Source organism: Ancylobacter sp. (assembly GCF_965249975.1).
Lineage (GTDB): Bacteria > Pseudomonadota > Alphaproteobacteria > Rhizobiales > Xanthobacteraceae > Ancylobacter.
In genome coordinates this window covers 627665-1078775 of record NZ_CBDFNE010000018.1, presented here as the reverse complement: position 1 = coordinate 1078775, position 451111 = coordinate 627665, and the positions used below count along the sequence as shown (strand labels likewise).

General features: G+C 68.6%; 416 protein-coding genes, 1 tRNA gene, 1 other RNA gene, 1 pseudogene and 2 riboswitches (2 of these 421 cut by a window edge). Of the genes and pseudogenes, 202 read left to right on the top strand and 217 right to left on the bottom strand.

All coding sequences use genetic code 11. The annotated features are described in order from the left end of the window. Positions 1-662: the 5' portion of an alpha-D-ribose 1-methylphosphonate 5-triphosphate diphosphatase gene (locus ACP2AH_RS17935; RefSeq protein WP_425107029.1), read on the bottom strand. Its footprint begins 478 nt before the window's first position; 662 of the gene's 1140 nt are visible here — the first part of the coding sequence; it begins with the start codon at positions 660-662; its stop codon lies beyond the left edge, outside the window. A gap of 63 nt (positions 663-725) precedes the next feature. After that, a complete protein-coding gene (locus ACP2AH_RS17930; RefSeq protein ID WP_425107028.1) occupies positions 726-2315 on the bottom strand; it encodes a gamma-glutamyltransferase in 1590 nt (529 codons plus the stop codon). A gap of 99 nt (positions 2316-2414) precedes the next feature. Here ACP2AH_RS17930 and ACP2AH_RS17925 point away from each other — a divergent pair, with 99 nt between their 5' ends. The 3 genes from ACP2AH_RS17925 (at position 2415) to ACP2AH_RS17915 (ending at position 5180) form a co-directional block, all read left to right on the top strand. Beyond that, positions 2415-2654: a hypothetical protein gene (locus tag ACP2AH_RS17925; protein ID WP_425107027.1), complete on the top strand. Its 240-nt coding sequence runs from the start codon at positions 2415-2417 to the stop codon at positions 2652-2654. 601 nt (positions 2655-3255) lie between these two features. Beyond that, positions 3256-4386: a type III PLP-dependent enzyme gene (locus ACP2AH_RS17920; protein ID WP_425107026.1), complete on the top strand. Its 1131-nt coding sequence runs from the start codon at positions 3256-3258 to the stop codon at positions 4384-4386. A gap of 197 nt (positions 4387-4583) precedes the next feature. After that, on the top strand, positions 4584-5180 hold the full coding sequence (locus ACP2AH_RS17915; protein WP_425107025.1) for a GNAT family N-acetyltransferase: 597 nt from the start codon (positions 4584-4586) through the stop codon (positions 5178-5180). Positions 5181-5276: 96 nt separating this feature from the next. On the opposite strand, the gene ACP2AH_RS17910 is transcribed toward ACP2AH_RS17915, so the two are convergent. Then, entirely contained in the window at positions 5277-5693 is a 417-nt protein-coding gene (locus tag ACP2AH_RS17910) for an Ohr family peroxiredoxin (RefSeq protein ID WP_425107024.1), read from the bottom strand. Between the two features lie 228 nt (positions 5694-5921). Between ACP2AH_RS17910 and ACP2AH_RS17905 the strand changes: the two genes are divergently transcribed. The 4 genes from ACP2AH_RS17905 to ACP2AH_RS17890 are packed head-to-tail and all read left to right on the top strand — an operon-like array spanning position 5922 to position 8551. Beyond that, positions 5922-6770, top strand: a complete 849-nt coding sequence (locus ACP2AH_RS17905; protein ID WP_425107023.1) for a YgfZ/GcvT domain-containing protein — start codon at positions 5922-5924, stop codon at positions 6768-6770. After that, entirely contained in the window at positions 6767-7366 is a 600-nt protein-coding gene (locus ACP2AH_RS17900) for a DNA-3-methyladenine glycosylase I (protein WP_425107022.1), read from the top strand. Before ACP2AH_RS17905 ends, ACP2AH_RS17900 begins: the two co-directional genes overlap by 4 nt. Before the next feature lie 10 nt (positions 7367-7376). Then, a complete protein-coding gene (locus ACP2AH_RS17895; RefSeq protein WP_425107021.1) occupies positions 7377-8048 on the top strand; it encodes a YfbR-like 5'-deoxynucleotidase in 672 nt (223 codons plus the stop codon). Continuing rightward, positions 8045-8551, top strand: a complete 507-nt coding sequence (locus tag ACP2AH_RS17890; protein ID WP_425107020.1) for a tyrosine phosphatase family protein — start codon at positions 8045-8047, stop codon at positions 8549-8551. Before ACP2AH_RS17895 ends, ACP2AH_RS17890 begins: the two co-directional genes overlap by 4 nt. Positions 8552-8644: 93 nt before the next feature. On the opposite strand, the gene ACP2AH_RS17885 is transcribed toward ACP2AH_RS17890, so the two are convergent. Further along, a complete protein-coding gene (locus tag ACP2AH_RS17885; RefSeq protein WP_421698870.1) occupies positions 8645-9322 on the bottom strand; it encodes a L,D-transpeptidase in 678 nt (225 codons plus the stop codon). 307 nt (positions 9323-9629) lie between these two features. Between ACP2AH_RS17885 and ACP2AH_RS17880 the strand changes: the two genes are divergently transcribed. The 3 genes from ACP2AH_RS17880 (at position 9630) to ACP2AH_RS17870 (ending at position 12184) form a co-directional block, all read left to right on the top strand. Next, positions 9630-10865 (top strand): MFS transporter, encoded by a 1236-nt coding sequence (locus ACP2AH_RS17880; RefSeq protein WP_425107019.1) that lies wholly within the window; start codon positions 9630-9632, stop codon positions 10863-10865. 191 nt (positions 10866-11056) lie between these two features. Then, a complete protein-coding gene (locus tag ACP2AH_RS17875; protein ID WP_425107018.1) occupies positions 11057-11572 on the top strand; it encodes a hypothetical protein in 516 nt (171 codons plus the stop codon). A gap of 186 nt (positions 11573-11758) precedes the next feature. Further along, entirely contained in the window at positions 11759-12184 is a 426-nt protein-coding gene (locus ACP2AH_RS17870) for a DoxX family protein (protein WP_425107017.1), read from the top strand. An 83-nt stretch (positions 12185-12267) separates the two neighbouring features. On the opposite strand, the gene ACP2AH_RS17865 is transcribed toward ACP2AH_RS17870, so the two are convergent. The 19 genes from ACP2AH_RS17865 to murJ form a co-directional block, all read right to left on the bottom strand. Further along, positions 12268-14085, bottom strand: a complete 1818-nt coding sequence (locus tag ACP2AH_RS17865) for a tetratricopeptide repeat protein (protein ID WP_425107016.1) — start codon at positions 14083-14085, stop codon at positions 12268-12270. 151 nt (positions 14086-14236) lie between these two features. After that, positions 14237-14671 (bottom strand): phage holin family protein, encoded by a 435-nt coding sequence (locus ACP2AH_RS17860; RefSeq protein WP_425107015.1) that lies wholly within the window; start codon positions 14669-14671, stop codon positions 14237-14239. After that, positions 14671-15018, bottom strand: a complete 348-nt coding sequence (locus ACP2AH_RS17855) for a hypothetical protein (RefSeq protein WP_307018766.1) — start codon at positions 15016-15018, stop codon at positions 14671-14673. Before ACP2AH_RS17855 ends, ACP2AH_RS17860 begins: the two co-directional genes overlap by 1 nt. 84 nt (positions 15019-15102) lie before the next feature. After that, the gene (gene trmB, locus ACP2AH_RS17850; protein WP_425107014.1) at positions 15103-15819 is read right to left on the bottom strand and encodes a tRNA (guanine(46)-N(7))-methyltransferase TrmB; all 717 of its coding nucleotides are present in this window, start codon (positions 15817-15819) and stop codon (positions 15103-15105) included. A gap of 92 nt (positions 15820-15911) precedes the next feature. Continuing rightward, entirely contained in the window at positions 15912-17105 is a 1194-nt protein-coding gene (gene metK, locus ACP2AH_RS17845; protein WP_421698863.1) for a methionine adenosyltransferase, read from the bottom strand. Between the two features lie 131 nt (positions 17106-17236). Further along, on the bottom strand, positions 17237-17647 hold the full coding sequence (locus ACP2AH_RS17840; RefSeq protein ID WP_421698862.1) for a helix-turn-helix domain-containing protein: 411 nt from the start codon (positions 17645-17647) through the stop codon (positions 17237-17239). Positions 17648-17757: 110 nt separating this feature from the next. Next, a complete protein-coding gene (gene lnt, locus ACP2AH_RS17835; RefSeq protein ID WP_425107013.1) occupies positions 17758-19356 on the bottom strand; it encodes an apolipoprotein N-acyltransferase in 1599 nt (532 codons plus the stop codon). 42 nt (positions 19357-19398) lie between these two features. Next, complete coding sequence (locus tag ACP2AH_RS17830; RefSeq protein ID WP_425107012.1) at positions 19399-20637, bottom strand: hemolysin family protein; 1239 nt, start codon at positions 20635-20637, stop codon at positions 19399-19401. 24 nt (positions 20638-20661) lie between these two features. Then, positions 20662-21189 (bottom strand): rRNA maturation RNase YbeY, encoded by a 528-nt coding sequence (ybeY, locus tag ACP2AH_RS17825; protein WP_425107011.1) that lies wholly within the window; start codon positions 21187-21189, stop codon positions 20662-20664. Next, the gene (locus ACP2AH_RS17820) at positions 21186-22208 is read right to left on the bottom strand and encodes a PhoH family protein (protein ID WP_425107065.1); all 1023 of its coding nucleotides are present in this window, start codon (positions 22206-22208) and stop codon (positions 21186-21188) included. The genes ybeY and ACP2AH_RS17820 overlap by 4 nt, the downstream gene beginning before the upstream one ends. 98 nt (positions 22209-22306) lie before the next feature. Then, positions 22307-23731 carry a tRNA (N6-isopentenyl adenosine(37)-C2)-methylthiotransferase MiaB gene (gene miaB, locus ACP2AH_RS17815; RefSeq protein WP_425107010.1) on the bottom strand — a complete coding sequence of 475 codons (1425 nt, stop codon included), beginning with the start codon at positions 23729-23731 and terminating at the stop codon, positions 22307-22309. Positions 23732-23992: 261 nt separating this feature from the next. Next, positions 23993-24766 carry a lysophospholipid acyltransferase family protein gene (locus ACP2AH_RS17810; protein WP_425107009.1) on the bottom strand — a complete coding sequence of 258 codons (774 nt, stop codon included), beginning with the start codon at positions 24764-24766 and terminating at the stop codon, positions 23993-23995. Between the two features lie 4 nt (positions 24767-24770). After that, positions 24771-25199, bottom strand: a complete 429-nt coding sequence (locus tag ACP2AH_RS17805) for a Fur family transcriptional regulator (RefSeq protein WP_244379872.1) — start codon at positions 25197-25199, stop codon at positions 24771-24773. A gap of 93 nt (positions 25200-25292) precedes the next feature. Beyond that, positions 25293-25799 (bottom strand): GNAT family N-acetyltransferase, encoded by a 507-nt coding sequence (locus ACP2AH_RS17800; RefSeq protein ID WP_425107008.1) that lies wholly within the window; start codon positions 25797-25799, stop codon positions 25293-25295. Then, positions 25796-26479, bottom strand: coding sequence for a tRNA (adenosine(37)-N6)-threonylcarbamoyltransferase complex dimerization subunit type 1 TsaB (gene tsaB / locus ACP2AH_RS17795; protein ID WP_244379870.1), 684 nt, complete (start codon positions 26477-26479; stop codon positions 25796-25798). The genes ACP2AH_RS17800 and tsaB overlap by 4 nt, the downstream gene beginning before the upstream one ends. 87 nt (positions 26480-26566) lie before the next feature. Beyond that, entirely contained in the window at positions 26567-27121 is a 555-nt protein-coding gene (locus tag ACP2AH_RS17790; RefSeq protein ID WP_244379869.1) for a NifU family protein, read from the bottom strand. A gap of 221 nt (positions 27122-27342) precedes the next feature. Next, complete coding sequence (locus ACP2AH_RS17785; protein ID WP_425107007.1) at positions 27343-27840, bottom strand: universal stress protein; 498 nt, start codon at positions 27838-27840, stop codon at positions 27343-27345. Positions 27841-27873: 33 nt separating this feature from the next. Further along, complete coding sequence (gene trpS / locus ACP2AH_RS17780) at positions 27874-28905, bottom strand: tryptophan--tRNA ligase (protein WP_307018778.1); 1032 nt, start codon at positions 28903-28905, stop codon at positions 27874-27876. 121 nt (positions 28906-29026) lie between these two features. Beyond that, the gene (murJ, locus tag ACP2AH_RS17775; RefSeq protein WP_425107006.1) at positions 29027-30577 is read right to left on the bottom strand and encodes a murein biosynthesis integral membrane protein MurJ; all 1551 of its coding nucleotides are present in this window, start codon (positions 30575-30577) and stop codon (positions 29027-29029) included. A gap of 151 nt (positions 30578-30728) precedes the next feature. Here murJ and ACP2AH_RS17770 point away from each other — a divergent pair, with 151 nt between their 5' ends. Next, a complete protein-coding gene (locus ACP2AH_RS17770) occupies positions 30729-31727 on the top strand; it encodes an adenosine kinase (RefSeq protein WP_425107005.1) in 999 nt (332 codons plus the stop codon). A 260-nt stretch (positions 31728-31987) separates the two neighbouring features. Here the strand turns inward: ACP2AH_RS17770 and ACP2AH_RS17765 are convergent, their stop codons facing one another. The 4 genes from ACP2AH_RS17765 to ACP2AH_RS17750 are packed head-to-tail and all read right to left on the bottom strand — an operon-like array spanning position 31988 to position 34874. Continuing rightward, complete coding sequence (locus ACP2AH_RS17765; protein ID WP_425107004.1) at positions 31988-32722, bottom strand: DUF2076 domain-containing protein; 735 nt, start codon at positions 32720-32722, stop codon at positions 31988-31990. A gap of 28 nt (positions 32723-32750) precedes the next feature. Then, entirely contained in the window at positions 32751-33470 is a 720-nt protein-coding gene (locus tag ACP2AH_RS17760) for a Bax inhibitor-1/YccA family protein (protein WP_425107003.1), read from the bottom strand. A gap of 29 nt (positions 33471-33499) precedes the next feature. Then, a complete protein-coding gene (locus ACP2AH_RS17755; protein ID WP_425107002.1) occupies positions 33500-34300 on the bottom strand; it encodes an anti-sigma factor family protein in 801 nt (266 codons plus the stop codon). Then, a complete protein-coding gene (locus tag ACP2AH_RS17750; protein WP_425107001.1) occupies positions 34284-34874 on the bottom strand; it encodes a sigma-70 family RNA polymerase sigma factor in 591 nt (196 codons plus the stop codon). The genes ACP2AH_RS17755 and ACP2AH_RS17750 overlap by 17 nt, the downstream gene beginning before the upstream one ends. Before the next feature lie 250 nt (positions 34875-35124). Between ACP2AH_RS17750 and ACP2AH_RS17745 the strand changes: the two genes are divergently transcribed. Then, positions 35125-36336: a M20 aminoacylase family protein gene (locus tag ACP2AH_RS17745; protein WP_425107000.1), complete on the top strand. Its 1212-nt coding sequence runs from the start codon at positions 35125-35127 to the stop codon at positions 36334-36336. Positions 36337-36354: 18 nt separating this feature from the next. After that, entirely contained in the window at positions 36355-37581 is a 1227-nt protein-coding gene (locus ACP2AH_RS17740) for an MFS transporter (protein ID WP_425106999.1), read from the top strand. Here the strand turns inward: ACP2AH_RS17740 and ACP2AH_RS17735 are convergent. Both ACP2AH_RS17735 and tal read right to left on the bottom strand, forming a co-directional pair. After that, positions 37578-38336 carry a sulfite exporter TauE/SafE family protein gene (locus ACP2AH_RS17735; RefSeq protein ID WP_425106998.1) on the bottom strand — a complete coding sequence of 253 codons (759 nt, stop codon included), beginning with the start codon at positions 38334-38336 and terminating at the stop codon, positions 37578-37580. The two genes, ACP2AH_RS17740 and ACP2AH_RS17735, sit on opposite strands and share 4 nt — an antisense overlap. A 90-nt stretch (positions 38337-38426) precedes the next feature. Further along, complete coding sequence (gene tal / locus ACP2AH_RS17730) at positions 38427-39398, bottom strand: transaldolase (RefSeq protein WP_425106997.1); 972 nt, start codon at positions 39396-39398, stop codon at positions 38427-38429. Between the two features lie 216 nt (positions 39399-39614). On the opposite strand from tal, the gene ACP2AH_RS17725 reads away from it, so the two are divergent. Genes ACP2AH_RS17725 through ACP2AH_RS17715 form a run of 3 tightly spaced genes read left to right on the top strand, consistent with a single transcriptional unit; the run spans position 39615 to position 41659 of the window. Next, positions 39615-40457 carry a hypothetical protein gene (locus tag ACP2AH_RS17725; protein WP_425106996.1) on the top strand — a complete coding sequence of 281 codons (843 nt, stop codon included), beginning with the start codon at positions 39615-39617 and terminating at the stop codon, positions 40455-40457. A 33-nt stretch (positions 40458-40490) separates the two neighbouring features. Beyond that, positions 40491-41138 carry a chromate transporter gene (locus tag ACP2AH_RS17720; protein ID WP_425106995.1) on the top strand — a complete coding sequence of 216 codons (648 nt, stop codon included), beginning with the start codon at positions 40491-40493 and terminating at the stop codon, positions 41136-41138. Further along, complete coding sequence (locus tag ACP2AH_RS17715; RefSeq protein WP_425106994.1) at positions 41135-41659, top strand: chromate transporter; 525 nt, start codon at positions 41135-41137, stop codon at positions 41657-41659. Before ACP2AH_RS17720 ends, ACP2AH_RS17715 begins: the two co-directional genes overlap by 4 nt. A 53-nt stretch (positions 41660-41712) precedes the next feature. Here the strand turns inward: ACP2AH_RS17715 and ACP2AH_RS17710 are convergent, their stop codons facing one another. Then, positions 41713-42408: a TIGR00266 family protein gene (locus ACP2AH_RS17710; protein WP_425106993.1), complete on the bottom strand. Its 696-nt coding sequence runs from the start codon at positions 42406-42408 to the stop codon at positions 41713-41715. A gap of 196 nt (positions 42409-42604) precedes the next feature. Between ACP2AH_RS17710 and ACP2AH_RS17705 the strand changes: the two genes are divergently transcribed. Together ACP2AH_RS17705 and ACP2AH_RS17700 are read left to right on the top strand one after the other, a co-directional pair. Next, entirely contained in the window at positions 42605-42955 is a 351-nt protein-coding gene (locus ACP2AH_RS17705; RefSeq protein ID WP_425106992.1) for a hypothetical protein, read from the top strand. Positions 42956-43084: 129 nt separating this feature from the next. Further along, complete coding sequence (locus ACP2AH_RS17700) at positions 43085-43759, top strand: YoaK family protein (protein ID WP_425106991.1); 675 nt, start codon at positions 43085-43087, stop codon at positions 43757-43759. Positions 43760-43780: 21 nt separating this feature from the next. Here ACP2AH_RS17700 and ACP2AH_RS17695 read toward each other — a convergent pair whose 3' ends face one another. Then, complete coding sequence (locus tag ACP2AH_RS17695; protein ID WP_425106990.1) at positions 43781-44377, bottom strand: DUF6101 family protein; 597 nt, start codon at positions 44375-44377, stop codon at positions 43781-43783. A gap of 217 nt (positions 44378-44594) precedes the next feature. Between ACP2AH_RS17695 and ACP2AH_RS17690 the strand changes: the two genes are divergently transcribed. From ACP2AH_RS17690 to lpxK, 5 genes and pseudogenes are all read left to right on the top strand, one after another. Beyond that, on the top strand, positions 44595-45416 hold the full coding sequence (locus ACP2AH_RS17690; RefSeq protein WP_425106989.1) for a 3'(2'),5'-bisphosphate nucleotidase CysQ: 822 nt from the start codon (positions 44595-44597) through the stop codon (positions 45414-45416). A gap of 27 nt (positions 45417-45443) precedes the next feature. Then, positions 45444-45689: a DUF4170 domain-containing protein gene (locus ACP2AH_RS17685; protein ID WP_244379846.1), complete on the top strand. Its 246-nt coding sequence runs from the start codon at positions 45444-45446 to the stop codon at positions 45687-45689. Positions 45690-45705: 16 nt separating this feature from the next. Beyond that, positions 45706-46488, top strand: coding sequence for a lysophospholipid acyltransferase family protein (locus tag ACP2AH_RS17680; protein WP_425106988.1), 783 nt, complete (start codon positions 45706-45708; stop codon positions 46486-46488). A gap of 6 nt (positions 46489-46494) precedes the next feature. Beyond that, positions 46495-47790 (top strand): 3-deoxy-D-manno-octulosonic acid transferase, encoded by a 1296-nt coding sequence (locus ACP2AH_RS17675; protein WP_425106987.1) that lies wholly within the window; start codon positions 46495-46497, stop codon positions 47788-47790. Between the two features lie 4 nt (positions 47791-47794). Beyond that, positions 47795-48815, top strand: a pseudogene (gene lpxK / locus ACP2AH_RS17670) (tetraacyldisaccharide 4'-kinase). A gap of 108 nt (positions 48816-48923) precedes the next feature. Here the strand turns inward: lpxK and ACP2AH_RS17665 are convergent. Both ACP2AH_RS17665 and xseA read right to left on the bottom strand, forming a co-directional pair. Further along, positions 48924-49148 (bottom strand): DUF2093 domain-containing protein, encoded by a 225-nt coding sequence (locus ACP2AH_RS17665; RefSeq protein WP_425106986.1) that lies wholly within the window; start codon positions 49146-49148, stop codon positions 48924-48926. 98 nt (positions 49149-49246) lie between these two features. After that, positions 49247-50860: an exodeoxyribonuclease VII large subunit gene (gene xseA, locus ACP2AH_RS17660; RefSeq protein WP_425106985.1), complete on the bottom strand. Its 1614-nt coding sequence runs from the start codon at positions 50858-50860 to the stop codon at positions 49247-49249. Positions 50861-51125: 265 nt separating this feature from the next. On the opposite strand from xseA, the gene ACP2AH_RS17655 reads away from it, so the two are divergent. The 4 genes from ACP2AH_RS17655 to ACP2AH_RS17640 all read left to right on the top strand — a co-directional run bounded on the left by ACP2AH_RS17655 (position 51126) and on the right by ACP2AH_RS17640 (position 56031). Further along, positions 51126-52070, top strand: a complete 945-nt coding sequence (locus tag ACP2AH_RS17655) for a glycine--tRNA ligase subunit alpha (protein ID WP_425106984.1) — start codon at positions 51126-51128, stop codon at positions 52068-52070. A 32-nt stretch (positions 52071-52102) separates the two neighbouring features. After that, positions 52103-53407, top strand: coding sequence for an MFS transporter (locus tag ACP2AH_RS17650; RefSeq protein ID WP_425106983.1), 1305 nt, complete (start codon positions 52103-52105; stop codon positions 53405-53407). Between the two features lie 107 nt (positions 53408-53514). Next, positions 53515-55620, top strand: a complete 2106-nt coding sequence (gene glyS, locus ACP2AH_RS17645) for a glycine--tRNA ligase subunit beta (RefSeq protein WP_425106982.1) — start codon at positions 53515-53517, stop codon at positions 55618-55620. Between the two features lie 234 nt (positions 55621-55854). Further along, the gene (locus ACP2AH_RS17640; protein WP_425106981.1) at positions 55855-56031 is read left to right on the top strand and encodes a DUF3096 domain-containing protein; all 177 of its coding nucleotides are present in this window, start codon (positions 55855-55857) and stop codon (positions 56029-56031) included. Positions 56032-56105: 74 nt separating this feature from the next. Here the strand turns inward: ACP2AH_RS17640 and ACP2AH_RS17635 are convergent, their stop codons facing one another. Further along, the gene (locus ACP2AH_RS17635; protein ID WP_425106980.1) at positions 56106-56504 is read right to left on the bottom strand and encodes a DoxX family protein; all 399 of its coding nucleotides are present in this window, start codon (positions 56502-56504) and stop codon (positions 56106-56108) included. Positions 56505-56795: 291 nt separating this feature from the next. On the opposite strand from ACP2AH_RS17635, the gene ppdK reads away from it, so the two are divergent. From ppdK to dapE, 4 genes are all read left to right on the top strand, one after another. Continuing rightward, positions 56796-59474, top strand: coding sequence for a pyruvate, phosphate dikinase (gene ppdK / locus ACP2AH_RS17630; protein WP_425106979.1), 2679 nt, complete (start codon positions 56796-56798; stop codon positions 59472-59474). 110 nt (positions 59475-59584) lie between these two features. After that, entirely contained in the window at positions 59585-60316 is a 732-nt protein-coding gene (locus tag ACP2AH_RS17625) for a pyrimidine 5'-nucleotidase (protein WP_425106978.1), read from the top strand. A gap of 65 nt (positions 60317-60381) precedes the next feature. After that, positions 60382-61224, top strand: a complete 843-nt coding sequence (dapD, locus tag ACP2AH_RS17620; RefSeq protein WP_244379819.1) for a 2,3,4,5-tetrahydropyridine-2,6-dicarboxylate N-succinyltransferase — start codon at positions 60382-60384, stop codon at positions 61222-61224. Between the two features lie 148 nt (positions 61225-61372). Beyond that, the gene (gene dapE, locus ACP2AH_RS17615; RefSeq protein ID WP_425106977.1) at positions 61373-62581 is read left to right on the top strand and encodes a succinyl-diaminopimelate desuccinylase; all 1209 of its coding nucleotides are present in this window, start codon (positions 61373-61375) and stop codon (positions 62579-62581) included. 31 nt (positions 62582-62612) lie between these two features. On the opposite strand, the gene ACP2AH_RS17610 is transcribed toward dapE, so the two are convergent. After that, a complete protein-coding gene (locus tag ACP2AH_RS17610) occupies positions 62613-62921 on the bottom strand; it encodes a hypothetical protein (protein WP_425106976.1) in 309 nt (102 codons plus the stop codon). Between the two features lie 129 nt (positions 62922-63050). Here ACP2AH_RS17610 and ACP2AH_RS17605 point away from each other — a divergent pair, with 129 nt between their 5' ends. The 3 genes from ACP2AH_RS17605 to ACP2AH_RS17595 all read left to right on the top strand — a co-directional run bounded on the left by ACP2AH_RS17605 (position 63051) and on the right by ACP2AH_RS17595 (position 64382). Continuing rightward, positions 63051-63494: an NUDIX hydrolase gene (locus ACP2AH_RS17605; RefSeq protein WP_425106975.1), complete on the top strand. Its 444-nt coding sequence runs from the start codon at positions 63051-63053 to the stop codon at positions 63492-63494. 49 nt (positions 63495-63543) lie between these two features. After that, positions 63544-63945 (top strand): TIGR02301 family protein, encoded by a 402-nt coding sequence (locus ACP2AH_RS17600; RefSeq protein WP_425106974.1) that lies wholly within the window; start codon positions 63544-63546, stop codon positions 63943-63945. Positions 63946-64109: 164 nt separating this feature from the next. Further along, positions 64110-64382 carry a hypothetical protein gene (locus ACP2AH_RS17595; RefSeq protein ID WP_244379814.1) on the top strand — a complete coding sequence of 91 codons (273 nt, stop codon included), beginning with the start codon at positions 64110-64112 and terminating at the stop codon, positions 64380-64382. Positions 64383-64394: 12 nt separating this feature from the next. Here the strand turns inward: ACP2AH_RS17595 and ACP2AH_RS17590 are convergent, their stop codons facing one another. From ACP2AH_RS17590 to ACP2AH_RS17545, 10 genes are all read right to left on the bottom strand, one after another. Next, on the bottom strand, positions 64395-64853 hold the full coding sequence (locus tag ACP2AH_RS17590; RefSeq protein ID WP_425106973.1) for a GNAT family N-acetyltransferase: 459 nt from the start codon (positions 64851-64853) through the stop codon (positions 64395-64397). A gap of 110 nt (positions 64854-64963) precedes the next feature. Then, on the bottom strand, positions 64964-65206 hold the full coding sequence (gene rpsU, locus ACP2AH_RS17585; RefSeq protein WP_018388665.1) for a 30S ribosomal protein S21: 243 nt from the start codon (positions 65204-65206) through the stop codon (positions 64964-64966). A 188-nt stretch (positions 65207-65394) separates the two neighbouring features. Then, positions 65395-66015, bottom strand: coding sequence for a DUF1330 domain-containing protein (locus ACP2AH_RS17580; protein ID WP_425106972.1), 621 nt, complete (start codon positions 66013-66015; stop codon positions 65395-65397). A 23-nt stretch (positions 66016-66038) separates the two neighbouring features. Further along, positions 66039-66749: an orotidine-5'-phosphate decarboxylase gene (gene pyrF / locus ACP2AH_RS17575; protein WP_425106971.1), complete on the bottom strand. Its 711-nt coding sequence runs from the start codon at positions 66747-66749 to the stop codon at positions 66039-66041. 49 nt (positions 66750-66798) lie between these two features. After that, on the bottom strand, positions 66799-67383 hold the full coding sequence (locus ACP2AH_RS17570; protein ID WP_425106970.1) for an NADPH-dependent FMN reductase: 585 nt from the start codon (positions 67381-67383) through the stop codon (positions 66799-66801). Positions 67384-67416: 33 nt separating this feature from the next. Beyond that, on the bottom strand, positions 67417-68052 hold the full coding sequence (locus ACP2AH_RS17565; RefSeq protein WP_425106969.1) for a class I SAM-dependent methyltransferase: 636 nt from the start codon (positions 68050-68052) through the stop codon (positions 67417-67419). Between the two features lie 141 nt (positions 68053-68193). Continuing rightward, complete coding sequence (gene dnaJ / locus ACP2AH_RS17560) at positions 68194-69342, bottom strand: molecular chaperone DnaJ (protein ID WP_425106968.1); 1149 nt, start codon at positions 69340-69342, stop codon at positions 68194-68196. A 211-nt stretch (positions 69343-69553) separates the two neighbouring features. Continuing rightward, complete coding sequence (dnaK, locus tag ACP2AH_RS17555; RefSeq protein ID WP_425106967.1) at positions 69554-71449, bottom strand: molecular chaperone DnaK; 1896 nt, start codon at positions 71447-71449, stop codon at positions 69554-69556. A 231-nt stretch (positions 71450-71680) separates the two neighbouring features. Further along, complete coding sequence (locus tag ACP2AH_RS17550) at positions 71681-72622, bottom strand: sugar phosphate isomerase/epimerase family protein (RefSeq protein ID WP_425106966.1); 942 nt, start codon at positions 72620-72622, stop codon at positions 71681-71683. 157 nt (positions 72623-72779) lie between these two features. Beyond that, positions 72780-73178, bottom strand: a complete 399-nt coding sequence (locus tag ACP2AH_RS17545; RefSeq protein WP_425106965.1) for a VOC family protein — start codon at positions 73176-73178, stop codon at positions 72780-72782. 182 nt (positions 73179-73360) lie between these two features. Between ACP2AH_RS17545 and ACP2AH_RS17540 the strand changes: the two genes are divergently transcribed. The 3 genes from ACP2AH_RS17540 to ACP2AH_RS17530 are packed head-to-tail and all read left to right on the top strand — an operon-like array spanning position 73361 to position 76058. Then, positions 73361-74050: a glutathione S-transferase family protein gene (locus ACP2AH_RS17540; protein WP_425106964.1), complete on the top strand. Its 690-nt coding sequence runs from the start codon at positions 73361-73363 to the stop codon at positions 74048-74050. Next, entirely contained in the window at positions 74026-75201 is a 1176-nt protein-coding gene (queG, locus tag ACP2AH_RS17535) for a tRNA epoxyqueuosine(34) reductase QueG (protein ID WP_425106963.1), read from the top strand. The genes ACP2AH_RS17540 and queG overlap by 25 nt, the downstream gene beginning before the upstream one ends. Beyond that, positions 75198-76058 (top strand): NAD-dependent epimerase/dehydratase family protein, encoded by an 861-nt coding sequence (locus ACP2AH_RS17530; RefSeq protein WP_425106962.1) that lies wholly within the window; start codon positions 75198-75200, stop codon positions 76056-76058. Before queG ends, ACP2AH_RS17530 begins: the two co-directional genes overlap by 4 nt. Here ACP2AH_RS17530 and ACP2AH_RS17525 read toward each other — a convergent pair. Continuing rightward, positions 76007-76756, bottom strand: a complete 750-nt coding sequence (locus ACP2AH_RS17525) for a TetR/AcrR family transcriptional regulator (RefSeq protein WP_425106961.1) — start codon at positions 76754-76756, stop codon at positions 76007-76009. The genes ACP2AH_RS17530 and ACP2AH_RS17525 overlap by 52 nt on opposite strands. Positions 76757-77330: 574 nt before the next feature. Between ACP2AH_RS17525 and ACP2AH_RS17520 the strand changes: the two genes are divergently transcribed. Together ACP2AH_RS17520 and ACP2AH_RS17515 are read left to right on the top strand one after the other, a co-directional pair. Then, positions 77331-79214: a potassium transporter Kup gene (locus ACP2AH_RS17520; RefSeq protein WP_425106960.1), complete on the top strand. Its 1884-nt coding sequence runs from the start codon at positions 77331-77333 to the stop codon at positions 79212-79214. Between the two features lie 177 nt (positions 79215-79391). After that, on the top strand, positions 79392-80474 hold the full coding sequence (locus ACP2AH_RS17515) for a UPF0104 family protein (RefSeq protein ID WP_425106959.1): 1083 nt from the start codon (positions 79392-79394) through the stop codon (positions 80472-80474). Positions 80475-80480: 6 nt separating this feature from the next. Here ACP2AH_RS17515 and ACP2AH_RS17510 read toward each other — a convergent pair whose 3' ends face one another. Together ACP2AH_RS17510 and ppk2 are read right to left on the bottom strand one after the other, a co-directional pair. Then, a complete protein-coding gene (locus ACP2AH_RS17510) occupies positions 80481-81086 on the bottom strand; it encodes a hypothetical protein (RefSeq protein WP_425106958.1) in 606 nt (201 codons plus the stop codon). Positions 81087-81119: 33 nt separating this feature from the next. After that, the gene (gene ppk2 / locus ACP2AH_RS17505; RefSeq protein ID WP_425106957.1) at positions 81120-82028 is read right to left on the bottom strand and encodes a polyphosphate kinase 2; all 909 of its coding nucleotides are present in this window, start codon (positions 82026-82028) and stop codon (positions 81120-81122) included. A gap of 190 nt (positions 82029-82218) precedes the next feature. On the opposite strand from ppk2, the gene ACP2AH_RS17500 reads away from it, so the two are divergent. From ACP2AH_RS17500 to phoB, 7 genes are all read left to right on the top strand, one after another. Beyond that, the gene (locus ACP2AH_RS17500; RefSeq protein ID WP_425106956.1) at positions 82219-83511 is read left to right on the top strand and encodes an ATP-binding protein; all 1293 of its coding nucleotides are present in this window, start codon (positions 82219-82221) and stop codon (positions 83509-83511) included. Between the two features lie 172 nt (positions 83512-83683). Beyond that, positions 83684-84724 carry a phosphate ABC transporter substrate-binding protein PstS gene (gene pstS / locus ACP2AH_RS17495; RefSeq protein WP_425106955.1) on the top strand — a complete coding sequence of 347 codons (1041 nt, stop codon included), beginning with the start codon at positions 83684-83686 and terminating at the stop codon, positions 84722-84724. A 159-nt stretch (positions 84725-84883) separates the two neighbouring features. Beyond that, entirely contained in the window at positions 84884-85861 is a 978-nt protein-coding gene (pstC, locus tag ACP2AH_RS17490) for a phosphate ABC transporter permease subunit PstC (protein ID WP_421698802.1), read from the top strand. 13 nt (positions 85862-85874) lie between these two features. Further along, positions 85875-86708 (top strand): phosphate ABC transporter permease PstA, encoded by an 834-nt coding sequence (gene pstA, locus ACP2AH_RS17485; protein WP_425106954.1) that lies wholly within the window; start codon positions 85875-85877, stop codon positions 86706-86708. Between the two features lie 8 nt (positions 86709-86716). After that, the gene (gene pstB / locus ACP2AH_RS17480; protein WP_421698800.1) at positions 86717-87538 is read left to right on the top strand and encodes a phosphate ABC transporter ATP-binding protein PstB; all 822 of its coding nucleotides are present in this window, start codon (positions 86717-86719) and stop codon (positions 87536-87538) included. A gap of 25 nt (positions 87539-87563) precedes the next feature. Continuing rightward, the gene (phoU, locus tag ACP2AH_RS17475; RefSeq protein ID WP_425106953.1) at positions 87564-88277 is read left to right on the top strand and encodes a phosphate signaling complex protein PhoU; all 714 of its coding nucleotides are present in this window, start codon (positions 87564-87566) and stop codon (positions 88275-88277) included. A gap of 34 nt (positions 88278-88311) precedes the next feature. Further along, entirely contained in the window at positions 88312-89013 is a 702-nt protein-coding gene (gene phoB, locus ACP2AH_RS17470; RefSeq protein WP_018388729.1) for a phosphate regulon transcriptional regulator PhoB, read from the top strand. A 21-nt stretch (positions 89014-89034) separates the two neighbouring features. Here phoB and ACP2AH_RS17465 read toward each other — a convergent pair whose 3' ends face one another. Both ACP2AH_RS17465 and ACP2AH_RS17460 read right to left on the bottom strand, forming a co-directional pair. Continuing rightward, complete coding sequence (locus ACP2AH_RS17465; RefSeq protein ID WP_425106952.1) at positions 89035-90132, bottom strand: bifunctional transcriptional activator/DNA repair enzyme AdaA; 1098 nt, start codon at positions 90130-90132, stop codon at positions 89035-89037. A 50-nt stretch (positions 90133-90182) separates the two neighbouring features. Then, the gene (locus ACP2AH_RS17460; RefSeq protein ID WP_425106951.1) at positions 90183-91559 is read right to left on the bottom strand and encodes a polyhydroxyalkanoate depolymerase; all 1377 of its coding nucleotides are present in this window, start codon (positions 91557-91559) and stop codon (positions 90183-90185) included. A 191-nt stretch (positions 91560-91750) separates the two neighbouring features. Here ACP2AH_RS17460 and ACP2AH_RS17455 point away from each other — a divergent pair, with 191 nt between their 5' ends. From ACP2AH_RS17455 to ACP2AH_RS17445, 3 genes are all read left to right on the top strand, one after another. Next, a complete protein-coding gene (locus tag ACP2AH_RS17455) occupies positions 91751-93127 on the top strand; it encodes an ActS/PrrB/RegB family redox-sensitive histidine kinase (RefSeq protein WP_425106950.1) in 1377 nt (458 codons plus the stop codon). Positions 93128-93244: 117 nt separating this feature from the next. After that, positions 93245-93808, top strand: coding sequence for an ActR/PrrA/RegA family redox response regulator transcription factor (locus ACP2AH_RS17450; RefSeq protein WP_371348508.1), 564 nt, complete (start codon positions 93245-93247; stop codon positions 93806-93808). Positions 93809-93907: 99 nt separating this feature from the next. Then, the gene (locus tag ACP2AH_RS17445) at positions 93908-96619 is read left to right on the top strand and encodes an HAD-IC family P-type ATPase (protein WP_425106949.1); all 2712 of its coding nucleotides are present in this window, start codon (positions 93908-93910) and stop codon (positions 96617-96619) included. Positions 96620-96628: 9 nt separating this feature from the next. Here the strand turns inward: ACP2AH_RS17445 and ACP2AH_RS17440 are convergent, their stop codons facing one another. Both ACP2AH_RS17440 and ACP2AH_RS17435 read right to left on the bottom strand, forming a co-directional pair. Further along, the gene (locus ACP2AH_RS17440; protein ID WP_425106948.1) at positions 96629-97387 is read right to left on the bottom strand and encodes an aspartate/glutamate racemase family protein; all 759 of its coding nucleotides are present in this window, start codon (positions 97385-97387) and stop codon (positions 96629-96631) included. A 113-nt stretch (positions 97388-97500) separates the two neighbouring features. Beyond that, complete coding sequence (locus tag ACP2AH_RS17435) at positions 97501-98229, bottom strand: GntR family transcriptional regulator (protein WP_307018838.1); 729 nt, start codon at positions 98227-98229, stop codon at positions 97501-97503. Positions 98230-98777: 548 nt separating this feature from the next. Here ACP2AH_RS17435 and ACP2AH_RS17430 point away from each other — a divergent pair. From ACP2AH_RS17430 to ACP2AH_RS17410, 5 genes are all read left to right on the top strand, one after another. After that, complete coding sequence (locus ACP2AH_RS17430) at positions 98778-99836, top strand: ABC transporter substrate-binding protein (protein WP_244379761.1); 1059 nt, start codon at positions 98778-98780, stop codon at positions 99834-99836. Positions 99837-100017: 181 nt separating this feature from the next. Further along, positions 100018-100938, top strand: a complete 921-nt coding sequence (locus tag ACP2AH_RS17425; protein WP_425106947.1) for an ABC transporter permease — start codon at positions 100018-100020, stop codon at positions 100936-100938. Further along, positions 100935-101723 (top strand): ABC transporter ATP-binding protein, encoded by a 789-nt coding sequence (locus ACP2AH_RS17420; protein WP_425106946.1) that lies wholly within the window; start codon positions 100935-100937, stop codon positions 101721-101723. The genes ACP2AH_RS17425 and ACP2AH_RS17420 overlap by 4 nt, the downstream gene beginning before the upstream one ends. A gap of 5 nt (positions 101724-101728) precedes the next feature. After that, positions 101729-102592, top strand: coding sequence for a carbon-nitrogen hydrolase family protein (locus tag ACP2AH_RS17415; RefSeq protein WP_425106945.1), 864 nt, complete (start codon positions 101729-101731; stop codon positions 102590-102592). Further along, entirely contained in the window at positions 102580-104121 is a 1542-nt protein-coding gene (locus ACP2AH_RS17410) for an amidohydrolase family protein (protein WP_425106944.1), read from the top strand. The genes ACP2AH_RS17415 and ACP2AH_RS17410 overlap by 13 nt, the downstream gene beginning before the upstream one ends. A 131-nt stretch (positions 104122-104252) precedes the next feature. On the opposite strand, the gene ACP2AH_RS17405 is transcribed toward ACP2AH_RS17410, so the two are convergent. The 5 genes from ACP2AH_RS17405 to ACP2AH_RS17385 form a co-directional block, all read right to left on the bottom strand. Next, a complete protein-coding gene (locus tag ACP2AH_RS17405) occupies positions 104253-105134 on the bottom strand; it encodes a carbohydrate ABC transporter permease (RefSeq protein ID WP_425106943.1) in 882 nt (293 codons plus the stop codon). Positions 105135-105260: 126 nt separating this feature from the next. Beyond that, positions 105261-106538, bottom strand: a complete 1278-nt coding sequence (locus tag ACP2AH_RS17400; RefSeq protein WP_425106942.1) for an extracellular solute-binding protein — start codon at positions 106536-106538, stop codon at positions 105261-105263. Between the two features lie 78 nt (positions 106539-106616). Then, positions 106617-107414 (bottom strand): carbohydrate ABC transporter permease, encoded by a 798-nt coding sequence (locus ACP2AH_RS17395; RefSeq protein ID WP_421698785.1) that lies wholly within the window; start codon positions 107412-107414, stop codon positions 106617-106619. Between the two features lie 13 nt (positions 107415-107427). After that, positions 107428-108567: an ABC transporter ATP-binding protein gene (locus ACP2AH_RS17390; RefSeq protein WP_425106941.1), complete on the bottom strand. Its 1140-nt coding sequence runs from the start codon at positions 108565-108567 to the stop codon at positions 107428-107430. Between the two features lie 171 nt (positions 108568-108738). Beyond that, positions 108739-109545 (bottom strand): SDR family NAD(P)-dependent oxidoreductase, encoded by an 807-nt coding sequence (locus tag ACP2AH_RS17385; protein WP_425106940.1) that lies wholly within the window; start codon positions 109543-109545, stop codon positions 108739-108741. A 161-nt stretch (positions 109546-109706) separates the two neighbouring features. On the opposite strand from ACP2AH_RS17385, the gene ACP2AH_RS17380 reads away from it, so the two are divergent. The 4 genes from ACP2AH_RS17380 (at position 109707) to ACP2AH_RS17365 (ending at position 113635) form a co-directional block, all read left to right on the top strand. After that, complete coding sequence (locus ACP2AH_RS17380) at positions 109707-110570, top strand: DeoR/GlpR family DNA-binding transcription regulator (RefSeq protein ID WP_425106939.1); 864 nt, start codon at positions 109707-109709, stop codon at positions 110568-110570. A gap of 36 nt (positions 110571-110606) precedes the next feature. Continuing rightward, on the top strand, positions 110607-111407 hold the full coding sequence (locus tag ACP2AH_RS17375; protein ID WP_244379727.1) for a BtpA/SgcQ family protein: 801 nt from the start codon (positions 110607-110609) through the stop codon (positions 111405-111407). A gap of 96 nt (positions 111408-111503) precedes the next feature. Then, positions 111504-113000 carry an FGGY-family carbohydrate kinase gene (locus tag ACP2AH_RS17370; RefSeq protein WP_425106938.1) on the top strand — a complete coding sequence of 499 codons (1497 nt, stop codon included), beginning with the start codon at positions 111504-111506 and terminating at the stop codon, positions 112998-113000. Then, on the top strand, positions 112997-113635 hold the full coding sequence (locus ACP2AH_RS17365) for an HAD family hydrolase (protein ID WP_425106937.1): 639 nt from the start codon (positions 112997-112999) through the stop codon (positions 113633-113635). The genes ACP2AH_RS17370 and ACP2AH_RS17365 overlap by 4 nt, the downstream gene beginning before the upstream one ends. A 26-nt stretch (positions 113636-113661) precedes the next feature. Here the strand turns inward: ACP2AH_RS17365 and ACP2AH_RS17360 are convergent, their stop codons facing one another. The 7 genes from ACP2AH_RS17360 to ACP2AH_RS17330 form a co-directional block, all read right to left on the bottom strand. Then, on the bottom strand, positions 113662-114987 hold the full coding sequence (locus ACP2AH_RS17360) for an aspartate aminotransferase family protein (protein WP_425106936.1): 1326 nt from the start codon (positions 114985-114987) through the stop codon (positions 113662-113664). Beyond that, complete coding sequence (locus ACP2AH_RS17355) at positions 114984-116021, bottom strand: phosphotransferase enzyme family protein (RefSeq protein WP_425106935.1); 1038 nt, start codon at positions 116019-116021, stop codon at positions 114984-114986. Before ACP2AH_RS17355 ends, ACP2AH_RS17360 begins: the two co-directional genes overlap by 4 nt. 4 nt (positions 116022-116025) lie before the next feature. Next, on the bottom strand, positions 116026-116853 hold the full coding sequence (locus tag ACP2AH_RS17350; RefSeq protein ID WP_425106934.1) for a DeoR/GlpR family DNA-binding transcription regulator: 828 nt from the start codon (positions 116851-116853) through the stop codon (positions 116026-116028). Beyond that, on the bottom strand, positions 116850-117644 hold the full coding sequence (locus tag ACP2AH_RS17345) for an ABC transporter permease (RefSeq protein WP_425106933.1): 795 nt from the start codon (positions 117642-117644) through the stop codon (positions 116850-116852). Before ACP2AH_RS17345 ends, ACP2AH_RS17350 begins: the two co-directional genes overlap by 4 nt. A gap of 3 nt (positions 117645-117647) precedes the next feature. After that, positions 117648-118565 carry an ABC transporter permease gene (locus tag ACP2AH_RS17340; RefSeq protein WP_425106932.1) on the bottom strand — a complete coding sequence of 306 codons (918 nt, stop codon included), beginning with the start codon at positions 118563-118565 and terminating at the stop codon, positions 117648-117650. A 2-nt stretch (positions 118566-118567) separates the two neighbouring features. Continuing rightward, positions 118568-119674: an ABC transporter ATP-binding protein gene (locus ACP2AH_RS17335; RefSeq protein ID WP_244379696.1), complete on the bottom strand. Its 1107-nt coding sequence runs from the start codon at positions 119672-119674 to the stop codon at positions 118568-118570. Between the two features lie 213 nt (positions 119675-119887). Next, a complete protein-coding gene (locus tag ACP2AH_RS17330) occupies positions 119888-121042 on the bottom strand; it encodes an ABC transporter substrate-binding protein (protein WP_425106931.1) in 1155 nt (384 codons plus the stop codon). A 265-nt stretch (positions 121043-121307) separates the two neighbouring features. Between ACP2AH_RS17330 and fabG the strand changes: the two genes are divergently transcribed. Beyond that, on the top strand, positions 121308-122087 hold the full coding sequence (fabG, locus tag ACP2AH_RS17325; RefSeq protein WP_425106930.1) for a 3-oxoacyl-ACP reductase FabG: 780 nt from the start codon (positions 121308-121310) through the stop codon (positions 122085-122087). Positions 122088-122099: 12 nt separating this feature from the next. Here fabG and ACP2AH_RS17320 read toward each other — a convergent pair whose 3' ends face one another. Beyond that, complete coding sequence (locus ACP2AH_RS17320; protein WP_425106929.1) at positions 122100-123347, bottom strand: porin; 1248 nt, start codon at positions 123345-123347, stop codon at positions 122100-122102. A 154-nt stretch (positions 123348-123501) separates the two neighbouring features. Between ACP2AH_RS17320 and ACP2AH_RS17315 the strand changes: the two genes are divergently transcribed. Both ACP2AH_RS17315 and ACP2AH_RS17310 read left to right on the top strand, forming a co-directional pair. Then, positions 123502-125541: an NAD(+) synthase gene (locus ACP2AH_RS17315; RefSeq protein WP_425106928.1), complete on the top strand. Its 2040-nt coding sequence runs from the start codon at positions 123502-123504 to the stop codon at positions 125539-125541. A 56-nt stretch (positions 125542-125597) separates the two neighbouring features. Further along, on the top strand, positions 125598-126344 hold the full coding sequence (locus ACP2AH_RS17310) for an LOG family protein (protein WP_425106927.1): 747 nt from the start codon (positions 125598-125600) through the stop codon (positions 126342-126344). A 6-nt stretch (positions 126345-126350) separates the two neighbouring features. Here the strand turns inward: ACP2AH_RS17310 and ACP2AH_RS17305 are convergent, their stop codons facing one another. Together ACP2AH_RS17305 and ACP2AH_RS17300 are read right to left on the bottom strand one after the other, a co-directional pair. Next, on the bottom strand, positions 126351-127424 hold the full coding sequence (locus tag ACP2AH_RS17305; RefSeq protein ID WP_425106926.1) for an alpha/beta fold hydrolase: 1074 nt from the start codon (positions 127422-127424) through the stop codon (positions 126351-126353). Between the two features lie 81 nt (positions 127425-127505). Further along, positions 127506-128363 carry a carbohydrate kinase family protein gene (locus tag ACP2AH_RS17300; RefSeq protein ID WP_425106925.1) on the bottom strand — a complete coding sequence of 286 codons (858 nt, stop codon included), beginning with the start codon at positions 128361-128363 and terminating at the stop codon, positions 127506-127508. Positions 128364-128541: 178 nt separating this feature from the next. Here ACP2AH_RS17300 and ACP2AH_RS17295 point away from each other — a divergent pair, with 178 nt between their 5' ends. From ACP2AH_RS17295 to ACP2AH_RS17280, 4 genes are all read left to right on the top strand, one after another. Then, complete coding sequence (locus tag ACP2AH_RS17295; RefSeq protein WP_425106924.1) at positions 128542-129387, top strand: fumarylacetoacetate hydrolase family protein; 846 nt, start codon at positions 128542-128544, stop codon at positions 129385-129387. A gap of 95 nt (positions 129388-129482) precedes the next feature. Then, positions 129483-129725, top strand: coding sequence for a BON domain-containing protein (locus ACP2AH_RS17290; RefSeq protein ID WP_425106923.1), 243 nt, complete (start codon positions 129483-129485; stop codon positions 129723-129725). A gap of 218 nt (positions 129726-129943) precedes the next feature. Further along, entirely contained in the window at positions 129944-132262 is a 2319-nt protein-coding gene (locus ACP2AH_RS17285; RefSeq protein ID WP_425106922.1) for a propanediol/glycerol family dehydratase large subunit, read from the top strand. Next, positions 132259-132690: a diol dehydratase small subunit gene (locus ACP2AH_RS17280; protein ID WP_425106921.1), complete on the top strand. Its 432-nt coding sequence runs from the start codon at positions 132259-132261 to the stop codon at positions 132688-132690. The genes ACP2AH_RS17285 and ACP2AH_RS17280 overlap by 4 nt, the downstream gene beginning before the upstream one ends. A 31-nt stretch (positions 132691-132721) precedes the next feature. Here the strand turns inward: ACP2AH_RS17280 and glpK are convergent, their stop codons facing one another. The 8 genes from glpK to glpD form a co-directional block, all read right to left on the bottom strand. Then, entirely contained in the window at positions 132722-134221 is a 1500-nt protein-coding gene (gene glpK / locus ACP2AH_RS17275) for a glycerol kinase GlpK (protein ID WP_425106920.1), read from the bottom strand. A 199-nt stretch (positions 134222-134420) separates the two neighbouring features. After that, positions 134421-136178, bottom strand: coding sequence for an ABC transporter substrate-binding protein (locus ACP2AH_RS17270; protein WP_425106919.1), 1758 nt, complete (start codon positions 136176-136178; stop codon positions 134421-134423). Positions 136179-136236: 58 nt separating this feature from the next. Continuing rightward, the gene (locus ACP2AH_RS17265) at positions 136237-136554 is read right to left on the bottom strand and encodes a DUF2160 domain-containing protein (RefSeq protein WP_425106918.1); all 318 of its coding nucleotides are present in this window, start codon (positions 136552-136554) and stop codon (positions 136237-136239) included. 11 nt (positions 136555-136565) lie between these two features. After that, a complete protein-coding gene (locus ACP2AH_RS17260; protein ID WP_425106917.1) occupies positions 136566-137387 on the bottom strand; it encodes a carbohydrate ABC transporter permease in 822 nt (273 codons plus the stop codon). Next, complete coding sequence (locus ACP2AH_RS17255) at positions 137384-138286, bottom strand: carbohydrate ABC transporter permease (RefSeq protein ID WP_421698760.1); 903 nt, start codon at positions 138284-138286, stop codon at positions 137384-137386. The genes ACP2AH_RS17260 and ACP2AH_RS17255 overlap by 4 nt, the downstream gene beginning before the upstream one ends. Continuing rightward, positions 138286-139389 carry an ABC transporter ATP-binding protein gene (locus ACP2AH_RS17250; RefSeq protein WP_425106916.1) on the bottom strand — a complete coding sequence of 368 codons (1104 nt, stop codon included), beginning with the start codon at positions 139387-139389 and terminating at the stop codon, positions 138286-138288. The genes ACP2AH_RS17255 and ACP2AH_RS17250 overlap by 1 nt, the downstream gene beginning before the upstream one ends. A gap of 11 nt (positions 139390-139400) precedes the next feature. Continuing rightward, entirely contained in the window at positions 139401-140510 is a 1110-nt protein-coding gene (locus tag ACP2AH_RS17245; RefSeq protein ID WP_425106915.1) for an ABC transporter ATP-binding protein, read from the bottom strand. Beyond that, a complete protein-coding gene (glpD, locus tag ACP2AH_RS17240; protein WP_425106914.1) occupies positions 140507-142057 on the bottom strand; it encodes a glycerol-3-phosphate dehydrogenase in 1551 nt (516 codons plus the stop codon). Before glpD ends, ACP2AH_RS17245 begins: the two co-directional genes overlap by 4 nt. A gap of 512 nt (positions 142058-142569) precedes the next feature. On the opposite strand from glpD, the gene ACP2AH_RS17235 reads away from it, so the two are divergent. From ACP2AH_RS17235 to ACP2AH_RS17155, 17 genes are all read left to right on the top strand, one after another. Next, on the top strand, positions 142570-143841 hold the full coding sequence (locus ACP2AH_RS17235; RefSeq protein WP_425107064.1) for an ABC transporter substrate-binding protein: 1272 nt from the start codon (positions 142570-142572) through the stop codon (positions 143839-143841). A 212-nt stretch (positions 143842-144053) separates the two neighbouring features. Then, positions 144054-145022: a carbohydrate ABC transporter permease gene (locus tag ACP2AH_RS17230; protein ID WP_371348550.1), complete on the top strand. Its 969-nt coding sequence runs from the start codon at positions 144054-144056 to the stop codon at positions 145020-145022. Next, positions 145019-145972, top strand: a complete 954-nt coding sequence (locus tag ACP2AH_RS17225; protein ID WP_421698756.1) for a carbohydrate ABC transporter permease — start codon at positions 145019-145021, stop codon at positions 145970-145972. The genes ACP2AH_RS17230 and ACP2AH_RS17225 overlap by 4 nt, the downstream gene beginning before the upstream one ends. Continuing rightward, a complete protein-coding gene (locus tag ACP2AH_RS17220; RefSeq protein WP_425106913.1) occupies positions 145969-146190 on the top strand; it encodes a hypothetical protein in 222 nt (73 codons plus the stop codon). Before ACP2AH_RS17225 ends, ACP2AH_RS17220 begins: the two co-directional genes overlap by 4 nt. Before the next feature lie 4 nt (positions 146191-146194). Next, positions 146195-147307, top strand: coding sequence for an ABC transporter ATP-binding protein (locus tag ACP2AH_RS17215; protein ID WP_425106912.1), 1113 nt, complete (start codon positions 146195-146197; stop codon positions 147305-147307). Further along, entirely contained in the window at positions 147300-148316 is a 1017-nt protein-coding gene (locus ACP2AH_RS17210) for an ABC transporter ATP-binding protein (RefSeq protein WP_425106911.1), read from the top strand. The genes ACP2AH_RS17215 and ACP2AH_RS17210 overlap by 8 nt, the downstream gene beginning before the upstream one ends. 69 nt (positions 148317-148385) lie before the next feature. Continuing rightward, on the top strand, positions 148386-150020 hold the full coding sequence (locus tag ACP2AH_RS17205; RefSeq protein WP_425106910.1) for a dihydroxyacetone kinase subunit DhaK: 1635 nt from the start codon (positions 148386-148388) through the stop codon (positions 150018-150020). A gap of 24 nt (positions 150021-150044) precedes the next feature. Further along, positions 150045-150659: a dihydroxyacetone kinase subunit DhaL gene (dhaL, locus tag ACP2AH_RS17200; protein ID WP_425106909.1), complete on the top strand. Its 615-nt coding sequence runs from the start codon at positions 150045-150047 to the stop codon at positions 150657-150659. Further along, positions 150656-151057 (top strand): dihydroxyacetone kinase phosphoryl donor subunit DhaM, encoded by a 402-nt coding sequence (gene dhaM / locus ACP2AH_RS17195; RefSeq protein ID WP_425106908.1) that lies wholly within the window; start codon positions 150656-150658, stop codon positions 151055-151057. Before dhaL ends, dhaM begins: the two co-directional genes overlap by 4 nt. Continuing rightward, complete coding sequence (locus ACP2AH_RS17190; RefSeq protein ID WP_425106907.1) at positions 151057-151404, top strand: HPr family phosphocarrier protein; 348 nt, start codon at positions 151057-151059, stop codon at positions 151402-151404. Before dhaM ends, ACP2AH_RS17190 begins: the two co-directional genes overlap by 1 nt. Further along, positions 151388-153022: a putative PEP-binding protein gene (locus ACP2AH_RS17185; RefSeq protein WP_425106906.1), complete on the top strand. Its 1635-nt coding sequence runs from the start codon at positions 151388-151390 to the stop codon at positions 153020-153022. Before ACP2AH_RS17190 ends, ACP2AH_RS17185 begins: the two co-directional genes overlap by 17 nt. Positions 153023-153024: 2 nt before the next feature. Next, positions 153025-153435: a hypothetical protein gene (locus ACP2AH_RS17180; protein ID WP_425106905.1), complete on the top strand. Its 411-nt coding sequence runs from the start codon at positions 153025-153027 to the stop codon at positions 153433-153435. Positions 153436-153543: 108 nt separating this feature from the next. Then, positions 153544-154533, top strand: a complete 990-nt coding sequence (locus ACP2AH_RS17175) for a dihydroxyacetone kinase subunit DhaK (protein ID WP_425106904.1) — start codon at positions 153544-153546, stop codon at positions 154531-154533. Between the two features lie 102 nt (positions 154534-154635). Further along, a complete protein-coding gene (locus ACP2AH_RS17170; protein ID WP_425106903.1) occupies positions 154636-156816 on the top strand; it encodes an FUSC family protein in 2181 nt (726 codons plus the stop codon). A 1-nt stretch (position 156817) separates the two neighbouring features. Continuing rightward, the gene (locus tag ACP2AH_RS17165; RefSeq protein ID WP_244379597.1) at positions 156818-157051 is read left to right on the top strand and encodes a DUF1656 domain-containing protein; all 234 of its coding nucleotides are present in this window, start codon (positions 156818-156820) and stop codon (positions 157049-157051) included. Continuing rightward, a complete protein-coding gene (locus ACP2AH_RS17160) occupies positions 157048-157914 on the top strand; it encodes an efflux RND transporter periplasmic adaptor subunit (RefSeq protein ID WP_425106902.1) in 867 nt (288 codons plus the stop codon). Before ACP2AH_RS17165 ends, ACP2AH_RS17160 begins: the two co-directional genes overlap by 4 nt. 72 nt (positions 157915-157986) lie before the next feature. Further along, positions 157987-158703: a GntR family transcriptional regulator gene (locus ACP2AH_RS17155; protein ID WP_425106901.1), complete on the top strand. Its 717-nt coding sequence runs from the start codon at positions 157987-157989 to the stop codon at positions 158701-158703. A gap of 37 nt (positions 158704-158740) precedes the next feature. Here ACP2AH_RS17155 and ACP2AH_RS17150 read toward each other — a convergent pair whose 3' ends face one another. The 3 genes from ACP2AH_RS17150 to ACP2AH_RS17140 all read right to left on the bottom strand — a co-directional run bounded on the left by ACP2AH_RS17150 (position 158741) and on the right by ACP2AH_RS17140 (position 160641). Further along, on the bottom strand, positions 158741-159997 hold the full coding sequence (locus tag ACP2AH_RS17150) for a hypothetical protein (protein ID WP_425106900.1): 1257 nt from the start codon (positions 159995-159997) through the stop codon (positions 158741-158743). 199 nt (positions 159998-160196) lie between these two features. Then, positions 160197-160355: a hypothetical protein gene (locus tag ACP2AH_RS17145; protein ID WP_425106899.1), complete on the bottom strand. Its 159-nt coding sequence runs from the start codon at positions 160353-160355 to the stop codon at positions 160197-160199. Between the two features lie 109 nt (positions 160356-160464). Then, positions 160465-160641, bottom strand: a complete 177-nt coding sequence (locus ACP2AH_RS17140) for a hypothetical protein (protein ID WP_425106898.1) — start codon at positions 160639-160641, stop codon at positions 160465-160467. Positions 160642-161229: 588 nt separating this feature from the next. Here ACP2AH_RS17140 and ACP2AH_RS17135 point away from each other — a divergent pair. Further along, positions 161230-162303, top strand: a complete 1074-nt coding sequence (locus ACP2AH_RS17135; protein ID WP_425106897.1) for a nucleotidyltransferase family protein — start codon at positions 161230-161232, stop codon at positions 162301-162303. A gap of 17 nt (positions 162304-162320) precedes the next feature. Further along, on the top strand, positions 162321-163562 hold the full coding sequence (locus tag ACP2AH_RS17130) for an SLC13 family permease (RefSeq protein ID WP_425106896.1): 1242 nt from the start codon (positions 162321-162323) through the stop codon (positions 163560-163562). Positions 163563-163651: 89 nt separating this feature from the next. Here ACP2AH_RS17130 and ACP2AH_RS17125 read toward each other — a convergent pair whose 3' ends face one another. Further along, the gene (locus ACP2AH_RS17125; protein WP_425106895.1) at positions 163652-163960 is read right to left on the bottom strand and encodes a hypothetical protein; all 309 of its coding nucleotides are present in this window, start codon (positions 163958-163960) and stop codon (positions 163652-163654) included. A 213-nt stretch (positions 163961-164173) separates the two neighbouring features. Between ACP2AH_RS17125 and ACP2AH_RS17120 the strand changes: the two genes are divergently transcribed. After that, positions 164174-164928, top strand: a protein-coding gene (locus ACP2AH_RS17120) for an IS5 family transposase (RefSeq protein ID WP_425106894.1) whose coding sequence is annotated in 2 segments (ribosomal slippage) — positions 164174-164510 and positions 164510-164928 — 756 coding nt in all. Because the reading frame shifts where the segments join, the coding sequence is not laid out codon by codon here. 13 nt (positions 164929-164941) lie between these two features. Here the strand turns inward: ACP2AH_RS17120 and ACP2AH_RS17115 are convergent. The 11 genes from ACP2AH_RS17115 to ACP2AH_RS17065 form a co-directional block, all read right to left on the bottom strand. After that, the gene (locus ACP2AH_RS17115) at positions 164942-167281 is read right to left on the bottom strand and encodes a Tex family protein (RefSeq protein WP_425106893.1); all 2340 of its coding nucleotides are present in this window, start codon (positions 167279-167281) and stop codon (positions 164942-164944) included. A gap of 109 nt (positions 167282-167390) precedes the next feature. Continuing rightward, a complete protein-coding gene (locus ACP2AH_RS17110; RefSeq protein WP_425106892.1) occupies positions 167391-169109 on the bottom strand; it encodes a nitrilase-related carbon-nitrogen hydrolase in 1719 nt (572 codons plus the stop codon). A 138-nt stretch (positions 169110-169247) separates the two neighbouring features. Next, positions 169248-170240 carry an acetamidase/formamidase family protein gene (locus ACP2AH_RS17105; RefSeq protein ID WP_425106891.1) on the bottom strand — a complete coding sequence of 331 codons (993 nt, stop codon included), beginning with the start codon at positions 170238-170240 and terminating at the stop codon, positions 169248-169250. 29 nt (positions 170241-170269) lie between these two features. Then, positions 170270-170983, bottom strand: a complete 714-nt coding sequence (locus ACP2AH_RS17100) for an ABC transporter ATP-binding protein (protein ID WP_425106890.1) — start codon at positions 170981-170983, stop codon at positions 170270-170272. Next, positions 170976-171722: an ABC transporter ATP-binding protein gene (locus ACP2AH_RS17095; RefSeq protein ID WP_425106889.1), complete on the bottom strand. Its 747-nt coding sequence runs from the start codon at positions 171720-171722 to the stop codon at positions 170976-170978. Before ACP2AH_RS17095 ends, ACP2AH_RS17100 begins: the two co-directional genes overlap by 8 nt. Beyond that, positions 171722-172786: a branched-chain amino acid ABC transporter permease gene (locus tag ACP2AH_RS17090; protein WP_425106888.1), complete on the bottom strand. Its 1065-nt coding sequence runs from the start codon at positions 172784-172786 to the stop codon at positions 171722-171724. Before ACP2AH_RS17090 ends, ACP2AH_RS17095 begins: the two co-directional genes overlap by 1 nt. A 20-nt stretch (positions 172787-172806) precedes the next feature. Continuing rightward, entirely contained in the window at positions 172807-173679 is an 873-nt protein-coding gene (locus ACP2AH_RS17085) for an ABC transporter permease subunit (RefSeq protein WP_371348576.1), read from the bottom strand. A gap of 437 nt (positions 173680-174116) precedes the next feature. Further along, complete coding sequence (locus ACP2AH_RS17080; RefSeq protein WP_425106887.1) at positions 174117-175355, bottom strand: urea ABC transporter substrate-binding protein; 1239 nt, start codon at positions 175353-175355, stop codon at positions 174117-174119. A 19-nt stretch (positions 175356-175374) separates the two neighbouring features. Next, on the bottom strand, positions 175375-176031 hold the full coding sequence (locus tag ACP2AH_RS17075; protein WP_425106886.1) for an ANTAR domain-containing response regulator: 657 nt from the start codon (positions 176029-176031) through the stop codon (positions 175375-175377). After that, positions 176031-177152 (bottom strand): transporter substrate-binding domain-containing protein, encoded by a 1122-nt coding sequence (locus ACP2AH_RS17070; RefSeq protein ID WP_421700797.1) that lies wholly within the window; start codon positions 177150-177152, stop codon positions 176031-176033. The genes ACP2AH_RS17075 and ACP2AH_RS17070 overlap by 1 nt, the downstream gene beginning before the upstream one ends. A gap of 227 nt (positions 177153-177379) precedes the next feature. Further along, complete coding sequence (locus ACP2AH_RS17065) at positions 177380-178309, bottom strand: LysR family transcriptional regulator (protein WP_425106885.1); 930 nt, start codon at positions 178307-178309, stop codon at positions 177380-177382. Between the two features lie 150 nt (positions 178310-178459). On the opposite strand from ACP2AH_RS17065, the gene choX reads away from it, so the two are divergent. The 3 genes from choX to ACP2AH_RS17050 all read left to right on the top strand — a co-directional run bounded on the left by choX (position 178460) and on the right by ACP2AH_RS17050 (position 181562). Further along, positions 178460-179401 carry a choline ABC transporter substrate-binding protein gene (choX, locus tag ACP2AH_RS17060; protein ID WP_425106884.1) on the top strand — a complete coding sequence of 314 codons (942 nt, stop codon included), beginning with the start codon at positions 178460-178462 and terminating at the stop codon, positions 179399-179401. Positions 179402-179470: 69 nt separating this feature from the next. Continuing rightward, positions 179471-181009, top strand: a complete 1539-nt coding sequence (gene betC, locus ACP2AH_RS17055; protein WP_425106883.1) for a choline-sulfatase — start codon at positions 179471-179473, stop codon at positions 181007-181009. A 241-nt stretch (positions 181010-181250) separates the two neighbouring features. Then, complete coding sequence (locus ACP2AH_RS17050) at positions 181251-181562, top strand: hypothetical protein (protein ID WP_425106882.1); 312 nt, start codon at positions 181251-181253, stop codon at positions 181560-181562. A 66-nt stretch (positions 181563-181628) separates the two neighbouring features. On the opposite strand, the gene ACP2AH_RS17045 is transcribed toward ACP2AH_RS17050, so the two are convergent. The 18 genes from ACP2AH_RS17045 to ACP2AH_RS16960 all read right to left on the bottom strand — a co-directional run bounded on the left by ACP2AH_RS17045 (position 181629) and on the right by ACP2AH_RS16960 (position 204995). Further along, entirely contained in the window at positions 181629-182363 is a 735-nt protein-coding gene (locus ACP2AH_RS17045) for a DUF1028 domain-containing protein (protein ID WP_425106881.1), read from the bottom strand. A gap of 9 nt (positions 182364-182372) precedes the next feature. After that, positions 182373-183071, bottom strand: coding sequence for an ABC transporter ATP-binding protein (locus tag ACP2AH_RS17040; protein ID WP_425106880.1), 699 nt, complete (start codon positions 183069-183071; stop codon positions 182373-182375). Continuing rightward, a complete protein-coding gene (locus ACP2AH_RS17035) occupies positions 183068-184894 on the bottom strand; it encodes an ABC transporter permease subunit (protein ID WP_425106879.1) in 1827 nt (608 codons plus the stop codon). The genes ACP2AH_RS17040 and ACP2AH_RS17035 overlap by 4 nt, the downstream gene beginning before the upstream one ends. After that, a complete protein-coding gene (locus ACP2AH_RS17030) occupies positions 184887-185723 on the bottom strand; it encodes a branched-chain amino acid ABC transporter permease (protein WP_421698721.1) in 837 nt (278 codons plus the stop codon). The genes ACP2AH_RS17035 and ACP2AH_RS17030 overlap by 8 nt, the downstream gene beginning before the upstream one ends. A gap of 308 nt (positions 185724-186031) precedes the next feature. After that, on the bottom strand, positions 186032-187186 hold the full coding sequence (locus tag ACP2AH_RS17025) for a substrate-binding protein (RefSeq protein WP_425106878.1): 1155 nt from the start codon (positions 187184-187186) through the stop codon (positions 186032-186034). Between the two features lie 54 nt (positions 187187-187240). Continuing rightward, positions 187241-188071 (bottom strand): nitrilase family protein, encoded by an 831-nt coding sequence (locus tag ACP2AH_RS17020; protein WP_425107063.1) that lies wholly within the window; start codon positions 188069-188071, stop codon positions 187241-187243. Positions 188072-188340: 269 nt separating this feature from the next. Continuing rightward, positions 188341-188955, bottom strand: a complete 615-nt coding sequence (locus ACP2AH_RS17015; RefSeq protein ID WP_421698719.1) for an ANTAR domain-containing response regulator — start codon at positions 188953-188955, stop codon at positions 188341-188343. A 30-nt stretch (positions 188956-188985) separates the two neighbouring features. Continuing rightward, entirely contained in the window at positions 188986-190134 is a 1149-nt protein-coding gene (locus tag ACP2AH_RS17010) for a transporter substrate-binding domain-containing protein (protein ID WP_425106877.1), read from the bottom strand. 128 nt (positions 190135-190262) lie between these two features. Beyond that, entirely contained in the window at positions 190263-191402 is a 1140-nt protein-coding gene (locus ACP2AH_RS17005; RefSeq protein ID WP_425106876.1) for an HWE histidine kinase domain-containing protein, read from the bottom strand. Positions 191403-191897: 495 nt separating this feature from the next. Further along, entirely contained in the window at positions 191898-193052 is a 1155-nt protein-coding gene (locus ACP2AH_RS17000; protein WP_425106875.1) for a CheR family methyltransferase, read from the bottom strand. Next, positions 193049-193720 (bottom strand): response regulator, encoded by a 672-nt coding sequence (locus tag ACP2AH_RS16995; RefSeq protein WP_425106874.1) that lies wholly within the window; start codon positions 193718-193720, stop codon positions 193049-193051. Before ACP2AH_RS16995 ends, ACP2AH_RS17000 begins: the two co-directional genes overlap by 4 nt. After that, positions 193705-196176 (bottom strand): ATP-binding protein, encoded by a 2472-nt coding sequence (locus tag ACP2AH_RS16990; protein ID WP_425106873.1) that lies wholly within the window; start codon positions 196174-196176, stop codon positions 193705-193707. The genes ACP2AH_RS16995 and ACP2AH_RS16990 overlap by 16 nt, the downstream gene beginning before the upstream one ends. Before the next feature lie 152 nt (positions 196177-196328). Further along, positions 196329-198068 carry an ABC transporter ATP-binding protein gene (locus ACP2AH_RS16985; RefSeq protein ID WP_425106872.1) on the bottom strand — a complete coding sequence of 580 codons (1740 nt, stop codon included), beginning with the start codon at positions 198066-198068 and terminating at the stop codon, positions 196329-196331. A gap of 21 nt (positions 198069-198089) precedes the next feature. Then, positions 198090-199169 carry a siderophore-interacting protein gene (locus ACP2AH_RS16980; RefSeq protein ID WP_425106871.1) on the bottom strand — a complete coding sequence of 360 codons (1080 nt, stop codon included), beginning with the start codon at positions 199167-199169 and terminating at the stop codon, positions 198090-198092. Next, on the bottom strand, positions 199162-201144 hold the full coding sequence (gene fhuB / locus ACP2AH_RS16975; protein ID WP_425106870.1) for a Fe(3+)-hydroxamate ABC transporter permease FhuB: 1983 nt from the start codon (positions 201142-201144) through the stop codon (positions 199162-199164). Before fhuB ends, ACP2AH_RS16980 begins: the two co-directional genes overlap by 8 nt. Next, positions 201137-202048, bottom strand: coding sequence for an ABC transporter substrate-binding protein (locus ACP2AH_RS16970; protein ID WP_425106869.1), 912 nt, complete (start codon positions 202046-202048; stop codon positions 201137-201139). Before ACP2AH_RS16970 ends, fhuB begins: the two co-directional genes overlap by 8 nt. Further along, on the bottom strand, positions 202045-202869 hold the full coding sequence (locus ACP2AH_RS16965) for an ATP-binding cassette domain-containing protein (RefSeq protein ID WP_425106868.1): 825 nt from the start codon (positions 202867-202869) through the stop codon (positions 202045-202047). Before ACP2AH_RS16965 ends, ACP2AH_RS16970 begins: the two co-directional genes overlap by 4 nt. After that, positions 202863-204995: a TonB-dependent siderophore receptor gene (locus tag ACP2AH_RS16960; protein ID WP_425106867.1), complete on the bottom strand. Its 2133-nt coding sequence runs from the start codon at positions 204993-204995 to the stop codon at positions 202863-202865. The genes ACP2AH_RS16965 and ACP2AH_RS16960 overlap by 7 nt, the downstream gene beginning before the upstream one ends. Before the next feature lie 245 nt (positions 204996-205240). Here ACP2AH_RS16960 and ACP2AH_RS16955 point away from each other — a divergent pair, with 245 nt between their 5' ends. Then, positions 205241-206128 (top strand): AraC family transcriptional regulator, encoded by an 888-nt coding sequence (locus tag ACP2AH_RS16955; protein WP_244379520.1) that lies wholly within the window; start codon positions 205241-205243, stop codon positions 206126-206128. Here ACP2AH_RS16955 and ACP2AH_RS16950 read toward each other — a convergent pair. From ACP2AH_RS16950 to ACP2AH_RS16890, 13 genes are all read right to left on the bottom strand, one after another. Continuing rightward, a complete protein-coding gene (locus ACP2AH_RS16950; RefSeq protein WP_425106866.1) occupies positions 206082-206882 on the bottom strand; it encodes a maleate cis-trans isomerase family protein in 801 nt (266 codons plus the stop codon). The two genes, ACP2AH_RS16955 and ACP2AH_RS16950, sit on opposite strands and share 47 nt — an antisense overlap. Positions 206883-206928: 46 nt before the next feature. Further along, entirely contained in the window at positions 206929-208533 is a 1605-nt protein-coding gene (locus tag ACP2AH_RS16945) for a gamma-glutamyltransferase family protein (RefSeq protein ID WP_425106865.1), read from the bottom strand. Beyond that, the gene (locus ACP2AH_RS16940) at positions 208530-209414 is read right to left on the bottom strand and encodes an amidohydrolase family protein (RefSeq protein ID WP_425106864.1); all 885 of its coding nucleotides are present in this window, start codon (positions 209412-209414) and stop codon (positions 208530-208532) included. The genes ACP2AH_RS16945 and ACP2AH_RS16940 overlap by 4 nt, the downstream gene beginning before the upstream one ends. Further along, complete coding sequence (locus ACP2AH_RS16935) at positions 209411-210409, bottom strand: NAD(P)-dependent oxidoreductase (RefSeq protein WP_425106863.1); 999 nt, start codon at positions 210407-210409, stop codon at positions 209411-209413. The genes ACP2AH_RS16940 and ACP2AH_RS16935 overlap by 4 nt, the downstream gene beginning before the upstream one ends. Beyond that, positions 210406-211563: an aromatic ring-hydroxylating oxygenase subunit alpha gene (locus ACP2AH_RS16930; protein ID WP_425106862.1), complete on the bottom strand. Its 1158-nt coding sequence runs from the start codon at positions 211561-211563 to the stop codon at positions 210406-210408. Before ACP2AH_RS16930 ends, ACP2AH_RS16935 begins: the two co-directional genes overlap by 4 nt. A gap of 16 nt (positions 211564-211579) precedes the next feature. Continuing rightward, on the bottom strand, positions 211580-212500 hold the full coding sequence (locus ACP2AH_RS16925; protein ID WP_425106861.1) for an arginase family protein: 921 nt from the start codon (positions 212498-212500) through the stop codon (positions 211580-211582). A gap of 23 nt (positions 212501-212523) precedes the next feature. After that, positions 212524-213183 carry an ABC transporter ATP-binding protein gene (locus tag ACP2AH_RS16920; RefSeq protein WP_425107062.1) on the bottom strand — a complete coding sequence of 220 codons (660 nt, stop codon included), beginning with the start codon at positions 213181-213183 and terminating at the stop codon, positions 212524-212526. Between the two features lie 122 nt (positions 213184-213305). Beyond that, complete coding sequence (locus tag ACP2AH_RS16915; RefSeq protein ID WP_425106860.1) at positions 213306-214088, bottom strand: ABC transporter ATP-binding protein; 783 nt, start codon at positions 214086-214088, stop codon at positions 213306-213308. After that, the gene (locus ACP2AH_RS16910; RefSeq protein ID WP_425106859.1) at positions 214085-216124 is read right to left on the bottom strand and encodes an ABC transporter permease; all 2040 of its coding nucleotides are present in this window, start codon (positions 216122-216124) and stop codon (positions 214085-214087) included. Before ACP2AH_RS16910 ends, ACP2AH_RS16915 begins: the two co-directional genes overlap by 4 nt. A 255-nt stretch (positions 216125-216379) precedes the next feature. After that, complete coding sequence (locus ACP2AH_RS16905) at positions 216380-217501, bottom strand: ABC transporter substrate-binding protein (RefSeq protein ID WP_425106858.1); 1122 nt, start codon at positions 217499-217501, stop codon at positions 216380-216382. Between the two features lie 91 nt (positions 217502-217592). Next, positions 217593-218102 (bottom strand): RidA family protein, encoded by a 510-nt coding sequence (locus ACP2AH_RS16900; RefSeq protein ID WP_425106857.1) that lies wholly within the window; start codon positions 218100-218102, stop codon positions 217593-217595. A 153-nt stretch (positions 218103-218255) separates the two neighbouring features. Then, positions 218256-219152: a LysR family transcriptional regulator gene (locus ACP2AH_RS16895; RefSeq protein ID WP_425106856.1), complete on the bottom strand. Its 897-nt coding sequence runs from the start codon at positions 219150-219152 to the stop codon at positions 218256-218258. A gap of 110 nt (positions 219153-219262) precedes the next feature. Beyond that, positions 219263-219859 (bottom strand): TetR/AcrR family transcriptional regulator, encoded by a 597-nt coding sequence (locus tag ACP2AH_RS16890; protein ID WP_425106855.1) that lies wholly within the window; start codon positions 219857-219859, stop codon positions 219263-219265. A gap of 144 nt (positions 219860-220003) precedes the next feature. On the opposite strand from ACP2AH_RS16890, the gene ACP2AH_RS16885 reads away from it, so the two are divergent. Beyond that, positions 220004-220678 carry an SDR family NAD(P)-dependent oxidoreductase gene (locus ACP2AH_RS16885; RefSeq protein WP_425106854.1) on the top strand — a complete coding sequence of 225 codons (675 nt, stop codon included), beginning with the start codon at positions 220004-220006 and terminating at the stop codon, positions 220676-220678. Positions 220679-220714: 36 nt separating this feature from the next. On the opposite strand, the gene ACP2AH_RS16880 is transcribed toward ACP2AH_RS16885, so the two are convergent. The 15 genes from ACP2AH_RS16880 to ACP2AH_RS16810 form a co-directional block, all read right to left on the bottom strand. Continuing rightward, the gene (locus tag ACP2AH_RS16880; RefSeq protein ID WP_425106853.1) at positions 220715-221899 is read right to left on the bottom strand and encodes a transglycosylase SLT domain-containing protein; all 1185 of its coding nucleotides are present in this window, start codon (positions 221897-221899) and stop codon (positions 220715-220717) included. A gap of 148 nt (positions 221900-222047) precedes the next feature. Further along, the gene (locus ACP2AH_RS16875) at positions 222048-222686 is read right to left on the bottom strand and encodes an aldolase (protein WP_425106852.1); all 639 of its coding nucleotides are present in this window, start codon (positions 222684-222686) and stop codon (positions 222048-222050) included. Positions 222687-222749: 63 nt separating this feature from the next. After that, the gene (locus tag ACP2AH_RS16870) at positions 222750-224018 is read right to left on the bottom strand and encodes a TRAP transporter large permease (RefSeq protein WP_425106851.1); all 1269 of its coding nucleotides are present in this window, start codon (positions 224016-224018) and stop codon (positions 222750-222752) included. Then, positions 224015-224491, bottom strand: a complete 477-nt coding sequence (locus ACP2AH_RS16865; protein WP_425106850.1) for a TRAP transporter small permease — start codon at positions 224489-224491, stop codon at positions 224015-224017. The genes ACP2AH_RS16870 and ACP2AH_RS16865 overlap by 4 nt, the downstream gene beginning before the upstream one ends. A 98-nt stretch (positions 224492-224589) precedes the next feature. Then, on the bottom strand, positions 224590-225594 hold the full coding sequence (locus tag ACP2AH_RS16860; RefSeq protein WP_425106849.1) for a TRAP transporter substrate-binding protein: 1005 nt from the start codon (positions 225592-225594) through the stop codon (positions 224590-224592). 62 nt (positions 225595-225656) lie between these two features. Further along, complete coding sequence (gene otnK, locus ACP2AH_RS16855) at positions 225657-226919, bottom strand: 3-oxo-tetronate kinase (RefSeq protein WP_425106848.1); 1263 nt, start codon at positions 226917-226919, stop codon at positions 225657-225659. Positions 226920-227064: 145 nt separating this feature from the next. Continuing rightward, the gene (locus tag ACP2AH_RS16850; protein ID WP_425106847.1) at positions 227065-227799 is read right to left on the bottom strand and encodes an FCD domain-containing protein; all 735 of its coding nucleotides are present in this window, start codon (positions 227797-227799) and stop codon (positions 227065-227067) included. Beyond that, positions 227796-228698: a 3-hydroxyacyl-CoA dehydrogenase gene (locus tag ACP2AH_RS16845; protein WP_425106846.1), complete on the bottom strand. Its 903-nt coding sequence runs from the start codon at positions 228696-228698 to the stop codon at positions 227796-227798. The genes ACP2AH_RS16850 and ACP2AH_RS16845 overlap by 4 nt, the downstream gene beginning before the upstream one ends. Before the next feature lie 293 nt (positions 228699-228991). Then, entirely contained in the window at positions 228992-230116 is a 1125-nt protein-coding gene (locus ACP2AH_RS16840; RefSeq protein ID WP_425106845.1) for an ABC transporter ATP-binding protein, read from the bottom strand. Further along, the gene (locus tag ACP2AH_RS16835; RefSeq protein ID WP_425106844.1) at positions 230113-231831 is read right to left on the bottom strand and encodes an ABC transporter permease; all 1719 of its coding nucleotides are present in this window, start codon (positions 231829-231831) and stop codon (positions 230113-230115) included. The genes ACP2AH_RS16840 and ACP2AH_RS16835 overlap by 4 nt, the downstream gene beginning before the upstream one ends. Before the next feature lie 124 nt (positions 231832-231955). Continuing rightward, complete coding sequence (locus ACP2AH_RS16830; protein WP_425106843.1) at positions 231956-233281, bottom strand: ABC transporter substrate-binding protein; 1326 nt, start codon at positions 233279-233281, stop codon at positions 231956-231958. A gap of 220 nt (positions 233282-233501) precedes the next feature. Beyond that, a complete protein-coding gene (locus tag ACP2AH_RS16825; RefSeq protein ID WP_425106842.1) occupies positions 233502-234878 on the bottom strand; it encodes a sigma-54-dependent transcriptional regulator in 1377 nt (458 codons plus the stop codon). Beyond that, positions 234875-236800, bottom strand: coding sequence for an ATP-binding protein (locus ACP2AH_RS16820; RefSeq protein ID WP_425106841.1), 1926 nt, complete (start codon positions 236798-236800; stop codon positions 234875-234877). Before ACP2AH_RS16820 ends, ACP2AH_RS16825 begins: the two co-directional genes overlap by 4 nt. Further along, complete coding sequence (locus tag ACP2AH_RS16815; RefSeq protein WP_425106840.1) at positions 236797-238170, bottom strand: ABC transporter substrate-binding protein; 1374 nt, start codon at positions 238168-238170, stop codon at positions 236797-236799. Before ACP2AH_RS16815 ends, ACP2AH_RS16820 begins: the two co-directional genes overlap by 4 nt. Before the next feature lie 84 nt (positions 238171-238254). After that, positions 238255-238896 carry a LysE/ArgO family amino acid transporter gene (locus ACP2AH_RS16810; protein WP_425106839.1) on the bottom strand — a complete coding sequence of 214 codons (642 nt, stop codon included), beginning with the start codon at positions 238894-238896 and terminating at the stop codon, positions 238255-238257. Positions 238897-238968: 72 nt separating this feature from the next. Here ACP2AH_RS16810 and ACP2AH_RS16805 point away from each other — a divergent pair, with 72 nt between their 5' ends. The 5 genes from ACP2AH_RS16805 to ACP2AH_RS16785 all read left to right on the top strand — a co-directional run bounded on the left by ACP2AH_RS16805 (position 238969) and on the right by ACP2AH_RS16785 (position 244776). Then, entirely contained in the window at positions 238969-239859 is an 891-nt protein-coding gene (locus ACP2AH_RS16805) for a LysR family transcriptional regulator ArgP (RefSeq protein ID WP_425106838.1), read from the top strand. A gap of 87 nt (positions 239860-239946) precedes the next feature. Beyond that, positions 239947-241647, top strand: a complete 1701-nt coding sequence (locus tag ACP2AH_RS16800) for a methyl-accepting chemotaxis protein (RefSeq protein ID WP_425106837.1) — start codon at positions 239947-239949, stop codon at positions 241645-241647. Positions 241648-241838: 191 nt separating this feature from the next. Continuing rightward, positions 241839-242273 carry a hypothetical protein gene (locus ACP2AH_RS16795; RefSeq protein WP_425106836.1) on the top strand — a complete coding sequence of 145 codons (435 nt, stop codon included), beginning with the start codon at positions 241839-241841 and terminating at the stop codon, positions 242271-242273. 492 nt (positions 242274-242765) lie between these two features. Then, complete coding sequence (locus tag ACP2AH_RS16790) at positions 242766-244505, top strand: hypothetical protein (protein ID WP_425106835.1); 1740 nt, start codon at positions 242766-242768, stop codon at positions 244503-244505. Between the two features lie 52 nt (positions 244506-244557). Continuing rightward, positions 244558-244776, top strand: coding sequence for a hypothetical protein (locus ACP2AH_RS16785; RefSeq protein WP_425106834.1), 219 nt, complete (start codon positions 244558-244560; stop codon positions 244774-244776). Positions 244777-244954: 178 nt separating this feature from the next. On the opposite strand, the gene ACP2AH_RS16780 is transcribed toward ACP2AH_RS16785, so the two are convergent. Together ACP2AH_RS16780 and ACP2AH_RS16775 are read right to left on the bottom strand one after the other, a co-directional pair. Then, a tRNA-Ser gene (locus tag ACP2AH_RS16780) sits at positions 244955-245044 on the bottom strand. Positions 245045-245302: 258 nt separating this feature from the next. Then, positions 245303-245701, bottom strand: coding sequence for a hypothetical protein (locus tag ACP2AH_RS16775; protein WP_425106833.1), 399 nt, complete (start codon positions 245699-245701; stop codon positions 245303-245305). A 545-nt stretch (positions 245702-246246) separates the two neighbouring features. Between ACP2AH_RS16775 and ACP2AH_RS16770 the strand changes: the two genes are divergently transcribed. From ACP2AH_RS16770 to ACP2AH_RS16740, 7 genes are all read left to right on the top strand, one after another. Further along, the gene (locus ACP2AH_RS16770; protein ID WP_425107061.1) at positions 246247-247431 is read left to right on the top strand and encodes an efflux RND transporter periplasmic adaptor subunit; all 1185 of its coding nucleotides are present in this window, start codon (positions 246247-246249) and stop codon (positions 247429-247431) included. Between the two features lie 109 nt (positions 247432-247540). Then, a complete protein-coding gene (locus tag ACP2AH_RS16765) occupies positions 247541-250720 on the top strand; it encodes an efflux RND transporter permease subunit (protein ID WP_425106832.1) in 3180 nt (1059 codons plus the stop codon). A 336-nt stretch (positions 250721-251056) separates the two neighbouring features. Further along, complete coding sequence (locus ACP2AH_RS16760; protein WP_425106831.1) at positions 251057-254368, top strand: DUF2126 domain-containing protein; 3312 nt, start codon at positions 251057-251059, stop codon at positions 254366-254368. 144 nt (positions 254369-254512) lie between these two features. Next, positions 254513-257026, top strand: coding sequence for a circularly permuted type 2 ATP-grasp protein (locus ACP2AH_RS16755; protein WP_425106830.1), 2514 nt, complete (start codon positions 254513-254515; stop codon positions 257024-257026). Continuing rightward, complete coding sequence (locus tag ACP2AH_RS16750; protein ID WP_425106829.1) at positions 257023-257940, top strand: transglutaminase family protein; 918 nt, start codon at positions 257023-257025, stop codon at positions 257938-257940. The genes ACP2AH_RS16755 and ACP2AH_RS16750 overlap by 4 nt, the downstream gene beginning before the upstream one ends. Before the next feature lie 196 nt (positions 257941-258136). Next, positions 258137-258937, top strand: a complete 801-nt coding sequence (locus ACP2AH_RS16745; RefSeq protein WP_425106828.1) for a SapC family protein — start codon at positions 258137-258139, stop codon at positions 258935-258937. A 115-nt stretch (positions 258938-259052) separates the two neighbouring features. After that, positions 259053-260399, top strand: coding sequence for an AmpG family muropeptide MFS transporter (locus tag ACP2AH_RS16740; protein ID WP_421698669.1), 1347 nt, complete (start codon positions 259053-259055; stop codon positions 260397-260399). Positions 260400-260411: 12 nt separating this feature from the next. Here the strand turns inward: ACP2AH_RS16740 and recR are convergent, their stop codons facing one another. Then, positions 260412-261017: a recombination mediator RecR gene (gene recR / locus ACP2AH_RS16735; protein WP_425106827.1), complete on the bottom strand. Its 606-nt coding sequence runs from the start codon at positions 261015-261017 to the stop codon at positions 260412-260414. 280 nt (positions 261018-261297) lie between these two features. Between recR and ACP2AH_RS16730 the strand changes: the two genes are divergently transcribed. Next, a complete protein-coding gene (locus ACP2AH_RS16730; protein ID WP_425106826.1) occupies positions 261298-262749 on the top strand; it encodes a sodium:proton antiporter in 1452 nt (483 codons plus the stop codon). A 15-nt stretch (positions 262750-262764) separates the two neighbouring features. Here ACP2AH_RS16730 and ACP2AH_RS16725 read toward each other — a convergent pair whose 3' ends face one another. Beyond that, entirely contained in the window at positions 262765-264243 is a 1479-nt protein-coding gene (locus ACP2AH_RS16725) for a phosphoenolpyruvate carboxykinase (ATP) (protein WP_425106825.1), read from the bottom strand. A gap of 117 nt (positions 264244-264360) precedes the next feature. Next, positions 264361-265113: a HugZ family protein gene (locus tag ACP2AH_RS16720; RefSeq protein ID WP_425106824.1), complete on the bottom strand. Its 753-nt coding sequence runs from the start codon at positions 265111-265113 to the stop codon at positions 264361-264363. 187 nt (positions 265114-265300) lie between these two features. Between ACP2AH_RS16720 and ACP2AH_RS16715 the strand changes: the two genes are divergently transcribed. The 6 genes from ACP2AH_RS16715 (at position 265301) to ahcY (ending at position 270897) form a co-directional block, all read left to right on the top strand. After that, positions 265301-265999, top strand: coding sequence for a response regulator transcription factor (locus ACP2AH_RS16715; RefSeq protein WP_421698664.1), 699 nt, complete (start codon positions 265301-265303; stop codon positions 265997-265999). Positions 266000-266006: 7 nt separating this feature from the next. Beyond that, complete coding sequence (locus ACP2AH_RS16710; protein ID WP_425106823.1) at positions 266007-267911, top strand: stimulus-sensing domain-containing protein; 1905 nt, start codon at positions 266007-266009, stop codon at positions 267909-267911. Positions 267912-267919: 8 nt separating this feature from the next. Then, positions 267920-268396, top strand: coding sequence for an HPr kinase/phosphorylase (locus ACP2AH_RS16705; RefSeq protein WP_425106822.1), 477 nt, complete (start codon positions 267920-267922; stop codon positions 268394-268396). Between the two features lie 183 nt (positions 268397-268579). Next, positions 268580-268981, top strand: coding sequence for a PTS sugar transporter subunit IIA (locus ACP2AH_RS16700; protein ID WP_244379328.1), 402 nt, complete (start codon positions 268580-268582; stop codon positions 268979-268981). Next, the gene (locus tag ACP2AH_RS16695) at positions 268978-269265 is read left to right on the top strand and encodes an HPr family phosphocarrier protein (protein ID WP_244379327.1); all 288 of its coding nucleotides are present in this window, start codon (positions 268978-268980) and stop codon (positions 269263-269265) included. Before ACP2AH_RS16700 ends, ACP2AH_RS16695 begins: the two co-directional genes overlap by 4 nt. 225 nt (positions 269266-269490) lie before the next feature. After that, positions 269491-270897, top strand: coding sequence for an adenosylhomocysteinase (ahcY, locus tag ACP2AH_RS16690; protein WP_425106821.1), 1407 nt, complete (start codon positions 269491-269493; stop codon positions 270895-270897). Positions 270898-270975: 78 nt separating this feature from the next. Here ahcY and ACP2AH_RS16685 read toward each other — a convergent pair whose 3' ends face one another. Further along, complete coding sequence (locus tag ACP2AH_RS16685) at positions 270976-271461, bottom strand: N-acetyltransferase family protein (RefSeq protein WP_425106820.1); 486 nt, start codon at positions 271459-271461, stop codon at positions 270976-270978. A gap of 159 nt (positions 271462-271620) precedes the next feature. Between ACP2AH_RS16685 and ACP2AH_RS16680 the strand changes: the two genes are divergently transcribed. Then, positions 271621-271932, top strand: a complete 312-nt coding sequence (locus ACP2AH_RS16680; RefSeq protein WP_425106819.1) for a hypothetical protein — start codon at positions 271621-271623, stop codon at positions 271930-271932. A 42-nt stretch (positions 271933-271974) separates the two neighbouring features. Here ACP2AH_RS16680 and ACP2AH_RS16675 read toward each other — a convergent pair whose 3' ends face one another. After that, positions 271975-272748, bottom strand: coding sequence for a ferredoxin--NADP reductase (locus ACP2AH_RS16675; protein ID WP_425106818.1), 774 nt, complete (start codon positions 272746-272748; stop codon positions 271975-271977). A 197-nt stretch (positions 272749-272945) separates the two neighbouring features. On the opposite strand from ACP2AH_RS16675, the gene ACP2AH_RS16670 reads away from it, so the two are divergent. Continuing rightward, positions 272946-273371: a VOC family protein gene (locus ACP2AH_RS16670; protein WP_421698655.1), complete on the top strand. Its 426-nt coding sequence runs from the start codon at positions 272946-272948 to the stop codon at positions 273369-273371. A gap of 31 nt (positions 273372-273402) precedes the next feature. Here ACP2AH_RS16670 and ACP2AH_RS16665 read toward each other — a convergent pair whose 3' ends face one another. Beyond that, positions 273403-274884 carry a diguanylate cyclase domain-containing protein gene (locus tag ACP2AH_RS16665; RefSeq protein ID WP_425106817.1) on the bottom strand — a complete coding sequence of 494 codons (1482 nt, stop codon included), beginning with the start codon at positions 274882-274884 and terminating at the stop codon, positions 273403-273405. A gap of 243 nt (positions 274885-275127) precedes the next feature. Here ACP2AH_RS16665 and ACP2AH_RS16660 point away from each other — a divergent pair, with 243 nt between their 5' ends. After that, positions 275128-276513, top strand: a complete 1386-nt coding sequence (locus tag ACP2AH_RS16660) for an aldehyde dehydrogenase family protein (RefSeq protein ID WP_425106816.1) — start codon at positions 275128-275130, stop codon at positions 276511-276513. On the opposite strand, the gene ACP2AH_RS16655 is transcribed toward ACP2AH_RS16660, so the two are convergent. Then, positions 276476-277762 carry an Hsp70 family protein gene (locus ACP2AH_RS16655; RefSeq protein ID WP_425106815.1) on the bottom strand — a complete coding sequence of 429 codons (1287 nt, stop codon included), beginning with the start codon at positions 277760-277762 and terminating at the stop codon, positions 276476-276478. The genes ACP2AH_RS16660 and ACP2AH_RS16655 overlap by 38 nt on opposite strands. A gap of 394 nt (positions 277763-278156) precedes the next feature. Between ACP2AH_RS16655 and ACP2AH_RS16650 the strand changes: the two genes are divergently transcribed. Further along, positions 278157-278819, top strand: a complete 663-nt coding sequence (locus ACP2AH_RS16650) for an exopolysaccharide biosynthesis protein (protein ID WP_425106814.1) — start codon at positions 278157-278159, stop codon at positions 278817-278819. Between the two features lie 30 nt (positions 278820-278849). Here the strand turns inward: ACP2AH_RS16650 and ACP2AH_RS16645 are convergent, their stop codons facing one another. After that, entirely contained in the window at positions 278850-279062 is a 213-nt protein-coding gene (locus ACP2AH_RS16645; protein ID WP_425106813.1) for a hypothetical protein, read from the bottom strand. A 347-nt stretch (positions 279063-279409) separates the two neighbouring features. Between ACP2AH_RS16645 and ACP2AH_RS16640 the strand changes: the two genes are divergently transcribed. After that, the gene (locus ACP2AH_RS16640; protein WP_425107060.1) at positions 279410-279820 is read left to right on the top strand and encodes a DUF983 domain-containing protein; all 411 of its coding nucleotides are present in this window, start codon (positions 279410-279412) and stop codon (positions 279818-279820) included. Here the strand turns inward: ACP2AH_RS16640 and ACP2AH_RS16635 are convergent. Beyond that, positions 279803-280642 (bottom strand): ChbG/HpnK family deacetylase, encoded by an 840-nt coding sequence (locus tag ACP2AH_RS16635; RefSeq protein WP_425106812.1) that lies wholly within the window; start codon positions 280640-280642, stop codon positions 279803-279805. The genes ACP2AH_RS16640 and ACP2AH_RS16635 overlap by 18 nt on opposite strands. A gap of 199 nt (positions 280643-280841) precedes the next feature. On the opposite strand from ACP2AH_RS16635, the gene ACP2AH_RS16630 reads away from it, so the two are divergent. The 7 genes from ACP2AH_RS16630 to ACP2AH_RS16600 all read left to right on the top strand — a co-directional run bounded on the left by ACP2AH_RS16630 (position 280842) and on the right by ACP2AH_RS16600 (position 290348). Further along, entirely contained in the window at positions 280842-281879 is a 1038-nt protein-coding gene (locus ACP2AH_RS16630; RefSeq protein WP_425106811.1) for a glycosyltransferase family 2 protein, read from the top strand. Further along, positions 281876-283636: an ArnT family glycosyltransferase gene (locus tag ACP2AH_RS16625; RefSeq protein WP_425106810.1), complete on the top strand. Its 1761-nt coding sequence runs from the start codon at positions 281876-281878 to the stop codon at positions 283634-283636. Before ACP2AH_RS16630 ends, ACP2AH_RS16625 begins: the two co-directional genes overlap by 4 nt. A 40-nt stretch (positions 283637-283676) precedes the next feature. Further along, complete coding sequence (locus ACP2AH_RS16620; RefSeq protein ID WP_425106809.1) at positions 283677-284120, top strand: GtrA family protein; 444 nt, start codon at positions 283677-283679, stop codon at positions 284118-284120. A gap of 78 nt (positions 284121-284198) precedes the next feature. Beyond that, positions 284199-285041, top strand: a complete 843-nt coding sequence (locus ACP2AH_RS16615) for an ImuA family protein (protein ID WP_425106808.1) — start codon at positions 284199-284201, stop codon at positions 285039-285041. A 64-nt stretch (positions 285042-285105) separates the two neighbouring features. Beyond that, complete coding sequence (locus ACP2AH_RS16610; protein WP_425107059.1) at positions 285106-286548, top strand: Y-family DNA polymerase; 1443 nt, start codon at positions 285106-285108, stop codon at positions 286546-286548. An 8-nt stretch (positions 286549-286556) separates the two neighbouring features. Next, positions 286557-289991: an error-prone DNA polymerase gene (locus tag ACP2AH_RS16605; protein ID WP_425106807.1), complete on the top strand. Its 3435-nt coding sequence runs from the start codon at positions 286557-286559 to the stop codon at positions 289989-289991. Between the two features lie 75 nt (positions 289992-290066). Further along, positions 290067-290348, top strand: coding sequence for a hypothetical protein (locus tag ACP2AH_RS16600; RefSeq protein WP_244379300.1), 282 nt, complete (start codon positions 290067-290069; stop codon positions 290346-290348). Positions 290349-290422: 74 nt separating this feature from the next. On the opposite strand, the gene ACP2AH_RS16595 is transcribed toward ACP2AH_RS16600, so the two are convergent. Together ACP2AH_RS16595 and ACP2AH_RS16590 are read right to left on the bottom strand one after the other, a co-directional pair. Continuing rightward, complete coding sequence (locus ACP2AH_RS16595; protein ID WP_425106806.1) at positions 290423-291724, bottom strand: NAD(P)H-dependent oxidoreductase; 1302 nt, start codon at positions 291722-291724, stop codon at positions 290423-290425. A 168-nt stretch (positions 291725-291892) separates the two neighbouring features. Continuing rightward, positions 291893-292915, bottom strand: a complete 1023-nt coding sequence (locus tag ACP2AH_RS16590) for a sugar-binding transcriptional regulator (RefSeq protein ID WP_425106805.1) — start codon at positions 292913-292915, stop codon at positions 291893-291895. A gap of 173 nt (positions 292916-293088) precedes the next feature. Between ACP2AH_RS16590 and ACP2AH_RS16585 the strand changes: the two genes are divergently transcribed. Beyond that, positions 293089-293538, top strand: coding sequence for a MarR family winged helix-turn-helix transcriptional regulator (locus ACP2AH_RS16585; protein WP_425106804.1), 450 nt, complete (start codon positions 293089-293091; stop codon positions 293536-293538). Here ACP2AH_RS16585 and ACP2AH_RS16580 read toward each other — a convergent pair. Beyond that, positions 293528-294493: a LysR family transcriptional regulator gene (locus tag ACP2AH_RS16580; protein WP_425106803.1), complete on the bottom strand. Its 966-nt coding sequence runs from the start codon at positions 294491-294493 to the stop codon at positions 293528-293530. The two genes, ACP2AH_RS16585 and ACP2AH_RS16580, sit on opposite strands and share 11 nt — an antisense overlap. 189 nt (positions 294494-294682) lie before the next feature. Here ACP2AH_RS16580 and ACP2AH_RS16575 point away from each other — a divergent pair, with 189 nt between their 5' ends. From ACP2AH_RS16575 to moaB, 4 genes are all read left to right on the top strand, one after another. Next, a complete protein-coding gene (locus ACP2AH_RS16575; protein ID WP_425106802.1) occupies positions 294683-295615 on the top strand; it encodes a ring-cleaving dioxygenase in 933 nt (310 codons plus the stop codon). Between the two features lie 60 nt (positions 295616-295675). Continuing rightward, positions 295676-296308, top strand: a complete 633-nt coding sequence (locus ACP2AH_RS16570) for an alpha/beta hydrolase (protein WP_425106801.1) — start codon at positions 295676-295678, stop codon at positions 296306-296308. Positions 296309-296408: 100 nt separating this feature from the next. Further along, a complete protein-coding gene (gene ypfJ / locus ACP2AH_RS16565) occupies positions 296409-297305 on the top strand; it encodes a KPN_02809 family neutral zinc metallopeptidase (RefSeq protein WP_425106800.1) in 897 nt (298 codons plus the stop codon). An 8-nt stretch (positions 297306-297313) separates the two neighbouring features. Continuing rightward, the gene (moaB, locus tag ACP2AH_RS16560; RefSeq protein ID WP_425106799.1) at positions 297314-297877 is read left to right on the top strand and encodes a molybdenum cofactor biosynthesis protein B; all 564 of its coding nucleotides are present in this window, start codon (positions 297314-297316) and stop codon (positions 297875-297877) included. Positions 297878-297881: 4 nt separating this feature from the next. Here moaB and ACP2AH_RS16555 read toward each other — a convergent pair whose 3' ends face one another. Continuing rightward, a complete protein-coding gene (locus tag ACP2AH_RS16555; protein ID WP_425106798.1) occupies positions 297882-298469 on the bottom strand; it encodes a glycosyl transferase in 588 nt (195 codons plus the stop codon). 335 nt (positions 298470-298804) lie between these two features. On the opposite strand from ACP2AH_RS16555, the gene ACP2AH_RS16550 reads away from it, so the two are divergent. Beyond that, positions 298805-299920 (top strand): PA0069 family radical SAM protein, encoded by a 1116-nt coding sequence (locus ACP2AH_RS16550; protein WP_425107058.1) that lies wholly within the window; start codon positions 298805-298807, stop codon positions 299918-299920. 92 nt (positions 299921-300012) lie between these two features. Further along, positions 300013-300444, top strand: coding sequence for a VOC family protein (locus ACP2AH_RS16545; protein WP_425107057.1), 432 nt, complete (start codon positions 300013-300015; stop codon positions 300442-300444). A gap of 103 nt (positions 300445-300547) precedes the next feature. Here the strand turns inward: ACP2AH_RS16545 and ACP2AH_RS16540 are convergent, their stop codons facing one another. Both ACP2AH_RS16540 and ACP2AH_RS16535 read right to left on the bottom strand, forming a co-directional pair. Beyond that, on the bottom strand, positions 300548-301204 hold the full coding sequence (locus tag ACP2AH_RS16540) for a DsbA family protein (protein ID WP_425106797.1): 657 nt from the start codon (positions 301202-301204) through the stop codon (positions 300548-300550). Between the two features lie 131 nt (positions 301205-301335). Further along, on the bottom strand, positions 301336-301848 hold the full coding sequence (locus ACP2AH_RS16535) for a DUF721 domain-containing protein (RefSeq protein WP_425106796.1): 513 nt from the start codon (positions 301846-301848) through the stop codon (positions 301336-301338). Positions 301849-301914: 66 nt separating this feature from the next. On the opposite strand from ACP2AH_RS16535, the gene mutY reads away from it, so the two are divergent. Together mutY and ACP2AH_RS16525 are read left to right on the top strand one after the other, a co-directional pair. Beyond that, positions 301915-303024: an A/G-specific adenine glycosylase gene (gene mutY / locus ACP2AH_RS16530; protein WP_425106795.1), complete on the top strand. Its 1110-nt coding sequence runs from the start codon at positions 301915-301917 to the stop codon at positions 303022-303024. A 105-nt stretch (positions 303025-303129) separates the two neighbouring features. Beyond that, positions 303130-303318, top strand: coding sequence for a CsbD family protein (locus ACP2AH_RS16525; RefSeq protein ID WP_425107056.1), 189 nt, complete (start codon positions 303130-303132; stop codon positions 303316-303318). A 75-nt stretch (positions 303319-303393) separates the two neighbouring features. Here the strand turns inward: ACP2AH_RS16525 and ACP2AH_RS16520 are convergent, their stop codons facing one another. Then, the gene (locus ACP2AH_RS16520; protein WP_425106794.1) at positions 303394-304569 is read right to left on the bottom strand and encodes a site-specific DNA-methyltransferase; all 1176 of its coding nucleotides are present in this window, start codon (positions 304567-304569) and stop codon (positions 303394-303396) included. A 97-nt stretch (positions 304570-304666) separates the two neighbouring features. Between ACP2AH_RS16520 and ACP2AH_RS16515 the strand changes: the two genes are divergently transcribed. From ACP2AH_RS16515 to ACP2AH_RS16485, 7 genes are all read left to right on the top strand, one after another. After that, on the top strand, positions 304667-305737 hold the full coding sequence (locus ACP2AH_RS16515) for an FUSC family protein (RefSeq protein ID WP_425106793.1): 1071 nt from the start codon (positions 304667-304669) through the stop codon (positions 305735-305737). A 116-nt stretch (positions 305738-305853) separates the two neighbouring features. Further along, the gene (smc, locus tag ACP2AH_RS16510) at positions 305854-309306 is read left to right on the top strand and encodes a chromosome segregation protein SMC (RefSeq protein ID WP_425106792.1); all 3453 of its coding nucleotides are present in this window, start codon (positions 305854-305856) and stop codon (positions 309304-309306) included. A gap of 257 nt (positions 309307-309563) precedes the next feature. Then, positions 309564-309947, top strand: coding sequence for an AtpZ/AtpI family protein (locus ACP2AH_RS16505; RefSeq protein ID WP_425106791.1), 384 nt, complete (start codon positions 309564-309566; stop codon positions 309945-309947). Positions 309948-310077: 130 nt separating this feature from the next. Continuing rightward, complete coding sequence (locus ACP2AH_RS16500) at positions 310078-310827, top strand: F0F1 ATP synthase subunit A (protein WP_425107055.1); 750 nt, start codon at positions 310078-310080, stop codon at positions 310825-310827. Positions 310828-310892: 65 nt separating this feature from the next. Continuing rightward, a complete protein-coding gene (locus tag ACP2AH_RS16495) occupies positions 310893-311120 on the top strand; it encodes a F0F1 ATP synthase subunit C (RefSeq protein ID WP_131833791.1) in 228 nt (75 codons plus the stop codon). Positions 311121-311206: 86 nt separating this feature from the next. Then, entirely contained in the window at positions 311207-311809 is a 603-nt protein-coding gene (locus tag ACP2AH_RS16490; protein WP_244379279.1) for a F0F1 ATP synthase subunit B, read from the top strand. Between the two features lie 10 nt (positions 311810-311819). After that, a complete protein-coding gene (locus tag ACP2AH_RS16485) occupies positions 311820-312302 on the top strand; it encodes an ATP F0F1 synthase subunit B (RefSeq protein WP_425106790.1) in 483 nt (160 codons plus the stop codon). Between the two features lie 367 nt (positions 312303-312669). On the opposite strand, the gene ACP2AH_RS16480 is transcribed toward ACP2AH_RS16485, so the two are convergent. The 3 genes from ACP2AH_RS16480 to ACP2AH_RS16470 form a co-directional block, all read right to left on the bottom strand. Beyond that, entirely contained in the window at positions 312670-313242 is a 573-nt protein-coding gene (locus ACP2AH_RS16480) for a carbonic anhydrase (protein ID WP_425106789.1), read from the bottom strand. Between the two features lie 309 nt (positions 313243-313551). Continuing rightward, positions 313552-314640 carry a cell wall hydrolase gene (locus tag ACP2AH_RS16475; RefSeq protein WP_425106788.1) on the bottom strand — a complete coding sequence of 363 codons (1089 nt, stop codon included), beginning with the start codon at positions 314638-314640 and terminating at the stop codon, positions 313552-313554. Between the two features lie 366 nt (positions 314641-315006). Continuing rightward, complete coding sequence (locus ACP2AH_RS16470) at positions 315007-315993, bottom strand: L-threonylcarbamoyladenylate synthase (protein ID WP_425107054.1); 987 nt, start codon at positions 315991-315993, stop codon at positions 315007-315009. Positions 315994-316234: 241 nt separating this feature from the next. Between ACP2AH_RS16470 and ACP2AH_RS16465 the strand changes: the two genes are divergently transcribed. From ACP2AH_RS16465 to ACP2AH_RS16455, 3 genes are all read left to right on the top strand, one after another. After that, complete coding sequence (locus tag ACP2AH_RS16465; RefSeq protein ID WP_425106787.1) at positions 316235-317164, top strand: histone deacetylase family protein; 930 nt, start codon at positions 316235-316237, stop codon at positions 317162-317164. 67 nt (positions 317165-317231) lie between these two features. Beyond that, on the top strand, positions 317232-317477 hold the full coding sequence (locus ACP2AH_RS16460; RefSeq protein WP_244379273.1) for an exodeoxyribonuclease VII small subunit: 246 nt from the start codon (positions 317232-317234) through the stop codon (positions 317475-317477). A 28-nt stretch (positions 317478-317505) separates the two neighbouring features. After that, entirely contained in the window at positions 317506-317967 is a 462-nt protein-coding gene (locus tag ACP2AH_RS16455; RefSeq protein ID WP_425106786.1) for a DUF1284 domain-containing protein, read from the top strand. Here ACP2AH_RS16455 and ACP2AH_RS16450 read toward each other — a convergent pair. From ACP2AH_RS16450 to ACP2AH_RS16440, 3 genes are read right to left on the bottom strand one after another with little or no spacing between them, the layout of a single operon-like run. Then, positions 317933-318184 carry a DUF1272 domain-containing protein gene (locus tag ACP2AH_RS16450; RefSeq protein ID WP_425106785.1) on the bottom strand — a complete coding sequence of 84 codons (252 nt, stop codon included), beginning with the start codon at positions 318182-318184 and terminating at the stop codon, positions 317933-317935. The genes ACP2AH_RS16455 and ACP2AH_RS16450 overlap by 35 nt on opposite strands. Before the next feature lie 16 nt (positions 318185-318200). After that, positions 318201-318788, bottom strand: coding sequence for a protein-S-isoprenylcysteine O-methyltransferase (locus tag ACP2AH_RS16445; RefSeq protein WP_425106784.1), 588 nt, complete (start codon positions 318786-318788; stop codon positions 318201-318203). Positions 318789-318803: 15 nt separating this feature from the next. Beyond that, a complete protein-coding gene (locus ACP2AH_RS16440; protein ID WP_425106783.1) occupies positions 318804-320132 on the bottom strand; it encodes a hypothetical protein in 1329 nt (442 codons plus the stop codon). Between the two features lie 208 nt (positions 320133-320340). Between ACP2AH_RS16440 and dxs the strand changes: the two genes are divergently transcribed. Together dxs and ACP2AH_RS16430 are read left to right on the top strand one after the other, a co-directional pair. Continuing rightward, entirely contained in the window at positions 320341-322263 is a 1923-nt protein-coding gene (dxs, locus tag ACP2AH_RS16435) for a 1-deoxy-D-xylulose-5-phosphate synthase (RefSeq protein WP_425106782.1), read from the top strand. An 18-nt stretch (positions 322264-322281) separates the two neighbouring features. Continuing rightward, entirely contained in the window at positions 322282-323037 is a 756-nt protein-coding gene (locus ACP2AH_RS16430) for a TlyA family RNA methyltransferase (protein WP_425106781.1), read from the top strand. A gap of 35 nt (positions 323038-323072) precedes the next feature. Here ACP2AH_RS16430 and ACP2AH_RS16425 read toward each other — a convergent pair whose 3' ends face one another. Next, on the bottom strand, positions 323073-323609 hold the full coding sequence (locus ACP2AH_RS16425) for a DUF1097 domain-containing protein (RefSeq protein ID WP_425106780.1): 537 nt from the start codon (positions 323607-323609) through the stop codon (positions 323073-323075). A 212-nt stretch (positions 323610-323821) separates the two neighbouring features. Between ACP2AH_RS16425 and ACP2AH_RS16420 the strand changes: the two genes are divergently transcribed. Then, complete coding sequence (locus ACP2AH_RS16420) at positions 323822-325081, top strand: class I SAM-dependent RNA methyltransferase (RefSeq protein WP_425106779.1); 1260 nt, start codon at positions 323822-323824, stop codon at positions 325079-325081. Between the two features lie 6 nt (positions 325082-325087). On the opposite strand, the gene ACP2AH_RS16415 is transcribed toward ACP2AH_RS16420, so the two are convergent. The 4 genes from ACP2AH_RS16415 to aroC form a co-directional block, all read right to left on the bottom strand. After that, the gene (locus ACP2AH_RS16415) at positions 325088-325894 is read right to left on the bottom strand and encodes a DUF1194 domain-containing protein (protein WP_425106778.1); all 807 of its coding nucleotides are present in this window, start codon (positions 325892-325894) and stop codon (positions 325088-325090) included. A gap of 159 nt (positions 325895-326053) precedes the next feature. Next, a complete protein-coding gene (gene ribB / locus ACP2AH_RS16410; RefSeq protein WP_425106777.1) occupies positions 326054-327358 on the bottom strand; it encodes a 3,4-dihydroxy-2-butanone-4-phosphate synthase in 1305 nt (434 codons plus the stop codon). 907 nt (positions 327359-328265) lie between these two features. Then, a complete protein-coding gene (locus ACP2AH_RS16405) occupies positions 328266-328574 on the bottom strand; it encodes a hypothetical protein (protein WP_425106776.1) in 309 nt (102 codons plus the stop codon). Between the two features lie 152 nt (positions 328575-328726). Next, the gene (gene aroC, locus ACP2AH_RS16400; RefSeq protein WP_425106775.1) at positions 328727-329839 is read right to left on the bottom strand and encodes a chorismate synthase; all 1113 of its coding nucleotides are present in this window, start codon (positions 329837-329839) and stop codon (positions 328727-328729) included. A gap of 179 nt (positions 329840-330018) precedes the next feature. Between aroC and ACP2AH_RS16395 the strand changes: the two genes are divergently transcribed. Continuing rightward, positions 330019-331338, top strand: a complete 1320-nt coding sequence (locus ACP2AH_RS16395; protein ID WP_425106774.1) for a hemolysin family protein — start codon at positions 330019-330021, stop codon at positions 331336-331338. Between the two features lie 116 nt (positions 331339-331454). Here the strand turns inward: ACP2AH_RS16395 and ACP2AH_RS16390 are convergent, their stop codons facing one another. From ACP2AH_RS16390 to ACP2AH_RS16375, 4 genes are all read right to left on the bottom strand, one after another. Further along, positions 331455-331673: a hypothetical protein gene (locus tag ACP2AH_RS16390; protein ID WP_425106773.1), complete on the bottom strand. Its 219-nt coding sequence runs from the start codon at positions 331671-331673 to the stop codon at positions 331455-331457. 291 nt (positions 331674-331964) lie between these two features. Further along, positions 331965-334451 carry an ATP-dependent helicase HrpB gene (hrpB, locus tag ACP2AH_RS16385; RefSeq protein WP_425106772.1) on the bottom strand — a complete coding sequence of 829 codons (2487 nt, stop codon included), beginning with the start codon at positions 334449-334451 and terminating at the stop codon, positions 331965-331967. 49 nt (positions 334452-334500) lie between these two features. Then, on the bottom strand, positions 334501-334878 hold the full coding sequence (locus ACP2AH_RS16380) for a hypothetical protein (protein WP_425106771.1): 378 nt from the start codon (positions 334876-334878) through the stop codon (positions 334501-334503). A gap of 459 nt (positions 334879-335337) precedes the next feature. Then, complete coding sequence (locus ACP2AH_RS16375; protein WP_425106770.1) at positions 335338-336675, bottom strand: aspartate aminotransferase family protein; 1338 nt, start codon at positions 336673-336675, stop codon at positions 335338-335340. A gap of 278 nt (positions 336676-336953) precedes the next feature. Between ACP2AH_RS16375 and ACP2AH_RS16370 the strand changes: the two genes are divergently transcribed. The 3 genes from ACP2AH_RS16370 (at position 336954) to hisS (ending at position 341679) form a co-directional block, all read left to right on the top strand. Further along, a complete protein-coding gene (locus ACP2AH_RS16370; RefSeq protein ID WP_425106769.1) occupies positions 336954-338846 on the top strand; it encodes a hypothetical protein in 1893 nt (630 codons plus the stop codon). A gap of 94 nt (positions 338847-338940) precedes the next feature. Further along, on the top strand, positions 338941-340056 hold the full coding sequence (locus ACP2AH_RS16365; protein WP_425106768.1) for a TIGR03364 family FAD-dependent oxidoreductase: 1116 nt from the start codon (positions 338941-338943) through the stop codon (positions 340054-340056). A 96-nt stretch (positions 340057-340152) separates the two neighbouring features. Next, positions 340153-341679: a histidine--tRNA ligase gene (gene hisS / locus ACP2AH_RS16360; RefSeq protein WP_425106767.1), complete on the top strand. Its 1527-nt coding sequence runs from the start codon at positions 340153-340155 to the stop codon at positions 341677-341679. 187 nt (positions 341680-341866) lie between these two features. Here the strand turns inward: hisS and ACP2AH_RS16355 are convergent, their stop codons facing one another. Next, positions 341867-342157 carry a GIY-YIG nuclease family protein gene (locus ACP2AH_RS16355; RefSeq protein ID WP_425106766.1) on the bottom strand — a complete coding sequence of 97 codons (291 nt, stop codon included), beginning with the start codon at positions 342155-342157 and terminating at the stop codon, positions 341867-341869. Positions 342158-342337: 180 nt separating this feature from the next. Between ACP2AH_RS16355 and ACP2AH_RS16350 the strand changes: the two genes are divergently transcribed. Both ACP2AH_RS16350 and hisG read left to right on the top strand, forming a co-directional pair. Beyond that, entirely contained in the window at positions 342338-343456 is a 1119-nt protein-coding gene (locus tag ACP2AH_RS16350) for an ATP phosphoribosyltransferase regulatory subunit (RefSeq protein ID WP_425106765.1), read from the top strand. Beyond that, positions 343453-344424: an ATP phosphoribosyltransferase gene (gene hisG / locus ACP2AH_RS16345; RefSeq protein ID WP_425106764.1), complete on the top strand. Its 972-nt coding sequence runs from the start codon at positions 343453-343455 to the stop codon at positions 344422-344424. Before ACP2AH_RS16350 ends, hisG begins: the two co-directional genes overlap by 4 nt. A gap of 345 nt (positions 344425-344769) precedes the next feature. Here the strand turns inward: hisG and cysG are convergent, their stop codons facing one another. From cysG to ACP2AH_RS16320, 5 genes are all read right to left on the bottom strand, one after another. Beyond that, entirely contained in the window at positions 344770-346284 is a 1515-nt protein-coding gene (cysG, locus tag ACP2AH_RS16340; RefSeq protein WP_425106763.1) for a siroheme synthase CysG, read from the bottom strand. Positions 346285-346372: 88 nt separating this feature from the next. Beyond that, entirely contained in the window at positions 346373-346870 is a 498-nt protein-coding gene (locus ACP2AH_RS16335) for a TIGR00645 family protein (protein ID WP_425106762.1), read from the bottom strand. Between the two features lie 255 nt (positions 346871-347125). After that, positions 347126-347851 carry a hypothetical protein gene (locus tag ACP2AH_RS16330; RefSeq protein WP_425106761.1) on the bottom strand — a complete coding sequence of 242 codons (726 nt, stop codon included), beginning with the start codon at positions 347849-347851 and terminating at the stop codon, positions 347126-347128. A 164-nt stretch (positions 347852-348015) separates the two neighbouring features. After that, on the bottom strand, positions 348016-348669 hold the full coding sequence (gene msrA / locus ACP2AH_RS16325) for a peptide-methionine (S)-S-oxide reductase MsrA (protein WP_425106760.1): 654 nt from the start codon (positions 348667-348669) through the stop codon (positions 348016-348018). Positions 348670-348762: 93 nt separating this feature from the next. After that, complete coding sequence (locus ACP2AH_RS16320; RefSeq protein WP_244379209.1) at positions 348763-349062, bottom strand: hypothetical protein; 300 nt, start codon at positions 349060-349062, stop codon at positions 348763-348765. Between the two features lie 465 nt (positions 349063-349527). On the opposite strand from ACP2AH_RS16320, the gene ccoN reads away from it, so the two are divergent. The 11 genes from ccoN to ACP2AH_RS16265 all read left to right on the top strand — a co-directional run bounded on the left by ccoN (position 349528) and on the right by ACP2AH_RS16265 (position 363067). Further along, complete coding sequence (ccoN, locus tag ACP2AH_RS16315) at positions 349528-351162, top strand: cytochrome-c oxidase, cbb3-type subunit I (protein ID WP_425107053.1); 1635 nt, start codon at positions 349528-349530, stop codon at positions 351160-351162. Positions 351163-351174: 12 nt separating this feature from the next. Beyond that, positions 351175-351930, top strand: a complete 756-nt coding sequence (gene ccoO / locus ACP2AH_RS16310; RefSeq protein WP_425106759.1) for a cytochrome-c oxidase, cbb3-type subunit II — start codon at positions 351175-351177, stop codon at positions 351928-351930. Between the two features lie 10 nt (positions 351931-351940). Further along, the gene (locus ACP2AH_RS16305) at positions 351941-352096 is read left to right on the top strand and encodes a cbb3-type cytochrome c oxidase subunit 3 (RefSeq protein ID WP_244379205.1); all 156 of its coding nucleotides are present in this window, start codon (positions 351941-351943) and stop codon (positions 352094-352096) included. A 2-nt stretch (positions 352097-352098) separates the two neighbouring features. Continuing rightward, complete coding sequence (ccoP, locus tag ACP2AH_RS16300) at positions 352099-352983, top strand: cytochrome-c oxidase, cbb3-type subunit III (RefSeq protein ID WP_425106758.1); 885 nt, start codon at positions 352099-352101, stop codon at positions 352981-352983. Between the two features lie 159 nt (positions 352984-353142). Further along, the gene (gene ccoG, locus ACP2AH_RS16295) at positions 353143-354612 is read left to right on the top strand and encodes a cytochrome c oxidase accessory protein CcoG (RefSeq protein ID WP_425106757.1); all 1470 of its coding nucleotides are present in this window, start codon (positions 353143-353145) and stop codon (positions 354610-354612) included. Positions 354613-354632: 20 nt separating this feature from the next. Continuing rightward, complete coding sequence (locus ACP2AH_RS16290; RefSeq protein WP_425106756.1) at positions 354633-355130, top strand: FixH family protein; 498 nt, start codon at positions 354633-354635, stop codon at positions 355128-355130. A 116-nt stretch (positions 355131-355246) separates the two neighbouring features. Then, positions 355247-357505: a heavy metal translocating P-type ATPase gene (locus ACP2AH_RS16285; protein ID WP_425106755.1), complete on the top strand. Its 2259-nt coding sequence runs from the start codon at positions 355247-355249 to the stop codon at positions 357503-357505. After that, positions 357502-357702 (top strand): cbb3-type cytochrome oxidase assembly protein CcoS, encoded by a 201-nt coding sequence (gene ccoS, locus ACP2AH_RS16280; protein WP_425106754.1) that lies wholly within the window; start codon positions 357502-357504, stop codon positions 357700-357702. Before ACP2AH_RS16285 ends, ccoS begins: the two co-directional genes overlap by 4 nt. Beyond that, the gene (locus tag ACP2AH_RS16275) at positions 357699-358850 is read left to right on the top strand and encodes an MFS transporter (protein WP_425106753.1); all 1152 of its coding nucleotides are present in this window, start codon (positions 357699-357701) and stop codon (positions 358848-358850) included. The genes ccoS and ACP2AH_RS16275 overlap by 4 nt, the downstream gene beginning before the upstream one ends. A 177-nt stretch (positions 358851-359027) precedes the next feature. Beyond that, on the top strand, positions 359028-362435 hold the full coding sequence (locus ACP2AH_RS16270; protein ID WP_425106752.1) for an acyl-[ACP]--phospholipid O-acyltransferase: 3408 nt from the start codon (positions 359028-359030) through the stop codon (positions 362433-362435). After that, positions 362432-363067 (top strand): TetR/AcrR family transcriptional regulator, encoded by a 636-nt coding sequence (locus ACP2AH_RS16265; protein WP_425106751.1) that lies wholly within the window; start codon positions 362432-362434, stop codon positions 363065-363067. The genes ACP2AH_RS16270 and ACP2AH_RS16265 overlap by 4 nt, the downstream gene beginning before the upstream one ends. A 156-nt stretch (positions 363068-363223) precedes the next feature. On the opposite strand, the gene ACP2AH_RS16260 is transcribed toward ACP2AH_RS16265, so the two are convergent. The 3 genes from ACP2AH_RS16260 to ffs form a co-directional block, all read right to left on the bottom strand. Beyond that, positions 363224-363544, bottom strand: coding sequence for a YbaB/EbfC family nucleoid-associated protein (locus ACP2AH_RS16260; protein ID WP_244379191.1), 321 nt, complete (start codon positions 363542-363544; stop codon positions 363224-363226). A gap of 16 nt (positions 363545-363560) precedes the next feature. Further along, positions 363561-365528 carry a DNA polymerase III subunit gamma/tau gene (locus ACP2AH_RS16255; protein WP_425106750.1) on the bottom strand — a complete coding sequence of 656 codons (1968 nt, stop codon included), beginning with the start codon at positions 365526-365528 and terminating at the stop codon, positions 363561-363563. 147 nt (positions 365529-365675) lie between these two features. Continuing rightward, positions 365676-365773: signal recognition particle sRNA small type (gene ffs, locus ACP2AH_RS16250), an RNA gene on the bottom strand. Positions 365774-366207: 434 nt separating this feature from the next. Between ffs and ACP2AH_RS16245 the strand changes: the two genes are divergently transcribed. Both ACP2AH_RS16245 and ACP2AH_RS16240 read left to right on the top strand, forming a co-directional pair. Beyond that, the gene (locus ACP2AH_RS16245) at positions 366208-366966 is read left to right on the top strand and encodes an SAM-dependent methyltransferase (protein WP_425106749.1); all 759 of its coding nucleotides are present in this window, start codon (positions 366208-366210) and stop codon (positions 366964-366966) included. Positions 366967-367060: 94 nt separating this feature from the next. Further along, complete coding sequence (locus ACP2AH_RS16240) at positions 367061-368434, top strand: APC family permease (protein WP_425106748.1); 1374 nt, start codon at positions 367061-367063, stop codon at positions 368432-368434. Positions 368435-368443: 9 nt separating this feature from the next. On the opposite strand, the gene ampC is transcribed toward ACP2AH_RS16240, so the two are convergent. Both ampC and pip read right to left on the bottom strand, forming a co-directional pair. Continuing rightward, a complete protein-coding gene (gene ampC, locus ACP2AH_RS16235; RefSeq protein WP_425106747.1) occupies positions 368444-369622 on the bottom strand; it encodes a class C beta-lactamase in 1179 nt (392 codons plus the stop codon). Between the two features lie 30 nt (positions 369623-369652). Beyond that, the gene (gene pip / locus ACP2AH_RS16230; RefSeq protein ID WP_425106746.1) at positions 369653-370606 is read right to left on the bottom strand and encodes a prolyl aminopeptidase; all 954 of its coding nucleotides are present in this window, start codon (positions 370604-370606) and stop codon (positions 369653-369655) included. 272 nt (positions 370607-370878) lie between these two features. On the opposite strand from pip, the gene ACP2AH_RS16225 reads away from it, so the two are divergent. After that, the gene (locus tag ACP2AH_RS16225) at positions 370879-373140 is read left to right on the top strand and encodes a transglycosylase domain-containing protein (RefSeq protein WP_425106745.1); all 2262 of its coding nucleotides are present in this window, start codon (positions 370879-370881) and stop codon (positions 373138-373140) included. A 45-nt stretch (positions 373141-373185) separates the two neighbouring features. Here the strand turns inward: ACP2AH_RS16225 and ACP2AH_RS16220 are convergent, their stop codons facing one another. The 3 genes from ACP2AH_RS16220 to ACP2AH_RS16210 form a co-directional block, all read right to left on the bottom strand. Continuing rightward, positions 373186-374520, bottom strand: a complete 1335-nt coding sequence (locus ACP2AH_RS16220; RefSeq protein WP_425106744.1) for a YncE family protein — start codon at positions 374518-374520, stop codon at positions 373186-373188. A 333-nt stretch (positions 374521-374853) separates the two neighbouring features. Beyond that, positions 374854-375621: a M48 family metallopeptidase gene (locus ACP2AH_RS16215; RefSeq protein ID WP_425106743.1), complete on the bottom strand. Its 768-nt coding sequence runs from the start codon at positions 375619-375621 to the stop codon at positions 374854-374856. A 102-nt stretch (positions 375622-375723) separates the two neighbouring features. After that, positions 375724-376227: a GcrA family cell cycle regulator gene (locus ACP2AH_RS16210; RefSeq protein ID WP_425106742.1), complete on the bottom strand. Its 504-nt coding sequence runs from the start codon at positions 376225-376227 to the stop codon at positions 375724-375726. Between the two features lie 420 nt (positions 376228-376647). Here ACP2AH_RS16210 and ACP2AH_RS16205 point away from each other — a divergent pair, with 420 nt between their 5' ends. The 5 genes from ACP2AH_RS16205 to ACP2AH_RS16185 all read left to right on the top strand — a co-directional run bounded on the left by ACP2AH_RS16205 (position 376648) and on the right by ACP2AH_RS16185 (position 381024). Further along, positions 376648-377001 (top strand): GCG_CRPN prefix-to-repeats domain-containing protein, encoded by a 354-nt coding sequence (locus tag ACP2AH_RS16205; protein ID WP_425106741.1) that lies wholly within the window; start codon positions 376648-376650, stop codon positions 376999-377001. Positions 377002-377027: 26 nt separating this feature from the next. Then, positions 377028-377543: a Spy/CpxP family protein refolding chaperone gene (locus ACP2AH_RS16200; RefSeq protein ID WP_425106740.1), complete on the top strand. Its 516-nt coding sequence runs from the start codon at positions 377028-377030 to the stop codon at positions 377541-377543. A 181-nt stretch (positions 377544-377724) separates the two neighbouring features. Further along, positions 377725-378933 carry an aspartate aminotransferase family protein gene (locus ACP2AH_RS16195; RefSeq protein WP_425106739.1) on the top strand — a complete coding sequence of 403 codons (1209 nt, stop codon included), beginning with the start codon at positions 377725-377727 and terminating at the stop codon, positions 378931-378933. After that, positions 378930-379865 carry an ornithine carbamoyltransferase gene (argF, locus tag ACP2AH_RS16190; protein WP_425106738.1) on the top strand — a complete coding sequence of 312 codons (936 nt, stop codon included), beginning with the start codon at positions 378930-378932 and terminating at the stop codon, positions 379863-379865. The genes ACP2AH_RS16195 and argF overlap by 4 nt, the downstream gene beginning before the upstream one ends. Positions 379866-379980: 115 nt before the next feature. Continuing rightward, positions 379981-381024 carry an Hsp33 family molecular chaperone gene (locus ACP2AH_RS16185; RefSeq protein ID WP_425106737.1) on the top strand — a complete coding sequence of 348 codons (1044 nt, stop codon included), beginning with the start codon at positions 379981-379983 and terminating at the stop codon, positions 381022-381024. Between the two features lie 66 nt (positions 381025-381090). Here the strand turns inward: ACP2AH_RS16185 and argE are convergent, their stop codons facing one another. The 4 genes from argE to ACP2AH_RS16165 form a co-directional block, all read right to left on the bottom strand. Continuing rightward, positions 381091-382254, bottom strand: a complete 1164-nt coding sequence (gene argE / locus ACP2AH_RS16180) for an acetylornithine deacetylase (RefSeq protein ID WP_425106736.1) — start codon at positions 382252-382254, stop codon at positions 381091-381093. 170 nt (positions 382255-382424) lie between these two features. Then, positions 382425-383876, bottom strand: a complete 1452-nt coding sequence (locus tag ACP2AH_RS16175) for a TrkH family potassium uptake protein (protein ID WP_425106735.1) — start codon at positions 383874-383876, stop codon at positions 382425-382427. A 105-nt stretch (positions 383877-383981) separates the two neighbouring features. Continuing rightward, positions 383982-384374, bottom strand: coding sequence for a Co2+/Mg2+ efflux protein ApaG (apaG, locus tag ACP2AH_RS16170; protein WP_421698544.1), 393 nt, complete (start codon positions 384372-384374; stop codon positions 383982-383984). A 130-nt stretch (positions 384375-384504) separates the two neighbouring features. Then, positions 384505-385713, bottom strand: a complete 1209-nt coding sequence (locus tag ACP2AH_RS16165) for an O-succinylhomoserine sulfhydrylase (protein ID WP_425106734.1) — start codon at positions 385711-385713, stop codon at positions 384505-384507. A gap of 42 nt (positions 385714-385755) precedes the next feature. Continuing rightward, positions 385756-385836: riboswitch (SAM riboswitch) on the bottom strand. Between the two features lie 134 nt (positions 385837-385970). Here ACP2AH_RS16165 and ACP2AH_RS16160 point away from each other — a divergent pair. Continuing rightward, complete coding sequence (locus tag ACP2AH_RS16160; protein ID WP_425106733.1) at positions 385971-387089, top strand: 2'-deoxycytidine 5'-triphosphate deaminase; 1119 nt, start codon at positions 385971-385973, stop codon at positions 387087-387089. Positions 387090-387095: 6 nt separating this feature from the next. On the opposite strand, the gene ACP2AH_RS16155 is transcribed toward ACP2AH_RS16160, so the two are convergent. From ACP2AH_RS16155 to ACP2AH_RS16140, 4 genes are all read right to left on the bottom strand, one after another. After that, positions 387096-387527 (bottom strand): carboxymuconolactone decarboxylase family protein, encoded by a 432-nt coding sequence (locus tag ACP2AH_RS16155; RefSeq protein ID WP_425106732.1) that lies wholly within the window; start codon positions 387525-387527, stop codon positions 387096-387098. Continuing rightward, a complete protein-coding gene (locus ACP2AH_RS16150; protein ID WP_425106731.1) occupies positions 387484-387891 on the bottom strand; it encodes a MerR family transcriptional regulator in 408 nt (135 codons plus the stop codon). The genes ACP2AH_RS16155 and ACP2AH_RS16150 overlap by 44 nt, the downstream gene beginning before the upstream one ends. 136 nt (positions 387892-388027) lie before the next feature. Beyond that, the gene (gene nudC, locus ACP2AH_RS16145) at positions 388028-389017 is read right to left on the bottom strand and encodes an NAD(+) diphosphatase (protein ID WP_425106730.1); all 990 of its coding nucleotides are present in this window, start codon (positions 389015-389017) and stop codon (positions 388028-388030) included. Between the two features lie 8 nt (positions 389018-389025). Continuing rightward, positions 389026-389448 (bottom strand): HIT domain-containing protein, encoded by a 423-nt coding sequence (locus ACP2AH_RS16140; protein WP_425106729.1) that lies wholly within the window; start codon positions 389446-389448, stop codon positions 389026-389028. Positions 389449-389632: 184 nt separating this feature from the next. Between ACP2AH_RS16140 and ACP2AH_RS16135 the strand changes: the two genes are divergently transcribed. Next, positions 389633-390835, top strand: coding sequence for an MFS transporter (locus ACP2AH_RS16135; RefSeq protein WP_425106728.1), 1203 nt, complete (start codon positions 389633-389635; stop codon positions 390833-390835). Positions 390836-390883: 48 nt separating this feature from the next. On the opposite strand, the gene ACP2AH_RS16130 is transcribed toward ACP2AH_RS16135, so the two are convergent. The 5 genes from ACP2AH_RS16130 to ACP2AH_RS16110 all read right to left on the bottom strand — a co-directional run bounded on the left by ACP2AH_RS16130 (position 390884) and on the right by ACP2AH_RS16110 (position 397531). After that, a complete protein-coding gene (locus ACP2AH_RS16130; RefSeq protein ID WP_425106727.1) occupies positions 390884-393676 on the bottom strand; it encodes a [protein-PII] uridylyltransferase in 2793 nt (930 codons plus the stop codon). Positions 393677-394006: 330 nt separating this feature from the next. Further along, positions 394007-394600 carry a PRC-barrel domain-containing protein gene (locus ACP2AH_RS16125; RefSeq protein WP_425106726.1) on the bottom strand — a complete coding sequence of 198 codons (594 nt, stop codon included), beginning with the start codon at positions 394598-394600 and terminating at the stop codon, positions 394007-394009. Positions 394601-394729: 129 nt separating this feature from the next. Next, the gene (locus tag ACP2AH_RS16120) at positions 394730-395167 is read right to left on the bottom strand and encodes a hypothetical protein (RefSeq protein WP_425106725.1); all 438 of its coding nucleotides are present in this window, start codon (positions 395165-395167) and stop codon (positions 394730-394732) included. A 230-nt stretch (positions 395168-395397) separates the two neighbouring features. Beyond that, the gene (locus ACP2AH_RS16115; protein WP_425106724.1) at positions 395398-396717 is read right to left on the bottom strand and encodes a sensor histidine kinase; all 1320 of its coding nucleotides are present in this window, start codon (positions 396715-396717) and stop codon (positions 395398-395400) included. Between the two features lie 10 nt (positions 396718-396727). Further along, on the bottom strand, positions 396728-397531 hold the full coding sequence (locus ACP2AH_RS16110) for a response regulator (RefSeq protein WP_425106723.1): 804 nt from the start codon (positions 397529-397531) through the stop codon (positions 396728-396730). A 201-nt stretch (positions 397532-397732) separates the two neighbouring features. On the opposite strand from ACP2AH_RS16110, the gene ACP2AH_RS16105 reads away from it, so the two are divergent. Next, on the top strand, positions 397733-397969 hold the full coding sequence (locus ACP2AH_RS16105) for a NepR family anti-sigma factor (RefSeq protein WP_425106722.1): 237 nt from the start codon (positions 397733-397735) through the stop codon (positions 397967-397969). Beyond that, a complete protein-coding gene (locus ACP2AH_RS16100; protein ID WP_244378983.1) occupies positions 397966-398517 on the top strand; it encodes a sigma-70 family RNA polymerase sigma factor in 552 nt (183 codons plus the stop codon). The genes ACP2AH_RS16105 and ACP2AH_RS16100 overlap by 4 nt, the downstream gene beginning before the upstream one ends. 175 nt (positions 398518-398692) lie before the next feature. On the opposite strand, the gene ACP2AH_RS16095 is transcribed toward ACP2AH_RS16100, so the two are convergent. The 3 genes from ACP2AH_RS16095 to ACP2AH_RS16085 all read right to left on the bottom strand — a co-directional run bounded on the left by ACP2AH_RS16095 (position 398693) and on the right by ACP2AH_RS16085 (position 401168). Then, the gene (locus ACP2AH_RS16095) at positions 398693-398866 is read right to left on the bottom strand and encodes a DUF1328 domain-containing protein (RefSeq protein ID WP_018389091.1); all 174 of its coding nucleotides are present in this window, start codon (positions 398864-398866) and stop codon (positions 398693-398695) included. Between the two features lie 87 nt (positions 398867-398953). Beyond that, positions 398954-399853 carry a LysR family transcriptional regulator gene (locus ACP2AH_RS16090; RefSeq protein ID WP_425106721.1) on the bottom strand — a complete coding sequence of 300 codons (900 nt, stop codon included), beginning with the start codon at positions 399851-399853 and terminating at the stop codon, positions 398954-398956. 106 nt (positions 399854-399959) lie between these two features. After that, positions 399960-401168 carry a DNA recombination protein RmuC gene (locus ACP2AH_RS16085; protein WP_425106720.1) on the bottom strand — a complete coding sequence of 403 codons (1209 nt, stop codon included), beginning with the start codon at positions 401166-401168 and terminating at the stop codon, positions 399960-399962. A gap of 110 nt (positions 401169-401278) precedes the next feature. Here ACP2AH_RS16085 and def point away from each other — a divergent pair, with 110 nt between their 5' ends. The 3 genes from def to ACP2AH_RS16070 are packed head-to-tail and all read left to right on the top strand — an operon-like array spanning position 401279 to position 403240. Next, positions 401279-401830, top strand: a complete 552-nt coding sequence (def, locus tag ACP2AH_RS16080) for a peptide deformylase (RefSeq protein WP_371348775.1) — start codon at positions 401279-401281, stop codon at positions 401828-401830. Positions 401831-401879: 49 nt separating this feature from the next. Further along, positions 401880-402797 carry a methionyl-tRNA formyltransferase gene (fmt, locus tag ACP2AH_RS16075; protein WP_425106719.1) on the top strand — a complete coding sequence of 306 codons (918 nt, stop codon included), beginning with the start codon at positions 401880-401882 and terminating at the stop codon, positions 402795-402797. Next, positions 402794-403240 carry an N-acetyltransferase family protein gene (locus ACP2AH_RS16070; RefSeq protein WP_425106718.1) on the top strand — a complete coding sequence of 149 codons (447 nt, stop codon included), beginning with the start codon at positions 402794-402796 and terminating at the stop codon, positions 403238-403240. Before fmt ends, ACP2AH_RS16070 begins: the two co-directional genes overlap by 4 nt. Before the next feature lie 33 nt (positions 403241-403273). Here the strand turns inward: ACP2AH_RS16070 and ACP2AH_RS16065 are convergent, their stop codons facing one another. Continuing rightward, positions 403274-404167: an SDR family oxidoreductase gene (locus tag ACP2AH_RS16065; protein WP_425106717.1), complete on the bottom strand. Its 894-nt coding sequence runs from the start codon at positions 404165-404167 to the stop codon at positions 403274-403276. A gap of 110 nt (positions 404168-404277) precedes the next feature. On the opposite strand from ACP2AH_RS16065, the gene ACP2AH_RS16060 reads away from it, so the two are divergent. After that, positions 404278-404691: a winged helix-turn-helix transcriptional regulator gene (locus ACP2AH_RS16060; RefSeq protein WP_425106716.1), complete on the top strand. Its 414-nt coding sequence runs from the start codon at positions 404278-404280 to the stop codon at positions 404689-404691. 31 nt (positions 404692-404722) lie between these two features. On the opposite strand, the gene ACP2AH_RS16055 is transcribed toward ACP2AH_RS16060, so the two are convergent. Further along, positions 404723-405358 carry a peroxiredoxin gene (locus tag ACP2AH_RS16055; RefSeq protein ID WP_421698527.1) on the bottom strand — a complete coding sequence of 212 codons (636 nt, stop codon included), beginning with the start codon at positions 405356-405358 and terminating at the stop codon, positions 404723-404725. Between the two features lie 234 nt (positions 405359-405592). On the opposite strand from ACP2AH_RS16055, the gene ACP2AH_RS16050 reads away from it, so the two are divergent. After that, a complete protein-coding gene (locus tag ACP2AH_RS16050; protein ID WP_244378969.1) occupies positions 405593-405850 on the top strand; it encodes a YMGG-like glycine zipper-containing protein in 258 nt (85 codons plus the stop codon). Positions 405851-405913: 63 nt separating this feature from the next. Here the strand turns inward: ACP2AH_RS16050 and ACP2AH_RS16045 are convergent, their stop codons facing one another. After that, positions 405914-406540, bottom strand: a complete 627-nt coding sequence (locus ACP2AH_RS16045; RefSeq protein WP_425106715.1) for a S24 family peptidase — start codon at positions 406538-406540, stop codon at positions 405914-405916. A gap of 161 nt (positions 406541-406701) precedes the next feature. On the opposite strand from ACP2AH_RS16045, the gene ACP2AH_RS16040 reads away from it, so the two are divergent. From ACP2AH_RS16040 to ACP2AH_RS16030, 3 genes are read left to right on the top strand one after another with little or no spacing between them, the layout of a single operon-like run. Continuing rightward, on the top strand, positions 406702-408159 hold the full coding sequence (locus tag ACP2AH_RS16040) for a pyridoxal phosphate-dependent decarboxylase family protein (protein ID WP_425106714.1): 1458 nt from the start codon (positions 406702-406704) through the stop codon (positions 408157-408159). A 33-nt stretch (positions 408160-408192) separates the two neighbouring features. Beyond that, positions 408193-408555, top strand: coding sequence for a DUF952 domain-containing protein (locus ACP2AH_RS16035; protein ID WP_425106713.1), 363 nt, complete (start codon positions 408193-408195; stop codon positions 408553-408555). Positions 408556-408558: 3 nt separating this feature from the next. Further along, positions 408559-409641 (top strand): quinone-dependent dihydroorotate dehydrogenase, encoded by a 1083-nt coding sequence (locus tag ACP2AH_RS16030; RefSeq protein ID WP_425106712.1) that lies wholly within the window; start codon positions 408559-408561, stop codon positions 409639-409641. On the opposite strand, the gene ACP2AH_RS16025 is transcribed toward ACP2AH_RS16030, so the two are convergent. Genes ACP2AH_RS16025 through ACP2AH_RS16010 form a run of 4 tightly spaced genes read right to left on the bottom strand, consistent with a single transcriptional unit; the run spans position 409638 to position 414013 of the window. Beyond that, complete coding sequence (locus ACP2AH_RS16025; protein WP_425106711.1) at positions 409638-410963, bottom strand: MATE family efflux transporter; 1326 nt, start codon at positions 410961-410963, stop codon at positions 409638-409640. The two genes, ACP2AH_RS16030 and ACP2AH_RS16025, sit on opposite strands and share 4 nt — an antisense overlap. 4 nt (positions 410964-410967) lie before the next feature. Continuing rightward, positions 410968-411237 carry a DUF6460 domain-containing protein gene (locus tag ACP2AH_RS16020; RefSeq protein ID WP_425106710.1) on the bottom strand — a complete coding sequence of 90 codons (270 nt, stop codon included), beginning with the start codon at positions 411235-411237 and terminating at the stop codon, positions 410968-410970. A 2-nt stretch (positions 411238-411239) separates the two neighbouring features. Beyond that, positions 411240-412937 (bottom strand): cisplatin damage response ATP-dependent DNA ligase, encoded by a 1698-nt coding sequence (locus ACP2AH_RS16015; RefSeq protein ID WP_425106709.1) that lies wholly within the window; start codon positions 412935-412937, stop codon positions 411240-411242. Further along, positions 412934-414013: a ligase-associated DNA damage response exonuclease gene (locus tag ACP2AH_RS16010; protein WP_425106708.1), complete on the bottom strand. Its 1080-nt coding sequence runs from the start codon at positions 414011-414013 to the stop codon at positions 412934-412936. Before ACP2AH_RS16010 ends, ACP2AH_RS16015 begins: the two co-directional genes overlap by 4 nt. A 49-nt stretch (positions 414014-414062) precedes the next feature. On the opposite strand from ACP2AH_RS16010, the gene ACP2AH_RS16005 reads away from it, so the two are divergent. The 3 genes from ACP2AH_RS16005 to pdeM are packed head-to-tail and all read left to right on the top strand — an operon-like array spanning position 414063 to position 418256. Continuing rightward, positions 414063-414989 carry a class I SAM-dependent DNA methyltransferase gene (locus ACP2AH_RS16005; RefSeq protein WP_425106707.1) on the top strand — a complete coding sequence of 309 codons (927 nt, stop codon included), beginning with the start codon at positions 414063-414065 and terminating at the stop codon, positions 414987-414989. Positions 414990-415036: 47 nt separating this feature from the next. After that, positions 415037-417544, top strand: a complete 2508-nt coding sequence (locus ACP2AH_RS16000; RefSeq protein WP_425106706.1) for a ligase-associated DNA damage response DEXH box helicase — start codon at positions 415037-415039, stop codon at positions 417542-417544. Positions 417545-417569: 25 nt separating this feature from the next. Further along, positions 417570-418256 (top strand): ligase-associated DNA damage response endonuclease PdeM, encoded by a 687-nt coding sequence (pdeM, locus tag ACP2AH_RS15995; protein WP_425107052.1) that lies wholly within the window; start codon positions 417570-417572, stop codon positions 418254-418256. 13 nt (positions 418257-418269) lie between these two features. Here the strand turns inward: pdeM and ACP2AH_RS15990 are convergent, their stop codons facing one another. Next, complete coding sequence (locus tag ACP2AH_RS15990; RefSeq protein WP_425106705.1) at positions 418270-420603, bottom strand: hypothetical protein; 2334 nt, start codon at positions 420601-420603, stop codon at positions 418270-418272. Between the two features lie 410 nt (positions 420604-421013). On the opposite strand from ACP2AH_RS15990, the gene ACP2AH_RS15985 reads away from it, so the two are divergent. The 3 genes from ACP2AH_RS15985 (at position 421014) to ACP2AH_RS15975 (ending at position 422828) form a co-directional block, all read left to right on the top strand. Continuing rightward, positions 421014-421445 (top strand): MerR family transcriptional regulator, encoded by a 432-nt coding sequence (locus ACP2AH_RS15985; RefSeq protein WP_421698513.1) that lies wholly within the window; start codon positions 421014-421016, stop codon positions 421443-421445. 150 nt (positions 421446-421595) lie between these two features. Next, a complete protein-coding gene (locus tag ACP2AH_RS15980) occupies positions 421596-422210 on the top strand; it encodes a 2-hydroxychromene-2-carboxylate isomerase (protein ID WP_425106704.1) in 615 nt (204 codons plus the stop codon). A gap of 36 nt (positions 422211-422246) precedes the next feature. Then, the gene (locus ACP2AH_RS15975; RefSeq protein WP_425106703.1) at positions 422247-422828 is read left to right on the top strand and encodes a hypothetical protein; all 582 of its coding nucleotides are present in this window, start codon (positions 422247-422249) and stop codon (positions 422826-422828) included. 16 nt (positions 422829-422844) lie between these two features. On the opposite strand, the gene ACP2AH_RS15970 is transcribed toward ACP2AH_RS15975, so the two are convergent. Continuing rightward, positions 422845-423828: an alpha/beta hydrolase gene (locus ACP2AH_RS15970; RefSeq protein WP_425107051.1), complete on the bottom strand. Its 984-nt coding sequence runs from the start codon at positions 423826-423828 to the stop codon at positions 422845-422847. Positions 423829-423958: 130 nt separating this feature from the next. On the opposite strand from ACP2AH_RS15970, the gene ACP2AH_RS15965 reads away from it, so the two are divergent. Next, on the top strand, positions 423959-424423 hold the full coding sequence (locus ACP2AH_RS15965; protein WP_425106702.1) for a secondary thiamine-phosphate synthase enzyme YjbQ: 465 nt from the start codon (positions 423959-423961) through the stop codon (positions 424421-424423). 139 nt (positions 424424-424562) lie between these two features. Beyond that, on the top strand, positions 424563-425240 hold the full coding sequence (locus ACP2AH_RS15960) for a response regulator transcription factor (RefSeq protein ID WP_244378935.1): 678 nt from the start codon (positions 424563-424565) through the stop codon (positions 425238-425240). A gap of 9 nt (positions 425241-425249) precedes the next feature. Here the strand turns inward: ACP2AH_RS15960 and ACP2AH_RS15955 are convergent, their stop codons facing one another. After that, positions 425250-425912, bottom strand: a complete 663-nt coding sequence (locus ACP2AH_RS15955) for a hypothetical protein (protein ID WP_425106701.1) — start codon at positions 425910-425912, stop codon at positions 425250-425252. Positions 425913-425919: 7 nt separating this feature from the next. After that, positions 425920-429459 carry a PAS domain-containing hybrid sensor histidine kinase/response regulator gene (locus ACP2AH_RS15950; protein WP_425106700.1) on the bottom strand — a complete coding sequence of 1180 codons (3540 nt, stop codon included), beginning with the start codon at positions 429457-429459 and terminating at the stop codon, positions 425920-425922. Positions 429460-429629: 170 nt separating this feature from the next. Here ACP2AH_RS15950 and mscL point away from each other — a divergent pair, with 170 nt between their 5' ends. From mscL to ACP2AH_RS15900, 10 genes are all read left to right on the top strand, one after another. Next, positions 429630-430058, top strand: a complete 429-nt coding sequence (mscL, locus tag ACP2AH_RS15945; RefSeq protein WP_244378929.1) for a large conductance mechanosensitive channel protein MscL — start codon at positions 429630-429632, stop codon at positions 430056-430058. Between the two features lie 90 nt (positions 430059-430148). Further along, positions 430149-430724: a dTDP-4-dehydrorhamnose 3,5-epimerase gene (gene rfbC / locus ACP2AH_RS15940; protein WP_425106699.1), complete on the top strand. Its 576-nt coding sequence runs from the start codon at positions 430149-430151 to the stop codon at positions 430722-430724. Positions 430725-430728: 4 nt separating this feature from the next. Then, positions 430729-431808, top strand: coding sequence for a dTDP-glucose 4,6-dehydratase (gene rfbB / locus ACP2AH_RS15935; RefSeq protein WP_425106698.1), 1080 nt, complete (start codon positions 430729-430731; stop codon positions 431806-431808). Continuing rightward, positions 431805-432692 (top strand): dTDP-4-dehydrorhamnose reductase, encoded by an 888-nt coding sequence (rfbD, locus tag ACP2AH_RS15930; RefSeq protein ID WP_425106697.1) that lies wholly within the window; start codon positions 431805-431807, stop codon positions 432690-432692. The genes rfbB and rfbD overlap by 4 nt, the downstream gene beginning before the upstream one ends. Before the next feature lie 21 nt (positions 432693-432713). After that, positions 432714-433586 carry a glucose-1-phosphate thymidylyltransferase RfbA gene (gene rfbA / locus ACP2AH_RS15925; protein ID WP_425106696.1) on the top strand — a complete coding sequence of 291 codons (873 nt, stop codon included), beginning with the start codon at positions 432714-432716 and terminating at the stop codon, positions 433584-433586. 110 nt (positions 433587-433696) lie between these two features. Beyond that, on the top strand, positions 433697-434911 hold the full coding sequence (locus tag ACP2AH_RS15920) for a pyridoxal phosphate-dependent aminotransferase (protein WP_425106695.1): 1215 nt from the start codon (positions 433697-433699) through the stop codon (positions 434909-434911). Between the two features lie 78 nt (positions 434912-434989). Continuing rightward, positions 434990-436165, top strand: coding sequence for a sensor histidine kinase (locus ACP2AH_RS15915; protein WP_425106694.1), 1176 nt, complete (start codon positions 434990-434992; stop codon positions 436163-436165). 12 nt (positions 436166-436177) lie between these two features. After that, positions 436178-436795, top strand: a complete 618-nt coding sequence (locus ACP2AH_RS15910; protein WP_244378919.1) for a response regulator transcription factor — start codon at positions 436178-436180, stop codon at positions 436793-436795. Between the two features lie 112 nt (positions 436796-436907). Continuing rightward, positions 436908-437255, top strand: coding sequence for a response regulator (locus ACP2AH_RS15905; RefSeq protein ID WP_425106693.1), 348 nt, complete (start codon positions 436908-436910; stop codon positions 437253-437255). A 133-nt stretch (positions 437256-437388) separates the two neighbouring features. Beyond that, positions 437389-438030, top strand: a complete 642-nt coding sequence (locus tag ACP2AH_RS15900; protein WP_244378915.1) for a Crp/Fnr family transcriptional regulator — start codon at positions 437389-437391, stop codon at positions 438028-438030. A 167-nt stretch (positions 438031-438197) separates the two neighbouring features. Here ACP2AH_RS15900 and hemN read toward each other — a convergent pair whose 3' ends face one another. Beyond that, positions 438198-439520 carry an oxygen-independent coproporphyrinogen III oxidase gene (hemN, locus tag ACP2AH_RS15895; protein ID WP_425106692.1) on the bottom strand — a complete coding sequence of 441 codons (1323 nt, stop codon included), beginning with the start codon at positions 439518-439520 and terminating at the stop codon, positions 438198-438200. Between the two features lie 122 nt (positions 439521-439642). Between hemN and ACP2AH_RS15890 the strand changes: the two genes are divergently transcribed. Further along, positions 439643-440752 carry an AbrB family transcriptional regulator gene (locus tag ACP2AH_RS15890; protein WP_425106691.1) on the top strand — a complete coding sequence of 370 codons (1110 nt, stop codon included), beginning with the start codon at positions 439643-439645 and terminating at the stop codon, positions 440750-440752. 108 nt (positions 440753-440860) lie between these two features. Here ACP2AH_RS15890 and hemA read toward each other — a convergent pair whose 3' ends face one another. The 4 genes from hemA to upp form a co-directional block, all read right to left on the bottom strand. Then, positions 440861-442087 carry a 5-aminolevulinate synthase gene (gene hemA / locus ACP2AH_RS15885; protein ID WP_425106690.1) on the bottom strand — a complete coding sequence of 409 codons (1227 nt, stop codon included), beginning with the start codon at positions 442085-442087 and terminating at the stop codon, positions 440861-440863. A gap of 134 nt (positions 442088-442221) precedes the next feature. Then, complete coding sequence (locus tag ACP2AH_RS15880) at positions 442222-442731, bottom strand: hypothetical protein (protein ID WP_425106689.1); 510 nt, start codon at positions 442729-442731, stop codon at positions 442222-442224. 144 nt (positions 442732-442875) lie between these two features. Next, positions 442876-444081 (bottom strand): agmatinase family protein, encoded by a 1206-nt coding sequence (locus tag ACP2AH_RS15875; protein ID WP_425106688.1) that lies wholly within the window; start codon positions 444079-444081, stop codon positions 442876-442878. A gap of 93 nt (positions 444082-444174) precedes the next feature. After that, positions 444175-444286: riboswitch (guanidine-I (ykkC/yxkD leader) on the bottom strand. 100 nt (positions 444287-444386) lie between these two features. Beyond that, the gene (gene upp, locus ACP2AH_RS15870) at positions 444387-445049 is read right to left on the bottom strand and encodes a uracil phosphoribosyltransferase (protein WP_244378904.1); all 663 of its coding nucleotides are present in this window, start codon (positions 445047-445049) and stop codon (positions 444387-444389) included. Between the two features lie 216 nt (positions 445050-445265). Between upp and ACP2AH_RS15865 the strand changes: the two genes are divergently transcribed. Continuing rightward, a complete protein-coding gene (locus ACP2AH_RS15865; protein WP_425106687.1) occupies positions 445266-446534 on the top strand; it encodes a GTP cyclohydrolase II in 1269 nt (422 codons plus the stop codon). A gap of 57 nt (positions 446535-446591) precedes the next feature. Here ACP2AH_RS15865 and ACP2AH_RS15860 read toward each other — a convergent pair whose 3' ends face one another. Further along, positions 446592-447374 carry a hypothetical protein gene (locus ACP2AH_RS15860; protein ID WP_425106686.1) on the bottom strand — a complete coding sequence of 261 codons (783 nt, stop codon included), beginning with the start codon at positions 447372-447374 and terminating at the stop codon, positions 446592-446594. Between the two features lie 184 nt (positions 447375-447558). Here ACP2AH_RS15860 and ACP2AH_RS15855 point away from each other — a divergent pair, with 184 nt between their 5' ends. Then, positions 447559-448785 (top strand): URC4/urg3 family protein, encoded by a 1227-nt coding sequence (locus ACP2AH_RS15855; protein WP_425106685.1) that lies wholly within the window; start codon positions 447559-447561, stop codon positions 448783-448785. Between the two features lie 111 nt (positions 448786-448896). On the opposite strand, the gene ACP2AH_RS15850 is transcribed toward ACP2AH_RS15855, so the two are convergent. Next, positions 448897-449871: a Bug family tripartite tricarboxylate transporter substrate binding protein gene (locus ACP2AH_RS15850; protein WP_425106684.1), complete on the bottom strand. Its 975-nt coding sequence runs from the start codon at positions 449869-449871 to the stop codon at positions 448897-448899. A 330-nt stretch (positions 449872-450201) separates the two neighbouring features. Between ACP2AH_RS15850 and ACP2AH_RS15845 the strand changes: the two genes are divergently transcribed. Then, a protein-coding gene (locus tag ACP2AH_RS15845) for an ABC transporter ATP-binding protein (RefSeq protein WP_425106683.1) crosses the window boundary here: on the top strand, positions 450202-451111 show its 5' portion. It continues 185 nt past the right edge of the window; 910 of the gene's 1095 nt are visible here — the first part of the coding sequence; it begins with the start codon at positions 450202-450204; its stop codon lies beyond the right edge, outside the window.

Genomic DNA, 451111 nt, shown 5'->3' with positions numbered 1-451111 from the left:
AGCGCCACCATGCGCTGGTAGTTTTCCGCCACCGCGCCACGCGCGCGCTCGATCCGGTCGGCGACTTCGGCGTCGATGTCGCCGCCGCTCTTGCCGATGCCGGTGAGATAGACCTTGAGATGCTCGACATTGCGCCATTGCCGGGTGCCGGGCGTGTGGTCCATCAGCGAGGCGAGCGCCAACGTCGGCCGGCCGAGCGCGGCGTCGACCAGATCGGGCAGGGTGCGGTCGGTCAGCTCGCAGCGCAGATGGATGCGGTGGTCGACGCGGAACAGGTGGCGCTCGACGCCGGAATCGACCGCGTCCAGCATCACTTCATACAGCGCCCGGCGGTCGGCCTTGGCCTGGTCGAAGCCGCCGGCGCAGATGGCGTCATAGACGGTGGTGACGCCCGAGGCGGCCATCTGCGCGTCATGCGCCAGCGCGGCGGCGCGGGAATCCGGCCAGATCACCTTGGGGCGCGGCACGAAATGGCCTTCCAGCGCGTCGGTGTGCAGGTCGATCAGTCCCGGCGCGAGGAAGGCGCCTTCGCAGTCGATGGCGCCGGGAAGATGCGAGCGGCCTTCGTCGATCGCGCGGATGCGCCCTTCCCCATGGACCAGCGTGCCGTCGATCACGCGGTCTTCCAGAACAAGGCGGGCATTGGTGAGAATCACGTCCATGGCGGCGCGTCTCGCATGTTGTTGTGACCGTTCGATGAAGTCGCGGGGTGCTCACCCGCCGTCTCACACCCCGCCCGCGCCGCCTTCGCCGCGCGGATCATGCGCGGCTTCCAGCCCCGCCGTGCCGGGATGTCGCACGACCGCGCCGGCGCATCCCATCGCATCGGAAAATGGCACGTCGATGATCTCGACATCGTGACCGGCGGCGGCGAGCCGGTCGGCCACCTGCTCGTCAAACCCCGCCTCCAGAAGCAGCCGGTCGGCCCGCCGCCAGCGCGGCGCGGCAAGCGCGGCGCCGAGCGGGGCGCCGGCGAGGTAGCGGCTGAGCACGAGCGCCTCGGTCAGCGCCGGGCCGTCGCCGCCGCTGCCGAGGCCGATGACGCGCCCGTCCGCAAGCGACGCGAGGCCGGCACTCAGCGCCACTGGCGGGCGGCGACCGGGATGCAGCGGGGCGAGGGCGCGCGGATCGAGCGTGAAGGCGGCGCCGCTATTGTTCATCAGCACGCCGGTCGCCAGCAGCACCAGCCCGGATCCGAAGGGCGCATGCAGCGACTGCACGCAGGAGACCACCAGACCGTCTTGATCGGCCGCGCCGATCCACGCGCCGCCAATGTCTGGGGCCGCTCGGCGCTGGGCCGGCGCAGCGCGCCGGAGGTCGATCCCTGCCGCCGCGCGCGCCAGCGCTTCCGGGGCGAGGAGGTCGGCCGGGTCGGCGCTGAGCACGATGGAATCGGTGAGCGCCGGCGCGGCGATTTCCTGCGCCCGTCCGCCGGCCTCGATCAGGCCATGGACGGGCGCGAAGCCTTCGGCCTCGGTGATGCCGAGCCGGCTGAACAGCGCGAGGGTCAGCAGCGTCACCAGCCCCTGCATCGGCGGGGGCGGTGCCCACAGCGTCAGGCCTGGCAGCTTAAGGCTGAGTGCCGGCCGGGTGCGGGCGGTATAGGCGGTGAAGTCGGCGCGGGTGAGCGGGCTGCCGGCCCGTTGCAGATCCACCGCCATCTCGCGCGCGACATCGCCCCGGTAGAAGTCGTCGAGCCCGGCGAGGGTCAGATGTTCCAGCGTATCGGCCAGCCGCGCGCAGGGCTGATGCGTGCCGGCTTCCGGCACCGTGCCGTCCGCCGCGAGAAAGGCGGCGCGGAAGCCGGGTACGGCGTCGAGCGCGGCCCGTGCCCGGGTGGCGGCGCGGAACTGTCCGGGCGAGACCGTGCGCCCGGCGCGGGCCTGTTCCAGCGCCGCTTCCAGCAGCCGCCGCATCGGCATACGCCCGCCATGGGCGCGGGCGGCCTCCTGCGCCCGCATCCAGCCGCCAACCGTTCCGGGCACGGTGAGGGCGGCAAGCGGACCGCGCTGCGGAAGCTCGTCGAAGTCGCGCGCCCGGTAAAAGGCCACGTCGGCGCCCGCTCCCGCCGGGCCGGCGGCGTCGATCACGGTAACGCGCCCGGCGGGATTGCGAATCAACCACAGGCCGTCACCGCCCAGCCCGCCGAGATGCGGGCAGGCGACCGCCAGCGCGGCGGCGGCGGCGAGCGCGGCCTCCACCGCATTGCCGCCCTCTTCCAGCACGGCGCGGCCGGCCTCGGTCGCCTGCGGATGCGGGGTGGCAACCATGCCGGCGCCGGCACGCGCGCTCTCGTGAACCTGATCGTGAGCCATTCCGCACTCCACCTGCGCCCCTGCCGCCGCGCGGCGGCTTGACCCGCGCCGCCGGGCATAGCAGGTTGCGCCCCGCCGAAGTAGACGGATTGGGACGCGATGAGCACGGGCCGACGCATTCGCTGGGACAATGTCAGCACGGTGGCGAGCGCCGCCATCCTGCTGGGCGCCGAGCTGATCGGTGCCGGCCTTGCCGCCGGCTGGGCCCTCGCCGCCCTGTTCCAGGCGAGCCTGATGTGGGAACTCATCTTCGAGGGCGCCTTCGCCCTGCTCGCCGTCTACTGCATCTACCGCTTCGTGGTGAAGGCCAAGTCGGTCGAACCCTTCGTCGAAGGCTGACGCAAGCGGCATGCAAGCCCGGGGCAAGCCCCGCGCCGCCCTGCGATACCGCTTGCGGCGTGTGCATGCCGATATATCGGGCGCATGCGATAAAAATCGCAAAAGCCGCTTGCATATGACAGCGTAGAACCCTAAATCCCGTCCTGCCCAACATTCGCACGTGCCTGTGGTCGCGTGCCGATCGGCGGAAGTCCGGACAAGAGGCCGGAAAGTCGCCAGTCAGATCGGTAGCCGGAGGCGAAACCGGCGCACCTCGCTCTCAGCGGGGAACGTGACTTGAAGCAACGACGTACGGGCTTTTTTGGTCTCTGTCGGCCCTCCAAAGGTCGGGAAACTGAAGAGGCACTACTTCTTGCCGGGCGTGCGGTCGGGTCTCCCGTACCAAGCGAAGGCATTGGACGACGCTGGCGCTCTCCACATGCGCGCAGCGGCGCTTTGATGCCACGGCTCTATTCCGAACGGCCGAACGGCTCCTGCCGTGCGGCCGGCGGACGGATGCGCATTCCTGCCATCAACGCGGCCCATTGGCGCCGCTTGAGGGTGGTCGCATCCACATGTCCGCTTCATCTGGATCGAGGCTTCGGGTCTGTGGGAGAGCGCCATGACCGACCGTATTCGCGAATTTCTGCGCAACCGACGTGAGGACGGTCCTTGCGTCGTCGTCGATCTCGACGTGGTGCGCGCCAATTACTCTGCCTTTGCCCGGGCGCTGCCGGACACCCGCGTGTTCTACGCGGTGAAGGCGAACCCCGACGCGGCCATTCTCTCGGCGCTGGCCGAGATGGGCTCCTGCTTCGACTGCGCCTCGGTCGCCGAGATCATGATGGCGCTCGCCGCCGGTGCCTCGCCCGACCGCATCTCCTTCGGCAACACCATCAAGAAGGAGCGCGATGTGGCGCGCGCCTTCGAGCTGGGCGTGCGGCTGTTCGCGGTCGATTCCACCGAGGAAGTCGAGAAGATCGCCCGCGTCGCCGCCGGCTCCAAGGTGTTCTGCCGCATCCTGTGCGACGGCGCCGGCGCCGAATGGCCGCTGTCGCGCAAGTTCGGCTGCGAGCCGGACATGGCCGTTGACGTGCTGGAGCATGCCCACCGGCACGGGCTGGAGGCGCATGGCGTCTCCTTCCATGTCGGTTCGCAGCAGAAGAATGTCGAAGCCTGGGATTCCGCACTGGCCTCGGCCAGCGCGATCTTCCGCGAGTGCGCCCTGCGCGGCTTCTCGCTCAGCCTGGTCAATCTCGGCGGTGGTTTCCCGGCGAAGTACCTGCAGGACGTGCCGGCCGCCGAAGCTTATGGCGAGGCGATCTTCCGCGCCCTTTCCCGGCATTTCGGCAACGCCATCCCGCAGACCATCATCGAGCCGGGCCGTGGCATGGTCGGCGCTGCCGGCCTGATCGAGGCCGAAGTGGTGCTGATCTCGAAGAAGTCGGACAGCGATTCGGTGCGCTGGGTCTATCTCGACATCGGCAAGTTCGGCGGTCTCGCCGAGACGATGGACGAGGCGATCCGCTACCCGATCGTGACCCCGCGCGACGGCGATGCGGTGGAGCCCTGCGTGCTCGCCGGCCCGACCTGCGATTCGGCCGACGTGCTGTACGAGAAGACCCCGGTCCTGCTGCCGGTGTCGCTCGCCATCGGCGACAAGGTGCTGATCGAGGCCACCGGCGCCTACACCACCACCTATTCGGCGGTGGCGTTCAACGGCTTCGACCCGCTGCGATCCTATGTGATCTGAGCGGATTCCGACATCGGGTCGGATACCGCCTGCGTCCTTCGAGGCCCGCGCGTTGCGCGGGCACCTCAGGATGACGCGGGCTCTGCCTCCTCGTCATGCTGAGGTGCGGGCCTCCGGCCCGCCTCGAAGCACGCATGAGATCACCGCTTTTCCCTGTCCCTCTTTTGCCCGGTCCATCCCGGGTGTTGGAGGCCGTCATGTCCACCTCTTCGCTCGCCCGCACCACCCCGGCCATCTCGCTGGAAACCGCCGCCGATGTCGCCCAGCGCGAGGCGCTGCTCGACCTCGCCTTCGGCCGCGCCGCCCGCCTCGCCAAGACCAGCGAGCGCCTGCGCGAAGGCCGCAAGCCGGCCGAAGGCCTCGCCTTCGCTTCGCACGGCCCGGACGGGCGGGTGGTGGCGACGCTGCGCCTGTGGCACGTCACGGCCGGCCCCGGCCGCCCGGCGCTGCTGCTCGGCCCGCTGGCGGTGCATCCGTGGTTCCGCGACCGCGGCCTTGGCGGCGCGCTGATGAACACCGCCATCTGCGAGGCGACCCGGCTCGGCCATGGCGCCATCCTCCTGGTGGGTGACGCGCCCTATTATGCGCGCTTCGGCTTCGCCCCGGCGGTGACCGAGGGCCTGTGGCTGCCCGGCGCCTTCGACCGCAGCCGTTTCCTCGGGCTGGAACTGGTGCCCGGTGCGCTCGCCGGCGCGCGCGGCCTTGTCAGCCCCACCGGCGCGCCGGTGGAGCTGCCGAGCCTCGGCGAACTGGTGGCTCAGGGCGGCACGGGCGAGCTGCGCCGCACGGCATGAGGGCGCGCGCGGCGCCCCGCCGTCTCCAATCATCTGTCCAGACATGAAAATCCCCGGGCGAAGGCCCGGGGATGACATCTTTCGCGGGTGAGCGGCTCAGCCGACGCTGAGCTCGACCGGGATGTTGCCGCGCGTCGCCTTGGAATAGGGGCACATCTGGTGCGCGGCCTCCAGCACCTCCTGGGTCTGCTCGGGGGTCAGCGCCGGGGCCTTCAGCGAGAGCTTGGCGGCGAGGCTGTAGCCGTCATCGCCCTTCACCAGCGATACCGCAACGGTGACGGCGGCCCCGGACACGTCGAGCTTCTTCTGGTGGCCCACCGCCTCGACGGCGGAGCCGAAGCAGGCGGCATAGCCGGTGGCGAACAAATGCTCGGGCGTGGTCTTGCCGGAATCGAGCACGCCGTTCTTCGGCATGCCGAGATCGACCGAGACCGAGCCGTCGCTGGTCTGGGAATGGCCGTTGCGGCCGCCGATGGCGGTGGCGGTGCCGGTGAAGAGAACGGTGCCGGACATGCAAATCTCCCTGTGAATGATGGGGGCCGCGACCGGCCCGCACGCCTCAAGATGGGGCGCCCCGTGAGCCGGGCAACCGGGACGCGCCGGATTGACTGTCGCGGCCGCACGGCGGTGAGGATCTGTTCCCGTTTCGTTTCTTCAGGCTTGCCCGTCGGCGTCGCGCGTCGTACCTCTCGGGACAACCTGCCCGCCAGCCGGGCCCCTTTAAGTTCGGAGCGCGCCTCCATGCCGATCGCGATCCTGAAGGAACGCGCCGTCGCCCGCATCGCCGGGGCCGACGCCGCGCATTTCCTCGACAATCTGCTCACCGCCCGCACCCCCGCGCCCGGCGCGGCGCGCTATGCCGCGCTGCTCGCCCCGCAGGGCAAGATCGTCGCCGACATGATCGTGCTGGCGACGGAGGGTGGTTTCCGCCTCGATATCCCGCGCGCGGTCGCGCCCGATCTGCTCAAGCGGCTGCAGCTCTACCGGCTGCGGGCCAAGGTGGAGATCGGCCTGCTCGACGACCTCAACGTCGCGGTGGCCTGGGGCGGGGCGAGCCCGCTCATCGACACGCTTGCCTATGACGACCCGCGCCTGCCCGCGCTCGGCCGGCGCTTCCTGCTCCCCGCCGCCGAGGCGGCACAGATTTCCATGGTGCCGGAGGCGGAATGGCAGGCTCACCGCATCGCCCTCGGCGTGCCGGAGGGCGGGCAGGATTTTCTCTATGGCGATGCCTTCCCGCATGAGGCCGATATGGACCAGCTCGACGGGATCGATTTCGACAAGGGCTGCTATGTCGGGCAGGAAATCGTCAGCCGCATGCAGCATCGCGGCACCGCCCGCACCCGCATCATCCCCATGGCGCTGTGCGGCCCGCCGCCGGCCGAGGGCACGCCGATCACCGCGGGCGGCAAGAGCCTCGGCCGCATCGGTTCGGGAATTGACGGGCGCGCCCTCGCCCTGATCCGGCTCGACCGGCTGGAGGAGGCGCGCGCCGCCGGACAGATCGTGGAAGCCGACGGCGCGGCGCTGGTGCCCGAACGCCCGGCCTGGGCGCGCTTCCCCATTCCCGGCACGGAGGAGGGGGCGTGAAGGTCCATAGGCATGAAGATGGCGTGACGCGTTGCGCCTGGTGCGGCACCGATCCGCTCTATGTTGCCTATCACGACACGGAATGGGGCGTGCCGGAATATGACGACCGGGCGCTGTTCGAGAAGCTGATCCTCGATGGCTTCCAGGCCGGGCTCGCCTGGATCACCATTTTGCGCAAGCGCGACGGGTTTCGCGCGGCGTTTGACGGCTTCCAGCCGGAGATCATCGCCCGCTACACGCCGGACAAGGTGGAGGCGCTGATGCAGGACGCGGGCATTGTGCGCAATCGATCCAAGATCGAATCGACCATCCGCTCGGCGCAGGTCTGGCTCGACATTCAGGAGCGCGGGCCGGGTTTCTCCAAGCTGCTCTGGGACATCAACGGCCCGGTGCTCGACAATCGCCGCGCGCCCGGCGATCCGGCGCTGGTGACCTCGCCCGTGGCCATCGCCATGTCGAAGGAGCTGAAAAAGCGCGGGTTCAACTTCGTCGGGCCAACCATCGTCTACGCCTTCATGCAGGCCGTGGGCATGGTGGACGACCACGCCGTCACGTGCCACCGCCACGGGCTGGCGGCCCAAGATGCGCGGGCGTGAGGGCGGCGCGATGAGCCTTGCCGACACAAGGACGCCCGCAAAGAAGGTGGCGGCGGCCAGACCTGCGACGGCGAAACCCGTGCGCGCCTGGCAGCGCATGCTCTCGGGCCGGCGGCTCGACCTCATCAACCCCTCGCCGCTCGATATCGAGATCGAGGACATCGCCCATGGCCTCGCCCGCGTCGCCCGCTGGAACGGCCAGACGGCCGGCGAGCACATTTTCTCGGTGGCGCAGCATTCGGTGCTGGTGGAACTCATCGCCCGCCGGCAGGCGGCGGCGCGGGGCGCGGACATTGATCGTCGCTGGCGGCTCGCCATGCTGCTGCACGACGCGCCGGAATATGTGGTCGGCGACATGATCAGCCCGTTCAAGGCGGTGATCGGCGGCGACTATAAGGCGGTGGAGGCGCGTTTGCTGGCGGCGGTGAGCCTGCGCTTCGGCCTGCCGGCGCAGTGGCCGGCGACGCTGGTGGCCCGGGTGAAGGCGGCCGACCGCGCCAGCGCCTTTCTGGAAGCGACACGGCTCGCCGGCTTCGCCATCCCGGAGGCGCGGCGGCTGTTCGGCACACCCTGCCCGCTCGACAGCGCGTTGGAACGGGACTACCTCACCCCGTGGAGCGCGGGCGAGGCCAAGGCCCGCTTCCTCGCGCGCTTCGAGGAACTGGTCGCGGAGGCCCCATGATCCATGTCTGCCCGCTCTCGCGGCTGGAGGAAACCGTCGCCCGCACCCGCGCCGAGCATGTGCTCTCGGTGATCAATGTGGCGACGCCGGTGACGCTGCCGGCCACGGTGCGACCGGAGAACCATCTCTTTGTCGGCTTCAACGATATTCTCAGCCCGCAGGACGGGCTGATCCACCCCTCGCTCGACCATGTCGAGGCGATTCTCGGCTTCGCCCGCCGCTGGCCGCGTGAGGCGCCGCTGGTGGTGCATTGCTATCTCGGCGTGAGCCGCTCGACAGCCGCGGCCTATATCGCCGCCTGCGCGCTGGCGCCGGAACGCGACGAGGGCGAGATCGCGCAGGCGCTGCGCGCCGCCTCCCCCATCGCCACGCCGAACGCGCTGCTGGTGGAGATCGCCGATGGCGTGCTCGGCCGGCAGGGCCGCATGCGCGCCGCCATCGCCGCCATCGGCCGCGGCCGCGAGGCGATGGAGAACGAGCCGTTCGAGATCCGGCTGGGGTGAGCTGGGCCGGCTTGCCGGCCCTTCGCCGAGGCTGCGCGCAGACGCGATGCCCGGGCCTCGCCCGGGCATGCTCGGATCGTCCAGGCGGCCGGCTCAGCCGACCGGCGTGCCGGCGGCCGGCAGCACGACCACGCGGGTGCCGGTCGGCACGCGGCGGTAGAGGTCGATGATGTCCTGATTGATGAAGCGGATGCAGCCCGAGGACACCTGCGTGCCGATGGTCCAGGGCTCGGTGGTGCCGTGCAGCCGGTAATAGGTGTCGCGCCCGTCCTTGTAGAGATAGAGCGCGCGCGGCCCCAGCGGGTTGGTCGGGCCGCCGGGCAGGCCGCCGGCATAGGGGCCGTAGCGCTCCGGCTCGCGGGCGATCATCGCCTGGGTGGGCGTCCAGCGCGGCCATTCCGCCTTGCGGGCGACCACGCCCTCGCCGCGGAAATTGAAGCCTTCCTCGCGCCCCACGCCGACGCCGTAGCGCAGCGCCCGTCCATTGGCCATGACGAGATAAGCGAAGCGCTCATTGGGATCGACCACGATCGTGCCCGGCTGATAGCGGGTGGGATAGGCCACTTCCTGGCGCAGAAAGCGCGGATCGATCTGCGTCAGATCCACCGCCGGCACCGGGAACGGCTCGTCATTGATCGCCGCATACATGCGCAGATATTGCGGGTCCATGGCGGGGGGCAGGACGCGGCTCGCCACCGGCTCGCGCGTGGTGGCGCAGCCGGCGAGGGCGAGAGGCGAGGCGATCAGGAACAGGCGACGGTCGAGAAGCATGGGGGCGCACGCAGAGAGAAGGAGGTGGGGGAACGGCGAATGGGGCAATGACCCTCACCTACAGGCGAAGCGTGGCAAAGTTCGTGAACCGCGCGATCACGGGACCGTCACCCGCTTGAATTGCGGGCAGGTGTGGCGCGATGGCCTCATATTGCTGTAGTCCGGCACCGTCTGCCGGGTGCTTCGCACCTTTGATCGGTTTTGCTGATGCGTGTCCTGAAAACTATTTGTTTTCCAGCACGGCCCTCCCGGCGCTAGTTTTCGCCACAAAGGCGGCCGTGCCGCGCTGTGCCGAATCGAGGCCCCGATGTCCGCCACATCCGCCCCCCGCCCCGGCCTTGCGGCCCGCGCGCCGCTGCTCATCGTGCTGTGCGGCTGCCTTATCGCTATGCTGAGCTTCGGGCCGCGCGCCTCCTCGGGCATCTTCCTGCTGCCGATGACGGGCGAATATGGCTGGGGGCGCGACACGTTCGGCCTCGCCATCGCCATTCAGAACCTGCTCTGGGGCGTCGGCACGCCTTTCGCCGGCGCGGTGGCCGACCGTTTCGGCGTGACGCGGGTGCTGTGCCTCGGCGCCGCGCTCTATGCCGCCGGGCTTGTGCTGATGGCCTATTCGGCGACGCCGGGCATGCTGCATCTCTCCGCCGGCGTCTTGGTCGGCTTCGGCCTTTCCGGCTGTTCGTTCAACATCGTGCTCGCCGCCTTCGGCAAGATGCTGCCGGAAAAGTGGCGCCCGCTCTCCTTCGGTGCCGGCACGGCGGCCGGTTCCTTCGGCCAGTTCCTGTTTCCGCCGCTGGCGGCCGGGCTCAACACCACCATTGGCTGGCATCAGACCCTGCTGGTGTTCGGCCTCGCCATGCTGCTGATCATGCCGCTGGCGCTGGCGCTGTCCAGGGCGCCGGCCGCGCCCAAGGCCGGCGAGCGCCCGCAGTCGATCGGCGCCGCGCTGGGCGAGGCCTTCCGCCATCCCAGCTATGTGCTGCTCGTGCTCGGCTTCTTCACCTGCGGCTTCCAGCTCGCTTTCGTCACCACCCATCTGCCGGCCTATCTCATCGATCGCGGCCTCTCCATCACCGTGGGCGGCTGGACCCTGGCGGTGATCGGCCTCGCCAATATGGTCGGCTCGCTCGGCTCGGGCTGGCTGTCGAGCCGCATGCCGCGCCGTTATCTGCTGGCGGCGATCTATTTCGCCCGCGGCCTCGCCATCATCGCCTTCGTGCTGCTGCCGGCGAGCCCGGTGACGGCGATCGGCTTCGGCATCGTGCTCGGGCTGCTCTGGCTCTCCACCGTGCCGCCGACCTCCGGGCTGGTGATGCTGATGTTCGGCACGCGCTATCTCGCCATGCTCTACGGCTTCGCCTTCTTCAGCCACCAGGTCGGCGGCTTTCTTGGCGTGTGGCTCGGTGGGCTGCTCTATGAGAAGCTCGGCTCCTATGAGTTCGTCTGGTGGCTGTCGGTGGCGCTGAGCTTCGCCTCCGCCGCCATCAACCTGCCCATCGTCGAGAAGCCGGTGGCGCGCGGCGCGGTGCCGGCGGCGAGTTGAGGGATGGCGCGCATTTGCCAGCTGTTAACCGCGATCGTTCACCCTAGGGATCGTGGTACCGACAGCGTTGCGAGGGAGCCACACAAGGCCCGTTGCGTGCCCCGGCGAGAGGGGGTGATTCGCCGTGCGGCCTTGACAAGATGGGTCCATCGCAGCGCATCGTGAAAACTCCCGGAGCGATGGAAACCCTCATGCGTCTGTGTTCTGCCCTGCCGGCCGCCGCCCTTCTCGCTGCCACCGCCGCGCTGCCGATGTCCGCCTCGGCCGAGACGCTGACGGCGCAGGAGGCGCAGCGCTTCGTCATCGGGCAGACCTTCTCCTACACCTGCTATGAGGGCACGGTAGGAGCGGGGCGCATCCTCCCTGACGGTTCCGTCGCCGGCACCATCCAGATCCGTGGCAAGGGCAATACGCGCTATGTCACCCTGCCCGCCGGCACCATCATGGTGCGCGGGGAATCGGTATGCGCCAAGCTCAAGGGCGTCGCCTTCCAGCCCTGCTTCGAGCTGGAAAAGACCGACAAGGTCAGCTTCCGTGGCAATCTCGCCGGGGCCGACCGGCTGTGGTGCGAGTTCAAGCGCGGCGGCAGCGGCCGTACCCGCCTCGCCGAGCGCGCTGTGGCGCCCAAGGCGGCACCGACCCCGGCCAAGCTGGCCGAGGACAGCGCCGCCGCGCAGATGACCGCCGAGGTCGTTTCCGAGAAGTGATGCCGCCGGGCCTTTGCCGGCGAGGGCGCTGACGCCCCTGCGCGCGGCTGTCAATCGCTACGATATTGCGGATTTGCAAGATCGCTCCGGTATTGGCGGCTATCGTCTTGCGCCGAGCGTTGGGTTACCTCCGGGACATGACAGGCGCTGCCTGCTTCTCTCCTCAACGCTCCCGCGAGACCCGCCATGATCGATTCCCGTTCCGCGCCCTATGGCGCCTTCGTCCTCCGCGTCGCCCTCGGCCTGATGTGGGTGACCCACGCGCTGCTGAAATATGTCGTCTTCACCATTCCCGGCTTTGCCGGCTTCCTCGGCAGCCTCGGTCTGCCGGAAGCGCTGGCCTGGCCGGTGTTCCTCGCCGAACTCATCGGCGGCGTGCTGATCATCACCGGAATCTATGCCCGCCATGTCGCGCTGCTGCTCATCCCGGTCATGGCCGGAGCGATGAGCGTGCACATTCCCAATGGCTGGCTGTTCTCCGCCGCCGGCGGCGGCTGGGAATATCCCGGCTTCCTGATCGTCGCCTCCTTTGCGCTCTGGCTGATCGGCGACGGCGCCTTCGCCCTGCGCTCGCGCCCGCTGTTCTTCCTCGGCCGCCCCGCCACCGCCTGACCGGCGCTGGCCGTTATCAACGAAAAGGGGCGGGTCCCACCGGACCCGCCCCTCTTTTTATCCCGGCCGTGCGAAAGGCGGCGTCAGCCGCCATTGCCCGGCTTGGCGGCGTCCTGCGTCTTCTCCACCGCGGCCTTCTGCGGCTCGGGGGCGGGTGCCGCCTCGGTCTTCTGCGTCGCGTCCTTGCCGGCCTTGATGCGCTCGGCCTCGTCGAGACCCACCGCGATCTTGCGCTCGATATCGACCAGCTCGTCCGGTTCCGGCTTCAGGTCGCGGGCATGGTTCCACTTGAAGCGGGCTTCAAGCTTGCGGTCGACCTTCCAATAGGCGTCGCCGAGATGGTCGTTGATCACCGCCTCGTTCGGCTTGAGCTCGACCGCGCGCTCCAGTTCGCGGACCGCGTCGTCATAATGGCCGGTACGGTAATAGGCCCAGCCGAGGCTGTCGATGAAGAAGCCGTCATCCGGGCGCAGCTGAACCGCCTTGCGGATCATGTCGGTGCCGGCCTCGAGATTGATGCCCTGGTCGATCCAGCTATAGCCGAGATAGTTCAGCACATGCGGCTGGTCGGGGCTGAGCTGCAGCGCCTTCTTCAGGTCCGCCTCGGACTTGTCCCACTGCTTGGTCCGCTCATAGCAGGTGCCGCGGAAATAATAGAGCACCCAGTCCTTGGACTGCGGCGTGCCGAGCTGGTCGATGGCGGTGGTGTAGACGGCGGCGGCTTCGGCGAACTTCTCATTGGCGCGCAGCACGTCGCCCAGCGCCATGATCGAGCGCTGGTCCTTCACATCCGCCGCCACCACCTTCTTCAGCACGGCGAGCGCCTCGTCATGCTTGCCGACGGCGTCGAGGTTCAGCGCGCGCTGCACCTCAGCATTCATCTTGAACGGCGAGGAATCCGGCACGGAGGCGAAGAGGGCGATAGCGTCCTCATGCCGCTTCATCGTCTCGAACAGGTCGGCGAGGGTGATCGCCATCAAGGGCTGCGAGGGGTCGAGCCAGCGGCCGAGCTGGAGATAGACGAGGGCGAGATCCTCGCCGCCCTGGCGGCCGAGCGCGGCGCCGAGGCCATACAGCACTTCCGCCGCGCCGGCGGTGGGGGTGCTGACCAGCGGCGGCAGCGTCTTGCCCGCCTTCAGCTCCGCCAGCGCGCGCGCCACCAGCGGGTCGCCGGGCACCAGCTTGTCGAACGCCTCATAGGTGGCGATCGCTTCCGACTTGCCGGCATTGCGCGAGGCCCAGCGCGCATAGGCGTCGACGACGCGCAGCGTGCGCGGGTCGCGCTTGAGGGCGGCTTCCAGGCGCTGGCCGGCTTCCTTCTTCACGCCGGCGGCGTCGAGCATCAGCCCGGCGTGAAAATCCTTGAAGCCGTCATACCATTCCGGGCCCTGCAGCGCGTCGATGGCCTTGACGCCGGCGCGTGCGTCGCCGGAGCCGAACTGGCTCCAGGCGCTGAGCAGCGTGGCGTTCAGCTCGGCGATGGCGCCCTGGCCGGAGCGGCGCAGATTGCTGCGGGCGGTGACATATTGCTTGGCCTTGATGGCCTTCACGCCGAGAACCAGCCGCGCGAGCGTGTGTTCCGGGTCGATGCGCACCAGGCGCTGGGCGAGGTCCACCGCCTCGTCGATCGAGCCTTCCGCCAGCAAGGTGAGGAAGGCGCGTTCCTGCAGGTCGCGCTGGCGCGGGAACAGGCGGGCGAGTTCGCGGTAATAGGCCGCCGCCGCCGCCGTGTCGCGCTCATTGATGGCGAGGCGCGCGGCGAGGTAATTGCCGGCCGGCGAGGAACGCGCAATGAAGTCTGCCGGAGGGGCGTCGGCCCAGGCGGGCAGGGCGACGCCCAATGCCGTGAGCGTGGCGAGAATGGCCGCTCCCGGCCGCAGCGACAAACGTCGAAACGTCAAGTTAGAACCTCCTGCGGCAAACGGCACAGCCGGGTCCCCGTCAACGGGACGCCAGCCTCCGGCCTTCATGGCAGATTGGTCCTTTTTAGCTGCCCCTGCAATAACGGGAGCCTAATGCGGACCGGGCCCTTGCGAGCCCGGCGCCACATTTTCAGACGCGTCGGCCAAGAATAAGGCCGATAAGCGCCGCGCCCGCCGCAATTCCAAGCACGGTCTTCACACCGGCGGGAGGTACAGCCGGGCCCCCCGCGAGCGGTGCCGCCGGAGGAACGATGGGCGCCGCCGGCGGGGCGGCATAGCCACCATAGGCCCCGTACCCACCGAAGCCGACCGGGCGGCGTTGCCGCCGCGTCAGCGCCACCAGCAGGAAGATCACGCCGAGCGCCAGCAGGCCGCCGCCGATGATCAGTGCGGCGGTGAGCGCGTCATAGCGGTCCGCCAGCGCGATGAAGGAGGCGATGAGGAAAAAGACAGCCGACATCGCGACCAGCAGCCCGCCAATCGCGCAGAGCAGGGCCGTGCGTGCGGCCCTGCGCAGGGTGAGGCGGATTTCCGCCCCGAAGATCGCCAAGAGGAGGCGGAGCATCACTTGCCCCGCGACAGCAGGCCGAACAGGAAGCCGACGCCCAGCGCCGCGAGCACGGAGCCATAGGGGTTGCGTTCGATGGTGGCGCCGAGATCGCCGGAGAGCGCCTGCGCCCGCGTCCGTGCCTCCTGCAGCGCCGCATAGCCTTCCTCGGCGAGGCCGGAGGCGGCGGCTTCGGCGCGCGCGGCACCGGAGCGGATGCGGCCTGTGATGGCGTCCGCCGCCGCGCTGCCTTCCGAGCGGGCGAGGGCGGTCAGCGTTTCGGTGAGCTTTGCCACATCGCCCCGCAGGGTGGCGAGGTCGGCGGACAGCTTGGCGAAATCGTCCTGCGGGTTGGGCTGAGCCATCGAAAGTCTCCGGGTGAGGAACGTAACGGGGGACGTGCCGGTCAACGCGCGCGCCGGCCTCCAGGTTCCCACACTAGGCGGTAATTAGCGGCGCCGGAACTCGTAGTATCCCGGCCGCCGTCCCTCGCGCAGCGCCTTGGCCTCGTAGCGCGTGCCGGGCCAGCCGTCCCAGGCCAGGCGCCAGTCGTCGGCACGCTCCGCCGTCCAGTCGAAACGGGAATCGGCGAGGAACTGGCGCAGCGTCCACGCCGCATAATGCTCGATATCGGTGGCGAAGCGGAAATGCCCGCCAGGGGCGAGAAGTCGGGCGAAGCGGTCGATATTGTCCGCCTGCACGAAGCGACGCTTCCAGTGCCGGCGCTTGGGCCAGGGGTCGGGATAGAGCAGGTCGATCCGCTCCAGCGCGCCCGAGGGCAGGCGGTCGAGCAGCGGGATCACGTCGTCGCCATAGAGCCGCACATTGCTGAGGCCGCGTTCGGCCACAAGCGCCGTCGCCTTGGCGATGCCGTTGAGAAACGCCTCGGCGCCGATATAGCCGATATCGGGGTGGCGGGCCGCCTCGGAGACCAGATGCTCGCCGCCGCCGAAGCCGATTTCCAGCCGCACCGCGCGCACGGGATGCGGGAACAGCGCGGCGAGCGGGCCGGCGCCCGCCTCGTCGAGCGCGATGGACAGGCGCGGCAGGTCGGCGGCGAGATGAGCGGCCTGCGCCGTGCGCAGCTTCTTGCCCTTGCGCCGGCCATAGAAGGCGTGCTCGCGCGGGGGCTCGCCGGGGCGGCGGGAATCATCGTCGGCGGTCATGCGGACACTCGAAACGAAGGCGGGGCGGACCCGCAATGGACCGCCCCGCATAAGCACACTGAATCCCGCGCGCAATCGCGCGGGCGCAAACTTTAGCCGACGGCGGACTTCAGTGCCTCGACGAGATCGGTCCGCTCCCAGGAGAAGCCGCCATCGGCGTCCGGGGCGCGGCCGAAATGGCCATAGGCGGAGGTGCGGGCATAGATTGGCTTGTTGAGGCCGAGATGCTCGCGAATGCCGCGCGGGCGCAGATTCATCACCTCGCGCAGGGCGGTCTCCAGCTTGGCTTCCTCGACCCGACCGGTGCCGTAGAGATCGACATAGACCGCCAGCGGGTCGGAGACGCCGATCGCATAGGCGAGCTGGATGGTGCAGCGGTCGGCGAGATCGGCGGCGACCACGTTCTTGGCGAGGTAGCGCGCGGCATAAGCGGCCGAGCGGTCGACCTTAGTCGGGTCCTTGCCGGAGAAGGCGCCGCCGCCATGCGGGGCCGCGCCGCCATAGGTGTCGACGATGATCTTGCGGCCGGTGAGGCCGCAATCGCCGTCCGGTCCGCCAATGACGAACTTGCCGGTCGGGTTGACGTGCCACACGGTCGCCGGGGTGATCCAGCCATCGGGCAGCGCCTGGCGGATATAGGGCTCGACGATGCTCTGCACGTCGTGCGAGGACAGGTCGGCGTCAAGATGCTGGGTCGAGAGCACGATCTGCGTCACCTCGACCGGCTTGCCGCCCTCATAGCGCACCGTCACCTGGCTCTTGGCGTCCGGGCCGAGCACGGTGCTCTCGCCGGAATGGCGGGCCTCGGCGAGCAGCTTGAGGATTTTGTGCGCGTAGTAGATCGGCGCCGGCATCAGTTCGGGCGTCTCGCGGCAGGCATAGCCGAACATGATGCCCTGGTCGCCGGCACCCTCATCCTTGTTGCCGGCGGAATCGACGCCCTGGGCGATGTCGACGGACTGCGCGTGCAGATGCACGTCGATCGCCGCCTTCTCCCAGTGGAAGCCTTCCTGCTCGTAGCCGATATCCTTGATCGCGAGGCGCGCGATGTGGCTGAGGAAATCCTTGGTCAGCTGCGCCGGGCCGCGCGTCTCGCCGGCAATCACCACGCGGTTGGTGGTGGCGAGCGTTTCGGCGGCGACGCGCAGATGGCTCGGGTCCCAGCCGAACTCCGGGCCATGCTTGAAGAAGGCGTCGACGATCTCGTCGGAGATGCGGTCGCACACCTTGTCCGGGTGGCCTTCGGAAACGGATTCGCTGGTGAAGAGATAGGCTTGGCGGGACACGAGTCGGCTCCTCGATTGTCGACCGGCGCTTAAACCCGCGCCCGGCCGCGCATCTTTTGCAAGCGCGGTCGGGACGGTCAAGGTTTTAACGTCGGATTCGTTCGGAAAACAGAACGGAGCGCGTGCGCCGTTCAGGTCGCCGGCGTGGGTTCGGCCAGCGCCTCAACGAGGTCGACAATGCGGCGCCGGACCTTGGAATCCGCGATCTTGAGGAAGGCGCGGGTCAACGCCAGACCTTCCGAGGAGGCCAGGAAATCCGAGACATAGGCGGGCGAGGCGTCCTCGGCGAAGCCGCCGGCCTCAGCGTTCATCGAGGGCGCGCCCTCGAAGAAGAACGCCACCGGCACGGACAGCACCTGCGAGATATTCTGCAGGCGGCTGGCGCCGATGCGGTTGGTGCCTTTTTCGTATTTCTGGATCTGCTGGAAGGTGATGCCGAGGCTCTCGCCGAGCTTTTCCTGGCTCATCCCGACCATCATGCGTCGCATGCGGACCCGGCTGCCGACATGCTTGTCGACGGGATTGGGTGATTTCTTCGTCATCGGCTTCCCCGACTGCAAACAAAAAAATACCTCCCCCCCGCTGAGAGGGAGAGAAGCAGTACCCGAGCCCGCGAGCAGTCTAAGCGCAGTGCGTTCCGCCGTCGATCAATCTAAGCGTGTATCGCTCGCAGGCGCAGCATGAGCGCCCCGCAGAAGCAGCCCAGAAGCAGCAACCACGATAACACTCTGCCGTGTGTGGCATAAGCTGTAGCTGCCAAAGCTTGCGGGAGGCTGTCGTCGAGTACGCCCCGCACACCCAGGGGTAGAAGGGCTCTGATTCGTCCCAAAGGGTCCACCACGGCGGAGATACCGTTATTGGTGACCCGCACCAGCGGTAATCCCTGCTCGATCGCCCTCAGCCGCGACTGCTCGAAATGCTGGTAGGGGCCGGGGGTGAGGCCGAACCAGGCGTCGTTGGACAAATTGAGCAGGAAGCCCGGCCGCGGCGTCTCTTCGGCCGCGCCAGCGGGGGCGGGCATCACCTCGGTGGGAAAAATCGCCTCGTAGCAGATCAGCGGCACCGCTTCGGGCAGGCCGGGAATGGCGAGCAAGCTCCGCGCGGGGGCGGCGGCGAAGCCACCGCGCACCCGGGTCAGCGCTTCCAGCCCCACCGCTTCCAGCGTTTCCTGAAACGGCAGATATTCGCCAAACGGAACGAGGTGCACCTTGTCGGCATTGCCGCGAATCGTCCCGCTCGAATCGATCACCCGCACACTGTTGAACACATCCGGTCGGTCGCGGCCTGGCACGGGCTGATAGCGTGCCGCGCCGGTGACGAGCACCGTGCCGGGCGGCAACATGGCCACGATCCGCGCCAGCGCCTCCGGCTCGCGTTCGAGGAAGAAGGGGAAGGCCGATTCGGGCCAGAACAGATGGGTGACGCCCTTCAGCCCGCCCTGGCTCTCGCTGGTGGCGAGATAGAGGTCCATCACCGTGCGGCGGGCGTCGTAGCGGAATTTCTGGTCCTGCGGCAGGTCCGGCTGCATCAGCCGCAGCCGCACATCCGGCACGGTGGCGACCTCTGTGGTGGCGAGGCGCCATTGCCCACCGGCCCATAGGGCGGCGAGCAGCAGCACGGCGAGGGTGAGCGGCAGCGGGCGGGTGCGCGGTGAGCCCGCCGGCGAGAAAAGCGCGGCCGGGCTGGCGAGGCAGGCGAGCGTCGCGAGGCACAGCCCGGTGAGCCCGACGACGGAGGCGGCTTGCGCGAAGCGCAGATCGGTCGCCAGCGCATAGCCGAAATCGTTCCAGGGAAAACCGGTCAGCCACGCGCCGCGCGCGGTCTCCGCCAGGGTGAGGGCGGCGGCGAAGGCAAGGATCCGCCCCGGCCCACCCGTCCATAACAGCCGTGCCAGCACGCAGCCGAACCCGGTGTAGAGGGCGAGATAGGCCGGCAGGCCGAGCACCGCGAACGGCATCAGCCACAGGAAGGCGTCGGCCTGCACCAGGAAGGCCTCGCCGATCCACCACAGGCCGGCAACGAAATAGCCGAGGCCGAACAGCCAGCCGGCGAGGAAGCTCGCCGTCAGCGCCCGGCGCAGGGGTAGGCCGGCGGTGGCGTCGATCAGGAACACCAGCACCGGGAGCGTCAGCGCCAGCACCGGCCATAGGCCGAAGGGCGGCATGGCGAGCGCGGAGAGGCCGCCGGCCACCAGCGCGGCCAGGGCCCGCCAGCGGGCGGGGGCCGCCCGCAGACGGTCCGGGGTCAGCATCGGCTGGAAAAGGGCCGGGCGCCACCGGCCCCGGCCGTCGCGTCAGGCCGCATCGGTGTCGCGCGGCCGTTCGTTGCGGGAGGCGTCCCCGGCCTGCTGCGCCGGCGGCGGCAGGGCGCGCGCCCGGGAGACCGACCCGTCAGCGATGGCCGGGCGGCTGTCCGCCCCCGCCTCGCCGCGGCTCGCCGCGATGCGCAGCCGCTTGACCCGGCGCGGATCGGCGTCGAGCACCTCGATCTCGAAATCTCCCGGCCCCGAGACGATCTCGCCGCGCACCGGCACACGACCGGCGAGGGTGACGAGCAGGCCGCCGAGCGTGTCGACTTCCTCGGCCTCCTCGCCGAGCGCGAAGGCCGGATCGATCATCTCGGCCACGTCCTCAAGGCTGGCGCGGGCATCGGCGATGAAGCTGCCATCGGCCTGGCGGGCGATGGTGGGCGTTTCGTCTTCGTCGTGCTCGTCTTCGATGTCGCCGACGATCTCCTCGACGAGGTCTTCCATCGAGACGATGCCGTCCGTCCCGCCATATTCGTCGATGACGAGAGCGAGATGGATGCGGCTCGCCTGCATGCTGGCCAGCAGTTCGATGGACGGCATGGAGGGCGGCACGAATAGCAGGCGGCGGATCAGCTTGGCGCCGCTCAGCGAGTTGGACAGGTCGATGGCCTTCAGATTGAAGGACGGGCGTGCCGCCTTGCCGGCGGCGGGAGCCTCCGCCACGCTGGGACGCGGGCCGTTGCGCAGCGCCTCGGCGCGCGAGGCCGTCGCGCGGGGCGTCATGGCGCGCTGGGTGAGATAGGTCACGAGATCGCGGATATGGACCATGCCGACGGGGTCGTCGAGCGTGTCGTCATAGACGACGAGGCGGGAATGACCGGCCTCGGCGAAGACGGCGAGCAGCTCACCGAGCGAAATGTCCTTCTGCACGGCGACGATGTCCGCGCGCGGCACCATGAGGTCGCCGATGCGCAGCTCACGCAGGTCCAGGATGCTCTTGAGCATCGTCCGCTCGGTGGCGGTAAGGTCCGCCCCCGGCTCGGTGCTGGGCGCCGAGAGGGTGGCGGCGAGATCCGAGCGCAGCGAGCCGGTGGAGCGCCGCCCGCCAATGAGATGGCGAAGCCGGCCGAAAATGCCGGCGCGAGGCTCGCTGGAGCCTCCGCCGGCCCTGCTTCGCTGCCCGACGCTTGTCGCGGTGCCGCTGGTGGCGCCATTGCTGGCGCCGCTACTTGGGCCCTCGCTGCCCCGGGAGGCGGAGGACGGACTGGGAAGAGGATCGGACATTGGCCTTTTGGTCAGTTGATTCGGTCAGGGGTGAACGGGTTCGGTCTCGGCATAGGGGTCGGCGATGGCGAGGCCGGCAAGCACGTGCCGCTCCATCGCCTCCATCTCCTCCGCCTCTTCCGCGACCTCGTGATCATAGCCGAGCAGATGCAGCGTACCATGGACGGCGAGATGCGCGAGATGGTCGGCGATGGGTTTGCCCTCCGCTTCCGCCTCGCGCGCCAGCGTTTCATAGGCGATGGCGATGTCGCCGAGATGGGGATCGCCGCCCTCCCGCGCCACCTCGGGGGTGGGAAAGGACAGCACGTTGGTGGCGTAGTCCTTGCCGCGCCAGTCGCGGTTGAGCGCCTGCAGCGCCGCATCGTCCGTCAGCTTCACCGCGATCTCGGCGCCGTCGATGTCGATCTCGTATTCGGTGAGTGCGCCGGCGCAGGCGGCGTTGACCGCTCGCACCACGAGCGCTTCGGCGTCCGCGATCGAGGCCCAGGGCCCGGCCTCGACCAGAACGTCGACCTCGACCTGCGGCGCGGGACTGTCGCCTTCCCCATTCATGGCCGCGCGATCCCCGTCGGGGCCGCCGCCCGCGCCGCCGAATCCTTGCGGTCATAGGCAGCGACGATGCGCCCCACCAGCTCGTGCCGCACCACGTCGGCGGCGTTGAAGTGACACACGTCGACGCCTTCCACGTCCTTCAGCAGCCCCACAGCCTCGGCAAGGCCCGAGGTCTGGCCCGGCGGCAGGTCGATCTGGCTGGGATCGCCGGTGATGATCATGTGCGAGTTCTCGCCCAGGCGGGTGAGGAACATCTTCATCTGCATGGAGGTGGTGTTCTGCGCCTCGTCGAGGATGACGCAGGCATTGGCCAGCGTGCGCCCGCGCATGAAGGCCAGCGGGGCGATCTCGATCTCGCCGGACATCATCGCCCGCTCGACAAAGGCGCGGTCCATCAGATCATGCAGCGCGTCGTAGATCGGGCGCAGATAGGGATCGACCTTCTCCTTCATGTCGCCGGGCAGGAAGCCGAGCCGCTCGCCCGCCTCCACCGCCGGACGGGAGAGGATCAGCCGGTCGACCACGCGCCGTTCCAGCAGGTGGACGGCATAGGCGACCGCGAGCCAGGTCTTGCCGGTGCCGGCGGGGCCGACGCCGAACACCAGCGTCTGGCGCTTGAGCGCGCGGATATAGGCGTCCTGCGCGGCGGTGCGGGCGCGCACCGGCCGGCGGCGCAGCTGGATCTCGTCGAAGCTCTGCTTCTTGGTCGCGGGGTCGAACTCGAATAATTGCCCCTGCGCGGCGGCCTCGCGCAGCACGCCCTCGACATCGCCGGGCTGGAGTTCCCCGCCCTTCTTCAGCCGGGCATAGAGCGTTTCCAGCACATGGCGGGCCTGCTCGCAGGCCTCGCGCGGGCCTTCCAGCGTGACATGGTTGCCGCGCTGCTCGGCGACGATTTCCAGCCGCCGCTCGATGAGGGCGAGATTCTGCCCGTAATGGCCGAAGAGCTGGCTGGCGACGCGGTTGTCGTCGAAGGCGAGCACGATCTGCCCGGCGGAATCGTCGTCCGGCGTGTCGATCCAGCGCGGGGCCGCCGGAACGGCGCGCGGCGCCGCGCGCGGGGAGGTGAGGGTCCGTTCCGTCTCGCTACCAGATCCGCTACCAGGTCGACGCACGCTCACGCCTCCAGTTTTTCGCCCTGCCCGATGAAACGCGATTCGCGCGCCGGTCGTTCACCAAAAAACTCGCCGCCGCGTATGTCGCCCGAAAGACTCTTGGTGCTGACCTCGCGCACTTCCACCTCCGCCAGCGTGCCGATGGCCTCAAGCGGGGCCTCGACGACGACGGATTGCAGATAGGGCGAGCGGCCGATCAGCTGGCCGGGGAAGCGACCGGGCTTTTCCAGCAGAATGTCGAAGCGACGGCCGCGGCAGGCGGCGTCGAACGCCGCCTTCTGCCGGTCGAGCAGCGCCTGCAGCGCATGGATGCGCTCGGACTTCGCCGTTTCCGGCACCTGCTCGCCCATGCCCGCCGCCGGCGTGCCGGGGCGCGACGAATATTTGAACGAGAAGGCGGAGGCGAAGCCCACGCGCTCCACAAGGTCCATCGTGTCCGCGAAATCGGCCTCGGTCTCGCCGGGGAAGCCGACGATGAAATCCGAGGAGAAGGCGATATCCGGCCGGGCCGCGCGCACGCGGGCGACGATGTCGAAGAACAGTTCGCGGTCGTGCTTGCGGTTCATCGCCGCCAGCACCCGGTTGGAGCCGGACTGCACCGGCAGGTGCAGATAGGGCATCAGCGCGGGCAGCTCGCGATGGGCGGCGATCAGCTCGTCATCCATGTCGCGCGGGTGGCTGGTGGTGTAGCGCACGCGGGCGATGCCCGGCACCTCGGCGATGCGGCGCACCAGCTCGGGCAGGTTCGCGGTGCGGCCGGCGGCGTCGGCGCCGTGATAGGCGTTGACGTTCTGGCCGATCAGCGTCACCTCGCGCACCCCGGCCTCGGCGAGGCGGATCATCTCGTCGAGAATTTTGGGGAGCGGGCGCGAGACTTCCGCCCCGCGCGTATAGGGCACGACGCAGAAGGTGCAGAATTTGTCGCAACCTTCCTGCACCGTGACGAAGGCGGTGGGGCCGCGCTTGGCGATCGCCGCCGGAGTCGGCGGTGGCAGGAAATCGAACTTGTCCTCGACCGGAAACTCGGTCTCGACGATGCCGGCGCGCCGGTTATGGCCGCGCCGCTCGGCATCGGCCAGCAGTGCGGGCAGCTTGTGGTAGCTCTGCGGGCCGACGACGAGGTCGACGCCGCGCGCGCGCTTGAGGATTTCGCCGCCTTCCGCCTGCGCGACGCAGCCGGCGACCGCCACCATCTGCCGGCGGCCGGCTTCTTCCTGCGCCTTCTTCAGCCGGCCGAGCTCGGAATAGACCTTCTCGGCGGCCTTCTCGCGGATATGGCAGGTGTTGAGGATGACCAGATCGGCGTCGTCCGGGCTGTCGGTCTCGACATAGCCCTCTTTCGCCAGCGTGTCCGTCATGCGCTGGGCGTCATAGACGTTCATCTGGCAGCCGAAGGAGCGGACGTAGAGCTTGCGCGTATCACTCATTGCGTGTCGATCGACCCGTGCCGGTGGCCCACAGGGAGCCGCGCGGCGTCTTGCGTTGGAAAGCCGAGGGCGCGGTGGGCGCGTTCCCGCAAGGCGCCCTCGTTGCTCGCCGCTCGTTCCCACCTCGGTCGACTGCAGGTCGAGATCGTCCACGTCTCCGCGATTGACGCCTATGCCCCTGTGTAGCGGGATTTGCGCGAAAAGGAAATGCGCGGCAGGGGCGGCCGTAGGGGCAGGCGGCGTGAATTTCCGCCGTTTTCCTCAGCAATGGCGCCCGTTCAGCGCCTGCGCCAGCATGTGGCGCACCGCGCGCTCGGCCTCCTGCGCCGCCGCCTTGCGGCCGCTCGCGGCCAGCGGAGTGCCGAAGCGCAGCTCCACCTCGACGCCGCCGCGCCGCAGCACCTCCATTAGATGCGGCGCGAGGTCCATATCACCATACCAGGCGAGATGCGGGCGCCCGGCGCGGCCGACAGGCAGGCCGGAGAGGCCGATATAGGCGATGGCGAGCGGCTGGATGGCGGCCGCCGCGCCTTCCTCCTCGCCCATGCCCTGGCGGGCGGCGCCGATCAGCGCCGAGCGGAAGGGCAGCACCCGGTTGCCGTCGCTCGACGTGCCCTCGGCGAACAGCACCACCGGGTCGCCGTCATTCATCCGCGCGGCCATCTCCCCCGCCACCCGCCCCGTCGCCGTACGGGACGTGCGGTCGACGAAGATGGTGCGCTGGAGCTTCGCCAGCAGGCCGATGCCCGGCCAGCGCGCCACCTCGCTCTTGGCGACGAAGCACAGGGGCAGGCGCGAGCCCAGCACCAGAATGTCGAGCCAGGACACGTGGTTGGCAACGATGAGCAGCGGCCGCGCGGGCGCCGGCGCGCCGACCACCCGCACCCGCACGCCGATGAGCGCCAGCACGAGGCGATGGTAGAGCACGGGAATGGTCCGCCGCGTCGGCAGCCGAAGCGCCACCGAGAGCCATTGCAAGGGAATGCCGAGCAGCGTGACGAGCACGACCGGCACGATCACCAGCCACGCCCGCACGGCTTCAGTCCTTCTTGGGGTCGAGCGGCACGCCGTAAAGCTCCAGCCGGTGGCCGACGAGACGGTAGCCGAGCTTGCGGGCGATCTCTTCCTGCAGCTGCTCGATCTCCTCGGAGCGGAATTCCACCACCGTACCGTTGCGCAGATCGATGAGATGGTCGTGATGCTCGTCCGGCACCGGCTCGTAGCGCGAGCGGCCGTCGCGGAAATCATGACGGGCGATGATGCCGGCATCCTCGAACAGCTTCACCGTGCGGTAGACGGTGGAGATGGAGATGCGGTCGTCCACGGCGACGGCGCGCCGGTGCAGTTCCTCCACATCGGGATGGTCCTGCGCCTCGGCGATGATGCGGGCGATCACCCGGCGCTGGTCGGTCATCCGCAACCCCAGCGTCACGCAGGCTTCCTCGATCGCGGTCGGCTTGTCGTTCATTCCTCGGCCTGTTTCCTTCAGCCCGCAAGTGTCGGTGCATTCCCGCCCGCTCCGCCTTATGGCGCAGCGATGCGGGCGAGGGCAATGGTTTCCTCAGGCGATGTCCCGCCGCATGGTGAGCGCCGCCACCGGCGCGCCGGCGCCATTGCGATAATAGCCCGGGCGGCGGCCGATCTCGTGAAAGCCGGTGCGGGCATAGAGCTTCAGCGCCGCGGCATTGCCGTCCTCGACTTCGAGAAACACGGTGCGGTAGCCCTCCGCCGCCAGCGTGCCGAAGGCGGCTTCCACCAGCCGGCGGCCGAGCCCGGCGCCGCGCCGGCGGCTGTCGACCGCGACCGAGAGGATCTCCATCTCCGGCGCCACCCCGCTCAGCAGGATGAAGCCGACCGGCGTGCCGCCGGGGCCGTCGGTGGCCACCAATCCGCGCGTCAGCCGGTTGGCGATCAGCCGCTCGAACTCGGCCGCGTCCCAGCCGATGCGGAAGGATTGCGCGTGCAGCCGGGCCAGCGCCTCGGCATCGCCGGCCCGCATGGCGCGCAGCGTCGCCTCGCCGGGGCGGGCGCGGGTCATCCAGTCGAGCCAGGTCGGCAGCCGGCTCATCGCCGGGCGATCCGCCCGCCGGTCTGCGGCTTGGCGTCGGCGTCGCGCAGATAAAGCGGCTTGGGTTCGGAACGGGCGGGATCGGCGACGCTGGCGATCCGCGCCAGCCATACCGGGTCGGGCGTTGCGGTGGCGCGCACCTCCAGCGGCGGCTGCGCGCCCATCGGCCAGGCATCGACCAGGAGGCCGGCGCCAGAACCGACCAGCCGCACCGGCCCGTTGGCGACCGAGCGCGCCGCATCCTTGGCTGCCATGGCGCGCGGGCTCACCAGAACCCGGCCGGCGGGGCCGATCATCTGCAGATAGACATTGCCGTGGCGGGCATCGATGGCGGCGGCTACCGGAACTGCGTCGTCGCGCGCCAGCAGCGGGGCGGCGAGCACGGTCAGCGTCGGCAGGCCGAGCACCGGCTTGCCGGTGGCGAGGCCGAAGCCGCGCGCGGCCGACAGGCCCACCCGCAGGCCGGTGAAGCTCCCCGGTCCGACGGTGACGGCGAAAAGATCGATATCGGTGAAGGCCGCCCCGGCGGCGCTCATCACCCGCTCCACCATCGGGATCAGCGATTCGGCATGGCCGCGCGCCATGACGACATGCTCCATCGCCCGCGTCGCGTCGGTGTCCATGTCGTGCAGGGCCGCCGAACAGGCGTCGAGCGCGGTGTCGATGGCGAGAATCAGCATGGGCCAGAATCAGCAGGGTGGAGCGCGGTCATCGTTCCACCATGCACCTGCGCGCGCCCCTATGGAAAGGGCGCGCCCGTGCCGGTGTCAGACCGGGCGCACTTCCACCACGTCGGGAACGAAGTGGCGGAGCAGGTTCTCGATGCCGTTCTTCAGCGTCGCGGTGGAGGAGGGGCAGCCGGCGCAGGAGCCCTTCATGGCGAGGAACACCACGCCGTCCTTGTAGCCGCGGAAGGTGATGTCGCCGCCATCATTGGCCACCGCCGGGCGCACGCGGGTGTCGATCAGCTCGCGGATGGTGTCGACCAGCCCGGCATCCTTGGCCTCGAAGAAGGCGTCGTCGGCGGTGTGCGCGTGGTCCTCGGGCAGGATCGGCTGGCCGGAGACGAAATGCTCCATGATGGCGCCGAGAATGGCCGGCTTGAGATGCGCCCACTCGCCCTGCGCCTTGGTGACGGTGACGAAATCCGAGCCGAAAAACACGCCGGTGACGCCGGGCACCTCGAACAGGCGCACCGCCAGCGGCGAGCGGGCGGCCTCCTCGGCGTCGCGCGCCTCGAACGTGCCGTCGCCGAGCACGGAACGGCCGGGCAGGAACTTCAGCGTGGCGGGATTGGGGGTGGCTTCGGTCTGGATGAACATGTCGGTCTCCTTGCCAACCGGGGTTCAAGGCCGCGGCGACGGGGGAATGTGCACTTTAGATAAGCTCTCACGGGCGCGAGGGGAAGGGCGTCGCAGCGCCGCGCCCGCCTAGAGCCTGATCCGATCAGGTTGAATCAACCTGATCGGTGAATCATCCTCTAAACTATTGATAGAGAACGTTTTACCGATCGGATTGCGAGGCAGTCCGATCGGAACGTGCGCTAGGCCAGCGCGTCGATCTCGCTGTCGGAGAGCGCGCCCGGCACCAGGGTAACGGGCACCGGCAGGCTCGGCCACAGTCCCTTGGCCAGGGAGGCGATGAGCGGCCCCGGCCCTTCCTTTCCGGTGCCCGCGGCGAGCACGAGGATGGCGATGTCCTCATCCTCCTCGATGACGGCGAGGATCTGCTCGGCCACCACGCCTTCGCGCACCACCCGTTCGGTGGCGACGCCGGCAATGCCTTCCGCCCTGGCGGAAAGCAGATCGAGCCGCGCTTCGGCCTTGTCGGTCGCTTCCGCCCGCATCAGGTCGGCGACGCCGAGCCACTGGCTCGGCGCCTCTTCCAGCTGCAGCACGGCGAGCAGCACCACGGCGCCGCCGGTGCGCGCCGCGCGCCGCGCCGCGTAATAGAGCGCGCGGTCGCATTCCGGCGTGTCGTCCGCCAGCACGAGGAACTTCCGGCGGTGGCCGGGCTCATGGCTTTGGCGCCGGCGCGACATGGGCTCCCTCCGGGCGAATGGAACCGGCGAAGGCTAGCGCACGAAGCCGACGATGTCGCGCACGCTCGCCATGGTGGCATCCGCCAGCGCGCGGGCTCGGGCGGCGCCGTCGCGCAGGATGGCGTCGATATGGTCCGGCTCGGCCACCAAACGCTGCATCTCCGCCCCGATCGGCCCGAGCTTGGCCACAGCAAGATCGACCAGCGCCGCCTTAAAGGTGGAGAACTGCCCGCCGCCGAACTGGGCGAGCACCTCTTCCTTCGCGACATTGGCGAGGGCGGCATAGATGCCGACCAGATTCTCCGCCTCCGGCCGGCCCTTAAGCCCTTCCGCCTCGGAGGGCAGCGGCTCGGGATCGGTCTTGGCCTTGCGGATCTTCGAGGCGATCAGGTCGGCATCGTCGGTGAGGTTGATGCGCGAGAGATCGGATGGGTCCGACTTCGACATCTTCTTGGCGCCGTCGCGCAGGCTCATCACCCGCGCCGCCGGCCCGCCGATCAGCGGCTCGGGCAGCGGGAAGAACGCCTCGCCCAGCCCGTTGGCGGCGATGGAAGGGCCGAAATCATTATTGAACTTCTGCGCGATGTCGCGGGTCAGCTCCAGATGCTGCTTCTGGTCCTCGCCAACCGGCACATGGGTGGCGCGGTAGAGCAGAATGTCGGCGGCCATCAGGTTCGGGTAGGCGTAAAGGCCCACCGAGGCGTTCTCGCGGTCCTTGCCGGCCTTCTCCTTGAACTGGGTCATGCGGTTGAGCCAGCCGAGGCGCGCCACGCAGTTGAACACCCAGGCGAGTTCGGCATGGCCGGAGACCTGGCTCTGGTTGAACACGATGTGCTTGGTCGGGTCGATGCCGGCGGCGATGAAGGCGGCGGTGACCTCGCGGATCTGCCGCTTCAGGTCGGCCGGGTCCTGCCACACCGTGATCGCGTGCATGTCGACCACGCAATAAAGGCAGTCATGGCTGTCCTGCAGCGCGACGAAGCGCTGGATGGCGCCGAGATAATTGCCGAGATGCAGGTTTCCGGTCGGCTGGACGCCGGAAAACACGAGCGGCTTGAATTCCATGTCGGAGCGTCCTGTGGTCTGCGCCCTGCCGTGCCGCGGGAATGCCCCCGGCGCGGGGGCGCTATGGCACGCATGACCCGCAGGGGCAAGCATCTTCAACGCCCGCGCGTCTCTTGGACGATCAGCGGCGCAGGCCCGCCCGCAGCGCGGTCAGTTCGATACCGCCGAGCGCCAGCGCCAGCCCGGCATAGACCGCGCCGCCGAGCGCCACCAGCCCGGTCAGCGCCCCGGCGGCGGCGAGCCCGCCCTGCGTCAGCAGGCCCTCGCAGCCAAGGCGCGCCAGCATCACAGCCCCCGCCATGCCGAGCGCCGCGAGGCTGAGCCGGAGCAACTGCCGGCGGACGGGTTTCCCCAGCACCAACAGCCGCCGGCGGCCGAGGCCGATTCCAAGCCCGGCGAGCGCGACGACGCTGGACACCAGCACCCCCAGCGCCGGCCCCGCCATGCCGAGCGCCCCCACGCTGAAAAAGCCCGCCAGCGCACCCAGCGGCAGCGCGGCCAGGCTGGCGAGGGTGACAAGTCGCGGCAGCCCGCACGCGAAGGCAATGGCGATCAGCACCTTCTCCAGCGCCTGCGCCGGCAGGGTCAACGCCAGTAAGGTGAGGGCGGTGGCGGTGAGTTCGCTCGCCTGCGGATCGAAGGCGCCGCGCTGGAACAGCACCACCACGATGGGGTGGGCCAGCACGGCAAGGCCGAGCGCTGCCGGCAGCGAGAGCGCGAGCGCGGCGATGAGGCCGCCGGCCCCGAGCGCGGTCGGCCCGAAACCGGGTTCCTCCGCCGTGCCGCGCCCGTGTGCCAGCGCCGGCAGCAGCACCGCCCCGGCGCTGGCGCCGACCAGCCCGAGCGGCAATTCGACCAGCCGTGTGGCGTAGAACAGGGCGGCGACGCCGCCGCCAAGGCCGGAGGCCGCCGCCGCGGCGATGAGAAAGCGTAGCTGCGGCAGGGCGGCGGCCAGCAGCGGCGTCGCCGAACCGGCGAGCAGCGGTAGCGCCGCCTTGAGGTTCGCCGGCGCGAGGGTGAGGCGGACAAAGTCGCGCGGCAGGGCGGCGGCGTTCAGCACGACCTGCGTCAGCGCCCCCGCCACAACCCCGGCCGCCAGCCAGATGAGTGCGGCGGACGCGCTGATCGTGTGCGCGCCGGAGAGCCAAAGCAGCACGAGCAGGGCGATCACCGCGACATTGGCCGCCGCCGGCGCCATGGCCGGCCGGGCGAAGCGGCCGGCCGCGTTGGCGAAGGCGGCGAACACCCCGGCGAGCAAGGCGAGCGGCAGGCAGATCACGGTGAGCCGCCCGGCCAGCACGGCACCCGCCGCGCGCGGGCCGTCGCCGGCAAAGCCCGGCGCCAGCACGCTCACCACGGCCGGCATGAACAGGAACAGAAGCCCCGCGATCAGCAGTCCGGCGAGGGCGAACACCGCCACCACCGCCCCGGCCAGCGCCCGGCGCGCCGGCGCGTCCTCCGCCCGCGCCAGAGTCGGCAGCAGCGCGGCGTTCAGCGCCCCCTCGCCGAGCAGCCGGCGGGCGATCTGCGGCACGGCGAGGCCGGCGACGGAGGCTTCCGCCACCAGCCCGGTGCCGAACAGCGCCGCCACCCCAGCGTCGCGGGCGAAGCCGAGCACGCGCGAGGTCAGGGTGAGCAAAGCGACGGTGGAGGCGTGGCGGAGCAGGGCCATCGGCTAGCCATAGTCGGCCCGCGCCCGGAGGGGAAGCGGGCCGGGCTGTCGCGCGCCCTCGCCCGGCGGCAAGCGTTGCGGGACGGGCGCCCGTCTGCTACCGCGTGACCCGCCTTCATCCCCGGCAGACCCTTGCGGAGAAACGCCGTCCATGACCGTCCCCCAGCTCGATGTGATCGGCTTCGGCAACGCCATCGTCGACGTGATTTCCCGCACCGAGGACGGCTTCCTCGACCGCCACGGCATGCGCAAGGGCGGCATGACGCTGATCGACGAAGAGCGCGCGGAAGCGGTCTATGGCGCCATGGGGCCGGGGGTGGAGATTTCCGGCGGCTCGGCCGCCAATTCCATGGTCGGCATCGCCGCGCTCGGCGGCCGGGCCGGCTTCATCGGCAAGGTGCGCGACGATGAGCTGGGCGGCATCTTCGCCCATGACATCCGCGCCGCCGGCGTCGCCTATGCCACGCCCGCCGCGACCGCCGGCCCGGCCACGGCCCGCTGCCTCATTCTGGTGACGCCGGATGGCGAGCGCACCATGAACACCTATCTCGGCGCGGCGCAGGACCTGTCCCCCGCCGATGTCGATGCGGCCATGGTGGCGGGGGCGAAGGTCACCTATCTCGAAGGTTATCTCTGGGACCCGCCGCCGGCGAAGGAGGCCTTCCTCAAGGCCGCCGCCATCGCGCATGAGGCCGGGCGCACCGTGTCGCTCACCTTGTCCGACGCCTTCTGTGTCGGACGCTACCGGGCGGAGTTCCTGAATCTCCTGCGCGCCGGCACGGTCGATCTCGTCTTCGCCAATGAGGCGGAGCTGATGTCGCTCTACGAGACCGATTTCGACGCCGCCCTCGCCCAGCTGCGGCAGGAGGCGCGCCATGCCGTCGTCACCCGCAGCGAAAAGGGCGCGCTTGCGGTCATCGGCGGGGAGATGGTGTCGGTTCCGGCGTTTCCGGTGGCGAAGGTGGTGGACACGACCGGCGCGGGCGACCTGTTCGCCGCCGGCTATCTGCACGGCTTCGCCAAGGGCATGGCGGCGGGCGAGTGCCTCGCGCTCGGCGCGCTCTGCGCGGCCGAGATCATCAGCCATATCGGCGCCCGGCCGGAGCGTTCGCTGAAGGACTATGCCGCCGAGAACGGGCTGGGCGTGTAGAGCGTTTTCGAGCGAAGTGGATACCGGTTCGCGTGAAGAAAACGCGACAAAACAAAGAATTAGATCATTTCACTGCTTCCGTGAAACGGTGAAATGATCGAGCCGACAAAAAAGAACAGGCCGGTGAGGGGCCGGCCTGCTGGAAGTTGGGAAGTGTCCCCTGCCCTGCAGGGCAGGAGTCCGCTGGAACCCCGCCCGAAGGCGGGGGAACCTGTCAGAGGCGAAGGCGGGCGGCGGGTGAAGCACGCCGCCCGGCGCGCTCAGAATTCGTCGCCGCCGCCGAACCAGTCGCCGCCGCCAAAGAAGCCGCCATCATCCACGGCCCCGGCATCCTCGGCGCCGGTGTCCACCGGCTCGTCGGCCGCTGCCGGCTCCTCGGCCGGCGCTTCCGCCGGCGCTTCTGCCGCCTTGGCCTCGCTGCCGCCGAACATGCCTGCAATGGCGCTGCCGAGCAGCACGCCGCCGGCGACGCCCATCGCCGTCTGCGCCGCGCCGGCCAGGAAGCCGCCGCCACCGCCGCCGAAGCCCGGCCGGCCGAAACCGCCCGGCTGCGCGCCCGGGCCGCCGGGGGCGCCCGGCGCGCCCATGGGCTGGCCCGCCGCCGCGCCGGACTGCCAGGCCGGGGAGGCGCTGGCCGGAATGGCACTGCCGCCCTCATAGCCGGCCGCGCTGCGCGGCATGGAAGGCACGCCGCTGCGCCGCGCCGGGGGCTGGCTGGAGCCGAACAGCCCGCCGAAGAGGCCGCCGCCGCTGGCGGGCTGGGCCGCCGTCTCCTGCGCCTGCCGCTCCAGCTCCTCGATCCGCGCCTGCGCCTGCTGCAGGGCGTAGTCCTGCATCACGATGGTCTGCGCCATCAGATAGGGCGCGGCCGGCTGCTGCGCGATGCGCTGGGCGATGAAGCCCTCGGCCTGCGGGTCACGCGGGCCGGACTGGCGCTCGGCCTCGGCCAGCTTGGCGAAGAGGCCGTCAATGGCCTGGCGATCCTGGTCGTTCATGGGTGCGTTCCCTTGGCGAAAAGCCGCCTCACTCCCGCTCGCCGGTGAAATTCAGCAGAAGCTGGAAGATGTTGACGAAGTTGAGGTAGAGCGAGAAGGCGCCGAACACGGCGAGCTTCTGCTGCGACTCGGCGTCGAAATGGTCGGCGTACTGTTCCTTGATCGACTGGGTATCCCAGGCGGTCAGGCCGACGAAGACGAGGATGCCGACCACGGAGACGATGAACTGCAGCATCGTCGAGACGAAGAAGATGTTGACCACGCTGGCGATCACCACGCCGATCAGGCCCATGATCAGGAACGAGCCGAACTGCGAGAGATCGCGCTTGGTGGTGTAGCCGTAGAGGCTGGTGGCGCCGAACATCGTCGCGGCGATGAAGAAGGTGCGCGCGATCGAGGTGCCGGTGAACACCAGGAAAATCGAGGCCATGGACAGGCCCATCACCGCGCAGAACGCCCAGAACATGGTCTGCGCCGCGCTGCCCGACATCGACTGCATGCGGAACGAGAAGAACAGCACGAAGGCGAGCGGCGCCAGCATCACCACCCATTTCAGCGGGGTGGAGAAGATCGGCACATAGAGCGCCGGCGTGGTGCCGACGATGAAGGCCACGGCGCCGGTGAGCACGAGGCCGAGCGCCATGTAATTATAGACCCGCAGCATGTGGCGGCGCAGGCCCTCGTCATAGACGGCCTGGTCGACGCTGCCGGTGCGGGACCACTGGAAGCCGGAATTCGGCGTGTTCATGTTAGTCTCCTGATGCGGATCATCTGGGTTCAGTACAGCGTCCGGGCAAGGCGTGCGGCCGCCCGGTCGAGATCACGAATGTCGGCGGAGGGGCCCGCCTGCGCGACCAGCGCATAGGCGACCTCGCCCACCTGCCAATAGGCGGCGGTCAGGCCGTCGCGCGGCACGGTGGTCGCCGGCACCACGTCGAAGCCGCCCGGCCGCACCGCGAACAGCGAGGCGGTGCCGATCTCCCCGGCCTCGACGGTCATTTCCACGCTGGGGCCGAAGGTGGAGGGGAACACCTGCACATCCGCCACTTTCCACCCGTCCGGCAAAGCCGGCATGACGATGGCGGTGGCGGCGCGGATCTCCAGCGGGTCGTAATGGCTCGCGCCCGGCTGCGAGGGCATGTCGGCGCGCATCATCGCGGTGCGGTGGGCGCGCAGCGCGTCCTCGAGATAGGCCGGCGGCAGGCCGGAGGCGACGACGCGGCTGACGCCGAGATGGCCGAACTGGGCGTTGGCCATCCAGCCGGCGCCGACCAGCAGCGCCACCATGGCGGCGATGCGCAGCCGCCGGGTCCAGCGGGCGCGGGCGAGCGCGCCCTGCAGCCGCCGCGCCGCTTCCGCCGTCGCCAGTCGCGCCGTGGCGGTGGACGCGGCGCGCGGCGTCTCGGCCAGCGCGAGGCGCAGCTCGTCGCGGATGCGCAGATCGCCCATCACCCGCGAGGCGGCGGCGGGGTTGGCGCTGAGATAGGCCTCGACATCGATGCGCCGCGCCACGCTGAGCTGGTCGTCGACATAGGCCTGCAGATCGTCGCCGGAGACGGGATCAACGGGTTGGCTCATCCGTACCTCCTACGATGCGCAGGCGCGCCGGGCCTTCCCCCGCGCCGCCCTCTTCCATCGCCCGCAACGTCGCGCGGGCACGCGACAGGCGGGACATCAGCGTGCCCTGCGGAATGCCGAGCGTGGCGGCGGCTTCGGCATAGCCGAGCCCCTCGATGGCGACGAGGTGCAGCGCCGCGCGCTGTTCCTCCGGCAGGGCCATGAAGGCGTCGCGCACCTGGGCGAGGCGCAGCCGGTGCTCTTGCGCCGGCGCGGTGCTGGTCTCCGCGAGGTCGAGGCTGTCGGCCTCGCGGCGCGCTTCGGCGACGCGCGAACGGCGGCGGTCGATGAACACATTGTGCAGCACCGAGAGCAGCCAGCCGCGCAGCGCGGCCCCGCGCGGCGCCGGCCCGCGCTCCGTTTTGCCGGGGGCGGCGCGCTCGGCATCGAAGCTGCCGCGCCGCTCATAGGCGCGCACCAGCGCGTCATGCACCAGGTCCTCGGCCTCCACATCGTCGCGCGTCAGCGAACGCGCATAGCGCCGCATCACGCCGAGCTGGGCCGGCACGTCGAAGGAGGTCTCGTCGCGCTTCATGTCCCGTATACGGAGCCGTTCCTGGCTTTCATCCCGCCCCGTGCGGAAATTTTTGCGTTCGCCTCCGGCATAGCCCGTCATCAGGCGCCGGGCCGTTCACATCCACGCAAGCCCGGGCGGCCATGGGTGGCACTGCACCCATGCACAGGAAGGGGAGGCCCCCTTCCGCCCACGCGCTTGCGGTGGCGGGCGGGGCGGGCCTAACTGGCCGCCGCGCCGAGGGCCGGCGCTGCTTCGGCAGGGGATGGTGATGGTGCAGCAGGCGACAGGCGACGGCTTCGGCATCCTGCCCGACCTGGCCGATCAGGCGGACGAACTGAGCCAGTGGCGGCGCAGCCTGCACGCGATGCCGGAAACCGCCTTCGCGGAGCACCGCACCTCGGCCTTCGTGGCGGAGAAACTCGCGTGCTTCGGCCTGCCGGTACACCGCGGCCTTGCCGGCACCGGGCTGGTGGCGACGCTGAAGGGCCGCCTCGGCGACGGCCCCGCCATCGGCCTGCGCGCGGATATGGACGCGCTCGACATCCATGAGGCGACCAACCTGCCCTGGCGTTCCGACACGCCGGGCAAGATGCACGCCTGCGGCCATGACGGGCACATGACCATGCTGCTCGCCGCCGCGCGGCATCTCAGCCAGAAACCGGATTTCGCCGGCACGGTGCATTTCATCTTCCAGCCGGCGGAGGAGAATGAGGGCGGCGGAAAGGTGATGGTCGACGAAGGGCTGTTCGACCGCTTCCCGATGCAGGCGATATACGGCCTGCACAATTGGCCGAACGCGCCCTTCGGCACGTTTCTCGGCCGGCCCGGCGCCATGTTCGCGGCCTTCGACATTTTCGAGGTCCGGGTAATCGGGCGCGGCGCCCATGCGGCGATGCCTCAGCGCGGCATCGACCCCGTGCTCACCGCCGCCCATATCGTCACCCAGCTGCAGGCCATCGTCGCCCGCGCGGTCAACCCGCAGGAGGCGGCGGTCGTCAGCGTCACCCAGATCCATGGCGGCGATACTTGGAACGTCATTCCCGACGAGGTGGTGCTGCGCGGCACGGTGCGCAGCTTCGCCCCGGCGGTGCGCGATCTCGTGGAGGCGCGGCTGCGCGCGATCGTCGACGGCGTGTGCGCCGCGCAGGGCGCGCGGGCGGAGATCCGCTATGAGCGCCGCTATCCCCCGCTGGTGAATCACGATGCCCCGTTCGGCGACGCGCTGGAAGCGGCGCGGGCGACGGTGGGCGAGCAGGTCGACCCTGCCTTCGAGCCGATCATGGCGGCGGAGGATTTCGCCTACATGTTGGAAGCGGTGCCGGGCGCCTATCTCTGCCTCGCCAGCGGGCCGGGCCCGAACCTGCACAATGCCGCCTATGATTTCAACGACGCGCTGCTGCCGCTGGGCGCCAGTTACTGGGCGCATCTGGTGCGGCAGCGGCTCGCGCCGGCGGTGCGTGACGGGCGCGCGGGCGAGTGAGTTGAGAGTGCGCCTGTCGTGACCGCCGCTTCCCCCTCCGCCCCGCCTGATGGGCGAACGCCCTTCATCATCGGGCTCGGCATGGCCCAGCTCTGTTCCTGGGGCAGCCTCTATTACAGTTTCCCGCAGATCGCGCAGGCGATGGGGGCCGATCTCGGCTGGTCCAAGGCCGAACTTTACGGCGCGGCGACGCTCGGCCTCGCTTTTTCCGGCCTCGCCGCCTATCCCGCCGGCGCCGCCATCGACCGTGGCCATGGGCGGGCGGTGATGGCTGGCGCGTCGCTGGCGGCCGGGCTGCTGCTGGCACTGTGGTCGCAGGTGTCGAGCCTCGTTCTGTTCTATGTCGCGGTGGCCGGCATTGGCGCGATGCAGGCCGCGACGCTCTATGAGCCGGCCTTCGCCGTGGTGGCGCGGCGGGCGGGGCCGCTGCAGGCGCGCCCGGGCATCACCGCGCTCACGCTGTGGGGCGGCTTCGCCTCCACCGTCTTCATCCCGCTGGTCCAGCTGCTGCTCGACGGCCTCGGCTGGCGTGGCACGCTGCTGGTGCTGGCGGCGATCAATATCGGCCTGTGCGCGACGGCGAATTTTCTCTCCGCCGGAGCCGGGCGCGAACGGCCGCCGGTGCGTCCGCATCCCGCGGGCGCCCCGCGCTCGGTAATCGGCGAGGTGCTGCGCCAGAAGGTGTTCTGGGCGCTGGCGGTGGCCTTCACCGCCTATGCCGCCATGTTCTCCGGCTTCACCTTCCACATGTACCCGCTGCTGGTGGAGCGCGGCTTCGACACCGCCACCGTGGTGAGCGCCATCGCCTTCATCGGCCCGGCGCAGGTCGGCGGGCGCATTCTCGTCACCCTTCTGGCGCCGCGCGCGCCGGTGCGCGTGGTGGGCTCGGTTATCGTCGCGGTGTTCCCGCTCGCCTTTCTGGCGCTGGAACTGATGCCGCCGGATTTCATCTATGTCGCGCTGTTCGCCCTCGCCTATGGCTCGGTCAACGGCATCCTCACCATCGTGCGTGGGCTGGTGGTGCCGGAACTGCTGACCCGCCGTGCCTATGGCGCGGTGAACGGCGTGCTCTCCATGCCGGCCACCTTCTCCCGCGCGCTGGCGCCGGCGGGCATGGCGATGCTGTGGACCGCCACCGGTTCCTATGACGCGGTGCTGATGGGAGTGATCGCCCTTGCCGTGCTGCTGGCGCTTGGTTTCTGGAGCGCGGCGGCGCTGGCCCGTCCGTTGGATGAGACAGATTAGCCCGCGAGCATCCCTGTCGTACCGTCCCAGACGAGCTTCAGCGAGATGAGGAACAGCGCGGCCATCACCAGCCGGTAGAACAGCTTTTCCGGCAGGCGCCGTGTGAGCCAGACGCCGACGAAGGTCGCCGCCACCGCCACCGGCATCAGGAGCGCGGTGACGGTGAGATTGGCCGGGTTGAGCTGGCCGAGCGCGGCATAGGGAATGAGCTTGAGCGCATTTATGGCGGCGAAGGTCAGCGTCGTCGTGCCGGCATAGACCATTTTCGGCAGGCGCTGCGGCACCACATACATCTGGTATGGCGGGGCGCCGCCATGGCTGACGAAGCTGGTGAAGCCCGACACCGCGCCCCAGAACAGCCCGCGCGGCACATCCGCCTGCCGCGCCGCCGCCCCCGCCGCCCCGAGCCAGCGGATCAGGCAGAAGGCGAGGCCGATCAGCCCGACGATCAGCATCACCTCGGCATCGGTGACGAGGGAGGCGGTGGCCCAGCCAATGCCGATGCCGAGCGTGGCGGCGGGAATGAGGATGGCGAGGTTGCGGCCGGAGAATTCCCGCCGGTACGCCCAGACGCCGAACATGTCGCTGATGACATAGACCGGCAGCAGCAGGCCGGCGGCGGTCACCGGGGACATGAACAGCGCCAATGTGGGCACGGCGAGCGAGCCGATCATCGGCACCCCGCCCTTGCTCATGCCGACGAAGAAGGCCGCGAGGCCGGCGGCGAGGGCGAAACCGAGATCGGGCACGAACATGAAGGGAGACCGGCGCGGGGACGGGAGGAGGGGGCCTCCTCCCGTAGGAAAAGGGGAGAAGGGGCGCGCCCTCCTCCCAGCATTACGCGATCAGGCGGCCTTGGCGCCGTCGATCCGCTTGGCGACCAGGGCGCGCAGCGAATTGAGATCGCGCACGAACTGGCGGATGCCCTCGGAGAGCTTTTCCGTCGCCATCTGGTCCTCGTTGAGCCTTAAGCGGAAGCCGCGCTCGTCGAGATGCAGCCGCTCCGGCGCGCCCTCGGTATTGGCGGGGTCGAGCTTGCGCTCCAGCGTGCCTTCATCGGCGGCGAGCTGGTCGAGCAGCGCCGGGCCGATGGTCAGCCGGTCGCAACCCGCCAGAGCTTCGATCTCGCCGGTGTTGCGGAAGGAGGCGCCCATCACCACGGTCGGAATGCCGTGCTTCTTGTAGTAGGCGTAGATCTGGCGCACCGAGACGACGCCGGGGTCGGTCTCGGAGGTGAACGGGCCCTCGCCCGCCTTCACGTGCCAGTCGAGGATGCGGCCGACGAAGGGCGAAATGAGGAAGGCGCCGGCATCCGCCGCCGCCGCCGCCTGGGCCAGCGAGAACAGCAGGGTGAGATTGCAGTCGATGCCTTCCTTCTGCAGCACTTCCGCCGCGCGGATGCCTTCCCAGGTGGAGGCGATCTTGATGAGGATGCGCTCGCGGCCGACGCCGCGCGCCTCATAGGCCTTGATGAAGGAGCGGGCCTTGGCCAGCGTCGCTTCGGTGTCGAAGGACAGGTCGGCATCCACTTCGGTGGAGACGCGGCCGGGGACGATCTTTGACAGTTCGGCGCCGAAGTTCAGCGCCAGCCGGTCGCAGGTCGCGGAGACCACGGCGTCCGAGGTGCCGCCCTGCTTGGTGCCCCAGGCGAGCGCCTCGTCGACGAGGGAGGAATAGGCCGACATTTCCGCCGCCTTGAGCAGCAGGGTCGGGTTGGTGGTGCAGTCCTGCGGCTTCAGGCGGCGCACCGTCTCGATGTCGCCGGTGTCGGAAACGACAACGGTCATGGCACGCAGTTGGTCGAGCTTGGAGGGCATGGCGCTATCTCTCTTCTCGCGGGAAAGGACCCCGTGGTCCTGTCCGCAGGCACGGAGCGACGGATCGGCTTCGTTGGACCACATTTGGGGCGCTGTCTTCAAGCTGCGCAAGCGATGACGCGCATGTGACATTGCCATGCGAACGGCCTTGTCGCGGCGTCGGGACAGGCGTAAATCTCTCAACCCGGCGAGAGGCTTGGGCCAGCGGGACCTTCCATGGACGATATTCACTACCGCGAATACAAAATCCTGCTGCGCCCGGAGCGCTTTTTCGATCCGCATCAGTTCGAGGTCTACTGGCACAAGCTGGGACAGATCGCCCCCGAGTTCAAGGTTGGGGTGACCACGAACAAGGACGGCTTCAAGCGCCATGTGCGCGAGGTGCTGTTCTACGACACGCCGGATTACGATCTTTACCGAAACGCCTTCATCCTGCGCAAACGCACCTTCTACACTGATGGCTGGCCCGAGCCGGAACATGAGCTGACGCTGAAGTTCCGCCATCCCGAGCTCGCCGCTGCGGCGGCGGTGGATGTGGTGCCGCATCTTAGCGGCAAGGCCGACATCAAGTTCAAGGAAGAGCTGCTGCCGCTGAAGGACAGCCTCGGTGGCATGCGCTCGCTCTATTCGCACAATTGCGTGCTGCTGAGCCCCGGCATTGTGCTCGACGCCGGGCTGGAGCGCATCACCTCGGTGTTTCCGGAACTGGCGGAACATTGCCCGGCCGACAAGGCGGCGACCATCTCGCTGGTCAACAACCTCCCGGTCGAGGAGGTGCAGGTGAATGTCGGCTCGTTCGATTTCGGCCATGGGCTGGAGGCCAAGGCCACCATCGCGGTCTGGCGCGACCGCGCGACGGAGAGCTCGATCATCGGCGAGTTCGCCTTCCAGGCGAAGTTCGACCGCTACGACGCCCTGCATGCCAAGGCGCTGACGCGTTCGGAGGAATTCTTCCGCGCGGCGCAGACCCAGGCGCCGGAATGGGTCAAGCTCGGCGCCACCAAGACCGCCCTGGTGTATAATTTCGGCAAGCAGCTCGTCGCCAGCCACGAGGGCTGAACACGCCGCCGGCGCTCTCGGGAACCGCCCCGCATGACCTCCTCCACCCCGCCTGTGCCGGGCGCTGCCGAAGGCGAGCCGCCCGCCCCCTATGCGGTGCCGCGCGACGTGCCGCTGTGGGACATCTTCCTCACCTTCCTGTTCATCGGCGCCATCAGCTTCGGTGGCGGCGTGGTCGCCTATCTGCGCTCCAGCCTGGTGATCAAGAAGCGCTGGCTGGACGAGGACCATTTCCTCTCCGCGCTGGGAATCTCGCAGGCGCTGCCGGGCCTCAACGCCACCAATATGAGCATCATCGTCGGCGACCGGCTGCGCGGCCTGCCGGGCGCGCTCGTCGCCTTCACCGGCATGACGCTGCCCGGCGGCAGCATGGTGCTGGCGCTCGGCGTCGCCTACGCCGCCAATGCGCATAACCCCTATGTCAACGCCACTCTGATTGGGGTCGGCGCGGCGGCGGTGGGCATGCTCTCGGCGGTGACGCTGCAGATCGGCCGCAAGCAGCTTGGGCAGATGCTGAACGTCGCCATCATCGCCGCGACCGTGCTGATGGTCAGCGTGCTGCACATCTCGCTGATCTGGGTGCTGCTCACCGTCGGCCCTGTGGCCGTGTTCCTGTTCCGCCCCCGCAAGGGCGCCGAGGGGGCGGACGAGGCGGATGCGCGCGAGAGGAAGGCGCCATGAACGAGAATCTCTCAGTCCTCGGCGTCTTCTCCCTGCTCTCGGTTCTCGCGGTGGGCGGCGGCGCCGCCGTGCTGCCGGAAACCAAGGAACTCGTCGTCGGCACCTATCACTGGCTGAGCGACGACCAGTTCCGCGACATTTACGGCCTCGGGCAGGTGGTGCCGGGCCCCAACATGCTGATGGTCATCGTCATCGGCTACCACGTCACCGGCTTCATGGGCGCGCTGATGGCCTTTGTCGGCTTCTTCCTACCGGCGGGGGCGCTGTCCTGGGCGGCCTCGCGGGTGTGGGACCATTTCGAGGGGTCGCCCTGGCGCCGCTCTCTGCAAATGGGGCTGGCGCCGCTGGTGGTGGGGCTGATGGCCTCGGGCACCATTTCCATCGCCCGCACGGCGATCGACGGCAAGCTCACCATCATCATCGCCTTCGCCGTCTTCGCCGGGGTCTATTGCGTGAAGAAGGTGAACCCGGCGCTGCTGGTGCTGGGCGGCGGCCTGGTGGGCCTCGCCTTGCTCAGCTGAACCGGGGCCTCCGTGCCGCCGTCCTGACCTTTCCTGCGAGTCGGAGGCGAGGCTCAGCCCCGGCGTTCCGGCAGATAGGGGCTGACCGCATGGGCGAGGCCCGGCGCGGTCAGGCTCTGCAGCCACACCTTGCCGGGGCCGGACAGCCGCACGAGGAACAGCCCGTCGCCGCCGAACAGCGCGTTGCGCACGCCGCGCATCGTCGTCAGCTCGAAGGAGACGCTTTCCTCGAACAGCCCGACATGGCCGGGATGGACGAGCAGCTGCTGGCCGGCCTGAAGCTCATAGGTCACCAGTTCGCCGCTCAGTTCGACATAGGCGCTGGCCTGCCCCGCCAGCCGCTGCAGCACGAAGCCCTCGCCGCCGAACACCGCCCCGCCCAGCGTCTGCTGGAAGGCGGTCGTCACCTCGATGCCCGGCGTGCCGCAGACGAAGCCGTGGCGATGGGCGAGATAGGCACGGCCGGGCGCGATCTCGATTTCCACGAAATTGCCGGGCAGCTTGGCGGCGAAGGCGACATTGCCCGGCCCGCGCTCGGCGTGGAACTCGGTCATGAACAGGCCCCCGCCGGACACCGCGCGGCTCACCAGCCCGAGCAGGCCGCTCGCCCCGCCGCCGGCGGTGGAGGTGGTGAGAACGATGTCGCCCGACATCCAGGACAGCTGGTCCGGCACGCCGACGATGCGGTCGCCGGCGTCGAGCTGGAGTTCGAGCACGGGTAGCGTGGTGCCGATGATCTTCGAGCGCATGGGTGGCCTCCGAATGGCGCCGCCGCACGCGGCGCGGGATGCGGGCGCCGAGCTTAGGCGAAGCCGCGCCCGCTGTCGCCCGCAGGCGCGTCCGGCAGAGAAAATTTCCATGGACACATGGGGTTACGGCTGGTGCGGAGATAGTGGCGTGCTATCTTTGCGCGCTAACATCACCTTATCCCCTCGGGAGTGCTCTATGCGTTATCCCTCCTTCGCCTCCGCCGTCGCGCGGCTGCGCCGGGCGGCCTTTGCCGTTGCCCTTGCCGCCGCCGCCTTCACCGCCGCCGGCCTCGCCAGCGGCACCGCCGAAGCCGGCGTCGCCACGCCCGGCCTCGCCACCCCGTCGGCCGTCGCCGCCGACACGCTGGCCCCGTCCGCCGCGCTCACCGAGAATGTGGCCTGGGTCTGCGGCCCGTTCCGCTGCTTCTGGCGCCCGAACTATAACTGGTACGTGCCTCCCTATGCCCGTGGCTGGGGCGCGCCTGTGCGCCCGAACTGCTACTGGCGCCGTACCTGGGGTGGCGGCTGGGTGCATGTCTGCCCCTGAGGCCGTGCGGCCTGACACACGGGCCGTGTCGCTCCATGTTTCATGAACCGGAGAAAGGGCGCGTCTCCCGCGCCCTTTTTCATGCCGCGCCACGCCTGCCCTTGCCGTCGCGAAAGTCCTGAGACGCCCATGCCAGAGGGTTATCGCCCGCTTCTCTTCGCCACCTTCGCCACGCTGGTCGCCGGCTTCGTCGATGCCGTCGGCTACGCCCATCTCGGCGGGCTGTTTCTTTCCTTCATGAGCGGCAACAGCACCCGTCTCGGCATCCAGCTGGCCGAAGGTCATGGGGCCATGGCGCTGTTCACCGCCTCCGTAATAGCCGGCTTCGTTGCCGGCGCCTTTGTCGGCACGTTGATCACCGACGCGGTGGGGGAGTGGAAACTGGTCGCGGTGCTGGGCAGCGAGGTCGTGCTGTTCGCGCTGGCGGCGGTCCTCGCCGGCCTCGATGCCGGACGATTCTCGCTGCTGCCGGTGGCGCTCGCCATGGGCATGCAGAACAGTGTGCACCAGATCATCGCAGGGGCGGATATCGGCAAGAGCTTCGTCACCGGGGCGCTGTTCGGCCTCGGCCAGGCGCTGGCGCGCTGGATGAAGGGGCGCGGCGGGCCGGTGGAGGCGCTGGCCTATGCCGGGTCCTGGGCGTCTTTCGTCACTGGCGCCGGCATCGGCGCCCTGCTGCTGGCGGCGAGCGGGCTGGTGCCGTCGCTGGTCGCCGCCTGCCTGCTGCTGGCCGGCCTCACCGCGACCGCCTTCGCCTTTCACGGCCATCTGGTGCGGCCCATTGGCAAGGAAGGCGGCGACTGAGAGGAGCTGCGGGCCTCGGCGTCAGTCCCGCGCGCTCAGTTCCCGCTCGCCACGATGGACCGTGAGTTCGCCCGTCCGCCCGGCCCCGCGGCGGCGATAGACGCTCGGCCGGCGGTGCTTGAGCGCCCCGCGGCGTGCGCGGCGTGCGCGCATCTCGCCAATCACCAGCCGGCCGACCATCGCATAGGCGGGCTGGTGGCTGCCATCGGCCAGCGTCACCAGCATCGGCCGGCCGAGCGCCGCGCTCCAGCCGCGCCATTCCGCCACCACATCGTCGATATGCGGCGCGCTGTAGAGCGTCACCGACAGCGCCGGGTCCTCATGCACCAGCACGAGGACGACGCCGTCATCGTCGCCCTCCGGGTCGAGCAGCGCCACAGCCAGCCCGCGATAGGCGTCGAGCGGGCGCGCCGCCTTCATCGCCACCCCGGCGACGCGGCGGTAGATCACCACCCGGTCGAGGCCGAGCTCGATCTGCCGCACCCCGTCATCGGCCCCGTCATCGGCCGTCTCGAACCGTAGCGGCCAGCCCTCCGACGTGGCGGGCCGCGCCAGCGCCACATAGGGGGCCAGCGCCGCCGGCCGCCTCAACTGTGCTTCCATCATCCGTTGACGCATCACGCATCTCCCCGCCGATTTTCTGGCTCAGTGGCCTCGGTCGTGGGGACACCGTAGTCGCCGCCCTGTACCGGGCCGCTTAAGGGACATGGTTGAGAGTTTCTTCCCGGCCCCGAATGGCACCTATGCTTGACGAATGCTTGTCGGATTGGCTCGCAATGCCGATATCGCGTTTGCAATCCTCACCGCTCCCGCGTACGTCCCGAAAATGGAATCCATGCCGCCCCTTTCCCCCGAGCTGCCCGATCTTGATGCCGTCGCCGATCCTCTCGCCGATCCCGCCGTCGCAGCGCGGCATCTGGCGGAGGCGGTTGTGGCGGCCGGGGCGGTGGCGGTGGAGATGTTCCGCGCCGGGGTGAAGAGCTGGTCGAAGCACAATGATTCCCCCGTCACCGAGGCGGACCTCGCCGTCGACGTGATGCTGCGCGAGCGCCTGAGCCTCGTCGGCCCGGCCTATGGCTGGCTCTCGGAGGAAACGGTGGACGAACCCTCCCGCCTGTCGCGGCGCCGGGTATGGATCGTCGATCCCATTGACGGCACCCGCGCTTATATGGCCGGTCGCGCCGACTGGTGCGTGGAGGCGGCGCTGGTGGAGGATGGAAGGCCGATCGCCGGCGCCCTGTTCGCCCCCGTCACCGAGGAACTGTTCATCGCCGTGCGCGGCGGCGGGGCGACGCGCAACGGCCAGCCGATCCAGGTCTCCACCACGTCCGCGCTTGCCGGCGCGGTGATCGACGGGCCGGCGCCCTGGCTCGCCCATCTCGACCGGGCAGGCAGCTGGCGCCGGGTCGACCGCATCCGCTCGCTGGCGCTCCGCCTCGCCCGCGTCGCCACCGGCGAGCTCGATGCCGCGCTCGCCTCACCCAATGGAAATGATTGGGACCTTGCCGCCGCGGACCTTTTGGTGCACGAAGCAGGCGGACGGCTGACCACGCTCGACGGTCGTCCGCTCGCCTATAACGCGCCGGTGCCGCGGCATGGGGCGCTGGTTTCGGCCGGCAGCCAGCTCCATCCGGCGCTGATGGCTGTGGCGCGCTGATCGTTCCCGAGCACAGGACGCGACCGGATGCCCGAGACCACCAGTCCCCAGCTTCTGCACCTCGTCTTCGGCGGCGAGCTCGAAAAGATCGACGGCGTCACCTTCAAGGACCTCGACGCGCTCGACATCGTCGGCGTGTTCCCCAACTACGCCACCGCCCATGCGGCGTGGAAGGCCAAGGCGCAGCAGACCGTCGACCAGGCGCAGACGCGCTATTTCATCGTCCACCTTCATCGCCTGCTGGACCCGGACGCCAGCGCGAAGACCAGCTGAGCGCCGGCCCCTTCGCATGTGGCGTCGACTGCGCACCTCACCGACGGTCCGCACCGTTCTCGGGCGGAGCATGGCGTCCTATCTGCGCTTCGTCTGGCGCACCCAGCGCGTGGTGATGGAGCCGGCCAATCTCTATGAACTGGCCGACGCCCAGCTGCCGATGATTCTCACCTTCTGGCACGGCCAGCATTTTCTCACCCCCTTTCTGGTGCGGCCCTATCACCGCGCCAAGGTGATGATCTCGCGCAGCGCCGATGCGGATGTGAACGCCATCGCCGCCGAGGCGCTCGGCATCGGCGCGGTGCGCGGCTCCGGCGCGCAGGGGCGCGATTTCCGCACCAAGGGCGGCTTCAACGCCACGCTGGAGATGATCCGTCATCTCAGTGAGGGCACCAATGTCGCGATGACGGCGGATGTGCCGAAGATTTCGCGCGTCGCCGGCCTCGGCGTCGTCACCATCGCCAAACATTCGGGCCGGCCCATCTATCCCGTCGCCATCGCCACCTCGCGGCGCATCGTCGCCCGCAGCTGGGACAAGTCGGCGATCCATCTGCCCTTCGGCCGTGCCGCCGTTGTCGCCGGGGACGGCGTGCGTGTGCCGACCGATGCCGGGCCGGAGGAGCTGGAAGCGGCGCGGCGCGAGCTGCAGCGCCAGCTGGAGGTCGCCACCGCCCGCGCCGAGGAACTGGTCGGCCGCCCTGCCGAAGCGCGGGCGCTCGCCCGCAAGGCCGCCGCCGCGGCAAAATCCGCCGAGCCCGCCCCTTTGGAGCCCGCCCCCGCGCCGGCGCGCAACGGCTAGCGCGCCATGGCCAGCCCCCACTCCCCCTTTCTCGTCCGCTGCTACCGGGCGGCGACCTGGCTGGCGACGCCCTTCGTCCGCCTGCTGCTGGCGCGTCGGCTGAAACGGGGCAAGGAGGACGGCGCCCGGCTGACCGAGCGCTATGGCCGCGCCAGCGCCACCCGCCCGCGCGGGCCGCTGGTGTGGGTGCATGGCGCCAGCGTAGGCGAAATGATTGCCGTGCTGCCGCTGATCGAACGGCTGCGCGCGCGCGGCTTCCGCGTGCTGTTCACCTCGGGCACGGTCACCTCGGCGCGCCTCGCGCAGGCGCGGCTGCCGCCCGACGTGCCGCACCAGTTCGTGCCGCTGGATTCGCCGCTGTTCCTGCGCCGCTTCCTCAAGCACTGGCGGCCGGACCTGGTGCTGCTGGTCGAATCCGAGCTGTGGCCGAACCTCATTCTGGAAGTGAACGCCCGCGCGACGCCGCTGGTGCTGGTCAATGCGCGCATGTCGCCCTCGTCCTTCGCCAGCTGGGGCCGGGTGCCGGGCAGCGTCGCGGCGCTGCTATCGCGGGTGGATCTGTGCCTGGCGCAGGGGCCGGACGATGGCACGCGGCTGAAGCAGCTCGGCGCGCCGCGCGTCACCGTGACCGGCAATCTCAAATTCGACGCGCCGCCGCCCCCCGTCGACATCGCCGCCTTCGACACGCTGCGGCTGGCGACCACCGGGCGCATCGTCTTCGTCGCCGCCTCCACCCATCCCGGCGAGGAGGAGATCGTCATCGAGGCGCATCAGCGCCTGGCCAAGGAACTGCCGAACCTGCTCACCATTCTCGCCCCGCGCCATCCCGAGCGCGGCACGGCGGTGGTGCAGCTGGCCACCGCCGCCGGCTGCCCGGCGGTGCTGCGCAGCGACGGCTACCAGCCCGACAGGGGCACCGCGATCTATGTCGCCGACACGATCGGCGAGCTTGGCCTGTTCTACCGGCTCGGCCCGGTGGCGCTGCTCGGCGGCTCGCTGGTGCGCCGGGGCGGGCAGAACCCGATCGAGCCGATCAAGCTCGACACCGCGATCCTGCACGGCCCGCATGTGACCAATTTCAACGCGCTCTACGACCGGCTCGACGAGGCGGGCGGCGCGCTCGCCGTCACCGATGGCCGCACACTTGCAGCGGCGGCCTATCGGCTGCTGGCCGATCCCGCTTTCCGTGCGACGATGATCGCGGCCGGGCAGGCCACGGTGGACAGTTTCGGCGGCGCGCTGGAGCGCACGCTCGCCGCCATCGACCCCTATCTGGTGCAGATCCAGCTGGAGAGGCACTGAGGCCATGCAGGCACCGCATTTCTGGTGGCGACGGGAACAGAGCTGGCTGGCCAAGCTGCTGGCGCCGCTCGGCGCGCTGGTGGGCGGGGGTGACGCTGGCGCGCCTGCGCCGGCCGGGAACCGGGGTCGGCCTGCCGGTCGTCTGCGTCGGCAATCCCACGGTCGGCGGCGCCGGCAAGACGCCCACCGTGATCGAGATCGCCCGCCGCCTCGCTCTGCACGGCCACAAGCCGGCGGTGCTCACCCGCGGCTATGGCGGGCGGCTGAAAGGCCCGGTGCGGGTCGATCCGCTGCTGCACAGCGCCGAGGATGTGGGCGACGAGCCGCTGCTGCTGGCCCGCGCCGCGCCCACCTTCGTCGCCCGCGACCGGCTCGCCGGCGCGCAGGCGGCGGCGCAGGCCGGGGCGGACGTGCTCATCATGGATGACGGCTTCCAGAGCCCGGCGCTGGCGAAATCGCTCTCCATCCTCGTCATTGATGCCGGGGTGGGCATCGGCAACGGGCTGTGCCTGCCGGCCGGCCCGCTGCGCGCCCCGCTCGCCCCGCAGCTGGAACAGGCGCAGGCGCTGCTCGTCATCGGTGAGGGCGCGCCCGGCGAGCGCGCCGCCCGCGACGGCTATGCGGCCGGTGCCGTGGTGCTGCGCGGCCGGCTGGCGCCGGAGGCGCAGGCGGTGGCGCGGCTGTTCGGCAAGCGGGTGCTCGCCTATGCCGGCATCGGCCGGCCCGCCAAATTCTTCGAGACGTTGCGCACGCTTGGCGTGCTGCCCGTGGTGACGCGGGCCTTCCCGGATCACCATGTCTACACGGCGGCCGAGGTGGAAGAGCTGCGCGCCGAGGCGGAGAAGCTGGACCTTCTGCTCGTCACCACGGAAAAGGACGCGATGCGCCTCGCCGGCAGCGAGGTCGGCCAGCCCCTCATCGAGGTGTCGGACGTGCTGCCGGTGCGCATGGCGCTGGAACCGCAGAGCGCGCGGGCGCTGGAGCGCATGCTGGGCGGGCTGGAGGCCGGCCCGCGCGAGCCGTGAGCCGACCTAGATCATTTCACCGTTTAACGGAAACAGTGAAATGATCTAATTCTTTGATTTGTCGCGTTTTCTTCACGCGAACCGGTATCCACTTCCCTCGAAAACGCTCTAGCGGGGCTTGACCCGGTCTGGATGCAGCCGCGCCAGCACCGCTTCCGGCGTGGCATAGGCTTCCTGCAGATCCACGCTCCAATAGCGCAGCTCGTCGAGCGGAATGGCTTCGCCGGTGACGGCGCAGCGCACGAAGGTGCCGGGACGCACGACACGGAAGTCGCCGTCGAGATAACGCACTTCGGCTTCACCCGAGGTGGGGAATCGTTCGAAGCGGTTCATGGTCCCGCTCCTCCTGTCGGTTCGGTTTGGCGCGACAATAAAGACCCGGAGCCGGTTACGGCAAGCCCGGCGGGATCACCTCTTCGGCGCGGCGGGCTTCAGCTGTCGAACAAGGTGGGTTGGCGCGGCGGCTCCGGCAAGGGCGCGGGCCGCGTCTTCGCCGGCTTGCGCCCTGGGCGGGCGGGGGAGGGCGGCACCTCCGGCCCGGCGCCGGTGGCCGTCACCGCCACGCGGCCGTCGCGGAACTCGATTTCCAGCGCGTCGCCCGCGCCGATGCCGGCGGCCGCGTGGACCGGCGCGCCGGAGGCGTCGCGCACCAGGGCATAACCGCGTGCGAGCACGCCCTTATAGGAGAGGGCGGTCAGCAGCTTGGCGACGGCGTCGAGCCGCCCCGCGCGTTCCGCTGCCTGCTGGCGCCGGCAGCGGTGCAGCCGCACATGCAGTGCGTCGAGCCGGTCGCGCGCGCGCTCACGGCGGTCGCGCAGCGCCTGGGCGATGAGGCGCAGGCGCGATTCGTCGCGGGTGAGGCGCAGCCGGTGGCGGGCGGTGTTCGCCGTCAGCCCGCGCGGCAGCCGGGCCGCGAGGTCGCCGGCCCGCTCGCGCCGGCGGGCGAGAGCGCCGGCGAGCAGCTGCGGCGTGAGCCGGCCTTCGACGCGGGTGAGGCCGAGCCGGTGCGCGCCGGCATTGGCCTTGAGCGCGCGCGGCAGGCGCTGGCCGGCGAGGTCGAGGCGCTGGCGCGGCACGGCGAGCACGGCATCCGCGCTCGGCAGCAGGCGGGCGAGGGCGCGCAGATCGGTGCGGCGCCGCTCCAACCCGCGGGCGAAGCAGGCGCGCAGCCGCGCATGCAGCCCGGCGACTTCGGCGAGGAGATCGGCGCGCACCGGCACCGCCATCTCGGCGGCGGCGGTCGGTGTGGGCGCGCGCAGATCGGCGGCGAAGTCGATCAGCGTCACATCGGTCTCATGACCGACGGCGGAAATCAGCGGAATGGCGCTCTCCGCCGCAGCGCGCACCACGCTTTCCTCGGAAAAGCCGAGCAAATCTTCCAGCGAGCCGCCGCCGCGCGCGACGATGAGCACGTCCGGGCGCGGGATCGGACCTTCGGGAGCCAGCGCGTTGAAGCCGCGAATGGCGGTACTCACCTCGGCGCCGCAGGTGTCGCCCTGCACCCGCACCGGCCACACCAGCACATGACGCGGAAAGCGGTCGTTCAGCCGGTGGAGAATGTCGCGGATCACCGCGCCGGTGGGCGAGGTGACGACGCCGATAACGCGAGGCAGGAAGGGCGGGCGGCGCTTGCGCTCGGGCGCGAACAGGCCCTCGGCGGCGAGGCGGTTCTTGCGCTCCTCCAGCATCGCCATGATGGCGCCGGCGCCGGCGAATTCCAGCTGCTCGATGACGATCTGGTAGGAGGACTTGCCGGGAAAGGTGGTGATGCGGCCGATGGCGACCACTTCCAGCCCTTCCTCGGGCTTCAGGCGAAGCCGGCCGAAATTGCCCTTCCACACCACGGCGTCGAGCCGGGCATTCTGATCCTTCAGGCTGAAATAGGCATGGCCGGAGGAATGCGGCCCGCGATAGCCGGAGATTTCCCCGCGCACCCGCACATGGCCGAAGGAATCCTCCACCGTGCGCTTGAGCGCGCCGGAGAGTTCCGAGACGGTCCAGTCGGCGGCGTTGGAGACGGGCGATTCGGAGAGGCTGTCGGGCATGGGGCAGTGATAGTGGGTTTTGAGCGGGGCGGAAACGGGGGCCTGATCACCCCAAGAGCGCCGTCATCCTGAGGTGCGAGCGTAGCGAGCCTCGAAGGATGGTCGTCCGCGTTCTCTGGGATGAACATCCTTCGAGGCCCGGCCGCTGGCCGGGCACCTCATGATGACGTCGATCGGCTGATCAGGCGAGGTCGGCTCCCACCTTGATCCCCGCCCTTCCCCGGCCTAGGTTGCGCCGCCTTTTCAGCCAACCGCCGGCTTATCCATGATCGATCCCGCTCTGCCGCCGCATATGCGCCCCGACAAGTCGTTCCAGGGGCTCATCCTCGCGCTCCATGCCTTCTGGGCGGACAAGGGCTGCGTCGTGCTGCAGCCCTATGACATGGAAGTCGGCGCCGGCACTTTCCACCCCGCCACCACGCTGCGGGCACTGGGCCCGCTGCCGTGGAAGGCGGCCTATGTGCAGCCCTCGCGCCGGCCCAAGGACGGGCGCTACGGCAAGAACCCCAACCGGCTGCAGCATTATTACCAGTACCAGGTGATCCTGAAGCCCTCGCCCGCCGATCTGCAGGACCTCTACCTCGCCTCGCTCTCGGCCATCGGCATCGACCTCAAGCTGCACGATGTGCGTTTCGTCGAGGACGATTGGGAAAGCCCGACGCTCGGCGCCTGGGGGCTCGGCTGGGAGTGCTGGTGCGACGGCATGGAGGTGAGCCAGTTCACCTATTTCCAGCAGGTCGCCGGCTTTGAATGCGCGCCGGTGGCGGGCGAGCTGACCTATGGTCTGGAACGCCTCGCCATGTATGTGCAGGGGGTCGAGAACGTCTACGACCTCAATTTCAACGGCCGTGAGGGCGACGAGAAAGTCACCTATGGCGATGTGTTCCTGCAGGCGGAAGAGGAATATTCCCGGCACAATTTCGAGCATGCCGACACCGACATGCTGTTCGAGCAGTTCCGCATGGCCGAGAGCGCGGCGGCCAAATATCTCGAAGCGGGCTGGGAAGATGGCAGCAGGACGCGCCATTTGATGGCGCAGCCGGCCTATGACCAGTGCATCAAGGCCAGCCATGTGTTCAACCTGCTGGATGCGCGCGGGGTGATTTCCGTCACCGAGCGCCAGAGCTACATTCTGCGCGTGCGCGAACTCGCCAAGGCCTGCGGCGCCGCGTGGCTGGCAACTGCGGCAGGCGGCACACCGGCAGCCTGATTTCATCTCCACCACCGGCGCGGAGCGCGACCATGTCCAGCCTCGACATCGCGTTGCCCGGTGGCAGCCTTCCGGCTGAGGTCCCGGCCGGGCGGCGGGCGTTGCTGGCCGGCGCGCTGGGCAATGCGCTGGAATGGTACGATTTCGCCGCCTATGGCTTTCTCGCCGCCATCTTCGCCAAGAATTTCTTTCCCGACAGCGACGCCTTTGTCGGGCTGATCGCGGCCTTTGGCGTGTTTGCCGCCTCCTTCGTCATGCGGCCGGTGGGCGGGGTGGTGTTCGGCCATATTGGCGACCGCTATGGCCGCCGCCACGCGCTGTTCATTTCCGCCGCGATGATGACGGTCTCCACCGTCGCCATCGGCCTGTTGCCGACCTATGCCGCCATCGGCGCGGCGGCGCCGCTGCTGCTGCTCCTGCTGCGGCTGCTGCAGGGGCTTTCCATCGGCGGTGAATACACCACCTCCGCGATCTTCCTCGCCGAGAACGCGGCCCTGCGCCGGCGCGGGCTCATCGCCTCCTTCGCCGGCTGCGGCGCCTCGGGCGGCACGCTGCTCGGCTCCATGGTGGGTGCGGCCACCGCGACATTGATGAGCACGGACGACCTCGTCGCCTGGGGCTGGCGCATCCCCTTTCTGCTCGGCATCCTGCTCGGCGGCTTCACGCTCTATCTGCGCGGCTCGTCCGCGCATGGGAATGAGCCGCCGGCGCGGGCGCACCGGCCCGGCCGGCTGCCGCTGATCGAGGCCATGCGCTCGGACGGGCGGGAGATGATCCGCGCGGCTGTGCTGAACCTCACTTTGGGCGTCGGCTTCTACATGCTGTTCGTCTACCTCACGACCTATATGCAGCAGGTGGACGGGCTCGCGGAGCGCGTCTCGCTGCAGATCAACACCATCAGCATGGTCGCCGTGCTCGGGCTGGCGCCGGTGTTCGCCGCGCTGTCGGATCGCATCGGGCGCAAGCCGGTGGTGTGCGGCGGGCTGATCGGCCTCATCCTGTTGTCCTGGCCGCTGTTCCGCCTGCTCGATTCCGGCGATGCCGGCGCCGCGCTTGTGGGTCAGCTCGGCTTCGCCGTGCTGGTCGCCGCCTATGCCGGGCCGATGCCCTGCGTGCTGGTGGAGATGTTCCGCCCGGCGACGCGGTGCAGCGCACTCTCGCTCAGCTACAATCTTGCCCTCGGTCTTGCCGGCGGCACCGCGCCGATGGTGGCGGTGTATCTGGTGAACCGCGAGCAGTTCGACATGGGCCCGGCCGTCTATCTCATCGCGGTGGCGGCGGTGTCGCTCATCGCCGCACTGACGATGCGGGAAACCCGCGGCAGGGCGCTTTCCTGAACGAGACGCCTCCCCTCGCCGGGCGCGACGTGCTAGGGCGTCGGCCGACCTTCCCGCAACGGTGCGCGCCGCACGGCGCCGCCCGCCAGCCGACGTGACGCAGCGCCATGCCCGATCTCCTGCTCGAACTGTTCTGCGAAGAAATCCCCGCCCGCATGCAGGCCGGCGCGGCGGAGAGCCTGCGCAAGCTCGTCACCGATGCGCTGGTCGAGCGAGGTCTCGTCTATGAGGGCGCCAAGGCGTTCGTCACCCCGCGCCGGCTGGCGCTGGCCGTGCACGGCCTGCCCGCGCAGCAGCCCGACACGCATGAGGAGCGCAAGGGCCCGCGCGTCGGCGCGCCGCAGGGTGCGATCGACGGCTTCCTCAAAGCCGCCGGCCTCGCCTCCATCGAGCAGGCCAGCATCGAGAGCGACCCGAAGAAGGGCGAGTTCTACGTCGCCCGTATTCACAAACATGGCCGGCCGACGCCTGACGTGGTGGCCGAGATCGTGCCCGCCGTCATCCGCGCCTTCCCCTGGCCGAAGTCCATGCGCTGGGGCAAGGGCTCGACCAGCCCGAACGCGCTGCGCTGGGTGCGGCCGCTGCAATCGATCCTGTGCACCTTCGGCCCCGAGACCGAGGAGCCGGAGATCGTCGCCTTCGAGGTCGACGGCATCCGCGCCGGCGACACCACGCGCGGCCACCGCTTCCTGTCGGAGGGCACAATCCGCGTGCGCCGGCTGGAAGACTGGATGGCCAAGCTGGAGGCCGCCTTCGTGGTGGTGGACCGCGAGCGGCGCAAGGACATCATCCTCAACGACGCCAAGGACCTCGCCCTCGCGCAGGGGCTGGAGCTGGTGGAGGATGCCGGCCTGCTGGAGGAGATTTCCGGCCTGGTGGAATGGCCTGTCGTGCTGATGGGCGCGTTCGACCCGGCCTTTCTCGACGTGCCTGACGAGGTGGTGCGCGCCACCATCCGCATCAACCAGAAGTGCTTCGTGCTGAGGGACCCCGCCACCGGGCGCCTGGCCAACAAGTTCGTGCTGGTGTCGAACCTTGCCGCCAGCGACGGTGGCGCGGCGATCATCGCCGGCAATGAGCGCGTCATCCGCGCCCGTCTTTCGGACGCCAAGTTCTTCTGGGAGACCGACCAGAAGACCAACGCCTCGGTCTCGCTGGAAGACCGGCTGGCGAAGTTCGGCAATGTCACTTTCCACGAGAAGCTCGGCTCGCAGCTGGAGCGCATCCGCCGCATCGCGCGTCTTGCGCGGAAGCTCGCGCCTGTGGTCGGCGCCGACCCGGAGCTGGCCGAGCAGGCCGCGCGCTACGCCAAGAGCGATTTGCGCACGGAAGTGGTGGGCGAATTCCCTGAAGTACAGGGGCTGATGGGCCGCTATTACGCCCGGCTGGAAGGCCTGCCCGAGGAAATCGCGGCGGCCGCCGAAGAGCACTACAAGCCGCAAGGCCCGACCGACCGCGTGCCCACCGCCCCGGTCTCCATCGCCGTGGCGCTGGCAGACAAGCTCGACACGCTCACCGGCTTCTGGGCCATCGACGAGAAGCCGACCGGCTCAAAGGACCCCTACGCGCTGCGCCGCGCCGCGCTGGGCGTGGTGCGGATTATCCTGGAGAACGGGCTGACGGTGAAGCTTGGCGATGTCGCTGAACCCGACCTCCTTTCCTTCTTCGCCGACCGCCTGAAGGTCCATCTCCGCGAGGCCGGGGCGCGGCATGATCTGGTCGACGCGGTGTTCGCCCTTGGCCAAGAGGCGGGGAGCGCCGAAGGCGCGACAGGGAAGCAAGGCCTCCAGGACGACCTCCTGCTCGTGGTGAAGCGGGTTGAGGCGCTGGGGCGGTTCCTTTCCACCGAGGACGGCCGGAACCTGCTCGCCGGCACCAAGCGCGCGGCGAACATCCTGCGCATCGAGGAGAAGAAGGACGGCGTCGCTTACGAGGGCGGCGTCGATGTGGTTCTGCTGCACGAGCCGGAGGAACGCGCGCTGGCCGGGGCCATCGCCGCGCTCGGCCCGCAAATCGAACAGGCGCTGGCGCGTGAGGATTTCGAGGCCGCCATGGCGCTGATCGCGCAGCTGCGCGCGCCGGTCGACGCCTTCTTCGAGAAGGTGACGGTGAATGCGGACGACCCGGCGCTGCGGGTCAACCGCCTGCGCCTGCTCGCGGATATCCGCGCCGCGACCCGCTCCATCGCCGATTTCGAGCGCATCGAGGGCTAGGCGGGCGCTCCCTATCACCGTCATCCCGGAACGGCCGCAAGGCCGTCTCCGGGATCGCGTGGTGGCTTGCCTTCCCGCGCGCATCGCGCCATCGCGATCCCGGCTCTCCGGCTTCGCCTGCGGCCGGGATGACAGCGATCGGGCGTTCAGCCGCCGGACCGCTTGCGCAGACCCAAGGGCGGAACCATCCTGCCGGGGCGCGGCTTATGTCGCTACCACCCAGCGGAGTGTCCAATGGCCATCAATATCGTCGCCATCCAGCCGATCGTCGCGCTCATCGCCGGCATCCTCATCCTCGTGATGCCGCGGCTGCTCAACTTCATCGTCGCGATCTATCTGATCTTCATCGGCATTGTCGGCCTGCTCGGCACGGGCGGATTCGACAATATCGGCCAGCGCCTCGGCCTGTGAGCCCCAGCCTGTTGAACCTCAGCCTGTTAACGCGTGAGGCCCTGCCCGGAACGCCGGGCAGGGCTGACGGGCGTTCAGCCCCGCTCGCCGCCGCGCAGCGCGTCGACGCTCCACGGGCCAGGGCCGGCGAAGGTGAGATAGAAGAACACGAAGCTGTACAGCGCCGCCAGTTCGCCGCCATTGAGGATCGGGAAGAAGCTCTGCGGCGCGTGGACGAGGAAATAGGCCACCGCCGTCATGCCCGAGAGGATGAAGGCGACCGGGCGCGAGAACAGCCCGATGAGCAGCAGCGCGCCGCCGACCAGCTCGATGATGCCGGCAATGCCGGGCAGCGCGGTGAGGCTGATGCCGCTCATCTGCGTGGCGGGAAAGCCGAGCACCTTGGTGGTGCCGTGTTGGAGCAGCAGCAGCGCCGCGGCGATGCGCAGCAGGCTGAGAATGTGCGGGGCCAGTCGCGTCAAAGTCGTATTCATGGAAGTCGCCCTCGGGGCTTGGGGTTGCCGGCGGGCGGAGCGTGCCTGAACTGCGGGCAGGCGGCAATCGCCCGCGCGCGAGACCTTTGGCGCATGGCACAAAGTTCATGACGCAACTGCGAATGATGGATTGAAGGGAAGACCTCAAGACGCTAGACCATTTGTGGGAAAAGGCGCGGGACCTTTTGCGGGGCCGGTCTCAACCCGTTGGCGTTGCGTATATTTCAGCCAGGGCTGAATTTCCATCACGGCGTCGGGGACTTTGCGGCCCCACCCAACAGGGCATCCGAAATGACGAAATGGGTCTACACCTTCGGCGACGGGACGGCAGAGGGTGCGGCGGAGATGCGCAACCTGCTCGGCGGCAAGGGCGCGAATCTCGCGGAAATGTCGAATCTCGGCCTGCCGGTGCCTCCCGGCTTCACCATCTCGACCGAGGTGTGCACCTATTACTACGCCAACGGCAACGTCTATCCCGACAGCCTGAAGGGCGATGTCGACGCTGCGCTGGCCCATGTCGGGCAGCTTGCCGGCCGCACCTTCGGCGATCCCGCCAACCCGCTGCTCGTCTCCGTGCGCTCGGGCGCGCGTGCCTCCATGCCCGGCATGATGGACACGGTGCTCAATCTCGGGCTGAACGACGTGACCGTCGAGGCGCTGGCCGCCTCCTCCGGCGATGCGCGCTTCGCCTATGACAGCTATCGCCGCTTCATCCAGATGTACTCGAACGTGGTGCTGGACTTCCCGCATCATCATTTCGAGGAGGTGCTGGACGGCTTCAAGGGCGACCATGGCTACAGCCTCGACACCGATCTGTCGGCTGAGAACTGGAAGGAAATCGTCGCCCGCTACAAGGCGCTGGTGGCGCATGAGCTGGGCAAGCCCTTCCCGCAGGACCCGCACGACCAGCTCTGGGGCGCCATCGGCGCCGTGTTCGGCTCGTGGATGAACCAGCGCGCCATTGTCTATCGCCGCCTGCACCAGATCCCGGAGAGCTGGGGCACGGCGGTGAACGTGCAGGCCATGGTGTTCGGCAATATGGGCGAGACCTCCGCCACCGGCGTCGCCTTCACCCGCAACCCCTCCACCGGCGAGAACGCGCTCTATGGCGAGTTCCTCATCAACGCCCAGGGCGAGGATGTGGTGGCCGGCATCCGCACGCCGCAGAACATCACCGAAGTGGCGCGCATCGGCGCCGGTTCCGACAAGCCCTCCATGGAGAAGGCGCTGCCGGAGGTCTATACCGAGTTCGTCCGCATCGCCGGGGTGCTCGAAGGCCATTACCGCGACATGCAGGACCTCGAATTCACCGTCGAGCGCGGCAAGCTGTGGATGCTGCAGACCCGCTCCGGCAAGCGCACCGCCAAGGCCTCGCTGCGCATCGCGGTGGAACTCGCCAATGACGGCGTCATCACCCGCGAGGAGGCGATCGGCCGGGTCGATCCCGCCGCGCTCGACCAGCTGCTGCACCCGATGCTCGACCCCAAGGCCGACAAGAAGGTCATCGGCTCGGGCCTGCCGGCCTCGCCCGGCGCCGCTTCGGGCGAGATCGTGTTCTCGGCCGACGAGGCGGAACTGCTGAAGACTCAAGGCCGCAAGGTCATTCTGGTGCGCATCGAAACCTCGCCGGAAGACATTCACGGCATGCACGCGGCGCAGGGCATTCTCACCACGCGCGGCGGCATGACCTCGCACGCCGCCGTGGTGGCGCGCGGCATGGGCAAGCCCTGCGTCTGCGGCGCCGGCACCATCCGTGTCGACTACGCCGCCGGCACCCTCACCTCGGGCGGGGTGACGCTGAAGAAGGGCGACATCCTCACCATTGACGGCGCCACCGGCCAGGTGATCGCCGGCGCGGTGCCGACGCTGCAGCCGGAACTCTCCGGCGAGTTCGCCACGCTGATGGGCTGGGCCGACGGCGTGCGCCGGCTGAAGGTGCGGGCCAACGCGGAAACGCCGCTGGACGCCCGCACCGCGAAGAATTTCGGCGCCGAGGGCATCGGCCTCTCGCGCACCGAGCACATGTTCTTCGAGGGCGACCGCATCCGCTCCGTGCGCGAGATGATCCTTGCCGATGACGAAAAGGGCCGCCGCGCCGCGCTGGCCAAGCTGCTCGCCGCCCAGCGCTCGGACTTCCAGGAACTGTTCGAGATCATGGACGGGCTGCCGGTCACCATCCGCCTGCTCGACCCGCCGCTGCACGAATTCCTGCCCCACACCGAGGCGGACATCGCCGAGGTGGCGCAGGGGCTCGGGGTGAGCGCGGCCAAGCTCGCCGCGCGCAAGCGGGAGTTCGACGAGTTCAACCCGATGCTCGGCTTCCGCGGCTGCCGCCTCGCCATCGCCTTCCCGGAAATCGCCGAGATGCAGGCGCGCGCCATCTTCGAGGCGGCGGTGGCGGCGCAGAAGACGACGGGCAAGCCGGTGGTGCCGGAAATCATGGTGCCGCTCATCACCGGCAAGCGCGAGTTCGATCTCGTCAAGCACGACATCGACACGGTGGCCAAGCGCGTGGAAGCGGAGACCGGGGTAACGCTGGAGTATCAGGTCGGCACGATGATCGAGCTGCCCCGCGCGGCGCTGAAGGCGGGCGAGATCGCGGAGACGGCGGAGTTCTTCTCCTACGGCACCAACGACCTCACCCAGACCACCTATGGCATCTCGCGCGACGATGCCGGCACGTTCTTGGGCACCTATATCGCCAAGGGCATTTTCGAGGTGGATCCCTTCGTGTCCATCGACACCGAGGGCGTGGGCGAGCTGGTGAAGATCGCCACCGAGCGCGGCCGCGCGGTGCGCCCGAAGCTCAAGCTCGGCATCTGCGGCGAGCATGGCGGCGACCCCGCCTCGGTCGCCTTCTGCGAGGAAGTGGGTCTCGACTATGTGTCCTGCTCGCCCTTCCGCGTGCCGATCGCTCGCCTCGCCGCCGCCCAGGCGGCGTTGAAGACCAAGGCCGCCAGCCAGGCGTGACATGATCGGGGCGGCGCCTGCCGCCCCGCTTCTCCCCAGCGGGGGTGTTCATTTTCCCACGCTGCCGGCACGGGCATGACGGCCGGGACCGTTTCGGCTAGAACAGCCGCATGTCCGCTTCCCTGTCTTCCCATTCCGCGCTCACTGCCGCCCCTGTCGACTTCTCCCATGTCGACACCTGGGTGTTCGATCTCGACAACACGCTCTATCCGCCCGGGCTCGACCTGTGGCGGCAGATCGACATGAAGATGCGCGCCTATATCGCGAACTTCCTCGGCCTGACGCTGGACGAGGCCTTCGCGCTGCAGAAGGGCTATTACCGGAAATACGGCACCTCGCTGCGCGGTCTGATGATCGAGCACGCGATGGACCCGGACGCCTTCCTCGCCCATGTCCACGCCATTGATCTGACCAGTCTGGAGGCCGCCCCCGCACTCGGGGAGGCGCTCGGCGCACTGCCGGGGCGCAAGCTGGTCTACACCAATGGCTCGCGCGGCCATGCCGAGCAGATTCTGGCCAAGCTCGGCATTTCCGAGCATTTCGCCGATGTGCACGACATCGTCTCCTCGGAGTTCCACCCCAAGCCGCACGAGATCGCCTATCGCGGCTTCCTCGCCCGCTTCGACGTCGACCCCCGCCGCGCCGCCATGTTCGAGGACCTCGCGCGCAATCTCGAAGTGCCGGCGCAGCTCGGCATGCGCACCGTGCTGGTGGTGCCGCCGGGCCTCGCGGTGAACCCCGCCGACCGCGAGGCATGGGAACATGAGGGCCGCGACGGCGATCATATCGACGTGGTGACCGACGACCTGACCGCGTTCCTGAACGGCCTGCGGAGCGCCTGAGGCGACTCGGCCGTTGACAGAAGCGCCGCGCGACCGGACAAGACCCGCGAACAGCGGAGAATGACATGTCGAGCCAGCTTCAGAGCATCATCGAAACCGCCTTCGACAACCGGGCGGAGGTCAATTTCGAGACCGGCGGCGAGATCCGCCACGCGGTGAACGAGGCGCTGGCGCTGCTCGATGCCGGTAAGGCGCGCGTGGCCGAGCCGGGCGCCGACGGCAACTGGACCGTCAATCAGTGGCTCAAGAAGGCGGTTCTGCTCTCCTTCCGCCTCAACGACATGACCGCCATTCCCGGCGCCCCCGGCGGCGCGCATTGGTGGGACAAGGTGCCCTCCAAGTTCGAGGGCTGGGGCGAGGGCGAGTTCCGCGCCGCGGGCTTCCGCGCCGTGCCGGGCGCCATCGTCCGCCGCTCGGCCTTCATCGCCCCGAATGTGGTGCTGATGCCGTCCTTCGTGAATCTCGGTGCCCGCGTCGATTCCGGCTCCATGGTCGACACCTGGGCGACCGTCGGTTCCTGCGCGCAGATCGGCAAGAATGTGCATCTCTCCGGCGGCGTCGGCATTGGCGGCGTGCTGGAGCCGCTGCAGGCCGGCCCGGTCATCATCGAGGATGACTGCTTCATCGGCGCCCGTTCGGAAGTGGTCGAGGGCGTCATCGTCCGCCGCGGCTCGGTGCTCTCCATGGGCGTGTTCATCTCCGCCACCACCAAGATCGTCGACCGTGCCACCGGCGAGATCTTCGTCGGCGAGGTGCCGGCCTATTCCGTCGTGGTGCCCGGCGCGCTGCCCGGTAAGCCGCTCCCCAATGGCCAGCCCGGCCCCTCGCTCTATTGCGCGGTTATCGTCAAGCGCGTAGACGAGCAGACCCGCTCCAAGACCTCGATCAACGACCTGCTGCGCGACTGAGCGCCGGTTCCTCGCGCTCCCGCTTGACCGTCATCCCGGCCGAAGCGTAGCGAAGAGCCGGGATCGCGCGCGGCGGCCGGGGCATGCCGTCGGTGCGCGATCCCGGATCGGCCTGTGGCCGTCCGGGATGACGATGAGAGGAACCTGCATGACCGCCACCGCACCCTCCCAGCCGCCCGCCGACCCGGTCGACATCCTGCGCACGCTGATCCGCTGCCCTTCGGTGACCCCGGCGGAAGGCGGGGCGCTGGCCTATCTCGACGCGCTGCTCTCCAATGCGGGCTTTGCCACCCACCGGGTGACGCTGACCAGCCCGGGCACGCCGGATGTGGAGAATCTCTACGCCCGCTTCGGCACGCGCGGCCCCAATCTCTGCTTTGCCGGCCATACCGATGTGGTGCCGCCCGGCGATGCGGCGCAGTGGCGCTTTCCGCCTTTCGAGGGCGCGATCCATGAGGGCGTCATCTATGGGCGCGGCGCCGTCGACATGAAGGGAGGCGTGGCCGCCTTCATCGCCGCCGGGCTCGATTTTGCCGGCGCCCATGGCCATGACCCCAACCATGCGGAGCTGCCGGGCTCGCTCTCCTTCCTCATCACCGGCGACGAGGAAGGCCCGGCGATCAACGGCACAGAGAAGCTGCTGCGTTGGCTGGCCGACCGCGACGAGCGCATCGACCATTGCGTGCTCGGCGAGCCGACCTCGCGGGTGGAACTCGGCGACATGGTGAAGATCGGCCGGCGCGGTTCGCTCTCGGCCACGCTCACCGTGCTGGGCAAGCAGGGCCATGTCGGTTACCCCGCTCTCGCCGAGAACCCGATCCCCGGCATGGTGAAGCTGCTCGCCGCGCTGAAGGCCGAGCCGCTCGATGGCGGCAACGCGCATTTTCAGGCCTCGAACCTGGAAATCGTCTCGGTCGATGTCGGCAATCCCGCCTTCAACGTCATTCCCGCCGAGGCGCGCGCCCGCTTCAACATCCGCTTCAACGATTTGTGGACGCCGGAAACCCTGGCCGCCGAGATCGAGCGGCGGGTGCGGGCGGCGGCGGGCAACGAGGTGCGCTACGCCCTCGCCTTCGAGCCGCGCTCTTCCGACAGTTTCCTCACCTCGCCGGGCGAATTCGTCGATCTCGTCGTGGAGGCGATTGCGCGGACCACGGGAAGGCGGCCGGAACTCTCGACGACAGGCGGCACCTCGGATGCGCGCTTCATCAAGGATTTCTGCCCGGTGATCGAATTCGGGCTGGTCGGCACCTCGATGCATGCGGTGGACGAGGCGACGCCGGTCGAGGAGGTGGCGGCGCTCACGCGTGTCTTCGCGGAGGTGATCGCCCGCTATTTCACCGCGCGCGGACGCTGAGCGGCGGCGGCGTGCGCTTCGGCTGCGCCGCCTATTTGCTCTTGAGCCCCGGCGTCAGCGCGTCGACCCGGCCGCTGCTGTTGACATTGGTGTCATAGAAATCGGCCTGCACGCTACCGGTGATCTTCACGCAGGTGGAAGAGCCGGCCAGCCGGGTGAAGCCGGCGCCATAGGAGGCGCAGAGCGGGTCGCTCTTCGTGTCCGGCGCGGCGGGCTTATGACCGGGCGCGGTGGTCTGCGCGGCCGCCGGCAGGCTGGCGAGAAGCATCGCGCCGGCGAGCAGCAGGGCACCCGCGCCGAAATGTCCCGCATGCGCGCCGCGATCGGTCGTCCCGCTCATGATGTTCCCCGCTGCTTCCACGCTTTGCAGCTTCGGCTGCGATTGCGGCTCCTTTCGGGCGCGTGCCCTCGGGAAGGCGAGCAAAACCGGCTAGGATGAGCCGCGATTCCCCTGGCCGGAGGCCCGCTTATGACCGTTCCGATCCGTCCCGTACTCGCCGCCAGCGCCGCCGTCTTCCGCAAGGGGCGGGTGCTGCTGGCGCGGCGCGGCAACGCGCCGGCAAAGGGACTGTGGACGCTGCCCGGCGGACGGGTGGAGCCCGGCGAGACGCTGGCTGAGGCCGCCGCGCGCGAGGTGATGGAGGAGGTGGGCGTGAGCTGCGAGGTGCTCGGCGTCGCCGGCGCGCTCGATATCCTCCCGCGTGATGCGGCAGGCACGCTGACCGCCCATTTCGTCGTCGTCAGCCATGCCGCGCGCTGGGTGGCGGGCGAACCCTCTACCGGGCCGGAGGCGGCGGAAGTCGGCTGGTTCCTGCCGGCCGCCCTTCCCACGGAAACCACCGAAGGGCTGGCCGGCATCGTCGAGGCGGCTTTTCTGCTGGCGCAGGCGGACCATGTGCCGGAGGCGCAATAGCGGCGGCGGGGCTCTTGACGCCCGCGCGGCGGCGGCGCATCCCAACCTCATGCGACGCACCGCGCCCGGTTCTCTCCTGCTCGCCCTGCTGGCGTGCCTCGCCTTCGCCCCGCTGCCGGCGGCGGCGCAGGCGACGCAGGGCGGCGCGCCGCCCTATGAGGCGGACCTGCTGCATCTCGCGGAAATCCTCGGCGCGCTGCATTATCTGCGTCCGCTCTGCGGCGCGGCGGAAACCGCGCGCTGGCGCGACGAGATGCAGGGCCTGCTCGATGTGGAGGCGCCGTCGGGCGACCGGCGCGGCCAGCTCACCGCCGCTTTCAACAATGGCTATGAAAGCTATCGTCAGGTCTATCGGACCTGCACGCCCTCGGCGGAACTTGCCAGCCAGCGCTATCTCGAAACCGGCGCCAAGCTCGCCCGCGACGTGGCGACGCGCTACGGCAGCAACTGAGCCAGAACACCTCCACGGCCGTACGATTATGTCACAGCTGTCGCTTTTATGCCGCGGCAAATTAACCGTCCTTCAATTCTTGGGCGGACGTGCCGGCACGGCATGCTAAGGTTCGGGCGTTGCGTGCCCCGCGGGGCGGAAGACCGGCACGCGGAGGATTTGGTTTGTCTCAGCATCCTGAAACGCTCGACATCGACGACAAGGCCGACCAGGCCCATGAGGATGAGCGCCATGCCGCGCTCGCCTATCTCGATGAGGCGTGGAACGAAGCCGTCTATGACGGGCTGGACGAGGATTGTCTGGCGCAGGCGGCGCTGTTCACCGCCATTCGTTCCATGGTCGCTACCTATGGCGAGGAAGCCGCAGCCGGCTTCGCCGAGCGTCTGGCCGAGCGCATCCGCGCCGGGGAGTACACGATCCCCTATAACCGCCAGTAGGCGGCGCGGCGTTCAGCGGCGCGACCGGGCGAAAATCTCCAGCCCGTCGACATCGGACTCCACCAGCGCCCAGCCCCGCGCCGCATAATAGGGCGCCAGCGCCGGTTCCGCCGCGAGATAGACGTGCGCATGGCCGGCGGCGAAGGCCGCTTCCGCTGCCCGCGTCATCAGCGCCGCACCGACGCCCTGCCGGCGAGCCTCCGGCTCCACCCACAGCGCCGCCACCCAGGGCGCGAGCTCGGGGCGTTCCTCGACATCGCAGGCGATCAGCGCGACGCAGCCGAGAAAGCGGTCGCCGTCATGGGCGACGAAGGTGGAAGGCACCGGGTCCGTGGCGAAGCTCTCGTCCAGCCGGGCGCGCAGCTCGGTGAGCGTCACGCCCTTGTCCTCCCACCAGGCGCGCCAGACCCGATCGGCGACGACGGGCGCGAAGGCCGGAACCGCGCGCAGGTCCGAGAGGGTGGTCGGCACAGGGGTACTCAAAACGCGGACACTCCAACGCAAAAAGCGCGGCGACAGCCGTCACCGCGCTCGGGATGCGCTCAAAACGGGCGCCCCGCGAGGGGACGCGCCGCGTCGTCTCAGCGCGGGCCGCCGGGAACGACCTTGGGCTTGGAGGGCAGCAGGCCTTCGCGCTGGGCGCGCTTGCGGGCCAGCTTGCGCGCGCGGCGGACGGCCTCAGCCTCCTCGCGGGCGCGCTTCTCGGACGGCTTCTCGTAGTGCCCGCGCAGCTTCATCTCGCGGAAAATGCCCTCGCGCTGCATCTTCTTCTTCAGCGCCTTCAGGGCCTGGTCGACGTTGTTGTCCCGAACGAGAACCTGCACGTGTCTTCCTCTTTCGTGCTTCGCGTGTCGCGCATCGTTGAATTCTGGCGATTGACGCGGGTGTTCCGGAGCTCCGGGACGACGGGCAGCCAATCAGGGTGAGGGCACATAGCAGGACTCACCCGCCTTGTCCACCGGTGCGCGGCGCGGGGCGCGACAAAGCCGCGTGAGGTACTGAAACGGCTTCGTCAGACCCCGGCGATGGCGATCACTTCCGCCACTGCCGCCTTGCTGCGGAAGGCGAGGGCGGCCTGATATTCCGGCGAGTGATAGCAGGCGAGCGCGGTTGGCAGGTCCTTGAAAGCGACCAGAACATTGCGCGAGCGCGCGGTGCCGTGCACCCCTTCATGCCGGCCGCCGCGCACGACGAACCAGCCCTCATATTTGGCGATGGCGACCGCGTCGGCAGCGACATAGGATTTGTAGGTCTCCATGTCGTGCACGTCGATGCGCATCACCCAATAGCCGATGCCGGGCCCGTCCGCCGGGCCTTCGATCGTGCCGGACGCCGGCTGGTCACCCGTATAGCCCTCGATGATGAGGTGATCGCCGTCCGAGGAGGCGACGCGGCTGACATAAGCGGCCTGGTATTCCGGCGAATGGAAGCAGGCGAGCGCGGTGTCGTAATCTTTGAACTCCACCACGACATTGCGCGAGAGAGCGGTGCCTTCCAGGGCTTCGGGCGTGCCGCCGCGCACCAGGAAGCGCCCGCCAAAAGCGGCGATCGCCGGCTCCGCGCCCTGCAGATAGGGCTTGTAGCCCTCCGTATCGTGCACATTGAGGCGGCTGATCCAGTAGCCCTTGGCCATGGGGTCGGTCCTTTTGCGTCGGTTCAGGAAAGCGCGCGGGCGATCTCGGCCTGCACCGCGCGGGCAGCGGCGGCGGGATCGGGCGAGGCGACGATGGGGCGCCCGACCACGAGATGATCGGCCCCGGCGCGGATGGCGGCAAAGGGCGTGGCGATGCGCTTCTGATCGCCGACATCGCTGCCGTCCGGGCGCACGCCGGGGGTGACGATGGCGCCCTTGGCCCCCAGCGCGTCGCGCACGGAAGCGGCGTCGGTCGGCGCGCAGACGATGCCGTCAATGCCGATCTCGCGCGCCTGCGCCACCCGGCGGGCGACCGTCTCCGCGACGCCGGCACCGTAGCCGGCCTCGCCGAGGTCGGCCTCGTCATAGGAGGTGAGCACGGTGACGGCGAGGATGCGCAACGGGCTGGCGCCCTTGCCTTCCATCGCCGCGCGCATGGTCTGGGGATAGGCATGCACGGTGGCGAAGCTGGCGCCGAGCGCCGCGAGGCTGGCGACCCCGCGCGCCACCGTGTTGCCGATATCGTGCAGCTTGAAGTCGATGAACACTTTGCGCCCGTCGGCGATCAATTCGCGCGCGAGGCCGAGCCCGCCAGCGAAGCCGAGCTCATAGCCGATCTTGTAGAAATTCACGCTGTCGCCGAGCCGGGAAATCACGCTTTCCGCCGCCCCGACCGAGGGCAGGTCGAGCGCGACGATGAGCCGGTCACGCGGATCGGGAACAGGGGCGTGCATGCAGACGGTCTCCGCGCTCGCGCCTTCCAAGCGGAAGACGCCGTCTCGTTCAGGCGCGCAGACCCGCCCGCAGCGCCGCCTGCTCGATAAGCGCTGTCATCACCGCGCGCAACCTTTCGCGCGCCTTCTCGTCGGTGAAGTCGCCGCGTGCGTCGAAGGCGTGGGAGGCGCCGGCCACCATCACCTGCTCGGCGAGCACGAGGCAGCCGAGGCCCAGCGCCAGCGTCTGGCGCAGCATCATGGAGGCGCGGTAGCCCCCGAGCCCGCCGGGGGAGGATGAGCCGATGGCATAGACCGGGCCCTTGAACGCGTCACCCTCGCCGCCGTGCACGCGGCTGGCCCAGTCGAGCGCGTTCTTCAGCAGCGGCGGCAGGCCGGCATTGTATTCCGGCGTGGCGATGAACACGCCATCGGCGCGGGCGAGCTGGTCGCGCAGCTGCTTGGCCGCCGGCGGCACGCCCTCAGTGGCTTCGAGATCGCCGTCATAGATCGGCATCGGGTAGTCGGCGAGCGAGAGCAGCACCGGCTCGCATTCCATCTGCGCCAGTTCCTTGGCCGCCAGCGCGGCGAGGCTGGCGGAGAAGGAGCCGGTGCGGATGGAGCCGGCGAAAGTGAGGATACGCGGCGGGCGCATGAAGAACCTCCCGTGGTGGCGGCGCTTCCGGCCTCACGCGCTGATGGCGGCGAGCTCCGGCGCGGCGGCCTCGTGCTTGGTGGAACGATACACCCAGACACGCGCCGGCGGCAGGTTGGCCCAGATGCGCTGGCTGACATGAGCGTCGAACCGCTCCGGCGCCAGCGGCACCGGCGAGACGACGGCATAGGTGAACTGGATGAAGGGCGCGTGGGGGGCGCAGAGGCCGAAGGCCTGGTCCAGCAGCCCGTGGCGCTCCGGCGCCGGGCGGGTGAACAACGGCAGACTGGAAACCACAGCCGCCGCCGGACGATCGAGCTTGCCGTCGAGCGTGCGGGCCATGTTGTAGGCGTCGCCCTGAATGACGGTGGCGGCGGGGAAGCGCAGCCGCAGCAGCTTGCAGAATTCCGGATTGTACTCGATCAGCACCAGCCGCTCCGGCGCCACGCCGCGCGCGATGAGCGCGGCCGTCACCGGGCCGGTGCCGGGCCCGAGTTCGATCACCGGGCCATCCTGCGCGGGGTCGACATAGTTCGCCATGGTGCGGGCCAGCGCCCGGCCCGAGGGCGACACCGCCCCGGTGCGGAGCGGATTCTGCAGCCAGGACTGGAGGAAGCGAACTTCGTCGGGGCGCTCTTTCGGCGAGGGGACGGCAGAACGATGGAGCATGCGACTTCGATTCCGGTAAGCCGTGGCGGGAAGGCGCGGCACGCAGGAGCGCGCGGGGCGACAGGAGACCGAGAGCGACACTAAAGGCCGCAAGCCCTCCTGTTAAGGCCCCGCGATGACGCGCCGATTACGTTTTGCGGCTTAATCGGCGTCGCCGGCAAAGAAATCCTTCACCTTGGCAAAGAAGCCGCTGGATTCGGGATGCGTGTCCTTTGAACATTCTGCATCGAATTCGGCCAGAAGTTCACGCTGACGTCGCGTCAGGTTCTGTGGCGTTTCGACGACGACCTGCACATACATGTCGCCGCGCGTGCGGCTACGAAGTACCGGCATGCCCTTGCCGGACAGGCGGAAGCGCTTGCCGGACTGGGTGCCCTCAGGGATTTTCACCTTGGTGGTTTCGCCGTCGATGGTCGGCACCTCGCAGGTGCCCCCCAGCGCGGCGCTGACCATGGAGATCGGCGCGCGGCAGAACAGATCCGCCCCGTCGCGCTGGAAGAAATCGTGCGGCGCGAGCGAGAGGAAGATGTAGAGGTCGCCCGGCGGGCCGCCGCGCACACCGGCCTCGCCCTCATTGCCGAGGCGGATGCGGGTGCCGTCTTCCACGCCGGCGGGGATCGCCACTTCCAGCGTGCGCTCCTTGGTGGTGCGGCCGGCGCCGGCGCAGGCCGGGCACGGATCCTCGATCACCTGGCCACGGCCCTGGCAGGTCGGGCAGGTGCGCTCAAGGGTGAAGAAGCCCTGCGCCTGGCGGATGCGGCCGGAGCCGGAGCAGGTGCGGCAGGTGGTGGGCTGGGTGCCGGGCTTGGCGCCGCTGCCCGAGCAGCTCTCGCAGGTGATGGAGGTCGGCAGGCGGATGGTGGCATCCTTGCCGGCGAACGCTTCCTCCAGCGTGATTTCCATGTTGTAGCGCAGGTCCGCGCCGCGCTCGCGCCCGCCGCGCCCACCGCCACCCCCGCCGCCGCGCCGGCCGCCGGACATGCCGAACAGATCGTCGAAAATATCGGAGAAGGTCGAGGCGAAGTCGGAGCCGAAGCCGGGGCCGCCCCCGCCACCCATGCCGTTCTCGAACGCCTGATGGCCGAAGCGGTCATAGGCGGCGCGCTTCTGCGGGTCTTTCAGAACGTCATAGGCCTCGCTGATCTCCTTGAAGCGCAGCTCGGCATCGCTGTTGCCCGGGTTCTTGTCCGGGTGCCATTTCATGGCGAGCTTGCGGTAGGAGCTTTTCAACTCCCCGTCGCTGCAGGTCCGGGTAACTTCGAGGAGTTCGTAATAGTCGCGTTTGGACATGGGTCGCTGTGCCGTCGCATCCTTGGCCGCCGCCGGCGCGTTCTGCGGCGGGCGGTTCGGGCCGCCATGCAGGAAGCTTGCCGGGAAAGGCCCGGGTGCTGCGCCTGCGTGAAGGGCTTAACGCCACCCGCGGCGGCGCGCCACCGGCGGCGCGGCCACGGAAAGAAATCCGCCCCCGGAACGAGGTCCGGGGGCGGCGCTCAGAGAGGGATCAGGCCGACTTCTTCTTGTCGTCGTCGACCTCGGTGAACTCGGCGTCCACCACATCGTCCTTCGGCGCCTCGGCGCTGCCGGCATCGCCCTGCTGCGAGGCGTACATGGCTTCGCCCAGCTTGAGGGAGGCCTGCGCCAGCGTGTTGGTCTTGGCGGCGATGGCCTCGCCGTCATTGCCTTCCATCGCCGATTTGAGATCGGCCAGCGCCGTCTCGATCGCCGCCTTCTCGGCCGCGCCGACCTTGTCGCCATATTCGGCCAGCGACTTCTCGGTCGAGTGGATCAGCGCCTCGGCGTGGTTCTTCGCCTCGACGGCAGCGCGCCGCTTCTTGTCTTCCTCGGCATGCGCCTCGGCGTCCTTCACCATCTTGTCGATGTCGGCGTCCGAGAGGCCGCCCGAGGCCTGGATGCGGATCTGCTGTTCCTTGCCGGTGCCCTTGTCCTTGGCCGAGACATTGACCAGGCCGTTGGCGTCGATGTCGAAGGCGACTTCCACCTGCGGCACGCCGCGCGGCGCCGGGGGAATGCCGACGAGGTCGAACTGGCCGAGCAGCTTGTTGTCGGCCGCCATTTCGCGCTCGCCCTGGAACACGCGGATGGTCACCGCGGTCTGGCCGTCCTCGGCGGTGGAGAACACCTGGCTCTTCTTGGTCGGGATGGTGGTGTTGCGGTCGATCAGGCGCGTGAACACGCCGCCCAGCGTCTCGATGCCGAGCGAGAGCGGGGTCACGTCGAGCAGCAGCACGTCCTTCACGTCGCCCGCGAGCACGCCCGCCTGGATCGCGGCGCCGATGGCGACCACTTCATCCGGGTTGACGCCCTTGTGGGGCTCCTTGCCGAAGAACTGCTTCACCATCTCCTGCACCTTGGGCATGCGGGTCATGCCGCCGACGAGCACGACCTCGTCGATCTGCCCGGCGGTGAGGCCGGCATCCTTGAGCGCCTTCTTGCAGGGCTCCATGGTGCGCTGGATCAGGTCGTCCACCAGCGCCTCGAACTTGGCGCGGGTGAGCTTCATGGTCAGATGCTTCGGGCCCGAGGCGTCCGCCGTGATGAAGGGCAGGTTTATCTCGGTCTGCGAGGCGCTCGACAGCTCGATCTTGGCCTTTTCGGCGGCTTCCTTCAGCCGCTGCAGGGCGAGCTTGTCGTTGCGCAGGTCGATGCCCTGCTCCTTCTTGAACTCGTCGGCGAGATAGGTGACGAGGCGCATGTCGAAGTCTTCGCCGCCCAGGAACGTGTCACCGTTCGTGGACTTCACCTCGAACACGCCGTCGCCGATCTCCAGCACCGACACGTCGAACGTGCCGCCGCCGAGGTCATAGACCGCGATCGTGCCGGCCGACTTCTTGTCGAGGCCATAGGCGAGCGCGGCGGCGGTGGGCTCGTTGATGATGCGCAGCACTTCAAGGCCGGCGATGCGGCCGGCGTCCTTGGTGGCCTGGCGCTGGGCGTCGTTGAAATAGGCCGGGACGGTGATGACCGCCTTGTCGACCTTGGCACCGAGATAGGCCTCGGCCGTCTCCTTCATCTTCTGCAGGGTGAAGGCGGAGATCTGTGAGGGCGAATACTTCTTGCCGTCCGCTTCCAGCCACGCATCGCCATTGTCGGCGCGCACGATTTGGTAGGGGACGAGCTTCTTGTCCTTCTCGACCATCGGGTCTTCGTAGCGGCGGCCGATGAGGCGCTTGACCGCGAAGAAGGTGCGCTCGGGGTTCGTCACCGCCTGGCGCTTGGCCGGCTGGCCGACGAGGCGTTCGCCATCCTCGGTAAAGGCGACGATGGACGGCGTGGTGCGCGCGCCTTCCGCGTTCTCGATCACCTTCGGGGTCGAGCCTTCCATGACCGCGACGCAGCTATTGGTCGTGCCGAGATCGATGCCGATGACTTTAGACATGTGTTTCTCCTTCCGGCAGGCCGGCCGGACCTTCTTGAAGCACCCGGGGAGGTACGGTCAGATGTGCCGCGCCCCCGGACCGGCCCCCAAACAATCGGGTACGACGCTATCCGCGCCGTTCCGGGCCGATATAGGGGGCGGCTGTTTCCGCCGCAAGAAGCAGCGTGCGCGGAAAAGATGCGCGCGGCGAAAGCCTCGCCCGGCAAAGGGATGGCGCGCGCCCGGGAGCGCTCACGCTGCCGACGTTACCGCCGCCTGAAAGCGCCCGGCCAGCGCCCGCAATACGGGCACCTGGTCGCTCAGTTCGCGCCAGTGGCGGGGGTTGAGTTCGAGGATGGCGACAGCGCCGGCGGGCGGGCGCACCATCTGCACCACCGCGTCCCAGTCGATGCCGCCCCAGCCGATCGGCAGGTGCAGGTCGCCCTCGCCGAAGGCCACCGCCTCGGCCGGGTCGTAGTACCACACATCGCCCGGCCGGCGTTCATTGGGGCGGCCGAAGGAATCGTGCAGGTGGAAATGCGCGATATGCGGCGCCAAAGCCGCCATCTCGGCGATGGGGTCGAGCCGCGCATCGGTGCAGCGAATATAGGCGTGGCTCACATCCAGCGTCGCCTTGACCGCGGGATGGTCGATCGCCGCCAACTCGCCGGCGAGCTTGGCCGGGGTCGCGGTCTCGCGCGCATGGATGAAGCGGAAGATGTTCTCCACGCACAGCGTCACCCCCTTCGCGGCCGCGAGGTCCCCGGCGCGGGCGAGGGCGTCGCGCTGGCGGGAATAGGCGACTTCCAGATCGTCGTCGGGGTCGCGCACAAAGCCGGAATGCATGACGAGATGCGGCGCGCCGATGGCGGCGGCGATCTCGATATGGGCGGCCAGCACCTGCTCATGGCGCGGCAGGCGCTCGGGCAGGTCCATCAGATTGACCGCGAGCGCGCCATGCACGCTGTAGCCAAGCCGCCGGCCCTCCAGCGCCCGGACGAGGTCTTTCAACCGGTTGTCGAGGATGCGCCCGTTCACCACCAGGTGCCAGGCGTAGACGGGAAGTTCCACGAGATCGACGCCCAGCGCTTCCGCCTCGTCGAGCCCGGCTCCCACATCGTCGAATTCGGGGCTCCCTTCACGAAGGGAGAAGCCGCAGGCGCGAATGGCGGGAACCGGGATGTGAAACTGCATCGTGGCGATCTTCCCCTTGGGGCAGGCGTGAACGAAATGGGCGGCGGCGAGGCGCCGGCCCGTTCATATTACGGCACATATATGGCACGTCCGTAACGGATCGACCGAATCATTTGAAGTTACGGTAGGTTAGTCAGCGCAGGCGTCTGGCGGCCTGTCACATTTTCGGTGTCATCCAGCCCGCCACCGCCCCTTGTGAATCGCAAACGATGGCGATGCGGCCGACCCCCGCCACGTCGAACGGAGGGCGCAGCACTCTGCCGCCGGCGGCAAGGGCGCGCTCGCAGCGCGCATCGACATCGTCGACCGCGATATAGGGCAGCCAGTGCTCGGGAATGCCGTCGAATTCCGGCCCTTCCAGCGGGAAGATGCCGCCGATCCGGGCCTCGCCCTGGCGGATGATCCAGTAGTCCGGCCCGCCCTCGATCGGCATGGGCTCGAACGTCCACCCCATGGTCGCCGCATAGAACGCCTTGGCGGCGGGAACGTCACGGCTGTTGAGTTCGTTCCAGATGAAGATGCCGTGCGGACGCGCGGTCTCCGCCGTCGTTTCCATGGTGCTTCTCCCTGCCCCGTTAACGCTTCGCACACCATAACCCGAAAAGCCCGGCCGGGTTCGTCGCCCGGCACAGCCGCACCCGCCTTGTTCACGCCGCGATGGCTTGCGATGAGCCGCGATCCCTTCTAGACCGATTTCAGGCGCCGCCCGCCCACGGTCCGCGACAACCCTCCCGGAACATGCAGCTTTATCACCACCCCTTCTGCGCCCATTCGCGACTCGTGCGTCTCGCCCTCAGCGAGATGGGCATCGAGCCCGAACTGATCGAAGAGAGGGTGTGGGAGCGCCGTCCGGAGTTTCTCATGCTCGATCCCGCCGGCGCGACGCCGGTGCTGGTGGAGGATGACGGCTTTGTGGTGCCGGGCATCGACCCCATCACCGAATATCTCGACGAGACGCGCGGCAGCGCGCTCGGGGCGCGGCGTCTGCTGCCGGTGCATATTGGCGAGCGGGTGGAGGTGCGCCGGCTCGCCTCCTGGTTCAACCACAAATTCTTCGCCGAAGTCTCCGAGCCGCTGGTGCGCGAGAAGGTGTACAAGCGCTACACCCCGCGCGAACTCGGCGGCGGCCCGCCTGATATGGCCACCATCCGCGCGGCGCGCTCCAATATCCGCTATCATCTGCAGTATATCGGCTGGCTGCTGAAGGCGCGGAACTGGCTCGCCGGCGACCGCATGACCTATGCCGATCTCGCCGCCGCCGCGCATATTTCCAGCGTCGACTATCTCGGCGACGTGCCCTGGGACGAAGATGAGGGAGCGAAGATCTGGTACGCCCGCATCAAGTCGCGTCCGTCGTTCCGGCCCCTGCTGGCGCTGACCATGGCCGGCATGCCGCCGGCGCCGTGCTACGCGGATCTGGATTTCTGACGCCGGAAGCGGCCAGGGACCACCTGTTCGCGCTGGCCCGCGCGGAAGGCTTCGACGCCATGGGCATCGCCGCCGCGAACGCCATCCCCCATGCCGGGCCGCGCCTCCATGAGTGGATCACGGAGGGCGCGCATGGCGAGATGGCGTGGATGCCGGAGACGGCCGAGCGTCGCGCTGCTCCGGCCAATATGTGGCCGGAGGTCGTCTCGCTGCTGATGCTGGGGCTGAATTACGGGCCGGACGAGGACCCGCGCGCCATCCTTTCCGCCCGCACGCGCGGGGCGATTTCCGTCTATGCCCGCGGCGACGATTATCACGAGCTGATCAAGGGCAAGCTCAAGCGCATCGCCTCGCGCTTCGTGCCCCGCGCCGGCGCGCCGGGCACGGTCGCCGTCAAGGTATTCGTCGACACCGCGCCGCTGATGGAAAAGCCGCTGGCGCAGGCGGCCGGGCTCGGCTGGCAGGGCAAGCACACCAATCTCGTCTCGCGCGACAAGGGCTCCTGGCTGTTCCTCGGCGCCATCGCCACCAATCTCGCGCTTCCCACTGACGCGCCGGAGGTCGACCATTGCGGTTCCTGCCGCGCCTGCCTCGACGCCTGCCCGACCCGCGCCTTTCCCGCGCCCTACCGCATCGATGCGCGCCGCTGCATCTCCTATCTCACCATCGAGCTGAAGGGCGCCATCCCGCGCGAATTGCGGCCGCTGGTCGGCAACCGCATCTATGGCTGCGACGATTGCCTCGCCGCCTGCCCGTGGAACAAATTCGCCGCGCTCGGCCGCGAAACGCGCCTCGCCGCGCGGGAGGAAAACCGCGCCCCAGCGCTGGCCGAACTGGCGCGGCTTGACGATGCGGCCTTCCGGGCGCGCTTCTCCAAGAGCCCGGTCAAGCGCATCGGCCGCGCCCGCTTCCTGCGCAACGTGCTGGTGGCGATCGGCAATTCCGGCGATGGGACCCTCGCGCCCGAAGCCGAGCGGCATCTTGGTGATAGCGATCCGCTGGTGCGCGGCGCGGCGGTGTGGGCCCTCGCCCGGCTGCTGCCGGCCGCCGCCTTCGCCGCCCTCAGCGCTGCCCATGCAGGTGAGGCGGACGCCGAGGTGCGGGCGGAATGGCAACTGGCCTTGATCGATTCAGCGGGAGAGCACGCATGACCCACACCCTGCTCTGTCTCGGGCATGGCTATTGTGCCCAGCGCTTTGTCGCCCTGCACGGCGCCTCCTTCGCCCGCCGCATCGGCACCAGCCGCACGGGCGACCCCTCCGCAGGGATGGAAATGCTGCGCTTCGACGGTGACGCCGCGCCGGCCTTGCTCGCCGCCGCCCGCGCGGCGGATGCGGTGCTGGTCTCCGCCGCGCCGGGGGAGGCGGGCGACCCGTTCCTCGGCCCGCTCGGCGCCGCGCTGGCAGAGGGGCAGGGGCCGCTGGTCTATCTCTCCACCATCGGCGTCTATGGCGATTCCGGCGGGGCGTGGATCGACGAGAGCGCCGCCACTGCCGCCGCCGCCCCGCGCGCCCGCCGCCGCATTGAAGCGGAAGCTGGCTGGCAGGCTCTCGGCCGCCGTGCCGGGCGCCCGGTGGCGGTGCTGCGGCTCGGCGGCATCTATGGTCCCGGCCGCAACGCACTGATCGACGTGGCGGACGGCACCGCGCGCTGCATCGAGCGTGAGGGCCAGGTGTTCAACCGCATCCATGTCGACGACATCGCCGGCGCCATCGCCGCCGCCGTGGCGCAGCGCTTCGACGGGGTGGTGAATGTGGTGGACGACGAACCCTCTCCCTCCTGCGCCCCGGTGCGCCAGGCCGCGCAGCTGCTCGGCGTCGCACCACCCGTGCCCGAGCGCTTCGAGGAGGCGTCCGCGCGCATGTCGCCGATGGCGCTGTCCTTCTGGGCCGATAACCGGCGGGTGCGCAATGAGCGGCTGCACGCCCTGCTCGGCGGGGCGCTGCGTTACCCGACCTATCGCGAGGGACTGTCGGCGCTAGCGACGACGGTGCCTGCCGGAGGGTAGGGTGCGAGGCGCGGGCCGGCGAAGGCGGCGAGGAACGACCCCACCATGTGGTTCACCACCTGAGCGGTGGCCGCCTCGTCCGGGCGGGAAGGGTCGCCGAACACCATCGGCATGATCAGCTTGCCCTGGCAGCCCAGCACGAACTGCCACGCCGCCATCTCCACATCGGCGATCGCGAGCTCGCCCTGCGCCATCTTCGCCCGCAGCCAGCCGGACAGCCGCAGCACGCCGGCTTCCTGCCCCGCTTCCAGATAGGCACGGCCGATGATCGGCAGTTTTTCGGCGACGCCGATCACCATCCGCACCGTGCGGATATGGGCGGGCTCGAGCATGGCCTCGATATAGCGGGAGGCGAGGGCGCGCAGCGTGGCTTCCGTGGGAGCATCGGGGTCGAGCTCGAAGCAGGCTTCCGCCGTGCGGCTGCATTCCTCCGTCACCAGCGCGGCGAACAGGTCTTCCTTGGACGCGAAATAGACATAGAGCGTGCCTTTGGAGACGCCGGCGACGCGGGCGATCTCGCCCATGCTGGCCCCGTCATAGCCGGAGGCGAGAAACACCTCGCGCGCGCCCCGCAGAATTTGCTCCCGTTTCGGCGCGGGGTGGGCGGATGCCGCTCCACCACCACCGGGCCCGACCGGCGTTCGGCCGGCGGCAGGCTGGGCACTCGTCTGGTGGGCGAAGTCCGGTAAGGCAGCCATGAACAATCAGTTCGGAGGAGCAATGAGGCGCGGTGTCTGCCGTACTGTGCGCGGCATAGACCCAGGCAGGCAAGCGATCCTAACACCGGCGACCGGTTGAAATCCACAATTGACCGAACGGTTCGGTCCGATATTGATCTAGCGGGTCGAACCGCTTAAGGATCGACGCGCCAGCCGCGCTGGTCCGAAGGAACCCGCAAGCCTTTGGACATGTCAGTTCCGCTGGTAGAGGGAGGAGGAATCAACCGCCCCCAGAATCCTCCTCCCTCGCCTTGGACCTCTACCGCCCGCGCTGAGTCACATTCGTGTGTGAACATGCAATGCGCGGCCCGACATGGGGGCCTGACGCCGCCCTGAAGGTGTTCACACAGCGCTTGGCGGCGATGGCGCGGCGGGGTATTGCTGCGGTGCCCCCGATGCCTCGGCATTGTTCTGCGTGAATCGGCCTTCATGCCCCGTTCCTTCGCCTCGCCTCCCGCGCCTATGCTCTCTGCCCGCCGCCGCATCGGTGAACGGCGAGACCCTGCCGTCTGTGCCGGCCGCGAGCATCACGGCCGCCGCGAAGGGGCGTTGCATGGCTGAGCGCCGCTCCGCCGGGCGCCGGGCGATCCCCTTCACCGCTGAGTTGGCAGCGCTCGGCGTCGTCTTCGGCGATATCGGCACCAGCCCGCTCTATGCCTTCAAGCAGGGGCTGAATGCGGTGGGTGGCCCTGCTGTGTCGGATGCCGACGTGCTGGGCCTGCTCTCGCTCATCAGCTGGGCGATCATTCTCTCCGTCACCCTCAAATACGTCATGCTGGTGCTGCGGGCCGACAATGACGGCGAAGGCGGCATATTGGCCCTCGTCACCCTGCTGGACCTGCACCGCTCCGCCACCGGCAAGCGCCTGTTCCTGCTCATCGCCGGCCTCGTCGGCGCGGCCATGCTCATCGGCGACGGCGTGCTCACCCCGGCGATTTCGGTTTTGTCGGCGATGGAGGGGCTGGAGGTGATCGCCCCCGAGCTCGACCATTGGATCGTCGCCGTCACCGTGCTGGTCATTCTGCTGGTCTTCATCTCCCAGCGCGCCGGCACCGAGCGCATCGGCGCGTTTTACGGCCCAGTGATGCTGACCTGGTTCCTGTCGCTGGCGGCGCTCGGCATTCACGGCATCGTCGAGGCGCCGCAGGTGCTGGCGGCGCTGGATCCGCGCCATGGCATCCTGCTGCTCGCCGACAATCCGATGCTCTCCGGGCTCATTCTCGGCGCCACCTTCCTGGCCGTTACCGGCGGCGAGGCGCTCTATGCCGATCTCGGCCATTTCGGCCGGCCGGTCATCACCCGCGCCTGGCTGTTCGTCGCCATGCCGTCCCTGCTGCTCAACTATTACGGCCAGGGCGCCCATGTGCTGGTGCACCGCGAATCCGTGCGCAACCCGTTCTACGATCTGGCGCCCGAAATGTTCGAGGTACCGCTGCTGATCCTCGCCGCGCTGGCGACGATCATCGCCTCGCAGGCCATCATCACCGGCGTGTTCTCGCTCGCCAAGCAGGCCATCGAGCTTGGCTACCTGCCGCCGATGCGCATCCGCTACACCAGCGAGCACAATGACCAGCACATCTATGTCGGCCGGCTGAACTGGATCATGATGGCGGCCTGCGCGGCCATCGTCGTCTCCTTCGGCTCCTCTGACCGTCTCGCCTCCGCCTATGGCATCGCCGTGGCGATGGCGATGGTCTCCACCACCTTCCTGTTCGTCGCCTATGTCCGCCGCCGCTGGCAATGGCCCTGGCCGGCCCTGGTGGCGCTCGCTGGCGGGCTGGGGGTGATCGACCTGTCCTTCGCCACCGCCAACCTCACCAAGCTGCATGATGGCGGCTGGCTGCCGGTCACCATCGCCGCGGTGGTGCTGGTGGTCATGGTGTCGTGGCGGCGCGGCATGGAAGGGGTGGGGCTGCAGCAGCGCCGCTTCACCGAGCCGCTGGACGATTTCGTCGCCAAGGGCCGCCCGGCGGGCTGCGCGGTGAGCCCGCGCACCGCCATTTTCCTCTCGCGCGGCGGCGCGATGACGCCGGTGGCGCTGGGGCGCCTGTCGGAACTGCTCAACGTGCAGTTCACCCGCGCCGTCATCGTCTCGGTGTGGGTCGCCTCGCGCCCGCGCGTGCCGGTGGACGAGCGGGTGCGTGTGCTGCCGCTCGACTCTGCCCATCTGCGCATCGATGTGCGCTTCGGCTATATGCAGCAGATCGACGTGCCGGCCGTGCTTGGCCCGGCGCTCTATGCCCAAGGCGTCGATCCCGACGACGCGGTCTATGTCATCGGTCACGAGCGTGTGATGCCGCCCGACGATATTCTGGGCGTGCGCGACGTGCTCGCCCATATCTTCGCCTTCCTCGCCCGCAATGCCGAACGCTCGGTCGACCGCTTCGGCCTGCCGCGCCCGCGTACCATCGAGATCGGCTATCCGGTTCGGCTGTGAACGGGTGGGGACGGGGCGTCACGGCCCGCGCGTCACGGCCGCGTCACATGTCCGGCGTCCTGTGGCGCCTGCCGGCGGGATGCGCTAATGCGACGCTTGGTCGACCGTGTTTCACAAGGCCGCCGGGTCTGCTAGGGCTGGCCGGCACACTGGCATAACAGCAGGGACGGAGACGCGATGAAGGGACTGAAGGCGATCGCCGGCTGGCTGCGTGCGCGGCTTGGCTGGCACACGCTCGGTCTGGTCGCGAGCCTCGTCATCATCGGCATCGCCGTCTTCGTGCTTTACCGGATGCTGCGCAACATCCGGCCCGCCGAGGTGCTGGAGGCGATCTCGGGCACGGACCCGTGGCGTATCGGGGTGGCGGCGCTGCTCGTGGCGGGGGCCTATTTCACCCTGACCTTCTATGACTGGTTCGCCCTGCGCACCATCGGCAAGCCGCATGTGCCCTATCGGGTCGCGGCGCTGGCCTCGTTCACCTCCTATTCCATCGGCCACAATATCGGTTTCTCCGCCTTCACCGGCGGCACGGTGCGCTACCGCATCTATTCCGCCCACGGGCTGGGCGCGGTGGACGTGGCCAAGCTCTGCTTCATCACCGGCCTCACCTTCTGGCTCGGCAACATCGCCATTCTCGGCCTCGGCGTCTCGGTCGAGCCTTGGGCGGCGAGCGCGGTGGACCACCTGCCGCCCTGGGTCAACCGGCTGATCGGCCTCTCTTTGCTCGCCGGCCTCGCCGCCTATGTCACCTGGGTGGGGCTCAAGCCGCGCCGCATCGGGGTCGGCAAGGGGCACTGGACGGTCACCCTGCCGGGGTGGAAGCTCACCCTGCTGCAGATCATCATCGGCATCATCGATCTCTCCTTCTGCGCCGCGGCCATGTATGTGCTGATGCCGGAAGAGCCCTTCATCGATCCGATCGCGCTCGGCGTGGTGTTCATCTCCGCCACGCTGCTCGGCTTCGCCAGCCATGCGCCCGGCGGGCTCGGCGTGTTCGACGCGGCGATGCTGGTGGCGCTGCCGCAATTCGAGACCGAGCCGCTGCTCGGCGCGCTGCTGCTGCTGCGGCTGCTCTATTACGTCACGCCCTTCGCCATCGCGCTGATCCTGATGGGCGCGCGCGAACTGATGATGAGCCGGCGCCGGCTCAATGCCACCAAGGGCATCTCGCCCGATCCGCTCGCCGCCCTGCCGGTGATCGAACCGGACGCCACGCCGGACGAGCCGTCCAAGCCGGAACGCCGCCGCGCCGCCGGCTGAGGGCGGTTAGCGGCCGAGCCCGGGCAGCAGGGCACGCATGCTGGGTGGAATCTTGCTCGGCTTCATGCCCTTCGGCAGGGCGAACGCCGCCGGGTCCTGGGGCGTGCGGGAGAGCTCGGTCACTTCGAACAGTACGACCGGCTTGCTGTTCATCTGCGTGGTGGTGCGCAGCACGATGCCATCGGCCGTGATGCAGCTTTCCACCGGCTGGTTCAGCGACGGCACTGGGAACCGCCACAGGTCGCACGCCTCGCCCAGCGCCTCACCCTTCCCCGCGCGCGTGCCCTGGCGCTTGGCGTCGGAAAAGGCGAAGCCGGGCGGCATGTCCGTCTCCACGGCGATGCGGTCCATGCCGGGCACGTCCACCATCACGATCACGCTGCTGGTGGGCAGATCAATGAGGCTGACCATGCCATTGGGCTGGCTGCCGCGCTCCACCTCGACCCGCACCTTGCCCTGGTGATGCGCCACGCTGAGTTCCACACCGGGCAGCGCACGCGCACGGGCGTGGTAATCCGCCGCGGGGGCGGGCATCGGGTCGGCGCTCGCGCCGCTGAGGTCGATGGACAGGCCGATGCCCAGCACGAGGCTGGCGATCCCATAATGGCGCATCAGGCGTCCTTCACACGGTCTTCGGCAGGCGATTCAGGATGAATGGCGCGCCAGAAAGGCGCGGCCGTCGAGCACGATGGCGGGATCGGGAATCCCGACAACGCCATCATCCCTGCCCTCATACGGAATTTGGGCGAGGATTTGACGAATAACGCCCAACCGTGCCCGCATTTTGTCGTTGCCCAGTACCACCGCCCACGGCACCGGGGAATGGCTTGCCGCGATCATGGCGTCGCGCGCCGCCGAGATCGCGTCCCAGCGCGCCGGGGCGGCGAGATCGACGGGGGAGAGCTTCCAGCGCTTGAGCGGGTCCTGGTGGCGCTCATGCAGGCGCAGCAGCTGCATTTCCCGCCCGATGTCGAGCCAGATCTTGAACAGGCGGATTCCGTCATCCACCAGCATCTTCTCGAAGGTGGGCACCTGTTCAAGGAAATGCGCGGTCTCCTGCGGCGTGCAGAAGCCCATGACGGGCTCGACCACGGCGCGGTTGTACCAGGAGCGGTCGAAGATCGCGATGTCGCCCCGGCGCGGCAGATGGGCGATGTAGCGCTGGAAATACCATTGCCCGGCTTCCGCTTCGGTTGGCTTGTCCAGTGCCACCACATGCACGAAGCGCGGGTTGAGATGCTGGGTCAGGCGGTGAATGGTGCCGCCCTTGCCCGCCGCGTCACGCCCCTCAAACACGATGACGATGCGTTCGCGCTGCGCCTTCACCCATTCCTGCAGTTTCAGCAGCTCGATCTGCAGCGCGTGCAACTCGGCCTCATAGGTCTTGCGCTTGGGCCGGTCGGTGTAGGGATAATCACCGCTGCCATAGGCATGCTCGGCGATAAGCGGCGGCAGTTCCGCCGCCTCCACCGAAAACCCCGCCACGGCGGCCGCGAGTTCCGCCTCTTCGCTCCCGGGTTTCAGCGCCTTGGGGGCGGCGGGCCGCTTCGTCATATGGAAGCCTTTCAACATGATCATAAGGGCAACGTGCCGAACTGCGGAAGGTTCGGGCCGGCGAGTCGCGATCATCGTCGGCCACGGCCGATTCGCCTTCCGATGCCGGCTCAGAAAGCATATCAGGAAAGCGCGGCGCGCCTTAAAGAGGGCGAACGCCGCGCCTTAACATGGGGCAGGAAGCGCGGGCATGGCCGTCAACGAGACGCGGCAACTGGCGGAAGAAACGCTGCGGGAACGCCTCGTCAGCGCCCGCTGGGTGCTTGCGGCGGCCGCGTTCGGCCTCGCCGGGGCGATCTGGGCCGGGACGATGACGCCGGGAGCCGGTCTCACCATCGGCCTGCTGGTCGCCTTCGCGGCCCTGCTGCCGACGCGCAAGCGCCCGGTGGCGGCGGCGCTCGCCCGTTTCGGTGGCGAGCCTCGGCCCTCGCCACGCGCCGAGGAACGGCTGCCGGCGCTGGTGCGTGCCCTGCCGGAAGCCGCGCTGCTGCTCGATGCGCGCGGCACCGTGCTGGCCGCCAACACCGCCGCGGTCGGCCTGCTGGCCAGCGTGCGCGTCGGCGACCCCGTCTCCTTCGCCGTGCGGGTGCCGGAGGTGCTGGAAGCGCTGCGGGCCTCGGTGGCCGACGGTACGGCCCGCCGCATCGAATTTGCCGAGCGCGTGCCGCTCGACCGCTGGCTGCGCGCCGATATCGTGCCGATCCGGCCCGGCCTGCTGCGCGACGGCGCGCCCATCGAGGCGGTGCTGCTCAGCTTCGTCGATCTCACGCCGCAGCGCCGGGTGGAGCAGATGCGGGTCGATTTCGTCGCCAATGCCAGCCATGAGCTGCGCACGCCGCTGGCCTCGCTGTCGGGCTTCATCGAGACGCTTCAGGGGCCGGCGCGCAACGACGCCAATGCCCGCGAGCGTTTTCTCAAGATCATGAACGAGCAGGCGCGGCGCATGTCGCGGCTGATCGATGACCTGCTGTCGCTCTCGCGCATCGAGCTGAACGCGCATCTGCGGCCGGAGGCGGCGGTGGATCTCGCGGCCGTGGTCGGCCATGTGCGCGAGGCGCTCGCCCCGCTCGGCCGCGAACGCGGCGTGGACATCCTGTTCACCCCGCCGGCCGAGCCGGTGGAGGTGCGCGGCGACCGTGACGAGCTGATCCGGGTGTTCGAGAACCTGGTGGAGAACGCGCTGAAATATGGCGGCACCGGCGGGCGGGTCGAGATCACCCTCGCGCGCGAGGGCACGGATGCGGTGGCGACGGTGCGCGATTACGGCCCCGGCATCGCCCCCGAGCATGTGCCGCGCCTGACCGAGCGCTTCTACCGCGTCGACACCGCCCATTCGCGCGAGCAGGGCGGCACCGGGCTTGGCCTTGCCATCGTCAAGCACATCGTCGCCCGCCATCGCGGCAAGATGGGCATCGAGAGCACCCCGGGCGTCGGCTCGACATTCTCCGTGCGTTTGTCGACGGCGTCGGCGCCGAAGCGATAAGTTCAATATTTTCAGTAATTTGAACTGTCATCAAGGCTTCATCGAAGGGTCATAGAACCTTGGTGCCCGGGCGGTAAGACTCCCGAGTGAACTGTCCACCGCCCTTCGGCCAATCGGGCAGGCCGGCGTCGTTCGGCCAGGCTGCCCATCTCCCGACCTAAGGAGAAGACCCTTGAAATTCACCCATCTGCTCGGCGCTGCTGCGCTGTCGTTCGGCGCTCTGGTTTCCGGCGCCGCCTTCGCCGCTGACATCAACGGCGCCGGCGCCTCCTTCCCGGCTCCGGTCTATCAGGCCTGGGCTGCGGCCTATAAGGAGAAGACGGGCACCGGCCTCAACTATCAGTCGATCGGTTCCGGCGGTGGTCAGAACCAGATCGTCAACCGCACCGTCGATTTCGGCGCCTCCGACGCGCCGATGAAGGACGACAAGCTCGAATCCGCCAACCTGCTGCAGTTCCCGACCGTGATCGGCTCGGTGGTCGCCATCGTCAATCTCGGCGACGACCATGCTCTGACCCTCGACGGCGCCACCATCGCCGACATCTACCAGGGCAAGATCACCAAGTGGAACGACCCGAAGATCGCCGCCCTGAACAAGGGTGCGACGCTTCCCGACATCGCCGTCGTGCCGGTCTATCGTTCGGACTCCTCGGGCACGTCCTTCGTGTTCACCTCCTACCTCGCCGCCACCAATGCCGACTGGAAGTCGAACATCGGCGCGGCGACCTCGGTCCAGTGGCCGGTCGGCGCGGGCGCCAAGGGCAATGAAGGCGTTGCCGGCACCGTGAAGAACACCAAGGGCGCCATCGGCTACGTCGAGTTCATCTACGCCGCCGCCAACAAGCTCGCCACCACCGACCTCGTCAACAAGGCCGGCAAGGTCGTGAAGCCCGAGACCAAGGCGTTCGTCGAAGCCGCCGCTGCCGCCGACTGGAAGGGCGCGAAGAACTTCGCCGCCTCGATGATCGACACCGCTGGCGAAGGCGCCTGGCCGATCACCTCCGCCACCTTCATCCTGCTGCCGAAGAACCCGACCAATGCTGCGCAGTCGGCGGAAGTCATCAAGTTCTTCGACTGGGCCTATGGTGCGGAAGGCGACGCCATCGCCGAGAAGCTCCACTACATCCCGCTCCCGGACGCCGTCGTCACCGACATCAAGAAGGCCTGGGCGAGCGACGTGAAGGCCGACGGCAAGGCCGTCTGGACCAACTGATCCTGAACCGCACTTGGAAGAGGCGGCCCCTGGCCGCCTCTTCTCGTCTGCTCCGGCCAGCGGTACTCTGCCGCGTCGACACCTGTTCCGTCCCAGTAGTCCGCCGCCCCTCCGCCGATCGCGGCTCAGGGTGACAAGGCGCTCCAAGGATCACACGACATGGATGCCACTCTCAGCGGAAGGCAGGCGGAGGCCGGCCTGATCGCGGCGCATAAGCCGACGGGCCGCGTAAGCGACCCGGTTTTCGTCGGCATTCTCTGGGCCAGCGGCATTCTCGTGCTGCTGCTGCTCGGCCTCATCATCGCGATGCTGTTCAAGGGCGGCCTGCCGGCCCTGCAGGAATTCGGCATCTCCTTCCTGTGGTCGACCAAATGGAACCCGGTGACCGAGGTGTTCGGCGCGGGCGTGATGGTGTTCGGCACCGTCTTCAGCGCGGTCATCGCGGTGATCATCGCCCTGCCGCTGTCCTTCGGCATCGCCTTCTTCCTCACCGAGATCGCCCCCGGCCCGCTGCGCCGGCCGATCGGTGTCGCGATCCAGCTGCTCGCCGCGATCCCGTCGATCATCTACGGCATGTGGGGCTTCTTCGTCATCGTGCCGCTGATGGCCGCCTATGTTCAGCCGCCGCTGATCGAATGGCTCGGCCCGCTGCCGGTGATCGGCGCGCTGTTCCAGGGCCCGCCGCTCGGCGCGGGCATGCTCACCGCCGGCCTGATCATGGCGATCATGATCCTGCCCTTCATCACCGCCATGTTCGTCGAGGTGCTGGAATCGGTGCCGCCGATGATCAAGGAATCCGCCTACGGCGTCGGCGCCACCACTTATGAGGTCTACCGCAACGTCTCGGTGCCCTATGGCCGCACCGCCATGGTCGGCGCCGTCATGCTCGGCCTCGGCCGCGCGCTGGGCGAGACCATGGCCGTGACCTTCGTCATCGGCAACGCCACGCGCATGTCGGCCTCGCTCTTCGCCCCCGGCGCCACCATCGCCTCCACCATCGCCAACGAGTTTCCCGAAGCCTCCACCGGCTCGCTGAAACTCCAGTCGCTGCTGGAACTGGGCTTCATCCTGTTCGTGATTTCGTTCATCGTGCTCGCGCTTTCGCGCCTGCTCGTCCGGTCCCGGCTCAAGGGCTGAGGGAGAGACACACATGGCATCCCTCGCCCGCCGCCGCGCGACCGACTACACGGTCAAGCTCATCAGCACCGGCTTCGCCGTGCTCTCGCTCATCCTGCTCGCCTGGATCCTGTGGACCCTGGTGATCCGCGGCCTGCCCGCGCTCGGCCCGCACGTCTTCACCAAGATCACCGCGCCGCCCGGCGCCGGGGGCGGCCTGCTCAACGCCATCGTCGGCTCGCTGATCCAGATCAGCGTCGCGCTCATCATCGGCACCCCCATCGGCCTGATGTGCGGCACCTTCCTCGCCGAAAACGGCCGCGGAACCCAGGTCGCTAACGCGGTGCGCTTCGTCAATGACGTGCTGCTCTCGGCGCCGTCGATCCTCATCGGCCTGTTCGTCTACCAGCTGCTGGTGGTGCCGTTCGGCGGCTTCTCCGGCTGGGCGGGCTCCATCGCCCTGGCAATCATCATCATTCCGGTCGTGGTGCGCACCACGGAGGACATGCTGAACCTGGTGCCGATCGGCCTGCGCGAAGCGGCCTTCGCCCTCGGCGCGCCGCAGTGGAAGGTGGTCACCTTCGTCACCTGGCGCGCGGCCCGGGCGGGCATCGTCACCGGCATCCTACTCGCCGTCGCCCGCGCCGCCGGCGAGACCGCGCCGCTGCTGTTCACCTCGCTCGGCAATAATGGCTGGTCGATCAGCCTGAACGCGCCGATGGCCAGCCTGCCGATCGCCATCTATCAATATGCCGCCAGCCCGTTCGAGGACTGGGTCGCGCTGGCCTGGGCGGGCGCCCTGCTCATCACCGTCGGGGTTCTGACCCTGAACATCCTTTCCCGCCTCGTCCTGGCGAAGATGAAGTGAGACGGACCATGAATTTCGCACCTGAAACGTCGATCGACATCGCCTCCGCCGTCAACCGCGCCACTGCGCCGTCGGCCGAACCCAAGATCAAGGTCGAGAAGCTGAACTTCTTCTACGGCGACAATCACGCGCTGAAGAACATCAATTTCGAGATCCCGGAAAAGCGCGTCACCGCGATGATCGGGCCTTCCGGCTGCGGCAAGTCCACGCTGCTGCGCATCTTCAACCGTATGTACCAGCTCTATCCGGGCCAGCGCGCGGAAGGGAAGATCCTGTTCGACGGCGCCGACCTGCTGAGCAAGGATCTCGATTCCACCGTCGTGCGCTCGCGCATCGGCATGGTGTTCCAGAAGCCGACGCCGTTCCCGATGTCGATCTATGACAACATCGCTTTCGGCGTGAAGCTGCATGAGCGCCTGTCCAAGGCGCAGATGGACGAGCGCGTCGAATGGTGCCTGCGCAAGGCGGCGATCTGGGAAGAGACCAAGGACCGCCTGCACACCTCGGCGCTCGGCATGTCGGGCGGCCAGCAGCAGCGCCTGTGCATCGCCCGCACCATCGCCGTGCGGCCGGAAGTGATCCTGCTCGACGAGCCCACCTCGGCGCTCGACCCGATCTCGACCTCGAAGATCGAGGACCTGATCGACGAGCTGAAGCAGGAATTCACCATCGTCATCGTGACGCACAACATGCAGCAGGCGGCGCGCTGCGCCGACATCACCTCCTTCTTCTATCTCGGCGAGCTCATCGAGGTCGCCGCCTCGAACGAGATCTTCACCAACCCGCGCGAAGCCCGCACCCGCGACTACATCACCGGCCGCTTCGGCTGAGCCCGCGACGAGAGAGGCCTGCCCCATGACCGAACATATCGTCTCGTCATTCGATACCGACCTGAAGGAACTCGGCCGCCGTGTGGTCGAAATGGGCGGACAGTCGGAGCGCCTGGTCGCCGATTCCGTGCAGGCGCTGGTCAAGCGCGACACCGAGCTGGCGCAGAAGGTGATCGTGCTCGACGGGCCGGTCGATCTGCTGCAGCGGGAGATCGAGGAAAAGGCGGTGCTCATCATCGCCCGTCGCCAGCCGCTCGCCGGCGATCTGCGCGAGATCGTCGCCGCCATGCGCATCGCCAACGATCTTGAGCGCATCGGCGACCTTGCCAAGAACACCGCCAAGCGCGTGCTCGCCCTCACCGGCGAATTTCACCCGCAGAAGCTGGTGCGCGGCGTGGAGCACATGTCCACCATCGTGCTCGAACAGCTGAAAGTGGTGCTCGATGCCTATGCCACGCGCGATCAGGCGCGGGCGCTGGAAGTCTGGCAGCGCGATGGCGAGGTCGATGTGCTCTACACCTCGCTGTTCCGCGAGCTCCTCACCTATATGATGGAGGACCCGCGCAACATCTCGCTATGCACGCATCTGTTGTTCTGCGCCAAGAACATCGAGCGCATCGGCGACCACGCCACCAACGTGGCCGAAACCATTCATTATCTTGTCACCGGCCAACTGCTCACCGAGGAGCGGCCGAAGCAGGATACCAGCAGCCTGACCAGCGTCGCGTTCCCGGCCTGACGCCAGCGACCCGCGAACGCTCGGGGACGACATCATGCCCACCAACATACTGATCGTGGAGGATGAGGAGCCCCTCACCCTCCTGCTCCGCTACAATCTCGAATCCGAAGGCTATTCGGTCGATAATGTCGGGCGGGGCGACGAGGCGGAAACCCGGCTGCGCGAGAGCGTGCCGGACCTCCTGATCCTCGACTGGATGCTGCCGGGCCTTTCCGGCATCGAGCTGTGCCGGCGCCTGCGCGCCCGGCCGGAAACCGAGCGCATGCCGATCCTCATGCTCACCGCCCGCGGCGAGGAGACCGAGCGCGTGCGCGGGCTCGCCACTGGCGCGGACGACTATGTGGTGAAGCCCTTCTCGGTGCCGGAGCTGGTGGCGCGGGTACGGGCGCTGCTGCGCCGGGCCAAGCCCGAGCACATCTCCACCCTGCTGCGGGCCGGCGACATCGAGCTCGACCGCGAAACCAAGCGCGTCCACCGCGCCGGCCGCGAGCTGCATCTCGGCCCCACCGAGTTCCGGCTGCTGGAATTCCTCATGCAGTCGCCGGGCCGCGTCTATTCGCGCGAACAGCTGCTCGACGGCGTGTGGGGGCAGGATGTCTATATCGACGAGCGCACGGTCGACGTGCATGTCGGCCGCCTGCGCAAGGCGCTGAACCGCCCGCGCCAGCCGGACCCGATCCGCACCGTGCGCGGCTCCGGCTATTCCTTCAACGAGATGTTCGCCCGCGCGCATTGAGCGCGCGGAACACCCGCCGCGTCACCCCGCCGCTGCGGCGGGCGTCCGGTAATGGCTCTCGATTTCCAGCAGGCGCTGCTTGCGCCACAGCCCGCCGCCATAGCCGGTGAGGGCGCCATCGGTGCCGATGACGCGGTGGCAGGGAATGATCAGCGCCAGCTGGTTGGCGCCATTGGCCCGGGCCACGGCGCGGATCGCCGTCGGCGCGCCGATCCGCCGGGCGATGTCGGCATAGCTCGCCGTCGCCCCGGCCGGTATGCGCCGCAGCTCCGCCCAGACGGCGCGGGTGAAGGCGCTGCCGTCGAGCGCGACAGGCGTGGCAAACGCCGCCGACCGGCCGGCGAAATAGGCGCTGAGTTCGCGGCGGATGCTCTCTGTCGGCGGGTGGCTGCCGATCCCAAGCTCCCCCTTCACCCCCTTGCGCAGCCGGGCGATCTCCGCCGGCAGGCCGCGGCGCTCGACGAACTCCAGTAGATGCAGATGGGTGGTGCTGGAAATGGCGATCATGTCGCCGAGCGGCGTGCCGATCCAGTCGGCGAGCAGCCGGCCCTCGCCGGCGATCTCGCCCGGCGCGCAGCCGATCAGCCGGGCGAAGGCGGCGCGGAAGGCGCTGGCCGACTGAAAGCCGGCCTCCTGCTGCGCGGCGATGACCGATCCGCCGAGCGCCAGCGTCTCGAAGCCCTCGCGCAGCCGGCGGTGGCGCGCCATGTCGAGGAACGTCATGCCGAAATGCCGCTTGAAGGCGCGGCGGACGGTGGAGAGGTCATAGCCCATGCGGGTGATGTCCTCCTCGCCGAAGCGATAGGCCGGGCGCGCGTCCAGCGCGGCGAGCAGCGCGGCGATCATCGGCTCCGCCTCGGCGGCCGGCCGCAGCGGATGGCAGCGCTTGCAGGGGCGGAAGCCGGCTTCGATGCAGGCGCCGATGGTCGGGCGAAAGCTGCAATTTTCGATCAGCGGCTTGCGCGCCGGACAGGTGAGCCGGCAAAATATGCCAGTCGTGGCGACGCAGACATAGGCGCGCCCTTCATAGCGCGCGTCGCGCGCGAGCAGCGCCTCATACAGCGTGGCCGCATCCGGCAAGGTTAGGTCGAACGGATCGTGGGTGGCATCGGTCAGCATGGGCCGACGCTAGCATCGCGCCGCCTCCCGTGCCGCCGGAAAACGGGCGCTTATTCTCCGCCCGTCCCGCTGCCGCCCTCGGGCCGGTTGTGGCCCTTTTTCGGCCAGTTGTGCGAGAGCACGAAATCGGAAATGCGCGGGGCGATTTCGGCACGGAAGCGCGAGCCGTTGAACACCCCGTAATGGCCGACGGTCGGCTGGAGGTAATGCGCCTTCATGTCGTCCGGCAGGCCGGAACACAGCGTCTGCGCCGCGCGGGTCTGGCCGATGCCGGAAATGTCGTCATTCTCGCCTTCGACGGTGAGCAGGGCGACATTGCGGATCTTCGACGGGTCGACCCTGGCGCCGCGATGGGTCATCCGCCCGCGCGGCAGCGCGTGGTCGATGAACACGGTCTGCAGTGTCTGCAGGTAATATTCCGCCGGCAAATCCATGACCGAGAGATATTCGTCGTAGAACTCGCGGTGCTTGGCGGCGGAATCGCCGTCGCCCTTGACGAGATGGCCGAACATGTCGGCATGCGCCTTCAGATGGCGCTCCAGATTCATCGCCATAAAGCCGTGCAACTGCAGGAAGCCGGGATAGACCTGCCGCATCACCCCGGCATTGGGCCAGGGCACGGTGGTGATGACATTGCGCTGGAACCAGTCGATGCCGCGCTCCTCGGCGAAATGGTTCACCGCCGTCGGGCTCTCGCGCGTGTCGATCGGCCCGCCCATCAGCACCATGGAGGCGGGGACATCCGGGTCGCCCAGTTCCTCCATCCGCGCCACGGCGGCCAGCACCGGCACCGCCGGCTGACAGACGGCGAGCGCATGCACCCCGCCGCCGAGATGGTGGAAGATGTCGATGACGTAGTCGATATAGTCGTCGAGGCTGAACGGCCCCTCCGACACCGGTACATTGCGCGCATCGACCCAGTCGGTGATGTAGACATCGTGATTGGTCAGCAGCGTCTGCACCGTGCCGCGCAGCAGCGTCGCGTAATGGCCGGACAGCGGCGCGACGATCACCATGCGCGGCTGCGGGCGGCGCGGCTTGTGCGCGAAGTCGCGGCGGAAATGCAGCAGCTTGCAGAAGGGCCGCTCCCACACCGTCTCGATGGTGACGGGAACGCTGACGCCGCCAACGTTGACCTCGTCAATGCCCCATTCCGGCTTGCCGTAGCGCCGGGTCGTGCGCTCGAACATTTCCAGCGAGGCCGACATGGTCTTGCCGAAGCCGGTATGGCTGAGCGGATTGGCCGGGTTGCGGTAGAACAGCCGTCCGGCATCGGCCATGATGCGCAGCGGGTCGAGCGCCGCGTGGCCGAGTTCGAACATCCAGTACATAGGCCGCGTCAGCGCCGAGGCGGCTTCCAGCGTCACCTCGGGCGAGGCCACCGCTTCCGTCGCATCAGGCACATCGCCGAAAACGCCGATTGCCATGCTGTCCTCCGTCGTCCGCGCCTGTTTGGTACCGTCCCCGTGATCGGTCCTGGCCGGCCGTTCTTGTGCATTGCAGCATAAATAGGCTCTTTCACGCCCGCGTCAACGCGGCTCCACTCTCGCATGACAGCTTCACGAAAGGTTATAGAAAGTCGCGTCCCTCCGCGAAGGGGGCGCGAAGGGGCCTTTTCATGTCGCTTTCCCTCGATCATCCCATCGGCGAACGCTTTTTCGGCCTGCGGCTGGATACGCTGATCCGCCTGCGCTGGCTGGCGATTTCCGGCCAGACGGTCGCCATCGTCGTGGTGCAGTGGCTGCTCGGCTTCTCGCTGCCGATCGGCGCCAGCCTCGCCGTGGTGGCGCTGTCCGCCTGGCTCAATCTGGCGCTGAGGCTGCGCAATCCCGGCGCCCGGCGCCTGTCGGATGTCGAGGCGGCCTGGCTGCTCGCCTATGACATTCTGCAACTCGCCGCCCTGCTGTTCCTCACCGGCGGGCTGTCCAATCCCTTCGCGCTACTGTTTCTCGCCCCGGTTCTGATTTCGGCGACGGCGCTGTCGCCGCGCACCACCATCTTGCTCGGCGTGCTGGCGGCGGCCTGCGCCGGGCTGGTCGGCTTCTGGCACATGCCGCTGCCCTGGGCCGCGAATGGCGCGCTCGGCGAGGTACCGGAACTGCCGACGCTCTATCTCGTCGGCATCTGGCTGGGGCTCGCCATCGCCATCGCCTTCATGGGCGTGCATGCCTGGCGGGTGGCGGAGGAAACGCGCGAACTCTCCGAGGCGCTGGCAGCGACCGAGCTGGTGCTGGCACGCGAGCAGCACCTCTCCGCGCTCGACGGACTGGCGGCGGCGGCGGCGCATGAGCTTGGCACGCCGCTCGCCACCATCACCGTGGTGGCGAAGGAACTGGCACGTTCGCTGCCGCCCGACAGCCCGCTGAGCGAGGACATCAAGCTGGTAAGCGAGCAGGCGGAACGCTGCCGCGCCATTCTGCGCCGGCTGACCACGCTCGATTCCGGCGAGGCGCCGTTCGACCGCATGCCGATCTCGCACCTGCTGGAAGATGTGGTGGCGCCGCACCGCAATTTCGGCATCACCATCGCCGTCACCCTGCCCAATGGCGCGCCGGGCGAGCCGATCATCGCCCGCAATCCCGGCCTGCTCTATGGCCTCGGCAACATCGTCGAGAACGCCGTCGATTTCGCCGAGAGCCGCGTCAACATCGTCGCCAGCTGGAGCGAGGACGAGGTGACGATCTCCGTCACCGATGACGGGCCGGGCTTTCCCATCGAATTGCTGGACAGCATCGGCGCCCCCTATGTCACCAGCCGCGGCCGCAACCGCTGGAAACGCGGCACGGAAAGCGATGGCGAGGACCAGAACGGCCTCGGCCTCGGCGTGTTCATCGCCAAGACGCTGCTGGAGCGCACCGGCGCCGCCCTCACCTTCGTCAACCGGCCGCCACCGGCGCATGGCGCCTCCGTCGGCGTGCGCTGGCCGCGCGGGTTGATCGACATATCAGGCGATCGTGAAGTCGAGGGTGAGACCGGGGTACCCGCCCGCCCGTAGAAGGGGTTGCGACATTTTGATCTCGCTGCCCATGGGGTATAAGCTCGATCAAAAGTCGAATTGGCGACGCAGCGCCGCGCGGGTTCGCCCGCGCGTGATGGGGCCGCAGCCGGCACAATGGAAAGCGTTGAGATGCTCGATACCGCCATGGAACCGCAGGACCGCACGCTGCTCATCGTCGATGACGACCGGCCGTTTCTGCAGCGCCTCGCGCGGGCGATGGAAACCCGCGGCTTCATGGTGACCACGGCCGAGACCGTGGCCGACGGCCTCGCCAGCGTCGAAGGCAGCGCGCCCGCCTATGCCGTGGTCGACATGCGGCTCGGCGACGGCAACGGCCTCGACGTGATTTCCGCCCTGAAGCGCCGGCGGCCGGAAGCGCGCGGCATCATCCTCACCGGCTATGGCAACATCGCCACCGCCGTGAACGCGGTGAAGATCGGCGCCGTCGATTATCTCGCCAAGCCGGCCGATGCCGACGATATCTGCGCCGCCCTCAACGCCCAGGGCGACTACAAGCCCCAGCTGCCGGAAAACCCGATGTCCGCGGACCGGGTGCGCTGGGAGCACATTCAGCGCGTCTATGAGCTGTGCGGCCGCAATGTCTCGGAAACCGCCCGGCGTCTGTCAATGCACCGCCGCACGCTCCAGCGCATCCTCGCCAAACGCGCGCCGCGCTGACGCGGGCCATCGCGGCGGTCTACGCAAAACTGCGCTAGGCCGGGGGGAGGGGTGCTTTTAGGTTCGGGCTAACGCAACGTCAGCGAGCGCCCCCGACCGATGAACGATCCCGCGTCCCGCCCGTCCGCCCCGCCCGCCACCGAGTGGCATGCGCTGCCCCATGAGGAGGTGGCCGGCCGGCTCGGTGTCACCAGCGCCGGGCTGACGCCGGAAGAGGCGCAGGCCCGGCTCAGGGCGCATGGGCCGAACGCGCTGCCCGAGCCGCCCGGCCGCCCGCCGCTGCTGCGCTTTCTCGCCCAGTTCAACAATGCGCTGATCTATTTCCTGCTCGCCGGTGCGGCGGCGGCGCTGGCGCTCGGCCATTATGTCGATGCCGGCGTCATCGTCGCGGTGGTGCTGGTCAATGCGCTGGTCGGCTTCATCCAGGAAGGCAAGGCGGAACAGGCGCTGCGGGCCATCCGCAACATGATCTCGCCCCACGCCCATGTGGTGCGCGCCAGCCGCCGCCAGAGCGTGCAGGCCCGCGACCTCGTCCCCGGCGATCTGGTGCTGCTGGAAGCCGGCGACCGGGTGCCGGCGGACACACGGCTCATCCGCGCGCGCGGCATGCGGGTGGATGAGGCGATCCTCACCGGCGAATCCGTCGCCGCACTCAAGAACGAGGCCGCCGCGCCGGCGGAAGCGGCGCTGGGCGACCGGCACTCCATGGCGTTTTCCGGCACCACCATCGCCGCCGGGCAGGGGGCCGGCATCGTCGTCTCCACCGGCCCGCACACGGAAATCGGCCGCATCGGCCGCCTCATCGCCGAGGTGGAGCCGCTGGCGACCCCGCTGCTGCGGCAGGTGGACGCCTTCGCCCGCCGCTTCACCACCGTGGCGCTGGTCAGCGCGGCGGCGCTGTTCCTGTTCGCGGTGGCGGTGCGGGACTATGGCTGGAGCGAGGCGCTGATCGCCGTGGTGGCGCTGGCGGTGGGCGTGGTGCCGGAAGGTCTGCCGGCGGTCATCACCATCACGCTCGCCATTGGCGTGCGGCGCATGGCGCGCCAGCACGCGGTCATCCGCCAGCTGCCGGCGGTGGAAACGCTGGGGGCGACTTCGGTGATCTGCTCCGACAAGACCGGCACGCTCACCCGCAACGAGATGGCCGCCTGCCGGCTGGTGATCGCCCAGGACGACCTCGCCGAGATCGCCGTCTCCGGCATCGGCTACGACCCCGCCGGCGCGCTCGGCTGGATGGAGCCGGGCGGGCAGGGCGACCCGGCCGGGGCGGCGGCGGCGCTGCTGCGTGCGGGGTTGTTGTGCAACGACGCGCATCTGCACGCTGAGAACGGCGCCTGGCGGGCGGAGGGCGACCCGATGGAGGGAGCGCTCGTCACGCTTGCCGTCAAGGCGGGGCGCGACGCCGCCGCCGAACGGGCCGCCTGGGCGCGGCTCGACGAGATCCCGTTCGACGCCGCCTATCGCTTCATGGCGAGCCTTCATCGTAGCCCGGAGGGCGAGGCCGTGCTCTTCGTCAAGGGCGCGCCGGAGGAGGTGCTGCGCCTTGCCGGCGCTCCGGGCGGCGGCGCCTGGGAAGCGGCGATCGCCCGTGCGGCGGCGGCGGGCGAGCGCGTGCTAGGCTTCGCCATGAAGCGACTCCCCGTGGCGCCGGCGCGCCTCTGCTTCGAGGATGTGCGCGAGGGGTTCAGCTTTCTCGGCCTCGTCGGCTTCATCGACCCGCCGCGCCCGGAGGCGGTGACCGCCATTGCCGAATGCCGCAGCGCCGGCATCGGGGTGAAGATGATCACCGGCGACCATGCCGCGACCGCCGGGGCCATCGCCCGCCAGCTCGGCCTCGCCGCGACGCCGGTGGTGGCCACCGGGGCGGAGGTGGACGCGGTGAGCGACGACGACCTCGTCGCCCTTGCCGCCCGCACCGATGTGTTCGCCCGCACCAGCCCGGAGAACAAGCTGCGTATCGTCCGCGCGCTGCAATCCACCGGCGCGGTGGTGGCGATGACCGGCGACGGGGTGAATGACGCGCCTTCGCTGCGCCAGGCCGATGTCGGCATCGCCATGGGCGGCAAGGGCACGGAGGCGGCGAAGCAGGCGGCGGATGTGGTGCTGCTGGACGACAATTTCGCCACCATCGTCGCGGCGGTGAAGGAGGGGCGCACCGTCTACGACAATATCCGCAAGATGATCGCCTGGACGCTGCCGACCAATGGGGGCGAGGTGCTGGCGGTGATCGCCGCGATTTTGCTCGGCCTCACCATGCCGATGTCGCCGGCGCAGATCCTGTGGATCAACCTCATCCTCTCCGCCACGCTCGGCCTCGCCCTCGCCTTCGAGCCGACCGAGCCCGGCATCATGGCGCGCCCGCCGCGTCCGGCCAAGGCGGGGCTGATGAGCCGCTTCATGCTCTGGCGGGTGGTGCTGGTGTCGGTGCTGTTCACCCTCATCGCCTTCGCCGTGTTCTTCCACTCCCTGTGGCGCGGACAGGAGGTGGAAATGGCCCGGACGCTGGTGGTCAACACGCTGGTGGTGCTGGAGATCTTCTATCTGTTCAATGTCCGCTTCTTGCACATGCGCTCGCTCAGCTGGCGCGGGGTTCTGGGCACGCCGGCGGTATTGCTGGCGCTCGCGGCTGTCGTGGCCGGCCAGTTCGCCTTCACCTATCTGCCGGTCATGCAGGCGATCTTCGACACGCGGCCGGTGGCGCTGCTCGACGGGGTGATGATCATCGCCATCGGCGTCGCGTTGATGGTCGTGCTGGAGGGCGAGAAGCTGCTGCTGCGGCGCCTCGGCCTCTTCGCGGCGGGAGAGATGTAGCGGCCCCCGCTATCGCGCAGGTGCGTCGCGGTGCTCGATGCGGGCGGCGAGCGCCGGCGAAAGCCCGGTGGTCGGCTTGGCCGGCGGGCGGCTGAAGCGGCCGCGCACCGGCTTGCGCGGGGCAAGGGTCACCAGCCCTTCCGCCATCTTCACCGCAGCGACGATGGGATCGACCACCGGCACGGGCACCTGCGCCCGCAGGCGCGGCGCCATGCCGGCGAGCGGCGCCCCGCCGAGGATCACCACATCCGCCCCATCCTCCTCCACCGCCGCGCAGGCGAGCGCGACGATGGCCTGTTCCATCTCCGCCTGCACGTTCTCGATCGCCGAGAACGGCAGGCTGCGGGCGCGGATGCCGGCGCAGCGGCCGGAGAGGCGGTAGGCATCCACCGTGTCCTGGTACCAGTTGGCCATGGTGGTGGTGAAAGTGACGATGCTGAACCGCTGGCCCAGCGTGCAGGCGGTCAGCATCGCCGCCTCCGCCATGCCGAGCACGGGCAGATCGAACAATTCGCGCGCCGGCAGCAGGCCGGGATCGCCGAAGGCGGCGATGATGGCGGCGTCATGCTCGCCCTGGTGCTCGGCCAGCATTTCCAGCGTCAGCGCCCCGGCAAGCTGCGCCTCGCTGCGCGAGGCGATGTAGGGCACGCCGCGCGGGGCGGTGAGGCCGGTGAGTACCGTGCCCGGGGCAACAGCGGGGCGGGCGGCGGCGAGCAGCATCTGCGTCACCGCGTCGGTGGTGTTGGGGTTGAGCACGAGAAGGCGCACGGGGTGAATCCTTAGAGCGTTTTCGAGCGAAGTGGATACCGGTTCGCGTGAAGAAAACGCGATAAAACAAAGAATTAGATCATTTCACCGTTTCCGTGAAACGGTGAAATGATCTAGGCAGCGGCCCCGGCGGTGGCGGCAAGCCGCGCCAGCACGCCGGTGCTCGTGTGCATGACATGGGCGGCGAGCAGCCGGCCGGCGGTGTCGGACTGGCGCGCCTCAAGCGCGGCGAGAATGGCGCGGTGTTCCTCGATGGATTCGGCCCAGCGCGCATGGGTGCCGAGCGCGAAATAGCGGGCCCGTTCGGCGCGGGCGAACAGCCAGCCATGCATCTCGACCAGCGTGGCGTTGTGGGCGCCGGCGAGAATGGCGCTGTGAATGGCCTGGTTGACCGCGAAATAGGCGGCGAGGTCGCCGGCGCGGTAATGCGCCTCCATCGTCTCCTGCAGATCGCTGAGATGGCCGAGTTCGCGCGCGCTCAGGCGCTCGGCGGCATATTCGGCGGCGATCCGCTCGACATTGCTCAGCGCCTCGAACAGCTCGGTAATGTGGGTGGCGTCGAAGGGGGCGATGCGGGCGCTGCGGTTGGGGCGCAGCTCCACCAGCCCCTGCGCCGCCAGCATTTTCACCGCCTCGCGCAGCGGCGTGCGGGAAATGCCGAGCCGCGCGCACAGATCCGCCTCGACGATCGGTGCGCCCGGCGCCAGCGCGCCGGTGACGATCATCTCCCGCAACTGGCGGCCGGCCTGCGCGTGCAGCCCGGCGCGGCTAAGCCGTTCCGTCGCCGAAGCTTCGACCGGGCGCAGCTTGCGCGGGCGCCCTCGCTTGCGTGGTGTGTCCATCCGTTCCGTCCCCCCGCCGATCCTAGCACGCAGGCGCGCCGCGATAAGCCGCTCCGACGCTGCAATTATAGTCACATTATGATGTAGGAATAGGCGCTTGGAGTAAATTGTATTCAGCATACAAAAAATCATTGCGCGGACGCTCCGCCCGTCTTTTACTTCCCGGCAGGCGCGGTTCGGCTGCCGCTTCGCAGGAAGAGACAGCCCGGTGCCGCAGGCCGTCCGGAGCGGGGATCCGCTCCGGCGGGAATGGGCAGGCGCAAGGGGGAGTGAGCGTGTTCAGCTCATTTCTTGGTCAGAAACGAAGGTTTTCTGGCGCTTATTTGCGCTTGGCCGCCTGTATTGGCCTCGTATAGTGCGGATGTTTTCGCCGCACCTGTGGTGTAGCGCAGGGCGAAAATGCTCTTTCGGGTTGGCGTGCCCATCATCGTGATCCCGTCTGCGGGTTCCGTTGCTGCGGCATGCAACCGTAGCGGCGTGATCTACAGTTCGACAACGAACGGGCTGTAAGGCGGGGTCGTATCGGTTCTCAAGATCCGGAGGGGATCATGTGTGATCGTGACGGCACCTTCTATCGTAACTTCTCGCGCCGCAGCTTCCTGAAGACCTCGGTCGCCGGCGCGGCGGCCACCATCGCGCTGCCGGCCGGGCTGGCGAGCCTGCTGGCGCCGAACGCGGCGCGCGCCGCCGGCACCACCATCAAGGCGACGCACGGCTCCGGCTTCTGCAATATGGGCATCTTCCTCGCCAAGGAGCGGGAACTGACCAAGGCGGACGGCGTCGATCTCGAATTCGTGGTGACCCCGTCCAATACCGAGATCACCACCATGTTCGGCGCGGGCCTCGTCGACATGTCGATGATCCCCTATTCCAACTTCATGACGCTCTACGATGCCGGTGCGCCGGTGAAGATCGTCGCCGGCGGCGGCGTCGAAGGCTGCATCATCGTCGCCAAGGAGGGCATCACCTCCGCCGCCGACCTCAAGGGCAAGACCTTCGGCACCTTCCAGGCCGACACGCTGGAAGTGCTGCCCTATGATTACCTGAAGAAGGCCGGGCTTTCCTTCAACGACGTGCAGATCAAATATCTCGACACCTCGCCGGAACTCGCCCAGGCCTTCATGGCCGGCGCCATCGACGCCATCTGCCATATCGAACCCTATGCCTCGCAATGCGTGCTCGGCCGCAAGGGCGCGACCGTGCTGTCGAACGGCACCGACGTCTATGGCAAGGGCTATTCCGACTGCGTGCTCGCCGTGCGCACCCCGCTCCTGGAGAGCAACCCGGCGGCGGTGAAGGCGGTGATCAAGGCGCTGATGGTCGCCCAGTCGCAGGCCGAGGCCGACAAGCAGGCCGCGCTCAAGGACACGGTCGGCAAATACTACAAGACCAGCATGGAAGCGGCCGAGGACGCCTCCACCAAGCAGCCCATCGTCGTCGACCAGCGCAACCAGACCCAGTTCATCATCGATCGCGGCCAGTCGATGATGGAACTCGGCTACGTCAAGAAGCTGCCCGACCAGGGCGCCTTCGACTGGAGCCTCTTGGAAGCGGTGATCGCCGCCAACAAGCCGCTCTATGACGGCCTCAAGCTGAAATCGGCCTGAGCCCGGCGGCCCTCTGCCCATGGGGGAGGGGGCCGAGGCGGGGCGAGCTGAGACGGGGTTCTGCCGCCGTCCTGCGGCGACCCCGTCCCCTGCTGAGCCTTCCACGGGCGCACCGCGCGGCCCGTGGGCGTGCCATCCGGGGTCCGGTCTCCGCCCGGCCCCGCTTCACTGGAAGGACGCCATGACGATGACCGCAGATGCCGGGCAGACGCACCTCGGCGAGGCCGGGGCCGGGCGCCCGGCACCGAAGACCAAGCCGCCGCTCCTCTCGCCCGCCCTGCGCCGGCGGCTTGCCGCCATCGGCTGGGGGCTGGTCTCGCTCAGCCTGTTCGCCGGCCTGTGGGAGGCGCTGTGGTTCTTCGGCATGCTGAACCCGCTGCTGCTGCCGCCGCCGCACCTCTTCCTCTCCGATATTCCCGGCACGCTGAAATTCTTCGACCGTTCCAACCGCATCGGCTCGGTGGCGAGCGGGGTCGGCGTGTGGCCGCTGCTGTTCACCATGGGCTCGACCACGCTGCGCGTGCTGGTCGGCCTCACCCTCGGCTTCACCTGCGGCGTCGCGGTGGGCGCGGCGATCCATTATGTGAAGCTCCTGCGCAACCTCCTGCTGCCGACCATCCTCCTGCTGGCGCCGATCTCGCCGGTGGCGTGGCTGCCGGTCGCCATCTTCGTCTTCGGCATTGGCGATGTGCCGGCGATCTTCCTGGTCTTCATCACCGTGTTCTTCGCCATCGTGCTCTCGACGGGAGCGCAGATTGAAAGCGTGCCGAAGAACTACATCCATGTCGCCCGCATCATGGGTGCCAGCCAGCGCCAGACCTTCTGGAAGGTCATTCTGCCCGCCATCCTGCCCAGCCTGTTCATGACGCTGCGGCTGAATCTGTTCGCCGCCTGGATGGTGGTGCTGATCGCCGAGACGGTCGGCGTGGGCACCGGCCTCGGCCAGATCACCTCGATGGCGCGCTCCACCTTCAACGCCAAGCTGGTCTTCTTCACCATGGCGATCATCGGCCTGCTCGGCTTCCTCTCGGACTTTGCCCTGCGGCAGGTGCAGACCAAGATGCTGTGGTGGATCGCCCCCAACCAGGGAGCCGCCCGATGAGCCGCCCCGCCGTTTCCATCCAGTCCGTCTCCAAGCGCTGGACCCCCGAGGGCCGCGCCCCGGTGCTGGCGCTCGACAACCTCACCTTCGATGTCGCGCCGGGCGAATTCATTGTCCTGCTCGGCCCCTCCGGCTGCGGCAAGTCCACCTTGCTCTACATGATCGCGGGTCTGGAAGAGGTCTCCGGCGGCACCATCGCCTGCGATGGCGAGCCGGTCACCGAGCCTTCCGCCGAGCGCGGGCTGATCTTCCAGGAAGCCTCGCTGTTCCCCTGGCTCACCATCGCCGACAATGTCGCCTTCGGCCTCGCCGTGCAGCATGTGCAGCCAGTGAAGCGGCGGGAGATCGCGGTGGAGACGCTGAAGCGCGTCGGCCTCGGCGACATGCTGGACAAGAAGCCGGACGAGCTTTCCGGCGGCATGCGCCAGCGCGCCGCCTGCGCGCGGGCGCTCGCCATGCGCCCCAAAGTGCTGATGATGGACGAGCCCTTCGCCGCGCTCGACGTGCAGACCCGCGCCCGCATGCAGGACTTCCTGCTGCAGATCTGGCGCGACAGCGGCGCGTCCATCCTGCTCGTCACCCATTCCATCGACGAGGCGATCTCGCTGGCCGACCGGGTGGTGGTGTTCACCTCGCGCCCCGGCCGGGTGAAGACCATTGTCCCCATCGACCTGCCGCGCCCGCGTGAATCGCGCGATCCGCGCTACCACGCCTATCGCGACCTGTTCACCGAATTGCTGGCGGACGAGGTGGACCGCGCCTTCGCCGAGCAGGAGGCGGTGTAGGCGCCATGGCTGCCCCGTTCCTCGCCGCCGCCCTGCCGATCGGCCCGGCGGGCCGCGATCCCGCGCCGCTCTGGCGCGAGGCCGAGGCCGGCATTGCCGCCGCCGCGGCCGCGGGCGCCGGTCTCGTCGTGCTGCCCGAACTGTTCGCCCTTCCCTATGTCGCGGCGGAAGCGCCCGGCGACTGGGCCGGGCTGGCGGAGGCCCTCGACGGGCCGACCGTCACGACCGTGCGGGCAGCGGCGATGGTGAGCGGGACGGCTGTGCTGTTCGGCATGGCGCTGACGAATGACAGCGGGCGACCCTTCAACGCCGCGATTCTCGCCCGTCCCAATGGGAAGGTGGAGACGCTGGCGCACAAGATCCACCTGCCGCCCACCGACCCCGGCACGCCCTATGGCGAGGCCGATCATTTCACTCCCGGCGAACCGGTCATCCGCAGTGTCGAGGTCGGCCCGCTGCGGGCGGCGGTCCTCATCTGCTACGACCGCCGCTTCCCGGAATGCTGGCGTGCCGCCGCGCAGGCGGGCGCGGAGCTGGTGGCGGTGCTGGTCGGCGGGCCGGCCCCCTCCGATCCGGAAGGGCTCTTTGCCGCCGAACTGCAGGCGAGTGCCCGCGCCAATGCCGTCTACGCGCTGGCAGCGGCGCGCTACGGCACGGAAACCGTCACCGGCCGCCCGGTGCGCCATGATGGCGAAACCCTCGCCTTCGGTCCCGACGGCGCGCGGCTCGCCCGCGCCGCGCGTGGCGACCGCCGGCCGCTGCTCGTCGCCATTCATTCCGAACGTCTCGCGAAGGCGCGAGAGACCAACGCCACGGCGGCGCGCCTGCGCCTGCCCCGTCAGTTTGAGGTAGCATCATGTCTGAATTGATCGTCCAGGCCCGCTGGGTCGTTACCGGCATCCGCGACCGCTTCACCCCCGAGGTGATCGAGGAGGGCGCGGTGCTCTCGCGCGACGGCGTCATCGTCGCCGCCGGGACGCTGGACGACATGCAGAAGCTGGCGCCGACGGCCGAGGTGCGGAAGTATCCCGACCACGCCATGCTGCCCGGCTTCGTCAACAGCCACCACCATGTCGGCATGACGCCGCTGCAGCTCGGCTCGCCCGACCACGCGCTGGAACTGTGGTTCGCCAGCCGCATGCCGGCGCGCCGGCTCGACCTGACGCTCGACACGCTCTACTCGGCCTTCGAGATGATCGCCTCCGGCGTCACCACGGTGCAGCACATCCATGGCTGGATGCCGGGCGGCTATGACGCCATCCACGGCGCCGCCACCAAGGTGCTGAACGCCTACCGTTCGCTCGGCATGCGCGCCTCCTATTGCTACGCCGTGCGTGAGCAGAACCGGCTGGTCTATGAGGCGGACGAAGCCTTCTGCGCCCGGCTGCCGGCCGATCTCGGCGAGACGCTGGCCAAGCACCTGAAGTCGCAGGCCATGCCCTTCGACGATTTCCTCAAGCTGTTCGACCAGCTCACGGGGGAGAATGCGGGCAAGGACCTGACCCGCATCCAGCTGGCCCCGGCGAACCTGCACTGGTGCACGGATGAGGGCCTGCAGGCGCTCGACGCCAAGGCCAAGGCGGCCGGCGTGCCGATGCACATGCACCTCTTAGAGACCATCTACCAGAAGGAATATGCCCGCCGCCGCACCGGCAAGACCGCGCTGCGCCACCTTCATGACCTCGGCGTGCTCGGTCCGCATATGACGCTCGGCCATGGCGTGTGGCTGAACGAGGAAGACATCGACATTGTCGCCGAGACCGGCACCTGCATCTGCCACAATTGCTCGTCGAATTTCCGCCTGCGCTCCGGCCTCGCCCCGCTCAACCGCTGGGAAGCCAAGGGCATCAATGTCGGCATGGGTCTCGATGAGGCCGGCATCAATGACGACCGCGACATGCTCTCCGAATTGCGCCTCGCCCTGCGCGTCCACCGTGAGCCGGGCATGGACGAGGAAGACGTGCCGACCTGCCCGCAGGTGGTGAAGATGGCGACCGAAGCCGGCGCCATGACCACGGCGTTCGGCGCCAGCATCGGCCGGCTGGATGCGGGCCGGTTCTTCGACGCGGTGCTGATCAACTGGACCAAGGCGACCTATCCCTATCAGGACCCCGATATCCCGATGCTCGACGCGCTGGTGCAGCGCGCCAAGATGGGCGCGGTGGACGCCGTGTTCATCCATGGCGAGCGTGTCTATGAGGACGGGCGCTTCACCAAAATCGACCGCGAGGCGGTGCTGGCGGAGATCGCCGAGACGCTGGGCAAGCCGCGCAGCGCGGACGAGGTGGCCCGCCGCGAGCTCGGCCGCGCCGTGTTCCCCTATGTGAAGAAGTTCTACGAGGGCTATCTGCCCGAGGCCGAGCCGACGCCGTTCTACGCCGCTTCGGCGCGCATCTAACCCCCCGACCCTGTGCGCTGAGAGAAGGGCGCCCCGCGTGGGCGCCCTTTTTCGTGCGTGGAGCGTTTTCGAGCGACGTGGATACCGGTTCGCGTGAAGAAAGCGCGCCAAAAGAAAGAGTTAGAGCCTTCTCAGCGCCGGCGCTCCAGCGTGGCGAAGAACAGCACGGTGAGGCCAAGCACGATCAGCAGCAGAACGAAGGCCGCCGCCGCGCCTTCATTCAGGTGAAGGCCGAGAAAAGCGCGGCGATAGGCGAAGAAGCTCAGCACCTCGGTGGAATTGCCCGGCCCACCCTTGGTGAGGATGTAGGGCAGGTCATAGGTGCGGAATTCGTTGATCAGCTGGATGATGACCGCGATCGCCGCCACCGGGCGCAGCATCGGCAAGGTGATGTACCAGAACTGCTGCAGCGGCGTGGCCCCATCGACTTCCGCCGCCTCATAGGGGTCGCGCGGCAGCGAGGCGAGGCCGGCGGCCAGAATCAGGATGACGAAAGAGGTCTGCTGCCAGATGTCGATCGCCGCCATGGTCCATAGCGCGAAATCGGCATTGCCGAGCCAGTCGAGCCGGGGCAGGCCGAGGCTTTCCATCACCTGGTTGGCAATGCCGAGATTGGGCTGCAGCAGCATGCGCCAGATCAGCGCCACGCTCACCGGCGACATCGCCATGGGAATGGTGAGGATGGCGAAGTAAACCGGCTTCATCGTCACCGCGCGGTTCAGCATCAGGGCGACGCCGAGCCCGAGCACGAATTCGCCCGCCACCGTGACCACGGAATATTTGATGGTCAGCCACAGCGCGTCCCAGAATAGCGGGTCGCTCATCACGATGGTGAAGTTCCTGAGGCCCGTAAAGGGCTGCAGCATGGGCTTCAGCAAGGTGAGCGAGGAGACCGAGATCAGCGCCGCATAGACGAGCGGCAGGCCCATGACGATGGCCAGCGTGAGAAGGCCCGGTGCCGCGAAGGCCCAGCCGGTGCGCCAGTCCCGATCCGCCAGTGCCGCAAAGCGCATGCGCGTCGTCCGTTGCTTCAGGAGCGTCGAAAAGAGAGACCGGCGCGCCAGCCGACGAGGGGGAAGGCTGGCGCGCCGTATCGCCGGGAGCCTGCGGGGCTCACGCAGGGTTCCCGGCGGATGGGGTTACTTGGCGAGCAGCTGGGTCAGGCCGTCAGCGGCGGCCTTCAGCGCGTCCTCGGGCTTGGCCTGCCCGCCGGCGGCGAGCGAGAGCTGGGCGCCGAGCACGTCCTCATACTGCGCGGAATAGGCGAAGATGGGGAACGACTTGCCGGAGGCGACGACCTCGAGGCCGGTCTTGTAGAACGGGTACTTCTTCAGCACCGCCGCGTCCTCGAACACGTCCGAGCGCACCGGCGCGTGGCCTTCCAGGGCGCGGGCGACGGAGATCTTCTTGCCCTGCACCCATTCGATGAACTTCCAGGCCGCGGCCTTCGATTCATCCGAGGTATTCTTCGGGATGCCCCAGCCCCAGCCGCCGCTCTCGCCATGGCCACCGGGCATGACGGAAAGCGCCAGCTTGCCGGCGACCTTCGGGCACTTCTCGGCATTGTCGAGCTGCGGCAGCATCCACCAATAGGTGACCATGCTGAAGGCTTCGCCGGCGCACATCAGCCGCATCGTGTCGTCGAGCGTGGCGGAGAGGGCGCCCTGCTGCGCGCCCTTCTGCACGTTCTCGGCATAGAGCTTCAGCGCGGTCAGGCCCTCGGGGCTGTTGAGCACCACCTTGCGGCTGGCATCGAGATAGGCGCCGCCGGCGGAGAACAGGTAGTTGGAGAATTCCATCGAATTCGGGTCGCCGCGCTGGCCCTGCATGGCGGCGCCGACGACCGGCGTGTTGGCCTTGAAGAAGGCGGAGAGCGCAACGTAATCGGCGAGCGAAGCCGGCAAAGCGAGGTCCTTGCCGGTCTTGGCCTTGTAGTCCGCCTTGATCTTGGCGTCGGCCAGCAGGTCGGTGCGGTAGATCAGGCCCATGGAGTAATTGTACATGGGCAGGATCGGCGTCGCGTCCTTGGTCTGGCCGAGCAGGTCCAGCATGGACGGGATGAACGGCTTCAGGTCGAAGCCGGACTTGGCGATATAGGGGTTGAGGTCTTCCAGCCAGCCGGCGGCGGGGAATTCGCCCGCCCACAGGAAGTCGACTTCGAGCAGGTTGTAGTAGCTCTCCGGCGAGACGAGCTGGGCGACCAGCTTGTCGTGCATGTCGCCATAGCCGATCTTCTCGAATTCGACCTTGATGCCGGTCTCCTTCTCGAATTCCGGCAGCAGCTTCTCGATGATCTGCGTCTCCGGCACGTCTTCCATCAGCGCGCGCAGGGTCACGTTCTGCGCCTGCGCCGCGCCGGCCGTCGCGAGCAGGGTGGCGCCGAGCAGCGCCGCCTTGAGGCTACACCTAAACTGCATCTCGTTCTCCTGTTCCTCTGGAGCGGGCTTTGCCCGCCTCGTTGGCGCGCGCCCGAATGGGCGCGGCGGAAGGCACGCTCACTTCACGCTACCGAAGGTCAGGCCCTGGACGATGAAGCGCTGGATGAAGCGCGAGGCGATCACCAGCGGCAGCACGGCCAGCACCACGCCGGCGGAAACCTTGGCGATCTGCACGCCGTTGGAGGTCTGGAGCGCGGCCAGCGCCACCGGCACCGTCGCGGTCTGTGGACCGCTCAGCACCAGCGCGAACAGGAACTCGTTCCAGGTGAGGATGAAGCCGAGCACGCCGGCGGCGGCGATGCCGGGCAGCGAGACCGGCAGCACGATGCGCCAGAACGCGCCCCAGGCGGTGGCGCCGTCGGTCTGCGCCGCCCATTCGAGATCCACCGGAATGCCCTCGAAGAACCCCATCAGGATCCAGATCAGGAAGGGCAGGTTGACCGCGGCATAGACGATGATGAGGCCGGTGAGCGAATTGGTGAGCCCCACCGTGCGCAGAAGCGCGAAGGCCGGCAGCACGATGGCGACGGGGGGCAGCATCTGCGTCGCCAGCACGGCGAAGCGCCCGGCCCGGCCGCCGGTTTTGAACCGGGCGAAGGCATAGCCGGTCATCGCCGCGAAGGGCAGCGCCACCACCACCGAGCCGAAGGCGACGATCAGGCTGTTGAGATAGGACTGGCCGTAACGGGTGGAGGTGAACAGGGCGACGTAATTGTCGAGCGTCACCGCCGGCATCAGCTCCGGCGAATAGGACAGGTGCTCGGGCAGCAGGCTGGTGCGGATGACCCAGAGCAGGGGCACGAGGATGACGGCGCAGGCGAAGAGAAGTCCGATGTGAAGTCCGATGCGCCGCATTCTGCCCCCTCCCTCAGTTCTGACCGAGGCGGAGGCTGGGGCGGGGGAAGGCCCGCGTCGTCTCCTTGTCGAACAGGTGCATGGGGCGCGGATCGAGATAGAGCGGCACGCGCGCGCCCACCGGCGCCGTGAAATGACGCGACAGCCGCGCGGAGATTTCCTGCGGCTTACCCGCGCCGACACCCGTCCCGATCTGCCCGACCAGAATATTCTCGACGCCGAGCGCTTCCATGGCCACGACGCTCACCTCGATGGGCGCGCAGCCGGGCTGCGGCGCCTCGTGCAGGTCTTCCGGGCGCAGGCCGAAGATCACCTCGCGCCCGGCGACGGGCGCATAGGCGGCGCGGTGGCGCTCCGGCACCTCGACATCGAAGCCGTCGCCGACCACCACGAGCGTGTCGCCGCGCGCCTCCAGCCGGGCGGGCAGCAGGTTCATCGGCGGGGTGGCGAGGAAGCGGGCGACGAACGTGTCCACCGGGTCGGCATAGACATCGAGCGGCCGGCCGACCTGGATCATCCGGCCGTCGCGCATGATGCAGATGCGGTCGCCCATGGTCATCGCCTCGACCTGGTCGTGGGTGACGTGAACGATGGTGCGCCCCAGCCGGCGGTGCAGCTTCACCAGTTCGAGCCGCATCTCCGCCCGCAGCTGGGCGTCGAGATTGGACAGCGGCTCATCCAGCAGGAAGGCGACGGGATCGCGCACAATGGCGCGGCCGAGCGCGACGCGCTGGCGCTGGCCGCCGGAGAGGGCGGCGGGCTTGCGGTCGAGATAGGGGGTAAGGCCGAGCAGCCCCGCCGCCTCGCGGATCTTCTCGTCGATGACCGGGCGGGCGACGCCGCGCATCTTGAGGCCGAAGCCCATATTCTCGCGCACGCTCATATGCGGGTAGAGCGCGTAGGACTGGAACACGACCGCGATGTTGCGGTCGCGCGGGGGCACGTTGTTGACGCTGCGCCCGGCGATGCGCAGATCGCCCGAGGTGATGCTCTCCAACCCGGCGATCATGCGCAGTGTCGTCGATTTCCCGCAGCCCGAGGGGCCGAGAAAAATCACGAACTCGCCTTCTCCAATGGAAAGATCCACGTCGCGGACGCCATAGGCGCCGTTGGCGTAGAGCTTGGAGACATGATCGAGTTCGATCGACGACATCAGCGATCCTTTGCCCATCGGGGCCGGGCCCCGGCCTCGGGTGCGGGGGAGGAGGAAAACTCCGCCCGGTGCGCCGTCGGCCGGCGGAGTGTAATCGGACAAAAACGAACACCGCAAGTGCTAATTCAAACGCGGCTGCATGAAAATCGATCACGCCGCGCTACGGGGCGCTCAGGTCGTGTAGACGCCGCCGGTGACGTTGACGCCCTGTCCGGTCATGAACCGCGCCTGTTCCGAGGCGAGGAACACCACGACATCGGCCACGTCTTCCGGCACTTCCAGCCGGCCGAGCGGGGTCTGGGCGATATAGTCGTCGATCACGCGCTGCGGGCTCACGCCGCGCAGGCTGGCTTCCCATTCCACCTCGCGCGACTGCATGCCGGTCGCCACGAAGCCGGGGCAGACGGCATTGACGCGGATGCCCTTGGCCGCGAGTTCGCGCGCCAGCGCCTGCGTCCAGCCGAGCACGGCGAATTTCGAGGCGGAGTAGTGCGCCAACAGCGGGGCGCCGACCTTGGCGGCGAGCGAGGCGGTGTTGACGATGCAGCCCTTGCCCTGCGCCACGAAGTGGCGGGCGGCGATCTGGTTGGTGAGGAAGACGCCGCGCGTGTTGACGTCGAAATTGAAGTCCCATTCCTCGTCGGTCAGGTCCAGCGCGCTGCGCATGGTGGAGACGCCCGCATTGGCGACCAGCAGGTCGCACCCACCCAGCCCTTCCAGCACCTGCGCGAAGGCCGTCTCGACCGAGGCGCGCTTGCGCACATCCACCTCGACCGCGATGGCGCCTTCGCCGAGCGCGGCCACCGTCTCCTGCGCCGCTGCGAGGTTGATGTCGCCGATGGCGACCCGCACGCCCTGCCTGGCCAGCGCGACGGCAATGGCCCGCCCGATGCCGGTGGCGCCGCCGGTTACGAAGGCAAGGCGGCCCTTGAGCTCGTAATAGGCCGGGGCAGGGGCGGAAAGCGCGGGCGGGTTCATGCGGGGCTCCTCGTGTTCGCGGGGTAGCTTATATGAACATAAGCGCACAGCAAGTGTGTTGTTGTGTTTGATATTGTGCGATTGATGGGTTAAACAGGATTGGCCGACCGGCCGCGAATCCGCTCCTCTGCGAGGGAACCGCGATCAGGCAGGGGTAAGCGATGGCCGACGATGTGTCCTACCGAGAGAGTGTCCTGGCCGAGCCGCAGGCCGGCGAGGACCGTCCGCGCCCGCTCTCGCATGTACGCCACGCCCGGATTCTGGATCATCTCGCCGCCGCCGGCTCCGTCGGCGTCGCGGCTCTCGCGACCGAACTCGGCGTGTCCGACATGACCATCCGCCGCGATCTGCTGGAGCTGGAGCGCGACGGGCGGCTGCTGCGCGTGCATGGCGGGGCGGTGCTGGCGGAGACGCCGGCCAGCAGCGTCGCCATGGACAGCGAGGAGCCGCGTTTTGAGGCCCGCCTGCGCCGCGGCAGCGAGGCCAAGTCCGCCATCGCCGCCTGCGCCGCCAGCATTGTTAGCGGCTACCGCACCTGCGCCATCGATGTCGGCACCACCACGTTTCTGATGGCTGGCCATCTGCGCGAGGCGGACCATCTCAAGGTCTTCACCAACAGCCTGCGCGTCTCGGCCCATCTCGATGGCGGGGCGCCGGAAGTCTATGTCGCCGGCGGCCGGGTGCGGCCGGAGGAGATGTCGGTCTGGGGCCCCACCGCCGTCGCCCAGTTCGAGAAGCTGTGGTTCGATGTCGCCGTGCTCGGCACCTCGGGCATCACTGCGGAAGGTTTCTTCGACTATTCCTTCGAGGACACCGACATGAAGCGCGTCTATCTGCGCCGGTCGGGGTTCAAGATCCTTCTGTGCGACAGCGCCAAGTTCCAGCGCATGTCGCTGGTTCAGGTCGGCACGCTTGCCGACATCAACCTGCTCGTCACCGACGCCGAGCCGCCCCCGCGCATCGCCGCCGCCCTCGCCGCGGCGCGTGTCGAGGTGCGGCTCGCGCCGCCCGTCGCCGGACAGTGAGGCGCCGCGCGCGCCGTCCCCTCAAGGAGAGTTGCAATGGTTTTCGAGTGTTTCGGCGCCAAGAAGAAGGTCGTCATCGCCATGGCCCATATCGGCGCCCTGCCCGGTGCGCCGCTCTATGATGCCGATGGCGGCCTCGACAAGCTGATCGAGGGCGTGCTCGCCGATGTCGAGAAGCTGCAGGCCGGCGGCGTCGACGCCATCATGTTCGGCAATGAGAACGACCGCCCCTACGTGTTCAAGGGGTCGCCCGCTTCCATCGCCGCCATGTCGGCCATCGTGCAGGCGGTGAAGCCGAGCCTGAAGGTGCCGTTCGGCGTCAACTATCTCTGGGACCCCGTCGCCACCGTCGCCATCGGCGCCGTCACCGGCGCCAGCTTCGTGCGCGAGATCTTCACCGGCCTGTTCGCCTCCGACATGGGCCTGTGGGAGCCGAACTGCGCCGAGGCGGCGCGGCTGCGCCACGATCTCAAGCGCGACGACATGAAGATGCTGTTCAACATCAATGCCGAGTTCGCCCATTCGCTCGACCAGCGGCCGATCGAGCTGCGCGCCAAGAGCGCGGTGTTCTCCTCGCTCGCCGATGCCATCCTCGTCTCCGGCCCGATCACCGGCCAGCCGGCCGACCAGTCGCACCTGAAGAAGGTGGCCGAGACGGTGAAGGACGTGCCGATCTTCGCCAATACCGGCGTCAACATCGACAATATCCGCGACATCTTCTCGGTGGCCTCGGGTGTCGTCATCGGCACGCATTTCAAGGTCGACGGCAACACCTGGAACGCGGTGGAGCAGGCGCGCGTGTCGCGCTTCATGGATGTGGTGAATTCCATCCGCTGACCGTCCGCCATCATCCCGGCCCGGCGGCGTCGCCGCCGTCCGGGGTGAGTTCTTTCTCTGCCTAGACTTGCCCACCGCCCCAAGAGGCTTCCCACGATGAGCTGCGTCCTCGGCCTCGATATCGGCACCACCTCCGCCATCGGCCTGCTGCTGCGGCTGCCGGGGGAGATTCTGGCTGTCGCCTCGCGGCCGGTGACGCTGACCTCCCGGCACGCCGGCTGGGCGGAAGAAGATCCCGCCGAATGGTGGGCCAATGTCTGCGCGCTCACCCGCGAACTCATCGCGCGCGCCGGCATCGACGCGGCCGAGATTTCCGCCGTCGGCGTCACCGGCATGCTGCCGGCGGTGGTGCTGCTGGACGAGGCGGGCACCCTCCTGCGCCCCTCCATCCAGCAGAGCGACGGGCGCTGCGGGGCGGAAGTGGCGGAACTGCGGGCCGAGCGCGACGAGGCCGCCTTCATCGCCAAGGCCGGCAACGGCATCAACCAGCAGCTCGTCACCGCCAAGCTGCGCTGGATCGCCCGCCACGAGCCGGACGTGTTCGCGCGCATCGCCACCGTGTTCGGCTCCTATGATTACGTGAATTGGCGCCTCACCGGCGAACGGACGGTGGAGCAGAACTGGGCGCTGGAGGCCGGCTTCGTCGATGTCTCCCGCCACGCCATCGACGACGATCTCGTCGCCTGGGCCCGCCTTCCCCGCAGCGCCATCCCGCGCAAGACCGCCTCGCATGAGGTGATGGGCCATGTCTCGCCCGAGGGCGCGGCGGCCACCGGCCTTGCGGTCGGCACGCCGGTCATCGGCGGCGCGGCGGACATGATCGCCTCGGCGCTGGGCGCCGGCGTCACCCAGCGCGGCGACATCCTGTTGAAGTTCGGCGGCGCCATCGACGTGCTGGTGGCCACCGACCAGGTGAAGCCCGACCCCCGGCTCTATCTCGATTATCATCTCATTCCCGGCCTCTATATGCCCAATGGCTGCATGGCGACCGGCGGTTCCGGGCTGAACTGGTTCGTGCGCAACTTCGCCGGCGGCGAGGCGGCAGCCGCGGAGAAAGCCGGGCTCAGCCTGCACCAGCATCTCGACACGCTCGCCGAGGCGCGCCCGGCCGGCGCGGATGGCCTGACCGTGCTGCCCTATTTCCTCGGCGAGAAAACCCCGATCCACGATCCCGCCGCGCGCGGGGTCATCGACGGGCTCACCCTCTCGCACGATATCGGCCATGTCTGGCGGGCGCTGTTGGAAGGCTATGCCTATGCCTGCGCCCACCATGTCGAGGTGCTGCGCGATATGGGCCACAGCGCCGGCCGCGTGCTGGTTTCCGATGGCGGCTCGAATTCGCGCGTGTGGATGCAGATCGTCGCCGATGTGCTGCAGCAGCCGGTGCACCGGCTGAAAGGCCATCCCGGCTCCTCGCTCGGCGCGGCGTGGACGGCGGCGGTTGGCATCGGCGCGGCGGAGTGGGGCGGCATTTCCCGCTTTGTCGCGCAGGACGAGACCTTGCAGCCCAACCCCGCTTCCGCCGCGATTTATGCGGCCGGCTATGCCCGCTACCGCGATCTCTACCGCCGCCTCGAAGGGCGTCCCTCGTGAGCGCGCCGCGCTTCAGGGCGGTGGCGTGGGACATTGACGGCACGCTGATCGACAGCGAGCCGCTGCACCACCGCGCGCTGCTCGCCGCCTGCCGGGCGCTCGGCAGTGATCTCTCGGACCTGCCCGACCAGGCGTTTCGCGGCATCCATATGGGCGATGTGTGGAAGCTCGTCTCCCCGCGCCTCGCCGCCGGGGTGGCGCAGGCCGAATGGGCGGCGCTGATCGACACGCACTACACCGAGAACCGCGCCAGCCTCATTGCCCTTCCGGGCGCCGTCGCTACCATTCGCGCGCTGGAGAAGCGCGGCGTGGCGCAGGCCTGCGTCTCCAATTCCAGCCGCTCGGTGGTGGACGCCAACATCGCCGCGCTCGGCATCACTGACGCCATCGCCTTCTCGCTCAGCCTCAACGATGTGACGGCGGGCAAGCCGGACCCCGAACCCTATCGCCGCGCCTGCGCCCGGCTCGACCTGCCAGCCGAGAGCGTAGTGGCGGTGGAGGACAGCCGCTCCGGCGCGCTTTCCGCCCGCGCGGCCGGGCTCTATGTCGTCGGCTACACCCCGAGCGGCGGCGGCTTCGGCGAGGTCGATCGCGAGATCGACCGGCTGGAGGATTTGCTGGCGCTGTTCGCATAGCGCACGCGCCGCTCAGCGAGCGGCAGCTAGGCCAGCAACTCCTCCAGCGCGTCGACCAGAAGGTCGGCATGCGCCGTGGTCACGCACAGCGGCGGGCGGATCTTCAGCACATTGCCATAGCGGCCGGCGGCGCCGATGAGGATGCCGTGGTCGCGCAGCCCGTTGATCAGCCGCTTGGCGAGGTCGGGTGCCGGCCCCTTTTCGGTGCCGAACTCGATGCCGAGATAAAGCCCCGCCCCGCGCACGGCGGTGATGGGCGCGCGCGCCTGCAGCCGGGTCAGCCGCGCGGTGAGGTGCCGCCCGACCCGCGCCGCATTGGCGATGAGGTCGTCCTCCTCGATTGCCTCCAGCACCGCGAGGCCCGCCGCGCAGGCCGCCGGGCTGCCGGCGAAGGTGTTGAAATAGCCGAAATCGGCGCAGAAGGCGTCGAGGATCTCCGGTCGGGTGACGAGGCCGGCGATGGGGTAGCCATTGCCCATCGGCTTGCCCATGGTGACGATATCAGGCACCAGCCCGTGGCGGGAAAAGCCCCACATGCCGGCGCCGGTGCGCCCGAAGCCCGGCTGCACCTCATCGGCGATGAACAGCCCGCCGGCGGCGCGCGCCACCTCCACCGCCGCCTTCAGGAAGCCCGGCGGGTCGGCATAGACGCCATCGGAAGAGAAGATGGTGTCGACCAGCAGCCCGGCGAAGCCGATGCCGTCCGCCTTGAGCGCGGCGATTTCCGCCTTCACCGCGTCGGCAAAGCCCTGCGCCACGTCATTGCCGAACAGCGCCGGGTCGGGTGGGGGCACCGTGCGGACATGGCGCGGCGGCGCGCCGGTCTTGTAGGAGGAGGGTGAGACCTCGGTGACGGTGGCGGTGTTGCCGTGATAGGCGGCGCGGGTGACGATGATTCCCTCGGCGCCGCTCGCCTTGCGGGCGAGCCGCAGCGCCAGATCGTTGCTCTCGCTCCCCGTGCAGGTCAGCACCACATTGCTCAGCGCCGCCGGGAAGGTGGCGAGCAGCTTTTCCGCGTAGTCATGCGCCACATCGAACAGATAGCGCGAATGGGTGTTGAAGGTGCCGATCTGCGCCCGCACCGCCTCCACCACCTTGGGGTGGCAATGCCCGACGCTGGGGACGTTATTGTAGAAATCGAGATAGGCCCGCCCGTCGGACGCATGAATATAGGCGCCTTCCGCCCGCAGGATGCGCAGCGGCTCGTCATAGAACAGCACCGAGCCGGAACCGAAGGCGCGGCGGCGCCGCTCCACCAGCGCGGCGACATCGGGCGCCATGGCGCCGGTGGCACCGGAGAAGGCGTTGAGATCGAGAATCTGCCGTTCCGGCTGCGCGTTCGCCCGCGTCATGATGCGGCCCTCCCGGCCACGGCCTGTGGGGGACGGGCGTCATAGGTGGCGAGAAAGGCGCGGGCGAGGTCCACCGTGCCATGTGTGTAGCCTTCGCCCAGTGCCTGCGCGGTCGGGGTTTCCGCATGCGAGGCGATCCAGGCGGTGAGCAGCAGCCGGCGCAGCATGATGAACACCGGCAGCAGGGCGCACTCCTCCTCGGCGAGCGGCGCGACGGTGCGATAGCCTTCGATCCACGCCGCCTGCAGCGTCGGGATATAGGGCTCGTGCTCGCTGAAGCTGACGGCGGAGGCGAAGTCGTAGAGATACCAGCTGAAGCCGCAATCGTCGAAGTCGATCACCGAGAGCGTGTCGCCCTCCACCAGCAGATTGGCGAGGCGCATATCGGCATGGACGAGGCCGAAACGCTCTTCGCCCGTGCCGTAATCGTCCAGCAGGTCGCACAGCACCGCGTCGGTGCGCTCCAGCACGGCGCGGCCCTCAGGCGTCAGGCCCGGCGCGGCGCGCCAGTCGCCCCACAGCTTCACCTTGCCCAGCATGGCGTCATAGTCCCAGCGCTTGCGGGTGAAGCCTTCGGGGCGCTGCCAGGCCCGGGCGTGAAGGTGCAGCCGGGCATTGATGGCGCCGAGTTCGCGGTACCAGCGGGCGAGGTCGTCGCCCTCGGCCGGCTCGCGCCCCGGCAGCAGCTCGAACGCCACGGCATGGCGGCGGGTGCCGTCCTCGTCGAGATCGGCGATCAGCCCGCCCTCGACCTGCGGCACCGGGGTCAGCGTCGCCACCACGCCCGCGCGTCCCAGCGCGGTGAGCCAGGCGAGTTCGGATTCGATCTCCGCGCGGCTGTGATAGCCCGGCCGGTGGATGCGGAACACCAGCGCGCGTCCCGTCGCCGGGTCCTCGGCGCGGAAGGTGGCGTTCTCGGAGATGGTGAGCAGCCGCAATTCGCTCGCGTCGGAGAGGGCCCAGCGCGGCAGGGCGGCGCGCAGGGCGTTCTCGATTCGGCGGAGGAAGGCGGCGTCATAGATCGGCTGGGTCATGGCTTTACGTCTCGGCAATAGTGATCTCGACCCGCGCCCGTCCCAGCGCCCGCGCCACCGCGCCTTCGGGCGCGCGGTCGGTGACGAGGTGCTGGATGTCGGGAATGCGGGCCCAGATGGCCAGCGAGGGCACGTCGAATTTCTGGTGGTCGGAGACGATGATGGTCTGCGCCGCCCGGTTCATCATGGCGCGGTAGACATAGGCGGCATCGGGCTCGGCGTCGGCGAGGCCGTCGGTGGTGATGCCGGATATGCCGAGAATGGCGCGGTTCACATTGTAGTTCTGCAGGAACTCGCCGGTTTCTACCCCCACCATCATGCCCTCGCGCGCATTATAGCGGCCGGGGCACATGATGACCTCGATGGTCGGGTTGGCGGACACCACCGTCGCCACCGAGAAGGAATGGGTGATGACGGTGAGGTCGCGGCAGGCGGCGGCCATGCGGCGGGCGACATGGGTGGTGGTGGCGCCGGCGCCGATGGCGATCACCTCCTTCGGCGCGATCAGCTTCACCGTGGCGGCGGCGATGGCCTCGCGCTGCGCCACCATCAGCCCGTGCCGCTCGGTGACGGAGGGTTCGGAGGCCAGGGGGCGCACCGCGCCACCGTAGGTGCGGTTGATCAGCCCTTTCTCGCCCAGCTCGAACAGGTCGCGGCGGATCGTTTCAGTGGAGACGTTCAGCTCGGTGGCGAGGTCGCCGACGCGCGCGGAGGCCGAGGCGCGCATCTCGGCGAGGATGCGGGCCTGCCGTGCCGCCTTGTCGAGGCGCGGCGGACGGCGCCCGGCGGGCGCACCGGCTTCGTCCCTGTCCTTCGGTGCGGCGCCGTTCATACCGCCGCCCGCCGCCGCAGCAGGATGCCGATCAGCCCCCCGGCCAGCAGCAGGCAGGCCGCGCCCAGCGTCGCCATGGTGCCCAGCGCCGGCACCATCGGCGTGTAGCCTGCCACCATCTTGGCGTAGAGCCATTCGGGAATCGTCGAGTCGGCACCCGTTGTGTAGAGCGAGAGCGGGAAATTGCTCCAGGACAGCAGGAAGGCGAACAGCATGCCGGACCAGATGCCCGGCCACAGCAGCGGCAGCGTCACCTCGCGGAACACCTGGGTGCGCGAGCAGCCGAGATCATAGGCCGCCTCTTCCAGCGACGGGTCGAAGCCATAGACCTGGATGGCGATGACCAGCGTCACGACAGGCACGATCCAGATCATGTGGGCGAACACCGCCGTCATCCAGCTGGTCTGGATGCCCACGGCGTTGAAGCCGAGCAGCATGGCCAGCCCCAGCACCGGCTGGGGGAAGAAGATCGGCAGCAGGATCAGCTTCTGGTAGAGCTTGCGGCCCTTCCACTCGTAGCGGGCGAAGGCGAGCGCGCCGAACGTGGCGATGACGACGGAGAACACGGTCACCAGGAGTGCGATCGCGATCGAGGTCTTCACGATCATGCCGATCTCGATCGAATCCAGCGTCTTCTGCCACCATTCGGTCGAGTAGGTCTTGATCGGAAAGCCGAAATACCGGCTCTTGTTGAAGCTCGCCAGCGCCCCGCAAATGATGGGCAGGTAGATCGCGACGAGGACGAACGCCGTCCACGCCCAGATCGCGGCATTGGTGCGCCTGTGGCCCATGGCTCAGCGCCTCCCCAGCATGCGGTCGAGATCGAGCTTCGACAAAGCGAACAGGGTCAGCGCACCGATGAAGAAGGTGACGACCACTGCCAGCGCCGAGCCGAGCGGCCAGTTCTGCGAATAGGTGAAGGCGATCTCGATGTCGTGCGAGATGACGATGATCGACTGGCCGCCGAGGATCTTCGCTTCCGCCGTGGCACCGATGGCGAGCACGAAGGTGAGCAGCATGCCGATCAATATGCCCGGCATGGCCAGCGGCAATTCGATCTCGCGCCAGATGAACAGCCGCCCGGCCCCGAGGTCGCGTGCCGCGTCCACGAGGTCGCGCGGCACGAGGGCGAGGCCGAGCGTCATCGGAAACAGCATGAAGGGCAGATAGGTGTAGACCATGCCGAACAGGGTGACGCCCGGCGTGTACAGCACTTCTGGCCCGCCGGAGAGGCCGAGCCATTTCAGCGTGCCGTCGAGCACGCCGTTCTTGATGAAGAACAGCACCCAGCCATAGAGCCGCACATTCTCCGAGACGAAGAGCGGGAACACGAACAGCACGCTGATCAGTGCCGACCAGCGCCCGAACACCATGTTGAGCCCATAGGCGATGGGGTAGGCGATGACGGCGAGGATCGCCACGGTGAGCAGCGCCAGCCCGCAGGACCACAGGAAGGACAGCCACACCGTGTTGGAGAGATCGAACAGCGTGGCGAAATTGGCCAGGGTGAAGCTGGTGAACACATCGAAGCTGCGCGGCGTGGCGAAGGCATAGCCGAAGATCGCCACCAGCGGCGCGAGGAAGCCGATGCCGAGCAGGATCGCCACTGGGAGCGCGCAGCGCGCGCCGACCGACAGCATCCGCGCATGGCGCAGCTGGCGGGCGCTTTCGGCGGCGGCCCCCGGCGCGGGGGCGAGGGCGAGGTCGGCCATGCTCAGCCCTCCAGCGTGAAGGCGTCGGCGGCGTCCCAGCCGAGCGTCACCTGGCGGTCGAGGCTGGCGGGCAAAGCGCGCCCGCGGGACAGCTCGACCAGCATCACCTTGGCCCCGACGCGCACCTGATACTGGATGCGCGAGCCGAGCGAATATTCGTTGTAGACCACGCCGCCCAGCCGGTTGTCGGCGCTCTCGCCCGGCCCGAGAATGCGCATGAATTCCGGGCGCACCACGACGAAGGCTTCGTCCAGCACCGCGCCGCTGCGCGGGGGCGCGAGCGTGAAGGTGCCCGGCACGTCGACGCCCTGCCAGCTGCCATCCGCCGCGCGCTTCACCTTCAGCGTGTTCACCTCGCCGACGAATTCGCAGACGAAGCGGTCGACCGGCGCGCCGTAGATTTCTTCCGGCGTGCCCACCTGCACCAGCCGGCCGGCGCGCATCACGCCGATGCGGTCACTCATCACCATCGCCTCTTCCAGCGAATGGGTGATGTAGATGAAGGTCTTGCCGGTTTCCCGGTGCAGGTCCTTCAGCTCCTTTTCCAGCGTCTTCTTCAGCTTGTAGTCGATGGCGGAGAGCGGCTCGTCGAAGAACAGCACTTCCGGGTCATAGGCCAGCGCCCGGGCCAGGGCGACGCGCTGACGCTCGCCGCCCGAGCACTTCATCACGTTCTTGTCGAAATAGCTCTCCGGCAGGCGGACGATGCGCATCAGCTCCAGCGCCCGCGCCTTGCGGGCGGCCGCATCCACGCCCTTCACCTTGAGCGGGAAAGCGATGTTCTCGCCCACGCTCTTGTGCGGGAACAGCGCCAGCGACTGGAAGACGAGGCAGGTCGGCCGCTTGTTCGGCGGCACATCATTGATGAGCTTGCCGTGCAGCGTGATGTTGCCCTCGCTCGGCGTGTCCATGCCGGCGAGCATGCGCAACAGCGTGGTCTTGCCCGAGCCCGAGGGGCCGACAATGGTGAGGAACTCGCCCTCGCGCACATCGAGATCGATGTTCTCGACGGCGGTGAAGGCGCCGAAGGTCTTGCGGATGCCGACCAGCTGGAGGATCGGCTTCGGCAATTCGGCGCTCAGGGCGTCGGCCGGCAGGGTCTGGAGCATCAGGTCTTCCGTCATGGGCCGGTGGCGGGCGATCGCCGCCGGGAAAAGCGATGGAGACACGCGGGCGGGTGCCGTGTGCGTCCTTCGAGGCCCGGCGCTGAGCGCCGGGCACCTCAGGATGATGAGGGTCTATCGCGACCCGTCATGCTAAGGTGCGGGGCAAAGCCCCGCCTCGAAGCACGCGAAAGGGCGCCACCTTCACGGCGGAACGATCTAGCCCCGCAGGCGCTTGGCGGCGTTCATCAGGTCGAGCGCCTTGTCGTAATCCGGCACGATGTCGTACTCGACCGAGCGCGCCATTTCCTCGTCCAGGCTGTCCCACTGGATGGCGTCGAGCTCGTCCTTGGTGAACAGGTCGAAGCAGGCTTTGTTGCCCATCTGCGCCACCGGGTTGAACGTGCCCTCGGCGAAGGCGACGGTGTGGGCGACATCGGGCGCCTGCACATATTTCAGGAACTCGAGCGCCAGCGGCGACAGGTTCGGGTTGTTCACCGTCGAGGTGATCTCGATCCAGGCGATGCCGCCCTTGCCGCCGGGCAGCGGGCCCTTCAGCGGGGTGATGCCGCGCAGGTTGGGGTGGCCGTCGGCGCGGGCGGGGGAGACCGAATAGGTGCCGCCGGTCATGTGCAGGTCGATCTCGCCGGAGATCAGGGCCTGGTTCATCGAGGCGATGTCGCCGATCAGCTTGGCGCCCTTGAAGACGCGCTTGGCGGTTTCCTCGAACTTGGCGAACTCGTCCGGCGTGTGGGTCTTGAACGGGTCGATGCCGGCGATGATGAAGATGTTGAAGACGTTCCAGTCGTCGGATTCGAGAATGCCGTATTTTCCGGCCAGAGCGGGGTCGTTGAACAGGTCCCAGCCGGTATCTTCCGCCGTCTTGCGTGAGATCTTGTCGGTGTTGACCACATAGCTGTAGGGCCCGAAGCGCTGGGCCATGCCGATCAGTTCGCTGCCATCGGCGCTCATCGCCCATTTATAGGGCGGCTTGAACATCGGCAGCATCTTGTCGAAATAGGGCTCGAACGCGGCCTTGGGCAGCGGCTTGATCAGCTTTTCGGGCAGCATCACCTTGCGTGCCCAGGGATTGTTGACGTTGATCAGGTCCCAGGTGTTGATCTCGCCGGCGCGCAGCCGGTTGATCATGGTGGGGTCGTTGGTCAGGCTTTCCGCCTTCACCGTCGCCCCGGTCTTGGAGCGGAACGGGTCCAGCACCTGAGCGGAGTTGTAGCCCTCCCAGCACAGGATGTTCAGCTCCTTCTCCCGCGCCGCGAACGCCTTGTTGGCGTTGAACAGCGGCCCGGCGGCGGCGAGCGCACCGAAGCCCGCCCCCATGCCTTTGAGTACCGACCTTCTCGAAACAGGCGCCATCTCGAAGTCCCCTGGATTGTTGGCGCGGAACGTCGAGCGGCCGCGCATGCGTTCGGCATTCGTCTTGCGGCATCCGTGTTGGGCGGATGTGGTAGATATGTTGGACTGTGTGTGATCCTAAACATCTGGATTTGGGCTTTACAACACCAAATTTGCGGCTCAACCTGATGAAAAGGAGGGCAGCCTGTTTTGCAGGCATGCCAGCCGACGGCATTGTCATTTGCCGGATAACAAACTCCAGAGAAGCATCGGGACCCGCCGCATCATGTTTACCTCGCTTGAAGGCAAGACCGTCATCGTCACCGGGGCCAGCAAGGGGATCGGGCGCGGCCTCGCGCTGCGCTTCGGCCAGGCCGGGCTGAACGTGCTGGTGGTCAGCCGTTCGCTCGCCGAGGCCGAGAAGGTCGCCGCCGAGATCGGCCCCAAGGCCTCCGGCTTCGCCGCCGACGTGACCAAGGCCGAGGACATGGCGGCGATGGCCGCGGCGGCGCTCGACCGCTACGGCGCCATTGACGTGCTGTGCGCCAATGCCGGCATCTTCCCCGCTGCCAAGCTCGGCGAGATGACGGGCGAGGATTTCGACCATGTCATGGGCACCAATCTCAAGGGCACCTTTCTCTCCGTCTCCGCCGTGCTGCCGGCGATGAAGGCGGCGAAGAAGGGCCGCATCATCATCACCTCCTCCATCACCGGGCCGATCACCGGCTTCCCCGGCTGGACCCATTACGGTGCCTCCAAGGCCGGGCAGATGGGCTTCATGCGCACGGCGGCGATCGAGCTGGCGCCGTGGAACATCACGGTCAACGCCGTCATGCCCGGCAACATCCTCACCGAGGGCATGGAAGGCATGGGCGAGGCCTATATCGCCTCCACCGCCGCCTGCGTGCCGATGAAGAAGCTCGGCAGCGTGTTCGACATCGCCAATGCGGCGCTGTTCTTCGCCAGCGAGGAAGCCGGCTACATCACCGGGCAGGGCATGGTGATCGATGGCGGCCAGGTGCTGCCGGAATCGCCGATGGCGCTGGACGAGATGGGCGCCGCCTGAGGCGCTCCCCGCTCAAAAGGTGGCGGCGAACATCAGCATCAGCTGGCTGGCGGCCTGGTCCGCCAGCGGCAAGCCCTGCGCGGCGGGCCGGAAGCCGTCCGCGCGGTAGAGATTGTAGTCATATTGCAGCGTGGCGGTGAACGGCCCGACCGGGCTCCAGCTGATATTGGCGCCGACGTTCCAGTTGCCGATGCCTGACGCGCCATAGGTGATCTGCGCCAGCGGGTCGTCGATATCGAACCGGCCATAGCCGCCGAAGAAGGCCGAGTTCCACCGGTCGTTCCAGTTGTGCAGATACTGGCCGACCGCGCTCCAGCCGCGCACCCTGAGCAATGAGCCGTCCAGCCGCTGGAACGCGTCGGGCGCGCTGAGGCGCCCGCTGGGGTCGATGAGGCCGAGATAGGAGGTCGCCCCGTCGGCATAGGCGGCCTGGAGATAGAGCGTGTCGCCGGTGCCCAGCGCCGGCAGGTTGAACATCACCCCCGCCTGCAGCGCATAGCCCCAGTCGTTGGTGGCGGCGCCGGTGCGCTCGCTCACCGGCGCCTGGGCGATCTGGTGCAGCGCGGCGGAAAGCTGGAAATTGCCCCAGTCGCCGGTCTGGCCGAAGGTGGCGACGATTTCCGGCACGCGTACGGCGCCAGTCGCCGTGGGGTCATCCGGCAGCAGAGTCGCCGTCTCCGCCACCACGGGCAGGATGCCATTGTCGCGCTCGGTAGAGCCCTCCAGCGCCAGTTGGGCGGAGAAGCCATCCGCCAGCTGCCAGGTGTAGCCAAGCACCGGAGTATGCGTCTGGTCGCCGATGGTCGCCGGGTCGGTGCCCAGCACATTGGCGTTGGCGTAGAAGTCGAAGAAGGACTGGTGATAGCCGAGGGTGAAACCGGCGAATTCGATGCGCATGTCTTGGGGTTCGAAGTCGAACCCGTCAGCCAGCCCCGGCCCCCAGGGGTCGGCGGTGCGCCAGGTCAGGCGCACATCGGTGAAGGAGCGCAGCGGGCCATAATCGGTCTGGCTCCGCGCATCGGTGACGAAGCCGAAGGTCGACACCGAGTAGGAGCGAGCATTGGCGCCGGGATAATCGGTGTAGCTGTTGGCATAGGTTTGCGCCCAGAGATAGCCGCCGATCCGCAGGCAGGTGCCGGTTTCCGGGACGAGGACGAAGCCCGGCCCTTCCGCCGTGCAGGCGCGCAGAAGGCGGGCGGAGACGGAGGACGGCACATCGGCGCGGGCTGCCGGCGCGAGGGCGCAAAGCGTGGCGAGCATCACGGCCGCCCACCCGCCCACGCCGCGCCATGCGGTGGCACCGCCGCGCGGAGGGCACGTCGGGTTGTGTGGCGGGCGTCGCCGTGCGGCTTTTGCTGGTTCACAGCGCATGAGACGTTAAATATCAGCGGATCATTGCATTGGTGAGGGCGTAATGGCCGATTCGCACTGTCTCTACCGCCACGGCTTCCTGCGCCTCGGCACCGCCGTGCCGCGCGGGCGGGTGGCGGATGTCGGTTTCGCCCTCGCCGAACATCTCGCTCTGGCGCGCGACGCGCAGGCGCGCGGCATCGGCGTGCTGCTCTACCCCGAACTCGGCCTGTCCTCCTACGCCATTGACGACCTGCTGTTTCAGGACGCGCTGCTCGACCGGGTGGAGGCGGCGATCGCCGAGATGGTGGCCGCCTCGCGCGATCTGTTTCCGGTGCTGGTGGTCGGCGCGCCGCTGCGTCGCGAGGGCCAGCTGTTCAACACGGCGGTGGTGATCCATCGCGGCGCGATCCTCGGCGTGGTGCCGAAGTGCTACCCGCCGAACTACCGCGAATTCTACGAGCGCCGGCACTTCGCCCCCGGCCTCGGCACGACGGGCAGCATCGCGGTGGCGGGAATGGAGGTGCCCTTCGGCACCGACCTGCTGTTCCGCTCCGGCGGCGCGGTGCCCTTCACCTTCCATGTCGAGATCTGCGAGGATCTGTGGGTGCCGCTGCCGCCCTCCACGCACGGCGCGCTGGCGGGGGCGGAAGTGCTGCTCAACCTGTCCGCCAGCAACATCACCATCGGCAAGGCGCGCCACCGCCGGCTGCTCTGCGCTGGCCATTCCGCCCGCTGCCTCGCCGCCTATGCCTATTCCGCCGCCGGGCCGGGCGAATCCACCACCGACCTCGCCTGGGACGGGCAGGCGGCGATCTTCGAGAATGGCGACTGCCTCGGCGAGAGCGAGCGCTTTCCCGAAGGGCCGACGCTGCTCGCCGCCGATGTCGATCTCGAGCGCCTGCGCCAGGAGCGCCTGCGCATGAACACGTTCGGCGAGAACATGCGCGAGGAGGGCGCAGCGGATTTCCGCCGCATCGGCTTCGCGCTCGAAACCCCGCCGGCCCCGGCGCCGCTGCAGCGGATCTTCGAGCGCTTCCCCTATGTGCCTGATGACCCGGAACGCCTCGCCGAGGATTGCTACGAGGCCTACAACATCCAGGTGCAGGGCCTCGCCCAGCGCCTCGCCTCGTCAGGCGTCCGCCGCGCGGTGATCGGCGTCTCCGGCGGGCTCGATTCGACGCAGGCGCTGCTGGTGGCGGTGCGAGCGATGGACCGGCTCGGCCGGCCGCGCAGCGACATTCTCGCCTATACGCTGCCGGGCTTCGCCACGTCGGATGCCACCCGCGCCAATGCGCAGGCGCTGATCGAGACGCTTGGCGTCACCGGCGGCGAGATCGACATCCGCCCGGCGGCACGGCAGATGCTGGCCGATCTCGGCCACCCCTTCGCCGGGGGCGAGCCGGTTTATGACGTGACCTTCGAGAATGTGCAGGCGGGGCTGCGCACCGACTATTTGTTCCGCCTCGCCAACCAGCAGGGCGGGCTGGTGGTCGGCACCGGCGACCTCTCGGAGCTGGGGCTCGGCTGGTGCACCTATGGCGTCGGCGACCACATGTCCCATTACAACGTCAACGCCTCGGTGCCGAAGACGCTGATCCAGCACCTCATCCGTTTCGTCGCCGCCTCGGGCGACGTGTCGGCGGCAACCGCGCGGGCGCTGGAAGCGGTGCTCGCCACCGAAATCTCGCCGGAGCTGGTGCCGGCGGAAGCGGGCGCCACCATCCAGTCGACGCAGCAGGTGGTCGGGCCCTACGCCTTGCAGGACTTCAACCTCTACTACCTCACCCGCTACGGCTTCCGCCCCTCGCGCATCGCCTATCTCGCCTTGCATGCCTGGGGCGATGCCGCACGCGGCGCCTGGCCGGCAAATGTGCCGGCGGAGGACCGGCGCGCCTATTGCCGGGCCGAGATCCGCCACTGGCTGCGCCTGTTCCTCAAGCGCTTCTTCGCCAACCAGTTCAAGCGCTCGGCCCTGCCGAACGGGCCGAAGATCAGCTCGGGCGGCTCGCTCTCGCCGCGCGGCGACTGGCGCGCGCCGTCCGATGCCAGCGCGCAGCTCTGGCTCGACGAGCTCGACGCGAACTTCCCCGAGGACGCCTGAGAACGCCAGCCCGCAGGAATGAGGAGCCGCGCGGCCGGCCGCGCGGGCATGACCCGATGACGGACGACACCACCCCGCACAGCTACCGCCTCGCGGCTCTGGATCAGGATTTCATCCTCGGTGATTCCATGCGCGGCGTGCGCTTCCTGCTGGAATATGCCAAGCCGGAGGAAGAGCTGCGGCGCTGGCGCATCCGCTCCACCCTCGTCGTGTTCGGCTCCGCCCGCGTGCGCGCGGACGGGCCGGGCCGCCAGCCCTTCCTCTATGAGCAGGCGCGCGCCTTCGGCCGCCTCGCCTCCCAGCGCGGCGGCGCGCTCGATGTGGCGGAAGGCGGCTACCGCGACAATGTCATCGCCACCGGCGGTGGGCCGGGAATCATGGAAGCCGCCAATCGCGGTGCCTATGAGGTGGCGGCGCCGAGCATCGGCTTCAACATCTCCCTGCCGCATGAGCAGGTGCCGAACCCGTACACCACGCCGCAGCTCACCTTCCGCTTCCACTATTTCGCCATGCGCAAGATGCACCTCGCCATGCGCGCCAATGCGCTGGTGGTGTTTCCCGGCGGCTTCGGCACGCTGGACGAGCTGTTCGAGATCCTCAATCTGCAGATCACCGGCAAGGCCCCGGCCGTGACGGTGGTCCTGTTCGACGAAGCCTATTGGCGCTCCGTGGTCAATTTCCAGGTGCTGATCGACGAGGGCATGGTGAGCGCGGCGGAAGTGGCGAGCCTGCGCTTTGCCGACACGGCGGAAGACATCTGGACCCAGCTTGTTGAGGGCGGGCTGAAGCTTCCCGCCCGCTGACGGCGCTCAGGCGCGGGCGGCGATCCAGGCCGCGATGAGCGGCCACACCTGCCGGTGCGCCTGCCGCCCGGCGAGAATGGCGAGGTGCTGCAACCCGACGCCGATCTCGGCCGGGTGCTCGATGATCTCCGTGCTGCCCGCCGCCATACGGGCGAAAAACGGTGCCACCGCCGCGCGCGGGCCGATTTCGTCGGCTCGGCTCACCGCCGCCAGCGCCGGCAGGCGCAGCGTCTGCGGGCCGATGACCCGGCCGCCCATCTCCAGCCGCCCGGCGGTGAAGCGGTCCTCACGGTAGAGCCATTCGACCAATTCATGCACGAGCTTGCCGGCCAGCGGCACCTCGTCGAGCGCCCAGCGGGTGAGGCGCAGATGCAGGGCGAGCGCCGCCGGATCGCCGAGGCTCAGCGCCCCATCCAGCCAGCGGTGCCAGACAAAGGTGCCGGGCGCGAGCAGGGCGCAGGCCTGCCCCAGCTGCGCCCCGGGCACAAGGCCGTCTTCCGGCGTGCGGTCCTCCCGCGCTGCCACCGCGTCGCGAAAGGCGCTGGAGCCCGGCGCGAAGCTCAGCGGCGCGGCGAGCAGCACCAGCGCGCGGAACTGCGCCGGTTCCAGCGCCGCCGCCAGTGCCGCCAGCGTGCCGCCAAGCGAATGGCCGAGCACCACCGGCGCCCCCGCGCCGCGCGCCGCCACCGCTTCCGCCGCCGCCCGCACGGCGCGGGCATAGTCTTCCAGCCCGTGCGGCGCCCCGCCGGCCACGGGCGGTCGCCATTCCACGAGATGTACGTCGAGCCCATGGGCGAGGCCCGTGCCGACGACGCTCATCTGCGGCGCGAGGTCCCAGACATAGGCGCGCTTGATCGGCGCGGGCACCATCAGCGCCGGCGGGCCTTGGGGTGCGGTGTCGCTGGTGTAGTGCCGCAGCCGCCAGAGCGGGGTCTCCGCCACGATCTCATAGGGGTGCTCGGCGAGGCCGTAGCCGAGCAGGTCGAGCGTGCGGGCCTGTGCCGCGCGCCAGCTCTCCTGCGCCGCGCGCTGCGTCGCCCGGGCGAAGGCGAGCGGGTCGGGGAACGGCGCATCGGGCATGGCGTCCTCCATCACCGGTGTCGGCACCGCCGACCGGTTGCACCAGCCTAGCACGGGAGGGGCCGTTCGCCTTGATGCGGGTCAGTCGGTCGCGGCGAGCACCGTGGCGAGCGGCAGCGGCGGCGGGCGCTGGAAGCCGGGCGCGCCGGCCAAGACCCGTCCGGCGATCTCGATGCCCCGCCGCGCCGCGGCCGCCCCCGGCGAACCGGCGAGCCAGCCATCGATGAAGCCGGCGGCGAAGGCGTCGCCCGCCCCGGTCGTCTCAGCGGGCGCGGCCAGCGCAGGCACCGGGAGCGTCGTGCGCCGCTCCGCCTCGCACAGCAGCACCGGCCCCGCGCCCTGCGTCACCACCAGCGACCGGAGGTGGTCGCCGCCGATCGCCCGCGCCTGTTGAAAGGCATCCGCGCCGGTGAACAGCGCATGGTCGGCGCTGGAGGCGATGAGCACCTGAGCCGGCCGGCTTTCCGTGCGCTCCAGCGGCACCTGCGCCACCACCGGCAGGCGCGCGGCCAGCGACTCCAGCAGTCCCGGCACGGCACGGCGGAGATTGACATAGGCGAGGTCGGCCTCAAGCGCGGGCAGGCTTGTGAGCCGGCGCGCCTCCGTGCTGGCCGGCGCGATGATGGTGCGTTCGCCCTCCGGCCCGATGAGAATATCGAGCGGGACGGTGGGCGCGTCGGTGTCGCGCAGATAGCGCAGATCGAACCCCATCGCTTCCAACTGGCTCCGGCACGCGCGGCCGGCGGCATCGGTGGAGAGCGTCGCCACCAGCGTCACGCGGTGGCCGAGCGCGCGCAGCGCCGCGCCGGTGTTGAAGCCGCCGCCACCACAGCGCAGCGTGATCTCGCCCCGCGTCAGCCGCTCGCCGGCGCGCAGCGGGGCGGTGAGGCGCCAGAGGCGATCGACATTGACGCTTCCGATCACCAGCACATGCGCCATGGGGTTCCTCCGGGGCGGTTCGCGCCCGCCGCCTCGGCGCGAGCGATAGGGGCGAGCGCGGGGTTTGACAAGCGCCCGCCGGCCGCCGCGCGCCTCGACGCCGCCGCGCTTTGCCGCTACCTCTAGGCGGCGCCGGGCTTTGCAGCACCGGCGGTGACGGGCACAGGGAGACGGGCCGATGAAGCTGGTGCGCTATGGCGAGAGCGGGCGCGAGCGCCCCGGCCTGATCGACGCGGATGGCGTGCTGCGCGATCTCTCCACGCTGGTGGCCGATATCGAGGGCAAAGTGCTGGTGCCGGAAAGTCTCGCCCGGCTGCGCGACCTCGACACGTCGGAGCTCCCCGTGGTCGAAGGCGCCCCACGCCTCGGGCCGTGCGTCGGGGCGGTCGGCAAGTTCGTCTGCATCGGTCTCAATTATCTCGACCATGCCGAAGAGGCCGGGATGCCGATCCCCGCCGAGCCGGTGATCTTCCTCAAGCCCACCAGCTGCATTGTCGGGCCGAACGACGCGGTGGAGATTCCGCGCGGCGCCACCAAGACCGATTGGGAAATCGAGCTGGGCATCGTCATCGGCAAGCCGGCTAAATATGTGGCTGTCGAGGACGCCTATGACCATGTCGCGGGCTATTGCATCGTCAATGACGTGTCCGAGCGCTCCTTCCAGCTGGAGCGCGGCGGCACCTGGGACAAGGGCAAGGGCTGCGACACCTTCGGCCCCATCGGTCCCTGGCTGGTGACCACGGACGAGATTCCCGATCCGCAGGCGCTCGACATGTGGCTGGAGGTGGATGGGGTGCGCCGGCAGACCGGCTCCACCCGCACCATGATCTTCGATGTGCCGACGGTGGTGTCCTATGTCAGCCAGTTCATGAGCCTGCAGCCGGGCGACATCATCTCCACCGGCACGCCGCCGGGCGTCGGCCTCGGCATGAAGCCGCCGGTCTACCTCGCCCCCGGCCAGACGATGCATCTGTCCATCACCGGGCTCGGCGAGCAGCGCCAGACCACCGTCGCGGCGGGTTGAAGCCGGGCCGGTTGCGGCAGATCAAGGCGCCGCGCGCGCCGCTGTGCTGATCTTTTCCCGTTCACGTCCGCCTGTGGTCGACGTGGGAGGGTGCCATGCCGGATGCCGAGCTTAACCGCCGCCTGCGCGACGCCGTGGAGCGCATTCTGAGCGATGCCGAGGTCGAAGTCGGCATCTGCCGCGACAAGCGCATCATCACCCTGACCGGGCGCGTGCCGACGCGCGGCCTGCAGATCAGCATCGAGGATGCGGTCGGCCGCCTCGCCGGCGGGTTCACCATCGTCAACCAGGTGAAGGTCGAGCCGCCGCTCTATTGCCGGACCGTGCGGCTGCATTGAGCGCGTGCGGCGCCGATTGGCGCGCTCCCCTTGAAGCGTTGAGACCTTGATCGACAGGCGTTCCCGGGCAAGGCGACGCAGACCATCTCCTTTTATGTCGATCGCCGCGGATTCCGCTTTCTCGACATCGGACAGGCGGCCGTCTTCTCCTTTATCCTGCTCATCGTCGTCACCATCCTGACGCTGGTCCTGTTACGGGCCATGAGGGAGGTCTGAGCATGACCGATATGCCGCCGAAAGCTGAACCCCAAAGCTCCAATCGCTGGCGCCGCTTCGCGGAATGGGACGAGCGCCCGCTGCGTTATGACCTGTTCGCGGCGGAAAACCCGGAAGCCGGCTTCTCCGTGTTTCGCAGCCCCTATGACCCCGCGCCCTCGCTCAGCGTCGAGGGCGGCCGGGTGACGGTCATGGATGGCAAGGCGGAAGCCGATTTCGACATTCTGGACGCCTTCATCGCCGCCCATCACATCGACCCCGTCATGGCCGAGACGGCGATGGCGATGGACCCGGGCGAGATCGCCCGCAGGCTGGTGGATATCAATGTGCCGCGACAGGAGCTTGAGGCGCTGGCGCGGGGGCTGACCCCGGCGCGCCTCGCGGAAGTCGTCGGCCGTTTGTCCGCGCTGGAAATCGCCTTCGCCTATTCCAAGATGCGCCAGCGCCAGACCCCCGGCAATCAGGCCCATGTGACCAACGCCAAGGACGACCCGCTGCAGCTCGCCGCCGATGCCGCCGTCGCGGTGGCGCTGGGTTTCGACGAGATCGAGACCACGATGCGCGTCTCCTCCAATAGCTGGGCCAATGCACTGGCCTGTACGGTGGGGGCGGCGGTGGGGCGCGGCGGGGTGCTGTTCCAGTGCTCCATCGAGGAGGCGGAGGAGCTGCAGATCGGCCTCGCCGGGCTCGCCTCCTATGCCGAGACGGTGTCCGTCTACGGCACCGAGCGCGCCTTCATCGATGGCGACGACACGCCGTGGTCAAAGGCGTTGCTGACCGCCGCCTATGCCTCGCGCGGCATCAAGGCGCGCTGCACCTCCGGCGCGGCGGCGGAACTTCTGATGGGCTTTCACGAGCAGCGCTCGCTGCTTTATCTCGAAGCGCGCTGCCTGTGCCTGCAGCGGGCGATGGGCGTGCAGGGCACGCAGAATGGCGGCATTGACGGCGCCCCGCTCACCGCCTCCATGGCCGGCGGCGTGCGCGAATTGATGGCGGAAAATCTCATCGCCGTCTGGCTCGGGCTTGAATGCGCCTCCGGCAATGATTGCCGTACCAGCGAGTCGGAAATCCGCGTCGGCGCCAAGATCACGCCCTATCTGCTGGCCGGCTCCGACCTCATCTGTTCCGGCTTCGGCTCGATCAAGAAATACGACAATTCGTTCAACCCCTCGCTGTTCAATGGCGAGGAAATCGAGGACTATCTGCTGCTCCAGCGCGATTTCCAGACCGATGGCGGCCTCACCCCGGTGGAGGAGGACCAGGTGCTGGGCCTGCGCGTGCGGGCGGTGGAAGCGCTGGCGGCGGTCATGGAGGAGCTCGACCTCGGCACCGTGCCGCGGGCGCGGATGATGTCCGTCGTGTTCGCCTCCGGCTCGGAGGAGACGCAGAGCTACAGCGCCGGCGAAGTGACGCCGATCAGCGCCGCCATCAAGGCGCGCGGCATTACCGCGCTCGATGTGGTGCGGGCGCTGGGGAGGCGCGGCTACACCGAGGAGGCGGAAAACCTGCTTCTCATGCTGCGCCAGCGCATTTCCGGCGACTATCTTCAGACCTCCGCCCTGGTGCGCGACGGGCGGGTGCTGAGCGCCATCAACGACCCCAACGACTATCGCGGCCCCGGCACCGGCTACCGCATGCCGGAGCCGCGCTGGCAGGCCGTGCAGGGCATCCGCAACGTGCTCACCCGCGAACGCGTGCTGGCGGCAGAGAATGTCGTCGGCGAGGCGGTGGGCCAGGCGGCGGGCGAGGCGGACTGGCTGGTGCCGGCCGGCGTCGCGGCGAAGGGCAGCGATCCGCATGAGGTGGTGATCGGCGTCAGCCCGGCCTTCGCCCGGCAGCTGCACCAGACCACCGCCGGCCATGCGCTCTCCGACGTGGTGGCGGCGCTGGTCGACGGCATCGAGGCGGGAGGCGGCACGGCGCGGCTGGTGCGGATGATGCACACCGCCGACACCTCCTTCCTCGGCCTCGCCGCCGCGAGGCTGTCGGGCTCCGGCTTCGGTATCGGCATACAGGCCAAGGGCACGACGGTGCTGCACCAGGCCGACCGCATGCCGCACATGAATCTCGAACTGTTTTCCAATGCCCCGCTGACCGGGTTGGAACATTACCGCGCCCTCGGCCGCAACGCCGCCCGCCACACCTACGGCGAGGCGCCCGAGCCGGTGATGGTGCCCACCCATGGCGAGGCGCTCGGCGCGCGCTTCCATGTGCGGGTGGCGCTGCTCTACGCCATCGAGACCGGTCTGATCGATCTCACTGTCCACCCCATCGAACTCACCTACCGCCCCGCCCGGCCGGTGACGGAGGCTGCCCAATGAGCGCGAAACCCATGAGCGATCTCGACCTCTACCCCGTCGCCGAAAAGGCCCCGGAACGGGTGGCGACCCCCACCGGCAAGCCGCTGTCCGCCCTCACCCTGGACGCGGTTCTTTCTGGCGAGGTCGGCAATGAGGACATCGCCATCACCCCGGAGGCCTTGATATTGCAGGCGAATATCGCCCGGGCGGCGGGGCGCGCGACGCTGGCGGAGAATTTCGAGCGCGCCGCCGATCTGGTACGCGTGCCACAGGACCTCATCCTCGACACCTATGAGCTGCTGCGCCCCGGCCGCGCCCGTGATGCCCAGCAGCTTCTCGACCGGGCGGCGCTTCTGCGCCGCGACTACGGCGCCACCCGCGTCGCCGCCCTTATCGAAGAGGCCGCCGCCGTCTATACCAGGCGCGGCCTCTTCGTGAAGAGATACTGAGTGATAACAATGACTTGAAAGGTGTGCCGCCTCAGGGCAGGGTGAGGCGGCGCACGGCATCGCGCCAGCCGGCGAGCTTGGACTCGCGCGTCTCGGCCGGCATGACCGGATCGAAGCGGTGGTCGAGCCGCCAGGAATCGGCGAAGCGCCCCGGCGCCGGCATGATGCCGGCCTGGTGCCCGGCGAGATAGGCGGCGCCGAGTGCCGTCGTTTCGCGGATCACCGGCCGGTCGACCGGCGCGGCGAGGAGATCGGCCAGGCGCTGCATAGCGAAGTTGGAGGCCACCATCCCGCCATCGACACGCAGCACCGGCGTGCGATGGCCCGTGGCGCCGGAGCGCGCCCAGTCGGCATTCATCGCCTCGATCAGGTCGGCGGTCTGGTAGCAGACGCTTTCCAGTGCCGCGAGGCAGAATTCGGCGGGCCCGGAATTGCGGGTGAGGCCGAACATCGCCCCGCGGACATCTGGGTTCCAATGCGGCGCGCCGAGGCCAACAAAGGCCGGCACGAGATAGACCTGCTGGGCCGGATCGGCGGCATCGGCGAGCGCTTCGCTCTCCGCCGAGTTCTTGATGATGCCGAGCCCGTCGCGCAGCCACTGCACCGCCGCGCCGGCGACGAAGATTGACCCTTCCAGCGCATAGGTCCGCTTCCCGCGGAGCTGATAGGCGATGGTGGTGAGCAGCCGGTTCTCCGAGACGACGGCGGTCGCCCCTGTATTGAGCAGGGCGAAGCAGCCGGTGCCGTAGGTTGATTTGATCATGCCTGGCTGGAAGCAGGCCTGGCCGACCGTCGCGGCCTGCTGGTCGCCGGCGATGCCGCCAATGGCGATGGCCCCGCCGAGCAAGCGAGGAGCCGTGGTGCCGAAATCGGCGGCGCAGTCCTTCACCTGCGGCAACATCGAGCGCGGCACGCGCAGAAGGGCGAGCAGATCATCGTCCCAGGTGCCGTTATGGATGTTGAACAGCAAGGTGCGGGCGGCATTGGTGGCGTCGGTGGCATGCACCGCACCGTCCGTGAGTTTCCACAGCAGCCAGCTGTCCACCGTGCCGAAGGCGAGCTCTCCGCGCTCGGCGCGGGCGCGTGCGCCGGGGACATGGTCGAGAATCCAGCCGATCTTGGTGCCGGAGAAATAGGGATCGAGGATCAGCCCGGTGCGCTCGCGCACCAGTGCCTCATGCCCTTCCGCCTTCAGTTTCGCGCAGAGTTCGGCGGTGCGGCGGTCCTGCCAGACGATGGCGCGATGGATGGCCGCGCCGGTCTTGCGATCCCACACGATGGTGGTCTCGCGCTGATTGGTGATGCCGATGGCGGCGATGTCGGCGGCGGTGAGGCCAGCCTGTTCCATCACCGCGCGGCAGGTGGCGAGCGTCGTCTGCCACAGATCCTCCGCCTCATGTTCGACCCAGCCGGAAGCGGGGAAATGCTGCGGGAATTCCTGCTGCGCCTGTGCCGCGATGGAGGTGTCCGGCCGGAACAGGATGGCACGCGAGGAGGTCGTCCCCTGGTCGATGGCGAGAAGATGGGTCACGAGGCGCTCCGCGAAAAGGCGTCATCCCGGCGAGGGCGGCGCGTGCAAGGTGCCACCTCTGCGGAACGTGGTCTATGTCGGGCGTCCTGCCGTCCGCGACGGACAGCGGGCGAGACAACGTCCCGGACGGCGGGGGCGTCCGGGACGCAGGGGCCGGGCACCCTTTCGGGTGCTCCGGCATTGGATCGATGGACCCGCGTCAGTTCTTCTTCGGCGGGGTGGCCGGCCAGGAGTTGATCAGCGTGTCGTAGTCGATGGTCTCGCCCTGCGGCTTCTCATTCGCGAGCTTGGGCTGCGGGGCGAGGTTGCCGGATTCCTTGGCGAGCTTCACCCAGTATTCCATCGGGTGCTTCTCGTTCAGCTTCGGGCCGCATTCGCCCTGCACGCCGGACTTTTCGAGGCGCGCCATCACCGATTCCTGGGCTTCGGCAAGGGCGGTCATCGCTTCTTGCGGGGTCTTGGCGCCGGAAGAGGCGTCACCGATGTTCTGCCACCACAGCTGGGCGAGCTTCGGGTAGTCCGGCACGTTCGCGCCTGTGGGCGACCACTGCACGCGGGCCGGCGAGCGGTAGAACTCGATCAGGCCGCCGAGCTTGGGCGCGCGCTCGGTGAAGCTCTTGTCCCAGATGTCGCTTTCGCGGATGAAGGTGAGGCCGACATGGCTCTTCTTCAGCGAGACGGTCTTGGAGGTGACGAACTGGGCGTAGAGCCAGGCGGCCTTGCGGCGGTCGACCGGGGTCGACTTCAGCAGGGTCCAGGAGCCGACGTCCTGATAGCCGAGCTTCATGCCGTCCTTCCAGTAGGCGCCCTTGGGGCTCGGGGCCATGCGCCACTTCGGCGTGCCGTCGGCGTTCATGACCGGCAGGCCTTCCTTCACCATGTCGGCGGTGAAGGCGGTGTACCAGAACATCTGCTGGGCGATGTTGCCCTGGGCCGGCACCGGGCCGGCTTCGGAGAAGGTCATGCCGAGCGCCTGCGGCGGCGTGTACTTCTTCAGCCACTCGATATACTTGGTGATGGAGTAGACGGCGGCCGGGCCGTTGGTGTCGCCGCCGCGCTCGACCGTCGAGCCGGTGGGGCGGCAGCCTTCCATGCGGATGCCCCATTCGTCGACCGGCTTGCCATTGGGCAGGCCGCGATCGCCGTTGCCGGCCATGGAGAGCCACGCATCGGTGAAGCGCCAGCCGAGCGAGGGATCCTTCTTGCCGTAGTCCATGTTGCCATAGACCTTGACGCCGTTGATCTCCTTCACGTCGTTGGTGAAGAAGTCGGCGATGTCCTCATAGGCCGACCAGTTCAGCGGTACACCGAGATCGTAACCGAACTTCGCCTTGAACTTGGCCTTGATGTCCGGATTGGTGAACCAGTCGTAGCGGAACCAGTAAAGGTTGGCGAACTGCTGGTCGGGAAGCTGGTAGAGCTTGCCATCTGGCGCAGTGGTGAAGGAGATGCCGATGAAGTCCGGCAGGTCGAGGGTCGGAGAGGTAACGTCCTTGCCCTCGCCGACGATCCAGTCGCTCAGCGGAATGGCCTGCTTGTAGCGGAAATGCGTGCCGATGAGGTCGGAATCGTTCACCCACGCATCGTAGATGTTCTTGCCCGACTGCATCTGGGTCTGGATCTTCTCGACCACGTCACCTTCCTGGATGAGGTCGTGGGTGAGCTTGATCCCGGTGATCTCGGAGAAGGCCTTGGCGAGAACCTTCGCCTCATATTCATGGGTGGTGATGGTTTCGGAGACGACGTTGATCTCCATGCCCTTGAACGGTTCGGCAGCCTTGATGAACCATTCCATCTCCTTCATCTGCTCGTCCTTGGAGAGCGTGGAGGGCTGGAATTCGCTGTCGATCCACTTCTTGGCGGCGGCCTCGTCCGCGCGCACGGGCGCGGCGAAGGCGATCAGCGCCATGGCGCTGGCGGCCAGCAGAAGCCGGCCTCGGCTCATTGTCGGCAACATGGGTCTTTCCTCCCGTTCATTCCCAGAAATCACGCGGCTTTCTGCCGCTTAGGCGACTTCACACGAGGCGGAACACCGCCAGCGCGTAGACAAGGCAGAGCGCGAGCGCCCAACCGAGATTAGGTCCCACCAGGGCGAGCCAGGCGAGGTTGATGAAGGCGCTGCCGAGCAGCGTGATGAACAGCCGGTCGCCGCGCGTGGTGGGAATGCCGAGCACGCCGACCCGGGCGCGCTCCGGCCGCCACAGCGCCAGCACGGTGAAGATGGCGAGCAGGGCGGCGATGCTGGCGAAGAAGGCCGCCGTCGGCCAGGTCCACGCCATCCAGGCCGTGTTCTCGGCGAGCCGTTCCATGAAGGGCGACGAAGCGTTTTCCATGCCGTCCTTCCTCACACCCGCCCGAGGGCGAAGCCCTTGGCGATGTAGTTGCGCACGAACCAGATGACGAGCGCGCCGGGGATGATGGTGAGCACGCCGGCGGCGGCGAGCAGGCCCCAATCCATGCCGGCGGCCGAGACCGTGCGGGTCATCGTCACCGCGATCGGCTTGGCGTTGGTGGCGGTCAGCGTGCGCGCCAGCAGCAGTTCCACCCAGGAGAACATGAAGCAGAAGAAGGCCGCGACGCCGATGCCGCTCGCGATCAGCGGCATGAAGATCTTCACGAAGAAGCGCGGGAAGGAATAGCCGTCGATGGCCGCCGTCTCGTCGATCTCGCGCGGCACGCCGGACATGAAACCTTCGAGAATCCACACGGCGAGTGGCACATTGAACAGGCAGTGCGCCAGCGCCACGGCCCAGGGCGTGTCGAACAGGCCGATGGCCGAATAGAGATTGAAGAAGGGCAGGGCGAACACGGCTGGCGGGGCCATGCGGTTCGACAGCAGCCAGAAGAAAAGGTGCTTCTCGCCCACGAAGCTGTAACGCGAGAAGGCATAGGCGGCCGGTAGCGCCAGCGTGATCGAGATCACCGTATTCAGCGCCACATAGGTCAGCGAGTTGATGTAGCCGGAGTACCAGCTCGAATCGGTGAAGATCTTGATATAGTGCTCGAATGTAATGTCATTCGGCCACAGGGTGACGCCGGAATTGATCTCGAAATTCGTCTTCAGGCTCATATTCACGAGCCAGTAGATCGGCAGGATCAGGAAGGCGAGATACAGCGCCATGACCAGGGTACTGCCGCGCGAGGAGGCGTGGGACGAGGCGCTCATGCCGGGTTCTCCTCCTGCCGGCGCTCGGTCCCGGCATGCGTCATCACGGTGTAGAAGACCCAGCACAGGGCGAGCACGATGAGGTTGTAGACGAGGCTCATGGCCGCCGCCTTGCCGAGATCGAACTGGCCGAGAGCGATCTTCACGAGGTCGATGGACAGGAAGGTGGTGGCGTTGCCAGGCCCGCCGCCGGTGAGCACGAAGGGCTCGGTGTAGATCATGAAGCTGTCCATGAAGCGCAGCAGAACCGCGATCAGCAGCACCCGCTTCATCTTCGGCAATTGGATGGTGGTGAAGATCGCCCAGCGCGAGGCGCCGTCGATCCGTGCGGCCTGGTAATAGGCGTCGGGGATCGACTTGAGACCGGCATAGCACAGGAGCGCGACCAGGCTCGTCCAGTGCCACACATCCATCACCACGATGGTGATCCAGGCCGCGAGCGGGTCGCCCGTGTAGTTGTACTCAATGCCGAGCGCGTTGATCGCCCAGCCCGCAAGGCCGATATCGCCGCGCGCGAAGACCTGCCAGATGGTGCCGACCACGTTCCACGGGATCAGCAGCGGCAGCGCCATGATGACGAGCGTGGCGGCCACCTTCCAGCCTTCACGCGGCATGGACAGTGCGACGAGGATGCCGAGAGGCACCTCGATGGCAAGGATGATGGCCGAGAACAGTAGGTTCCGCACCAGCGCATCGAGGAATCGCCCACCGAACTCGGTCGAGGGATCCAGCAGTTCCTGGAACCAGCCAAGGCCGTTCCAGAAGAACTGGTTGTTGCCGAAGGTGTCCTGCACCGAATAGTTCACCACCGTCATGATCGGCAGGATGGCCGAGAAGGCGACGATGAGGAAAACGGGGGCGACCAGCAGCCAGGCGCGGTTGTTGACGGGCTTGTCCATCACAGGGCTTCCTCGCGGCCGGCAGGCGCGCCGGGCACCAGCACGCCATTGGCGTAGATGTGGATCTGCCGGGGATCGAGCGTCAGGCCGGCGCTATCGCCGTCGAGCGACAACTCCTCCGGGACCATGGCCGCCGCCGGGTTGCCTGATATCTCGATGCGGGCGATGCGGGCGCGCCCGATATCCTCGATACGCGTCACCTTCACGGGCAGGCCGTGGCCCGGCTTCGCCAGCGTGGCGAATTCCGGCCGCACGCCGAGTTCGATCCGTTCCCCCGCCGGCAGGGCGGGATAGGCCCGCTCCAGCGCGATGGCGACGCCACCCACATGGGCGGTGCGCCCCTCGACCTTTGCCGGCAGCACATTCATGCCCGGCGAGCCGATGAAATGGCCGACGAAGGTGTGCGCAGGGCGCTCGAACAGCTCTTCCGGCGTGCCGGTCTGCACCACCGCGCCGTCATGCATGACGACGACGGTGTCGGCGAAGGTCAGCGCCTCGGTCTGGTCATGCGTCACATAGATCATGGTCAGGTCGAGCGCGCGGTGGAGTTCCTTCAGCGACGAGCGCAACTGCCATTTGAGATGCGGGTCGATGACGGTGAGCGGCTCGTCGAACAGGATGGCGGCGACATCCTCGCGCACCAGCCCGCGGCCGAGCGAGATCTTCTGCTTGGCGTCGGCGGTGAGGTTGGAAGCCTTGCGGTCGAGCACCGAGCTCATGTCGAGCCGGCTGGCGATCTCCTCGACGCGGCGGGCGATGGCCTCGCGCGGCATCTTGCGGTTCTTCAGCGGGAAGGCGAGGTTCTCGCGCACCGTCATCGTGTCGTAAACGACGGGGAACTGGAAAACCTGGGCGATGTTGCGCGCCTCGGTCGGCAGCCGCGTCACATCGCGATCGTCGAACAGGATGCGCCCGCGTGTCGGGATGACGAGGCCCGAAATGATGTTCAGTAGCGTGGTCTTGCCGCAGCCCGACGGTCCCAGCAGCGCATAGGCGCCGCCCTGCCGCCAGACATGGTTGATCTCTTTCAGCGCGTAGTCCTGCGGGCCGCGCGGGTCGGGCCGGTAGGCATGGGCGAGACCGTCGAGGGTGATGCTGGCCATGGTGCTCTCCCTCAGGCCGCCGCCGCATCGCGGACGGGCGCGACGCTCCGGCCCTCGGCGTCGAACAGCAGGATGTGGCGGGGGTCGATCAGCACTTCCACCGGCGCGTCGGGTTCGAGGCGCCGCACGCCGGGAACCAGCGCGGTGAGCCGTTCCGCGCCCATATCCATGTGCAGGAAGCTCTCCGAGCCGGTAACCTCGGTCACCGCGATGGTGGCGCCGAGCCGGATGAGGCCATCGCCGGCGATACGCTCGGCCGTGGCAACATCTTCCACTTCGAGATGGTGGGCGCGCACGCCGATCGTGTAGGCGCCGTTCGGGATCTGCGCCAGCGGCCCATGCGCCGGCAGTACGGTGCCGTTCTCCATCAGCACCGTGTGCCCCTGCTTGGTCACGCGCAGCGCGTTGAGCGGCGGATCGGAAAAGACGCGAGCCGTGGCGAGATTGGCGGGCCGGCGATAGACCTCGGCGGTGGGGCCGAACTGGGTCATCGCGCCTTCCAGCAGCGTGGCGGTATGCCCGCCGAGCAGCAGCGCCTCGGTCGGCTCGGTGGTGGCATAGACAAACACCGCGCCGGTCGAGGCGAAGATGCGCGGCAGTTCCTCGCGCAGTTCTTCGCGCAGCTTGTAGTCGAGATTGGCCAGCGGCTCGTCGAGCAGCACGAGATCGGCGCGCTTCACCAGCGCCCGTGCGATGGCGGTGCGCTGCTGCTGGCCGCCCGACAGCGCCAGCGGCGTGCGCTGGAGATAGGGGTCGAGCTTCAGCAGCTTCGCGGCGGAGATCACCCGCTCCTCGATCTCCGCGCGCGGCAGACCGGCCACCCGCAGCGGCGAGGCGATGTTCTCATAGACGGTGAGCGCGGGATAATTGATGAACTGCTGGTAGACCATGGCGACGCTGCGCTTCTTCACCGACAGCCCCGTCACGTCGCGTCCGTCCACCAGCACGCGGCCGGAGGTCGGGGCGTCGAGGCCGGCCATCAGCCGCATGAGGCTGGTCTTGCCCGCGAGCGTGGCTCCGAGCAGCACGTTCAGGCTGCCGCGCTCCAGCCGCAGCGACACGTCGCGAATGAAGGGAACGCCGCGCACGCTGCGCGAGACGTGGGCGAGTTCGAGTGTCATTGCGCAACCCCCCGCAGCGAGGCCGGCGCCGCGCCGGACACTGCGCATTCGGCCATGAAAGCATCGAGCGCGGCCGTCTCCTCAGCGGAGAAGCGCAGACCCAGCTTTGAACGCCGCCATAGCACATCCTCGGCGGTACGTGCCCACTCCTCCCGCATCAGGTAGCGCACCTCTGCCTCGGTCAGGTTGGCGCCGAACACGCGCCCGAGATCGCCAGCCGACCGCGTGCCGTCGAGGATGCGCATGGCGCGCGTACCATAGGCGACGACCAGCCGGCGGGCGAGGCGTTCATCGAGCCAGGGATGCGCGCGCATCAACTGGACGACGACGCGCGGTTGGTCATGCACGCCGAAATCCCCGCCCGGCAGCGGCGCGGTGCCGGTCCAGGAGGTCTTGGAGGCACCCGGCAGATAGGGGATCAGCTTTTCGATGGCGTGCTCGGCGAGGCGGCGATAGGTGGTGATCTTGCCGCCGAAGACGGACAGAACCGGCACCCGCCCGTCCTGATCGTCCAGTTCCAGCACATAATCGCGCGTGGCTTCCTGTGCCTTGGACGCGCCGTCGTCATAAAGCGGCCGGACGCCGGAATAGGTCCAGACCACGTCGCCAGGCGTCACGGGGCGGCTGAAATACTCGCTCGCAGCGGCGCAGAGATAGGCGATCTCCTCCTCGCTGGCGACCGGCCGGCTCGGCGTGCTGCCGAAATCGCGGTCGGTGGTGCCGATGAGGGTGAAGTCCTGCTCATAGGGGATGGCGAAGATGATACGGCCGTCCGCATTCTGGAAAATGTAGGCCCGGTCATGGTCGTAGAGCCGGGGCACGACGATGTGGCTGCCCTGCACGAGGCGGACATTGGCGGGCGAATTGGCACGCAGCACATGCGCCAGCACGTCATGCACCCAGGGGCCGGCGGCATTGACCAGCGCGCGCGCATTGACCACCTGGCGTGTGCCGCCTTCCTCGAACTCGATGCGCCAGAAATCCGGCTCGCGGCTGGCGGAGACGACGCGGGTGCTCCGGCGTATGTCGGCGCCGCGCTCGGCCGCGTCGAGTGCGTTCAGCACCACCAGTCGGCTATCCTCCACCCAGCAGTCGGAATACTCGAAGGCGCGGCGATAGCCCTCGCGCAGCGGCCGGCCGGCAGGGTCGCGCGCCAGATCGAGCGAGCGCGTGGCCGGCAGAAGCTTGCGCCCGCCGAGATGGTCGTAGAGGAACAGTCCAAGCCGGAGCAGCCAGGCGGGGCGCAGGCCGGCGTGGTGCGGAAGCACGAAGCGCAGCGGCCAGATGATGTGCGGGGCAATCGCCCACAGCACCTCGCGTTCGGCCAGCGCCTCATGCACCAGCCGGAACTCGTAGTGTTCGAGATAGCGCAGCCCACCATGGATCAGCTTGGTGGAAGCTGAAGAGGTCGCGCCGGCGAAGTCGCCCTGTTCCAGCAGGACGACGGAGACGCCGCGCCCGGCGGCGTCGCGGGCGATGCCGCAGCCATTCACGCCCCCGCCAATGATCGCAAGGTCGTAAATCTTGTCCCGAGTGCGAGCGTTCAAAGGCGTGTCTCCCGGTGCGCTGCTTTAGGTCAGTAGCGCTTTCGTTTTTATCTTCATATCGACGCTATACGAAAGTGTTTTTGGTCGCAATAGCGTCAAATCGAAAGAAGCGAACCTTCGAATGGGTGCATTGCAGCAATTCCGTGGCATCCCGCTGGCATGCCAGCCGCACCGCTTGTCGACTCCGGCGACGCTGCGCACCGGCGGCGGCGTGATGGCCCTGCCGTGAGGCGTCTGCCGGCCTGTGGGAGCGCCGTTCCGCCATCGTAAGCGCGGCCACGCCGCGTCGGCGACATCGGCTGTGCGGTCTTCCGGCACCGCTGCGCTGCAGCAACGATTTGCTCTTGTCATGTTGAGCGATCGGCGCATAACTAAACACAAAGCTAAATCGTTCCGGCGCGCCTTGCGCCACGGTGAGCCATGAAAGGGGCAAAAAGCCCCTCGTTCTCTGGGAGGAGAGCATGCTGAAGCAGTGGATACCCCTTCTTGGGGCGACGGCCGTTTGCGCGCTGATGTCCGTGCCGCAGGCGGCGAAGGCCGAGCAGCTCACGCTGTGCTGGGCGGCCTGGGACCCGGCCAATGCGCTGGTGGAGCTGTCCAAGGACTTCACCACCAAGACCGGCATCGACATGAAGTTCGAGTTCGTTCCCTGGACCAGCTATGCCGACCGCTTCCTCAATGAACTGAATTCGCGCGGCAAGCTGTGCGACCTCATCATCGGCGACAGCCAGTGGGTCGGCGGCGCGGCGGAGAACGGGCATTATGTGAAGCTGAACGACTTCTTCGCGAAGGAAGGCATCAAGATGGATGACTTCGTTCCCGCGACCGTCGTCGGCTATTCCGAATGGCCGAAGAACACGCCGAACTACTGGGCCCTGCCGGCGATGGGCGACGTGGTGGGCTGGACCTACCGCAAGGACTGGTTCACGCGTCCGGAGATTCAGAAGGAATTCAAGGCGAAGTACGGCTGGGACCTCGACGCGCCGAAGACCTATGACCAGCTCAAGCAGATCGCCGAGTTCTTCCAGAAGCGGCAGATCGACGGCAAGACCGTCTATGGTGCCTCGATCTACACCGAGCGTGGTTCGGAAGGCATCACGATGGGCGTGACCAACGTCCTGTATGATTGGGGCTTCATGTATGACAACCCCAAGAAGCCCTATGACATGCAGGGCTATGTGAACTCGCCTGATGCCATCAAGGGCCTCGAATTCTACAAGGCGCTTTACGATTGCTGCACCCCGCCCGGCGCGTCCAACGTCTACATGGTGGAATCGGCCGACGCCTTCAAATCCGGGCAGGTGGCGATGCAGATGAACTTCGCCTTCACCTGGCCCGGCCTCTACAAGGACGAGAAGGTCGGTGGCGACCGCATCGGCTTCTTCCCCAACCCGGCGCAGAAGTATCATTATGCCCAGCTGGGCGGGCAGGGCATCTCGGTGGTGTCCTACTCGGACAAGCGCGACGCCGCCCTTCAGTACATCAAATGGTTCGCCCAGCCGCAGGTGCAGGCCAAGTGGTGGCAACTCGGGGGCTATTCCTGCCTGAAGGCGGTGGTCGACGCTCCCGACTTCAAGACCAGCCAGCCCTATGCGCCCGCCTTCCTGGAATCGATGGCGATCGTGAAGGATTTCTGGGCCGAGCCGTCTTACGCCGAACTGCTGCAGGCGATGCAGAAGCGGGTGCATGACTATGTCGTCGCCGGCAAGGGCACGGCAAAGGAGGCTCTCGACGGTCTCGAAAAGGACTGGACCGAGATCTTCAAGGAAGACGGCAAGATCTGAGAACGCGACCATCTGATCCTCTCCCGTCCGGGAGAGGGGCCCGCCAAGCGGGTCGGTGAGGGGTGATGCGCGCGTTGAGCGCCCCACGCCCCTCGCCCCATCCTCTCCCCGGCGGGGAGAGGGAGTAGGCTCCGCTTCCTCCCGCGGGCGATCCGGCTCATCCCGAGACCCACCGGATCGCCCCTTTTCCGCCGACGCCAGCGAGGGCGCGCGTGACGACATCCCCACACACCTATGCCGACAAGGCCGCCGAAGCGGCGGTGCGGGCAACCCCGGAACCTCTCGTGAGGCGGGTACGGGCGCTTTCGGACAAGGCCATTGCCTGGCTGTTCATCGCGCCCACCATCGCGCTGCTGCTCGCGATCAACATCTTCCCGCTGTTCTGGGCGATCTACCTCTCCTTCACCAACTACCGCGCCAACCGCCCCAATGCGGAGGTCAAGAATGTCGGCCTCGGCAATTATTCGCGCGTGCTGAACGACCCCGATATCTGGGCCTCGATGCAGACCACGGCGCATTTCGTGTTCTGGACCATCCTTCTCCAGACGGTGATCGGCTTCGCGCTGGCCTATCTCATCGACCGCAAGTTCCGTGGCCACGCCTTCTGGACGACGCTCATCCTTATTCCAATGATGCTGTCGCCCGCCGTGGTCGGCAATTTCTGGCGGTTCCTCTATGAGCCGCAGATCGGCCTGTTCGCCTATGCCGTTTCGTTCCTCACCGGCATCCCCACCTCGGAGATCCAGATGCTCGGCAGCGTCAACCTGGCGCCCTGGGCGATCATCATCGTCGATACCTGGATGTGGACGCCCTATGTGATGCTGATCTGCCTCGCCGGGCTGCGCTCCATTCCCGACTACATCTATGAAGCGGCGGAAGTCGATCGCGCGTCGAACTGGCGGCAGTTCTGGTCGATCACCGTGCCGATGGCGCTGCCCTTCATCATGCTGGCGGTGCTGTTCCGTGGCATCGAGAACTTCAAGATGTTCGACATGGTCAACCTGCTGACTGGCGGTGGGCCGGGCTCGACCACCGAGGTCGCCTCCATCGCGCTGAAGCGCGACGCCTTCGAGGCGTGGGCGACCGGGCGCTCGTCGGCCTTTGCCATCGTTCTCTTCGTCGCGGTGTTCGGCCTCGCCAACATCTACGTCAAGGCGCTCAACAGGGTGAAACAGCGATGAGCTCGGCAAACACCGCCCATTCGGTCGTCGAGCCGAGCGCCCGTTCCAAGCGCATCGCCGCGACGCTGGTGATCCTCTACGCGGTCATCACCATGATTCCGCTGGTGTGGATTTTCCTCACCTCGATCAAGTCGCCGCCGGACTCGATTTCCTATCCGCCGAAAATCCTGTTCACGCCGTCGCTGGAAGGCTACTGCAACCTCTTCACCACGCGCACGCGGCAGACCCCGGAGTACATCGCGTCCCTTCCGCCGCCGGAGAACCTGTGCGACGCGGTCACGCGCGAGCGCAACATGGTGATCGCCGGTCCGTCCAACTTCCTGCCGCGCTTCACCAATTCGCTGATCATCGCCTTCGGTTCCACCTTCCTGGCGGTCGGGCTCGGCACGCTGGCGGCCTATGGTTTCTCGCGCTTCAAGGTGCCGCTGGCGGATGATCTGCTGTTCTTCATCCTTTCCACCCGGATGATGCCGCCCATCGCGGTCGCGATCCCGATCTACCTCATGTACCGGCAGCTCGGCCTTTCCGACACCGCACTGGGGATGATGCTGCTCTACACGGCGGTGAATGTCTCGCTGGCCGTGTGGCTGCTCAAGGGCTTCATCGACGAGATCCCGCGCGAGTATGAAGAGGCGGCGATGATCGACGGCTATTCGCGGCTGCAGGCGTTCCGCAAGGTGGTGCTGCCGCAGGCGACCACCGGCATCGCCGCTACCGCGATCTTCTGCCTGATCTTCGCCTGGAACGAATACGCCTTCGCCTCGCTGCTCACCTCCGGCAGCGCCCAGACCGCGCCGCCCTTCATCCCCACCATCATCGGCGAGGGCGGGCAGGACTGGCCGGCGGTGGCGGCGGGCACCACCATCTTCCTGGTGCCGATCCTCGTCTTCACCATTCTGCTGCGCAAGCAGCTGCTTCGCGGCATCACTTTCGGCGCGGTGCGCAAATGAGCGATCCCGTCCTCGCCCCCCAAAAAACCTCGCCAGTGAGGCCCCGCCGCCCCTTCTTCCTGCGGCGCGGGCCGATGGAGGCGGTTGCCGTCACCATCATCGCTCTCGGCTTTCTCATGCTGTTCCAGCCCTTCGCGCTGGTGCTCTACACCTATTCCCTCGTCACCCTTCTCGCCGGCACGTTCATGTTCATGATCGTGTCCAAGTTCCCGGAGTAGCGGCATGGCCGAGATCAGGGTCGAGAATCTGCGCAAGGCTTTCGGCGAGTTCGTCGCCGTGCAGGATTCGAGTTTCACCGTCGAGAATGGCGAGTTCCTCGCCCTTCTCGGTCCTTCCGGCTGCGGCAAGACCACAACGCTGCGCATGATCGCGGGGCTGGAGCTGCCGACGGGAGGGACCATCCGCCTGGGCGGAGAAGACGTAACCTATAAGCGCGCCAGCGAGCGCGACATCGCCTTCGTCTTCCAGCTCTTCGCGCTCTACCCGCATATGAATGTGCGCAAGAATATCGGCTTCCCGCTCCTCGCGCAGGGCGTGCCGAAGGCGGAGATCAAGGCGCGCGTCGAGGAGACGGCGCGCCTGCTCCAGATCGACCATATTCTCGACCGCCCCGTTTCCGGGCTCGCCGGTGGCGATCGCCAGCGTGTGGCGCTGGGGCGGGCCATCGTCCGCCGCCCGATGTGCTTCCTCATGGACGAGCCGCTCGGTACGCTCGACGCCGAGTTCCGCGAGGTGATGGTGCGCGAACTGCGCGAGTTGCATAACCGCATCCACGCCACCACCGTCTATGTCACCCATGACCAGATCGAGGCCATGGCGATGGCCGACAAGATCGCGGTGATGAACCATGGCGTGATCGAGCAGTTCGGGACGCCGCAGGAAATCTACGACCGGCCGGCCTCCATGTACGTCGCCGACTTCATCGGCTCGCCGCCGATGAACTTCATCCGCTTCACCGGCGGGCTGGCGCGGGGCGCGCGCACGGCGCGGATCGGCGCGGCGGAGGTGGCAATGCCGGAGCTGCGCGCAGACGTCGCCCCGGGGCCCTTGGCGCTGGGTGTGCGTCCCGAACATGTGCGTTTCTCGGATGCCTCGCCCCTGCGCGGCGCGGTCTATGGCAGCGAATATCTCGGCACCAACCAGATCGTGACGGTGGAGACCGAGGGCGGGCTGGTGCGCGCCCGGCTTGCCGCCGAGCAGAACTACTGCATCGGCGAGCCGGTCGGGCTCACCTTCAAGAGCGACCGGCTGTCGTTGTTCGATGCCGGCTCCGGCCGCGTCATTCCTTCCGCCCTGCACGAGGGCGCGTTGCGCCGGGAGGCCCGCCATGGCTGACGTGACGCTCAAGGGCATTAGCAAAAGTTTCGGCAAGGGCGGGGGCAAGCGGGCGGTCGACGATATCGACCTGCATATCGCCGACGGCGAATTCGTCGTCCTCCTCGGCCCCACCGGCGCGGGAAAGACGACGACGCTGCGCCTCATCGCCGGGCTGGAGACGCCGGATGCCGGTTCGGTGAGCATCGGCGGGCGGCCGATGGCGGGGCTCGCGCCGGCAAGCCGCGATGTCGCCTTCGTCTTTCAGCAATATTCGCTCTATCCCCATCTCACCGTTTACGAGAACCTGGCCTTTCCGCTGCGGTCCCCGGCACGGCGCATGGACGGCACTGCCATCGACGCGCGGGTGCGCGAGGTGGCCAAGATGGTGCGCATCGACCATAAGCTGGAGAACCGCTCCACCCGCCTCTCCGGCGGCGAGATGCAGCGCGTGGCGATCGGCCGGGCGCTGGTGCGCCGGCCGTCCATCTACCTCATGGACGAGCCGCTTTCCTCGCTGGACGCCAAGTTGCGCGGCGAATTACGGCTGGAACTGAAGCGCATTCAGAAGGAGCTCGGCGCGACGCTGCTCTACGTCACCCATGACCAGATCGAGGCCATGACCATGGCCGACCGCATCGGCATTCTCGCCGAGGGACGGCTGGTGCAGATCGGCACGCCCCGCGAGATCTATGCCAGCCCGGCCAATCTGCATGTCGCCGCCCGGCTCGGCCAGCCGCACATCAATCTTCTTCCCGTCGGCCTCGTCCCGGATGTGCCGATGCCGCCGGGCACCCGCACCATCGGCGCGCGGACGGAGCACATCGTCCTCTTTCCCGGAGAGGGCGGCAATGCGCGGGTGGACTGGATCGAACATCTCGGCGACCAGAATCATCTGCATATCCGTCTTGGCGCGCACAAGCTGGTTACCCTCGCCGATCCCGACATGGCGGTGGCTCCCGGCGACAGCATCAACCTGACCTTGAAGAATCCACTCTATTTCGGCCCGGACGGCCAAAGGCTCATCTAAGCAGACAACGTGGGTTGAGGGCGGAAGGCACCCGTGCCAGATGCCGCGTCGAACGAGGGGAAGGCAGTCATGAAACATTTCTTCAACCGTCGGGAAAGTATCGTCACCGAGGCGCTTGACGGGCTTCTGCGTACGACGCCCCCCGGTCGGCTGGCCCGGCTCGACACCTATCCCGACATCAAGGTCGTGCTGCGCGCGGACTGGGACAAGTCCAAGGTTGCCGTCATCTCCGGCGGTGGCGCGGGCCACGAGCCGTCGCATGCCGGCTTCGTCGGCCGCGGGCTGCTCACCGCCGCTGTCTCCGGCGAGATCTTCGCCTCACCAAGTGTCGAGGCCGTGCTCACCGCCATCCGTGCCGTCACCGGCGCGCCGGGTTGCCTCCTCGTCGTCAAGAACTACACGGGTGACCGGCTGAATTTCGGCCTCGCCGCCGAGCGCGCCCGCACGGAAGGCTACAAGGTCGAAATGGCGATCGTGGCCGACGACATCGCACTGCCGGACATTCCGCAGCCGCGCGGGGTGGCCGGAACGCTGTTCGTGCACAAGATCGCCGGCCATCTCGCCGAGACGGGGGCGGACCTGGCGGCCGTCGCGACCGCCGCCCGTGCGGCAGCCGCCGACATCGCCTCGCTCGGCGTCTCGCTGTCCTCCTGCTCGATTCCCGGTCAGCCTTTCGAGGGGCGGCTGGGGGCTGAGGAAGGCGAACTCGGCCTCGGCATCCATGGCGAGCCCGGCGTGGAACGCATTCCGCTTCTGCCGGCGAGCGACATCGTCGCGCTTATGCATGAACGCCTCGGCGCCCGCCTCGATCCCGCTGCCGCCTATGCGCTGCTGATCAACAATCTCGGTTCCGTGCCGCCTCTGGAGATGAGCCTGATCGCCGAGGCGCTGCTCGCCTCCGATCTGGGGCGCGGGGTGAAGCTGGTCATCGGGCCGGCGCCGCTGATGACCGCCTTGAACATGAACGGCTTTTCGCTGTCCTACCTCAAGCTCGACCCGGCGCGCGAGGCGGCGCTCACCGCGGCGGCCGAGCCGCTGGCGTGGCGGCCGGCGGTGATCCCCGGCACCGTGGCGATTGAGGCGGCGCCGACCGCGCCGCGCGCGGCAGACGTTGCCGCCAGCGCCGACGCGGCCACCGAGGCGGTGATCCGCCGCGTCTGCACGACGCTTGTCGGGCTGGAGGAGGAGTTGAACCGGCTCGACGCCCGCGCCGGCGACGGCGACACCGGCAGCACCGTCGCGACCGGCGCCCGTTCCGTTCTAAACGACCTCGCCCATCTGCCGCTGGCCGATGCGGCTGCCACGCTGAAGGCCATTGGCGCCGGGCTTGGCACGGCCATGGGCGGATCGAGCGGCGTCCTGCTTTCCATCTTCTTCACCGCCGCCGGGCAGGCGCGGGGGGAAGGAAAGGATCTGGCGGCCGCCCTGCTTGCCGGCCTTGATCGCGTGGTGTTTTACGGGGGAGCGGTGCCGGGCGATCGCACCATGATCGACGCGCTCGATCCCGCGCTGAAAGCACTGGCCGCCGGCGATCTCGCGGCCGCAGCTGCTGCCGCAACGGCCGGCGCGGAGGCGACCCGTACCATGGCGCGGGCGCGGGCCGGGCGGGCGGCCTATGTCGCCGCGCGCGAGCTGGAGGGATCGCCCGATCCCGGTGCGGTGGCGGTGGCACGGGTGTTCGAGGCGCTGGCCGCAGCCGGCTGAAGGGCCGGGCGAGGGATGAGAACGATGCCGCTCGACGCTTCCGATCTCTCCCAGCTCATTGCTCTGTGCCGCGCGCAGATCGAGCGGCATTGCGAGCATCTCGGGCGGCTCGACAGCGCTATCGGCGATGGCGACCACGGCACCAACATGCAGCGGGGGCTCGAGGCGGTGTATGGCGAGCGGGCGGAAATCGCTTCCCTGCCGCTGCCGGCGGCACTGGAACGCATGGGGCTGGTGCTCGTGATGACGATCGGCGGCGCCGCCGGCCCGCTCTACGGCACGCTGCTGATGGAACTGGGGCGGGCTCTGGCCGAGGATGACGGGCGTGCCGATTTCGCCGGCAGCCTGGCGCGAGCGATCGCGGCGGTGGCCCGGCGCGGTCGTTCCGGGCCCGGCGACAAGACGCTGCTCGACGTGCTCTACCCCGTGCAGGCGGAGATCGCGCGGCATTCTGCGCCCGACCGCATCGCCGCCTGCGCCCGCACAGCCGCGCAGGCGACGGAAATGATGCTGGCGCGGCGCGGCCGGGCGTCCTATCTCGGCGCACGCTCGGTTGGTCACGAGGACCCCGGCGCGTCCAGCTGTGCCCTGCTTGCCATGACAATCTGTCAGTATTTTCAGGAGCATACCCCATCATGACCCCCGCGCGCGGCGCCAATGTGGGCATCGTGATCGTGTCGCATTCGCCCCTCGTCGCCCAGGGTGCGGCTGACATGGTGCGCCAGATGGTGGGGGGGTGCGTGCCTCTCGCTTGGACCGGCGGCAATGGCGAGGGCGGTCTGGGGACGCATGTTGACGGTATCCTGATCGCTATCGAGGCAGCGTGGTCGGAGGCCGGCGTGGCCATTTTCGTCGATCTCGGCGGGGCGGAGACCAATAGCGAGATGGCGGTGGAGATGCTGGAGCCGGCGCGCGCCGCCAAGGTCGTCATCTGCAACGCGCCGCTGGTGGAGGGCGCGGTGGTGGCGGCGGCGGAGGCCTCCGGCGGCTCGTCGCTGGCGCGGGTGGTTGCCACGGCGGAAGAGCTGTCCGCGTGATGGCCGAACCTGTCCCCCTTATCGGGCGGCCTTCCGCCCATCGCTGTCAGGCCGAAGTCGAGGTTACGCACGGAGTCGGTCTGCACGCCCGTCCCTCCGTCGCCTTCACCCGGCTGGCCAAGAGCTTTCCCTGCACGGTGGAAGTGGCGCTCGACGGATCGGGCGATTGGCTGAATGGCAAGAGCATCGTCAAGATCATCGGTGCCCGCATACGGCGCGGAACGAAAATGAGAATTCGCGCCGAAGGGGCGCGGGCGCAGGAGGCGGTGGCGGCGCTCAGCGAGCTGGTGCGGCGCAATTTCGACGAGGATCGCAAGCCCGGGCGCGCCGATGGCCGCCCGGTGTGAACGGCGCGGTCAGCCCGCTTCGCCGGGCCGGGCGGTTGGTCCGCTGTACCGCGCGGGGGAGCCGCCGGCACCCTCCGGGCTGGTCGGTAGCGGGGGCGAACCGGGCGCGGCGTTGGCGGCGGCGGTGGAGCGCGCCATTGCCGAATTGCGCGCGCTGACCGCCGAAGCCGATGCCGACAGCGCCGGAATCCTCGATTTCCAGATCGAACTCCTGCTCGATGGCGAGCTGCTCGCCCCCGCTTTGGCCCGTATCGAACGCGGCGAAGGCGCGGCTTTGGCCTTTGCCGCAGCGATGAACGAGCGGATCGATGAGATGGGTGGTGAGGCCGATGAGGCCGACAGTGAGACCGACGAGACCGACGAGACCGAGCCCGATCCCTTCGCCCTGCGCGCCGCCGACCTGATGGACCTTCAGCACCGCGTGCTCGACGCGCTCGCCGGCCGCACCCGCGCCGATTTTCCGCCCGGCGCGGTCTATGTCGGGCGCGACATGCCGCCGAGCGTCTTCCTCGCCCATGACTGGTCGGCGGGCGGCGCCATCGCTCTTGGTGCCGGCAGCGCGGCAAGCCATGTCGCCCTGCTGGCCCGGGCGCGCGGCGTGCCCATGGTGGTTGGCCTCGGCGCCGTGCCGGGGGAGACGGGCGATCCGCTGCTGGTGGACGGCACGCGCGGCCTCGTCTGCCTCCACCCGGATGGCGGGGAGATGGCGGTTGCCCCGGCCCCGTCGCCGGAAAGCGCCCCCGTGCCGGCTTCTGTGCCGGTGCCCCCCGCTGCCGGCCGGCCCGGATTGTTCGCCACCATCGACACGCTGGCCGATCTCGACGGGCTCGATCCCGCGCGCGTGGACGGCGTCGGGCTGGTGCGGACCGAGTTCCTCTTCGCCCATGCCGCCGAGGCGCTGAGCGAGGAGCGGCATTTTGCCGGCTATCGCCGCCTCCTCGAGACGCTCGGCGGCAAGCCGGTGACGCTGCGGATGCTCGATCTCGGCGGCGACAAGGCGCTCCCCGGCCTTGCCGAGGGCGATCCCGCCGCCGTGCTCGGCCTGCGCGGGGTGCGCTTCCTGCTCGCCCATCCCGATCTCGCCCGCATCCAGGCGCGGGCGCTGATGCGGGCGGCGGCGCTGGGGCCGCTCTCCGTGCTGCTGCCCATGGTGACGGTGCCGGCGGAGTTCGCGGCGATGGCGCTGCTGTTCGAGGAGGAGGCCGCCCGGCTGGCGCGGCAGGGCGTGGAGGCCCGTCTCCCGCCGCTCGGCATCATGGTGGAAGTGCCGGCGGCGGCGCTGACGCTGGACCTGTTCCCGCAGGCGGCGTTCTTTTCCGTGGGCACCAATGACCTGATGCAGTATCTCGCAGCGGCGGCGCGCGACAATCCGGCGGTGGCGCCGCTCTGTGCGGGAGCGGAGACGGCCTTGTTCCGGTTGCTGGACCATATCTGCGCGAGCGCCCGGGCGCTGGGCCGGCCGGTGTCGCTGTGCGGCGATCTCGCGGCCCGCCCCGAGGCGGCCGGCCGGCTGCGGGCGCTGGGCTTCGACGGGCTTTCCGTGCCGCCGGCCCAGATCGAGGCGGTGCGCGCGGCGCTGGCGGCCGCCGCGGCCCATCCCCCATCGGGGCGGGACTAGCCATGGCGCGCGAGACCAGCGACGAGGCGGTGATCGCCTACAAGACGCTCCTGTCCGGCATTCTCGACAACCGGCCCTCCGGCACGCGCCAGCGTCTGGCGGCGGCGCTGGGCAAGCACCGCAGCTTCGTCACCCAGGTGACCAGCCCGGCCTATGACACGCCCTTGCCGGCCCGGCATCTGCCGACCATCCTGCGGGTGTGCCATTTCAGCCCGGCGGAGCAGGAACGCTTTCTTGCCGCCTATGAGGCCGCCCATCCCGGCCGCCTGCCGGATGTGGGCGGGGGATCTTCCATGCGGACGCTGGCGCTGATGGTGCCGGATTTCGGCGATGACCGGAAGAATCGCAGCTTCGACGATGCCGTCGCCGACTTCGTCGCTAAGATGGCGGTGCTGGTGAATGGGAGCGAGTGAATGCAGGCGAGGACGGGCCGCGCACCCGGCCCGCAACGGGCGGGCTGAGCCGGTGCGGCAGCGGGCGGCAGAGACGGCACATAGCGCGCCAGAAGGCGCGAGGGCGCGATGACGCGGCTTCCCGGCACGGCGCAGACGCTGGTGGCGGACAGCCTCGCCGGCTTCGTCGCCGCGCATGAGGATCTCGTCGCCTTCGGCCGTGACGCCAAGTTCGTGCGCCGCCGCCGGCTCACGCCCGGCAAGGTGGTGGTGATTTCCGGCGGCGGGGCGGGGCACGAGCCGCTGCATTGCGGCTTCATCGGCGCCGGCATGCTGGACGCCGCCTGCACCGGCCATGTCTTCACCTCGCCGACGCCCGACCAGATTCTCGCCGCCATGGACGAAACCGATTCCGGTGCCGGCTGCCTGCTGGTGGTGAAGAACTATGATGGCGACGTGATGAATTTCGAGATGGCGGCGGAAATGGCCGCCGGGCGGCACCGCGTGGAGACGGTGATCGTCGAGGACGATGCCGCCACCGGGCCTTCCGTCCGCAGCCGGGGCCGGCGCGGCGTGGCCGGCACGGTGGTGGTGGAAAAGATTCTCGGCGCGGCCGCCGAGCGCGGCGACGACCTTGCCACCCTCAAGGCGCTTGGCGACGGGCTGTCGGGGCGGCTGCGCAGCATGGGCGTGGCCCTGCGCGGGGTGTCGCTGCCGGACACGGCGCGCGACACCTTCGCCCTCGGGCCGGACGAGATGGAGATCGGCGTCGGCATTCATGGCGAGCCGGGGCTGTACCGCACCCGCCGTGCCGGGGCAGAAGAGATCGTGCGCCTGCTGTGCGAGCCGGTGCTGGCGCAGCTTCCCCCGCTCGCCGAGGCGCACCCGCTGCTGATCGTCAACGGCTTTGGCGGCACCCCGCCGATCGAGCTCAACCGCGCCCATGCGCTCGCCCGTGCCGTGCTGGGCGAGAGGGGCCTCGTGCCGGCCCGGGCGCTGGTCGGCACCTTCGTCACCTCGCTCGACATGGCGGGGCTCTCGCTGACGGTGGCGCTGCTCACCCCGGCCGAATTCGCGCTGTGGTGCGCGCCGGTGCGCACGGCCGCGCTGGTGTGGTAAGCTCGCCATTGCGCCTCCGAGCGGCGTGTTGCTAGGTTCGCCGCGATTTCGGGCGCGTCCCGCGCCGGCCCGCCGGTGTTTCCCCCGACGCGTTGGAGCGCCATGACCCCCGCCGGCACCGCCTTCCCGGATGTGTGGAATTGGCTGCGCGCCGCCGTGCCGGTCGATCTCGGCTGGCGCAACATCGTGTTTTCGCTGCGCACCGCCGCGGCAGCGGTGATGGCGCTGGGCACCGCCTATTGGCTTCAGCTCGACGACCCGCAATGGGCGGCGCTCACCGTCTATCTGCTGGCACAGCCCACCGCCGGCGCCGCCGTGGCCAAGGGCGCCTTCCGCGTCGCCGGCACGCTGATGGGCGCGGCGGCGGGGCTGGTGATTCTCGCCTTGTGGTCGCAGGCGCCGCTGCCGCTGGTCGGCTCGCTCGCGCTGTGGCTCGGCTTCTGCTTCACCCAGGCGGGGCTTTCGCGCAACTACACCTCCTACAGCTTCCTGCTTGCCGGCTACACCGCGCTGCTGGTGGGGCTGGAAGGGGCCTCCGCGCCGGCGGACGCCTGGCACCTTGCCGTCGACCGCACGGCGGAAATCATCCTCGGCATTGTCTTCGTCACGGCGATGAGCGTGCTGGTGTTCCCGGTCTATGCCGGCGACGTGCTGCGCGGCCAGCTGGCGGTGCTGTTCGGGCGGCTGTGCCACTATGGCGCGGTGGCGCTGCAGCCGGTTACCCCCATCACCGCTTTCGCGCCGCTGCGCCGCCAGATGGTGGAAGCGGTGGTGAAGTTCGACGCGCTGCGTTCCTACACCCTGTTCGAGGCGCCGGAGATGCGCGCCAGCGATGCCGGCCTGCGCCGGATGACGCGCGAATTCCTGCGCGTGCTGGCGGTGGCGCGTGGGCTGTATCTGCGGCTCGACGCGTTCGCGGTGGAAGGGGCGGAGCCGGTGGCCGACCGGCTGCGCCCGGCCATGGCGGACGTGGCGGCGCTGCTGGAGCGGCTGGCGGCCGATCCTTCCGCCTTCGCCGACACACGACGGGTGCGCGCGCAGCTGCTGGCCGCGCGCGTCGCGCTCAACGCCGCCGGCGCGGAACTGGAAGCGATGGCCGGGCAGGTGCCGTTCCTGCCGCTCGCCAATGGCGTGCTGATCCTGCGGCGCGCCGGCGATCTGCTGCACGGGCTTTCCATGGTGATGGTGAGCCAGGCGGCGAGCCTGCGCCCCACCGGCCCCTTCGCCCTGCGCGGCGTGACGACTCCGGGATCGCCCAGCGCCGCGCGCCCGCCTCCGGTGATGGCGCCGGCGCAGCGCCGGGAGGCCCGGCTCGCCGGGCTGCGCGCGGGGCTGCTCTTGCTGGCGATGTGCGGCTTCTGGGCGGCGACGGAATGGACCAGCGGCTTCAACGCTGCCGCCGGCCTCGCCGTGCTGCTGTTCTTCGCCGTCAACCAGGACCGGCCGGGAGCGCTGGGCCTGTCCTTCCTGATCTTCGCCGGTCTCGGCATGGCGGCGGCCTATGGCGCCATGGTGTTCGTGCTGCCGCGCATCGAAGGGTTCGACGCGCTGGCGCTGTTCCTCATGGTGGCGCTGTTCCCGGCCGGGCTGATGGCGGGAACGCCGGCGCTCGCCTTGGCGGGCATGGCCTTCGGCGCCTATTTCGTCGCCGAGCTCGGCACCGGCAATGTGTTCCGCCCGGACGAGGTGGGTTTCCTCAACGCCTCCCTCGCCACCCTGTTCGGCATGGGGCTGGCGCTGGTGCTGCTGAACCTGTTTCCCGTCACCTCGCGCGCCTCGCGCCGGCAGCTGTGGAACACGACGCTCGGCACCCGCCTGCCGGAAGCGGCGCGGGGCGTGCGGCACGAGCGGGCGATCCTGCGCGAGATCGTCGGCGCGCTGGCCGATCTGCTGCCGCGCCTCGCGCTCGCCCGGCCGGGGGAGGACGAATATCTGCGCGGCACGCTGGGCGCGGCCTCGACCGCGCTGGAACTCGGCCGCCTGCGCCGGCTGCTGGGCGCGCCGGAACTGGCGGAGGAGACGCGGGTCCTTGTCGCCGGCTTCCTGGAGCGCTTCGCCGCCGAACTCGCCCGCTTTCCCGAGGCGGGGGGAGCGCTGCCGGCGCGGGTGGCGGTGGCGGAGGCGCTGGCGCACGAGACGCTGGCGGGGCTGGCCGGGCTCGCTCTCCCGCCCGGCACGAAGGCGGCGGGGCTGAACCTGCGCGCCGGGGCGTCGCTGCGCTTCATCGTCGACCGTTTCGACATCGACCGCGCCTATCTGCTGCACGCCTTCGGGGAGGGCTGAGATGCACACCGCCTGGCCCTTCTTCACCCCTGAGGCTTTCGGCATCTACTTCCCGCCGGTGCTGATCTGGGCGGCCGTCGCGCTGGCGCCTTACCTGCTGCTGCGCTGGGGGCTGGCGCGGGCGGGGTTCTACCGCTTCGTCTGGCACCGGCCGCTGTTCGACGCGGCGCTCTACATCATCCTGTTCGGCATGTTCATTCTGCTGCTGCCGTCGTTGCTGGAGGTTCTGCGATGAAGATGGGCTCCGCCCTGCGCGTGGGCGTCACCTTGCTGGCAACAGTGGCGGCGGTCTTCATTGGCTGGCGGCTGTGGCTCTACTACACGGTCGCGCCCTGGACCCGCGACGCGCGGGTGCTGGCGCAGGTGGTGGCAATCGCGCCGGATGTCTCCGGCCTCGTCGATTCCGTGAATGTGCGCGACAACCAGTTCGTCCAGAAGGGCGAGATCCTTTTCGTCATCGACCAGCAGCGCTTCACCGCCGCGCTGCGGCAGGCGCAGGCGGATGTGGAACTGAAGCAGCAGGCGCTGCGCTATGCCGGCGATACCGCCCGGCGCGACGCCCGGCTGGAACAGGCCGATGCCGACGCGATCTCGGCGCAGACGGTCGAACTCACCGCCGCCAACGCCGCCGAGGCGCAGGCCGAGCTCGACGCCGCCCAGGCGGCGCTGACCACGGCGCAGATCAATCTGGAGCGCTCGCGCGTGCGCGCCCCGACCGATGGCTACATCACCAATTTCAATGTCGATGCCGGTGATTACGCCCGGGTCGGCGAGCCCATACTGGCGCTGGTCGACAGCCATTCCTTCTATGTCTACGCCTATTTCATGGAAACCAAGCTGCCTTCCATCCGCGACGGCGACCCCGCGCGGGTGGAGCTGATGGCCGGCGGCGTGGTCATTGACGGCGAGGTGGAGGGGCTGAGCCGCGCCATCGCCAATCCCGGCCAGGGGCTGCTGGCGCAGGTGGACCCGAATTTCGACTGGATCCGCCTCGCCCAGCGCATTCCGGTGCGGATCAAGCTCGGCCCGGTGCCGCCGGAGGTGCGGCTGGTGGCGGGGCTGACCGCCACCGTCGTCGTCCAGCCGAAGAGGCGCTGAACGCGTCCGCGCATCTTGCGGTTGACAGGGCGGCCGGGCCGGCGATCCTTTCATACCACCTGGGGAGTCGCCGTGCTCGATATCGAACCGATCCGCCGCCGCCGCATCTATGAGGATGTGGCCGAGCGCCTGCAGCAGCTGATGCTCGACGGCACGCTGGGGGAGGGCGACGCGCTGCCGTCCGAGCGCGAGCTGATGGAGCAGTTCAAGGTCGGCCGCCCGGCGATCCGCGAGGCGCTGATGTCGCTGCAGAAGGCCGGTCTGGTGTCGATCGCCAATGGCGAGCGGGCGCGGGTGGTGCGGCCGGACCCCAAGCATTTCATCCACGAGCTGTCGGCCTCGGTACGGGCCTATCTGGCCCAGCCGGCCGGCATGGCGCATTTCCAGAATGCGCGGCTGCATCTCGAACTCGCGCTGACCCGGCATGCGGCGCGGGAGGCGAGCCCGGCGGACCTTGTCCGCATCGGCGATGCGCTGGCCCGCAACCGGCGCGACCTCGGCGACAGGGCGGCGTTCGAGGCGTCCGACATCGCCTTCCATTACGAGATCGTGCTGGTGGCGCAGAACCCGCTGTTCAACGGCCTGCATCAGGCGGTGGTGCAGTGGCTGTCGCAGCAGCGCAAGGTGACGCTGCAGGTGGCGGAGGCGAAGGAACTCGCCCTCGCCTACCATGAGCGCATCTATGACGGCATCGCCGCCCATGACGCGGACGCCGCCGAAGCGGCGATGCGGGCGCATCTCGAAGCGGTGGAAGACTTCTACTGGGAACGCGAGCGCCCGGCGGGCTGAACCCGCCCGCTGCCGGCGCGGCTCAGGCCGGCGTCGCTCAGGCCGGCGCGCCGGCCAGCAGCCGGCGCAGCACGGCTTCCATGTCCGCCAGGTCGCTATAGGTGATGGCGTAGCGCGGCAGGCGCTCCAGCGTGTCGAAGAAAGCGTCGAGTTCGGCGGCGCCGGCGGGCTCGGCGAGCCCGAATTCGGCGTCCATCAGTTCCAGCAGCGCCCGCGCCGGCCCGATCGCCTCGACCCGCGTCGGCGATCCCGGCGCGAAGCGGGGAAAGACCAGGCAGGCGAGGCGGTTTTCCGGCCCGTGCGGCGGCATGTGCCGCTCCAGCGGCACCGGCAGATAACAGCCGAGTTTCTCGCCGCTGCCGATGCGCGGCCGCTCCTTGAGGCCGGGATAGAACGGCGCCAGCGCGTCAAGGCTGCCGGGCTTGAGACTGATTGCCCCCGGGCAGGGCAGCACCCGTGCTTCGCCGCCGGAAAAGGCGATGGCCGGGGAATCGTCCGTGCCGAAACGCCAGCCCTGCGCCACGAGATAGGCCGACAGCGTGCTCTTTCCCGCACCGGAGACACCCGCCATCATCAGCGCGCCATCGGCGGTGGACAGCACGGCGGCATGGACGAAGACGGCAGGCGGCGGGTCGCGATAGACGAGATCGAGCAGCCAGAGATGCGACTTGCCGACCGCATGCGACGCCTCCTCGGTGAAGAGCTGGCGGGTGATCGCCCCGCCGCTGATGCAGCGCAGGGTGAAGCCCTCTTCCTCGACAATGACATCGAGCGTGGCGAGCGGCAGGTGATGGGCAGGATCGGGATCGAGAAAGCCGCTGAAGAACCCCATCAGCCTTTCGCCCGTGGCGATGCGTATCGCAAGGCAGGCGGGGGGCGTGGCTTCCCCGCCCCGGCGCCCGGTGGCGAGCAGCCGTAGCGCCACGGAGGTGCCGGCGAGCCGGACCTGGAGCTGCTGCAGCAACTCCGCCGGGCGGCTCTCCGCCTTCGGCGGGCGGCCCAGCGCGGGTGCCGCATCCCGTTGCGAGGGGCGCAGCCGCACCTGGCCGGCCGCATCGCGCTCGATCCAGCCGAGATCCTCCCAGGCGCCGAAGCAGGCCGCGAGATCGTCGGCCGCGTCCACCGCCGCCTCCGCGCCGAGGGTGGCGGCGGGCCGGAAGCTGTCGGAAAGCGCGAGGAACAGACGCGCGGCCGGCGCATTCAACGCGTGCGCCATTTCGCGGTGCTGGTCGAAGACGAAGAGCACGTCGTCGAGCACACGATAATAGAAGCGCGGTTCGGCCGAAGGGGTCATGGGGGGGCGTCGCCAGTTCGAAGCGGGACGTGCGCCGCGCGGGCGGCGCGCGCCGGCCCGGGCCTTGCGGGACAGTCCTGGTATGTGAAGCTGTTGTCCAGTGCCGACACGGTGAACGCAACGTCACCGGACCCGCTCTAACGCACGGATCTCAGGCAATTCCTGGCACAAACCGCCAGGAGCCTTTGCGGGAGTGACTCTAGCTGTCGGCGGCAGCGCGGCGGATCGCCATGAGGCTCAGCGTTGCCGGCGCGGCATAGGTCACTGCCTTGCCGAGTCTGCGCAGCGCGGCGCGGCGCCGCTCATCGGGCGGCTCCGGGGGGCTTTCGGCGGGGCGGGGGGGATTGTCGGTGGCCATTTGGGTCTCCGGCCAACCGGCAGCCCTTCGGGGCCGGCCGGTGGTTCGGCGCGTCATTGTCGGGGGTTGTCAGGAGTTTGCCCCCCAGCCGTGGGCTGTGAGGCCGGCTTCAACTCGCGCGGGCGGCGCGCGGCATCATCATCAGGCCGAGCGTGGCGGGAACGACATAGGCGGCGCCACGACCCAGCTTCGTCAGCGCGGCGCGCCGGCGCACGTCGGTACCCGACGGCGTAGCGGACGTGGCGGGCAGTTCCTGTTCGGTTTCCGATGGACGATCCGTCGCCATGCCTGTTCCCTGACTCGTAGAGCCGAAGCCTGAATAGTCAGAGGTAAAAATGCACCGCTCGGGCCGTTCCGTCAACTGATGGCAGCGGCGCGGTTGACGGTCATGATGGACAGCGTGGCCGGCAGCGCATAGACGGCGCCACGACCGAGCCGCCGCAGCGCTTCGCGGCGGCGGGCGTCGGTGGGTGGCATGGCTGCCGCTTCCTCGCCGGGTACGCTCGCGGACGAACCCGTCTGCGGCTTCGGGAAGCTCATGTCGGGGGGCTCGCGGCGGAGGCGCGGCGCAGGGACATCAGCGCCAAGGTCGTCGGTACGGCATAGGCGGCACCGCGACCGAGGCGGCGCAGGGTCTCACGGCGGCGCTCATCGGTGGGCGGTGTCTTTTCGGGCTCGGGCAAGGAAGGGGTTTGGGGCATGGATCGACTCGCACCTGGGTGAGAAACGCGACGACATGAAGAACCGCGTTGCATGGTACCTCCTGCGGTCTTATGGCACCAGACGAAAAGCACCCATGGGCATTGGCTTGCCTGCCGCCCGCAGACGTGCGTAGCGTTGCCACGGCGCTGCGGGCGCCACATTCGAGGACCCCATGCCGCGCAGCCACTCCTCGCTCGACGGCCTGCGCCTGCTCTGCGCGCTGGTGTCGCCCTTCTCCACCCGCGCGGCGCTGCGGACCGCCGCCGCGGCCGACCCGCCCTGGGCGGTCGTCCTCGCCCAGGCCGATACGCACCGGCTGATCCCGGCGCTGTCTGTCGTGCTGGCCCGTCATGAACTGGGCGATCTCGTCGACGACGAACTCGCGGACATTCTGGCGGCGGTGGCGGACTGGAACACCGCGCGCAATGAAGGCTTCCGGCGGCAGATGCGGACCGTGACCGCCGCCTTCAATGCCGCGGGGCTCGAACCTGTCTGGCTCAAGGGGGCGCTCACCCTGCTGCCGTCCGATGGCCCAGCCGCCGGGCGGCAGATGATGGACCTCGATGTCTGGCTGCCGGGGGAGAGCGCGCAGAGGGCGGCGATGGAGGTGCTGCGCGGCCTCGGCTACGGCTTCCAGGAGGGCCTCGGCGAATGCGTGCGGCATTACCCGCCCTTCTTCCACCCCGACGAGATGGCGCGGATCGAACTGCACCACACCATTGTCGATCCCGACGACCCGCTGCTGCCGCCCGATGTTGCCGCCGCCGGGGTGGACCGCCTCGACTGGGAGGGGCTGCGGATCGGCCGGCTGGACCCGTTGTCGCGGGCCCTGTGTTCGCTGGCGCAGTGCACCAGTCGCCAGCCGGACCGGCTGGCGACGGCCGAGGTGCCGTTGATGAAGGCGCTCGATTTCGTCACCTGCATCCATGACGCGTTCGGCGGCGCGGTGCCGCCCACGCTGATCGCGCGCGTGCAGGCGGCGGGCTGGGGGCCGTCGACCCAGCGTTTTCTCACCCTGACCGAGGCCTTGTTCGGATTGCCGAGCCCGCTTGCCGCCGACCGCGCGCTGGTGCGCAGGCTGGAGCGCTTCACCCGGTGGCCGCGCTGGCATTTGACGCTGAAGGCGTTTCAGTCACTGTTCGGTGCCGGGGGGCGGCAGGTGCTGCGCGATCCCCGGTGGGCGCCGGCGCTGGTGTCGTATTATGTGACGCGGATGATCTCGCCAGGCGCACCGGGCAAGCTCTGACGGAACCCGAGACCGCTATGGGCCTGACCCTTCTCATCTTTTTCCTCGTCTATGTCGCCATGGGCTTCGGCAAGCTGCCGGGCTTCATGGTGGACCGCACCGGCGCCGCGCTGATTGGGGCGCTGGCGGTGATGGTGGCGGGCGGCATCAGCCCCAAGGCGGCGTGGGAGTCGATCGATTATGCCAGCGTCGGCATGTTGTTCGGGCTGATGGTGGTGTCCGCCGCCTTCGTCGTCTCCGGCTTCTATGCCTGGACCGCCGAGCGCGTGGCGCTGCTGCCGGTGAGCGCGCCGGTGCTGCTGGCGGTGCTGGTCGGCGTCGGAGGCCTGCTCTCGGCACTGCTGACCAATGACGTCGTGGTGGTGGCGATGACGCCGCTCTTGGTCTCGCTCACCCTGGCGCGGGGGCTGAACCCGGTGCCGTTCCTGCTCGCCTTCTGCTTCGCCGCCAATACCGGCTCGGCCGGCACGCTGATCGGCTCGCCGCAGAACATGATCGCCGCGCAGCAGCTCGGACTGTCCTTTACCGGCTTCCTCGCTGTGGCCGGCCTGCCGGCGCTGGCCTCGCTGCCGCTGGTGTGGGGGATCGTGGCGCTGATCTATCGCGGCCGCTGGACTCTGCCGCCGGGCGCGGGCGCGCTGGAAGACCCGCCGGCCGCGCCGCCAGTGACGCTCGACCGTGTGGAGACGGCGAAGGCGGGGCTGGTCACGGCGCTCGTGGTGGTGGCCTTCATCTTCAGCGACTGGCCGCGCGAACTGATCGCGCTCGCCGCCGCCGGCGTGCTGCTGATCAACCGGCAGATCGCCTCGCGCGATCTTCTGGCGCAGGTCGATGGCGACCTGCTCGTGCTGATCATGGGGCTGTTCGTGGTCAATGCGGCGATGGCGGCGACCGGCCTGCCGCAGCAGCTGCTGGGCGGGCTGCGGGCCACCGGGCTCAGCCTCGATGATCCGCTGGCGCTCTATCTCGTGGGCGGAATGCTGAGCAATGTCGTCGGCAACAGCCCCGCCGTGATGCTGCTCGTGCCCTTCCTCACGCCCGGCGGCGACGCCGAGGCGCTGGGCGCGGCGCTGGCGCTCGGCACCGGCTTCTCCAGCAATCTTATCGTCTTCGGCAGCCTCGCTGGCATCATCGTGGTGGAACAGGCGGCGGACCGCGGGGTGAAGATCTCGTTCCGTGAATTCGCCCGCGCCGGCGTGCCGGTCAGCCTCGCCTGCATGGCTATGGCAGCCGCCTGGATCGCGCTCATCGGCACCTGAAGGGGCGCCCGCCCGAACGGGGAGCCGCTCCCCGCCTGGAAGGCCGGCCGTCGCTGACCACCCGGCATGCGCCTTTGCGGCGGCATAGGCTACTTTTTACTTCTCGCATTTCGGAAGACCACCCGAGCCGGGTGTTCCGGCCACGCAATAGGTTCATTCCCAACGATTATTTCGAATTCTGCCTTAAAATCAGACCCCTCTATCGCCTCTATTTGGGTCATTATGTCTTCTACTTCTTCTCTGTCGTCTTCATCTTCATGGTCGAGATAGAATTTAAATATCCAAACGCCGCTCTCTCGCGTAAAGGCGACCATTCTGAAGTTATCATTCAGGCCAAGCGTGGCCTGGTTCAGATTAACGTGCATCCCGTTCATCTCGTGCAGGTCAAAATCTGACATAATCCGCCACACCAGATTGGATTGGTCGAAACAGTCCGGGAACCGCTCCGGTGAACTCACATTCACCGGAAAGGCTCTAACTTTCTGATTGTACGTAGTTCCTATCGCAAAATCGCTACGCTCTTTTGCGGGAATTGCTCTAGGGTCTGTACCTGATCAGCTCTTTGAATTTGTGCTCGAACATGATTCCCTCCGCATGCTTGGAGGAGTGTCATGGCAAACGAGTTCTGGCTGAGTGATGCTCAATGGCATGCGATCGTGGCTCATCTCCCACACAACCAGCCCGGCGCGCGCCGGGTCGATGATCGGCGGGTGATCAGCGGGATTGTCCATGTGTTGCGGTCAGGGTGCCGCTGGCGTGATTGTCCCGCTGTCTACGGACCCTACACAACGATCTACAACCGCTGGAACCGGTGGTCTCGCCGCCGGTTCTGGCAGGGCCTGTTCGAAGCCCTGCGTCAGGCATCGCCCGACGACGACTTTCACGCGATCGATTCCACCACCGCCAAGGCCCACCGCTCGGCCGCTGGTGGAAAAGGGGGGCGGAAGAGCAGGCCATCGGCCGCTCCCGTGGTGGCCGCACCACCAAGATCCACGCGCTCTGCGATCCGCTCGGGCGACCGCTCGCCATCGAGGTGACGCAAGGCCAACTCGGCGACCTGCGGGCTGCTCTCGTCCTGCTCGCGCAGGTCCCCAGGGCTCGGTCCTGTGCAGCCGATTGTGCCTACGATGCGCGTGGCCTGCGCCAATGGCTGATCGACCGTGGCACCACGCCCGTCATCCCGAACAACCCCACGCGCAAACAGCCGAGCCCGTTCGATCGAGAAGCCTATAAGCGCCGAAACCTCATCGAGCGCATGTTCTGCCGCCTCAAGGACTTCCGACGCATCGCAACACGCTACGACAAGCTCGCGAGAAACTACGCCTCCGCCGTCGCTCTCGCCGCAATTGTCATCTGGTGGTGCTGATCGAGTCCGAAGCCTAGCGCCGCTTCAGCGCATCCATCAGCGCGGCGCCGAGCGCGCCTTGCGGCGCCTTTTGCGGCTCGCGCGCTGGCGGACGCGGGCCACGTGGCGGCGGGGAGGAATCGCGCGGGCCGCGCTCGCCCTGCGGCTTCGCCCCGCCGCCGGCATCGCGGCGCATGGAGAGCGAGATGCGCTTGCGCTTGAGATCGACCTCCAGCACCCGCACCTTCACCACATCGCCGACCTTCACCACCTCATGCGCGTCCTTGATGAAGCGGTCGGCGAGCTGGGAGACGTGCACCAGCCCGTCCTGATGCACGCCGATATCCACGAAGGCGCCGAAGGCGGCGACATTGGTGACCGTGCCTTCCAGCTCCATGCCGGGCTTCAGGTCCTTCATGTCGTCGATGCCGTCCGTGAAGGTGGCGGTCTTGAAGGCGGGGCGCGGGTCGCGGCCGGGCTTGTCCAATTCGGCGATGATGTCGCGCACGGTCGGCAGGCCGAAGCGCTCATCGACGAAGGCGGCGGGGTTGAGCCCGGACAGCGCGGCGCTGTCGCCCATCAGGCTACGCAGATCGCGGCCGCAGGCGCTCACGATCTTGCGCGCCACGCCATAGGCTTCCGGGTGGACGGCGGAAGCGTCGAGCGGCTCAGCGCCGTCGCGGATGCGCAAAAATCCCGCGCATTGCTCGAAGGTGCGCGGCCCGAGGCGCGGCACGTCTTTCAGCTGCTTGCGGCTGGCGAAGGGGCCATTGGCGTCGCGATGGGCGACGATGGCCTCGGCCAGCGAGGAGCCGAGCCCGGAGACGCGCGCGAGCAGCGAGGCGGAAGCGGTGTTGAGATCGACGCCGACCGCGTTCACCGCGTCCTCCACCACCGCGTCGAGCGCGCGGGCGAGGTGGTACTGGTCGACATCGTGCTGGTACTGGCCGACGCCGATCGACTTCGGATCGATCTTCACCAGCTCCGCCAGCGGGTCCTGCAGCCGGCGGGCGATGGAGACGGCGCCGCGCAGCGACACGTCGAGGCCGGGGAATTCCGCCGCCGCCAGTTCCGAGGCGGAATAGACCGAGGCACCGGCTTCCGACACAACCACTTTCAGCGGCTTCGAGCCCGAGGCGGAAGGGGGAAGGGCGGCGAGGAGTTCCGCCACCAGCTTCTCCGTCTCGCGGCTGCCAGTGCCGTTGCCGATGGCGATGAGATCGACATTATGCGCGCGGATGAGGCGGGCGAGCTCGGCTTGCGTGCCGCGCACATCGTTCTTCGGCTGGAAGGGGTAGACGGTGGAGGTGGCGAGCAGCTTGCCGGTGCCGTCCACCACCGCGACCTTGACGCCGGTGCGGATGCCGGGATCGAGCCCCATCGTGGTGCGCGAGCCGGCCGGGGCGGTGAGCAGCAGGTCCTTGAGATTGCGGGCGAAAACGTCGATGGCTTCCTTCTCCGCCCGCGCCCGCAGTTCGGTCATCAGATCGAGCGAGAGATGCAGCGAGAGCTTGACCCGCCAGGTCCAGCCGGCGATCTCCATCAGCCAGACATCGCCGGGCAGCTTCTCGCCGATGGCATAGGCGTCCGCGATCATCCGCACCACCGGCTTGATCGGGCGCGGGTCTTCGGCGTCGACCTCGATTTCCAGCGCCAGCACGTCCTCGTTGCGCCCGCGCAGCATGGCGAGCGCGCGGTGGCTCGGCACGCCGGACCAGCGCTCCACATGGTCGAAATAGTCGGAGAACTTGGCGCCTTCCTCCTGCTTGCCCTCCACCAGCCGGGCGCGCAGGAAGGCATTGGCGTGGAGATAGGACCGCAGCCGGCCGATCAGCTCGGCATTCTGCGCGAACTGCTCGGAGAGGATGTCGCGCGCGCCTTCCAGCGCCGCCTTCACATCCGCCACCTCCGGCGTGACATAGCCGGCCGCCAGCTCCGCCGGCACCAGTGCGCGGTCGGCGAGGATGGCGTCGGCCAGCGGGCCGAGCCCGCGCTCGCGGGCGATTTCCGCCCGGTTGCGGCGCTTGGGCTTGAAGGGGAGATAGATGTCTTCCAGCTCCGCCTTGGTGGTGGCGGCGGCGAGCGCGGCTTCCAGCTCCGGGGTCAGCTTTTCCTGCTGGCGGATCGAGTCGAGGATCGCCGCGCGGCGTGATTCCAGCTCGCGCAGATAGACCAGCCGCTCATCCAGCCGGCGCAGCTGCGTATCGTCCAGCCCGCCCGTCACTTCCTTGCGGTAGCGCGCGATGAAGGGAACGGTCGCGCCCTCGTCCAGCAGGGCGATGGCGGCTTCCGCCTGCTGCGGGCGGGCGCCGATCTCCTGCGCGATTTGCTGCGCGATCTGCCGGGCGGTGGCGGTGGCGAGGCTGTCGGTCATGCGGAACACGGAAATCGCGTGAAGGGAGGCGCGACCATATTCACTCAGGACGCCGAAGGCCACGCCGCGCGGGTGGCGGCGGCGTGGCTTGTGGATGAACTCGCCGTGTTCAGCCGATGAGCGGGAGGTAGTGATGCGGCTGGCGCATCGTCACCAAATCCTTTCGCCGCACCACATTGGTCGGGTAGGGCGTGTCGAGATTGCTGGTGTCGATCTCCGCCACCGCGACGCCTTCGCCGCCGCTGAGGATCGCCTCGCGGCGGGGGAATTCGAACGTGTCCGGCCCGAACACGCCGCTCTTGCCGCCATAGCCGGCGGCCTCGTCCAGCACATTGGCGAAGGCGAGATGGACATTGTTCTCGCCGGCCCGCGCCCGCATCAGGTGCCAGTGATGCGGATCGGCGCCGGTGGGGATGGGGTAGTTCTGGGAAATCGCCGTGCCGGCATGGGCGGAAGTGAGGCTTCCACGCAGCGCCGCCGGGCAGAGCACGAGATCGCAGCCGCGCAGCGCCAGCACGCGCCCGGCCTCGGGGAAGGCGGCGTCATGGCCGATGAGCAGGCCGATGCGGCCGAACTTGGTGTCGAACACGCCCCACTCATTGCCGGGCGTCGCCCAATTATGGTCGGAGGCATCGAGATGGGTCTTGCGGTAGCGCCCGATCACCCCCTGCGGGCCGACCAGCACGGCGCTGTTATAGAGCGTGCCGCCCTCCTCCTCGGCGATGCCGGCGGCGAGGTGCAGGCCATGGCGGGTGGCGATGGCGATGAGCCGGGCCACCGCCTCGCCGCTGAGCGGCACGGCGGCGGGGGCGTCGAGGCCGGTGACGGCGCGCTCGGGGAAGACGACGAGTTCGGCCCCGGCCGCACGGGCCTCGATGGCGAGCTGCTCAATGCGGTCGAGATTGGCACTGACGTCGCCGGTGGGGGCGAACTGCGCCACCGCCACCTGCGAGCGCCTTCCCTTGGGCAGCGGGCGGTGGCCGTACAGGCTGAAGAAGTCGAGCGGGTTCCAGGTGAAGGTGTTGGTGGGCAGCTCCATATAGAGCTCCGGCCGGCGCTGCTCGAACACGGCTTCGCCCAGCATGCGGCGGGCGCGGGCGCGCTCCAGGTCGATGTCGACGCAGGCGACGCCGTCGCCGGTATCGATCACCGCCTCGATGGCGCCGTCCGGGCCGATGACGCAGCTGCCGCCGGAGAACTGCACCGTGCGCTCCAGCCCCCAGCGGTTGGATTCGATGAGGTAGCAGCTGTTCTCCACCGCGCGGGTGATCCAGTAGGGCGCGGGGGTGCGCTCGGCCAGCCAGTTGGAGATGTGGCAGATGATGTCCGCCCCGGCGAGGCCGACGAGGCGCGCGGTCTCGATGAAATGGATATCCATGCACACCAGGAGGGCGATGCGGCCGATGGGCGTGTCGAACACGGCATGGCCGCTATTCCCCGGCGCCGACCATTTCGGCTCGGCGATATAGGGGTGGGTCTTGCGGTGGGTGCCGACCACGCCCTCCGGCCCGATGAGCACGGCGGAATTGTAATAGAGGTTGGTGGTGGCATCGACCTCCGGCATGCCGACGACGATATAGCAGTCCTGCGCGCGGGCGATGGTGGCGAAACGCTCCGTGGTCGGGCCGGGGATCGGCTCGACAAAGGGCGCGACTTCAGTGCGGTCGAACCAGCAATAGCCGGTCGTGCCCATTTCCGGCGTGACGATGAGCTTCGCGCCCGCGCCGGCGGCCTCGCCGACCAGCGCTTCCAGCCGGGCGATGTTGCGCTCCTTCTCGAACATGGTCGGCTCGAACTGGACGGTCGCGACCTTCAGCGTGGCGGTCATGGCAGGTCTCCGGGCATGGAGGAGCGTTCGGCGCCCGGCCGGTTGCGGCGGCGGGTCCGGGAATGTCGCTCGGATGGCGGGTGTTGCGGTGTCAGGCGCTCATGGCCGGGCTGGCCCGGCCATGAGGGTGGGCGGCGCTCAGGCCGTGAGGTAGGACTTCAGGATCGAGGCACCCATCGTGTATTTCGGGTCGACCATGTTGCCGAGGCGGACGCGGCCGCACTGGGTGAGCAGCATGTAGGCCTCGATCTCGTCGAAGCCGTAATCGGACGCCATCCAGCGGATGAGGTCGCGATAGGCCATGCGGGTGGCGTCTTCCATCGGCCGGGTCGAGCCGATGGACATGATGAACTCTGCCGTCTCCAGCCGTGGCGTGTGGATGGTCCAGCCCTTGATCAGGTCGATCTGGATGGTGGTGACGGTGGGGTGTTCAAGCGCCACGCCGCACAGTTCACCATCGCCCTGGGTGGCGTGGCAGTCGCCGAGATAGAGCAGGCCGCCGGCAATGTTGACGGGGAGATAGATCACCGCGCCGACGCCGACATCCGGGAGGTCCATGTTGCCGCCGTAATAATCCGGCTGCAGCGAGGTGATGGCCTCGATTTCCGGCGAGGTGCCGATGGTGCCGATGAACGGCACATAGGGCAGGGTGATCTTGTCGCTCCACTTGGTGCCGGTTTCGGCATCGACATGCAGCTTCTTGACCTTGATCGGCAGCGGCGCGTTCAGCATCGCCGTGTCCTTGGTCGGCACCAGCCCGCCGAAATCCGGCATGATCAGCGTGGTGCCGACCGGCTGGGGCCCGCGCGGGACGATGGACTTGATGTAGACCGCCAGCGTGTCGCCCTTTTCCGCGCCATTGACGTAGATCGGGCCGTTCTGCGGGTTGAGATAGGGGAAGTTCAGGATTTCCAGCGGGTTGTCGGTCTCGTGCTTGATCGCGCCCTCGAAGGCGTCATGCGTTTCCGCCGCCACCACCGCGCCGGGATCGACCTTCAGGACGGGGTCGACATAGGGGCCGTAGACATAGTGGTACTTGCCCTGCTCCGCCTCGGTGAGGGAGTGGGTGGCGCCCGCCTGGCCCTTGGCGAGGCCTTTGCGAGCCATGAGGGAGTTTTCGAGCCAGGACATGGGGTTCTCCTTGATTTCTGGCTGTACGATCAGACGGCGAGATGGCGGCGCATCGCCTCGCCATCGGCGAGGTCCTCGCGGGTGAGTTCGGCGACGACGCGGCCCTTGTCCATGACATAGCAGCGCTGGGCCATGGCCCGGATCATGTCGATGTTCTGCTCCACCAGCACGACGGTGACGCCGGTATCGGCGTTGAGCTGCACCATGATGCGGGCGATATCCTGCACGATGTTGGGCTGGATGCCTTCCGAGGGCTCGTCGAGCAGGATGAGCTGCGGATTGGCCACCAGCACCCGGCCAATGGCGAGCTGCTGCTGCTGGCCGCCGGACATGGTGCCGGCGCGCTGGCTCCAGCGCTCGCGCAGGATGGGGAAATAGCCGAGCACCCGCTCGCGGTCGGCCTCGCTGACGCGGCCCGCGCGCATGCCGCCGACCGCGATGTTCTCGCCCACGGTGAGGCGGGGAAACACGTCGCGGCCCTGCGGCACATAGCCGATGCCGAGCCGCGCCCGCTTGAAGGCGGAGAGGTGTTCCACCGGCTTGTCACCGAAGACGATCGAGCCTTCCATCGCCGGCACGAGGCCGATGAGGCTCTTCATCAAGGTGGACTTGCCAACGCCGTTGCGGCCGATGACGGCGACGATCTCGCCCTGGCGCACCTCGATGTCGAGGCCCTGCAGCACCGGCTTGCCACCATAGCCGGCGCGCAGGCCGAGGGTGGACAGCATCACTTCCTTACGCATGGGCGGCCTCGTGAGCGGTTTCGTGCGCCGTGGTCTGGCCGAGATAGATGGCGGCGACATCCTCATTGGCGACGATCTCGTCGATCGAGCCCTGGGCGAAGACGCGGCCGAGATGCAGCACCGTGACCTTGTGGGCGACCTGGCGGACGAAGGCCATGTCGTGTTCCACCGCCAGCACGGTCATGCCCTCGGCATTGAGGCGCTTGACCATTTCGCCGGTGGCGTGGGTCTCCTCCGGCGACATGCCGGCGGTGGGCTCGTCGAGCAGCAGAAGGCGCGGCTTGAGGCTGACCGCCATGCCGATTTCCAGCCACTGCTTCTGGCCGTGCGAGAGATTGCCGGCGAGGCGGCCGGCATCGGCGGTGAGGTTCAGGAAGGCGAGCAGCTTGTCGATCTCCTCGGCCAGCACCGAGGGATCGTAATGGTGCTGCATCGCGATTTCGAGGTTCTGCCGCACGCTCAGCGCCTTGAAGATGCCGGGCACCTGGAACTTCACGCTCATGCCGCGACGGATGCGCTGGAACGGCTTGAGGCTGGTGATGTCCTCGCCGCCGAACAGGATGGTGCCGCTGCTCGGCAGATGCTCGCCGAGAACCAGCCGGAACAGGGTCGATTTGCCGGCGCCGTTCGGCCCGATGAGGCAATGCACCTCCCCGGCTTCCAGCGTCAGGTCGACATTGTTGGTGACGTGCAGACCGCCGAAGCGCTTGTTGAGGCCTATCGTCTGGAGCATCGGCATCAGGCGTCTCCCGGCTGCCGCTTGGAGAAGGGACGGGCGATGAGCCGGGCCAGCGCATAGATGAGGCCGCGCGGCGCCAGCAGCACGGTGAGCACCAGCATGACGCCCATCACCACAAGCGCGTACTGGCTGCCATGAATGGTGAGCGCCTGGAACACGGCGAGCACGGTGAGCGTGCCGACCAGCGTGGTGGTGAGGTCCGAGCGCCCGCCGACCGCGACCCAGACGATGGGCAAGGCGGCGGCGGTCATACCCATGGAGGAGGGCGTGATGTACTGGCCCCAGCTGGTGTAGAGCACGCCCGACAGGCCGGCGAGCGCGGCGCCGATGACGAAGGTGCCGAGCTGGTATTTGCGGATGTCGTAACCGAGCATCTCCGCCCGCTCGGGGTTCTCGCGGATGGCGACGAGCACATTGCCGAAGGGCGAGTTCACCAGGATGCGCAGGCCGAGATAGACCAGCACCAGCATGCCGAGCACGACGTAATAGAGCTGCACGTCGGGGAACAGCACGATGTCGCCGCCGGGCCAGGGCACGGTGAGCGGGGGCATGTTGCTCATGCCATTGAAGCCGTTCAGCCGGGCGGCGCCGATCTTCCATTCCGGCCCCGCCGTCTGCGCCATGAAGCGTTCCAGCACCAGCGTTACCGAGAGGGTGACGATGCCGAGGAACACGCCGGAGATGCGGCCGAAGAACAGGAAATAGCCGAGCAGTGCCGCGAACAGCGCGGCGATCGCCACCGCGAACAGCAGCGCGACGAAGGTGAAGCCGTAGGCGGCGCCGAAATTGATGGTGAGGATGCCATAGGCATAGCCGGCAATGCCGAAAAAGGCGGTCTGGCCGAAGCTGAGCGCGCCGCCATAGCCCCAGATGAGCGAGAGGCCGAGCGCCATGAAGATCCAGGTGAAGAAATACACGGTGTTGCCGACGGTGTAGCCGTCGGAGAACAGCGGGTAGGCGCAGGCGCCGGCGAGCACGACAAGGAAGCCGAGCCAGAAGCCGGGGCCCCGGCCCAGCGTCTGCGGGCCTTCGAGGCGGGAGAAGAAGCGGGAGAGCGCGTTCATGGCTGTGTCTCGTGTCCGGGTCAGGCGCGCTCGCGCAGAAGGAAGCCGGAAATGCCGCGCGGCAGCACCCGGATGACGACGATGACGGCGATCAGCAGGCCGATCTGGCCGGCGAGCTGGCCGTACCAGGAGGTCATGGTCGCCTTCACCACGGCGAGCACGGCCGCCGCCGGGGCGGTGCCGAGGAACACGTCGGCGCCGCCGACAACCACGGTGACGAAGGCTTCCATGATGAAGGTGGTGCCCATGGTCGGCACCAGCGTCATGGTCGGGGCGTAGAGCCCGCCCGCCAGCCCGGCGAGGCCGGCGCCGAGCGCGAAGGTGAGGCTGTAGACGAGGCGGGTGTCGATGCCGAGCGCGGCCGCCATGTGCGGCACCTGGATGGTGGCGCGGGCCATGACGCCGAAGCGCGTCCAGTTGAACAGCGCGTAGAGCCCGGCAATGACCAGCACCGCCATGCCGCACAGCACGAGGCGGTAGAGCGAATAGGAATAATCGCCGACGGTGAAGCTGCCGAAGGGCGTGCCGACGCCGGCCATGGTGGAGCCGAGCACGATCAGCGTGCCCTGGGTGAAGATGAGGCTGAGGCCCCAGGTGGCGACGATGGTGTCGAGCGGGCGGTCATAGAGATGGCGGATGACCAATATTTCCACCAGCGCGCCCACGGCGGCGGAGACCAGCGCGCCGATGAGGATGGCGAGCGGCAGCGGCACGCCGGCATGGGCGGCGGAGACGGTGACATAGGCGCCGCACATGATGAATTCGCCATGCGCCAGATTGATCACGCCCATCATGCCGAAGATGACGGCGAGGCCGCAGGCGGACAGAACCAGAAAGGCGAAGGCGTCGCCGAACTGGTAGAGCGCGGAGAAGGCGAGGGTTCCGACATCCATGTGCGGTGGGGCCTTTGATCTTTCGCTTCGAGGGAACAACCTTGTCACGCACCGCGCGGGAACCGTGCGGTGAGGGAGGGTTGTCCGGGTGAGCCTCCTTCGAGGCCGGCCAGTCGGCCGGCACCTCAGGATGACGCCGTTCTTGCAGGACGTCTTTACTGAAACCGTCTTCAGCGATCAGGCGATCGCCCCGGCCAAAGCTGGGGGGTCGGGCCGGGGCGATGCCTTCGGGAGCCGCCGAGGGGGGACAGGGCGGCCGCCCGGATGGGCGAGATGCGCGGCGCGCGCTTTATCAGGCCGTCATCCTGAGGTGCGAGCGAAGCGAGCCTCGAAGGATGGTCGTCCGAGCATCCTCTTGCTGCAGCATCCTTCAAGGCCCGGCCCGCGGGCCGGGCACCTCAGGATGACGTGGCACTGAGTGCGCGAGGGCCTCGCCCTCAGTTCTTCGGCGGCGGGTTGGAGGGCGTGTACTGCGCGCTCGGGTCGTTCTTGGTCAGGTCGCAGCCGGCTTCGCCCAGCCAGTAGGGCTTGATGTCCTGCCACACCTTGGGGAAGGTGATCGAGTGATCGGCGCCCACCTTGGCGAGATAGATGGTGTGCGACATGTGCTGGCTCTTCGGGTCGAGGCAGACCTTGCCCTCAGGCGCGTCCATGCAGACATCGCCCTTGGCGATTTCCTTGCGCAGGTCGTCCCGCTTGGTCGACTTCGCCCGCTCCACCATCTGCTTGTAGAGATAGACCGCGAGATAGGAGTTCTCGGCTTCCTGGTTCACATAGGGCTCATCCGGGAACTTCGCCTTGAACTTGGCGAAGAAGTCCTTCGAGGCCGGGGTGTCGACTTCCTCGATGTAGTTGGTGGTGACGTACATGTCCTTGAGCGATGGCGGCTTGAAGCGCTTGTGCTCATAGCCCTGGCCGACGTTCACGGAAGACGCCATTGGCAGGTTGACGTTGGCGGCGGCGGCCTGCTCGTAATAGGAGGCCTGGGCGGTGCCGACCAGCAGCGTCACCACGAAGTCGGGCTTGGCCTTCTGGATGTTCTGGATGTTCTGCGAGAACTGCGACACGCCGAGCGGGATGAAATCCTCGCCGACCATTTCGCCGCCATTCTCCTTGACGATGTTGCGCACCCATTCGGCCGAGATCTGGCCGAAATTATAGTCGGCGGCGAGCGTGTAGACCTTCTTGCCGTACTTCTCCATGAGGTACGGGATGAGGGTGGAGAACTGCTGCTCCGGCACGGCGCCGGTGACGATCATGTTGGCGTCGCAGACGCCGCCCTCATACTGGTTGTTGTAGAAGGCGAGGCCGTCGAACTGGTTGACGATCGGCCGGTAGGCTTCGCGCGAGGCGGAGGAGAAGCCGGCGAACACCACGTCCACCTTGTCGCGCTGCAGCACGCGGCGCATGAACTCCTGGTAGCGGGTGTTGTCGGACTGGGTGTCGTAGATCACCAGTTCGAGCGGGCGGCCATTGATGCCGCCGGCCTTGTTGATCTCCTCGGCGGCGAGCTGGATGGCGTGCACCTTGCCGATGGTGGCGGCGGCGAAGTCGCCGGACTGGTCTTCCAGCACGCCGAGCTTGATCGGATCGGCGGCGAAAGCGTTCGCGGCGCTGAGCAAAAGCGTTCCCGTGAGGGCTGCGGCACGCAGCCCCCGCATGGTCTTCCCGTTCATCTTACTCTCCTGTGAAAGGTTATCTTTTTCCCGCGCTGGGCTCCGCCGGGCGGAACTGCACGGGTTCATCGAGGGGGCCAGCCCTCGCCGTCACGAACGCTTCGCAATAGGCCTCGAGGGTCTGCCGCGAGCGCATGCTTTCGCGCCGAAGCCATTCATAGGCCTCGTCGTCATCCACGCCCGCCTCGGTCATGCGGGCGATGATGGCCTTGACCACCGCGCGGCGACCCCGCCGGCGGCGATCCATGTCGTCGAGGCGGGCCCGGAGGTCGCCCCGCAACAGGAACTGGTTGATGCCGAGGAACAGCGCGGTGTAGACCGCGCCGCCCTGCACCGGCTTGCGCAGGAAGGCGGAGGCGCCGATCTGCACCAGGTGCTTGAGCCGGCTCGGCGCCTCGACGCCGACAAGGCCGATCACCGGAACGGGGGGATGATGCGCCCCCGCATCGGTGTCGAGCGCCACCGGATTGTCGAGATCGCCGTCGATGAACAGTATGTCGCGCTCGGGCTGCAGCGCCGCGAGGTCGATCTGCGCCCGCCCGTCGACCAGCGCGGGATAGACGGTGGCGACGCCGAGCTTGCCCAGCGTCTTTTCCAGCGCTTCCACCGCGGTAAGGCTGGACGTGACGATGTGCGCCCGCCCGCCATTGAAGTTCTGCAGCAGCCGAGGTGCCATCACTTCACCACTCTCAGTGTCGCGTTGCGGGCAGCGACCGCGTAACGCGGCGAGGACTGGACGAGATAGGGGTCGGGCCGGACCGGGCCGGGCTCTTCGACCAGAATGTCGAAGCGCGCCTGCGCATTGGAAATGCCGATTCGTGGCGTGAGATAGGCGTGCAGCGTCTGCGGGTCGATCCGCACCTCGCCCTGCGGCGCGAGCAGATGCTGGCGGGTGGCGGCCTCCTTCACCGTTTCCACATCGTCCGTGCCGCTCTCCGCCAGCGAGAGGATGAGCAGCTTCATCGCGATATAGGAGGCTTCCGCGTCGGCTGAGGTGGTGGGCCCTTCCGGAAAGGTCTCGCCATAGAAGCGGGTGAAGGCGGCATTGGCGGGGGAGGCGAGGGAGGAGAAATAGACCGAGGAGGACAGGTGCCCGTCCACCGCTTCCTGGCCGATCTCTTCCAGTTCCGGCTCGGACAGGGTGCAGGAGACCACCGGGAAGGTCGTGCGCTGGTCGATGCCGCGCGCGGCGCAGGCGGCGCGGAAGGCGCGGAAGAAGGCGTAATTGCTGGTGCCGATGAGATTGTTGAACACGAAGGCCGGCCGCGCTTCGAGAATGGCCTCGACCACCTGGTCGATCTCGGTGTCGCCCACCGGCACATAGCGTTCCGCCAGCACGCGGGCGCCGCGCGCGGTCATCGCCTCGCGGAAGATGCGGGTGTTCTCCCACGCCCAGATATAGTTGGAGCCGACGCAGAAGGCGGACGTGCCGAGAGTCGCCAGCGCGTGATCGACCAGCGGCAGCACATGCTGGTTGGGCGAGGCGCCGGTGTAGATGACATTGCCGGAGCTCTCGAAGCCCTCATAATGCGAGGGGTACCAGAGCAGCCCGTCATGCTTCTCGAAACAGGGAATGACTTCCTTGCGGCTCGACGAGGTGTAGCACCCCACGACATGGCGGATGCCGTCATGCAGCAATTCGCGGCTGAGCGCGGCATAGCGGCCAAGCTCGCCGCCGGGATTGACCACGACGGGCTCGATGGTGATTCCGGGCGCCGGGCGCTCCGCCACCGCCAGCAGGGCGCCGTTCAGCATCGAGCGCGCGACCACATTGTAGGGCCCCGTGGTCGAGAACATGACGCCGATGCGGAAGTGCTTCGCCACGTATCGCTCCAATGCCGGGCCGAAGCCCAAAACAAAAAACGCCCGCCGGCCGTCAGGCCGTGGGCGTCGTTGCCACCAACCAGCCAGCGTTGACACGCCGTCGTTGGAAATGTTGACCGAAAGTGCCGCGACAATGGGCATCCTTGCCCGCCGCTCGTTTTCTAGGCTCGCGTGATCTTACCTACTTGTCAAGAACCTTTTTAGCGCCCGCGCGTGAGCGGCGGGTCCGGCAGCGGCGCCGCCTGCGCCTCGCGCAGGATCCAGTCGATGAGGTCGCGGGCGGGATCGGACAGAGTGGGGCCGGGCACCAGCCAATAGCCGGTCTCGCCGCGCGCCAGCGGCGGCCCGACCGCCACCAGCGTGCCGTCGGCCAGGGCGCCGTCGATCAGCCCGGCCCAGCCGAGCGCGACGCCCTGGTCCGCCATCGCCGCCTGCACCACGAGGCCATAGGTGTTGAGGCTGAGATCGCTCGCCGCCGGGCCGCGCGCCAGCCCCATCGCCGCGAACCAGTCGCCCCAGCCGAACCAGCGCGGGTGCGGCGTGCTTTCCAGATGCAGCAGCGGCAAATTGCCGATGCGCGCCGGATCGCCGCCGAGGCTGTGCCGGGCGGCGAAGGCCGGGCTGCACACCGGCCAGATGCGCTCTTCCACCAGCTGCACGCTCTCGGGCGGGAAGTCGCGCCGGGCGCCGAACAGCACGGCGACATCCTCCGCCCCGTCGAGCCCGGGATCGGCGCTGGTGGAGGCGATGATGTGGACATCCGTTTCCGGCCGCACCTGCCGGAAGGCGGCGACACGCGGCATCATCCAGAACGAGGCGAAGCCGTAATCGGTGAACAGCCGCACGACGGGGCGGCGGCTGAGCCGGCGCACCGCGCGGGTGGCGCCGTCGATTTCCGCCACCGCCGCCGCGCTCGCCCGGTGCAGCACCTCGCCGGCGGGGGAGAGCGTGCTGCCGCGATGACCGCGCAGCAGAAGCGGCGTGCCGAGCTGGGTTTCCAGCTCGCGCACCACATAGCTCACCGCCGGTTGCGACAGGCCGAGCGCGCGCGCCGCGGCGGTGAGCGAGCCGAGCCGCCCCACCGCCTCGAACACGCGCATCCAGCCGAGGTCGAGAGGCCGCTCAGACATAGATGGGGCTTATGTCAAACATCGAAAATATCGGGCTTCACAGGTTCCCACATTTAACCGCCTGATATCCCTCAGGCAAGGAAAGCCGCCGCTCGACAAGGCGGGCCCTTGAGCATCTCACCTGTCTCGCCGCTTCCAGAGGTGACCCTCATGACCCGTATGACGCTGGCCGCTTCGGCCGTTTCCCTTCTGCTCCTCGCCGGCCCCGCTTTCGCGGCCGACGCGCCTTCCTGCAAGACCATCCGCATGTCGGACCCCGGCTGGACCGACATCACCTCCACCAACGCCATTGCCGGCGTGCTGCTGGAGGGGCTCGGCTATGCCCAGGACGTGAAGACGCTGTCGGTGCCGATCGGCTACGAGTCGATGAAGAACGGCAATATCGACGTGTTCCTCGGCAACTGGATGCCGGCGCAGCAGAAATTCATCGACGCGCTGAACGAGGCGAAAGCGGTGGACGTGCTGGCCACCAATCTCGAAGGCGCCAAGTTCACCCTCGCCGTGCCGACCTATGTCGCCGAGGCGGGGGTGAAGGACTTCAAGGACCTTGCCGCCCATGCCGACAAGTTCGACGGCAAGATCTACGGCATCGAGCCCGGCGCGCCGGCCAACCAGAACATCCTCAAGATGGTCGACGCCAATGATTTCGGCCTGAAGGGCTGGAAGGTGGTGGAGTCGGGCGAGCAGGCCATGCTGGCGCAGGTGAAGCGCGCGCAGAACGGCAAGGGCTGGATCGTTTTCCTCGCCTGGGCGCCGCACCCGATGAACGAGACCTTCGACCTCACCTATCTCTCCGGCGGCGACGCCTATTTCGGCGCCAATTTCGGCGGCGCCGATGTTCGCACCCTCGCGCGCGCCGGCTGGGCGGGCAACTGCCCCAACGCAGCGACGCTGTTCAAGCAGCTGAAATTCGACCTCGCCATGGAGAACACCATGATGGGCAAGATCCTCGATGACGGGCAGGACCCCAAGGCCGCCGCCAAGGCGCTGCTGAAGGCCAAGCCCGATGTGCTCGGCCCGTGGCTTTCGGGCGTGACCACCTTCGACGGCAAGCCGAGCCTGCCGGCGGTGAAGGCCTCGCTCGGCCTGTGAACTCTCGCGGGGGCCGGCGGCGGTGCTGCCGGCCCTCCCTCCGCCCCAGCCTGCCGCGTGGACCGTGCCATGACCGCGACGCCGATCGCTTCGCCCGCCCGCCCGAACATCCTCATCCTGATGGTCGACCAGCTGAACGGCACGTTCTTCCCCGACGGGCCGGCGGACTTCCTGCACGCGCCGCATCTGAAGGCGCTGGCGGCCCGTTCCGCCCGCTTCGCCAACACCTACACGGCGAGCCCGCTCTGCGCGCCGGCGCGCGCTTCCTTCATGTCCGGGCAGTTGCCGAGCCGGACGCGGGTCTATGACAATGCCGCCGAGTTCACCTCGGATATCCCGACCTTCGCCCATCACCTGCGCCGCGCCGGCTATCACACGGCGCTGTCGGGCAAGATGCACTTTGTCGGGCCGGACCAGCTGCACGGCTTCGAGGAGCGACTGACCACCGACATCTACCCCGCCGATTTCGGCTGGACGCCGGACTACACCAAACCGGGCGAGCGGATCGACTGGTGGTACCACAATCTCGGCTCGGTGACCGGCGCCGGGGTGGCGGAGATCACCAACCAGCTCGAATATGACGACGAGGTGGCCTATCACGCCGCCCGCAAGCTCTATGACCTCGCGCGCGGGCACGATTCCCGGCCCTGGTGCCTCACGGTGAGCTTCACCCACCCGCACGACCCCTATGTCGCCCGCAAGCGCTTCTGGGACCTGTATGAGGACTGCCCGGCGCTCGACCCCGTGGTGGCGCCGATCCCGTTCGCACAGCAGGACCCGCACGCGCAGCGGCTGATGCTGGCGAGCGACCATGCCGCCAGCCATGTGACGGACGAGGATGTGCGCCGCTCGCGCCGCGCCTATTTCGCCAACATTTCCTATGTCGACGAAAAGATCGGCGAACTGCTCGACGTGCTAGAGCGTTGCCGGCTAAGCGATGACACGATCATCGTCTTCGTCTCCGACCATGGCGACATGCTCGGCGAGCGCGGGCTGTGGTTCAAGATGAACTTCCTGGAGGGCTCGGCCCGGGTGCCGCTTGTCATCGCCGCCCCCGGCCTGCCTGCCGGCCGCGTTGCGCGCGCGGCGTCCACCCTCGACGTGCTGCCCACACTGGCGGAACTTGTCGGGCTCGATCTCGGCGGGGTGCTGCCCTGGACCGATGGCGAGAGCCTGGTCGGGGCGGCGCGGGGGGAGGGGGAGCGCTCCCCGGTGCCGATGGAATATGCGGCGGAAGGCTCCTATGCCCCGCTGGTGGCTCTGCGCGACGGGCCGTGGAAGCTCATCCTGTGCGAACTCGACCCGCCGATCCTCACCCATCTCGACGAGGACCCGCAGGAGCTGGTCAACCGGGCGGCGGACCCGGCCTGCGCCGGGGTGATGGCGGCGATGACGGCGGCGATGCGGGCGCGCTGGGACCTCGCCCGCTTCGATGCCGAGGTGCGCGCCAGCCAGGCGCGGCGGCATGTGGTGTATGAGGCGCTGCGCAACGGCGCCTATTACCCCTGGGATTTCCAGCCGCTGCAAAAGGCCTCGGAGCGCTATATGCGCAACCATATGGACCTGAACGTTCTGGAAGAGAACCAGCGCTTTCCGCGCGGGGAATGACGGCGCGCCTGACCGGCAGGGCGGGCCGCCCTTGCCGCGCTGCCGCACAGCTGAGTTGCGTCGCATCACGCGCTTGCGATCTCGCATCCTGAAACAATCATCGCTGACCTACGTTGTACCAGCAGATTCACCGGCCGGGCCAAGAGGCGCCAGCGAGTGAATGCGTGTTGAAGCTGATGATGCGACGCTCTTGACGCCGATTATCGTGTCGAAATGTCGCGTTTCTTAGAGGATGTTGATGATGAAGAAGACTCTTTCGCTTCCGGTTCTGGGTGCTGTTCTTGCCGCTGCTTTCGCCGGCCCTGCTCTTGCCCAGACCTACAATTCCACCACGGGTGCGCCCTCCGGCTGGTCGCAGAACCATAATGCGACGCAGCAGGGCGGCTGGTCGCAGCGCGGCACCGTGACCGAGGGCCGCAACGCCGCCACCATGTATGAGGGTGGCATGTATGAGGGTGGCATGTATGACAGCCGCATGCGTGGCCCGAACACCCAGGGCGTCGAGCCCTATATCGCCAACCAGATCGAGCAGAACGCGCGCAGCACCGACTGAGTGCGGCCTTAAGACAGCGTTTCTCGATGCGACTTTGCGGCGGCTCCTTCCGGGGCCGCCGCTTTTTCAGGTTAAGCGGCGGCTTCCACCCCCACCGGGACGGTCCGGCGGGGCGAGCGCCAGCATCGAGGTGACGCCTTCCGGTGCCGGCCCGGCGGCAATGCCGCGCCTTGGCATGCCCGCGACAAACGGCACCAGTTGAAGCCGGGCGATTTCCAGCACCCGCCGCAGCTCGGTAACGGGCTGGGCGTGCTCGTCCACCCGCAGGTCGAGGGCGCAATAGTCCTCGTCACCCTGCACCCGAAGGCTGGCGGATTGTCGCCCGCGCTTGTCGCCGCCGGCGGCGTCGCCGGCCTCCAGCGCCCGCATCAGCCGTTCGTCCAGCGCGGCACCGCCGCTGGCACGGTAGGCGGCCGCCATGGCGTCGATCACCTCGGGGCCGGTGAGCATGTTGCCCTGCACGGCGAAACCGTCGCCGATTTCCTGCCCGCACCAGGGCGTGCAGTCGGCGCCGGTGAAGGCCGCCGCCTCGCCCGCGTGATCCACCACCCCGATCTGGCGCAGCTCCCGCGCCTCATCCTCCGCCAGTGCCGCTTGAAGCGCGGCGCGGGCGCCTTGCCCCCGAGCAATCGCTTCCAGCACGCCCAGCGGCAGATAAGGGTTCACCCAGGACTGGGTCGAGGCGGCGCCGACCTTCGCCCGTGCGAACGGGCACATGGAACCGACCGCCGGCACGGCGGTGGCGACCGCGACGCCGAACAGGCCGGTGGACGGGCAGCGGGCGACGATGGAAAACGTCATTACCTCACCTCACACGCTTAAGTGTTTCAGCACCCTGGCGCGGGAATCCGGCTCGGAAGTGGCGCCGGTCTCGGCGATCTCGCCGCGGTCCAGCACCGCCCAGCGGTCGGCCACCGCCAAGGCGAAGGGCAGATGCTGCTCCACCAGAAGCATGGTGGTGCCGTGGCGCTCGCGCGCGCTGCGGATGACGCCGGCCAGCCGGTCGATGACCGAGGGCTGCAAGCCTTCGGTGATCTCGTCGACCAGCAAGAGCTTCGCTCCCGTCGCCAGCGAACGGGCCATGAGCAGCATTTTCTGCTCGCCGCCGGACAGCGTGCCGGCGCGTTGCTTCAGCCGTTGCAGCAGGAAGGGGAAGGAGGCTTCCACCTCGGCGAGTGCGGCCTCGAAATCCGGACGGCGCACGGCGAGGCGGAGATTTTCCTCCACGCTCATATCCTGGAACAGCGCCTTCTCCTGCGCGACATAGCCGACCCCCAGCCGCGCCACGCGGTGCGGGGCGAGGCGCGTCGCCTCCGCGCCGGCAATGGCCACGGTGCCGGTCATTTTCGGCAGGAAGCCCATAACCGCTTTGAGCAGGGTGGATTTGCCCATGCCGTTCTTGCCGAGCACGGCGAGGATCTCGCCCGGCGCGATGGACAGGCTCACCTCGCGCAGCACCACCGCGCCGGCATAGCCGCTGGAGAGATGATCGACGGCGAGGAGGCTCATGCCGGCATCTCCTTGGGCGCGGGGGCGGTTTCATGGTCTATGCCGGCATGGCCGGAGCCGGCATAGACCTGTTTGACGAGTTCGGAGGCGACCACTTCCTCCACCGAGCCGTCGAGCACGATATGGCCCTGATGCAGGACGATGACACGGGAGGAGATCTCGCGCACGAAATCGAGATCGTGCTCCACCAGCAGCACGCACAGGCCCTGCTTCCTGGTCAGCTCGATGAGGATGGCGCCGATCTGCATGCGCTCGGTCTTGGTGAGGCCGGCGGTGGGCTCGTCCAGCAGCAGCACGCGCGGTTCCAGCGCCAGCACCATGGCGAGTTCCAGCGCCTGCTTCATGCCATGCGAGAGCAGATGCGCCGGGGTGGAAAGCTGCTTGTCCAGTCCCGTGGTGGCGATGACATGCATCGCCGCCTCGGGGAGCGGCAGGACCTCGGCGCGGCGCCACAGTGAGGGCCGGGCATGGCGCACGCGGGCGATCTGCAGGCACTGGGCGACGGTGAGCGTTTCGAACACATTCGCCATCTGGAACTTGCGGCCGACGCCGAGGGCGACGCAGGCTTCCGGCGGCTTGCGGCCGATGTCGTAGCCATTGACGGCGATGCTGCCGGCGGAACGTTCCGCGCCGTCGGCGATGCAGCGCATCAGCGTGGTCTTGCCGGCGCCATTGGGGCCGACAAGGCTGACGAGTTCGCCGGCACGCGCCTCGAAGTCGATGGCTTCCAGCACGGTGAGGCTGCCGAAGCGCTTGGCGACGCCGGCCACGGCGAGCGCCGGCCCCTCGCCGGGCTCGACGCCCTGCGTTTCCGCCGCGTCGAGGGTGGAAAGCCGCACGCTGGCCGCCGGGGCGGCGCGGCGCGGGCGGAGGAGGCCGATGAGCTTGCGCGGCAGGTCGAACACCACGGGCAGCAGGCCGCGCGGGAAGGCGACGATGACCAGCACGAACAGCACGCCGATGATGAGCTGCCAGACGAAGGGATAGTCCCCGGCGAGCTGCGCGCTCTCATAATCGACGATCAGCGCGCCGAACACCGGGCCGAGCAGCGTGCCGCGCCCGCCGAGCGCGGTCCAGATGACGAGTTCGGTGCCGAAGACGAAGCCGGCGAGTTCCGGCGCCACCACCATCGCATAGCCGGCATAGATATAGCCGGCGATGGCAGCGATGGCGGCGCAGGCGAGATAGACGAGGATCTTCAGCCGCGAGGTGTCGAGGCCGAGATATTTGCAGCGCTGCTCGTTCTCGCGCACCGCCACCAGCAGCTTGCCGGCATCGCTCTTGACGAAGATGTAGGCGGCCGTGGTCACCACGACGAGGAAGCTGCCGGCCAGCCAGAACCAGGCTTCCATCGACAGGTCGAAGCTCATGAAGCCGGAGAGGCCGCTCGACGAGCCGGTGAAGGTGCCGCCGGAATAGAGCAGCTGCGTCGCCACGATGGGCAGAACCAGCGTGATGACCGAGGCATAAAGCGCCGAGGCGCCGTGCCAGAAGGCGAGCCAGCCGACGATGGCTGCCACCAGCAGCGCCCCGCCGACGCCGAGGACGAGGGCGAGCACGGCATTGCCGGTGGAGAAGTCGAGATGGGTGAACACCAGCCCCGCCGCATAGGCGCCGCAGGCGAAGAACACCGACTGGCCGAAGGTGAGGATGCCGAGGAAGCCCCACAGCAGATCGACGGTGAGCGCCACCGCCGCATAGAGCAGCGAGCGGGTGAGCACATTCACCGAATAGGTGTCGAGCACCAGGGGCCCGGCGACGATCGCCGCCAGCGCGAGAAGGGCGACGGCGAGGATGAGGGAGAGGCGGCGCGCTTCAGTCACGGGCGAACCCCTGCGGACGCAGGCGCAGAATGATGGCGGCAAGCACGGCGATGGTCAGGCCTCCGAGAACCGGGCTGAAATGAGTGGCGACCAGCACCTGCGCCCCGCCCAGCACCAGGCAGGCGAACAGCAGGCTGACCAGCGAGGCGCCGGAGACCAGCACCAGCATGAAGGCGTTCACCAGCCAGGGCACGCCCATGGCGGGATCGACGCTCGACAGGGGCGTGATCAGTGCGCCGGCAATGCCGGCCAGCGCCGAGCCGAGGGTGAAGGTGAGGAAGCGCACCAGCCCGCTATTGATGCCGAGCCCGCGCGCGAGGTCCTCGTTCATGATCACCGCCCGCGTCTCCAGCCCCAGCCTCGTGCCCTGCAGCAGGGCGGTGAGGGCAAGGCCGAGCAGGGCGGCGATGCCGACAAGGGCGAGGCGGTAGGCGGAATAGCCCTCGCCGAGAATGTCGATGGTGCCGCTGAGCGGCGACTGGGTGAACTGCACGCCGCGCCCGAAGGCGAGGGTGATGAGCTGGCCGATGATGATCGACAGTCCCCAGGTGGCGAGGATGGCGTCGAGCGGGCGCGAATAGAGCGGGCGCACCACGAAGCGCTCGATGGCCATGCCGACCACGCCGCCGAACAGCGCGGCGAGCGGGATGGCGAGCCAGGGATTGAGCCCGGCCTGGGTGGTGACGAGCGCGGCATAGCCGCCCAGCGTCATCAGTCCACCATGGGCGAAATTGATGATCTTCATGACGCCGAACACGAGCAGCAGCCCGGTCGCCACCGCATAGAGGATGGCGGCGGTCGTCACGATGTCCAGCGTCTGGGCGATCATGCGAAGTCCTTTGGGGTTGGAGGCACGGCGGGTGGGGAAAGGCCGCGTCGTAACAACGTCATCCTGAGGTGCGCGCCCACGGGTCTTGCCTCTGGCAAGCCCGAGGACAGGCTCCGCGCCTCGAAGGATGCCGGAAAAGAACTGGTCTTACGGGGGCATCCCTCAAAGCCCGGCTTTGCCGGGCACCTCAGGATGACGTCGCAAGGCAGCTCGCAAGGATCGCGCCATCGGTGACGGGCAAGCCCTCTCCCCGACGGGGAGAGGGTTGGGGTGAGGGCCCCCGATGGGGAGAGGCGCGAGCGCGTCGCTCACTTCAGCTTCGGGCACTGCTCGCCGGGGTCCACGTCCTTGAAGGTGGAGATGATGCCGACCGAGCCATCGCCCTTCACCTGGCCGAGATACATGGTCAGCGGGGCGTGGCGCTGCTTGTTCATGACGATGGTGCCGCGCGGGCCTTCCACCGCGACTTCCGCCAGCGCCGGGATCAACTTGGCGGCGTCGGTCGTGCCGGCCTTCTCCACCGCCGCCTTATAGGCGTAGACCGCCTCATATTCCGGCACGGAGAGGTCGTTCGGGGTCTTCAGGTCCTTGCCGAACTTCTTTTCCATCGCGGTGAGGAACGCCTTGTTGGCGGGGGTGTCGATATTGGTGAAGTAGGAGCCAGCGATGTAGATGCCTTCGGCATCCGGGCCCATGGCCTTGGCAGTGCCCTCATCAACGGCGAGGTTGCCATAGAGTGACTTGATGCCCGCCGCGCGCAGCTGCTTGGTCAGCGTCACATTCGGCGCGCCGCCGGCGGTGGAGGTGATGATGGCGTCGGGGTTGGCCGCCTTCACCTTGGAGAGGATGGCGGTCCAGTCGGTGGCGTCCATCGGGGCGTATTCGTCGCCCACCACCTTGCCGCCCGTCTTTTCGATATAGGCCTTGGTGAAGGCCAGCATGCCGCGGCCGAAGGCGTAGTCCGAGCCGATGAGGAAATAGGTCTTGGCGCCTTCCTTGTTGAAGAAGTCGACAATGGGGGCGACCTGCTGGTCCGGCACCCAGGCATTCACATACATATAGGGGCTGCAGGAGCGGCCCTCATAGAACGAGGTGTAAATGTAGGGCACCTTGCCGCGATTGACGATCGGCAGGCCGGCATTGCGCGCCGCCGAGGTCTCCATCGAGATCAGCACGTCGACCTTCTTCTGGAAGATCAGCGAATCGAAGGCCTTCTGCGCGCCGGCCGCGCCGGAGGCGTCGTCGGCGACCTCGAGCACCACCTTCTTGCCGAGGATGCCGCCCTTGGCGTTGATCTCCTCCACCGCCAGCTCGGCGGACTGGACGACGGAGGGCGCGACCACGGAATTGGCGCCGGACAGGCCGACGGGAATGCCGATGGTGATGGTGTCGGCGGCGAGCGCCGGCCCAGTGAGAAGGCCGGCGGCAAACACGCCGGCCATCAGCAGCGAGAGACGGGACATAGGCTTTCTCCGGAAGGTTATGGGTTTTTGGCAGCGGTGGAGAGAAGCGGGGCTCTAGTACCAGCCCCGGGAAATCGACGCGCCGAGCATCTCGGCATAGACATCGGTGCGGCGGTCGCGCAGCACCTGGTTGAAGTCGTTCCAGTTGCGGGCGCGGCGGGCGGCGCCGAGGTCGATCTCGGCGGAGACGATTTCCTCGCCGTCGCGGCTCGCCGGGCCGGCGGCGGGCCAGCCGGTGTAGCTGAGGATCAGGCTCTGGCCCTCGAAGGGCTGGCCGCGCTCGGTGCCGATGCGGTCGGCGCAGGCGATGTAGAGCGAGTTGGAATGGGCGGCGGCCATGGCGAGGATGTTGGCCATCGCCTCGCGCCCCTCGGCCTGGCCGGGGATCGGCACCCAGTTGGTGGGCACGCAGACGATATCCGCGCCCTGCAGCGCCTGCAGCCGGTAGGTCTCGGGGAACCAGCCATCGTAGCAGATGGCGACGCCGATGCGGCCGAGCGCGGTGTGGAACACCGGGAAGCCGTTGTTGCCGGGCTCGAAGAACAGGTTCTCGTTGCCCCACAGATGCATCTTGCGATAGGTGCCGATATGGCCCTCCGGCCCGATCACGACCGCGCTGTTGTAGAGCGCCGTGCCCTCGCGCTCGGTGATGCCGGCGACGATGTGCAGACCGCGCTCATTGGCGATCTTCGCCCAGGCCTGGCAGCTCGGCCCGTCTGGAATGGTCTCGGCGAGGCCGAAGGCTTCCTCGCGGGTCTCGAACACGTAGCCGGTATTGGCGAGCTCGGGCAGCACGATCAGCTTGGCGCCGCCGTCGGCCGCGCGGGCGATGAGGCCGAGCGAATGCGCGACATTGGCGCTGGTGTCGCCGAAGCGCGGCTCCATCTGGATGCAGGCGACGCGGACAAGGCTTGAGACGGGCATGAAGGCGCACCTCTGCGATCGCCGCGGGGCGCCGCGGCGTGAAAACAAAAAGCCCCCGGCAGTGCCTTCCGGCACCATCGAGGGCTGCATAGCCTGGATGTAGAGCGGCAACGCTGCCGCCACGCTCACGAAGCGATGGGCTTAGCAAAGCGCAGGCGGCGGGGCCTGTCAAGCGCAAATGCCGAGGATAAAGGCAGGGAGTAAGATGCCTATGAGTTAGGCAATCTGCCTCACTTCTCCGGCTCGCCCTCGCGGTCGAGCTCGGCCAGCATGGCATGGGCGTTGATGATCGAGCCGGCGATGGTGCCGATCGGCACCCGCTTGGCCGTCGCCTGCTTGCGCAGGAACTGGTAGGCGTCGTCCTCCGAAAGGTTGCGCAGGCTCATCAAGAGCCGCGTCGCCTTCTCCACGTCGCGACGGGTGCGCAGCGTGTCCTCCAGCTTGCCGATCTTGGCCAGCAGCCGCCCCTCATAGCCGCGCTGCGACAGCGCCAGCACGAGGCTGGACAGCACGCCGGAGGCGCGGATGGGGCGCACCAGCACGCCATGGGCGCTGGAATCCAGCAGCGCCTTCAGCACGGTGGGGTTCTCGTAATCGACGATGGCGATATGGGCGATGGCAAGATCGGCCATCCGCCATGGCATCGAGCTTTTCGTGTCGCGGTCGAGCAGGAAGAACACCGCGTCGAGCGGCAGCGGCAATTGCGCCGGCGGCGGCCACACCACCTGCACCTGGCAGCCGATGCGCTGCAGCTGGCGCACGAGGTCCTCGCCGTCCTGGTCGCGCGGATGCACCACGGCGACGCGCATGTTGCGCAGGTTCTGGATCAGCTGCGAGGCGCTCATGCGTCGCGCCTCTTCGCGTCCGGCCGAGCCTCACGCATGGTCGTAAATATGGTCGACGAGATAAGGGTCGGGCTTCACCGGCGCCTTCGCTTCCCACACCACGTCGAAATCGCCATGCTCGTTCACCATGCCGATGCGCGGCAGCAGATAGGTGTGGTTGTTGTCGGGGTCGATGCGGATGCGGCCCTGCGGCGCGTCGAACTCGGTGCCGAGCGCGGCATCGACGAGGCGCTGCGTGTCGAGCGACTTCGCCCGCCGGAGCGCGTCGGCGAAGAGGTGGATCTGGAAATAGGCGGCTTCCGCATACATCGTCACCGCCGCGTCGCGGCCGAATCGGGCGCGGTAGGCGGCGACGAAGCGGCGATTGGCCGGGGTGTCGACGGTGGAGAAATAGGGCGCCGAGGTGATGTGGCCGATGCACAGCTCCGGCCCGATGGCGCGGATCTCGCCCTCCGACATGGTGAGGCTGGCGATGGGCATGCTGCGCGGATCGAGCCCCGCTTCGCGGAAGATGCGGTAGAGCAGATGCGCGCCCTCGCCGACCACGGTGGAGAAAACCACCGAGGGCGCGCGGCGGCGGATATCTTCCACCACGCGGCGGATCTGGTCGGCGTGCGGCTGTTCCGGCACATAGGTTTCCGCCACCACCTCGCCGCCCTCGCGCGAGACGAGATCGCGCATGATGCGGTTGGATTCGTGCGGATAAATGTAGTCCGAGCCGACGAGATAGAAGCGCGGCCCGAAGCGCGACAGCAGATGGCGGGCGAGCTGCAGGCTGTTCTGGTTCGGCGCCGCGCCGGTATAGATGACGTTGGGCGAATATTCGAAGCCCTCATAGAGCGAGGGGTACCAGAGCAGGGCGTTGCGCCGCTCCACCGTGGCGAGGATCGCCTTGCGGCAGGAGGAGGTGCAGCAACCGAAAATGGTGCTGATGCCGTCCTCGGTCAGCAGCCGCTCGGCGTAGCGGCGGTAGAGTTCCGGGCTGGATTCGGGGTCGTAGCACACCGGCTCGATCGGGCGGCCGAGTACGCCGCCCGCGAGGTTGATCTCCTCGATGGCGAGGGCCGTGCCGCGGAAATGCTCGGTTTCCGGCTCGCGCATATGCCCCTTGCGCGAGAACAGCACGCCAACCCGCCAAACGGCGCCCGAGCCCTGTTCCGCGCTGCCGAAATTCGCCACCGGCGCCTGCCTGTCTCACCTGTTGCCGCGCCGGCCGCCCCGTGTGCGCCGGCCGGGCTCCGCTGAGCCCTTCCGCCGTTTTGGCGCGGCCGCGCCCGGCTGGTCAAGTCGCGCCCGCGGCCGATGGGTCAGCGCGCCGTGCCGGTCGCGGCGGGGAAGGGCAGGACATTGCCGTCGCGCCGCGCCAGCCGTCCCGCCACCTCGACCAGTTGCTGCGGGATGAACGGCTTGCTTACCACCGGCGCTTGGGCGAAGGCGGCCGGCAGGTTCTCGCGGCCATAGCCGCTGACGAAGGCGAAGGGAATGCCGCGCCGGGTCAGCGCCGCCGCGACGGCGTCCACCGGCTTGCCGTGCAGATTTCCGTCGAGCAGGGCGGCATCGAACGCGCCGGTCTCGATGGCTTCCAGCGCCTCCTCGACTGTGCGGGCCGGCCCGTGAACGGCAGCGCCGGCATCCTCCAGCACGGCGATGAGCTCGAGCGCCACCAGCGCCTCGTCCTCCACCACGAGCAGGCGGCGACCGTCCAGCGCCGGCACCTCGCGCGCCGGCTCCAGCGGCGCCGGGGTGACGGGGCGGGCGGCGATGTCGGCCATCGGGTCCGGGGTACGGTCGAGCGGCATCACCAGCTCCCACACCACGCCGTCATTGCGGTAGGAGACGGAGGCGGTGCCGCCATCCGACTTCATGCTGCTGTCGATGAGGGTGGAGCCGAAGCCGCGCTTGACCGGCGTCTGCACCGGCGGGCCGCCGCTTTCCTGCCAGCGCAGCTGCAGCCGGTCGTCCTCCACCGACCATTCCAGCACGACGCGGCCGGCGGGGCGGGAGAAGGCGCCGTATTTAAGCGCATTGGTCGCCAGCTCGTGCAGGATCAGCGCGAGGCGCAGCGCCGGCTGCGGCAGCAGCTGCACGCGCGGGCCGCTGGCCTGTAGCCGCGCGGGATCGACGGTGCCGAGCCGCAGCTGGTCGTGCACGAGGTCCATCAGGTCCGCACCCTGCCAGGTGCGGTCGCTCAGCATGCCATGAGCGCGCGCCAGCGCCTGGATGCGGCCGGAGAAGGTGGCGGAGAACTGGTCGGGGCTGCGTGTGTAGCGCAGCGTCTGGGTGGCGATGGCCTGCACGCTGGCGAGCGTGTTCTTCACCCGGTGGTTCAGCTCGCCAATGAGCAGGGTCTGGGTTTCCTCGGCGCGGCGGCGGTCGGTGATGTCGAGGATCTGCACGCTGAGCGACACGGCTGTCCGTTGGGCCGGCGCAGCACGGAGCTGTACCATTCGCAGTCCAGCACCGCGCCCTCGCGCGTGCGGCAGCGCACCGTGTGATGGCCGCGCTGGTGCGCCGCGTCCGCCAGCGAGCCGGAGACCATTTCCGCAAGTTCGCCGATGCTGCTGTCGCAGAGCCAGCCGAGTTCTCCGCCGCGAAAGCCCGGTCACTTCGGGCGCGCGTCCAGCCGAACATGCGCTCCGCGCCCTTGGACCAGCCGATGCATCCGCATGCCTCCGCGTCGAACTCGACCACGGCCAGCGGTGAATTGTCGATATGCGCGTGTGAGCCGGGCGAGCGCGCCTTTCGGCATCGGCGGTCGGCGCTGGCGAGCGCAAGTCCTTCTGCCGGGCCAGCTGCTCGTGCTGAACAGGCGATCGAGAAGAACACTTCCACCTTGTTGCTTGCACGATCTGCGGTTATCGATCGGGCTTGTAGCATGATAATCGACCGCGCCCCGCCTCGAATCCCCGGAAGCGGCGGCGTTCGTCGGTGGAAGACGGCAGTCAGGAAGATGATCGGCACGCGCGCGCGTCCGCTCGGTGCCGCGCATCAGTCTCGGCCAGCTCGAACCCGTCCATGCCCGGCATCTGCACGTCGAGCAGCGCCAGCGCGACATCGTTGCTCGAGCAGCAGCTCCAGCGCCTCCTCGCCCGATGCCGGCCTTGTAGCAGGGTCCAGCCCGTCGCGGCTTCAGCAACGCTTCCAGCGCGACGCAGGTTTTCCTCGGGCACATCGTCCACCAGCCAGGAACTGGTGACCGGATCAGGCGACAGCATGGATCGGGCCTCCCGCAGCGTTGCACGTCGCCATTGCCGCCGGTAGATGCTTCTCGTCCGAATCGAAATCGGCGAAGGCGGTCCGAAATGGTCGGAGAAGCGCAGGCTTTCGCGCGCGCCCAGCCCCAGGAAGCCGCCGCGCACCAGCGAATCCCCGAACAGGCCGCAGCGCGCGATCCTGCAGCGCGCGAGTCGAAATAGATGAGCACGTTGCGGCTGGAGACGAGCTGCACCTCGCTGAAAACACCGCATCGGTCGCCAGGCTGTGCTCGGCGAACACCGCCCGCGCGCGCAGCGACCGGTCGAACACCGCCCCGATCCATAGCCCGTGGTGTAATAATCGGAGAGCGAGGCCCTGCCCGCCCGAGCTTGCGATGATTTTCGGTGAACTGCGGCGATGCGGTCGAGCCCGTAGATCCCGAGTTCCGCCCGCGCCAGCGCCACCGGGTTGATCTCGGTAGCGTAGAACATCGTGCGGGATTCCAGCCCCTCCTCGCGGAACAGGATGGCGAGCGAATAGAGTTCCTCGCCGGCGCTGCACCCGGCGACCCATACTTTGAGCGAGGGGAAGGTGCGCAGATGCGGGATCACCTCCTCGCGCAGGGTGCGGAAATAGTCGGGGTCGCGGAACATCTCGCTCACCTGCACGGTGAGGCAGTCGATCATCAGCGGCAGCAGTTCGGGCTCGCGCAGCAGCCGCGCCTGCACATGCGAGAGCGTCTCGCAATGCAGCCGCTGGCGCAGCAGATCGGCCCGGCGGGCCAGCGAGGCGCGGGAATAGGAGCGGAAATCATAGTGGTAGCGGCGGTGGATCGCCTCGACCAGCAGATCGAGCTCGATCTTCTCGCTGACGCTGACGCTGACGCTGACGGTCCCGGTCATCGCGACATCCACACCCGGGCAAGGGACAGCAGCTTGTCGACATCCAGCGGCTTGGCGAGATAATCATTGGCGCCGGCCGCCAGGCACTGCTCCTGGTCGTCCGCCATCGCCTTGGCGGTGAGCATGATGATGGGCAGGCCGTGCCAGGCCTCGCGACGGCGGATTTCGCGCGTGGCGGTGAGGCCGTCCATTTCCGGCATCATCACATCCATCAGCACCAGATCGACCGGCTGGGTGCCGTGCGTCTTCTCCAGCAGCTCCAGCGCCTCGCGGCCATTGCGGGCGATCTGCACCTTGGCGCCATGCGGCTCGAAGATGGAGGTGAGGGCGAAGACGTTGCGCACATCGTCCTCCACCACCAGGATCTGCCGGCCTTCCAGCCGCGCATCGCGGTTGAGCGAGGTGGCGAGCAGCTTCTGCTGCTGCGCCGGCAGGTCGGACACCACCTGGTGCAGGAACAGCGTCACCTCGTCGATCAGCCGCTCCGGCGACTTCGCGCCCTTGATGATGATCGACTTGGAGTAGCGGCGCAGCCGCAGCTCCTCGGCCTCGGTGAGTTCGCGCGCGGTGTAGACGATGACCGGCGGGAAGGCGGCGGCCTCGTTATCGTCGAGCCGGCTCAGCAGATCGAAGCCGGTGGCGTCCGGCAGCGTCATGTCGAGCACCATGCAGTCGAAGGTCTCCGCTTCCAGCCGCTTGAGGGCCTCGGCGGCGGAATGGCGCAGCCGACCGTCTCCACCTCCTTGGCGGCGAGAAGTTCGCTCAAGCCCCGCAGCTGGGCGGGGTCGTCCTCGACGATGAGGATGCGGCGCAGCTGGCGCGCCATGCGGAATTCCAGCCGTTCCAGCGTCTGCACCAGCTCATCGCGCCGGATCGGCTTCATCATGTAGCCGGCGGCGCCATAGGCGAGCGCGGTCTGCTCGTAATCGCTGGCGGAGACGACATGCACCGCAATGTGGCGGGTGCGGGGGTCGTGCTTCAGCCGGTCCAGCACGGTGAGGCCGGAATGGTCCGGCAGCCCCATGTCGAGGATGACCGCATGCGGCAGATATTGCCGCGCCGCCAGCACCCCGTCATCGGCGGTCGTGGTGACGATGCACTGGAAGCCGAGCTCATGGGCGAGATCGAGCAGGATGCGGGCGAAGGCGAGGTCGTCCTCCACCACGAGGATCAGCCGCGCGCCGGCGGTGAGGCGGGAGCGGTCGTCGTCGATGCCGGCCGGCGCGGGCCGCACGGGAGCGTCGGCCGCGACCGGGGCGGGCGGAGCCGGGCGCGAGGCCGGGCTGCGGCGCGGGGCGCGCAGCGGCTGGGTGGCGGCCGCGCCGGCGCTGTCGACCACCACGCCGCTGAAGCGCGTCGGCACGATGAGGCTGAAGGTGCTGCCTTCGCCGAGCCGGCTCTCCAGCTGGATCTCGCCGCCGAGAAGGTTGGTCAGCTCGCGCGAGATCGACAGGCCGAGGCCGGTGCCGCCATAGCGCCGGTCGATGGTGCCGTCGGCCTGGCGGAACGCCTCGAAGATCGCGTCCTGCTGCTCCTCGGCGATACCGATGCCGGAATCCGACACGGCGAAAACGAGCCGGCCATCGGCCTGGGTGCGCACGTCCAGCACCACCTCGCCCTGCGCGGTGAACTTGATGGCGTTGGACAGGAAGTTCTTCAGCACCTGTTCCAGCCGCTGCGGATCGCTTTCCAGCACCGGCGACACGTCGGGCGCGATCTGCGCGCGCAGGGTGACGCCCTTCTCCTCCGCCTGCGGGGCGAAGCTGCGCACCAGCTTTTCCGCCAGCGCGGCGACTTCCACCTGCTGCGGCCGCAGTTCCAGCTTGCCGGCCTCGATCTTGGACAGGTCGAGAATGTCGTTGATGAGGGTGAGCAGGTCGTTGCCCGAGGTCTCGATCATCTGGGCGTAGCTGATCTGGTCCTCGGTCAGATTGCCGAAGCGGTTCTCGCCGAGCAGGCGCGCCATGATGAGCAGCGCGTTCAGCGGCGTGCGCAGCTCATGCGACATGTTGGCGAGGAATTCCGACTTGTAGCGGCTGGCGGCGGCGAGATCATTGGCCTGCTGCTTCAGCGCGCCCTGGGTGCGGGCGAGATCGTCGCGCTGGGCTTCCAGCAGCTGCGTCTGCTCTTCCAGCTGGGCGTTGGATTCCTCCAGCTCGGCCTGCTGCCGCTCCAGCCGGTGCTGCGAATCCTGCAGTGCCTGGCTCTGCTCCTGCAGCTCCTCGTTCGCCGCCGTCAGCTCCTCGCCATGGGCGCGCAGCTCCTCGGCCTGCCGGCGGGTTTCCTCCAGCAGCTCTTCCAGCCGGGTGCGGTACTGCGCCGAGCGCAGGGCGACGCCGACCGCGCTCGCGGTGCGCTCCAGGAATTCCAGCGCCTCGGGGCGGGGCTTGCGGGCGAAGCCGAGCTCGATGACGCCGTTGACCTCGTCATCCTCGAAGGTCGGGGTGAGCAGCAGCCAGTCCGGCTTGCCCTTGCCGAGCCCGGAGCCGAAATAGAGATAGTTCTCGGGCACGGAATCGACGGCGAAGCTGCGCTTGTCGGCGATCACCTGTCCCACCAGCCCGTCGCTGCGGCGAATGCGGGCCGGCACCGGCGCATCGGCCGGCACGCCATAGCCGGCGGCGCGGGCGAACGCATCCTGGTCGCGGACATAGAACAGGGCGGCGCGGGCGCCGAGGCGCTCGGCAAGGAAGGTCAGCACCCGCTCGCCGAGCTCGGCGCTGGAGAGATCGCCCATCATCCGGCGCGAGAGGTCGACCTGCGCGGTGCGGATCCATTCCTCGCGCCGCACCGCCAGCTTGTTGCGGATGAAGAAGAAGCCGGTGGCCGCCAGCACCCACACGGTGACCGTGCCCATGGAGCGATTGAGCAGGGCGAGGCTGGGGTCGATGCCCGGCCGGTCCACCAGGAAGCCGGCGGCGATCACCACGGTAACGGCCGCGGCGGTGGCGAGCGGCACATAGGTGCGCCAGGCGAGATAGGCCAGCACCAGCGGAATGAGATAGGTCACCCAGACGGCGACGCCGAGCGGCACCGACAGATCGATGAGGAACACCAGCGCGGTGAACACCGCGAGGATGACATAGAGAAGGGCTGGCTTCTCTTCGAACGCCTTGAGCTGCACGCCGCCGCTACTCCCCGGAAAGGCGACACGATGAAAGCCGGGGCACGCGCCGACAGAGGGCAGGCGCGCATGTCGCAATCCCCGGCGCTCCTAAACCGCCGAGGGGCCGGAAGGTTCCGTGCGTTGCGGAAAAAAACGGTGCGGCGCTTTTTCTAGGCCGGAATGCGCTCCGGCTCGCTGAACTGGGTGCGCACCATGCGGGCATAGATGCCGCCGCGCGCCACCAGTTCGGCATGGTTGCCCTGTTCGGCGATGCCCTCGCGGGTGACGACGACGATGCGGTCGACCGTGCGGATGGTGGAGAGCCGGTGGGCGATGATCAGCGTGGTGCGCCCGACCGAGAGCGCCGCCAGCGCGCGCTGGATTTCCCACTCGGTCTCGCTGTCCAGCGCCGAGGTCGCCTCGTCGAGGATGAGGATCGGCGGGTCCTTCAGGAACATGCGGGCGATGGCGAGCCGCTGCTTCTGCCCGCCGGAGAGCTTCACCCCGCGCTCGCCGATCACCGTGTCGAGCCCGAGCGGCAGGCCGGCGAGGAGATCGTCGAGCTGCGCCCGGCGCGCCGCCTCGCGGATCGCCTCCTCGTCGGCGTCCAGCCGGCCATAGGCGATGTTCTCGCGAATGGTGCCGCCGAACAGGAACACGTCCTGCTGCACGATGCCGATGTTCCGCCGCAGCGAGGCGAGCTGCACGTCGCGAATGTCGTGCCCGTCAATACTGATGCGCCCGCCCGCGACATCGTAGAAGCGCGGCAGCAGCGAGCACAGCGTGGTCTTGCCCGCACCGGACGGGCCGACGAAGGCGACGCTCTCGCCGGCGCGTATGTCGAGATCGATGCCGTTCAGCACCGGCGCGGCCTTGCCATAAGCGAAGCGCACGCCCTCATAGCGGATGGCGCCCTTCACCTCGGCGAGCGCGAGCGCGCCCGGCTTGTCGGCGACATCCGGGCGGGTGGCGAGGAAGTCGAGATAGGAGCGCAGCCCGGCAATGCCCTTGGGGTAGACTTCCATGACCGCCGCGATCTTCTCCAGCGGCCGGAAGAACACGCCGACCAGCAGCAGGAAGCCGACAAAGCCGCCATTGCTGAGTTCGCCGCGCAGCACGAACCAGGTGCCGGCCAGCATGATGATGACCTGGGTGAGGCGCATGCCGAGATAGGACAGCGAGGCATTGGCCGCCAGCAGGCGGTAGGCTTCCAGCTTGGTGGTGCGGTAATGCGCATTCTCCACCGCGAACAGCTGGGTTTCGTGCTCCTCATTGGCGAAGGACTGCACCACGCGGATGCCGCCGATATTCTCCTCGATGCGGGCGTTGAAGGCGCCGACCCGGCCGAACAGGGCACGGAAATTCTCCGTCATCCGCCGCCCGTAGCGGGTGGTGATGAGCGCGCTGGCAGGCACGATCACGGCGGTGAGCAGCGCGAGCGGGACATTGACGCTCAGCATCACCAGGAAGGCGCCGACAAAGGTCATGAGCGCGATGAACACGTCTTCCGGGCCGTGATGGGCGACTTCGCCGATTTCTTCGAGGTCCTTGGTCAGCCGGGCGACGAGATGGCCGGTCTTGTGGTTGTCGAAATAGGAGAAGGACAGTTTCTGCACATGGTCGAAGGCGCGGCGGCGCATCTCGGTCTCGATATTGATACCGAGCATGTGCCCCCAATAGGTGACGACCGCCATCAGCGCCGCATTGAGCAGATACACCACGAGCAGCCCCACTGCCGCCCAGACGATGAGGTGCCAGTCCTGCCCCGGCAGCAGATGATCGATGAACAGCTTCACCGCGACGGGAAAGCCGAGCTCCAGCAGGCCGGAGACGACCGCGCAGGAAAAATCGAGCATGAACAGCCCCTTATAGGGGGCGTAATAGGACAGGAAGGGCCGGATGAGCTGCATGATGGATCGCTTATAGCGGCCTCAATCGGCCAGATCGACTCCCGCATGGCCGCGCCGCCAATAGGCGGCGATGGCGCAGCGGGACTTGGGGAGGCCGCGTTCCTGGGTGAGGTGGCGGCGCAGGGCCCGCGCGGTCCGCTGCTCGCAGCCGGCGAAGATATACAGGTCCTCAGGGTCGGCGGGCAGGTCGAGCGCGCGCACCGCCCGCTCCAGAAGGTCGCCGGTGCCGGCGGGGGCGCCGTCGCGGAGGAGCCATTCCACGTCGAGCCGGGCGGGCGAGGGAAGGGGCTGGCGCTCGCCCGCATCCGCCACTTCCAGCCGCACCACCGCCTGCGCCTGCGCCGGCAGTTCCGCCAGCATGCGCGCGATGACGGGCAGGGCGGTCTCGTCGCCGGCGAGCAGATACCAGCCGGCCGGCGGCAGGCCGGCGCCACCGGGGCCGAGCAGCCCCACGGGATTTCCGGGCCGTGCGTCGCGGGCGAAATCCGACCCCGGCGTGGCCGCGCCGGGGTGCAGCACCATGTCGAGCGTCAGCGTGCCTGCCGCCGCATCGACCTCCCGCACGGTGTAGACGCGGGGTATGACCGCGTCCGCCCCCGCCGGCCAGACGATGCGCCCGTCCGGGGCCGCGTGCGGCCAGACCGGGGTGCGGCCGGCAGGCGGAATGAGCAGCCGCACATGCAGCCCGCCGCTGGCGAAATGCGCGGCGTCGCCTTCCAGCACCACGCGGCGCATGCGCGGCGTGAGCGGGTGGGCGGCGGCGACACGCATGGCGCGGAAATAGGGCAGGTCCGGCTTGCCGGCGCCATGGCCTTCCCAGGCGAAGGCGGGGGCGGCACCGTCCATGGCGGCGTGGAGATGCTCGGCCAGCTGCATGCGCAGCACGGAAAGCCGGTCCTCGCGGTCGCTGCGCGCCTCAAGCAACAGCCGGCCGGCGGCATCGATGGACAGCGCCGCCTCGCCGCACCAGTTCTCCAGCCGCGCCGCATGCGGCGTGCGCTCGCGCAGCGTCTCCGGCTCCAGCCGGGCGCAGAGGCGGGCGAGGATTTCCGCCGCGCCGGTGCAGCCGATGCGCGCCTGCGCGGTGAAGGGTTCACCCATGCCGGTCTCCGCGTTGCAGCAGCCAGATCAGATACGGCCCGCCGACCAGCGCCGCGAGCAGGCCGGTGGGCAGCTGGTAGGGAAAGGCGACCATGCGGGCCAGCCAGTCCGCCAGCAGCAGCACCAGCGCGCCGATCAGCGCCGAGGCGAAGACGAAGAGGGCGCCGCGGTTCAGGCCGAGCTGGCGGGCGAGGTGCGGGCCGATCAGCCCGACAAGGCTGAGCGGGCCGACGAAGAAAGCCGCCACCCCGGTCATCGCCGCCGCCAGCAGCGTGAGCAGCAGCTGGCTCGCGGCCACCCTCAGGCCGAGCGAGCCAGCGACCCCCGCGCCGAGCGGCAGAAGGGCCAACCAGCGGCCGACGAGCGCGACGGGGAGGAGCAGGAGCAGCGCGCAGGCGGCGAGAATGCCGGCCTGCATCAGGTCGACCCGGTCGGTGGTGCCGGCCAGCCAGGCCAGCAGCAGGAAGCTGCCCGGTCCGCCGGCGGCGAAGACGGCGGAGAGGATCGCGAGCCCCATGCAGCCGATCGCAATGCCGGCGAGCAGCAGCTTCTCCGCCCCGAAGCCGGTCGCCGCGGCGATGGCCAGCACCAGCAGCAGCGCGCCCAGCGCTCCGCCGGCACTGGCGGCGAGCAGCAGGCCCGGACCCGCATCCGGCACGAGCATCAGCGCGGCGGCGAGGCCGACTCCGGCGCCGGCGCTGACGCCCAGCACTTCCGGCCCGGCGAGCGGATTGCCGGTGAGCTTCTGCATGATCGCCCCCGCCGCGCCGAGCAGCCCGCCGGCGGCGGCCGCCGCGACGACGCGCGGGGCGCGGAACGCCAGAAGCTCCGTCAGCAGCGGCCCGGTGGCGATGGTCCAGCCCTCAAGATCGCGCCCGGCGACCAGAGCGAACAGCCCGACCAGAAGAGCCGCAACAGCCAGCCCGGCCAGCGCGCGGCGCGGGTGACGCCAGCGGCGGCGGGGCGTCGCGGGGGCAGAGAGCGGCGGGGCGGCGGCGCGCAGGCGCGGCAGCAGCCACAGCAGCAGCGGCCCGCCGAGCAGACCGACCGCCGCGCCGGTCGGAATGAGGTCGCCGCCACTGCCGGCGGTGAGCTGCACCAGGCTGTCGGTGATCCAGAGCAGCAGCGCGCCGATCAGCGGCGCGGCGAGCAGCACCGCGCCCGGCCGCCTTGCGCCAGCGACGCGGGCCAGCGCCGGGGCGGCGAGGCCGACAAAGCCGATCACCCCGACCTCGGACACCACGCTCGCCGCCAGCGCCACCGCCACCGCGATGACGGCGAGCCGCATGCCCTGCACCGCCATGCCAAGGCTGCGCGCGCCGGCATCGTCCAGCGCCATGAGGCCGAGCGGGCGGCGCAGCAGGAAGGTGGCGCCGGCCGCCAGCGCCAGCCGCGTACCGATGACAAGCGCCGGCTCCCAGTTCTGCTGGTGCAGCGAGCCGGCGCCCCAGATGAACAGGGCGAACACATAATCGCCGCGCGCGAGGATGAGCGCCGCGCTGAGCGCCCCCGCCATCAGCGACAGCGTCATGCCGGCGACGACCAGCGTCACCGGCTCGAAGCCGCGCCGGGCGCTCAGCGCCAGCACCAGCGCCACCGCCGCCACCCCGCCGGCAAAGGCGGTGCCCTCCCGGGAGAAGGCGAGCAGCGCCGGGGCGAAGGCGAGCGCCAGCGTCAGTGCCAGCTGCGCGCCGGCGGCGATGCCGAGCGTGGAGGGATCGGCAATCGGGTTGCGCAGCACCCGTTGCAGCAGCGCGCCGGAAAGCCCCAGCGCCGCCCCCGCGAGCAGCGCGGTCGCCGCGCGCGGCAAGAGGCTGTGCCAGAGCAGCAGTTCGTCGAGGTCGAACGCCGCGCCCGGCATGTCCGGCCGGCGCAGCAGCACCAGCGCGAACAGGCCGAGGCCGAGCGCGGCGAGGGCGAGCCCGAAAGGCAGCGGCCGCAGGCCGGCGGAGCGGGGCAAGGCGAGCTCAGCCAAGGCCGCCTCCGCTCGTCGGTCCGCCCTCCAGCAGCGCCGCCGTGAGCAAGCGGGCGAAGCGGGCGGCGGTGGGCAGACCGCCAAATGGATCGACGCTGTCCAGCACGGCGAAGCGATGGGCACGGATATTGGGCAGGGCGTTCCACAGCGCGCTGGTGGCGAGCACCCGCGCCGCATCCGGCGGGACGGGGCGCAGGATGACGAGGAAGGCGTCGGGAAAGCGCGCCAGCGCCTCCAGCCCGAGCGGGGCGGAGGCGGCGTAGAAGGTGCGCTCGCCCCAGGCATTGGTCAGGCCGAGGCGCGCGATCACCTCGCCGAACAGGCTGTCGGCACCGAAGACGCGGAAATGCCTGGAATCGCCGAGATTGAGCACCAGCAGCGGCCGGCCGGCCTGCGCGGCGAGGCGCTGCCGGCTGGCGTCGATCTGCCCGGCGACGGTGTCGATCAGCGCTCGGGCCGCGTCCTCGCGCCCGGTCAGGGCGCCGATCGCCATTGCCGCCGCCTCGGCTTCGCCATAGGGCGGGCGACCGGTCCGGTAGATGGACAGCGTCTCGACCGGGGCGATGAGGCGCAGCTTCGGCTCCATCCAGCCATAGAAGTTGGAACTGAGGATGAGGCTGGGGTGGGTCAGCCGCAGCGCCTCGAAATTCACCGCGCCGCGCAGGCCGATATCGACCACCGAAGCCGGCACGGGCGGCTCCACCGCCACCTCGCGAAACAGCACCAGTTCGGCCGCCGCCACCGGCGTGAGGCCCATGCCCAGCAGGATTTCCAGCAGCGCCCAGTCGACCGTGGCGAGGCGAAGATCCGGAGCGTGCGCCCGCGCCGGTGTGCCGCGCAGCGCCAGCGCCGCCACTCCGGCGGCGAGCAGGGCACGGCGGTGGAGGTGCGGGGCGGCGCTCACAGCACGTAGCTCATCGGCGCGCCGCTGACGGGATGCGCCATCACGCCCATGTCGAGCCCGTAAATGGCGCGCAGGTGCTCCGGCTGCATGATCTCGCCGCTCGGGCCCTGGGCGATGAGCCGCCCGCCGCGCAGGGCGAGCAGGCCGTCGCAGGTTCGGGCGGCGAGGTTGATATCGTGCAGGATGACGATCACCGTCATCGCGCCGGCTTGCGCGCCTGCCCCGGCCTCGTCTCCCAGCTCGCGCAGAATGGCGAGCACCTCCATCTGGTGGGCGATGTCGAGCGCCGAGGTCGGCTCGTCCAACAGCAGGCAGCGCGCGCCCTGCGCCAGCATCAGCGCCAGCCAGGCGCGCTGGCGCTCGCCGCCGGAAAGGCTGTCCACCGCCCGGTCGCGAAAGGCGGAAAGGCCGGTGCGCTTTATCGCCGCCTCCACCCGTGCCTCGTCCTCGGCGGTGAAGCGGCCGAGCGCGCCGTGCCAGGGATAGCGGCCGAGGCCGACCAGTTCGCGCACATTCATGCCGTCGGAAGCGGGCATGAATTGCGGCATATAGGCGACCTCGCGGGCGAAGGCGCGCCCGGTCCAGCCCGTGAGCGGGCGGCCGTCGAAGCTGATCGCGCCGCCGGTCGGGGCGATCTGGCGGGCGAGCATCTTCAGCAGGGTGCTCTTGCCGGAGCCGTTGGGCCCGATCAGCCCATAGACGCGCCCCGCCGGCAGATCGAGCGTCAGCGGGCTGAGGATTGCCCGGTCGCCGGCCGTGAAGGCCGCCTCGCGCAGCGACCAGAGCGCGCCCGCCGGCGCCGGAGGAGCAGGCTCTACCATTTGTAGGACAGGGTTCCCAGCACGGTGCGGCCATTGCCATAGAAGCAGCCGAAGAAGCCGCAGCCGGCGACATAGGTCTCGTCGGCGATGTTGTTGACGTTGAGCTGGGCCTTGAACGGGCCCTTCTCGTAATGCAGGGCGGCATCGAACAGCGTGTTGGAGGACAGGAAGATGCTGTTGTCGTCGAGAGCGTAGCGATCACCGACGAAGCGTACGCCGCCGCCGACCCCGAAGCCCGCCCACGCCCCCGACGGGACGGTGTAGTCGAGCCAGAGGTTGGCCATGTTCTCCGGCACATTGGCCGGGCGGTTGCCGGCATATTGGCCCTGGGTGATCTCGGCGTTCATATAGGTGTAGTTGGCGATCAGGTTGAGCCCGTCCGCGAGCCCGGCCACGGCGGTGAACTCGAAGCCCTTCACCCGCACCTCGCCGATCTGCGTCTGGTAGCTCACCCCGTCGATGAGCTGCGAGGACAGCACATTGGACTGGGTGAGGTCGTAGACGGCGGCGGTGAAGAAGCCGTTCCAGCCCACCGGCTGATACTTCACGCCGAGTTCGACCTGCTCGCCCTCCATCGGCTGGAAGGCGCCGCCGCCGAGCTGCGTCGGCATGTTGCCGATGACCGGCTCGAAGGAGGTGGAATAGTTGAAATAGGGGGCGATGCCGTTGTCGAAGAGATAGGTGAGGCCGACGCGGCCGGTGAAGGCGCTGTCGTCCTGGTTCTGCGTGGTGTCGCCGAAATTGGTCAGGTTGGTGGAATCGGTCGTCGCCCAGTCATGGCGCAGGCCGACGGTGAGCAGCCAGTTCTGCAGCTTCACCTGGTCCTGCGCATAGACGCCCGTCTGCGAGATCGTGCCGTTCACATCCGACGTGTACCAGGGCGTGCCGCCGACCGGCTGGTTGTAGATCGGGAACAGGATGTTGATCGGCGAGGCGGTGCCAAAGGCGGTGGTGTTGGATTCGCTGTAGCGGCGATAATCGACGCCGACCAGCACCTCATGGCTCAGCGCCCCGGTGTCGAATTTGCCGAGCATCTGGCTGTCGAGGTTGAAGGTCTGCTGCGATTCGGAATTTTCCGATGAGCCGCGATTGGCGACGAGCGGATTGGTCGGGCTCAGCGCGCTGTAATAGAGGCTGTTATAGTCCCAGGCGAGCACGGCGTAGCGGGCGTTCTGGCGGAATTCCCAGGTCTCGTTGAAGCGGTGCTTGAACTCGTAGCCGACGCTGCCGAAAGTGCGGTTGGAATTGTCGTAGTCGGGATCGCCGAGGAACAGGTTGCGCGGCAGGCGCAGGCCGCCATCGGCATTCACCGTGTACTGCACCGGAAGGCCGACCGGGGTGCCGGTCTGGTCGTACTGGATATTGGCCAGCACGGTGAGCTCGGTGTCGGTCGAAGGCCGCCAGGTCAGCGCCGGGGCGAAGAACAGGCGGTTGTCATCGATATAGTCGGTCTGGGTGTCGCTCTCGCGGGCGAGGCCGGTGAGGCGGTAGGAGATGTCGGCATTGTCCGGCAGCACGCCGCCAATGTCGAAGCGGCCGACATAGCGGTCGAAGCTGCCGGCCTCGACCTGCACCTCGCCGAAATTGGTGAAGGTCGGGCGCTTGGAGATGAAGTCGAGCAGGCCGCCGGGATTGCCCTGTCCATAGAGCACCGAGGCGGGGCCGCGCACCACGTCGATGCGCTCCAGCCCATAGGGGTCGATGGCATTGGTGCCGGCCTCGCGCATCAGCTTCAGGCCGTTCAGATACATGCTGTTGTCGGCGGCGAAGCCGCGGATGATCGGGTAGTCGAACCGCGGATCGGCGCCGAAGGGCTGGGAGACGACGCCGGCGGTGTAGTCGAGGGCCTGCCCGACGCTCTGCACGCCGCGCGCGTCCATCTGGTCGCGGGTGACGACGGAGATGGACTGCGGCACCTCGATCAGCGGCGTGTCCGTCTTGGTGCCGGCGGTGCTGGTGCGGGCGACATAGCCCTGGGTGTCGTCCGTGCGCTGGCCCTGGATGTCGATCTGTTCCAGCTCGATGGCCGCCGCGCCCTGCTGCGCCCGTGCCGCCGGGGCCGAGACAAGGATCGCCGTGCTGCCCATCAGCAGCGACATCGTTGAGAGGGCCAGCCCTTTGCGCATCACGGTACCCGTTTTCAGCAGTTGAGATGAATTATAAAGAAGCGTTCCCCTCCGGCCCTGGGAAACACCGCTTCATATCAATCAACATTCCGCCGTTCTTGTCGCATCCTCTTGTGTTTTGAACGATCGTGTTCTCTATTGCCCCCTGATCCAACGGATTTGGCGCGAGATCAAGGCGAGAGTGTTACTTCATATTGATTCTAATCTATGAAGTGCCGCGCTGATCTTGACGAGTGGCACGCTGAATGAGCTTTCAACCGCGCATGACCTCCACCGTGGAGGGCATCACCCTTCTGGACGAGCTGCACTGGCGCAGCTGGAACGGCATCATCGCCGATGTCTGGCATGTCGCCTGCGCGGCGGGGGCGGGCGGGCATTATGTCTCGCGCGACGCCCGGCTGTTCGTAGTGCTGGAGCGCGAGGGCGGACGCTCGGATGTGCAGCTCTCGGTGGACGGCCGTCCGCGCCGGGTGCAGCGGGCTCCGCACCGCATGAGCTTCGTGCCCGCCGACCTGCCGATCTGGTCCCATGTCGACGAGCCGGTGCGGGTGCGCCACCTCGACCTGCATTTCCACGCCCCGACGCTCAGCGAGCGCCTCGGCGAGGATCTTGACGATGAGCGGTTGGCGACGCCGCGGCTCGATTTTCTCGACCCGCGCCTGTTCACCCTGGCGCAGCTGATCGCGGAGGAATGTACCGGCCCCGAGCGGCGCCACGACCTCTATGGCGACGGCCTGACCCTCGCTCTGTTCATCGACCTCTTGAAGCTCGGCCGTGCGCCGAGCGCGGCGGCGCGGGGCCCCGCACTCTCCCCGCGCCAGCTGCGGCGGGTAACGGATTTCATCGAGGCCCATTGCGCCCGCAATATCCGCCTGCAGGAACTGGCGGAGCTGACCGGCCTGTCGCAATCCTATTTCAGCCATGCCTTCAAGGCGGCGACCGGGGTGCCGCCCTATCAGTGGCATCTCAAGGCCCGGCTGCGGCGGGTGCAGGCGCTGCTGACCGACACGGAACTGCCGCTCACCGAAATCGCCTCCGCCACCGGCTTCACCGATCAGGCGCACCTGACCCGCAGCTTCCGCCGGCTTATCGGCGCGACCCCGGCGGCGTGGCGGCGGGCGCAGGGGCGCTGAGGCCGGCAAAGGTCGGCGTGGCGAAGAGCGAGCCGAAGCCGGCGAGCGGTGCGGTGGGAAGGTCGAGCGCGCGCAGGCAGCCCCACAGCGTCGCAGCGACGGAATCGATGATGGGAACCCCGAGCGCGCGCTCGATCTCCGCGCCAACCCGCGCGCCGCGCATATTGGTGCAGACAATGGCGATGGCGTCGGGTTTTGCCGCCGCGACCTCCGCGCACATATGGCCGACCTGGTCGTCGGCGATGTCGGCGAAGGAAAAATTGTCGGACAGGCCGGCATGCAGACCCTCCACCACCTCGACGCCATGCGCGGCGTAATTGGCGGCGATGCGGGCGCCGACATCGGCGGTGTAGGGGGTGACGAGGCCGAGCCGCCTCACCCCGCCCTCCGCGAGCAGCCGGTTCAGGCCGAGAATGCAGCTGGTGGCCTTCACCCCCGTTCGCGCCTCGATCTCCGCGCAGAGCCGCGCATCGGTGTCGAAGCCGAGCCAGCTCGCCGATGTGCCGTTCCAGGCGATGATGTCGGTGCGGGCGTCGGCAAGCAGCTCCGCCGCCGCCAGGATCGGCTCCTGGCGGAACTGGTTGGAGGCGCTGTCGTCGAGCGCGATCCGCGTCACCCGGAAGCGGGCGAAATGCGCGGTGACGGCGGGAAACAGCGGCTCTAGCATCCGCGCCGTATAGGGCTCGAGCACCGTGTTGGAAGACGGCGTCAGCATGCCGATCCGATGCCGGCGGGGGAGGGGCTCATCGTGCATGGCGCTGTTCCGACAGGAGAGGGGAAGGCGGGCCTGCCGCGAGGGCTCAGAACCCCATGGCGCAGCCATCCTTGCGCGGGTCGGAGCCGGCCAGAAGGAAGCCGCTCGCGGGATCGCGCAGGATGATCTGCGCCCCACCGAGCGGCTCGATGGCAGCCGTCACCTTGTGGCCGCGCGCTTCCAGCTCGGCGCGCAGGCTGTCGGGCCAGGTCGGCTCGATTTCCAGCACGCCGTCATGGGCGAAGGCGCGCGGCGCGTCCACTGCCGTCTGCACGTCGAGATGACGGTCGAACAGGCCGGAGAGCAGCGCTGCCTGGCCCGAGGCCTGATATTGTCCGCCCATGACGCCGAACACGCCCAGCGCCTCGCCGTCCTTGCGCAGCAGGCCGGGAATGATGGTGTGCATCGGCCGCTTGCCGCCGGCGATGGCGTTGGGGTGGCCTTCGATCAGCCGGAACGACGCACCGCGCGAATGCAGCAGCACGCCGGTGTGCGGGTCGATGCGGGTCGACCCATAGCCGTGGAACAGCGAGTTGATGAACGACACCATGTTGCCGTCGCGGTCGACGACGCTGATGTAGACGGTGTCCTTGTGCTCCGGCTCATCCCACAGCGCTGGCGGCAGCGCGCGGCCCATGTCGATGCGTGCCGCCAGCCGGCGGGCGGTGTCGCGGGAGAGCAGCGTTTCCACCGGCACCGTCATCGCGGCGGGGTCGGCGAGCAGGGCGTCGCGGTTGAAATAGGCGAGCTTGCCGGCCTCGGCATGCAGATGCACCCGGTCGGCCAGCGACAGGCCCTCGCCGAGATCGAATTCGCGCAGGATGTTGAGCAGCATCAGCGCTGCGAGGCCCTGGCCGTTCGGCGGGCACTCTTCCACGGTATAGCCGCGATACTCGGTGGCGATCGGCGTGGTGTAGAAGGCGCCGTTGGTCATCGCCGCGAAGTCTTCCTCGGTGTGCAGGCCGCCGAGGCTGTTGAGATAGCGCACCAGTGATTGCGCCGTCGTCCCCTCATAAAAGGCTACCGCGCCATGGGCGGCGATGTCGCGCAGGCGCTGGCCGAGCAGGGGCTGCGCGTGGCGATCACCCGCCACCAATGGCTTGCCGTCCTTGAGGAAGAAGGCGCTGGCATTCGCGTCCTGCGCCAGCAGCGGCGCGTCGTCGGCCCAGTCGAAGGCGACGCGCTGGGCGATGGGATAGCCGTTCTCGGCATAGTCGATGGCGCGGGCGAACAGCCGGTCGAGCGGCAGGGTGGCGTAATCCGCGTGCAGACGCGTCCAGGCGGAAATCGCGCCCGGCACGGTGATGGCATGCGAGCTAGTGCGGGGAATCTCCGTGGTGAGGCCGGCAGCCTTCAGCGCCGCGACGCTGGCGGCCATCGGCGCCCGCCCGCTGCCGTTCAGCGCCACGGTGGGCTTGCCTTTGGGGGCGTAGAGCACGAAGCAGTCGCCGCCAATGCCGGTCATCGCGGGCTCGACCACGCATTGCGCCGCCACCGCCGCCAAGGCCGCGTCCATGGCGTTGCCGCCGGCCTGCAGCACCTCCAGCCCCGCCGCCGTGGCCAGCGGGTGCGAAGTGGCGATCGCCGCGTCGCGGGCGAACAGAGTGGGGCGGGACGGGCCGAAAAAGGTGGAGCGGTGGGTGGTGATCACGGGAGGCGTTCCTGCTCGGGCGGTACTGCGGGGAAGCCATACAGCGCCGCCGCATTGTCTGTCATGATTTTAGCGGCAAGGGCGTCGCTGCCGCACCAATCGCGGAACAGGTCGACCAGCGCCGCGTCGTCCGGCGGGTTGCCGGGCTTGGAGGGGTGCGGCCAGTTGGTGGCGAACAGGCAGCGCTCCGGCGCATGGGCGATCAGCGCGCGGGCGAGCGCGGCGACATCGCCGTAGGAGGGCGGACCGAGGCGCGAGGTCTCATAGACGCCCGAGGTCTTCACATAGGTGCGACCATTATCGAGGAGCCGTTGCAGTGCCCGGAAGCCGGGATGATCGAGCCCGACGGGTTCCAGGAACTTGCCGTTATGGTCGATGACCAATCGGCCCGGCAGGCGGGCGAGGCGGTCGGCTTCCTCGTCCAGAAGCCGCCCGTCCATCTGCATCTGCACGTGCCAGCCGAAAGCCGCGGTCTTCGCCGCCAGCGTTTCCAGATCGCCCCAGCCGAGCGCGCCGCCGCCGATCATGAAGAAGCGGATGCCGCGTATGCCGAGCCCGGTGAGCCGCTCCAACTCCGCCTCGCTCACCTCGGGCGGCACCACGGCGACGCCGCGGGCGTCTTCCCCGAGGATCGCCATCGCGTCCAAGGTGGCGCGGTTGTCGAAGCTATAAACCGAGGGTTGCACGACGACGGCGCGCGAGAGGCCGAGCGTGGCGCGCACCTGCAGATAGGCGGCGATATCGCCCCCCGCGACCGGCGGAAACGGCGAGGCGGGTGCCGGCGGATAGGTCTCCGCCGGGCCATAGATGTGCATGTGGCAGTCGCACGCGCCCGGCGGCGGCGTGAAGGCCGGCGCCCGCGTGGGCAGCAGCGCGTTCATCGCGACCGCCAGTTGGACAGGCGGTGCGGGTTCTTGGCGTGGATCGGCAGCCGACCCTCCAGCATCGCCTTGACCTGCTCCACCGTCTCCATCGCCTGGAATTCGGAGGGCTCGATCATCAGCGCCGCCGAATGCGGCGTGGCGACGACATTGGGCAGGCGGGCGAGGCGCAGCGAGGGCTGCTGGTCGCGCCCGTCGCCGACATCGAGCCCGGCGCCGGCGATGGTACCCGAGGTGAGCGCCGCCTCCAGCGCGTCCTCATCCACGAGAATGCCGCGCGCGATGTTGATGAAGAAGGCGTCGCGCCGCATCTTGCCGAAAGCATCCGCATTCATCATCCGCTCCGTCTCCGGCGTCGCATAGGCGGCGCAGACGACGAAATCGGGCTGGGACAGCACCTCGTCGAGGCCGACCGGGATGACCGCGCCATTGTCGAAGCGCGCATAGGGATCGTAGACCGTCACCTTCATCTTGAAGGCCAAGGCGAGTTCGACGATGCGCCGGCCGATCGAGCCATAGCCGATGACGCCGACATGGGCGCCGGCCATCTGCCGGCCGAACACCATGGGGTGGGAAGCATCGCCGGCATGGTAGCGCTCGGCATCCCGCGTGATGTTGCGGGCGAGATCGAGCATGAGGGCAAGCGTGTGCTCGGCCACCGCATCCGCATAGCCGGAGGAGCAGTTGCACACGAGGATGCCGGCCTCGGACGCCGCGTCCACATCGATGTTGCGCATGTCGACGGCGCAGCGGGTGAACAGCTTCACGTCCTTCAGACGCTGCATCACCTCGCGCGGGCCGGCTGCGAGGCGGTCTGAAATGACCACCTCGCAGCCCTCCGCCGCCTTCACGAGGGTGTCTCCCGACAGGGGCTCATGACTGTCGTTCATCACCAGCTCGATCGGCAGTGCCTTCAGGGCGTCGACGGCCCTGTAGCCGTAGAAATGTTTGAGCAGGTCGCGGTTATGGGTGAGCAGTACACGCATAGGTTTCATTCGGTGCCCTCAGCCATGCCGGCGACGATGTCCGCCGGCAGCTGCGCCATCACCCAGCGGTTCATCGCCAGCACCATGTCGTCGCGCCAGGAGAGCGGGCCGGGGCGGGCGAGGCAGGAGGACAGGCCGATCTGCTGCTTCTGCAGGATGTCGACATCCTCCATCGCCACCGCTTCCCAGCGCTTGTAATAAGGCGCCGCGCGCTCCTCGAAATCGGGCAGCTCGGTATAGGCCTTCGGGAAGCAGCCGCCGACGGAAAGCACGGAGCGATCAACGGAAATCGGCCGCACCGCCAGCCACCAGGCGCAGTCCTGGGCGTAGACGAACTGCACGGTCGGCTCGATCACGGTGAAGAAGGTGCCCTTGCGCGCCTGCTCGGACAGGCCCTCGATCGGCGGGAAGGGCGGCTCCTGCCCGAGCACGGCGATGGAGCGGTTCGCCTGCACCTGGATGACGTGCCAGTTGCCCTGGGTGGGGAAACTCACCGAGCGCTGGGCGCCGACGGTGGCGGCGTGGACGATGCCGGTGTGGTAGGTTTCCATGGCGTTTTCGAGCAGCAGCTTCCAGTTGCACCGCGTCTCGATCTCCATGTGCCAGGTCTTGACCATGCCGCCGAGCCGGTGGCTGCCGACCAGCTCCGGCATGTTGCCGAGATGGGTCATCAGGCCGGGGGCGCTGTCGTCGTAATTCAGGAACACCGAGCCTTCCCACACCTCCATGCGGATGGGGATGAGGCCATGCGGCGGCTTCTCGAATTTCGGCACTTCGCGCATGCCCGGCGCGCCGGCCAGCGTGCCGTCCAGCCGGTAGTTCCAGGCGTGGTAGGGGCAGGTGAGGTTCTTCGCGTTGCCGCAGCCTTCCATAATGATGGAGGCGCGGTGGCGGCAGACATTGGCGAAGGCGCGCAGCACCTCGTCCTCGCCGCGCACCAGCAGCACCGGGCCGCCGACGCTGTCGAGCGCCTTGAAGTCGCCGGGCTTGGCCACTTCTTCCACCCGGCCGGCGAAGAACCAGCTCTTCATGTGGATGTGGTCCACCTCGGCCTTGAACACGGCGGGGTCGGTGTAGAAGCGGGTCGGCGCGCTCTTGGCGTCGCCGAGCGGCGGCTCGGACCAGACATAGGGTTCGGGAACCAGCGTCGTTTCCAGGCTCATGACCGGGGCCTTTCGTTCAGCGATGCCCGGCATTCAGGCGGTGTTCCGCCTGGCCGAGCTGGACGAGATGAAGGGCGATGACGGCGACATGGCCGGCCAGCATGGCCGACATGCCCTGCACGTCATGGGGCGGGCTCAGCGTGTTGATGTCGACGCCGACGAGGTCCAACCCCTTGAGTCCGTGCAGAAGATCGAACACCTCCGCCACCGGCGGGCCGCCCCAGGTGGGGGTGGCGACACCCGGCGCGGCGGAGGGGTCGAAATAATCCATGTCGAAGGACAGATGCACGGGCCGCGTGCCGACCACGTCGCGCACCTCGGCGGCAATGGCCTCCGGGCCGCGCCGGCGCACCTCGTCACCCGGGATCAGCCGGTAGCCGAGGCCGCGCGTGTAGTCATAGGCGCCGCCGACCAGCATGGTGCCGCGCGCGCCGATGTGGAAGGAGCGCTTGGTGTCGATCAGCCCTTCCTGCGCCGCCAGGGTGAAGGTGGTGCCGGTGTTGAGCTCCTCGCCGGGATAGGCGTCGGTATGGGCATCGATATGGATCAGCACCAGCTCGGGGTAACGCTTTGCGAGAGCACGCAAAACCGGCAACGTCACCGTGCCGTCGCCGCCGACGCAGAGCGGCACCGCGTCCGCCGTCACCACCTCCTGCACCACGGCTTCCATCGCCGCCATGGACGGGCCGATATCGGAGGCGACGACATCGACGTCGCCGAGATCCACCACCCGTTCCCCTTCGCGCGGGTCGCTATCCGCCAGCGGGGGATAGAACGGGCGCACCTCGCTCGACATGGCGCGGAACGACGCCGGTCCCTGACGCGAGCCGATGCGGGTGGCGTGGGTGCCGCAGTCGAAGGGCAGGCCGATGACGGCGATCTGCCCGGCACGGACGGATGTTGCCGGGGGCACACCGAGGAAGGTTCCGAGCCGCATGCGCGGAGCTCCTGAAGTATCGGTCATGCATCGGCTCCAAGATAGAAAGATTTCACGCGCTCCGGATCGATATTGGCACCGCTGTCCTCATGGACGATACGGCCGAGGCGCATGATGTAGACGTGATCGGAGAGGCGCATGGCCTCCACCGCGTTCTGTTCGACCAGCAGGATGGTGGTGCCCTGCTTGCGGATCTCCAGCAAGGTGTCGAGGATGAGGTCGATCATCTGTGGGGCGAGGCCCATGGTGGGCTCGTCCATGATCAGCAGGGAGGGGCGCGACATGAGGCCCCGCGCGATGGCGAGCATCTGCTGCTCGCCGCCGGACATGGTGCCGGCCTGCTGCGCCATGCGCTCGCCGAGGCGCGGGAACAGCGCCACCATGCGCTCGACATCGCTTGCGATATCAACGGCATCGCCGCGCGCATAGGCGCCGAGCACCAGATTCTCGCGCACGGTCATGCCGGCGAAGACGCGGCGCCGTTCCGGCACATGGGCGATGCCGCGCGCCACCCGCAGCTCCGGCGCCAGCGCGGTAATGTCTTCTCCGGCAAAGCGAATTCGCCCGGAGGCGAGCGGCAACAGGCCGGACAGCGCCATCAGCGTCGTGGTCTTGCCGGCGCCGTTGGAGCCGACCAGCGAGACGATGCGGCCGGGCTCGACATGGAGATTGACGCCGTCCACGGCGCGGATGCGGCCATAGGAGACGGCCAGGTTTTCAACCTGGAGTAGCGGCGGCGTGGCCGCATCGGCGTGACCGGTCGGTGCGGTGTGGTGGACGATGTGTCCAGTCTGGCTCATCGCGCTCACCTCGCCCGGCCGAGATAGGCGGCCTGCACCGCCGGGTCGGCCAGCACCTCTTCCGGCGCGCCGTCCGCCAGCTTGCGGCCGTATTCCAGTACGGTGAGGTGGTCGCACAGCCGGCGCACCACCTGCATGTCGTGCTCGATCAGCAGCACGGCGATGCCCTGCGCCCGCACCTGCCGCACGAGATCGGCGATCTCGGCCTTCTCCACCGCGTTCATGCCGGCGAGCGGCTCGTCGAGCAGCAGCAGTTTTGGCGAGGAGATGAGGGCGCGGGCGATCTCGACCCGGCGCTGATGGCCATAGGAGAGGGTGGTGGCGACGCGGTCGGCCACATCCGCCCCCAGCCCGACAAAGGCGAGCAGTTCATAGGCGCGGGCGATCATCGCCTCTTCCGCCTCGCGCGCGGCGCGCCGTCCGAAGACGAGCGACAGCGCGTTGGCGGAAAAGCGCTGATGCGCCCCGACCAGCACGCTCTCCAGCACCGTCATGGCGCCGAACAGCCGGATGTTCTGAAAGGTGCGGGCAAGGCCGCGCCGGGCGAAGCCGTTGACGCCCAGCCCGCCGATCTCCGCGCCGTCGAACAGCAATTCGCCCTCGGTCGGGCGGACGAAGCCGGTGAGCACGTTCAGCACCGTGGTCTTGCCGGCGCCATTGGGGCCGATCAGCCCGTGAATGGAATCGCGGCCGATGGCCATGTCGAGGTCGCCGACGGCTTGCAGCCCGCCGAAGCGCACGGTGATGGCGCGGGCTTCCAGCAGCGGCGTGGGGGTGGGCGCTCTCATGCGACCTCCTTCACGCGCCGGGCACCGGGTCGCGTTCCTGGCATGGTGAGCGCTACCCGGGCGCTGGCGGCGAGCCCCTGCGGGCGGAACACCATCAGCACGATGAGCACGATGCCAAGCAAAGCGAAGCGGGTTTCCGGATAGGCCTGCACGAAGGGCAGGTCGAGCGCCAGCTGCAGGAACACGATCCAGATCAGCGCGCCGACGAACGGCCCGATGAAGGTGCCGAGCCCGCCCAGCACCACGAGCATCAGCAGCAGGATGTTCTCGAACAGCGAGAAGTTCAGCGGGCTGATATATTGCTGGGTGTGGGCGTAGAACACGCCGACAAAGCCGCCAATGAAGCCGCTCGCGGCATAGGCATAGAGCTTGTAGCGCGCGGTGGGCACGCCCATCGCCTCCGCCGCCTCCTCATCCTCGCGGATCGCCACCCAGGCGCGCCCGACATAGGAGCGCACCAGCCGGGCGATGGCGAAGACCACGACGACCGCCAGCGCCAGCGCGAAGAAGAACTGCGCCCGCGGCGAGCCGAGCGCGATGCCGAACAGGTTCGGCGCGGGAATGCCGCGAATGCCCATCGGCCCGTTGGTGAGGTCCATCCAGTTGATGGCGACCACGCGGACGATCTCGCCGAAGCCCAGCGTCATGATGGCGAGATAGTCGCCGCGCAGCCGCAGGGTCGGGGTGCCGAGCAGCACCGCGAAGCCGGCGGCGAGCAGGCCGGCCAGCGGCAGATTGAGATAGAGCAGCCACCAGATCGTCGCCGGCTCGACGCCGAACTGGTCCTTCAGGACCAGCACGAACAGGATCGAGGTGAGATAGGCGCCGACCGCCCAGAAGGCGACGAAGCCGAGATCCAGCAGGCCGGCAAAGCCGACAATGACGTTGAGCCCGCTCGCCAGCATGCCGTAGATCACCACGAGGGTGAGGATGCGCAGCCAGTAATCGGACGGCACCAGCGCGCCGACGACCAGCGCCAGCGCCAGCAGGCCGAGCGCGGCCGGCGTGCCGGCGGACGCGGCGCGCGCGAGCCAGCCGTCGAGCTTGCCGAAGGCGGCGCGCAGCCACACGGCGCCGAATTCCGAGGCGCCGCCGAGCAGGCTGCCGCGCCCTGCGGAATTCAGCTCCGGCTTGCCGAGCAGGCCCTGCGGACGCAGATAAAGCAGGCCGACCAGCAGCACGAAGCTGATCGCGTCCTTCCAGGCGGTGCCATTGGGCAGATAGCCCGACCCCAGCGCCTCGACGAGGCCGAGGATGAGCCCGCCCAACGCCGCGCCGGGAATGGAGCCGATGCCGCCGAGCACGGCGGCGGTGAGCGCCTTCAGCCCGGGCAGGAAACCCATGCTGGAATGGGCGAAGCCATAGGTCTGCGCATAGAGCAGCCCGGCCAGCGCCGCGAAGCCCGAGCCGATGGCGAAGGCGGCGGCCACCACCCGGTTGACCGGGATGCCGACCAGCGTCGCCGCCATCTGGTCTTCCGCGCTCGCCCGCATCGCCCGGCCGAGCGAGGAGCGGGCGATGAAGGCGGAAAGCCCGAGCATGGCGGCCAGCGCGGTCGCCATGACCACGAGGTCCATCACCGAGAGATAGATGGAATCGAACAGCACCACCGGCGGCAGGGTGGCGAGGGCGAATTCCGGGAAGCGCAGCTCCTCCGCGCCCCAGATGGTCTGGGCGAGGCTTTGCAGCACCACGGAGACGGCGATGGAGGTGATGAGCGGCGCAAGGCGCGGGGCGTTGCGCAGCGGGCGATAGGCGATGCGGTCCACCAGCACGCCGAGCGCGGCGGTGAGCGCGATCGCCCCCGCCGCCGCGACGGGCAGCGAGAAACCCGGCATCGGCACGATGGTGCCGAGCAGGCGCACCTCGGGCAGCATCAGCGACGCGGTGAGGAAGGCGCCGAGCATGAACAGTTCGCCAAAGGCGAAGTTCACCAGGCGCACGACGCCGTACACCAGGGTGAAGGCGACGGCGGCGAGGGCGTAGATCGCCCCCAGCACCAATCCGTTCGCCAGCAACTGTCCGAGATAATCCATCGCCTGCCTGCGTTGCCTTTAGGGGCTTCCCTTCGCGGCCAGGGCGGTCGCGAAGGGGTGTGGTTCTGCGCGGAGCGCGGGTTTTCCCTCTCCCCGGTGGGGAGAGGTGGCCCGCGTCAGCGGGTCGGTGAGGGGGCGGGCGGGAGGCCGGGCTTCCCCCTCACCCCAACCCTCTCCCCGCCGGGGAGAGGGAGCGCGGTGCGCCTGCTCCTATCTTCCCTCTCCCCCATGGGGAGAGGGGGCGTGGCGCGTGGCTTACGGCTGCTTGGGGGCGAGGCCGAACTTGCCGTCCTTCACTTCGAGGAAGTACAGGGCGCCGGCGCGGTCGCCCGAGGGGTCGAAGCTGGTGGGGCCGGTGACGCCGGGCACGTCCTTCAGCTTGCCGAAGGCGGCGTTGAGGCTCTCGCGCGTCACCGGGCCGTCCTTGGCGGCGAGGTCGACCGCCGCGCCGAGCGCCATGCCGGCGTCATAGCCCAGCGCCGCCCAGGCGCTCGGGTCTTCCTTGTAGGCGGCCTTGTAGGCGGTGAGGAAGCTCTCGGTCGCCGGGGTGGCGACCGCCGGATCGAACATGCCGTAGACGATCATGCCTTCCACGGCGTTGCGGCCGAGCTTCATCAGCTCGACATTGAGCGCGCCGTCGGTGGAGAGAAGCTGCGCCTTGATGCCGAGCGCGCGGGCCTGCTCGGCGATCTTCGCCGCCTCGGTGTAGAAGCCGCCGATGAAGATGGCGTCGGGCTTGGCGGCGCGCACCTTGGTCAGCAGCGTGCGGAAATCCTTGGAGCCGAGCAGATAGGATTCGGTGCCGAGGATCTTGGCGCCGTCCTTCTCCGCGGCGGCGGAGAACGCCTTGGCGACGCCGATGCCGTAATCATCCTGCTGGTTCAGCACATAGATCGACTTGAGGCCGAGCGTCTTGGCCGCATAGTCGCCCATCATCGTGCCCTGCACCGCGTCGGTGAGCACGTTGCGGCGGAAATAGGGGCTGACATTGGTCAGCGCCGGGCTGGTGACGGCGGAGGCCAGAACCGGGAGCTTGCACTCGTTGAAAACAGGCACGGCGGCCAGCGCGATGGAGGAGAAGGAATAGCCCATCACCACATCGACCTTCTTGTCGGAGCAGAAGCGCTGGGCGATCAGCACGCCCTCGCGCGCCTCGCCGCGATCATCCACCGCATCGATCGTGTAGGTGTTGCCGCCCTTCTTGTTCAGCGCGTCCACCGCGAGGTCGAGGCCCTTGCGCATGTTGAGGCCGAAGGCGGCGAAATCGCCGGAAAGCGCGGCGGTGAAGCCGATGGTGATCTCCTCGGCCCGGGCGAGGCCGGGGGAGGCGAGAAGGCCGATGCCGAGCACGGCAGCGGCAAGGCGATGGGTCGTCATGCGAAGTCTCCTCTGGAAGAGATGAGCCGTGCGGCCTGCTGCGGAAGGTTCCGGCCTTCTGGCCGTGTGGTTGGTTGGGTCGGCGTCGGGTTCAGTGGAGTTCCACCGTCACCCAGGTTTCGAAACAGTAATCGTCGGCCAGCGACATCACCCCGATGGAGGCGCGCCCGCCGACCCCGATCTCCGGGCCGAACACCTGCTCGAACAGGTCGGTGAGCCCGCTCGCCACCAGATGCGGCTGGGTGAAGGAGGGGTCGCAGGCGATGAAATTGAGCGAGCGCACCAGCCCCTTCACCCGGTCGAGATCGCCGACGGCGTCCTTGATGCAGGACAGGCAGTTGAGCCCGGTGAGGCGGGCGGCCTCATAGCCTTGTTCCACGGTGACATCGCGCCCCAGCCGGCCGGGGAACAGCACCTTGCCCTCGCCATCGACACCCGCCGTCTGGCCGGAGAGGAAGAGCAGCTTGTCGCTGAGATAATGCGGCTTCATCTTGCCGTAGCGCGTGCCGTAATAGCCGGCCCCGCCGCCGGCGCCGGGAAGCACGAGGCCGAGTTCCTCGATCCGCTTCGTCGCCGAGAGGCTCATCGCCGATGTGCTCATATGCGTCTTCCCTGCGCAGGCTGTTCCTGCCCTGATTTCCTGTCGATTTCGCGTCGGCGTCAAACAGGAATTAGCGGGAAGTCCATAAGGCAAAGTTATACACTCGGCCGCGCCCGCTACCGCTGCCCGAAGTTTGAGCGCGGGGCGGGGCTTTCAGCGCGGGGCGGCGAGGTCCGGCGCGACAGTGCGGCGGAAACGCTCCATGAAGGCGACGGAAATGCGCGAGGGCGGGCGCGTGCTGGGCCGGAACATGCCGAAGCGGTAGGGCACGAGCGGGCGGAACGGGACCGCCACCAGCCCCATGGCGGCGAAGAAGCGGGCGGTGGCGGGATCGACCAGCGTCACCGCGCCGAGCTGCTGCACCAGCACGCAGGCGGTGCCGAAAAATTCCACCTCCGCCACCACGTTCCAGTGCGCCTGCGCCTCGAAGAAGGCCTCCGCCGCGGCGATATGGGTGATGTGCTCGGGAAACAGCGTGACGAAGGGCACGGCGTCGAGCTGTTCCGGCCCGATGCAGCGCTCCCCCGCCAGCGGATGGTCGGCGCGCATCACGCACATGCACGCCACCTCGAAAAGTTCGAGCGAGGCGACATGGATGTCGATGGGCAGCTCCGCGAACCCCACATCGAAGGCGCCGATGGTGCCGAGATCGCGCACCGCATAGGAGGAGCGGGTGATGAAGCGGGCGGTGGCCCCCGCATTCTCCTTCAGCACATCGGCGATGATCGGCGGCAACAGATAGGTGGCGAGGCCCGGCGGGCTGGCGATGAGCAGCGTCGCCGAGGACAGGCTCTTCAGGTTGCGGGAGATGGCCAGCGTGCGGTCCATCGCGTCGAGCGTGCGCACGATGGCGGCGAAGAAGGTTTCCGCCTCCGGGGTCGGCTCCAGCCGGCCATGGGCGCGGTGGAACAGCCGCACCCCGATCTCATCCTCCAGCCGGGCGATGAGATTGCTGATCGCCGGCTGCGACTTGCCCAGCAGCACGGCGGCGGCGCTCATCGAGCCGTTCTCATAGACGGCGCGGAAGGCTTCGAGATGGCGGGTGTCCATCGCTGACGCTCACTCCCTCGGCGCCCGGCCCCGCCGCGCGATTCGCCTTCATTGTCGGGGGCGGTCCCCGCCGGCGCAATGGCGGGCGTGGCGAGCCTGCCGGTCGCGGCTCACACGGCCGGTGGGCGCGGGGGAAAGCTTGCCAGCGCCAGCGCGGCGACGGCTTCCAGCTTTTCGCGCCTGAACCCGGCCTTGGCCTGCACGCCGATGCCGTGCAGCACCGCCATGAGAAAGGCGGCCAGTGCCTCGGGCCGGGCGTCCGGGGGGAGGTCGCCCTCCGCTTTCGCCCGCGCGAAGCGCTGGCACAGCGCCGCTTCGCCATCGGCGCGGGCGGCGATCAGCGCCTGCCGCACCGGCTCTGCCGCGTCCGACCCGGCGAGCACGCCATTGAGGTAGAGGCACCCGGTATGGTCGGGGCAGCGCGTGTTCAGCTCCACCGCGCGGGCGAGCATATGCGCCGCGACCTCCCGCGCCGTGGGCAAAGCGAGGGCTTCGGGCACATAGGCGAGCTCGCGTTCGGTGTAGCGGGCGAGGACGCGGCGAAACAGCGCCTCCTTGTTGCCGAAGGCGGCATAGAGCGCCGGGCGCTCCACCCCCACCGCCGCGGTGAGGTCGGCATAGGAGGTGCCCTCATAGCCCTTGCGCCAGAACACGGCGAGCGCCGCGTCCAGCGCCTCTTCCACATCGAAGCCGCGCGGGCGTCCCATCAGGCGGGTTCCTTGGTTTCCATAACGAGCATTATAAAACGCCTTGACAGGCGGCGTCCATATTTCATACCTCTCGTTACATAACGAACGTTACAGAACGCTGCCCTCTGGCCGGCGCCTGCGCGCGCCGCGAAAGGACCCTTCATGTCGAAACCTCTCACCGGCAAGGTCGCCCTCGTCACCGGCGGGTCGCGCGGGCTGGGCGCCGCCATCGCCACCACCCTGGCCGCGCAGGGCGCCGATGTCGCCCTCACCTATGTCGCCTCGGCGGCAAAGCCGCTGGTCGCGGCGGTGCTGGCGCATTTCGGGCGGCTCGACATTCTCGTCAACAACGCCGCCATCGCCGTGCAGGGCCGCACGGTCGACGATCCGCAGCTCGACACCGCCGGTCTCGACCGGCAGTGGCAGGTCAATGTGCTCGGCGCCGTGGCGACCACGCGGGCGGCGGCGCCGGTGCTGTCCGATGGCGGGCGCATCCTCTTCATCGGCTCGCTGATGGGCAGCCGCGTGCCCTTCGCCGCCGCGGCCGACTATGCCGGCAGCAAGGCGGCGATCGCCGGCTATGCCCGAGGTGTCGCCCGCGATCTCGGCCCGCGCAACATCACCGTCAATGTTGTGCAGCCCGGCATCATGCCGACCGATATGGCGGTGGACGCGCTGGGCGAGGACGGTCCGCCGGCGGCGCTGATGGACCAGCACCCGATCCGCCGCATCGCGACGCTGGAGGAGGTGGCCGCGCTGGTGGGCTTCCTCGCCGGGCCGCAGGCGGGCTACATGACCGGCAGCAGCTTCGACGTGGCGGGTGGGCTGCAGACCTGACCGAGCCGGGCCGGCGGTGTCGCCCCGCCCGTTCCGCTACGGCGCGGCGGGCTCGGCGGCGTCGCCGGTCTGGGCGGGGGTGGCGCTGGCGGTGCGGATCAGCGAATCCAGCATCTGCTTGCGCTTGGCCTCGTAATAATAGCCGCGCGCATAGAGCATCACCGCCCGCTTCTCGTCGCGCCCGGCCACCCGGTAGGCATTGGCGAGATAGGCGACGGCGTAGGTGAGGTTGGTGTCGGCGTCGAGCAGGTCCTTCGGCGCGCCACGGAAGCCGAGGGCGCGGGCGGTGTCGACGCGGATCTGCATCAGCCCCCAATAGGGGCCGTTGCGGCGGCTCGGCTCGAACTTGCTCTCGCGCCAGGCGACGCGGCGCACCAGCCACACCGGCACGTCGAAGCGCTGGGCGTGGCGCTCCAGCAGCGCCTCGATGGCCTCGGGCGCGCGGTCGGCGGTGGCGCGGGTCGCCACCGGCTCGGGCGCGTCGTCGATGGGGCGCGCGGCGTCTTCCCCCTCGGGCAGCGGCTCTACCTCCGCCTCGGCCACCGCTTCGGCGGGTACCTTGGCGGACGCGGCCGCCTTGGCCTGTGCGGCCGGGAAGGCGTGGGAGTCGGCCGCTGGCGGCGCGGCGAAGGCGAGCGCGTCGCTGGGTCGGCTCGGCGGCAGCGGCACCAGCGAGGCGAGCACGATTCCGCGCTTTTCCGCCAGGCGCTTGGGCGGCACGGGAATGGTCGGGGGCGCGGCAGCGGGGGCAGCGGATTCAGCCGGGGCGGCAGCCGACGCCGGGGGCGCGGCGGGTTCGTTCGGCGCGGCTGGGGCCGGCGCGCGGGCGACCGGCGCGGTTTCGCTCGGCGTCACCGGGACAAGGGCGACCGCTTCGGTGTGCACCACCAGCCGCTCGCCGGTGAGCGCGCCGCGCGCGGGGTCGGTGATCCACGCACTGTAGGAAGGGGCGACGAGATCGGCCGGGCAGCGCGGCACCGGCGCCAGAACCGGCGGGGGCACGACGCGGGAGAGCGTGACGGCCACCACGCGCACGGTGCGCACATGGGTCGCCTTCTTGGTCGCGGCCGCCTTGGTCGTGGCCGCGCTGGTCGTTGCCGAGTTGGACGTTGCCGAATTGGTGGTGGCCGAGGCCGGGGCCGCCACGAGCATGCCGCCCGCCAGCAGCGCGAGGCTGGCGACGGTCAGCGGCGTCAAGGCCGGTGCGGGTCGTGTTTTCACTCGTTTCACGCCCGATGGCCTAGCATATTTATTAACGGGCTGAAAATCCCGGCCGGGCGGTGGGGGCCGGGCTGCGCCTTTACGGACGCGGCGGGCGGGAGCTTTGCCGGCTCAGTGCCCGGCGCGTGCCCGTGTCAGGCGTCCCGCCTCAGCGTCCCATGGCGCGTAGTTCGGCGATTTCGGCCTCGCTGAGGTAGCGGATCTTCTCGCCGCGCAGGATGAAGGCGAGGCGCGCCGTCTCTTCCAGCTCCTCGGCATTGTTGACCGCGTCTTCCAGATCCTTGCCCAGCACCACCACGCCATGCGAGGCGAGCAGGAAGGCGTTGACCGGGTGCGCCTTCGCCGCCACCGCGAGATCGCGGGCGATTTCCGGCGCGCCGGGGCGGTAATAGGGAATGACCGGCATATAGCCGGCGCGCATCACATAATAGGGCGTGAAGGGGCGCAGGGCGTTGTCGGTCGGCAGGTCTTCCAGGCAGGAGAGGGCGGTGAGATAGGTGGAGTGCAGATGCACGATCGCTCCCACCTCCGGCCGCGCCTCGAACAGAGCGAGATGGAAGGCGAATTCCTTCGACGGCTTGGGCCCCGGCACCGGCCGGCCCTCGCCATCGATCCGCGCCAGCGCGTCGGGGGAGAGCCGCCCGAGGCTGCCGCCGGTGGGGGTGACGAGGAAGCCGCCTTCCTCCAGCCGCACCGACACATTGCCGGCGCCGCCGACGCTGTAGCCCCGGTCGAACAGGCTCTTGCACAGGGCGCACAAAAGCTCGGCCCGCTCATTCCCGCTCATCGTTCCGTCTCCAGTGGCCGGGATCGGAGAGGCCGGCACCGCAGGGGCGCCGGCCGCCGCAACTTACTTGGTCAGCGCCCAGCTGGTGAAGCCGGGCACATAGGTGACGAGCGCCAGCACCGCCAGCATGATGCCGATGAAGGGCAGCATGGCGCGCGAGAGCTTCAGGACCGGCACGCCGGAAATGCTGCTGGCGAGGTAGAGCGCCGTGCCCACCGGGGGCGTCAGCAGGCCGATGGTGAGGTTGATCACCATGACGAGGCCGAACTGCACGGGATCCACGCCGAGATGCGCCGCCACCGGGCCGAGGATGGGCGTCATCAACAGGATCGCCGGGCCGCTGTCGAGGAACATGCCGACCACGAGCAGCATGAGGTTGATCAGCAGCAGCAGCAGGATCTTGTTCTCGGTGAGCCCGAGAATGGCGCCGGCAATGGTCTGCGGCAGGCGGGCATTGGTGAGCAGCCAGCCGAACAGCGAGGTGGCGGCGATGATGGCGGCGATCACCGCCGTGGCGATGGCCGCTTCCATGCAGATCTTCGGAATGTCGGCGAGGGTGAATTCCTTGTAGACGAACAGCCCGACCAGGAAGGCATAGACCGCCACCACCGCGCCACCCTCGGTGGGCGTGAACACGCCCATGCGGATGCCGCCGATGATGATGACCGGCATCATCAGCGCCCAGCTCGCCTCCTTGAAGCGCTGCCACTTCTCCGCGCCGCTCACCCGGCCCTCGGTGGGATAGCCGTGCCGCACCGCATAGACATAGGAAAAGAGCGCGAAGCCGAGCCCGATAAGGATGCCCGGGGCGATGGCGGCGAGGAACAGGTCGCCGATCGAGGCCTGGTTGGACACGCCATAGATGATGATGGCGATGCTCGGCGGCAGGATCAGCGCCAGGCTGCCGGAGGAGGCGACGAGCGCGGCGGAGAAGCCGGCGTCGTAATTGCGCTTCTTCATCTCCGGGATCATCACCGAGCCGAGCGCGGCGACATCCGCCACCCCCGAGCCGGAGACGCCGCCCATGATGACGCCGCTCGTCGTGACGACATGGGCGAGGCTGCCGCGGATATTGCCGACCAGCGCCAGCGCCAGATTGATGATGCGCCGTGTGATGCCGCCATGGCCCATCAGCGAGCCGGCCAGCATGAACAGCGGGATCGCCATCAGCGGGAAGGAATCCACCGAGGTGAACAGCCGCTGGCCGAACAGCGCCATCGGGTAGCCCTGGTAGAGGATCGCCCCCAGCGAGGTGAGGGCGATGCCGAAGGCGACCGGCACGCCGAGGATGAGGAACAGCGCGAAGCCGCCGAAGAGGAGGAAGGCGATCATGGCGTGACCTCACGCGCGGTGGCGCGCTGCCAGGCGGCGCGCAGGGCGAAATAGAGCAGGGCGGCGCCGCTGAACGGGATCACCGAATAGACGTAATACATGGGCAGGCCGAGGGCGGCGCTGCGCTGGTTCAGCCCGAACTTGATGAGCGAGCCGCCGCCCACCACCAGCGCCACGCCGACCAGCGCGACGAGCAGCGCGTTGACGACGTTGAGCGCGCGCGAGGGCTTGGCCGGCAGCAGCGTCAGCAGGAAGTCGAGCGCGATATGCGCCTTCGACTGGAACGCCGCGGCCATGCCGAGGAAGGTGATCCAGACGAAGATGTAGCGGCCGAGTTCCTCGGACCAGCTGAGTGAATTTGCCAGGGCGTAGCGCGAGACCACCTGGGCGAAGGTGACGCCCATCATGGCGAACATCAGCGCGGCGATGGCCCAGAGAAGGAAGTGGTGTATCAGCCGATCCAGCTTGTCCAAGCTCGTGTCTCCCTCAGGCGGCGCGCCTGTCGCCACGCCCCGGAACGGCGTCGATCGCTGTTCCGGGGCGGGCGGGCGCGGGCCGCGCAGGCGGTGTGCTACCGCCCGAGTTCCTGCTTGATGCGGTTGTAGAGGTCCGGGTTGACCTTCGCGCCGAAGGCGTCGTGCGCGGACTGCGCGGCGGCGGCGATGGGCGCGGTGTCGGGATGGCTGACCTTGAGGCCGGCGGCCTCCATCTTCTTCAGCATCTCGTCGGTCTTGGTGCGGACCAGCTCGTTCTCATAGGCGGTGGCGGCATCGGCCGCCTCGGCCACGATCTTCTGCTGCTCGGGGGTGAGCTGGTTCCAGCGCATGTCGCTGATGACCAGCGTCACATATTCATATTTGTGGTTGGTGAAGGCGAGGTGGGACTGCACCTCGTTGATGCGCCCGCCATAGATGAAGGGGATCGGGTTTTCCTGCGCCTCGATGACGCGCTGTTCGAGGCCGGTATAGACCTCGCTCCACGCCATGGGGGTCGGGTTGGCGCCGATGGCGCGCCAGGTGGTGACCATGGCGGGAATTTCCGGCACGCGGATCTTCAGGCCCTTGAGGTCGTCAAGCCCGTTGATCGGCTTGTTTGCCGTCACCTGCCGCGAGCCGCGCTCCCACCAGTCGAGGATGCGGACATTGGCGCTGGAGAGCACATTGCCGGCGATCTCCTCGCCGATCTTGCCCTTCACCACCTTGTTGAACTCGTCCTGCGACTTGAAGAGATAAGGCAGTTCCAGCAGCTGGATCGAGGGCGCGAAATTGCCGAGCACGCCGGCGATGAGGCCGAAATCGACCGTGCCCATCTGCATGCCCTCGACGAGGTCGCGGTCGCCGCCGAGCGTCGAGTTCGGGTAGATGGTGAGCGTGATGGTGCCGTTGGAGCGCTTTTCCAGCTCTTCCTTGAACTTCTGCGCGCCGAGATGCCACAGATCCTGCTCGGACTGGATGTGGCCGAGCTTGAGGTTCAGCACGTCCTGGGCGAGGGCGGGCGCCGGCGCAGCCGCAAGGGCGAGGGCGGAAGCGGCGGAAAAGACCGCCAGCTTCAGCATCTTCACGGTGGTGTTCAACAAGTCACGTCCTCCTTTTGATCTTATGATTGTGCCGCCCGCGCCCTTCTGCGCCGGCGGCGGCGTCAGTGGCCGCGCAGAACGGCATCGGCCTCGGCGAAGAAATCCACGCCGCCGAAATTTCCGGACTTGAGCGCCAGCGCCAGCGGCTGGCCGCCGGCGGGAACCGTGCGCAAAGCGGGCGCGCCGGGGGCGATTTCCGGCCCGATCTCCAGCGAGGTCAGGCCCAGCCCCTCGACCACGGCGCCCGAGGTCTCGCCGCCGGCCACGACGAGACGCCCAACGCCGCCCGCGACGAGGGCTCGGGCGATGGCGGCGAAGAGCGTCTCGATGGCCGCCGCGACAGTTTCGCGGCCATGGGTGTTCTGGGCGCGCCGCACTTCTTCTGGGTCGGCGGAGGAGAAGACGAGCGGGCGCGCGCCCTGCGCCAGCGCCCAGGCGGCGATGGCCTGCGGGTCGAGCCGCCCGGCCACGGCATCGTCGGCATTGATCTCGAGTAGCGGCAGGCCGGCCTCGCGGTGGCGGGCGACCTGGCCGCGCGTGGCGGTGGAGCAGGAGCCGGAGAGCACGACGCACGGGCCTTCCACCCCCTGCCAGGCGCTGCCTTCGCCCGACAACAGGCCCTTGCGGCGGAAATTCGCCGGCAGGCCCATGGCGATGCCGGAACCGCCGGTGACGAGCGGGGCGCCGTCGAGCGCCGCGCCGATCTCCATCAGATCGGCGTCGGAGAGCGCGTCGACCACGATCAGCCGCGCCCCTTCCGCATCGGCGCGGGTGAGCGCTTGCGCGATGGCGTCCGCTCCCTGGCGCACGGCGGCGAAGCCGACATGACCGACCTTCATGTCGGTCTGCCGCGCCAGAAAGCGGCGGATATCGGCATCCGTCATCGGGTTGAGCGGGTGGTGCTCCATGCCGCTCTCGTTCAGCAGCCGGTCCTGCACGAAGAGATGGCCCTGATAGAGCGTGCGGCCGGCGCCGGGAAACACCGGGCAGACCACGACCTTGCGGGCCTTCAGCGCCTCCGCCAGCGCCGCCGCCACCGGGCCGATATTGCCCTCCGGCGTGCTGTCGAAGGTCGAGCAATATTTGAACAGGAACTGCGTGCAGCCCTGCGCCTTCAACCAGTCCAGCGCCGCCAGCGACTGGGCGATGGCGTCCTTGGCCGGGATGCTGCGGGACTTCAGTGCCACCACGCCGGCCTCGACGCCGGCGTCGGCCGGGCCTGTCGGCACGCCGGAATACTGAGTCACCCGCATGCCCTGCTTGGACAGGGTGTTGGCGAGATCGCTGGAGCCGGTGAAGTCGTCGCCAATGCAGCCGAGAAGCATGTTCGGAGCCTTTGCAAAAAGACGGAGCGGACGGGCGTTGCGCTTGGAGCGTTTTCGAGCGAAGTGGATGCCAGTTCGCGTGAAGAAAACGCGAAAAAACAAAGAATTAGATCATTTCACTGTTTCCGTGACACGGTGAAATGATCTAGGCGGGGTCGGGGGTCTGGGCGCGCATGTCCCAATAGGTCTTGATCACCGTTTCGAGGTGTTCGCGCATCGCCGCTTCCGCCCGGTCGGCGTCGCGGTCGCGGATGGCCTCGAAAATGTGCCGGTGCGCCGCCATCGCCTTGCCGAGGCCGTCGGGATGGCTGAGCGAGAAGCGGCGCTGTTCTTCCAGCAGTTCGAGAACGACGTGGTAGAGCGCGTCGAGCAGCGGGTCGTCGGCGATGCGGGCGATGCGGTGGTGGAACGCATCGTCGCTGGCGGAGAAGGCCGGAATGTCGCCGGCGCTGGCCTCATTGACCCGCAGCAGCGCTTCGAGCTCGGCGATGTCCTGCTCGGTCGCCAGCCGCACCGCCTCGCGCGCCAGCGCCACCTCGACGAAGATGCGGGTGTGCTGGAACTGGCGGATGCCTTCCGGCCGGGCGACGAGCATGCGCGCCGCCCCGGTGAGAAGCTGCAGCATATCGCGCGGGTCGGGCTCGGTGACGCGGGTGCGGTCACCATTGGAGACGGACAGCATCCCGGTCTTGCTGAGCCACAGCAGCGCCTCGCGCACGGCGGGGCGGCCGACGCCGTAATGCGCCATCAGCTCCCGCTCGGAGGGCAGCGTGTCGCCGACGCTCAATTCGCCCGACAGCACCCGCGCCTCGATGTCCTTGGCGATCTTGTCGGACAGCCGGTCGCGGCGCAGATGGGCCGGGGTGCCGAAACCGCTCATGCGCCGAGCTTGCCCGCGATCTCGCGCTTGGCGGCGACGATGCCGGCGAGGAAGCTGTCGCGCCATTTCCGGCGGGCCGGCAGGCCTTCCGCGGGCACCTGCGCGCGCATCTTCGCCTCGATGGCGGCGACGAGTTCCGGCGTCCATTCGCGCGGGTCGGCCTGCTCCTTGGCGAGGCCGTAATACATCGGCCCGAGATTGGCGCAGTATTCCGACACGCCCTTGGCGGCGTTGAGATCGATGGTGGCGAAGGGCCCCATGAAGCACCAGCGCAGGCCGAGGCCGTCCGCCACCGCCGCATCGACCTCGGCCGGGGTGCAGATGCCGTCCTCGACCAGCCGGAAGGCTTCGCCCAGCAGCGCGCTCTGCAGGCGGTTGACCACGAAGCCGTTGATCTCGCGGGTGAGGGTGATCGGGCTCTGGCCGACCTCCGCCATCAGCGCGCGGGTGAAATCGAGCGTCTCGGTCGCGGTCCAGGGGGCGGGGATCAGCTCCACCAGCGGGATGAGGTGCGGCGGGTTGATCGGGTGCGCCACCAGGCAGCGGGCGGCATTGGCGAGGCCTTCGGTGAAGACGGAGGCCGGGAAGCCGGAGGTGGAGCTGCCGATAATGGTGGTGGGCGCCACCAGCGCGTCCATCTCGCGGTAGAGTTCCTGCTTGATCGGCAGCCGCTCCGGCGCGCTTTCCTGCACATAGTCGGCACCGGCCAGCGCGTCGGCGAGGCTGTCGGCGATGCGGCAGCGGGCGGCCAGGGCGGGATCGGCCGCGCGCACGAAGTCCAGCGCCGCCTCGGCGGCGGCCGGGGTGCGGTCGTAAATGGCGAGTTCATGCCCGGCGCGGGCGAACACCAGGGACCAGGACGAGCCCACCACGCCGCAGCCGACGATCGCAATCTTCATGTTCACTGCCCTCTCAACACACGCGGCGGCGGCCCTGTCCGGCGTCGCTTCCTCCCGACCCTGGGGCCGGGGCGCGAACAATCGTTCCGCCGTCTGATCACATGGTCTGGTATGACAGGTTGAGAGACTGATCGTCAACCTGTCGTGAGACTCAAATTTTCGCCGCCGCGAGACCCGCCGCTGCCGGCAGGCAGGCGAGGGAAGGGGGGAGGGAGGCCGCCCCAAAAAGAAACCGCCGCCCGGCGGGTGCGGAGCGGCGGCGAAGCGGTTGGCGATAAGGGCAGGCGCGGGGCTCAGGCCGTGCCGGGCCCGAGCCAGAGGGCGGAAGCCACGGGTATGTCGACCCAGACGCGGTCGCCGATCTCATAGGGCGCGCGCAGGCCGGGCTGGAACACCTCGTCGACGGTGATCTCCTGCCCGCCGACCTCGATGCCGAAGCGGATCACGCTGCCGAGGAATTCGCGCCGGGTGATCGCGCCCTCGAAGGCGCAGGCTCCGGCCGGCTTTTCCGTCGCCAGGCGGGCGACCTGCGGACGGAACACCAGCCGCGCATCCGCCGGCACCTCGGCCTCCGCCGCGATCGGCAGGCGCAGGCCGCCGAGGGTTTCGAACTGCCGCGCCGCGCCGGTGCCCACCACCTTGCCTTCCAGCACATTCGCCGTGCCGAGGAAGGTGGCGACGAACAGATTGGCCGGGCGCTCATACAGCTCCACCGGCGTGCCGACCTGCTGCACCACGCCCTCATTCATCACGGCGATGCGGTCGCAGACCGTGTTGGCCTCTTCCTGATCATGGGTGACGAAGATGGTGGTGAGGCCGAGCCGCTGCTGCAGGTCGCGCAATTCGCGGCGCACCTGCACCCGCATCTTGGCGTCGAGATTGGACAGCGGCTCGTCGAGCAGCAGCACCTTGGGCTCGATGACCACGGTGCGCGCCAGGGCGACGCGCTGCTGCTGGCCGCCGGAGAGCTGGGAGGGCCGGCGCTCGGCGAGATGGGCGAGCCCGACGATGTCAAGCGCCGCCGCCACCCGGCGCTGGATCTCGGCACGCGGCACGCCGCGCTCCTCCAGCCCGAAGGCGACGTTCTTCGCCACCGTCATATGCGGCCACAGCGCGTAGCTCTGGAACACCAGCCCGACATCGCGCTTCCACGGCGGCAGGGTGCTGATGTCGCGCCCGCCCACCACCACGCGCCCGGTATCGGCGGTGTTGAAGCCGGCGATGAGGCGCAGAAGCGTGGTCTTGCCGCAGCCGGACGGCCCGAGAAAGGCGAAGAACTCGCCCGGCTTGATGTCGAGATTGACGTTCTTCAGCACATGGTTGCTGCCATAGGAGAGATTCACCCCCTCAATGTGCAGGTCGAGCGCCGCCGTGTTGAGGACGGCCGCGGCGCTGGCGTCGATGGCGTGAGCGTTCATCGGGCGGCCCCCGTGGTCTTCTGGTTGCGGTCAATGATGTAGTGGGAGATCAGCGTGCAGGCGGCGACCAGCAGCACGGCGATGACGCCGAGCGCCGCGCCGGGCCCGCGGCCGGCGGCGGACTGCATGAACACATACAGGCCATAGGCCAGCGGGGCGTCGGCGTTGGACTGCACCAGCATCAGCGTGGCGGAGAGTTCCACCGCCGCCGTGGCGAAGCTGGTGACGAAGCCGGCGAGGATGCCGCCGGTCATCAGCGGCACCACGACGCGCATCACCGTGCGCGACTTGGTGGCGCCGAGATTTTCCGCCGCCTCCTCCAGCGATACGGAAATCTGCTGCAGCGCGGCGTAGCAGGCGCGCAGCGCATAGGGCAGGCGGCGGATCGCCAGCGCGATGACCAGCACGATCCACATTGTCGCCAGCGGCGTGCCGTCGGGCAGGCGGATATCGTAGAAGGTGCGCAGATAGCCGATGCCGAGCACCACGCCCGGCACGGCGAGCGCGGCCGTGGCCGCCCAGTCCAGCCAGTGGCGGCCGATCAGCTTGGTGCGCAGCACCAGATAGGCGATGGCGGTGCCGACCACCACGTCGATGCCGCCGGCGATGGAGGCATAGATCAGCGTGTTCTTGATATAGACCGAGCTTTCCCCGAACACCCGGCCGTAATGGGCGAGGGTGAAGCCGTCCGGCAGCGGGCTGAACGACCAGATGGTGGCGAAGGACAGCAGCAGCAAGCCGAGATGCGGCGCCAGAACCAGCGCCAGGATGAGGCCGACGACGCCATAGGCGACCACCTGCTCCCACGGGCGCATGCGGCGCTTGGCGAGCCCGCCGCCGCCGCGCTGGGTGGTGGCGTAGTCGCGGCCGCGCAGCGCCAGCGCCGACACCCACATGGCGAACACCGACACCACGATCAGCACCACCGCGATGACATAGCCCATGGGATCGGTGATGCCGATGGAGGTGACGCGCAGATAGGCCTGCGGCGCCAGCATGTCCTTGACGTTCAGCAGCAGCGGCGTGGCGAGGTCGTCGAACACCTTGACGAAGACCAGCGAGGCGCCGGCGACATAGCCCGGCATGGCGAGCGGCAGCACGATGCGCCGGAACATCCGCATGCCAGACGAGCCGAGATTCTGCGCCGCCTCTTCCATCGAGCGGTCGATGTTGCGCAGCGCCGCCGAGAGGTTGATCAGGATGAAGGGGAAATAGTGGATGGCCTGGACGAAGATGACGCCGTTCAGCCCTTCCATGAAGGGGATGCGGAAGCCGAAATACTCGTTCAGCAGCAGGTTGACCGAGCCATTGCGGCCGAACAGCAGCTGCATCGCCACCGCGCCGACGAAGGGCGGCATGATCAGCGGCACGAAGCCCAGCGTCTGGATGATCAGCGCGCCGCGAAACTCGAAGCGGGTGGTGATGTAGGCCAGCGGCAGCGCGAACAGCGAGGCCAGCCCCACCGTCATCGCCGAGACGTAGAACGAGTTCCAGAACGACCGCATGAACAGGTCGGTGCGGAAGAAGTCGACGAAATTGATCAGGGTGAAGCCGCCGCTGCCCTTCTCGGTGAAGGCGACATAGATCACGGACCCGACCGGCACCAGAAGGAAGGCCAGCAGAAAGGCCGTCAGCCCCAGCGCCAGGGCGATCTGGCCGGGGGTTCCGGGCAGCCGCCAGCGGCGCGCCGGGGCCTGGGTGAAGGCGAGCGACATGCAACACGCTCCAGCTATGGCGTGAGAGGGGGACGCGGCGCCGCCGCCGCGTCCTATGGGCGTGGAAGGAGGGGACGCGGCGTCGTCGCCGCGTCCTATGCCGAGAAGGTTCGGCGGGCGCGGCTCAGTTGGCGAGCTTGGCGGCTTCCGCGACCTTGGCCTTCGCCTTGGCGTAGTGCTCCTTGGCGAAGCCGGCCCATTGCTGCTCGATCTCAGCCTGGCGGGCGCCCTTTTCCTTGCCGCCGCTGAACGCCGCCAGCACTTCCTTGCTCGACGCCTGCTCCTCGTTGACCGGCATGGCGCCGATCAGCGCGCGCGCTTCCTTGATCAGGGCGCGGGCCTGCGGGTTGTCCTTGGCCGCGAGCTTGGCCTCGACCTCATGGATCGACTTGGTGACGGCCTTCAGGTCGTTCAGCTGGAAGGAGATGAGCTGGTCGAACAGCGTGTCGACCACGGCGGTGCGCTGGCCGGACTTGTCGACGTCGAACATCGTCATCGACTTGAAGCGCGGGTCGGTGAAGGGGTTGGGGTAGCCCTCCGGCGCCTTGGCATAGACGGCCGGGTTCACCGGCAGGCGGCGGATGCTGGGTTCGAGCAGCACTTCCTGGCCGGCGGGCGAAAGCAGGAAGTTGACGAATTTCTGCGCGTTGGCGGCGTTCGGCGCGTTGGCGACGATGCCGACATTGGCCGGCACCACGGTGGTGACGGTGGGATAGACGAACTTCACCGGAAAGCCCGAGCCCTGGGCGGAGAAGGCGAAGAAATCGATGACGATGCCATAGCCGACCTGGCCGGAATTCACCGCCTCCGGCACGCCGAAGGAGCGCTCGGTGATGGTCTGGAAGTTGCCGGCCATGTCCTTGATGGTCTGCCAGCCCTTGTCCCAGCCCTCACCCTGCAGGATCGTCTCGATCGTCAGATGCGTGGTGCCGGAGCGCGCCGGCGAGGCGATGGCGACATGGTCGTAATAGGGCGCGGCGGCGAGGTCGTTCCACTCCTTCGGCTCGGGCAGCTCATTGGCCCCGACATAGCGGGTGTTCCACATGATGCCGTAGCCCGAGGCCGCGAAGCCGAAATAATAGCCCTCGGGGTCGTTGATGGGATAGGCGCCGATCTTCTCGGGGATGCCTTCCGCCGATGGGGTGAACTTCTGCAGCAGCTGCTTAGATTTGAGCACCTCGAAGGCGTCCGGCGCCGAGGCCCAGAACAGGTCCGCCTGCGGGTTGGAGCGGGTTTCGTCGAGATATTTCACGCCCGCATTGGTGTTGCGGTTCTGCACGTCGAGCGAGATGCCGGGATTGGCCTTCTCGAACGCGGCCTTGATCGGGTCGGTGACATCCTTGGAGAAGGAGGTGACGACGGTGACCTTGCCGGACTGCGCCAGCGCCGCCGGGGCGGCAGCGAAGGAGGCGAGCGCAAGGGTGGCCGCGGCGGCGGCGAAACGGATCATGGCGTATCTCCCAAAAGTCTGTTTGGCGGCCCGAAGGCTGCGCGAGCCTCTCCGCAACCCGCGTGCCAAGGCGCGCGTGATGGATAAAGGCTAGACCTATCAAACGTTTATGCGGAGTTGGCCGGCGCCGCCGGACGCGAATGGGTCAGCGCGGTAACAGCGCGCGTCGCCCGCATGGGTCATTCAGGTAACATCGCGGCGGCGTTTTCAGCCTCGGTGCTCAGTCCTCCACCGCGTCGCGCTCCAGCCCGTGCTTGCGCATCTTCAGGTAGAGCGTCTTGCGCGAGATGCCGAGCGCTTCCGCGCATTGCCCGACCCGCCCGCCGTGCCGGGCCAGCGCCTCGGCGATGAGCTGGCGCTCGGCGGCGTCCATCATCGCTTCGAGGCTCGTCCCGCCCGCCGGGATTGGGGCAGGCGGCGGGGGGAAGGCCTCCGGCGCGCCCGCGTCCTCGAGCCCCAGCACATGGCGCTCGGCGGCGTTGCGCAATTCGCGCACATTGCCCGGCCAGGGCCGGCGCATCAGCTCAGCGAGCGCGGCCGGCTCCACCGGGCGGGCCGGCACGCCGTCGCGCGCGGCCACGGCCTCGACGAAATGGCGGAACAGGGCCGGAATGTCCTCGCGCCGGTCGCGCAGCGGAGGCAGGCGGACGGTGACCGTGTTGAGCCGGTAGACCAGATCCTCGCGGAAGCGTCCTTCGCCCGCCAGCGCCAGCAGGTCCACCTTGGTGGCGGCGATCACGCGGATATCGACCTTGATCTCCGCATTGGAGCCCAGCCGTTCCAGGCTGCGCTCCTGCAGCGCGCGCAGCAGCCGCGTCTGCGCCGCCAGCGGCATGGATTCGATCTCATCAAGGAACAGCGTGCCCTTGTGCGCGTGCTCGATCTTGCCGATGCGACGCTCGCGCGCGCCGGTGAAAGCGCCCGCCTCATGGCCGAAAAGCTCGCTCTCGATCATGTTCTCGGGGATGGCGGCGCAGTTGACGGCGACGAAGCGCCCGGCGCGGCGGCGGCCGAAATCGTGCAGGGCGCGCGCGGCCATCTCCTTGCCGGTGCCGGTCTCGCCGAAGATCAGCACATCGGTGCGGGTGTCGGCGAGCACGGCGAGGGTGCGGCGCAGGCGCTGCATCGCCTCGGAACGGCCGATGAGCCGGGCGGCCCATGCGTCCTGCGCCAGCGCGTCGTCGCGGGCGGCCTCCTCGCGCAGCGCGCGGTTTTCCAGCACCAGGCGGCGCTGTTCCAGCGCGCGCCGCACCGTCTCCACCAGCAGCACCGGGTCCGCCGGCTTCTCGATGAAATCCCACGCCCCGGCCCGCAGGGCGCGCAGCGCCATCGGCACATCGCCATGGCCGGTGATCAGCAGCACGGGAATATCGGCGTCGAGCCGGCGCACCGCGTCGAGAAAGGCGAAGCCGTCCATGCCGGGCATGCGCACATCCGACACCACGACGCCCTCGAAGCCGGGCGACAGCGCCTTGAGCGCCGCCGCCGCGCCGGCGGCCGGCAGCACGGCGAGGCCGTCGAGTTCCAGCGTCTGGCCATAGGCGTGGCGGACCTCGGCGTCGTCGTCCACCAGCACGATGTCGGGCGCCCCGCTCATGCCGCCTCGCTCAGTTCGATGGCGAAGATGCTCCCGGCGGGCGAGCTCTGCCTCAGCAGCAGCCGGCCGCCGAAATCGCGGATGATGTTGAAGGACAGCGACAGGCCGAGGCCAAGGCCGGAGCCGGGCGGCTTGGTGGTGAAGAACGGGTCGAAAATGTCCGAGCGCTGCGCGTCCGCAATTCCCGTACCGCTGTCGACGATCTCGATGCTCACATGCTCTCCCTCGCGGCGGGCGCGGACCTCGATCCGGCGCGCGGCCGCGTCGTGAACCGCGTCCATCGCATTGGCGATGAGATTGACCAGCACCTGTTCGAGCCGCACCTCCTCGGCACGGACCCGCAGCCCCGGCGGCACCGCCCGTAGCACCTCGATGCGCTCATCGGCAATGCGCTGGGCGAACAGGGACAGCGCGCCCTCGACCACATGGTCCAGATCGACCGCACTGAGGGTAGGCTCCGGCCGGCGGGCGAAGCGCTTGAGATGGGCGATGCTCTGCGCCATGCGGACGGTGAGTCCTTCGATGCGGGCGAGGCTTTCCGCCGCGTCATCGCCGCGCCCGCGCTTCAGCAGCACGGCGCCGTTATGCGCGTGCGAGCGGATGGCGGCGAGCGGCTGGTTCAGCTCGTGCCCGATGCCCGCCGCCATCTGTCCGAGCGCGGCGAGCTTGGCGGACTGCACCAGCTCGTCGCGCGTCTGGCGGAAGATGACGAGGGCGCGGGCGAGTTCGTCGAGCTCGTCGGCGCCGAAATAGCCCTGCGGCTTGGGCGCCGGCAGCGCCACCGCGCCGCCGCCGGCAATGGCCCCGGCGGCGAGGGTGAGCCGTTCCAGCCGGGCGATGAGGCTGCGCCGGACATAGAACCAGCCCACCAGCACCGCGACGCCAAGCGAAAGCCCGGCAATGGCGAGCAGCAGGCCGCGCCCGATGACGATGGCTTCCGCCGCGCGGGCGGCGGCGGCGCGGGCCTCGGTCTCGATCTGCCGCGCCACGGAGCCGATGCTGCCGCCGAGTTCGGCGGCGAGATCGCGGCTGGTGGCGAGCCGCGCCTGACCTTCCTCCGACGCGGCGATCTCTGCCATGCGCAGCCCCGGCAGGCCGCTTTCCGCCTCGGCGAGCGCGGCGAGGCGGCCGACGATCTGGCGCACGGTGATGCTGTCCGCCCAGCCCTGCAGCCGCTTGGCCTCGACCACCAGCTCGTCCACCGCCTCGCCGAGGAAATGCCCGGTCTGGCGCAGGTCCTCGGTCACGCGCACGCTCGCCACCTGGCCGAGAAGGCCGATGGCGAGATGCGCCTGCGCACTCAGGGCGAGGATGGCCTCGGTCTTCGAGGTTTCGTCGCGCAGGATGCGCTGGGCCGCCTGCCCGGCCTCGCCCGCCTGTCCCGCCTGGGCCAGGGCGGCGTTGATGTTGAAGCGTGCGTCCTCGACCAGCGGCTCGACCTCGTCGACGAGATCGGCCTGCAGCCAGCGCAGTTCCTCGACAATGGCGCGGGTGCGGGCCTCGATGTCGAAACGGCGGCGGGCGGCGGCGTCCACCGCGTCGAGCGTGGTGCCGAGCGCTTCCACCAGCCGGCGCAGCGCGGCGAAGCCCTGCGCGCCCTCGCGCGACGGCGCGGTCTCCAGCAATTGGCCGAGCGCGCCGAGCCGCTCGCGCGCCCGCTCCATGGCGCGGTCATGGTCGTCGCGCCGCTCGGCGGTGGCGAGCTCGGTGGCGGCGGCGGTGAGGCGCCCGCCCGCCTGCGAAAGCTGGGCGGCGAAGACCAGCGCCGGCACATGGCCGCGCGCGGTGGAATCGAGTTCCGACGACAGCCGGGCATAGGACAGCCAGCCGACCAGGCAGGCGATGACCGCCAGCCCGCCGACGCCGATGAAGGCGAGCAGCAGCCGCCCGCCAATGCCGAAACGGGTGCGCTCCCCGCTCATGGCGTGCCGCGTCCCGCGCGCAGCGCCGGCAGCCGCCCATCCTCCACCAAGAGGCGCCGGGCCGTCTCGGCGGCGGCGCGCGCCTCGGCGAGATTGGCGGCGGCCCAGCGCTGGATGCGGGCGGTGAGCGCGGCCTGTTCCGGCGCGGCGGGCAGGCCGCGCGGCACGCGCATCAGCTTCACCCCGGCGGCCAGGCGCGTGGCTTCCGCTTCATCGAACGGCATCTGCCGCAACAGCGCCCGCGCCCGCGTCACCTCGCGCGCGGCCTCCGCGTGCGGCGTGGGCAGCAGGGCGGCTTCCACCTCATAGACGGTGCGCCAGATGTCGGTGGCATCGCTGAGCGGGAAGGTGATCAGCTCGTCGAACAGGATGTTGATCAGCTCATAGCGCTGCGCCGAGCGGCCGGCATCGAAGCTCCAGGTCGCCGCCTCGTCATTCTGCGCGAAGGGGTTGGGCCCGACGGTCGCGCCCTCGGCATAGAATTCCGGGCGGATCGGCTGGCGGTCGATGCGGGGGTCGAGCAGCAGGCGCTGGCCGGGCACAGACAGCAGGAAATCGACGAAGGCGTTCGCCGCCTCGCGGTTCACCGCGTCCTTGAGCAGGGCGATGCTGGCGGGGGTGAACACTTTCTGATCGGGAAAGCTGAAGCGCACCGGCCCGGCGTCGAGTTCGCCCGGCCGCGCCAGGAAATCGATGGTGATGCCGACCCCGAACCGCCCGCGCGACACCCCCGCCGCCACGCCGAAGCTGCGGGCGGTGACGGTGGCGAGATTGCCGCCGACCTGCCGCCACACCGCCCAGCCCTCATCCCAGCCCTGCGACTGCAGCAGCGCCTCGACCATGAGATGGGTGGTGCCGGACCGTGAGGGCGAGGAAAGGCCGACATGGCCGTGATAGACCGGCGCCGTGAGATCGCGCCAGCGCTGCGGCACGCCGAGCCGGTGGCGCTCCAGATAGGCCTCGTTCCACACCACGCCATAGCCCGACAGCGCGAAGCCGAGATAGAGGCCCGACGGATCGTTGACGGGATAGCCCGCCACCACCGGCGGGGTGCCGGTGTCGCGCGGGGCCAGCGGGGCGAGCCGGCCTTCCAGCTTCAGCAGCTCGAACGCATCGGGCGCCGAGGCCCAGAACAGATCGGCGTCGAGCCGCTCGCCGCCGGTGATCAGCGCCACGGCGGCGGTGGTCTTGCGCTGCACGAACTCGACCTCGATGTCCGGCCGCGCCTGCCGGAACGCCGTGCGGTAGAGCTCGATCATCGACGGCGGGAACGAGGTGACGATGCGCAGGGGGCGCGCATGCGCTGCGGTCGCCGGCGCCAGCAGCAGGCACAGGGTGGTGAGGACGAAAGCGGCGGCGCGGAACCTCAACAGCTTCTCCGGCGAAGGGACGAACCGCGCCACCATCGCCGCAGCGCCGGCGCACCGCAACCTCGGGCAGCGGGGCGCGCGCGATCAGCCGGGGACGGAGAGGGCGCGCGCCACCAGCGAGGCCGCCAGCGTCAGCATGACGACGCCCACTCCGGCGTCGAGCACCCGCCACGCCGCCGGCCGGGCGAAAAGCGGGCGCAGCAGCCTGGCGCCATAGCCGAGCGCGGCGAACCAGAGGAAGCTCGCCAGCGCCGCGCCGGCGACGAAGACCGGGCGCGCCGCCTCCGGCTGGGCGGCGCCGGCCGCGCCCATCAGCAGCACCGTGTCGAGATAGACATGCGGGTTCAGCAGAGTGAAGCCGGCGGTGGCGAGCAGCGCGCGGGCCAGCGTCGTGCCGGCCGACGCGTCGACCGTCATCGCGTCCGTCGCCGCCATGCGCCGCAGCGCCTGCACCCCATACCAGCCGAGAAAGCCGGCGCCGCCCAGGGCCAGCGCCGTGGCGAGCTGGGGAAGGGCGTTAAGGAAGGCGCCGAGCCCGGCGACGCCCGCGCCGATGAGCAGCGCGTCGGCGGTGCCGCAGAACAGCACGATCGGCCCGACATGTTCACGCCGCAGCCCCTGGCGCAGCACGAACAGGTTCTGCGCGCCGATGGCGATGATCAGGGCGGCGGAGAGCAGAAAGCCGGTGACGAAGGGGAGGAGGGCGGGCGCGAGCGGCTGTGTCATGCCGCCTTGGTGGCGCGCGGCGGGTGCGAAGTAAAACTTGTTCTGCTTCATCGGATGAAGCAAAACTTCATCATGCTGGATTACCCCTCGCTTGCCGCCGTCGCCGCCGTGGTGCGGGAAGGCACGTTCGAGCGCGCCGCCGCCGCACTCGGCATCACCCCCTCGGCGGTGTCGCAGCGCGTGCGCGGGCTGGAGGAACGGCTCGGCGCCATCCTCATCGTCCGCGGCCAGCCCTGCACGCCGACCCCGCTCGGGCGCACGCTGTGCGCCCATTTTGACCGGGTGCGGCTGCTGGAGCACGACCTCGCGCCGGCGCTCGGCCCCGCCGTCGCGGCCGGCGAGCGCCTCACTCTCCCGGTGGCGGTGAATGCCGACAGCCTCGCCACCTGGTTTCCGGCCGCGGCGGCCGCCTTCGCCCGCGCGACGCAGGCGACGCTCGACATTGCGCTCGACGACGAGGCGCACACCGCCGCGCGGCTGCGCTCGGGCGAGGTGCTGGCCGCCGTGACCGCCGAGCGCGAGCCGGTGCCGGGCTGCCGGACGCTGCCGCTCGGGGCGCTGGCCTATGCCGCCTGCGCCAGCCCGGACTTTTACGCGCGACATTTCCCCGACGGCGTCACCGCGAAGGCGCTACAGGCCGCGCCCTGCCTGCGCTTCGACCGGCGGGACTTCCTGCAGGCGCGCTGGGCGCAGGCGGCGCTGGGCGTGGAGCGGCTCGGCCCGGTGCATTGGGTGCCGTCCACCCATGGCTTTCTCGACCTTACGCGGCTGGGGCTCGGCTGGGGCCTGCACCCCGTGGTGATGGTCGAGGCGGAAATCGACGCCGGCCGCCTCATCGAACTCGTGCCGGGCCAGCGCAGCGTGGTGCCCCTGTACTGGACCGTGACCCGCCTGCACGCCGGGGCGCTGAGCCAGCTGACACGCGCGGTGCGGGTGGCGGCGGGCGCCGTGCTGCGCCGCTGAGGGGCGGGCGGAAGGCGTGCCGCCATCAGCCTCGCGCAAGCAAGCCGACCTTTAGTGGAGGCTGACTTAACCTTACGAGATGCCGCCATGCGCTTCGCCAATTGGTCCATACTTGGGAAAATCTCCCTCGTGGTCGCTCTGCTCGGTCTGTGCTCGACCGGATGTACGCTGTTCGCCGGCCGCCGGATGGCGGAAATGCAGGACGATTACACGGCGCTGCTGGAGGGCGATGCACGAGGGGCCGTCGCTCTGGCGCGCATGAACCGGCAGGTTGTCTGGTCGGAACGCTCGATCTTCCAGGCGCTCGCTTCCACCAGTCCTGAGGAGGGCCGCGAGGCGCAGACGCAGCTATCGCATGGGCTTGAGGAACTGCATCGTTTCGCGGCCGAGGCCCAGAAGGCGCTTCCCGATGACGCGGAGGCCATCCAGACCCTGGTGAACCGCTTTGACGCGCAGGTGAAGAGCGCCTGCGCCGCCACCGTCCAGACGGCGGTTGCGGCCACGACACCCGACGAGAAACACCGCGCGAACCAGATGATGATGGCGGAGTGCGAGCCGGCACTGGACAAGGTGCGGGCGGAGTTGGTCAGTCTCGTTTCCTCCCTGCAGGACGAGATGCACCAGCGCGAGGAGGAACTGCACGCGCGGGCCGACGCTACTCAGGTCGAGCTCTATGTCGGCACGGCGACGGCGATCCTGTTCTGTCTCGTGCTCGCCTTCCTGATCGCCACGCGGGGGATCGTGCGCCCGATCGGCCGTATCGTGGGTGTGATGGAGGCATTGACCTCCGGGCGCTTCGAGACGGAGGTCGGAGAGACCGAACGCCGCGACGAGGTGGGGCGGCTCGCGCGCGGGCTGGCGCGCTTCCGGCAGGAGCTGATCGCCAATGCCGATCTGCGCGAGCAGGCCGCGATCGAGGAGCAGCGCTCGGCGGAGAGGCTGCGTCAGCAGAAGGAGGAGATCGCCGCCACCTTCGAGAGCCGTATGGGCAGGCTTGCGGAATCGTTCACCAGCTCCTCCACGGAAGTGGCGCAGGCCGCGACCAGCCTTTCCGCCGCGGCGGAGCAGACCACCCGCCAGGCCCGCGCCGTGAGCGAGGCGGCGACGGAAGCCTCCGCCAGCGTGCAGACGGTGGCCGCGTCCACGGAGGAGATGTCGGCCTCGGTGCGCGAGATCGCCGAACAGGTGGTCCGCGCCGCGAGCATCGCCGACGGCGCCTCCAACGATTCGACCCGCATCCAGAGCGAGATCGCCGAGCTGACCCAGGCGGCGAGCCAGATCGGCGCGGTCATCGATCTCATCACCAGCATCGCCGGGCAGACCAATCTGCTGGCGCTCAATGCCACCATCGAGGCCGCCCGCGCCGGCGAGGCGGGCCGGGGCTTCGCCGTGGTGGCGCAGGAGGTGAAGGACCTCGCCAGCCAGACCGCGCAGGCGACCGACGAGATTTCCGCCAAGGTGACGGAAATCCAGAGCGCGACGGAACGATCCGTGGCGTCGATCGCGCGGATTGCCACCACCATCAATGACATCCGCACCGCCTCGGCGGCGATTTCCGCCGCCATCGAGGAGCAGGGGGCCGCGACGCGCGAAATCGCCTACAGCACCCAGCAGGCCGCCGAGGGCGCCCAGGTCGTCAATGGCAGCATCCACGGCGTCGGCGAGGCGGCGGAGACCACGGGCGCTGCTTCGGTGCAGCTGAAGGGTCTTTCGGAACAGCTCTCCAGCCAGGCGGTGCAGCTCAACACCGAGGTCCGCAGCTTCGTGACCACCCTCCGCGCGGCCTGAGCCGCGCCACACAATGCGAGAAGATGCGCCCGGCGGTGGCAACGCCGGGCGTCGCCTTTCAGGCGCCTTCCCCGTCCGCCGCGTCATGGCCCTCGGTTCCGCGGTTGATTGTCCGGCAACGAACCGCCAGAGTGAGCGTTATTCAACGGTGCCAACAGGGCACGTTGCTCCACTAGGGAAGGTTATCGCCGATGAAACTCCTGTCGGTACTACGGGTCGGGCTCCTCGCCCTGGCAGCGCTCATCGGCGGCATCTCGCTGGCCAGCGCCGCGGACGGCACCATCACCATCCGCATCGTGAAGGCCGGGTTCATCGTCGGCGGTTCCGCCGGCGAGGGCGTGCTGACCTTCCAGGGCCGGAAATATCCGCTCTCGGTCGGCGGGCTGAGCTATGGCTTCACCTTCGGCGCTTCCGAGACGCGCCTGCACGGCAAGGTGCGCAATATCCAGCGTGCGTCCGACGTGTCGGGCGTCTATGCCCAGGGCGGTGCCGGCGCCGCCTTCGTGAAGGGCGCGCAGGTAGTCGTGCTGACCAACCAGAACGGCGCCGTTCTGGAACTCAGCGGCGAGCAGAAGGGCGTGATCGTCAGCCTCGATCTGAGCGGGCTGGCTCTCTCGCTGAAGTGAGACATGCGGCGGGGGCGGCGCCGATGGATGCCGCCCCCGCCGTTCTCCTCCGCCCGGCGCGGTGGCCGTGGGCTGGCTGATTGCCGGTATGTGCGGAGGTGCCCCACCGTCGGCCCGTGCTCCCAGCGCGCCTCTTTCCTTCTCCTGTCCCGCGATCGCGCGGGCTTGCCGCGCGCGTCGCTCCGGCATGGGACGGCAGGGCGGAGAACGACAGTCGCGCGGCCATGCCATCGCCCAAGCGACGCGCCGGCGCGGGCTGCTCGAGTACGGCTTCACGCAGCCGCCTGGCCGGGGGCCGCGACATGTCCCGCGCCTTCCGACATGTCCCGTCATGAGAGGCGGGCAAGCGGCGTCATGTGCCTGAAAGGGGCCGGGGAAATCCGGGGCTTTACCGATGGCGACATTTTTCTGTTGCAGGCGCCTGGGACGTTCCAGCGAACCAGCCTCATCGGCGTCATTGCCGGATCGAAATTTTCTGAGGAACATTTTTAGATGAATATAGACCAATCAAATCATGGAAGAGGAGATTCATTTCTGTCGGAGTCGCTGGGTGGGAAAATTTTTATAGCTTTTAGCTTTTCTGTATTCATTCTTTTTTCGTGTCTTTATGCAATCTATACATGGAATGTATCTTACGATGTGTTTTATGAGGCAGATTTTCTGCACATTCCATTTATCGCGGGCCTCATAGATGGACGTATGAGTGTACGAGACTTCATGACGGTTTTCGACGAACACTTGTTTCCTGGTTATAATTTGATATTGTTTGTCAATTATATATTATTCAAAATATCTGGGAATTTTACAGTTGTTCTATCCGCCGTTTCTGTAGTAATAAGCGCGATTATCGTTGTCGTATTTGTCATCCGAAACTGGAGCTCTCATTACGTAGGTTTATATTTCACTACGTTTGGATGTAGCTTTGTTTTGCTGTCGCCGACGAACAATGCTTTCTGGGGTATGGCCCTTGCGGCGCAGGTCGGCACGCTCATCGTGCTCCTGGTCATCTTCGCTTTCTGCCATGCTGTGTGCGACAATCGAGGCTTCGTTTTTCCTCTCTTCCTTGTACCTGTCGCCTTCATATTCTTTCTGGGCGGGTATTCCGCAGGGTTCATGGCGGTCGGTGTCGTGGGTTTTTCCTTGATGTTTCGGTCAAGGCCGCTGCGCTCATGTGCGATTTATACTCTAGCGACTTTCATAGGCTCCGTTATTTTGTACAGTTTTCTCGTGTATAAATACGGCGCGCTGTTTTCAAACGTGCCAAGCGAAGCCTCGTTCAGTCTGCTCATTCTGATCAAGTTCGCCTTGGTCATGTCGGCTGCCAGCGTTCTCGGCAGTACACTCATTGAGCAAATGGGGCGGCCAGACGTCTATTTTTACGTTGGCGCTCTCTTGCTTATGGTCACGGCGCTGGCCGTGGCCGATGTCTCGCGTCGCATCCTCCGCCGTAATGCGCGTAAATTGGATGTATTCGTTCTCCTGCTCATTACCTATTCCATTATCACGATTCTTTTTGTCTCGTTTTTCCGCTTTAGAAATGGGGTGGAGGGGGGTACGGGACAGTGGTACGCCACGCATATCAAGTTCTTGCCGGTCGCCATCTTTATCTGGCTGGGCGTCAAGATCGACCGTGGAAGGGCGGGGGGCTGGCGGACGCTTTTGGCGATGATCGGGTTCGTTGCGCTCACCGCGAGCGTTCTCGTCGGTTTCCGAGGTGACTGGATCAAGTCCTTTTATGTTCGGGAGTGGAAGGCCGGCGTCGCTTCCTATGCGCTGGATATCCTGGCGACGCCCGAGGATCAGCTGCCGCCGCAAGGTCCTGCCACGCTTCTATGGGACCCTGTTCAGGTAAAGCGCGGTCTCGAACTGTTCTATCGGAACAATCTTTGGGTCTTCCGTTCGCGCGACATCAAAGTGAAAGGACTGCAGGAGGGGCGCTTTCTTTCCGCGACGCAGCCCGCGTTTGTCGCCTGCCCTGTGGGGACGACGTCGTTGACCTTTACCGTCACGGGAGCGCCGGGAGACGGCCTGTTGAAGGTCTCATCCGCCGCGGCCCTGCAAGAGATCCCACTCGGTCAGAGCGTCGTGTTCGCCTTCCCCACCATCGATGCGGTTGCACGCCTGTCCCTTGAGGCCGCAAAAAAGGCCGGCGAGGGCGCTGATGCCGCGGATGGCGGCCCCTCCGCCGCGATCGAGATCAGGGACCTGGAATGTCACCTCAGGGGGCTGTGACGCGCTTTCCGCAATAACGTCCTGAATCGGATCGCATCCCGGAAACGAGGCCATGCGGCAGGGCTATGGCTATATGTGGTGGACGCTTCCGGCGGACATTTGCGGGAAGAATGCCTTCTACGCGTCCGGCTATGGCGGCCAGATCATCGCCATCGTGCCGGCCAAACGGCTGGTTGTCGTGCAGACCGTTGATCTCAAGCAGAATCCGAAGGGCATCCGCACGAGCGCCTTCCTCGAGCTTTTAAAGCAGATCGTCTCCGCTTCGCCGTAAAGCCCCAGGCCGCAACGCACGAACGGGCACCCCTAGGACCGGAAGAGAGCGGCCCAAGCGACGGGCTTTCAATGGTCGATCGGGGCGCGCAGCAATTCAAAAGTGTGGGGTAAAATGAGGGGGCCGGGCTCAAAGAGCCATGTAAGCCCTTTTAAATCAACGTTTTGAGCTGAAAATCTGGCGGAGGGAGCGGGATTCGAACCCGCGATACGGTTTCCCGTATACACACTTTCCAGGCGTGCGCCTTCAACCACTCGGCCACCCCTCCGTCGCCGGCCCTGGGGCCGGATGTCTGCGCAGGGTGCGGGCGTGCCCGCGAACCAGCGAAGAGGCGCGGAATATAGCGAAGCCCGCTTCCGTGGCAAGCGCCGCGCGACGGGATCGACACGCAATCGTCACCGGCTGTTGAAAAGCGCTGATTTCACCATGCCAGCAGGGGACGCGATCACCGCGCAGAGGTGGATCGGGCGACGGCGCGGCCGCTTGCCGCCCGCGCCCCGCCCCTCGCGCGCCTCAGTCGAGCGGCTCAGTCGAGCGGCTTGCCGACGGAGGTCATGGCGCAGCTGGCGGCATCGGCCTGGGGGCCCATCAGATGCACCTGATCCTGCCCCTTCGCGCCGGCGACGATGTTGTAGATGGTGGTGCTGGCCGATCCCGCCGCCTTGCCCTTGACGGTGAAGCTGCAGCTGACGCCGACCGAACCCACCGTCGCGGCGGTGTTGTTAGTGACGGCGACGCCGATCACCGTTCCCACGTCATTGGTGAAGATGTCGCCTTGGGAGAGCGCAAGCCCGGCGAAGCGGGCATCGCCGCTCTGCGCCTGGGCGCCCGGCGCGCCCGCCGGCAGGGACAGCGCGGCCACCAGGAGCGCCGCCAGCGACGGGGCGAGGCGACGGGCGCGGCGGGATGAAAGAAGAAGCGACATGAAGGGCCTCGCGGTCGGCTGCGGCGTTCGGACCGGCGGCGGGGAGAGCGCCCCGTCGCGCCGCCGCAGCCTAGTCGATGCGCGGTAAAAGTCGAGCCGGACCGCACAAAGCGGGCGGCTCGCGGGCGGCGGGAGAACCCGTGCCGGAGGGCGGGCAAGGGGCGCTCGGTTAGGCGTGCGGAAAGATCTGCCGTGACACGATTTGACCGTTCATACGGTCTTCACGCCCATGGTGCCCAGGTGCCGCGCGAAGAACGGGTGAGCCGAACTATTGCCTGTGCGCTCACGCGACGAATAGGCGGCCGGCGGCGGATTCGGCCAGCTTGGCGCATCGTGAAATGGCAAGAAAACATAGGTATATTTCGCTTGCCTCTATTTCTGTGGCGTTTGTTTTTATTGAATACGTGAAGATCGGCGTAACTAGACAAGGGGGCCGCCAGCGGTATAGTCCGGTGGCGGAAATGGCGCCACGGGAGAGTGGGATGGGTCCGAGCGTGAGTAAGGCCGGTTGGCGGCGTGCGGGAGCCGGCTGGCTCGGCGTCGGCATGGTGGCCGTGATGCTGGCGGCGTGCTCGGAAGAGAACAAATATGTCGCTCCCCCGCCGCCGCAGGTGACGGTCGCCGCGCCCGTGCAGCAGGCGGTGACGCAGTATCTCCAATTCACCGGCAACACCGCGTCCATCAACTCGGTCGATCTCGTCGCCCGTGTCGAAGGCTTCCTGATGTCGATCGACTACAAGGACGGTGCGGTGATGAAGAAGGGCGACCGGCTCTTCCTCATCCAGCAGGACACCTATCAGGCCGATCTCGACCAGGCGAAGGCGCAACTGGCCTCGGCCCAGGCCCAGCTCACCAACAGCCAGGCCGAATATCAGCGGCAGGCCACGCTCGGCCAGCAGGACTTCTCATCGCAGGCGACCGTCGACAAGGCGCGTGCGGCGCGGGACGAGGCGATCGCTGCGGTGGACGCGGCCAAGGCCAATGTCGAGATCGCCACCATCAATCTCGGCTACACCACGGTGACCGCGCCCTTCGACGGCATCGTCACCCGCCATCTCGCCGATGTCGGCCAGCTTGTGGGCCACAGCCAGCCGACCACGCTCGCCACCATCGTCGAGATGGACCCGATCTACGCCTATTTCAACATTGGCGAGAACGAGGTGCTGCGCATCAAGCAGGCGCTGGCGGCGCAGGGGCGGACCATCGAGGACGTGAAGCAGATCGAGATCGATCTCGGCCTGCAGAACGAGGGCGACGACTACCCGCACAAGGGCCGGCTCGACTATGTGTCGCCCGAGGTCGATCCCGCCACCGGCACGCTGCTGGTGCGCGGCATGTTCGACAACCCGAAGCTGGCGCTGCTGCCGGGCCTGTTCGTGCGCGTGCGCATTCCCGCCAAGCAGATTCCCAACGCCTTCCTCGTCGCCGATACGGCGATCGGCACCGCCCAGCAGGGCAAGTATGTGCTGGTCGTCAACAAGGACAATGTGGTCGAGCAGAAGATCGTCACCGTGGGCCAGCAGATCGGCGAAAACCGGGTGATCGAATCCGGCCTCACCGCCGACGACCGGGTGGTGGTGGGCGGCATCCAGCGCGCGACCCCGGGCACCAAGGTGGCGCCGGTGGAGGCGAAGACGGCGAGCGCCGCCGCGCCCGCCGCAGCGACCCCCGGGACCAAGACCGACGCAGCGAAAGCCGACGCGGCCCCTGCGGCCAAGCCGGCGAACTGACCGACCGGCGCCGGCCGCCCGCCGGCAGCCGGGCCCATCCGAGACGCCGAACGACTGCCACCGGCCCCGCGACTTCCGCTCCGGCCCGCTTGAACCGAAGGCCCGTCACATGATCTCCCGCTTCTTCATCGAACGGCCGGTCCTTGCCAACGTTCTCGCGCTGGTCTTCGTGCTGATCGGCGCCGTGGCGCTCTATTCGCTGCCCGTGGCGCAATATCCCAACGTCGTGCCGCCGACCATCCAGGTGACGACGCTCTATCCCGGCGCCAGCGCGCGCACGCTGGTCGACACCGTGGCGCTGCCGATCGAGCAGCAGGTGAACGGCGTCGAGGACATGCTGTACATGCAGTCCACCAGCGCCAGCGACGGCACCTATACGCTGACCGTGACCTTCGCCATCGGCACCGATCCCAACATGGCGCAGGTGCTGGTGCAGAACCGCGTCGCCATCGCGCTCGCCTCGCTGCCGCAGGCGGTGCAGGTGCAGGGCGTGACCACGCAGATCAAGTCGACGGCGATCCTGCAATTCGTCACGCTCTATTCGCCGGACGGGCGCTATGACAGCCTGTTCCTGGCCAATTACGGCGTCATCAACCTGCAGAACGAAATCGCGCGCCTCGACGGCGTCGGCAATGTCGCGGTGTTCGGCGCCGGCCAGTATGCGATGCGCGTCTGGCTGAACCCGGACGAATTGCAGGCCCGCCAGCTCACCCCGCAGGATGTGATCAACGCCATCCAGCAGCAGAGCCAGGAAGTCGCCTCCGGCGTGGTCGGCATGCCGCCGGTGCCGAAGGGGCAGAACTTCCAGTTCTCGCTGCTGATGGACGGCCGGCTCAACGATGTCGCCGACTATGAGAACATCATCGTCAAGGTGTCGAACGCCGATGGCGGCCGCATCACCCGCCTGCGCGACGTGGCGCGGGTGGAGATCGGCGCGCAGACCTACAGCCAGGTCTTCACCTTCAACGACAAGCCGGCGGCGGCGCTCGGCATCTACCAGCTGCCCGAGGCCAACTCGCTGCAGGTGGCGACCGAGGTCCGGGCGAAGATGGACCAGCTCGCCAAGAACTTCCCGCCCGGCCTCACCTATGCCGTGCCCTTCGACACCACCGTCTTCGTCAACGCCTCGGTGACGGAGGTCTACAAGACCCTGTTCGAAGCCGGCATCCTCGTGCTCATCGTCATCCTGGTCTTCCTGCAGGACTGGCGGGCGACCCTGGTGCCCGCCACCACCGTGCCGGTGACGATCATCGGCACCTTCGCCGCCATGGCGGCGATGGGCTTCACGGTGAACCTCTCCACCCTGTTCGCCATCGTGCTCGCCATCGGCATCGTCGTCGACGACGCCATCGTCATCGTCGAAGGCGTGGCGCGGCACATCGAGCGCGGGCTGCCGGGCCGCGAGGCGGCGGAAAAGGCGATGGACGAGCTGCTCGGCCCGATCATCGGCATCACGCTGGTGCTGATGGCGGTGTTCCTGCCGGCGGCGTTCATGCCCGGCCTCACCGGCCAGATGTACAAGCAGTTCGCCCTCGTCATCGCCGCCACCGCCTTCATCTCGGCGATCAACGCGATGACGCTGAAGCCGACCCAGTGCGCGCTGTGGCTGCGCAAGCCGGTGCCGGAGGATCAGCGCAACTTCTTCTACCGTGGCTTCAACGCCGTCTATAACCGCGCCGAGCACTGGTATGCCGGCCTGATCCACCACATGGTCAAGGCGAGCGCGGTGGTGGTCACCGTCGGGCTGGTGCTGATCGGCCTCGCCATCTGGGGCATCACCCGCGTGCCCACCGGCTTCCTGCCGACCGAAGACCAAGGCTATGTGCTCATCGGCGCCCAGCTGCCGGACGCGGCCTCGCTGGAGCGCACCAATGAGGTGATGGACCAGATTTCCAAGATCGCCGGCGCCACGCCGGGTGTGAAGGATGTCATCGCCATTTCCGGCGTCTCGGTGCTCGACAACAACGCTACCCTGCCCAATGGCGGCGTCGCCTATGTCATGCTCGACCCCTGGGACGAGCGCGACAAGGCCGGCCACGGGCTGCGCTTCATCTACGACACGCTGAACAAGGAACTGCAGCAGGTCGACAAGGCCTTCACCTTCGTGCTGGTGCCGCCGGCGATCCAGGGCGTCGGCAACGCCTCCGGCTTCACCATGATGGTGCAGCAGAAGGACGGCAGCTTCGACTTCGCCGAACTGCAGGCGGTGACCCAGCAGGTGCTGGCCAACGCCTCCACCCAGTCGGCGCTGCAGCGCCTCTCCACCTCGTTCCGCGCCAACGTTCCGCAACTGCTGCTCAAGATCAACCGCATCAAGGCGGAGACGCTGGGCGTGACGGTGGGCCAGGTGTTCTCGACCGTGCAGGGCTATGTCGGGTCGAGCTACGTCACCCAGTTCAACGAGTTCGGCCAGACCTTCCAGGCCTATATTCAGGCGGAGCCGGATTTCCGCCGCACGCCGGAGGAAATCCTCAACCTGAAGATCCGCACGCCCGAAGGAGTGATGGTGCCGCTCGGCACGCTGGCGGAAGTGGAGCCGGCCTTCGGTCCGCCGTTGATCACCCTGTACAATCTCTACCCCGCCACCACCATCCAGGGTGGGCCGGCGCCCGGCTTCTCCTCCGGCCAGGCGTTGCAGATCATGGACCAGATCGCGGATTCGACCCTGCCACCGGGCACGGGCTTCGACTGGACGGCCATGTCGTACCAGGAAGTGGTGGTCGGCAATGAGGTCTATTTCGTCTTCGGCCTTGCCATCCTGCTGGTCTATTTCGTGCTCGCCGGCCAGTATGAAAGCTGGGTGCTGCCCTTCGCGGTGCTGCTCGCCGTCCCGCTGGCGCTGCTCGGCACGGTTGCCGCCCTCACCGGGCTCGGCTTCGCCAATAATCTCTACACCCAGATCGGCCTCATCCTGCTGATCGCCCTATCGGCGAAGAACGCGATCCTGATCGTGGAATTCGCGCGCGAGAAACGGGCGGAGGGCATGGAGATCATCGAGGCGGCGACGGAGGCGGCACGGCTGCGATTCCGGCCGATCCTGATGACCTCCTTCGCCTTCATCCTCGGCGTGCTGCCGCTGGTGCTGGCCACCGGCGCCGGCGCGGCTTCGCGCAAGTCGATCGGCATCGCGGTGTTCTCCGGCATGCTCGCCTCCACCTGCCTCGCCGTCCTGTTCGTGCCGTCGTTCTACGCGGTGCTGCAGCGCTTTGAGGAATGGCGCGCGCGTGGCAAGACGCCCGCAGGAACCACGCCCGCCGGCCCGGAGGGCGCGCCGCAATCGGCGGCGTGAGGATGGCGCTGTCGCCTCAACTATCGGCAGCCGGGTGACGCTTCGGTGGGCGCCCGGCTATTCCGGCCGGACGCCCGGCGCGCCCGTTCCGACGCCTCGCAATAGCGGCTGCGCGAGGCCAGCTCTCTTGATGCCATGCTGGCGCCCAGCGTTGTGCCCGGTCGTTGCGGTTCATCTTCGCGGCCCAACTTGGCGCGCATCTCGGTGCCCCATCTCGGCACCCCACCTTGCCGGCCATTGCCCTGCGGCACGATTCCTGCGTTCATCGTGGCCTATGCACCGCGCCCCGCCGTCCCGGGCGTGGGCGCCGTGTTCCCTGTTGGTCAGTGGGTGCCTATGACAATCTTCGCCAGCCTGCATCACGTCACGGCCTACCGCTATGACCGCCCGGTCACCCTCGGCCCGCAGATCATCCGGCTACGCCCGGCACCGCATTGCCGGACCCCGGTGAAGAGCTACGCGCTCAAGGTCACGCCCTCGAACCATTTCGTGAACTGGCAGCAGGACCCGTTCGGCAACTGGATGGCCCGCTTCGTCTTTCCGGAGAAGGTCACGGAGTTCCGGGTCGAAGTCGACCTCATCGCCGACATGACGGTGTACAACCCGTTCGACTTCTTCATCGAGGAATATGCCGAGACGCTGCCCTTCGCCTACCCGACCGCGCTGGCCAAGGAGCTGATCCCCTATCTCGAGCGCGAGGAGGGCGGGCCGATGCTCGACGCCTTCGTCGAGGAGGTGCGCCCGGACGACGGCGCGATGACCGTCGATTATCTCGTCGCGCTCAACCAGAAGGTCCAGGGCCGCGTCGGCTATCTCATCCGCATGGAGCCGGGCGTGCAGACGCCGGACGAGACGCTGGCGCTCGCCTCAGGTTCCTGCCGCGATTCCGGCTGGCTGCTGGTGCAGGTGTTGCGCCGGCTCGGTCTCGCCGCGCGCTTCGTCTCCGGCTACCTCATCCAGCTCAAGCCCGACGTGAAGGCGCTGGATGGGCCGACCGGCACCGAGGTCGATTTCACCGACCTGCACGCCTGGTGTGAGGTCTATCTGCCCGGCGCCGGCTGGATCGGCCTCGACCCCACCTCCGGCCTGCTGTGCGGCGAGAGTCATCTGCCGCTGTGCGCCACGCCGAGCCCGTCCTCGGCCGCGCCGATCACCGGCGGCTTCTCCGCCGAGGAAGGCACCAAGACCGAGTTCGAGTTCGACATGCGGGTTACCCGCGTCGCCGAGAAGCCGCGGGTGACGCTGCCCTTCTCCGACGAGGCCTGGGCCGCGCTCGACGCGCTGGGCGACCGGGTGGATGCGGACCTCGCGGCGCAGGATGTGCGCCTGACCATGGGCGGCGAGCCCACCTTCATCTCCATCGACGATTATCAGGGCGCGGAGTGGAACACCTCGGCCGTCGGGCCGACCAAGCGCGCGCGGGCGGACGAACTGATCCGCCGCTTGCGTACGCGCTTCGCCCCCGGCGGCATGCTGCATTACGGGCAGGGCAAGTGGTATCCCGGCGAGAGTCTGCCGCGCTGGACCTTCTCGCTCTATTGGCGCAAGGACGGCAAACCGATCTGGCGCGACCCTGCGCTTGTCGCCGTCGAGACGCAGAAGGGTGCGACCATCGACGAGGCGCAGCGCTTCATCGCCACGCTGGCCGACAGCCTCGGCGTCGGCGCCGCCTATGCCGAGCCGGCCTATGAGGACGCTGCCCACTGGCTGCTGAAGGAGGGCGACCTCCCGGAGAATGCCGATCCATTCGACACCAAGCTGGAGGATGCCGAGGCGCGGGCGCGCTTCGCCCGGGTGTTCGAGCGCGGTCTGGGCAAGCCCAGCGGCTATGTGCTGCCGATCCAGCGCTGGCAGGCGCGCGGCGTGCGCGGCTGGGTCAGCGAGAAATGGCGCTTCCGCCGGGGGCGGCTGCTGCTGGTGCCGGGCGATTCCCCGCTCGGCTTCCGCCTGCCGCTGGCGAGCCTGCCGTGGGTGCCGCCGGCCGCCTACCCCTATGTGAACCCCGCCGACCCGATGGCGATCTCCGGCGACCTGCCGGATGCGGAAACCCTGCACCAGCTCTACCGCCGTTCCGCGCGCGAGGAGCCCTCGCAGGACCAGGTCGACCAGGTGCTCACCGGCACCGGTGCGGTGCGCACCGCGCTCTCCATCGAACCGCGCGATGGACGCCTCTGCGTGTTCATGCCGCCGACCGAGCGGCTGGAGGACTATCTCGAACTGCTCGCCGCCATCGAGGTGACGGCAGAGGAACTCGGCCTGCCCGTCCATGTCGAGGGCTACACGCCGCCGGTCGATCCGCGGCTCAACGTCATTCGCGTGGCGCCCGATCCCGGCGTCATCGAGGTGAATGTCCACCCGGCCGCCAATTGGCAGACCTGCGTCGAGATCACCCGCGATCTCTATGAGGAGGCGCGGCTCACCCGCCTCGGCACCGAGAAGTTCATGGTCGACGGCCGCCACACCGGCACCGGCGGCGGCAACCATGTGGTGGTGGGCGGCGCCACCCCGGCGGACAGCCCGTTCCTGCGCCGGCCGGACCTGCTGAAAAGCCTCGTCACCTATTGGCAGCGCCATCCCGCGCTGTCCTATCTGTTCTCCGGCCTGTTCATCGGCCCGACCAGCCAGGCGCCGCGCGTCGACGAGGCGCGCCATGACAGCCTGTATGAGCTGGAAATCGCCATGGCGCAGGTGCCCACGCCGGGAAGGGGGCTCGTGCCGCCGCCCTGGCTGGTGGACCGGCTGTTCCGCAATCTGCTCACCGATGTCACCGGCAACACCCACCGTTCCGAGATCTGCATCGACAAGCTGTTCTCGCCGGACGGGCCGACGGGGCGGCTCGGCCTTGTCGAGTTCCGCTCGTTCGAAATGCCGCCGGACTGGCGCATGTCGCTCGCGCAGCAATTGCTGCTCCGCGCGCTCATCGCCTGGTTCTGGCGCACGCCGCAGGAAGGCCCGCTGGTGCGCTGGGGCACGGCGCTGGCCGACCGCTTCATGCTGCCGCATTTCGTCTGGGCCAATTTCCAGGACGTGCTGGGCGATCTCGCCCGCGCCGGCTACCGCGTCGATCCGCTGTGGTTCGAGGCGCAGCGCGAGTTCCGCTTCCCCTATTTCGGGCAGGTGGAGCATGGCGGGGTGACGCTGGAACTGCGGCAGGCGCTGGAGCCGTGGCATGTGATGGGCGAGGAAGGCGCGGTCGGCGGCACGGTGCGTTTCGTCGATTCCTCGGTGGAGCGGCTGCAGGTGCGGGTGGAGGGGCTCAACCCGGCCCGCCATGTCGTCGCCTGCAATGGCCGGCGCCTGCCGCTGATGCCGACGGGCCGCTTCGGCGAATATGTCGCCGGGGTGCGCTTCAAGGCGTGGCAGCCGGCCTCCGGCCTGCACCCGACCATTCCCGTGCAGGCGCCGCTCACCTTCGACATCGTCGATCTGTGGTCGAACCGCTCGCTGGGCGGCTGCGTCTACCATGTCGCCCATCCCGGCGGGCGCAACTACGAGACCTTCCCGGTCAATTCCTATGAGGCGCAGGCCCGCCGGCTGGCGCGCTTCCAGGATCATGGGCACACGCCGGGCTATCTCTTCATCCCGGCGGAGGAGCCGTCCACCGAATTCCCGGCGACGCTGGATCTGCGCCGTCCGGCGCGGATCTGACGGCGCGCCATGACGGTTGGGACGGGCTCCTTATCCCCACGCCGACGCCCCGTCGGGCGCGGCGGCGGGCATTCGGCGGGGAAGGGACGTGCGGCGGCGGCGCGGGGATGGTATGCCCATCCTTTGCCGGGCTGAGAGGGAGCCATGCCCAGTCGCACGGAGCCGCAGGCGCGCACGCGCCGCTTCGAGGAAGCGGCCGTTGAGGCGCTGCTGGCGCAGTACAAGCCGCTGCCCGGCGTCCACGATGAACTCGTGGACGGCGAGGGGCGCCCGCGCGCGCACTGGACCTCGCTTCTGGCCGCCCTCGCCGAAATGGGCGTGGAGGAGGTCAATCGCCGCTTCCGCGCCGCCGACCGGCATCTCTACCGCTCGGGCGTGTTCTACCGCGTCTATGACGACCCCAATGGCGGCGAGCGGCCCTGGCCGATCTCGCATCTGCCGCTCGTCATCGACGCGGCGGAATGGCGCGCGCTGGAGCGCGGGTTGATCCAGCGCGCGCAGATGCTGGAAGGGCTGCTGTCCGACCTCTACGGCGAGGGCCAGCTGGTGCGGGCGGGCGCACTCCCGGCGGCGGTGGTGGCGGGCAATCCCGATTTCCTGCGCCCCATGGTCGGGGTCGACCCACATGGCGGCAGCTTCCTCAAGATCTACGCCGCCGATCTCGGCCGGGGGCCGGACGGGCGCTGGTGGGTGCTCTCCGACCGCACCCAGTCGCCCTCGGGCGCGGGCTATGCGCTGGAGAACCGCATCGCCATCGCCCGCGCGCTGCCGGACCTCGCCCGCTCGCTCAACGTCATGCGGCTGGCCGGCTATTTCCAGGGGCTGCGTGCCGGGCTGACCAAGCTCGACCGTTCCGGCGAGGGGCGGGTGGGGCTGCTCACCCCCGGTCCGCTGAATGAGACCTATTTCGAGCACGCCTATCTCGCCCGCTATCTCGGCTTCGTGCTGCTGGAAGGCGACGACCTCACCGTTCGCGACAATGTGGTCTATGTCCGCACCGTGGCCGGGCTGAAGCGGGTGGACGTGCTGCTGCGCCGCCTCGACGCCGATTACGCCGACCCGCTGGAGCTCAACCCCTCATCCCATCTCGGCGTGCCCGGGCTGATGCAGGCGATCCGCGCCGGCGGCGTGGCGGTGGCGAACGCGCTCGGCGCCGGCGTGGTGGAGGCGCCAGCGATGATGGGCTTCCTGCCGCGTCTCGGCCAGCAGGTGCTGGGCGAGGCGCCGATCCTGCCCAATATCGCGACCTGGTGGTGCGGCCAGCCGGCCGAGCGCGAAAGGGTGCTCGACAGCCTCGACGATCTCGTCATCTCGCCCGCCTTCCGCCGGCCGGTGCCGGGGGCGCTGGAGAACGGGCCGGTGATCGGCGCCGATCTCGATCCCGCCCAGCGCGCGGCGGTGGAACGCGCCATCCGCACCCGCGGCATCGACATTGTCGGGCAGGAGGCGGTGCGCCTTTCCACCATGCCGGTGTGGAGCAATGGCCGGCTGGAGCCGCGCCCCTTCATCCTGCGCATCTTCGTCGCCGCCACCGAGAACGGCTGGACCGTGATGCCCGGCGGCTTCTGCCGCGTCTCCGACACGCTCGATTCCCGCGCCGTGTCGATGCAGGGTGGTGGCCGTTCGGCCGATGTGTGGGTGCTGGACGCCGCGCCGGTGGAACAGACCACGCTGCTGCCGGCGCCCGACACGGTGGAGGTGAAGCGCCAGACCGGGCCGCTGCCGAGCCGTGCGGCCGATAATTTCTTCTGGCTCGGGCGCTATGTCGAGCGCGCCGAATGCACGCTGCGCCTGCTGCGCACGCTGGCCGGGCGGCTCTCCTCCACCGCCGATGGCGGTGGCGGTTCGGTGCCCGCGCTGCTCGACCTGCTGCAATCCTGGGGGGCGGTGCCGGACGAGCTGACGCGCGCGCGCCCGATCCGCCATGTGCTGGCGGCGCTGGCCGGGCGCGAGCGGCCGGGCGCCCTTCCCAATCTCATCGACAGCGCCCGCCACACCGCCTCGGTGATCCGCGACCGGCTCTCCCCCGATGCCTGGCGCACTTTGGCCGATCTCGGCCTGACCCTGGACGAGCCGGTGCCGCCGGGCAGCGCCGAGCCGGACGCCTATGAGCGCGCCGACCGGGCGCTGCGCGCGCTCGCCGCCTTTTCCGGCCTTGCCTCGGAGAACATGAACCGGCTCGCCGGCTGGCGCTTCCTCGATCTCGGCCGCCGCATCGAACGCGGCATCGCCGTCTGCCGCTTCGCCCGCGCGCTGGTGGGCGAGACGCCGAGCGCCAGCACGCTCGACGTGCTGCTGGAGCTGTGCGACAGCCAGATCACCTATCGCTCGCGCTATGTGATGGTGGAAAGCCGCGCGCCCGTGCTCGATCTCGTGCTGCTGGACCCGGTGAACCCGCGCTCGCTCGCCTTCCAGATCGCCGCCATCAGCGACCATCTCGACGTGCTGCCCGGTCATGCCGGCGACGCGCTGCCCCCGCCGGAGGAGCGCCTTGTCGCCCGGCTGTCCGCAAGCATGAAGGCATTCGACGCGGTGGAGTTCGACGATGCACGCCTCGCCAAGGTCGAGGCCCAGCTGATGGAGCTCTCCAACGACGTGGCGGAGCGCTATTTCATCCACCGCCAGCCGGTGGAAACGCCATGGGACCTCCAGGCATGAAATACGACATCCACCAGGCCACCACCTATTCCTATGCCTCCTCCGTGCCGGTGGCGCGCCATGTGGTGCGGATGGTGCCGGTGGAGCGGCCGAACCAGCGCGTCGTCGCCAGCCATTTCGCCGTCGAGCCCGAGCCGGCGGAATGGACCGAGACCCGCGATTTCTTCGGCAACAAGGTGGTGCATATCCGCATCGAGACGCCGCATCGCAGTTTCGTCGTCAAGACGCGGGCGCGGGTGGAGGTGGACGCGCCGCCCGACATCGCGGCCGATTCCGGGCCCTCCTGGGAGGAGACGCGCGCGGCGGCGAATGCGAGCCTTGATCTCTCCGGCCGCTCGCCAGCGCATTTCCTGTTTCCCAGCCCGGCCGTGCCGCTGAGCCCGGCGATCACCGAATGGGTGGCCGCAAGCTTCCCGCCGGACCGGCCGATGCTCGCCGCCTGCATCGAGGTGATGAACCGCATCCATGCGGAGTTCACCTATGACCCGCGCGCCACCGATGTCTCGACCCCGCCGCTGGAGGCGTTCGAGATGCGGGCCGGGGTGTGCCAGGACTTCGCCCATATCATGATCGCCGGCCTGCGCGGGCTCGGCCTGCCGGCGGCCTATGTTTCCGGCTTCCTGCGCACCGAGCCGCCGCCCGGCAAGGAGCGGCTGCAGGGCGCCGACGCCACCCATGCCTGGGTGGCAGTGTGGTGCGGGGACGCGATCGGCTGGCAGGGACTCGACCCGACCAACGCGCTCACCGTCGCCACCGATCACGTCGTGCTGGCGGTGGGGCGGGACTACACCGATGTCGCCCCCATTGGCGGCGTGGTGTTCGGCTCGGGGCGGCAGAAGCTCAAGGTCGAGGTGGACGTGATCCCGATGCCGGAGGAGCCGCCGCGCAAGGGCTCGGCCGCACCGCCGGCCTGACACGGTGCTGGCGCGGTAGCGCGCGGTCGTGCGGAGGTAGGTGCGGAGGTAAGAATGGTTGTCGCGCCCCGGCCGATCGGGTAATTCCGGCGGGTCGACACGGCCCCTCTCGCCGAAGGCCGGGAGGTGTCTGGCGTCGCCGGACGCACCCGTCTGACAGGGCCGTCCCTCGCTCCGCTTCGCGAAAGGTCCTGCCATGACGAAAACGCCCTCAAAAGCGCCCAAGGCCCGCAAGACGAGTGCCGCCGCTGCGGCCCCGCTGCCCCTGTTCTACCGGCAGCCGACGCTGCTGCGCTTCCAGAACCATGCACGGCTCAGCCTCCGGCGCGCGGTGGATTTCCGCTTCGCGGCCGGCGCGACGTCGCTTCCGCTGGTGGCCGGCGAATTCGCGGCGGCCGGGCGCGACTATCCCATCGTCTTCGCCAGCGACGAGGGCGCGATGCCGCTGGCGGTGACGGGCGTTGCCGCCGAGCAGAATCTGTTCGTCGAGGCGGACGGGCGCTGGCGCGCCGGCAGCTACATTCCCGGCTATGTCCGACGCTACCCCTTCATCGGCATCACTGCCGAGAATGACGGGTCCACCATGCTCGGCGTCGACCTCGCTAGCGACCGGCTGGCGGACGAGGGCGAGAAGGAGGCCGACATGCTGTTCGACCTCAGGGGCGCGGCCACCCGGGCCGCCCAGTCGGCGATGGCGCTTTGCGAGGCCTATGCCACCGAACACGCCCGCACCCTGGCCTTCGTCCAGGCGCTGAAGGACAAGCGCCTGCTGGTGCCGCGCACCGCGCAGGTCAATTATGCCGATGCCGGCCGGGCCGTGGTGCAGGGCTTTCAGCTGGTCGACGAAGCGGCGTTCCGGGCGCTGCCCGCCGCCGCGGTGGTCGAGTTTCACGCCAAAGGCTGGCTTGATCTCATCGTGCTCCACCTCGCCTCGCAGCAGCGCTGGCGCGAACTGGTGGATATGTCCGCCAAGACCCGCGCCGACGCCGCACACTGAGGCGCGGCGCCTGCGGATCGCCTTGGCGATTCAATCCGCCGCCAAAGCGCTTTAGAGATAGGCGGGACGCAGCCCGAATCGCGCGCCGGCGCGCCCGCCATCGAGACCGCTGACCATGACCGACACCGCCCGTACCGAACCCGCCCGCGACGAGGACGGCTTTCTCGCCAGCCTCGCGGTCTATCTGCGCCGGCGCGTGCTCATCGTGGTGCTGCTGGGCTTTTCCTCCGGCCTGCCGCTGGCGCTTTCCGGCGCCACGCTCACCATCTGGATGGCTGAGGCACAGGTGAACCTCACCACGATCGGCCTCTTCGCGCTGGTCGGGGTGCCCTATAATTTCAAGTTCATCTGGGCGCCGCTGGTCGATGCGCTGGATGTGCCGCTGCTTGGGCGCTGGCTGGGACGGCGGCGCGGCTGGCTGGTGTTCACCCAGCTGCTGCTGATCCTCGCCGTCGCCTGGCTGGGGTTTCAGGACCCGGTGAACGCACCCTGGCATGTCGCGCTGGGCGCGCTTCTGGTCGCCACCGCCTCGGCGACGCAGGACATCGTGGTCGATGCCTTCCGCGTCGAAAGCCTGGAGGTGCGCGAACAGGCCGCCGGCATGGCCGGCTATGTCGCCGCCTACCGCGTCGGCATGCTGGCCTCCGGCGCCGGCGTGGTGCTGCTGGTGGCGTGGTTCGAGGTGCTGGGCGTGCCGCGCGCCGATGTGTGGGCGTGGGGCTATCTCGCCGCGGCGGCCATGGTCGGCGTCGGCCTGCTGGCGGCGCTGCTGGCGAAGGAGCCGGCCGGGGCGCCGGCGATCCGGCATGACGAAAACGTCTTCCGCCGCATCGGCGCGACGGCGGTGGGCGCCTTCGCCGAGTTCCTCACCCGCAACAGCGCCGTCGCCATCCTGCTGTTCGTGGTGCTGTTCAAGTTCTGCGATGCCTTTGCCGGGGCGCTGACCGGAGCGTTCGTCATCAATATCGGCTTCGACAAGGCGACCTATGCCGGGGTGGTGAAGGGCGTGGGCTTCGCGGCGGCGCTGCTCGGCGGCTTCGCCGGCGGGGTGATCGCCCGCGCTTTGCCGCTCGCCACCGCTTTGTGGGTGGCGGGCCTGTTGCAGATGCTCTCCAACCTCGCCTTTTCCTGGCAGGCCTGGGTGGGGGTGAATGTGCCGGCGCTGACCGCGACCATCGTGGTCGAGAACTTCACCGGCGCCATCGGCACGGTAATCTTCGTCGCCTATATCTCGGCGCTGTGCGGCAACCGGGCCCATACCGCGACCCAATACGCGCTGCTGACCGCGCTGGCGGCGGTGGGGCGGACCTTCCTCGCCTCCTCCGCCGGCTTCGTCGCCGAGGCGACGGGGTGGATGGTGTTCTTCGCCATCACCGCGCTCGCCGCCCTGCCGGGGCTGGCGCTGCTCGCCTATCTGCAGGCGCGCGGCCATTTCCGCGAACTGGCGGCGGCGAGGGGTTGAGAGCGCGGCGCCTCAGGAGCTCGTGCGCGCCCGGATCGCCGCCGAGAGCGTGCCCTCGTCGAGATAATCGAGCTCGCCGCCCACCGGCACGCCATGGGCAAGGCGGGTGACCTTCACCGGCGTCTCGCGCAGAAGCTCGGTGATGTAATGGGCGGTGGTCTGCCCGTCGACCGTGGCGCCGAGCGCCAGCAGCACCTCGCTCACCGCGCCGCCCTGCACCCGCGCCACCAGCGTGGCGAGGTTGAGCTCCTCCGGGCCGATGCCGTCGAGCGGGGAGAGCGTGCCGCCGAGCACATGGTAGCGGGCATTCAGCGCCGCGGCGCGCTCCAGCGCCCAGAGGTCGGCGACATCGGCGACCACCACCAGCAGCGTCGGGTCGCGGGTGTCGTCGCAGCAGATCGAGCAGGGGTCGCGCACATCGATAGTGCCGCAGACGCGGCAGGTGCAGATCTTGCCCAGCACTTCGCCAAAGGCGCTGGCGAGCGGGCTCATCAGCTGTTCGCGCTTCTTGATCAGGTGCAGCGCCGCGCGGCGGGCGGAACGCGGCCCGAGGCCCGGCACGCGGGCAAGCAGCTGGATCAGGCGTTCGATCTCGGGGCCGGCGACGGCGCGGGGCATGGCATCCTCATCGCCGGTCGGGGGGGGCCGGCCGGCTTTGTCTAGAGCCCGCAAGGGCACTAGCCTATTGTCTGAACGCAGTTTCTTTACGCGAACCGGAAACCGCTTCGCGCAAAAATGCTCTAGCGCAGGCGGGCGCGGGCCGCAAAGGGGCGGTTGGGGTCCGGCGCGGGTGCGTTGTCGGAGCCCGTTATATAGGTAGGTCCTTCGGTTTTGCTCGACACCCGGCGAGGGGGTTGCTAACCCCGACCCCAGCGACGCCAGCCGACCGGGGAAGAAGATGACGACGACGAAAGCCGCCGCCCGCGCCCTTGCATGCCTTGCCGCGTCCTGTGCTCCCGCCCTGCTGGCGATGGGTGGCCCTGCCCAGGCTGCCGAGGGCATGGGCATTGACGGGGCGAGCCTGCCGCTGCTCTGGGGCCTGCCCTTTGTCGGCATGCTGCTGTCCATCGCCATCATCCCGCTGGTCGCGGGCGCGTTCTGGCACCATCATTACGGCAAGGTGGCGCTGTTCTGGGCGCTGGCCTTCCTGGTGCCCTTCGTCGCCACCCATGGCGCCGGGCTTGCCACTTATGAGGTGGCGCATGCGGCGCTGCTGGAATACATCCCCTTCATCATCCTGCTGTTCGCACTGTTCACCATTTCCGGCGGCATCCTGCTCACCGGCAATCTGCACGGCAGCCCGGGGGTGAACACGGCGCTGCTTGCCATCGGCACGGTGCTGGCGAGCCTGATCGGCACCACCGGCGCCTCCATGGTGCTGATCCGCCCGCTGCTGCGCGCCAATGACGACCGCCGCCATAACGTCCACACCGTGGTGTTCTTCATTTTCCTCGTCTCGAACATCGGCGGCTCGCTGACCCCGCTCGGCGACCCGCCGCTGTTTCTCGGCTTCCTCAAGGGTGTCGATTTCTTCTGGACCACCCAGCACCTGTTTCACGACACGGCGCTGGTGGCGGCGCTGCTGCTTGGGGCGTTCTATCTGCTCGACCGCTATTTTTATGCCCGCGAGGAGAAACTGCCGCCAAAGCCCGATCCCACGCCGGACACGGAGCGGCTTGGCCTGCGGGGCCTGCGCAACCTGCCGCTGCTCGCCGGTGTCATCGGCGCCATCCTGATGAGCGCGCTGTGGAAGCCGGGCATCGAGTTTAACATTCTCGGCACCCATGTGCCGCTTCCCTCCATCGCCCGCGATCTGAGCCTTTTGGTGCTGGCGGGGATTTCCATCGCCATCACGCCGGCCTTCATCCGCGAGCGCAACGGCTTCGACTGGGAGCCGATCCGCGAAGTGGCGAAGCTGTTTGCCGCGATCTTCCTCACCATCATCCCGGTCATCGCTATCCTTAAGGCCGGTGCGAATGGCGCGCTTTCCCCGCTGGTGGCCCTGGTGACGGACGCGGCCGGCGGGCCGGTGAATGCCGGCTATTTCTGGATGACCGGCCTGCTCTCCGGCTTCCTCGACAACGCGCCGACCTATCTCGTCTTCTTCAACCTCGCCGGGGGCGACGCGCAGGAGCTGATGACGCGCTTTCCGGTGACGCTGGAGGCGATCTCGGCCGGCGCCGTGTTCATGGGGGCGCTGACCTATATCGGCAACGCCCCCAATTTCATGGTGCTGGCCATTGCCAAGGGGCGCGGCGTCGCCATGCCGAGCTTCTTCGGCTACATGGCGTGGTCGGGCGTGTTTCTGCTGCCCTGCTTCGCGCTGCTCACCTGGCTGTATTTCCTCTGACGCCGGGCGGCGGCGCTACTCCGCCGCCACCGCCATTCCCGGCGTCGCGTCCGTGCTGGAAGCGGTCTCGCTTTCGGCAAGCGGGGCGGTGAGGCGCTGCCTCCAGCGGCGGGCGGCGGCGAGATAATCGCCACGGTTCGCCCATCCCTTGCCGGGATCGAGCAATGCGGGGTCGATGCCCTCCACAGCGGCGGGCACGTCGAGGCCGAGCTCCCGGTCCGTGCGCCACGCGCCCGACGCCAACTCACCCGTCTGCGCCGCGGCGACGAGCCGCCGGCTGATCTCCAGCGGCACGCGGCGCTCGCCGCCATCGCCGATCCGGCCCGTATTCACCAGCCAGCAGACCGGCGCGTGGCGCTCCAGCAGCGCGTGCAGGCGTGCGAGGTGCGGCGCGGCAAGGCCGGTGGACTCACGGAAAGCACCAAGCGTCTGCGCGGGGCTTAGCCGGGCGAGGGCGGGCAGGACGCCCTCTTCATCCTGCACCAGCAGGAACAGATGCTCCGGCGCGCCGAGAGGTTGCGCGTGCGCGGTGGTGGTGGGGAGGATGATCCGTGCGCCGGTGCCCGTCGCGTCAAGGCCCGGCACCCGGCTCGCCGGGTCGAGCGGCACATTCTCCAAGACGGTGCCGAAGCGGGCCGCGTCCGGCGTCCGGGCAAGGTCCGCCGGCTGCGCATAGCTGCCGGCTTCCAGGGCGATGAGCCCGTCATCGCCCCAGCCGAGGGCGCCGTCGATGCGTCGCGTCGCGTCATCGTCCTCTGCAGCACCCTGCGCCAGCGGGCCGTTGCCCAAGGCGCCGAGCAGCAGGGAGATCGCGCCGTCCGCCCCGGTGCGGACCGCGCCTTCGAGCGGCAGCACACCGGCCGCCAGCAGCGGTTCGGCGAGGAGATCGGCGAGCGCCGCGCGCAGCGTCTCGCTGCGGCCGGTGCCGGCGATGAGCGCAAGGCCGTTGGCGAGGTCCAGCGCGAGTACGCCCTCGGCCGGGACGCCATGGGTCTCCGGCGTGGGGCGGAAGCCCGGCGCGCACAGCACGGTGAGGCGCGGCGCGTCTGCGTCCGCCGCCGTCGCGCGCGGGCGCAGGAGATGACGGGCGACCAGGGCGTGCCAGGCCTGATCCGACAGGATCCGCACCGCGATGCCGCCGGCGGGGCCAGCCTCCACGCTGACATCCTGACCGAACAGGGTGCGGCGGGCGACATAGGCGAGCAGGTCGGCCTTCAGCGCCTCGAACTGCGCGCGGGAGAGCGTCGCATCGTCCGTCGCGCCGGCCGGCTCCCCGCCCTCCGTCGCGTCATTGACGCGGGCAATCGCGAGGGGCTGCTCGGCCGGGCCGGTGGTGACGACCAGCGCGCCGGTATGAGACAGCCGCACCTCGCCGCGCGCCACGGCCCGCTCGCACAGGCAGGCGCTGCCCAGATTCCAGAACACCCGCCCGGTGCCGGCGGGATCGAGCCCCTCAAGGCCGGAATGGTCGCTCTGCGTGCCGGTTCGCTTCACGGTCGGCTCCTCCTACGCATGACAGGAGGCGGGACCATGGGAGGCCAAAGGGGCGTTTTGCGCGAAATTCCGGGTCGATTATGTGGCCAAACCGGGGATTATGCGCCTTTCAAGGTATCACTGAACCGCCGAAGCGCGCGCGGCGTTGGCACGCTCGACCAGCGCGGCGCGCATTTCCTGCGCATTGGTCACGCGCTGGCCGAAGTCGAGCCGGCGTACCTGGGTGCCGTCCATCAGGTCGCAGCCCTCGGGGTCCAGCCCGACCAGCTTCCAGTGCCCGGGGCCGGTGCCGATGAGATGGAGCGCGTAGAGCTGGATGGCGTCGGCATGATCGGCATTCATATGTGCCACCGCGCCCTCCTCGGCCGCCAGCACGCCGGCGGCGTCATCGATGCGGGTGACGAGCGCCGCCCCGTCCACATCCTTGATGCGGCCGAAGCCGGCGACGAGATGGGCGCTCTCCACCTCCAGCCGGTAGAAGGCGAAGTCGCTGAAGCCGGCAAAGCCCGCCGCGTCCGGATGGCGGGCGAGATAGCGCCGGCGCGCGCTGGCGATGGCCTCCGGCTCGGTCAGCGCCGCGATGCGCCCCTTCAGCCCGGCGCGGGCGCCCTGCAGCTCGTCGCCGGTGCGGTGCTCGTCGACCAGCAGCGAGACGCGGGAATCGCGCTGCAGATTGACCGTATGGCGGGCCAGCTGGGAAAGCAGCAGCAGCGGCGCGCCATCCGGCAAGGTGGCGAGTTGCACCAGCGAGGCATAGGGCGCGCCATCGGCATCGAGCGTGGCGAGCGCCCCCGTCTGGCTCTCGCGGACGAGCCGCTTGACGGCGCGGGCCGCGTCGAAGGTGTCGGGCGTGGTCGAGGTCGCTGGCATGGGAAAGCTCCGCCTGTCGGGTCTCAAGAGGTGTGCGCGGCGGCGCCCGCCGTCAACCCGGCGGTGTGGATTGGCGGGCGGGCACGAAACGCGCTAATTTCCGTTGAATCAGTTTGCGTGTCACATTGTGGCCACGCCGGCGGGGTTCACCGCTTCGTGTACCGCCGCCGAACAGGAAAGTGCGCAGATGCCGACCATCGCTCTCGTCGACGACGATCGCAACATTCTTACCTCCGTATCCATCGCCCTAGAGTCGGAGGGCTATCGTATCCAGACGTACACTGACGGCGCCACCGCCCTGGACGGCTTCAAGACCAACCCGCCCGACCTCGCCATCTTCGATATCAAGATGCCGCGCATGGACGGCATGGAGCTGCTGCGCCGCCTGCGCCAGAAGAGCGACATGCCGGTGATCTTCCTCACCTCCAAGGATGACGAGATCGACGAATTGTTCGGCCTCAAGATGGGCGCCGACGACTTCATCAAGAAGCCGTTCTCCCAGCGCCTGCTGGTGGAGCGGGTGAAGGCGGTGCTGCGCCGCTTCGCGCCCAAGGACGGCGCCCTGCCGCGCGAGACCGACAGCGCCAAGGTGCTGGAGCGCGGCCTGCTGCGCATGGACCCGGAGCGCCACACCTGCACCTGGAAGGGCGAGAACGTCACCCTCACCGTCACCGAGTTCCTCATCCTGCAGGCGCTGGCCACCCGCCCCGGCGTGGTGAAGAGCCGCAACGCGCTGATGGATGCGGCCTATGACGATCAGGTCTATGTCGACGACCGCACCATCGACAGCCACATCAAGCGGCTGCGCAAGAAGTTCAAGGTGGCGGACGACAATTTCGAGATGATCGAGACGCTGTACGGCGTCGGCTATCGCTTCAAGGAGTAGCGAGCCCTTGCTCGATCCGGAACTGACCCGGAACGGCGCCGCCCCGGCGGCGGCCGAGGACGGGGACATGGGGGACGCCTCGCGCTCTGCCGAGCGGGCGGGGCTTCTCGGCGCCTTGCGCCGGGCGCGCAACTTCGTCGCCTTCAAGAGCTTTTCCAGCCTCACCCGCCGGATCGTGCTGCTCAACCTCGCCGGCATGTGCGTGCTGGTGTCGGGCATTCTCTACCTCTCCGAGTTCCGTGCCGGGCTCATCGACGCGCGGGTGCAGAGCCTGCTGGTGCAGGGTGAGATCATCGCCAGCGCCATCGCCGCCTCGGCGCAGGTGGAAACCAACGCCATCACCATCGACCCCGACCGGCTGCTGGAGCTGAAGGCGGGCGAGAGCTATGGCCCGGGCGAGGAGGGCTTCGCCCCACTGGAATTCCCGATCAATCCCGAGCGCATCGCCCCGGTGCTGAAGCGCCTGGTCGAGCCCACCGGCACGCGCGCGCGCATCTATGACCGCGACGGCGCCCTGCTGGTGGATTCCCGCTCGCTCTATGCGCGCGGCGAAATCCTGCGCTTCGATATGCCCGCCCCCACCACGCCCAAGCCGAACTGGATGGAGCGCGGCTGGAACAGCATGAAGTTCTGGTTCGAGCGCGGCGACCTGCCGCTCTATCGCGAGTTGGGCCCGAACAATGGCAAGGGCTACCCAGCGGTGATGGAGGCACTGCAGGGCAAGAAGGCGAGCGCGGTGCAGGTGAATGAGCGCGGCCAGGTGATCGTCTCGGTCGCCGTGCCGGTGCAGCGCTTCCGCGCCATTCTCGGCGCGCTGCTGCTCTCCACCCAGGGCGGCGAGATCGACGAGGCGGTGGCGGCCGAGCGACTTGTCATCGTGCGGGTGTTCCTCGTCGCCATGGCGGTCATGGTCGTGCTGTCGCTGCTGCTCGCCAGCACCATTGCCGGCCCGGTGCGCAAGCTCGCCGACGCCGCCGAGCGCGTGCGCCGGCGCACACGCTCGCGGGTGGAGATTCCCGATTTCACCAGCCGCTCCGACGAGATCGGCCATCTCTCCGGCGCGCTGCGCGACATGACGGACGCGCTCTATTCGCGCATCGAGGCGATCGAGAGCTTCGCCGCCGATGTCTCGCATGAACTGAAGAACCCGCTCACCTCGCTGCGTTCGGCGGTGGAGACGCTGCCGCTGGCGAAGTCCGACAATTCGCGCGGCCGGCTGCTGGAAGTGATCCAGCACGATGTGAAGCGGCTCGATCGGCTGATCACCGATATTTCCGACGCCTCGCGCCTTGATGCCGAATTGCAGCGGCAGGAATCCGAGCCGGTGGACCTGGTGCGCCTGCTCAACACCGTCACGGGCGTGCAGAATGACGTGGTGCGCGGCGACGGCGTGCGGGTGAGCCTTGCCTTCGAGCCGCCGCCGGGCACGGGGGCGGCCTATGTCATTTCCGGCCATGATTCGCGGCTGGGCCAGGTGATCAACAATCTGATCGACAATGCCCGCTCCTTCTCCGCCAAGGGCGGGGAGGTGCGCGTGACCTGCCGGCGCCACCGCGACACGGTGGAGATCCTCGTCGACGATGACGGGCCGGGCATTCCGCCGCATGCGCTGAGCCGGATTTTCGAGCGCTTCTATACCGACCGGCCGGAGGAGCAGGGCTTCGGCCAGAATTCCGGCCTCGGCCTGTCGATCTCGCGCCAGATCGTCGAGGCGCATGGCGGCCGCATCTGGGCGGAAAACCGTCCGGCGGAGGCGCGCCCGCCCGAGCCGGCGCCGAAGAAGCCGCGTGCTTCGCGTGCCAAGGCCAAGGCGGTGGTTACGGAGGAGGCGCACGGGACGGACGAGACGGTGCCGCCCGCCCCGAAGCCCTTTGGCGGCGCCCGCTTCATCGTCCGCCTGCCGGCCAATTGAGGCGCGCCATGGCAGCGGCGGACGGCGCGGCGGACGCCCTTCAACCCACGGTGCACGCGTCCTGCGTGCGGGTCGGGGATCGGGGCGTGCTGATCCGGGGAGCGTCGGGGGCGGGCAAGTCGCGCCTCGCCTTCGCGCTCATCCTTGCCGGGCGTGGCGGACTGGTGCCGCCGGTGGAACTGGTGGCGGATGACCGTGTGCTTCTGACGCGACGCGGGAGCACGCTGTTCGCCGCCGCACCGCACGCGCTTGCCGGGCTGATCGAGGTACGCGGGGTCGGGCTGCGGCGTCTGCCATTTGCGGGGGAGGCGAGGGTCGACCTCGTGGTCGATCTCGGCGCCGCCGATGCGGCCCGCCTGCCGGAACCGGTGGCGCGGCGGGTGGTGATCGAGGGGGTGGAAATCGAGCGCCTGCCGCTGTTTGCCGGCGGCGATGGGGTGCAGCAGGTGCTGGCGCTGCTGCTCACCGCGCCGGTACCCGATTAGCACACCGTCAACGGTAATTTTAAGCGGATGCGGGGCCGTGCGGATTTTCCCCAGCGGTACTTGCCATTCATGTGCAGCGCAACGATGATGTGCGCCCCGCAAAGGGGGCGGCGGGCGATCCTATCGGGGTGCCTCCGGCAGTAAGCATTGCAGTCGCGCCGGACCGGCGTGCGGCGGAGCAAGATGATAGGTCTCGTACTCGTAACGCACGGACGCCTTGCCAGCGAATTCCGCGCCGCGCTCGAACATGTGATGGGGAAGCAATCCCAGATCGAAGCGATCACTATCGAGCCGGATGATGACATCGAGCGGCGGCGGCAGGACATTGTCGACGCGGTGGCGACGGTCAACACCGGCGGCGGTGTGGTGATCCTCACCGACATGTTCGGCGGCACGCCCTCCAACCTCGCCATCTCTGTCATGACCTCCCCGGATATCGAGGTGGTCGCGGGCATCAACCTGCCCATGCTGGTCAAGCTTGCCACGGTGCGGGGCGAGGTGCCGATGGAAGAGGCGGTGGTGCAGGCACAGGATGCCGGCCGCAAATACATCAACATCGCCAGCAGGGTGCTCGCGGGCAAATGATGGACACCTCGGTCGTCCTTACCCGCGAATTGCCCATCGTCAACAAGCGCGGCCTGCACGCCCGCGCCTCCGCCAAATTCGTGCAGACCGTGGAGCGCTTCGACGCCGATGTGCGCGTCACGCGTTGCGGCGAGACGGTGGGCGGCACGTCCATCATGGGCCTTATGATGCTGGCCGCCGCGCCCGGCACCACCATCGAGGTCGCTGCCTCCGGCCGGGAAGCCCAGGCCGTGCTGGACGCCCTCACCCGCCTCATCGCCGAGCGGTTCGGCGAGGACGAGTAGGCGGCGGCGGAGCGCTGGCGCCCGCACGTCATCTGGCCGCACATCCCGCAATTGGCTCCGGACTGGAAGCGTCTCGCATGGCGCTGGCCTCGGCGTGCCGGTAAAACCGCCTCGAGCTCCGGGTTGGGCACGCGACATAAAGACATCTTTATGTCGTTATTGCTGTGTCAGGCTGTAGCTGCTAAACCGCGTGCCGAACCCGTCACACCCGTCAGGAAGACTTTCATGGCCATCGCCACCGACTACATCGTTAGGGACATCGGCCTCGCTGATTTCGGCCGCAAGGAAATCGACCTCGCCGAAACCGAAATGCCCGGCCTCATGGCCATCCGCGCCGAATATGGCCCGGCGCAGCCGCTCAAGGGCGCGCGCATCGCCGGCTCGCTGCACATGACCATCCAGACGGCGGTGCTGATCGAGACGCTGAAGGCGCTCGGCGCGGATGTGCGCTGGGTCTCCTGCAACATCTTCTCCACCCAGGACCACGCCGCCGCCGCCATCGCCGCCGGCGGCACGCCGGTCTTCGCCTTCAAGGGCGAGACGCTGACCGAGTACTGGGACTTCACCGCCAAGCTGTTCGACTGGCACGGCGGCGGCGTTCCGAACCTGATTCTCGACGATGGCGGCGACGCCACCATGCTGGTGCATTACGGCCTGCGCGCCGAGCAGGGCGACACGGCCTTCCTCGACCAGCCGGGTTCGGAAGAGGAAGAGATCTTCTTCGCCCTGATCAAGAAGCTGCTGGCGGAGAAGCCGAAGGGCTGGTTCGCCGAAGTCGCGGCCTCGATCAAGGGCGTGTCGGAAGAAACCACCACGGGCGTTCACCGCCTGTACAAGCTGGCCGAGCAGGGCAAGCTGCTGTTCCCGGCGATCAACGTCAATGACAGCGTCACCAAGTCGAAGTTCGACAATCTCTATGGCTGCCGTGAATCGCTGGTTGACGCCATCCGCCGCGGCACCGATGTGATGCTGGCCGGCAAGGTCGCCTTCGTCGCCGGCTTCGGCGATGTCGGCAAGGGCTCGGCCGCCTCGCTGCGCCAGGCCGGCGCGCGCGTCATCGTCTCGGAAGTTGATCCGATCTGCGCCCTGCAGGCGTCGATGGAGGGCTATGAGGTGGCGACCATCGAGGACGCCTTCTCCCGCGCCGATATCTATGTCACCGCGACGGGCAACAAGGACATCATCACCGTCGACCATATGCGGCAGATGAAGGACCGGGCCATCGTCTGCAATATCGGCCATTTCGACAATGAGATTCAGGTCGCCGGCCTGAAGAACTTCAAGTGGACGAACATCAAGCCGCAGGTGGACGAGATCGAGTTCCCCGCCGGCAACCGCATCATCCTGCTCTCGGAAGGCCGGCTGGTGAATCTCGGCAATGCGATGGGCCATCCCTCCTTCGTGATGTCGTCGTCCTTCTCCAACCAGACGCTGGCGCAGATCGAACTCTGGGCGAATGTCGGGAAGTACGACAAGAAGGTCTACACCCTGCCGAAGGTGCTCGACGAGAAGGTGGCGGCGCTGCATCTGGAAAAGCTGGGCGCGAAGCTGACCAAGCTGCGCCCCGAGCAGGCCGACTATATCGGCGTGCCGGTGGAAGGCCCCTTCAAGCCGGACCATTACCGCTACTGATCACCTGCCTCCCGTCATCCCGGATCGGCCTTGCGGCCGTCCGGGATGACGGCGTGGGTCCGCGGCATTGGTCGCGCGTCACAGCTCCTTCTGCACGAAGACGAGATCCAGCCGCCGGCCGAACTTGGTGCCGATGCCGGGCATGCGGCCGGTCTCGACGAAGCCGAGCCGGGCGTGCAGGGCGAGGGACGCCTCGTTTCCGCCGGTGATGCCGCCGATCATCACCTTCTTGCCGAGCGCACGCGCCGGGGCGAACAGCGCTTCCACCAGCGCCCGCCCGAGCCCGCGCCCGCGCGCGGCCTCGGCGACATAGACCGAGTGCTCGACGCTGATGCGGAAGCCTTCGAAAGGGCGGAAATCGCCGAAGCTGGCATAGCCCAGCACCTCGTCGCTCTCCACCGCGACGATGACGGGATAGCCGCGCCCCTGCCGGTCGCGCAGCCAGGCGCGGCGCGCGGCAAGATCGGCGGGCGTGTCGTTCCAGATGGCGGTCGAGTTCAGCACGGCATGATTATAGATGGCGAGGATGCCGGAGAGGTCGTCTTCCACTGCGTCGCGTAGCATCATGTTCCCCGTTGCGCCGGTCCGGGCCGGCGAACGTCATTGAAGGGCGATCGCGCTTCCGTGTCATCGAAATTACACGGACGGCGCTGGCATGCCGCGCGCCGGCTCCCCATATCGCCGAGATGCGGGGAGACCGCGCCAGGAGGAAAGACCTAAAGGATGAGCTCGACCGACCCGTTCGATCGCGTGCGTTTCACCGTCCGAAAAGTGAGCTGGTGGCAGGTGGCGCTCGTCGTCGCCGTCGCGCTGGCGCTCGGCACGGCTCTGGCCCTTGTGGCGGCCAGCGTGTTCCTCGTGGTCTTTCCCATCATCGTCATCGCCGGCCTCGCCTACCGCCTGTTCGGCGGGCGTCGGCGCGCGACGGGCACGTCCGGCCCCGAGATCATCGAGGCGGAATACCGCGTGCTGTCGCCGGAAGAGGCGGCGCGCGCCGACCGTGACCGCTGGGACGCGGACCGTCGGGTGCGCTGAGGCGCGGCGGCCGGTGCGGCCGCCGGCCCTTGTTTCAGGCCCTTACTTCTCGACGAAGGCCTTCTCGATCACGAAGTCGCCCGGCTCCGTGGTCGAGCCTTCCTCGAAGCCCTTCTCCTTCAGGATCACGCGCATGTCGTCGAGCAGCTGCGGGCTGCCGCACAGCATCACGCGGTCGTCTTCCTTGTCGAGCGGGGGCAGGTCGAGATCGGTGAACAGCTTGCCCGAGGTGATGAGATCGGTGATGCGGCCCTGGTTGCGATAGGGCTCGCGCGTCACCGTGGGGTAATAGACCAGCTTCTCGCGCACCAGCTCGCCGAAAAACTCATTGTCCGGCAGCTCGTTCTCGATGAAATCCTGATAGGCGAGCTCACCCACCGTGCGCACGCCGTGCACAAGGATCACCTTTTCATAGGCCTCATAGGTCTCCGGGTCCTTGATGAGGCTCATGAAAGGGGCGAGGCCGGTGCCGGTGGAGAGCAGATAAAGCCGGCGGCCGGGCACGAGATAGTCCACCAGCAGCGTGCCGGTCGGCTTGCGCCCCACGATCACCTCGTCGCCGACCTTCAGATGCTGCAGGCGCGAGGTCAGCGGGCCATTCGCGACCTTGATGGAGAAGAACTCCAGCGTTTCCTCGTAATTCGCGCTGGCGATGGAATAGGCGCGCAGGAGCGGCTTGCCCTCGACCTGAAGGCCGATCATCACGAACTGGCCGTTCTTGAACCGCAGCGCCGGGTCGCGCGTTGTGGTGAAGGTGAACAGATTGTCGGTCCAGTGGTGGACCGACAGCACGCGCTCGGTGTGGAGATTGCTCATTTACAATCCATACAAGTGAAAACTTCCGAACAAACTGGAAGCTGATGTAATTCTCGGCCCCGGTTTACTGCGCATTCGCGCCGGTGTCGACCCTCTCGCGCACGAGGAAACGGCAATGACGGCTTGCGCGAAACGGGCCTAGGGACAACCATCGCCCGCCGGCCGGGCGGTGCCATGCGTAGGATCAAGGAGACCCCATGTTCAGCCACATCATTCTTGGCGCCCGCGATCTCGACCGGCTGACCGCGTTTTATGACGCCGTGCTGCTGCCGCTCGGTCTGGTGCGGGTGGACGAGCCCTCCGATGGTGGCCCGGCCGGCTCCATGTGGGTGATGCCGGGGCGGCGCTGGCCGCAATTCTTTGTCCAGTTGCCGTTCAACGGACTTCCCGCCAGCTGGGGCAACGGCACCCAGGTCAGCTTCGCCGCCCCCTCGCCGGCGGCGGTGGATGCCGCGTGGCGCGCGCTGGTCGACCATGGCGGGATCGACGAAGGCGCGCCGGGCCTGCGGCCGAATTACGCGCCCGATTATTACGGCGCCTATGGCCGCGACCCCGAGGGCAACAAGCTGTGCTTCGTCCATCTCGCCGAACTGGAAGACCTGACCGTGCGCGGCGGCGCCTGAGCCATGTCTGGCCGCACGCGCCGCAGCGGCGTCAGAGGCCGAGATCGGAAGGCTGCCGATCGGCCTCGCGGGCGGCTTCGGCCCGGCGCACCACGGCTTCCAGCCTTTCGCCGGGCGCGCTGGTGGCGAGGCCGAGCGACAGGCTGAGCGTGGTGGCGGAATAGAACTGGTTGTTCAGCACGGCCAGCTCGCGGATGTTCTCCATCACCGCATTACCCACTTCCGTATCGGTGCCCGGCAGCAGCACGGCGAATTCATTGCCGGCAATGCGGGCGGCGCAATGCTGCGGGTCCACCGCCTTGGCGATGATCTCGCCGGCGCGGCGCAGCAGCATGTCGCCGGCCGCCTGGCCGAGCTGCTCGTTCACCCGTCGCAGGCCGTTGAGGTGAATGGAGATGAGCGTGACCGGGAACGGCCCCCGCCGCTCCAGCCGGTTCAGCTCATCGACATAGAAGCTGCGGTTATAGAGCTTGGTCAGCACATCGTGCTTGCCGAGATATTCGAGATAGGCCTCGGCCTTCTTGCGGGCGGTGATGTCGGTCAGCGCCACCTGCACCAGCGACCAATCGTCCTCGTGCCCCGGCAGCACCGAGAACTGCAGATGCACATGCAGCGTCTCGCCGGAGAGCGTGTAGTTTACCACCTCGCGGGTGTGGAACAGCCGGCCGTTCCAGAGCTCGATCAGCTGTTCGCGGAAATGCCGGTGCGTGTCGTCGCGGAAAATCTCGGCGGTGTTTTCGACAAGCTCAGCGGTGCTGGAGGCGCCGAACATGTCCAGCGTGTGCCGGTTCACCTCGATCACGCGGATCTCGCTGAGGCAGCGCTCGACGAATTCCGGGTGCACATCGGTGAACACTCGGAAATCCTCGATGCCGCGTGCGCGCAGGTCGTCCATCAGCTGCTTGATGGTGGAGAAATCCTCCACCCACAGCGACACCGGCGAGTGCTGGAACAGGCCGGTGGCGTAGCGTTCGGCATTGGCGGCCTGGCGGCGGGCGGTCTCGCGCGCCGTCACATCCTCGGCCGAGAGCAGAATGCGCCCCAAGCTTTCCTCATAGCCGGGAAGCACCGTGCCCTTGAGCTGGATATCGAGGCGCTGGCCGCCCAGCGTGTAGTTCACCGCCTGGCTGGAGAAGCTGGTGTGTCCGTCCCAGAGCTGGGAAAGCTCCTCGATATGGGTGACGAGCATGTCGTCGCGAAACACCTTGTCGAGATTGGCGACGAGATGCGACAGGCTGCTGGCCTCGAACAGGCTCAGCGTGCGCTGGTTGACCTTGAGCACCTCGATGCGCGCCGAGCATTCCGCGACCCGTTCGGGATGGCCCCGCAGATGTTCGCGCAGCGAGGTCACCCCCTCCGCCCGCCAGCGGTCGAACAGCGCACGCACCGCGCTGAAATCCTCCAGCCACAGCGAGATGGGGGCCAGTTCGAACATGGATTCATGCTCGCTCGGCTCCGCCCGCGCGGCGATGCGGGGCCCCAGCGGCGATACGCTCGACTTGTTCGGCTTCATCGCGGCATACCGACCATGGTCACGAGGAGAGGTTGAGGCGGTCATCTGTACCCTGACCCATTCCCATCACGGCGCGACGGTAGCATAGGGCCGCTCACTATGAATTAGGCCGGATTAAGTGAGATTCGTCGCGCCTGCAACCCGTGATCAGCTCCCGCAGTGCCGGGGCTGTACGCGGCAATGGTATCTTATATCTTCCCCTCCCGCGCGGGGACCCCTCCGTGAAACCGGTGCAGGTGTGGTATGAGCGATATTGTCTGTATTTCGCCGATCGACGGCTCGGAACTGGCGCGCCGCCCGGCGGCCTCGGAGGCGGCGATCGCGCGGGCGGTGGCCGACGCGCGTGTGGCCCAGCGGGAGTGGCGGCAGGTTCCTATCGCGGAGCGCGCTACCCATGTGCTGCGCTTCCTCGATGCCATGCTGGCGATGAGCCAGGAAATCGTGCCCGAACTCGCCCAGCAGATGGGCCGGCCGGTGCGCTATGGCGGCGAGTTCGGCGGCTTCGAGGAGCGGGTGCGCTATGTCGTCGACATGGCGGAGGAGGCGCTGGCCCCGGTCATTCCGCACGACGCCCGCCCCGGCTTCACCCGCTACATCAAGCGCGACCCGCTCGGCCTCGTCCTCGTCGTTGCGCCGTGGAACTACCCCTATCTCACCGCGGTGAACACCATCGCCCCGGCGCTGATCGCCGGCAATGCGGTGCTGCTCAAGCATGCCGCGCAGACCATTCTCGTCGGGGAGCGGTTTCAGGCGGCGATGGACCGCGCCGGCCTTCCGGCGGGGCTGTTCGCCAATCTCGTGCTGACTCACGACCAAACCTCGCGGCTGATCGGTTCGGGCGCGGTCGACTTCGTCAATTTCACCGGCTCGGTGGAAGGCGGGCGCGCCATCGAGCGGGCGGCGGCGGGTACGTTCACCCCGCTGGGGCTGGAACTTGGCGGCAAGGACCCCGCCTATGTGCGCGCCGACGCCGATCTCGACTTCGCCGTGGGCAATCTGGTCGACGGCGCCTTCTACAATTCCGGCCAGTGCTGCTGCGGCATCGAGCGCATCTATGTGCATGAGAGCCTCTATGACCGTTTCGTCGACGGCTTCGTTGACCTGACCTCGCGCTATGTGCTGGGCAACCCGCTGGACGAGGCGACGACGCTGGGCCCGATGGCGCAGAAGCGCTTCGCCGACCTCATTCGCGGCCAGATCCGCGAGGCGGTGGACAAGGGTGCGACGGCCCATATCGACGCCGCCGGCTTCCCGGCGGACAAGGAGGGCACGCCCTATCTCGCCCCGCAGGTGCTCACCGGCGTCGACCACACCATGTCGGTCATGCGCGAGGAGAGCTTCGGCCCGGTGGTCGGCATCATGAAGGTGCGCGGCGACGAAGAGGCGCTGGCGCTGATGAATGACAGCATTTACGGGCTCACCGCCTCGGTCTGGACAAAGGACCTGGCCGCCGCCGAGCGGCTGGGCGGCGAGATCGAGACCGGCACCGTGTTCATGAACCGCTGCGACTATCTCGACCCCGGCCTCGCCTGGACCGGGGTGAAGGACACCGGGCGCGGGGCCTCGCTCTCGCGCATCGGCTTCGAGATGCTCACGCGGCCGAAATCGTTCCATCTGCGCCACGGCTGAGCGAGCCGTAGCGTCGGGCGGCCTCGATGGCGAGGCCGGTGCCGACCGAGCCGAACGTGTCACCTTCCACCACCCGCGCCTGCGGCACGGCGGCCCGGATGGCGGCACGCACATGGGCAAGCCGCGTCGAGCCGCCGGTGAGGAACAGCGCATCGATGTCGCCCGCGCCCAGCCCCGCCTGTTCGAGGCAGAGGCCGACGCGTCGGGCGATGCGCTCGGCGAGGCCCTGCGTGTGGGCGACAAGTTCCGCCGGCGTCAGCCCGACGGAAAGGCCCGCTTCCAGCCAGCCGAGATCGACCCGCGCCTCCGCTTCCTCGGCCAGCGCGATCTTGGCGGCTTCCGCCTCCATGGCGAGCGTATGGCCGCGCTGCTCCTCGATCACCCGGATCAGCCGCTCCACCCGATGCGGCTCGGCCGCTTCGCGCCGCACCTCGTTGAGCTCGCGCAGGGTCTTCTGTGTGTAGAGCCGGTTGATGCTCGACCAGGTCGCCAGCTCGTGAAAATAGCCGCTCGGCACGTCGCGGCCGGGGCGCTTCATCGGGCTGCGGAAGCCGAGCAGCGGCATCAGCGTGCCGAGGCTGAGCGTACGGTCGAAATCAGTGCCACCGATGCGCACGCCGTCATTGGCGAGAATGTCGCCGCTGCGGTCCGCCCGCGCCCGGCGGGCGGGGCCGAGCCGGACGATGGAGAAATCCGAGGTGCCGCCACCAATGTCGGCGATCAGCGCGATTTCTTCCGCGCGCGTCTGCTGTTCATAGTCGAGCGCGGCGGCGATGGGCTCGAACTGGGTCGACACGTCAGCAAAGCCGATCTCCGCCGCGATGGCGCGCAGCGTGTCTTCTGCCTTGGCATTGGCGGCCGCGTCCTCATCGACGAAGAACACCGGCCGGCCGAGCACGACGCGGCTGAGCGCCATGCCGGCATCCGCTTCGGCCCGCGCCTTCACCGCCCGGAGATAATCGGCGATCACGTCGCGGAAGCCGATGGCGCGCTTGCCGATCTGGGTCTTTTCCTCGATCAGCGCGCTGCCCAGCACCGCCTTGAGCGAGCGCATCAGCCGCCCGTCCTCGCCCCCGACATAGCAGGCCATGGCCGCGCGGCCGATGGTGAGGTGGCCCTGCCGGTCATAGAACACGGCGCTCGGCACGGTGGTCTTGTCCGCCTCCAGCGCCGCCAGCACCGGGGCGCCGTCGCGCCAGAAGGCGAGAGTGGTGTTGGACGTGCCGAAGTCGAGGCCGCAAAAACTCATTGGAAGGCTCCCGCCGGAAGGGGCGCCTTCCTAAAGGCTTCGCTGACGCTGTTCAACTGACATGATGTTGACGCCGCCGGCTGGAGAGGCCACTTCTGGACGATAATTCGTGGGGGAAACGCCGTGACGCTGCATAATTGGACGATGAAGCACTCGATCGCCGTGGTCGTGATCACCCTGGTGGCCGTCGGCGCCTTCCTGTTCAGCTGGACCTGACAGGTCGGCCGGGCCCGGTCCGCCGGTCGCTTCTCCGCGCTGTTCTGGCTAACGTCACATTCCGTCCCTATGTGAAGGCAAGGTCCCGCTGCGGGCCTGATCCGGAGTGCCGGTTCGCCTCGTCCGGCGGAAGGCACGCTCCCCGGTCTCATGGTTCCCGGGAGGAGTGTCGCCCGCCGTGCTGTCCCCGCCGCCCACCGACGAAAGTGCCGATGCCCGGCCGCGCGCCGAGCCGGATGCGACGCTTCGCCTCTCCGAGGTGCTGAGCGCCATTGCCGCCGATGAGACGCGCGAGCGCATCGCCGTGGGTGACCTGCTGAAGGTGATGCGGGAAAGGGCCTTCGGGCCGCTGATGCTGATCTTCGCCCTGCCGAATGTGCTGCCGACCCCGCCCGGCACGTCCTCGGTGCTCGGGGCGCCGCTGGTGTTCCTGACCGCTCAGCTCGCCCTCGGCTGGTCGCCCTGGCTGCCGCCGCTCATCGCCCGGCGTTCCATTGCCCGGAAGGACTTCGCCGCGTTTGTCAGCAAGGCGACGCCCTGGCTCGCCCGCGCGGAGAAGCTGCTGCGCCCGCGCCTCGGCGGGCTGGCGCACCCGCCGGCCGAGAACATCGTCGGGGTGATGTGCTTCGTGCTGGCGCTGATCCTGGTGCTGCCGATCCCGCTCGGCAACATGCTGCCGGCGCTGGCCATCAGCGTGCTGGCGCTCGGCATATTGGAGCGCGACGGGGTGTGGATCCTCGCCGGCATGGCGATCGCCGTGGCGTCGCTCGGCGTCGTCTCCGGCGTTGTCTGGGCCTTCATCAAGGCCGGCCTGTACCTACTGCACCAGCTGATCGGCTGAAGCGGCGGCACGCTCGCGGGCGCTGCCGCGTCAGCCCTGGGCGCGGGCGTTTTCCAGCGCGCGGGTCAGCATGTCGAGGCATTCATGCGCCTGTTCCTGGCCGCTCACGTCGCCGCGCAGGCGAAGCGCGATGTCACGCAGGTCGCGGATGGCGACATCGACGGCGGTGATGAGGTCGATGTCGAAATCGCTTTCGCTCTCAGGGGCGACGACGCGGACGGGGAACGGAACAACGTTACTCATGCGACTTCAGGACTCGGGTTTGGGCGAATCGCCTTGGCGTTTATCCCCGGAAACATGCCCGGAATTGGTTAATGACCCGCTCCCATTACCGGCTCGGCGTCGACGGCGTCGGGGCGGTGCGGAGAGTGTCAAAATGCAGTCAATATACATACAATGTGAGATTGTATTGACATTGAATGCGGACTGATTATTTCTTGACTGCAACGTCGCGTGCGTATGGTGCGCTGGCGTGCAGGAGTGCCGCCATGTCGGTCCGTTCTTCTACCGTCCGTTCTTCCGCTGCCGGTTCATCGAGTGCCCGCCCCTCGACCGTGGCGCTGCAGTCCGTCCGCCTGCCCTCCGTGCCGGTGGCCGACCGCCATTACCCCAAGCTTTCGCCCTTTGAATGCGGCATGCGGGGCTGCTGCCCACGCTGCGGACAGGGCCGGCTGTTCGACGGCTTCCTCAAGCTGGCGCCGCGCTGCGAATCCTGCGGGCTCGATTATTCCTTCGCCGATCCCGCCGACGGGCCGGCCTTCTTCGTCATCTGCTTCGTCTGCGTGCCGGCGGTGATCTTCGGCCTCTGGCTGGAGGTGGCGTTCCAGGCGCCCTATTGGGTGCATCTGGTCACCACCCTGCCGGTGCTGCTGCTCACCTGCATTCCGCCGCTGCGCCCGCTCAAGGGCTGGCTGGTGGCGAGCCAATATTACTACAAGGCCGAGGAGGGACGCCTCGTCACCGGCGACACCCCGGAGGCCGGCTCAGCCACGCGCGACTGAAGCCGGCGCCGGCGCGGTCTCGTGGAAGCGGGCCGGCCGGACACCGGCGCCCGCCAGATCTTCCTCGCAGGCTTCGGAGCGGAAATAGGCGAGTTCGCGCTCGCGCGGTTCCAGCAGCGGGTCGAGCCGGCGCAGTTCATCGTCGACAATGCCGGGATGGCAATGCACCAGCACCCGCGTGCCCGGCCCGCTGAGGCTCGCACGGAATACGGCGCGATAGGGCGGATCGGCGGTGAAGCCGTAGAGACCGCGAAAACTGTCATTGGTGTCAATGCCGGCCTTGGCCGCCTGCGGTGCGCTGCCGGCTGCGAGCGTGCCGACGATAAGCGCCTTGCGCAGCCCGAGCTTGCGCTGGCGCGCCCATGCGGCGGGTTCCGTGCAGTTGCGCAGCCAAGGCAGGCGTGCGCCGTAGCGCGCCGTCAGCTCGGCGATGAGGATGGCGCGGATGCCTGGCAGAGCGTGGGCATGCTGGTGGCCGTCGATGAAATCCGGCGGCGCGCCCCATTCATCCTCGAACGCGTCGAGCTGGGCGCGCAACTCGTCCCGCAACGCGGCGCGCGGCAAGGCGCCGGCGAGCGCACGCAGCACCAGCGGACCTATCTCCGGCAGGCGGCCATCCCGGGCGAGGCCCCGTGCCGGTGAGAGCGCGCGCTGGCCGGTGAGGGTAAAGTGCAAGCCGATATCGGCGGGGTGGCGCGCCACCAGTGCCTTTAGCCCGGCCGCCCGCCGCTTCCAGCCGGGCATCCCGGTCATGGCTCCGGTGGCCGAGAGCCGGCCACGTTCGATAAGCTCCTCGATCGCGGCGCTGACGCCGTCGCTCAAGCCGTAATCATCGGCACAGATGACAATTGGTTTCAGAATTTTGCCCCTGTCTCGGCCGACAAACAAAGTTCACAATCGGCGCCTACTTCAGTGCAAGCTTCGCGAAAGCGGGCGCGTGTTTACTATAGGGAAGAATGTCTTACCTGACGTAAACATCGCCGCTGGCGGGTCCGCAATCAAGTAAAATCAGCTTGAAAACATGATGACAGCTTCTCCTAGGTGGCCGGGCCTGATCTCGATCGTGGTGCCTGTGTATAATGAGGCGCGGTGCCTGGCGGCGCTGCATGCGCGCCTGTGCGCGGTGCTCGATGCCTATCCCGGCCTGCAGCGGGAGTTCGTCTTCGTCGACGACGGCAGCCGCGACGGCAGCTTCGAGCTGCTGGCGGCGCTGGGCGCGCAGGACCCCGCCATCAAGGCGCTGCGCTTCGCCCGGAACTTCGGCAAAGAGTCGGCGATGGCCGCCGGGTTGCGGGCGGCGGTGGGCGACATTGTGGTGCTGATGGATTCCGACCTGCAGCACCCGCCGGAGGTCATCCCCGAGATGATCGAACGCTGGCGCGGTGGCGCCCAGATGGTGACGGCGGTGCGCCGCTCGCGCCGCACCGATCCCTTGGGGCGCCGGCTGTTCTCGCGCGGCTTCTATCATTTCTTCCACGCGCTGTGTGAGGTCGAGATTCCCGAGGGAGCGGGCGATTTCCGCCTGTTCGACCGCCGGGTGGTCGACGCCATCAACGCCCTGCCCGAGCGCAACCGCTTCATGAAGGGCATCACCAGCTGGGTGGGCTTCCGCCAGGAAGAGGTCGAGTTCGAGGTCGCCGAGCGCGCCGGCGGGGTGAGCTCGTTCAACACGCTGCGCCTGCTGCGCTATGCTGTCGACGGCCTCTCCTCCTTCTCCATGGTGCCGCTGCGGGTCTGGTCGCTCGCGGGCGTCATCCTCGCCGGGCTGTCGGGACTTTACGGGCTGTATCTGCTGGGTGAGGCGCTGGTCTTCGGCGTGCGCACCCCCGGCTTCCCCACCATCATGGTCAGCATGCTCTTCGTCTCTGGCGTGCAGCTCATCAGCCTCGGCGTCATCGGCGAATATGTCGGGCGTATCTTCACCGAGGTGAAGCGTCGTCCGCTCTATCTCATCGCCGACGAGATCGGCTTCGCCCCACCCGCGGCGCTGCCGGCCGCGTCGCTGCATGCCGAAGTCCGGACCGCGCCGGCGCTGGTTCCCGAGGGCTTCGCCTCGTGACCTTCTTCTCCTCGTCCGATCTCCGCGTCGCCCCGTCCACCGGACTGGGCTCCCTCCCGCTGGCCCGCCTTGCTACGCTCGCTGTCTTCGCGGCGGTGGCGGCCTTCATCGTCCTGACCTTCCGCGATTACGGCATCAGCAATGACGAGCCGGTGCAGCATACCTATGGCCAGCTGCTGCTGGCCTGGTATGCGAGCGGCTTCACCGATGACCGGGCGTTCCACTACATCAACCTCTATCTCTATGGCGGGCTGTTCGATCTGATCGCGGCCGGCCTTGAGCCCTATGTGCCGCTGCCGCTCTATGAGTGGCGCCATCTGCTGTCGGCCGGCTTCGGCTTTGTCGGCCTCATCGGCACATGGCGGCTGGCGACACGCCTTGGCGGCGAGGGGGCCGGGGTGGTGGCGGTGCTGCTGCTTGCCGTCACCGGCATGTATGGCGGGGCGATGTTCACCCACACCAAGGACGTGCCCTTCGCTGCCGCCATGGTGTGGAGCCTGTATTTCATCACCGCCTTCGCGGGTGAGATGCCGGCCGTGCCGCGCTGGCGCACCATGCTCGGCCTCGGCGTGGCGATCGGCTGCGCGCTGGGGCTGCGGGTTGGCGGGGTGTTCGCGGTTCTCTATCTCGCCGTGACCCTCGGCGCGGCGCTGCTGCTGCTGCGGGATGCACGCCTGTTCGTGCGGCTGCTGCCGCGCCTTATGGTCGCGGGCCTTGTCGCGCTCGCCATCATGGCGGTGACCTGGCCCTGGTCGCTGCTGCCGCCGACCAATCTCTTCAAGGCGTTGGGCGCGTTCAGCCATTTCAGCTTCGATCTGAAGACGCTGATCAATGGTCGGCTGCTGCCGATCGATCATCTGCCGGCGACCTATATGCCGGAATATCTCGTCATCAAGCTGCCGGAGGTGACGCTGTTCGGCCTGCTCGCCGGGCTTGGGCTGGCCCTCTGGGGGCTGGTGGAGCGCCTGCGCGCCGCCCGTACCGGCGCAGGTCTGGCCGGCGCAGGTGTGTCGGCCGAGCGCCTGCTTCTCGCTGTGCCGCTGGCGCTGGCGATCCTGGTGCCGGTGGCCGTCGCCGTACTGACCGATCCGCCGCTCTACAACGGCATCCGGCATTTCCTCTTCGTGCTGCCGCCGGTAACGGTGCTGGCCTCGCTCGGACTGGTCGGCGCCTTCCACGCGCTGAGCCGGCAGGCGCGGCTGGCCGGGGCGACGTTCGCCCTGGCGGCGCTGGGGCTGTTCCTGTTCAACGCGTCGGTGCTGTGGCGCCTGCACCCTTACGAATATGTCGCCTATAACCAGCTCGTCGGCGGCACGCCGGGGGCGTGGGGACGTTTCGAGGGCGATTACTGGTCGTCGAGCCTGCGTGAGGCGGCGCTGGCGCTGCGCCACGGCATGGAGCGCGAGAAACCGCCGGCGCATCCCTATAAGGTTTCGGTCTGCGCCGAGGACGTGCAGGCGCTGACCTATCTCGGTCCGCGTTTCGAAGCGGTGGAGGACTGGGAGGACGCCGATTTCATCCTCACCGCCCGCCATGTTGGCTGCGATGCGGCGCCGGGCCTGCCCTACGCAACGGTGAGGCGTATGGGCCTCGCTTTCGCCTCGGTGCGGGACCAGCGCCTGCGCCACACCCCGGTGGAGGTGCCGCAGCAGGACGAGGACGGGCCGGACCTCGACGCCCCCGATGTCGATGCGCCTGTCGTCTCGCAGAATGGCGCGCAGGGGGCGGGGCCGCAGGTTGCCAAGGCCAAGCCGTGAACAAATCCAGCATGAGGCATCGTTCCACACGGAGCCCGGCATGAGCGAGGTGGCCATGGGCCGGAAGGCCGCGCTTCTCGCGCGGCTGCGCCATCTGCTGCTGTTCGCCGCGCTCGGCGGCGTCGGTACGCTGGCGCAATATGCCGTGCTCATTTCTCTGGTGCAGAGCGGCCTGGCCGGGCCAGTGGCCGGTTCCTGCGCCGGCTTCGTTGTCGGTGGACTGGTGAACTACCAGCTCGGTCGGCGGCTGGTGTTTCGCTCATCCAAGCCGCATGGCGAGGCCATGGCGAAGTTCTTCACCGTCGCCGGGATCGGTCTGGCACTGAACGCGCTGTTGATGACGCTGCTCACCGGTCCTCTTTCCGCGCCCTATCTGCCGGCGCAAATCCTTGTCACCGGGCTTCTGGTGCTCTGGCACTATGCCGGCAATGCCTTGTGGACATTCCGGGCGGCGCACACGGCGCAGCCTCCGACGCAGCGGTGAGTCTTTTCAAGACGGCTTGACTCTCGGCGCGGATGGAGTCGTTTTAGAAGGAACAAAACATGAACACATGAGCGCCCCATGGACCCGATCCGCGATGTGGCGGCGCTGCGGCAGATGCTCGCCGGGCTGGAGGCGGAGCGTCTGCCCGGCGTCGAACAGTTCTTCTCCCTTGGCGCCGCCGGGCCGGAGGAGGGCGGCGTGCGCCTCGCCCGTGGCGCCCTGCACGAGGTGCAGGCACTGGCCAGCGCCGACATGCCGGCCGCCACCGGCTTCGCGCTGGCGCTGGCGCTGCGGGCGCTGCGCCGCGACGGCGCGGGGGAGGGGCGGCCGTTGCTTTGGGTACGCCAGGACATGGCGGACACCGAATTCGGCCGGCTCGACGCGCCCGGCCTTGCCGCGCTCGGACTTGACCCGGCCCGCCTCATCCTGGTGCGGGCGCGCGACGGCGCGGAGGCGCTGCGCGCGGCCGGGGATGCGGTGCGCTGTGCCGGGCTTGGCGGGCTGCTGATCGAAATCTGGGGCACGCCCAAGGTGCTGGATCTCACCGCGACGCGCCGCCTCGGGCTGCGGGCGGCGTCTTCCGGGGTGACGAGCTTTCTGCTGCATCGGGCGGCGCAGGTCATGCCGACGGCAGTAGCGACGCGCTGGCAGGTGGCGCCGGCGGCCTCCTTTCCGCTGGAGGGCGACGCGCCGGGCGCCCCGGCCTTCCACGCCACCTTGCTGCGCCATCGCGGTGGCGAGGGCGGCCGGCCGGTGGAGGGCGGCGACTGGAAACTGGAGTGGGACCATGAGGCCTGTACCTTCCGCGACCTCGACCCGCTATCTCGCGCTATGGTTCCCGTTCCTACCGGCCGACCGGATCGAGCGGCTGCGCCGGAAACGCGGCGGGGCGAGGTTGTCGCGCTGCGCCGCGCCGGCTGATGCCGGGCGAACCGGTGCTCCGGCAGACCCTCTGGCTCCTGCGCCGCTGGTCTTCGTCGAGAAGGTGCACAACGCGCTGCGCCTCGCCGCGCTCGACCGTGCCGCGCGCCGCGCCGGGCTCGCGCCCGGGCTGACATTGGCGGATGCGCGCGCGCGTGTGCCGGATCTCGCCGTGCTCGACCACGACCCCGCCGCCGATGCCGCTTTTCTAGAAGAGGTGGCGGATGATTGCGACCGCTGGACGCCGCTGGTGGCGCTCGACACGCCCGACGGCGTGCCGGATGGGCTGATGCTCGACATCACCGGCTGCGCGCATCTGTTCGGCGGCGAGGCGGCGCTACGCGCGCGGCTTCTCACCCATCTCCAACGCCATGGTCTCGGGGCGCTCGCCGTCATCGCCGGCACGCCGGATGCCGCGCGGGCACTCGCCCGTTCCGGCAAGGGCGGGGTGGTGCCGCCGGGCGGGGAGGCGCAGGCGGTGGCCGGCCTGCCCGTCGCCCGTCTGGGGATCGGTGCGGAGATCGTCACCGGGCTGTCCCGTGCCGGGCTCAAGACCATTGGCGACCTTGCCGCCCGCCCTGGCACGCCGCTCGCCGCCCGCTTCGGCATGGACCTGCTCACCCGTCTGGCGCGCACACTCGGGCGCGAGGATGTGCGGCTGGTGCCGCGCCGCCCGCTGCCGGAATGCATTGCCGAGCGGCGCTTCGCCGAGCCCATCGCCCGCACCGCCGATATCGAGGCAACGCTCGCTTTGCTGGTGGACGACCTCGCTTTGATGCTGGAGGCGCGCGGCATGGGCGGGCGGGCCTTCGAGGCCGGCTTCTTCCGCACGGATGGTGCCGTGCGGCGGCTGCGGATCGAGACCGCGCGACCGCTGCGCGACGGGGCGGCGCTCGCGCGGCTGTGGCGCGAGCGGATCGAGGCGCTGGCCGACCCGCTCGACCCCGGCTTCGGCTTCGATCTCGTGCGGCTCGGCGTGCTGCGGGCCGAACCGCTCAACCCGGCGCAGGTGAGCCTCGACGGCCGCGCGGTGGAGGAAGAGGAGGTCACCGCGCTGATCGACCGGCTTAGCGTGCGGCTGGGCCGCGAGCGGGTGCTGCGCTTCCTTCAGCGCGACACCCATGACCCCGACCGTGCCAGCACGCTGGTGCCGGCGGGCGGCTCGCCCGCGCCATCGCCTGCGCCGACCTTGCCGGAGTTGCCGGCACGCCCGCTCACTTTGTTCGACCCGCCCCAGCCGGTGGAGGCGCTGGCCGAGGTGCCGGACGGACCCCCCTTGCGCTTCCGCTGGCGACGGGTGGTGCATGAGGTTGCCCGCGCCGAGGGGCCGGAGCGGCTCGCCCCGGAATGGTGGCGCCAGCCGGCGGCTGCGCCGACACGCGACTATTACCGGGTGGAAAACCGCGAGGGCCGGCGTTTCTGGCTGTTCCGCGCCGGGCTTTACGGCCGCGAGGCGGCGGGGCCTACCGGCCAGCCGCGCTGGTTCTTGCACGGCCTGTTTCCGTGAGGCGGGGCATGAGCGCGCCGTTTTATGCCGAACTCGTCGCCGCCTCGAACTTCTCCTTCCTGCGCGGCGCCTCAGCCGCTGGCGATCTGGTGGCGCAGGCGCTGCTGCTCGGCCATGCCGGGCTCGGCCTCGCCGACCGCAACACCGTCGCCGGCGTGGTGCGGGCGCATGCGGCGGTGAAGGAATGCGCCGAGCGCTACGCTGCCTTCTGGACCGCGCGGCGAAACGGGCACCCGCCCCCCGCGCCAGCAGGGGTGGAGGAAGACGATCTCCTCACCCGCGTGTTGCGCCACCGGGCGGAGGCGGCGGCCGATGCCGGGCGCGCGGCGGCGCTGCCCTTCACCCTCGCCGTGGGCGCGCGGCTGGTCTTTGCCGACGGCACGCCCGATATCGTCGCCCATGCGCGCTCGCGCGCCGGCTGGGCGAGGCTGTGCCGGCTGCTCACCCAAGGCAATCTGCGGATGGGCAAGGGGGAGTGCCGGCTGTTCCTCGAGGACCTGCTGGCCGATGCCGGCGGACTCTCGCTCATTGTGATGCCACCGGATGATATGCCGACTAACAAACTGGCGGACCTCACGCCCGTTCTGGCCCGGCTGAGGCAAGCGGCGCCCGGCGCGCTGTGGCTCGGCGCCACCATGCGCCGGCGGGGCGACGACCGGCGCCGGCTGGCGGGGCTCAAAGCGCTGGCGGCCAAGGCGGGCGCGCCGCTCCTCGCCACCAATGACGTGCTCTACCATCATCCCGATGAGCGCGATTTGCAGGACGTGCTCACCTGCATCCGCGCAGGCGTCACCGTCGAGACCGCCGGTCGGCTTCTGGAGGCCAATGCGGAGCGTCATCTGAAAGGTCCGGGCGAGATGGCACGGCTGTTCCGCGCGGCGCCGGAGGCGGTGGAGGAAATTGCCGCCTATCTCGCCTGCCTCGATTTCTCCCTCGGGGAGCTGAAATATGAATATCCCGCCGAACCCGTCCCGCCCGGCTACACGCCTCAGCAGCGGCTGGAGGAACTGACCTTCCAGCGCGCCGCCATCCGTTATCCCGACGGCGTGCCGAAAAAGGTGGAGGACCAGCTTAAGACCGAGCTGAATCTGATCGGCGAGCTCGGTTACGCGCCCTATTTCCTCACCATTCGCGACATCGTCGATTTCGCGGAGAGGCGGGGCATTCTCTGCCAGGGGCGCGGTTCGGCGGCCAATTCCGCCGTGTGCTACGTGCTCGGCATCACCGCTGTCGACCCCGCCACCAGCAACCTGCTGTTCTCCCGCTTCATCGCCCGCGAGCGCAACGAGCCGCCCGATATCGATGTCGATTTCGAGCATGAGCGGCGCGAGGAGGTGATGCAGTACATCTATGCGCGCTATGGGCGGGAGCGGGCCGGCATCGTCGCCACCGTCATCTCCTACCGCCCGAAGAGCGCGATCCGCGATGTCGGCAAGGCGCTCGGCCTCACCGAGGACATCACCGCCCGCCTCGCCGGCACGGTGTGGGGCAGCTGGGGCAAGGAGATCGACGAGCGTCAGGCGCGCGAGGCGGGGCTCGACCCCGGCAACCCGATGGTGGCGCGGGCCATCGGCCTCGCCACGCGCCTGCTCGGCTTTCCCCGCCACCTCTCCCAGCATGTCGGCGGCTTCGTGCTGACCCAGCACCGGCTCGACGAGACGGTGCCGATCGGCAATGCCGCCATGAAGGACCGCACCTTCATCGAATGGGACAAGGACGATATCGACACGCTCGGCCTGCTCAAAGTCGACGTGCTGGCGCTCGGCATGCTCACCTGCATCCGCAAGTCGCTCGATCTGCTGCGCGCGCATGAGGAAATCGACTGGGGTCTCGCCGAGGTGCCGCGCGAGCAGCCGGATGTCTATGACATGCTGGGCAAGGGCGATTCCATCGGCGTGTTCCAGGTGGAAAGCCGGGCGCAGATCAACATGCTGCCGCGCCTCAAGCCGCGCCGGCTTTACGATCTCGTCATCCAGGTGGCCATCGTCCGTCCCGGCCCGATTCAGGGCGATATGGTGCACCCCTATCTGCGTCGGCGCGACGGGCTGGAAACGGTGGACTATCCCTCGCCGGCTCCGCCGAACCCGCCGGGCGAACTGCGCGAGGTGCTGGAGCGAACACTCGGCGTGCCGCTGTTCCAGGAACAGGCGATGCACCTCGCCATGGTGGCGGCGAAATTCACCGATGCAGAAGCGAACCGGCTGCGCCGTGCCATGGCCACTTTCCGCCATAACGGCACCATCGGCACCTTCCAGAAGCTGCTGGTCGAGCGCATGAGCGCGCGCGGCTACGACCCCGCCTTCGCCGCCCGCTGCTTCGAGCAGATCAAGGGTTTTGGCGAGTATGGCTTTCCGGAAAGCCACGCCGCTTCCTTCGCCAAGCTGGTCTACATCTCCGCCTTCCTCAAATGCCGCTATCCCGCGATCTTCGCCTGCGCGCTGCTCAATTCCCAGCCCATGGGCTTCTATGCCCCGGCGCAGATCGTGCGTGATGCGCAAGAGCACGGGGTGGAGATCCGTGGCCCGGACGTGAATTTCAGCTTCCACGACAATACGCTGGAGCGTGACGCGCCCGGCGTACCGTTGGCGCTGCGGCTCGGCCTGCGCCAGCTCGACGGCTTCAAGGAGGAATGGAGCGAGCAACTGGTTGAGGCGCGGGCGCGCGGCTTCCTGCACGATGTCGAGACGCTCGCCCACCGCTCCCGCCTGCCGGCGGCGGCGCTCGCCAAGCTGGCGGACGCCGATGCCTGCCGCTCCATGGGGCTCGATCGGCGCGAGGCCGCCTGGGCCATGCGCCGCCTGCCGGACGATGCGCCATTGCCCTTGTTCGCCGCGGTCGAGGCGCGCGAACTCGGCAGCGATACGGAGGCGCATCTGCCGCTGATGCCGCTGCCCGAGCAGATCGCGGTGGATTACCAGACCACGCGTCTGTCGTTGAAGGGTCATCCCATGGGCATGCTGCGTGCGGTGTTCGCCGCTGAGGGCGTGGCCTCCAGCGCCGAGGTTGCGGCGGCGCGGGACGGGGTGCGGCTGCGCGCGGCCGGAATCGTGCTGGTGCGCCAGCGACCGGGCAAGGGCAACGCCATCTTCATGACGCTGGAGGACGAGACCGGCATCGTCAACGTGCTGCTGTGGACCCGCCAGTTCGAGCGCTACCGGGCGGAGGTGATGGGCGCCCGGCTCGTCGTGGTGGAGGGACGGGTGCAGAAGAGCAAGGAAGGGGTCGTGCATGTGATGGGCGAGCGGGTGTTCGACCGCACGGCCGAACTCGCCCGCCTGTTCGACGATGTGCGTGCCATGCCCTCGCCGCAGGCCGACCCCGGCGAGGATGTGCGGGGGCAGGGAAAACCCTCGCCGCCGGGGCATCTGCTCGCCGGACGCCGTTCCGGGCAGGGCCATCCGCGCCAGGTGCGGGTGCTGCCGAAATCGCGGGATTTCCATTGAAGGCACCGGCAACCCGGCCTGTCGCGTGCGGCCGGTTCGGTGCTAGACGGGGAGCGGCATAACGAGGAGACACCGATGGCGCAGCGCTTCGACGATTGGGAGAAGGACGACAAGGGGCATCTGAAGGTGTGGCCGATGTTGGCCTTCACCACCGCCCTTTTCGGCACCGACAAGGTGGGCCTTCGGTTGGAGATCGGCACCCAGCAGCCCAAGCCCGGCGAGCCGGTGCCCGCGCTGCAGCTGGTGCTCGATCCCGCCCAGGTGCGGCAGCTGGCCGAAGCGCTGGCCGAGGCCGAGGCGCGCCTCGCCGATGCCCGCTTCACCAATCTCGCGACCTCACGCCCCGGCAACGCCTGAGGCGCGGGCCTTTCACCGCCCGATCCCGTCGCGGCCCTGCAGGCCGGCCGGTGATGTGACCTTCGCCAGCCCCGCTATGCCGCGAGGAACTGTGCGTCGGTCTGGTCGAGGCGGCGGCGGATCTGGGTGACGATAAGCTGCTCGTCGGGCAGGCAATTGTCATAGGTCAGCCGCTCGCCGGCCTTCACCGGCTTCAGCACCCGCGCCCGTTCGGCAAGGCCGAGCGGCAGGGCGAAGCTGTCGCGCGCATCGCGCCAACTCATCGTGTAGCCGCGATAATCATATTCGCCGATCTTGCCGAGGACGTCCCCCGGCTTGAGGTCGCGCTTGGCCACCGCCGTGCATTCGGCGACGGGATGGTCCAGCACCTCCATGTCGCGCGTGCCGTGCATCACCGCGCGCACCGCCGAGAGCGGCACTTCCAGGCTGGTGAGGTGGTAGGGTCGGATCAGCGCGAAGCAGGGGCCGGGGCCGACCTTGAGGTCGGCCATGCGCTCGGTCACCCGGTCATGGCGCGGCTTGACGATGCAGAACACGCCGGGCGCCACACCCTTGCCGAGGGTGAAGTCGACCACGCCGGAACGCGAGAGGATGCCGCCATCCTCTTTGGTGCACAGTACCTGCGCCAGCACGTCGCGGTCGGCATGCGGGCCATGCATCCCGGGCACGTCCGGCACCAGGCCGGTGGCGTTGGCGAGTGCCGTCATCTCCACCATGGTCTTGGAGCCGTCGACGAATTCCACCAGCATACGCGGGTTCATGTTGCGCGCCCGCGCCTCCTCCTCGAACTCGTCGGGGATGGCGTCCGGCTTGAAGGCGTTGTTCTTGGCCTTGCCGGCGCAGACGATGTCGAAGCCCAGCGCCTGGGCGAAGCCGATCAGCTCGATGGTGGCGGCCGGCTCGTCGCCCGCCGCGCCGGTGAGCACCACGCCCGCCGCGCGCGCCTCCTGCTTGAGATAGCGGCCGATGGTGATGTCGGCCTCCACGCTCAGCAGCACCACATGCTTGCCGTTGCGGATGGCCTCCAGCGAGACGAGCGTGCCGATGTTCGGGCTGCCGGTGGCGTCGATCACCACGTCGATATGGCCGGAAGCGCACATGGCACGGTAGTCGTCGGTGATGACGAAATGACCGGCTTCGATCGCGCGGTCGATGGCGGAGGTGTTCGAGGCGCTGACGATGTCCTCGCGGCGGTGCCCGGCCATGAGCGCGGCGTCGATCGCCGCCTGCGCGTTCAGCTCGGTCACGGCGCCGATGCGCACGCCCGGCATCAGCGCCGCCTGTACGATAAGGTCGGTGCCCATCTGGCCGGCGCCGGCGAGGCCGATCGTTACCGGTCCATGCTTGGCGGTCCACTGTTCCAGTTCGGCGGCCATCCCCGTCCGCACGATCCCGCCAGCACCGAACCTGTTTGCACCGAGCATACGCCCAACCCTTCCCTGAGGCGCGCCTGCGGCTTTCGGCGCAAGCGTCATTGTTCTTCGGTACTCGACATTTGTTCCGAGGCAAAGAGCGCGTGCGACCGCATCCCGCGCTTCCACGTTTCAATAGGCGGCGCCGGCCTCTTCAAGTGCCGCCGCAGCGGTGATCTCGTCGGTGATGAACACGGTGGGACGCAGCATGCGCAGTGCGGCAAGCACCGCCTTGGCCTTGCCCGGCCCGCCGGACGTGAGGATGCGTTCCGGTGTCGCCTGCAGCGTCTCGATCGGGATCGACATGACCCGCGTGTTGATGGGGTGGTCGACCGGCCGGCCCTCAATGTCGATGAAGTTATAGACGACATCGCCGACCGCGCCGGCGGCGATCAGCGAGGCCCAGTCGGCCTCGGAGAAGAAGCCGAAGCGCAGCGAGGTGCTTTCCGAGTCCATCTCGCCGACGCTCAGCACCACCGCGTCCATCTCGCGGGCAAGGTTGTAGACCGTGCCGAGGCCGCAGCGCTCGATCAGCGCCTGCTTGGTGGCGATGCTGTCGACGATGGCAGGGGCGGCGATGAGGTGGCAGTCGGCCTGGAAAAGGCGCGAGAGCTGCCAGGCAAATTCCGACGGGTTGTACTGCTTGGCCTTGGTGATGCCGCCCAGCAGCGAGATCACCTGCAGGTTGGAGACCGTCTTCTCGTCGATAAAGCCGAGGGCGCGCATCAGCGTGCGGCCCCAGCCGAAGCCGATCTTCATGTCGGATCGGATGAGGTCGGAGATGAACAGCCCGGTCGCGGCGCCGATGGCGCTGGTGGCGTCGGCGAACGGGCCGGAGACGGGGGCGACCACCGCCTCGCGCAGGCCGAACGCTTTCTGCAGCCCCATTTCCAGCCGGGGCAACTCGGCGATCTCGCGTGAAAGCGAGATCTTCACCTCGTTGAGCTGGCGGGCATCGGCGAGCAGGCGAACCACGGTGACACGGCCAATGTCCAGCGCCTCGGCGATGGCGCTCTGGGTCATGCCCTCGACATAATACATCCAGGCCGCGCGCAGCCGCAGCCGCGCCGAGCGCCGTCCGGTCGGGCTGAGATCGGCGAGCGAGGGCGTCTCGCTCAGGCTGCCCGGCCTGGTCGTCGCAGCTCCACCCGACATGAGCACCTCACCCCCCGACGAAAGTATCCCGGTTGCTATAGAGGAGCCGGGCGCCATCTTCAAACCAGGCGCCTCGGCCACGCGGGGAAATGGGCTGCCGTTACGCAAAAACCCGCTTGTCCGCGGTCCCTGGCGGGCGCACGGTGCCAGCTCGGGGTACGCATGGTTGCACGATGTCCAGCACTGACGACACGCTTCAGCTCAAGGATTTTCTCTGCTTCGCGGTCTATTCCGCCAATCACGCGTTCAACCGCGTCTACAAGCCGATGTTGGACCGGCTGGGCCTGACCTATCCGCAATACATCGCCATGGTGACGCTGTGGTCGGAGGAGGGGCTCACCGTCGGCCAGATCGGCGACCGGGTGCTGCTGGAGACCAACACGCTGACCCCGCTGCTCAAGCGGCTGGAAGGGGCCGGGCTGGTGCGGCGGCTGCGCGACGCGGCCGATGAGCGGCAGGTGCGGGTCTATCTCACCGACAAGGGGCGGGCCCTGCGGCACGAGGCCGAGCGCGTCCCCGGAGAGATGGGCGTCTGCCTCAATCATGATTCCGAGGAACTGCGCGCCCTCACCGACGACCTCAGCCGGCTGCGCGACCGGCTGCTGACGAGGCTCAAGCCGTAGCGGCGGACGGCGCGTCCGGGACCGGCAATGCTTCCGCTTCCAGTTCGATCTGACCCTCGATGAACCGGCGATGCCGGGCGATCTCCCCGGCGAGGAAATCGAGAAAGGCGCGCACGCGCGGCGAGTGCCGCAGGTCGGGATGCGTCAGCAGCCAAAGATCGGCGGCATAGTCATCATCCGGCGGGCCGAGCCGCACCAGCGAGGGCCGGGCATCGCCGATGAAGCAGGGAATATGCGCGATGCCGATTCCTGCCTCCACCGCCTCGGCGAGGCCGAGCACGCTGTTGATCTTGTAAGCGACCTTGTCGGCGGCGACGTTCTCTTGGACGAACTTCACCGTCTTCAGCGAACCGAGGCTGTCGCCCAGCGACACCCAGTTGGATGTTTCCAGCTGCTCCGGCGTAACCGCGCGCGGTTCGGGGAAATCGGCGGCACGCCCATACAGGGCCCAGGCGATGCGGGCGACGCGCCGGCCGACGAGGTTTTCCGGCGGATTGTCGGTGGCGCGGATGGCGACATCGGCATCGCGCTTGGAGAGATTGAGCGGCTGATTGCTGAGCACGATGTCGAGCCGCACCTCCGGGTAGCGGTCGCGGAAGGTGGCGAGCATCGGCATCAACAGATGGATCAGCAGCGAATCCGGGGTGGTCACCCGGAGTTCGCCGGAGGGTGCAGGCTCACGGCCGGCGAGCTTGCGGCCGACAGCGGTGATCTCCTCGTCGAGCCGGTTGGCGAGCGCCACCATCTCTTCGCCGGCGGGAGTGAGGGCGTAGCCGGTGCGATGGCGCTCGAACAGCACCGTGCCGAGCTGTTCTTCGATCTGCTTGAGCCGGCGGAACACGGTGGAATGGTTGACCCCCAGCGTCATCGCCGCCGCCGGCAGGCCCTTGGCATCCGCCACCGCCTTAATCAGCCGGAAATCGTCCCATCCGAGATTTTTGAACGGTTCAGCCATGCTGCTCCCCGAATGTGGCGACGACGGATGGCGCCGCACGTGCGCCTCTCAGGCCCGCCTGCGACACGAAAACGATAGCAGCACAGATGAGATTGCGTCAACGCAATTGATAAGGTCTGGCATTGCGCGGGTGCCGGGTTATCTCTTGTCGCAACGGAGCGCGGTTGGCGCTCACAGGAGGGCAAGATCATGAACCGCAATGGCATCCATCATGTGACGGCGATCGCCGGCAATGCGCGCCGCAACGTTGAATTCTACACGAAGACACTTGGCCTTCGGCTGGTGAAGAAGACCGTCAATTTCGACGATCCCGGCACCTATCACTTCTATTATGGTGACGAGGCCGGCTCGCCCGGCACCATCCTCACCTTCTTCCCCTGGGATCACGTTGCGCCGGGGCGCATCGGCATCGGCGAGACGCAGGAGACTGCGTTCCGCGTGCCGGCCGGCTCCATCGGCTACTGGACGCAGCGCTTTGTCGAGAAGGGCGTGGCGCACAGCGCGCCGGTGAAGCGCTTCGGCGAGACCGTGCTGGCGTTCAAGGACCCGCACGGCACCCGTCTGGCACTGGTCGGCGTCGCCGGAGCCGAGAATGAGCCGGCCTGGCTGGGCACCGAGGTTCCCGCCGAGAACGCCCTTCGCGGCTTTCACAGCGTGAATCTGCTGCTGGCCGAGGCGGCTCCCACCGGGGCGATCCTCACCGACGTGTTCGGCTTCACGGAGATCGGCCGCGAGGGCTCGCTGGTGCGCTTCAAGGCCGAAGGCACGGAGATCGGCGGCATTGTCGATATCCATGAGGCCGGCGGCTTCCTGCCCGCCCGCATGGGCGGCGGCTCGGTGCACCATATCGCGTTCCGCGCCGCGGACGACGCGGCCGAGTTCGCCATGGTGAAGAAGCTGAACGAGAACCATGGCATCGCCACCACGGAGCAGAAGGACCGGAACTATTTCCGGTCCGTCTATTTCCGCGAGCCCGGCCATGTCCTGTTCGAGATCGCTACCGACATCCCCGGCTTCGCTGCCGATGAGCCGGCGGCGAGCCTGGGCGAGGCGCTGAAGCTGCCCGGCTTCCTTGAGAGCCGCCGCAGCCAGATCGAGGCCGTACTGCCCGAGATCGCCTGAACGACGCGGCGCCGCCCCGCTGGGCGGCGCCCCCCTTCCATCCCTGACGAGGAGGCCGTCATGACCGACGCCGCGCTTTCCTTCGTGCATCGTTATGAGCCCGCCCGCGAGGCGGGTGTCGCCCCGCTTCTGCTGCTCCACGGGACCGGCGGCGACGAGAACGACCTTGTCTCTCTCGGTGGCATGATCGCGCCGGGTGCCGCCTTGCTGTCTCCGCGCGGCAAGGTGCTGGAAGGCGGCATGCCGCGCTTCTTCCGTCGCCTGCGCGAGGGGGTGTTCGACGAGGACGATGTGCGCGCCCGCGCCGCCGAACTCGCCGGCTTCATCGCGGAAGCGCGCGCCGCCTATGGGCTCGCCGCGCCTGTCGCGGTCGGCTTTTCCAACGGCGCCAACATCGCCGCCGCGCTGCTGCTGACCCAGCCGGAAGTGCTGGCGGGGGCCGTGTTGATGCGCGCCATGGTACCCCTGGCCGTGCCGCCGCCGGCCGATCTCGCCGGTCGGCCCGTGCTCCTGCTCTCCGGGGCGATGGACCCGATCGTGCCGGAAGAGAACGCTGCCCGCCTCGCCGGCCAGCTGCGCGCGGCGGGCGCGGCGCTCGACCACCGCACCCTCCCGGCCGGGCACGGGCTCTCTCAGGCTGACTTGACGCTTGCCCGCGACTTTCTGCGGGCTCCGGCGCGAACGGCTGCCTGACGGTCCCACATCCGGCGGAACCGGATGCCTCCCGGCGCATTGCTGCCACGGCACAGGTGTTTCACACTCGTGCTGTGGCGCTGCCGTGCGGGAGGTGAGGATGCGTTGGGAGGATTTCCGCCGGAGCGGCAATGTCGAGGACCGGCGCGGCGGAGGTTTTGGTGGCGGCGGCGGCATGGGCCGTGGCGGGCTCGGCATTGGCGGGCTGATCATTGTCGGCCTCATCGCCTGGGCCACCGGCATCAACCCGGCCGTGCTGATCGGTGGCGCCGAGATTCTGCTCGGCGACGGCAGTCCGTCCAGCCAGACCTCCCCGCAGCGCCAGAGCGCGCCCCCGCGCAACCTCAGCGCCGAGGACCAGAAGCTCGGCGATTTCGCCGCCGTGGTGCTCGCACAGACCGAGGATGTGTGGAAACCGATCTTCAAGGGCGAGGGGGCGACCTATCGCGAGCCCGGCATGGTGCTGTTCACCGGCGCCACCCGTTCGGCCTGCGGCGCCGCAGATGCCGCCGTAGGCCCGTTTTATTGCCCGCGCGACCAGAAGGTCTATCTCGACACCTCCTTCTTCAAGGATCTGAAGCGGCGCTTCAACGCGCCGGGCGATTTCGCCGCTGCCTATGTCATCGCCCATGAGGTCGGTCATCACGTTGAGAACCAGATCGGTCTCTTGGAAAAAGTGCAGGCCCGCCAGCGCCAGGCCTCGCGGTCGGAGGCCAATGCCCTGTCCGTCCGGGTCGAACTGATGGCCGATTGTCTCGCCGGCGTGTGGGCGCACCATGCCGATGCGCAGTGGCGCATTCTGGAAGACGGCGATATCGAAGAAGCGATGAACGCCGCCGCCGCCATTGGCGACGACCGGCTGCAGAAGCAGGCGCAGGGCTATGTCGTGCCCGACAGCTTCACCCATGGCACCTCCGCCCAGCGGGTGAAATGGTTTCGGCAGGGCCTCGCCAAAGGCTCGCTGGCCCAGTGCAACACCTTCAAGGGCTCGATCTGAGAGAGACGATGACCGACCAGACGCCGTTCGTGCCGCTTGCCATCGCGGTGCTCACCATTTCCGACACCCGCACGCTGGCCGAGGACCGCTCCGGCAACACCCTTGTCGAGCGGGTGGAGACGGCCGGCCACCGCCTCGCCGACCGCGCCATCGTGCCGGACGATGTGGAGACGATCCGCGCGAAGGTGGCAGGCTGGATTGCCGATCCCGCCATCGATGTCGTCATCACCACCGGCGGCACCGGCTTCACGGGCCGCGACGTGACGCCGGAAGCGGTGGAGCCCCTGTTCGAGAAGCGGATGGAAGGCTTCTCGACCGTGTTCCACATGGTCTCCTTCAGCAAGATCGGCACCTCCACCCTGCAGAGCCGCGCCACCGCCGGTGTCGCCAATTCCACCTATGTGTTCTGCCTGCCGGGCTCCCCTGGCGCGTGCCGCGATGGCTGGGACGAGATTCTGGTCCACCAGCTCGACATCCGACACAAGCCCTGCAACTTCGTCGAGATTCTCCCGCGTCTCGATGAACATTTGAAGCGCGGCAAGCTGCGCGCCCCAGTAGGTCCGACGGGCTGAGTTTTCAGCCTTCTTCCGGCAGCAGGATCTGCGAGCGCAGCAGCACCAGCCGCTTGCGGCCCACCCGGGAAAGCAGACGGCGATTGGCGTTGGGTCCCGGCGTGTGCCCGCCCAGGGTCTCGTAGAGACGGCGGTGCAGCAGCAAACCCTGTTCCGGGCGTGGGCGCCCGGTGAGCGCGTGGCGCAGCATGGCCGCCGCCTCCCTCACCCGTGGCGAGACGCCGAAACCGTCCAGCGCCAGCCGGAAGGTGGCCGCCCGCCTCTCTGCAGCGCCGGTGCGCTCGATCTGGTCGGTGAAGTTGCGCACCTCGCGCGCCCAACCTTCCTGCAACAGGCCGCTCGGTTCGAGAAACAGCAGCCAGGAGGCCCGCGCGGCCGCCGCGCCTTGGCGCAGCCTTGCGCCGGTGTCGGCCGGGCCGGCGAGATATTCGCAGCCGGCGGCGTCGGCGATTTCCGCCACATCCGGCGCATTGCCCGAATCGACCAGCAGCACCTCGCGCACCAGCCCCGCGGCCGCGCCTGGCACCAGCGAGGAAAGGGTGGGAATCAGCCGCTTGGCGCCCGCACTTGTGGGAATGACGACCGAGATCACGCCGTGGCCACCCTTGAAGGATCCGGGTCTGGAGAACGGCCGGGAAGGCGTCCCGAGCCTGAGGGAATAGCTCTTCCTGCCTATCCCACGGTTCGGCGCCCGTACAGTCCGGCGGTCGCAATTCGGTCAATGTTCTTGATATGTTCTAGGTGCTGGCGTAAAGAACAGTCTCCGCGAGAGGCCCCGACATGCAACGCTCCGTCCCCGATCGCTCTTCTGCCCCGACCGCACCGCCCGCCACTCCGCGCCATCTGGGGCGCTTGGCGCAGCAGCGTCGCGATGCTCGCGCTCAGGAGCGGGCGGAGGCGGCGCGCGACCTCACCGGCCTGTCCGACATGGACGCCGTGGCCCCCCCGCCAATGCCGGACTGGCTGGTGGAGGGCGAGCGACGGCGCGGGCGGGGGGCACTCTCCAATCCGGCCGGGCGCTTTGAGCCGCACAGTCGCCAGCGCTTCGACGATGGCTGGCAGGAGTTGGACGACCTGCCGGCCTTCCGCACCAGCGTGACGGTGGAGAAGCCGCGCACCATCATCAACCGCAACGATTCGCCAGATGTCGGGTTCGATCGCTCGATCAACCCTTATCGCGGTTGCGAACATGGCTGTGTCTATTGTTTCGCCCGGCCGACCCACGCCTATCAGGGCCTGTCCGCCGGGCTCGACTTCGAGACAAAGCTGTTCGCCAAGCCCGACGCGCCGGAGCTTCTGGCCAAGGAACTGGCGAAGCCCGGCTATGAGCCGCGCACCATCGCGCTCGGCATCAACACCGACGGCTACCAGCCGATCGAGCGCGAGTGGCGGTTGACCCGCCGTATTCTCGAAGTGCTGCGCGATTTCGGCCATCCCGTCGGCATCGTCACCAAATCGGCGCTGGTGGTGCGCGATCTCGATATTCTGGGGCCGATGGCGGAGAAGGGGCTGGCGAAGGTGGCGCTCTCCATCACCACGCTCGACGCCAAGTTGGCGCGGCTGATGGAGCCGCGCGCGGCGACGCCGTCACGGCGTCTGGACACGCTGCGCCGGCTTTCCGACGCCGGCGTGCCGACCGCCGTGCTGGTGGCGCCGGTGATACCTGCCGTCACCGATGCCGAGATGGAGCGCATTCTCGACGCGGCGGCGGCGGCCGGCGCGTCGGAAGCCGGCTATGTCATGCTGCGTGTGCCGCTGGAGATTCGCGACCTGTTCCGCGAATGGCTGCTCACCCATTTCCCCGACCGCTATCGCCATGTGCTGTCGCTGCTGAAGGAACTGCATGGCGGGCGGGAATATGATTCCACCTTCGGCCAGCGCATGACCGGTACCGGCCCCTATGCCTGGACGCTGGCCCGCCGCTTCGAGATCGCGGTGGAGAGGCTGGGTCTGAACCGTCGCCCGACACGCCTCTCGACCCGTCATTTCACCCGCCCGCCGCAGAAGGGCGAGCAATTGTCACTGTTCGGAGAAGGTGCATGAGCGGGAACACGGGGATGAGGTCGGACGTGAGGGGCGCGCCTGCGGCGGTCGACAGCGCTCCGGTGTCCGAGCCGAAAGGCACGGCGCGCGCCATGCCGCCGCTGCAGCTCTCGCTGGTGACACTGGGTGTCGCGGATCTGAAGCGCGCGGTCACCTTCTATGAGGCGCTGGGCCTTGTGCGACGGGTGAAGGAGGCCACCGGCGCGGCCTTTTTCGAGGCCGGCGGCGTGGTGTTGTCGCTCTATCCCCGCGTCGAGCTCGCCGCCGATGCTGGGGTAATCGCCGGGCGCCCGGGGGCGTTCGGCGGCATCGCGCTCGCCTGCAATCGGGCGAGCCGTTCGGAGGTGGACACGACGCTGATCCGCGCCGTGGCGGCAGGCGGGCGGCCGCTGCGTCCGGCACAGCCGACCTTCTGGGGTGGCTATTCCGGCTATGTCGCCGATCCCGACGGCCACCCCTGGGAGATCGCCCACAATCCCGGCTTTCCCTTCGATGCGGCGGGCCGCATCGTTCTGCCGGACTGAGCCGGCAGTGCGCACGTGTCGGGTCCGGATCGACGCGTGCGGCCGGAGCGTCGATCCGGCGGCCAAGCCGGGAAAGGGCTGGGCAGGCTACCGCCCGTGAGGCTCAGTTGCCGCCGAGCAGCGGGGCGAGTTCCTTGTCGAGCTGCTCCGGGCTCATCGCGCCCGACACCTTCTTGCCGTTGATGAAGAAGGTGGGGGTCGAATCGATGCCGAGCTCGGCACCGCGCTTGGCGACTTCGTCGATCTGGCCGGCCAGCTTGGTGTCGTTGAGGCAGGTGTTGAACTGTTCTTCCGTCATGCCGCTCTGCTTGGCGATGGCGAGCAGTGCCTGCGCCGGATTGTTCGAGAATGCCCAGTTCTTCTGGGTCTCGAACAGCGTGTCGGTCATCGGGTAATATTTACCCTCGCCGCCGCAGCGCGCCAGCATGAACGCGGCCTTGGCGACGATGTCGAGCGGGAATTCGCGCAGGATGAAGCGCACCTTGCCGGTGTCGATGTATTTCTCCTTGAGCACCGGATAGGTCGTCTCATGGAAATGCGCGCAATGACCACAGGTCATCGAGGCATATTCGACGATGGTCACCGGCGCGTCGGCCTTGCCCAGCACCTGGTCGGGCAGCGCCCCGGGCGCCATCAGCTTGGCCGTGTCGACCGTCTGCGCTTCGGCGCGCCCGATCAAGCTTCCGGCGAGCGTACCGAAGGCGGCAAGGGAGAGGGCGAGGGTGCCAACACCTTCGAGGAAGCGACGGCGGTCGATCATTGTCGGTCTCCAGAAGCGGCCGGACATGTCTACCGGCCGGAATGCCTAAGCCTAGGTCCGCGCCTTGCGCCCCTTACTAGCGCGTACAGCCCGGGCGGCGTCATGGCAACGGGGGGCTATCGGCGCACGCCTCACCGCTGCGTGAAGCCTCGTCCCTTGCCCCGCTTCTCCCGGGTCACCAGCGCGCCGAGCCGGGCGAGGGCGGTGGCGAGCGCGTCGTCCTCGAAACTGCCGGCGGTTGCGGCGATTCGCTGCCGGGCGGCACCGCATTCGGCCGCGTCCGGTTCTTGGAAGCGAAAGCGCGGACGTGGGCGCGGCACCGGACCCTGCTTCAGTGCCAGCCGGCCGATGCAGCGCCAGCCGAAATAGCGGTTGACCCTGTCGATGACGATCGGCGCGTCGTGCTGCAATTCGATGGCGAAGCCGCCCTCCACGCGCACATGCAGCACGCCGGGCTCGCCGCTGTCCGGTCGTGATGGCCAGGCGAGCTTGATCGGCACCGCCCGTGCCGCCAGCGCGTCGCCAACAATATCGGCCCAACGGGTCACGATCTCCACCGAGGCGAGGCCACGCCGGCGGCAGCATTCGGCAATGGCACCGTCAATCAAGTCGGCAAGTGGGCGGGTGTGGGAGCGCGGGGCCATGTCAACTCACGACTTGCCCGGCGCGAACGAAGCGGCCACGGTGCGGGCGTTGTGCCTGAGGATCGCATGCAAGCCGCCGCCAATCCAGTCGCCCCCTCCGCCGCGTCCGCCGCTGCCCTTGCCGCTCCCGATCCGGGCGCGCTGCTCGCCTGGTATGACCGGCATCGCCGGCGCCTTCCCTGGCGCGCGGCGCCGGGAAGGCGGCAGGACCCCTACCGGGTGTTTCTCTCCGAAATCATGCTGCAGCAGACGACGGTCGTGACGGTCGCGCCCTATTACGAGAACTTCCTGCGCCGCTGGCCCACGGTCGCCGCGCTGGCGGCGGCGCCACTGGAGGAGGTGCTCTCGGCCTGGGCGGGGCTCGGCTATTACGCCCGAGCCCGCAACCTCCATGCCTGCGCCAAGGCGGTCGTGGAGGACCATGGCGGAGAGTTCCCGTCGGAGGAGGCGGCGCTCCTGGAGTTGCCGGGCATCGGCCCCTACACGGCGGCGGCGATTGCCGCCATCGCCTTCGAGCGCCGCGCTGCGCCGGTCGACGGCAATTGGGAGCGGGTGGTTTCCCGGCTCTTCGCGGTGGAAGAGTCGCTGCCCAAGGCGCGCGCCCGGCTGCGCGCGCTCGCGCTCACCCTTCTACCGAAAGCGCGCCACGGCGATTTCGCCCAGGCGATGATGGATCTCGGCGCCACGATCTGCACGCCGCGAAAGCCGGCCTGCGCGCTCTGCCCATGGCAGGGACCCTGTGCCGCCCGCGCGAGCGGGGCGCCGGAGCGCTATCCCGTCAAGGCCGCTAAGGCGATGCGGCCAACCCGCCAGGGGGTGGCCTTCCTCGCCGTGCGGACGGATGGCGCGGTGCTGGTGCGCTCGCGGCCGCCAAAGGGTCTGCTCGGCGGAATGAGCGAGGTGCCGTCGACGCCGTGGGAGCCCGGCGGCGTCGCCCATCCCGCCGCGCATGCTCCGCTCACGGCGTCCTGGACGGTGCTCAACGCCACCGTCACCCATGTGTTCAGCCATTTCGCGCTGCAACTGCAGGTCTGGCGGGCGGAACTGCCGGCAAACCAGCCCGCGCCGGCAGGCCATCGCTGGGTTGCGCCGCAGGGTTTCGATACCGAGGCGTTTCCGTCGGTCATGCGCAAGGTTCTGGCCCATGCCGGACCCCCCACTCCCGCAGCGCGCTAGGATTACGTCTGTGTGCAGGATTACGTCTGTGTGAATGAACCTTTGCGCACCGGGATCGTTGTTCCTGCAAGCCGCACGAGCGGATCAAAACAGGAGATGACGACCATGGGTAGCACGATGGACAAGGCCAAGGGCATGGGCAACGAAGCTATTGGCAACGTCAAGCAGGGCGTTGGCAAGGCCACCGGCTCCGAGCGTCTTCAGGCCGAAGGCAAGGTGCAGGAGCTCAAGGGCGAAGCCCAGCAGGCCAAGGGCGAGATCAAGGAATCGGTGAAGAAGGCCGGCAACCTCTGAGCCGCCGCCTCCGCTAATGACAAGGCCGCCCCGTTGGGGCGGCCTTTTTCGCGTCCACACACGAGGTTTGCCGGCTTACTCCGCCGCCATCGCCATTTCCGAACGGACGACCGCGCGCAGGGAATCGATGGGGCGCAGCCCTTCGCGGGTGGCAATGTGCCAGTAGGTCCAGCCATTGCAGGCCTCAATCCCCTGCGCGATCGCACCCGCACGGTGGATGGAGCCGATCTGCCCCAGCCCCGGCGCTGTCTCCAGCGACAGCGTACCGTCGGCGCGTACCAGTGCGCGCACCTTCGCCTTGGCATCGGTAAGCAACGTGCCAGGCGCAAGCAGGCCCCGTTCCACGAGCGCGTTGAAAGCGATACGCGGCGCCTCGCGCGCCGTCGGTGCCGGTACCAGAGCGAGATCGGGGAGCGGCTCCACCGCATCGATGCGCGCCTGCGCGGCGTCGGCATAGGTGGCATCGCGCTCGATTCCGACAAAATGCCGGCCCAGCCGCTTGGCTACCGCCGCCGTCGTGCCCGAGCCCAGGAAGGGATCGAGCACCACATCGCCGGGCTTGGATGCCGAGAGAATAACGCGGGCGAGCAGCGCCTCCGGCTTCTGCGTCGGATGAACCTTGTGGCCGGTCTCATCCTTCAGCCGCTCATGGCCCGAGCAGATCGGGAACAGCCAGTCGGAGCGCATCTGCACATCCTCATTGGCCGCCTTCAGCGCCTCGTAATTGAAGGTGTAGCCCTTGGCGCCCGGCTCGCGCGCCGCCCAGATCAGCGTCTCATGCGCATTCGTGAAGCGCCGGCCGCGAAAATTCGGCATCGGGTTGGTCTTGCGCCAGACGATGTCGTTGAGAATCCAGAAATCGAGGTCCTGCAGCAGCGAGCCGACGCGGAAGATATTGTGATAGGAGCCGATCACCCACAGCGTGCCGGTGGGCTTGAGCACCCGGCGCACCGCCAGCAGCCAGGCGCGGGTGAAGGCGTCATAGGCCTCGAAACTGTCGAACTTGTCCCAGGCATCATCGACCGCGTCGACCCGGCTGTCGTCGGGCCGCTTCAACTCGCCCTGAAGCTGGAGATTATAGGGCGGATCGGCGAAGACGAGATCGACCGATGCGGCAGGAAGCCGTGACAAAGCGGCGACGCAATCGCCGCGGATGATGCTGTCGAGGGGCAACTGGGAGGGCAGGCCAGCGGAACGGGCAATGCCGGATCGGGGAGCCCTTTGGGCCTCCCCGTTGCGAACGACCTTCATGAACGCTCTACCCTACTCGTACAGGACGCAACGGAACTCGTGTATCCACAATCTCCGCCGGACAGGGTAAAGACCGGGTAAAGCGATGCCGCCAAAAGTGCATTCATCGAAGCCGGGCGCCGGAGCATCCACGGCGGCGGCCTCGCATCCCATCGGCGCGACCCCGCTGCGCTGGCATGGCGATGGCCTGCCTGGCCGTTCGCTGCGCTTCACCGCCACGGTCATGGCGCCGATGGCGGCGGGGCTGGCGCTGCACCAGAATTACTGGGTCGGCTACGCGCTTCTCACCTGCATTCTCGGCTTCACGCTGGATACGGGCGGCTCGGCCCGCCACCGCGCCGTGCTGTTCGCCGTGGCCGGGGCCGTGATACTCGCCGGCGCTACGCTCGGTAGTGGCGTCGCGGGCCATGTCTGGTTGACGGCGACCGCCTTGGTGGTCACCGCCGCGCTCTATGCGCTGGTGGAGGCGGTGCATCCGAGCGCGGCTTTCGCGGCGCGGTTCTTCTGCCTTGCCACTGCGATTGCGGCGCTCGACGTACCGTTCCAGCCCGGCGATGTCGGCGTGGTGGCCGTGTTCGCGTTCTATGCGTGGCTGGTCTCGGTGGGATGGGACGTGATGACCGGTCTGTGGCGGCCCTCCACCGCGCCGACGCTGGCCGCGATCCTCGCCCATGTCAGGGACACGCAGCAGGAGCGGCTGCTTTTCGCCGGCATCGTCGCGCTGGCCGTGGCGCTCGCCTTCATGACGGGGCGGCTGCTCGGTCTGCCGCATCCGCACTGGGCGGTGTTCGCGGTGGTGATTGTACTGCGCGACGACACCCAGTTCAGCCGCCGCATGATGATCGATCTGGTGCTGGGCACGGTGCTCGGCGCGGGGGCCGCGGTTGTCTATGGCGGGCTGGTCACCTCGCCCGCCGGGCTGATGGCCGGCCTGACCCTCGCCGCGCTGGTGCGCTGGCCGGGGCAGCGCGTGCATGGCGCTCTCGGCATGGCGGCGATGGCGGCGTTCATCATTCTGCTGCTGCAGCTGGTGGGCACATTGATGCATGTACCCATGCACGCGGCGGGGGATCGTGTGGCCGATATAACCCTCGGCTGCGCCTTCGCGCTGGCGGCGTTGATGGTCAATGCGCGCCTGCGTCGCTGGTTCGGCTGGGATGAGGCCTGACCGCAGCCGACGCCGCGCCGGTCGGAGGCGCGGAATGGCACTCAAACCGCAACATGTCGTGGATCGGGTGCGCGCCGCCACTTGAACTTGTAGCTGTCGGGCGGCACCCTACACCGATGAAATTCACCCGCCTACGTCTTACCGGCTTCAAGACCTTTGTCGAGCCGACCGAAATGCTGATCGAGCCCGGCCTTACCGGCATTGTGGGCCCGAATGGCTGCGGCAAGTCGAATCTCGTCGAGGCCATGCGCTGGGTGATGGGCGAGAGCTCCTACAAGGCGATGCGTGCCGAAGGGATGGACGACGTCATCTTCGGCGGCTCCACTACCCGTCCGGCGCGCAACACCGCGGAGGTGGTGCTGGTGGTCGATAATGGCGACCGCTCGGCCCCGGCCGTGTTCAACGACGCGGACATGCTGGAAATTTCCCGCCGCATCGAACGCGAGGCGGGTTCCTCCTACCGGATCAACGGTCGTGAGGCGCGTGCCCGCGACGTGCAGATCCTGTTCGCCGACGCCTCGTCCGGCTCGCGTTCGCCTTCCATGGTGCGGCAGGGGCAGATCGGCGAAATCGTCGGCGCAAAGCCCACCGCCCGGCGCCGCCTGCTGGAAGAAGCCGCCGGCGTCGCCGGCCTGCACGCGCGCCGGCACGAGGCGGAAATGCGCCTGCGGGCGGCAGAAACCAACCTGACGCGGCTTGAGGATGTCATCGGCCAGATTTCCGGCCAGCTCGACGCCCTGCGCCGCCAGTCGCGGCAGGCCTCGCGCTACCGGGTGCTCTCCGCCGATATACGCAAGGCCGAAGCCGCGCTGCTGTGGCTGCGCTGGCTGGAGGCGGAGGCAGGGCTCGGGGAAGCGAGCCGGGCGCTTGATCTCGCCGTGCGCGAGGTTGCCGCCCGCACCTTGCAGCAGGGCGAGGCCGCCCGCGCCGCCGCCGTGGCCGCGCACGGTATTCCCGCTTTGCGCGAGGCCGATGCCGCCGCCGCCGCCGCGCTTCAGCGGCTGACCCTCGCTCGCGGCGAATTGGACCGCGAGGAGGCGCGCGCGGGGGCTCGCCGCGAGGAGCTTGACCGCCGGCTTGCCCAGCTCGGCGGTGATATGGAGCGTGAGCGGGCGCTGGAGAAAGACGCCGGCGAGATGCTGGAGCGCCTCACCCAGGAGGCCGAGGAACTCGCCATCGCCCAGGAACAGGCGGCGCAGCTGGAAGACGAGGCGCTGGCCCGCAATGGCGAGGCGGTGGGGCGCCTCGCCGACTCCGAGCGCGCCTTTGCCGATGCCACCGCCGCCAATGCCGAGGCGACCGCAAGGCGCGGGGCGATGGAACGGGCGCTGCGCGAGGCGGGCGAGCGCCTGTCGCGGCTCGATCGCGATGTGGACGTGCTGGCGGGCCAGAGGAGCCAATTGGCATCGAATGTGGATGCCGCTCGTCTCGATGAGCGTCGTGAGCGTGCCGAAGCGGCGCAGGAATCCTTCGCGGCGGCCGAGACTGCGGCGCAGGAGGCCGAGAACGCCCATGCGGTGGCCCGCGCCGCGCTCGACCACGCCCGCCGTCCGTTGACCGAGGCGGAACGGGCGGCCCAACGGCTCGACACGGAAGCGCGCACCCTCGCCAAGCTGCTCGATGTCGGCACGCCGCGCCGCTGGTCGCCGGTGCTCGACTTCATCGAGGTGGCGCGCGGCTATGAGGCCGCGCTTGGCGCCGCGCTCGGCGACGATCTCGATGCGCCCTCCGACAGCGAAGCGCCGGTGCACTGGACGCTGGTCGCCCCTCTCGGCGACGCACCGCTGCCCGAGGGCACTGAGCCACTTGCCGCCCATGTGGTCGCGCCCAAGGTTTTGGCCCGCCGGCTCAGCCAGATCGGCGTCGTTGATCGCATTGACGGCCCGCGCCTCGCCGCCCAGCTTAAGGCCGGACAACGCCTCGTCTCTCGCGAGGGCGACCTGTGGCGCTGGGATGGTTTTGTCGCCGCCGCCGACGCGCCCACCGCCGCGGCCCGGCGCCTAGCGGAGCGCAATCGCCTCGCCGACATAGAAGCGCAGCTCGAAGGCGCCCGGCTTGAAGTGACACGGCATCGCCGGGGCCTGGAGGCGGCGGAGGCTGCGCTGCGCGCCGCCGGTGCCCGCGAGAATGCCGCCCGCGAAGCCCGCCGCGCCAGCCTGCGGGCGATGGAGGCGGCACGGGACGAGCTTGCCCGTGCCGAACGCGCTGCCGCCGAGCAATCCGCCCGCCTCGCCGCTCTCGGCGCCAATCTGGCGCGTCTGCAGGAAGAACGGGAAATCGCGGCAATCGCGCTGGAGGAAGCGCGCGCCGACATGGCCGACCAGCCGCCGCCGGCGCAGGGGGAAGCGCAATTGGCGGAAATTCGCGCCCGCGTCGCCCAGGACCGCGCCGTTTTGGCGGAGACCCGCGTCCGCGCTGATGCGATGGTGCGCGAGCGCGACCAGCGCCTGCGGCGCCTCGCGCTCATCGCCCAGGAGCGCGCCTCCTGGGAGGCGCGGGCCGGCGGCACGGGCGCGCGCGTCGCCGCGCTCGAGGCGCGCCTCGCAGAAGCTGCCCATGAGCGCGAAGAACTGGATGACGCGCCCGTGCGCTTCGCCGCTCGCCGGCGCGCTCTGCTCGACGAGATCGCCCGCGCGGAGGCGGCGCGCCGCGAGGCGGCCGACCGGCTGGCGAGCGCCGAATCGTTGCAGGTGGAGGGCGATAAGCTCGCCCGCGCCACGCTCGACGCGCTGGCCGCTGCGCGTGAGGAAAGCGCCCGCGCCGAGGCCCGGGTGGAAGCCGCGCGCCAGCGTCGCGAGGTGCTTGCGCGCGAGATGGCGGAGGCGCTCGACGGCCCGCCGGAGACCGCCCGCGAGATCGCCGGCTTTACGCCGGACAGCCCGATGCCGGTGCTGGCGGAGCTGGAAGCCGAACTTGGCCGGCTGAAGGCGGACCGCGAGCGGCTCGGCGCGGTGAATCTGCGTGCCGAAGAGGAGCTTGCCGAGATCGAGACCCAGCAAAAGGGCCTCACCGGCGAGCGTGACGACCTCACCGAAGCGATCAAGAGGTTGCGCCAGGGCATTTACAGTCTCAACCGCGAGGCGCGCGAGCGGCTGCAGGCCAGCTTCAATGTTGTTGACGGCCATTTCCGCCAGCTCTTCACCACGCTTTTCGGCGGCGGCGAGGCGCAATTGGTGCTGACCGATTCGGACGATCCGCTGGAAGCCGGGCTCGACATCATCGCCAAGCCGCCGGGCAAGAAGCCGCAATCGCTCTCGCTGCTGTCTGGCGGCGAACAGGCGCTGACCGCCATGGCGCTGATCTTCGCCGTGTTCCTCACCAATCCGGCGCCGATCTGCGTGCTGGACGAAGTGGATGCGCCGCTGGACGATTCCAACGTGGAGCGCTTCTGCAATTTGCTCGACGAGATGCGCCGTCTCACCGAGACGCGCTTCGTCACCATCACCCACAACCCTATCACCATGAGCCGGATGAACCGGCTGTTCGGCGTCACCATGGCCGAGCGCGGGGTCTCCAAGCTGGTCTCCGTCGACCTTGCGACCGCAGAGCGCTTCCTCGAGGCGAGCTGATCGCGCCATACGCGGCGCGACGGTACGGGTATTTTCGGATGCACAGCTGGCATGCCAAAAACATGGCTGCCCCCTTCCCTTGGTGCGGGAAGCGATCGAAACGCCTGCGACAGAGCGTCCACAATTTGCTTTTGTCATTGTTTTGCAATGACTTAAAAGATGCGATCACATCCTTGACACCCCTAGGGGCGAACACTATGGTGCGCCCGTCTTCGGGGTCGGGAAATCCTTCTCCGGTCAGGCTTGAGTGCGGATCAATGGACGACCGAGACAAGACGGACGGCCATAACCCCTCAAGGCGGCCGGATGTTTCCGACGCCGAGCTATCCGGCCGGTTGCGCGGGCTGGGCAGTGCGCTGGACAAGGTGCAGGCCGAGCGGCAAGCCGAAGAGAAGGCTTCTGCCGGCGCTGACAGGACATCCTCTTCGGCCGGCATGGCGCTGGCGTTTCGGCTCGGTGCCGAATTCGTCGCGGGTGTGCTGGTCGGTGCCGGTCTGGGTTGGGCGATTGATCGTTTTCTCGGCGTCGCGCCGTGGGGAATGATCGTGTTCATTCTGCTCGGTTTCGGCGCGGGCATTGTGAACATGATGCGCGCGGCCGGAGAGTTCGGTCGTAAGGGTCCGCCGCAAGGTGGCGACTGAGAGATTTCGGTGCCGGCCTGTGCTGGGTGCCAAAGAACAAGACGGTGCCGCCTCGGCGGTGCTTGAGATGGGGGCGGGCGCCGATGGCGCCGCGTGTTGAGGGCAGCGACGGGCGATGGCCAGCGGCAACGTGATCGATCCGATCCATCAGTTCCAGATCCACAAGATCGTGGAATTGGGGCAGCCTGGCGGCGTCGAGCTCGCCTTTACCAATTCCGCCGCCTTCATGTTCGGCATCGTGGCGCTGGTATTCTTCTTCCTCACCTTCGCCACCCGCGGCCGCACACTGGTTCCCGGCCGGCTGCAGTCGATGGCGGAACTCTCCTACGAGTTCGTCGCCTCCACCGTGCGCGGCTCGGCCGGCAATGAGGGGATGAAGTTCTTCCCCCTTGTCTTCTCGCTCTTCATCTTCGTGCTGACCGCCAACATGGTCGGTATGATCCCCTATTCCTTCACCGTCACCAGCCATCTGATCGTCACCGCCGCGCTGGCGCTGCTCGTCATCCTGACGGTCATCATCTACGGCTTCGTGCGCCACGGCACCCATTTCCTCCACCTCTTCGTGCCGTCGGGCGTGCCGGCTTTCCTGCTGCCCTTCATGGTCGTGATCGAGGTCATTTCCTTCCTCTCCCGGCCTATCAGCCTTTCGCTGCGTCTCTTCGCCAACATGCTCGCCGGCCACATCGCGATGAAGGTGTTCGCCGGCTTCATCGTGATGATGACGGCCTCCGGCGTGGTCGGTTGGTTTGGCGCCGTGCTGCCGCTGTTCATGGTGGTGGCGCTGACGGCCCTCGAATTCCTGGTCGCCGCCCTGCAGGCCTATGTGTTCGCGGTGCTGACCTGCATCTATCTCAACGACGCGCTGCACCCCGGTCACTGAGCCGCGCGTCGCGGGACACCCATCCAGCCTTTCAACCAATCTGACTATTCCAACAGGAGAAGATCATGGAAGCGGAAGCCGCCAAGTTCCTCGGCGCCGGTCTCGCCACGCTCGGCATGGGTCTCGCCGCCATCGGCGTCGGCACCATTTTCGGCAATTTCCTCTCGGGCGCCCTGCGCAACCCGTCGGCGGCTGACGGCCAGTTCGCCCGCGCCTTCATCGGCGCGGCGCTCGCCGAAGGTCTGGGCATCTTCTCGCTCGTCGTCGCCCTCGTCCTCCTCTTCGTGGTCTGATGCCTCTCCCCCGCCTGCGCGGGCCCCGCGGGCTCCGCGCAGGCGGGACGAGACGTCATCAGCCCTGATCGAGGAAGTCTGAACCCATGTCCGAGCCCAACGGTCCGGCCGCTATCATTGTCGCCCAGGCGTCGCCCGGCACCCTGCCGGCCGCGAGTGGTGTGGAGATTGCCGTGCCCGCAGCAGAAGCACACGGTAGCAACTTCCCTCCCTTCGACGTTCATACCTTTCCTTCGCAGCTCCTCTGGCTGGTGATCGCGTTCGCCGCGCTCTACCTGCTGATGAGCCGCATCGCCCTGCCGCGCATCGCCACGATCCTCGAAGAGCGGCATGACCGCATCGCCGACGATATCGAGGAAGCGGGCAAGCTGAAGGCGGAAAGCGAAGCGGCGGCCGAAGCCTATGAGAAGGCGCTGGCCAGCGCCCGCAACAAGGCCCACGGCATTGCCACGGAGACCCGCGACACGCTGGCGGCGGATGCCGAAGCGCGCCGCAAGGCGCTGGAAGCCGAGCTGAACGTTAAGCTCGCTGCTGCCGAAGTGCAGATCGCCGCCACCAAGACCTCGGCCATGGCCAATGTCCGCGGCATCGCGGTCGACGCGGCCGGCGCCATCGTCAACACGCTGATCGGCACCACGCCCGCGCCGAGCGCGGTCGAGGAGGCGGTCGACACCGCCATAAAGGGCTGAGGAGCGCACCATGGGTAGCGATACTTTCTGGGTCGCCGTCGCCTTCGTCATCTTCTTCCTCCTGGTCGCCCGGGCAGGGGCCTTCTCCGGCATTGCCGCCAAGCTCGATTCTCGCGGCGATCGCATCCGCCATGAGCTCGAAGAGGCGCGCCGGCTGAAGGAAGAGGCGCAGAAGCTCGTCGCCGAGTATAAGCGCCGCCAGCGCGAGGCCGAGGAAGAGGCCGAGGCGATCGTCACCACGGCCAAGGCCGAGGCCGAGCGTCTCGCTTCGGAGGCCAAGCAGAAGCTTGAGGATCTGATCCTGCGCCGCACTAAGATGGCCGAGCAGAAGATCGCTCAGGCCGAGGCGCAGGCCCTTGCCGAAGTGAAGGCGGCTGCCGCCGATGCGGCTGTGAAGGCTTCTGAGATCCTTCTGGCCGCGCAGCTCACCGGCAACGCCGCCGACCGTGTTCTCGATGCGGCGGTGGCCGAGGTAAAGTCGAAGCTCAACTGAGCCTTCGAGACTGTTGAATAGTGAAAGCCCGGCTTCGCGCCGGGCTTTTTCTTGTCGCAAGAGTGGTGCTATATTGCCACTAAGAATGGGTGCTGGATTAAGGGATGGCCGATTTTTGGGTCTATGAAAACCGGACACACAGTTACGTCCGTGTCCATCGCCGGAACTGCTGTATGTGCAATAATGGGCGCGGCCTAAAGGCTAGCGCGCCGGATCCCAATGCACGCTGGCACGCCGTCGAGACCCGCGAAGAGGCGGCGCTGCTGGCGCGGCGTCTCGGTCAGGCTGTTATCGCGCAATGCGCCACCTGCGGTGAATGATCGGCGTGGCGGGCGGCGCTGCCGCTGGGACGGCGCCGCCTCGCATGTCAGCTGCCCATAAAGGTGACGTCGCCCGTAGCCAGATCGTAAACGCCACCCGCTATTCGCACCTTGCCTTCCGACACGGCGCTGGAAACCAACGAGCGCTCCTTCGCCAGCCGCTCCATTGAATAGACGACGTTCTGCCGTATGGCGGCGGCCACGGGGTCGGCAGGAGCCGCGGCAAGGGCGGTGCGGACCGGCACGCTCAGATGCTCGATCAGCGTCGGCAGATGACCGGGAAGGGTCTCGTGCTTCTGCTCGACGGCAACTGCCGCGGTGAGGGCTCCGCAGCTCGAGTGGCCGAGCACGACGATGACCGGCACGCCGAGATGCTCGACCGCGTACTCCATGCTGGCGAGGCCCTCCTCATCGACGAAATTGCCGGCGACGCGGATGATGAACAGGCGACCCGGTGCCTGGTCGAACACATATTCCGGGGCGACGCGCGAATCGGCACAGGCGAGCACGATAGCGACCGGGTGCTGGCCCTTGGCCAGTGCCGCGCGGTTGGCGAGAAAATCCGTGCAGGTCTGCACGCCGCGCACATGGCGGGCATTGCCGGCCGCCAGATCTTTCATCACCTGATCGGGCGATGGTGCAGGCGAGGTGTTGGTCGTGGCGGCGGCTTGGCCGGCCCAAGACAAGGCACTGGCGGAGAGAGCGACGGAGGTCGCGCCACGCAGGAGTGTCCGGCGCGAGAGGGTGGTTCGGGTCAGGCATTCTTGGCACATGGCATGGCGTCCTTGACGCCGGCCCTGCTGGAGGCGGCGCGACTGAGGGTTGGCGCGAACGGCGGTGCCGATCCCAACTCGTCAGGTCGCGCCGCCGTAGCGGCCAAGATGCGCGGCGAGGCTTCCCCCAGGCTGACTTCCGCGCAGAGTGGCGACTCAGCTGGTCCACCGCCGGGGGCGGTAGAAGGTGTGCTCGCCAATGCGATCAAGCTTGCGCATTTCGCGGATCCAGTTCGGCCGCACCGAGCGCGCATGGTAATGCGTGGCGCGGCCCACCTTTTCATCCCACACCCGTCCGTCCAGCATGTCGCTGGCGATTTCTTTCGCCTGGTCCCAAAGCGCCGGCTCCGTGACCACGTCTCGAACATTATCGCAGGCGAAGGTGAACTGGCAGGCGAAGCGACGATGGGCGTTCTGGTAGACGGCCCGGCAGATGTCGGCGGGATAATAGCCGGAAAAGACGCGGTTCATCACCACCTGCGCCACCGCCACCTGACCGCGATAGGGCTCGCCCCGACTCTCAAAATAGACCGCTTCGGCCAGACATTTCTCCGCCCGCACGCGGCGTTTGCCAGCGAGGCCGAGCCGTTCGGCCGGAGTCGGTCCGAGCATGCTGCGCGAAAGGTTGTCCTCCGCCTTCTGCGCCTCGGTTGTGCCGGCATCCCCGCCGGGCAGTGCGGTCATGTGCAGGAAAGGCTGCGGCGGCAGGGCATTCTCCATGAGGCCGAAGATGAAGGCCCTTTGGCGATAGAGCGGCAGCGCCGGATCGGTCTCATCGGCCGAAGATGAAGCGGGCGCAGGACCGTCGAGCGCAGCGGCGACCGCACCGTCAGAGGGCAGCGACACTGTTGCGTCGTCCGCGGCGCTGAGGACCGCGGCGTCCTGTTCCAGCTGGGCGGGATCGCCCGTGGGGTCGCCGGCCGGTACGGCGTAGAATTCCTCGTCATCGGCTGCCGCCAGCGTGCCAGCGTCTTCCGCGTCGAGCGGATCGGTGCCGGTGCCGGCAAATCCGGCTGGCTCCGTACCGATGCTGGTACCGGTGGCGGTGAAGCCGGCGCCCTCGGAGGGTGTCGCGGTGCCCGCTCCGGCGAGACTCGCCGGCGTCGCCACGCCGGAGACTGCGAGCGGATCAACATCGAGCGGCGCCATCGGCGTGAGCGCCAGTCGGTCGGTCTTACCGGCGCGATTAATGTCGATGGCCAGGGACGCCAGCGGCGGTGAGGCGATTTCGGTGGGGGCCAGCAAGGCAGCGCGGCTGGGCCAGGCAAAGGTCGAGGCCTTCAGCAGCCGGACGGGCTCGCCGAGGACCGAAATACGGGCGCGTTCGGCAACGCCGGGCTGATGAGTTAGTCGGCTTAATATGTCTTGGTGGCCAATGCCCGTCGCGCCCCCGACGAAGAGAGCCAGCGCCCATGCACCGGTAACTCCCATCCTGTGAACGCGCGCTGAAAATCGCATGTCCGCCCGCCGCCTTAACGCCACTCGACCCGTCGGAAGCCTCCGCGTGCCCGCTTTGCCACAGGCAAGGGCGGGTGCGTCCGGCCACTTAGTTGTCGCGCATTAACCTTGCCCGACCGTTAATGGCGCTTGGCAAACGCAGGCGTGTGGCAGTCAGCGGTGGCGTGGTGCGGCCGCGCGGCGCAGGCGGTCGGTGATCGCTTCGCCGAGTCCGTGGCGAGGCAGAGGCACCACGGCGATGCCGCGCGCGCCCACACGGTCGAGATCGCGCATGAAGGCGAAGAGATTGGCCGCCGCCTCCACGAGGTCTCCGGCCGGGCTGAGATCGCGCACCAAGGCCGCTCTCTCGCTACCCGAGGGGCGCGCGCCGGCGAAAGTGAGCAGGTTTTCGCCCGGCAGCACCTCCTGCGCGCCCAGCCGCACCGGTACGGAAGGGGCGTAATGCGAGGCCAGCATGCCGGGGGCAAGCGGAGCATCGTCATTGGCCGCAGCCTCGGCGGCACGCTCGGTGAGGGGGCCGGCAAGCACCGCTTCAATCGCCTCGCGCGGCAGGCCGCCGGGCCGCAGCATCACGGGTCTCTCCCCGGTGCAGTCGAGAATGGTGGATTCCACCCCGACGGCGCAGCCGCTGGCGTCGAGGATCAGATCGATGCGTCCGTTGAGATCGGCATAAACATGCGCGGCCGTGGTGGGGGACACATGGCCGGAGCGGTTGGCGCTGGGGGCGGCGATGGGGCGACCGGCGGCCGCCAGCACCGCCTGCGCGACCGGGTGCGCAGGCACGCGCAAGGCGACGCTGGCGAGGCCGGCGCGGGCGAGAGCGCAGGTGGCCTCCTCCAGCGCCGGGACGACCAGCGTCAGCGGGCCCGGCCAGAAATGGAGGGCGAGCGTCTCCGCTGCGGAGGTAAGGAGCCCGACATGACGTGCCGCCGCAAGGTCTGGCACATGGGCGATCAGCGGGTTGAAGCTCGGTCGCCCTTTGGCGGCATAGAGGTTGGCGACAGCGTGGGGATCCGTCGCGTCGCAGGCAAGGCCGTACACGGTCTCCGTCGGCAGTGCCACCAGCCCGCCGTTGCGAAGCAGGCGCGCGGCTTCGGCGATGCCGGCGGCGTCCGCCGGCATGACCCGCGTCGCCCGCATCGGTGCATCCACCACGTCGCTGGTTTTCTCGGCCACCGCTTGCATCTCCCGCTCAGGCGCGCTCCGATAGGACGTCCCGCCGGGTCGGTCAACGGCGGGGCCGGTTCGCTCCCGCGCGCCGGGCCATTGGGGAATCGGCCGCCGCGAGGCTGGCCCCACACGGCGCCGTGGCATATCGTCCACCAGCCGCCGGGCCTGAACAATGAACGGCCGGAACGACCTAGGACGCCAAAGGAACGCCATGACCACGCTGCTGATCGCCCACGACGCCTGCCTCGACCATCTCACGCCCTCCGGTCATCCCGAGCGGCCGGATCGGGTGCGCGTGCTGAATCGGGTGTTCGAGGGCGAGCAGTTCGCCACACTGGCGCGCGAACAGGCGCCGGTGGCGGCGCGCGAGGACATTGTGCGCGTGCATCCCGAAGATTATGTCGCGGCGCTGGAAGAGGCGATGCCGGATGAGGGCATGGTGCGGATCGACGGCGACACGGTGATGTCGCCCGGCACCGGCGAGGCGATCTGGCGCGGTGTTGGCGGTGCCGTGCTCGGCGTCGACGAGGTTCTGTCCGGAAAGGTGAGTAATGCCTTCGTCTCGATGCGGCCGCCCGGCCACCACGCCGAGACGCGGACCCCAATGGGCTTCTGCCTGTTCAACAATGTCGCCATCGCTGCTCGCCACGCCCAGAAAGTGCACGGCATCGGCCGCGTCGCCATCGTCGATTTCGACGTGCATCACGGCAATGGCACGCAGGAGATCTTCTTCTCTGATCCGAGTGTGATGTACGCCTCGACCCACCAGATGCCGCTATTCCCCGGCACCGGCGCGGTCGGAGAGCGCGGCACCACCGACAACATCGTCAACGCCCCGCTGCGCTCCGGCGACGATGGCGTGCATTTCCGCGAAGCCTTCGAAACCCGCATCCTGCCGCGCCTGCAGGCCTTCGGCCCGGAACTGCTCATCATCTCCGCCGGCTTCGACGCGCATACGCGCGATCCGCTGGGCAACATCAACCTGCTGGAAGACGATTATACCTGGGTGACGAAGAAGCTAATGGACATTGCCGACAAGCATTGCGGCGGCAAGATCGTCTCGGTGCTGGAGGGCGGCTACGACCTCGAAGGGCTGGCGCGCTCCGCCTCCGCCCATGTCATGGCATTGATGCGCGGCTGACCGCGAGGGGGTGAGTGCGGCGCGCTCGCCCTGTATAAGGAACGCGACTCATCTCAAGGAGAACGCGATGACCGACGCGGCGGACGTGAACGCGCTGAGCTTTGAAAAGGCGCTCGCCGAGCTGGAGACCATCGTCGCCAAGCTCGAGGGCGGCAATGTCCCGCTGGAGGAGTCGATCGCGCTCTATGCCCGCGGCGAGGCGCTCAAGGCCCGCTGCGATGCGCTGCTCAAGGACGCCGAGGCGAGGGTCGAGAAGATCACCCTCGGCGCCGATGGCCGCCCGTCCGGCACCCAGCCGCTGGACGGGGAGTAAGTCGAACTCTCGGCTCGAGGCACCGGCCGTGGCTGTGCGCCTGCGCGCCCATCATCTGCTCTGTATGCTGACCTTTGTCGGCAGAGGATATACGCCCGCCTTCAGCGCCAATTACGTGCGTATCATTGCCCGACTGAATGCGGGAGAGCCGGCCGAGCTGGTGGAGGGGCCGGATGACATCTGCGCACCGATGCTCAAGGAGCAGGGCTTCCATTGCCGTACTGAGAGCGTGGTGCAGCGTGATGCGAAGGCCATTGCCGAACTCGCGCAACGGCTGGGCCTGGTGCTGGAACGGGGCCGACGGATCGTCCTGACCGCCGAGACGCTGGCGCAGATGCGCGCGGCCTATGCCGAAGGCGCGGTGCGAGCCGCCTGCACCGGCTGCGAGTGGGCGCCGTTCTGCACAGACATCGCCGGGCAGGAGTTTGCGGGAACGCGGCTTTCTGGCGTGCGGATCAGCCCGCCTGCCGGCTCTGGCAGTCCGGATTGAACACCCGCACGGGTGAGGCCGGGTGGCGGGCCAGCGCCGCCGGCGGGCGCACCGGCCGGCGCACCAGCTCGCCCGCACAGTTCGGGCAAATGCCGCCCAGCACCGCACCGGCGCAGGTGGCGCAGAAGGTGCACTCGAAGGTGCAGATCATCGCCTCACGCGACTCCGGCGGAAGATCCCGGTCACAGCATTCGCAGCCTGGCCGAAGCTCCAGCATGAGCAGGTCCCTTTCTTCAGTAGACGCCTGGGATCAGCCGTGCCGTGCGGGCGCTGTAGGCGCGGTATTCATCGCCGAACGTATCCAGCATCATCTTTTCTTCGCGGCCGATGCGGAAGGCGTAGAGGATGCCGAAGCCGATGAACCCCGCCGGGCCGGCGACCCAGTTCGGGATCAGGATCAACTGCGCCAGCGCCCACAGGAAGAAGGCGGAATACATGGGATGGCGCACATGCCGGTAGACGCCGCCGGTGACCAGCTTGTGCGCGTCCTTGATCTCGAGCGTCACCGACCAGTTCTTGCCGAGGTCGCGATGGGTGCGGCGGAACAGCCACAAGGCCAGCACGAAGGTCAACGTGCCGAGCGCGAACTGGAGGGCCGAATAGGGATAGTTGGCGAAATCGAACACCCGCGAGGTCGCCCACAGCAGTGGCACGATGCCGAGGCCAGCGGTGGAGCAGGAGAGCAGAATGAGCTCGCGCAGCCGGTCACGGGCGTCGACGACGCGCTCGCGCTTCACCTTGCGTTCGAAGGGCAGGCGGATGACGTACCAGCCGATACAGCCGGCGGCCCACACGATCTTGGCGGCGAGGAGAAGGTTCATGAAGCGTCCGTTGGTTCAGGCGATCAGGGAGCCATCCGCCGCGAAGCGACCGACCGGGCCTTCCGGGCGTGAGGACAGGTCGGCGAAGGCAAGCGGGCCGAGGGCGAACATAAAATAGTCGTAGGGCGCCTTCTGCTCGTTCGCCAGCAGGAACTGGTAATGCAGCCGCATGGCGTGCCAGCGTAGCCGCCTCAGCTTGGCGTGGGTGAGCATTTCCTTGATGTTGGCGTTGCGCAGCAGGGGCTGGCTGGCTTCCGGCTGGTCGAAGCTGGTGCGGCGCAGCGTCACCGGATGGAATTTGTAGAAATTGATCGCGTCATGCCGCGCCTGATATTCGACCCAGGTGAGGCCCGGGGTCTGCGCCACACGGGCGGCCTGCCGGCGCACCTTGCCGCCCTTGGCGTGCAGGGCGAGTTTCGGAATCGTGGCGCCGCAGGTGAGCAGGTTCACCCGCGTCCGCCCCTCCGCCAGCCCGGGATGGCGGTCGAGCGCACGGTCGATTACGCCGAGCATGAGCGTCGCCCCGAGGCTGTGGCCGACGAGGATGACCTCGTCCTGATCGCCGGCGCGTACCGCCTCCACCAGCACCTCCGCGAAGCGGTCAAGCCGTGCATCGACCGCAGGCGTGGCATCGTGAAGGTAGTCGCGGGCAAGGTCCCAGTCGTCGAGCGCCTGATGCAAGCGCCAGTCGCGGCCCGGCCGGCGGAAGAGGCCGAAGAAGGTGGCGATGCCGGCGGCGAGCGCAGCGCCCCAGGCGAGCGGGGTCGGCAGGACGAGGCCGGCCCCCCACAGCACGAGCCCGCCGGCTGCGAGCCCCGCGGTGAGAAACAGCGCGGCGATGAGATAGGGAAAGAAGAAGAAAGCGCCGTAGCGGGGGCTGGCGCGGAAATAGCCGCGCGCCGCGCCTCCGCGCAGAAAATCCCAGAGCCCGCCGAAGCCACGCCACAGCCGCACCGGGTCGGACCGGGCATCGAGCGTCTGGATGATGTCCTCCCAGCGCAGGATCCGGTAGTCGGTTCGGGTCGACCAGTTAGGACCGCTGGCGTCGATTTCCCAGCGGGCATAGGACTGGGCGCCATCATCGAGACGGGGCGATACCTTCACCTTGACCGACCACAGTGCGCCGAAGCGCTCGGCCTGATTGGCGAAGCGGCCGTGGTGATAGTCCATTTCGGTCGGGTCATGGCCGGGGAAGAATAGCATCAGCCGGCGGAAGGTCCGGCCGGCCTGTGGGGCGGCGCCGGGCGCTACGACAACCTGATTGACGGGAGCATCGGGCCCGGCGCCCGCTGTGGCCGCCTTCGGTCCGTCATTCCTGTCCGTCGCGGTGACTCGTGCTTCCATGCCGCTTTTCTAGAGTAAGCCGGGGCGTGAGGCCAATGTCGTCTGGGCGTGTCCGCCCTGTCTCCACATGCGGTTGTGTGGCGGACCGGCCTTTGCGGTCGCGCGGGCGTGCGTTGCGCCCCTCGCTGTCCTTGTGTATGCCGTTGAACTTCGCTCGGCGGCGCGCGCCCCTGTGCGCGCCTCGGCGGATGTGTTTTCGGAGCCGTTCTTGACCCGTCCCTCCACGCCGCTACTCGACACGATCCGCGAGCCGGCCGATTTGCGCCGCCTGCCGGAGGAGCAGTTGCCGCAGATCGCGGCGGAACTGCGCGAGGAGATGATTGACGCGGTTTCCGTAACCGGCGGTCACCTCGGCGCCGGGCTGGGTGTGGTCGAGCTGACCGTGGCGCTCCATCACGTCTTCGACACGCCCAGTGACCGGCTGATCTGGGATGTCGGGCACCAGTGCTACCCGCACAAAATTCTCACGGGCCGACGCGACCGTATGCGCACGCTGCGCCAGGGCGGGGGGCTCTCTGGTTTCACCAACCGGGCCGAGAGCGAATACGACCCTTTCGGTGCCGGCCATTCCTCCACCTCGATCTCCGCCGGGCTCGGGATGGCGGTGGCCCGCGACCTCGCGGGTGACGCTCGCAACGTGGTCTGCGTGATCGGCGACGGCGCGATGTCGGCCGGTATGGCCTATGAGGCCATGAACAATGCCGGGGCGATGGATTCGCGCCTCATCGTCATTCTCAACGACAACGACATGTCGATCGCCCCGCCTGTTGGCGCGATGTCGGCCTATCTGGCGCGGCTTCTCTCCGGCCGCACCTACCGCTCGCTGCGCGAGACCGCGAAGCAGCTCGCAGGCAGCCTGCCGAAGTTCTTCGGCCGTCAGGCGGCGCGGGCGGAAGAGTTCGCGCGCGGGTTCTGGACCGGCGGTACGCTGTTCGAAGAACTGGGCTTCTATTATGTCGGGCCGATCGATGGGCATAATCTGAGCCATCTCCTTCCCATTCTGCGCAATGTCCGCGACGCCGAGACCGGTCCGGTGCTGGTCCACGTCGTGACCCAGAAGGGCAAGGGTTATCCGCCCGCCGAAGCCTCGGCCGACAAATATCACGGCGTTCAGCGCTTTGATGTCGCCACCGGGGCGCAGAAGAAAGCGGCGTCCAATGCGCCGAGCTATACCCGCGTTTTCGCCGACAGCCTGATCGAGGAAGCCCGCCACGACGACAAGATCGTCGCCATCAACGCCGCCATGCCGGCCGGAACTGGGCTCGACCTGTTCGGCGAGGCCTTTCCCACCCGCACGTTCGATGTGGGCATCGCCGAGCAGCACGCCGTGACCTTCGCCGCCGGGCTGGCGACTGAAGGATACAAGCCGTTCTGCGCTATCTATTCCACCTTCCTGCAGCGCGCCTACGACCAAATCGTCCATGATGTGGCGATCCAGCGCCTGCCGGTGCGCTTCGCCATCGACCGTGCCGGCCTCGTCGGGGCGGACGGTGCCACCCATGTCGGCGCCTTCGATGTGCCGATGCTCGCTACCCTGCCCGGCATGGTGGTGATGGCGGCCGCGGATGAGGCGGAACTCGTCCACATGGTCGCTACCGCTGCGGCCTTTGACGAGGGGCCGATCGCCTTTCGCTATCCCCGAGGCGAGGGCGTGGGCGTGGAGCGCCCGGCCCGCGGCACGCCGCTGGAGATCGGGCGCGGGCGGGTCGTCCGCGAGGGCTCGAAGATCGCCCTGCTGTCGCTCGGCACCCGGCTCGCCGCCTGTCTCGGCGCCGCCGATCAACTCGCCGGCTTTGGCCTGTCGACAACCGTCGCCGACGCGCGCTTCGCCAAGCCGGTCGACCGTGATCTGGTGCTGCGTCTGGCGCGCGAGCATGAAGTGCTCGTCGTGGTCGAGGAAGGAGCGGTCGGCGGCTTTGGCAGCCATGTGCTGACTCTGCTGGCCGAAGCCGGCGCTCTGGACCGTGGGCTCAAGGTGCGCACGCTCGCCTTGCCGGACCGTTTTATCGAGCAGGATTCCCCGGCCAGCCAGATGCACGAGGCTGGCCTCGATGCGGAAGGCGTCGTGCGCGGTGTCTTCAATGCTCTGGGCCGCGAGGAAGAAGCCGCGCTCGCGCTGCTGCGCGGCTGATCCGGCCGCGCGCCCGGCATGGTGTCGCCCCCTTACCCTCCCGCCGGCCGGGGCCGCGCCGACCGCGTGCTGGTGGCGCGAGGCTTCTTCGACAGCCGCGCCCGGGCGCAGGCGGCCATTGCTGCCGGACTCGTGACCGCCGCCGGCAAGCAGGTCGCCAAGGCTTCGGAAACCATCGCCGCCGACGCCGCGATCGAGGCGCGCGAAGCCTATGAATGGGTGTCGCGGGCGGGGCTGAAGCTGGAGGCGGCGCTGGACGCGGCGGGGCTTTCCGTCGACGGCGTGGAGGCGCTCGATGTTGGGGCATCGACCGGCGGCTTCACCCAGGTGCTTCTCGCGCGTGGCGCGGCGCGTGTGCATGCGGTGGATGTCGGCCATGGGCAATTGCACCCGCGACTGCGGGACGACGCCCGGGTGGTGTCGCTGGAAGGCACCGACATACGTGGCCTCTCTCCCGGAGCGGTCCCGCCCGCGCGGATGATCACCATCGACGTGTCGTTCATCTCCTTGCATCAGGTTCTGCCGGCGGTGCTGCGGCATGCAGCCCCGGCCGCGCGTCTGGTCGTACTGGTGAAGCCGCAGTTCGAGGTGGGCCGCGACAAGCTGTCTAAGGGCGGAATCGTGAGGGATGCCGGTGCCCGCAGCGACGCGGTCGAACGGGTCGTCGCAGTGTTGCAGGATCACGGCTGGCAGGTGTTGCACCGTCTGCCATCGCCCATTCTCGGCGGCGACGGCAATGAGGAATATCTGCTCGTGGCGGCGCGGGCGGCGTGAAACCGTCCGCGCCTCACCCCGGGGAGCGCTACCGCTCAGGCCCGGCGCGTCTGGCCGCCGCTGGCGACCAGCATCCCGGCAAGTTTCTCCGAGACATAGCCGAAGGCGGCGCCGACGATCATCGACAGCACGATGGTCGCCAGCGGGTTGGCGAGGCCGGCGGCCGTGAGGTTGGCAAGCCCGTCGGTAGTGAGCAGCGCGTAGCCTGCCGTCGCAGCGAAGCCGTAGACCATTGCCGGAATGGCGGCGAAGGCCGGGAGATGGCCGAGCAGGATCATCACCAGCACGCCGACGCCGACGCAAAGGCCGGCCCAGACCGGCAGGCCAAGCGTCTCGCCAAGCCCGCCGCGGCTGACGGCCAGAAGCGTCAGCCAAGCCATGACGGCGCCAGCGATGTTCGCCAGCACCGTTGCCTTAAGCCCGGCTTCCTTGCCCCCACAATGGAAGTAGCAGGCCCAGGCGATGAAGGCAGCCCAGATTTGCAGACCCCCGGCCAGCGGGCCGAGAAACAGCCAAGTGGCGACGCCCCCAAGGACGCCGACACTGATAGCCAGAGCCGAAACAAGCGACATACGTTTCCCCTTTTCCTGGATTTGGATACTTATTATTATGTGCATGTGCTAAGTAAAAAGGACTGTCCATCTGAAGTGATGGAATCAGCCGCGGCTAAAATACATGAGTCTCTTTGCGAAACCATGAGCGGTGGATGGTTTTGATCATCTTTGTCGCGAGATACAGACTAAATACATAATAACCTATGATGCATGATGGAGCTGCTTCCCGCATGAACGTCGTCACACTGGACATCGACCGCCTGGGTCACCGTGGTGACGGTATTGCCGACACGCCAGAGGGGCCGGTTTTCGTGCCGCTGACCTTGCCCGGCGAAAGGGTGGAGGTGGTGCGCGAGCACGAGCGTGCGCGGCTGCTGGCTATCCGCACACCGAGCCCGGGGCGCGTGGAGCCGATTTGCCCGCATGTCGGTCTGTGCGGCGGCTGCGCGCTCCAGCACTGGGCGCCGGCGCCCTATGAAACCTGGAAACGCGGCCTCGTGGTCGAGGCGCTGGCGCGGGCGGGGATTTCCACCGAGGTGACGCCGCTGCTCCCCGCGCATGGCGAAGGGCGTCGCCGGGCGACCTTCCACGCGCGAGGCACGGGCGGCAGCGCGCCGAAAGGGCGTGACACGCTGGCGGTCGGCTTTGCCGGACGGCGCAGCCACGCGGTGGTGGCCATCGACGCCTGCCCCATTCTGGCGCCGGGTCTCGACGGCGCGCTGGCGGCGGCGTGGGCGGTGGCGCAGGAACTGGTGCCGCTGGCCAAGCCGCTCGACATTCAGGTGACCGCGACCGAAACCGGGCTGGACATGGATGTGCGCGGCAGCGGCCCGCTGAAGCCGGACCGCGTCGCCGCTCTGGCGCAGATCGCCGGCGCGCACCGGCTGGCGCGCCTTACCCGCCATGGCGAACTGGTGCTGCAGCGGGAGCCGCCACTGCTCACCATGGGCCGGGCGCGGGTGGCCCTGCCGCCGGGGTCCTTCCTGCAGGCGACGGCGGCGGGCGAGGCGGCGCTGGCGCAGTTGGTCCTGGAAGCCGTCGGTAGCGCGCGCGGCGCGGCGCGGGCGGTGGACCTGTTCTCCGGTGTCGGCACCTTCGCCCTGCGGCTGGCCGAGCGGGTGCGGGTGACCGCCTATGAATCCTCCGCCCCCGCCATCGAGGCGCTGAACAAAGCCGTGCGCGGGGCCGCCGGGCTCAAACCGCTGGCCGGCGAGGTGCGGGACCTGTTCCGCCGGCCGCTGCTGGCGCAGGAGATGAAAGGCGTGGATGTCGCGGTGTTCGATCCCCCGCGCCAGGGGGCGGAGGCGCAGGCGCGCCAGCTGGCGGCGAGCGCGGTGCCGCTGGTGATCGGCGTGTCCTGCGACACGACCACCTTCGCGCGCGACGCACAGATCCTTGCCGAAGGCGGCTACCGGCTGGAGCGCGTCACCCCGGTCGACCAGTTCCTCTATTCCGCGCATGTGGAGCTGGTGGGGGTTTTTCGGCGCTGAACGGCGTCAATTACCCCAGCGCTCCATCCACATGCGCTCGCCGATCGAGCAGGACACGCGCGGCTCGGCGGCGGAGGCGTGCCGCAAAAGCGGCGCGGGGGGCGGGCGGACGCCGGCGATTTCCAGCACCAGCTTGGTCTTGATGGCGTCGGCGAACTCGTGCGTGCCGCGCACGGGAATGACAAAAGCGCCCGGCCCGCCGATCACGCAGTCCTCGTAATAGATATCGAGGTCGCCAATATCGAGCAGCGAGCCGCTGGCTTCCTTCAGCATCAGCGGCAGGCCGTTAATGGTGATGCCGCGCGCCACCACCGCGTCGCGGGTGACATCCACCAGCGGCCCCTGATTATTGGTGCCGTCGCCGGAAATGTCGATCACCCGCCGCAGGCCGCGAATGTTGTTGCCCTCCATCAGGTCGGCACCGAAGGTCATGGCGCTGGAAATGGAGGTGCGGTAGACGCGCCGCAACGGCGCCCGACGGATCGCGTCCGCGAAGGCGCGGGCCTCGCTGGGGCTGCCGATCAGCGTCCAGTCCACCACCAGCTTCTGCTCATCCGCCCCCGCCCATTCGACATAGGCGATGGCGACGCGGCCATGCGGGCCGAGCCGCAGCGCATTGAGGAATTCCGGCGAGGTGACGGCGGCGATATAGCCCTCGCGCTGCAGAGCGAGTTCGTCGAGGTCCATGGAGTAGGACACGTCGACCGCCAGCACCAGCTCGACATCCACCATCGTGTCGGCGCGGGCGAGGACCGGCGCGCTCACACCGAACAGCGCCGCGACCAGGGCGGCAAAGGCACGCATGCACGCCATCGCGACCTCCGTCCTTGACGGGTCTCGACGTGTCAGAGACGCGTCGTCACGATGGTGACACGAGCCTTTCCCGGCCAGAAGCCGAAAGTGCAGGCAGAAGCGCCCGGGCGATGCCGTTCGCGTGAGCGTTCGCTACCGGGGTAGCGGCCGCCGCCGCCGTCAACCGTCCAGCATCTCCGTGCCCAGGATCTCGATGCCGAAGCCGGCGACGCCGACATAGGTGCGCGCGCGCGACGCCAGCAGGCGGATGGACGAGATGCCGAGATCGCGCAGGATCTGCGCGCCGAGGCCGACCTCGCGCCAGTTCTGGTCGCGCAGCTTGGCGGTTTCGATTTTGTCCTCGCCGCCGACGGTGGACACCGGCACGCCTGTCGTGCCGTCGCGCAGATAGACCAGCACGCCGCGCCCTTCCGCCTTGATGCGCTCCAGCGAGGCGCGCAGCGCCTTGCCGCCGGTGAACACGTCGCCGATCGGGTCGGCCCGGTGCAGCCGCACCAGCACGTCGCGCCCGTCGCCGATCTTGCCGTAGACGAGCGCGATGTGGTTCACCGGCTCGAAGGGCGTGACATAGGAAATGGCGTGCATCTCGCCGACGATGGTGGGGGCGGCGAATTCGGCGGTGCGGCTCACCAGCTTCTCGCGCAGCTGGCGATAGGCGATGAGATCGGCCACCGAGATGCGGGTGAGCTTGTGCGCGGCGGCGAAGTCGGTGACCTTCGGCCCGCGCATCACCGTGCCGTCGTCATTGACCAGCTCGCAGATAACGCCGACCGGCTCCAGCCCGGCGAGGCGGCACAGATCCACCGCCGCCTCGGTATGGCCGGAGCGCATGAGCACGCCGCCTTCCTTGGCGATGAGCGGGAAGATGTGGCCGGGCCGCACGAAATCCACCGCGCCGGCATTGGGATTGGCGAGGCCGCGCACGGTGGCGGTGCGGTCCTCGGCGGAAATGCCTGTCGTGGTGCCGTGGCGGTAATCCACCGAGATGGTGAAGGCGGTGGCGTGCGGGGCGTCGTTGTCCGTCACCATCGGGTTGAGCCGCAGCCGCTTGGCGTGCTCGGCGGTGAGCGGGGTGCAGACGATGCCCGAGGTGTGGCGCACGATGAAGGCGAGCTTTTCCGCCGTCGCGAACTGGGCGGCGACGATAAGGTCGCCTTCGTTTTCGCGGTCGTCGTCGTCGGTGACGACGAGCATCTCGCCACGGGCAAAGGCTTCGATGGCCGCTTCGACGCGGGCCTGCAGATTATCCGTCATGAAGATCGCTTCCACGCTCGCCAGCCCGAGGAAATCGTTCGGCGTCACCGCGCCGCCGGTGGCGGCGGCGATGCGCGCGCCCGCTTCCCGGGAAATCCAGGCCGTTTCGTCCTTGCACAGCGCGGTGATGCTGGCCGGCGACAGGCCGACGGCGCGCGCGAAGGCGCTCTTGGTCGTGCCTGAGGTGGTGAGCCAGTCCGCGAGTTTCATGGCCCGACGATACGGCTGAGAATATTCACTGGCAATGAAAATTGTAGAGCACTTCAGTCATACTGAAATCCACCCCGCGCGCGGGCAGCCGAAAGCGCCCCGTCGCCCGTTCGGGCGCGGAGATCAGGGCCGGCACGTCACCTGCCGCCCCGACAAGGGGCGTGCGGGGCGCCGGGGCGGAAACCCCGGCGGTCGCCTGCACCGTGTGTGAAAGGTGGTGCAAGCAGGTCTTCAACCGTCCGACGCGCCGCCTCCGGCGCCCCGCAACGCGGTGTTTCTAGGCTTGCTCCATGCGCGCCCGGGAGGACTGTCGCTTTCTATCCTCCCCTGTGGGGTGCTTGACGCGCCGGCGCGCCCTTGCGGACGGTCGGCGCGCGTCGCCCCGTGGCCGGTGGGAAGACCGACCGGGGACGCATGGCTTGGGCCGCCGGGCCTTGGGGTGCGTTATCCCCGCCGCCCGGCCACCGCCGCCCATCCCGCGCGAGCCGGCCGCTCCGGTTGCGCCCCCTTCGTCGGGATGAGGTGGGGCAAGGATGGCAGAGAAAATGGGACGTGTCTAGGATTTTATTCCTTGATGAGATCGAGCGTGGAGGCCGTGGCCGCCTCCTGTTCCCGCGCCGTCATCCCGGACGGCCGTCAGGCCGATCCGGGATCGTACCGACATCGTGCAGACATTGGGGAGCGATCCCGGCTCTTCGCTGCGCTCCGGCCGGGATGACGGCGTGGGTATGAAGGGAGGGGGCGATCCCAGCTCTCCGCTGCGCTCCGGCCGGGATGACGGCGTGGGTATGAGGGGGAGGCAATCCCGGCTCTCCACCGCTCCGGCCGGGATGACGACCTTGGTCACACGCCTGAACCTTCGGCTTTCCGGCAATGATGATCGCCGCGGCTGAAGACCTTCTGAAGGCTAGCGGCGTGAACGTAGGGTTGAGAGCGATATCAGAAAATAAACGAAAAATGCCGGGAATATCCCCAGAATGGCCAAGCCTTCAAGTGCCAGAAGATATTCACGCTCCGCTTCCTGCATGTCGTCGTAGATCTCTTCAAAGGTCTTTCCCGTGCTGCTCCTGTCGGCACGGGCATCGATCATCTGGTAGCGCTCCTCCCAGAGATCTTGATATCTGTCCCGGAAGAAGGAAAACTTGACGATAAATGCAACAAGAACAATCCAGCCGAGGGGAAGCAGCAGGGCAATCAGCTTGAGGAGCCTTCGCATGGGTCGATCCTCCCAGAGGCCACCGCTTTAGGGTCGCAGCCGCAACCCGGCACCGTCGCAGTGTCGGCGAGCAACGCGACCTCTGCAACCTCCAGCTTCAACCCTTCTGTGGCGTCGTGAGGGCGCCGCCGCGCCGGCCGGACGTTCCAGCCTCAGCGCGGGAACGGCCAGGCCGGCGGGGTGCCCACCTGGCCGCGATGGCGCAGGAGATGGTCGGCGAGCACGCAGGCCACCATCGCCTCGCCCACCGGCACGGCGCGGATGCCGACGCAGGGGTCGTGCCGGCCCTTGGTGACGATCTCCGCATCCTCGCCATGGCGCGTCACCGTGCGGCGCGGGGTGAGGATGGAGGAGGTGGGCTTGACCGCGAAGCGCACCACCACCGGCTGGCCGGTGGAAATGCCGCCGAGCACGCCGCCGGCATGGTTGGCGAGGAAGACCGGGCGGCCGTCATTGCCCATGCGCATCTCGTCGGCATTGTCCTCGCCGGTCAGCGTGGCGCTGGCGAAGCCCTCGCCGATCTCCACGCCCTTCACCGCGTTGATGCTCATCAGCGCCGCCGCGAGGTCGGCGTCGAGCTTGCCATAGAGCGGGGCGCCGAGGCCGGCGGGCACGCCCTCTGCCACCACCTCGATCACCGCGCCGACCGAGGAGCCGGATTTGCGGATGCCGTCGAGATAGTCCGCCATGCGCGCGGCCGCCTGCGCGTCCGGGCAGAAGAACGGGTTGCGGCCGATCTCGGCGCTGTCCCAGTTCGCCCGGTCGATGCCGATCTCGCCCATCTGCACCAGCGCGCCGGTGATGGTCACGCCAGGCAGCACCTTGGCGGCGATGGCGCCGGCGGCGACACGCACCGCCGTCTCGCGCGCGGAGGAGCGCCCGCCGCCGCGATGGTCGCGCAGGCCGTATTTCACGTCATAGGCATAATCGGCATGGCCGGGGCGGTAGCTCTCGGAAATCGCCGAATAATCCTTGGAGCGCTGGTCGACATTCTCGATCAGGAAGGCGATCGGCGTGCCGGTGGAAATGAGCGTGCCGTCCTCCTCGGCCAGCGTGCCGGAGAGGATGCGCACCTCGTCCGGCTCGCGCCGCTGGGTGGTGAAGCGCGACTGGCCGGGCCGGCGGCGGTCGAGCGCGGCCTGCACCTCCTCCAGCCGGAAGCGGATGCCGGGCGGGCAGCCGTCGATCACCCCGCCAATGGCCGGCCCATGGCTCTCGCCAAAGGTGGTGACACGGAAGAGATGGCCGAAACTGTTGAAGGACATAGCGGTTCCGCCGGCGGCAGGGGAGGGGTCACGGCGCTTCTAGGCGCCCGCGCGGCGGGCGTCAAACAGCGCGTAGCGCGCATCCGAGAGGCCGGCGCATGGCGCCCTCTTGGCGCCTACATGGCGAAAGGCGGCGTTCGTGCTACATCTCTCCCATTCGTGATTGCCAAACCGAGCCGATGCCCCTTTTTGAAATCGCCGTTGTCGTCCTGCTCGTCCTGATCAATGGCGTGCTCGCCATGGCCGAGCTTTCCGTCGTTTCCGCCCGCCCGGCGCGCCTGCGCTCCATGGCCGATAATGGCTCGCGCGGCGCCCGCATGGCGCTGCAGCTGGCCGCCGACCCCGGCCGCTTCCTCTCCACCGTGCAGATCGGCATTACGCTGATCGGCATTCTCGCCGGTGCCTTTTCGGGCGCCACGCTCGGCACCATGCTGGGCGAATGGCTGCAGGCACAGGGCATGTCGCCCGGCCTTGCCGGCGGCCTCGGCTATTCGCTCGTGGTGGCGGCGATCACCTATGTCTCGCTGATCATCGGCGAACTCATCCCCAAGCGCCTCGCCTTGCAGAGCCCGGAAAAGCTCGCGAGCCTGGTGGCGCCCGGCATGGTGATGCTGGCCCGCATCGGCGCGCCGGCGGTGTGGCTGCTCGACATTTCCTCCCGCCTCGTGCTGCGCCTGCTCGGCGAGCACGGCAAGGGCGAGGAGAACAACGTCACCGACGAGGAAATCCGCGCCATCGTGATGGAGGCGGAGACGGCGGGCGTCATCGACCCCGACGAGCGCAAGATGATCGCGGGCGTGATGCGCCTCGCCGACCGGCCGGTGCGCGCGGTGATGACGCCGCGCACCGATGTCGACTGGATCGACCTCACCGACGACCCCGACGCCGTGCGCCAGACCATCCGCGAGACCCGCCACACCCGCATGCCGGCCTGCGAGGGCACGCCGGAGGAGAGCGTCGGCGTCATCGACATTCGCGATCTGCTCGAAGCCTATCTCAATGGCGAGACGCCGGACCCGCGCAGCCTGGTGAAGCCCGCCGCCGTGCTGGTGGAGACCGCCGGCGCGCTCGACGCGATGAAGGTGCTGCGCCACGCGGAATCGCCGCTGGCGCTGGTGGTGGACGAATACGGTTCGATGGTCGGCATTCTCACCCCGGCCGATCTGCTCGACGCCATCGCCGGCACGGTGGTGCTGGACGAGGCCGGCCTTGCCAAGCCCGATGTGGTGGAACGCGCCGATGGCAGCTATCTCGTCGCCGGCTCGACCCCGGTGGACGAACTCGCCGAGGTGCTCGGCATCCAGCTGCCGCAGGACGCCGGCTTCCACACCGCCGCCGGCCTGGTGCTGCATGAGCTGAAGGCGCTGCCGCAGGAGGGCGCCGCCTTCGAATCCATGGGCTGGCGCTTCGAGGTGGTCGACATGGACGGACGGCGCGTCGACAAGCTGCTGGTGCAGCGCGCCGTGGTGCCCCGCCGACGGGCGCCGCTGCTGGGCTAGAGCCTGATACGATCAGGTTGAAACACCTGATCGGTGAATCAGCCTCTGAATTATAGATATAGAGCACGTTCCGATCTAATTGCCTGCAATCAGATCGGAACGTGCTCTAAGGCGCCTCAGCGCACCATGACATCGACCGAGACCGCCGACGTGGCTGTCGGCAGCCCGCCATAGCGGGTGCCGACGCCGACGACGACGGTGACGATGGCGACCGCGAGCGCGGCGGCGATCAGGCCATATTCAAGGCCTGTGCCCTGGGGGCGGCGTGCGACGGCGGTGCGACGGCGCGATACCATCGACTGCCCGACCATTTCCCGTTCCACCATTTCGCGCATGGGCCTGTCTCTGCTTGAAATCATCCACGTGACATCTGTCTTGGGACAGATTTTGTTGTGAGGTCAGCTTGCGCCTCACACCTTGATCACGCGTTAAAGCCAGCCTTGCGCGCTCATCCTCTTGGTCTGTGGTTAATGTTTGCCGGAATGGCATGGTTAATACTTCGTCGCGGCGAGGAACTTAGAGCCTGATCCGATCAGGTTGAATCAACCTGATCGGATCAGGCTCTAAAATATTGATAGAGAACGTTTTACCGATCGGATTGCGATGCAATCAGATCGGAACGTGCTCTAGCCGCGCGGCTTCGCCCGCCTTGTCGGCTCGGCCTGCGCCGGGTCTTCCGGCCAGGGGTGGCGCGGGTAGCGCCCGCGCATGTCGGCGCGCACGTCCCGCCAGGAGCCGGCCCAGAAGGCCGGCAGGTCGCGGGTGAGCTGGATCGGCCGGTGCGCGGGGGAGAGCAGCGACAGGATCAGCGGCACCCGCCCGCCGGCGATGCTGGGGTGGGTGGTGAGGCCGAACAGTTCCTGCACCCGCACATGCAGCGTCGGTCCGCCCTCGGCGGCGTAGTCGATGGGCAGGCGCGAGCCGGTCGGCACCTCGTAATGGGTGGGCGCCGCCGCCTCCATGCCGCGCGACAGCTCCCACGGCAGCAGGCCGGACAGCGCGCGGCCGAGCCGGTCGGCATCAAGCGCGCCGAGGCTGGTGATGTCGTCCAGCACCGGGGCCAGCCAGTCCTCGACGCTCGCCGCCAGCGCCTCCCAGCCGAGATCCGGCCAGAGATCGGGCGCGCTGGCGTAGAGGAAGCGCGCACGGTCCAGCCATTGCCGCTGCGCCTCGGACCAGCTGAGCCGCTCCAGCCCGCGCGCGACGGCGGCATGGGCCAGCGCCCGCGCGGTCTCCGGCCCGGGTTTGAGCGGCGCGGTGCGCTCGGCCAGCGCCAGCGCGCCGAGCCGGCGGATGTGGCGCGCGCGCAGCGCGCCGGAGGCGGCATCAAAGGCCGTCTCTACCCCCTCGGTGATGGCGTCACCGAATTCGGCCTCGATCTCCGCCTCGGTGAGTTCAGCGGCGAGCAGGATGCGGGCCTCGTCCGCCGTGCCGGTGAGTTCGGCGATGGCGAGGAAGCGGGCGCGGGCGAGGGAGGTGGCGGGGTCGATGGCCGCGCCGCGGCCATTCGCCAGCACGAAGCGCCGCCCGTCGCCGCGCCCGCGCGCCACCCGGTCGGGAAAGGCCAGCGCCAGCAGCACGGCGGGGGAGGGAGCCTCGCCCGCCGCCCGCGTCCCGGCCCCGCGCGTCCCCGCCACTTGCCGTTCCGCCTCGTCGGCCCAGCGCTCCGCCAGACGGCGCGCCTCTTCCGCCCGGCGCGTGCGGTCGCGGGAAAAATCCATCAGCCGGTGCGCGAGGTCGGGGGCATCGCCGCCGAGCCCGCGCTCGGAAACGAGGGCGGCGATGCGCGCCGCCTCTTCCCCCACGCCGCGCCGCGCGCCCTCGATCACCATGCGCGCGAGGCGCGGTTCCAGCGGCAGCCGGGCCATGGCGCGGCCGAGTGCGCTCACCTGCCCGTCGGCGTCAAAGGCGCCCAGCGCCGTCAGCAGCGCCTTCGCCTCCTTCACGGCCGGGGCGGGCGGCGGGTCGAGAAAGGCGAGGCTGGCGGGATCGCGCACGCCCCACACCGCGAGGTCGAGCACGAGGCGGGAGAGGTCGGCGGCGAGAATCTCCGGCGTGGCGAAGGCCGGCAGGCTGGCGGTTTCCGGTTCGCTCCACAGCCGCAGGCAGACGCCGGGCTCGGTGCGCCCGGCGCGGCCGCGCCGCTGGTCGGCGGCGGCGCGCGACACACGCACCGTTTCCAGCCGGGTGAGGCCGACGCCGGGCTCGAAGCGGGGCACCCGGGCGAGGCCGCTGTCGATGACGACGCGCACGCCCTCGATGGTGAGGCTGGTCTCGGCGATGGAGGTGGCGAGCACCACCTTTCGCCGGGCTTTGGGCGCCGGGGCGATGGCGCGGTCCTGCTCGGCCGGGGGGAGAGCGCCGTAGAGCGGGGCGATGTCGAGCGCGGGGTCGTGCACCGTCTCGCGTAGAAAACGCTCGGTGCGGCGGATCTCAGACGCGCCAGGCAGGAAGGCGAGCAGCGAGCCGGTCTCCTCGCGCAGCGCCCGGGCGATGAGATCGGCCATCTGCCGCTCGATGGGCGCGCCGGGCAGGCGCCCGGCATAGCGGGTTGCCACCGGGAAGGCGCGGCCGAGGCTCTCGATGACCGGCGCGCCGGCGAGCAGCCGGGCGACGCGGGCGCCGTCGAGCGTGGCGGACATCACCAGGAGCCGCAAATCCTCGCGCAGCGCGCCCTGCGCGTCGAGCGCCAGGGCGAGGCCGAGATCGGCGTCGAGGCTGCGCTCATGGAACTCGTCGAACAGCACGGCGGCGACCTCGGAAAGCTCCGGGTCGTCCAGCATCATGCGGGTGAAGATGCCCTCTGTGATGACCTCGATGCGGGTGGCGCGCCCGATTTTCGAGCCGAAGCGGGCGCGGTAGCCCACCGTCTGCCCAGCCTCCTCGCCCAGCGTCTGCGCCATGCGGGTGGCGGCGGCGCGGGCGGCGAGGCGGCGCGGCTCCAGCACAAGGATTTTCCGCCCCGCCACCCAGGGCTCGCCGAGCAGCGCCAGCGGCACCCGCGTGGTCTTGCCCGCGCCGGGCGGGGCGACGAGCACCGCGGACGCGCCCGCGCGCAGGGCGGCGGTGAGTTCCGGCAGGGCGTCGTCGATGGGGAGGGGATTTGGCAGCATCGCCGCTGCTTAGCAAATCGAGGGTTCGCGTGCGATCCCGGCCGTCGGTTCACGCGCGTGGAAGAAGCTCGGCACTGGCCGCGTGCACTCTGATCGTCGCGCGCGCGCCTTTGCCAGTCTCACCGATAAAGACCATGTGCTGTCCCGGCTCCGGCGTCTCTCCCACCGGCAGATCGTCGTAGCCGCGCTCTGCCGCATCCATGAAGACGACCTCATGAACACAGAAGTCGGTCAAATCGGCCGGTGCATCAGTGATTTCGAGGGTGTCGACCTCGGTGAACCTGATATCAAAGCCCTTCGGCCCAGTTGGAAGGAGATATTTGTTCCCCGCAAAGGTCATACGGAAAACGCGGCCATGTGAGCTCAACTCATAGGAGGCGAGGTCATAGGCATTGTGGATGTCGATCTCTCCGAGATCGCCACACAACAGGATTGAAATCTCTGACCGTAAAGTTGCAGCGCATCTCGTTCTCACCGGCCTTGAGCCATGGGAGCGATGATGGACGGCGACGCGGAGGGCGGCAAATTGGAAGCGTCGCAGGCAGGGCGATCCGGCCGGCGGGCCGATTGCGGAACCGTCCGGCGGGTGCGTCTCGGCGCGCCGTCATCCCAAGGTGCCGCCATAGGCGGCCTCGAAGGATGGTCCTTTCGGTGCGCGCCGGCGAGTCTCCTTCGAGGCCCGGCCGCTGGCCGGGCACCTCAGGATGACGTTGTGTGCGTTGGAGGCGCGAGGCCGTTCCCGTGCAGCGGCCCGATCTCCCTCTCCCCGACGGGGAGAGGGGTGGGGTGAGGGGTCTTCGACGCTCCGCGCGCGTGCCCCCTCACCGACCCGCTTCGCGGGCCACCTCTCCCCCAAGGGGAGAGGAAAGTTACGTCAGTTCGCTGCTCAGAAAATCCGGTCGAGCGTGCGGCCGATCTTCTCGACGATCTCGCCCATCTGGCTCTCGCTGACGATGAGCGGCGGGCTGACGGCGAAGGTGTCGCCAGCGGTGCGCACCAGCATGCCCTCGTCGTGGAACAGCCGCTCCATGCCTTCATAGGCGCGGCGGCCGACACCGTCCTCGCGCGAGGCGAAGTCGATGGCGCCGACGAAGCCGAGGGTGCGGATGTCGAGCACGCCGGGCTTGGAGCGCAGCGAGTGGAAGGCGTCCGCCCACACCGGCTCCAGCGCCCGCACCCGCTCGAACAAGCCTTCCTCGCGGTAGAGATCCAGCGTCGCCAGCGAGGCGGCGCAGGCCAGCGGATGGGCCGAATAGGTGTAGCCGTGGAACAGGTCGATGACCGGCGCGTCGCTCTTCACGAAGGCATCGTAAATGTGCTTGCGCACCAGCACGCCGCCCATCGGCACCGCGCCCGAGGTGACGCCCTTGGCGAAGGTGATCATGTCAGGCACCACGCCGTAGCGTTCGGCGGCGAAGGCATAGCCGAGGCGGCCGAAGCCGGTGATGACCTCGTCGAAGATCAGCAGGATGCCGTATTTGTCGCAGATCTCGCGCAGGCGCTTGAGATAGCCGACCGGCGGGGGAAGGGCGCCGGTGGAGCCGGCCATCGGCTCGACGATGACGGCGGCGATGGTGGAGGCGTCGTGCAGGGCGACGATGTTCTCCAGCGCGTCGGCGCGCTCGGCGCCCCACTCCGGCTCGCCCTTGGAGAAGGCCTGCTTCTCGCGGTTATAGGTGTGCGGCAGATGGTCGACGCCCGGCAGCAGCGAGCCGAACATCTTGCGGTTGGGCGACATGCCGCCGACCGAGATCCCGCCGAAGCCGACGCCGTGATAGCCGCGCTCGCGGCCGATGAGGCGGGTGCGCGTCGCGTTGCCGGTGGTGGCGTGGTAGGCGAGCGCGATCTTCAGCGCGCTGTCGCCGGCCTCGGAGCCGGAATTGCACAGGAACACATGGTCGAGATCGCCCGGCGCCAGCGCGGCGATGCGGGCGGAAACGGCGAACGCCTTGGGGTGGCCGTACTGGAAGGGCGGGGCGAAATCCATCTCCGCCGCCTGGTTCTGGATCGCCTCGACGATGGGATCGCGGTTGTGGCCGGCATTGGCGCACCACAGACCGGCGGTGGCATCCAGCACGCCGCGCCCGTCGGGCGTGTAGTAGTGCATGTCTTTCGCGCGGGACAGCAGCCGCGGCCGCGCCTTGAACGCCCGGTTGGGCGTGAAGGGCATGAAGAACGCCTCAAGGTCGTTCGGGCTGGCAATGGCGGACGAAGAGGAGGGCATGGAAAACTCCGTCAGGGGACGACGATCAGGGCAGGCCGCGCTTTTTTATTCATGTATAATATCTATGCAGGATCTGCTCACGAGAAATAATCATGATGTGATCACTTTCCTTTCTGCCGCCTGCCGGACCTTGACCCCGCCGCCTCATCGCGGCCATCAAGGCGCGGCAGAGGGAAAGTGGTCACGTTGCGTCATGCGGTGCGCAACGCACTTTCCGTGGAGCGTTTCGGCCGTTGCGGGAGGGGGGACCCCGGAGCGGCGCAGGATAGGACGTTGCAGTGCCGGAGAGCACGACAATCGACACGCCTGACGCCGGCGCCGCCACCCCGGAAGCGGTGCGGCACGCGCTGGCGCTCGTGCTCGGCTCCGACGAGCTGCGCTCCTCGCCGCAGCTCGGCAACATCCTGCGCTTCGTCGTCGAAGCCACATTGGAGGGCCGGCGCGAGGCGATCAAGGGCTACACCATCGCCGTCGAGGCGCTGGGCCGCGACGCCTCCTTCGACCCGCAGGCCGATCCGATCGTGCGGGTGGAAGCCACCCGCCTGCGCCGGGCGCTGGAGCGCTATTATGCCGGCGCCGGGGCCGGCGACGAGATCGAAATCGCCATTCCGCGCGGCAGCTATGTGCCGCAGTTCCTGCCGCGCCTCGCGGCCGGGGAGGGCGAGGACGAGGCATTCGTCGAGGGCGACGCCGAGGCGGGCGCCCCCGCGAACGCCGCTGCCGGCGCCTCGCTGCCCGACGCACCGGCGCCTGCGCCCGCCGCCCTGCCGCCGCCGACCCGGCCGCGCCTCGGCCGCGTCCTCGCGCTCGCTCTGCTGCTGCTGGCCTGCGGTGTCGTCGTGGCCGGCCTCGCCACCGGCAGCCATGACCCTCTGGCCCTGCGCAGCCTGCTCGCCGGTTCCACCTGGCAACCGCTGGAGCGCACCAACCGGCTCGGCATCCCGATGATCGAGGTGCGGGCCTTCGAGACCACCGGCGGCGCGGCCAAGGCGCCCGGTGCCGCCAGCAGCGGCGATTTCACCGCCGAGGGGATCGAGGTGCGGGTGCGCGACGCGCTGGCCCGGTTCGACCTGCTCGACGTGCTGGCAAGCCCGGATGCGCGGCCGGCGCTGCGCTGTTCCGGCGAGGGCGCTGCCGCCAGCTCCGCCTTCGCGCTGGGCGGGCTGGTGGAGAACCATGACGACGGCACGCTCTCCGTGCTGCTGCGGCTTTCCGACCTGTGCGACGGCACCATCGTCTGGTCGCGCGAGTTCGACAGCCTCAAGCGCGGCGGCGACGCCACGGCGCTGGAAATCGGCCTGGTGCGCGACATCATGGCGGCGATCGCCGAGCCCTATGGCGTTATCCAGGCGCGGGCGCGGGCGCGCGTCACCGCCGCCGGCGGCCCGGCGATGGCGGGGCCTTATGGCTGCGTGCTCATGGCCTATTCCTATTGGCGCTCCTATCTCCCGGCCGAGCATGAGGCGGCGCAGGCCTGCCTGGAAAAGGCGGTGGCGGACGACCGCACCTTCGCCCTTGGCTATGCGCTGCTGGCCGAACTCTCGCTCGACGAGATCCGCGCCGGTGCCCCGATGCGCGCCGCCACCCCGACACTCAACCGCGCCCTCGCCGCCGCCGAGCAGGCGGTGGAACTGGCGCCCACCAGCGCCTTCGCCCGGCGCGTGCTGATGGATGTGCATTTCTTCCGTGGCGAACGCGCGGCGACGCTCGCGGCCGGCACCGCCGCGCTGGAGCTGAACCCCTATGATGTCGACATCATCGCCGATTTCGGCGGGCGGCTGATCGCGCTGGGGGAAACCGCGCGGGGCGAGGCGATGCTGGCGCAGGCCGCGCAGGCGGCGCCGGGCATGCCGCCCTGGGTGGAATATCACCGCGTCATCGCCGCCTATATAAGGGGCGACGCGGTAGCCGCAATGGCGGCGGCGGATCATCTCATGGGCGAGGGCTACGCCCCGGGGCTGCTGGCGCGGGCGCTGGCCAGCCATCTCGCTGGCGAGGATGAGGAGGCGCGGGCCGATCTGTCGAAGCTCGTCGCGCTCGCCCCCGCCTGGGGCAACGACCCCGACACCATGATCGCCCGCTTCTTCCCCGATGCCGGCGTCGCCCGCAAGGTGCGGGCCGATCTCGCCGATCTCGGCCTCAAGCGGTCGAATTCCGCCGCCGCGAACTGATGGCTGCCAGCGCACAGGAACGCGTGGCAGGACGGGCCGGGAGGCGCTATAGGCTTTGTCCGCCCGGATCACCCCTTCCACGCGGACCCCTCTCATGTCGGACAGTTTCGATCTCGCCATTGTCGGTGCGGGCGTCGTCGGCCTCGGCCATGCCCTTGCCGCCCGCCGTCGCGGGCTGAAGGTGGTCGTCATCGACCGCGACGCGCAGGCCAATGGCGCTTCGGTGCGCAATTTCGGCTTCGTCACCGTCACCGGCCAGCAGCGCGGCGAATGCTGGCGCCGCGCCATGCGCTCGCGCGACATCTGGGCCGAGGTGGCGCCGAAGGCCGGCATCGCGGTGGAGCATCGCGGCCTGCTGGTGGCCGTGCGCCGGCCGGAGGCGATGCCGGTGCTGGAAGCCTTCCGCGCCACCGAGATGGGCGAGGGCTGCGAACTGCTCACGCCCGAGGCGGCGCGCGAACGGTTGCCGGCGCTCACCGGCCCGCTTTCCGGCGGGCTGTGGAGCCCGCACGACATGCGGGTGGAATCGCGTGACGCCATTCCCCGCCTCGCCGCCTGGCTGGCACGCGAGGGCGTGGCGTTCCGCCGCGAGAGCGCGGTGACCGCCGTGGAGCCGGGCCGCGTCGTCACCTCCTCCGGCCCAATTTCGGCCGCGCGCATCGTGGTGGCGCCGGGCGACGATTTCCACACGCTGTTCGAGGACCGTTTCAAGGCCTATGGCGTCACCCGCTGCAAGCTGCACATGCTGCGCGTGACCGACCCCGCGCTCGGCCGGCTGCCGGGCTCGGTCATGACCGACCTGTCGCTCGGGCGCTATCTCGGCTATGCCGAACTGCCCGAGGCGGAGGCGCTGAAGCGCGTGCTGGAAGCCGAGCAGGCCGAGTATCTGAAACACGGGGTGCATCTCATCGTGGTGCAGTCGGCCGACGGTTCGCTCGTGGTCGGCGACAGCCATCATTACGCCGCGACGCCGGACCCCTTCGCACCGGATTTCGTCGATGAGCTGATCCTCGACGAATATGCCGCCCTTTTCGGCCGCCGGCCTGCCGTCACCGAGCGCTGGATCGGCACCTATGCCTCCGCTGCCGACCGGCTCGCCTTCATCGACCGGCCGCATGAGCATATCCGCCTCGTGGTGGTGACGAGCGGCACCGGCGCCTCCACCGGCTTCGCCATTGCCGAGGAAGCGGTGGCGGAGCTGTTCGACTGAGCGGGCGGCATTGCCTCCAAGCCATTGCCTCCAAGCCATTGCCGCACGTCGCCCCATCCTCTAAACCCGCGCCGTACTTCGAGAAGGACGGCGCCCATGGCCAAGGACAAACCCACCAAGCTTCGCGCCCGCATGCCGCGCGGCTTCGCCGATCGCGGCCCGGGCGACCTCGCGCCGACGCGGGCGATGCTGGAGACGATCCGGCGGGTCTATGAGCTCTATGGCTTCGAGGCGCTGGAAACGCCCTTCATCGAATATACCGACGCGCTGGGGAAGTTCCTGCCGGACCAGGACCGGCCGAATGAGGGCGTGTTCTCCTTCCAGGACGATGACGAGCAGTGGCTGTCGCTGCGCTACGACCTCACCGCGCCGCTCGCCCGCCATGTGGCGGAGAATTTCGACAAGCTGCCGAAGCCCTTCCGCAGCTACCGCGCCGGCTGGGTGTTTCGCAACGAGAAGCCCGGCCCCGGCCGCTTCCGTCAGTTCATGCAGTTCGACGCCGACACGGTGGGCGCCCCGACCGTCGCGGCGGACGCCGAGATCTGCATGATGATGGCGGACACGCTGGAGGCGCTGGGGCTGGCCGGCAAATTCGTCATCAAGGTGAACAACCGCAAGGTGCTCGACGGCGTGCTGGAGGCGATCGGCCTCGGCGGCGACGAGAATGCCGGCCGCCGGCTCACCGTGCTGCGGGCATTGGATAAACTCGACAAGGTTGGCCCTGCGGGTGTTCGCGATCTGCTTGGCCCGGGGCGTTGGGAGAATCCTGAAGCCAAGAGCGGCGATTTCACCAAGGGTGCAGGGCTGGAGCCGGCGCAGATCGCAGTTGTCTTGCATGCGGTGGAAGTTGCCTACGACGAGGACGCAACCTTCGGGGACCCTCGGGCAAAGTTGGAAGCCTCCGCTCAGTGGCAGGAAGGCATTGCCGAACTGGATGAAATCCAGAACCTATTTGTAAAAGCTGGTTATGGAGATGGCCGCGTTAAGCTGGATTTCTCCGTCGTGCGTGGTCTCGAATATTACACCGGCCCGGTCTTCGAGGCCGAGCTGACCTTCGAGGTGAAGGACGAGAAGGGCCGCCCGGTGCGCTTCGGCTCGGTCGGTGGCGGCGGGCGCTATGACGGGCTGGTGGGGCGCTTCCGGGGTGAAGCGGTGCCGGCGACGGGTTTCTCCATCGGCGTCTCGCGGCTGGCTTCCGCGCTCTCCTACCTCAAGACCGACGCCGCGCCGGAGTTCGGCCCCGTGGTGGTGGTGGTGATGGACCGTGACCAGACCGCGCATTATATGGGCCTCGTCGCCACGCTGCGGCAGGCGGGCATCCGCGCTGAGATGTATCTCGGCAATCCGAAGAATCTCGGCAACCAGTTCAAATATGCCGACCGCCGCAATTCGCCTTGCGTGGTCATCCAGGGCTCGGACGAGCGGGCAAACGGGCAGGTGCAGATCAAGGATTTGATCGAGGGCGCCAAGGCCGCCGCCGCCATCACCGACAATGCCGAGTGGCGCGAGAGCCGCCCGGCGCAGTTCGCCTGCGGTGAGGCCGAACTGGTGGAGAAGGTGCGCGAGCTGCTCGACCATCACGGCGTGCCGCACGGGGCGGCGCTGGGCGACCAGCGGGGGTAGCCTCGTCATCCCGGACGGCCGGAGGCCGATCCGGGATCGCTTTCCGCTGTCAGGCGATCCCGGCTCTCCGCTGCGCTTCGGCCGGGATGACGGCGGGTGGGCTTGCAGCCGGGATCGCGGTGCATAGGCCATGACGTCATCCCGGACGCGCCGCATGGCGCGATCCGGGATCGCTGGCCGAGCCCCTTCACCCGGCGATCTCGTCGAAGAGGTCGCGCCATGCGGGATTGCTCTCTTCGATCAAGGCTATCTTCCACGCGCGCCGCCAGCGCTTGATGCGCTTTTCCCGCGCGATGGCACTCTCCGCGTTTTCATGCGCTTCGAACCACACCAAGCGATCGACATTATAGCGGGCCGTGAAGCCCGGCACGGCATGCGTGCGATGTTCAAAAGCGCGCTTGGGCAGGTCGCTGGTCACGCCGACATAGAGCGGCCCCTCCTTCCGGGTCGCCAGCATGTAGACGAAGAAGCGCTTCATATCCCAGAGCCCCCGCGATCCCGGCTCTCCGCTGCGCTTCGGCCGGGATGACGGATGAAACGTAACGGGCAGTCGCCCGCCCGGAAACCATCTCGCCGCCCGCGCATGGACCCGCGCGCGGGGCTTTGCTAGAAGCGCGCAGCTTCTCGCCGCCCCGTTTCCCGCACACCGGACCCGCCCATGCCCGCCGACCAAAGCCACGCCGAGGAACTGCTCGCGCTCTATGCGCGCGCCGGTTTCACGCGCGTCGAGCCGCCGGTGCTCCAGCCCGCCGATGCCTTTCTCGACCTGTCGGGCGAGGAGATGCGGCGCACCATGTTCATCACCATGGACCCGGACGGGCGCGAACTGTGCCTGCGGCCGGACCTCACTCTGCCGGTGTGCCGCCATTACATCGCCGAGGGCGCCGCTCAGCCGCGCGACTTCGCCTATCTCGGCCCGGTGTTCCGCTCCGATGTGGCGGGCGGCGAGCTGCTGCAGGCCGGCGTCGAATCCCTCGGCCGGCATGACCGCGAGGCGGCCGATGCCGATGTGCTGGCGCTGGGGCTGGAGACGGCGGCGCTGTGGGGGGTGATCGACCCCACCATCCGGCTCGGCGATGCCGGCCTGTTCGCCACGCTGCTCGACGCGCTGAACCTGCCCCCCGTCTGGCGGCGGCGGCTGATCAAGGATTTCGCCCGCTCCGGCGATCTCGGCGCCGATCTGGCGCTGCTGAAGCACCGGCCCGAGGCCGGCGGCGTCACCGCCCATGCCGGCGTGCTCTCGGCGCTGGCGGGCTCCGACCCGGCGGCGGCGCGGGCGCTGGTGACGGATTTGCTCTCCATCGCCGGCATTTCCACCGTCGGCGGGCGTTCCGTGTCGGAAATCGCCGAGCGCTTTCTCGAACAGGCCGCGCCCGGCGATGCCGAAGGGCTGTCGGCGGAGAAGGTCATGGTGATCGAGCGCTATCTCGCCATTGCCGGCACGCCCGATGAGGCGGCGGCGCGGCTGCGGGCGCTGGCGGGCGAGGCGGGGCTGGAGCTGGACGGGGCGCTGGACGCCTTCGAGACCCGCACCCATTTCATCGCCGCGCAGGGCATCGAGCCCGAGCGCCTCTCCTTCGCCACCGCCTTCGGCCGGCCGCTCGACTATTACAGCGGCATGGTGTTCGAGCTGCACGAGAATGGGGCGGGTGCGCCGCTGGTCGCCGGCGGGCGCTATGACGGGCTGCTTGGCCGGCTCGGCGCCGGGGAACCCATTCCCGCCGTCGGCTTCGCCGTCTGGCTCGGCCGGCTCGATGCCGTGGAGGCCCGTCTATGAGCGCGCTGATCGTCGCCGTGCCCTCCAAGGGCCGGCTGCAGGAAAACGCCACCGGCTTCTTCGCCCGCGCCGGCATGTCGCTCAACCAGTCGCGCGGCGCGCGCGACTATCGCGGCACGCTGAGCGGGGTGGAAGGGGTGGAGGTGGCCTATCTCTCGGCCTCCGAGATCGCCAGCCAGCTGGCGGCGGGCGCGGTGCATCTCGGCGTCACCGGCGAGGATCTGGTGCGCGAGAGCATCCCCGACGCCGATTCCAAGGTGCTGCTGGTGGAAGGGCTCGGCTTCGGCCACGCCAATGTGGTGGTGGCGGTGCCGCAGGCCTGGATCGACGTGCGCACCATGCGCGACCTCGACGATGTCGCCACGCATTTCCACGCCACGCGCGGGCGGCGGGTGCGGGTGGCGACCAAATATCTCAACCTCACGCGCGGCTTCTTCGCCCGCCACGGCATCGTCGATTACCGCATCGTGGAAAGCCTGGGCGCCACCGAGGGCACGCCGGCGGCGGGCACGGCGGAGCTGATCGTCGACATCACCACGACCGGCTCGACGCTGGCGGCGAACGCGCTGAAGGTGATCGAGGACGGCGTCATCCTGCGCTCCGAGGCTAATCTCGTCGCCTCGCTGCACGCGGACTGGAACCCGGCGGCGAAGGCGGCGGCGCGGGCGCTGCTTGACCGGGTGACGGCGGCCAAGCGCGCCGCCACCATGCGCGAGGTGAAGACGCGCTTTGCCGCCTGCGATGCCGGCGTGGTGCAGGAAGCGGTGCGCCGTTTCCGCGCCGTGGCGCCCTTCGGCGCGCCGACCTCCTCGGGCATGGTGACGCTGCACTGCCCGCCGGACACGCTGCACCCGCTGGCGGTGTTCCTGCGCGAGCAGGGCGCGGCCACCGTCTCGGTCGGCCCGCTCGACTATGTGTTCGCCGCCGAGAACCCGCTTTACGAAAAGCTGGAAGAGCGGATCGGGTAGGGCTTCGCGGCGCGGGCCCGGGTGCCGGGCCCGGGTGCCGGGCCTGCGTGCTTCGAGGCTCGCTGACGCTCGCGCCTCAGCATGACGGCGTGTGGCTTTGAGGAAGGCACGTCATCCTGAGGTGCCCGGGCGCAGCCCGGGCCTCGAAGGACGCAGACGGCCACTTGTCCCGCGCCCCACTCAAGACAGGGGTCCCCGGGTCAAGCCCGGGGATGAGGGAGGGATAGTCCCGTCATCCCGGCCGAGCGGAGCGAGAGCCGGGATCGCTCGTCCTTCGGGTGACGATCCCGGATCGGCCTTTGGCCGTCCGGGATGACGGCGATGGAGAGCGCCGGGAACGGGGTGTCAGCCCTGCGCGGCGTGGGCCTTTTCCGCCTCTTCGGCGACCTCGCGCGGCAGGGCGAACGCTGACGCCTCCCCAATCGCGTGGCCGAACAGGACGAGGCACGGGCCGGTGGCGCCATCCGCCACCGCCGCTTCCAGCGCCGCCTGCAGCGTGGCGACGGTGGCGGGGATTTGCCGTTCTTCCGGCCGTGTGGCGGAGAACAGCGCGATGGCCGGCGTCGCCGGATCGAGGCCCGCCGCTATCGCCTTGCCCGCCAGTTCGCCCCAGGTGCGCTGGGGCATGTAGACCACCGTGGTGGCGGCGGGATCGGCCAGCGCCTGCCAGTCGAGATCGCGCGGCAGCTTGCCGTCGCGCGCATGCGCGGTGACGAATTGCAGCCGGCGCGCATGGTCGCGATGGGTGAGCGAGGTGGTAAGCCGGCTCGCCGCTCCCTGCGCCGCAGTGATGCCGGGCACGACTTCCACCGGCAGGCCGGCATTGCGCGCGGCGGTGATCTCCTCGCCGGCGCGGCCGAACACCATGGGGTCGCCGCCCTTTAGCCGCACCACCCGCTTGCCCTGCTTGGCCAGCGAGACCATCAGCGCGTTGATGTCGTCCTGCTTGCAGGAGGCCTTGTAGCCGGTCTTGCCGACCAGCATCTTGCGGGCCTCGCGGCGGGCGACATCGAGCACCGCCGGGGCGACGAGATCGTCATACAGCACCACATCGGCGGATTGCAGCACGCGCACCGCCTTCAGGGTGAGCAGTTCCGGGTCGCCCGGGCCGGCGCCGACCAGCGCGACGGAACCCTGGGGCGTGTCGCTGCGCTCGACCTCGGCACGGCCGAGCAGGCTCTCGCGCAAGGCCTCCGTCGGTTCGGCTTCCGGCGTCTCCAGCGCGGCGCGGGTGAAGCGCTCCCAGAAGCCGCGGCGGCCCTGATAGGACAGCGCGAGGGCGGACACCGCCGGGCGCCAGCTGCGCGCCGCTTCCGCCCAGCGCTTGAAGCCCTGCGGGATCACCGCCTCGATCTTGGCCCGCACCGCCTGCCCGAACACCGGCGCGGCGCCGTCGGTGGAAATGCCGACCACCAGCGGCGAGCGGTTGACGATGGCGCCGAAGGCGAAATCGCAGAAGGCGGGCTTGTCCACCACATTGACCGGCACGCCGGCGTGCCGCGCGGCCTCAGCGAAACGCGCGCACTCCTCGTCCTCCTCGATCGCGCCGATGGCGAGCGCCGCGCCGTCAAGATCGGCCGGGGTCCAGTCGCGGGCGATGAGCAGCAGCGGGCCGTCGGGCGGGGCGGCGGCGAGTTCGACAAGATCCTCGCAGAAGGCGGGGGCGATCACCTCCACCCGCGCCCCGGCGGCGGAGAGCAGCTCCGCCTTCCACGCCGCCGCCTCCGAGCCGCCGGCCAGCACGACGCGGCGTCCGGCCAGGGCGAAGAACACCGGCAGACGGGCGAGCGGGTCCATGCGCCCGGAAGCGCGGCGGGCCCGGCGCTCGCCGGGCGGGGTGGGGGAGGCGGAATCGGTCATCGCGGCGGTCGTCCGAGAAGGGGTAGCGGACTTATCACACAAAATTCCCGTCGATTGAAGTCAATGGACGGGATTTTTGCGGAAAATGTCAGTGCGCCTTTTCCGACAGCTTGTCGGTCCAGGCCAGCACCACGCCCGACAGCACGAACACCACATGGATGATGACGAGCCACATCAGCTGCTTCTCGTCGACGCCGCGGTCGAGATTCATGAAGGCTTTCAGCAGCGCGATGGCGGAAATCGCGACGATGGAAGCGAGCAGCTTCTGCTTGAGGCCGGCGAAATCGACCTTGGTCATCCATTCCGGCCAGTCGGAATGGCCGGACGCGTCGATCTTGGAGACGAAATTCTCATAGCCGGAGAAGATGACGATGATGACCAGCGAGCCGGTGAAGGTGAGGTCGATCAGCGCCAGGATGCCGAGAATGGTGTCGGCTTCGTCGAACTCATTGGCGTGGGTGACGAAATGCAGGAGTTCGACGCCGAACTTGTACAGCAGCACCGCAAGCGCGATCACCAGCCCGAGATAGAACGGCGCCATGATCCAGCGGCTGACGAAGATGAAGCGTTCGATGACCTTTTCCATGCGTCCGTCGCCTTGAGCTGACCCCGCCTCTCGCGGGTGCGAGAGGGGTGCCACGACGCGGCGACGGCGGCAATAGGCTCAATGAAGGGGGCGCGAGGGGGGCGCGCGGGGCGTCGCGCACCCCTCGCTGGGCGACGGCGTGCTAGAGCACGTTCCAATCTGTTTGCATCGCAATCAGATTGGAAAAACGTTCTCTATCAATAATCGAGAGACTGATTCACCGATCAGCTTGATTCAAGCTGATCGGATCAGGCTCTAGTTCGCCGTCACTTTCTGATAGGTGTTCTTCAGCTCGTCCTGAATGACGATGGCGGTGCCCTTGGCGTCGAGCAGCAGGTCCTGCTGCGGCGTGCGGGTGCTGTAGCTCCAGCCCGCCGGCGGCTTCAGCCGGCTGCCGAGGCCGGCGAGGTCGGCATAGCTGAGCGTCGGGTCGACGATCTGGGCGTAGGACTGCATCACATAAACCGCGCCGTTCGGGGCGGTGAGCTGGAACACCGGCTTGCCGGCGTCAAAGCGATAGGTGGTCTCGCGGTCGATGGTCTGCTCGGTATAGCTTGGCCCCATCGCCTGATGGAGCGACAGCGACACTTCCGCCCGCTTGGCCATGACGATGCCGCCCACGGTGATGACCTCGCCGGTCTTGGTGCTGCCGGTGGCGGTGATGCCGTCCATAATGAAATGGCGCGGGCCGTTCATGACCACGGCGAGCGTGTCGAACTCCCGGAGCAGGTCGCGCCGGGTCAGCGCGTCCCATTTGTCGGCGGGGCAGTCATCGAAGCCGAGCGTGTTGAACACCGAGGCCTTGAGGCCATCAATGGTGAGATGCACCGCCACCAGCTCGCAATAGCGCGCGTCGCGCAGCACCGCCGGCAGCTTCGGCATGACATCCGGCGTCGGCTGCTGCGCCAGCGCCGCCGTTGCGCACAGCGGCAGCAGGGCGAGAAGAGCGGAGCGGGTGAGCGTGGGGAGCCGGGCGAACATGGGCAGCATCCTCGGTCGGGGCAGGTGGCGGGAAGCTACCCCCACACCGGCGCCGGGCGGAAGACGCGCCCGGCGATGCGACCAAGAATAGACAGGCACATAGAGAGGTACATGCCGCCGACGGGCGGCGAGGCGCGGCGGAAACCCCGCCGCGCCGGGTGTCGTCAGGCGGTGACGCCGGTGCCGATGGGGCAGGAGACGCCGGTGCCGCCGAGCCCGCAATAGCCGTTCGGGTTCTTGGCGAGGTATTGCTGGTGGTAGTCCTCGGCGAAGTAGAACACCGGGGCGTCGACGATCTCGGTGGTGATATCAGGGAAGCCCTTGGCCTTCAGCGCCGGCTCATAGGCCGCCTTGCTCACCTCGGCCTCCGCCCGCTGCTGGGCTGAGGTGACATAGATGCCGGAACGGTAGGTGGTGCCGACATCATTGCCCTGCCGCATGCCCTGGGTCGGGTCGTGGCTCTCCCAGAACAGCTTGAGCAGCTGCGCGTAGCTGACCTTCGCGGGGTCGAACACGACCAGCACCGCCTCGGCATGGCCGGTGAGCCCGGTGCAGGTCTCCTCATAGGTCGGGTTCGGGGTGATGCCGTTGATGTAGCCGACGGCGGTCACATAGACGCCTGGCGTCTGCCAGAATTTGCGCTCCGCGCCCCAGAAGCAGCCCAGCCCGAAAATCGCGGTCTCGAAACCCTCGGGATAGGGGCCCTTCAGCTTGTGGCCGTTGACGAAATGGGTCTCGGCGGTGGGCAGCGGGCGGGCGCGGCCGGGCAGCGCCTGCGCGGGGGTCGGCAGGTCGATACTCTTCTTGAAGAAGAACATGGGGCAAATCCCTTGCTGGAATGGCGCCAATATGGGGATTGCGCCCGCTTTGCGCGAGGGCGGAGCCGGGCCGCGCTGTTCACGCGCGCGGCATCACGCCGCCGGGCGGCGGCCGATCAAGAGCAGCAGCGCGCCGATGACGCCGAGCACGAGAAACAGCGGGGCGCCGAGCACCGGCACGACGAGATAATCCCACACCGTGGCGGAGAGGGTGCGGGTGACGAAGGCCTGGAAGCGGGTCAGCGAGTCCGGTCCCACGGCGAGCCAGGTGACGCCAAGCGGGGTGGTGACGATCTCCGCCGAGGCGATGGAGCGCACGCCGTCCAGCACCAGCGCCACGAAGGCCCCGGCCAGAACCCACAGGCCGACGAAGCGGAAGAGAAAGCGGATCATGAAATTGCCGAGCCTCCTGACCGTGCCGCGTGAGCCGGGCGCACCGTCTTAGACGCCATCACGGAATGGCCGCAAGGGCGCAGGTCAGGTGAGGGGCGCCCTCCGCCCCTCCTCCCGGACGGCCGCCGGCCAATCCGGGACCGTTTCCCGAGGGGAGAGCGATCCCGGCTCTCCGCTCCGCTCCGGCCGGGATGACGGGGGCGCGGTCCGGCTCCGCCGGGCGGGGGCGTGGCAAAACCCTGTGCGCGCGGCATTGCGCCGCCGGTCTCGCGCGTCCGTGAAGACCCTTAGCCTTGATGTGGATCAAGGTTGTCGCTCGCCCGCGGCGCGAAAGCTCCCTCCACATCATGGAGTCGTTCCAGATCGGCCGATCGGAACGTGGAGGGTCGAATGACGCAGCTACAAAGCTCCGCTGGACGCGGCTCGGGTGCCACCGAGCCGGGCGTCGATCAGAGCGGAAAGAAGATGACCTTCGGCGAGGGCGGCCTCGCCTTCGTCTTCGCGGTCCTGGCGCTGTCCTGCATCACCGTCGCGGCAAAGACGCACGATGCCGCCTATGCCTTCCACGCCTATCTCTCGGCCTTCGCCAGTCTGGCGGCGGTGTTCGTCATCCTCAACCGTTATGTGGACCGCCCGGCGGCCCTGCCGGCGCGCGAGATCGACGGCAAGCCGAACTACAACTTCGCCCCGGTGAAGTTCGCCACCGTGGCGGCGATGTTCTGGGGCATCGCCGGCTTCCTGGTCGGCGTCATCATCGCCTTCCAGCTCGCCTTCCCCGCGCTGAACTTCGACCTGCCCTGGACCGCCTTCGGCCGGCTGCGCCCGCTGCACACCTCGGCGGTGATCTTCGCCTTTGGCGGCAACGTGCTCATCGCCACCTCGTTCTATGTGGTGCAGCGCACCTCGCGCGCCCGCCTCGTCGGCTATCTCGCGCCGTGGTTCGTGGTGCTGGGCTATAATTTCTTCATCGTCATCGCCGGCACGGGCTATCTGCTGGGCATCACCCAGGGCAAGGAATATGCCGAGCCGGAATGGTACGCCGATCTGTGGCTGACCGTGGTGTGGGTGACCTATCTGCTCGTGTTCCTCGCCACGCTGTGGCGCCGCAAGGAACCGCACATCTACGTCGCCAACTGGTTCTACCTCGCCTTCATCGTCACCATCGCGATGCTGCATCTCGGCAATAATGCCAGCATCCCGGTCTCGGTGTTCTCGCCCAAATCCTACATCGTCTGGGCGGGCGTGCAGGATGCGATGGTGCAGTGGTGGTACGGCCATAACGCGGTCGGCTTCTTCCTGACCGCCGGCTTCCTCGCCATCATGTACTACTTCATCCCCAAGCGGGCCGACCGGCCGGTCTATTCCTACCGGCTGTCGATCATCCACTTCTGGGCGCTGATCTTCATCTATATCTGGGCCGGCCCGCACCATCTGCACTACACCGCGCTGCCGGACTGGGCGCAGACGCTGGGCATGACCTTCTCCATCATCCTGTGGATGCCCTCCTGGGGCGGCATGATCAACGGCCTGATGACGCTCTCGGGCGCCTGGGACAAGCTGCGCACCGACCCGGTGCTGCGTCTCATGGTGGTGTCGGTCGCCTTCTACGGCATGGCCACCTTCGAGGGTCCGATGATGTCGGTGAAGGCGGTGAACTCGCTTTCCCACTACACCGACTGGACCATCGGCCATGTGCATGCCGGCGCGCTCGGCTGGGTCGCCTACATCTCCTTTGGCGCCATCTACTGCCTGGTGCCGTGGCTGTGGCATAAGCGCGAGCTGTATTCCCTGCGTCTCGTGAACTGGCACTTCTGGATCTCGACCATCGGCATCGTCTTCTACATCTCGGCGATGTGGGTGTCGGGCATCCTGCAGGGGCTGATGTGGCGCGCCTACACCTCGCTCGGCTTCCTCGAATACTCGTTCATCGAGACCGTCGAGGCGATGCACCCCTTCTACATCATCCGCGCCGTCGGCGGGGTGCTGTTCCTGGTCGGTGCGCTGATCATGGCGTTCAACGTCTTCATGACGATCCGCCAGCCGGATCTGGCGGAAGCCGACACCGGCGTCCCCAACCCGTCCCTCGTGCCGGCCGAGTGAGGAAGCAAGATCATGGCTGAAGCCGTCGCTCCGAAGAAATCCCTCTGGGCCAAGCACGCCTTTCTCGAGAAGAACTCGATCTGGCTGCTGATCGGCATCCTGCTCGTGGTCGCCATTGGCGGCCTCGTGGAGATCGTGCCGCTGTTCTACCTCAAGAGCACCATCGAGAAGGTTTCCGGCGTGCGTCCCTGGACGCCGCTGGAACTCGCGGGCCGCAACATCTATGTCCGCGAGGGCTGCTACAACTGCCACTCGCAGATGATCCGCCCGCTGCGCGACGAGGTGGAACGCTACGGCCACTACTCGCTGGCGGCCGAGAGCATGTATGACCGCCCGTTCCAGTGGGGCTCCAAGCGCACCGGGCCGGACCTCGCCCGCGTCGGCAACAAATATTCCGACGAATGGCAGCGTCAGCACCTCGCCGATCCGCGCTCGGTGGTGCCGGGCTCGATCATGCCCGGCTACCCCTTCCTGGCGCAGACCCCGCTCAAGACCTACGAGATCGCCGACGACATGAAGGTCAATGGCGTGCTCGGCGTGCCCTATTCCGAGACGATGATCGCCGAGGCACTGGCGGACCTGCGGGCGCAGGCCAACCCGGATGCCGATGCCGACGGGCTGAAGGAACGCTATCCCGGCGCGCAGCAGCGCGACTTCGACGGCAATCCCAAGATGTTGTCGGAAGCGGATGCGCTGATCGCCTATCTCCAGGCGCTCGGCACCATGGTCGACTTCAAGCTTTACGACGACAAGGCAAACATCCGCTGAGGAGGCTGGGATGAACGAGACCTATCGCGCCCTCGCCGAATTCGCTCAGACCTGGGGGCTTCTCTACTTCGTCGGCATCTTCCTCTGCGTGCTCGCCTATGCGCTCTCGCCGCGGCGCAAGGCGCAGTTCGAGGACGCTGCCCGCATGCCGCTGCGCGAGGATTGATCATGGCCGAGCATCACAAGAACGAAGTCGACGCCGTCACCGGCGTCTCGACGACCGGCCACGAGTGGGACGGCATTCGCGAACTGAACAACCCGCTGCCGCGCTGGTGGCTGTGGACCTTCTATGCCTGCATCGTCTGGGCGGTGGTCTACTGGATCGCCTACCCGGCCTGGCCGCTCGTCTCCGGCTACACGTCCGGCGTGCTCGGCTGGAAGTCGCGCGAGGCGGTGCAGGTGCAGCTCGCGGACCTGCGGGCGCAGCGCGGCGCCTTCGCCGAGAAGCTGGAAGCCGCCTCGCTCGAACAGATCGAGGCCAATCCCGAGCTGCTGGCCTTCGCCCGCGCCCAGGGCCGGGCCGCTTTCGGCGACAATTGCGCCCCGTGCCATGGCTCGGGTGCCGCCGGCTCCAAGGGCTATCCGAACCTGAACGACGACGACTGGATGTGGGGCGGCTCGCTGGCGCAGATCCAGCAGACCATCCTGCACGGCATCCGCTCCACCGATGCCGACGCCCATGTCGGCGACATGCCGGCCTTCGGCCGCGACGGCATGCTGCAGCGCCCGGAAATCGTGGCGGTGGCGGATTATGTGCGCTCGCTCTCCAACCTGCCGGTGCCGCAGGGCGTGACGCCCGACCTCGCCAAGGGCAAGGAAGTGTTCGCGGCCAATTGCGCCGCCTGCCACGGCGCCGACGGCAAGGGCAATATCGAGCTTGGCGCGCCCAATCTCACCGACGGCATCTGGCTCTACGGTTCGGACCGCGACACCATCATCGCCACCCTGACCAATGGCCGCGCCGGCATCATGCCGGCCTGGGCGGGGCGTCTCGACCCGACCACCATCAAGGCCCTCACCGTCTATGTGCATGCGCTCGGTGGGGGAAAGTAGCGCGCGCACCCTGACGGGTTGAGGCCATGCGGCGGGGCGTCTCAGCGGCGTCCCGCCGCATAAGCATTTTTCCGCCCGGCAAGCCCCGGATCAACGCTCCCCGCCCGGCGGTCTAGAAAGCCTCCATGTAGGCGCACAGCGCACGCTTCGGGGACCGACATGAACATGGCGACCAAGGTGGAACGGCTCGAAGAGCCGGAATATGACGACGATGCCCCGCTTTACGAGGCCCGGCGCAAGATCTACCCCATCGCCGTCCACGGCACGTTCCGCAAGATCAAGTGGGCGCTGCTGATCGTCACCCTCGGCATCTATTATCTGCTGCCCTTCCTGCGCTGGGGCCGCGGGCCGAACGCCCCCTCGCAGGCGGTGCTGGTCGATCTCGCCAATGGCCGGTTCTATTTCTTCTTCATCGAGATCTGGCCGCAGGAAATCTACTACGTCACCGGTCTCTTGATCCTCGCCGCCCTCGTGCTGTTCCTGATGAACGCGGTGGCCGGCCGGCTATGGTGCGGCTATCTCTGCCCGCAGACCGTGTGGACCGACCTGTTCCAGGCCATTGAGCGCATGGTGGAAGGCGACCCGCGCGAGCGGCGCGAGAAGCTCAAGACCGCCTCGCGCGGCCGGCGCGCCTTCGAGGCGGCGTCCAAGCACACGCTGTGGCTGATGGTGGCGTGGTGGACCGGCGGCGCCTGGGTGCTGTATTTCGCCGACGCGCCGACGCTGGTGTGGCAGCTGTTCACCGGCACCGCGCCGATGGTGGCCTATCTCTGGATCGCCATTCTGACCTTCACCACCTATGTGCTCGCCGGGCATATGCGCGAGCAGGTGTGCACCTATATGTGCCCCTGGCCGCGCATCCAGGCCGCGCTCACCGACGAATACGCCTTCAACGTCACCTATCGCTATGATCGCGGCGAACCGCGCGGCTCGTTCAAGAAGAGCGAGGCGCTGCGCGCGGCGGGCGTGCCGGCGGGCGACTGCATCGACTGCAAGCAATGCGTCGCCGCCTGCCCGACGGGCGTTGATATCCGGCTCGGCAGCCAGCTCGCCTGCATCCAGTGCGGCCTGTGCATCGACGCCTGCGACACGGTCATGGGCAAGGTGGGCCGCCCCACCGGGCTGATCGCCTACGACACCGAGATGAATGTCGAACGCCGCATGAAGGGGCTGGCACCCGTTACCAAGGTGCTGCGCGCCCGCACGGTGCTCTATGCCGGGCTGATCGTCATCGTCGGCGGCATCATGGTGGCGACGCTGGCGATGCGCGGCTCGGAGGGCGTCTCCGTCATCCATGACCGCAACCCGCTGTTCGTGCGGCTCTCCGACGGCTCACTGCGCAATGCCTACACGCTGCGCATCGTCAACAAGCAGTCGCTGCCGCGCCGCTTCGCCATCGCGGTGGAGGGCGTGCCGGAGGCGCGGCTGGAAGTGGTGGGCGGCATTTCCGAGACCGAAAACGGCCATCCCGTGGTCGAGGTCGGGCCGGACCAGACCTATGAGCTGCGGGCGCTGATCTCCACCTCCGCCAAGCTGCCGGCCAATGCCTCGCTGCCGGTCACCTTCTCCGTCACCGACGTGATCGGCGGCGAGACCACGACCGCTCCCGACCATTTCAAGGGCCCCTGAGCCCCGACCGGAGAACCCGCATGGCCACGCTCATGACCGCGCGCGACGAACACAAGGTCCGGCCACTCACCGGCCGGACGGTGCTGATCTGCTTCATCGCCTTTTTCGGCGTGGTGTTCACCGCCAATTTCTTCCTGGTGCGGGCGGCGCTCACCACCTTTGGCGGGGTGGAGACGGAAAGCTCCTACAAGGCCGGGCTCGCCTTCAAGGCCGAGAGCGAGGCCGCCGCCGCGCAGGCCGCGCGCCACTGGCAGGTCGACGCCCATGTCGAGCCGGGCCGGCTCGATGTCGCCGCCCGCGACGCCGCCGGCCGCCCGCTCACCGATGTCGCGCTCAGCGCCACGCTGCGCCACCCCACCGACCGCCGCTTCGACGTGACGCTCGATCCCGTCACGGTCGGCGCCGGCCAGTGGCGGGCGAGCGACACCGTCACCGCCGGCCAGTGGGAACTCGTCATCGAACTCTCCCGCGATGGCGAGCGGCTGTTCCGCTCCACCAACCGCGTCGTCATCCGTTAGGTCGCTTCACTGTTTCGCGGAAACAGTGAAACGATCTCATTCTTTGTTTTGTCGCGTTTTCTTCACGCGAACCGGTATCCACTTCGCTCGAAAACGCTCCAGGCCAGAGGCATTCCATGGGCGCGCAGGCTCTTTCTCTCCCGGCGACCGCCTCTCTGCCCGCCACCCCGGCGGCGCAGGACTATTCGCTGTTCCTGCGCCGCGACCCGGCAGGGCAGGCGGAAATGGCCTTCGCGGTGGAGGGCATCGACTGCGCCGCCTGCATCGACGAGATCGAGGATGGCTGCGAGGCGCTGCCCGGAATCGCCCGGGCGCGCCTGAACTACACCACCCACCGCCTCACCATAGGCTGGGAGGCGAAGGCCGAGCCCGCCCCGGCGCGGGTGCTGGAGGCGCTGGCGAAAGCGGGCTACCGCGCCTATCCCTTCGAGGCCGACCGGCTGGAGGAGATCGACAACGCCACCTCGCGGCACCTGCTGCGCTGCCTCGGCGTCGCCGGCTTCGCGGCGATGAACATCATGCTGCTCTCAGTGTCGGTGTGGTCTGGCAATGTCACCGACATCACCCCCGAGACGCGCGATTTCTTCCATTGGCTCTCGGCGCTGATCGCGCTGCCCGCCGCCGCCTATGCCGGCCAGCCCTTCTTCCAGAGCGCGCTGCGGGCGTTGAGGGCGCGCTCGCTCAACATGGACGTGCCGATCACGCTCGGCGTGCTGCTGGCGCTCAGCGTCTCGGTGTTCGAGACGCTGCACCATGCCGAGCACGCCTATTTCGACTCGGCTGTCATGCTGCTGTTCTTCCTGCTGGCGGGCCGCTATCTCGACCACGCCATGCGCCGGCGCACGCGGGCGGAGGCCGGCAATCTCGCGGCGCTGAAGGCGGTGAGCGCCAACCGCATCGAGCCGGACGGGCGGCTCGTCACCGTGCCCGCCGCCGCGGTGAAGCCGGGCGACGAGGTGATGCTGCGGGCGGGCGAGCGCGCCCCCGTGGACGGCATCGTGCTGTCCGGTACGGCGGCGGTGGATGAGAGCCTCGTCACCGGCGAGACCCTGCCGCGCAGCCTCAGCGTCGGCGCCACGGTGCATGCCGGCAGCCTCATCCATGACGGCGTGCTGCGGCTGAAGACCGTCGCGGCCGGGGAAGACACGTTTCTCGACGAGATCGAGCGGCTGCTCGACAAGGCCTCGACCGCGCGCGGTCGCTATATCCGCCTCGCCGACCGCGCCGCCCGGCTCTACGCGCCGATGGTGCACACCACGGCGCTGCTGGCGCTGGTCGGCTGGCTGATCGCCGGCGCCTCGCTGCACCAGGCGGTGCTGATCGCGGTGGCGGTGCTCATCATCACCTGCCCCTGCGCGCTGGCGCTGGCCGTGCCGGCGGTGCAGGTGGTGGCGGCCGGCACGCTGATGCGGGCCGGCGTGCTGCTGCATTCCGGCGACACGTTCGAGCGCCTCGCCGAGATCGACACCGTCGCCTTCGACAAGACCGGCACGCTGACCCTGCCGGAGCCGAGCCTTGCCGACGCCGGTGATGTGCCGGCGCCGCTGCTCGCCGCGGCGGCGCGGCTGGCGCTGGCCAGCACTCACCCGCTGGCGCGGGCGATCGCCGCCGCGCATCCCGACGCACGGCCGCTCGACAATGTCCGCGAGGTGCCTGGCGCGGGGGTGGAGGCGGAGATCGACGGGGTGCCGGCGCGGCTCGGCAGCCCGGCCTTTTGCGGCTGCGAAAAGCTGGCGGCCGAACGCGCCGCCCTCGCGCCCGAGGCGTCGCTGGTCGCGGTGCGGCTGGGGGAGGCTTGCGCCGTGCTCGACATTCGCCAGGCGCTGCGCCGCGATGCCAGGGCGGTGATCGACGAATTGCGCGCCGCCGGGCTCAAGGTTGTGCTGCTCTCGGGCGACCGGCGCGCGGCGGTGGCGGCGGTGGCGGGCGAACTCGGCGTCACCGACTGGTGGGCGCAGATGCGGCCGGGCGACAAGATCGCCGTGCTGGAAAGCCTCGATGCCAAGGGGCATGGCGTGCTGATGGTGGGCGACGGCATCAATGACGCGCCCTCGCTCGCCAGCGCCCATGTCTCGCTCTCCCCGATCAGCGCCGCCGATGTGACGCGGGCGCAGGCGGACGCGGTGTTCCTCGGCGACCGGCTGGCGCCTGTCGTCCTCGCGCTGAAAGTGGCGCGGCGGGCCCGGCACCTGATGCGGCAGAATTTGATGATCGCGGTGATCTACAATCTCATCGCCGTACCGCTGGCGGTGGCCGGCTATGTGACGCCCCTGGTGGCGGCGCTCGCCATGTCGGGCTCGTCGGTCATCGTCACGCTGAACGCGCTGCGCGCGCGGCAGGGCGGCTTTGCGGCCGGGGAAAAGGAGGCGGCATGAGCGTGCTTCTCTATCTGGTACCGGCGGCGCTGAGCCTCGGCCTGCTCGGGCTGGTGGCCTTCCTCTGGTCGCTGCGCAGCGGCCAGTATGACGATATTGATGGCGCGGCGGTGCGCGTGCTGTCCGATGACGATCTGCGCGAGACCGCGCCTGTGCGCCCCGACCGCAACGCGCTGACCGGCGAGCCGCGGGCATGAGCGCGAGCGAGTATTTCGACGCCGAGGCGGAAGCCGCCCGCGCCGGTCGGCTCGGCTGCGCCTGCCCGGAAGACGCGCCGCGCGCGCTGCGCCGCTCGCTCGGCATCGGGCGGCTGGCCGGCGGCTTCGCCCTCGTGGTGCTGGCGCAGGCGCTGACGCTGGGCGCGCTGCCGCTCGCCGGGGCGATGCTGGCCCCGCGCCCGGAACTTGCCACCCTGCCGCTCGGCGCGCTGCTGCTCGGCGCGGCGCTGGCGAGCTTGCCCGCCAGCTTCCTGCTCGACACGTTCGGCCGGCGCGCCGCCTTCGCGCTCGGCGCCAGCCTCGGCGTCGCCGGCGGGCTGATGGCCGCCTATGCGATGGCGCTCGGCGCCTTCCCGATGCTGGTGCTGGGCGCCGCCTGGCTCGGCGCGGCGCAGGGCTTCGGCATGTTCTACCGCCATGCGGCGGCGTTCGGCGCGGCGACTGGGGCCCGGGCGGGCATGGTGGCGCGGCTCATCGGCGCCGGGGCGCTGGCCGGCCTCGCCGGGCCGCTGCTGGCGGGGGCGGCGGAAGCGGCGTTCGCGCCCTACACCTTCGCCGGCACGCTGCTGCTCGCCGCCGTGGCGCAGCTCGGCGCGCTGGCCTTCGCCGTGCTGCTGCCCGAGGCGCGCTTTTCCCATGCCGATCTCACGGTGGAGGCGTTGGCCGCGCCGCAGGAACGCCCCGCGCCACTGGCCTGGCGGGCGCTGGTGGCCCCGACGCTGATCGGCGCGCTGGCCTGGGGGGCGATGACCTCAGCCATGGCCGGCGCGCCGCTGTCGCTGGCCGGCTGCGGGGTCGGCGTGCCGCTGATCTCGGGAATCGTCGCCTGGCATGTGGTGGCGATGTACGCGCCGGCGCTGGCCGGCGGGGTGCTGGTGCGCCGGATCGGCGCGACGCCGCTGGCGCTGCTCGCCCTCGCGCTGTGCCTCGGCGCGACTGTGGCGGTGACGCAGGCGAGCGAGGCGGTGACGATCAGCCTGGCCTTTCTCACCGTGGGCGCCGGCTGGGCGCTGGCGAGCCTTGCCACCACGCTGATGCTGCATGGCGCCGGCACGCCCAACCGGCTGCAACTCGCCGCCCATGACGGCCTGCTGCTCGGCGCCGCGCTGCTCGGCGTGCTGATCTAGCCCTCACATCCCCCATCATCCCGGACAGCGCCGGCCGATCCGGAATCGCGAGCCGTAGAGCGGACGCCGATCCCGGCCCGCGCTTCGCGCCGCCGGATACGGCCCTCTGTGCGATATTGACGCCCGCGACGGTTTATGTAAGTGATCGTTCACTGACATTGCGGTGAGGGATCAGGCATGTTCACGCGGCTGATGACGGCACGGCGCTTCGCGCCGCTGTTCTGGTGCCAGTTTTTTGCGGCGTTCAACGACAATTTCGTGAAGAACGCCATGGCGCTGCTGATCCTTTACGGCATCGCCCATGTGAATGGCGGCGCACTGGTGACGCTGGCGGGCGGCGTGTTCATCCTGCCCTTCTTCCTGTTCTCCTCGCTCGGCGGCCAGCTGGCCGACCGCTACGACAAGGCGCTGATCGCCCGGCGGGTGAAGTTCGCCGAAATCTGGATCGTGCTCATCGCCAGCGCCGGCTTCGTCATCCAGTCGATCCCGCTGCTGTTCATCGGCCTGTTCCTCATGGGCACGCTGAGCGCGCTGTTCGGGCCGGTGAAATACGGCATCCTGCCCGATCACCTCGCCAAGGATGAACTCGTTTCCGGCAATGCGCTGATCGAGATGGCAACCTTCGCCGCCATTCTCGGCGGCACGGTGGGCGGGGCGCTGGCCTTCACCCATACCGGCGAATGGGCGGTGGCCGGCTTCACCTTCGTGCTCGCCGTCATCGCCTGGCTGTCCGCCCGCGCCATTCCCTCCACGCTGCCCGGCGCGCCGGACCTCGTGATCGACCGCAACATCTGGCGCAGCACCATGACGCTGCTCGCCGATATCCGCGCCGAGCGGCCGATCTGGCGCGGGGCGCTGATCGTGTCCTGGTTCTGGCTGGTCGGCGGCGTGGTGCTCTCGCTGCTGCCGACGCTGGTGAAGGACAATATTGGCGGGCTGGAAAGCGTCGTCACCCTGTTCCTGGTGCTGTTCACCATCGGCGTCGCCATCGGCTCGACGCTGGCGGCGAAACTGTCGGAAGGGCGCATCCTGCTGGCGCTGGTGCCGGCGGCGGGGCTGTTGATGGGCGTGTTCGCGCTCGATCTGGCGCTGCTCATGGGCACGCTCGCCCCGGCGGCCCAGCCGATCGGCTGGTATGACTTCCTCACCTCCGGCGCCGGCGTGCATGCCGCCATCGGGCTGATCGGCCTTGCGGCGGCCGGCGGCGCCTTCGTGGTGCCGACCTTCGCCTTCGTGCAGGCGGCCGCGGGCGAGGACCGGCGCGCCCGGGTGATCGCCGGCAACAATGTGCTCAACGCCGCCTTTATGGTCGCCGGCGCGGTCATCGTCGCCGCGCTGCAATTCGCCGGCTTCACCGCCCCGGCGCTGCTCGGGCTGATCGGCGCGGCGAGCCTGATCGTCGCCATTCTCGCCGGCCGCGCCTTCCAGGGCCAGGTGCTGCGCGACCTGATCAAGCTGGTGTTCCGGGTGCTGTTCCGCGTCGAGGTGACGGGGGCGGAGCATCTGAAAGCCGCCGGTCCCGGCTCGGTGATCGCCATCAACCATGTCAGCTTCCTCGACGCGCCGCTGATCATGGCGCTGCTCGACAATGACCCGGTCTTCGCCGTCGACCGCGCCATCGCCGAGGCGTGGTGGGTGAAGCCCTTCCTCAAGCTGGTGCGCGCCTTCCCGCTCGACCCGACCAAGCCGATGGCGACCCGCGACCTGATCCGCCAGGTGCAGCAGGGCGAGCAATTGGTGATCTTTCCCGAGGGGCGCATCACCGTCACCGGCTCGATCATGAAGATCTATGACGGCTCGGCGCTGATCGCCGACAAGGCGGACGCGCCTGTGGTGCCGGTGCGCATCGAAGGGCTGGAGCAGACCTATTTCTCCCGCCTCGACGGCCACCAGACGCGCAAGCGCCTGTTCCCCAAGGTGCGCGTCACCATCCTGCCGCCGCGCAAGCTGAAGGTCGACAAGGAGCTGTTCGGCCGCAAGCGCCGCCGCGCGGCGGGCGCGGCGCTCTATGACGTGATGAGCGATCTCGTCTTCGAGACCAGCCACACCAATGTCACCGTCTATCAGGCGGTGGAGGACGCGGCGGTGCGGCTCGGCATGAAGCGCATCGTGCTGGAGGACCCGCTCGGCACCATCCTGTCCTATCGCAAGCTGCTGCTGGGGGCGAAGATCCTCGGCGACAAGCTGGCGAAGGAGACCGCGCCCGGCGAGAAGGTCGGCGTGCTGCTGCCCAATGCCGCCGGCATCGCCGTGGTGCTGATGGGCCTCTCCCGCCATGGCCGCGTGCCGGTCATGCTCAACTACACCGCCGGCGCCACCAATCTCGTCCTCGCCTGCAAGGCGGCGGAGGTGAAGCTGGTGGTCGCCTCGCGCGCCTTTATCGAGAAGGCGCGGCTGGAGGCGGAAGTCGCGGAACTGGAAAAGCATGTGCGGGTGCTGATGAGCGAGGACATCCGCGCCTCCGTCACCACGCCGGACAAGATAAGGGCGATGCTGCCGCTGCCTAGCCCGAAGCCCGCCCATCCTGATGACCCGGCCTTCGTGCTGTTCACCTCGGGATCGGAAGGCACGCCCAAGGGCGTCGTGCTCTCCCACCGCAACATTCTCACCAATGTGGCGCAGGTGGCGGCGCGGATCGATTTCTCCCCCGCCGACATCATGTTCAACGTGCTGCCCGTGTTCCATTCCTTCGGGCTCACCGGCGGGCTGGTGCTGCCGATGGTGTCGGGGCTGAAGACCTATCTCTACCCCTCGCCGCTGCACTACCGGATCATCCCGGAACTGGTCTACGCCACCAACGCCACCGCCATTGTCGGCACCGACACCTTCCTCATGGGCTATGCCCGCACCGCCAACCCCTATGATTTCCGCTCGCTGCGCTTCGTGGTGGCGGGGGCCGAGCCGGTGAAGGCGGAAACGCGGCGGGTGTGGATGGAAAAGTTCGGCCACCGCATTCTGGAAGGCTATGGCGTCACCGAATGCGCGCCGGTGCTGGCGGTGAACACGCCGATGTTCAACCGCGTCGGCACGGTGGGCCGCATGCTGCCGGGCATCCACCACCGGCTGGAGACCATGACCGGCATCGAGGAAGGCGGCCGGCTGCAGGTGCGCGGGCCGAATGTGATGCTCGGCTATCTCCGCGCGGAGAAGCCCGGCGTGATCGAGCCGCCGGAGCAGGGCTGGTACGACACGGGCGACATCGTAAGCTTCGACGAGGAAGGCTTCGTCGCCATTCGCGGCCGGGTGAAGCGCTTCGCCAAGATCGCCGGCGAGATGATCTCGCTCGCCGCCATCGACGCCATGGTGGCGACGCTGCGGCCCGATGCCGAGCATGTCGCCGTGGCGGTGCCGGATGCGCGGCGCGGCGAGCGCATCATCCTGATGACCACCGCGCCGGACCTCACCCGCGCCGCGCTTCAGGCCTATGGCCGCGAACGGGCGGTGACCGAATTGATGATCCCGGCGGACATCCTGCGCATGGACGCGCTGCCGCTGCTGGGTTCGGGCAAGGTGGACTTCACCAAGGCGCGCGGCATCGCGCTGGAAATGCTCGCCGCCCGCGCGCCGGCCGGAGACGGGGCATGAGGCCGGCGCCCGCCCGGCGCGGGCGCGAGGGCGGGGCGGCGCGGGCGCGCGGGCCCGATCCGCGGGCGCGGGGGGCGGATACGCGCGCGCGCATCGAGGCGGTGGCGCTGGAACTCTTCGCGCAGAAAGGCGTCGCCGGCACCTCGGTGCGCGACATCGCGCTCGGCGTGGGCGTGAGCGAGGGGGCGCTCTACCGGCATTTCCCCTCCAAGGAGCAATTGGCGCGCGAGCTTTTTCTCACCCGCTATGCCGGGCTGGCGGCGCAGATCTGCCAGCTCGACGCCGCCGAGCCGGAACTGGAGCCCAAGCTGCGGGCGGTGGTGCGGCTGGCCTGCGGCCTGTTCGACGCCGAGCCGGCGCTGTTCGCCTATTTGCTCATCCACCAGCACGAACATCTGGGCGGCGTGCCGGAGGCGCCGGACGCGAATGTGGTGGAAGCGGTGGCGCAGATGCTGCGCGGCGCCGGTGTGCCGCCGGCGCGGGTGACGCTGGCGAGCGCGCTGGCGCTGGGCTGCGTGGTGCAGCCGGCGGTGTTCGCGCTCTATGGCCGGATCGAAGGCCCGCTGGCGGCGCAGGCGGAGGCCATCGCGGCGGCGGTGCTGGGCGTGGTGGAACGGGCGAAGGCGGGATAGGGCGGCGCGAGGCCCTGCCGTTCTTCACCTCTCCCCGTGGGGAGAGGTCGCCGCGCAGCGGCGGGTGAGGGGGCGGGGTGTTTTCGACGCCGCAGCGAAGCCCCTCACCCCGACCCTCTCCCCGTGGGGGAGAGGGAGAGCGGGAGCCGGCCGTCCTCAGAACAGCTTCATGCCGGGCGGGATCGGCAGGCCGGCGGTGATCGCCTGGGTCTTTTCCTGCACGATGCGCTCGCCCTTGGCGCGGGCATCGGCATGGGCGGCGACGATCAGGTCTTCCAGAATCTCCGCCTCGTCCGGGTTGAGCAGGCTCGGGTCGATATGGATCGCCTTGAGCGCGCCCTTGGCCGAGACCCGCACCGTGACCATGCCGCCGCCGGCGGCGCCGTCGACTTCGATGGCTTCCAGCTCCGCCTGGAGTTGCTCCATCTTCGACTGCATCTCCTTCACCTTCGACATGATGCCGAGAAGGTCTTTCATCGGGAAACTCCTCTAATCAGAATTCGATCTCGTCATCCGCGCCCGGCCCGTCGTCGCGGGCGGCCATCAGATCGGCGTCGGTCATGTCGGCATCGCCGGTGAAGCCGGCGGGTTCCTCCGGGGCGAGGGAGCGCACATCGACGATGGTGGCGCCGGGAAAACGCGCCAGCGCCGCCGCCACCAAGGGGTCGGCGCGCACGCCGGTCATCATCGCGTCGCGCTGGGCGGCGGCCTTCTCGGCCAGCGTCGGCTCGCCCTCTTCGCGCGAAAGCGCGACCAGCCAGCGCCGGCCGGTCCATTCCGACAGCTTGGACTGCAGTTCCTGAATGAGGTTCGGCGCGCCGCCGGGGGCGAGCGCCACTTCCATCTGCCCATCCTCGAAGGCGACGAGGCGCACGCTGTTCTCCAGCGCGAATTTCAGCTTGAGGTCGCGCCGGGCGGCGGCGAGGGCGACAAGGTCCTCGAAGCTCGCCACGGCGAGGCCGGGCGTGGGCGTGGGCGCCGGTGCGGCCGGGCGCGGCGTGGCGCGCGAGGCGACGGAGAGGTGGCTTGCGGCGGTCGGCGCCGCCGAGGGGGCGCTCGTTGGCGCGGGGAAGCTGCGCGGCGCGGTCGCCGCCATCGCCGAACCGCCACCACCGGACCCGCCGCCCATCGGCGCGCCGCCGCCACCGGAAGGCCGGCCGGCCGGTGCCTCCGGCGCGCCGTCGCGCAGGCGCCGCAGCGCCTCGTCCGGGGTCGGCAGGTCGGCGGCATAGGCGAGGCGCACCAGCACCATCTCCGCCGCCTGCATGGGCTTGGCCGCCTGCTGCACCTCGCCGAGGCCCTTGGTGAGCATCTGCCAGGCGCGCGAGAGCACCCGCATGGACAGGCCACGGGCGAACTCCCGCCCGCGCAGGCGCTCGGCTTCCACCAGCGCCGCGTCGTCCGCCGTCTCGGGCAGGATCTTCATGCGGGTGACGAGATGGGTGAATTCGGCGAGATCGGCGATCACGACCGCCGGGTCGGCGCCGGAATCATATTGCTCGCGCAGTTCGGTCAGCGCCTGCGCGATGTCGCCCTTCATCAGCGCCTCGAACAGGTCGATGACCCGCCCGCGATCGGCGAGGCCGAGCAGCGCCCGCACCTGCTCGCCATGCACCATGCCCCCCGTCGCCTGGCCGCCGGAATGGGCGATGGCCTGATCGAGCAGAGAGAGCGCGTCGCGCACCGAGCCTTCCGCCGCGCGGGCGATGAGGCTCAGCGCCTCGGCGTCGATGCCCACCCCTTCCGCCGTACAGATGCCCTGGAGATGGCGCGCCAGCGTGCCGGCCTCGACCCGGCGCAGATCGAAGCGCTGGGTGCGCGAGAGCACCGTGACCGGCACCTTGCGGATTTCCGTGGTGGCGAAAATGAACTTCACATGCTCGGGCGGCTCTTCCAGCGTCTTCAGCAGGCCGTTGAAGGCCGCCGTGGAGAGCATGTGCACTTCGTCGATGATGAACACCTTGTAGCGCGCCAGCACCGGCTTGTAGCGCGCCGCCTCGATGATCTCGCGGATGTCGCCAATGCCGGTATTGGACGCGGCGTCCATTTCCTGCACGTCGACATGCCGGCTTTCGATGATGTCGCGGCAGTGGCGGCCGAGCACGGGCATGTCCAGCGTCGGCGCGCCGCCGCCCACCGGGCCGTCGGCCGGCTCGTAATTGAGCGCGCGGGCGAGGATGCGGGCGGTGGTGGTCTTGCCGACGCCGCGCACGCCGGTGAGGATATAGGCCTGCGCGATGCGCCCGGAAGCGAAGGCGTTGCCCAGCGTGCGCACCATCGCCTCCTGGCCGATCAGATCGGCGAAGGTCTGCGGGCGGTATTTGCGCGCCAGCACGCGATAGGGCGCGGGGGGCGCCGCCGGGGCCACGGCCGGCACGCTCGGCAGCGGGCCGAGATCGAAGCCCGGCCCGTCATCGCCGGGGTGCGTCAGATCGGACATGTCGGGGGTGTCGGCGCTCATGGCCCCTTCATAGCATCGCGGGCGGTGCCGGGCACAACGGCGCAGTGACGCGCGGGGGAAATTTCCGGGGATGAGAGCGAAGGGCAGCGCCCGTGCTGCCTTTGGCGCAGGATCCGCGCGGGGCGGTCGGTGCACAGCGCGGGAAAGGGTGGGAGGCTGGACAGAGACCCGATCCGGGCTCGTTGGGGCTGCTTCCTTCCGGACCTGACCCGGTTGGCGAGTGGCTCGTCCACCGCCAACCTCCCGCCGCCTATATCGTCCAGATGCGCGGGGGATGCAAGGGGGCCTGGCCTTGGGCGCCGTGGCGGAGCCGGAGCGGCGCGCCTAGGGCGTTGCTGCGCTGCGGAAAGCCCCGGCTCAAAGCGTTGTGACCGTTGCGGCGTCAAGGTTAATTGAGTGGTCGCGATGAAGATCGAATGTTACCAAGCGTAAGGTCTCAATAAGAGTCGATTGAGCAAGTATCAACCGAAGGAGAGGTAAGTTGCTACGGGCATTCGACGAAAATTCATCTGATTGTCATCAATCACCGCACGTCGCCGATTCATCACTCATCGGTGCGTCGCAACGTCCCAAGCGCAAGGCGCGGCGGAGATACGGCGCCAGCGCTGGCCTCGCCGCGCTTCTCGCCGCCGGCGCGCTCACACTGGCCGGCCCGGCCACGGCGCAGACGGCACCGCCGGTGAACTCCCCGCCCGAGGTCACGACCTCGGCCGAGGAAGCCTATGCGCCGCAATCCGGCCAGCCCGGCAAGGATGTGGTGTGGGTGCCGACGCCCGACACGCTGGTCGAGCGCATGCTCGACATGGCGGAAGTGAGCCCGCGGGATCACCTCATCGATCTCGGCTCCGGCGACGGGCGCACGGTGATCGCCGCCGCCCAGCGCGGCCTCAGGGCCCATGGCATCGAGTATAATCCCGAACTGGTCGAGCTCGCCAAGCGCCGCGCCGAGGCCGCCGGCGTCGCCGACCGCGCCAGTTTCGAGCAGGCCGACATCTTCGAGACCGATTTCACCAAGGCGCAGGTGCTGACCCTGTTCCTGCTGCCGGAGCTGAACGAGCGGCTGCGGCCGCAGATCCTCGAACTCGAACCCGGCACCCGCGTCGTCTCCAACAGCTTCGACATGGGGGACTGGGAGGCCGACCGCATCGACCGGCTCAGCGACAATTGCACCCAGTGGTGCACGGCGCTGATGTGGATCGTGCCGGCCAAGGTGGAAGGCGAATGGCGGCTCGGCGAGCAGCCGCTGCGGCTCAACCAGAGCTATCAGAAGATCACCGGCGAGCTCGGCGGCAAGCCGATCGAGCAGGGCCGCGTCGTCGGCAAGGAGCTGCGCTTCAGCGTCGATGGCGTCGACTATGTCGGCGCGGTGGTCGGCAACAGCCTGTCCGGCACCGCCTCGGACGGGCCGGTGAAGAACTGGACCGCCGTCCGCAGCTAACGCCTCCGCGCCCCGCCCGTGCCGCCCCGGCCCGCTTCGCCGGCCGGGGTGCCGCGCCCGTGCGCGCCAGCCCCTTCCCGACATGGAGAGCCCCGTGAAGCACCTCGCGATCGCGCGCGATTCCGCTGTGGCCGTCGATCCTGCCCGGGTGCAGGGGACGCCGAAACCGGCCCTTTCCGCGCTCGACGGCATCGCCATGCTGGTCGGCATCGTGGTGGGCATCGGCATTTTCCGTACCCCGCAGATCGTCGCGCTCAACGTGTCGAGCGAATGGGCCTTTGTCGGCTTCTGGGTGATCGGCGGTCTCGTCACTCTCATCGGCGCCTTCGTCTATGCCGAACTCGGCTCCGCCTATCCGCATGCGGGGGGCGAATATCATTATCTGCGCCGCGCGCTGGGGCGGCATGTGGCGCTGCTCTTTGCCTGGGCCCGGCTGACCGTGATCCAGACCGGCGCCATCGCGGCGGTGGCCTTCGTGTTCGGCGATTACGCGCAGGGAATCCTGCCATTGGGACCCTGGGGGCCGGCACTCTATGCCGTCGGGGCGATCCTGCTGTTTACCGCCATCAACCTGACCAGCTCGCGCCAGAGCCGGCGGCTGCAGCTCATCTTCACCATCCTCACCATCCTCGCCGTGCTGGCCATCGCCGGCTTCGGCCTCGCGCTCGGCAGCGCCACCACCCTGCCGCCGGTGCCGGAAGCGGGTTCGGCGAGCGGGGCGTTCGGCCTCGCCATGGTGCTGATCCTGCTCACCTATGGCGGCTGGAACGAGGTCGCCTATCTCTCCGGCGAGATGAAGGATGTGCGTCGCAACATGCCGCGTGTGCTGGTGATCAGCGTCGCGGTCATCACCGGGCTCTATTTCCTCGTCAACCTCGCCTATCTCAATGTGCTCGGCCTGGAGGGGCTGCGCGCCAGCGACGTGGTCGCGGCCGACACGCTGCAGCGTCTGTTCGGTCCCGGCGCCTCGCTGGCGGTGGCGCTGCTGGTGTGTTTCGCGGCGCTGAGCACGATGAACGCCACCATCTTCACCGGCGCCCGGCTGTATTATTCGCTGGGGCGCGAACTCCCGGTGCTCGGCCGCATCGGCCTGTGGGAGGAGCGCAGCAATATGCCGGTCAACGCCATTCTGGCGCAGAGCGCCATCGCGCTGGCGCTGGTGATCTTCGGCGCCGGCACCCGCGTCGGCTTCCAGGCCATGGTGGAATATACCGCGCCGGTGTTCTGGTTCTTCCTGCTGCTGGTCGGGGTGTCGTTCTTCCTGCTGCGCCGGGGCGAGGGCGGGAGGGAGGGGGCGTTCCGCGCCCCGCTCTACCCGCTGACCCCGGCGCTGTTCTGTCTCACCTGCGCCTATCTGCTCTATGCCAGCATCGCCTATACCGGCTATGGCGCGCTGGTCGGGGTGGCCGTGCTGCTGGCGGGCGTGCCCTTCATCCGCTGGGGCGGCGCGCCGGCACGGGCGGCGTGAGCGGGTGCGTCAGCCGGCGCGGCCGAGCAGGCCCTCCACCAGCGCATAGACCGCCTTCACCCGCTCCTCATTGGGGTAGTAGCGGTTGGCCAGCACGACGATACCGAGCTTTTCCGCCGGCAGCATCACCACATAGCTGCCGAAGCCGTTGGTCGAGCCGGTCTTGTTGATGAAGCTCGCCGGCGCTGGCGGGGAGGGCGGATCGAGCTTCTTGATCGGCTGCGGCTTCAGCGCCATGTCCGGCCCATTGCCGGCCAGCAGCCGGTCGCGCGTCACCGGCCAGGGATAGCGCTCCCACACCATCTCCTGCACATAGTTCGAGGTCTCGTAATAGCCGGTATGGGTGCGGGCCAGCGCCCGCGCCAGGTCCGGCGCCACCTTGCCGACACCCATATTGGCGTCGAGGAAGGTGAGCATGTCGAGCGCGGTGGACTTCACCCCATAGGCTTCCGGCGCCAGCACGCCCGGCGTCACCCGGGTCGGCTTGTCCGCGGCGGTATAGCCCATGGCGTAGCGCGTCATGGCGTCTTCCGGCACGTCGATAAAGGTGCTGCTGAGGCCGAGCGCCGGAAACAGGTCGTTCTCCGCCGCGCGGGGAAAGCTGGTACCGAGCGCGGTGGCGGTGACGAGGCCGAGCACGCCGATGCTGATGTTGGAATAGGCGCGGCGCGTCGCCGGGGGCGCGGCCGGCTTCCAGGCGGCGAGCCACTCCACCAGTTCCTTCTCGTTGCGCACGCTGTCGGGCACCTGCAGCGGCATGCCGCCCGTGGCATGAGTGGCGAGATCGAGCGGGGTGAGGGCGCCGAAAGCGGTGCCGGTGAGCCGCTGCGCCACCTTGTCGAGCGGCGCGTTGAGATCGAGCCGCCCGCGCTCCGCCGCCAGTGCCGCCAGCGTCACGTTGAAGGTCTTGCTGACCGAGCCGAGCTCGAACAGCGTGTCGCCATCCACCGGCTTGCCGTCGGTGCGCGCGGTCTGGCCGATGGCGAGGATTTCGTGCTGGCCGTTGCGGGTGATCCCGACCACGAGGCCGGGAATGCCGTGGGTCTTGGCCAGCGCGCTGAAGAGGGGCGCCGCCACCTTGCCGAAATCGGCCGGGGCGGCGGCGGTCTGGGCGCGGGCCGGCGCGACGGCGGCGCCGAGCGGCAGCAGGGCCGAGGCGAGCAATGCGCGGCGGGACAGCTGGATCATGGAAGGCTCCTTGGCACGGACACCCCCGCCCTAACGGGCGAATGTGTCCGTGGCGCGGATGAGCCGGTCGAGAATGCCGGGCTCGGAATAGGCGTGGCCGGCGCCCTCGATCAGATACAGCTCGGCGTCGGTCCAGATCTTCGCCAGTTCCCAGGCATAGCGCGCCGGGCAGGGCATGTCGTAGCGCCCATGCACGATGACGCCGGGAATGCCCCGGAGCTTATGCGCGTCGTCGAGCAACTGGCGCTCGCGCAGCCAGGCCTTGTGGAAGAAATAATGGTTCTCGATGCGGGCGAAGGCGAGGGCGAAATGCCCGTCGCTGAAATCGGCGGAATAGCCGGCATGCGGCAGCAGGGTGATGGTTTCGCCTTCCCAGGTCGACCACGCCTTGGCGGCTTCCAGCTTCAACGCCTCGTCCGTGCCGGTGAGCAGGGCGCGATAGGCCGTCACCGGGTCGGCCCGCTCCTCCGGCGTCTTCAGCACGCCAAGGAAACGCTCCCATTTGTCCGGGAACATCTCGGAGACGCCGAAGCGGTAGTACCAGTCGAGTTCGGCCTGGGTGAGGGTGTAGACGCCGCGCAGGATCAGCTCGCTGACGCGCTCGGGATGGGTTTCGGCGTAGGCGAGCGCCAGCGTCGAGCCCCAGGACCCGCCGAAGACCTGCCATTTCTCGAAGCCGAAGGTCTCGCGCAGCCGCTCGATATCCGCCACCAGATCCCAGGTCGTGTTGTGCTCCAGCTCGGCATAGGGCGTGGAGCGCCCGCAGCCGCGCTGGTCGAACAGCACCACCTCATAGCGGGTCGGGTCGAACAGCGAGCGGTGCGCGGGCGAGATGCCGCCGCCCGGCCCGCCATGCAGGAACACGGCGGGCTTGCCGCCCTTCGTCCCCACGCGCTCCCAATAGATGGAATGGCCATTGCCGACATCGAGCATGCCGGTCTCGAACGGTTCGATCGGCGGGTAGAGGGTGCGCAGTTCGCTCATGGGGGCCGTGCTTGTTGGGTTAGGGGCGCCGGCGCGGCGCCGACTCACCCGCTACTCTACTCCGATGACGGGCGGCGGCGCTCCCTCCCTGAATTGAGAGGTGGCCTCGCCGTGATCGGGGACGTTCGGGCACGGGCCGGGGCCTGTGCGGCGTTAACCCTGGGAGGAAACGCCCTCCCCATGCCCCACTCTCTCCCCTTAACCCCCGCTTAAAAGCCCTGATTTAGGGTTCGTTTACCGGCTCAAACAGGTGCCCTGCGGGGCGGAGGTTCATGTTCGGACGACGCGGCGACAGGGAGAGGCGCGAGCCGGTGCTGGGCACGCCCGGCTTCGATGGCGATCTGCGCCTCAGCGCCGACGACCGGCCGACGATTCCGCCCGCGCCGCTGGAACGCGCGTCCGCCCGCAACCGCAAGGCGCCGCCGAAGGCGCTGCCGCCGCCGCGCGTCAACCGCCGCCGCCATGACGAATGGGAGGAGGCCGAGGAAGCCGATTGGGAGGACGAGCCGCGCGTGGCGAGGAAAAGCCGGAACCGCCGACAGGATGAGGAGCGCGTACGGGAACGCGGCCGTGGCGGCGGGCGCCGCCGCCCGCCCAAGCGCGGCCTGTTCGGCCGGCTGGTCTATTGGGGCCTCGTGCTCGGCCTGTGGGGGACGATCGGCCTTGCCGGGCTGATCTTCTATGAGGCGAGCCAGCTGCCGCCGATCCAGAACCTTGCCATTCCCGACCGCCCGCCCACCGTCATTATCCAGGGCGCGGACGGGCAGGCGATTGCCACGCGCGGCGAGATGGGCGGCACCAATGTGCCGCTGCGCGCGCTGCCGCCCTATCTGCCGCAGGCTTTCGTGGCCATCGAGGACCGGCGCTTCTACGCGCATTTCGGCCTCGATCCGATGGGCCTCGCCCGCGCGGTGGTGGTCAACCTGACCAAGGGAAGGCTGCGCGAGGGCGGCTCGACGCTGACCCAGCAATTGGCCAAGAACCTGTTCCTCACCCAGGAGCGCACCCTGTCGCGCAAGGTGCAGGAACTGATCCTCTCGATCTGGCTGGAGACCAAATACTCCAAGAACGAGATTCTCGAACTCTATATGAACCGCGTCTATTTCGGCGCCGGCGCCTATGGGGTGGAAGCCGCCGCGCAGCGCTATTTCGGCAAGTCGGCGCGGCAGGTCACGCTGTCGGAAGCGGCGATGCTGGCGGGACTGGTGAAATCGCCCTCCGCCCTCGCCCCCACGCGCAACCTGGAGGGCGCGCAGGCCCGAGCCGAAATCGTGCTGGCGGCGATGCAGGAGGCCGGCTTCATCACGCCAGAAATGCGCCAGACCGCGCTCGCCCGCCCCGCCACCGTGGCCAAGGCGCAGGGACCGGATTCCTATGGCTATGTCGCCGACTGGGTGCTGGAGCAGGTGAAGACGCTGGTCGGCCCGGTGACGCAGGACCTCGTGGTGCAAACCACCATCGACCCCGCCGTGCAGACCGCCGCCGACAAGGCGCTGAAGGACGCGCTGGCGAAATCCGGCAAGAAGCTCGGCGTCGAGCAGGGCGCACTTGTGGTGATGGACACGGGCGGCGGCGTGCGGGCGCTGGTCGGCGGGCGCTCCTATGAGGAGAGCCAGTACAACCGCGCGGTGACGGCGCGGCGCCAGCCCGGCTCCTCCTTCAAACCCTTCGTCTATCTCACCGCCATGGAGCGCGGGCTGACGCCGGAGAGCGTGCGCGCCGACGCGCCGATCCAGCTCAAGGGCTGGAAGCCGGAGAACTTCTCCCGCGAGTATCGCGGCGCGGTGGATTTGAAGACCGCGCTGGCGCTGTCGCTCAATACCGTGTCGGTGCGGCTCGCGCTGGAAGTGGGTCCGGACGAGGTGGTGAAGACCGCACACCGGCTCGGCATCAATTCCAAGCTGGAGCCCAATGCCTCCATTGCGCTCGGCACGTCGGAAGTCTCGGTGCTGGAAATGGCGAGCGCCTATGCGCCCTTCGCCAATGGCGGCGTCGGCGTCACCCCGCACATCATCGAGCGGGTGCGCGACAAGGCGGGAACCATTCTCTACGCCTATGCCGAGGCCGGGCGCGGCATGGTGATGGCGCCGCCGCATGTGGCGATGATGAACCGGATGATGCAGGAGGTGCTCGTCACCGGCACGGCGCGGCGCGCCGACCTGCCGGGCTGGCCCGCCGCCGGCAAGACCGGCACGAGCCAGGATTACCGCGATGCCTGGTTCGTCGGCTATACCGGCCGCTTCATCACCAGCGTCTGGCTCGGCAATGACGATTCCTCGCCGACCAAGAAGGCCGGCGGCTCCGGCCTGCCGGTGGACATCTGGAGCCAGGTGATGAAGGTGGCGCACAAGGACCAGCCTGTGGTGCCGCTGCCCGGCACCGAGGCGCCGGCCATTGCCGGCGGGGCAGGCCAGTTGCCCCCGGGCGACGTGCCGGAGGAGCCGGTGGTGACCGGCGGTCCGCAGCGCGCCCCCGCCGCCCCGCGCCCGGGTCTCGACAATTGGCTGCTCGACAAGCTGTTCGGCAGCGGCTGACGGTGGACGCGGCCTGCCGGCCGCGCCCGCGTTCTTCTACGCGGCTCAGGGCGCCTGGAAATAGCCGATCATGTAGCTTTCCGAGCCGACCTGCGTGACGCGGCCCGCCACCTTGTTGGTCGCGAGGTCGATGATCCAGACCATGCTGGAATTGTGCCCGCCCTTCGGCGGCGCGCCGGTGATGGCGGCGTAGCGCCCGTCTGGCGTGAAGGCGACCCCGCGCGGGCGCGACGGGTCGTTCGAGCCGGTGGAGAGCGGGATGCGGGCGAGCGTCGCCTTCTCCCCGGCCAGCGCCTTCTTCACGTCGAAGATATCAATGTTGTTGGTGCGGAAATTGGTCGACACGATCTTCGTGCCGTCGGGCGTGAACGCGGCGACGAAGGGCCGCGACGGCTCGTTGGCGTCGTCGGTGCCGACCAGCACGCGCGCGACCTCAGCCTTCGCCGGGTCCGTGGCGGCCTTCTCGACATCGATCAGCGAGATGGTGTTGCCTTCCTTGCCGTCCTGGGCGTTCTCGCGCGAGGCCTGGGCCACCAGCTTGCCGTCCGGCGAGGTGGCGATGCCGAAGCCGCCGGCCTGCACCGGGATGCGGCCGATCTCCGCGTCCGTCTCCCCCGCCAGCGCCTTGGCGATGTCGATCACCGAGACATCGTTGGTGCCGCCATTGGCGGTGAAGATCAGGCCCTTGGGGCCGCCGAGCGACGAGACCGTCACGCCGTTGGAATCCGGGTAGCAGCCGAAACGCGGATCCGGGGCGCTCTTCGGCAGTTCCGGCGGCGGGCAGGCATGGCCGGGTTTGCCGAGCGCCTGCTCGACCTTGCGCACGACCTTGCCCTGCTTGAGATCGACGATGTTGATGTGGTAGCCGCCATCCTCGATGCCCTTGCCCTCGGCATGGGCGAGCGCGGCATGCGCGCCGTCCGGCAGCAGCGCGAAGCCCGTCGCGCCGAAGCCCTCGCTGTCGATCCAGCCCTCAACCGCAAAGGTGCTGTCGGCGACCTTGGGATCGAACACCTTTGTGAGGTCCAGCACCGTCACCGAGCCGGGATGGCCGTGCTGGAACGCCGTGGCGAGCTTCGCCGGGGTTCGGCCGGAATGATTGGAGATATAGGCTTTGCGGTAATCCGGCGCGATCGCGACGATGATCGGCTGGCCGCTGGCGATTTCCTTGGTGCCGTCGACCTCGATGTCGGGCGTCGAGCGCACGCGGCTGACCACGGCATTGGCCGTGCCATCATTGGCCGGGTCGATCGCCTTCTGCAGATCGATCACCAGCATCACATTGTCCCACCGTCCGGTGGCGAGGAAATAGTCCTTCGCAGACACAGGCGTCACCAGCGCCGTCGCTGCAAGCAGCGCGGCGGTCATCATTTTCATCATGGCGTTTCCTCCGTTGCCCCCGGTTCTTTGCGGGGTCTGCACACCGGCGTGCGCCGGCACCTTCGCCGCCGCGCTTGTCGCCGCGCGGTCGGTATTTCCTAGGCTTTCGCTGGGTCCTGACCTGCGGCAATCGTCCGGCTCATGGCCCAGCGACGGCACCGGTCTGACCTTGCGTCAATGTGCATTCATAATTCAGTTTCGGCAAGGGCTCTCGTTTGCCCGCAAGCGATCACGCTCCGCTGCGCTTGGCAGCCGGCAGCTAGGCTCGGTCAGGAGAGTGCGCGGAAGATCCTGCCGTTTTAGGTGGCGCCCGGCGGGGGACAGGGCGCGGCGTCAGTCGCTGGCGCCGTAGCGGTGGAGGCTCGCGCCGTGCTTCTTCAGCCAGGCTTCGGCCGCGTGCCGCTCGGGAAAAAGCCGGTCCACCGTCGCCCAGAAGTGCGGGCCATGGTTCATCTCTCGCCGATGCGCCACCTCATGCGCGGCGAGATAGTCCAGCACCGAGGGCGGGGCGAGGATCAGACGCCAGGAAAAGGACAGCGCGCCGGTGCTGGAGCAGGAGCCCCAGCGGCTCGCCGTGTCGCGCAGGGTGACGCGGGTGATGGAAACGCCGAGCGCGCCGGCATGGCGCCGCGCCGCCTCCAGAAGATCGCGGCGGGCCTCGCGCTTGAGAAAATCGCTGACCCGCCGCGCCACATGCGCGCTGTCGCCGGCGACGAACAGCGCGGCCTCGTCGTCTTCCGTGCCGGTCCACACCGTGCCGCGCATCTCCGGCCGATGGACGATGCGGTGCGGGGTGCCGCGCAGCGGCACGGTGGCGCCGGGGGTGAAGGCGACGACCTCCGGCAGCCGCGAGAGCCGCAATTCCACCCAGCCGGCATGGCGGCGGGCGAAATCCAGCGCTTCATTGAGCGTGCCACGGGCGGGAAGGGTGAGCACCACGTCGCGCGTCGCCGCCCGCACGCGCAGCGTGTAGCGCCGGGCGCGCGGATTGCGGCGGAGCTGGACGACGACCTCCTCCGCCGTCAGCCGCAGCCGGAAATGGCTGGGCTCCGGCGCGGCCGGGGTCTTGCGTCGGGCAGAGGCGAGGGCGCGGAAGAGCATGGAACGACCGGGCCGGGAAAAGGCGCCCCAATTATGGCACCCGCTGGCGCGGCTGCGCCAGACGGGGAACGTGCCGGCCGGTTTCGCCGCGTGCGGCGGCGCTTAGCGGGCGACGCGGCGGCGGTTGCGGTCCTGCACCGGCTGATAGGCGATGCGCGCGTGATAGGCGCAATAGGGCAGGCCGGTCTTGGAGCGGCTGCCGCAATAGTGGAAATCGCCCTTGCCGGGGTCGCCCACCGGCCAGCGGCAGGTGAATTCGGTGAGGTCGAGAATGGTGCAGCGCTCACCCATCGGGATCACCTTGGCGGCGACCTCGGGGACGACCTCGGGCTCCGGCTCGGCGACCGGCGCCATCACCGGGGCGAGGGCGGTGTTGCCCTGCACCATCGGCCGCACGACCTGGGCGGCCGGCGCGGGGCGCGGCTTGCGCGGGCGGGGTGCCGGGGCGGCGGGCGCCTTGGCGCGGCCGGAAAGGCCCAGACGGTGCACCTTGCCGATGACCGCGTTGCGGGTGACGCCGCCGAGTTCGGCCGCGATCTGGCTCGCCGAGAGGCCTTCCGACCAGAGTTTCTTGAGAAGCTCGACGCGTTCGTCGGTCCAGTTCATCGCTTGGCCTCCTTCGTGCTGACCGGGAAGCGGAATCCCTCAACGCTCCGGCAGGTCGAACCTGCCGAACCCAACGCCCGCAAACGCAACAGGGAATTGCCGCCGCACGAGATGTCGTATCTCACTGGGGGGAGGCTACAATATGCGCGGACTCGGAGCGAGTAGGTTCAGAGCCGAAACGATCGTTTTCCCCAGCTAGAGTCCGCACTGCAACACTCGCGGGCGAAGCGGAGTCGGATCAAGTACTTGGCCGCGCCGGCTAAGCGGGCGTCGGGCGGATGGCTCTCATTTCGGTGCAGATCAGCCATGCGCGCGCCTGGGAACTCAACGCATTTCTGCCGGTTTGGACGGAATGCGCGACCGTTCCGTTTCGCTGCGGCGGGAGGGGAGGGGCGCATCCCACACGCAGTGGAGATGCCAATGAAACGGCTTGCCCGCGCCTTCCCCTGCCTTGTTCTCCTCGGGGCCCTCGCCACCCCCGCCATGGCCACCCCCGCCGCGCCGCACGCGCCGCTTGCGCTCGCGGGGGACGCAGGCGCCCGCCTCACGCCGGTCGCGCAGGGCTGCGGCCCTGGCGCCTGGCGCGGCCCATGGGGCGGATGCCGCGACACGCCCTATACCGGGCCGCTGCCCGGGGGTGGCTATGCCGGCCCGCCCGGCGCGCCGGTGTATTACGGCAATGGCTGCCCGCCCGGCTTCTGGCGCGGGCCTTGGGGTCATTGCCGCGACACGCCCTATCACGGCCCGCTGCCCGGTGGCGGCTGGAAGCCCTGAAGCCCTTGCGCGCACGGAGACAGATAATGACCTCTTTCCTCAGACTGGCGACGCTCGCCACCGTGCTTGCGATGGGCGGTGTCGCGCAGGCGCAGAGCCCGGCACCCGCCGCCCCGCCGCCCTCAGCCGAGGCGGCGCAGCCGCTGGTCGACCTCTACAGCGCGGAGGACGCGCAGGCGACGCTCGACGCCCGGCTGGTGGCGCTCAAGACCGTGATCCGCCTGACCCCGGAGCAGGAAAAGCTCTGGCCGCCGGTGGAGGAGGCGATCCGGCAGGCGGCGAAGAGCGCCGCCGGGCGCGCGGCGGACCGCGCGGAAGCGGAGCCGGCTCAGGACTTCCTCGACGTGCTGGAGCGGCTTGCCGGGGCCGAGGCGGCACGCGCCGCCGACCTCAACGCCGTGATCGCGGCGCTGAAGCCGCTGGTCGCGACGCTGAGTGTGGAACAGAAGCGCCGCATCCCGGCCTTTCTCGACATGACCGACCATGCCGGGCGTCCGCAGCCGACACTTGAACTGTGGATCTTCGAGGCCGAGCAGGAATAGCGACGCCAAGGCGCGTGGCCCGGCGGCAATTCGCGTCCGCCGGGCCGGCGAATATTGACCCCACGTCGCCATTCGCTAGAATTGCCGCCATCGGGTGCCGCCCCCGCAAGGGCGGCACGTTTCGTTTTGGGCGGGCGTTGACCCTGCGGGCGCGCTGCATGTTGAGAGAGGGAGGGGCGAGGTGATCACCCCCATCCTGCCGACCTATAACCGTGTTGACCTCGTTTTCGAGCGGGGCGAGGGCGCCTGGCTGTTCACCAAGGACGGCGAGCGATATCTCGACTTCACCGCCGGCATCGCGGTGAACGTGCTCGGCCACGCCCATCCCCATCTCGTCGCCGCGCTCACCGCGCAGGCCGGCAAGCTCTGGCACCTCTCCAACCTGTTCCGCATCGAAGGCGGCGAGCGCCTCGCCGCGCGCCTCACCGCGGCGACCTTCGCCGACACCATGTTCTTCACCAATTCCGGCGCCGAGGCGCTGGAATGCACGATCAAGATGGCGCGCAAATACCATTCCGCCAGCGGTCAGCCCGAGCGCGCCCGCATCATCACTTTCGAGGGCGCCTTCCACGGCCGCACGCTGGCGACCATCGCCGCCGGCGGCAATGCGAAATATCTCGAAGGCTTCGGCCCGGCCATGCCCGGCTTCGACCAGGTGCCGTTCGGCGATCTCGACGCGGTGAAAGCGGCGATCGGCCCGGAAACCGGTGCCATCCTCATCGAGCCGGTGCAGGGCGAGGGCGGCGTGCGCACCGCGCCCTGGGCGTTCCTGCGCGAATTGCGGGCGCTGTGCGACGCGCACGGGCTGCTGCTCATCCTCGACGAGGTGCAGTGCGGCGTCGGGCGCACCGGCAAGTTCTTCGCCCATGAATGGGCCGGCATCACGCCGGATATCATGGCTGTGGCCAAGGGCATTGGCGGCGGCTTCCCCGTCGGGGCCTGCCTCGCCACCGAGAACGCCGCCAAGGGCATGACCGCCGGCACCCATGGCTCGACCTATGGCGGCAACCCGCTGGCCATGAGCGTCGCCAATGCGGTGCTCGACGTGGTGCTGGAGGAGGGCTTCTTCGAGCAGGTGCTCGCCACCTCCGCCCGGCTGCGCCAGCGTCTCGCCGAGCTGAAGGACCGCCACCCCGCGGTGATCGCGGAAGTGCGCGGCGAAGGTCTGCTGCTCGGCCTGCGCACCGTGGTGCCGAACACCGATCTCATCGCCGCCATGCGGGCGGAAGGCATGCTCGCGCCCTCGGCGGCGGACAATGTCGTGCGCCTGCTGCCGCCGCTGACCATTGGCGACGCCGAAATCGACGCGGCATTCGCCAAGCTCGACGCCGCCTGCACGCGGATCGAGGCGACGCTGAAGGCGGATGCCGCCAAGGGAGCCGCGGCATGAACGCGCATAATCCGGGTGCGGTGAAGCACTTTCTCGACCTAGACCAGATGCCGGCGGACGAACTCCGCGCGGTGATGGAACTGTCGAAGAGCCTGAAGAGCCGCCGGCGCGAAGTGGCGGCGGAGAAGCCCTTTGCCGGCAAAGTGCTGGCCATGGTGTTCGACCAGCCGTCTACGCGGACGCGCATTTCCTTCGATCTCGCCATGCGCCAACTCGGCGGCGACACGCTGATGCTGACCGGCGCGGAGATGCAACTCGGGCGCGGCGAAACCATCGCCGACACTGCCCGCGTGCTCTCGCGCTATGTCGATGCCATCATGATCCGCATTCTCGACCATGCGGCGCTGGCCGAGCTGGCCGAATACGCCACCGTGCCGGTCATCAACGGGCTGACGCGCGATTCCCATCCCTGCCAGATCATGGCCGATGTGCTGACCTTCGAGGAGCACCGCGGGCCGATCGCCGGGCGCACCGTCGCCTGGACCGGCGACGCCAACAATGTCCTGGTGTCCTGGGTGCATGCCGCCCAGCGGTTCGACTTCGCGCTCAATGTCGCCACCCCGCCCGAGCTCGCCCCGCGTCCGGCGCTGTTGAACTGGGTGCGCGAGACCGGCGCCCGTGTCACCTTCGGCCATGAGGCCGAGGCGGCGGTGGAAGGCGCGGATTGCGTCGTCACCGACACCTGGGTGTCGATGGGCGATGCGGAGGCCGAACGCCGGCACAACCTGCTCAAGCCCTTCCAGGTGAATGGCGCGCTGATGCGGCGGGCGGCGAAAGATGCGCTGTTCATGCACTGCCTGCCGGCGCATCGCGGCGAGGAAGTCACCGACGAGGTGATGGACGGCCCGCAATCCGTGGTGTTCGACGAGGCGGAAAACCGGCTGCACGCGCAGAAGGGCATCCTCGCCTGGTGCCTCGAAGGCGCGGTCTGACGGCGCGTGCCGCCCCCGCCCGGGGGCTGGCTGATACGGTGCCCGTTACCGGCGGGCGGGCCCTCGCGCCTGCCCCTCGCACATTCCCGGCGGCGCTCCTATATGGGCGGGCGACATGACAACACACAGCGCTTCTCCCTCCCCGGCCTCTCGTGGGCCCGATCCCCGCGCGGTCGACGACCGCGTGACCCCGTTCCACATTGACGGGCTCGATGTGCGCGGGCGCGTCGTGCGTCTGGGCACCAGCCTCGACGCCGTGCTCGCGCATCACGACTATCCCGCCGCGGTCAAGCGCCTGCTCGGCGAGGCCGTGGCGCTCACCGTGCTGCTCGGCTCGACGCTGAAAATCCAGGGCCGCTTCATTCTGCAGACCCGCACCGACGGGCCGGTCGACCTGCTCGTGGTGGATTTCGCCGCTCCGCAGGATGTGCGCGCCTATGCCCGCTTCGATCTGGAGCGGCTGGAGGCGATGCAGGCGGCGCTGCCGGCCGGCGCCGGCTTCGACAGCGGCGCGCTGCTCGGCCATGGCCATCTCGCCATGACCATCGACCAGGGGCTGAGCGTCAACCGCTACCAGGGCGTGGTGGCGCTGGCGGGCGAGGGGCTGGAAGCCGCCGCGCACCAGTATTTCACCCAGTCGGAACAGATCCCCACCCGCGTGCGCCTCGCCGTGGCGGAGGAGATGCACCCGGGCGGCGCGCCGTCCTCCTGGCGGGCCGGCGGGCTGATGGTGCAGTTCCTGCCGACCGAGGGCGGGCGGGTGCGCCCGGTGGACCTGCATCCCGGCGACGCGCCGGAGGGCACGGACCTCCCCGAGACGGACGAGGACGACGCCTGGGTCGAGACGCTCTCCATCATGGGCACGGTGGAGGATGTGGAACTGGTCGACGCCGACCTGTCCAGCGAGCGGCTGCTGTTCCGCCTGTTCCACGAGCGCGGCGTGCGGGTGTTCGACACCGAGGCCGTGGTCGCCAAGTGCTCCTGCTCGCGCGAGCGGGTGATGAACGTGCTCTCCAGCTTCACGGCGGAAGAGCGCGGCAGCCTGGTGGAGGACGGCAAGATCGCCGTCACCTGCGAGTTCTGCGGCCGCACCTATGACTTCAAGGCCGAGGAAGTCGTCGAGGGCGGCGAAGCGGACGAAAGCGCCGCGCAGGGCTGAGCCGGCCGCCGGATGTCCTGAAGCTTTCCCCGGGCACCGCCCGGGGAATGACGCGCAACGTGCCTCTTATTCCGCGCATTCCGCGATCAGCCCGGCGAGAAACCGCTCGCAGGCGCGCAGCTGGCTGATCTCGATATATTCGTCCGGCTTGTGCGCCTGGTCGATCGAGCCCGGCCCGCAGATGATGGTCGGGATGCCCTGGGCCTGGAAATGCCCGCCTTCGGTGCCGTAGGACACGGTATAGGTGCGGTTCTGCCCGGCGAGGCGCAGCGCCAGCGTCTCGGCCGGCGAGCCGGTCTGGGGCGCGAGCGGCGGCACCTTGTAGATGAAATCCGTGGTGATGGCGGCTTCCGGCGCGGTCTCGCGCAGCTTCGGCAGCACCACCTCCGCGCCGAAACGGGAGAAGCGCTCCAGCAGCGCGTCCTCGTCGAAGCCCGGCAGGCCGCGCACATTCCAGCGAATGGCGCATTCGCGCGGCACGATGTTGCCGGCGGTGCCGCCGCCGACCACCGTCACCTGCAGCGTGGTGCTGGGTGGGTCGAAGCGGCCGGAGGGGTCGCCCGCCGCCACCAGTTCGGCGCGGATGCGGTCGAGCTCGCCGATCAGCGCGGCGGCGGCGAAGATGGCGTTGGCCCCGAGCTGCGGCATGGAGGAATGCGCCTCCCGCCCGGTGACCGTGGTGACATAGGCGATGCCGGATTTATGTGCGTCCACCACCCGCATCGAGGTCGGCTCGCCGACGATGCAGGCGCGGGGTAAGGGCAGGTCGACGCCCAGCCGGCGCACCGCCGGCACCACGCCGGTGCAGCCGATCTCCTCGTCATAGGACACCAGAAGATGGATCGGCGTCGCCAGCGGCCGCGCCACCATGTCCGGCACCATGGCGAGGCAGCAGGCGAGAAAGCCCTTCATGTCGCAGGAACCGCGCCCATAGACCTTGTCGTCGACGGGGGTGAGGGTGAACGGGTCGGTGCTCCAGGGTTGGCCGTCCACCGGCACCACGTCGGAATGGCCGGAGAGGCAGACGCCGCCGACGCCGGACGGCCCGATAGTGGCGAACAGGCTCGCCTTGTCGCCGGCCTCGCTCGGGATGATCGTGCTCTCGATGCCGAAGGCGGCGAGGTAGTCGCGCACGAAGGCGATGAGATCGAGATTGGAATTGCGGCTCGTCGTGTCGAAGGCGACCAGATAGGCCAGCAATTCCTCGGTCGTCGTCCGTACGGCAAGCATGGAGAATCCTCGTCGCGAAGTGAGCGCCAGCATACCGGCTTATGCTGCGGTGCCCAACTAGCGCCTGATCCGATCAGGTTGAATCGACCTGATCGGTGAATCAGTCGCTAATTGATTGATAGAGAACGTTTTACCGATCCGATGGCGATGCAATCAGACCGGAACGTGCTCTAGCGCCGCCAGAAACTCGGCAGGAACAGCACCAGCACGGTGAACAATTCCAGCCGACCCGCCAGCATGCCGAAGGACAGCAGCCAGATCACATGATCGGGCAGGGCGGCGAAATTCTGCGCCGGGCCGACCACCGGGCCGAGACCGGGGCCGACATTGGCCACCGCGGTGATCGAGGCGGAGAAGGCCGTCACCAGATCGAAGCCGAGTATGTTGATGGCGATAGCGATCAGCATGAAGCTGGTGAGATAGAGAAAGGCGAAGGACAGCACCGAGGCCACCACATCATCGCCGATCGGCTTGCCGCCATAGACCACCGGGAACACGCCATTGGGGTAGATGACGCGCTTGAGGTGCTGCTTGAGCGCCGAGCCGAGAACGGCGATGCGGAAGGCTTTCATGCCGCCGGCGGTGGAGCCGGTGCAGGCGCCGAGAAACAGCAGGATGAAATAGAGCGCGTCCGTCGGCGGGCCCCAGTTCGTGTAGTCGTCGGCGACAAAGCCGGTGGTGGACATGATCGAGACGACATTGAACAGCGCGTTACGCAGCGCGGTCTCGCCCTGGTTGATGCCGCCGCTGACCTGCTGCACGGTCGAGACGACGGTGAACAGCGCCACCAGCGTCAGGAACAGCCGCACCTCGGCATTGGCGAACAGCCGGCTGAAATCGCCCGCCAGCACTCGCACATACAGCACGAAGGGCAGCGAGCCGGACAGCATGAAGAAGATGGCGGCGTATTCGATGGCGGGGCTGTTGAAATAGCCGATCGAGGCGTCGTGGGTGGAGAAGCCGCCGGTGGAGATGGTCGCCATGGCGTGGGCGACGGCGTCGAACACGCTCATGCCGCAAAAGGCATAGGTGAGGGCGCAGGCGAAGGTGAGGAAGATGTAGGAGGCGAGAATGCCCTTGGCCATCTGCGCCGCGCGCGGCAGCAGCTTTTCCGACTTGTCGGAGGATTCGGCGCGGAACAGCTGCATGCCGCCGATCTGCATCATCGGCAACAGGGCGATGGCCAGCACGATGATGCCGATGCCGCCATACCAGTGCAGGAAGGCGCGCCAGATGAGCAGGCCCGGCGGGCGATGGTCGAGGCCGCTGATGACCGTGGCGCCTGTCGTGGTGAGCCCGCTCATCGCCTCGAAATAGGCATCGGCGAAGGAGAGGTTCGATTCCGCCCACATGAAGGGGACGGCGGCGAAGGCCGAGAGCAGCAGCCAGCTCAGGGTGGTGAGCACGAAGGCCTGGCGCAGCGACAGGCGCTGCACCTCGCTGGAACGGCCTGCCAGCCACAGCGACAGGCCGACGAACACGGTGATGACGGAGGAGGCGGCATAGGCGAGGAAGTCGCCCCGGCCAGCGACGAGGTCGACCATCGCCGGAATCATCATCGTCGTGCCGAGAACGGCGAGGAGGACGCCGAGAATGGCGGCGATCGGGCGAAAATCGATCACGGGATATGGAAACCGTTCGGCGCGGCGGGAGGCCCACGGAGGAAAGCTGCCGCCACCATAGCCGCTTCCCAGCAGGGCCGGAAGCCGTCCGCGCCGGTCATCCCGTCAGTTCAGCGTCCGCGCTTCGCCGGGCACATCCAGCGAGAAGGCCGGCACTTCGGCCTCGAAGGTCTCGCCGGTGGCGGTCTCCAGGCTGTAGCGGCCTTCCATGATGCCGGTGGAGGTCGGCAGCGGCACGCCGCTGGTATATTCGAAATGCCCGCCCGGCGGCAGCACCGGCTGCTCGCCGACCACGCCGGCGCCGCGCACTTCCTGCACGCGGCCCAGCGCGTCGGTGATGACCCAGTGGCGGGACTTGAGCTGCACCGTGTCGACGCCGAGATTGATGATCTCGATCGTGTAGGCCCAGAAATACTGGCTACGCTCGGGATCGGAGCGTTCGGGTGCGAAGCGCGGTGTCACCGTCACCTGCACGCCTTTCGTCGTCGCCCGATACATGCCCGCTCTCCCGCGCCCCCCGAATCGCCCAAGTATGTCTACTGAAAGGCTTTTGGCGCCGCAGGGCAAGCGGCGGCGGGTCACGCCTGCGTTTGCGCGCCGCCGCCGGGTACCGTGTCCCGTGCCTTCCTCACACCGCTTTCAGCGCGCGGGCGACATCGTCGGTGAGGTCGTCGACATGCTCCAGCCCCACGGACAGCCGCACCATGCCGTCGAAAATGCCCATCTCGGCGCGGGCTTCCGGGGTGAAGCGCTGATGCGTCGTGGTGGCGGGATGGGTGACGAGGCTCTTAGCGTCGCCGAGATTGTTGGAGATGCGCACCACCTTCAACGCGTTGAGGAAACGGAACGCGCCGGCCTTGCCGCCCTCCACCTCGAAGGTCACCAGCGTGCCGCCGCCGCGCATCTGGCGTTTTGCCAGTTCGTGCTGGGGATGGTCGGCGCGGAAGGGATAGATGACGCGGGTGACGCCGGGCAGGGCGGCGAGGCGGTCGGCCAGCGCCGTCGCGCTCGCCTGCGCACGCTCCACGCGCAGCGGCAGCGTCTCCAGCCCCTTCAGCATCACCCAGGCATTGAAGGGCGAGACGGAGGGGCCGGTCTGGCGCAGGAAGGTCTGCAGATGGTCGGTGAGGAATTTCTCCGAACACAGCACCACGCCGGCGAGGCAGCGGCCCTGGCCGTCAATATGCTTGGTGGCGGAATACACCACCACGTCGGCCCCCAGGCTAAGCGGGCTCTGCAGCATCGGCGTGGCGAACACATTGTCGACGATGAGGCAGGCGCCGGCCGCCTTGGAAATCTCGGCCACCGCCGCGATGTCGACCAGTTCCAGCGTCGGGTTGGTCGGGCTTTCCAGGAAGAACACGCGGGTTTCCGGCCGCACCGCCGCCTTCCACGCGGCGAGATCGGTGCCGTCGACCAGCGTCGAGGCAATGCCGAAGCGCGGCAGCAATTCCTCGATCACATAGCGGCAGGAGCCGAACAGCGCCCGCGCCGCCACCACATGGTCGCCGGCCTTCAGCTGGCACAGCAGCGAGGCGGTGACGGCGGCCATGCCGGAGGCGGTGGCGCGGGCGACTTCCGCCCCTTCAAGCAGCGCGAGGCGGGTCTCGAACATCGCCGCCGTCGGGTTGGAATAGCGGGTGTAGATGAAGCCGGGGTCCTCGCCCTTGAAGCGGGCTTCGGCCTGCTCGGCGCTCTCATAGACATAGCCCTGGGTGAGGTAGAGCGCCTCCGCCGTCTCGCCGAAGGGCGAGCGCAGGATGCCGCCCTGCACGAGGCGGGTCTCGGGGCGGAGCCCGGCGATTTCGGCAGGGGAAAGCTTGGGCGTGTCGGACATTCGCGGCTCCGGTCTCTCGCATTGAACCGGGGTCGCTCGCGCTGTCGCGCGGCCCCGGCCTGTTTAGCAACCTTGTTTAGCGTGGCGGCAAGCCGGCCGGCTCAAATGACCACGTCGATCTCTTTCGCTTACTCCCGTGCCGGGCGGGGCGTCAAGCGGACTTCTGCCAACCCGCACTTGGCCAACCAGCACTTGGCGTCGTCGGATGCCTCCGCTAAAGCCATGGCACGGTTGGCGCGCAGCGACGGAGCGGCAGAGTGGCGGAGTCAGGTCTGAGCGGCGAGGGCATTCTGCCCGGCCACGCCATCGAGGCGCTGGCCGCGGGCGGCGCCATTCGCAGCACCCGCCCGTTCGATGCCGACCAGGTGCAGCCGGCCAGCCTCGACCTGCGGCTCGGCCCGGTCGCCTGGCGCATCCGCGCCAGCTTCCTGCCCGGCCCCGGCGAGACGGTGGCGGACCGCCTGACCCGGCTCGGCCTGCACCAGCTCGACCTCACCGGCGGCGAGGTGCTGGAGACCGGCTGCGTCTATCTCGTCGAGCTGGAAGAAGCGCTTTCGCTGCCCGCCGACATCGCCGCCTCGGCCAACCCGAAAAGCTCCACTGGCCGGCTCGACGTGTTCACCCGCGTCATCGCCGACCGTTCGCGCGCCTTCGACATCGTGCCCGCCGGCTATGCCGGCAAGCTCTATCTGGAAATCAGCCCGCGCACCTTCCCCATTCTGGTGCGGCAGGGCTCGCGCCTGTCGCAGATCCGCTTCCGCCGCGGCGACGCGCGGCTGGATGAGCCGGGCATCGCCGCCCTCAACGCCGCCGAGCGGCTGGTCGACAGCCCCGAAGCTGACGTTGCTGGCGGCGGCATCGCGGTGAGCGTCGATCTCTCCGGCGAGGGCTTTGGCGGCCTGCTCGGCTTCCGCGCCAAGCGCCATACCGGGGTGATCGATGTCGACCGCCGCGCCGCCTGCGAGGTCGAGGATTTCTGGGAGCCGCTGGTGACGCGCGGCCGGCGCGAACTGGTGCTGGACCCTGACGCCTTCTACATTCTCGCCTCCAAGGAAGCCGTGCATGTGCCGCCCGGCCATGCGGCGGAGATGGTGCCGTTCGACCCGCTGGTGGGCGAGTTCCGCGTGCACTATGCCGGCTTCTTCGATCCTGGCTTCGGCCATGACGCCGCCGGTGGGCGAGGGGCCCGCGCCGTGCTGGAAGTGCGCTCGCGCGAGGTGCCGTTCATTCTCGAAGACGGGCAGATCGTCGGCCGGCTGGTCTATGAGACCATGCTGGAGCGCCCCCGCACCCTCTATGGCGAGGGCCTCGGCTCCAATTATCAGGCGCAGGGGCTCAAACTCTCCAAGCATTTCAAGGCCTGGACGCGGGACTGAGCGCCGTCAGGCCGGGCGCGCGGCAAACACCTCACGGGCGGCGAACAGCCCGTTGAGCGCGGCGGGGAAGCCGGCATAGACGGCCATCTGCATGAGGATTTCGATGATCTCCTCGCGGCTGAGGCCGACATTCAGCCCGGCCTCGATATGCACCTTCAGCTGCGGCGTAGCATTGCCCAGCGCGGCGAGCGCGGCGATGGTCGCCACCTCGCGCAGGCGCAGGTCGAGCCCCGGGCGGGTGTAGATGTCGCCGAAGGGGAATTCGATCAGCAGCCGGCCGAAATCCGGGGCGATGTCGCTGAGTTGCTCCACCACCCGCGTGCCGGCCTCGCCGTCGATCCGCGCCAGCGCCGCCCATCCGGCCGCGTAGCGGGCATTGGTGTCACCGGCGGTGTTAGGTGTCGTGTGCGGGGCCGGGGCGTTGATCGTCGGCGTCATGGTTCACGTCCTCACGGGTGGTGCCGGCATAGCCGGCGATCTTGGTGTCGAGGACAGCCAGGCAGGCGTGAAGTTCGTCGACATGCGCCTGCACCGCGTCGCGGTGCTGCCGGAGCAGGGCGCCGCGCTCGGCGGCCGTTTCCTCCCCCTGCGCCCGCAGCGCGGCATAGCGAACCATGTCGCGGATCGGCATTCCCGTGGTTTTCAGCCGCCGGAGAAAAGCGATCCAGGTGAGGATGGACGGGTCATAGTCGCGCTGGCGCGCCGCGTTCCGGTCGGCAGGCGGGAGCAGGCCGATACGCTCATAGTAGCGGATCGTGTCGAGGCTCAATCCCGTGCGCCGGGCCAATTCGCCGATCTTCATCTCTGTCCTGAAAGTTGCGACGCACACGGGTCTAGGTGCTGGAGCGCACTCCAGGTCAAGCGCTTTCTCGCCCGCGCGCATTCCACGACCGTCCCGCGCCGACGCGCGGGACGGTCGTGGAACGGGCGCGGCCGGTTCATCCCGCCGGCGGGTCGCGCCCTTCCACGAAAGCCCGCAGCAGATGATGGGCGATAGCCATGCGCGGCGGGGCGATCAGCCCCTCCGGATGGGTGCGGGTGAGCAGCAGCCGCGCTTCCTCGCGCGAGAACCAGCGCGCGGCTTCCAGCTCGTTCGGGTCGATCGCGATCTCCCGTGACGCCGCCTGCGCGTGGAAGCCGGTCATGATCGACATCGGGAATGGCCAGGGCTGCGCGCAGAGATAGCGCACCGCGCCGGTGGCGATGCCGGCCTCTTCCAGTGTCTCGCGCCGCACCGCGTCCTCGAAGGTCTCGCCCGGCTCGACGAAGCCGGCGAGGCAGGACCACATACCGGGCGCGAAGCGGGCGGAGCGGCCGAGCAAACACTCATCGCCATCGACGGTGAGCATGATGACGACCGGATCGGTGCGCGGAAAATGCTGCGCGCCGCAACTCGGGCAGTCACGCCGCCAGCCGGCCTCGGCCATGGCGAGCCGCCCGCCGCAATTGGAGCAGAAGCTGCGCCGCGCATGCCAGGCGAGCATCGCCTTGGCGGTGGCGAGCTGGCCGGTCTCCTCGACGCTGGTGAGTTCGCGCACCGCGATGGCGCGCAGATCGATGACGAAGAGGTCCGGTCGTGCCTCGGGCCGCTCGGTGAGGGCGCCGAGCGCGGGGGCGGGAAGCGGCAGCACGAGATGCGGCACGTCGCCGTCGAGCCCGAGCAGGCAGGCCTCATCCAGCCGCCCGCCCAGCGCCACCGCCTCTTCCAGCGCAAACAGCGCGGTGCAGGAGCCCGGCCCCTCTTCCATGCCGGCGATGAAGCCGGGCAGGCGGCGCAGCACGACGCTCTCGCCGGAAATCAGGCAGGCGCGGGCGCGAGGATCGGCGCGGAAGCGCTCCATTTCGCCGCGTCGCAGCCCGGCCCGGTCGAGCCGGGAGCCGGTATAGCCGAGATGCGGCCACAGGCCGAGCGCGTGATCGGCGGGCATGGGGCTGTTCATGCCGCCAGCGCCTCGCGCAGCCGCGCCGCCAGCATCAATGCCTGCGGTGCCGCATAGGTCTGGCGCTCGCCGCCCGCGCCCCACACCGCGCCGGGCCAGGCCGCGTCGGTTTCGAAGCGGGCAATGACATGAATGTGCAGCTGGCGCACCATATTGCCGAGCGCGGCGACATTGAGCTTGTCGCAGGTCGTGAGCGCCTTCAGCGCCCGGCTCACCGCGTCGATCTCGCCCCACAGCGTGGCGCGGGCGGCGTCGTCGAGGTCGATCAGCTCGGCGAGGCCGGGGCGGCGCGGCACCAGGATGACCCATGGAAACCGCGCATCGTCCATCAGCCGCACGCTGGCGAGGGCGAGGTCGAGTACGGGGAAGCTGTCGCCCTCAAGGCGCGGGTCGAGAACGAAGGTCGAGGCGTCGCTCATGCGGGCGCTAAGCTCCCCATGCCCGCCGGCTGCGGGCGCGGGAAAGCTATAGCCGTCACCGGCCCGCCTTTCCATCGCCGCGCGCGCAAGGCGATGGCGACCTGCCCCGCGCCAACAGCATTTGTCGTGCGCGTCACTTTGTCCTAGAGAGAAGGCCACGATCCCCCCGCCGAAGCAGCGTGCCATGTCCCTCTCCGTGCCGGCCGATTCCCTGCGCCGCACCGCCATGCCGGTGCTGGTGGCGCTGAGCGCCGCCCATTTCCTCAACGACATGATCCAGTCGCTGATCCCGGCGATCTACCCGCTGATCAAGAACGCCTATGCGCTCGATTTCGGCCAGATCGGCATCATCACCCTGACCTTCCAGATTTCCGCCTCGCTGCTGCAGCCGCTGATCGGGCTCTATACCGACCGGCACCCGCTGCCCTATTCCACCGTGGCGGGGATGGCGTTCACGCTCCTCGGCCTCATCGGCCTCGCCCATGCCGGCACCTACCCGCTGCTGCTGGTGTCGGCGGCCTTTGTCGGCATCGGCTCGTCGATCTTCCACCCGGAGGCGACGCGCATGGCGCGCAAGGCCTCGGGCGGGCGGCACGGCTTCGCGCAGGGGCTGTTCCAGGTCGGCGGACAAACCGGTGGCGCCATCGGGCCGCTGCTGGCGGCGTTCATCATCGTGCCGAACGGCCAGTCGAGCCTCGCCTGGTTCTGCGCCGCCGCGCTCCTCGCCATGCCGTTGCTCACCTGGACCGCCCGCCACAGCGCGCTCGCCGTGCCGGGGCGGCCGGCCGGGCACCGGGGCGAGCCGGAAGTGGCGCACCGCCCGTTCCGCGAGGTCGCCTTCCCCTTGGCGGTGCTGATCGTGCTGCTGTGCTCGAAGACCGCCTATACCGCGAGTTTCACTTCTTTCTACACCTTCTACCTGATCGAGCGTTTCGGCGTGTCGGTGCAGGCCTCGCAGCTGATGCTGTTCCTGTTCCTCGTCTCCTCGGCGGCGGGAGTGCTGTTCGGCGGCATGCTGGGCGACCGGATTGGGCGCAACAAGATCATCTGGTTCTCGATCCTCGGCGCGCTGCCGTTCACGCTGGCGTTGCCCTATGCGGGGCTCGCCGGCACGGCGGTGCTGACCATTGTCATCAACCTCATCATGTCGAGCGCCTTCGCCGCCATCCTCGTCTACGCCATCGACCTGATGCCGCACCGCATCGGGCTGGTGGGCGGGTTCTTCTACGGGCTGGTGTTCGGCCTTGGCGGGCTGGCGGCGGCGGCGCTGGGCGTGTTCGCCGACCGCTACGGTATCGACGCGGTGTATCAGGCCTGCGCCTTCCTGCCCGCCTTCGGCCTGCTGGCCTTCCTGCTGCCGAGCCTGCGCGGCGCGCGGGTGTCCTGACCCCGCGCGCCCCAATGAGCGCCGCCCAATAAGCGCCGGCGCGCCGCCTCAGGCGGCGTTGGCCTCGTCATCGGCGTCGAGCACCTGCAACAGCGCGCGGCGGATGGCGGAATGGCGCGCCGCGCCCATGATCTTCGCCCCCATCAGGTCGGTGACGTAGAACACGTCCACCGCCCGCTCGCCGAAAGTGGCGATGTGCGCCGAGGCGATGTTGAGGTTGAGCCGCGACAGCGTCTGGGTGAGGCCGTAGAGCAGGCCCGGCCGGTCGAGCCCGGACACTTCGATCACGGTGTGGCGGTTCGACCAGGAATTGTTGAGCGTGACCTCGGGCTCCACGGTGAAGGCGCGGGGCCGCCTCGGGATGCGGCGGGCGACCACTTCCGGCAGCCGGATCTCGCCGGCCAGCGACTTCTCGATGGCGGAAGCGATGCGATCGGCGCGACGCATCTCGTCCTCGTCCTGCTCGAAGGCGCGGGTGAGTGAGATGGTGTCGAGCGCCCGCCCGTCCGTGGTGGTGCTGATCTGCGCGTCGACGATGTGCGCCCCGGCGCTGGCGCAGGCGCCGGCGATCACCGCCAGCAGCTTCGGGTGATCGGGCGCGAAGACGGTGAGCTCGGTAATGCCGCGCTTGGGGTCGGTGATGGCGCGGGTGGCAAGCGCCTTGCCCTGTGCCTCGGTCTCGCGGATGAAGCGGGCATGCTCCATCTGGTGCTGGCGGTCGGTCTGCAGCCAGTAGGTGGGGTAGTGGCGGCCCATATAGGCGTCGAGGTCGGCAGCGTCCCACTCGGCGAGGGCGCCGCGCAGTTCCGCCTGGGCGCGGGCGACGCGCTGATTGCGGTTGCTCTCGGAGAAGCCGCCGGTGATGACCGGCTCGGTCTCGTGATAGAGCGTGCGCAGAAGCTGCGACTTCCAGTTGTTCCACACGCCCGGCCCCACGGCGCGGATATCGGCGGTGGTGAGGATGAGCAGCAGCTTCATCCGCTCCAGATTCTGCACCACGGCGGCGAAATTCTCGATCGTCTTGCGGTCGGAGAGGTCGCGCGACTGGGCGATGGTGGACATGGTGAGGTGCTGTTCGATCAGCCACGCAACCGTGTCGGTGTCCACAGGGCTGAGGCCGAAGCGCGGGCACAGGCGGCGGGCGACGCGGGCACCGGCGATGGAATGGTCCTCCGGCCGGCCCTTGGCGATGTCGTGCAGCAGCACCGCGATATAGAGCAGCTGCCGGTTCTTGATCGTCGGCATCAGCTCATTGGCGAGGCCGTAATCGGGCCGGTCGCCGCGCTCGATGCGCGAGAGCGCGCCGATGGAGCGGATGAGGTGCTCGTCCACCGTGTAGGAATGATACATGTTGAACTGCATCATCGCGACGATGCGGCCGAATTCCGGGATGAAGCGGCCGAGCACGCCGGTCTCGTTCATCCGCCGCAGCACGATCTCCGGCGTCTCCTTCGAGGTGAGGATCTCGACGAACAGCCGGTTGGCTTCCGGGTTCTCGCGCAGATTGTGGTCGATGAGCTTGAGCGAGCGCGTGGCGAGACGCATCGCGTCGGGGTGGAAATTCAGCCCGTGCTTGCCGGCGAGATGGAAGATGCGGATGAGGTTGAGCGGGTCGCGGCCGAAGGCGCTCGCATCGGCGACATTGATGCGGTCATTGTCGACGATGAAATCCGCGCTTTCCTTCAGCGTGCGCCGGCCGGAGCGGCGCAGCCGCGCGATCATCCGGTCGAGCCGCGGCACCGGCTTGTCGTGGCGCTCTTCCAGCGCGGCCGAGACGATGGCGGTGAGATCGCCGACATCCTTGGCCACGAGGAAATAGTGCTTCATGAAGCGCTCCACATCCTTCAGCCCGGGATGGGAGACATAGCCGAGCCGCTCGGCCATTTCGCGCTGCAGGTCGAAGGAGAGGCGCTCCTCCGGCTTGCCGGCGAGGAAATGCAGGTGGCAGCGCACCGACCAGAGGAAATTCTCGCAGCGGCGGAAGATCTTGGCTTCCTCCGCCGTGAACACGCCCTTGGCCACGAGTTCGCGCGTCTCATGCACCCGGTAGACGTATTTGGCGATCCAGAACAGCGTGTGCAGGTCGCGCAGACCGCCCTTGCCGTCCTTCACATTCGGCTCAACGACATAGCGCGACTGGCCGGCCCGCTTCAGCCTCTCTTCGCGTTCGCTGAGCTTGGCGGCGACGAATTCCGCCGCCGTGCCCTGCACCACTTCCTTGTCGAAGCGGGCGGTCAGTTCCTCGAACAGCGTCTTCTCGCCGATCAGCAGCCGGGCTTCGAGCAGCGCGGTGCGGATGGTCATGTCGCCGCGCGCCTGGCGGATGCACTCATCGACCGAGCGGGTGGAATGGCCGACCTTCAGCCCCATGTCCCACAGCACGTAGAGAATGGCCTCAGCGACGCTCTCGCCCCAGGCGGTCTGCTTGTAGGGGAGCAGGAACAGAATGTCGGTGTCCGAGCCGGGCGCCATCAGGCCGCGCCCATAACCGCCGACGGCGACGATCGCCATGCGCTCGGAGGTGGAGGGGTTGTCCGAGGGGTAGAGCGTCTTCACCGCCAGCTCATGGACCAGCGCGATGATCTCGTCCTGGAGGCGTGAGAGCCGCTCGGCGCAGCGACGGCCGGAACCTTCCACCATCAGCCAGCGCTCGGCGACCTTGTGCCCGTGCTGATAGGCGGCCTTGAGGCGACGCGCCATCTGCGTGCGCAGTTCGATCTCGCGGCCGGACTTGCTGGTGCCGAGCACCTCGCGCGCCAGCGCAGCGAGTTCGACGCGCATGGCGTCGATGTCGAACAGTTCCTTGAAGGGATGGTCGGGGCGGCGGCGGGGTTCGGTCATGGCGGGGTCCGGCTGGTCGGATATCCGCTTTACCTGATCCGCCGGCCGCCGTCATCGTGCGCTGCCGCGCGGGAAGGCGCCTGCGACCCGTTAAGGCTCGCCAACGCTGGGCAAAAACGCACGAGGGCGGCCAAGGCTCTCAAACGAGACATGCCCGCCACGAGGGCGGGCAAAGCTTTCAAAACGAGACATGCCCGCCACGAGGGCGGGCAAAGCTTTCAAAACGAGACATGCCCGCCACGAGGGCGGGCATGTCCATCCTGACGGCACGGCGGACGCCGGCGGTCGCTAGGTGAGGGCCGCGCGCGCGGCCGAACCGTAAGGCGTGGATCAGTTGGTCGTGGTGGTGGTGGCGCCGGTTTTCGGGGTCTCCGAACGCGCCTGCTCCAGGCTCTTGAACTCGGGAGCCGAATTCAGCTCTTCCTTGGTCATCGAGACCACGACCTTCTCGCCATTGTCGGTGGGGGTGGCGGTCAGCGAATCGAAGGACACCGCGACCGGCTTGGCGCCGATGCCGAGGAAGCCGCCGACATCGATCACCACCGCGATGATCTCGCCTTCGCGCTCGACGATCACGTCGCTGATCGAGCCGAGCTTCTCGTCATTGGCGGTCACCACCTCGGTGCCCATCAGGTCGGAGCCGAGCCACTGGCCGGCGCTCTGGGCGCTGATGAATTTCGGCGTCGCCGGGGTCGCGGTCGCGGAAGCGGCCGGAGCGGCGCTGTCGGTGGAACCGGCCGTGCCGGGGGTCGGCGTGGTCGCCGGCATCTGCGACGCGGGCGCCTGCGGGTTGCCGGCATCCGGCTGAACCGGGCTGGCGGCCGGCGGTGTCGTGGTCTGAGGCGCCGGGCTCTGGGCGAAGGCGACCGCGGGGGCGAGCGCCAGGGCAGCGGCGGCGGTGAGTGTCGCAAGCTTGCTGGTCATCGTCTTCTCCGTGTTCGGTAATTTCGAAATCAGACCGATCGTTCGATCCTCTGTGGTAGAAACGAAATAGAACCGGATGGGTTCCCCAACGTAGCGACTTTTCGACGGCGGTATTTATTTAGGAAAGTCTCAACCGCGGCCGATCAGCGAAGCGTCGGCGACGCAAACCGTCAACTCTTCGGTCGATAGACTTGATTTCGTCACGCCCAGTGCGGAAAGGCAGCCCTTGGGGGTGCGGGTGGCGCGGCTCGGCGCCAGCGGGGCGGGCTCCGGCTGGCTGTTGACGATGACGGGCGCGGGGGCCGTGGCCGGAACCGGCGCCGTCGCGGCAGGTGTCGGCTGCGGCATCGCGTCGAGACGCGCCCCCTTGCCGGCACGATTGACGAGGTGTGCCTGCCGTGCAGCCGTTTCCGGCCCGAAGGCGTCGATGGCGATCGCCTGCGGGGCGGCGCGGGTGAGCGAGCCGGTGGCAAGGGCGCCGGCGGTGAGCGGCACCATGAAGGCGACGCCGGTGATCGCGCCGAGAAGATAGGCGGAGCCCTTAAAGACGCTGTCGGTGCCCTTCATCACTGCTTCCCCTTCCGTCCGGACCTGCGGGCAGCCACGCGCGGTCGCGCGACGTGGAGCACGTCGCCGCCGGAGCTTTTCCGCAGACGATGGTTTCGATGAATTGGTCCGGCGAAGGCAGTCGCCGTGATCGCAGGGTTAACGCGCGTAAACCGTAACGCGTTCCCGTTCAGGATCACGTTTTCGCGCGTTGCCTGTGCGTCACTGGAAGGACGAAAAGCCCGGCGCGGTCAGCGCTCGGGCGTCAAATGGCTCTCGGGCACGCTCACGGTGCAGACGAGGCCGGAGGGGGCGAAGTCGAGTTCCACCTTGCCGTCGAGCGCGCGGGCGAGGTTGCGCTCGATTACCAGCGAGCCGAAGCCGCGCCCTTCCGGCTTCGCAACCGCCGGGCCGCCGCGCTCCCGCCAGGAAAGCTCGAAGCCGCCGCCGGCTTCCGGCGTGCGCCGGGCCCAGATGATATCGACATGGCCGGTCGGCACCGACAGCGCGCCATATTTGGCGGCGTTGGTCGACAGTTCGTGAATGGCGAGGCCGATATTCTGCGCTGCTTCCGGCTTCAGGAACAGGCTCGGCCCCTCAATGGTGAACTGGCTGTTCTCGCGGTCGAGGTGATGGCCGAGCTGCGAGCGCACCATGTCGTTCAGCGAGGCGCCGTACCAGCTCTCCTGCACCAGTAGGTCATGCGACTTGGACAGAGCTTGGAGACGGGCGCTGAAGATTTCGACGAAATTGTCGATCGAGCCGGCATGGCGGGCGGTCTGCCGCGCCATGGCCTGGATCACCGCCAGCAGGTTCTTCGAGCGGTGGGTGAGTTCGCGCATCAACAGGCGCAGATGCTGCTCATTCTCCTTGCGCTCGGTGACGTCCACCGCCGCGCCGGTGAGGCCCACCGTAGTGCCGGCGAGATCGCGCAGCGGGTCGATATGGATGTCGTACCAGCATTTGCGCCCGCCTTCCTCAATCTCGATCTCCCCCTTGCGCGAGGTGGAGGAGGCGAGGGCGTCGCGCTTGAGCAGGGTGAGCGCCTGTGCCTGCGCCTCGCCGAGCAGATCGGCATCGCTGGAGCCGAGCACCTGCTCCACGGGGAAACCGAACAGCGGCTTGCTGACCGAGGTGTAGCGCAGGTCGCGGTCCTGGGTGAAGATCGCGACATTGGAACCGCGCAGCGCCATCTCGTAGCGCTGCAGGGCGGTGGCGAGTTCCAACGTTAGCCGCCGCTGCTCGCTCACCGCATGGCGCGGTGTCGGCATGTCGATCAGCGCGGCGAAGTTCGACCACAGGGCGACGGCGCCGATGAGGTTGAGCAAAGCGATGCCGATACGCACGGCCATCGGCAGCAACGGATAGGTGCTGCCGAAATCGAAGATCACCAGCAGCGAGAGCACGCCGAACGACAGCACGAGGGTCGCCAGCAGCAGACCCAGAAGCCGTGTGCGGATCGACAGGTTGCGGCGCAGGAACAGAAGCCGCACCAAGGCCACGAAGATGGCCAGCGACGACAGGACCGTGATCCAGCGCGCCGCGTTGTCGACAAGGGCTATGTCGGGCATTTAGGGGTGCTCAGGCGGTGGCGCGCTGCTCCCGCGGACGGGCGCGTCGCTCGAAGAACAGCGCCTGGCTGATGACGGCGGCGACGGTCGAGGGCTGGAAAGGCTTGGCGATCAGGAAGGCCGGCTCCGGCCGCACGCCGGTGAGGAAGCGCTCGGGATAGGCCGTGATGAAGATGACCGGCACTTCGGTCTTCTCGATCAGCTCATTCACCGCGTCGAGGCCAGAGGAACCATCCGCCAGCTGGATGTCGGCGAGGATGAGGCCAGGCGCCTTGCGGCGGGCGAGATCCACCGCTTCCGTATGGGTGCGGGCGATGCCGGTGACGCGATGGCCGAGGCCTTCCACCAGCCCTTCAAGATCGAGCGCGATAAAGGGCTCGTCCTCGATGATCAGCACGTCGGTGGCGATTTCCGCCGCCAGTTCGCGCCCGGCATCGGCGACCAGATTGCGCAGGGTCGGTACGTCGATGGAGAGGATGCTCGCGGCCTCCTCTTCGGTGAAGCCTTCCAACGACACCAGAAGGAACGCCTGGCGCACCACCGGGGTGATGTGGCCGAGCCGCCGCTCGCCCTGCAGCGGGGCGGGTGGGGCGTCGAGCTGGGCGTTCAGCGTGACGGAATCCCACAGTCGCGTGAGCAGGGTGTAAAGCGCCACGCGGGGATCGATCGAACGGTCGAGCGTCGAGGGATCGGCGATGAGCGTCTCCAGCATGGCCGTAACATAGGCGTCGCCGGCCGACTGGCTGCCACTGAGCGCGCGCGCATAGCGGCGCAGAAAGGGCAGGTGCTGCGCGACAAGTTGAGAAGTGCTCACTCGCGTCTCCCCGAAGCTGCAAATTGTGAAGCGGCTGTTAACGCGCGATGGACCGCGTGGTTCCGGAGTAGGTCAAAAATTTTAGCGATGCACTAGAATTCCCGGAACCGTTTCGCCTTTGGCTCGTTGTGACCTCGTATGCAGCGACGGAGCCGTCTTCCCTCTCGACCTTTCGGGGGCTCAATGTCGGGAAAGAAAATGATGAGTGACGATCATTCGGAGGGTGCGGCCGCTGCGGCGGATGGCATGTCCTCCTCGCCTCTGGGCGGCGGCAAAGAAACCGCTCTCGGCAGCGAGATACAGGCCAAGATCGGCCAGCACCTGCGCGCCATGTATGACGACGTGGTGCGCCAAGGCGTGCCCGACCGTTTCATGGACCTGCTGTCTAAACTCGATAAAGCGGACAACGCGTCCGGCGAGGGCGGAGGGCGCAAGTGAGCCGGTTCGACCCGACTTTGCGCGACGAGATCATCGCCGCCATTCCCAATCTGCGGGCCTTCGCCATCTCGCTTTCGGGCAGCGTCGACCGCGCCGACGATCTGGTGCAGGAAACGCTGCTGCGTGCCTTCGCCAATATTTCGAGCTTCCGTCCGGGTACCAATCTGCCGGCCTGGCTGTTCACCATTCTGCGTAACCTGTTCCGCTCCGAATACCGCAAGCGGCGCCGCGAGGTTCCTGATTCGGACGGTGCCTTTGCCGCGACGCTGACCAGCAATCCCGACCAGAACACCCATCTGGATTTCGAGGATTTCCGCGCTGCGCTCGACCAGCTGCCGCCGGACCAGCGCGAGGCGCTGGTGCTCGTGGGCGCCTCCGGCTTTTCCTATGAGGAAGCCGCCGATATCTGCCAATGCGCGGTGGGCACCATCAAGAGCCGGGTGAACCGGGCGCGCAAGCGGCTCGGCGAGATGCTGGCGCTGGACGATGTCAGCGATTTCGGCCCCGACAAGACCACGCGCGCGGTTCTGGCCGCCGAGCGCACCTGAGCGGCAGTCCCGCCGCCGCACGATCCCGCCTCCTCGTAAGACAGCTTCTCCCAAAGAACGGTCCTGTTGCACTCGCGTGTTCAACGCGAGAACGCCCCCGGCTTGCGTCGGGGGCGTTTGCATGGCTGCGGCAAAGCCGTTCGGCTTCCGGGCCGCGGGCCCGGAAGCCGGGGCCTCAAGGCGCGCGGCCGCGCCGCATGAAGCCGAACACCGCCGACACCAGAAACAGGATGATGGCGACGAAAAAGATGATCTTGGCGATTTCGATGGCGGTTCCGGCAATGCCGCCGAAACCAAGAACGGCGGCGATCAGAGCCACCACGAGAAAGGTCAGCGCCCAACCCAGCATGCAAGCCTCCACTTTGCGAGACGGCCGTGGCCGTGTGGCGGGACAACAAATGAGGCGGCTCAGGGTTCCGCGGTTACCGCTTGGGCCTCAGATCCGCGTCGCCAGCGAGGGGGCGACGGCGCGGGCTTCCGCCAGCAGCGCGGTGACGATCGGCGTCATCGGCTCGCGGTCGAGCACGACGAGGCCCATCTGGTGCAGCACTTCCGGCCCCTCGATCGGGATGGAGCGGATGCTGGCGGGAAAGGCGAACACATCCGCCAGCGTGTTGGCCACCACGCTCGCCCATTTGCCGGTGCGCACATGCGAGAGCAGGGCAAGCGTCGAATTGGCCTCCAGCATCGGCACCACCGCGTGGCCGGCCTCCGCGAGTTGCTTGTCGACGATGCGGCGGTTCTGCATGTCGGGGGTCAGCAGGCACAGCGGTACCCGGCCGATTTCCTCCCAGGTCACCTTGGCCTTGTCGCCGAGCGGCGAGTCGGCGGAGGTGAGGAAGCGATAGCCTTCCTTGTAGAGCGGCACGGTCTGCACCCGCCCGAGCGGGTCGTTGTCGAGATAGGTGATGCCGGCATCCGCCTCCAGATTCTCGATCAGCCGCAGCACCTCATTGGAGGAGGCGGAAATCAGCGTGAAGCGTACATCGGCGTGCTTGGCATGGAACGGCGTGGTGAGCTCGGAGAGCATCGGCATGGCGGTGGGGATGGCGGCGATGCGCAGATGGCCGGAGAGTCCCTTGCGCATGCCGGCGATTTCCTGGCGCATGGCGCGCACATCGCCGATGACCCGCCGCGCCCATTGCAGCGCCCGCTCCCCTTCCGGGGTGAAGCCGATGAAGCGCGAGCCGCGCTCCACCAGCCGGACGCCGAGCTGTTCTTCCAACTGCTTGAGGCCGGCCGAGAGCGTGGGCTGGGTCACCCCGCAGGATTCGGCGGCACGGCCGAAATGTCGCTCCTTGGCGAGGGCGAGCAGGAGTTCAAAACGGTCGATCACGCGGGACGTTTCCTGACACAGACGATAGAAACATTCTATCAAACTATCAGAAAAGCTTCATCCTGCGAATTGGACGGATTAAAGACGCCGCTCCCGTCGCCCTCGCTCACTCGGCCGCCCCCCGCAGCGGCGGTGTGGGCAGCGTATCCGCCGCAAAGAGATCCGACGGCGCGGACGTGCGCGCCGGGCCGTCGGCCTCGAATTCCAGCTGTTCGATGCGCGCGCCGCGCTTGGCGATCTTGTCGGCGGAGGTCAGCGCCTGCGCCACGTCGTCGGTCATCTGGCCGAAGTGCTTTTGCAGATTGCCGACGCGATCGCGCAGGCGGATCACATCGGCGACCAGCTTGCCGCATTCCGTGCGGATGAGGTCGGCCTGCTCGCGCATGCGCGCATCCTTGCAGATGGCCTGCACCACCTGCACCGCGAGCATCAGCAGCGAGGGCGAGACGAGGATGACGCGGGCGCGGAACGCCTGCTGGATGAGGTCGTCGAAATGCTCATGCAACTCGCCATAGACGGATTCGGAGGGCACGAACATCAGCGCCACGTCCTGCGTCTCGCCGCTGACGAGATAGCGCTCGGAAATGTCCTTCACATGCCGGCCGACATCGGCCTTCAGCCGCGCTTCCGCTGGCTTGCGCGCCTCCGGCGTCGGCGCCTCGCGAAAGGCGGTGATCGATTCCAGCGGAAATTTTGAATCGACCAGCAGCGGGCGGGTGTCGCCGGGCAGGAAGATGGCGCAGTCGGCGCGGCGGCCATTGCTCAGCGTGTGCTGGAAGGCGAAGCTGTCGCGCGGCAGGGCGTCGGCGATAATGGCCTGCAGCCGCCCTTCGCCGAAGGCGCCGCGCGCCTGCTTGTTGGCCAGCGTCTCGCGCAGGCTCATCACCTGGCCGGAGAGTTCGCCCAGGCTCGCCCGCGCCTGATCGACAAGGGCGAGGCGCTCGTTCAGCCGCACGAGGTTTTCGTGCGTGGCTTCGCTCGCCCGCGCCAGACTTTCTCCCATGCGGTGGGAGGACGCGTCGAGCCGCTCGGCCACGGCGCGGGCGAGATCGCCCTGGCGCTGGGCCAGCACCTCCGTCATGGACTGCACCCGGCCGATGGTTTCCGCCTGGGTGCGGGCGAGATCGGCGAGCCGCTCTTCCAGCTCGTCGGCGCGGCGGGCCTGCTCGTCCGCCTCAAGCGCGTTCTGCCGGGCGCTGCGCGAGACCGCGCGCAGAACCGCAAGCAGCAGCAGAAAGGCGAGCGCGCCGGCAGACGCGAGCGTCTGCGCCAGCGTGACCGGCTGGGTGCCGAGCGTGAACACGATCTGATCCATCGCCGTCTTCTAGCAGATTCTGGTGTTGGCGCGAACGGAGAGTGAACATCCGTCGCTGTCAGGGTAAACCCCGCGTTGACGGAATTCGGCGCGGCGCTTATCTGGACGGCATGTCGATACGTCCGCTCGTGATCCTCCCCGATACCCGCCTGCGCCAGCTCTCCGATCCCGTGCTGCGCGTGGATGCGCGCGTGCGCGCCATCGTCGAGGACATGTTCGAGACCATGTATGACGCTCCCGGCATCGGGCTGGCGGCGATCCAGGTCGGCATTCCCGAGCGCATCGTCACCGTCGATGTCGGCCCGCGCCAGGCGCAGGCGGACGGCGCGGAGGACGAGGAGGCGGAGCGCGAGAAGCACCCGCTGGCGCTGATCAATCCCGAGATCATCGCCTCGTCCGAGGAAATGTCGGTCTATGCCGAGGGCTGCCTGTCGATCCCGGAATATTACGCTGATGTCGAGCGCCCGGCGCGGGTGCGCGTCCGCTATATGGACCTCAATGGCGAGACGCAGGAAATGGACGCCGACGGCCTGCTCGCCACCTGCGTGCAGCATGAGATCGACCATCTCAACGGCGTTCTGTTCATCGACCACATCTCCAAGCTCAAGCGCGACCGGGTGATCACCAAGTTCACCAAGCTGGCGAAGAAGGAGCGGGCCTGACCCCGCCGCGCACGCGCCGCTTCGTTTCCACCTTCCAGCGGAGAGCCGCATGCGCATCGTCTTCATGGGCACGCCCGATTTCGCGGTTTCCACGCTGGTGGAGATCGTCGGCGCCGGCCACGAGGTGGTGGCGGCCTATACGCGCGCCCCGGCGCCGGCCGGGCGGCGCGGGCTCGATCTCGTGCCCTCGCCGGTGCATCGCGCGGCGGAACGGCTGGGCATTCCCGTGCTGACGCCGTCGACCCTGCGCACCGAGGGCGCGACAGCAAGCTTCGCCGCGCATGAGGCCGACGCCGCCGTGGTGGTGGCCTATGGGCGCCTTCTCCCGCAGGCGATCCTCGATCTTCCCCCGCTCGGCTGCCTCAATCTCCACGCCTCGCTGCTGCCGCGCTGGCGCGGCGCGGCGCCGATCCAGCGCGCCATCATGGCCGGCGACAGCGAAACAGGCGTCGCGGTCATGAAGATGGAAGCCGGGCTCGACACCGGGCCGGTGGGGCTGGTCGAGCGCGTCACCATCGGCCCGGACATGACGGCGGGCGAGTTGCACGACCGGCTGATGATCGTCGGCGGCGACCTGATGGCGCGGGCGCTGGCGGCGCTGGAGCGTGGGGCGCTGGGCTTCACGCCGCAGCCGGAAGACGGTGTGACCTACGCCGCCAAGATCGACAAGAACGAGACCCGCATCGACTGGACCCGGCCGGCGCAGGCGGTGCACGACCATATTCGCGGCCTCTCGCCCTTTCCCGGCGCCTGGTTCGAGCTCGACGGCGCGCGGGTGAAAGTGCTGCGCTCGACGCTCGGCGCGGGTTCCGGCGCACCCGGTATGGTGCTGGACGATGCGCTCACCATCGCCTGCGGAGCTGGCGCGGTGCGGCTCGTCGAAGTGCAGAAGGCCGGCAGCCGGGCGATGCCGGCGGACGAGTTTTTGCGCGGCGCGGCGTTGGAAAAGGGCAGGGTGGTGACATGACGGACATACGCGCTCTCACGGCCGAGGATCACGCGCGGTGGCTGCCGCTCTGGCAGGCCTATCTCACCTTCTATGAGGCGGAACTGCCGGACGAGGTGACGGCGACCACCTGGCAGCGCCTGCTCGACCCCGCCGAGCCGGTGCATGGCGCCCTGGCGTTCGATGCCGCCGGGCAGGCGGTCGGGCTGGTGCACTGGCTGTTTCACCGCTCCACCTGGTCGGTGGGCAATGTGTGCTACCTCAACGACCTCTATGTAGACGCCAGCCAGCGCGGGCAGGGCCTCGGCCGCCGCCTGATCGACCATGTCGCGGCGGACGCGGCGGCCAAGGGCAGCCCGAAGGTCTATTGGCTGACGCACGAGACCAACCAGACGGCGCAGCGGCTGTATAACAGCCTCGCCGAGCGCACCGGCTTCATCCAGTACCGCAAGAAGCTCGACTGAGAGAAGCGCGGCCGATCGGCCGGGTGTCGCCCGTCAGAGCGCGGCGAGCGCCGGAGCGTTGGCGGCGAGCCAATCCGCGAAGCGGCGCGGCTGGCGGCCGGTGAGCCGGAAGAAGTCGTCCGTCACCTCGGCGACGCGGCCGGCGGCGGTGTTGCTGTCGAAGGAGGCGAAGACGCGGGCCAGCGGCTCCGGCAGGCCGGCGTGGATCATGCCCTGCACCAGGCCTTCGAGCGGCACCTGCACCACCGCGATCGGCTTGCCGATGGCGGCGCTTACCGCGCTGGCGATTTCCGCCTTGGTCAGCGCCTGCGGGCCAGAGAGCGTGTAGGTTGCCTTGCCGCTTTCGGGGCCTGCCAGCACCGTGGCGGCGGCGAAGGCGAGGTCGTCGCGGGCGATATCGGCGCTGCCCTGGCCTTCATCCGCCGTGTACCAGCTGCCCGACGCGATTGCCGGCGGCAGGAAGGCGAACAGGTTCTCGAAGTACCAATGGTTGCGCAGCACGGTCCAGCCCGGCAGGCTGCTGGCGGCGAGCGCCTTTTCCGTGCCCTCATGGTCGGGGGCGAGCAGCAGCGGCGAATTCTCCGGCTTGGGCGCCGAGATGTAGACGACATGGCCGACGCCCGCCGCTTCCAGCCCGGCGATGGCCGCCTGATGCTGGGCAAGGCGGCGGCCCGGCCGGTCGAGCGCATCGGTGCTGATCAGCAAGGCGCGGCCGACGCCGGCGAAGCCGGAGCCGAAGGTGCTGGCGTCATCGAAATCCAACGCGCGAACCTGCACGCCCTTGGCGGCCCAGTCGGCGAGCTTGGCGGGATCGCGCGTGCCGGCGACGATGCGGGAGGGGGCGATGCCGAGTGCGGTCGTCAGATGGCCGAGAACGAGCCGGCCGAATTGGCCGGAGGCGCCGGTTACCAGAATGAGATCAGTCATGTCAGCCTCCGCGGAGTGAATGTGATGCCGGCACGCTAGCCCCCACACTTTCCAATGGAAAGTACGCACCTTTCGGTTAGTATGCGTGGCACGGTGGAGAGGCGGATGCGATGGCGGCGGGTATGGACCGGGAGACGTTCAAGGAACTGGTGCGGCGTGGCGAGTTGCGCGCCGCCGATTGTCCTTCGCGCGAGGTGCTGAAAAATGTCAGCAGCCTGTGGGGCACACTCTGCCTGCTCATCCTGCGCGAGGGCACGATGCGCTTCAGCGAGCTGCGCCGCGCGGCGACGGGGGTGAGCGAGAAGATGCTGGCGCAGACGTTGCGTCGGCTGGAAGAGGATGGGTTCGTTGAGCGCCGTTCCTTTCCCGTCGTGCCGCCGCATGTCGAATACAGCCTGACGCCGATGGGGCAGGAACTGGCCGAGCATCTCGGCACGCTGACCGGCTGGATCGAAAGCAACGTCCCCCGCATCCTGCAGCACCGCCAGATGGCGGAGGTGGCCGGGGACCAGCCCCGGCCGTGAGGGCGAAAAGCCACGGTCTATCCGGGCTGTCCTATTTCCCCGGCTGCGGCACCACGCGCAGATAAGGCTTCAGCGTCTTCCAGCCGCCGGGAAACTTCTCCTTCGCCGCCTCGTCGCTGACCGAGGGGACGATGATGACATCCTCGCCGTCCTTCCAGTTCGCCGGCGTCGCCACCGCATGCTGGGCGGTGAGCTGGAGGGAGTCGATCACCCGCAGGATCTCGTCGAAATTGCGCCCGGCGCTGGCGGGGTAGGTGAGGGAGAGCTTCAGTTTCTTGTCCGGCCCGACGATGAATACCGAGCGCACGGTCAGCGTGTCGGAGGCGTTGGGGTGGATCATGTCGTAGAGGCCGGAGACGGTGCGCTCCGGATCGGCGATCAGCGGGAAATTCGGGGCGTAGCCCTGCGTCTCCGCAATGTCCTCGGCCCATTTCGCATGCGCGTCGAGCGGGTCGACGGAGAGGCCGATCACCTTGACGTTGCGGCGGTCGAATTCCGGCTTCAGCCGCGCCACCTGGCCGAGCTCGGTGGTGCAGACCGGGGTGAAGTTCTTCGGGTGCGAGAACAGCACGCCCCAGGAATCGCCCAGCCATTCATGGAAGCGGATCGGGCCTTCGGTGGTCTCGGCGTCGAAATCGGGAACGACGTCCCCGAGGCGGATGGTCATGGCGAACTCCCGTCAAGAAATCTAGTGTTTTGGTAGCATACTCCGCGCGGCGGCGGGTGCAAGCCGTCATGCTAAGCCGTCATCCTATCCCGCGCCTGTGACAGTGGAACCTGCGGGCGAAGCGCACGTTACCGGATGGGCGCCGCCGCCACATGGGGGCCGGGCGCCTTCGACATCAGGAATCGCCGTCACGGTCTGCCGGGCAGGTCCGGCATGCTCAAAAGGAGAGGGATCATGCTCAAGATCGTTGTGCTTTCGCTGGCCACGCTCAGCATCGCCGCCTGCACCACCACGGAACGCCGCGCCGCGGGCGGCGCCCTCATCGGCGGCGGCACCGGCGCGGTGATTGGCGGCATCGCCGGCGGCGGCACGGGTGCGGCGATCGGCGCGGGCGTCGGCGCGGGCACCGGCGCGCTGATCGGCGCGGCCACCTCGCCGGGCGACTGCTGGGCCTATGACCGCTATGGCCGCCGCGTGGCGGTGCGCTGCTGACCGCAGCGCCTCACACACTCACAGAACGAGGCGGCCCCCCAGCGGGGCCGTTTTCGCGTTCAGCTACTGGCTCGCCCACAGCACGCGGGCGATCCAGGCGATGTCCGCTTCCTGCAGCAGGCGGTCGGGATGCTCGGGGTTGAGCGAGCGCAGTTCCACCGTGCGGTTGGTCTGGCGCTTCAGCTCCTTGGCCAGCACCTCGCCCTCGCGCGTCTTCACCACCACCCGGTCGCCGCGCCGGATCGGCGCCGAGGGCGAGACCACGACGACATCCCCGTCGCGGTAGAGCGGCAGCATGGAATCGCCGGAGATTTCCAGCGCATAGGCGTGTTCGTCGCCGACATTGGGAAAGGCGATCTCGTCCCAGGCGCCGCCGACGGGAAAGCCGGCATCGTCGAAATAGCCGCCTTCGCCCGCCTGCGCGAAGCCGATGAGGGGGATGGCGCGGCGCCCGCCGGTGCCGCCATTCACCAGCCCCATGAAATCGTCGAGGCTGGTGCCGGTGGCGGCCAGCACCTTGGCGATGCTCTCGGTGGACGGCCAGCGCGGCCGCCCGTCCGCCGCCTCGCGCTTGGAGCGGTTGAAGGTGGTGGCGTCCAGCCCGGCGCGGCGGGCGAGGGCGGAGGGGCTGAGGTCCAGCCGTTCCGCCAGCCTGTCCAAAGCGCGCCAGATCTGGGCATGGCTGAGCATGATTCGTGCCCGGATTTCTGTCAGATGTGTAGGAATTATACCCTAATCTCGCCATTGTCCAGCCGCGTTGCGGCGGCTTTGGTGGCGCTGCCGCCCGGCGCTGGACAGGGCGCGCGCCCTGCCTAGGATGGCCGCCCTTTCGGGCAGGGGCCAGCATGCGCATGGACGAGACGCCACAGGACGAGACGCCACAGGACGAGACCGGGGCCCTGCTGCTGGCGGCAGCGCGCCGGGCCATCGCCTACCGCGCGGACCCCACGTCGCACCCGCCAGCGACGGATTATGCCGCCTGCCTCGCCGCCTTTGACGGCCCGCTGCCCGAGGCCGGCGTGCCGGGCGCGGACGTGCTCGACGCGCTGGTGGCGCGGGCCGAGCCGGGGCTGCGGGCTTCCGTCGGGCCGCGCTTTTTCGGCTGGGTGATCGGCAATTCCCACCCGGTCGGCGTCGCTGCCGACTGGCTGACCGCCGCTTGGGGGCAGAACACCGCCAACCACTTCGCCGCGCCCGCCGCCGCCGCCGCCGAGACGGTCGCGGCGCGCTGGCTGCTGGAGGTGCTGCGCCTGCCGGCGGAGAGCGGGGTCGGCTTCGTCACCGGCGCCACCATGGCAAGCTTCGTCGCCCTCGCTGCCGCGCGCGGCGAGGTGCTGCGCCGGGCGGGATGGGATGTGGAGGCGCTGGGCCTGTTCGGCGCCCCGCCGGTGCGGGTGCTGATCGGGGAGGAGGCCCATGCCAGCGTGTTCTCGGCGCTGCATTATCTCGGCTTCGGCAAGGCGAGCCTGATCCGCGTGCCGGCCGACGCGCAGGGGGTGATGCGGCCCGACGCTTTCGAGGATTTGCTGGCGCGGGCCGTGCCCGAAGGCGCGCCGCTGATCGTGGTGACGCAGGCCGGGCATATCCATAGCGGCGCCAGCGACGACCATGCGCGGCTCGTCCCGCTCGTCCGGGCGCGGGGCGGCTGGGTGCATGTGGACGGCGCCTTCGGCCTGTGGGCGCGCGCCTGCCCGACGCACGCGCACCTCGCCGCCGGTATTGAGGCGGCCGATTCCTGGGCGACGGACGGGCACAAATGGCTGCAGACGCCGTTCGACTGCGGCTATGCCATCGTGCGGGATGCCGACGCCCACCGCCGGGCGATGACCATCGCGGCGAGCTATCTGCCGCCGGTGAGCGAGCATGAGCGCGACCCCTCGCATTACGTGCCGGAGCTGTCGCGCCGCGCCCGGGGCTTCGCCAGCTGGGCGCTGCTGCGCCATTTCGGCCGGGCCGGCATCGCCGCGATGGTGGAGCGCCATTGCGTGCAGGCCCGGCTTCTGGCGGAACGTCTCGCCGCCGAGCCGGGGGTGACGGTGCTGAACGAGGTGGTACTGAATCAGGTCGCCGTGCGCTTCGGCGGCGTGGAGGCGGGGGCGGGGGCGGCAGGCGACGCGCTGACCCGCGCCACCATCGCGGCGGTGCAGGAAGACGGCCTTTGCTTCGCCGCCGGCGCGGCGTGGCGCGGGCGCTGGATCATGCGGCTCTCGGTAATCGGCGCCTCCACCACCGAGGCGGATATCCATCTCTCCGCTGACGCCATCATCCGCGCCTGGCGCCGCGTTGCCTCAGCGGCCGGGGCCCTGTAGGACGGGTCGAACGGCACGAGGCGGGAAACGGACATGGCGGCGGCGCAGGCGAGGCTCATCTACAAGATCGCGCCGCGCGCGCTGTGGCAGGCGGCGGAAGCCGCCGGGCGGTTCGACGGCGCGCCGGTGGATGTGGCCGACGGCTTCATCCATTTCTCCACCGCCGGGCAGGTGGCGGAAACGGCGGCGAAGCATTTCGCCGGGCAGGACGACCTGCTGCTGGTGGCGGTGCGGGTCGAGCACCTTCCTCCGGATCGGCTGCGCTGGGAGCCCTCGCGCGGGGGCGACCTTTTTCCCCATCTCTACGGCCCGCTCGCGCTTGAGGCGGTGGCCTATGTGCGCGAATTGCCGCTCGGCCCGCATGGGCGGCATCTGTTCCCGGCGCTGGAGGGCTGACCGATGAGCCGCCTGCTCGACCTCGCCCTTCCCTTCGCCCGGCTGATGGATCCCGAGACCGCGCATGGCCTCTCCATCCGCGCGCTCGCCTGCCTGCCGCCGCGCGCCGCGCCGGTGGACGATTCCCGCCTCAAGGTGTCGGCCTTCGGCCTCGCCTTTCCCAATCCGGTGGGGCTGGCGGCGGGGTTCGACAAGGAGGCGGAGGTGCCCGACGCGATGCTGGGCGCCGGCTTCGGCTTCGTCGAGGTCGGCACCATCACGCCGCGCCCGCAGCCCGGCAATCCGCGCCCGCGCAATTTCCGCCTCGTCGAGGACCGGGCGGTGATCAACCGCTACGGTTTCAACAGCGGCGGCCATGGCCCGGCGCTGGCGCGGCTTTCCGCCCGCAGAAAGCGCCGGGCGCCCGGCTTTGTCGGGGTGAATGTCGGGGCCAACAAGGACAGCACCGACCGCGCCGCCGATTACGTCGCCGGCATCCGCGCCTTCGCCGGGGTGGCGAGCTATTTCACCGCCAATGTCTCCTCGCCCAACACACCCGGCCTGCGCGACCTGCAGGAGGAACGCGCGCTGGACGAACTGCTGGCGCGGGTGATCGAGGCGCGCGACGCGGCCGCGCCTGGCGTGCCGCTTCTGCTGAAGATCGCGCCCGATCTCGCTCTGCCGCATCTCGATGGGGTTGTGAGCGTGGCGCGCCGGCGGCGGATCGATGGGCTGATCGTCTCCAACACCACCCTTTCCCGCCCGCCCAGCCTGCGCTCGCCACACAAGAGCGAGACCGGCGGCCTTTCCGGCCGGCCGCTCTTCGCCCTCTCCACCCGCATGTTGGCGGAAACGTTTGTGCGGGCGGAAGGCGCCTTCCCGCTGATCGGAGTGGGCGGCATCGACAGCCCCGCCGCCGCGCTGGCCAAGATCGAGGCCGGGGCGAGCCTCGTCCAGCTCTATTCCGCTCTCGTCTATGAGGGGCTGGGGCTGGTGGATAAGATCAAGCAGGGGCTCACCGCGCAGTTGGCGCGGGAGAACACGACGCTCGCCGCGCTCACCGGACGGCGCGCGCGCGAAATGGTGGCAGCGCCCTTTCCGGCCTAGCCGAAGGTGCCGCGCTCCAGCGCCGGCAGCCGCAGCGCGAGGAACACGCCGCGCCCGGCGATGAAGGCGAGATAGGCAAGCCAAAGGCCGGTATTGCCGAGAGGCAGGGTCAGCCACCAGGCGAGGAAGAACAGCGCCACCGCCGGCAGCATCATGTTGCGCATGTCGCGTGCCCAGGTCGAGCCGCCATAGATGCCGTCATAGGCGAAGGCGGCGACGCCGAGCAGCGGGGTCAGCGCCGCCAGCGGCAGGAAGGCGCGGCCGACTTCCCGCACCTGCTCGTTCGCCGACAGAAGATCGATCAGCGGCCCGCCGCCCACCAGCAGCAGCGCACTGGCCGGCGCGGCAAAGCCAAAGCCCCAGGCCAGCACCAGCCGCACCGCGCGGCGGAAACCCGCCTTGTCCTTCGCGCCGACGCTCTGGCCGCAAATCTGCTCGGCGGCGGTGGAGAAGCCATCGAGGAAGAAGGCCGAGACCATGACGATGTTGTAGAGCACCGCATTGGCCGCGAGCGTGACATCGTCCTGCCGCGCCCCCTGCGCGGTGAAGAACAGCAGCACGCTCATCAGGAGCGCGGTGCGGATCATGATGTCGCGATTGACCGCCACCGTCTCGATCAGCGGGGCGCGGGCGATGACCGTGCGCCACGGCACCCGCCAGTCCCGCCCCACCAGCCGCGCGGCGGCAATGAGTCCGAACAGCGTGCCGGCGATTTCCGCCAGCACATTGGCGCTCGCGGCGCCGGCAATGCCGAAATCCCACCACAGCACCAGAGCGACCGTGGCGAGCGCGTTCACCCCGGCGATGAGGATTTGCAGGCCGAGGCCGATATCGGTTCGGGCAATGCCGACCAGCCAGCCGAGCAGGGCGAAATTGGCGATGGCGAAGGGCGCGGAGAGGATGCGCACGGAGAAATACAGCGTCGCCGCCGCGTGAACGCCCTCGCTGGCGCCCATGGCGAGAAAGGCGAGATCGGCGAGCGGCCCGTGCAGCGCGATGAGCGCAAGGCCGATGACGGCGGCGATCAGCAAAGCGCGGATCAGCACCGCCCGCAGTTCCACGCTCTCGCCGCGCCCGAGCGCCTGCGCGGTCAGGCCGGCCGTGCCCATGCGGATCGACCCGAAGATCCAGAAGGCGAAATCGAACAGCAGCGCGCCCACCGCCACCGCGCCGAGCAGCGCCGCGTCGCCGAGCCGGCCGATGGCGCCGGTCGCCACCAGCCCCAATATCGGGGTCGTCATCTGCGCCAGCGTCGCCGGCAAGGCGAGGACGAGGAAGCGCCGGGAGGTGACCTCCACCCGGCCGGCCGCTGCGAGGCTCACGGGATCAGCGTCCGCGGTTGGCGATGCGCAGGATGAGCCAGAGCGGGATGACGATCACCGCGCCGAGCACGAAATAGCGCCACAGCCGCTCGATCGCCTCGAAGCTGAAATTGAACAGATGCCGCAGCAGGCTCTCAATGCTGGCGAGGATGTTGAGCGGGTCGAGACCCAGCGCGGCGAGGATGACGCCCACCACCACCGAGAGCAGCACGAGCCGCATGAGGACCCAGAAGGGCGAACCGCCCATCCAGCGGGCAAGCTGATTATCGGCCATGACTACATTTCCCCGGCAGGCGAACGCTGCTTCCCTAGCACGGCGGCGGGCCGGCGGGGAGCGTGGCTTTCGTCCTCCCCGATCATCGCCTCCAGCGTTTCCAGCCGGTCGGCCTCGCCGGGCGGCTTGTCCCAGCGCAGCCTGGCGATGCGGGGAAAGCGCATGGCGAGGCCGGAGCGGTGGCGGGTGGAGCGGGCCAGCCCTTCAAAGGCGACTTCCATTACCAGCCCCTCGGTCGGCGTGTGAACCACCTCGCGCACCGGGCCGAAGCGGTTCACCGTGTGGCGGCGCACGAAGCGGTCGATCTCGATCAGCTCGGCATCGGTGAAGCCGAAATAGGCCTTGCCGACCGGCACCAGCTCGCCCGCTTCGGTCCACACCCCGAAGGTGTAGTCGGAATAATAGGAGGAGCGCTTGCCGTGGCCGCGCTGGGCATACATCAGCACCGCGTCGACGCTGTGCGGGTCGCGCTTCCATTTCCACCACGGCCCCTTCGGGCGGCCGGGCAGGTAGGGGCTGTCGGCGCGCTTGAGCATCACCCCTTCCACCGCTTCCGCATCCTCCCCCGCGCCATGGGCGGCGGGGTCGGCACGGGCCGCAGTCAGCGCCTCCCAGCTGGGAAAGGGCACGAGCGGGGAAAGGTCGAGCCGTCCCTCCGTGGGATGGGCTTTTATCAGCGCCTTCAGCCGCGCACGGCGGGCGTCGAAGGGCAGATCGCGCAAATCCTCGCCCGCCGCCATCAAGAGGTCGTAGGCGCGGATATGGGCGGGGAACTCCATCAAGAGCTTGGATGACACTGTCTTCCGGTTGAGCCGCTGCTGCAGCACGTTGAAGGACTGCACCCGCCCCTCGCGCAGGATCAGCAATTCGCCGTCCACCACCCCATCAAAGGCCAGCGCTTCCGCCAAATCGGGGAAGGCGCCGGAAATATCCTCGCCGGTGCGGCTGTAGAGCCTTGTGACATGCCGCCCGTCCGGCCCGGCGGCGCGGGCCGCCTGCACACGGATGCCATCCCATTTCCATTCGGCGCGGAAATCGGCGGGGTCGAGCTTTGCGACATCCGCCTCTTCCAGCGGATGCGAGAGCATCACCGGCCGGAACGGCGCGGGGTCCTCGGTTTCCGGCTTCGGCCCGCGCCCCTCGGCCCAGGCGAACAGCTCTTCATAGGGCGGCGTGAGCCCCGGCCAGACCAGTTCGATCGCGTCCGGCGCATGCTCGCCTAGCGCCGCCACGGCGGTCTTGGCAAGGCGGGCGGAAACGCCGATGCGCAGCCCGCCGGTGATGAGCTTCAACAGCGCCCAGCGGCCGGTCTCGTCCAGCCGGTCGAGCAGCGCGGCGAGCACCGCCGGCATCTCGGCGCGGCCCATATGGGTGAAGGCGTGGACGATGGCTTCCAGCGAGGGCGGCTCGGTGTCGTTGAGCCCGTGCGGCGCCGGCCACATCAGCGCGACCGTCTCCGAGAGATCGCCGACATAGTCATAGGAAAGGGCGAACAGCACCGGGTCGGTGCGCTCGCCGATCAGCTGGCGGATGAGGCCGGGCTTGGCGTTGCGGAAGGACAGCGCGCCGGTGAGCGCCGCCAGCGCCCAGCCGCGCTCCGGGTCCGGCGTGTGGCGGAAATAGTCGGCGATGAGCCTTATCTTGCCGTTGCGGCGCGGCTCATAGGCGAGGCGGTCGAGCAAGGCGGCGAAGCGGTTCACGGCGCCACCTCCGGTGCCGGCGGCGCCTCGGGCGCGGGTGTGTCGGGCGCGGGGGCATCGGGCGCGGCGCCCTCGCCCTCCTCCTCGCCATAGCCGACCATGTGCAGCGGCCGGGCGCGCAGCCCCGCTTGCGTCGCCCAGTGCACCAGCGCGTCCTCTTGCCCGTGCGTGACCCAGAGTTCCTCGCAGCCGGTGGCGCGGATGGCGACCTGCAACTCGTCCCAATCCGCATGGTCGGAGAGGATGAGCGGCAGTTCGACGCCGTTCTGCCGGGCGCGGGCGCGGATGCGCATCCAGCCCGAGGCGAAGGCGGTGACGGGATCGGGGAAGCGGCGCGACCAGACATCGGTGAGCGCGCCCGGCGGGCACAGCACCACGGCACCCGCCCGCTCGGCCGGGGTCGCGTCGCGGGCAGGGCGCGTTTCGCCGAGGTCGATGCCCTGCGCGCGGTAATAGGCGGTCAGCTTCTCCATGGCGCCGTGCAGCAGGATCGGCCGCTCATGGCCGGCGGCGCGCAGCAGCGCCATCACCCGCTGCGCCTTGCCGAGCGCATAGGCGCCGACGAGATGCGCGCGCTCGGGAAACAGCGCCAGCGAATCCATCAGCTTGGCGATCTCCGCCGCGGGCGCGGGATGGCGGAACACCGGCAGGCCGAAGGTCGCCTCCGAGATGAAGACATGGCAGGGCACCGGCGCGAAGGGCAAAGCGGTGGGGTCGGCGCCGGGCTTGTAGTCGCCGGAGGCGACGATGGTGCAGCCGCGCCAGTCGAGCGCGATCTGCGCGCTGCCGAGAATATGCCCGGCGGGGTGGAAGGTGACGCCGACGCCGTTCACCTCGATGCGCGCGCCATAGTCGGCCGCCTGGGTGCTGCCGGCGAATGCCTCGCCATAGCGGATGGCCATGATGTCGAGCGTCTGCCGCGTCGCCAGCACCGCGCCATGGCCGGCGCGGGCATGGTCGGAATGGCCATGGGTGACCAGCGCCCGCGCCACCGGCCGCGTCGGGTCGATGAAGAAGTCGCCGGCCGGCGAATAAAGCCCCTGTGGGGTGGTGTGGAGAAGCTCTTCCGGGCGCATCGTGAAACCTATATAGGGCGCGCCTCCTCTTTTTTCGCGAGACCCCGCCATGGCCGACGGCCGGCTCATTCTCTCCTCCGGCGACCCGACGGTCGATCGCCGGATCGACTGGGCGCGCGCGCTGATGGAGGAGGGCAACGCCGCCGACGCGGCGGAGCTTCTCGCCGAGGCGGTGGCCCGCGCCGGACACTATGCGCCGGGCTGGTTCCTGCTCGGCGAGGCCCGCGAGGCGGCGGGCGATGCGCCGGGGGCGGGCGAGGCCTTCGCGCAGGCGCGGGCGCTCGATCCCGCCGACACGCTCGGCGCCACGCTGCGTCTCGCCCGGCTGGAAGGCGAGGTGGCCGGCATGAGCCCGGCCTATGTGCGCGCGCTGTTCGACCAATATGCCGACCGTTTCGACGCGGCGCTGGCGCGGCTCGATTATCGCGGCCCGGAGGTGATCGAAGCGGGGCTGGCGCAGGTCTGCGAAAGGCTGGCGCGCCCTTTCGCTTTCGCCCATGGGCTGGATCTCGGCTGCGGCACAGGGCTGGTCGGCGCCCGGCTGGTCGACCGCATCGGCACGATGGAGGGCGTGGACCTCTCGCCCAACATGGTCGCCCATGCGCGGCGGCGGAAGGTCTATGACGCGCTCGCCGCCGGGGAGATGGTGGCCTTCCTCAAGGCGCGCCCGGCGCGCGAGGTGGATCTGATCTTCGCCGGCGACGCCTTCTGCTATCTCGACGACCTCACCCCCATTCTCACCGAGAGCCGGCGGGTGCTGGAGCCGGGCGGGCTGCTCGCCTTCACCACCGAGACCCATGGCGGCGAGGGCGTGCTGCTGCGTGACACGCTGCGCTTCGCCCATGCGGCGGACTATGTGCGCGCCGAACTCGCCGCCGCCGGCCTTGCGCCGCTCACCCTCGATCCGGTGTCGGTGCGCAAGGAAAAGGAGCAGCCGGTCGCCGGCCTCCTCGTGCTGGCGCTGCGCGAGGGGTGAGGGCTCGCATTTCCCGCCCGAGTCACTAGCTTCTCGCGGTGACGATCATGGATGCTGCGCCCGACGATCTTTTGCCCGAGCCGTTCCGACGCTGGTTTGCCGGCAGGGGCTGGGCGCCGCGCGCGCATCAGCTGGAACTGCTGGCGCAGGCGCGCGAGGGCCGCTCCACCCTGCTCATCGCCCCCACCGGCGCCGGCAAGACACTGGCGGGCTTTCTGCCGAGCCTGGTCGAACTCGCCGGCCGGCCGGCCGCGCGCAACAACCCGCGCCCGCTCGGGCTGCACACGCTCTACATCTCGCCGCTGAAGGCGCTCGCCGTCGATGTCGCCCGCAATCTGGAGCGGCCGGCGCAGGAGATGGGCTTGGGCGTCCGCATCGAGACGCGCACCGGCGACACGCCTGCCTCGCGCCGCCAGCGCCAGCGCCGCGACCCGCCCGACATCCTGCTCACCACGCCGGAGCAGATCGCGCTGCTGCTCGCCTCCGCCGATGCCGAGCCGCTCTTCGCGGACCTCAAGCGCATCGTGCTGGACGAGCTTCACGCGCTCGCCGGCTCCAAGCGCGGCGATCTGCTGAGCCTCGGCCTCGCCCGGCTGCGGCGCCTCGCCCCGGGCGTGCAGACGGTCGGGCTTTCCGCCACGGTGGCCGACCCCGACACGTTGCGCCGCTGGCTGGTGCCGCAGACCGGAGAGGGCGAGAAGGGTGGGCTGGTGGTGGCGGACCCCGGCGCGGCGCCCGACCTTTCCATGCTCGACAGCGCCGCCCATGTGCCCTGGGCCGGGCACACGGCGCGCCATTCGCTGAAAGAGATTTACCGGCTAATCGAGCGGCACACGACCACGCTCGTTTTCGTCAATACCCGCATGCAGGCGGAACTGCTGTTCCAGGAACTCTGGCACATCAACGACGCCAATCTGCCGATCGCGCTGCATCACGGCTCGCTCGACGTGTCGCAGCGCCGGCGGGTGGAGGCGGCGATGGGCGAGGGGAGGTTGAAGGCGGTGGTGTGTACCTCCTCGCTCGACCTCGGCATCGATTGGGGGGCGGTGGACCTTGTGGTCAATGTCGGCGCGCCCAAGGGCTCCTCGCGTCTGATGCAGCGCATCGGCCGGGCCAATCACCGGCTGGACGAGCCTTCCCGCGCGGTGCTCGTGCCGGCCAACCGTTTCGAGGTGCTGGAATGCCGCGCTGCGCTGGAAGCAGTGCGGGCGGGGGCGCAGGACAGCGCGGTGATCCGCACCGGGGCGCTCGACGTGCTGGCGCAGCATGTGCTCGGCATGGCCTGCGCCGGGCCGTTCGAGGCCGACGATCTCTACGCGGAAATCACCTCCGCCGAGCCCTATGCCGACCTCGCCCGCGCGGATTTCGACGATGTGGTCGCGTTCAATGCTACCGGCGGCTACGCGCTGCGCGCCTATGAGCGCTTCGCTCGCATAAGGCAGAGGAAGGACGGACGCTGGCGCGTCGCCAATCCGCAGGTGGCGCAGCAATACCGGCTCAATGTCGGCACCATCGTCGAATCCACCATGCTCAAAGTGCGGCTCGCCAGCGCCAAATCGCGCTATGGCGGGCGGGTGCTGGGCGAGGTGGAGGAGTATTTCGTCGAGACGATGAGCCCCGGGGACACCTTCGTCTTCGCCGGCGAGGTGCTGGAATATCTGACTATCCATGAAAACGAGGTGCGCGTCGCCCGCACCAGCGCCAAGGAGCCGCGCGTTCCCTCCTATGCCGGCGGCAAGTTTCCGCTCTCCACCTTCCTCGCCGCACGGGTGCGGGCGCTGCTCTCCGAGCCGGAACGGTGGCAGAGCCTGCCGGGCCAAGTGCGCGACTGGCTGGAGCTGCAGAAGCTTCGCTCCCGTCTGCCGGGGCGCGAGGATTTGCTGGTCGAGACCTTTCCGCGCGGCGACCGCTACCATCTCGTCGCCTATCCGTTCGAGGGGAGGCTCGCCCACCAGACGCTCGGCATGCTGCTGACCCGCCGGCTCGACCGCGCCGGGCTGCACCCGCTCGGCTTCATGGCCAATGATTATGCGCTGGTGATCTATGGCGTGCGCGACATGTCGCTGGCCATCGCGCAGGGACGGCTGTCGCTCGACGCGCTGTTCGACGCCGACATGCTCGGCGACGATCTGGAGGAATGGCTGGCGGAATCGGCGCTGATGAAGCGCACCTTCCGCCAATGCGCGGTCATTGCCGGGCTGATCGAGCGGCGCTTCCCCGGCAAGGAGAAGAATTCCCGCCAGGTGACCATGTCCACCGATCTCGTCTATGACGTGCTGCGCCGGCACGAGCCGGGCCATGTGCTGCTGCGCGCGGCGCGGGCGGATGCGGCGACGGGGCTGCTGGACATTCGCCGGCTCTCGGACATGCTCGCCCGTATCCGGGGCCGAATCGACCATGTCGCCCTGTCGCGGGTCTCGCCGCTGGCGGTGCCGGTCATGCTGGAGATCGGCCGGGAAATGGTGGCGGGCGGGGCGTCGGAGGCACTGCTGGCCGAGGCCGAGGACGAACTGATCCGGGAGGCGATGGACGGTGCAGGCGAGGGAAGCGGTTGAGGCGCAGCAGGCGGCGCAGGACGCGGTGCCGGACGGCACGGCGGTGACGCTGGCCGGCGCGACGCTGGTGCTCGACGCCGCCGGGGCGCTGTGGTGGCCGGCCGAGCGGATGCTGATCGTCGCTGACCTGCATCTGGAAAAAGGCTCCGCCTTCGCCGTGCGCGGCGTGCCGCTTCCGCCCTATGACAGCCGGGCGACGCTCGATCTGCTGGCCCGCCTCGTCGCGCGCCGCCGCCCGCGCGTGCTGGTGGCGCTGGGCGACAGTTTTCATGATCGCGGCGGCGCGGCGCGGCTCGGCCCGGACGAGCGCGCCAGCCTCGCGGAACTCGCGCGCGGGCGCGATCTGGTGTGGATCGCCGGCAATCACGATCCCGCGCCGATGCCGGGCCTCGCCGGTGACGCCGCCGACGAGCTGCGCGTGGGCCCGCTCACGCTAAGACATGAGCCCGCAGCCGGCGCGGAAGAGGGGGAGATCGCGGGGCATTTCCATCCCGTCGCGCGGGTGGTGGTGCGCGGGCGCAGCCTGCGCCGGCGCTGCTTCGCCACCGATGGAAGGCGCCTCGTTCTGCCGGCGCTCGGCGCCTATGCCGGCGGGCTGAACATCCGCCATGAGGCGGTGGCGGGCCTGTTCGGCGGGGCCTATGACGCGCATCTCGTCGGCGCGGCGCGCACCTACCGCATCGCCCACCACGCCTGCCTGCCGGACCGCTGAGCGGCGCGAGCTTTCAGCGCGAGAAGATCAGGCTGGAGGGCGGGGCCGGGGCGCGCGGGGCACCATTGCCGACCGAGCCGGTGATGTCCTCCGGGCCCGGCACGGTGGCGGGGCCGGCGGCGCGCAGCTGTTCCTGCCGGAACTGCGCCAGAAGCTGCCAGGACCCATAGGCCAGCGCCGAGCCGCAGACCGCGATCACCAGCATGGCGCGGATGCGCGCCAGCCAGCGGCCGGGCGCCGGGGCCGGGCGGGCGCCGATATGGCGGCGCGGTTCCGCCGGTGCGGCGGGGGCGGGCCGGGGCGCGGCCGGCCGCGGCTCCGCCGGGCTGGCGGCGCGGCGGGCCTGCGCGATCAGCGTCGCCCGGCTGGTGGCAGCGTCGTTCGCCGCCACGGGAGAGAGAGGCGCCGGGGCGGCTTCGGCTGGAGTCGGGCTGGCGGCAGGTGCGCGGCGGGTGGCAGCCGCGGTGCGGCTGAGCGCTTCCAGCGCGGCGCGCATCAGCTGCGGCTCGAAGGCTTTCGGTATGGAGGCCGGGGCCGGCGTGAACACGACTTCGGCGGGCGCAGGAGGGGCCGCTTCCGGCTCCGGCGTCACGGTTTCGGGCGCTGCCGTCGGCGATGCGGCGGTGAGGCTGGCGAGTTCGGCCGCGACCGCGGCTTCCGCCGCCGCCATGACGGCGGCGCGCTCCGACGACTTTTCAGCGCTCCGCCGGCTCTCCAGCGCGGCGATTTCGCGGCGGATGAGGGCGGTGATGTTTTCGGGATCGCCGCCGGGGCCGGCGGGCGGGCGTGGCTGGGAGGCGGCGAGCAGGGTGGCGCGCGTCTCCTCCATCTGGATGAACAGGTCGTTGACCGCGCGCTCGATGCCGGCGAGCTGGACCGCGAACTGACCGGCGAGATGACCGGAAAGCTGGCTGGCGAGCTCGCCAGCCATGTCGCTGCCGCCGGACCCGACGCGCTGCGCCAGCGCCTCGATCTGCCGGCCGAGCGCCTCGAAGCGGGGGCCGTCATCGACCGGCGGCGCGATCTGTTCCAGCCGTTCGGAAAGCCGCTTGAACAGCGCCTCGACACCGGCGGGCACCTCGCCTCGCGTGCTGGCAAGATCGGCCTGGATGGCGTCGAGACGGGCGAGCACATCGTCGAGCGGCAGGGGAGCCGGCGCGGCCATCGTCTCGGACAGCGTGCCGAGCCGGCGCTCCAGCGCGCCGAAGGCGGCGGAGATGGTCTCGTTCTCGCTGGCGGCCATTTCCGCCACGCGGGTGGCGAGCAGCGACACCTGCTCAGCCAGCAGCCACAGGGAATCCGAGGAGAGGGCACGGGCCTGCAGGTCGCGAATCTCGCCGATCTGCGCCTGCAGCCGGGCGACGGTCGCGCCGTCGACCACCTTGGCATTGACGATATCGATCTTGCGTTCCAGCGCCGCGAGGCGTCCGAGCAGGACGTCCGGCGGCTCCGGCAGGCGCAGCCCGCCGATCATCTCGCGCAGTGCGGCGAGGCTGGCGCGCAGGCTTTCGTCACGCGTTTCGGAGCGCTCCACCCGCTCGACCAGCAGCTCGACCACGCGCTGCAACTCATCGACCGAACGGCGCGGGGCAAGGCCGGCGATGGACTGCCGCAGGCCTGCAAGTTCTTCCTGCAGCGCGGCGAGCGCCTCGGACGGGAGCGGCGCGGGGGCCGCAGGCGGTGGCACGGTTTCGCGCGCCACGCCGGCGCCGAACAGGTCGCGCGGCGGCGCCGGGCGTGCGGGGGCTTCCGGCATGGGGCTTTCCAGCGCCGGCGCCTCGGCGGCCTCCGGCATTGGCGCGGCAACCTCGCGTCGGGCGGGCGCCGCCGCAAGCGGCCGGCGCGGGGTGATCTCGCGGTCGAGCTCGCTCTGGCGCGCGGCGATTTCGGCCACGGCGGCCTCGATGGCGGCGGGGCTGGGGGCGGCTTCCGGCGTCGCGGCGCGGCGGCGGGAAAGCTGCAGCGCGGCCAGCCGATGGTCGATTTCGCGCATGGCGGCGGCGAGGCGGTCATTGGAAGAGGTCGCCGCAGCGGCGACGGCCTCGCGCGGCGCCGGTATGTCGACGGGCTGCATCGCGATGGGCTGCGGCTCGATGTCCGCGCGCTCGGCCGGGGTGGCGGCCTCGATGCGGCCGATCTGGCCGGCAAGTTCCTCGATGCGGCGACGCAGCTCGGCAAGGTTGTTGAGGCTCTCCAGCCCCGGCGGGGTGACACTGGCGGCTGGACCCATGAGCTGGGCGCGCAGCCACTGGTCGAGCGGAAGGCCGTCCCGGCGGGCGGCCTCATCCAGGGCGCGCCACGCCTCGGGGGCGATCGTTCCGGTCGTCGAAGGGGCCTCTTGCCTCACCTGGGGTCTCCGTCGTCCGGCACGATTGGCGGCAGGAATCATCGCGGCGACCGCGGAAGGCTGCCTGCCGCAACTGTTACGAATCTTGGTAAAGGGCTGGTTAATGACGGGGCAGGCGATGGGCCTTTCCCGGCCTTTGGCGGGGTGCACGGCCCACCGATTCCGGTTACCGCTGCGCCCCCCGCGGGGCGCTTTCGCGGCTTGCGCCGGCCTTCCCCCGCGCTTTACCCCGGAGCGACGCGCGGGTGAGGAGTCGGATTTAAATTAACAAAAACAAAGGGGTGGCTTTCCATTTAACAGTAAGTTTCCCTAACGGAGGGTGTGACTTTCTCCCCTTGCGGCAACCTCTCTGCGACAGTGGGTCAACAGCGCTGACGCGTGACCTGTCCCTTCCCCCCGGAGCTGCCCAGATGGATTTCACCTCCTACGAGGCCGAACGCACCCTCGACGTCGCCCACACCACGTCGGGCGAAGCCGGTTTCTTCACCATTGGCGATCTCGCCCGCGAATTCGGCGTCACGCTGCGCGCGCTGCGCTTCTATGAGGACAAGGGCCTCCTGGCGCCCCGCCGCGAGGGGCTCACCCGCCTCTATAGCGCCGCCGAGCGCTCGCGCCTCGCCATCATTCTGAAGGGCAAGAAGCTTGGCTTCACCCTCGCCGAGATCAAGGCGATGGTCGCTCTGCGCGAAGGCAGCGCGGTGCCGGCCGGCGGCCTCGCCCTCACCGCCGAGAAGTGCACCGAGCAGCTTGGTCTGCTGGAGCAGCAGAAGGTGGAGATCGAGGAAGCCATCGGCGAGCTGCGCCAGATGGTTGCCGCCTTCTCCACCCGCAGCGCGGCCTGACGCCTTCTCCATCCGACACGTTCTGAACGGCGCCCCGGTGGGCGCCGTTTGCTTTTCGGCGCGGCGCGGGGTCGGGCTTGCCCACGGGCGGCAAAAATCGGTTAGCGTGGGCGGCAAGGTCCGGATCACCCCGTTCAGCCGAGTGCCGCCATGTCGCGTTCCATCGACTATTATTTCTCCGTCATCAGCCCCTGGGCCTTCATCGGCCATGCTCGCTTTCTCGATCTGGCGCGGCGCCACGGGGTGCGGGTGAATTTCCGCCCGGTGCAGCTTGGCGATCTGTTCGCCGAGACCGGCGGACTGCCGCTGGCCAAGCGTCACCCCGCCCGCCAGCGCTACCGGACCGTGGAACTGAAGCGCTGGCGCGAGGCGCGGGGTATCGACCTGCACGTCAAGCCGGCCCACTGGCCGTTCGATCCGAAGCAGGCCGACCGGCTGATCATCGCCGCGCAGATCGCCGGCCATGATGTCGGCCCGCTGGCGCAGCGGCTGATGGCGGGGGTGTGGCAGCGCGAGGAGAACCTTGCCGACCCCGCGACGCTTGCCGCTCTTCTGGCGGAGCTCGGCTTGCCGGCGAACCTGCTTGAGGCCGCCGCGCAGGACCGCACCGCCACCATCTACCAGGCCAATCACGATGCCGCCATCGAGGCGGACGTTTTCGGCTCGCCCGCCTATGTGCTGGATGGCGAGGTGTTCTGGGGCCAGGACCGGATTGAACTCCTCGACGCGGCGTTGTCGAGCGGGCGGGCGCCGTTCACGCCGTAACACCCACGCGCCCGCGTCTGGCTGAGGAGGCCGAGCATGCGGCTGAGCACGGGAATGACGACACGCCTTGGCCGCGCGGGCCTTATCGCCGGCGCGGTGCTGATGGCGGCGGGCGCGCAGGCGCAACCGGCGCCGGGAGCCGGCGCTCCCCCGCCGGAGGCGACCGGCTTCACCATGCAGCCGGTGGAGGGCGGGCTGATGCGGCTCGACACCCGCACCGGCGCGATGTCGTTCTGCGCCCAGCGCGCCGGTGGCTGGACCTGCGAGGCGGTGCCCGATGACCGGGCGGCGCTGGAAGCGGAGATCGGCCGGCTGCAGGCGCGGCTCGCGGCGCTGGAGAAGCGGGCCGCCGCCGGTGGTGCGGGCGTTCCCGACATCATGGCGCCACCGGAGTCGACGCCGCCGAAGGATGCGCCGCCTGCGGCCGCCCCGCCTGCGGGAGCGACGCCCGACACCGAGGGCGAATTGCCGGCACAGGCCCGCCAGCGTCTCGACCAGGCGATGGACCTTGCCGAGCATGCGTTCCGCCGCTTCGTCGAAATGGTCGAGCGCCTGCGCAAGGACCTGCCGCCGGATGCCGCGCCGCCTGCCCCGCCGCCGAAGGGCGAGGGGCTGTAGAGCCCCGTCGCTCCGGTCAGCAGGTGCCGATAAAGGCGTGGATGCGGGTCAGCGCCTGGTCGGCCAGCGAGCCGGGGAAGCCAATGAAGACATGGCAGCCGCCGGGATAGACGGCGAGTTCCGCTCCGTTTCCGGCGGCGAGCCAGCGCGGCGCCATGAACAGCGTGTCGTCCAGCAGCGCGTCGCGCGTGCCGATGGTGAACAGCGCGGGCGGCAGGCCCCTGAGGTCGGCATGCAGCGGCGAGATATCCGTCGCGCCAACCTCGCCGCCCTCGCGCAGATAGTGGCCGACGAAGACGTTGATATCGCGCGTGTTCAGCACCAGCGGCTCGTCGCCCCAGTTGCGGGCGCTCGGCGTCAGGCCGAGATCATAGGCGCCGGCATTGAGATTGGCGGCGCGGAACGGGGTGAGCCCGTGCCGGTCGCGCAGGCGCAGCAATGTCGCGACCGAGAGATTGGCGCCGGCGGATTCCCCGCCAATGGCGAAGCGGTCGGTGCCGAAGCGCGCCGGCCCCTCGCGCAGCAGCCACAGCGCGGCGGCTTCGCAATCGTCCGGACCGGCGGGATAGGGATGCTCCGGCGCCAGCCGGTAATCGACCGAGACCACGGCGAAGCCGGTACGCTCGACGAAGCGGTGGTTGAGCCCGTCATTCTCGCGCGCCGAGCCGAGGCACCAGCCGCCGCCATGGAGATGCAGATACACGCCCTTGGCCGGCGTTGGCGGGGTGAGAATGCGCAGCGGGATGGGGCCGCCCGGGCCCTCGATCTCGATCAGCTTGGCATAGGGGCTTTCCGGCGAGAGCGGGAACGGGCCCTTTCCCTCCAGCCGCAGCTTGCGCAGCATGGCCATGGGGAACACCCAGCGGTCCGGCACGGCGCCGAGCGCCTTGATAATGCTGGCGTTCACCGCCCGCGTGTCGGGCGCGATGGCCGAGGGGTCGAACAGGGCGGGATCAACCACCAGCGGGGTGGCGGCGCGCGCGGGCGCCGGGGAAGGCATCGAACTCATAGGCAAGCGACACTCCGAAGAACGGGGGTGGCGAAGGACCTGTCATCAGGGGCTGATCGGGTCTATCCAAGCCTAGCTGGCGCGCGACGTCCAGCGCGCAAGGGGGGCAGGAGGCATGCCGATGGCGCGGATCCGGCAAAGCGAGGTGCGCGAAAGCGCGGTGACGCGGCGGTTCACCACCCTTCTCACCGTCGACACGCCGGGCCGGGGTTTTGTTGAGATCACCGCGCCGGTGGCGGCGTTCCTTAGGGATATCGGCGCCGGCGAGGGTGAGGTGTCGGTGTTCTGCCGGCACACCTCCGCCTCGCTCACCTTGCAGGAAAACGCCGACCCGGATGTGAAGACGGACCTGCTCACCGCGCTGGAGCAGCTGGCGCCCGAGCATGCGGGCTGGGTGCACGATCTCGAAGGGCCGGACGACATGCCCGCCCATATCAAGGCGGTGCTCACCGGCGTGCATCTCGCCGTGCCGGTTCTTGGCGGGCGCATGGCGCTTGGCACCTGGCAGGGGCTGTATCTCGTCGAGCACCGCGTGCGGGCGCACCGGCGCGAATTGGTTGTAGCCTTTGTCGGCGAGGCCCACTAAAGGTCGCGTAACGACCTGCGGTCAGGCCCGCGGCGGGCCCGCCGGCCGCGCGGCTTGCGGTGGCGGTCCGTCCGCACCATGATCGCGGCACGGGCCCGCGGCGAGAACGGGTCGGTGCAGGTGGAGGGGGCCGCTGCGCGTGGATAGGACGACGAGTTTCCGGCTGGTGATCGCCGACGATCATCCGCTGTTCCGGGGCGCGCTGCGCGAGGCGCTGTCCCGCCAGTTTCCCGAGGCGGAACTGTTCGAGGCCGGCGGCTTCGAGGATCTTCAGGCGTTGCTGGAGCGCGAGAGCGACCTCGACCTGATCCTGCTCGATCTCACCATGCCCGGGGTGCGCGGCTTTTCCGGGCTGATGTATCTGCGTGCGCAATATCCCGGCATTCCGGTCGTGGTGGTGTCCGCCAATGAAGAAGCCGGCGTCATCCGCAACTGCATGGAATTCGGCGCCTCCGGCTTCATCCCCAAGACCAGCGCGGCCGAGACCATGCGCGAGGCCATCGCCGCCGTGCTGGAGGGCCGCACCTGGACGCCGCGCGATGTTGATCTCTCCGGCGGTTCCGACAAGGAGACGCAGGCCCTCGTCGCCCGCCTCGCCACGCTAACCCCGCAACAGGTGCGGGTGCTGATGATGCTGTCCGAGGGGCTGCTCAACAAGCAGATCGCCTATGAACTCGGCGTCTCCGAAGCGACGGTGAAGGCGCATGTCTCCGCCATATTGCAGAAGCTCGGCGTGGAGAGCCGCACCCAGGCGGTGATCGCGGCGTCGAAGATTGAGGGCGGCACCTGGGCGCAGGGATCGCAGCCGGCGGGGTGAGCAGGTGAGCTAACGACGCAAGCCATAAGGGTCGAGAAAGTGCTCAATAACTGACATGACCACATGCCGCGACTGTGTCGTCGAGACAAGCGAGACAGGAATATATTTAAGTCGGCGGCTAAATGTCATTTCTACGTAAGAAAATAGAGAAATTGTCCAGTTTGCACTAAGCGGAATTTTATCAATATTCCCATCTTTAAGATATATCTGTAATCCAGCTGGCATTGATTCAAAATTAATATCTGGGCGGACGGTGTCAATTTTCTTTATCGATTCCCACGTGAAGGGTTCCTTTCGGATGCGGGAATCAATGATGCCTTGCTCGTCTATTATAATGATTGGATCTGTTGATAGATATTGTTTAATAATGAAAATCATTGAAAATAGTACATAAAATAGAGCATAAAGAAACAAAATCGTTGCTGTAAATGTCATTGAATATTCAAATAATAAAATCGCTTTGCTTTCAGGAATTTTACTGCGTCCCATTGTAAATAAAACTATATATCTTATCAAAAATATTGATGATATTAAATAAATAAATAATCTAATATAAACTGAAGATGAGCGCTTTGATCTTATGATAACAGGCAGTTCGACTCGGCTTTTGGGAAGGTCTTTGGTCTTCCAAAGGGTGGGTGAATCTGAGATGTCGACATAATTCTTGCTCATCGCCCCCTCACTCCGCCGCCGCCCGCGCGGCGCGGCACTGGGCCAGCAAGGCCCGCAGCGCCGCCGGGCGCACCGGCTTGTTCAACACTTCCATCTCCGTCGCCTTCGCCCCGTCGCGCACGCGCTTCGAACGGTCGGCGGTGATCAGCACCGCCGGCAGGCTCTGGCCGAGCTTCCAGCGCAGTTTCTTGGTCGCCTCGATGCCGTCGCCGGCATCGAGATGGTAGTCGATCAGCAGCACGTCGGGCGGGGCGCGCCGCTCGCGCAGCATGGCGAGCGCCTCCTCGACGCCCGGCGCTTTCAGCACCTCGCAGCCCCAGCCATGGAGCAGCGTCTCCATGCCGTCGAGAATGGCCGGGTCGTTGTCGATGCACAGCACGCTGAGGCCCTGAAGCGTCGCCAGCGGCGCCGCCGCGCGCGGCGAAGGCGTCTCGCGGGCGGGCAGGGCCGGGGCGGCGGGCAGTTCGACGGAGAACACCGAGCCCTTGCCGGGCGCGGAAGCCAGGGTGATGCTGTGGCCGAGCACGCGGGCGATACGCTCGACGATGGAGAGGCCGAGACCCAGCCCGCGCGCCACCCGCGCGCCTTCGTCGAGGCGCTGGAACTCCTTGAAGATGATCTTCTGCTTGGCCTGCGGCACGCCGACACCGGTGTCCAGCACCTCGATGCGCAGCTTTCCGCGCCGCCGGCGTACGCCCACCAGCACCCGGCCGCGCGGCGTGTATTTGATGGCGTTGGAAACGAGGTTCTGCAGCAGCCGGCGCAGCAGCCGCCGGTCCGAACGCACAGCGGCCGAACTCGGCACGAAGGTGAGGCGCAGCCCCTTCTCGGTCGCCATTGGGGCGAATTCGACATCGAGCTGGCGAAAAATCTCATCAAGGCGCAGCGCGGCGAATTCCGGCTTGTGGGCGCCGGCATCAAGGCGGGAAATGTCGAGCAGGGCGCCGAGAATTTCCTCCACCGCTTCCAGCGAGGCATCGACATTGCGGGCGAGGCGGGCATCGTCGCCGCCCTCGGCGCGCTCCACCAGGCTGGTAGCGTAGAGCCGGGCGGCGTTCAGCGGCTGCAGAATGTCGTGGCTGGCGGCGGCGAGGAAGCGGGTCTTGGAGATGTTGGCCTCGTCCGCCTCGGATTTCGCCTGCGCCAGCTGGGCGTTGAGGTTCTCCAGCGCCTTGGTGCGCTCGCGCACGCGCCGTTCCAGCGTCTCATTGGCGCGCTCCAGCGCCTCGGCGGCCTCCACGCTGGGGGTGATGTCGGTGAAGGTCAGCACCACCCCGCCGTCCGGCATGGTGCTGACGCGCACCTCCATCACCACCCCGCGCGGGGCGAGCCGTTCCTGAAAGGCGACATTGCGCCGGGCATAGCGCGAGAGCTTCTCGCGCACGATCTCCTCCACCGGGCCGGGGCCGAACTGGCCGGCGACGGCGTTGAACCGGATGATCTGGTCGATACCGACCCCGATGCGCAGGATTTCCGGCGGCAGGTCCAGCATCTCGCCGAATTGGCGGTTCCAGGTGACGAGCCGCAGGTCGCGGTCGAACACCGCGATGCCCTGGCGCACATGGTCGAGCGCGGTCTGCAGGATCTCGCGGTTGTACTGGATGGCGGCGGAGGCGTCGTCGAGCAGCTTCAGCGCCGCCTTGGTGGAGACGGTGCGCTTGCGCAGCATCAGCGACAGCACGAGCCGTGAGGAGGCGGCGCCGATGGCCGAGGCGAGCAGGTGCTCGGCATAGCGGATGAGCTGGAAATCCGCCTCGCGCCCCGGCTCCAGCGACACGCCGCGCATCGCCGCCACGCTTTCGAACGAGGCGCGGGTGCGCTCTTCGCCGAGATAGCGGGCGACGGTGGCGATGAGCTCGCCCACCGTCACCGGCGAACGCCACAGGCGGAAGCTCGGCGCGGAGGGGGCGTGCTCGCTCTGCACGAAGACGCTCGCTTGCAGCCGCTCGATCGGAGTCGGCCGGCGGATCATCGAGGCGGCGAAGAACACCAGCACATTGACCGTAAGGCTCCACAGCACGCCATGCACGAGCGGGCTCGCCTGGACGCCGAGCAACGCCTGCGGCCGCAGCAAGGCGAGGCCGAACGGACCCTCGCTCACCAGCGCCGGGCTGAACAGGCCGGCATCGACGAGGTTGGGCAGCAGCAGCGTATAGGCCCACAGCGCGATGCCGGCGGCGATGCCGGCCAGCGCGCCCAGCCCGGTGCCCCGCCGCCAGACGAGGCCGATCAGCAGCGCCGGCCCGAACTGGGCGACGGCGGCAAAGGACAAGAGGCCGATCTGCGCCAGCTGCGCCTCGCCGGTGACGCGGTAATAGAGATAGGCCAGCAGCAGGATGGCGAAGATGGCGATGCGGCGAACGGTGAGCAGCCGGTGGCCCATATCCACATGGTCCGGTGGGGCGCCCGCGCGCCCCGCCTCGTCGCCCTCGCGCAGCCGGCGGCCGCGCACCATCAGCGGCATGAAGATGTCGTTCGACACCATGACGGCGAGCGCCACCGTCTCGACGATCACCATGGCGGTGGCGGCGGAGAGGCCGCCGACAAAGGCCACCAGCGACATGATCTGCGCCCCCGCCGAGAGCGGCAGGGTGACGACATACATGTCGCCATCGATGAAGCCGGGCGGAAAGGCGACGAGGCCGGCCACCGCGATGGGGATGACGAACAGGTTGATGAGCACGAGATAGAGCGGGAACAGCCAGCGCGCGGTGCGGATCTCGCTTTCCGAGGTGTTCTCCACCACGGCGACATGGAACTGGCGCGGCAGCAGCAGGATGGCGAGCGCCGAGAGCAGGGTCATCGCCGCCCAGCTGCCGAGGCTGAAGCCGTCGGTCAGCACCGGCAACACGCCCTTCTCGGCGGCCTTGTCGAACAGGTCCCACGGGCCGGCGAACATGCCGAAGACCACGAACAGGCCGACCGCGAGAAAACTCACCAGCTTGACGATGGATTCCGTCGCCACCGCCAGCATCAGCCCTTCCTGATGCTCGGTGGCGTCGATGTGGCGGGTGCCGAACAGCACCGCGAACACCGCCATCGCCACCGCGACGGTGAGCGCGAGATCGCCCACCAGCGGATAATGCAGCCCCAGCCCCTCGAAATCGCCGAGCATGGCGAGCAGGGCGGCCGACACGGCTTTCAGCTGCAGCGCGATGTAGGGCAGCGAGCCGACAATGGCGACGCCCGCCACCAGCGCCGCCACGCCCTGGCTCTTGCCATAGCGGGCGGCGACGAAATCGGCGATCGAGGTGATGTTCTGCCCCTTGGCGAGCCGCACCAGCCGCAGCAGGAACGGTGTGCCGAGCGCGAAGATAAGGATCGGGCCGATATAGATGGTGAGGAAGTTGATGCCCTGGGTGGTGGCAAGGCCCACCGAGCCGAAGAAGGTCCAGGAGGTGCAGTAGACCGCCAGCGAGAGCGAATAGATATAGGGCCGGCCCTCGCGTCCGCGCCGCGGCAGGCGCCGGTCGCCGAAGCTCGCCACGGCGAAGAGGAAGCCGATATAGACGAGCGCGACGGCGATGATCGACCATGCCTGAAGCATGCACTCTCCCGGCGGCGAGGGGCCTTCGTCTTTATGCGCCGGGCCCGCCCGCGCCGGCAAGATGGGCGCGCGGCGGCACCTGTCCACCGCATGGGGGTGCGGCAAGGGTTGCCGGGACCTGCGGCGCGTATCACAGTGGCGCGGTCGGTCGGCAGGGCATCGGAGGTCGCATGAGCAAGGTTCTCACCGAATTCCGCGAATTCGCGGTGAAGGGCAATGTGGTCGATCTCGCCATCGGCGTGATCATCGGCGCCGCCTTCGGGCAGATCGTCTCGTCCATCGTCACCGACCTGTTCATGCCGGTGGTCGGCGCGGTGTTCGGCGGGCTCGACTTCTCCAACTATTTCGTCGGGCTCTCCCCCAATGTCACGGCCACCTCGCTTGCCGCCGCCCGCGAGCAGGGCGCGGTGTTCGCCTATGGCCACTTCCTCACCGTGGTGATCAACTTCCTGATCATCGCCTGGATCCTGTTCCTGGTGGTGAAGGGCATCAACCGGCTGCGCCGCAACGCCGCCAAGGAACCGCCGGCGCCCGCGCCGCCGACCAAGGAAGAGGTGCTGCTCACCGAAATTCGCGACCTTCTGGCGAAGAAGGTTTGAACCGCCCGCCGGCGTCTGCGGCCTTGGGAGGGCTGTGACGCGGGCGCGAGACCGGGTAGAAGCGCGCAATTACGACGAGTACCGAGCCCTATGACGACCTTCACCCGCCTTGCCATCGCCGATGTCGTTCTCGTCCAGCCGGTCCGCCACGGCGACGATCGCGGCTATTTTTGCGAAACCTACAAGAAGCCGCAATTCGACGCCTTCGGCCTCGACATCGCCTTCGTGCAGGACAATGAATCGCTCTCGCGCGAGGTTGGCGTGGTGCGCGGCCTGCATTTCCAGACCCCGCCCATGGCACAGGCCAAGCTGGTGCGGGCGGTGCGCGGCGCCATCTTCGACGTGGCGGTGGATATCAGGAAAGGTTCGCCCAGCTATGGGCGCTGGGTGGCGGCGACGCTGACGGCTGAAAAGGGCGAGCAATTGCTGGTGCCGCACGGCTTCGCCCATGGTTTCTGCACGTTGGAGCCCGACACGATCGTCGCCTACAAGGTCGATGCGCCTTATTCGCCGCCGCACGATGCCGGCATTCGCTGGGACGACCCGGACCTTGCCATCGACTGGCCGCTGGCGGCCGGGGCGGCGATCCTCTCGGGCAAGGACCGGACGGCACCGCTGCTGCGCGACTATGCGAGCCCCTTCACCTTCCAGCCGGCGGGAGCGTGAGAGCATGAGCGCTTCTCTCCACGGCGTTCCCGCCCAGCGCGTCCTCGTCACCGGCGGCGCCGGCTTCATCGGCTCGGCGGTGGTGCGCCGGCTGGTGCGGCAGGGCCGGCAGGTGCTGACCTATGACAAGCTGACCTATGCCGGCAATCTCGCCTCGCTGGGCGAGGTGCACAACCTGCCCGGCCACAGTTTCCTTCAGGCCGATATCTGCGACGGCCTCGCGTTCCGCGCCGCGCTGGCGGAGTTCCGGCCCGATCTGGTGATGCACCTCGCCGCCGAGTCGCATGTCGACCGCTCCATCGACGGGCCGGGCGACTTCATCCGCACCAATATCGTCGGCACCTACACGCTGCTGGAAGAGACGCTGGCCTATTGGCGCGGGCTCGACGGCGCGGCGCGGGAGCGCTTCCGCTTCCACCACATCTCCACCGACGAGGTCTATGGCACGCTGGGCGCGGAAGGGCTGTTCCGCGAGGACACGGCCTATCAGCCCAATTCCCCGTACTCGGCTTCGAAAGCCTCCTCCGACCATCTGGTGCGGGCCTGGTTCCACACCTATGGGCTGCCGGTGGTGATGTCGAACTGCTCGAACAATTACGGGCCTTATCACTTCCCGGAAAAGCTGATCCCGCTGACCATCCTCAACGCGCTGGAAGGCGCGCCGCTGCCGGTGTACGGCAAGGGCGAGAATGTGCGCGACTGGCTCTATGTCGACGACCACGCGGCGGCGCTCGACCTCATCGCCACGCGCGGGCGGCTCGGCGAGAGCTACAATGTCGGCGGCAATAATGAGCGGCGCAATATCGACGTGGTGCGCACCATCTGCGCCATCATGGACCGCGTGGTGCCGGATGCGAAAATCGGCCCGCGCGAAGGGCTCATCCGCTTCGTCACCGACCGCCCCGGCCATGATGCGCGCTACGCCATCGACGCCAGCAAACTGACCACCGAACTCGGCTGGGTGCCGGCGGAAACCTTCGAGAGCGGCATCGAGAAGACGGTGCGCTGGTATCTCGACAATCCCGGCTGGTGGGAGCCGCTGAAGGCGCGCTACGCCCGCCAGCGCATCGGGCTCGCCACATGACCCGTCTTCTGCTCCTCGGCGCCGGCGGGCAGGTCGGCCGCGAAATCGCGTCGCAGGCGGCGGGCGCCGGCCATGAGCTGGTGGCGCTCGATCATGCCGGGCTCGACATCACGGACGCCGCCGCGCTCACGCGGGCGCTGGCGACGGCGCGGCCGGAGGTGGTGATCAACGCCGCCGCCTATACGGCGGTGGACCGCGCCGAAAGCGAGCCGGAGCGGGCGCATCTCATCAATGCGGTGGCCCCGGGACTGATTGCGCGGGCCTGCGCGGAACAGGGCGCCGCGCTGATCCATCTCTCCACCGACTATGTGTTCGACGGCAGCAAGCACGGCGCCTATGTCGAGACCGATCCCGTCGCCCCGCTCGGCGTCTATGGCGCCTCGAAGGAAGAGGGCGAGCGCGCGGTGCGCGCCGCGCTGGCGCGCCACCTCATCATTCGGACCTCCTGGGTCTATGGCGTCCATGGCGCCAATTTCCTCAAGACCATGCTGCGGCTCGCCGCCGAGCGCGACCGGCTGACCATCGTCGCCGACCAGCGCGGCTGCCCGACCGCCACGCGCGATATCGCCGACGGCCTGCTGGCCGCCGCGCCCCTTCTCGCCGCCGGAACGCTCGCCCCGGGCACCTATCATCTTGCCGGCAGCGGGGCGACGAGCTGGTTCGACTTCGCCACCGCCATCGTCGAGCGGGCGGGCCTGCATACCGGCCGCCATCCCGAAATCGTGCCGATCACGACAGCGGACTACCCCACCCCGGCGCGCCGCCCGGCCAATTCGGAGCTCTCCAGCGCGGCGTTCGCGCAGGCCAGCGGCTTCCACGCCGCGCCGTGGCAGGACCGGGTGGTCGAGGTGGTCGACGCGCTTCTCGCTTCGCCAGCCGGCTGATTGCACAGGACACGCACGCATATGAAGGGCATCATCCTCGCCGGCGGTTCCGGCACGCGGCTCCACCCGATCACGCTCGTGGTGTCGAAGCAGTTGCTGCCGGTCTACGACAAGCCGATGATCTATTATCCCCTCACCACGCTGATGATGGCGGGGATCCGGGACATTCTGGTCATCACCACGCCGCATGACAGCCCGCTGTTCCAGAAGCTGCTGGGCGACGGCGCTCAATTCGGCCTGCGGCTCAGCTACGCCGTACAGGACAGCCCGCGCGGGTTGGCGGACGCCTTCATCGTCGGGCGCGACTTCATCGGCGACGATCCCGTGGCGCTGGTGCTGGGCGACAATCTGTTCTTCGGCCACGGCCTGCCGGAACTGCTCGGCAAGGCGGCCGCGCGTGAGACCGGCGCCACCGTGTTTGGCTACCCCGTCAAGGACCCCGAGCGCTACGGCGTGGTGGAGATGGGGCCGGGCGGCAAGGTGATCTCGATCGAGGAAAAGCCCGCCGTCCCACGCTCCAACCTCGCCGTGACCGGCCTGTATTTCTACGACAACCGCGTGGTGGAGATCGCCGCCGGGCTGAAACCCTCGCCGCGCGGTGAGATCGAGATCACCGATGTGAACCGCGCCTATATGGAGCGCGGCGAACTCGACGTGCTGATGATGGGCCGGGGCTTTGCTTGGCTCGACACCGGCACGCCGGAATCGCTGATCGAGGCGGCGCAGTTCGTGCAGATTCTCGAAAGCCGGCAGGGCCTGCGCATCGCGTCGCCGGAGGAGGTCGCCTTCCGCGCCGGCTTCATCGATGTCGCGCAGCTGCGCGCGCTCGGCGAGGCGCAGAAGAAATCGGCCTATGGCGCCTATCTGCTGCGCGTCGCGGAGGAAGCCGGCTGAGCGGGCGGCACGATCCATCGCTTTTCGTCATCGCCGCTTCACCTCTTTGAATGAGGGCGCATCCGGCACCGGTTGTAGACTGGCCGCCCGCCCTCTCCCAGGTTTCCCTCATGTCCGCCGACGCCGCACCCTTCCTTCCCGCGCCCTCGCTGCTCGATCACATCCGCCCGCAGGCGCTGTCCCTGCCGGAAAGCGGCATTGTCGAGGTGATGAATTACGGCCGCCGCAAAGAGGGGTTGATCCCGCTCTGGGCCGGGGAGGGCGACCTGCCGACACCGGCCTTCATCAGCGAGGCGGCGACGCGGTCGCTGGCGGCGGGCGAGACCTTCTACACCTGGCAGCGCGGCATACCGGAGCTGCGCGCGGCGATTGCCGGCTACATGCACCGGCTCTACGGCGTGGCCGACGATCCCGAGCGCTATTACGTCACCGGCTCCGGCATGCAGGCGATCCAGGTGGCGCTGGCGCTCACGCTGTCGGCGGGCGAGGAAATCCTCATTCCCTCGCCCTCCTGGCCCAATGCGGCGGCGGCGGCCGAGGTGGTGGGGGCGCGGCCGGTCTTCGTGCCCTTCTCCTTCGACGAGACGCGCGGATTCTGGCTCGATCTCGACCGGCTGGAGAGCGCGGTGACGCCGCGCACGCGGGTGATCTTCATCAACTCCCCGGCCAACCCGACCGGCTTCGTCGCGTCAGTGGACACGCTGCGCGGCGTGCTCGACATCGCCCGCCGGCACGGTCTGTGGATCGTCGCCGACGAGATCTATGGCCGCTTCTTCTACGACGCGGAAGAAGGCGGCCCGGCGCTGGCGCCCTCCTTCCACGACGTGATGGCGGAGGACGACCGTATCCTCTTCGTGCAAACCTTCTCCAAGAACTGGGCGATGACCGGCTGGCGGCTCGGCTGGATCGAGGCGCATCCCTCGCTCGGCCCGGTGCTGGAGAACCTGATCCAGTACTCGACCTCCGGCGTCGCCGCCTTCATGCAGCGCGCCGGCGTCGCGGCGCTGGAGCGCGGCGAGAGCTTCGTCGCCCACCAGATCGAACGGGCGCGGCGCGGGCGCGACATCGTGGCGAAGGGCCTCGCCTCCTCCAACCGCGTGCGCTTCGCCACGCCGCCGGGGGCGTTCTACATGTTCTTCGGTGTCGAGGGCGAGCCGGACATGCGGAACCTCGCGCTGAAGCTGGTGGATGAGGCGGGCATCGGCCTCGCCCCCGGCACGGCCTTCGGGCCCGGCGGAGAGAACTATATTCGCCTGTGCTTCGCCCGCGGCGAGGCGCAGATGACGGAGGCGACCGACCGGCTCGTGCGCTGGCTGCAGAAATGAGTTGTCCGCGCCGCCGGCGCCGGCGAAATCACGCAACGGCCGGTTGCGGCGCGCGGGTGGCGGGAGCACACTGAAATCATGAAGGATTTCGCCTCCCCGCCGGCGCCGCCCTCCGCTTCGCCCGAAACCCCGGCGCATCCGCCGACCGTGTCGGAGGCGCGGCTGCTGTCGGTGCTGGACACGGCGGCCGACGGCATCATCGTCATCGACGAGCATGCGCGCATCCTGATCTTCAACAAGGCCTGCGAGAAGATGTTCGGCATCGCCGCCGCCGAGGCGGTGGGCCAGAACGTCAAGCTGGTGATGCCGAGCGAATATGCGCGCCAGCACGACGCCTATGTCGGCAGCTATATCCGCACCGGGGTGAAGAAGATCATCGGCATTGGCCGCGAGGTGCAGGGCCGGCATGCCGACGGCACGGTGTTTCCGCTGGAACTGTCGGTCGGCGAGGCGGCGACGCCGGACGGGCGGCAGTTCATCGGCATTCTGCGCGATCTGCGCCCGCGCAAGGAAAGCGAGCAGCGCCTCGCTGATTTGCAGAGCGAACTCGTTCACCTCGCCCGTGTGTCCGCCATCGACGAGATGGGCGCCGCCATCGCCCATGAGCTGAACCAGCCGCTCACCGCGCTGATGCTCTATCTGCAGGCGATCCGCCGCGCCCATAGCCGCGGCGTCGATATCGTCACCGTCGTGGGGGATATTCTCGACAAGGCGGCGAATGAGGCCGAGCGGGCCGGCCACATCATCCAGCGCATGCGTCAATTCGTGGAGAAGCGCGACCCCGAGCGCCATGCGCGCGCGCTCGATCCGCTGATCGACGAGGCGATCGACCTAACCCTGCTCGGCCAGCGCCACCGCATCCGCATCGAGCGCGAGCCGGGGCAGAACCTGCCGCCGGTCTCGGTCGACCCAGTGCAGGTGCAGCAGATCGTGGTCAATCTGGTGCGCAACGCGATCGAGGCCGCCGCCGGCGCGCCCGATCCGGCGATCCGCATCCGCACCCTGGCCAGCGATGGCAGCGTGCGGCTGGAGGTACAGGACAACGGCCCCGGCATCGCGCCCGAGGCGCTGCCCAAGCTGTTCGAGGCCTTCGCTAGTTCAAAACGTCGCGGTATGGGGCTCGGCCTTGCGATTTCGCGGACGATCGCCCAGAACCACGGGGGAGACCTGCTGGTCGATCCCGGCGGCAATGGCAGGGGCGCGTGCTTCACGCTGGTGCTGCCGGCGGCGCCGGTGCCGGACGAGGTCGGGTGAGGAGAGCCGTGAATGGCACATCTGGGTGAGGTCTTCATCGTCGACGACGATCCGGCAGTGCGCGATGCGCTTTCTCTCGTGCTCAGCTTAGAGGGCTACCATGTGCGCGGCTTCTCCGACGGCGCGGCCTTTCTCGCGGTGGCGCGCGGCCATGTTCCGTCCTGCATCGTGCTGGACGTTCACATGCCCGGCCGCTCCGGGCTCGACATTCTGAAAGAGCTGGAAGCCGACCGCTACCCGGCGCCGATCTTCATCATTTCCGGCCAGGGCGACATTCCCATGGCGGTGGACGCCATCCGCCACGGGGCGCTCGACTTCATCGAAAAGCCGTTCGACGCCGACACCGTGCTGGAGCGGGTGCGCGACGCCATCGCCGCGCATGGAAGGCGCGCCTCGGCCGAGCCGGGCGACCTGCTCACCGCGCATTTCCCCGGCCACGACCTGCTCACCCCGCGCGAGCGTGAGGTGCTGGTGCAGATCGCCTCCGGCGCCTCCAACAAGGAGGCGGGCCGCACGCTGGGCATCTCGCCGCGCACCATCGAGGTGCACCGCGCCCGCATCATGGAAAAGCTCGGCGCCAAGAACGCAGCCGATCTCGTGCGCATCGTGCTCAAGGACATGCGCGACTGAGGCTGCGCCCGCCTCGTCGCGCCCGTGCACGACGCGGCCGTCTACGCATCCCTACGAATTGCTGATGCCGGCGCTCTTTCACACTGTCAGCGAAAACCGTGGGAGAGAGCCCTTGCGTGTTCATGTGGTCGAGGATGATGCCGGTGTGAGCGATTCGCTCGCCCTCATCCTGCGCAATATCGGCCACGACGTGGTCTCCCATCGCGACGCCGAAGGCCTGTTCAAGGGGCCGGTGCCGGAGGCAGGCGATACCGTGATCGTCGATCTCAGCCTGCCCGGCATACCGGGCGCGCAGCTCGTGCGCTGGCTGCTGAACCTCGCCGCGCCGCCGCGCGTGGTTGTCATCACCGGCCAGTCGCAGGGCTTCATCGATCATCAGCTGCGCGGCCTGGTGCCGGACGGGGTGATGCGCAAGCCGCTCGATGTCGACGCCATCGCCCGGGTGCTGCCGCACGCCTGAGGCGTGAGAATCGGCGTGCTTTCCAAACGTTTGTGCGCGCGCTTCCGGAAAGTCACTTACGCAGCCCACCGAACTGTGCCGCCGCTCTTTGCCCTTTAGCCTTGCGCAAGATCAAAGGGGTGGAGCGAGACAGATGCGACAGATCATCGACGAACGCACCGGCGGCACCGTGCGCCCGCCCCATGGCACCGAAGCGCATTGCCCGACCATGCGGGTCGCCGCCCATGTCACCGTGCTGCATGAGGGCGATCCCGCCCGCCGCATCATGGAAGTGGTCGATGGCGCGGTGATGCTGAGCAAGCTGCTGCCCGACGGGCGCCGTCAGGTGGTGGAGCTGCTCGGCCCCGGCGACGTGTTCGGCCTCGCCCACAGCGATCTCTATGCCTGCTCGGCCGAGACGCTGACCCCCGCGACCATCAACACCCATGACCGCAGCGCGCTGGAGCGCGACCCGGTGCTCGCCGCCCGGCTGCTGCGGCGCTTTGAGGCGCAGCTTTGCGTCATGCATTCCCACGCGCTGGTGCTGGGCCGCATGTCGGCGCTGGAGCGCGTCGCCTTCTTCCTGCTGCGGCTGATGCCCGAAGGCATGGTCGGCGGCACGCTGCACCTCTCGATGACGCGGCAGGAAATCGCCGATTTCCTCGGCCTGACGCTGGAGACGGTGAGCCGGGCCTTTTCCGAACTCAAGCGGCGCGGCCTCGTGGTGCTGCAGCGGGCCGACGAGGTCCGCATCCAGGATCGCGGCAGCATGCGCCGCCTCGCCGGGGCGCTGTAGCCTTCGGACTTTCCAGCGGGCCGCCCTTCCAAGGGCGGTAACGCCCTCCAGCAACTGGGCGCCCTTCGCAGGGCGCCCATTTTTTGTCGACTTTAGGTACCCCTCCCGGAGCACCTTTCTGTTTGTGGCTCTTGGCGCCCTTCGCAGGGCGCAACAAGAGAGGAAGATCACACAGCGGCGGAATGGCGCGCGGTGGTCTGGCTCTGCAGCCGGTGGTCCAGCGCCGCCGCCGCGAGGCGCACAAAGGGCCGCCCGCCGGGGGTCATGGCGATGCGCCCGCCTTCCAGCGTCAGCAGCCCGTCGGCGGCGAGGCCGGCAAGGCGCGGGGCGGCCTCGGCCAGGGTCGAGGGATCGAGATCGACTTCGAGGTCGCACATCAGCCGCTCGATCAGCGCGCCGCGCTGGCGGTCCTCCGGGGTGAAGGCGATGCCGCGCACCGTAGCGAAGCCGCCCTCGTCGATGGCGCGCATATAGGAGCCCGCATCGGGCGCGTTCTGGGTGAAACCCTGCGGGAAGCGGCTGATCGCCGAAGCGCCCATGCCGATGAGCACGTCCGCCTGGTCGGCGGTGTAGCCCTGGAAGTTCCGCCGCAGCTGGCCGGACGCCGCCGCGCGCGCCAGCGCATCGTCGGCGCGGGCGAAATGATCGAGCCCCACGGCGACATAGCCATTGGCCAGCAGCACCTCGCGCGCCGCCTCGGACTGGTCGAGCCGCTCGGCGGCGCCGGGCAGGGCGGCCTCGTCGATCATCTTCTGGTTGGTGCGCATCCACGGCACATGGGCATAGCCGAACAAAGCGAGCCGTTCGGGCGCCAGCACCGTGGCCAGCTGGGTGGTGCGGCGAATGTCGCGCTCGCTCTGGTGCGGCAGGCCGTACATCAGGTCGAGATTGATCGAGGAGATGCCGGCGTCGCGCAGCAGGCGCATGGCGCGCTCCACCGTGGCGAAGGGCTGGATGCGGCCGATTGCCTTCTGCACATGGACGCTGAAATCCTGCACGCCAAGGCTTACGCGGTCGACGCCCATGGCGGCGAGCGCATCGGCGAGCGGCTCGTCGGTCTCGCGCGGGTCGAGCTCGAAGGCGTATTCGGCGAGGTGATCGAATTCGAATCGCTCCGCGAGCTTTTCGCCGAGCCGGCGCAGCCGCTCGGGCCCCAGCAGGCTGGGCGTGCCGCCACCCCAGGCGATGTGGGTGACGCGGCGCCCGCCGATGCGGTCGGCAACGAGGTCGATCTCGCGCTCCAGCCGGTCCGCATAGGCCGCCACCGGCTCGGGCCGCCGCGTCGCCTTGGTGGTGCAGCCGCAATAGAAGCACAGCGCCGGGCAGAACGGCACATGCAGGTACAGCGAGACGCTCGCCTGAGCCGGCAGGACGGCGAGCCAGTCGGCATGCGCGCCGGCCCGTATCGCGCCGGTAAAATGCGGCGCGGTAGGGTAGGAGGTGTAGCGGGGCACGGCCCGCTCTGCATGGATGAGCGTTGCGTTATGCATGGAGAGGATTTGACCCGATCCGGCATTCGTCGCATTGATCCGCCGCAAATGTCGCCGCGTCGCGGGCTCTTGCGCAGGCCCTGCGGGCGTGCCCGGGGGCTCCCGTTCCCTGGTTCTGCCCGATGCCGCTTCCCGCCTTCGTGAAATCCCCCACCGTCCGCCGCCACGCCTGGTATGTCGGCACGCTCGCCCTTGCTCTGGCCGGCGGCGGCTTCTTCGCCTGGCTCGCCATGCCGGCGGGCTGGCTTTCCGGTGCGCTGGTGGCGACCGCGCTGGCCGCGCTGCTCGGCGCGCCGGTTGGGGTGGAGAAGAACACAAGGCTCGGCGTCTATATGATCCTCGGCACCTCCATGGGCTCGGCCATCACGCCGGAGACGCTGCGCGGCATCACCACCTGGCCGGTGACGATGGGCGTGCTGGTGGCCTCCGTGCCGGTCATGATGGTGGCGGTGATGTTCTATCTGGAGAGGGTCGCCGGCTGGGACCGGCGCAGCGCCTTCTTCGCCGCCGCGCCCGGCGCGCTCTCCACCGTGCTGGTCATGGCGGAAAGCTCCGGGGCCGACACGCGGCGGGTGGTGTTCGGCCAGTCGCTGCGGCTGTTCGTGCTGGTGGCGCTGCTGCCGGCGGCGATCGGCGGGCTGGGGCACGAGCCCTCCGGCACGCTGCCCATCACCCCCGTGGTGCCCGACATGACGAGCTTCCTCACCTCGCTCGGCGTCGGCATTTTCGGCGGGCTGCTCGCCGAGCGCAGCCGCTTTCCCGGCGGGGCCATGGTCGGAGCGATGCTGGCGAGCGCGCTGGTGCACGGCTTCGGCCTGATCGAGGGCCGGCTGCCGGACATCTTCCTTATCATCGGCTTCGTGGTGCTCGGCGCCAATACCGGCAGCCGCTTCGCCGGCACACGCGTGGCGACGCTGCGCCACTTTCTGGTGGATTCGCTCGCGGCGCTGGCGATCGCCACGGCGATCGCGCTGGCCTTCGCCGTGCTCGGCGCCTGGCTCTCCGGCGAACCGCTGCCCAAGGTGCTGGTGTCCTATGTGCCCGGCGCGCTGGAGGCGATGACCATCATGGCCTTCGTGCTCGGCATGGACCCGGCCTTCGTCGCCGCGCACCATCTGATGCGCTTCCTTGGCCTTGCCCTGGCGATCCCGGTGATCGCAAGGCTGTTCTTCGGCCGGGCGGAAATCCCCTCCGAGAATGTCGAGATCGACACCACCGAGCCGAAGGACTGAGCGGAGCCGATTCTCCGCCGGAGCTTGCCCCTTCGCGGCGGATGACTCCGCCGGAGCTTTGCCTTTCGTGGCGGATTACTCCGCCGGGTTTGTGTGTCTTGCGGCGGATTACTCCGCCGCTTGCGCCCGCTTAACGAAGCCGAGCCCGAGCCGGCTCCACACATCGCTCAGCGCATGGGCGAGATGGGCGATCAGCGCATCGTCATGGAACGGGCCGGGGGTGATGCGCAGCCGCTCCGTGCCGCGCGGCACGGTGGGGTAGTTGATCGGCTGGATATAAATGCCGTGGTCCTGAAGCAGCATGTCGCTCGCCGCCTTGCAGGCCTCGGCGTCGCCGACCATGATCGGCACGATATGGGTGTCGGTCACCATCTGCGGCAGGCCGGCCAGGTCAAGCGCCCGCTTCACCTTGGCGACCTGCGCCTGCTGGCGGGTCCGCTCATGGGCCGAGGCCTTGAGGTGGCGCACCGACGCGGCGGCGGCCGCCGCCACCGCCGGGGGCAGGGCGGTGGTGAAAATGAAGCCCGGCGCATAGGAGCGCACCGCGTCCATTACCGCGCGCGTGCCGGTGATGTAGCCGCCGACCACGCCAAAGGCCTTGCCCAGCGTGCCCTCGATCACATCGACCCGGTGCATGACGCCGTCGCGCTCGGCGACACCGGCGCCGCGCGGGCCATACATGCCGACCGCGTGCACCTCGTCGAGATAGGTCATGGCGCCGTAGTGCTCGGCGAGATCGCAGATGGCGCCGATGGGGGCGACATCGCCATCCATGGAATAGATGCTCTCGAACACGACGAGCTTCGGCCGGTCGCCGGCGGCACGCAGCAGCTCTTCGAGATGGGCGAGGTCGTTATGGCGGAACACCGCCTTGTCGCGCCCGGCCTGGCGCACGCCCTCGATCATCGAATTGTGGTTGAGCGCGTCGGAGAGGATGAGGCAATTGGGGATCAGCTTCGCCAGCGTGGCAATGCCGGTTTGGTTCGACACATAGCCGGAGGTGAAGACGAGGCCGGCTTCCTTGCCGTGCAGATCGGCGAGTTCCGCCTCAAGCTCCACGACGGCATGGCTGTTGCCGGAAATATTGCGGGTGCCGCCGGCGCCGGCGCCGGACTGGCGGGCGGTGGCGCACATCGCTTCCACCACATCGGGGTGGCAGCCCATGCCGAGATAGTCGTTGGAGCACCAGATGACGATGTCGCGCTCGCCCTGCGGCGTGTGCCAGATGGCGTGCGGGAAGCGCGCGGTGTCGCGTTCGATTTCGGCGAAGGTGCGGTAGCGGCGCTCATTTTTGAGCGTGTCGACGGCATCCTGGAAGAAACGAGCGTAGTCCATGGCGCATCCCAACTGGGCGTCGCCGGCGAGCCAGCGAGGCACTGTGTCGGCAACATGAACTTTGGAGCGGTTCCGATCAACCCGGCAAAGTCCGGACGCGGCGATCGGGCGCGCCTATTGGAAAAGCGCCGCGCTCACGTCTGCGCGAGGGCGCGCACCTCTGCCAAGGTAAGCGGCAACGTCCCCGAACCGTCGAAATAGACGAAGCGCAGCGTGCGCCGGCGCGAGGTCATGGCCGCCGGCAGCGGGTCGTAGCGGAAGCTGCCGCCGCCGAGATGCGGCATCACCGTGCCAACATCGGTGGTCTCCCCGGTCTCGACCCGCAGCAGGCTGACGCGCGTGCCTTCCGCTGTCGCCGCATCGAACGGAATACGGGCGAGGCGCAGGAAGCTGGTGGGGTCGCTGGCGGTGGCGAAGCCCTCAACGAAGGCCTTTTCCACGAGATCGAGATCGGCTTCGGGCTGTGAGTGTTCCTCCGGCTCTGGCCCGTGCGGCAGATGCGGCGTCTGCCACTGCGCCGCCGGGCGGGGCGTGTGGCCGTGATTATGGCCATGAGAATGGGAGTGGGAATGCGCCTCGGCATGGGAATGGCTGTGCCCGCCGGCGCCGTGGTCATGGGTGTGATGGTCGTGGCCGCGATGCATGGTGGTGCCTCCTGCAGCAGTCCTGCGTGCTTCGAGGCCGCCTGCGGCGGCACGTCAGCATGACGATGTCGGTGCCGCGTACATAGTCATCCTGAGGTGCCCGGGCATCGCCCGGGCCTCGAAGGATGCTCGTCCGGGAGCCGATCAGAAACTCACCGGCTTGTCGATGATGTGCTTGTGCGCGCCGAGCTTGCCATGGGCGATCATCGAGCCGAGCGCCTCCACCACCACGCGGGTGGCGAACAGGGCGGTGATGTCGGAGGTGTCGTAGGGCGGGGAGACCTCCACCACCTCCAGCCCGCACAGCCCTTCCGCCGCCACCAGGCCGAGGATCTTCAGCGCCTCGCGCGGCAGGAAGCCGCCGGGCTCCGGCCAGCCGGTGCCAGGGACGAAGCCGCAGTCGATGCTGTCCACGTCGAAGGAGATATAGACCGCGTCGGCATCCTTCCAGGCGAGTTCGAGCGCGATCTCGGCCGCCTTTTCCAGCCCGATCTTCTCGATATCGTCGATGGTCAGCACATTGGTGCCGCGCTTCCTCGCCTCCTGCACGCCGTAGCGCGGGACCTGCCAGCCGCCAATGCCGAGCTGGACGAGATTCTTCGGCGAGACATTCGGCAGGTTGGTCGCCCAGTACCAGGGCGTGGTGTGCATGCGCTCGTCGAGATCCTTTTCCTGGATGTCGATATGCCGGTCGAAATGGATGATGCCGATGCGCTTGGAGGTGCATTCGGCGATGCCGCGCACGCAGGGAAAGCCGATGGAATGGTCGCCGCCCAGCATCACCGGCAGCGCGCCGGAGGAGAAGACGTGGCTCACCCCCTTGGAGATCTGGTCGAAGCTCTTTTCGAGGTTCGCCGGAATGGTGAACACGTCGCCCGCGTCGCACAGCGTCATCTGCTCGCGCAGGTCGACGCCCAGCTCGTAATTATAGGGGGTGTAGAGCGCGGAGATGCGGCGGATTCCCTGCGGCCCGAAGCGTGTGCCCGGGCGGTAGGTGGTGCCAGAGTCGAAGGGGATGCCGAGCACCGCCGCGTCGTATTTGCCGACATCGCGGACATTCTCGACATAAGGCGCCTTCATGAAGGTGTTGATGCCGGCGAAATGCGGTAACTCGCCACGCGCGAAGGTCGGGATCGACTTGTCGGTGATGGAATCCGCGCCGGGCAGGCCCATGTCGAGCGCCCATTGCTGCTCCTTGCGCCAGCCATCTTCGGAGAGCTTTTCCTCCGCTTCCAGCGCCTTCCAGCCCTGCATGCCCCGGATTTCGAAATTGGGGTGGTGAAGGCGCTGGCGCTGCGGCGCGGGGGCGAGGCCGGCAAAGCGGCGGGAACGGGTGGGTGAGAGGCGCATGTCGTGTCTCCGTGCGTCGAAGGGCCTGACGGCCTTCGCGGGAGACCCCGGCGCAGATGCGAGAGGGTCTTCGCCGCGAACGCCGCCGCGCGAGCCTCCCGGGCTTTTGTCCCGCCGTGGACCGGGCACTGACGGCGCGCCCGGCTGCCCCTCTCGGACCAGCGCGCCGCACCCAGGCGGCGCCGGAACCCTAGGGACATTTGCCCGAAGGGTAGAACGGTCCGCCGTCCCGTCAAAGCCCGTATGGCAGGCAGTTGCACGGGCGCGGTGCCGAGATTTTCGGCGCTGCGGCGCCGTCGCCTACGCTATTTGGTGCCGAAAATGCGGTCGCCGGCGTCGCCGATGCCGGGCACGATATAGCCGTGGTCATTGAGGTGGCTGTCCACCGCTGCCGTGTAGACCGGCACGTCGGGATGGGCGTCGTGCAGCGTCTTCAGCCCCTCCGGCGCGGCGATGAGGCAGACGAACTTCACCGACTGGCAACCGGCCGCCTTCACCTCCGACACCGCCGCCGCCGCCGAATTGCCGGTGGCGAGCATCGGGTCGAGCACGATGGCGGTGCGCTCGGAAATGTCGCGCGGCAGTTTCAGATAATATTCCACCGCCGCCAGCGAGACCGGGTCGCGGTAGAGCCCGACATGGCCGACGCGCGCGGCGGGCAGGATTTCCAGCATGCCCTCCAGAATGCCGCCGCCGGCGCGCAGCACGGAGACGAGGCACAGCTTCTTGCCGGCGAGGATCGGCGCCTGCATCGTGGTGAGCGGCGTCTCGATCTCGATCGTCTCGGTCGGCATGTCGCGCGTCACCTCATAGGCGAGCAGCATGCTGATCTCGCGCAGCAGCAGCCGGAACTCGTTCGCCGGGGTGCGCGAGCGGCGCATCAGCGTGAGCTTGTGCTGGATCAGCGGGTGATCGACGACGACAGTGTTGGACGGCACGGCGGCTTTCGGGCTGGTGGGGGCGTTCATCTCGGCGTCGTCCTCGCATGGTCATCAGGCGCGGCACGGTGCGCGCCCCCGTCACGGAACTCACAATAACGCGAAATCCGATTCAAGAAACGGACCATCCCGTCCGTTTTTTCGCGGCCAGCCGCGCCGTCCCCCTTGCGGAAGCGGCGTTTTCACGCTCACATGCGTTGCTTCCAGGACGCCGGCGATGTCCGCCGGACTTGAAGCGAGCCCCCTATGTCCGTCAATGCCAGTGCAGGCGGTCGTTCCCGCAACCACATCGTCCTCACCTCCCATGGCGCGCCTACCGGCGTCGCGGCCGATGGCCCGGCGCTGAACTGGGGCGCGCCCGATCCGGCCCTGCGCGGGCCCGTGGTCGCCACCCTCACCGATCCCAAGCGGCGCAACGCCATCGGCACCCATGCCGGCGGCTATTCGGTCTATCGCGCGCTCGCCATCGCCGCCGGCGCGCTGCCGGCCGATTTCAAGGCGGACCTCACCAATACCGCGCCCTCCGACATCATCGGCCCACACCCGCAATGGGGTGATGCGAAAAAGATCGTCTCGCTCGACCCGTTCGGTCACATGATCGGCGAAGCCTTCGGCACCGAGGTCGCGGCCGGGCTCGATGTGCGCCCGAGCATCGCCATCACCCGCGCCCATATCGACATGCCGGAAATCCGCGACGCGCTGCGCGCCGGACGACTGAGCATCGACGGCGACATTATCGGGCCGAAGGGCGATGTGCGCGTGACCAAGGCGGCGATCGAGCCGGTGTGGTACTTGCCGGGCATCGCCGAGCGCTTCGGTGTTTCCGAGGGCGCGCTGCGCCGGGCTCTGTTCGAGCACACGGGCGGCATGTTCCCGGAACTCGTCACCCGCGGCGACCTCAAGGTGTTCCTGCCCCCTATCGGCGGCATGACGCTCTATCTGTTCGGCGACCCGTCGAAGATCGGCGACGGCGTCACCCCGCTCGCCTGCCGGGTGCATGACGAGTGCAACGGTTCGGACGTGTTCTCCTCCGATATCTGCACCTGCCGGCCCTATCTCGCCCATGGCATCGAAATGTGCGTGGAGATGGCGCAGAAGGGCGGCACCGGCCTCGTGGTCTATAACCGCAAGGAAGGGCGCGCACTGGGCGAAGTCACCAAGTTCCTCGTCTACAATGCCCGAAAGCGGCAGGAGGGTGGCGACCTGCCCGAGACCTATTTCAAGCGCACCGAATGCGTGGCCGGCGTGCAGGACATGCGCTTCCAGGAGCTGATGCCGGACGTGTTCCACTGGCTCGGCATTGCGAAGATCGACCGCTTCGCCTCGATGAGCGACATGAAGTTCAACGCGCTGGCCCGCGCCGGCATCGAGGTGGTGGAGCGCGTGCCGATCCCCGCCGAGCTGATCCCTCCCGATGCCCGCGTCGAGATGGAGGCGAAGGTCTCTGCCGGCTATTACGGCGTCGGCTTCGACAGCCGGTTCGAGGAGACGCAGGGCCGGGGGCTGGAGGAGTAGGCCAGCCGGAACTCGGTCTCTTGCGAAACCGCGGGCGCTCTGGGGCAACGCTTCCGTTCATTTCGGGCGTGTCCCGCGCAGAAGCTCCTTGAGCCGGCCGCGAAGGCTCTTCTTGCGCTTTAACTTGTAGAAAAAACTCGAACTTTTGAATGGTTCGGAGTCACGCTGGTGGCCTAGAAGGAACCTGTCGACATTATATTTGGTGCTGAAATGCTCCACCTCCTTTAACTTGTCTATGTCTCCGCAGAAATGGAGGGCGAAAAATTCATCGAAGTGGGAACGGACGTGATAAGGCCGGGCGTTAAATGTATGAAAGTCAGTGATTTTTACTCTGTCCTTGGCGATGGGGTTGTTCTGAAACTGATAGAAGAGCCGGTCCTGATCGCCGCTGGTGAAGAGTCCATATTCGGGGAGCCACCATTTTCTGACCTGTTCGATGTCGGTATTTAGTGAGTTGTCTATAAGAGTGAATGACGTATCGCAGTTTCGTATAAGCATCGCTCCTGAATTTATTAATGTCATTTGGCCTTTTTTATTCACGGGGCTGTTGCAGATCAGTATGTCGAATCCGACGCATTGGTCGATGAGGAAGTCCAGGTTGCGTGCGTGTTGAGTGAAGAAAACGTCGTCATCGACCCAGAGAAGCCATTCCGCTGCCCTTAGGTTGTTTTTTATTGAGAACAGTTTCTGGTCGTAGGCGGAGTTGATGGGATAGGGCGTGGCGTCGAAAAGGTATCGATATCCATGCCTCTGGCAGTAGGCGGCGTGATTAATCGGGGCGTTGGAGCGTGGGTTCGAATGCGAACTGAGAATGAGGATGTCGAAGTTGTTTTTGTGCATGGAACGACCGGATCGGGCTTAAATCGATGAGGGATTAACCTCCAGCCTGAAAGTCGAGCGCCTTTCGACCTGACGGAACTCCGGTCGGGAAGGTGAAACGGTCTGTCGCGGCGGGGCGGGACTTATAATACCACAATGCCGAGCCGTGCCCGAAGCTGCTGAATGCCTGCATGAGAGAAGAAGCATGATCCCCCCCGAACTCGCCGCCCTGCGCTCGCCTGCCGCCGTGCGGGCCCGCAGCCATCAGGTGCTCGACCATGTGCGGGAGGGCCGCTCGCCGCATTTCACCGTCAATCTCGCCGCGCTCGACGCGGTGGCCGACTATGTGGCCGACGTGACGCGGCAGGACTATCCCAGCCTCGACATTCCCTATCACAGCCGTTGGCGGCACTTCGATGCCGGTGGGGTGGCGCGCTGGGAGGCGCTCGCCCCGCGCCTTGAGGGCATGGACGCCGCCGAGCGGGCCCGCACCATGATCGACCTTGCCGTGGTCAGCGTGCTGCTCGACGCCGGGGCCGGGGACGCCTGGCGTTATCATGAAGCGGCGACGGGGCTTGCCATCGGCCGCTCGGAAGGGCTGGCGGTGGCGAGCCTCGACATGTTCGCGGCGGGCGGCTTCTCGGCCGATCCCGACCTGCCTTTGCGCGCGGATGCCTCCACGCTGATCGGCCTCGAAGCGGCGACGCTCGGCCGGTTCTTTCAGGTGTCGGAGCAAAATCCGCTCGTGGGTCTCATCGGCCGGGCGGCTCTGCTGAACCGGCTCGGCGCGGCGGTGGCGGCGCGGCCGGACATTTTCGGCCCGAGCGGACGGCCCGGTGGCCTCTACGACACGCTCGCCCCGCAGGCACGGATCGGCCGGCTACCGGCTGAAGCGATCCTCAAGGCGCTGCTCGACGGGCTTTCCGTCATCTGGCCGTCCGGGCTGAACGTGGCGGGGGTGGCACTGGGCGATGTCGGGCGTCATCCGGCGGTGCGGGTGGCGGATCGCTCCGACCAGCTCGTGCCGTTCCACAAGCTGTCGCAATGGCTGACCTATTCGCTGCTGGAGCCGTTCGAGGCCTCTGGCCTCGCCGTCACCGATCTCGACGCGCTGACAGCGCTCCCCGAATACCGCAACGGTGGTCTGCTGATCGACCTTGGCGCGATCGTGTCGCGCGCACCGCTCAACCCCGCGCACAAGCACGAGGTGTCGTCGGAGCTCGTGGTCGAGTGGCGAGCCCTGACCGTGGCGCTGATGGATCTGCTCGCCGACCGGGTGCGCGAGCGGCTGGGGCTCGACGCCGCGCAATTCCCGCTCGCCAAGCTGCTGCAGGGTGGCACATGGATGGCGGGGCGCCGTATCGCCGCGGAACGGCGGCCGCCCGCCGGCCCGCCGCCGCTCGCCATCGACGCCGACGGCACGGTGTTCTGAGCCTTCGTCATCCCGGACGGCCGAAGGCCGATCCGGGATCGTGCGCCGAAGGGGGCGCGATCCCGGCTCTGCGCTGCGCTTCGGCCGGGATGACGCCCTTGTCAGGGGGGCTCAATCCAGCTGCGCGCCGGACGCCTTCACGATCGGCGCCCATTTGGCGATTTCCTTCTTCACATGCGCGCCCAGTTCCTCCGGTGTCGAGCCGACCGAGACGGCGCTGAAATCGGCGAGGCGCGCCTGCACCTTCGGGTCGGCCAGCGCCTTGTTGGCGGCGGCGTTGAGCTTGGCGACGACCTCCGGCGGGGTGCCGGCGGGGGCGAAGACGGCGTTCCAGGTGTAGGTCTCATAGCCCGGCACGGCTTCGGCGATGGCCGGCACGTCGGGGAAGGAGGGCGCGCGCTTGGCCGTGGTCACGCCGAGCGCCCGCAGCTTGCCGGATTTGATGTGGCTGGTGGAGGAGGGGAGGTTGTCGAACATGATCGGCACCTGGCCGGAGAGCACGTCTACCAGCGCCGGCCCGGCGCCCTGATAGGGGATATGCTGCATGTCGACATCGGCCATGCTCTTGAACAGCTCGCCGGAGAGATGCAGCGGCGTGCCGTTGCCGGAGGAGGCGTAGGAATACTTGCCCGGGTCCTTCTTCAGCAGGGCGATCAGTTCCTCGGTGGTCTTGGCCGGGAAATCCGGGTTCACCACCAGTACGTTCGGCACCACCACCAGCAGCGACACCGGCGCGAAGCTGGTGACGGGGTCATAGGGCATCTTCTTGTACAGCGCCGGGTTCAGCGCATGGGTGGCGACCGTGCCCATGAGGATGGTGTAGCCGTCCGGGCTCGCCTTGGCGACCTGCGCCGCGCCGAGATTGCCGCCGGCCCCGCCCTTGTTCTCCACCACCACGGGCTGTCCCAGCTCCGCCGCCATGCGCTCGGCGATCAGCCGGCCGACCAGATCGGTGGAGCCACCGGCGGCGAAGGGAATGACCAGCGTCACCGGGCGGGTGGGGAAATCCTGCGCGGCGACCGGGCCGGCCGGGGCCAGTGCGGCGGCTAGCGTGGCGATGGCGGCGGCGAAAAGCGTGCGTTTCATGCGGCGTGTCCTCCTTCAGCGCGCCCCATGCGCGCGATGGGCCTCTGCGGACCCTTGGTGGGAGATAGAGTGCGATATCCCCACGTCACGCTCAATCCGCCATCTGGCTGAGGGATTGCGCGCGGGCGGACGCTAACTTGGGCATGGGACGGGCGGTCTGCCTGTTGTCTAGGCAGAGGTACCGATCGTGCGGTAACGGGTTCCGCGTCCTGTCCTCGCGGCGTGGGCGCGAGCGCGACGCGCCGGGATTCGCGGCAGGGTTGCCCCGGCTGGCATATCGCTTGCGTGACGAGCCGCCTGTTCGCAGCCGCAGGGGGCCAGGCCGACCACATGAGCAAGGGCGCCGAGATCGAACTCATCGACGTGACCAAGCGCTATGGGCAGGCCATGGCGGTGGACCACGTCTCGCTGAAGATTCCGGCGGGCACCTATTGCTGCCTGCTCGGTCCTTCCGGCTGCGGCAAGACCACGACGCTGCGCATGATCGCCGGCCATGAGAGCGTCACTGAAGGCGACATCCGCCTCGGCCCCACCGTGGTCACGGACCTGCCACCGGCCAAGCGCGGCACGGCGATGATGTTCCAGAGCTACGCGCTCTTTCCGCATCTCGACATCGTCGACAATGTCGCCTTCTCCATGAAGATGAAGGGCGTCGACAAGCCGACCCGCCGGGCCAAGGCGATGGAGATGCTGAAGCTGGTGCAGATGGAGCATCTGGCTGAGCGTCGCCCCGCCCAGCTCTCGGGCGGCCAGCAGCAGCGCGTGGCGCTTGCCCGCGCCCTGATCACCGATCCGCAGGCGCTGCTGCTCGACGAGCCGCTTTCCGCGCTCGACCCCTTCCTCAAGATCAAGGTGCGGCAGGAGCTGAAGAAGTTGCAGCTTCAGCTCGGCATTTCCTTCATCCACGTCACCCACAGCCAGGAAGAGGCGATGGCGCTTTCCGACCTCGTGGTGGTGATGAATGGCGGACGGATCGAGCAGGCGGGCACGCCGCGCGAAGTGTTCAACCGCCCCGCCACCGCCTTCGTCGCCCGCTTCATGGGCGACCACAATGTGATCGCCGGCCGGGTGACGCAGCTCGGCGGCGAAGAGGTGACGTTCGAAGTCCCGGGCGGCGCTTCCTTCCGCGCTCCCACCGCGCCGGGGCTGGAGCCGGGCGCGCCGGTGGAGATCGCGGTGCGCACCGACCGAGTGCAGCTCGGCGCCGGGGCGATGCCGGGGTGCGGCCTCACCGGCCTCG

Coding starts and splice junctions, on each gene's coding strand:
- ACP2AH_RS17930 (WP_425107028.1), bottom strand. CDS start 2,315: ATGGCTCACGATCAGGTTCACGAGAGCGCGCGTGCCGGCGCCGGCATG.
- ACP2AH_RS17925 (WP_425107027.1), top strand. CDS start 2,415: ATGAGCACGGGCCGACGCATTCGCTGGGACAATGTCAGCACGGTGGCG.
- ACP2AH_RS17920 (WP_425107026.1), top strand. CDS start 3,256: ATGACCGACCGTATTCGCGAATTTCTGCGCAACCGACGTGAGGACGGT.
- ACP2AH_RS17915 (WP_425107025.1), top strand. CDS start 4,584: ATGTCCACCTCTTCGCTCGCCCGCACCACCCCGGCCATCTCGCTGGAA.
- ACP2AH_RS17910 (WP_425107024.1), bottom strand. CDS start 5,693: ATGTCCGGCACCGTTCTCTTCACCGGCACCGCCACCGCCATCGGCGGC.
- ACP2AH_RS17905 (WP_425107023.1), top strand. CDS start 5,922: ATGCCGATCGCGATCCTGAAGGAACGCGCCGTCGCCCGCATCGCCGGG.
- ACP2AH_RS17895 (WP_425107021.1), top strand. CDS start 7,377: ATGAGCCTTGCCGACACAAGGACGCCCGCAAAGAAGGTGGCGGCGGCC.
- ACP2AH_RS17890 (WP_425107020.1), top strand. CDS start 8,045: ATGATCCATGTCTGCCCGCTCTCGCGGCTGGAGGAAACCGTCGCCCGC.
- ACP2AH_RS17885 (WP_421698870.1), bottom strand. CDS start 9,322: ATGCTTCTCGACCGTCGCCTGTTCCTGATCGCCTCGCCTCTCGCCCTC.
- ACP2AH_RS17880 (WP_425107019.1), top strand. CDS start 9,630: ATGTCCGCCACATCCGCCCCCCGCCCCGGCCTTGCGGCCCGCGCGCCG.
- ACP2AH_RS17875 (WP_425107018.1), top strand. CDS start 11,057: ATGCGTCTGTGTTCTGCCCTGCCGGCCGCCGCCCTTCTCGCTGCCACC.
- ACP2AH_RS17870 (WP_425107017.1), top strand. CDS start 11,759: ATGATCGATTCCCGTTCCGCGCCCTATGGCGCCTTCGTCCTCCGCGTC.
- ACP2AH_RS17860 (WP_425107015.1), bottom strand. CDS start 14,671: ATGCTCCGCCTCCTCTTGGCGATCTTCGGGGCGGAAATCCGCCTCACC.
- ACP2AH_RS17855 (WP_307018766.1), bottom strand. CDS start 15,018: ATGGCTCAGCCCAACCCGCAGGACGATTTCGCCAAGCTGTCCGCCGAC.
- trmB (WP_425107014.1), bottom strand. CDS start 15,819: ATGACCGCCGACGATGATTCCCGCCGCCCCGGCGAGCCCCCGCGCGAG.
- ACP2AH_RS17840 (WP_421698862.1), bottom strand. CDS start 17,647: ATGACGAAGAAATCACCCAATCCCGTCGACAAGCATGTCGGCAGCCGG.
- lnt (WP_425107013.1), bottom strand. CDS start 19,356: ATGCTGACCCCGGACCGTCTGCGGGCGGCCCCCGCCCGCTGGCGGGCC.
- ACP2AH_RS17830 (WP_425107012.1), bottom strand. CDS start 20,637: ATGTCCGATCCTCTTCCCAGTCCGTCCTCCGCCTCCCGGGGCAGCGAG.
- ybeY (WP_425107011.1), bottom strand. CDS start 21,189: ATGAATGGGGAAGGCGACAGTCCCGCGCCGCAGGTCGAGGTCGACGTT.
- miaB (WP_425107010.1), bottom strand. CDS start 23,731: ATGAGTGATACGCGCAAGCTCTACGTCCGCTCCTTCGGCTGCCAGATG.
- ACP2AH_RS17805 (WP_244379872.1), bottom strand. CDS start 25,199: ATGAACGACAAGCCGACCGCGATCGAGGAAGCCTGCGTGACGCTGGGG.
- ACP2AH_RS17800 (WP_425107008.1), bottom strand. CDS start 25,799: ATGAGCCGGCTGCCGACCTGGCTCGACTGGATGACCCGCGCCCGCCCC.
- tsaB (WP_244379870.1), bottom strand. CDS start 26,479: ATGCTGATTCTCGCCATCGACACCGCGCTCGACGCCTGTTCGGCGGCC.
- ACP2AH_RS17790 (WP_244379869.1), bottom strand. CDS start 27,121: ATGTTCATCCAGACCGAAGCCACCCCCAATCCCGCCACGCTGAAGTTC.
- ACP2AH_RS17785 (WP_425107007.1), bottom strand. CDS start 27,840: ATGTCGCGCCGGCGCCAAAGCCATGAGCCCGGCCACCGCCGGAAGTTC.
- trpS (WP_307018778.1), bottom strand. CDS start 28,905: ATGGAATTCAAGCCGCTCGTGTTTTCCGGCGTCCAGCCGACCGGAAAC.
- murJ (WP_425107006.1), bottom strand. CDS start 30,577: ATGGCCCTGCTCCGCCACGCCTCCACCGTCGCTTTGCTCACCCTGACC.
- ACP2AH_RS17770 (WP_425107005.1), top strand. CDS start 30,729: ATGACCGTCCCCCAGCTCGATGTGATCGGCTTCGGCAACGCCATCGTC.
- ACP2AH_RS17765 (WP_425107004.1), bottom strand. CDS start 32,722: ATGAACGACCAGGATCGCCAGGCCATTGACGGCCTCTTCGCCAAGCTG.
- ACP2AH_RS17760 (WP_425107003.1), bottom strand. CDS start 33,470: ATGAACACGCCGAATTCCGGCTTCCAGTGGTCCCGCACCGGCAGCGTC.
- ACP2AH_RS17755 (WP_425107002.1), bottom strand. CDS start 34,300: ATGAGCCAACCCGTTGATCCCGTCTCCGGCGACGATCTGCAGGCCTAT.
- ACP2AH_RS17750 (WP_425107001.1), bottom strand. CDS start 34,874: ATGAAGCGCGACGAGACCTCCTTCGACGTGCCGGCCCAGCTCGGCGTG.
- ACP2AH_RS17745 (WP_425107000.1), top strand. CDS start 35,125: ATGGTGCAGCAGGCGACAGGCGACGGCTTCGGCATCCTGCCCGACCTG.
- ACP2AH_RS17735 (WP_425106998.1), bottom strand. CDS start 38,336: ATGTTCGTGCCCGATCTCGGTTTCGCCCTCGCCGCCGGCCTCGCGGCC.
- tal (WP_425106997.1), bottom strand. CDS start 39,398: ATGCCCTCCAAGCTCGACCAACTGCGTGCCATGACCGTTGTCGTTTCC.
- ACP2AH_RS17725 (WP_425106996.1), top strand. CDS start 39,615: ATGGACGATATTCACTACCGCGAATACAAAATCCTGCTGCGCCCGGAG.
- ACP2AH_RS17720 (WP_425106995.1), top strand. CDS start 40,491: ATGACCTCCTCCACCCCGCCTGTGCCGGGCGCTGCCGAAGGCGAGCCG.
- ACP2AH_RS17715 (WP_425106994.1), top strand. CDS start 41,135: ATGAACGAGAATCTCTCAGTCCTCGGCGTCTTCTCCCTGCTCTCGGTT.
- ACP2AH_RS17710 (WP_425106993.1), bottom strand. CDS start 42,408: ATGCGCTCGAAGATCATCGGCACCACGCTACCCGTGCTCGAACTCCAG.
- ACP2AH_RS17705 (WP_425106992.1), top strand. CDS start 42,605: ATGCGTTATCCCTCCTTCGCCTCCGCCGTCGCGCGGCTGCGCCGGGCG.
- ACP2AH_RS17700 (WP_425106991.1), top strand. CDS start 43,085: ATGCCAGAGGGTTATCGCCCGCTTCTCTTCGCCACCTTCGCCACGCTG.
- ACP2AH_RS17695 (WP_425106990.1), bottom strand. CDS start 44,377: ATGCGTCAACGGATGATGGAAGCACAGTTGAGGCGGCCGGCGGCGCTG.
- ACP2AH_RS17690 (WP_425106989.1), top strand. CDS start 44,595: ATGCCGCCCCTTTCCCCCGAGCTGCCCGATCTTGATGCCGTCGCCGAT.
- ACP2AH_RS17685 (WP_244379846.1), top strand. CDS start 45,444: ATGCCCGAGACCACCAGTCCCCAGCTTCTGCACCTCGTCTTCGGCGGC.
- ACP2AH_RS17680 (WP_425106988.1), top strand. CDS start 45,706: ATGTGGCGTCGACTGCGCACCTCACCGACGGTCCGCACCGTTCTCGGG.
- ACP2AH_RS17675 (WP_425106987.1), top strand. CDS start 46,495: ATGGCCAGCCCCCACTCCCCCTTTCTCGTCCGCTGCTACCGGGCGGCG.
- ACP2AH_RS17665 (WP_425106986.1), bottom strand. CDS start 49,148: ATGAACCGCTTCGAACGATTCCCCACCTCGGGTGAAGCCGAAGTGCGT.
- xseA (WP_425106985.1), bottom strand. CDS start 50,860: ATGCCCGACAGCCTCTCCGAATCGCCCGTCTCCAACGCCGCCGACTGG.
- ACP2AH_RS17655 (WP_425106984.1), top strand. CDS start 51,126: ATGATCGATCCCGCTCTGCCGCCGCATATGCGCCCCGACAAGTCGTTC.
- ACP2AH_RS17650 (WP_425106983.1), top strand. CDS start 52,103: ATGTCCAGCCTCGACATCGCGTTGCCCGGTGGCAGCCTTCCGGCTGAG.
- glyS (WP_425106982.1), top strand. CDS start 53,515: ATGCCCGATCTCCTGCTCGAACTGTTCTGCGAAGAAATCCCCGCCCGC.
- ACP2AH_RS17640 (WP_425106981.1), top strand. CDS start 55,855: ATGGCCATCAATATCGTCGCCATCCAGCCGATCGTCGCGCTCATCGCC.
- ACP2AH_RS17635 (WP_425106980.1), bottom strand. CDS start 56,504: ATGAATACGACTTTGACGCGACTGGCCCCGCACATTCTCAGCCTGCTG.
- ppdK (WP_425106979.1), top strand. CDS start 56,796: ATGACGAAATGGGTCTACACCTTCGGCGACGGGACGGCAGAGGGTGCG.
- ACP2AH_RS17625 (WP_425106978.1), top strand. CDS start 59,585: ATGTCCGCTTCCCTGTCTTCCCATTCCGCGCTCACTGCCGCCCCTGTC.
- dapD (WP_244379819.1), top strand. CDS start 60,382: ATGTCGAGCCAGCTTCAGAGCATCATCGAAACCGCCTTCGACAACCGG.
- dapE (WP_425106977.1), top strand. CDS start 61,373: ATGACCGCCACCGCACCCTCCCAGCCGCCCGCCGACCCGGTCGACATC.
- ACP2AH_RS17610 (WP_425106976.1), bottom strand. CDS start 62,921: ATGAGCGGGACGACCGATCGCGGCGCGCATGCGGGACATTTCGGCGCG.
- ACP2AH_RS17605 (WP_425106975.1), top strand. CDS start 63,051: ATGACCGTTCCGATCCGTCCCGTACTCGCCGCCAGCGCCGCCGTCTTC.
- ACP2AH_RS17600 (WP_425106974.1), top strand. CDS start 63,544: ATGCGACGCACCGCGCCCGGTTCTCTCCTGCTCGCCCTGCTGGCGTGC.
- ACP2AH_RS17580 (WP_425106972.1), bottom strand. CDS start 66,015: ATGGCCAAGGGCTACTGGATCAGCCGCCTCAATGTGCACGATACGGAG.
- pyrF (WP_425106971.1), bottom strand. CDS start 66,749: ATGCACGCCCCTGTTCCCGATCCGCGTGACCGGCTCATCGTCGCGCTC.
- ACP2AH_RS17570 (WP_425106970.1), bottom strand. CDS start 67,383: ATGCGCCCGCCGCGTATCCTCACTTTCGCCGGCTCCATCCGCACCGGC.
- ACP2AH_RS17565 (WP_425106969.1), bottom strand. CDS start 68,052: ATGCTCCATCGTTCTGCCGTCCCCTCGCCGAAAGAGCGCCCCGACGAA.
- dnaJ (WP_425106968.1), bottom strand. CDS start 69,342: ATGTCCAAACGCGACTATTACGAACTCCTCGAAGTTACCCGGACCTGC.
- dnaK (WP_425106967.1), bottom strand. CDS start 71,449: ATGTCTAAAGTCATCGGCATCGATCTCGGCACGACCAATAGCTGCGTC.
- ACP2AH_RS17550 (WP_425106966.1), bottom strand. CDS start 72,622: ATGCAGTTTCACATCCCGGTTCCCGCCATTCGCGCCTGCGGCTTCTCC.
- ACP2AH_RS17545 (WP_425106965.1), bottom strand. CDS start 73,178: ATGGAAACGACGGCGGAGACCGCGCGTCCGCACGGCATCTTCATCTGG.
- ACP2AH_RS17540 (WP_425106964.1), top strand. CDS start 73,361: ATGCAGCTTTATCACCACCCCTTCTGCGCCCATTCGCGACTCGTGCGT.
- ACP2AH_RS17530 (WP_425106962.1), top strand. CDS start 75,198: ATGACCCACACCCTGCTCTGTCTCGGGCATGGCTATTGTGCCCAGCGC.
- ACP2AH_RS17525 (WP_425106961.1), bottom strand. CDS start 76,756: ATGGCTGCCTTACCGGACTTCGCCCACCAGACGAGTGCCCAGCCTGCC.
- ACP2AH_RS17520 (WP_425106960.1), top strand. CDS start 77,331: ATGGCTGAGCGCCGCTCCGCCGGGCGCCGGGCGATCCCCTTCACCGCT.
- ACP2AH_RS17515 (WP_425106959.1), top strand. CDS start 79,392: ATGAAGGGACTGAAGGCGATCGCCGGCTGGCTGCGTGCGCGGCTTGGC.
- ACP2AH_RS17510 (WP_425106958.1), bottom strand. CDS start 81,086: ATGCGCCATTATGGGATCGCCAGCCTCGTGCTGGGCATCGGCCTGTCC.
- ppk2 (WP_425106957.1), bottom strand. CDS start 82,028: ATGACGAAGCGGCCCGCCGCCCCCAAGGCGCTGAAACCCGGGAGCGAA.
- ACP2AH_RS17500 (WP_425106956.1), top strand. CDS start 82,219: ATGGCCGTCAACGAGACGCGGCAACTGGCGGAAGAAACGCTGCGGGAA.
- pstC (WP_421698802.1), top strand. CDS start 84,884: ATGGATGCCACTCTCAGCGGAAGGCAGGCGGAGGCCGGCCTGATCGCG.
- pstA (WP_425106954.1), top strand. CDS start 85,875: ATGGCATCCCTCGCCCGCCGCCGCGCGACCGACTACACGGTCAAGCTC.
- pstB (WP_421698800.1), top strand. CDS start 86,717: ATGAATTTCGCACCTGAAACGTCGATCGACATCGCCTCCGCCGTCAAC.
- phoU (WP_425106953.1), top strand. CDS start 87,564: ATGACCGAACATATCGTCTCGTCATTCGATACCGACCTGAAGGAACTC.
- phoB (WP_018388729.1), top strand. CDS start 88,312: ATGCCCACCAACATACTGATCGTGGAGGATGAGGAGCCCCTCACCCTC.
- ACP2AH_RS17465 (WP_425106952.1), bottom strand. CDS start 90,132: ATGCTGACCGATGCCACCCACGATCCGTTCGACCTAACCTTGCCGGAT.
- ACP2AH_RS17460 (WP_425106951.1), bottom strand. CDS start 91,559: ATGGCAATCGGCGTTTTCGGCGATGTGCCTGATGCGACGGAAGCGGTG.
- ACP2AH_RS17455 (WP_425106950.1), top strand. CDS start 91,751: ATGTCGCTTTCCCTCGATCATCCCATCGGCGAACGCTTTTTCGGCCTG.
- ACP2AH_RS17450 (WP_371348508.1), top strand. CDS start 93,245: ATGGAAAGCGTTGAGATGCTCGATACCGCCATGGAACCGCAGGACCGC.
- ACP2AH_RS17445 (WP_425106949.1), top strand. CDS start 93,908: ATGAACGATCCCGCGTCCCGCCCGTCCGCCCCGCCCGCCACCGAGTGG.
- ACP2AH_RS17435 (WP_307018838.1), bottom strand. CDS start 98,229: ATGGACACACCACGCAAGCGAGGGCGCCCGCGCAAGCTGCGCCCGGTC.
- ACP2AH_RS17430 (WP_244379761.1), top strand. CDS start 98,778: ATGTGTGATCGTGACGGCACCTTCTATCGTAACTTCTCGCGCCGCAGC.
- ACP2AH_RS17425 (WP_425106947.1), top strand. CDS start 100,018: ATGACGATGACCGCAGATGCCGGGCAGACGCACCTCGGCGAGGCCGGG.
- ACP2AH_RS17420 (WP_425106946.1), top strand. CDS start 100,935: ATGAGCCGCCCCGCCGTTTCCATCCAGTCCGTCTCCAAGCGCTGGACC.
- ACP2AH_RS17415 (WP_425106945.1), top strand. CDS start 101,729: ATGGCTGCCCCGTTCCTCGCCGCCGCCCTGCCGATCGGCCCGGCGGGC.
- ACP2AH_RS17410 (WP_425106944.1), top strand. CDS start 102,580: ATGTCTGAATTGATCGTCCAGGCCCGCTGGGTCGTTACCGGCATCCGC.
- ACP2AH_RS17405 (WP_425106943.1), bottom strand. CDS start 105,134: ATGCGCTTTGCGGCACTGGCGGATCGGGACTGGCGCACCGGCTGGGCC.
- ACP2AH_RS17400 (WP_425106942.1), bottom strand. CDS start 106,538: ATGCAGTTTAGGTGTAGCCTCAAGGCGGCGCTGCTCGGCGCCACCCTG.
- ACP2AH_RS17395 (WP_421698785.1), bottom strand. CDS start 107,414: ATGCGGCGCATCGGACTTCACATCGGACTTCTCTTCGCCTGCGCCGTC.
- ACP2AH_RS17390 (WP_425106941.1), bottom strand. CDS start 108,567: ATGTCGTCGATCGAACTCGATCATGTCTCCAAGCTCTACGCCAACGGC.
- ACP2AH_RS17385 (WP_425106940.1), bottom strand. CDS start 109,545: ATGAACCCGCCCGCGCTTTCCGCCCCTGCCCCGGCCTATTACGAGCTC.
- ACP2AH_RS17380 (WP_425106939.1), top strand. CDS start 109,707: ATGGCCGACGATGTGTCCTACCGAGAGAGTGTCCTGGCCGAGCCGCAG.
- ACP2AH_RS17375 (WP_244379727.1), top strand. CDS start 110,607: ATGGTTTTCGAGTGTTTCGGCGCCAAGAAGAAGGTCGTCATCGCCATG.
- ACP2AH_RS17370 (WP_425106938.1), top strand. CDS start 111,504: ATGAGCTGCGTCCTCGGCCTCGATATCGGCACCACCTCCGCCATCGGC.
- ACP2AH_RS17360 (WP_425106936.1), bottom strand. CDS start 114,987: ATGACGCGGGCGAACGCGCAGCCGGAACGGCAGATTCTCGATCTCAAC.
- ACP2AH_RS17355 (WP_425106935.1), bottom strand. CDS start 116,021: ATGACCCAGCCGATCTATGACGCCGCCTTCCTCCGCCGAATCGAGAAC.
- ACP2AH_RS17350 (WP_425106934.1), bottom strand. CDS start 116,853: ATGAACGGCGCCGCACCGAAGGACAGGGACGAAGCCGGTGCGCCCGCC.
- ACP2AH_RS17345 (WP_425106933.1), bottom strand. CDS start 117,644: ATGGGCCACAGGCGCACCAATGCCGCGATCTGGGCGTGGACGGCGTTC.
- ACP2AH_RS17340 (WP_425106932.1), bottom strand. CDS start 118,565: ATGGCCGACCTCGCCCTCGCCCCCGCGCCGGGGGCCGCCGCCGAAAGC.
- ACP2AH_RS17335 (WP_244379696.1), bottom strand. CDS start 119,674: ATGCTCCAGACCCTGCCGGCCGACGCCCTGAGCGCCGAATTGCCGAAG.
- ACP2AH_RS17330 (WP_425106931.1), bottom strand. CDS start 121,042: ATGGCGCCTGTTTCGAGAAGGTCGGTACTCAAAGGCATGGGGGCGGGC.
- fabG (WP_425106930.1), top strand. CDS start 121,308: ATGTTTACCTCGCTTGAAGGCAAGACCGTCATCGTCACCGGGGCCAGC.
- ACP2AH_RS17320 (WP_425106929.1), bottom strand. CDS start 123,347: ATGCTCGCCACGCTTTGCGCCCTCGCGCCGGCAGCCCGCGCCGATGTG.
- ACP2AH_RS17315 (WP_425106928.1), top strand. CDS start 123,502: ATGGCCGATTCGCACTGTCTCTACCGCCACGGCTTCCTGCGCCTCGGC.
- ACP2AH_RS17310 (WP_425106927.1), top strand. CDS start 125,598: ATGACGGACGACACCACCCCGCACAGCTACCGCCTCGCGGCTCTGGAT.
- ACP2AH_RS17305 (WP_425106926.1), bottom strand. CDS start 127,424: ATGCCCGATGCGCCGTTCCCCGACCCGCTCGCCTTCGCCCGGGCGACG.
- ACP2AH_RS17300 (WP_425106925.1), bottom strand. CDS start 128,363: ATGGCGCATGTGCTGGTGATCGGAAGCGTCAATGTCGATCGCCTCTGG.
- ACP2AH_RS17295 (WP_425106924.1), top strand. CDS start 128,542: ATGAAGCTGGTGCGCTATGGCGAGAGCGGGCGCGAGCGCCCCGGCCTG.
- ACP2AH_RS17290 (WP_425106923.1), top strand. CDS start 129,483: ATGCCGGATGCCGAGCTTAACCGCCGCCTGCGCGACGCCGTGGAGCGC.
- ACP2AH_RS17285 (WP_425106922.1), top strand. CDS start 129,944: ATGACCGATATGCCGCCGAAAGCTGAACCCCAAAGCTCCAATCGCTGG.
- ACP2AH_RS17280 (WP_425106921.1), top strand. CDS start 132,259: ATGAGCGCGAAACCCATGAGCGATCTCGACCTCTACCCCGTCGCCGAA.
- ACP2AH_RS17270 (WP_425106919.1), bottom strand. CDS start 136,178: ATGTTGCCGACAATGAGCCGAGGCCGGCTTCTGCTGGCCGCCAGCGCC.
- ACP2AH_RS17265 (WP_425106918.1), bottom strand. CDS start 136,554: ATGGAAAACGCTTCGTCGCCCTTCATGGAACGGCTCGCCGAGAACACG.
- ACP2AH_RS17260 (WP_425106917.1), bottom strand. CDS start 137,387: ATGAGCGCCTCGTCCCACGCCTCCTCGCGCGGCAGTACCCTGGTCATG.
- ACP2AH_RS17255 (WP_421698760.1), bottom strand. CDS start 138,286: ATGGACAAGCCCGTCAACAACCGCGCCTGGCTGCTGGTCGCCCCCGTT.
- ACP2AH_RS17250 (WP_425106916.1), bottom strand. CDS start 139,389: ATGGCCAGCATCACCCTCGACGGTCTCGCCCATGCCTACCGGCCCGAC.
- ACP2AH_RS17245 (WP_425106915.1), bottom strand. CDS start 140,510: ATGACACTCGAACTCGCCCACGTCTCGCGCAGCGTGCGCGGCGTTCCC.
- ACP2AH_RS17235 (WP_425107064.1), top strand. CDS start 142,570: ATGTCCGTGCCGCAGGCGGCGAAGGCCGAGCAGCTCACGCTGTGCTGG.
- ACP2AH_RS17225 (WP_421698756.1), top strand. CDS start 145,019: ATGAGCTCGGCAAACACCGCCCATTCGGTCGTCGAGCCGAGCGCCCGT.
- ACP2AH_RS17220 (WP_425106913.1), top strand. CDS start 145,969: ATGAGCGATCCCGTCCTCGCCCCCCAAAAAACCTCGCCAGTGAGGCCC.
- ACP2AH_RS17215 (WP_425106912.1), top strand. CDS start 146,195: ATGGCCGAGATCAGGGTCGAGAATCTGCGCAAGGCTTTCGGCGAGTTC.
- ACP2AH_RS17210 (WP_425106911.1), top strand. CDS start 147,300: ATGGCTGACGTGACGCTCAAGGGCATTAGCAAAAGTTTCGGCAAGGGC.
- ACP2AH_RS17205 (WP_425106910.1), top strand. CDS start 148,386: ATGAAACATTTCTTCAACCGTCGGGAAAGTATCGTCACCGAGGCGCTT.
- dhaL (WP_425106909.1), top strand. CDS start 150,045: ATGCCGCTCGACGCTTCCGATCTCTCCCAGCTCATTGCTCTGTGCCGC.
- dhaM (WP_425106908.1), top strand. CDS start 150,656: ATGACCCCCGCGCGCGGCGCCAATGTGGGCATCGTGATCGTGTCGCAT.
- ACP2AH_RS17190 (WP_425106907.1), top strand. CDS start 151,057: ATGGCCGAACCTGTCCCCCTTATCGGGCGGCCTTCCGCCCATCGCTGT.
- ACP2AH_RS17185 (WP_425106906.1), top strand. CDS start 151,388: ATGGCCGCCCGGTGTGAACGGCGCGGTCAGCCCGCTTCGCCGGGCCGG.
- ACP2AH_RS17180 (WP_425106905.1), top strand. CDS start 153,025: ATGGCGCGCGAGACCAGCGACGAGGCGGTGATCGCCTACAAGACGCTC.
- ACP2AH_RS17175 (WP_425106904.1), top strand. CDS start 153,544: ATGACGCGGCTTCCCGGCACGGCGCAGACGCTGGTGGCGGACAGCCTC.
- ACP2AH_RS17170 (WP_425106903.1), top strand. CDS start 154,636: ATGACCCCCGCCGGCACCGCCTTCCCGGATGTGTGGAATTGGCTGCGC.
- ACP2AH_RS17165 (WP_244379597.1), top strand. CDS start 156,818: ATGCACACCGCCTGGCCCTTCTTCACCCCTGAGGCTTTCGGCATCTAC.
- ACP2AH_RS17160 (WP_425106902.1), top strand. CDS start 157,048: ATGAAGATGGGCTCCGCCCTGCGCGTGGGCGTCACCTTGCTGGCAACA.
- ACP2AH_RS17150 (WP_425106900.1), bottom strand. CDS start 159,997: ATGACCCCTTCGGCCGAACCGCGCTTCTATTATCGTGTGCTCGACGAC.
- ACP2AH_RS17145 (WP_425106899.1), bottom strand. CDS start 160,355: ATGGCCACCGACAATCCCCCCCGCCCCGCCGAAAGCCCCCCGGAGCCG.
- ACP2AH_RS17140 (WP_425106898.1), bottom strand. CDS start 160,641: ATGGCGACGGATCGTCCATCGGAAACCGAACAGGAACTGCCCGCCACG.
- ACP2AH_RS17135 (WP_425106897.1), top strand. CDS start 161,230: ATGCCGCGCAGCCACTCCTCGCTCGACGGCCTGCGCCTGCTCTGCGCG.
- ACP2AH_RS17130 (WP_425106896.1), top strand. CDS start 162,321: ATGGGCCTGACCCTTCTCATCTTTTTCCTCGTCTATGTCGCCATGGGC.
- ACP2AH_RS17125 (WP_425106895.1), bottom strand. CDS start 163,960: ATGTCAGATTTTGACCTGCACGAGATGAACGGGATGCACGTTAATCTG.
- ACP2AH_RS17115 (WP_425106893.1), bottom strand. CDS start 167,281: ATGACCGACAGCCTCGCCACCGCCACCGCCCGGCAGATCGCGCAGCAA.
- ACP2AH_RS17110 (WP_425106892.1), bottom strand. CDS start 169,109: ATGACCGCCACGCTGAAGGTCGCGACCGTCCAGTTCGAGCCGACCATG.
- ACP2AH_RS17105 (WP_425106891.1), bottom strand. CDS start 170,240: ATGTCCTGGCTCGAAAACTCCCTCATGGCTCGCAAAGGCCTCGCCAAG.
- ACP2AH_RS17100 (WP_425106890.1), bottom strand. CDS start 170,983: ATGCGTAAGGAAGTGATGCTGTCCACCCTCGGCCTGCGCGCCGGCTAT.
- ACP2AH_RS17095 (WP_425106889.1), bottom strand. CDS start 171,722: ATGCCGATGCTCCAGACGATAGGCCTCAACAAGCGCTTCGGCGGTCTG.
- ACP2AH_RS17090 (WP_425106888.1), bottom strand. CDS start 172,786: ATGAACGCGCTCTCCCGCTTCTTCTCCCGCCTCGAAGGCCCGCAGACG.
- ACP2AH_RS17085 (WP_371348576.1), bottom strand. CDS start 173,679: ATGGATGTCGGAACCCTCGCCTTCTCCGCGCTCTACCAGTTCGGCGAC.
- ACP2AH_RS17080 (WP_425106887.1), bottom strand. CDS start 175,355: ATGAACGGGAAGACCATGCGGGGGCTGCGTGCCGCAGCCCTCACGGGA.
- ACP2AH_RS17075 (WP_425106886.1), bottom strand. CDS start 176,031: ATGGCACCTCGGCTGCTGCAGAACTTCAATGGCGGGCGGGCGCACATC.
- ACP2AH_RS17070 (WP_421700797.1), bottom strand. CDS start 177,152: ATGTTCTCGACCACGGGGCCCTACAATGTGGTCGCGCGCTCGATGCTG.
- ACP2AH_RS17065 (WP_425106885.1), bottom strand. CDS start 178,309: ATGTCTGAGCGGCCTCTCGACCTCGGCTGGATGCGCGTGTTCGAGGCG.
- choX (WP_425106884.1), top strand. CDS start 178,460: ATGACCCGTATGACGCTGGCCGCTTCGGCCGTTTCCCTTCTGCTCCTC.
- betC (WP_425106883.1), top strand. CDS start 179,471: ATGACCGCGACGCCGATCGCTTCGCCCGCCCGCCCGAACATCCTCATC.
- ACP2AH_RS17050 (WP_425106882.1), top strand. CDS start 181,251: ATGAAGAAGACTCTTTCGCTTCCGGTTCTGGGTGCTGTTCTTGCCGCT.
- ACP2AH_RS17045 (WP_425106881.1), bottom strand. CDS start 182,363: ATGACGTTTTCCATCGTCGCCCGCTGCCCGTCCACCGGCCTGTTCGGC.
- ACP2AH_RS17040 (WP_425106880.1), bottom strand. CDS start 183,071: ATGAGCCTCCTCGCCGTCGATCATCTCTCCAGCGGCTATGCCGGCGCG.
- ACP2AH_RS17030 (WP_421698721.1), bottom strand. CDS start 185,723: ATGATCGCCCAGACGCTGGACATCGTGACGACCGCCGCCATCCTCTAT.
- ACP2AH_RS17025 (WP_425106878.1), bottom strand. CDS start 187,186: ATGTCCCGTCTCTCGCTGCTGATGGCCGGCGTGTTTGCCGCCGGCCTT.
- ACP2AH_RS17020 (WP_425107063.1), bottom strand. CDS start 188,071: ATGGAGCCGCGCTTCGGCGACACCAGCGCCAATGTCGCGCATTCGCTC.
- ACP2AH_RS17015 (WP_421698719.1), bottom strand. CDS start 188,955: ATGAGCGCCTCGCAGCTGATCCAGAACCTGCGCAACATGCGCGTCGCC.
- ACP2AH_RS17005 (WP_425106876.1), bottom strand. CDS start 191,402: ATGGTACAGCTCCGTGCTGCGCCGGCCCAACGGACAGCCGTGTCGCTC.
- ACP2AH_RS17000 (WP_425106875.1), bottom strand. CDS start 193,052: ATGACCGGGACCGTCAGCGTCAGCGTCAGCGTCAGCGAGAAGATCGAG.
- ACP2AH_RS16995 (WP_425106874.1), bottom strand. CDS start 193,720: ATGGTGCTCGACATGACGCTGCCGGACGCCACCGGCTTCGATCTGCTG.
- ACP2AH_RS16985 (WP_425106872.1), bottom strand. CDS start 198,068: ATGCAGCTCATCCGGCCCTTCCTGTCCTATTACGCCCCCTATAAGGGG.
- ACP2AH_RS16980 (WP_425106871.1), bottom strand. CDS start 199,169: ATGGGTGAACCCTTCACCGCGCAGGCGCGCATCGGCTGCACCGGCGCG.
- ACP2AH_RS16965 (WP_425106868.1), bottom strand. CDS start 202,869: ATGGTAGAGCCTGCTCCTCCGGCGCCGGCGGGCGCGCTCTGGTCGCTG.
- ACP2AH_RS16960 (WP_425106867.1), bottom strand. CDS start 204,995: ATGCGCAAAGGGCTGGCCCTCTCAACGATGTCGCTGCTGATGGGCAGC.
- ACP2AH_RS16955 (WP_244379520.1), top strand. CDS start 205,241: ATGAGCTTTCAACCGCGCATGACCTCCACCGTGGAGGGCATCACCCTT.
- ACP2AH_RS16950 (WP_425106866.1), bottom strand. CDS start 206,882: ATGCACGATGAGCCCCTCCCCCGCCGGCATCGGATCGGCATGCTGACG.
- ACP2AH_RS16940 (WP_425106864.1), bottom strand. CDS start 209,414: ATGAACGCGCTGCTGCCCACGCGGGCGCCGGCCTTCACGCCGCCGCCG.
- ACP2AH_RS16935 (WP_425106863.1), bottom strand. CDS start 210,409: ATGAAACCTATGCGTGTACTGCTCACCCATAACCGCGACCTGCTCAAA.
- ACP2AH_RS16930 (WP_425106862.1), bottom strand. CDS start 211,563: ATGAGCCTGGAAACGACGCTGGTTCCCGAACCCTATGTCTGGTCCGAG.
- ACP2AH_RS16925 (WP_425106861.1), bottom strand. CDS start 212,500: ATGCGGCTCGGAACCTTCCTCGGTGTGCCCCCGGCAACATCCGTCCGT.
- ACP2AH_RS16915 (WP_425106860.1), bottom strand. CDS start 214,088: ATGAGAGCGCCCACCCCCACGCCGCTGCTGGAAGCCCGCGCCATCACC.
- ACP2AH_RS16910 (WP_425106859.1), bottom strand. CDS start 216,124: ATGGATTATCTCGGACAGTTGCTGGCGAACGGATTGGTGCTGGGGGCG.
- ACP2AH_RS16905 (WP_425106858.1), bottom strand. CDS start 217,501: ATGACGACCCATCGCCTTGCCGCTGCCGTGCTCGGCATCGGCCTTCTC.
- ACP2AH_RS16900 (WP_425106857.1), bottom strand. CDS start 218,102: ATGAGCACATCGGCGATGAGCCTCTCGGCGACGAAGCGGATCGAGGAA.
- ACP2AH_RS16895 (WP_425106856.1), bottom strand. CDS start 219,152: ATGGACACCCGCCATCTCGAAGCCTTCCGCGCCGTCTATGAGAACGGC.
- ACP2AH_RS16890 (WP_425106855.1), bottom strand. CDS start 219,859: ATGGGACGCCCGCGCGGCTTCGATGTGGAAGAGGCGCTGGACGCGGCG.
- ACP2AH_RS16885 (WP_425106854.1), top strand. CDS start 220,004: ATGTCGAAACCTCTCACCGGCAAGGTCGCCCTCGTCACCGGCGGGTCG.
- ACP2AH_RS16875 (WP_425106852.1), bottom strand. CDS start 222,686: ATGAGCGGGAATGAGCGGGCCGAGCTTTTGTGCGCCCTGTGCAAGAGC.
- ACP2AH_RS16870 (WP_425106851.1), bottom strand. CDS start 224,018: ATGATCGCCTTCCTCCTCTTCGGCGGCTTCGCGCTGTTCCTCATCCTC.
- otnK (WP_425106848.1), bottom strand. CDS start 226,919: ATGCTTCTCGGCTGCATTGGCGACGACTTCACCGGCTCCAGCGATCTC.
- ACP2AH_RS16850 (WP_425106847.1), bottom strand. CDS start 227,799: ATGAGCGGTTTCGGCACCCCGGCCCATCTGCGCCGCGACCGGCTGTCC.
- ACP2AH_RS16845 (WP_425106846.1), bottom strand. CDS start 228,698: ATGAAGATTGCGATCGTCGGCTGCGGCGTGGTGGGCTCGTCCTGGTCC.
- ACP2AH_RS16840 (WP_425106845.1), bottom strand. CDS start 230,116: ATGAACGCTCACGCCATCGACGCCAGCGCCGCGGCCGTCCTCAACACG.
- ACP2AH_RS16835 (WP_425106844.1), bottom strand. CDS start 231,831: ATGTCGCTCGCCTTCACCCAGGCCCCGGCGCGCCGCTGGCGGCTGCCC.
- ACP2AH_RS16830 (WP_425106843.1), bottom strand. CDS start 233,281: ATGATCCGTTTCGCCGCCGCCGCGGCCACCCTTGCGCTCGCCTCCTTC.
- ACP2AH_RS16825 (WP_425106842.1), bottom strand. CDS start 234,878: ATGAGCGGGGCGCCCGACATCGTGCTGGTGGACGACGACGCCGAGGTC.
- ACP2AH_RS16820 (WP_425106841.1), bottom strand. CDS start 236,800: ATGAGCGGGGAGCGCACCCGTTTCGGCATTGGCGGGCGGCTGCTGCTC.
- ACP2AH_RS16810 (WP_425106839.1), bottom strand. CDS start 238,896: ATGACACAGCCGCTCGCGCCCGCCCTCCTCCCCTTCGTCACCGGCTTT.
- ACP2AH_RS16805 (WP_425106838.1), top strand. CDS start 238,969: ATGCTGGATTACCCCTCGCTTGCCGCCGTCGCCGCCGTGGTGCGGGAA.
- ACP2AH_RS16800 (WP_425106837.1), top strand. CDS start 239,947: ATGCGCTTCGCCAATTGGTCCATACTTGGGAAAATCTCCCTCGTGGTC.
- ACP2AH_RS16795 (WP_425106836.1), top strand. CDS start 241,839: ATGAAACTCCTGTCGGTACTACGGGTCGGGCTCCTCGCCCTGGCAGCG.
- ACP2AH_RS16790 (WP_425106835.1), top strand. CDS start 242,766: ATGAATATAGACCAATCAAATCATGGAAGAGGAGATTCATTTCTGTCG.
- ACP2AH_RS16785 (WP_425106834.1), top strand. CDS start 244,558: ATGCGGCAGGGCTATGGCTATATGTGGTGGACGCTTCCGGCGGACATT.
- ACP2AH_RS16775 (WP_425106833.1), bottom strand. CDS start 245,701: ATGTCGCTTCTTCTTTCATCCCGCCGCGCCCGTCGCCTCGCCCCGTCG.
- ACP2AH_RS16770 (WP_425107061.1), top strand. CDS start 246,247: ATGGTGGCCGTGATGCTGGCGGCGTGCTCGGAAGAGAACAAATATGTC.
- ACP2AH_RS16765 (WP_425106832.1), top strand. CDS start 247,541: ATGATCTCCCGCTTCTTCATCGAACGGCCGGTCCTTGCCAACGTTCTC.
- ACP2AH_RS16760 (WP_425106831.1), top strand. CDS start 251,057: ATGACAATCTTCGCCAGCCTGCATCACGTCACGGCCTACCGCTATGAC.
- ACP2AH_RS16755 (WP_425106830.1), top strand. CDS start 254,513: ATGCCCAGTCGCACGGAGCCGCAGGCGCGCACGCGCCGCTTCGAGGAA.
- ACP2AH_RS16750 (WP_425106829.1), top strand. CDS start 257,023: ATGAAATACGACATCCACCAGGCCACCACCTATTCCTATGCCTCCTCC.
- ACP2AH_RS16745 (WP_425106828.1), top strand. CDS start 258,137: ATGACGAAAACGCCCTCAAAAGCGCCCAAGGCCCGCAAGACGAGTGCC.
- ACP2AH_RS16740 (WP_421698669.1), top strand. CDS start 259,053: ATGACCGACACCGCCCGTACCGAACCCGCCCGCGACGAGGACGGCTTT.
- recR (WP_425106827.1), bottom strand. CDS start 261,017: ATGCCCCGCGCCGTCGCCGGCCCCGAGATCGAACGCCTGATCCAGCTG.
- ACP2AH_RS16730 (WP_425106826.1), top strand. CDS start 261,298: ATGACGACGACGAAAGCCGCCGCCCGCGCCCTTGCATGCCTTGCCGCG.
- ACP2AH_RS16720 (WP_425106824.1), bottom strand. CDS start 265,113: ATGCCAGCGACCTCGACCACGCCCGACACCTTCGACGCGGCCCGCGCC.
- ACP2AH_RS16715 (WP_421698664.1), top strand. CDS start 265,301: ATGCCGACCATCGCTCTCGTCGACGACGATCGCAACATTCTTACCTCC.
- ACP2AH_RS16705 (WP_425106822.1), top strand. CDS start 267,920: ATGGCAGCGGCGGACGGCGCGGCGGACGCCCTTCAACCCACGGTGCAC.
- ACP2AH_RS16700 (WP_244379328.1), top strand. CDS start 268,580: ATGATAGGTCTCGTACTCGTAACGCACGGACGCCTTGCCAGCGAATTC.
- ACP2AH_RS16695 (WP_244379327.1), top strand. CDS start 268,978: ATGATGGACACCTCGGTCGTCCTTACCCGCGAATTGCCCATCGTCAAC.
- ahcY (WP_425106821.1), top strand. CDS start 269,491: ATGGCCATCGCCACCGACTACATCGTTAGGGACATCGGCCTCGCTGAT.
- ACP2AH_RS16685 (WP_425106820.1), bottom strand. CDS start 271,461: ATGCTACGCGACGCAGTGGAAGACGACCTCTCCGGCATCCTCGCCATC.
- ACP2AH_RS16680 (WP_425106819.1), top strand. CDS start 271,621: ATGAGCTCGACCGACCCGTTCGATCGCGTGCGTTTCACCGTCCGAAAA.
- ACP2AH_RS16675 (WP_425106818.1), bottom strand. CDS start 272,748: ATGAGCAATCTCCACACCGAGCGCGTGCTGTCGGTCCACCACTGGACC.
- ACP2AH_RS16670 (WP_421698655.1), top strand. CDS start 272,946: ATGTTCAGCCACATCATTCTTGGCGCCCGCGATCTCGACCGGCTGACC.
- ACP2AH_RS16665 (WP_425106817.1), bottom strand. CDS start 274,884: ATGAAGCCGAACAAGTCGAGCGTATCGCCGCTGGGGCCCCGCATCGCC.
- ACP2AH_RS16660 (WP_425106816.1), top strand. CDS start 275,128: ATGAGCGATATTGTCTGTATTTCGCCGATCGACGGCTCGGAACTGGCG.
- ACP2AH_RS16655 (WP_425106815.1), bottom strand. CDS start 277,762: ATGAGTTTTTGCGGCCTCGACTTCGGCACGTCCAACACCACTCTCGCC.
- ACP2AH_RS16645 (WP_425106813.1), bottom strand. CDS start 279,062: ATGAGTAACGTTGTTCCGTTCCCCGTCCGCGTCGTCGCCCCTGAGAGC.
- ACP2AH_RS16630 (WP_425106811.1), top strand. CDS start 280,842: ATGATGACAGCTTCTCCTAGGTGGCCGGGCCTGATCTCGATCGTGGTG.
- ACP2AH_RS16620 (WP_425106809.1), top strand. CDS start 283,677: ATGAGCGAGGTGGCCATGGGCCGGAAGGCCGCGCTTCTCGCGCGGCTG.
- ACP2AH_RS16615 (WP_425106808.1), top strand. CDS start 284,199: ATGGACCCGATCCGCGATGTGGCGGCGCTGCGGCAGATGCTCGCCGGG.
- ACP2AH_RS16605 (WP_425106807.1), top strand. CDS start 286,557: ATGAGCGCGCCGTTTTATGCCGAACTCGTCGCCGCCTCGAACTTCTCC.
- ACP2AH_RS16600 (WP_244379300.1), top strand. CDS start 290,067: ATGGCGCAGCGCTTCGACGATTGGGAGAAGGACGACAAGGGGCATCTG.
- ACP2AH_RS16595 (WP_425106806.1), bottom strand. CDS start 291,724: ATGGCCGCCGAACTGGAACAGTGGACCGCCAAGCATGGACCGGTAACG.
- ACP2AH_RS16590 (WP_425106805.1), bottom strand. CDS start 292,915: ATGTCGGGTGGAGCTGCGACGACCAGGCCGGGCAGCCTGAGCGAGACG.
- ACP2AH_RS16585 (WP_425106804.1), top strand. CDS start 293,089: ATGTCCAGCACTGACGACACGCTTCAGCTCAAGGATTTTCTCTGCTTC.
- ACP2AH_RS16580 (WP_425106803.1), bottom strand. CDS start 294,493: ATGGCTGAACCGTTCAAAAATCTCGGATGGGACGATTTCCGGCTGATT.
- ACP2AH_RS16575 (WP_425106802.1), top strand. CDS start 294,683: ATGAACCGCAATGGCATCCATCATGTGACGGCGATCGCCGGCAATGCG.
- ACP2AH_RS16570 (WP_425106801.1), top strand. CDS start 295,676: ATGACCGACGCCGCGCTTTCCTTCGTGCATCGTTATGAGCCCGCCCGC.
- ypfJ (WP_425106800.1), top strand. CDS start 296,409: ATGCGTTGGGAGGATTTCCGCCGGAGCGGCAATGTCGAGGACCGGCGC.
- moaB (WP_425106799.1), top strand. CDS start 297,314: ATGACCGACCAGACGCCGTTCGTGCCGCTTGCCATCGCGGTGCTCACC.
- ACP2AH_RS16550 (WP_425107058.1), top strand. CDS start 298,805: ATGGACGCCGTGGCCCCCCCGCCAATGCCGGACTGGCTGGTGGAGGGC.
- ACP2AH_RS16545 (WP_425107057.1), top strand. CDS start 300,013: ATGCCGCCGCTGCAGCTCTCGCTGGTGACACTGGGTGTCGCGGATCTG.
- ACP2AH_RS16540 (WP_425106797.1), bottom strand. CDS start 301,204: ATGATCGACCGCCGTCGCTTCCTCGAAGGTGTTGGCACCCTCGCCCTC.
- ACP2AH_RS16535 (WP_425106796.1), bottom strand. CDS start 301,848: ATGGCCCCGCGCTCCCACACCCGCCCACTTGCCGACTTGATTGACGGT.
- mutY (WP_425106795.1), top strand. CDS start 301,915: ATGCAAGCCGCCGCCAATCCAGTCGCCCCCTCCGCCGCGTCCGCCGCT.
- ACP2AH_RS16525 (WP_425107056.1), top strand. CDS start 303,130: ATGGGTAGCACGATGGACAAGGCCAAGGGCATGGGCAACGAAGCTATT.
- ACP2AH_RS16520 (WP_425106794.1), bottom strand. CDS start 304,569: ATGAAGGTCGTTCGCAACGGGGAGGCCCAAAGGGCTCCCCGATCCGGC.
- smc (WP_425106792.1), top strand. CDS start 305,854: ATGAAATTCACCCGCCTACGTCTTACCGGCTTCAAGACCTTTGTCGAG.
- ACP2AH_RS16505 (WP_425106791.1), top strand. CDS start 309,564: ATGGACGACCGAGACAAGACGGACGGCCATAACCCCTCAAGGCGGCCG.
- ACP2AH_RS16495 (WP_131833791.1), top strand. CDS start 310,893: ATGGAAGCGGAAGCCGCCAAGTTCCTCGGCGCCGGTCTCGCCACGCTC.
- ACP2AH_RS16490 (WP_244379279.1), top strand. CDS start 311,207: ATGTCCGAGCCCAACGGTCCGGCCGCTATCATTGTCGCCCAGGCGTCG.
- ACP2AH_RS16485 (WP_425106790.1), top strand. CDS start 311,820: ATGGGTAGCGATACTTTCTGGGTCGCCGTCGCCTTCGTCATCTTCTTC.
- ACP2AH_RS16480 (WP_425106789.1), bottom strand. CDS start 313,242: ATGAAAGATCTGGCGGCCGGCAATGCCCGCCATGTGCGCGGCGTGCAG.
- ACP2AH_RS16470 (WP_425107054.1), bottom strand. CDS start 315,993: ATGCGGGCGACGCGGGTCATGCCGGCGGACGCCGCCGGCATCGCCGAA.
- ACP2AH_RS16465 (WP_425106787.1), top strand. CDS start 316,235: ATGACCACGCTGCTGATCGCCCACGACGCCTGCCTCGACCATCTCACG.
- ACP2AH_RS16460 (WP_244379273.1), top strand. CDS start 317,232: ATGACCGACGCGGCGGACGTGAACGCGCTGAGCTTTGAAAAGGCGCTC.
- ACP2AH_RS16450 (WP_425106785.1), bottom strand. CDS start 318,184: ATGCTGGAGCTTCGGCCAGGCTGCGAATGCTGTGACCGGGATCTTCCG.
- ACP2AH_RS16445 (WP_425106784.1), bottom strand. CDS start 318,788: ATGAACCTTCTCCTCGCCGCCAAGATCGTGTGGGCCGCCGGCTGTATC.
- ACP2AH_RS16440 (WP_425106783.1), bottom strand. CDS start 320,132: ATGGAAGCACGAGTCACCGCGACGGACAGGAATGACGGACCGAAGGCG.
- ACP2AH_RS16430 (WP_425106781.1), top strand. CDS start 322,282: ATGGTGTCGCCCCCTTACCCTCCCGCCGGCCGGGGCCGCGCCGACCGC.
- ACP2AH_RS16425 (WP_425106780.1), bottom strand. CDS start 323,609: ATGTCGCTTGTTTCGGCTCTGGCTATCAGTGTCGGCGTCCTTGGGGGC.
- ACP2AH_RS16420 (WP_425106779.1), top strand. CDS start 323,822: ATGAACGTCGTCACACTGGACATCGACCGCCTGGGTCACCGTGGTGAC.
- ACP2AH_RS16415 (WP_425106778.1), bottom strand. CDS start 325,894: ATGGCGTGCATGCGTGCCTTTGCCGCCCTGGTCGCGGCGCTGTTCGGT.
- ribB (WP_425106777.1), bottom strand. CDS start 327,358: ATGAAACTCGCGGACTGGCTCACCACCTCAGGCACGACCAAGAGCGCC.
- ACP2AH_RS16405 (WP_425106776.1), bottom strand. CDS start 328,574: ATGCGAAGGCTCCTCAAGCTGATTGCCCTGCTGCTTCCCCTCGGCTGG.
- aroC (WP_425106775.1), bottom strand. CDS start 329,839: ATGTCCTTCAACAGTTTCGGCCATCTCTTCCGTGTCACCACCTTTGGC.
- ACP2AH_RS16395 (WP_425106774.1), top strand. CDS start 330,019: ATGCCCCTTTTTGAAATCGCCGTTGTCGTCCTGCTCGTCCTGATCAAT.
- ACP2AH_RS16390 (WP_425106773.1), bottom strand. CDS start 331,673: ATGCGCGAAATGGTGGAACGGGAAATGGTCGGGCAGTCGATGGTATCG.
- hrpB (WP_425106772.1), bottom strand. CDS start 334,451: ATGCTGCCAAATCCCCTCCCCATCGACGACGCCCTGCCGGAACTCACC.
- ACP2AH_RS16375 (WP_425106770.1), bottom strand. CDS start 336,675: ATGCCCTCCTCTTCGTCCGCCATTGCCAGCCCGAACGACCTTGAGGCG.
- ACP2AH_RS16365 (WP_425106768.1), top strand. CDS start 338,941: ATGTCGGACAGTTTCGATCTCGCCATTGTCGGTGCGGGCGTCGTCGGC.
- hisS (WP_425106767.1), top strand. CDS start 340,153: ATGGCCAAGGACAAACCCACCAAGCTTCGCGCCCGCATGCCGCGCGGC.
- ACP2AH_RS16355 (WP_425106766.1), bottom strand. CDS start 342,157: ATGAAGCGCTTCTTCGTCTACATGCTGGCGACCCGGAAGGAGGGGCCG.
- ACP2AH_RS16350 (WP_425106765.1), top strand. CDS start 342,338: ATGCCCGCCGACCAAAGCCACGCCGAGGAACTGCTCGCGCTCTATGCG.
- hisG (WP_425106764.1), top strand. CDS start 343,453: ATGAGCGCGCTGATCGTCGCCGTGCCCTCCAAGGGCCGGCTGCAGGAA.
- cysG (WP_425106763.1), bottom strand. CDS start 346,284: ATGACCGATTCCGCCTCCCCCACCCCGCCCGGCGAGCGCCGGGCCCGC.
- ACP2AH_RS16335 (WP_425106762.1), bottom strand. CDS start 346,870: ATGGAAAAGGTCATCGAACGCTTCATCTTCGTCAGCCGCTGGATCATG.
- ACP2AH_RS16330 (WP_425106761.1), bottom strand. CDS start 347,851: ATGTTCGCCCGGCTCCCCACGCTCACCCGCTCCGCTCTTCTCGCCCTG.
- msrA (WP_425106760.1), bottom strand. CDS start 348,669: ATGTTCTTCTTCAAGAAGAGTATCGACCTGCCGACCCCCGCGCAGGCG.
- ACP2AH_RS16320 (WP_244379209.1), bottom strand. CDS start 349,062: ATGATCCGCTTTCTCTTCCGCTTCGTCGGCCTGTGGGTTCTGGCCGGG.
- ccoN (WP_425107053.1), top strand. CDS start 349,528: ATGACCTTCGGCGAGGGCGGCCTCGCCTTCGTCTTCGCGGTCCTGGCG.
- ccoO (WP_425106759.1), top strand. CDS start 351,175: ATGGCTGAAGCCGTCGCTCCGAAGAAATCCCTCTGGGCCAAGCACGCC.
- ACP2AH_RS16305 (WP_244379205.1), top strand. CDS start 351,941: ATGAACGAGACCTATCGCGCCCTCGCCGAATTCGCTCAGACCTGGGGG.
- ccoP (WP_425106758.1), top strand. CDS start 352,099: ATGGCCGAGCATCACAAGAACGAAGTCGACGCCGTCACCGGCGTCTCG.
- ccoG (WP_425106757.1), top strand. CDS start 353,143: ATGAACATGGCGACCAAGGTGGAACGGCTCGAAGAGCCGGAATATGAC.
- ACP2AH_RS16290 (WP_425106756.1), top strand. CDS start 354,633: ATGGCCACGCTCATGACCGCGCGCGACGAACACAAGGTCCGGCCACTC.
- ACP2AH_RS16285 (WP_425106755.1), top strand. CDS start 355,247: ATGGGCGCGCAGGCTCTTTCTCTCCCGGCGACCGCCTCTCTGCCCGCC.
- ccoS (WP_425106754.1), top strand. CDS start 357,502: ATGAGCGTGCTTCTCTATCTGGTACCGGCGGCGCTGAGCCTCGGCCTG.
- ACP2AH_RS16275 (WP_425106753.1), top strand. CDS start 357,699: ATGAGCGCGAGCGAGTATTTCGACGCCGAGGCGGAAGCCGCCCGCGCC.
- ACP2AH_RS16270 (WP_425106752.1), top strand. CDS start 359,028: ATGTTCACGCGGCTGATGACGGCACGGCGCTTCGCGCCGCTGTTCTGG.
- ACP2AH_RS16265 (WP_425106751.1), top strand. CDS start 362,432: ATGAGGCCGGCGCCCGCCCGGCGCGGGCGCGAGGGCGGGGCGGCGCGG.
- ACP2AH_RS16260 (WP_244379191.1), bottom strand. CDS start 363,544: ATGAAAGACCTTCTCGGCATCATGTCGAAGGTGAAGGAGATGCAGTCG.
- ACP2AH_RS16255 (WP_425106750.1), bottom strand. CDS start 365,528: ATGAGCGCCGACACCCCCGACATGTCCGATCTGACGCACCCCGGCGAT.
- ampC (WP_425106747.1), bottom strand. CDS start 369,622: ATGATCCAGCTGTCCCGCCGCGCATTGCTCGCCTCGGCCCTGCTGCCG.
- pip (WP_425106746.1), bottom strand. CDS start 370,606: ATGAGCGAACTGCGCACCCTCTACCCGCCGATCGAACCGTTCGAGACC.
- ACP2AH_RS16225 (WP_425106745.1), top strand. CDS start 370,879: ATGTTCGGACGACGCGGCGACAGGGAGAGGCGCGAGCCGGTGCTGGGC.
- ACP2AH_RS16220 (WP_425106744.1), bottom strand. CDS start 374,520: ATGATGAAAATGATGACCGCCGCGCTGCTTGCAGCGACGGCGCTGGTG.
- ACP2AH_RS16215 (WP_425106743.1), bottom strand. CDS start 375,621: ATGCTCTTCCGCGCCCTCGCCTCTGCCCGACGCAAGACCCCGGCCGCG.
- ACP2AH_RS16210 (WP_425106742.1), bottom strand. CDS start 376,227: ATGAACTGGACCGACGAACGCGTCGAGCTTCTCAAGAAACTCTGGTCG.
- ACP2AH_RS16205 (WP_425106741.1), top strand. CDS start 376,648: ATGAAACGGCTTGCCCGCGCCTTCCCCTGCCTTGTTCTCCTCGGGGCC.
- ACP2AH_RS16200 (WP_425106740.1), top strand. CDS start 377,028: ATGACCTCTTTCCTCAGACTGGCGACGCTCGCCACCGTGCTTGCGATG.
- argF (WP_425106738.1), top strand. CDS start 378,930: ATGAACGCGCATAATCCGGGTGCGGTGAAGCACTTTCTCGACCTAGAC.
- ACP2AH_RS16185 (WP_425106737.1), top strand. CDS start 379,981: ATGACAACACACAGCGCTTCTCCCTCCCCGGCCTCTCGTGGGCCCGAT.
- argE (WP_425106736.1), bottom strand. CDS start 382,254: ATGCTTGCCGTACGGACGACGACCGAGGAATTGCTGGCCTATCTGGTC.
- apaG (WP_421698544.1), bottom strand. CDS start 384,374: ATGTATCGGGCGACGACGAAAGGCGTGCAGGTGACGGTGACACCGCGC.
- ACP2AH_RS16165 (WP_425106734.1), bottom strand. CDS start 385,713: ATGTCCGACACGCCCAAGCTTTCCCCTGCCGAAATCGCCGGGCTCCGC.
- ACP2AH_RS16155 (WP_425106732.1), bottom strand. CDS start 387,527: ATGACGCCGACGATCAACGCCCCGGCCCCGCACACGACACCTAACACC.
- ACP2AH_RS16150 (WP_425106731.1), bottom strand. CDS start 387,891: ATGAAGATCGGCGAATTGGCCCGGCGCACGGGATTGAGCCTCGACACG.
- nudC (WP_425106730.1), bottom strand. CDS start 389,017: ATGCCCGCCGATCACGCGCTCGGCCTGTGGCCGCATCTCGGCTATACC.
- ACP2AH_RS16140 (WP_425106729.1), bottom strand. CDS start 389,448: ATGAGCGACGCCTCGACCTTCGTTCTCGACCCGCGCCTTGAGGGCGAC.
- ACP2AH_RS16135 (WP_425106728.1), top strand. CDS start 389,633: ATGTCCCTCTCCGTGCCGGCCGATTCCCTGCGCCGCACCGCCATGCCG.
- ACP2AH_RS16130 (WP_425106727.1), bottom strand. CDS start 393,676: ATGACCGAACCCCGCCGCCGCCCCGACCATCCCTTCAAGGAACTGTTC.
- ACP2AH_RS16125 (WP_425106726.1), bottom strand. CDS start 394,600: ATGACCAGCAAGCTTGCGACACTCACCGCCGCCGCTGCCCTGGCGCTC.
- ACP2AH_RS16120 (WP_425106725.1), bottom strand. CDS start 395,167: ATGAAGGGCACCGACAGCGTCTTTAAGGGCTCCGCCTATCTTCTCGGC.
- ACP2AH_RS16115 (WP_425106724.1), bottom strand. CDS start 396,717: ATGCCCGACATAGCCCTTGTCGACAACGCGGCGCGCTGGATCACGGTC.
- ACP2AH_RS16105 (WP_425106722.1), top strand. CDS start 397,733: ATGAGTGACGATCATTCGGAGGGTGCGGCCGCTGCGGCGGATGGCATG.
- ACP2AH_RS16095 (WP_018389091.1), bottom strand. CDS start 398,866: ATGCTGGGTTGGGCGCTGACCTTTCTCGTGGTGGCTCTGATCGCCGCC.
- ACP2AH_RS16085 (WP_425106720.1), bottom strand. CDS start 401,168: ATGGATCAGATCGTGTTCACGCTCGGCACCCAGCCGGTCACGCTGGCG.
- def (WP_371348775.1), top strand. CDS start 401,279: ATGTCGATACGTCCGCTCGTGATCCTCCCCGATACCCGCCTGCGCCAG.
- fmt (WP_425106719.1), top strand. CDS start 401,880: ATGCGCATCGTCTTCATGGGCACGCCCGATTTCGCGGTTTCCACGCTG.
- ACP2AH_RS16070 (WP_425106718.1), top strand. CDS start 402,794: ATGACGGACATACGCGCTCTCACGGCCGAGGATCACGCGCGGTGGCTG.
- ACP2AH_RS16065 (WP_425106717.1), bottom strand. CDS start 404,167: ATGACTGATCTCATTCTGGTAACCGGCGCCTCCGGCCAATTCGGCCGG.
- ACP2AH_RS16060 (WP_425106716.1), top strand. CDS start 404,278: ATGGCGGCGGGTATGGACCGGGAGACGTTCAAGGAACTGGTGCGGCGT.
- ACP2AH_RS16055 (WP_421698527.1), bottom strand. CDS start 405,358: ATGACCATCCGCCTCGGGGACGTCGTTCCCGATTTCGACGCCGAGACC.
- ACP2AH_RS16050 (WP_244378969.1), top strand. CDS start 405,593: ATGCTCAAGATCGTTGTGCTTTCGCTGGCCACGCTCAGCATCGCCGCC.
- ACP2AH_RS16045 (WP_425106715.1), bottom strand. CDS start 406,540: ATGCTCAGCCATGCCCAGATCTGGCGCGCTTTGGACAGGCTGGCGGAA.
- ACP2AH_RS16040 (WP_425106714.1), top strand. CDS start 406,702: ATGGACGAGACGCCACAGGACGAGACGCCACAGGACGAGACCGGGGCC.
- ACP2AH_RS16035 (WP_425106713.1), top strand. CDS start 408,193: ATGGCGGCGGCGCAGGCGAGGCTCATCTACAAGATCGCGCCGCGCGCG.
- ACP2AH_RS16030 (WP_425106712.1), top strand. CDS start 408,559: ATGAGCCGCCTGCTCGACCTCGCCCTTCCCTTCGCCCGGCTGATGGAT.
- ACP2AH_RS16020 (WP_425106710.1), bottom strand. CDS start 411,237: ATGGCCGATAATCAGCTTGCCCGCTGGATGGGCGGTTCGCCCTTCTGG.
- ACP2AH_RS16010 (WP_425106708.1), bottom strand. CDS start 414,013: ATGCGCCCGGAAGAGCTTCTCCACACCACCCCACAGGGGCTTTATTCG.
- ACP2AH_RS16005 (WP_425106707.1), top strand. CDS start 414,063: ATGGCCGACGGCCGGCTCATTCTCTCCTCCGGCGACCCGACGGTCGAT.
- ACP2AH_RS16000 (WP_425106706.1), top strand. CDS start 415,037: ATGGATGCTGCGCCCGACGATCTTTTGCCCGAGCCGTTCCGACGCTGG.
- ACP2AH_RS15985 (WP_421698513.1), top strand. CDS start 421,014: ATGGATTTCACCTCCTACGAGGCCGAACGCACCCTCGACGTCGCCCAC.
- ACP2AH_RS15980 (WP_425106704.1), top strand. CDS start 421,596: ATGTCGCGTTCCATCGACTATTATTTCTCCGTCATCAGCCCCTGGGCC.
- ACP2AH_RS15975 (WP_425106703.1), top strand. CDS start 422,247: ATGCGGCTGAGCACGGGAATGACGACACGCCTTGGCCGCGCGGGCCTT.
- ACP2AH_RS15970 (WP_425107051.1), bottom strand. CDS start 423,828: ATGCCTTCCCCGGCGCCCGCGCGCGCCGCCACCCCGCTGGTGGTTGAT.
- ACP2AH_RS15965 (WP_425106702.1), top strand. CDS start 423,959: ATGGCGCGGATCCGGCAAAGCGAGGTGCGCGAAAGCGCGGTGACGCGG.
- ACP2AH_RS15955 (WP_425106701.1), bottom strand. CDS start 425,912: ATGAGCAAGAATTATGTCGACATCTCAGATTCACCCACCCTTTGGAAG.
- ACP2AH_RS15950 (WP_425106700.1), bottom strand. CDS start 429,459: ATGCTTCAGGCATGGTCGATCATCGCCGTCGCGCTCGTCTATATCGGC.
- mscL (WP_244378929.1), top strand. CDS start 429,630: ATGAGCAAGGTTCTCACCGAATTCCGCGAATTCGCGGTGAAGGGCAAT.
- rfbC (WP_425106699.1), top strand. CDS start 430,149: ATGACGACCTTCACCCGCCTTGCCATCGCCGATGTCGTTCTCGTCCAG.
- rfbB (WP_425106698.1), top strand. CDS start 430,729: ATGAGCGCTTCTCTCCACGGCGTTCCCGCCCAGCGCGTCCTCGTCACC.
- rfbD (WP_425106697.1), top strand. CDS start 431,805: ATGACCCGTCTTCTGCTCCTCGGCGCCGGCGGGCAGGTCGGCCGCGAA.
- rfbA (WP_425106696.1), top strand. CDS start 432,714: ATGAAGGGCATCATCCTCGCCGGCGGTTCCGGCACGCGGCTCCACCCG.
- ACP2AH_RS15920 (WP_425106695.1), top strand. CDS start 433,697: ATGTCCGCCGACGCCGCACCCTTCCTTCCCGCGCCCTCGCTGCTCGAT.
- ACP2AH_RS15915 (WP_425106694.1), top strand. CDS start 434,990: ATGAAGGATTTCGCCTCCCCGCCGGCGCCGCCCTCCGCTTCGCCCGAA.
- ACP2AH_RS15910 (WP_244378919.1), top strand. CDS start 436,178: ATGGCACATCTGGGTGAGGTCTTCATCGTCGACGACGATCCGGCAGTG.
- ACP2AH_RS15900 (WP_244378915.1), top strand. CDS start 437,389: ATGCGACAGATCATCGACGAACGCACCGGCGGCACCGTGCGCCCGCCC.
- hemN (WP_425106692.1), bottom strand. CDS start 439,520: ATGCATAACGCAACGCTCATCCATGCAGAGCGGGCCGTGCCCCGCTAC.
- ACP2AH_RS15890 (WP_425106691.1), top strand. CDS start 439,643: ATGCCGCTTCCCGCCTTCGTGAAATCCCCCACCGTCCGCCGCCACGCC.
- hemA (WP_425106690.1), bottom strand. CDS start 442,087: ATGGACTACGCTCGTTTCTTCCAGGATGCCGTCGACACGCTCAAAAAT.
- ACP2AH_RS15880 (WP_425106689.1), bottom strand. CDS start 442,731: ATGCATCGCGGCCACGACCATCACACCCATGACCACGGCGCCGGCGGG.
- ACP2AH_RS15875 (WP_425106688.1), bottom strand. CDS start 444,081: ATGCGCCTCTCACCCACCCGTTCCCGCCGCTTTGCCGGCCTCGCCCCC.
- upp (WP_244378904.1), bottom strand. CDS start 445,049: ATGAACGCCCCCACCAGCCCGAAAGCCGCCGTGCCGTCCAACACTGTC.
- ACP2AH_RS15865 (WP_425106687.1), top strand. CDS start 445,266: ATGTCCGTCAATGCCAGTGCAGGCGGTCGTTCCCGCAACCACATCGTC.
- ACP2AH_RS15860 (WP_425106686.1), bottom strand. CDS start 447,374: ATGCACAAAAACAACTTCGACATCCTCATTCTCAGTTCGCATTCGAAC.
- ACP2AH_RS15855 (WP_425106685.1), top strand. CDS start 447,559: ATGATCCCCCCCGAACTCGCCGCCCTGCGCTCGCCTGCCGCCGTGCGG.
- ACP2AH_RS15850 (WP_425106684.1), bottom strand. CDS start 449,871: ATGAAACGCACGCTTTTCGCCGCCGCCATCGCCACGCTAGCCGCCGCA.